The sequence below is a fragment of the Campylobacter helveticus genome, assembly GCF_002080395.1.
Classification (GTDB): domain Bacteria; phylum Campylobacterota; class Campylobacteria; order Campylobacterales; family Campylobacteraceae; genus Campylobacter_D; species Campylobacter_D helveticus.
The window spans coordinates 57,672-509,484 of the sequence record NZ_CP020478.1; the positions used below are offsets into that span (position 1 = coordinate 57,672).

The window sequence follows — 451,813 nt, forward strand, 5'->3', positions numbered from 1 at the left end:
ACCACATAGGATATAAACTTGGCGAATTTGCGCCAACACGCACTTTTAAAGGCCATAAAGGCTCTGTGCAAAAGAAAATCGGCAAGTAAGGGGAGCAAATGAGTAAAGCATTGATTAAATTCATTAGATTATCTCCTATTAAGGCGAGGTTGATTGCGAGAGAAGTGCAGGGTATGAACGCTGAACTTGCTATGGCGAGTTTGAAATTTATGCCAAATAAGGGTGCGAAATACATTGCCAATGCTATTTCAAGTGCTGTGGCAAATGGTGGCTTTGAGGCTAATGAAGTTGTGGTAAAAAGCTGTCGTGTTGATGCTGGTGCGGTTCTTAAAAGATTTCGTCCGCGTGCTAGAGGAAGTGCAAGTCGTATTAGAAAGCCTACTTCTCATATTATGGTTGAGGTGGCGAAGCTTGAGGTAAAGAGCGAAGAAAAAAAAGCTCCAGCTAAAGTAGCAAAAAAAACTACAAGCACTAAAAAAGCAACAGCAAAAAAGGAAAGCTAAATGGGACAAAAAGTAAATCCAATTGGTCTAAGACTGGGAATTAATAGAAATTGGGAGTCAAGATGGTTTCCAACTAAAGCAAATTTAGTGGAAAATATCGGTGAGGACTATAAAATTAGGGCTTTTTTAAAAAGAAAACTTTACTATGCGGGAATTTCTCAAATTTTAGTAGAAAGAACTACCAAAAAGCTTCGTGTTACTGTAGTAGCTGCAAGACCTGGCATTATTATCGGTAAAAAGGGAAGTGATGTTGATATTTTGAAGAAAGAATTGCAGGATTTAATTGGAAAAGATGTCAATATTAACATTAAGGAAGAAAGAAAGGCTGGGTCTTCTGCACAACTTGCTGCTGAAAGTGTTGCAACTCAACTTGAAAAAAGGATTGCTTTTAGAAGAGCGATGAAAAAAGTTATTCAAGGTGCACAAAAAGCTGGAGCAAAAGGAATTAAGGTTTCTGTTTCTGGTCGTTTGGGTGGGGCTGAAATGGCGAGAACAGAATGGTATCTTGAGGGTCGTGTTCCACTTCATACTTTAAGAGCTAAGATTGATTATGGTTTTGCAGAAGCAAGAACGACTTATGGAAATATAGGCGTTAAGGTATGGATTTTTAAGGGTGAAGTTCTACAAAAAGGTTTTCAAGCAGAAAAGAGCGAAGAAAATGCACCTACAAAAAAACCAAGACGCACAAGAAGGGGTAAATAACTATGTTGATGCCAAAAAGAACAAAATATCGCAAGATGATGAAGGGGCGTAATAGAGGCTATGCAAATAGAGGGACGGAATTTACTTTTGGCGAGTATGCTTTAAAAGCAACTGAAGCTGGACGCATCAATTCACGCCAAATAGAAGCCGCTCGTATTGCTTTAACGCGTTTTGTTAAGAGACAGGGTAAAACTTGGATTAGGGTTTTTCCCGATAAGCCTTTGACAAAAAAACCTTTAGAAACGCGTATGGGTAAAGGTAAAGGTGGCGTTGAAGAATGGGTTATGAATATCAAGCCTGGTCGTATTATCTATGAAATGGCGGGAGTTAGTGAAGATATGGCGAGACAAGCTTTAACTTTGGCTATGCACAAATTACCATTTAAGACGAAGTTTATTACAAGAGAGAGTCAAAATGAAATATACTGAGATTAAAGATAAGACAGCCGTAGAGCTTAATGCTATGTTGAAAGAAAAGAAGTTGCTTTTATTTACCTTAAAACAAAAGCTAAAAACAATGCAGCTGACTAATCCTAAGGAAATTAGTCAAGTTAAAAAAGACATTGCTAGAATAAATACAGCAATTAGCGCTTTAAGATAAGGATAGATTATGGCATTTAAAAGAGAAATTCAAGGCGTTGTTGTAAAAATTGCTGGGGAAAAAACAGCTAGTATTTTGGTGGAGAGAAAGGTTGTCCATCCAAGATATAGAAAAATTGTTAAACGCTTTAAAAAATATTTAATTCACGATGAAAGAAATGAAGCTAAAATTGGAGATGTGGTTGTGGCGGTAGAGTGCAGACCTATCTCAAAAAGAAAATCATTTCGCTTGAAATCTGTATTAATAGCAGGAGCTGAGTAATGATACAAAGTTTTACAAGACTTGCAGTAGCCGATAATAGCGGTGCAAAAGAGCTAATGTGTATTAAGGTTTTAGGTGGTAGCAAAAGGCGTTATGCTACCGTTGGTGATGTGATTGTTGCATCTGTTAAAAAAGCTTTACCAAATGGAAAAGTGAAAAAAGGTCAGGTGGTTAAAGCGGTTATTGTTAGAACAAAAAAGGAAATCCATAGAGATAATGGTTCTTTAATCCGTTTTGATGAAAACGCTGCTGTCATACTTGATGCTAAAAGAGAGCCTGTGGGAACGCGTATCTTTGGACCTGTTGGCAGAGAAGTGCGCTATGGTGGCTTTATGAAGATTGTATCACTAGCTCCGGAGGTTTTATAATGAAATTGAAAATCAAGAAAGGTGATAGCGTTAAGGTTATCACAGGAGATGATAAAGGTAAAACAGGAAAGGTTTTAGCGGTATATCCTAAGACTCTTAAGGTTGTAGTTGAGGGTTGTAAAGTCGTTAAAAAGGCTATTAAGCCGAGCGAGAAAAATCCAAATGGTGGTTTCGTAAATAAGGAAATGCCTATGGATATCTCTAATGTGGCAAAAATTTAGGAGAGACTATGAGATTGAAAGAAAAATATAGTCAAAATATTAAAGCAGCTTTAGTAAAGGAATTTGATATTAAAAATCCTATGCTTATCCCTGCTCTTGAAAAAGTTGTTATTAGCGTAGGTGCTGGAGAATTAGCCAAAGACCAAAAGGTATTGCAGAATGTGGCTGATACCATTTCTTTAATCGCAGGACAAAGAGCTGTGATTACTAAGGCAAAAAAATCTGTTGCGGGTTTTAAAGTTCGCGAAGGTTTTCCTGTCGGCGTAATGGTAACTTTAAGAAAGGATAATATGTTTGCTTTCTTAGATAAACTTATTTCTATCGCACTTCCAAGGGTGAAAGATTTTAGAGGACTTAGCAGAGATGGCTTTGATGGTAGAGGAAATTATAATTTTGGACTTAATGAGCAGCTAATGTTTCCAGAGGTGGAATACGATAAAATCTTACGCACTCACGGGATGAACATTTCTATTGTTACAACAGCACAAAATGATAAAGAGGCACAAAAGCTTTTAGAGCTTATCGGTGTGCCATTTGCAAAAGGAAAATAATATGGCTAAAAAATCAATGATAGCAAAAGCAGCGCGTAAGCCTAAATTTAAAGTTCGTGGTTATACAAGATGCCAAATTTGTGGACGCCCACATTCAGTTTATAGAGATTTTGGAATTTGCAGGGTTTGCCTTAGAAAGATGGGCAATGAGGGCTTGATTCCGGGTCTTAAAAAAGCAAGCTGGTAAGGAGAAGAGATGATAAATGATATAATTTCAGATTCTCTTACACGCATTAGAAATGCAGGTATGAGAAGACTTGAGACAACTAAACTTTTACATTCTAAAGTTGTGGAAGCTTTAGTGGGAATTTTCCAAGCTAAGGGCTATATAGAAAGTTTTAATGTCATAGAAGAAGACAAGAAAAAATTTATCAATGTTGTTTTGAAATATGATGAAAAGGGCAAAAGTGTGATTAATGAGCTTAAGAGGATTTCTAAGCCCGGACGCCGTGTTTATAAGGGTAAAGATGAAATTAAGCGTTTTAAAAATGGTTATGGTACTATCGTAGTTAGCACAAGTCGTGGCGTTTTAGCTAATGATGAAGCTTTTAAGGCGGGTGTTGGCGGCGAAATTTTATGTACCATTTGGTAGTCTGCTTTTTATGGCATTGGGTATCCATTCTTTATAAAAGTAGAAATATCCTAGACAAATAAAAAGGAAAAATATGTCTCGTATAGGTAAGCAGCCTGTCGCTATTCCAAATGGCGTAGAGGTGAAGTTAGAAGGAACTTTGTTAAAATTTAAAAAAGGAAATTTAACAAAGGATTTGGACACTAAGGCAAATGTAAATGTTGAGATTAAAGAAAATCAAATTCTTTTTTCTCCAAAAGGTGAAGATAGACAGAGCAGAGCGTATTGGGGAACTTATAGGGCTTTAGCAAGTAATATTGTTGTAGGTTTAACTGAAGGTTTTTCTAAGACTTTAGAAATTAATGGTGTGGGTTATAAAGCGGCTTTAAAGGGTAAGGTTTTAGAGCTAAGTCTTGGTTTTTCTCATCCTATTAACTACGAAATTCCAGCGGGAATTGAGATAAGTGTAGATAAAAATAATGTGATTATTAAGGGAAGCGATAAGCAAGTTGTAGGACAAGTTGCTGCGCAAATTCGTGAATTTAGACCACCTGAGCCATACAAAGGGAAGGGTGTGAAGTATTCTGATGAGCGTATTATCCGCAAAGCTGGTAAGACATCGAAGAAGTAAGGATAGTATATGAGAGCAAATGTATTAAAAAGAAAAATTAGTCTTAGAATTAAAAGAAAAAAAAGAATTAGAGCAAAAATTTCAGGTTGTGCTACTCTTCCTAGAATTTCGGTATTTAAGTCTAACAGAACGCTATATATCCAAGCTATCGATGATGTAAAAAATGTAACTTTAGCTGCGGCCGATGGACACAAGTTAGGCATTAAGGCAAATAAAGAAGGTGCAAAAAAAATCGGTGCAGAATTTGCAAAGACTCTTAAGGCACAAAAAATTGAAGAAGGTGTCTTTGATAGAAATGGCTATGTGTATCACGGAGTAATTGCAGCCTTGGCAGAATCTTTGAGAGAAAATGGCATTAGGCTATAAGGAGAGATGATGGAAAAGTACAATAGAGAAGAATTTGAAGAAGTAATTGTTGATATAGGTAGAGTTACAAAGGTTGTTAAGGGTGGTAGAAGATTTCGCTTTACAGCATTAGTTATAGTAGGTAATAGAAAAGGGCTTGTTGGTGTAGGATATGGTAAAGCTAAAGAGGTCCCTGATGCTATTCGTAAAGCTGTCGATGATGCTTTTAAAAATATGGTCGAGGTTAAAACAAAGGGTTCTACCATCGCTCACGATGTTGAGGTGAAATATAATGCTAGTCGCATTTTACTTAAGCCTGCTAGTGAGGGAACGGGTGTTATAGCCGGTGGTTTTACGCGTCCTATCGTGGAGCTTGCTGGGATTAAAGATATTTTAACTAAATCTTTAGGTTCAAATAATTCGGCAAATGTGGTTCGTGCGACTATTAAAGCCTTAACTATGTTAAAAGGATAAACGATGAATTTAACAAAAGCAGCAGGTTCAACAAGAAAGATTAAAAGAATAGGTCGTGGTCAAGGTAGTGGTATGGGTAAAACCTCTACAAAAGGTGGTAAAGGTCAAACCGCAAGAAAAGGTTATAACGAAAAAAGAGGCTTTGAGGGTGGGCAGCAGCCACTTCAAAGAAGATTGCCAAAAGTAGGTTTTACTTCTAAGGTTGAAAAACCTTATGTGATTAATGTCGAAAAAATTACGGCGATAAAAAATTTGAGTGAAATTACTTTTGAAAGCATTAAATCCGTGCATAAAATTTCAAAATCTGTTTGCAAAATTAAATTAATAGGTGCAAGTGCAAAAGATTTGAAATCTAAAGTTAAAGATGAAAATATTAGTGTCAGCGGAATAAAATAATGAATAGAGCATTGACGAATAAAATTTTAATTACATTAGCATTTTTATTTGCTTATAGGGTTCTGGCTTATGTGCCAGTTCCCGGCGTCAATGCTGATGTTATTGCGGAATTTTTTAATAATAATGAAAATAATGCTTTAGGCTTGTTTAATGTTTTTAGTGGCGGTGCAGCGGAGAGATTTTCTATTATTTCTTTGGGGATTATGCCTTACATTACTGCTTCAATTATTATGGAGCTTTTAGCAGCCACTTTTCCAAATATCGGCAAAATGAAAAAAGAACGCGATGGTATGCAAAAATATATGCAAATTATACGCTATGCGACTATATTTATCACTTTGGTGCAAAGTATAGGGGTGGCTATAGGTTTGCAAAGTTTGCACGGACGCGGAGGCTCTAGTGCAATTATGATAGAGGATTTAAACACTTTCATTGCATTGTGTGCGGTTTCAATGTTGGCTGGAACTATGCTTTTAATGTGGCTTGGAGAGCAAATTACTCAAAGAGGTGTTGGAAATGGAATTTCTCTTATCATTTTTGCAGGTATCGTTTCCACTATTCCTTCGGCTATTTCAAACACTGTGGGGCAAATTAACTCTGGTGAGATGAATTTTCTAACAGCTTGTGCGATTTTACTGCTTATTTTACTTACCATAGGTGTAATTATTTATGTGGAACTTGGGGAGCGTAGAATTCCTATTTCTTACTCTCGTAAAGTTGTGATGCAAAATCAAAATAAACGCATTATGAATTACATCCCTATCAAGGTGAATTTAAGTGGTGTGATACCGCCTATTTTTGCAAGTGCGATTTTAATGTTTCCAGCGACCATTTTGCAGACTAGCACCAATCCTTACATTTTAGCGATTAATGATTTTATTAATCCAAATTCTTATGCGTTTCACATTTTAACCTTTTTGTTTGTAGTGTTTTTTGCTTATTTTTATGCGAGTATAGTGTTTAACGCCAAAGATATTTCAGAGAATCTTAAAAAACAGGGTGGTTTTATACCGGGAATTCGTCCGGGTGAGGGAACGGCTTTATATCTTAACGAAGTTGCTTCAAGACTCACGCTTTCAGGCTCAATCTATCTTGCTTTAGTGGCAACCTTACCTTGGGTTTTGGTAAAATTTATGGGTGTGCCGTTTAATTTTGGTGGCACTTCCGTTTTGATTGTCGTTCAAGTCGCTTTGGATACGATGAGAAAAATCGAGGCTCAAATTTATATGAGCAAATACCAAACTCTAAGTGCAGTAGGTCTTTAAGCCCTCTCAAAGGGCTTCTCCCATAAATTTTTGAAAAGGTTTTGTATGAAAAAGCTTGTATTTATGGGAACTCCAGCTTATGCAACTCTTATTTTACAAGAACTCTTAAAGCATTTTGAAGTTTTAGCACTTTTTACTCAGCCAGATAAGACTGTGGGAAGAAAACAAATTTTAAGCCCAAGTCATACTAAGGCTTTTTTACAGCAAAATGTTCCAAAAATTCCCATTTTTACGCCCAAGAGCTTAAAAGATGAGGAAGCGTTTGAAAATTTGAAGGGCTTAAAACCCGACTTTATAGTTGTGGCAGCTTATGGGAAAATTTTGCCACAAAGCATTTTGGATTTAGCGCCTTGCATTAATCTTCACGCTTCGATTTTGCCCAAATATCGCGGCGCTAGCCCTATTCAAAGTGCGATTTTAAACGGCGATGAGACAAGCGGGGTTTGTTCTATGCTTATGGATGCTGGACTTGACACGGGTGCGATTTTACAAAGTGTGGAGTGTGATATAAAGGGTAAAAAAGCTAGTGAAGTTTTTGAGCTTTTTGGAGCTTTGGCGGCTTCCTTAGCGGTAGAAACTTTGCAAAATTTTTCTAAAATTATTCCGCAAAAACAAGATGAAAGCGGGGTAAGTATTTGCAAAAAAATTAAAAAAGAAGATGGCATGGTGGATTTGACAGATGCAAAAAAGCTTTATCAAAAATTTTTAGCTTTTCATCCTTGGCCTGGAATTTTTTTAGAAAATGGCTTGAAATTTTTAGATATAGAGCTTTATGATGAAAAAGAAAATGATAAAAAAGGTGTTATTTTATCTTTAGAAAAAGAAAGTTTTTTGTTGAGTTGTAAAAAAGGCACTTTGAGGATTAAAATTTTGCAAGAAAGTGGAAAAAAGCCACTTGATGGACGCACTTTTTTGAATGGGAAAAGGTTGAAGAGTGCAGATTGTTTATGTTGAAAAACTTGATTCAACTCAACTTTTTTTGTGTGAGCAAATAAGAACTGGTAAAATTACGAAAAATACGACGATTTGCGCTTTAGAGCAAACTTGTGGTATAGGGAGTAGGGATAATGCTTGGACAAGTTCTAAGGGGAATTTACATTTTTCTTTTTGCATAAAGGAAAAAGATTTGCCTAGCGATTTACCTTTGGCTTCTGTTAGTATTTATTTTGCTTACCTTATGAAAGAGTTTTTGGCACAAAGAGGCTCAAGTATCTGGCTTAAGTGGTCAAATGATTTGTATTTAGAGGATAAAAAAGTCGGTGGAGTGATGAGTACTAAGATAGGCGAATTTATAGTGTGCGGTATAGGACTTAATCTTAAATTTGCTCCACAAAATGCCGCTTTATGCGATGTAAAAATAGATATTGAAGAATTGATTGAGGGTTTTTTGAAAGTTTTGGAAAAAAATTTTTTATGGAAGCGTATTTTTAGTAAGTATGTGTTAGAATTTGAGAAATCAAAAAAATTTAGTGTCCATTATGAAGGTAAGCTTTACGCATTAAAAGATGCCTTTTTATACGAAGATGGATCGATATTATTAGCAAATAAAAGGGTATATAGTTTAAGATGAGCGAAGTTATCACAATAGCAAATCAAAAGGGCGGTGTAGGCAAAACTACCACAGCAGTGAATTTAGCAGCTTCTTTGGCGGTAGCGGAAAAGAAAGTGCTTTTAATCGATGTAGATCCCCAAGCGAACGCGACGACAGGACTTGGTTTTAATAGAAATAATTATGAATATAACATTTATCATGTTTTTATAGGCAGAAAAAAGCTTAGTGATATTATTTTAAAAACAGAACTTCCACAGCTTCATTTAGCCCCCTCAAATATAGGGCTTGTTGGCATAGAGCAAGAGATGGCAAAAGATGAGGGTAATGAAAAGAAAATGATACTTAAGAGGCAGCTTGAGGAGGTGGTGGATAAGTATGATTTTATTATTATAGATTCTCCTCCAGCACTTGGTAACATTACCATCAACGCTTTTGCTGCAAGTGATAGCGTTATCATACCTATACAATGTGAATTTTACGCACTTGAAGGTGTGGCTATGGTATTAAATACCATTAAAATTATCAAAAAGACTATCAATTCAAAGCTTAAGGTTCGAGGCTTTTTGCCAACTATGTATAGTTCGCAAAATAATCTTTCTAAAGATGTTGTGGAGGATTTGAAGCAAAATTTTAAAAAGCAACTTTTTATGGCAAAGAGTAGCGAGGAAGAGTTTATTGTAATTCCTCGAAATGTTAAACTTGCTGAAAGTCCAAGTTTTGGTAAGCCTATTATACTTTACGATATTAAATCGCCGGGTTCCTTAGCATATCAAAATTTGGCTTATTGTATTTTAGGATAAATTGATGGGTTTAAATAAAGATAAAGGTTTAAGTAGGCTCATTGGTGATATGGACGAGGTTTATAGCAGGGAATTAGGGCTTGATAAAAATCAAGTCAATGAAATTCCTTTAACCAAGATAGACCTTAACCCTTACCAACCCAGAAAGCATTTTGATGAGGAAGCCTTAAAAGAACTTGCAAATTCTATCGAAGAATATGGACTTATACAGCCTATTATCGTGCTTAAAAAAGGCGAACGCTATGTTTTAGTAGCGGGCGAGAGAAGACTTAGGGCAAGTAAAATTTTAGGACTTAAGACTATTTTGGCTTTTGTTGCTGACGCTGAAGAAAAAAGGCTTAGAGAACTTGCTTTAATAGAAAATATCCAAAGGGAAAATTTAAATCCTATCGAGTTGGCACATTCTTATAAAAGTCTTATTGATGAGCATCAAATCACGCAGGAAAATTTAGCCTCTATCATACATAAAAGTCGCACACAGATTACAAACACTTTAAGACTTTTAAATTTAGATGAAACGACGCAAAAATTGATTGCTGAGGGTAAAATTTCACAAGGACACGCTAAGATTTTGGTTGGGCTTAAGAAAGAAGACGAGAAAACTATGGTTGATAGTATCATAGGGCAAAAACTGAGCGTTAGAGATACGGAAAAGATTGTTCAAAATTTAAAAAATAAAAAAGCAAAAAACGAAAATTTTTCTTTTGAATTTGATAGGGAAGTGCAGGAAATTAAAAGAATTTTAAATGGATATGGTTTAAAGTGTGAGAGTAAAAGAGAAAAACTAACAATATATTTAACAAACAAAGATAAAATTAAAAAATTATTTGAAATTCTGGCTTAAAATTTGAAAAAATTTAGTTTGTTTTTGGATACAATTTTAAGATTTTTGTAATTAAAGGAAGATGATGTTTTCGGATATGCATATTTCGGTAATGTTAGCTACTATGGCGATATTTTTAGCTATGGTTGTGATTTTAAATACTATGCTATATAAGCCTTTGTTAAAATTTATTGATGAGAGAAATAGTTCTATTAAAAATGATGAAAATAAGGTTAAGGAAAATTCTCAAGAAATGCTAGGGGCGAATGATGAAGTGGAAAAAATTCATCAAAGCACAAAAGATGAGATTTATAAGATTAAACAAAGTGCGATAAATCAAGCCAAAGAAGAAGCACAGCTTGCTGTCCAAGTAAAGAAAGAAGAACTTGAGCGTAAAATGATGGGTTTTTATACTGAGCTTACTATGCAGAAAGAAGAATTAAGACAAATTTTATCAAAAAACTTACCAGAGTATAAACAAATTTTAGAAAATAATATTAAGAAGATTTAAGGAGAGTGATGAAAAGGCTAATTTGTTTTATTTGTTTGTTGCCATTAAGTGTAGTCGCTGCACCAAGTGGGGGTGGAGATTATGATATTGTGCCTAGGGCTGTGAATTTTGTCATTTTTGTGGCGATACTTTATTATTTATTAGCTAATCCCGTAAAGCATTTTTATAAGAGTCGCATTTTAAAAATTTCATCTAGATTGGATGAAATTCAAAAAAAATTACTTGAAAGCAAATCTAAAAAACTTGATATGATGAAGAAACTAGAAGAGGCAAAAGCCAATGCCGCCGAAGCTTTGGTAACAGCTAAGAAAGAAGCTGAAATCTTAGCAAATAAGATTAAGGAAGAGACACGAGAGGAATTGGCTCTTTTAGATAGGCATTTTGAGGAACAAAAAGAATTTGAGTTGAGAAAAATGGAAAAAGAAGTTGTTTCTCAAATTTTAGCGGAACTTTTTGGTAGTAAAGGCTCAAGTCTTGAACAAAAAGAAATCGTTAGTATTATGATGAAAAAGGCTTCTTGATGGATATGGTAGCAAAAAAGTATGCTAAAGCGATTGCTTTAAGAGCGGATGCTGGGGAATTTTATGAAAATTTACGCCTTTTAATTTCGGCTTTTACTTTATCTAAATTTAGAATTATAGTCGAATCTGCAGAGGTTAAAAAAGAAAGAAAGTTGGAATTAATCCAATCTTTTTTTGAAAAACTTAGCCCAAGCTTTAATAATTTTCTTAGAATTTTAGTGGAAAATTCAAGGCTTTCTTTCGTGCCACAAATAGTCGAAGAGCTTGAAAGACAAAATGCTTTCAAGGAAAATATATTTTTGGGCGTAGTTTATGTAAGCGAAAAATTAGACGATGAAAGCTTAAGGGAGCTTGAGGCTAGGCTTAGTGCGAAGTTTAATGTTAAAGTTAAATTGCGTATGCAAATCGCACAAATTGATGGAGTGAAAATTGCGTTGGAGGAGCTAGGATACGAGCTTTCTTTTTCTATGAAAACTTTGCAAAATAAATTAAGCGAGTTTATACTCAAAACTATTTAAGGAGAATATGAATGAAATTTAAAGCTGATGAAATCAGTTCTATCATTAAAGAAAGAATAGAGAATTTTGATTTAAATTTAGAAATTGAAGAAACGGGTAAGATTATATCCATTGCCGATGGTGTAGCTAAGGTTTATGGTCTTAAGAACATTATGGCTGGAGAAATGGTTGAATTTGAAAATGGCGAAAAGGGTATGGCGCTCAATCTTGAAGAAAGTAGCGTTGGTATAGTTGTTTTGGGAAAAGGCGATGGGCTTAAGGAAGGTGATTCTGTTAAAAGACTTAAAAAACTTCTTAAAGTTCCTGTTGGCGAAGCTTTGGTCGGTCGCGTGGTAAATGCATTAGGTGAGCCAATCGATGCAAAAGGACCTATTAATACAAGTGAATTTCGTTTTGTTGAAGAAAAAGCCAAGGGCATTATGGCGAGAAAAAGTGTGCATGAACCCTTACATACTGGTATTAAGGCGATTGACGCACTTGTTCCTATCGGTAGGGGACAGAGGGAACTTATTATAGGTGATAGACAAACGGGTAAAACAACTGTTGCTATCGATACAATCATCTCTCAAAGAGGGCAGGGGGTAATTTGTATTTATGTTGCCATAGGACAGAAGCAAAGCACGGTTGCTCAAGTGGTAAAAAGACTTGAAGAGCACGGTGCTATGGAATATACCATAGTCGTAAATGCTGGCGCTTCAGATTCTGCTGCTTTGCAGTATTTAGCACCTTATTCTGGTGTAACTATGGGAGAGTATTTTAGAGATAGCTCAAGACACGCTTTGATTGTTTATGATGATTTAAGTAAGCATGCGGTGGCATATCGCGAGATGTCTTTGATTTTACGCCGTCCTCCCGGTCGTGAGGCTTATCCTGGTGATGTTTTTTATCTTCATTCAAGGCTTTTAGAAAGAGCTTCTAAATTGAATGATGAGCTTGGTGCTGGAAGTTTAACGGCTTTGCCTATCATAGAAACTCAAGCGGGTGATGTTTCGGCATATATTCCAACCAATGTTATTTCCATTACGGATGGACAAATTTTCTTAGAAACAGATTTGTTTAATTCAGGGATTCGTCCAGCGATTAATGTGGGATTATCTGTTTCTCGTGTGGGTGGAGCAGCACAGATTAAAGCTACCAAGCAAGTTTCTGGGACTTTAAGGCTTGATTTGGCGCAGTATAGGGAGCTTCAAGCTTTCGCTCAGTTTGCAAGTGATTTAGATGAAGCAAGTCGTAAGCAATTAGAACGCGGACAAAGAATGGTCGAGCTTTTAAAGCAACCGCCTTATTCGCCTTTATCTGTGGAAAAGCAAGTTGTGCTTATATTTGCAGGAACAAGAGGATTTTTAGATGATGTGGCGGTAAGCAAAATTAGAGAATTTGAAGATGGTATTTATCCTTTTGTTGAGGCGAAATATCCAGATCTTTTCGAGCAGATTTGCACCAAGAAGGCTTTAGATAAAGATTTAGAGGATAAATTAGCTAAGGCTATTGAAGAATTTAAAGCAAATCACTTGTAAGGTTCTTTTATGTCTAATCTTAAAGAAATTAAAAGAAAGATAAAAAGCGTTCATAATACGCAGAAAACAACTAATGCGATGAAGCTTGTTTCTACTGCGAAACTTAAAAAAGCAGAAGAGGCGGCTAAAAGATCTAAGATTTATGCGCAAAAAATTGATGAAATGCTTAATGAAATTTCTTTCCAAATTCACAAAGCAAATCAGGATGAAAAGGATATTCAGTTAAGCTGTTTTCAAAAAAGAGAAAAATTTAAAAATGTAGATATTATCTTTATTACTGCAGATAAAGGGCTTTGTGGTGGCTTTAATATTAAGACAATTAAAGCTGTAGATGAGCTTTTGGAAAATTATGAAAAGCAAAATATTGCCGTGAGATTAAGAGCTATAGGAAAAACTGGGATAGAGTATTTTAATTTTCAAAAAAGAACGCTCTTAGAAAAGCATTTTCATCTTAGTTCAAGCCCTGACTATGAGAAGGCTTGTGAAGTGATAAGTGCTGCTGTTGAGGATTATTTAAGCGGTGCAACGGATGCAATTATTTTAGTTCATAATGGCTATAAAAATATGATTACACAAGAGCTTAAAATTAGCCATCTTATCCCGGTAGAGCCTAAAGCTATAGATGAAAAATCTGCAACTTCGCTTTTGGAATTTGAACCAGAAGAAAGAGAGCTTTTGGAAGAGTTGATGAAAACATATTTTGAATACAATATGTATTATGCTTTAATTGATTCTTTGGCAGCAGAGCATAGCGCTAGAATGCAGGCTATGGATAATGCTACAAATAATGCTAAGGCAAGGGTAAGGCAGCTAAATTTGGCTTATAACAAAGCAAGACAAGAATCTATCACCACCGAATTGATTGAAATTATCAGTGGTGTTGAATCAATGAAATAAGTAAATTTTAAGGAGAGGTAATGCAAGGATTTATTTCGCAGGTTTTGGGACCTGTTGTAGATGTGGATTTTGATGATTATCTACCGCAAATTAATGAGGCAATAAGGGTAGATTTTAATAACGATGGAAAAGAGCAGAAATTAGTTTTAGAGGTTGCTGCTCATTTGGGCGATAATAGAGTAAGAACCATAGCTATGGATATGACAGATGGTCTAGTAAGAGGGCTTAAGGTAGAAGCTTTAGGGAAGCCTATCTCTGTGCCTGTAGGTGAGAAAGTTCTAGGTAGAATTTTTAATGTCGTTGGAGATTTAATTGATGAGGGTGAAGAAGTAAGCTTTGATAAGCATTGGAGCATACATAGGGACCCTCCAGCTTTTGAAGAGCAAAGCACAAAGAGTGAAATTTTTGAAACGGGAATCAAGGTTGTTGATTTATTAGCGCCTTATGCCAAAGGTGGTAAAGTAGGACTTTTTGGTGGTGCTGGAGTTGGAAAGACCGTAATTATTATGGAGTTAATCCACAATGTTGCTTTTAAACATAGCGGTTATTCTGTATTTGCTGGTGTGGGCGAAAGAACTCGTGAGGGGAATGACCTTTATAACGAAATGAAAGAAAGTAATGTTTTAGATAAAGTTGCCTTGTGTTATGGACAGATGAATGAACCACCGGGTGCAAGAAACCGCATCGCTCTTACAGGTCTTACTATGGCTGAGTATTTTAGAGATGAAATGGGGCTTGATGTATTGATGTTTATTGATAATATTTTTAGATTTTCTCAATCAGGCTCTGAGATGTCCGCACTTTTGGGAAGAATTCCATCTGCTGTTGGCTATCAACCAACTTTGGCAAGTGAAATGGGTAAATTCCAAGAAAGAATCACTTCAACCAAAAAAGGCTCTATCACTTCAGTGCAAGCGGTTTATGTGCCAGCAGATGACTTGACTGACCCTGCCCCTGCGACTGTTTTTGCACACCTTGACGCAACTACCGTTTTAAATAGAGCCATAGCAGAAAAGGGAATTTATCCAGCGGTTGACCCACTTGATTCTACTTCGCGTATGCTTGACCCTCAAATTATAGGTGAAGAGCATTACAAAGTTGCTCGCGGTGTGCAGTCTGTTCTTCAAAAATACAAAGATTTGCAAGATATTATTGCGATTTTAGGTATGGACGAATTAAGCGAAGAGGACAAACTCGTTGTGGAAAGAGCTAGAAAGATAGAGAAATTTTTATCTCAACCTTTCTTTGTGGCAGAAGTTTTTACTGGAAGTCCTGGCAAGTATATTAGCCTTGAAGAAACCATAGCGGGTTTTAAAGGAATTTTGGAGGGTAAATATGATGATTTACCTGAAAATGCTTTTTATATGGTAGGAAATATTGACGAGGCTATTGCGAAAGCGGATAAACTTAAGGCTTAGAGATGAATGATTTAATCAATATCGAAATAGTAACTCCCTTGGGAATGATTTATCAAGGTAGCGTTCGTGCTGTAACTTTGCCCGGAAGTGAGGGAGAATTTGGCGTTTTAAAGGGACACGCGACCTTGGTTTCTTCTTTAAAATCTGGCGTCATTGATATAGAAAAGCAGGATTTAAAGCACGAGTTAGTAGCTATAGATTCTGGTTATGCTAAAGTAGATGAGAGTAAAGTTTGCGTTTTGGCTAAGGGTGCGGTTTGGGTTTGCGGCTCAAGTGAAAGTGAGATTGAGAAAAATCTTAACAACGCAAAAGATTTAATCAAAGCTATGAGTTCGGATAATGCTGCTTTAGCGGCAACTTTTTCCAAGCTTGACAATGCTAAGGTAAATGTATGAATTTCGAGGCAATATTTCATTTTTTCAATGAGTCAAGCCCTATCACTTATGTGGTGTTAGCTTGGCTTTCTTTTTATTTTATCCTTTCTTTTGCCATACTTTTCGCGAGATTGACTTTTTTGGCAAATTGGCGCAGTAAGGAAAAAGAGAGTTTGGAAAGTCTGCTTTTGGGAGAGAAAGATTTAAGTCGCACAGATTCTATTTTGAGAAAATGCACGGATACGAGTTTAGCACATTTAGAAATTTATAAAAATTTAGCCTCTCGTCGCTCTTCTTTGGGACTGACTTGGCTTAGTATCATCGCTTCGACTTCGCCTTTTATAGGGCTTTTTGGCACGGTTATCTCTATACTTGAGACTTTTGGGGGGCTTGGCACACAAAATTCTTTAAGTATCATCGCCCCAAAAATCAGCGAAGCCTTAGTTGCTACGGGTTGTGGAATTTTAGTTGCTATCCCAGCTTATACCTTTCATCTTATCATCAAAAGAAAGGCGTTTGAGCTTTTAAGCATTATAGATAGTGAAATTAAAGCTATTAGTTCGCATAGGGTTTAATGATGCCATTTGATGATGAAAAACCTGAGCTTAATATTACGCCTTTGGTGGATATTATGCTTGTTTTATTAGCCATTTTGATGGTTACAGCTCCAAGTATTACCTATGAAGAAAAGGTTAATCTCCCTCAAGGCTCGCAAAAAAGTGCAAGTTCGCCGAGCGTGAAAAGTCTTATTGTAAGTGTCAATGCTAAAAAAGAAATTTTTATTAATCAAGAAAAATATGACTTCGTATCTTTCGCGGATAATCTCGCACAAAAAAAGACACAATTTAACACCGAAGAGCCTGTTTTCATAAGAGCGGATAAGAGTTTAAAGTATGATGATGTGATTTTCGTTTTAAGAAGTGTGAAAAATTTAGGCTTTAGTAAGGTCGCCTTACAGACTGAATAATGATGAAAAATTATGGCTTGAGTAATCTTACCTCCTTTTGTCTCGCTTGTGGGGTTTATTTTATCGTTGTGGGCTTTGTCTTTTTTAGGCTAGTTACTATGCAAGAGCCTGTTTTAAGTTATACGGATATAAAAGATAGTTTTATTAATGTCGATTTAAGTGAAGCTTCTACGCAAATTTCAAGCCCTAAGCCCACTCCTAAGCCTCAAGAAACTCCGCTTAATGTTAATGACCTTTTTGCACAAACAACGAATAAAATGGTAAAAACGGAAAATGTTAATCAAAAAGCCACAGATTTTAACGCTCTTTTTGGCAATGTCAAAGAAATACAAGAAGAAAAAAGCACGCAAATTCAATCTTCCAAAAAATCAGGACAAGGCACAAATTCCCAAAGTGCCGCCGAATTATTAAAGCAATTAAATGACAATCTTATCCCAGAAGAAAGCACCGCAAACGGACAAAGCGCACAAGTGCAAAAAACAGGAATTTACGATGAGTTTTTAGGTAAGGTTGAAAGGGTGATTAAACAGCGTTGGAGTCAATACTATCCTAATCCTAAAAATATAGGCGTCAAGGTAAAAATTTTCATCGATAGCGAGGGGAAATTCGGCTACACTTCGGTAGAAAAGAGTTATGATAGCATTTTTGACGCTAAGGTTTTGGAATTCTTAGAAAGTCAAAAAGGCAAATTCATCGCCTATCCTCCTAAAAATAAGGGCGTAGCTATAACGATGAATTTGAAGGACGAGGGCGTAAGTTCGTTGTAAGGATAATAATAAAGATTGAAGGATAAATTTGACAAAAATATTAGATAGGTGTAACAATGTAGCGTTATCCACGCATAATAGCCATCTGCATACCATTTTGCAAAAATCACAAAAATATTTAAAACAAACTTTTAATCAAAAAGAATTAGCAAGATTCTACGCGCTTTTAGAGCCTCTTTATAAGCTGCAAGAAACAAAAGAGATTATTAAGGCTTTTGAAAAAATCTATTATGATTTTGTCAAAGAATGCTATCAATCACGCTATAAACACGATGCAAACCTAGAATCTTTTTTGCAAAATTCAAATTCTAAAAAAATCATTTGGGGCGATTGTCTGCAAGGCTTAAAGCAGATGAAAAGTGAATCTGTGGGGGCAATGGTAACAAGTCCGCCTTATTATAATGCTAGGGCTTATGCGCAATGGAGCGATTTAGATTCTTATATGAATGATATGGAAGCCATTTTAAAAGAGTGTTATAGAGTGCTTGATAATCACCGTGTTTTTGTCTTTAATGTGGGCGATATTTTTGATAACGATAACCTTTTCACGCGTTCTACTTGGGGCAAGAGGCGGCTGCCTTTGGGGGCGTATTTTATAATGCTTTTTGAAAAAGTGGGCTTTAGCTTTGTAGATGATATTATTTGGGATAAGGGGCAGGTGCAAAGTCAAAGGCATAAAAATGGCGATAAGCCCTATCCCTACTATCAATACCCTATGAATTGCTATGAGCATATTTTGATTTTTCATAAGCATAGAAATGATGAGACACGCTATCCTTGCCCTGTGTGTGGCTGTTTGCAGGTTAATGGCAATGCTTACACAGAAAAAGGGCTTAGAAGCTGGGAGTGTAAGAATCTGGACTGCTTTGAGCGAAGCAAGGCAAATCGTGGGAAGCGATTTAGTGCAAAAACTTATTTCACGCAAAACGAAGCGTTTAATCAAGGCAATGAGATAGATAAAGACTTCATTTATGCGTGGCGTAGGGATATAAAGGCAATAAATCCTGTGATAAAGATAAATTCTAAAGGGCAAAATACACTAGGGCATACCGCACCCTTTCCAAAAGAGATTCCAGAATTTGCAGTGAAAATGTTTAGCTACAAGGGAGAGCGCGTTTTGGATCCGTTTATGGGACTTGGCACGAGTGTAAAAGTAGCAGATGGGCTAGGCAGGATTGGCATTGGTATAGAGCGCGATATGAGTTTAAAAGAGAGCGTGTATAAATTCTTGGGTAAAGAAAATTTGGGGGAGTATGAGCTATGAGTGAGAAAAATATAGAATTAAGTCTAGAAGATGAAAAGAAAAAGCAAGTTATAGGACTCTATGGTGAAATGCAGTTAGCAATGAAGCTACATAGCTTGGGGTGGCAGGTGCATAGAAGCTATATTGATGAAGGGATTGACTTTGTCATCTCAAAATATTACTGCAAAGCTTGTGAAAAATTTAGCAATCAGTTTATAAGGCAGGATTCTTGGCAAGGCAAAAGTGCGAAATGCGTAACCAACCTTTGTGAATCTTGCAAGAAAGAAAGGCTTGATATTGTTACAAAATATTTGCAAGTCAAAACCAGCGAAGGGAAGCCTATTTATAATAAAGATAGACTTGTAGAAAATGAGCGAAATTTTAGCTTCCACCCCAAAATCCGCTATGATATGGATAATTGTGTATTTTATGTGTGGATAGCTGTTTTTGCGGACAGTGAAAATTTAGAACAAGCCACAATCCATTATTACATTTTCCATTCAAGTGCGGTAGTAAAATTTGATGATATAAGCCTACCTACTTATCAAATTACTGATAATCAAAAAACCACTTTGCGCATCAATAAGCAAGGACAAATTCTAAATAAAGGCAAGAAATATAACTATGGGTGTTTTAAGGAATTTTATAATTATTTTGAAATATTAGAAAAATTTTAAAATTAATGTTTTTTGAATTGAAGCAATTATAAATTTTTGTATTAAATTTTGATTAACATTAAGCTTTTTGTTTTTGCTAGAATTTGCCGATTAACTAAGGAGAAAAAATGAAAAAAATTTTATTGATTTTTTTGGCTATTTTTAGTATGGCGTGGGCGGAGGACCCTGTTATTGATGTTGTCAATAAGGGCGTTGTGCTACCAAAAATCGTTGTGAAGGACAATTCAAATTTAAGCGATGCAAATTTAAAGCGTAGTTTTTACAATATGATTGTCAATGACCTTAAGGTGAGTTCGAATTTTGAGGTAGTAAGTGAGGGGAGTGAGAATTTTAATTATACTTTTGAATATGCCCTTTCAAAAAGCGGGGAGAAGTTAAGTCTTAATGTCAAAATTAAAGCGGGTGGAGCGCAAAAGTCAAATCAGGATTATGTTTTAAATAAAGTTGAGCAATATCCTTTTTTAGCACACAAGGGCGTTAAAGATTCTGTGAAATTTTTAGGCTTAGCACCTGTGGAGTGGATGGACCATAAAATTCTCATCGCTAGAACAAGCTCTTCTAAACGCAGTCAAATTATAATGGCAGATTATACGCTCACTTATCAAAGAGTTATAGTTGATGGGGGTTTAAACTTATTCCCTAAATGGGCAAATGAAGCACAGACGATGTTTTATTACACAGCGTATGATCACGATAAACCAACGCTTTTTCGTTTTGATTTGACAAATAATAAAGCGACAAAAATTCTTTCAAGTGGTGGTATGGTTGTCGCTAGTGATGTGAATAAAAATGGCGATAAAATTTTGGTAACTATGGCACCGCAAGATCAGCCTGATGTATATTTATATGATTTAAATAATAAAAATTTAAGTAAGCTAACAAATTATTCTGGTATTGATGTGAATGCAAATTTTATAGGTGAGGATGAGACAAAGGTTGTTTTTGTTTCCGATAGACTTGGATATCCTAATATTTTTATGCAAAATTTAGGCAGCACTTCGGCTGAACAGGTCGTTTTCCACGGAAAAAACAATTCGGCTGTTTCGACTTATAAAGATTTTTTAGTCTATTCTAGTCGTGAGCCAAAACAAGCTGGAGTTTTTAATATTTATTTAATGTCTATTAAGAGTGATTACATTAGACAACTTAGTGCAAATGGTAAAAATTTGTTCCCTCGCTTTTCTAGCGATGGAGGAAGTATTGTTTTTATCAAGTATTTAGGTAATCAAAGCGCTTTAGGTGTTGTTCGTGTTAATGCAAATAAAACTTTTTACTTTCCATTAAAAGTGGGTAAAATTCAGTCAATTGATTGGTAAAATTTTTACTTTTTGGTTAAAAATTAATAATTTTTAGTTATAATTCTTTGGAATTTAACAAACTTTGAAAGGTCTTAAATGAAGAAAATTCTTTTTGCTTCAATTGCAACTCTTGCGATTGTTATTAGTGGTTGTAGTACTAAAAGTACTAGTGTAAGTGGTGGCACAGATGTAGATGGCACTCGTGGTTCAGGTGGTAGTGATGGTTGGGATATCGACTCAAAAATTTCTCAGCTTAATGACACTTTAGGCAAGGTTTATTTTGATTTTGATAAATTCAATATCAGAGGCGATATGCAGTCAGTTGTTAGCACAAATGCGAATATTTTCAACACTGAAGTAAGTGGCACAAGCATTACTGTTGAAGGAAACTGCGATGAGTGGGGAACTGATGAGTATAATCAGGCTTTGGGACTTAAAAGAGCGAAGGCTGTGAAAGATGCTCTTATTTCACAAGGTGTAAATTCTGATAGAATTTCTGTAAAAAGTTATGGCGAAACTAATCCTGTTTGCACCGAAAAAACTAAAACTTGCGATGCACAAAATCGCCGTGCAGAATTTAAATTAGCAAGATAATGAAAAAAATTACTCTAGTAGCTCTTTTAGGAGCTACTTTTCTTTATGCAGAAACTTCCGCTTTTGGTGCAGGAAATTTAACAAGTAATTCAGCCTATGGATTAACTTCAAACGAGAAATTGTTTAAAGATAAGCTCGATGCTTTAAGCAATGAATATTCTTCGCTTAATGCCAAGATAAATGAAACAAACGAGAAATTAGAGGGTTTGCAAAGTGTGCTTGAGGGGATAAATTCCCAGTATGCTAAATCAAATTCGCGCTTATCTCAACTTGAAACAAGTGGAGAAAATATAGAAAATAACCTTAGCTTAGAACTTAAAAATCTTAAGGCTTATGTTGAAGAAAGCAGAAAAATTCAAGATACAAATCATAAGCAGGTTAAGAAAATTTTAACTGAACTCAGCTCTTTAGTTGATTCTATTAACAATAATTATGTTTCTAAAAACGATTCTAGTGATGTAAATAATACAAAAATAAACCTTGCTACAATAGTAAATGATAATAATGCTACTAATGAAGAAAATGTTAGTGTAGCTCCAAAGGAAGTCAAGGTTGATGATAGCTGGAAAAAAGAGAAGCACAGTGAAATTCTAAAATTGGCGATTAAAGATTTAAATGAAAATCTTTTTGAAAATTCTAAAGCAAAATTGAATTATCTTATTGAAAAACATTATAAACCAGCAAGGGCAAATTTTTGGCTTGGCGAGGTAGAGTATAAGCAGAAAAATTATAATAATGCTATTGTCTATTATAAGAAGAGTTCAAGTATAAGCACTAAGGGAGATTATTTTCCAAAGCTTTTATATCACACGGCTATCTCTTTGGATAAGGTTGGAGATACAAAAAGTGCGAATGGTTTTTATAAAGCTTTAAAAACAAATTATCCTAACACTCCGGAAGCAAAAGCTTCACCAAATCGCAAATAATAAATTACAAGGAGAAATAATGGCTATAGAAAAAAATAGTGTAGTGTCAATGTTTTATGAGTTAAAAGATGCTAATACAAATGAGATTTTAGAATCAAATATTAATGCTCAACCCATTGCATTTATAGTGGGAAAGGGACAAATTTTAGATAGCTTGGAAGAGGAAGTGATGAAGCTTGATTGCCCTTCAAATGCCGATGTGCTTATTAAAAAGGATAGGGCTTTGGGCGATTATGATGAGAGTGCGATACAAACTTTGCCTAAAGAGCAATTTGCTGGTATAGATTTAAAAGTCGATATGGAGCTTTTTGGCGAGGGTGAAGACGGACAAACCGTGCGTGTTCGTGTGAAAGAGATAGGAGATAGTGAAGTTACGATAGATTATAATCATCCTTATGCTGGTAGGGATTTACTTTTTTCTCTCAACATAGTCGATGCTAGAGAGGCGAGTGAGGATGAAATTTTAACGGGTATTATAGCTGGAAGTCATAGTTGTTGCGGAGGTGGCGGACATCACCATCATCACAATGGAGGCGGAGGCTGCTGCGGAGGCGGAGGTGGCGGTTGTGGTTGCCACGGATGAGTTATGCGTTAATATTCCCAGGTCAAGGCTCTCAAAGTCTTGGTATGGGAAAGGATTTTTATGAGAATTCTCTTAAGGCAAAAGCCCTTTTAGATGAAGCTAGTGAATATAGCAAGATAGATTTTAAACGCCTTCTTTTTACACAAAATGATGACTTAAATAAAAGCGAATTTACGCAACCCGCTGTTGTTTTGACTTCTTTGATGGCTTATGTGGCTTTGTTGGAAAGAGAGCCAGAATTTCATCATAAAATCGCTTTAGGACATTCTTTAGGTGAATTTAGTGCTTTGGCTGTTAATGGAGCTTTTGAATTTTTAGAAGCAATCACTTTGGTCCATAAGCGTGGGATTTATATGCAAGAAGATTGTGCTAGGATTGAAGCGGGTATGATGGTAATTTTGGGATTAAAAGATGCTGTTGTTGAGGCACTTTGTGATGAAGCACAAGGGCAGGGTAAGAGCATTTTTGCTGCAAATTATAATTGTGATGGACAAATTGTTGTGGCGGGTTTGAAATCTCATTTGTTGGAATATGAGATGAAATTTAAAGAGGCTGGAGCTAAGAGGGCTATGCTTTTAAATATGAGCGTGGCAAGCCATTGTCCGCTTTTAAGTGAAGCATCAAATAAACTTAGTAAAGAGCTTGAAAGAATTGTAAAGCCTAATTTTTTGCCAGTGCTTTCAAATGTTACGGCTAAACCCTACGAAAGCAAAAGTGAAGCTTTAAATTTATTAAAAGCTCAGTTGGTTTCCCCTGTGCTTTATAAACAAAGTATCCAAAACACACAAGATGAGGTTGATTTTTTTGTTGAATTGGGTGCGAGTGTTTTAAAAGGACTTAATAAAAAAATTACCACAAAAGAAACCTATGCTTTGACAAATTTAAATGAAATTGATGAATTTTTAAAGGTTGTAAAATGAAAATAGCAATACTTGGTGCAATGGAAGAAGAAATAGCGCCCTTACTTGAGATTTTAAAAGATTATAGAAGTGAAGAATATGCTAACAATGTATATTATTTTGCAGATTATAAAGAGCATAAACTTATTTTGGCTTATTCTAAAATCGGCAAGGTAAATTCCACTCTAAGTGCGAGTGTGATGATAGAAAGATATGGTGCGCAAACATTGCTTTTTACAGGTGTAGCGGGGGCTTTTAATCCTAGCTTAGAAATCGGTGATTTGCTTTATGCTAAAAGTTTGGTGCAATATGACTTAGATATTACTGCTTTTGGACATCCTTTGGGTTTTGTGCCGGGTAATGAAATTTTCATTAAGACCGATGAGCGTTTAAATGCTCTTGCTCTTGAGGTGGCTAAGGAATTAAATGTTAAACTTAGAGAGGGGATTATCGCAACGGGCGATGAATTTATTTGCGATGAAGCAAAAAAAGCAAAAATTAGAGAAATTTTTAATGCTGATGCTTGTGAGATGGAGGGGGCAAGTGTGGCACTTGTATGCAATGCTTTAAAAGTGCCTTGTTTTATTTTAAGAGCGATGAGTGATAAGGCTGGAGAAAAGGCAGAATTTGATTTTGATGAATTTGTTGTAAATTCTGCTAAAGTTTCTGCTAATTTTGTGCTTAAAATGTGCGATAAATTATGATTAATCTCAGCAAAAAGCTCATAAGGCAAGTTGCCCAGGCTAATGCAAAATTTAAACTTATAGAAGATAATGATAGGGTGCTTTTAGGACTTAGTGGAGGTAAAGACTCTTTAGCTTTAGCTCATCTTTTAAAGCGTATGCAAATGCACGCACCTTTTAAATTTGAATTTGAGGCGGCGACTTTAAGTTATGGTATGGGGGAGGATTATTCTAAACTTCACGCACACTGCGAGGAACACGGCATTAAGCATAGTGTGATTGAAAGCAATATCTATGAAATTTCTGGCGATACTATTAGGGAAAATTCGAGTTTTTGTAGTTATTTTTCGCGTATGAGGCGTGGAGCTTTATATACTTATGCGCTTGAAAATGGGTTTAATAAACTTGCAATCGCGCATCATTTAGATGACGCTGCCGAAAGCTTTTTTATGAATTTTATCCATAATGGTGCTTTAAGAACTCTTGCACCGATTTATAAAAGTAAAAGGGGTGTTGTTATAATACGCCCTTTGATATTTGTGCGTGAAAGACAGCTAAGAGACAACGCTTTGATGAATGAACTTGAGGTTATAGGTAATGAATTTTGCCCTGGTATGAAACTCAGCGAGAAAAATATTAAATTCCCTCACGCAAGAGAAGAGGCAAAAGCTCTTTTGAATGAACTTGAGAGCAAACATCCTAAACTTTTTATCAGTCTTAAAAGTGCATTTTCAAATTTACATAGTGAAACTTTTTGGGAAGAACGATGAAAAAAGCGTTTGTTTTGGTGGATTATCAAAATGATTTTATTGACGGAAGTTTAGGTTTTGAAAAGGCTATTAGCTTAAAAAGTGAAATTTTGAAACTTTTAAGCGAATTTGAGGGAGATTTGCTTATTACTTACGATACGCATTTAGAGGATTATTTACAGACAAGGGAGGGGCAGAATTTGCCCATAAAGCACTGCATTAAAGGCACTAAAGGTTGGGATATGCCCAGCGAATTTGCGCCTTTTTTATCAAAAGCAAAGAAAATTTTTCATAAAAACACTTTTGGTAGCATAGAATTTGCAAATTTTATAGAAAAAAGCGATTATGAAGAAATTCATTTTTGCGGACTTGTATCACATATCTGTGTATTTTTTAATGTTATTCTAGCTTTTTGTGCGAAGCCAAATGCTGCTTTAATTCTTCATAAAAATGCAACTACAAGTTTTGATGAAGCTTTGGAAAATCACGCCTTTGAGCTTTTAAAGTCTTACGGAGTAAAGCTTGTAGGTGAGTAAATTTTTTGTAAGAAAAAGTTGTTATAATACTCATTTTAATTAAAAAAGGATAGCGATGTTAAGAGAGCTTTTGGAAATCAAAAAAGAAATGGAGCCCATCATCAAAGAAGCTAATGTAAAGCTTAATGTCCTAGCGCGTGAAGTTATCGTGCGTAAAAAAGAGTATGAAATTTATGGACCTATGGTTGATAGGGTGTATTTGGATAATGCTATTTATGTCAAAGTTATGTCAAGTGGGCGTGATGCAAAAAGTGATAATGTGCCAATTAAAAATGGTTTTTATATGGTTTTTGTCGCACCAGAAAAAGAAAGCACTAAAGATATTAAAAACAAGCTAAAAGTTGCTTATGAGGGTGTGGATAATAAATTTATTTCAACGCTTATTAGACAATGTCAAAGATTTAAAGAGATAATTTCTAAAACTCAAGCTACTCTTTCAAAAGCTTCCCAGATGAATGTTGTTGTGGAGACAAATTTGGGTGAAACTTCTGCAGCTTTGAAATTTAATATCACCATTAAATACACAAAAGAAAATCAAAAATTGACGCGTGAAAATTCTAAATCTGCCGGAAGTTTTAGAGATACAAAAACCTGCATTAATCTTGTCGTAGAAAAAAATACAGATTCTCGTGTGTGTGAAAAGTTGCTTGATGATGTGGAGAAATACTTTATTGGAGCGGGGTGATTAGATTTTTAAATTTCTCGTTTCTTTTTGTATGACTTCAGCCAACATTTGGGGCATTTCGTTTAATACTTCTTCTAGGTTTTTTTTAGCGTCTTGATTATTATTTAAGGCGAGTTTGAGGTGGATATTTTTGGATTTGATTAAGCCTTTGGAACTTGAGACAATTTTTAGATTTATATTTGCGTGAGCACTTGTGCTTTGAGCAATGAAATAATTTGTAAGATTAATGTAAAATTCATTTAGATTAATGACAATGAGATAGTCCATAAACTGGGCGTAAATTTTATCTTTATTTTTTTCGTGTTTTAAAAAAGGTGCGACATTGACCAATTTTGCATTTTGAGGGCTAAAATCACGCAAAACTTTTTGGCTTTGATAAATACCATTTGCGGTAGCATTTAAAAAATTAAGTTCCAAATTTCGTAGAGTTTTTTGCGTAAAAGAGTGAGAAAAGTCTTTGGCGCTGACTTTGTAGCGATTTAAAAAATAGTGAAATTTCTCGTTAAAGCTAAAAACAATACCATAATCAAGTGTCCTATCTTTACTTACGCTACTTTTTTCTTTAGGTTTTAGGGTGGAGCTGTCAAATACTGCTTTTTGTTGGTCTATATGTTCTTTTTTAACTTCTTGATTTAAATCGATAAGCTCAAAATTATCTTGTTCTTGCATTTTGATAATTTGCTTTTGTGAAAACTCTGCTTGTAAAAAATTAACAATCATAAAAAGTACTAAAAATAAACGCATAATTTTCCTTTATAGTTTTTCAAATTATAGCGTAATTTAATAATCAAAATCCTGTAAAAATTCTTTCTTTGATACAGCAATGAAGTAATCCGCCCTTAAATTCTGCTCATTGTAAGAAAGCAAATTGTTGTCAAATTTCCCCATAAAACCTCCGTTTTGATTCAGCAGGAAATCTCCAGCAGCGATATCCCAAATATTTAAATTTTCTTTACGCCTGTAAATTCCAGCTTTTCCCTCTAAAAGTGCGCTAAATTTAAGTCCCGAACTTATATTTAGAGCCTTTAATTTGTATTTAATAGCAAATTCTTCATCTTCTTTGCAAAGATGATTGATGCTTAGAAGTGCCGTATATTGATTTTCTTTAAAAAAAGCCTCATTTTTTTGAAGAGGATTTGAGTTTTTATAAACTTTACTTTCTTTGTGAGCGTAGAAAATTTCATCTTTTTCGGGACTTTTGATAAGTGCTAAGATAGGGCGTTTTTGGTGGATTAAACTTATCATTATGCAGTATTCATCTTGTCCTTTTATAAAGCCTTTTGTGCCATCAAGGGGGTCGATGAGCCAAAAATATTCCAAATTTTTTCTTTCTTCATAGCTTAAAATTTTTTCTTCCGATAGTATTTTAAAATCTGATTTTGAAAGCATTTCGCTAAGAATTTCATTTGAGGCTATGTCGGCTGAAGTGAGTGCCGTGCCGTCTTCTTTGGATAAAATTTTAAGGTTTTCTTTTTCTTTTAATATGGCTTTAGACGCTTTTTCTGCAGCATCTAAAGCGAGATTGAGATAGGCGTCTAAATTCATTTTTCTACTTCACCTAGGTAAAGTTGTCTTGGACGCACGATTTTAAGGCTATCTTGTTCTTTTTGCTCTATCCATTGTGCTATCCAGCCCGGCGTTCTTCCAATCACAAAAAGTGTGGCAAACATTTCATTTGGAATCCCCAATGCTTTTAAAATCAAGCCGCTGTGAAAATCAACATTTGGGTAAAGATTTCTCTGCACAAAATAATCATCTTGCAGAGCGATTTCCTCTATCCTAGAAGCAACTTTGATGAGGTTGGTATCTATGCCGATTTCATCGATGAGCTGGTCTCTTAATTTTTTAAGCACCTTAGCACGAGGGTCGAAATTCTTATAAACTCTGTGTCCAAAGCCCATAAGTCTAAATGGGTCATTTTTATCTTTTGCTCTTTTGATAAATTCATTGACTTTATCAACCGTGCCTATGGTTTCAAGCATACGGATAACGCCCTCATTTGCCCCTCCGTGTGCGTGTCCCCAAAGTGCGCCGATGCCAGCACTAATGCAAGCATAAGGGTGTGCGTGTGTTGAGCCTACTGCACGAACGGTTGAAGTAGAGGCATTTTGCTCGTGGTCCGCGTGAAGCATAAATACCGTATCAAGCGCCTTAACTTCGATAGGCTTAAGCTTAACATGGTCATAAGGATAGGTGCGAAGCATATACAAGAAATTTTCTGTAAAGCCTCTATCTAAATTTGGATAAGCCATAGGAAAGCCGTGTTTATAGCGATAAGCCGTAGCGACTATGGTTGGAATTTTAGCGACAATTCTAGCAGCCATTTCCATATATTGCTCTTTAACATCCATATTTAAATGGTCGGGATAAAAAGTAGAAAGCGAGGCAACGCCTGCTTGTAAAACAGCCATAGGGTGTGCGTTATTTGGAAAAGCGTCAAAAAGTTTGTGCATACCCTCGTGTATGAAAGAGCGTTTTTTAAGCTCATAGCGAAACGATTCTAATCTTTCCACACTTGGAAGTTCTTTGTAAAGTAAAAGATGCACAACATCTAAAAAAAGCTTATTTTCTGCAAGCCATTCAATAGGATAACCGCGATGTTTCAAAATCCCTTTTTCTCCATCAATGTAAGTAATTTTTGATTTGCAGGTCGCGGTGGAAGTCAAACCCTCATCATAGCAAAACATACCCGTTTGCTTATAAAAGCTTGATATATCAACGACACTAGGACCTAAGGTTGCATCGTAGATAGGAAGTTCGTAACTTTTGCCATTTCTATTGTCGGTTAGGGTCATTGTGTTTGACATTTGTTGTCCTTTTGTTTTAGTTTGTTTTTATTATTGTAACAAATAAGAAAAATTTAAAGCTTTTTAAAAAATAATTTACAAAATATTTATTTTTATTTGAGTAAGAAAGTAACAATTTTTTTAAAATTATTTGTAGGAATTTGAGAGAAATTTAATCATACTCATAATTAAAACGGCTTCTAAAAATGCTGTTAGAATTAGAGCTGAGTAAAGATTTGGCGTGATGAGCTTGGCAGAGTAAGAAAGTGTGGCTGTGGCAATAAGCAAGGTAAGAGGCATAGAATGACTTAAAGCAAAGAGCAGCATATTTTTAAAGCCGATTTTTTTGTAAAAAATGAGAGCGCTTATTATCCTTAAAATTACCATTGAAAACATTAAAAAGAATGCCTGTAAAACAACCTCATAATTTAAAAGCAAAGAGAGGTCAAAGGTTGTGCCGATGTAGAGGAAAAAAATGGGGATTAAAAATCCATAGCCAAAACTTGAAAGTTTATGCTCCAAATCCTTTTTGTGATTAAAAAAAGTGGAGATGAAAGAACCAGCGATAAAAGCACCTAAAACAACTTCAAGCTTTGTTATCATCATAGTTACTACGATAAAGATAAAAATTGCAACACAAAATCTTATATCTTTTTCATTTTTATCGTCCCAGGGCATTAGCAGAGTTTGAAGCTGAGGATACCACCAAAATAGCACTTTAAGCAGTTTAAAGCCTATAATGCAAAGTGCGAGGAAAAGATTAAGATAAAGCACACTTTTAGCTACATCAAGCGCACTTGTTTCTTCATTTAAAAATGCTCCAACCAGCGTTAAAAGCACTATGGATACAACTTCGGCTAAGGTAGCAACAAGCATAGAAACATTAAGCCAGTAGCATTCTCTACCAAAATCTTTATAGAGCATTGACAAAAGTCCCACACTCATTACGGGAATAATTAAGATGAAGATATAATGCAGTCCAAAAGTCCATACTAACAAAGAAGAAAGTGTGTAAAGCAAGAGGATATATAAAAAACTTTTTTGTGCGAGTTTTTTATCCATACTAAAAAAATTGTGTAAATTTACCTCCATACCCGCGATAAACATAAGATAAGCAAAGCCTATGTTAGCCAAAAGCTTAAAATTTCCACTTTCTCCAACGAGTCCAAAGTATGCCACCAAAGCCCCAAGCATAATTTCAGTTGCCGAAAGACTTAAGCGAAGAAATTTGGCTATATGTGGCGATAAAAGCAAACAAACAGCAATAATAATGAGAATTTTAAGGTCGATAAGATTTTGCGGGTCAATGACACTCGGATGCAAAACTAAATCCCATTTCTTTAAGCTTTAAAATATCCTTACTAGGCTCTTCTCCTCGTGTGGTAAGATAATCACCCACCACAATAGCCCCCGCCCCAGCTTCAAAAATTTCATATTGTCTATTTCCAAGCACCACTTCACGCCCCCCAGCTACCATCAAAACAGAATTTGGCAGAGCCTTTTTGCTATCTTTTATGATTTGCAAGGCTTCATCGGCACTTAATTTTGGCACTTTTAAATTTAAATTTTCATTTGCGATGAAAAAATTAATGGGACTTGAGAAAGGCTCAAGCTCTTTTAAAGATTTTCTAAAACTCATTCTATCTTCTTCACTCTCTCCCATTCCATAAATTCCACCACAACAAAGCATAAGTCCAGCCTCTTTAGCGTTTAAATTTGTTTCAAGGCGACTTTCCCAAGTGTGCGTGGTGCAAATTTGTGGAAAAAATTCGCGTGAAGTTTCAAGGTTATGATTATAAGAGAAAATTCCTGCCTTTTTAAGTTCTTTAAGTTGCTCTAAACTCGCTTTGCCATTACAAGCGATTAAAAGCAAATTTGGCTCGGCTTTTTTTACAGCAAAAGCCGCTTCGCATACATATTCAAGTTTTTCATCATCAAGTCCAAGCCCCGCTGTAACAAGGCAAAAGCCCAGAGCTTCATTTTTTTTAGCCATTTTGGCTTCTAGAACAATTTGGTCGATTTCTTTGCGGCGATATTTTTGGATATTAGTTTTTACAAAGGCACTTTGGGTGCAATATTTGCAGTCTTCAGAGCAATTTCCGCTAGCGATATTACAAATCGCACAAAGCATAATTTGCATATTTTCTCCTTTTTGGGCGTATTGTAGCAAATTTTTTTAAAGGATTATGACCTCGTTTTCAAGCTTTATGCCAAATTCCTCAAAAACCCTTTTTCTCGCAAGTTCGATAAGAAAAATTGCATCATCAAAGGTGGCATTTTTTTTGTTAATGAGAAAATTTGCGTGTTTTTCACTTAGTTTAGCGTCATTTTTACTAAAGCCCTTAAGTCCAACGGATTCGATTAAACGCCCAGCAAAATCTCCACTAGGATTTTTAAAAATAGAGCCAAAACTTGCCCCACTTGGTTGATTATTTCTTGCAAGTTTTAATGCCACATCTTTTTCTGTGTCAAAGCCGTAATTTAGCTTAAATTCCGCCCAAAAAAATGGCATATTTAAAGGACAAAAGCGATAAGAAAAGGCGATATCTTCGCGTTTTATCTCTCCTTTTGCTGTCATAATTTTGCTTAAATTTGTGCTGATATTGCAGTCCTTAAGTCCCGCATTCATTTTTAAAAGTCCCCCGAGTTTGCCCGGGATTTTGGTTAAAAATTCAAAACCTTTTAAGTTGTGTTGTTTTGCAAACTGATACATCGTGCTTGATTTTGTTGCGCAGCCGATTTGAAGCGTGATAAATTCGGTATTTTTATCAAGGATTTTAATGAAGTCAAATTTATCGCTTAAAATGCCCATTTTTTTAGGTGTATCGCTGATTAAAAGATTATTTGCCCCGCCTATAAGGAAGCCATCAAATTCCGCCACGCTATCCAAAAGCTCGACTTCAAACACGCTTCCTATACGCACTGAGGAATATTTTTTAAAATCAATTATCATTTAATGAAAGTTGGAATTTGATTGAGTATATTCTCAGTAAAATCAATCATCGTTGAGGTCATCCAAGGCATTAAAAAGATGATAACAACGACAACTAAAATGATTTTAGGAACGAAAGAAAGAGTCATTTCGTTTATCTGTGTTGTTGCTTGGAAAATGCTAATGATAAGTCCCGCAATAAGTCCCGCTAAAAGCATAGGTAAGGAAAGCAAAAGCGTTACCTTAAAAGTTGCTACGCCAAGTGCCACAAGGGTGCTTTCTTCCATACTTTTCCTTTATAAATTCCTAGCTTCTTCATACTCACTAGGGATAAGATAGTCATTTGCTTTTAGGATTTTATCATAAAATTTATAATCATAACCCAGCTTAAAGAGCATATCTAGAGCTTGCAACTGTATTTCGCTCATCGAAATGGAATTTTTATTTGCGTAGAGGTTTAAATAAGTGTCAAGTTTAGCCTCATCTACGCGGATTAAGCCTCTTTCCATAAGCATTGGTGCTAAGATGGAGCGATTATGATGTGCTAAAAAAACAGCTTTTGTTAAATCTTTTTCTATCTTAATCGCATCGCTTAAAGGAAGGGAGCGTCTAAGTGCCATTCCACCAAGAGGCAGGGGCAAATTTTCTTTAGTAAGTTCTAGCCAAATATCCCAAAGTTCTGCTTCAACACATAAGCTTTCATTAAATTCTAAAATGCTTTCGTGGATTAAAACCCCTGCATCGACTTCATTTTCTAGCACGGCTTTTTCTATTTCTAGGAAATTTTTATAAATAATTCTTGCTTCTGGGTATTTAATGCGAAAAATAAGAGCATTTGTTGTATTTGCACCACTTAGGGCGACTTTAAAATTGCGTTTTAAAACTTTATCTTTTTTTTTGATGAGTTTAGGTCCATAACCCTCACCAAAGCTTACAGCTGTGCGTAAAAGAGCATAATCTTTTGCGATGAGCGGATAAAGTGCAAAAGAAATGGCTGTGGCGTCAAATTCATTTTTTAAGGCTAAATTATTAAGGGTTTGGATATCTAGGGCTTGATTATGGTAAGTAAAAGCACCAATCCAACCAAATTTAATCGCCATATACATAAAAATATCATCGGCATCTGGAGAATGTGCTATGTGAATTTCTTTCATAAATTTTTTCCTATATTTTGATTTGGCAATAAATTATTATTTTTATTTGGTTAGAATTCTAACCATATTTTTTAAATTTTAAGGATTATAATGGATGATAATAAGAAAAAATCTTTAGACGCCGCTTTAAAAAGTCTTGATAAGGCTTTTGGAAAAGGCACGATTTTAAGGCTTGGCGATAAGGAAGTTGAGCAAATTGATAGTATAGGCACTGGTTCTGTTGGGCTTGATTTGGCTTTAGGTATAGGGGGTGTTCCTAAGGGTAGAATTATAGAAATTTATGGACCTGAAAGCTCAGGTAAGACAACGCTGACACTTCACATTATTGCAGAATGTCAAAAGGCTGGGGGTGTTTGTGCGTTTATTGATGCTGAGCACGCTTTAGATGTAAAATATGCTAAAAATTTGGGTGTGGATACGGATAATCTTTACATTTCTCAGCCTGATTTTGGTGAGCAAGCTTTGGAGATTGTAGAAACCATAGCTAGAAGTGGGGCGATTGATTTAATTGTCGTTGATAGTGTGGCAGCACTGACACCAAAGGCAGAAATTGACGGAGATATGGGAGACCAGCATGTGGGGCTTCAAGCGCGTTTGATGTCTCAAGCCTTAAGAAAGCTTACGGGCATAGTGCATAAAATGAATACCACGGTTGTTTTTATCAATCAAATTCGTATGAAAATCGGTGCTATGGGTTATGGCACACCCGAAACGACAACGGGCGGGAATGCGCTTAAATTTTATGCTTCTGTGCGTCTTGATGTGAGAAAAGTTGCCACACTTAAGCAAAATGAAGAGCCTATTGGTAACCGCGTTAAAGTTAAGGTTGTGAAAAATAAGGTCGCTCCTCCTTTTAGAGTGGCTGAATTTGATGTGATGTATGGAGAAGGACTTAGTCGCGAGGGCGAGTTAATCGACTATGGGGTTAAGCTTGACATTGTCGATAAAAGTGGAGCGTGGTTTTCTTATAAAGATAAAAAACTAGGACAAGGTAGAGAAAATTCTAAGGCTTTTCTAAAAGAAAATCCAGAAATTGCTGATGAAATCACCAAAGCTATACAAAATTCTATGGGTATAGAGGGTGTGATGAGTGATAGTGGTGAAGAGGAGGAAGAATAATGTTAGTTATTGAAGATGTAAGAGCTTACGAGGTTTTAGATAGTAGGGGTAATCCTAGCGTAAAAGCGGAGGTTATTTTAAGTGATGGTAGCTTAGGCTCTGCCATAGTTCCAAGTGGTGCTAGCACGGGTTCTAAAGAGGCTTTGGAGCTTAGAGATGGGGAGGCTAGATTTGGCGGAAAGGGTGTTTTAAAGGCTATTTCTAACATTAATGAGAGCATAGCAGATGAAATTACGGGGCTTGACGCTTTTAATCAAATTCAGCTTGATGAGGTTTTGCGTGAGCTTGATGGAACGAAAAATTATTCTAAACTTGGTGCTAATGCGACTTTGGGTGTTTCTATGGCAAATGCGAGGGCGGTGGCAAATGCACTTGGAATGCCACTTTATCGTTATTTAGGTGGGGCAAATGCGAGTGTTTTGCCTGTGCCTATGTGTAATATCATTAATGGTGGCGCACACGCAAATAATAGCGTTGATTTTCAAGAATATATGATTATGCCTTATGGTTTTGTCAGCTTTAAAGAGGGTTTGAGGGCTGTTTGTGAAATTTATGCGGTCTTAAAAAAGGAATTGGCAAACAACGGACACCCTACTGCCTTAGGTGATGAGGGTGGTTTTGCGCCAAATTTAGCAAATAATACTGAGCCGATTGAGTTTTTGATGACTTGCATTAAAAAAGCGGGTTATGAAAAGCAAATTAAAATCGCCCTAGATGTTGCTAGCACAGAATTTTATAAAGATGGCAAGTATCATTTGGAAAATAGAACTTTTACGAGTGAAGAGCTGATTGCAAGATATGTAGAGCTTTGTGCAAAGTATCCAATTTGTAGTATTGAAGATGGCTTGGCGGAGAATGATTTTGAGGGTTGGATAAAGCTTACTGAAACTTTAGGAAGTAAAATTCAGCTTGTGGGTGATGATTTGTTTGTAACAAATGAAGAAATTTTAAAAGAGGGCATAGAGAAAAAAATGGCAAATGCTATTTTAATCAAACCTAATCAAATAGGCACATTAACCCAAACAATGCGAACCGTGCGTTTAGCGCAAAGAAATAATTATAAGTGCATAATGTCGCACCGCTCTGGTGAGAGTGAGGATGCTTTCATTGCGGATTTTGCTGTGGCTTTAAATACGGGGCAAATTAAAACAGGCGCTCCAGCTCGTGCGGATAGGACGGCTAAGTATAATAGACTGCTTGAAATTGAGCTTGAAAATGATGAGTATTTAGGAGAGGGACTCTGAGCGATTTACTTAAAGAGTATGATGAAAGCACCAAGAAAAAAGGTTTTTATGCGCAAATTCTTAAAATGTGCTTTCTTGCTTTGATTGTGATTGTTGGGGCGATTTATTTTGGCAATATGTTCTTTGGGCAGTATTCGTTAGACACTATGCTTTCTTTAGAGGCTATGAAAGGGCAATTAAACAAGCAAATTTTACTACTTAAGGAGCAAAATGCTAAAGCACAAAAAGAATATTTTGAATTACAAGGACTTTACCCTGATGAAAAAAAATAAGTGGATTTTGTTTTTTTTGATTTTCGGCTTTATTTATGCAAATGAAAATCCTTTCGGTGGCGAACAAAATGCTAGTATTGTAACTCCAGCACCTTTTGTAAGGGGTGATGCGAAATTTAATTCTAATGCAAGAATTTTAAAAAGTATCAGCTTTAATTATATTAATTTAGACGGCACAGAAGATACCCTTGTGCTAGATGTTAATAAAAGCATAGATTGGCACGATACCTACACCATAATGCGTTCTAAAAGTCCCGAGCCATCTAAAATTTTAGATGTTTCTGTCACCATACCTAAGGGAAGTGCAGATGCAAATCTTTCTATGGAGGTAGAGCTTCCAATTCAAAGCGGAAGCATAGATAAGCTTTTAACTTATAGTATTTATAAAAATAAAATTCGTCTCAATGCAAATGACGAGTTGATGTCCGATTTTTCTATAGGCAATCCTAGCAAAATCGTAATGGACTTTAAATCAGAACAAATAAGTCCTAGCAAAATCGTAAGGATAAAAAATTCTTTTTTTAAAAGATTGGATTTTGGCTCACATAAGGGGTACTATCGTTTAGTATTATATTTAGATGGTAAGTATAATTACAAAATAGAAAAAGACGCGAGTGGCTACACAATCTTTGTTTTATAAAATTTTTACTCTTGCTTTTTTGGCTTATTTTGCCTTAGCGGATGAGGTGCTTTTGCTTAATAAATTTGAGCCAAAGCATTTTAAGGATGTTAATTTAAGCACATATTTAATGAGCGAGAAGCTTGACGGAGTGCGAGGAATTTGGGATGGGAAGGATTTTAAAAGCAGGAAAAATCACCCCATAAAAAGCCCTGAATATTTTAGAAAAAATTTGCCTCCTTTTGCGCTTGATGGGGAGCTTTATTTGGGTAAAAATTCTTTTGATGCGATTTCTGCTTTAATTCGAAAAGATGATGAGGAAAATTTACTTTGGAAAAAGGTAAGCTACAATGTCTTTGATGTGCCAGAGGCTTGTGAGGAATTTAAGCTTTATCCTTGCTCTCTTGAAAATAGACTGCGTGTTTTAGAGAAGTATTTAGAAAAATATCCAAATCCTTACATAAAAATTATTCCTCATTTTGAAATTAAAAGTCAAAAAAATTTGGAGGAATTTTATCAAAAAGTGCTTAAAGAGGGTGGAGAAGGGGTTGTTATTAGAAAAAATAATGCCCCTTATGAAAAAGGACGCAGTTATAATGCCTTTAAGCTCAAGCCCTATGAAGATGCGGAATGTAAAGTTGTAGGATATACGCAAGGCAAGGGGAAATTTGAAGGCAAGGTCGGTGCTTTACTTTGTCAAATGCCAAATGGTAAAATCATCAAAATCGGCTCAGGCTTAAAGGATAAAGATAGGGCAAATCCCCCAGAGGTGAATGCCACCATCACTTATAAATTTAGCGGACTAACGAAAAATAATTTGCCGCGCTTCCCTGTATTTTTACGCATTAGAGAGCCTCAGTCCTTACAATGAGACTTTGGGGAAGTTTAAAGAGGCGTATGAGCTCTTCTTCTTTTTGACGCATTTCACCTTTATCTACTTCGTGGTCAAATCCTAGTAAATGTAGCATTGCGTGGATAAAAAGTAAAGCAATTTCCTCATCTAGACTATGATGAAGCTCTTTGGCTTTTTCTTGTGCTAGAGTTTTGTTGATAACTATGCTACCAAGTGGGAGAGCGGAATTTACAGCTTCAAGGGGGAAAGATAGCACATCTGTGCTTTTGTTTTTGCCTCTATGTTTAAGATTAAGCTCTTTCATTTCTTCATCTTCCACAAAGATAAGTTCAACATCTTTAGGGCTTAAGAAATTTGCGATATTTTGTAAAAATTCACATTCTTCTTCACATAGTATCATTTGAAATCCTTGAAATTTGGGTGTTATTATATATTTTTTACAAGATAAATTGATAAGGGCTTATAAAAGCCCTTAAATTAAAGATTTTTCAGCATAGTTTCATAAGCTTTTTGAGTGCCAGAACGCACCTGAGACATTAAGCTTACTATAATGATAACAAGACTTGCACACACAAAACCCGGCACGATTTCATAGATAGGGAAGCCCAAAGCTGCTGCTAGATAGTTCTTCCAAGCAACCACTACGACCGCCCCTGTAATCATACCTGCGATTGCTCCTAAACGCGTCATTCTACTCCAAAAGAGCGAAAAGAGCATTACAGAGCCAAAACTCGCTCCAAATCCAGCCCACGCATAAGCAACGATGCTTAAAACGCTTGAATTTTTGTCTGTTGAAATAAGAAAAGCGATAAGGGCTACAAGTAAAACGCCTATCCTACCTAGTTTCATTACCATTTGCGAACTTGCATCTTGTTTGAAAATGCGGCGGTAAAAATCTTCCGCCAAAGTTGAGCTAGAAACTAAAAGCTGCGAACTCGCTGTACTCATAATTGCGGCTAAAATTGCACTTAGTAAAATTCCAGCTATCCAAGGATTAAATAATAATTGACTCATAACGATAAATATTTTTTCAGGGTCTTGCAAATTTAAATTAAATTTATGCACATATGCTATCCCCAAAATCCCTATAAAACAAGCCCCTATAAGAGAAATCACCATCCAAGAAATCCCCACAAAAGTCGCCGTTGGTATATCTTTTGTAGAGCGGATAGACATAAAGCGCACTAGAATGTGAGGCTGTCCAAAATACCCAAGCCCCCAAGCAAGAGCTGAGATGATAGAGATAGCAGAAATTCCCTCGCCCATAGATAAATTTTGCGGTTTGATTTCGCTCACGATGTTTATAGCGGCTTCATAGCCACCTAGATTTGAAAGCATTACCAAAGGCACGACAATTAATGCGCTCATCATTAAAAGCCCTTGAATCATATCCGTCCAGCATACCGCCTTATATCCGCCTAAAAAAGTATAAAGCACGATGATAAATGTGCCTGTGGTAAGTGCGTGGGTGTAGTCAATGCCAAAAGTGCTTTCAAATAATTTCGCTCCACCTACAAGTCCAGAAGAAACATAAAAGGTAAAAAATACTAAAATTACTATCGCACACACGATACGCAAAATATGCTTATCATCATCAAAACGCGTTTCAAAATAATCTGGAATTGTAATACTATTAGCAATCACACTTGTATAAATTCTAAGTCTTTTTGCCACAAAAATCCAGTTTAAAAATGCCCCTATACTCAGTCCTATGGCAATGTAGCTTTCCACAAAGCCGCTCACATACAAAGCACCCGGTAAGCCCATCAAAAGCCAACCGCTCATATCGCTCGCCCCAGCAGAAAGAGCTGAGACCACAGGACCTAGAGAGCGCCCCCCTAGGAAATAATCCTCTGTATTTTTATTTTTCTTATAAAAGTAAAAACCTATGAAAAGCATCAGTGCCGAATAGGCGATAAAAGTGATAGCAATTTCTGTATTAATTTGCACAATTTCCATTTTCTCTCCTTTTTAATGTTTTAAGGCGCGTATGCCGAGATTCCCATAGCGATGATAGGATATGCTTAACGCCTTTTCGTTGTGATAATAGAGTAGCTCAAAGCGTCCATTCAGCAAGGGCTTTTCACGGATAATGATTTTCGCCTCTTTTGCAGCGGCTTGATAGAGTGGGTCGCTTTTATCCGCCTTAGCGTGATAGCGGATTCTCTCAAATGAAGCCATTTTAGCGATAAAGTCTTCCTTGCTCTCCTTTGCAAATTCCGCATTAAGCCCCACTGCCTTGCATAGCTCTTTAGCTAGGGCGATTTGCTCGTGAGATTCATAGCTGATAGATAGCGGGACATCAGCGGTATTTGCTCCCAGAATCACGCCCAAAATATCTTGCAAACTATCATCATCACTCACTCTAAAGCCGCAATTTTTGATTTTTGTATAGGAGAAAAGATTATCCTCGCCGCGGATATGCACATAGTCCTTTGCCACGCTAAATTCGTGCCTGTGATGATAGGCATAGGATTGCGCCATTATTTTTGCATTTTCTAGGGCTTGTTTATCGCTTTTTTCCGCGCTTATATCAAGCTTTTGCATGGCTTGTGAGAAGTGATTCCCCGATAGATTCTCATCAGATTCTGATTCTATATCCATAAACTGCGTGATGTAGTTATAAATCCCCACCTTTCTCCCAAAGCCGATAGCGGACTTTTTCACCCCACCAAAAGGCTGACGCAGCACGATAGCACCAGTGGTTGGCTTATTGATATAGATATTTCCCGCTTCAATGTGCGTGTGGAAATACTCCCACTCTCTTTCATCTAGGCTTTCAAACCCAGCCGTAAGCCCATAGCCTGTGGCATTGACTATCTCAATAGCATCTTGCAAATCTTTTGCCTTCATCACGCTAAGAATAGGCGCGAAAAGCTCATTCATATGCGTGAAAGCTCCCCTTTTCACGCCGTATTTAATGCCCGGTGTCATAAGGTGTGGATTGTCATTCACAAATGTAGGCTTTAATGCCCACTCCTCGCCAGATTCTAGCTCGTTTATAGCTTTTAGCACTTTCTCACTTGGTTTATCACACAGTGCGCCGAGTTTATTTTTAAATACAAATGGACTTCCCACGGCAAGCGATTGCGCGGCATCTACAAGGGCTTTTTTAAACTCCTCATCATTATAGACTTCATCTTCTAGCACAAGCAGCGAAGTAGCCGAGCATTTTTGCCCAGAATTTGAAAACGCGGAGTGGATAATGTTTTTCACCGCGCTATCCCTATCGGCAAATTTTGATACGATGGTGGCATTTTTACCCCCTGTCTCAGCACTTAAAAGCAAAGTAGGATTTGCCTTTAACATCGCATACGCCGTATCCTCTCCGCCTGTAAGAATAGAGAATTTCACCGCTTCATCGCTTAAAAGATAAGTAGAAATATCCCTGCCCTTTGCAGGCAAGAATATTAGCGCATCTTTTGGAATCCCAGCGTCCCAGAAACACTCGCAAAGCTTATAGCCTGTGAGCGTGGAGAGTGAAGAGGGCTTATAAATCACCACATTCCCAGCCGCTAAGGGCGCGGCAATGGTCCCCACAGAAATGCCCACAGGGAAATTCCACGGCGCGATAGTAACGCCTATGCCTTTGGGTTTAAAGGTCGTTTTGGGATTTTGCGATTTGAGCTTTTCTAGTGAATGCGGATAAAACTCCACAAAGTCAATCGCCTCACTCACCTCTGGGTCAATCTCTAAAAATGTCTTGCCCGTTTCAAGCGCAGCTATACCGATTAAATCCCCCCTGCGTTCGCGTAAAAGCTGCGCGGCTTTTGAAAGAATCTTATAAATCTCATCACTACTTTTTTGAGAAAAGTTAGAATCTTTTGCTACTTTTAACGCGTGGGCGATTTGTTTTTCCCCTGCGAGATAGGCTCTGCCGATAGGGCGATTCTCAATTTTATCTCCCACTTCTAGAGCATTTAGATTCTCCTGTGTGAAGTCCATATCCCCAGCCACAGGATAGACATTAAAATGCGTTAAATTCTCGTATTTTGCCTTGATTTCTTGCGCCCATAGGCGATTTTGTGGCAGGATAAAATCCGTATCGCTTTCATTGTTAAACTGCTTACTCTCATACGAGCTTAGCACTTTTTGCACCTTTGTCCTATCTTGCTTTCTGTGCGTGGAGTTATCAAGGCTAGCAATACCTTTAAGAGAATCTAAAAAGAGATTTTTTTGCTCCTCCCACGCTTTGGAGCTCACTTTGAGATTGAAAAAATGGCGCATAAAATTATCTTCGCTTGTGTTTTCATCTAAACGGCGCACAAGGTAAGCAATGGCGTTATTAAAATGCGCTTCATCACACACAGGCGCGTATAAAATGAGATTGTGCATTTTAGATAGCTCATAAGAGCATTGCAAGCTCATACCCTCTAGCATTTCAAAAGTAAAGCTCTCACCCGCTCCAGCTTCCATAATACGCGTATAGGCATAGGCGATTTCAAAGATATTATGACTTGCAATACCGATGTTAATGTATTTGTAATTTTCATTTTCTAGGACTAAATCTAGCATTTTGTTGTAGTTGCTATCAGTGTCAATCTTGCGATGAAAGGTCGGTAGCTCCCAGCCTCTTTGGCTTGCTATGGTCTCTTCACTCTCCATATTTGCACCCTTAACAAAGCGGATTTTAATAGGCTTCATTCCCTTCTCAACCCGCTCTTTTGAAAAGGCAAGCAGAATCTTAAGATACTCATAAGAATCTGGGATATAAGCCTGCAGCACGATTCCAGCTTTGATGTCAAATTTACTCACACTCTCCATAAACGCCGCCACAGTCAGCTCTAAATCCCTAAACTCCTCCATATCAAGATTGATAAATTTGCTCACACCCTGCCTTTTCTCCTCTTCAAGTGCTAGAGCGTAGAGCGTATCAAGCCGTTTTACCACTTCAGCCTTAGAGTAGTCAAAATCTATAATGTTAATCTGTGAAAAAATCGTAGTGATTTTGATAGAAATGTAAGTGATGTAGCTTGATTTTAGGGCTTCTTCGTATTTTTGCATTCGGTAATGGCTCTCCGCCTCGCCCAGCACCTCTTCGCCGATGAGATTGACATTAAGCGTGATATTTTGCTCACTCTTGCGTTTAGCGATGTGAGGCGATAAAAAGCTTTCATTAGAATCTAGCACCATAGCCTTAGTATCATTACGCAAATGCGAGATGAAAAATGGCACGCTAAGCTTAGGGACAAATCGCCCAGCATTCAAAAAGCAAAGAAGCAAAAATTTCTCAAACGCAGAGAAAAAGTCCGCTATGCCAAATTTATGCAGTGTATGCTCTATAAGCTCAAAGCTCGCTGCCCTATCCTTGCAGCGAAAGGAGCGGTCTAGCAGCTCTATCAGCATTACTTTATTTTGGGGATTATTTAGGAGCTTTTGCATTTTGGCGTGAAATGCTCGCTCGCTAGAAGAGAGATTCTGCTCTATTTTATTTTGTAGCGTTTCGGCTAGGGCTAGGGATTTTTGTATCATTTTGTAATATCCTTTTTAAGTCAGTTTTCTAAATGATACAATTAAAGATTAATTTTTGCTTTCCAAGTTTTATTTTTACGCTTAGATTTTTGCTCTTATGTATAGTTTGGTAACATTTAAAATTTAAAGAATTGAAATTTCACACTTCTCTTTTGTCTCGCAATTTCCTATAATTTTTGCGTCAATTCCCTCATTATTAAGAGCCTGAAGTAAATTTTGAGAATTTTTTTCATCGATGGTAATTAAAAGCCCACCAGAAGTTTCAGGACTGCAAAATAAAAGGGCTTCTTCTTGCAAATGCGGACAGATTGTTTTTATAAATTCATAGTTTTGATAAGCCCCCGCTGGGATTAAGCCCATATCAAAATAATCCCTCACGCCTTTTAAAAGCGGAATTGTATCTTTAAATAGTGTAATGGAAATTTGAGGATTTAGCATTTCTCTTAAATGTCCCAAAAGTCCAAAGCCTGTTACATCACTCATTGCACTAGCGTTAAATTTTACCGCCAAACGACTTGCTTTTAGGTTGAGAGAAAGCATACTTTCAAGCATACTTTCAAGGTGTATTTGTTTTAAAATCCCCCCTTTTAAAGCCGTGCTTAAAATTCCAACGCCCAAAGGTTTGGTTAAGATGATGACATCACCTATTTTTGCGGTGTTATTTGCGATGAATTTATTAGGATGCACCCTGCCTGTTACGCTTAATCCAAAAAACATTTCTGTGCTTTCTATGGTGTGTCCGCCTAGAGTTAGGGTGTTTGCCTCTTTGACTTTATCATTTGCCCCTTGCAAAATTTCTTGCAAAATTTCTAAATTGTGATTTTTACTATCAAATCCTACGATATTTAAAGCATTTATCGCCTCAGCACCCATAGCAAAAATATCACTTAAAGCATTTGCCGCAGCGATAGCTCCAAAATGATAAGCGCTATCCACAATGGGCGTGATAAAATCAAGACTTTGCACGAGGGCTAAATTTTCGTCTATCTTATAAATACTCGCATCTTCGTTGTTGCCGATACCACTAAGCAAAGCGGGGCTTGTTTGCATAAAGTTTAGGATTGTTTTAAGACCGCACGGGCTTAACTTCGCTGCTCAACCTGCCGCTTTAACAAAGTGGGTTAAATTTTGATTTTTATATTTCATTGAAGCCTTATAAAGTGATGATTTTTGCTTTGCTAAAAAGCTCATTTAAAGTGGCATAAGCATTGCCTATGGTGCCGATTTTTAGTTCCTTAGTTTTGCCAAAAAATTCTAAACACGCTCCACAGCTTATAATTTCTATGCCAAATTTCTCAAGCTCAAGCATAGCTTCGTGGGCTTTGTGGTTTTTATCGGTATTTATCAAAACGCTTTCATTGACGCAAATTATCTTACTAGGGCGATTTTCCAAGCTTTTTAGTGTGGATAAAAAGCCGACAAGTAAATTTTCGCCTAGTTCCCCCTCTCCCACTTTAGTGCTTTTAAGAAATAAAATGCTTTCATTTTGCGTTTCATCAAAGCTTAATTCACAAGTGCTTTTTTGCACTTTTATACAAAATTCCTCGCCATTTTCCTCGCAAGTGTGGGCTAAATTTAAGGAAGTTAAAAATTTCATTACATTATTTTTTGACACGCTAGAATTTAAAAGAATTTCTAGCTCATCATCATTTTCAAGTTTTTCTAGGGCGTTTTTTGTTTCTATAACGGGCTTGGGACAAGCAAGATTACGGCAGTCAATTTTCATTGTTTTTCCTCTTATTGATTTGATTTTTGTCTTCCTCTTTGAAAAATAGTTCTTTAAAGCGCTTGTTGGCATATTCTTCAATGTCTTTTTGTAAGATAGTGTAATTTTCCATTAATTCTAAGGCTTTTGGTGTGAGTTTTGTGCCCGATTTACTTGAACGCCCTTGTCTCGATTTAACAAGCACCTCTTGAGAATTTAGCTGAAGCGTTTGTAAATGCGTCCAAGCTTTTTTATAATTTATCCCCATAAGTTTAGAGGCGTGAAGTAAGCTTCCTGTTTGTGCGATGAGTTCCAAAAGCTCGGTTTTGCCCTTGCCAAAAAGCAAATCCCCATCCGCATTTTCTATCCAAGTTTTTGTTTTTACGACAAATTGCTTTCCTCTTTTTTCTTTAAAGCAACCTAATTTGCAGTATTTTACATCTATTTTGTAGGTTTTAAGACTTGAGCGGACATTTTTAAGCCCAAAGCCTTGTTTGGCAACATCTCTTGCGTCTTTGCAAAAAATGCGTTTTTTCTCATCTAAAAAAGGCTCAAGAGCCTTTAGTGTTTCGATTTTGCCTTTTTCAAAATCTAGATGTCCAAATTGTCCTAATTCACAATTATCAATGCGAATTCCATTTTCGTTAGCGATTTTGCCGATTTCTTCGACTTTTTTATCAAATTTTTTAGCGATTTTAAACGCTGTTCCGCAGTCTAGTTTCTCGTTGCTATTTAAAAGCTCTTTCATATAATTTACAATTTCATTCATCAATTCTAAATTCTCCGTTGTAAATGTTGATTTTATCTTCTCTTGCAAAGCCACAAAGGGTGAGATTAAATTTCCTCGCTATCATCACGCCAAGGCAAGTTGGTGCGGTGCGTGAAACAAGCACTGGGATTTTGTGCATTACCGCTTTTGCTACCATTTCGGAGCTTAATCTCCCACTCACCATTAAAAAACAATCTTGCAAATCAACCCCCGCAAGTCTTGCTTTGCCAAGTGCTTTATCTATAGTGTTGTGCTGGGCGATGTCCTCGCCGATGAAAAAGCTTTTTTCATCAACAAAAAGTTTTGCCGTATGCACACAGCCTGTTTTTTCGTATAAATCACATTGCGTATAAAATTCGCCCATTTGTTTAAGAATTTGTGTTTTGCTAAATTTGGCTTTAGAGTTGATTTGACTTGCTTGTATGGCTTCTGGGTCGATGTTTGCCGTGTGCGCTCTCCCACACCCACTAATGACAACGCCCTCAGCATTAAGTTTTGCTAAATTTGCTTCATCAATTTTTGCTTTGATATGAACGCTCATTCCGTCATTTTGGCTTTCTATGTTTTGTATATCGCTTACTTTAGCGATGATATTTTCACTCATTAAATAACCCACCGCTAAGGCTTGTTCGTCTGTGGGTGTAGCCATTAAAGCACCGATTTTTTCATCATTGACAAAAATTTCAAGCTTAATTTCACGCACTAAAGTATCTTCGCAAATGAGCCTCTCATCGCCCCTATATTTTACAATCTCGGTTGTAAATAAAGCCTCCATAGCCTCCGCCTTAAGTTTTTTTTATTATATTCCGCTTTTATAATTCTAGTAATTTCTTTGCCAAATCATCGTTAATTCTTAAAACATTTCGACAATTATAAGCATTAACTTCATCTAAATATCCTAGATTGCTTTTAATGTTTTTTCGCATAAAAACAACAAATTCTCTACATTTTTCATTTCTTTCATCTCTTTTACTCATCATACAATTTGCTACTTCTTTAAAATCGCTCAAATGGGGGGGGGAACCCCCCCCCCCCCCACTTATGAAAGTTCAATAATTTTTTACTTTTTAACTTCTAATGCTAATTTTTCTAAAACTTCAAGTTCTTTTTGAAGCTCCGCATTTTTATTTTTCAATTCTTCAAGGGAAAGATTATTTGAAACAGCTTTTACTCTTTTTATCAAATTTCTTTTATCTTTTTTTAATAATTTTGCTTTCTTTATTTTTTTTTCATTCAACTTTGATTTTAAATTTAATAAGAAACTTTTAAATTCATCAGCATTAAATTCCCTGTTTAGCTTTAATAGAAAAAAAATATTTCTAAGAAATTTTGGGTATTCGCTTCTTCCATTAAGCCAATTATTCGCAACATTTGAGCTTAAATAACCCATTTTTCTTAAAAATCCTGAATCACTGCTAAAACCAGCTTCTGCTCTTAATTGCTTAAATTCTTCTTTCGTCATAAAGTTATTATATAAAATTGTTGCTTAATTTTTGCTTATAGCTCAATGAACCCTACGGTTTCATTTCGAGTTTTGTGAGCCTAAGGTCTCACAAAAATGCGGGCTAACGCCCTTGAAAAAAAGGGGGAAAGGGAGAGAATATGGGCGAGGGGGGGGGTTAAATGTTTTTAGTTTTTATTATATTAAGCTTTTTTAAGTGTTTTTAGTATATAATTTTAACAATAACAACAAAGAAAGGAAACCAGAAAAATGGTAAATGTTAAAGAATTAGAAGAGCTAAGAGCCGAGAACGAAAGGCACGACTATTTAAGGGCTTATTGCGAAGTTGTAGAGAGTGCGGAGGCAAAACTTTACCCAGTTAATATTAACTGGGCTTTAAATTATGTTAAGGATTATAATTTATGTGCTTATGATAATTATTACAGTGCGGGAATTTACTTAAGCGAGGCTCTTGAATCTTTCCAAGAAAAATACGAGGACATCGAAAAAAGCAAAGAATATAAGGAATTTATAGGGCGAGAAGGTTTATTTTTAGCCATAGGGGATAAAGTTTTAGAAGAGGCAAACAGCTTTTTAGAAAGTCATGGCTTAAAAGAATTTAACGAAGTTGATTTTTTTAGTGATGGAGTAAGTTTAAGTATAGACACCAATCAAGAGCATTTAAAAGAGGAATTAGACACACTTTTAAAAGAACTTGATTTAAACAAAATCGAACAAGAATTAAGCGGAAGAGATTTAAAAGACGAAAGCTTTTTAAATCTTAAACACCTTATTTATTTGATTAACGAGGCTTATGGGGATTAGAATCCCCTTAAGAAAGGTTAAAAATGAAAAACTTAGAAACAATTAAAGCCTACATAAAGGCTTTAAAAGAACAAGGACACCTTAAAGAGGACGAGGAGATAAAAACGCTTTTAAATATGGTTTTAAATACCAATTTACAAAGCGAGGATTTAAAGAGTTTAGAAAGTTTTAAAACTTTCTTTTTTGAAAACTTTAAAAAATGTAAGGCTTGCCATTTTATAGAAAACATTAAGGGGCTTGACTTAGGTTATTGTTATGAATGTAATACATTTTTAAACAAAAAAGGAGCATAAAATGAATTTAGCACAAAGAATTAAGCAAATTGATTTAATAGGGCTTAACAGCCTTAATAAGTTTAAAACAAGTTATGTAGAGCTTAACGCCCTTGCTTGCTATTTAGATTTAGATTTTTTCCAAAACAAAAACGACTTTTATTTATTTAAACGAAAAAGTTTAATTTATAAGGCAAAAAGCCCCAAACAAATCAAAGAATTTTTAAAAAGCCTTTTAAAACAAAAACTAGACTTAAAGGCAAAAAAAGAAGCAAAAAAAGCGGATTTTTTAAGAGCTAAGGCACTTAAAAAAGAAAAACACACGAGGGAAATTATAAGAGCTAATCAAGGCGGCTTATTTTCTAGTGAAATGTTAGTTAGTTATTTAGCTAAGAGAGGGGGCGTGAAAAAGCCCCCTTATGAAAACATAAGAAAGGAAACAAGATGAAAGAATTAATTTTAAATTAATTAAAAAATATTTTAAAATAATTTAAAATATATGTAAAAATAAAAAAGGCTTCACCAAGCCGAGCAAAAAAGCAAAAAGGATTAAAATGAAAAAAGAATTAAGGAAAAAAGCGTTTAAAAGCTTTGCTTTATGGTTTGTGCTTATTAACTTTCTAGGAATAGGTTTAAATGCTTTGCTTTATTATTTTGATTTGCCAAACCAAATAGAATATGTGCTTTTTAATATTGATAATGTGGCAGTGATGAGTTTAGTGGTATTTATTTATGTGATGATGAGCTTGTTGCTTTATTTGGCAATTAATTTAAATCATTTCTTTAAAAGTATAGATAAGTGAAGTCGTGGGAAAAAATCCCACACTTGTTAGCTTCTATCATCTAAATAGACATAAGTTGCAAACTTACAATTTTTTCTATTAATCACATCGACTATTTTTGTATCTTCGGGATATAAAGATTCCACTATATCATGTGGATATTTTTTTCCAGCTTTGACTTCTTCTAAAATTTTTTCTTCTTCAAGATTAAATTTTTCAAAACACCATTTAGCTTTCTTTGTGGCTTCTTCTCTATTGTCCTCATAATACTTTACATCTTTAACTATGGTATCTTCCATATCTCCACAAGCACTTAAAATAAACCAGCTGTCAAAGCAACCAAACCTAATTTTGTCAATTTCATTTTTACTCCTTTAAGATTTAATTATTTTTTGTTTCAATTTTAAAATTTTAGCCTCTAAAGCTTTATTTTCTTTAATTAGAGCAAGTATTTTTTTACTTTCCTCTAATTCTTTTAAAACTTCTTCTTTTTTCTTTTCTAAACTATCTTCTTTTAAGAAATCAAAATTACCTCCTTGTGCCTCATATTTATTTTTCAATTCTATTAAAAGGTTTAAAATAGGCTCTACATAATTTGGAATGGAATATCTTTCAACTAACCAACCATATTCTATACTTTGCTTTTCACAACAAATTAGTTCAGCAAAAAAATCAACACTAAGCCCAAGCTTTTCTAATCTATCAACAAACATTTCTTTTTTCATACTTTTAAAATTATATATAATTATCATTAATTTTTACTTAAATAAATAAAATCTAGTAAAAATATTCCACAATGAAAACAACTTTAATTATTATTTAAAGTTTATTTTGATATAATTATACAAATTAAAAAGGATTAAAATGATAGTTTCAGTCATCAACGAAAAAGGCGGAAGTGGAAAAACGAGTTTAGCGATTAATTTGGCTTGTAAATTAAATGATGAGGGGGATAAAGTTTTATTTTTAGATTTAGACCCTCAAAGAAGTGCCGAAATCTTTGTTAATATTAGAAAAGGCGAGAAACTTCAAAAGGCTTTTGATTACGAAAGAAAACCAAACCTCTTAAACACTTATGATAGTATCATCATAGATACAGGCGGAAGAGATAGTAAGGAAATGCACTTTGCTCTAAAAAATGCTGACATTGTTTTAATCCCCACTTATCCTAGTCAATATGATTTAGCAGTCTTAAATAATATGATAGAGCTTTTCATCAAAGAAGCTAAGAAGGAAGCAAAATGCTTTATCATTATTAATAGAGCTTTTACAAATGCAAGTTTAAAAAATAGAATTTTAGATTTTAAAGAGCTTGTCAAAAACAAAACAAATCAAAACATTTTTTTAATGGATAGCATACTTTATGATAGAGAAGCAATAAGAAAAGCCACAAGTGAGGGCTTAGGCATATCTCAAACTCAAAATAATAAAGCAAAAAGAGACTTCTCTTTATTTTTTGATGAATTGATAGAAAAATACAACAATTAATTTTACACTATTTTTAAATCAATTAAAAAATAATTTTAAATTAATTAAATAATATTTTTAAATTAATTTTAAAATACTTTATTTTATAATCTTATTTGATAAGGATTGCTATACCGAAATTAAACAGATTGAAAGCGAAATTAAAAAGGAAATAAAATGAAAAATTGTGGAATTACAATCAAAAACTTCGATGAAAGTTTTTTACCTATTTTTGAAGCTATGGCTAAAAGTATTCAAGCAGAATATAAATTATTATCAACAAAGACTAAAACACAAAAAAAGCAAGTTTTAACCGAAAATGGTTATACCCCTGAGTTTGAAGCAAAAATGTTAAAAGAAGCTAAAGACATAAAGGAAAATCCTCATTTGTATAAAAGCTATAAAAATGTCGATAAAATGTTTAAGGATATTTTAAATGACTAAATATGAAATTAAATATTTAAAGCCTTTTAAAACAAATTTGAAAAAAATTAAACACGATAAAGAGAACCTAAAATGTATTAAAGACATTATAGAAAAACTTGCCAACGATGAAGTTTTAGATAAAAAACATAAAGACCACGCATTAAAGGGTAATTTAAAGGCTTTTAGAGAATGCCACATTAAACCTGATTTACTTTTAATCTATCAAAAACTAGAAAAAAAGCTAATTTTGTATTGTATCAATATAGGCTCACATGGTGAGATATTTTAAGAAAACGAAACATTTTAGAAAGGAAAAACAATGACTTTAAACGCCATTATTGAAAAAGATGACAATGGATATTTTGCTTATGTGCCTGAATTAAAAGGTTGCATAAGCGAGGGAAACACTTATGAAGAGGCTCTTGCAAATATTAAAGAGGCGAGTGAGCTTTATTTGGAATCCTTACAAGAAGAGGAAATTAAAACTCTACAAACAAAATCAATCTCTATTACCTCAATACAAGTAAAATCACCTATACAAGTAGGATTAAATGCCTGAATTGCCTAAATTAACCGCTAAAGAGGCTGAGAAAATTTTACTTATCAATGGTTTTAGTCTTGATAGGCAAAAAGGTAGTCATAGAATTTATATTAAAAGCTCATATAGGGTTGTTTTGCCTCATCATAGTGGAAAGATTTTACACCCCAAAATTATCAAAGAGCTTTTTAATATCATAGTGCTAGCCAAATAAATATTTTAGAAAGGAAAAACAATGAGCGTTTTAAAGAAAAATCATTTCAAAGACATTAGCATTAAAAAGGATAATCACAATTCTTTTGATGAGCTTATGGAAAAAGAAAGCGAAATAGAAACTAAAAAGACAAGAGGCAGACCTAAAAAAACAAATAAAAAAGACTGCACCTATACTTTTTACTGCACCAAAGAAGAATTAAAAGAACTCGCCCTAAGAGCAGAAAAAAGGTATCTTAGTATGAGTGAATATTTTAGAATGAGGCTCTTTGCAGAATAAGGCTAATAATGATTACAAAAGCACTCATTAGAACAATCGGCAACCATTTAAGAGCTAATACTCAAAGTGATGAAGATTTAGAAAAACTTAATCTTTATAGAAACACCCATATTCTAGTGATGAATACACTCATTAATACCATTAAGGATAAAACTCCTAAACCTTTATTTATCGCCAGAAGATTAAAAAGATTAAGCTCCATTAAAAGCAAACTTAAACGCTTTTGTTCTATGCAACTTGATAGAATGCAAGATATAGGGGGAGTTAGAGCTGTTTTTAAAGATATTAAACAAGCAAAAGAATATAAGGATAAAATAGAATTACTTTATAAAAATGAAAAAAGAGCCTTAAAAATTGTAAAAATTAATGATTATGTAACTTACCCAAAAGAAGACGGATATAGGGGCTATCATATCGTTTTTGAATATCATAAAGGCAAAGAGGAATTAAAGAGCTACAAAATAGAATTTCAAATTAGGGACTTAAAGCAACATTACTGGGCGACTGCTGTTGAAATCTTTTCTTTAATCTCTAAGCATAACCTTAAAAGCGGTGAGGGAGAAGAAGAGCATAAAAGTTTTTTTTATCTCTGCTCTAAACTTATCCACAATGAAGCAAATAAAAAGGAATTAAACACCCTTAAAAAACTCAATCAAAAACATAAAATTCTTTCTCTTTTAAGCGGAATTAACCTAGCCTTTCATCATATCGACACTAAACAAAAAGACTTATATTATTTAATTGCACTTAATTTTAATAAAAAACAACTCAGCTCTTATATTTTTCATAAAAATGAATTAGATATGGCAAGTTTTTTATATGAAAAGCTTGAAAAAGATGAAAGCATTAACGCCGTTTTAATTGATATTGATAGCATTAAAAACCTAAAAAAAGCCTATCCTAATTATTTTGGAAATGCTAAGGAATTTATCAAACTTATCCAAGAAAAACTTAACAATGAGACTCTTTAAATGGCAAGTCAAGCACTTAATCTCGCCAAAAAAGATAAATTTGATGAATTTTATACTAAGCTTAGTGATATAGAAAAAGAATTAAGCCATTATAAAGAGCATTTTAAGGGCAAAATTATACTTTGCAATTGTGATGACCCTAAAATTAGCGCTTATTGCGTGGGGTTATTGGCGAATTTGCTTTTTAATTAAATCCCAACCCTTAAAAGCTCCGCCCCATATTATTATTTTGCTCTTTTAAAGAAGCTTGTTTTTGATTATTTTTTTGCGGATTATTATATTTTTGCTGAATTTCTTCATAAAGATTTCTATGCACTTTTTTCTCACCCATTAAAGCTTTTCTACCACCCACTTCACTCATATTTGAAGCACTACTTAACACTTTTTTTACTTTATTTTCAAGTCCTAAAAACTCACAACCTCTACTATATTCTCTTAATAAAAAATTATTTTTACCTCCTTTTAATATAAGCTCTTTTTCGATTGTTTTAAAGCGATTTTTATAGATTTCTCCTATATAAGAAAGGTTTTTTTTCAAATCTAAAAGATAATTCTCGCTTTCTTGTTTTAAAAAATAATCCATATTCTTTAAAATGTAAATATTTTCATTTAAAGCCTTAGTTTTTTTCTCAAGCTCAAATAAATTTGTATTCTCAAAAGTATAATCTTTATAATAATTTTTGCTATACAATAAGACATTTTCTTTTATCTCTTTTGTTTCAAGCTCTAAAGACTTTTTAACCCTATAATAATTTTGTATATCTTTTTTACTTGCTCCTTTGTGAAGCGGATACATCTTCTCATAAGACCTTAAAAAATTTCTTTTATATTGTGAGCTTTCAAAACGAGAAAGCGTGTGAATTTTTAAATCATTTTTAGAATTATCAAGTGAGCGATTTAATCTTTTTAATTCCTTACTTTCTTTAATAAGTTCTTTACCCAATCGCTTTAATTTTAATCCGTGTTCTTTAATTTGTTTAGCTAAAATAAATTTTCTTTTGTTTTGGTGTCTTATATATTGTTCTAATAATTTTTGAAGCTCGGTGTGATGATTTTTTACTTCTTCAAATTCTATTTTTAACGCTTTAACTCTTTGTTCTTTATCTTTAATTTTTTGATTAAAAGATTTATAAATATCTTCATAAATTGTCGAAATACCAAATTGAGAATCTGCTTTTAAAAGCCTGTCTGTTCTTTGCACTTTTTTTATACTTTCTTCTAGGTTTTTTTCTAAAGGACTGCGATTAATATACTGCATTCCTCTTATACTTAAAGCAAGGGCAAACTCTTCTCTTAAACTATCAAATAAATATTTTATATCCGTTTTTTTTGCAAAATGCAAACGCTTATATTCTAAAAAATTAAACTTATTTAATACAACATGAACATGCGGTCTAGCTTGGTGTTTATGAATCACAAAAGCATATTTGCGTCCAAAAAAATGACTTGCCATTACATCTTTAACACTTTCTTTTAAAGCTCTTTCTTTTTTGGGTGTTAAATAATCTTCATCTAAAGAAAAAACTAAATGCCACGCCTCTTTAGAATTTTCTCTATTTAAAAAATTTTTGCTCCAATCTTTCATAAGCTCTTCTAAAAAAACCTCTTCCCCCTTTTCATTAATTGCAAAAGTATTTTCACTATTTTCTATAATATAATTTAAAGCATTATAGGTTCTTTTTGCTCCCATATTCCCTATTAATTTTACTAAGACTTGCTTATGATTTTTAACTTTGTTTTCAACTTTTTTAAAAGTTCTAAGGCTAACAACTCTTCCAAAAATATAATGGTGTTTAGCAGGCAAATCAGTTTTTGTAAAAGCACTTCTTTTAACTTTTAATTCTTCAATAAATTCTTCTAAATAACTTTTATTCTCACGCATACTAAAGCTAAACCTTTTTTAAAATATAACAAACAAATTAGCAAACATTTTTCACAAAAACACAAAAAACATTTTTCATTTTTCAATCCAAATTTTTGCTAATCTTTGCGAAAATTTTTACAAAAACTCACAAAAAGTTTTTCATAAGTTTTAATGAAAAGTATAGTAAAAAATAAAATGTGTGTAAAGGTGCAGGATAACCCTAAAGGTATATAGTAAATCTAAATAAAGCCCTATAAAATAGGACTTTATATAAGATTTTTTCATTTTTTAAAAAAATGGAAAAATAAAAAACGAGGTTTTTTTAAATCTTTTCAAAAAAGATTTTATTCTTTTTGCTTCACTTTTTTTTAAAATTTTTACAAATCACTCATTAAAATCCATCAAAATAAAACAAAACTTTTCAAAGCATTTTCAATTTAACTAAGCAATATTTTTTAACAAAATAAGCAATTTTTTAATAAACTAAGAAATTTTTTAAGCCTAACACCCAAAGCAACACTTTGCATAAAAATGCAATAAAAAATAACTAAGCAATGATAAAAAAACTAAGCTTTATTATTAAGCTATGCAATCAATATTTTTTAGAAAATAAAGAAAAGAATTTGAAAATTTTAGCAAAGGGTAATTCTTGCGGATTTTAAAAATCATCAAATAAAAATTTTTTCATACTTTGCTAAAAAGAAAGGTAAATGAAAAAAATATTTTTTAGCAAATTTTAAGCAAAAACAAATCCTTATTATTCCCTATTTTTCTACTCAATTATTAAAAAAGTATTCCGCAAAAACTACCCTTTTTATTTAATTTTTTATTGTTCTTTTTTCAAAAACAAACTGAAAACCTGTAACTTTTTTTCTCTCATTATTCCAAGTATAAAGCTTTTCATAGGTTAAATTTTTAAAAGATGAGCTTTTTCCGTTTAATTCTTTTAAAGAGGGGATTACCACAAAGCAATCTAGCTGCGACATTTTATAATTGCTCGGCGTATCCATAAATTTTATAAACTCACCCTTAGTCATAGAAATTGCTTTTATGCTAGGGTTTTCTTTATCTGCGTAAAAATTTGAGTTCTCATATTGCTTAAGAAGTCTAAAGAGTGATTTGGTATATTTGTTTTCAAAAGAGCAAAACTCATTCATATCAAAACTCATAAAATTACCAAATTCATTTAGCATAGAGTAGGCATAAGGGGTAAATTCTAAATAAAGCTCTTCTTTTTCTTCATCAAGTATATAATTTTTTATAAAAACCGCACCTTTTAACTTTCTCTTGCCATTATCCAAATCTTTCATTGTTCCGTCTTCTTGCGCCATTTCATCATATTCAATACTATCTACACCAACTAATTTTAGTTTATATTTAACAAATTTAGCAATTTCATCAAAAAACCTCTTTTTGTTTTTCATTTGAGGAAGAAAGATTCTTAAATCGCTAAATTTAATTTTAACACCTCTTAAAGTTTTTCTTTTGTAGTTACGCTTAATTCCAAAATAGCAAATTGTAAAAAAGAGATTGAAATCCATAGCTGAAAAATTAGGAAATTTAATCGTATTCATTTCATTACGATACACAATATTAGAATCTTTAGAAATCCCAATTTTAACTTTGACTAAATCCTTTGCCTGATTTTCCTTTGTCATTTTCAAAATATAATTCCCTTCCACAAAGTCAAAGGTTACTAATTTTTTACAGCCCATAATAACTACTCCTTGTATTAAAAAATTATTTATCACTTTATGACATAATTTTAATAATAGAAAGTTATAATAATTTCCTTAGAAGAGGATAGTTGTGGGGTGAGATTCTCTTCCCTTAATATTTTAAATAGAAAAAAACATAAAAACTATAAATGCCTAAAATGGGTGTTTATGAATATTGGTTAAAACTCAATGGGACATTTTAAGGGCTTCATTTGCAAGGCTTCATTTTACACACGCAAAGGGTTAAGGACGAGGATTTAATCGTCTCTATCTTAAGCCCCAAAGCACTTTTAAAAACATATCGGTTTTATGGATTAAGACACTCAAGCATACTAAATGGCTACAAAATCGACTTTGCACTTGAAGAAAACGCCACCTTTCTTCCCCGCCTTAAAGATGTGCTTCATTTGGGATTTTCGTGGATTTTGGAACGAGAAAAAATGCTTTTTTGGCAAGAATTTATCCGCTTATTGTATCAGCATTTAAAGGAAGTTAGTGAGCTTGATAGCTTTTATTTTGACTTGCTTGATGAGTGTGCCAAACGCTTTTTAAAACAAAATCCAAAACGAGTTATTTGTGATGCTTATGTAAAAATTTTGGAATTTGAGGGGAGACTGCATAAAAATTTTGTTTGCTTTGCTTGTGATGAAAAGATACAGGGAAACATCACGCTTTTAAGAGCTTTTTTGCCCTCTCACGCTCTTTGTGCTTTTTCTTATGAATTCCCACGCCAAAAACTTGAAATTTTTTACGAGAAAAAAAACTGCTCCATTTTTGATGATGAAGAAATAAATCAAATTTACGAACTCATCAAACAAGGCTTATGATTCTTCTTGCAAAAATTCCAAAAAAGGCGTTTTGAGCACATTAATCTCACTTTCATCATATTCCACCTCACGCTTAATTCCGCTTGTTTCTAAATGATAAAATCCGGTTTGTTTAAGTTCTAAACAAAAGCTTTTCCCATCGCTAGCAAATTCTAAAATATTATCCTCATCTTTTGGCTTACTTTGGATATAAATTTTTGCCTTAAATACCATATTCGAAAGGCTTTTAAGTCTTCTTTTTATCTCAAATCTTAACTTAATAAGTTTTTTATACTCCAAAACTTCTTCTTCATATCTTGCTAAAACTCCCTCATAAAGCTCCATAATCTTAACATCGATATTATGGATATTTTCACTTTTTCTAAGTTTTATGATTCTTGCCTGATTTTTCACAAGATAAGCATAAAAATTTTGCTTTTGCTTAAGTAAATTTGCCAACTTAACATCAAGCCTATAAAGCAAAGCCTCAAGTTCTTTAATCTCATCTTTACATTCATTATTGATAAAAATTTCTGGGGAAACTTTTATAAAATTATTTGCTTTTATATTTTTAAGAATCACTAAATTTTTCTTAGGATAAAGCTTATTATCCATAAAAAGGTCCTCAACGAAAATATTATCTGCTTCTATCCTAGAAGCAATGCACCGCTTCACATAAACATTTTTTGCTTTTATCTCACCGCGTTCTAAATTATTGACAAAAACAATGTCTCCCTCAAAAGAGCCTTTATGATTAGCAATAAAAGCTGTTTTTGCATAAATTTTCGACTTTGCGTGAGTTGCGCCTGCGATTTGAAGTTTAGCAGCTTCTAATTTCGTCGCCCCTATATGCCCTTCTATATTGACATTAGCGGCTTTTATATTGACTATGCCAGATTTCACTGCATCATCATTAAAATTTTTATTTGCAACCTCGATATTAACCTCTTCATTTAAATCAGCCTTAATCGAGCCTGTATTTTTTAAATCCACCCTTGAAACTTTTAAAGAATTTCTTACACTAAAACCGCCTATATCCTTTGTCAAAAAACCATAATTTGCACTAAAATACTGCAATCTATCCGGTAAATTCTCCACATAAATGCTATCATCTTTTAATTCTATAAAATTAAGCACTTCTTCCGATGGGGCGATTTTTAGCAATTCACCCCTTAAATTTCTTCCCTCTCTTCCTAATTTTTTATGGATAAATTCAAACAAAAGTTCATCTTTTTTCACAGGCTTAGAATAATCTCCCTCATCATAACCCTTATCCTCACATACAATTTCTTCTATATTTCTGTGAAAAATAAGTTCAGCACTTTGATGTTTTATTTCGCTCACACCATTTGCAACCACAAATTCAAAGCCCTTAGCTTTATTTTCTTTAAGTAAGCGAACGCATTTATCTAAATTATCCTCCAACTCTTTATCTAAACGAATAATGAGAATTTTATGTTTAATTAAAGTTTGATATAAAGCTTGTCTTAAATCCTCTTTTAAATCTAAATTAAGTTCGAAATTTTCATAGTCCAAACACACTTTTAAAAGCGTTAAATTTGCATTTGTTTTTAAGGCAAATTTAAAAGGATTATCCTTTATTTTTGTAAAAATTTCTATTTTAAACTCTTGATATATCACATCATAATTTTTTACAAAAAAATCATCTGCATAAAACACCTCAAGCTCATCTTGCGTGTAAATTTTGCTTCTTTGAGGAAATTTTTTTGTGCCAAAAGTTACAAAATCTAAAATGCGAAAATCCAGCTCGAAATCCCACTTTGCTTGCTCAAATTTCAAAGTCTCAAAAGGATTTGCCACTTGTATAGTTTTATTTTGAAACACGAATTTTTCCCATCTTTGCAAATTCTTTTGCTAAAAATGCAAAATCTTTATCTTCTTCATCTTCCTCTAAAAAAACTAAAATTTGTCCGCAAGTTTCACATTTTAAAACACTTTCCTCACTTAAAAGCTCTTCGTGAATGCTCTTTGGTACATTATGAATTTTATCCTCGCACATACAAAGATAGCTAAATTTTGCTTCTTGTTCTATGTTGGGATTCCTTAAAGTTTTTAAAATTTTGTAAGTTTCTAAACTAAAATGCACCTCATTAAGATGAATCGCCTTATGTATATAAGCTTCAATCCACTTATCATCCACGCAAAAATGCCTTGCTATCCAGTCTTTTGTCAAAATGGCAAGTTCTTTTGCAAAAATTTGAGGCTCTTTAGAATAATTTAAAATTTCTTTAGTTTTCTCCACCAAAACCTTATGTGCGGCTCTATGCTCTTCAAATAGTGGAAAATCAATATCTTTCATATAAGTTTCTTCATCTTTAAAATGAATTTTAATGTAATTAAAAAGCTTTACAATCGTCTTCTTAAGCTCTTCTTGTAAAGCATCATCGCAATTTTGCAAAACCTTATGTGCAAGTTCATTAGCGTGATTTGTAATTTCAAATATAAGTTCGTGCTGTTTATCAAGTGCGTAGTTATTAATGCTAAATTCCTTAGTCCAGTCAATCTTTTTCATCATAAATTCCTTATATTTTTAATATTACAATACCAAAAAAAAAAAAAATAAAATAAATTATCAAAAAATTTATTTACATTTTAGGCTAAATCGTTATAATTCCCTGCCTTTTCTCAGACCTGTGCAATGTTTTCTTTAAGCAAAGCTTCAGGGTGGGAACACAGCAGAGCACTTGAATTTAATGTGTGCCGCAGTCATCTGGGGAGAGGTTTTGATACCTTATCTTATCTTTTACTCCCGCTTTTTCAAAGCCTTTTAATCTTAACAAGCAGCTATCACAAGCACCACAAGCACTATCTTCACTCTCATAACAAGACCAAGTAAGCTCCAAAGGCACATTTTCTTTTAAAGCAAGGCTTACAATTTCAGCTTTACCTAAATGCACCAAAGGCGTTTTAATGCTTAATGTAAAGTCTTTGCTAGTGCCTTCATTGATGAAATTTTCAGCCTTTTTAATAAAGCTTTCACTACAATCAGGATAGCCGCTACTATCCTCTTGCACCACGCCAATATACAAAGCCTCACAGCCCTCTTTTTCTGCTAAAGAAGCCGCTATGCTTAAAAATATGCCGTTTCTAAAAGGCACATAAGTGTTAGGTAGGGCATTTTGATGTAGGGCATTTTTAGGTACGGCAAGGCTTTCATCAACCAAAGCATTTCCACCTATATCTTTAAGAAAATTTGCATTTAAAATATAGCGTTTTAAAACGCCTAAATTTTCACAAATTTTGACAAAGCACTCGCGTTCTTTCGTTTCTGTGCGCTGCTGATAATCAAAATGCAAAGCGATAATTTCATAGCCCTCACTCTTCGCCAAATACGCACACAATGTGCTATCCATTCCGCCGCTAATCACACACAAAGCCTTTTTCATCTTCCACCTTGTTAATCAATTTGTTTTACAGCATATCGACAAATCAATTTAAAAAATAATATCTTGCAAAAAAAATTATAAAAATCTATAATTACGCCAAATTTAAAGGATTTAAGATGATAAACATTAAACTCATAGAACACATTTTTAAAGCTGCCTCCATAAGCCGCTGGAATGACTACCCTAGGATGGCAAATTTGGTCGAGCTTGATAAACAAGCGCATAAATTTATCATTGCCTATTTCATCGCCAAAATGGAAAAAAATGTCGATATGAGAGTGATTATCGAAGGGGGGATTTTTGAATTTCTAAGCCGCGTTGCGGTAACCGACATACGCCCGGATGTGTATCACCAAATCGTCCGCCAAAAGAAAAATGAAGTCAATAGCTGGGTCTTTAGCATTTTAGAGCCTATGCTAGAAAATATCGAAAATGGTGCGTTTTTAAAACGATTTGAAGCTTATATCAATGGAAATGATTATCCAAAAGAAAGATTGATTTTAAAGGCGGCTTCTTATTTTGCGACGCGTTGGGAATTTAACATTATCTATCAAACCTCCTCTTTTTTAAATGATATTGAGGAGATTAAAAATAAAGTCGAGGAAGAGCTAGAGGACTATTATGAGCTTATCGGTGCTAGGAAAATCGCTCTTAATCAAAAAATCGCCAAACTTGTGGATTTAAGCGGGAGATTACGCTTTCAAAAACGCTGGGCGCAAACGCCTCGCATACCTGAAACTGCCGTGCTAGGACATATGCTTGTTGTGGCGATTTTGAGTTATTTTTATTCCCTTAGCATTAAAGCTTGTGATAAAAGATTAGAAAATAATTTTTATTGTGCCTTATTTCACGACCTACCAGAAAGCCTTACGCGCGACATTATAAGCCCTGTAAAGTATGGCATAGACGGACTTCATACTATTATAAATGATTATGAAATGCAACTCATCAATGATAAAATTCTTCCCTTTGTGCCTGAAAATTTGAGAGAGGAATTTTCCTATATCTTAGGCATTAGAGAGGGGAGAGAAAATGAAGAAAAATGGGTTAAAAATGAATTTGAAAACCGCACTTTTAAAAATGGCAAGATAGAGCTTTGTAGTGGAAGTTTAAGCGTTTGTAATGATGATGAATTTGGGGCGATTGATGGCAAAGCTCTTAAATACTGCGACAAACTAGCCGCCTTCATCGAAGCAGGACTTTCCATAAGTTATGGGGTAAAATCTAAAGAGCTTTTAAGTGGTTTTAATGAAATGTTTAAATTTTTCTCTCAAAACAAAAGTATCGATGGAGTTAATTTCCTCGCCCTTTGTGAAGAGTTAAAAAGTGAATTTGAGATATGAGAGACTAAAACGATAATTAAAGTAAAAGGACCCTAAAGTTGCGAAAACTTTAGGACATATTTTTATTTTCCTAACAAAGGATTAGAATTTCCAGAACCTTTAGTTTTGTATTTTTTAATCAAAACGCCCTTAGAATTAAATTCAAAAACGGCACTTTCATCTACATTTCCGCCGAAAGGATTATGGCTGATTTTTGTGAAATCATAATACCACACCTCTTTATTTCCTAAAGTTGTTTTGCGTGTAGGATAACCCGCGATTCGCTCCACATCACTTTGTTTGCTCTTGTTAATTGTTAAAGAATTAAATGTTTGTTCACTTACTTCAGTGCCTGTGGTATAAGCACAAGCAGTGATAAACAAAGCCGTTATTAAAAGTAAAAGGAATTTCATCTTTTTCTCCTATTGAATTTTTTTGCGTTGATTGAGGTAAAAATCAAACCAATAGAAGCGTATTATACCCCCCCCCCTTAATTTCGACTGAAATTAATTTTACTTGTTTTTGAAAGAATAAAAAAGAGCTAGGCTAGTTTTCTAGCCTAAAGAAGTATTAGTGTAAATTTTCTATGTAAGATAAAGCCGAAAGTGCCGCCACAGCTCCATCACCTGCCGCACAAATGACTTGCTTTGGAGCGTCTTTTCTCAAATCGCCCGCCGCAAAAAGCCCCGCAACATTCGTTTGCATTTTAAGATTAACGCTTACTTGTCCGCCAGCTTCCATTTCGCATAAAAATGTGCCGTCATCTTGTTTTAAAATTTCGTTACGCACATCAAGCCCCACAAAAGTAAAAATTCCCGGAACTTTCAAATCCCTCTCTGCGTCTTTTAATTTTAATTTTACCCCTAAAACTCCACTTGCATCGCCATAAACCTCATCGACACTCGCACTAGTGATTAATTCTATCTTATCGCTTTTCTTCACTTTTTCCACCGTGCCTGGTGCGGCTCTAAATTCTTCACGGCGATGGATTAAATAAACTTTTGAGCAAATATTTGCCAAATATAAAGCCTCTTCCAGTGCGGTATCTCCACCACCCAAAACTGCGACTTCCTTATTTTTATAAAAAAAGCCATCGCAAGTCGCACAAGTGCTAACCCCACGCCCAAAAAATTCTTCCTCCCCTTTAAAACCCGCTTTTCTAGGCGCTGAACCTGTGCAAACGATAACAGCTTTTGCGTTTTCACTTTTTCCCCCCTCAAGCTTAATGCAAAAACTTCCGTCCGTATTTTTACTCACTTGCTCGACACCGACCATTTCGTGCTTTAAGCCAAAACGCATACATTGCTCACTCCAAGGCGTCATAAAAGAAATTCCATCCATTACCGTAGTCACACCCGGGTAATTTTCAATCTCCGAACTTGAAGTAATCTGCCCTCCGGGCATACCCTTTTCAAACATCACAACATTTTTAAGTCCGCCTCTTGTCGCGTAAAGTCCCGCACTAAGTCCCGCAGGACCACCACCTATAATCGCTAAATCTAACATCATTTTTCCTTTAAATTTTTATTTATGCCAAATGATACAAAAAATTTCTTAAGGCTAGTTAATAAAAATTATTATTTACAAAAATTTGTGTCAAGGCATAAAAATAATATCGACCAAAGCTCCACTTTCAAGCTTTTCACACTCTTTTGGGGCTATCATTAAAGCGGCTTTATTGTTAAGATTATTGATAATCGCACTTGAACCCTCTTTTTTACCCTTTAAATTCACGCACACCCTGCCCTCTTTAAGCTCCACATTACACGCGACAAATTCCAAATAAGGACTTTTTTTAATATAATCTTGCTCCAAAAAAGCCTGTGCGACATAATCTTTCTTCTGTAAAAGCCACGCGTTTAAAATTTCTCTCGCATACAAGTTAAACATCACCATAGCAGAATAAGGAAATCCCGGCAACGCTAAGATAAATTTTTCCTCAAATTTAGCGATTTTAATGTGTCGTCCCGGCTTTATATCTACCTTATCGATGATAAGCTCATACTCCCTTACAGCCTTTTTTAAAAAGTCAAAATCCCCCATAGAAACGCCACCTGTGGTAATTAAAATATCACAACTTTTAAGAGCGTTTTTTAGCGTGGAAAAAGTGGTTTTTTCCTCATCTTTTAAAAGAGGAAAAACTCTCACTTCGCAGCCTAATTTTCGCGCTAAATTTGCCAGGGCAATGTGATTTGAAGAGCGAATTTGCGCAGGATTTTCTAAGCTCTCTCCCAAATCTTTTATCTCACTCCCACTGCTTAAAACCCCCACAACAGGACGGATAAAAACACTAATGTGAAAAAAACCAAGCTCAGCCAAAAGTGCTATCTCGCTATAATCAAGCTTCGTTCCTTTAGCAAGTAAAAGCTCATCTTTTTTATAACTCTCCCCTATCTTTCTTACCGCAAAGCCCTCTTTAACCGCCTCTTTAATGTAAATTTGCCCCTCTTTAAACTCTACATTTTCCACAGGCACTAAGGTATCACTACCCTCGCTCATCAAAGAACCTGTGAAAGTTTTGACGCAAGTGCCACTTTCTACCTTGAACTCTGGCATTTTCCCAGCTGGAGTTACGCCAAGCACTTTTAAAGCTTTATTTTGTTCGCCAAATTTCACAGCATAGCCATCCATCGCAGAAATAGGGAATTTTGGATAATCCTCCAAAGCTCTTAAATCCTCCGCCAAAATGCATCCTAAGCACTGCGTTATAGCGACTTTTTCCACCTTTTCATAAGGTTTGATATGAGAGTGTAAAATTTTTAAACTTTCTTCGTAAGCCATTAACATTTTTTATCCTTAAGCTAAAATTCCCGCACCTTTAAGCTTGTAAGAGCGTTTTTTAGCATAAATTTTTTCTCTATTTATCACATCGTATTTCCAAATGGGAGCATTGTGCTTAAAGTCCTCCACAAAATCATTTAAAAGCTTTAAGCCAAGCGTTCTGTTTTTACTCAATACCCCTGCCAAATAAGAGCTTTGATGAATTTTAACCTCACCTAAAGAATGTGCGAAAAAAAAGCTCACGCCCTCGTCTTTAAATTTCTCTTCCCACTCTTTAAACCACGCTTTTAAAAGTGGCTCGTAAATTTCAAAACTAAGAGCCTCCACAATGCCCTTTTTTTCATCGCTTTGCTCTTCGCGCACTATGCCACAAAATGTCAAAAACGCCCCGCAATTTTTATCCTTAAGCCCTTCATACCACTTAGCATAAATCGCGCTCACATCTAAAGCACCCTCGTAAATTTCAAACATCTAACCCCCACAAACAGGCGGTAAAAGGGCGATTTTATCCCCCGCTTTTAAAATTGTATTTTCATCAAAAATCATCACATCGTTTAAAGAAATCGCACAAAGCTCAAGCCACTCTTTAAGACTCTCATCTTGTTTTAAAATTTCTTTAAGCTCTTTTAAAGAGCCAACATCAAGCTCCAACCTTGCCTTGTTTATAGGTCCCAAAAACTCAACACTAATCAAATTTGCTCCCAATTTTAAAGTATTTTAGTATAGCATTAGATTGTTTAAAGTCTATTGATTTAGTTTTTTACCCAAATTCATTTATCAAATCGCTTAAAATATTCATCAATCTCTTCTCGCATCTCAATCCCAACTTCCTCAAATGCTTCTAGTAGCATTTTATAGCTTCCCACCCCACCTAGAAAATCCCAAAATTCATCTGTTACTTTTAACTCAAACTCTAAATCTAGCATTCCTGTCATAGTCCATCTTTCATAAGGTTTTGGTTCATAAGGATTATAAGGGATAGCAATAAGTGTGTGAATCTCGCTTTGTGGATTTGCGTAGGCATAACTTGCCACCCAAGTAAGAAGTGTGCGTTTGAATTCCTTAAAGCCTCCCTTGTTAGGTTTAGCGGTTTTAATATCAATAAGATACACGCTAAAATCTTTTTGCAAAAATAAGTCAATTTTTGTAGGTTTTATCGTGCTTGTTTCTCCACTTTGCGCTACTTCTAAAATTCTAGTAATTTCACTTTGTTTATTTGGTTTAGCATTTGCGCTTTCTAAACTATCCATAATTTCTTGTATCACTCTTTGAGCTTTTTTGCTTATAGTATCCCCTGCGCTTATTTGGCGTTTAATGCTATCAAATTTCGTTAATCCTAGCTCTTCTGCAACAGGTTCAAAAATACTTGTGCCAAAATTTGTATTAAGACTTTGGATAAAGCTATATAGTGCCATTCTATCCTTGCCTAAAAGCCTTGTGTGAAAGGGCATATAGCTACTTTCTGGCTTATAGTTTTCAAATTTATTTCTTAAAGCTTGAATGAGTCTATTTTTAATGGCTTGTTTCATTCTTGTCCTTTAAATGAAAAATGCTCTCACTGTAAGCATTTGTATCCTTTTCGCTACGATTTAGCACGGGTCTATCATAGCGTTTAACAATCTGCATTCCCGCCATTTGGGCAATACTTGGATAGAGATTAAATTTATCATTTGCTACTAAAAACACATTGTAATCTTGCTTTAAAAAGTTTTTTGCGTTGTTTAAAGCCATTGCGATTGCTTTTGCATAGTTTTCTTTAGCATTCTTGCTTTGCCCCTTTAGTTTCGCACCTATCTCTAAGGCATCTTTTCGTTCCAAATTAAATAGTTCATAACTATAAGCGTGTTGCTCGTGATAGTCTATCAATCCCACATAAGGTGGGGAGCTAAAGATTCCAGCAATTTTTTGCGAATGCAAGAGATTAGCAAAAGTGGGATTTTGCTTTTTTACTTCGTTTATAATATCCACATTGCAAGAATCTGCATTAAGACATAAACTAAAACAATCGCTTCTTAAAGTCTCAAACTCTTTGATTCTCTTTAGCGTATCCTTTGCATAGCTTTTAAACCATTTTAAAGAGCTAAAAAGTGGCTTACAAATCCTGCCGTGCTTTTTGCAATAATAGCTCTTTAACATAGGCTCTTTTAAAGTAGTCAAATCAGCGTGTGTTGTCGCTCTACAACTGCGTGCTGTTCGGCTTAAGATAATGCTTAAAATATTTTGCAAGTCTTTGGGAGCTTTTATAATTTCATTTTTCAGTAAAATAAGTTCTTTCTTGATGGATTCTATATACCAAAAATCTAAAAAACTTCCATTATTTTTAACATTTAAATCAATATTGAATTGCTTAACTAGCTTGTCATAAATGCTTAAAAATTCTCTTTCTTTTATTTCTCCATAGACTTTTTCATCAATTTCTTTTAGCACCACTTTGCGTTTAAATTCTTTAGGAAAAAACTCTGCATTAAACGCATTTAAATGTTGAGTTAAAGTCTCTTCAAAAGCCTTTATATTGCTATTTTCATAAAAAGATTCTAAAACTTGGATAAGTCTATAGCATTCACTTTCTAAAAGATTACTATCATAACGCCCTAATTTTGCATTAACAAGCATAGTATTAAAGCAAGAAATGTCAATCCCAATGCTGTGCATCCCCAATTCACTCGCCACACATAAAGTCGTGCCACTTCCCGCAAAAATATCTAGCACAATATCGCCTTTTTGAAAGCAAGATTCTGTCTTTAGTGTATCAGTATGAGAGTCTAAAAAATACTCCACAAGCTGAGGGATAAATTTGCCTTTGTAGGGGTGGAGTCTATGGATATGCTTAGTTGTCTCTACTTCTTTATAATTTGCAAAAGCGAGTGGGTGGCTATGGCTTTCTTGTGTGTAAAGCGTATCATAATAGGCTTTTAACTCATCTTTGCTAATCAAGTTTTCCTTAGAATTTGTCGCATAATTTGCTACTTTGCCATAGTTGATAAGATAGAGAATGTTTGAGCTTGTTACATTTTTGTTAAGATACGCACTAGCCCAGACGCTTGCTTCTTTTGGTGCAAAAAACTGCTTAAAATTATTTATTCCTTGTGCCATTCCCCAATTCCCACTCAATCGTCCCCAAATTTATCACTCTCTTAGCTCCAAATTTCCCATCATTCCTAAATCTTCGTGTTCTAAAATATGACAATGATACATTCTAAGCCCTTTGAAATCCTGCTTCATTCTAAGTCTTAGCTCCTCTTTAGGACGCACATTGATAGTATCTCTTAAGGCTCTAAATTCAGCTTTTTGCACCTTGCCATTAAGCTTTGAAGAAATCAGCTCAAATTGTGTGCCGTGTATGTGAAAAGGGTGGTCCATATGCGACTTATTAATAATAATCCAGTCTTCAACCTCCCCCACACGCGAACTAAAATCTACACGCTTCATATCAAAAATTTTTCCATTCAGCAAAAACATAGAAGCAAGGCTATTTTTTAACTCATCTTGCGTTTTTTTAGCGATGCCGTGCATTTTAGCGTGGTCTTCACTCAATATCACTTCTTTAAATTCCTTAGGCTCATCTAAAGGCTTAAATTTTCGAAGCTCTTTAGGAATTTCAAGGGGAGGGTTTTTAATCTCAACACTCGCTAAAAATAAGTCTTTTTTCTCTTCTTTAACAAGCATTTTATCCCTATCATAGTAAAGACTTTCAAGCTTAAATTCTCCCTTAGGCGCTAGGATAAAAACTTCCGCCCTTGAAGCAGGGCTTAAAAAAAGCTCTTCTTTCTCTACACCCCTTTCAAGCAAACCTCCGTCCGTCCCAACAAGTAAGAATTTAGCCCCTTTAATACGCAGTCTTAAATATCTAGCACTGCAACAATTATAGAGGCGGATTTTTTCATTATTAAGCGTAATTTTAGGTTCAAACTGCCCATTAATTAAGACAAATTCCCCCTCTCTACCATTGAGCCAATCATATAAATTATTGTGCGGAATTTGTGCATTTTCATCAAGCCTTAAATCGCTAATCATAAAATCCTGCTCGGCAAAGTGCGACAAAGCATCTTTTTTAGCCTTGACAACAAAAGCTCCAGAAAGTCCCATAAATACCTGTTTTGAAGTGATATAATGAGGGTGAGGGTGATACCAGTAAGTCCCAGCACAATTTTGTGGCAGTGTAAAATGATAACTCCTGCTCTCTTTTGGTAAAACCGCATCGTGAGGATTGCCATCTTGATTTGGCGGCACAGGTAGCCCGTGCCAATGGATAGTGGTAGGCTCTTTAAGGTGATTTTCAACGATGATTTCAACCTCATCGCCTTCAAAAACTTCAATTTTTGGAGCAGGGATAGAGGCATTATAAGTATAAAATTTTGTCTTTTTGCCTTTAATAAGCTCAATTTCTTCTTCTGTAATTTTAATCCTCGCTTTAAAATAGCCTTTTTTCTTGCTTTCATTTTTTAGCAAATTTAAAGGCTTTAGGGCTTGATTTGCTGGGAATTCTTTTTTATCTAAAAGCTTTAAATCAAGTGGCGCAAGATGGATAAATGAAGTATCTGCTGGAGTATTTTGATGACTTGTGTGGTTTGAGTGCATAGGCATAGCATAACTAAGACTTGTGCTAACTAAGGCTAGGGCGCTTGTTTTTAAAAAAGTTCTGCGTTGCATTTTTATCCTTAAGTCTAAAATTTCAAAAATTGTAAAATATATTTTTAAAAAATTAGTAAATATAATTAGGCTAGAATTTGGCTTGATTTCACTACCATTTTTAGCTAATGCAAAAGGATAAATGATGTTTATAAATAATGAAAATTTCAAAACCCCCGCTTACATCTTAGAGGAAGATAAGCTTAGGAAAAACTGCGAACTTTTGGCACGAGTGAGCGAGGAAAGCGGCGCAAAAGTGCTTTTAGCCTTAAAAGGTTTTGCCTTTTCAGGGGCGATGAAAATCGTAGGAGAATATCTTAATGGCTGCACTTGTAGCGGACTTTGGGAGGCAAAATTTGCAAAAGAATTTATGGATAAAGAAATTCATACCTTCTCTCCCGCCTTTAAAGAAGATGAAATGGACGAGATTATAGGGCTTTCCCACCACATCATTTTTAACTCTCTTCATCAATTTAATCTTTTTAAAGAAAAAGCTAAAAGCAAATCCTTAGGACTTCGTTGCAATCCAGAAGTCTCTTTAGCCCCCAAAGAGCTTTATAATCCTTGTGGGCGGTATTCTAGACTTGGAATTTTAAGTAAAGATTTAGAAAATGTGAATTTAAGCGAAGTCGATGGGCTTCATTTTCACGCTTTGTGCGAGGAAAGTGCGGATAGCTTAGAAGTTGTTTTAAATGCCTTTGAAGCGAAATTTGGCAAGTGGATAAAAAAGATAAAATGGGTCAATTTTGGCGGCGGACATCACATCACCAAAAATGGTTACAACACGCAAAAGCTCATCAGTCTTTGCAAGAAATTTAGCGATAAATACGGGGTGCAGGTGTATTTGGAGCCGGGTGAAGCGGTGGGGTGGCAAACGGGTGTTTTGGTCGCTTCCGTGATAGACATTGTGGAAAATGAGAAAAAAATCGCCATTTTAGATACCTCAAGCGAAGCACATATGCCTGATACTATCATTATGCCTTACACGAGCGAGGTTTTAAACGCTAGGATTTTAAGCACGAGGGAGGGGGAGCAAATTTCAAGCTTAAACGAGGGCGAAAAGGCGTATTTGTTAGCGGGAAATACTTGTTTAGCAGGCGATGTGATGGGAGAGTACGCCTTTAAAAAAGAGCTTAATAGGGGCGATAAAATAGCCTTTTTAGACCAAATTCACTACTCCATAGTCAAAAATACAACCTTTAATGGGGTGGTGCTACCGAATTTAATGCTTTATACTAAAGATAAAAAGCTTGAAATGGTAAGAAAATTTTCTTATGAAGATTATGCAAAAAGGAATTAACTTATTATGTAAATATATCATAAAATATCTTTTGCGTTTTTGTCAAATTTTTCTCAAAAATGCAAAAAAATTTTTCATTACCAAGAATTTAAAAAATAATTTGAAAATATTAAATTTCAATGCTTTATAACATTTTTTCTTCACAAAATGAAAACGAAAAATCTCTACAAATTTCAGTTTTTTTTAAAACAAATAGTATTATGATAAAAACAAGTTTTAAAGAGGCTCAAAGTGCGTAATAGGTAATTTTGGCATAATATTATCAAGCTTAAAAAAACAAGTTTTAAAAAGAGTAGGAAAGTTGTGAATTTAGAAAATTTAAGATTTGCTAGAAGTCTTTATTATCAGTGTTTAGGAGAGGTTTTTAGCTTTTCCTTCTCAAAAGATAGATTAGCAAATTTTTCCAAATACCTAAATGCGATGAGCGAGTGTGCTTTTGATGAAGCTTTAAAGACAAATTTTGCATTTTTACTTGAAAATTTAAAAACCCCACAAGATATACAAAAACTCATTAAAGAATATGATGTTTTATTTTTAGCATTAAAAAATGCCATTCCTACGACTTTTTCTTACATAGAAGAGGGTTTTGAAAACTCAAATGCCCTTCTTGCCGTGCGTCAAATTCTTGCAAAAAGCAAACTAAGAAGAAATGAAACTTTTTTTAAAGAAGGTGAGGATAGCGTGGGCTTTTGCTTCATTTTGATGGGTGAATTTTTAAAAGAAAAAAATGATGATTTGGCAAAAGAGCTATTTGAAAAGCTTATCAATCCTAATATCGATGAGTTTTTAAGCCTTATTTTGACAAATGATGAAGCTTTATTCTTCAAAAAAATTGCTTTTATAAGCAAGGCTTTTATGGAATTTGAAAGATTTTGCTTTGAGCTTGAAAAGCCTATGAAAGTGCAGAGCAAAAAGGTGCAAAATAATCTTTCTCGCTCTGAATTTTTGAGAAGAGAAACTAACAAACAAAGGAGGAAGCTTGGAAAATCGCAGGAAATTTCTTAAAAATTCTGCTCTTGCTTTAGCTGGAGCTGGTATTTTAGGTGCGACAAATTTAGCTTTTGGCGAAGAAAAAGCAGAAAATAAACTTGTTCGTGGCAAAAGCAAGAAAAAAGAAGTGCTTTATCAAAGAAGTGCTAACTGGGAAAAATACTACATAAAGGCTGAATAATGAATTTAAATCGTCGTTCGTTTTTAAAAATGGCGGCTCTTTCTAGCCTTGCAACTCCACTTTTGGGGCGTAGCGAGATGTTAAGAGAAGCTAAGGAAAGTGAGCTGAGTGAAGCTTTTGAGGGAAGTAAAAAGGTAAGAAGCGTTTGCACTGCCTGTTCTGTGGGCTGTGGCATAGTCGCTGAAGTGCAAAATGGCGTTTGGGTGCGTCAAGAAATCGCTCAAGACCACCCTGTAAGCTTTGGAGGACACTGCTGCAAAGGCTCTGATATGATAGATATGGTGCGCTCTCATGTGAGGCTAAAATACCCTATGAAAAAAGAAAATGGGGAATGGAAACGCATAAGCTATGAACAAGCCTTTGAAGAAATCGGCGAAAAACTTGCCACATATCGTAAGCAAAATCCTGAAAGTGTGATGTTTATAGGCTCTGCTAAGATGAGCAATGAGCAAGCTTACTATGTGCGTAAATTTGCAGCCTTTTTTGGCACAAATAATATAGACCACCAAGCTAGAATTTGACATAGTGCAACAGTCGCCGGTGTGGCGAATACATTTGGTTATGGCGCGATGACAAATCATCTTGGCGATATTCAAAAGTCAAAGTGTATTTTTATCATAGGGGCAAATCCAGCGGTCAATCACCCTGTGGGCTTTAGACATTTTCTAAAAGCAAAAGAAAAAGGTGCAAAGCTTATCGTAGTTGATCCTCGCTTTACCAAAAGTGCGGCAAAGGCGGATATTTACGCAAGAATTCGTCCGGGAACTGACATCGCCTTTATGTATGGTATGCTTAAAATCATCTTTGATGAGGGTTTAGAAGATACAAAATATCTCGATGAAAGAGTTTTTGGTATCGATAAAATACGCGAAGAAGCGGCAAAATGGGACGCAAAAGAAGTTGAAAATGTAACAGGTATCCCAGAAGCAAAGTTAAGAGAAATCACCCTCGAAGTCGCTAAAAATAAACCTGCAACGCTCATTTGGGCGATGGGTTTAACCCAGCACACCGTAGGCACTTCTAACACGCGTCTTGCTCCTATTGTGCAAATGGTGCTTGGTAACATCGGCAAATCTGGTGGCGGAGTTAATATCCTAAGAGGACACGATAATGTGCAAGGTGCTTCCGATGTAGCTTGTTTGAGTGAAAATTTGCCGGGCTATTATCCTTTAAATGAAGCGAGTTGGAGATATTACGCACAAATTTGGGGCGTGGATTATGAATGGCTTTTGAGTAATTTTGTCAGCAAAGAATGGATGCATAAAACGGGCTTAAGCCTTGCGAGGTGGTGGGCTGCGGCTTTAAATGGCAAAGATGATAATGACAAAATTGACAACGCAGGAACGCCTTTAAAAGCTTTGGTTGTAATGGGAAATGGCATCACCTCAACCGCCCAACAAGCTAAAGTTAAAGAGGGTTTAGAAGCTTTAGAACTTCTAGTTTTAGCCGACCCTTTTGTCAATGAAGCAGGTATTATAGCAGAGAGAAAAGATGGAATTTATCTTCTTCCTGCTGCAACGCAGTTTGAAACTAGCGGAAGCGTAACAGCAACTAATCGTAGCGGACAATGGAGATTTAAAGTTGTCGAGCCACTTTATGAAAGCAAGGAAGACCAAGAAATTTTATTTGAGTTGGCTAAAAAACTCGGCTTTTATGAGGATTTCACTAAAACCTTACGCGATGAAAATGGCAAAATTGTTTGGCCTGAAAACGCGACAAAAGAGCTTACTGGAGCGATTCGTAGCATAGGACTTAATGGCTGGAGTGCAGAAAGACTTAAAAAACATACGCTAAACTGGGATAAATTTGATGAAATCACCCTTGAGGGTAAAGAGGGCGAGGTTAAGGGAGAGTATTTTGGACTTCCTTGGCCTTGCTGGAGCGAAAAACACCCTGGCTCCCCTGTGCTTTATAATACCGACATCGAAGTTTCAAGGGGCGGTATGGGCTTTAGAAACAATTTTGGTCTTGAGTATGAGGGTGAAAGTCTTTTAGCTAAAAATGCCCCACTTAATTCTCCGATTAATACAGGCTATCCGCAGATTACTAAAGATAACATAGAAAAAGTTTTAGGCATTACCTTAAGCAAGGAAGAAAAAGAGCAAATGGGTCCAAGCTGGGCTTTAGACGCGAGTAATATCATCGCAACAAAATGTATGCAAAAAGGCATTGTGCCTTATGGTAACGCTAAGGCTAGGGCTGTGGTATGGACTTTTAAAGATAAAATTCCACTTCACAGAGAGCCGCTGCACTCTCCAAGAAATGATTTGGCGCAAAAATATCCAAGCTTTGAAGACCAAAAAGCACTTTACCGCGTCGATACTAAATTTATCTCCGTGCAACAAGCGAAGGATTATTCTAAAGAATTTCCGCTTAATCTCGTAACCGCGCGTCTTGTCAATCTAAACGGCGCAGGTATGGAAAATAGAGCCTCTATGTATCTTACGCGTTTAACGCCTGAAATGTTTTGTGAGCTTAACGAAAAACTCGCCAAAAAAGAAAATATCAAAAAAGGCGATATGATATGGGTGCATTCTCCAGAAGGCACAAAAATCAAAGTGCGTGTAAAAATCAACAACGGCGTGGCTGAAGATATGATTTTCCTACCTTTCCACTTTACAGGCGTAATGCAAGGGGTGGATTTAACGCATAATTTTCCTGAAGGAACGAAGCCTTATGCGAGTGGGGAAAGTGCTAACACGGTAACAAATTACGGCTATGACATTATGTGTCAAATCCCAGAAACTAAGGGTGGTTTATGCCGCATTTCAAAAGACGGGGTGTAAGAAATGAGTAAAATTAATTTTGCAAATTTAGAAAAAGAAAGGCTGAAATTTTTTTGCGATAATGAGAGGTGCATTGATTGTAATGGCTGCTCTGTCGCTTGTGATGAGGCACACGAACTACCTATCAATATCCGCCGCCGCCGTGTCATTACGCTCAATGAGGGTGAAGAGGGCAAAGAAGTCTCCACCTCTATCTCTTGTATGCACTGCGATGACGCACCTTGTGCGATTGTTTGTCCTGTGGATTGTTTTTATATACGAGGCGATGGAGTTGTCTTACACGATAAAGAAATTTGCATAGGCTGTGGATACTGCCTTTATGCTTGTCCTTTTGGAGCGCCGCAATTCCCACAAACTAGCGTTTTTGGAGATAAGGGCATTATGGATAAATGCACGATGTGTGCTGGTGGTCCTGAGGCGACAAATTCTCAAAAAGAAAGAGAGCTTTACGGACAAAATAGAATTGCCGAAGGAAAAGTGCCTGTATGTGCGGCGATGTGTTCGACTAAGGCTTTACTTGTAGGCGAGTCTTCTAAGATAGAAGAAATTTATCAACATAGGCTAGAAAGTAGAAAATATGGCATTAAAGCTCCAAGTGAAAGTATGGAGTGGAAAATCGCTTACATAGGAAAGGAGCGTTTATGAAAAAGCTTTTTTTACTCGCTTTCTCTCTTGCAAATTTATTTGCTTATGGTGAAGAAAGAATGGGACAAGATACGCAAATTTGGGATTATAACCGCATCACAAATATTGCAAATTACGATACTTTTGGCAAACTTTGGACAACTTTACAAGGCGAGTATATCGCTACTTTAGCCTTAGTGAGCGTTATCGCCGTTTTAGCAGCTTTTGCCTTGCATTATATGGTCATAGGTCCTAAGCAATTTTCCCACGCCGGAAAGAAAATTTACGCTTTTTCTCTTTTTGAAAGGCTTTTCCACTTCATCGCGGCACTTTCTTGGGTCATCTTAGTCCCAACAGGCTTTATAATGATGTTTGGAATGACTTTTGGCGGAGGGCTTTTTGTGAGAGTGTGTAAAAATTTACACGCCATTGCGACGATTTTATTTATTGTTTCTATTATCCCTATGTTTTTTTGGTGGATTAAAAGAATGCTTCCTGCAAGTTATGATTTAAAATGGCTGATGATAGTGGGAGGCTATTTAAGTAAAGAGAAAAAACCTGTGCCAGCTGGGAAATTTAATTTCGGGCAGAAATCTTGGTATTACATCGCCGTTTTTGGGGGCTTTTTGATGATTATTACCGGTGGTTTTATGTATTTCTTAGATTTTAACTCAAGCTCAGCACAAAGCCTTTTTGGGCTAAGTCATATCGAGCTTTTAAGACTTAGCGCTATCACTCATAATTTCTTAGGCATAGTGTGTGCGGTGTTTTTTGGGGTGCATATTTATATGGCGGTATTTGCGATTAAGGGAAGTATCCACTCTATGGTAAATGGCTATAAGGAGGAAGAAGAGGTCTATATACTCCATAGCTACTGGTATAAAGAACTTTCTAAAAATAAACAAATCAACCCTAGCTTTACTTACGATAAATAAATCAGGAGGGGCTATCCCTCCTTGAATAACGAATTTTCAAAAATCTTTCTAAACGCTGTTTCAAATTCCGCTTTCTTTTTTACCGAGTAAAAAGGCAAAGTTAGCACTTCAAATTTTTCATTTAACTTAATATCAAATTGCCTTTGATGTAAAGCTTTTAGCAAATTTTCTTTCCATTGGTCTTTCCCACTACCTTTTTCATCGTCCATTAAATGCTCCCCCTTACTCCCCATTATGCACTCCACAGACAAATGATTATTTTTCTCTCCCTTTCTTTTTCCAAAAAAGATAAAATCAGGCTCAAAGCCCATTCCATAAGTTGGCAGCTCTTTTCTATTATCGTAAATTTTAAATTCCTCAAAGCCGTCGTTCCTAAGGATAATCCACTCTCCAAATTTTTCATCAATCATATGTGCTCTCTCGTCAATAAAACCTAAAAATTCCTCTTCTGTCCCACTATCCTTACTCCACTTCGTATAGTAAAGCCACTCATATTTGCTATCTTGTATTTTTTACTTGTAAAAATGCTTCTTACCCCAGTTTCTTCAAGCTCACGCGCTTCAAAATTACTCACTTCATAGCTTTGCTTTTGCTCTTTCATTAACGCACTTTTGAAATTTTGCAAGATAAATTTAGCAAGTTCGAGTTGATTTTCCTTTTTAAAATTCTGCCTTTTGTCAAAATTAAACTTCAAATTCCTTAAAAAGCTTTCGTAAAATTCTTTTTTACTTTTAAAATCTGGATTAAACAGCTTCACCTCACGCATAGAAATTTTAAGTATATTCATCGCTTTAGCCACTACTTCAAAACAAAGCTTTTCTCCAAAAGAAAAATTCCGCTTAAAATCATAATTTTCCTCCATTTTGCCGTCAAATTCCATCTTTTTTTCACTAATGTCCTTTGAAAAAAATGGCACTTCAAGCGCTATTAAGTCTTTTATCACCTCATCACGCTTACAAGCTATAAGCTCTGCTTTTTCTCTAGGATAACGCTCATTTTTCACATAAAAAATTTGTGTTTAACATCCAAATTGCCCAAATTAGATAATATAGCTTTCGCTTGGATATTTTTATGTTTTTGCTCTATATAAACTTTTTAAATTTATACTTTTCATCCCTATTTTTAGTATTTGCATATCTTTGCTATCCTACATACCTTTAGGAATTTGGTAACTTTTTGTTTCTTCTGTGCTACAAACGCTTTCTTTAAATTATTCTTTTTAATTTTATGTATTTGTCATTAATTTTGATACTAAAAGTTTTTATGGTACTTTGGCATATAAAAATATAAAATACTTTAGATCGCTTACACTCTAAAGTATTTTTTGGTGTAAAATTGCTTATATCTTTATCGCTTAGATAAGTATTTGCCACATTTGCCATAAATTCTTTAAAAAGTAAGCTAATTAATATGAAATGATTATAAAAGAAATAAAAAGAAGCGAAAACATTTAAAAGCTTGATGTATGGGAATTTAAAGGAAGTGTTAAGAGGCAAAATAAACTTAAAAAACCTTAAATGGTGGCTCCGATTGGACTCGAACCAACGACCACTACCATGTCAAGGTAGTGCTCTACCAACTGAGCTACGGAACCATTGGTGGAGCATAGCGGGTTCGAACCGCTGACCCCGACGCTGCCAGCGTCGTGCTCTCCCAGCTGAGCTAATGCCCCACAAAAAAAGGCGATTATGCCGAATTTTTGCTTAAATTTTGTTTTAAAAAAGCTTCAATAAGGCTTTTATCACTTGTTTTTAAAATGCGAATTTGCTTAAAAAGTAAGCCAAGATTAATGAAACCTAAGACAAGCAAGATTAAATTGACACTAAGCAAGATAAGATAAAGCAGGGCAAAGGCATTAACACTTGCAAAAAAAGCAAAAAGCACAGCGAAAAATCCTAAAAAGCCAAGAAAACAAAAATGCCTCATTTTAGCTTCTTTAAAATTGTCTTCATTTTGGGTTAGATTACGAAAAAGGACGATTTTTTTATTAAGATTGCAAAGTAAAATTGTGTCGTTTTCTTTGAAATGATAGGGTTTTTTGCTTTTATAATAAAAGCTTTCAAAATTTGGATTTAACGCGTCTTGTTTGGAATGAAGCGTATAGAAAATTGCGTCTTTTTGAACGCTTTTAAGCTGAAAATATCTTAAATCATTTCTTGCATAATTATAAAAGCTCGTAAATTCCATAGCTGTCTTCCTCGTAATTTCCTCTAAAAAGAGGTTTTAATTCTAAATCAAGCTTTACATTTTCCCCTTCGTTAAATTTTGCGTTGTGAAAGATTAAAAACATATCCATTTGCTCTTTGAAAGTTCTTAAAAATTCCGCTCCCCCCTCATACATTAAAAACTTAGCATCTTTGGGAATTTGTGTGAAAATTTGGCGGTTTTTCACGCTAAAAGCAGGGATATTTTTATCAAAACTTTCTAAAGATTGACGGCTTAAAATGCAAAGATTGGGTGCTTTTGCGTTGCAAAGTCTTGAGTCTAAAATGGGCTTATCTTTTCTTAGAGTTTCTCCTCCAACGACCAATAAGTCAATAACAGAGCGAATTTGATGGGCGTAAGTGCGACTTGTTTCATTGCTGACAAATTTGCCTAGCGCACTACCATTAAGACTTAGGGCGAGTTTGAAAAGTTTAAATGTCCCTTTTTGCCACTTTAAAAAAGGCTTTAAAAGCTCCTTACCCTTTTTTTCTAAAATCCCCGTTTCGACCAAAACGCCCTTTTGCCTTAGAAATTCCGCCCCTCCGCTTGCGATTTTGTTTTCATCTTTGACGCTGATGAAAACTTTTTTAAATCCTAAGGTGCTAAAAAGTTTCGCACAAGGTGGAGTTTTGCCTTGATGTGTGCAAGGCTCTAAGCTAACAAATGCTGTGGCGTTTTGAAGGAGGTTTTGATGATGTTTAAGGATAAATTCGTGCAAGGCGTTAGCTTCTTTTGGAAAATCAAATTCAGGCTTTAAAATCCTCAAAGCCTCTTTAATGGCATTTAGCTCCGCGTGAGGCTCCCCTTGCTTTTCGTGAGCTTTTATGCTTAAAATTTTACCATTTTTATCAAGTATCACGCAACCAACTGCTGGATTTGGGTAGGTTAAAAACTGATATTTCCACGCTTCTTTCAAAGCTAAATCCATATAAAAATCTATCATTTAAAGCCTCTTTAGAAAAAGTAAAAATCGTTCTAAGCTAAGAAGTTTTGGGCGGTAATTATGAAACAAAATGGAGTATTTATCAAGGTTTATTCCGTGTGCGTGGCATAAATTTTCATAAAGCTCAAGCAAGGATTTGCCATAAGGACTTAAATTTTCTTCTTCAAAATAGCATTTTTGCTCTAAAATTTTGGCATTTTGCCTATAACGCCTAAAATAAGAACGCAGCCTATTTCTGCCGTGATGAATGTGAAAAATAACCCTTTTTTCAAAAAAATATGGCAGGGAAAAAAGAGCGAGATATTTGCGAAAACCACTTGAAAGCATAGGGGCTTTGTAAAGGGCATTTTGCATTAAATCCTTACTTGGAGCAAGGGATTTTTTAAACAATGCAAGTCGTAGCATAAAGTCAAAATCCTCCCCCCCACGCCCCTTAAAATTCTCATCAAAACCTCTAAGGGCGATAAAATCCTCTCTTTTCATAAAAATACAAGCACTTGGCAAAGCAATACTAGTAAATAGGTCTTTTTTATAATTAACAAAAGCATCAAAAAGCTCTTCGCGGCTTTTGTGTAAAATAGCTCTAGAGCCTTTGGGAGAAAGGTAAAGGCAGGGTAGAAACATAAAGGCACTTTTGCCACTTTCAAGCTCTTCAATACAGCTTAAATTTAGTTCTTCATCTAAAAAACAATCCACATCCATTAGATAAATCCACTCACAAGAACTCAGCTTAAAGGCTTCGTTTCTCAATAAAGCTTGGCAGATAAGCTCATCGTAAAAGTGTTTGGAGGCGATTTTGGCGTTTTGTTTTTGGGCTATGAGTTTTTTAAGTTTTTTATCAAAAAAACTGCCTCTATCATTATGTCCAAAAACTAGCTCGGTGCTTTCGTTAGCCCTTTTTAAAATGAGCTTGACTTTTTTAAGTATATCAAGGGGGCGAAGTTTTAAATCCACAGGGATAATAATGCTATATTTCATACTTTTCCTTTGGGTTTTATTATAACAAAAAAGATTTGAAAGCTTAAATTTACTTAGTAGATAGCTTTAAAAGTTATAATTTATAAATTTGATTAAAGGGCTTGGGTGAGAGAAAATTTTTGTAATCATCGTCTTTTTTTTCTTGGCTTTACTTTATGGAAGCGTTCCTTTGTAAAATCCTTTTTCAAAGCTAAAAGTATGCACTTTTTAGATACTTTAAGAGGGCTTGAGAAATTTAGATTAAGCGAGAATGATGCGTTTTTGATTTGGGGTAAGCGCGTGGAAAAAGAAGAGGTAAAGAGGCAAATTTTAAAACAAAATCCAAGCCTTGAACCAAAGATTTATTTTGTTGAAGATGGTTTTATCCGTTCGGTTTCTTTGGGTTCTGATTTAACGCGTCCTTTTTCTTTGGTGGTTGATAGCAAAGGGCTTTATGTCGATGCTTCTAAGCCAAGTGATTTGGAGGAGCTTTTGCAAAATGGTATTTTTAATGAGGAAATTTTAGAAAGGGCGAAAAATTTGGTAGAAAAATTAAAGCTTTATAAAATTTCTAAATACAATACCCTAAAGCACGAAAATTTGCATTTTAAGGCTAAGGATGGACAAAAAATTATCCTAATCCCCGCTCAAGTGGAAGATGATGTTTCTATGCTCTTGGGCGGCGGGGGGCTTGATACCTTAAATTTCATTCAAAAGGTGCGAGAGGAAAACCCTGAGGCTTATTTGGTTTTTAAGCCTCATCCTGATGTTTTAAGCGGAAATCGCAAGGGCTTGAAAGATGAAAGGGTCATTTTACAAATTTGCGATGAAATCGTGCGTGATTTAAGCATTCATAGTGCCATAGAGGCTGTTGATGAGGTGCATACCATTACTTCAACCGCAGGATTTGATGCGCTTTTAAGAGGGAAAAGAGTCGTTGTTTATGGCACACCTTTTTATGCGGGGTGGGGGCTTAGTGAAGATAAAGTAAAGCTTTCACGAAGAAGCAGAAAATTAAGCCTTGAAGAGCTTGTGGCTGGGGTTTTAATCCTCTATCCACTTTACTTAAACCCTAAAACTAGGAATTTGTGCGAGGTTGAGTTAAGTTTGGACATCATCACACAAATGCAAAGGGCGTATTTTTCAAAATTCTATGTGAAATGGGGTGTAGATTCTAGAAATTATGCCCTAAGAAAATTAAGACGCACTTGGGAGAAAATGAGGGGGCTAAAAAGATGAGGGGGGGGGGGTGCTAGTAGTATGCAATTTGATATTTTGTTGAAAAAAGAATTTGGCGGTAAAAATGTCGTGCTTTTGCAAGGTCCTGTGGGGAATTTCTTTTTGCGTTTGGCTACCAAACTTAAAAAAATGAATGCAAAAATTTCAAAGATAAATTTTAATGGAGGGGATTTTTTCTTTTACCCTAAAGGGCATATTTATAAAGGCTCAAGGGAGAATTTGGCTGCGTTTTATGAGGATTTTTTTACCAAAAATCAAACTGAGGCTGTTTTGATGTATAACGATTGTCGTTTTATCAATCGCACAGGTTTAGAAGTAGCAAAAAAGCTAGGCATTGCGGTGTGGATTTTTGAAGAGGGGTATTTAAGACCTTATTGCATTACTTTAGAAAAAGATGGGGTTAATGCAAACTCGCCTATGCCTCGTGATAAAAATTTTTATTTGAACTTGAATTTAAACGATGTGGGTGTAGAGATAAAAACTATACCGGGTGGATTTAAATTTATGGGTTTTTATAGCTTTTTATACTGGTTTTTTGCCTTTATTTTAGCGCCGTTTTTTAATAATTCTTTACATCATCGTTCTTTAAATCCTTTGGAAATGTTTGCTTGGTTTAAGACTTTATTTTTAAAATATCAATATAAAATCAGCGAAAAAAGACTAAATGCTAAAATTTATAAGCTAGAAAAAAAGTATTTTTTAGCGATTTTGCAAGTGTATAACGACACGCAAATTTTAAATCATTATAAAAAAGATATAGAACATTTCATAGAAGAAACTATACTTTCCTTTGCAAATCACGCTAGGGCAAAATCTTATCTTGTTTTTAAACATCACCCTATGGATAGGGGGTATAGAAATTACGCTTCTTTGATAGAGAAATTAAGCGAGAAATATCATGTTGAGGGGCGAATTTTATATGTTCACGATAGCTATTTGCCGCTTTTGCTTAAAAATGCTTTAGGTTGCATTACGATTAATTCCACCGTGGGACTAAGTGCGATAATAGATGGTTGTCCAACCAAAGTATGTGGAGAGGCTTTTTATGATTTTGAGGGGCTGACTTATCCTAAGAAACTCCATTTTTTCTGGCGTGAAGCCCACGCTTATAAGCCAAATTCTTTACTTGTTTCACAATTTAAAAAATACCTTCTTAAAACAAATCAAATTAATGGAAATTTTTACAAAAACTCTTCTTTAATGGGATAAAATTAGCCTTTTGATAAATAATTATCTTGCGTTATAATGCTAGAAATTTTAGGTTCGAGTTTAAGATGATAGAAAGAGATGTATTTTATATAGCAGGGTATGACCCTAAGGGATATAGATATTATTATTTATTATTTAAAAGAAATTTAGAAGAATATAAAAAGAGATTTAAAGTCAAGGCAGAACTCTCTACAAGCGATACAAGCGAGGATTTTCCTTTCTGGTGTGTGGAGGCGGAAAATGTCTCTTGCAAATACACTTTCTTAGCGTGGAATGACATTGTTAAAAAAAATTGGTCGCAAAGCTATAAAGATGCGTTGGCTGATTGTTATAGCTTTTTTCGAATTTATACCATTACGGGGCTTTTCATTAAATTTGGCAAGGAAAGCATTTATCAGTTAGTTACGGGGTATTATCCTTTTTTTTATGTGCTTTTTTCTTTACTTTTTTCTGTGGGGCTTGGATTTGTAGCTTTTTATTTCCTTAGTTTTTATGTGCCTTTGTTTTTTGCTATTTTGGCGGGAATTTTATTAACTTTTTATATGAATCAATTTTTATTTACTTATGGGAAAAAATTGGCTGTTTTTTGGATTGCGCGGATTTGTTCTTTTTGTGCAAATTGGCGGGAGAGAAGAGTGGGTGATTTAGAAGAGAGAATGGAGCAATTTGCTCAAAAAATTTATCACACTCTTAAAGAAAAGCAAAAGGAAAATTATGAGCTTATTTTACTCACACATAGTGTGGGTTGTGTGCTTTGTATAGAAGTGTTAGCTAGGATTTTAATGCTTTGTAAAGAAAATGATGTGCCATTTTCTAAACTTAAAATTCTCACACTTGGAGAGTGCATTCCATTGGTAAGCTATCAAAAAAAATCCATAGAATTTAGAAAAAAACTTGAACTTGTCGCTGGGTTTGACTTAAAATGGTATGATTATACTTCGGTAATTGATGGGGCGTGTTTTCCGCAGGTGGATTTTATAAGAACGAGTGGGGTTTATGCAAAGAATCATTTTGGACCAAAGCTTTTAAATCCACGCTTTCACACCCTTTATGAGCCGCAAAATTATAAAAAAATAAAGCGTGATAAAAATAAAGCACACTTTTTATATTTAATGAGTGTGGAAAAAAGTGGAGCGTATGATTTTTTTAATTTCATCGTTTTGGATAAATTTTTAGAAGAAAAGATTAAGGATTAAAATGAGTGGGTGTCCTTTTTTTCCAAAGCCTTATAAAAACAAGGCTTCGACTTTACTGACTTTTTTGCTTAAGAGGCGTTCTTGGCTTGATGGGCTTTATGAAAGAAGCTATAAGATGCAAACGGGTTATGTCAAAATGCCAAATTTCGACCTTTATGTCATAAACGATACAAAAGAAGTCAAAAGAATGATGGTCGATGAGGTAAGAGAATTTCCTAAAAGTGAGCTTTTACATAGGCTTTTAAGCCCTTTGCTGGGTGAAAGCATTTTTACAACAAATGGCGAAGTGTGGCATAGGCAAAGAGAGCTTTTAAAGCCTAGCTTTGAGATGACTAGAATTTCTAAGGTTTTCAACCTGATGAGCGAGGCTGTGGCTGATTTAATGGCGCGTTTTGAAAAGTATCCAAATCATTCTTACATAGAAGTTGATGAGATGATGACTTTTGTAACAGCAGATGTGATTTTTAGAACGATAATGTCTTCTAAACTTGATAAAAATGAGGGTAGAAAAATCCTTGAAGCCTTTGTAACTTTCCAAGAAGAAAGTGTGCGGACAGCGATGAGGGGGATGTTTTATTTTCCAAAATGGCTTTCTTATTTACTTGGCGATAGAAAAAGGGCAAAAGCAGGAGAAGTGATAAGAAGGGCATTAAGCGATATTATAAAACCGCGTTATGATGAAGCGAATTTAGAAAAAAGCTCTTATGAAGATATCCTTGCTTCTTTACTTTTGGTTGTCGATGCGAAGACAAATGAGCGTTTTTCTTTTGAGGAAATTTTAGACCAAGTGGCGATGCTTTTTTTGGCTGGACACGAAACGACCGCAAGCTCACTGACTTGGACATTATACCTTTTAAGTTTATATCCTAAGGAACAAGAAAAAGCTTTTAAAGAAATTTGTGAGGTTTTGCAAGATAGTGAAGAGATAAAAATAACCCATCTTAGGCAGTTTAAGTTTCTTACTAATGTTTTTAAAGAAGCACTAAGACTTTATCCACCTGTGGGCTTTTTTGCTAGGGAGGCTAAGAAAGACACGCAGGTTAGAGATAAGCTTGTCAAAAAAGGCTCAGGCGTGGTAATCGCACCTTGGCTGATTCACCGCCACGAACTTTTTTGGCAAAATCCTCACGGCTTCGACCCTTCGCGTTTTGAAAGAGAATATAAAAAAGACGCTTATTTACCTTTTGGTATGGGGGAGAGAATTTGTATAGGGCAGGGCTTTGCTATGCAAGAGGCGATTCTTATCTTGGCAAATATTTTGCGAATTTATAAGCTTGGGCTTAAAGAAAATTTTGTGCCTGATGTAGTTGGACGACTTACCATTCGTTCGGCAAATGGAATGTGGATAAAATTTAGCAAAAGATGAAAAAGTTAGGTCCTAGAATTCGCACTAGGATGCGAAAGAATATTAAAGGAAGTCTTAAGGAAAAACTTGCTGGCACAATTTTACTTTGTGCCATTGTGCCTTTGGCTATCTTCGGCTATTTGTTGATTGCGATTGTGGGAATTTTTTTTAATACAGCTAGAGCTAGGCAGGGTGTTAGAGCTTTAGACCATTTTGTTAATGCGAGTTTGTTTAATGGTTATGCTTGGGAAAGTGTTTCCTCTCACGCTTGGAGGGAGAGAAATCGCAAGAAATGGGCGAAAATTGTGATTAAAATTACTGATTTTTTCCAAAAGGACCACTGCAAAAGAGCAAATCGCAGAGAGCAGCCTGTGGTCGATTTCATACTTTCAAGAAAGCTAGACCAGCAAACCATAGGCAAATAGCTATTTTATAATCACAACCGCCATTGCTAAGCCCTTATCGTGCGTAATGCTTAATTTAGCTTTTTTAATGTGAAATTTACGCATTGTTTTTTTGGAGAATTTGAGTTTAGGGGCGTTTTTTTTGCTTTTTGAAATTTTAATATCTAAAAAACCACAATGCTTAGAAATTCCAACGCCTAAAGCTTTACTTGCTGCTTCTTTTGCAGCCCAAAAGCCCGCTAAAGTGGCTGGATTTTTAACGAGGATTTGTTCTTTTGGACTTAAAAATTTATTAAGAAAAGATTCGGCGTGTTTGTTGTGGATTTTTTCTATTCTCTCTATGGAGATTAAATCACAACCTACACGCATTAAGAGACGACAAAGTCTGTAAAATAGACATTTTTAATAAAACCATCGGTTAGAATTTCGTTGATTTTTCCTACAAGTTCATCTTTTAATCTTTCTTTGCCCTTGGTTGTGCTGATTTCTTCAAAGGTTTTAGCCGTTAGGGTGCGTATGATGACATCACGGATGATAGCAACCTTTTTATCAAGCTCTGTTTTTAAAAGTTCGCTATTTTGTTCAATTTCTATGGTGCATTTAACATAGCGTGTTCCACTATCGCTTAGCAAATTTAAAGTAAAAGGCTCGAGCGGATACATAGGACCTATATTAGCATAATCGCTTCCCCTTTGTGTCGGTGCTTGAGCGGTTTTTGTGTTTGATTTAACTTCTTCTTTAGGTGCTTCAGTTACCGCACCTTCATCATTTGAAGTGGAGGTAAGAAGATAAGCGATAAAACCCATAATAGTAAGAAGTAAAACGAAAAGGACAACAACAATGATGATAACAAGCGAACTGCTTTTTTTCTTTTTCTCTTCCGTATTTTCTACTTCTTCTTCCATAAATTTTTCCTTATTTGTGAATTTGTCGTAAAATTGTAGCAGATTTTTTTAAAATATTATTTAAATTTTTAAGGAAAATTTTATGCTAGATGTGATTTTTAGAGAATACGACATAAGAGGACTTTATGGTAAGGAACTCAATGAAAAAAGCGTGAAAGCCATAGGCTTTTGCCTTGCTGAGCTAATGCTTAAAAGAGGGTGTAAAAATGTGAGTGTAGGAAAAGACGCAAGGTATAGTGGCGATGAGCTTTTTTCTTATTTGGTGAGTGGCTTAAATAAGGCCGGGATTAAGGTTTATGATATAGGGCTTGTGCCAACGCCACTTGGGTATTTTTCACTCTATGAGGGCTTGAAATTTGACGCAAACATTATGATAACAGGCTCACATAATCCTAAAGACTACAACGGCTTTAAAATCACCATAGGTAAGGAAAGCTTTTTTGGTGCGGAGCTTAAGGAATTTTCTAAAGAAGTTTATAAACATTTAGACGATGAAATCCCCGAAAATTTAAAGGTGGAGAAATACGACATTTTGAGTTTGTATGTGGAATTTATGAAAGAGCAGTTTAAGCACTTGGCAAATTTTGACTATGAATTTGCTTTTGATTGTGCTAATGGGGCTGTGGGCGTGGTGCTTGAGCCTTTAGCAAAAGCACTAAATTTAAAAGCGCATTTTCTTTTTAAAGAGCCTGATGGCACTTTTCCTAACCACTCCCCAGACCCCACAGAAAGCGAAAATTTAATCCCTCTTAAAAATTTTTTAAATCAAAATCAAAATATCCAAATGGCTTTTGCCTTTGATGGAGACGCCGATAGACTCGTAATGCTAAATCGCACACACACTTTTTGCGGCGATGAGCTTTGCTATTTGTTCGCTAAAGATATAGAAAATCCTCGCATTTTAGGTGAGGTCAAATGCTCAAAAAATCTTTTTGATGAGGTCAAAAAATTTGGTAGCGTTTTTATGGGAAAAACGGGGCATTCTAATATCAAAAAAATGATGAGAGAGCTTAATATTGACCTAGCGGCTGAAGTGAGTGGGCATATTTTCTTTAAGCATCGCTATTTTGGTTATGATGATGGAATTTATGCGTTTTTAAGGGCTTTGGAGCTGATTTTTAAAGGCTATGATTTAGAGGGCTTAATTAAGTCCTTGCCGAAGCTTTACACCACGCCCGAGCTTAAAATTCCTGTGAGCGAAGAAGAGAAATTTAAGCTTGTCAAAGCCTTTAAAGAAGCGGTTAGAAATGGGGCTTTAAAGGGTATTAAAGAGCTTTGTGAGATTGATGGGGCGAGGATGGATTTTGAAGACGGCTGGGCTTTACTTCGTGCTTCAAATACTAGCCCTTATCTTGTTACGCGTTTTGAAGCGACAAGTTTATCAAGGGCTAAAGAGCTTGAAACTATGGTGTTTGATTTGTTTAAAAAAATTAAAGAATCTGTCTAATGTTTGGCTAAATTTAAACTTACCAGACCTTTTTTTCTACACCCTTTAGGAAGTTTATTTTACTTAGCTTTTTGGGTAAGTTTAGGGCTTTATTTTGCGGTTAGAGAGAATTTTTATAACTTAGAGTCTATCGAAAATTCTTTTTATCTTTTTTTATTCATCACATCTAAGCCAGAACTCTTATCTTTTGTAGCCTTATTTGTGCTTTTTTGCGAAACCCTTTTGAAGGAAGAAACAACTTTCAAAAAAGCCTTTTTGCGTCCTGTAAATTTAGTTATTTTAATTGTCGTTTTCGCACTTGCTTATCCTTATAAAGAATTGATTGTAAAACATTTAGATAATGAACGCTATGCGTTTTATTTCTTTGGTATCAATTTAGTCTTATTTTTTGGCATTTGTGCGTTTAAATTAAAAAATTTTCAAAAGCTTGAGGGGTTGATTTCTGGCTTTTTATTTTGCTTTGCTTTGTGGGGACTTAGTGCGATTTTATTGCTTTTATTTGCTTTATCTTTAGAATTTTTGTTTGGTTATGAAATTTGGTTTTTAGTATATTTTATTTTATCTTTATTCGCTGGGGTAATTTCTCTACCCTTGCTTGGGGATTTGGATTTTAAATTTAAAAGATTTGTTTTGTGGATTTTTAATTTTTTCGCCTTATCTTATCTGCTTTTATTGCTTGCTTATGCTTTTGCTTTGCCTTTTGGCTTAGAGCCTAAAAGTGTGGTGCATCTTTGCCTTTGGTTTGGCGTGTTTTTAATCTTTTACTTTGGGCAAATTTATCCATAAAACCTACGCTAAAAAAGATAAAATCCATCTGGCTTTTTGCTGTTTTTATCCTCGCTTGTTGTGGGCTTTATGGAATTTTAGTGCGTGTGGGAGTGTATGGCTTTACGCCTTCGCGTTTGGCTGTTTTGCTTCTTGGAATTTGGCTTTTAGCTTCTGTTTTATTAGGTGTTTTTTGGATAAATAGAGTTTTGAAATTTAGTTTTATCCTTTTAGCAAGTCTTACATTATTTTTATGCTTTTTTGGCAATGAAATTTCTTTAGCCTCGCAAAAAGCACAGCTTGAAACACTAAAATCAAAAGAAAGTTTAAACGAAGAAGACAGAAAGCGGTTTAATAGTATAACAAAAGAGATAGAGGATTTAAAAAGAGAGCGGAGTCTCTAAGCTCTTTTTAAATCTTTCAATAATTCTTCTAACTTATAAACGCCGCGGTGTTGCGGACTTAGCAAGTGTATGAGTATGTCGCCTAGGTCTATCACGCTCCATTCTTCACTACTTTCCACATTTAAAAATTCTTCACCTTTGGCTTTGAGCTTTGTTTTAAGCTCGTCTATTAAAGAAAGGGCGTGTTTTTCGCCTAAAGTCGTAGCGATGATGACAAAGCTTACAAAATATTCTCCCCCTCTCATATCAAAAACTTCAATTTCTTCAGCCTTTTTTTCATCTAAAATTTGTGTGATAGTGGCGATTCTTTCTTGCATTTTTATCCTTTGTTTTTGAAATTATAGCTATTTTTGGTAGTATTTTTTAACTTCTTCTTGGATTTCATCGCTAACTTTATCCAAATTTAAATACTCTCTTATGAAAGAAGAGGAAATTTTAATATGCGTGTCAAGTTCTTTAAAATCTTTTGGTATGAAAATCTCATCGCGTTTAGCGATGACAAATTCAACTTTTTGCTTTAATTCTTCAAAACAATGCCACGAAGCTAAGGTTGCGAGGTGGTCAGCCCCCACTAAAAGATAAAATTTGCTAGGTTGATAAAGCTTATATAGGAAATTGACACTCTCTATGCTTGGCACTGGGCGGTTTTGCTTGATTTCAAAATCGCAAATTTCAACCCCTTTTAACTTCCCCCAAAGTTTAACAACCCATTCAAGCCTTTTTTGTGCTGGGGCACTGAAGCTTTCTTTAAAAGGGCTAATAAAGGCTGGCATAATGATAAGTCTATCGATTTCTAAGGTGTTTAAAGCCTCTTTGATAACGCTTTCGTGTCCTTGATGAGGCGGGTCAAAACTACCGCCAAAAAGTGCGATTTTCATTTAAATTTTTTAACCTTTTTTTTGTAGAATTCTAGCATTTTATTTTGCAAAAGGAAATTAAATGGCTATAAAAGTTGCTATCAATGGGTTTGGGCGTATAGGAAGATGTGTGGCAAGAATCATTGCTGAGCGTGATGATATAGAGCTTGTGGCGATTAATGACACGACAGATACCGAGCTGACAAAATACCTCTTAAAATACGATTCCGTTCACGGAGAATTTGGTGCAAGTGTGGAGATTGATGGGGGTGATTTAGTCATTAATCATCAAAAGGTCAAGATGTTTCACACGCGTGATATTAATGAACTTGATTTTGCAAAATACGGCGCACAGCTTGTGTTTGAATGCACAGGCGCACATTTGACGCAAGAAAAATGCCAAACTTTTTTAGACAAAGGTGTTAAGAAAGTTTTAATGTCCGCTCCTGCAAAGGACGACACTCCAACCTTTGTAATGGGCGTAAATTCTAATCTTTATAAGGGTGAGGCGATTATTTCAAACGCTTCTTGCACGACAAATTGTTTGGGTCCTGTTTGTAGGGTTTTGCAGGATAAATTTGGCATTGAAAAAGGTTTGATGACAACTATACACGCTTATACAAATGGACAAAGCATTATTGATGCTAAGGCTAAAGATAAACGCCGTAGCCGTGCTGCCGCGCAAAACATTATCCCAACTTCCACAGGAGCAGCAAAAGCGATGAAACTTGTAATGCCTGAGCTTGATGGCAAACTTCACGGACAAAGTATGCGTGTGCCTGTGATAGATGTTTCTAGTGTGGATTTAACGGCACTTTTAAGTAAAAAAGTAAGCAAAGATGAGCTTAATGAGGCTTTTAGAGAGGCGAGTAGAACGAATTTGAAAGGGATTTTAGCTGTTGATGATGATGAGAGGGTTTCGAGTGATTTTATTACCTCGCCTTTTGGGGCTGTGGTGGCGAGTGATTTGACTCAAGTCATCGGTGAAGATTTTGTTAAAATTGTCGCTTGGTATGATAATGAGTGGGGTTATTCTAGCCGTCTTGTTGATATGGCTGTTTATGTAATGGGAGCTTAAGATGAAAGGCGAGATTATTTCCATAAAAGATATTGATTTAGCAAAAAAGAAAGTTTTTATAAGATGTGATTTTAATGTCCCTCAAGATGATTTTTTAAATATCACAGACGATAGACGCATTCGCTCGGCTATCCCTACCATACGCTACTGCCTTGATAATGGTTGTAGTGTGATTTTAGCTTCTCACTTAGGACGCCCTAAGGAAATTAGCTCAAAATACTCACTTGAACCTGTGGCAAAAAGACTTTCAAGATTGATGAGCAAGGAAGTGCTTTTGGCTAAAGATGTTGTTGGGGAGGACGCAAAGAAAAAGGCGCAAAATTTAGGAGCGAGTGAGATTTTGATGCTTGAAAATTTACGCTTTGAAAAGGGTGAAACAAAAAATGATGAAAATTTAGCTAAAGAACTTGCCTCTTTAGCGGAGGTTTATATTAACGATGCGTTTGGGGTGTGTCATAGAGCGCATGCGAGTGTGGAGGCGATTACAAGATTTTTTGATGTGAAAGCAGCAGGCTTTTTGTTACAAAAAGAGATTAAATTCGCTGATAATCTTTTACGCCACCCTGCTCGTCCTTTTGTCGCAGTAGTAGGCGGCTCAAAAGTAAGCGGAAAGCTACAAGCCCTCATCAATCTCTTACCAAAAGTCGATAAACTCATCATAGGCGGAGGTATGGCTTTCACCTTTTTAAAAGCTTTAGGCTATGATATAGGAAATTCACTTTTAGAAGAAGAATTACTCGAAGATGCTAGGGCTATTATGAAAAAGGGTAAAGAACTTGGCGTGAAAATTTACCTCCCAGTTGATGTGGCTGTGGCAAGGACTTGTTCGAGCGAAGCTTTTATGTCTTATGTGCCAACGCAAGAAATTCCAAGTGGCTTTATGGGACTTGACATAGGACCTGCTAGCGGAAAGCTTTTTAGAGAAGCTTTAGCCGATGCACAAACGATCTGGTGGAATGGACCTATGGGCGTTTTTGAGATAGAAAAATTTGCTAAAGGCTCTTTAAAAATGGCACATTTCATAGGCGATAGCCACGCTACGACCATCATAGGAGGAGGTGATACGGCTGATGTAGTCGCAAGAAGTGGAGAGGCTGATGAGATGACCTTTATTTCCACAGGAGGTGGGGCAAGTTTAGAGCTAATCGAGGGTAAAGAACTTCCGGGCGTGAAGCCTTTGCGAGGCGAGGTATGATTTACGCTGCAAATTTGAAGTGCAACCACACCAGAGCTTCTTTTGAGCTTTATCTTAAGGCTTTAAATGAGGCTTTAAAAGACAAAGATGAAAATGTTTTTGTCTTTCCCCCTAGCGTAGCTTTATCGCAAAAAGAAAGCCTTTTTACGCAGGGAGTGCAGAATTTTTACCCTTGCATTAATGGTGCTTTCACGGGAGAAATCGGCAAAGAGCATTTGGACGAATTTGGCATAAAGTGCGTTTTGATAGGGCATAGTGAGCGTAGAATTTTTGAAGATGAAGTGTTGATAAAGGCTAAATTTGACTTTGCAAAAGAACATCAGTATAAAATTTTTCTTTGCATAGGCGAGGATTTAAAAACAAAGCAAGATAATCAAACAAAAGACTTTCTTAAAAAACAGCTTGAGAATTTGGACTTGACTTATGAAAATTTGGTCATTGCCTATGAGCCTATCTACTCCATAGGGACAGGGCTAAGTGCTAAAAATGAGGATATAGAGGAAGTTTTAGCTTTTTTACGCACACTGACAAAAGCACCTTTACTTTATGGAGGGAGTGTTAATGAAAATAATATTAAAGAAATTACAAAAATTAAAAATTGTGGTGGGGTTTTAATAGGCTCTGCGGCTTTGAAGGTAGAAAATTTTATCAAAATGATAAAGGAGTAAAGATGATAATGCAAGGTAAAAAAGGCTTAATAGTCGGCGTAGCAAATAATAAATCCATCGCTTATGGTATCGCTAAAGCTTGTGCGGCACAGGGGGCAAATTTAGCTTTTACTTTTTTAAATGAGGCTTTAAAAAAGCGTGTTGAGCCTATCGCGGCGGAATTTAACTCAAGTGCTGTTTATGAGCTTGATGTCAATAATGAAGCACATTTGGAAAATATCGCCTCTTTGATTAAGAGGGACTTAGGTGAGATTGATTTTGTCGTTCATGCTGTGGCTTTTGCTCCTAAGGAAGCTTTGGAAAATTCATTTTTGCAAACGAGTAAAGAGGCTTTTGACATCGCTATGCAAACCTCAGTATATTCTTTACTTTCTCTTACAAGGGCGGTTTTACCTGTATTAAAAGATAATGGCTCGATTTTGACTTTGAGCTATTTAGGTGGCGTGAAGTATGTGCCGCATTATAATGTTATGGGCGTGGCTAAGGCGGCTTTGGAAAGTTCAGTGAGGTATCTAGCAAGAGATTTGGGAGGGCGAGGAATTCGCGTTAATGCCATTTCAGCAGGTCCTATAAAAACTTTAGCGGCAAGTGGGATAGGCGATTTTAGAATGATTTTAAAATATAATGAAATCAACGCTCCATTAAAACGCAATGTTAGCATAGAAGATGTGGGAAATTCTGCGATGTATTTACTTAGTGATTTATCAAGTGGAGTTACGGGAGAAATTCATTATGTTGATGCAGGATACAATATAATGGGTATGGGCGATGTAACGCAAGATGAAGAGGGTAGAACCATACTTTGCTGGGATAAGAGTAATGGACAATGAGACGCTAAAAAAGTGTTTAGAGGGGCGGCTTGTCGGTTTAGAAGGTGCAGAAAGAAGATTTATAAACGAAACAAGTGTGGCATTTTTATTAAAGCATCTTGGCTTACCAGCGGAATTTGTGCCTTTGGCGTGCGAGTATTTTTCTCTAGCTCCTAAATTAAATGTTATTTGGCTTCATTTAGCAGAATGCACGGGTTGTAGTGAGAGTTTATTAAGAAGTGAGCAGCCTTGTTTGGCTGAATTTATTTTTGATTTTTTCTCTTTAAATTATCACGAAACTTTAATGAGTGCTAATGGCACTAAGGCTGAGGAGTGTTTAGAAGAGGCGATGAAAGAGGAATTTGCTCTCATCGTTGAGGGGGCTGTCGCACCCATAGATACTTTTTATCTTAGCATAGGGGCGGAGGGTAAAAGTGGCTACGAGCTTTTGCAAAGCATAGCGGATAAGGCTAAAGTTATCTTTGCCGCTGGGACTTGTTCTTCTTATGGTGGCATTCAAGCTGCTTATCCTAATCCCACAAAAACTTGCGGAATTTCGCAGGTTTTAAGTCAAAAAGTCGTTCAAATTCCGGGCTGTCCGCCAAGTGATGTGAATATTATCGCTACTTTAGCCTTTTATGCTCTTTTTGGCACTTCTCCTGAGCTTGATGATAAAAATCGCCCTAAATGGTCGTATGGCAAGTGTTTGCACGATATGTGCGAAAGAAAGGCGAAATTTGAAAGTGGGATTTTTGCTCAAAATTTTGATGATGAGGCGGCTAAAAATGGAGCGTGCTTGTTTAAACTAGGCTGTAAGGGACCCTACACTTACAATAACTGCCCTAAAGTGAAATTTAATGCTAAAACTTCTTGGCCTGTGGCGGCAGGACACGGATGCATTGCTTGTAGCGAAGAGAATTTTTGGGATGATTTTGGCTTTTATGAAAAACCTATGACAAATGCTTTTGCCTATGCGAGGGTGAGCCGAGAAGAAGCTTTTGTTTTAGAAAATAAGAATTTAAATTTAAACACTTTAAAAGAGAGTGTAAAAGAAGATGAGCTTATTTTTTATCTTAAGGAAAAAATGCAAATTTTGGTAGAAGATAGAGAGCTTTTGGATTTTAGTTTCGAATCAAATTTAAAATGTGCTTTGGCAAATTTAGCAAAAAATAAATTGGGTTTTAATTTGCTTGAAAATTATAAAAAGAATTTCCCCAAACATTACGCTTTTATTGAGGCGAATTTTGACGAAAATTCAAAAATTTCAAGTGATATTTGGGAATTTTTTGAATTAAGTTATATTTTGGCTAAGGGAGAATTTTTAAAAGATAGGGCTTTGTTGATTGAGATGGCGAAAAATTATGCCTTTAATCACGCTAGTCCTTATGATTTTAAATTAAGTGCGAAAGAAGATAGTGTGAAGCTTGATTTAAATAAGTCCTTAAGAATGACATTGATTTATCTTTGTGGTGGGCTTGAAATTGAGGGGATTGCGTTTTCTTTGTTGAGTGCTTTAGCTAAAAGCTTAGGAGAAATTCGTCAAGATTATATGGAAAAAAGGCTTATTTTAAGCGTAGATGAGAGCTTAAATCAGCCTTTTTTACATCAAATTTTAAGCTAACATTTTACTAAGATGTAGCCCTATGAAAGCCACGATATAAGCACTAATGCAAGTGAATAAGAAAAGATAAAGCGTGTATTTTGCCTTACCGCTTTCTTTTGTAAAAACTATGGTGGCTGCAAAGCAAGGATTATAAATCATCACAAATAAAATATACGCTATCGCTGTGCTAAATGGGATATTTGAAGCAAGGGTCTGTCTTAAATTCTCATCATTTTCATCTAAATCCTCCCCTAAAGAATAAAGCACCCCAAGCGTTGAAATCATCACTTCTTTAGCCGCCAAACCGCTAAGTAAAGAAACGCTTAATTTCCAATCAAGCTCAAGTGGTGCAAAAACAGGCTCGATAGCTTTGCCAAATTGCCCCAAATAGCTATTTTCAATCTGCTGTTCTGCTGCGAGTTTTTCATCTTCTTGTGCGTTCGTTTGAAGAGGAAAATTACTTGCAAACCATATTAAAATTGAGGCTAGTAATATAAAAGTTCCTGCTTTTTTAAGATACATTTTTGCTTTGTTAAAGCACATCTGCCAAACCAAATTCCAATTTGGCATACGATATTTAGGCATTTCCATCACAAAAGGTTCATTAATGCCTTTAAAAGCGGTCATTCTTAAAAGTTTAGCCGCTAAAAGCCCTAAAAAAGCCCCCAAAATATAAATTCCAAAAAGATAATTCCCCGCTTGCTCACCTCCAAAAAAAGCCCCGATAAAAAGCACATAAACAGGTAATCTTGCCCCACAACTCATAAAGTTAATAACAAAAAGAGTCAAAAGTCTATCTCCTTTGTTTTTTAGTGTCCTTGTTGCCATAAAGGCAGGCACTGAGCAGCCAAAACCTGTGATAAGTGGGATGAAACTTTTGCCGTGCAAACCAAATTTATATAAAATTCCATCAAGTAAAAATGCCACACGCGACATATAGCCCGTTGTTTCTAAAAGGGCGATTCCAAAAAACAAAATCAAAATATTAGGTAAAAATAAAACCACAGCTCCCACGCCCCCTATAATCCCATCGGCTAAAACGGAGGCTAAAAGCTCGTTAGAGATATTTTCCTTACATAAATTTCCTAGTGCTTCAAAACCCATTTCTATATAATCCATAGGGATAGCTCCAAGCGTGAAAGTAAGCTGGAAAAGCACCCACATTAAAAATAAAAATATCACTATGCCAAAATATTTATTGATGAAAAAAGCGTCAAGGCTTTTTGTAATATTTTTTGAAGTCGGTTCTTGTTTTGAAATTTGCTTACTTAAACCTGAGCTAAAAGCGAGTAAATCTTCTTTGAAAATTTCTTTTATATCTTTGCTTTGATAAATTTCAAAAAGCTTGTTTTGCGATTCGCTTACTAACTCTTTGCAAGTGCTATTTCGCACTTCATTTTGAAGTAGGGCGATGGCGTAGGATTTGGGACTTTGATAAGGATTTTCTAAATTGAGCTTTTCTATATGTTTTTGAATTTTTTCAATTTCTTCTTCCAAATGTTCCCCATAAGCTCTTATAAAGGGTGTAAATGGCGTTTCGTGCGTTTTGATGATAAGCTCCAAAAGAGTGTTTAAATTTTCTTTTGTTTTGGAAGAAATGCTAACGCTAGGCGTTTTTATAAGCTTTTCAAGTGCATTAATGTCTATACTAAAGCCTTCTTTTTCGGCTTCATCGCTCATATTAAGCGCTAAAATTATCTTTTTTTGACACTCTAAAAGTTGAGAGCTTAAGATAAGATTGCGTTCTAAATTTGTGGAATCTACGACATTAATGATGATGTCATAGTTTTGTGTTTGTATGAAATTTTGCGTAATTTTTTCTTCTTCTGAGTAGCCATCGAGCGCATAAGTCCCCGGTAAATCAATAAATTCAAGTTCGTAATCTTTATAGTTTATCTTTGCGCTTGCTTTTTCTATGGTAACACCGGGGAAATTTCCCACTTTTAAATTCGATTTACAAAGCGCATTGATGAGAGAGCTTTTGCCTACATTTGGTTGCCCAACTAATATGATATTAATTTTTTTCATTTGGTATTCTCTCCACTTTTATAAATTTAGCTTCGTTGGCTCTTAGTATGACGCAAGAATTTTCAAGCTCGACTAAAATTGTTGCTTTTTTTAAAGATGAGTTGAGTTTTTTAAGCTTCTTGTTTTTGGAAAAACCAAAACTCAAAAGTCTGTTTTTAAGTTCTAATGGTGCGTCAAAACCGATTATTAAAGCATTTTCCCCATCTTTTAAAGCATCAAGAGTCATATAAGTTCCTTAAATTTTTTAGGGTGATATTATAGTCTTTTAAAATAAATTTGAGTTTAATTATCAAAATAAGATAAATTTTTGTTTTGCATTGCAAATTTTAAAGGCTTGACATCAAGTTCTTTTTTTGATATAATCACAACTTTAATTTTGCGGGGTGTAGCGCAGTCTGGTTAGCGCACCTGGTTTGGGACCAGGGGGCCGAAAGTTCGAATCTTTTCACCCCGACCATCTTTATAAACTTATAAAAATGGTGAGTGTAGCTCAGTCGGTTAGAGCATCAGATTGTGGTCCTGAGGGTCGTGGGTTCGATTCCCATCACTCACCCCATCAGCGTCCGTAGCTCAATTGGATAGAGCGACAGACTTCGGATCTGTAGGTTATGGGTTCGATTCCTATCGGGCGCACCACCTTAGATATGCGTTCATAGCTCAGCTGGATAGAGCAACGGCCTTCTAAGCCGTAGGTCAGAGGTTCGAATCCTCTTGAGCGTACCACTTTTGCGGATGTGGTGAAATTGGCAGACACGCCAGACTTAGGATCTGGTGCAGCAATGCGTGAAGGTTCAAGTCCTTTCATCCGCACCACTTTATTTTTATAAGCGTGTTTAAATTTCAAATTTTTCCACATTTTAGATTTCTTCTAGCCAGGTATTTTGTAAAATGGAACTATAAGGACAAATTTTGTAGAGTTTTGAGGAAAAATAAATTAAAGTAGATATTTGCACCATAAAAAGGAGTTGCTTGGTATTGATGATACCTAGCCTCCTTTAATAATGTGAATTTATTAAACAAAAATTTGCCCAGCGTATAATATATACATTCTTAAGGCAAAAACTCCAAACATAACTGATATGGTGTTAATTAATATAAAATTGACTTTATAGGCGTGATTTTTTAAAGCGGTTAAAGCAATAAAACTTGGGATAAAGACCCCAAAGCCTATTACGCCTATCCAAAATACAGAAGCCCAAAAACCATTGCTTAGGCTCATTATAGCAATTAAAGCTTTTTCTCCACCTTGAAAATAAAGTCCCACAAAAAATGTGAATAAAAGCAAAAATTCAATAGGAATAACTCTTAAATCCATAGTCAATAAGTGTTTTGTTTTTTCTTTAGAAACCTCCTTTCCAAATAATAAAATTCCAAAACAAATACAAGCAGCAATACCGCTTGATAAACCACTCGCTAAAAATAAAATAGGCAACACAGGGCTGTTGTAAAGCGGATAAGTTTGTATGGCAGAAAGTAAAAATCCTGTATAAACTCCAACTCCAGCAGCGAGTGCAAAAATAAGTCTGCCAAGCCAAAGAGAATAGTCTTCTAAAAAATTTAAAATTCCACCAAAAGCATTCATAATAGGCGATAAAAAGCTGTTTTCTAAATTTGTTCTAAAACGCAATACCATATAAACAATACACAAAGGGGTGTAAAAAAGTAAAAGTAAAACCCCTAAAGACATCACAGATTTTAGATTGTAATGAATGAGCAATTGATAAAAATTTAAAGGTTTGCTTAAATCAACAATAAGCACCAAAAGTCCAACCACTATGGTTATCGGCGCTATTAAAACTCCAGCTTTTTCAAAAGCGTCCCAAGGAGCAGTGCGTTTTGGATTCATCCACTCTACAAATAATGCCGTCATCATCGCACCAGAAGAAAGTCCTGCTAAAAATAAATAAAGTGCAACAGGCCAATGCCAAACAATGTGAATGACACTTTCATTTCCCCAAATTTCATTCATAGCTCTATCTCTCCTTTTTTAGTCGGTATGGTAAAGAGTTTAGGTTTTGTGCCAAGATGCTCTTTTTTACGCACATAGTTGTTCTTGCTTAAAACATCATAAATTGCATCTTTAGGATTATCCAAATCTCCAAAAACCAAAGCATCAGTTGGACAAACACTCACACAAGCTGGCTCTCCGTGAAGTTTAAGGTGCGTATCTTTGCAAAAATTACATTTGTCCGGAACTTTTGTTTTGGTATTTAAAAATCTTGCGTTATAAGGGCAGGCACTAATGCAATATAAGCAACCAACGCATTTATCAGCGTCGATATCCACAATGCCATTTTCGTCCATAAAGGAAGCAAAAGTAGGACACACTGTAACGCAAGGCGTATTTTCGCACATTTGACAGGAAAATCTTTCAAAATCAAAACTTAAATTTGGAAAAATACCCTTAGGACCTTGAATTTTTACCTTTAGTCTATAAAGCCCTTCTGGCACTTCGTTCTCGCTTCTGCAAGCTACGGAGCAAGATTGACAACCTATACAAAGCTCCGAATTAAAAACCATTGCATATTTCATAAATCACTCCTATATTTTTTCTATATTAACGCCGATAGTATGGACATTATTACCAGCTATTGGTGAAAAAGTATTAGCCAACAAATGGCTCGCACTCATACCTTTATTGTAAGAAATTTCTTGATGCTTACTTGTATGCCCAAATCCAAAATAAGCAAAAATGGTATCCTCTCTTATCCCAATGGTAGGCAAAACTTGAGCGATTTGCTCCCCAATTTTGCTTTTTATTTTTATGCTATCTCCCTTTTTTAACCCAAGCTCATCAGCTACTTTTTGATTAATCCAAACAGCATTGTTGTCCATAAGCTGATTAAGCCAAGGAACATTTGCAGTATGTCCATTTGTATGCACTGCTACCTTTCCTTGTATGAAATAAAATTTCTCATCTTCGGTTTTTAATTTTGGGTCATTAAAACTTAAACCACCCCGTTTGCAAGCGTTTTCAAACACTTCATCAAAAAGTTCGATTTTTCCACTTTTAGTTTTGCATTTTAAAAGTTCGCCAAATTCTCCATCTTCATCAAGAAATTGTTTAGAATTTGGATATTTTTCTACAAATTTAGCGATACTATCCTTATCTCTTGCAAGAAGTGGAATGCCATAGCTTAAAACCCCTTTGCTTTTTAATTCATAAATTTCTTTTGGATAATTAAAAGCTTGTTTCATTCTAAAATCTTCTATATCTTTGTATGGAAAAAATTTGCCAAGTCCCATTTTTTCGGCTAATTCTTTGTAGATTAAAGATGAGGCTTTGGTATCACCTATGGGTTCTATAACTTTTTGCCTAACTTGATAGCCGGGATTTTTTCCATTATTTGACAAGAACTGCTCATCTCTTTCAAGATAGGTCGATTCTGGCAAAATAATATCGGCATACTGCGCAGTGTCGCTTAAATAAACATCAACACAAACAAACAATTCAAGTTTTTCTAAAGCTTCGACGACTTTTTGTGATTCATTATTGGTCATAACTGGATTAGAGCGAGTGATGAAAAGTCCTTTTATTGGGTAAGGCTTTTCGCTCAAAATCGCATCAAACACCTTGCTATAAATTCCACGCTTTTTAGAAATTTTACTAAATTCGCCTTCTTTGATGTCGATACCATCTATACGCGCTATTTTTGGACTTTCAATAGATGGTAAAATAGAGCTTTTAAATTCAGGTGCGACTTCTTCTCCGGCGATTTTATTATAAAGCTTAGCCCCTTTTGGAAAATACATCCCGCCCTTGCATTCTATATTTCCTAAAAGAGCATTGGCTATTGCTATGGCACGGCGAAGTTCTATTTCTTCCGTTGTGAAAGTGGCACGGTGTCCGTAATCAATAATGCAATGTGGGGCGAAGGAAGCAGCCTCTTTAGCGAGAGAGATAATTTTCTCAGCACTGATATCGCAGTATTGTGCCATCGTTTCTGGCGTATAGTCTTTTATGCTCTCTTTGAGCTTGTCAAATCCTACCGTGTATTTTTCGACAAATTTTTTATCATACAAATTATTAAAAATCAAAGTATGAACAAAACCAAGCATAAAAGCAGTATCACCGCCCGGTCTAATCGGGTGCCACTCACTCGCCTTAGAGGATAATATAGAAAATCGTGGGTCAAAAGATACAAGTTTTGCACCTTTTGATAGGGCTTTTGTAATGCCTCTTGCGTAAGAAATGACAATTCCCTCATAGACATTATGCCCGAAATTTAACATAAATTTTGTATCAGCAAAGTCCCTACTTAAAGAGCTAGTTCCATAAACGCTTGTTAAAGCCGTGGCGTAAGCTGATGGACAGGTGCTACCGTGGTCAAAAATATTTGGAGAGCCATAAGCATAGGCGAATTGATTTAGAAAAGTTGTTTCTGGTCCCCCCTTTGCAGCGAACGCAACGCTTTGCGCTCCATAATTTTGCTTAATTCCGTTTAGTTTTAAAGCTATAAATTCATAGGCTTCGTCCCAACTGATTTCTTTATATTTCCCTTCTCCTCTTTTTCCAACTCTCATTAGGGGTTTTACAAGTCTTTTTGGGTCAAAAAGCTGATTGACACCAGCGCCCCCTCTTGCACAAATTGAACCTTGTGTGGATTTTGAGTAAATATTCCCTTGAATGAAAATACGCTTTTCATTTTCAAGTCTAGCTTCAATTGGGCATCTTGTGCTACACATTTCACATATACTTTTTACAAAGTTTTTTGAGCCTTTTAACTCCCCATTAAATGCACCCAAAAGCCCAGGCATACTTAAAGCCACAGAGCCAACTCCAACGCATTTAAGAAAATTTCGCCTATGAATACTCATAATATAACTCCAAATATTTTTTAAATGTAGATTCATTATAGTGAAATATAATTAAATAAAAATTAAACATTGTTTTAAAATAAAATATTTTGAAAAGACTTAATGTGTGTAGTGCTAAAGAAATTTAAATAATTATAATGAATAAAGTGAAATAATGTTGAAAATTTGAAAAATGATAAAGAATTATGATGAAGTGAAGTTGTTAAAAAGTGGTGACCCATACGAGACTCGAACTCGTGTTACCGCCGTGAAAGGGCGATGTCCTAACCGCTAGACGAATGGGCCAACACAAAAAAGAGATTGAATTATACATAAAAATACTTAAGTAAAGTTTAAATCACATCTTAATGTTTCCTAAATTTATAAATTGGAACTCTTTTTGCTTATAATGCTTTTAAGTTTAAAGATTAAAGGAGTAATCTATGAAATTCTTACTAAGCCTTTGTGCTTTGAGCATTATGCTTTTCGCCGTGCCGATAAAGGAAGTGGCAAATACAGTGGGCGTAAGGGATAATCAACTTATAGGATATGGACTTGTCGTTGGTCTTAATGGTAGTGGCGATGGCACAAGTTCCAAATTTACTTTACAATCTGTCTCAAACCTTCTACAAGGTATGAATATCAAAGTCGACCCAAACGATATTAAGTCTAAAAATACCGCCGCGGTTATGGTTACGGCTAAACTTCCCGCTTTTGCAAAAAGTGGCGACAAACTTGACATCGTTGTCTCTTCTTTGGGGGATGCGAAATCTTTGCAGGGTGGCACACTTTTACTTACAGCTTTAAGGGGAATTGATGGCGAAATTTACGCCATTGCACAAGGCTCACTTTCTACGGGAGGACTTACGGCAAGACCGGGTGGAGCAGGCTCTCACTCGACAGCAGCAACGGTAATGGGCGGAGCAAATGTTGAAAGAGAAATTCCACAGAATTTTAGCGATAATGGTGATTTAACCCTAAGTCTTAAAACGGCTGATTTTAAAACCGCTCACGATATAGAAAGAGTTTTAAATAGCGTTTTTGATGAAAGCGTGGCAAAAGCTATCGATTCTCGCACGATTAAGCTTAACAAGCCTGAGGAATTTAGTGCAGTGGAATTTATGGCTCGTGTTTTAGAGCAAGATATAGCCTATACTCCACAAAGTAAAGTCATCATCGATGAAAGAACAGGCACGGTGATAGCGGGCGTTGATGTGGAGGTTGAGCCTGTGTTGATTACCCATAAGGATATTACGATAAAAATCGACCCAAATAACCAAACAGCCGCTACACAAAATGAGATTGATATGAAAGATGGAGGGGCGATAGACCCAACTTCAAATACGCTTAGAATTTCTAATCCCAAAACAACCGTGGCGAATATCGCAAGAATGCTAAATAAACTAGGTGCTACGCCAAATGACATCATCGCTATAATGGAAAATTTAAAGCGCGCTGGTGCGATTAATGCGGATTTAGAGGTGATATGATGAGAGTGGATAATTTTTTAAATACTTACAATATGAACTCAAACGCCATTTTAGAAAAGGTAGCTAAAGGTTCAAATTCGCAAAAGGCAGATGAAAATTTTGCCTCTTATTTTAAGCTAAAAGATAATGAAGTCGTTGCAAAAACGGACGAAGAAAAAGCTTTAAAAGAGCAAACGGACGCTTTTGAGGCTTTTTTGATAAAGTCTGTTTTAGACATTTCTTTGAAAAATCAAAATTCACTTTTTGGAAAAGATGCGAGTAGTGAAATTTATTCTTCTATGTATAACGATACGATGAGCAAGGCTTTAAGTGGAGGAATGGGCTTTTCAAAATTATTATTTGATTTTTTGAAAGAAAGGGGTTAAGTTTTTGTAATTTTAGTCGATATGGTTTGTAGAGGATTATAAATCAAGGAGGCAGAAATGATAAATCCTATACAACAAAGTTATGTAGCTAACGCTTCTTTAAGCCATACAAACAAGGTTGAAAGAGAAGCAAAAACAGAACAAAGTCAAAAAACGGAGAACGATAAAGTCTCTAAAATCGCCGAGCAGATTAAAAATGGCACTTATCAAGTTGATTTAAAAGCCACAGCTGCGGCAGTAGCAGATTCTTTAATTTAAATTTTTTCTCCTTTTTGACTAGAAAAGGAGAAAAAGATGTTAAAAAAATGCCTAGATGAAGTTAATGCTATCCTAGCACAAATGATAGAATTAACAGAAGAAGATATCAAAGATATACAAGTCGCAAAACACGATAAAGTCGCTCCTAGCGTGGATGCTAAAAATGAACTCATCACCAAATTCGTAGCAGCTAAAAAAGAACTTGACGCAGCCTTAGTGGCTCTAAATAATAGTTCTACAAAAGGGCTTAGTGAAATGCTTGATGATGAGGATAAGCAAAAGCTTGATTTGCTTAAGAAAAATCTTCAAACCCTACACGCTAAAAATAAAGAATACGCCAAATATGTCTTCATAGTGAAAGATTTTTTAGACGGCTTGGTAAATACAATGTTTGACATCAATGGTGGAACAAATAATGCTTATGGAGATAAAGAGCATATCCCAGAAATTTTTAAAATGAAAGTATAAAGGAGTGGTAAAATGGGTATCTTTGCGACCTTACATACAGGAGTTACAGGTTTAAAAGCGAGTGAAGTGCAAATCGCCACTACGGGTAATAATATCTCCAATGCCAATTCTACTTTTTATACTCGTCAAAGAGTTGTGCAAACGACAAATGGCTATATTACCACAGGCGGAGTGCAAGTTGGCACAGGGACGGCGATAGAAAGCATAGTGAGACTTCACGATGAACACGCCTATTTTAAGCTTAAAAATGCAAGCACACAGCAAGAATACACAGGCTATTTAAAGCAAGTTTTAGAAGAAATAGGACAACGCTTCCCAGACCTTAAAAATACAGGCATTTTAAATAATTTAGAAAATTATAATAAGGCTTGGAATGATTTTGCTTCAAATCCTAACGAAAATGCGACTAAAATCGCCCTTGTAAATGCAACCAAAACTTTAGCCGAAAGTGTCAATGAAGCACACAGCACTTTAAGCAAAATTCAAAAAAAGGTTAATGACGACATTAAAGCAACAGTGGATGAGATTAACCGCATAGGAGAGGAAATCGCATATTTAAATAAGCAAATTTATGGTGAGGAAGCTTTACCGACAGACCACGCAAATGAGTTAAGAGATAGACGCGATGAGCTAGAGCTTACACTCTCTAAACTTGTTAATAGCGTAGCAAGTAAAAATGAGATAGACCAAGATAATCGCTTCGAGCAAACCATAAAAGACCCCGGACATCATTATAATCTTAGCATAGAGGGCTTTACTATCGTTGATGGTGTGAATTTCCACCCTTTAAAGTTGGACTATGATGACAAAAATGAATCTTATAGCATTTATTATCAAACCCCAGATGAAAAAATCCACGATTTAACGACAAAGCTCACAGGCGGACAGCTTGGAGCGCAACTTGATTTAAGAGGGCGTGATTATGACAAGGCTGAGGGGACTTATGATGATGGGATTATACAGGGCTATCTTGATGCTTTAAATACTTTTTCTAAGACCTTAATCACCGAAACAAATAATCTTTACGCAGGTTCTGCTAAAAGTTCGGCGACTTCTGATTATTTAGAAGGCTTAACGGGTGATGTGCCTTTGATGAATTATGACAGAACGATACAGGCGGGGAGTTTTGACATTGTCATTTATGATGAAAAAGGGGCGGAGAAGGTTAGAAAAACCATTACTATCGATGTAACGACCACGATGGACGATTTAATGCGTCAAATCAATGGTAACACAGATGATAATAAAAATAACAACAACCAAGACGATGTTGATGATTTTATGAACGCAAGTTTTAGCTTTGACGCACAAAGTAATAGCGGACTTTTTCAAATCAACGCTAAAAACGGCTTTAAAGTTTCCATAGAAGATAAAGGCACAAATTTCGCAGGAGCTTTTAGTGTGGGAGGATTTTTTAGCGGAAACGATGCGAGTGATATTAGGGTAAAAGATAGCATTTTAAACGACCCTACCAGCGTAAGAGCAAGTAAAAACGGCGTAGATAGTGGTAATAATATGGCAAATCAAATTATCCAGCTTCAGTATGAAAAAGTGAGCTTTTATAATAAAGACGGCACGATTGATGAGCTGACTATGGAGGAATATTATCGCAAATTCACGGGTAAAATCGCAAGTGATGGCGAAAATAACAGCGTAATCCACAAGAGCAATATGACTCTTTATAATTCCGTTTATGCCGAGTATCAAAGTAAAAGCGGGGTCAATACCAACGAAGAACTTGCCGCACTAATTCAGTGGCAGTCAAGCTACGGCGCTGCGGCTAAAATCGTTACCACAGTCGACCAAATGCTAGACACCCTACTAGGACTTAAATCTTAATTTAAAAAGTTATATTATAATCCTTTCAAATTTCTTGGAAAGGATTATAATGAAAAAATGTGAAAAATTGAGAGAGAAGGCTTTGCTAAAAGCTGAGCTTGACAAGTTGGCTCTTAAGGAAAATTCCAAAGAGGGCTTAGAAAAATTTCCAGACCCTTTACAAATCGCCAAGCCCAAAAAAGACGCCTACATCGCTTTAATGTGCGCTTTGTTTTCTTATGGTAGTTCTAAAAATATCGTTAAATTTCTAAAAACGCTTGATTTTTCTTTGATAGACAAAAGCGAAAATGAAATTAAAAAAGCGATGAAAAATTTAAAATACCGCTTTCAAAACGAAGAAGATATAACGCAAATTTTTATCACTTTTGCTAGGCTTAAAAATAAGTATAAAAATTTAGAGGAAATTTTTACAGAGCCTTATAAAAAAAGCGGCAAAGTTAGCGATGGAATTTTAAATTTCATTAAAATTGTTTATGAAATCAATCCTTGTAAAAGTAAGGGTTATACGCATTTTTTTGGCAGCACTTGGCAAGATGAGCCAAAATCCCCTTTAAAGCGTTATAATATGTTTTTGCGTTGGATGGTGCGTAAAGATGAGCTTGATATGGGGCTTTGGAGAGGAATTTCACCAGCTGATTTACTTATCCCTCTTGACACGCACACGCAAAAAATTTCTCTAAAACACGGACTTTTAACGCGTAAAAGCTATGATTTTAAAGCCGTTTTAGAACTGACACAAAATTTAAAAAAATTAGACCCAAAAGACCCTATAAAGTATGATTTCGCACTTTATAGGCTGGGGCAGAACGGAAGTTAATGGAGCTTGATTTAAGTATTTATCTCATTTTGTTTGGTATTGCCACTTTTGCGGGCTTTATCGATTCTATCGTGGGTGGGGGTGGGCTTATCACTATCCCCGCACTTATGGCAAGTGGAATCCCCCCTCATCTTGCCCTAGCGACAAACAAGCTTCAAAGCGTGTTCGGCTCTTTCACCGCTGCGGCGACTTATTTTCGCTCGACTACCTTGCCCCACCTTGCTTGGGGGGTGTTTTTTACGGCACTTGGGGCGGCTTTTGGCACTTTTTGCGTGTTGCTCGTGCAAGATGAGCATTTAAAGCTCATCATCTTGGTTTTTCTTACTCTCACCTTTCTTTACACGGCTTTTAAACCAAGTTTAGGTAAAAGTGAAACCACGCCTAAAATGCAAAATATCAAGCTTTTTCATCTCATCTTTGGGCTAACTTTAGGCTTTTATGACGGCTTTTTAGGACCTGGGACGGGGTCGTTTTGGATATTTGCTTGTGTGTTGTTTTTAGGCTTTAATATGAAAAAAGCTAGTATCAACACCAAAATTTTAAATTTCACAAGTAATATCATCGCCCTTGCCATTTTTCTATGGCTTTATGAAGTGCTTTGGCTTGTGGGGCTTTTGATGGGCGTGGGGCAGGTTTTAGGGGCGTTTTTAGGCTCTAAGCTTGTGTTAAAAACAAATGGGAAATTCATCAAAGCGTTATTTTTGGTCGTGGTGGGAGCGACTATTATCAAAGTGGCGTGGGATTATATTGGTGTCAAGGGGGAGACTTGAACTCCCGACCTCCGGCTTATGAGACCAGCGCTCTAACCAGCTGAGCTACCCTGACTTGTGAAAGTGTAATTATATCTTTTTTTACTAAAATTTGGCTGATTTTTGCATTATTTTTAAAAATTTAGCTATAATTTCGCTTTTAGAAAGGTGTCCGAGCGGTTGAAGGAGCACGCCTGGAACGCGTGTAAAGTGCAAGCTTTCGAGGGTTCGAATCCCTTCCTTTCTGCCATAATTAAAGCACATTTTTAGCCTCGTTTTCTTCTTTTGGTAAATGTTTTACCGCTTCATAAATTCTTATAGCCGCTTTGGTTTTATTCATAGTATAAAGATGAATTCCATCCACCCCGCTAGTGATTAAATCAACGATTTGGTCTATCGCATAGGCGATGCCAGCGTCTTCTAGGGCTAAGGTATTGTTTTCATATTTTTCTAAAATTTTAGTAAATTTAGTGGGGATTTTAGCCCCACAAAGTTGTGAAATTTTTAAAATTTGCCTTTTGTTTGTAATAGGCATAATCCCCGCATAAATCGGCACTTTTATACCACTTAAAGCACAATTTTGCTTAAAAGCGTAAAAGTCCTCGTTATCATAAAAAAGTTGCGTGATGAGTTTATCTGTGCCAACATTTACCTTATTTTTAAGATGATGAATATCCTCGATGATGTTTTTAGCCTCGCTGTGTTTTTCAGGGTAGCAAGCGGCGTAAATTTCGAAATTTTCTTGCTTTTTGATAAAAGAAATTAAATCATTTGCATAAGAAAAATCCTTACTCTTTTCTAGCCCCTCGCACACATCTCCTCTAAGGGCTAGAATTTTATTAAGCCCTCTTTGCTTGCACTCTTTGAGTATAGCTGTAATTTTTTCTTTACTTGAGTGTATGCAAGGTAAATGCACTATGCTAGGAATTTGGTATTTTTCTTGGATAAGACTTGCCACTTCTAGGGTGTTTTGTGAATTTATAGAGCCACCTGCGCCAAAGGTTACGCTGATGAAATTAGGGCTTAATCGCCCTAAATCCTCTAAAATAGCGTCTAAATTTTTGATAGTTTCATCTCTTCTTGGCGGAAAAACTTCAAAGGAAAAGCTACACATAAAAACTCCTTATAAACTATTCCTAACTTTTCGAGTCGCTGCGACTAAATTTTTAAGCGCTAAAACCACTTCTTCATAGCCCCTAGTCTTAAGTCCGCAATCGGGATTAATCCAAATTTGTTCTTTAGGAAGCCTTGCTAAAATTTTCTCTATGGTCGTTTTTATCTCTTCTTCGCTTGGCACTCTAGGGCTGTGTATATCATATACTCCAGGTCCTACTTGCGTTTTAAAATTAACCGCCTTAAGCGTGTCTAAAAGCTCTAAATTCGAACGGCTCGCTTCAAAAGAAATCACATCCGCATCCAAAGCGTCAATATCCTTTAAAATGTCGTTAAATTCACTATAACACATATGCGTGTGAATTTGAGTCGAGGCTTTAACGCCGCTATGAACGAGGTTAAAGGCAGGGATAGCCCAGTTTAAATACTCACTATGCCAGTCGCTTTTTCTTAAAGGAAGCTTTTCTCTTAACGCCGCTTCGTCAATTTGTATGATTTTTATACCCTCTTTTTCAAGGTCTAAAACTTCATCTCTTATAGCTAAAGCGATTTGCTCCGTGCTTTCTTTTAGGCTAATATCTTCTCTTGGAAAAGACCAGTTGAGTATAGTTACAGGACCTGTGAGCATACCTTTTACGATTTTTTTGCTAAGGCTTTGGGCAAATTTGGACCAAGAAAGCGTGATAGGCTTAGTGCGTGATACATCGCCCCAAATCACAGGCGGCTTAACGCATCTTGTTCCATAGCTTTGCACCCAGCCATTTTGTGTAAATAAAAAGCCCTGCAAATTCTCACCAAAATACTCCACCATATCGTTTCTTTCAAATTCACCGTGCACTAGCACATCAAGCCCTATTTCTTCTTGGATTTGTATGCATTCTTTAATTTTTTGTTGATTAAATTCCGTGTAGTTTTGTGCTGAAATTTTTTGCTGTTTAAAGGCGAGGCGGTTGGAGCGCACATCGGCACTTTGCGGGAAAGAACCTATGGTTGTAGTCGGTAAAAGCGGGAGATTTAAAACGCCTTCTTGGATTTTAATGCGTTCTTTAAATTCAGGCTTACGCACAAAATCTTCTTTTTTTAGGCTATTAAGCCTTGCTTTAACCTTTTCATCAAAGCGGTTAGGGATATTTGTAAAAAGTTCTTGATTGGCTTTGAAAAGCGGATTTTCTTCACTGCTATTTAAAATTTCTTTTAAGTCTTTAAGCTCTTTAAGCTTTTGTTTTGCAAAGGCAAAAAGTTTGAGATAATTTTTTTCAAGCTTAGTTTCAAATTCCGTGCTATAAGGCACATGCAAAAGCGAACAAGAGGTATTTAAAACAATGTTTTGCGCGTATTTTTGAAGCTCTTTAATGAGCTTTAAACTTTTAGCATAATCATTAGCGTAAATATTTTTACCATTAACAATACCTGCAAAAAGGATTTTATCCTTAGAAAAGCCGTATTGCTTAATCAAATTTAAGCTCTCTTTTCCCTCTATAAAATCAAGCCCCAAGCCGTCAAAATTATATTCTAAAAGCTTAGCATAAATGTCTCTTACATCTCCAAAATAGCTTTGCAGTAAAATTTTAAGTCCTTTTTTATGACTTAAAAGCTCTTTATAAAATTCATCAAATAAGGCTAAATCTTTCTCGCTTAAATCATAAACCAAATAAGGCTCATCAAGCTCTAGCCACTGCACCCCTAAATCGTTTAATTTTTCAAAAAGCTCTAGGTAAGCGTTTAAAAGCTTTTTTTGAGCTAGTTTTTGTGTGCTTTCATCTTTAAAGGCTATGAGCTTAAAGAGGGTAAAAATTCCCACTAAAACAGGCTTAGTTTCTATACCTTGCTCTTTTGCTTCGAGATATTCTTTAAAAATTTTATCCCCGCTTAGTGCTATAAGCTCTGCACTATCACATTCAGGCACTAGGTAATGGTAATTTGTATTAAACCACTTTTTCATCGCCAAAGCCGTAGTATCGCCCTTTTCGCCTTGATAGCCTCTACTTTGGGCAAAATACTGCTCTAGCGGCTCTAAATTTAAAGCTCTATAACGACTAGCGACAATATTAAAAAGCACCGCAGTATCTAGCACGGTATCATAAAAAGAAAAGTCATTACTAGGGATAAAGTCAATCCCAGCTTCCTTAATCTCTTTCCAGTGTCTAGCCCTTAAGTCCTTAGCACAGGCTAAAAGCTCCTCTTGCGTGCTTTGCTTTTTAAAATACTTCTCAATAGCAAATTTTAATTCCCTATTTGCACCTATTCTTGGGTAAGAAATGATTGCGTTTTTCATTGTTAATTCTCCTTTTGTGTGGCTTAAACTTTGAAATTTAAGCTTTTTTGAGCTTTTGCTCTTTGGCAAAATTTTATATTTTGCTACCTATACTTAAGGATAAGAAGACTAAGTGGATTAAATTTAGTAAGATTAAAGTTTGTATTTGAAAAACAATTTTAGCTTTCTTACATTACATCCCCTTATCCACTTTCGTGCCTTTGGAACATAATGTCAAGCCAAAGGACGCACTAGATACTACGCATCTCGCACATCAGTTTCATTGTTTCTCCATTAGAATAAAAATTTTTGTATTGTATTAAAAATACATTAAAATAAACTTAACCCTTAAACAAGGGCTAAATTTTAAACATTTTCAAGTTTTAATTCTTCGTTACTCATCACGCCTATGCTCGAATTTAAAACTTTTTGAGCGATTTGCTTGGCTTCATCTAAAGAGTGCATTTTGCAAGTTCCGCATTGATAGATATTAAGCTCTGGGATTTTGCTTTCATCTTGCACATTTAAAACATCTTTCATACTTGCTTCCCACGCTTTTGCCACAGTGATTTCATCGGGCGTTCCTATTAAGCTCATATAAAAGCCCGTGCGACAGCCCATAGGTGAAATGTCGATAATTTCTACCGAATTTGAATTTAAATGGTCCCTCATAAAGCCGGCAAATAAATGCTCTAAAGTGTGCGTGCCTTTTTCACTCATTAAGTCCTTATTAGGTATGCAAAAACGCAAATCAAAAACACAAATATCATCACCCTTTGGCGTTTTCATCATCTTAGCAAGACGCACGGCAGGTGCTGGCATTTTAGTATGGTCGACCTTGAAACTATCTAGTAGAGGCATTTTAACTCCTTTGGTATGTAAATTTTGTAGATTATAGCATTTTTTTGGGAATAAAAAAAGCGAAGCCCACGCTAAGAGCGTGAAAGCCTCGCTTGGGATTATTGAAAGCTTTAAGCTACTGAAGTAGTCTTAAAACATGTTGTTGGCTAGCGTTTGCTTGAGCCATCGCGTAAGCTCCACTTTGAGCTAGGATATTTGCTTTAGAGTAGTTTGCACTTTCACTTGCAAAATCCACATCACGGATAGTTGATTCAGCAGCTTTAACATTTACCTGAGTTACGGTAATGTTGTTGATAGTCGCTTGAATTTGGTTTTGCACAGAACCGATGTCCGCACGGATTTGGTCAAGATTAATGGTCGCAGTTTCAACGACATCCATCACCGCCATAGCACCTTTTAGGGTGGTTACACCTGCGGTTTGCTCTTTGCCTATATTGTCATTTCTCTTTGTTTCTCTCACAACGCCAAGCACACTAAGCGCTACACTTAAACCACCCGCCTGAGCTGAACCAACTAGCAAGTCTCCATTGACCGTTGAAAGTGCATTAATTCCCACAGTATAAACACTTGAGAAAGTCAGTTTTGAAAGCCCACTAAGACCCACAGCAGAGAAAGACATAGTAGAAAGCTGTCCAAGTCCTGGTCCTATATCTACCATTTGTCCCACATTTGAGATTTTACTTGTAACCCATTGAGAGAAACCACTACCAGCTCCATTGACTAAAGTCGTAATTGTACTCATACCTGTTCCCTCTAAAACAGATAAAGCAGAAACACCAATTTGAATACTTCCTAGTCTATCCACAGAGTTAAAGCCCATAGCCTCAGCTAAGTCTTTAGAAATTTGTCCCTTAGTCTCTCTTAAAGATACAGAAGCTTGAGAAACAAGTTTGTCATTATCAAAGCCAAAGCCAGTTCCCTCGATAGCGATGTCTCTACCATCGTTTTTCACTAAGGATAAACGACCATAGTTTTCTTCCATATTTTTAGCGATACCAGCCCCAGCACCTATGCTTCCTGTGATTTTAATACCACGACCCTCATTCGAAGTAAGGACAAGTTTTCCCTCTTCATCTAAAGCTGCTTGAACGCCTGTTGTATCTTTGACGGAATTGATGGCTGAAAGCAAAGCACCATTTTTATCGCCTGCTTCATAAGCAATTTTACCGATTTTTACACCATTAATAGCGAAATCGTCATTAGTAGTGCCTTTTTCGATAACCTTAGAACCCACAGTTTGCACATTAAAACTTGCACGAACACCTGTTCTATCTGCAACTCTGTTGATTTCTTCAGCTAAAGCGCCAAGTCCTGTTCCTACTGAAGTAGAGATGACAACCTTTTGGAATTTGAAATCCTCGATACCATTGTAGTTTTTGATAGTCATATTAACTTCGCCACTTTTGATAACTTGCTGACCTGTTTCAAACCTTGTAAGACCGATTTTACTTGATTGAGTTGAACCGATACTTGCTTTTACGGTTTGGTTTGATTGAGAGCCGATTTGGAATTCTTGGTTGATGAAACCACCACTTAATAACTGCTTTCCGTTGAAAGAAGTTGTATTAGCGATGTTGTCAAGCTCTTCCATTAAGCGGTTGATGTCAGCTTGAAGCATATTTCTTGTCTTAGTGCTTTGTCCATCTTGTGCCGCTTGAGTTGCTTTAGTCTTAATTGTATCTAAGATTTTAAGCTGCTCGTCCATAGCCTTGTCAGCTGTTTGTAAGATACCTATGGCATCGTTACCATTGTTAATCGCTTGTCCTAAGGTAGAAGCCTGAGAACGCAAACTATCCGCGATAGCCATACCTGAAGCATCATCTGCTGCTGAGTTAATCCTAAGACCAGAGCTTAGTCTCGCAAGAGATTGGTCTAGACTTTTGCTGTTTAAATCAGCGTTAGCTTTAGCGTTAAGTGCGCCAACATTTGTGTTAATACGAAATCCCATTTTAAATCCTTTTAAATGAATTCAAGCTCTAATCCTTGAGCTTGTTATCTACTATATCGTTTAGTGAAAAAAAAAGTTTATAGTTTTTTAGAAAAAATTTGAAAGAAATGAAAAAATGGGGGCGTGAGTGTGTTGGGTGTGTGTTGGCGGCGGCGTGGGGTTAATTTAAGCTAGTCAAGGTAAAAAAAGCTTACAATTTGCCTAATAATCTTATCTTCTAAAGAAAGCTGACAGCGAGGTTTATCGCTTAGATATGCCGTCCTTGCTTTAAGGCTTGTTTGTTGCGTGGCATTTTGGCTTTGAATTTGGATATTAACTTGCAGGGTGTAAAAATTCTCCACTAGCCATTCTCCTTTGCTTTCAAGGGGGTCAAGATTAAAGAAAAAATCGGCTGAAGTGCTGACTCTTTGGGCGTAGGAGTGTTTTTTAAAGTCAATGTAGTTGAGTAAAATTTCATAGGTTGGATTTTCTTTTACCTCTTTCAAACCTAAATTTTGAAGGCTTTGTGAGAGTTTAAAAGCAAGTTCGCTTTGTGTGGAGGAGGCGTTATGAAAGATGATTTTAAAGCTTTCATTTTTCTTAGCCTTGATGAAAACGCCCTCATTGTTAGTTTCAATGGCACTTTGCACGAAAGTTTTATTCGTGCAAGCACCTAAAAAGAGGGCGATGAAAAGGATAAGAAATTTTTTCATTCTATGATGGTCGGTGTAGCGACAAGCCCTAAGGAGCGGTATTTTCTATAAAGTTCAAAAATGGCTTTTGTTTCGGCTTCGCTTATTTTAGGGTAGCTTTTAAGCTCTGGGTCAAAATACTTTCTTAAAATGGCAAGTTTTTCGGCGTCTGTTTTGGCATTTTTGCTTTCTTTATAAATCAAAGCGGATTTTTCAAAAGCACTTTTTCCGTGTGCGACTGGGGTTAGGATAAGGTTGATTTGCTTGGTTTTAAGCTCTTCTTCTATACCCTTAAGCTGCTCTATGCAGTAAGGGCATTCTGGGTCAGAAAAAACATAAATGCTAGGCTTAGTTTTATCCCCTAAAGAGATAATCATTTTTTCTTTTTGCACTTCTGTTTTGGCATTTTTGCTAAAATTTTCTCTTGCTTCTTGGAATTTTTTGACTTCAAATTCTTGGCGGTAAGAAATTTTTGCCTTTAAATCAATAATGTCAGGGACGATTAAATTATCCTTTGTGAAAAGCACCTCCTCTTGCTTTGCGCCTTGCACCTCTATGCTTAACACTACGCTTTCAAAGCCCGTATCGGCAACTTTCTCTCTTTTGACTATGCTAAGTTTTGCGTCTGGAAATTGTGCTTTAACACTGCTAGAGTAAAAGTCTAAAATTTCTTTATCACTCGCGGCAAAAAGGCTTAAACAAGCACTTGCTAATAATATAATTTTTTTCATTTGTATCCTTTCGTTTTTGACATTATAAGATTAAAATTTTAACCTATCGAAAGCTTTTTTCAATTTGGTAAGAAAATTTTTTAAAGCAAAACGATAAAATAAATTTTTAGCATATTTGTTAGGATTTGAGATGATTTTTTTAAGTTTTCTAAGCTCTCTATGCTTAAAAATTTCAAGTTTTAAATTTTCATCTTTAAATTCTTTTGCAAAACGCTCTAAAAATTCTTTTTTAAATTTTTCATCGATTCGGTTTAAATTCCAACAGTAAGATCTAAATTTCTTATAGAGGAGAATTTCTTTAAATTCCATTAAATTTCGGCTCCTTAAAAACTCCTCCATAAAATCATATTCGTCACATAAACAATAAACTTTTTCTTTGGAATTGCAACTTGAGCCCATATTATCCCGCCTATAATAGTAATAAGCTTTTTTATGGAAATAAATATTGCAAGCACTTATAATGGTAATAAACCAAAAGCCAAGATCCTGATAAGAAGCCCCGGCGGATTCATGAAATTTTAGCTCCGATTTTTGTAAAAAATCGGAGCTAAACAGCCCCGGCTGATTCAAAATGCAAATCCTTGTGATAAAATCCCTCATCGTAAGCTATATTCTTATACTCAAATTCTCTTTTTTCTTTATCATAAAAATTATAAATATCACTTTTTAAAATATCAACATTTTTATTTTTAGCTAAAGCGTAAAGCTCTTTATACATATCAAGGTCTATATAATCATCACTCTCCACTATCCCTATATACTCGCCACTTGCCGCCGCAATACCTAAATTCATTTGATAGCCATAGCTTTTTTTATCACTGATGATGAGCTTTATCCGCTCGTCCTTAGCTTGATATTTTTTGATAAGCTCAAGTGTGCCGTCCGTAGAATTTGCATCAACACAGATGATTTCTATCTCTTTTAAGCTTTGATTGATGACGCTTTTAATACATTCATCATAATAATTAATTGAATTTAAAGAGGGGATAATAACAGAAACTTTCACGCTCATTTTCCTAACTCACTTTCACAAAATTTCAAAGCGGATTTTACCACATCTTGCATATCATAGTAACGATATTCCCCAAGCCTCCCGCAAAAATGCACATTTTTTTCCGCCATTTCTTTCGTGTAACAATTCCCACCTGTATGCTCTCTTCTTTCAAGCACAAGGCATTTTTTACCTCTCTTACTCGCCTCATACGCAAAAATGCTCCCAAAAAGCCCCGCCCCAACTATCAAATAATCATACATTTAAATCCTTAAAAATTAAGCGAAATTCTACCAAAATTTTGTTTTTTTGAAATCAAAAAATTTCACAAAAAAACTCATAATTTTACCAACTTTGTGTGAATAATATTTGATTTTAAAAAGCGTTTTTCGTCTTTTTTTATAATTCTTTCATCAAGGTCTAGGAATTCTAGGTAGGCTATGGCGTATTTTCTTGAAAAATTAAATTTATTTTTCATCGTTTGCACATCTAAGCTTGTATTTTTAAGTAAATTTAAAAGCTCTTCTTTAAAGTTTAAAAGCGTGGCTTTATCGATAAAAAGATTATGTGCTAAACGCACGACTAAGCCCTCTTTTGTGAGCTTTTTAAGCATAAAATCCCCGCTTTTTCTATCAAGCTCCAAACTTGCATAAAGATTATAAGGCGCTTCGACTTGTAGGGCTTGGGATTTGATTTTCTCATAAAGGGCGTTTTGATTATTTGCTTGTAATTTGTCAAATTCCACGCCTTTTTTAAAAAATATGCCCTCTTTAAAATCTAAAATTTGCATTTTTTCTAAAGCAAAAGCACAAAGCTCCTCACTCGCCCAAGCAATCCTTAACGCCAAAGAGTGTGCTGAAAGCATCGCATAAGGGTTTTTTTCTAAAATTTTATCAATGTGCGTTTCAAGCAAATTGACACAGCTTAAATCATAAATGTTATAGTTTTTCGTATCGATAAACGCTTCTTTTAGCTCTTTTGCTAAATTTAGGGCTTGTTCGTGGCTAAGCTTAAATCTTTGATAGCTTGAAAGTAGCCCAAAGCCTTTTTTATGAGCGTTTTTAAGAAGCTTAAAGGCGTTTAGAAAGTCCTTGTGATAAAGCAAAGTTAAAAGCTCGAGTTTTAGCTTTTTGCCAAGTGGCTCATTTACGGGGTTTAGCACCACTCCGCCGCCTTTTACACGCGAATTTTCAAGCAAGATAAATTTTTCATCAAAGCACAAAAATAGAGGCTTTTTAAAGCGAATTTGAGCAAAATACTGCCCTTTGTCAAGCTCTTTTAAGATGTGAATTTGGGCTTCAAGCTGTTTTGTGCCGACACAAAAGACATAGTTTTGATTAGCTAAATTTGGGGCTTTTATGTAAGCTTCGATTTGTAAAAAGGGCTTAAAAAAGCCTTTTTTACTTAGCAAAAAGCCCTTTTGTAAATCTTTATAATCACAATTTAAACTCAGTGCGACTCTGGCTGGGGCTTTGATTTTATCTAAATTTGAGTCGTGATTTTGGATATTTTTGACAAGCAGTTCTTTTTGCGTGTCAAGACAGATGATTTTTTCTTTTAAGGCGATTTCCCCCTCATTTAAAGAGCCTGTAACAATAGTGCCTATGCCTTTTAGAGAAAAAACCCTATCGATATAAAAACGCAAAATTAAAGCCGTATCGCTGCTTTTTTCCTCAAGGCTAAAAAGATAGCTTTTAAGCGCCTCAATGCCTAAATTTGAATGCGTTGAAGTGTGAAAGACTTTTAAGGGGGTAAAGGAAAGTTCTTGTAAAATTTCTTGCGTTTTGCCCTCTATATCCTCGCATAAATCGCACTTGCTAAGCACTAAAATGAGGTCTTTAACCCCCAAAAGCTCCAAAACGCTAAGATGTTCCAAGCTTTGTGCCTTTAAACCCTCGTTAATATCCACGACAAATAAACAAACGCTAAAAGCAAACGCCCCACTTATCATCGTTTTAAGCAAGTCTTTATGTCCGGGCGTGTCGATGAAAGAGAGCTTTTTACTTTCATTTTCTAGGCTTGAAAAGCTAAGGCTTAGGGTGATTTGCCTTTCTTTTTCTTCTTTCAGTGTGTCGCCCTCAAAGCCGTTAAGTGCTTTGATGAGCGAAGTTTTTCCGTGGTCGATGTGTCCTGCTGTGCCGATAATTAGCATAAATTCTCCATTTCGTTGATGATAGAAATGAGCGTGTCAAGCTCTTCTTCCCTAATGCTTCTAAAATCAAGCACTAAATTTTTATTTTCCACCCTTGCGATAATGCCTTTTTTTCTAAAGTTCTCTTGCATTTTAAGGGCATTTCCCTCAAAGGCTAAAACAAAGCTTTCAAGCGTTTTATCAGGCAGTGAGCCACCACCCACTAGGCTTTTGCTTGGTTTTAAAAGGCTTTTAAATTTAAGGGCTTTTTGCACCTTTAAAGCCTTTTGTTTGATGTGGGCTAAGTCATCGTTTAAAAGCTTTAAAGTGGGGATTTTGCCATAGTCTTTTTGCAAATACGCCTTTAAGCTTTCATTTAAAAAAACAAGGCTAAGTTTATCAATGCGAAGCATTCTTAAAAGCTGATTTTTTCTTAATTTTTCAATGAGTCTTTTTTTACCAAGTATGATTCCAGCTTGTGCCGAGCCGAAGAGCTTATCACCGCTAAAGCTTAAGATGTCGCATTGCTTGATGAGCTTTTTGATTTCAGGTTCATTTAGGCTTAGATTACAAGGAAGTTTTCCGCACCACCCAGAGCCTAAATCATAATAGCTAATGAGCCTTTTTTTCTTCGCTAAAATTCCCAAATCTTTAATGCTTACTTCCTCACAAAAGCCCTTGAGTGCGAAATTTGATTTATGCGTTTTTAAAATGAGTGTGGTTTCTTTTGTGATGGCGTTTTCATAGTCTTTTAAATGCGTTTTGTTGCTTGTGCCAAGCTCGTTTAGTTTTACCCCTGCGGCTTTGATGACTTCTGGGATTCTAAAATTTCCGCCTATTTCGACTAATTCACCTCTTGAGCTTAACACTTCTTTTCCAAAAGCTAGGGAATTTAGCACGAGAAAAACGGCGGCGGCGTTGTTATTGACTATCAAGGCGTCCTCGCACTCAAATAAAATTTTAAGCTTTTCAAGCACATTGTCATACCTTGAGCCTCTTTTGCCATTGTTTAAGTCAAATTCTAAATTCGTATAAGAGCAAAGGGCTTTTTCGCAAGCTTTAAAGCTTTCTTTATCAAAAATGCTTCTGCCTAAATTTGTGTGGATTACCACGCCTGTGGCGTTGATGAGGGGTTTGAAATCTTTCTTATAAAAGGCATTGAGTGCATTTGAGATTTTTAAAATTAAGTCGTGTTTGGTGGGAAATTCCTTGTTTTTTTTACAATCTTTAACGACTTTTTTAGCAAAATACGCCTTAACTAAGTGTGGATAATTTTGCAATCTTGTATCGTCAAGTAGGGTTTGAATTTGTGGGAAATTTTGTAAATTGTTCATCTTAAGCCTTAAGAAAATATTTTTATATTCTAACATATAATTTTAAAAAGGAAAGAAAATGCTAAATTACACTTACATCAAAAACGAATTAAACCAGCCCTTAGACGATACAATCATCATTTTAGAAAAGCCCACAGAAGAAGAGGTTTTAATCACAAACGATAAAGCACAAAAGGCTATCATTTACGCGCCTGAGATTAATTTTTACCTTAGAAATTCTAAGGATAGTGTTTTGGAAAAAAGCAAGGTCGTTTTAAAGCTCTATGAGATGAGGTTAAGTGCCTATGAAAATGGGCTTGACTTTGAAAATACTAAGAAAATTTCAAATCGCATTTTAATCATCGCTAAGAAAGATGAAAAAAGAGAAAAGCTTTTAAAAGAGGCGGGTTTTAAGGTAATAGGGCTTGAGGAGAGTGAGGTTTTAAGCGTTTTTGGCAGTGCGGGGGAGCTTTGTGCGGTGCTTGAAAATGAAGAGGGGGAAGTGGAGCTTGAATTTGACATTTTGCTGTATGAAAATGAGGAAAGAAAGGACTTTGTCAGGCAAAGTGGCTGTTATCATCTGGCAAATTTTAAGGACGAAGAAGAGCTTTTGAGCTTTTTAAAAAGTAAAATTCCACATTTTAATTTTAAGACTTTCATTACTTATAATTCTAGCGTGTGTCAATACCACAAAAGACGCAGTGAGCATTGTGCTAAGTGTGCGGAAATCTGCCCTACAACGGCGATTTTAAAAGATGAAGAAGAAAGACAGCTGGAATTTTCTCAAATTGATTGCCTTGGCTGTGGGGGGTGCGTTAGCGTGTGTCCTAGCGGCTCACTTGATTATGCCCCGATGAATAGAGAAAGCTTTTTTAAAATGCTTGAATTTGTGGCGAGGAAAAAGCTTTGCATTATCCCTAAAAAAATGCCTTTAGAGGATTTAAATTTAAGCTTTAAGGGCGTTTTGCCTTTTATGATAGAGGGGGAAAAATGGCTTTCTAATTTGCATTTTTTAAGCTTACTTCAAGCTAGTGGGGCAAATCTTGTTTTTTACACTGACTTTGTTTCGCGTGGCTCAAACGAGGCGATAAAGCTTTTAAATGCAGTCTTTGAGAGGAAATTCAACAAAAAAGCCGTTTTTATCGCACAAAATGAAAAAGAGCTTGAACTTGCTTTAAATTCGCTCGAATTTATCGAGGATTTAAATTTTTCTTTTCACAATCACACCCTTACAAATAGGGAAAATTTCGCCGTGCGTTTGAAGCATTTGATACAAGATGAGAATTTGGGCGTAATCGAAAGTGGCGAGTGGCTTCGCTATGGGGACTTAAAGCTAAATACCACGACTTGCACACTTTGCCTTTCTTGTGTGGGTGCTTGTAATGTTGGTGCTTTGGTAGCGGATACTAAAGAAAATGCCTTGAAATTTAATCCTAGCCTTTGCACGACTTGTGGGTATTGTGAGGTAAGCTGTGCGGAAAAAGATACTTTAAAGCTTGAGCGAAGTGGGCTAAGGCTTGAAAAAGCTTATTTTGACTTTCGCACTTTGGCTAAAGATGAGCTTTTTGCTTGTGTGGAGTGTGGGAAGGAATTTGCAACTAAAAAAGCGGTGGAAAAAATCGCCTCTTTGATGAGAGATAAATTCGCAAATGATGAAGCCAAGCTTAAAAGCCTATATTGCTGTGCGGACTGCAAGGCTAAGGTGATGTTAGGGGCTATGATGAGGACTTAGCGGAATTTTTCAAGCTCCTCTTCTATGCTTTGTTCTACCGTTAAAAGCTCTTCGTAATTTTTCTTATGTGTTTCTACTAATTCATCAAATTTAAAGCCTAGCATTACGATACGATAAAGGTTTGGCTTGTATTTTCTCCAATTATATAAAGTGCTAACATCAACACCCAGATGATATGCCATATCGCGTTTGCTTTTTTTTGCCATAAGCTACCTTAAATTTTAAATGCTTTGGGCTGATTTTACATAAAAAATTCTTTATCAAAAACACTTGAAATAATCAATGTTTTATTAAAAATATATTTAATATTTCAATATTTTATAAGCTAAATTGTGGAACAATTCCATTTCATTTTTTTAAGAAAGGAGTTTTTATGCGGTTTCTTTTAATTTTAGCATTTTTGACGAGTGCTATTTTTGCTAATGGAAGTAAGGAATTTTTAAAGTCTTACGCAGATAATTGTGAGCAAGAGGCTGGCGGGATAGAATATAGGGAGTTTTGCATTTGTATGGCACAAAGTATTTTAAATCGTTTGAGTGATGACGAAAAAGAATTGCTTGATGCAAGGGCTGTCACGCTAGGTAATGCCCCAAAAATTCAAAAATTGCAAACAAAAATTTTGCAATTGAGTTTCGATGAACAAGTTATTTATTCTTGTGCGGATTGATATTTAATTTAAAAGGAGAAATTATGGATTTTAATACGGTTTTAATGAGTATTAATGATAAATTGCCAAGAGATGGAGTAGCTTCTGTAGTATTAAAAGATAAGTTTGAAAAATTAAGTGAAGAAGGTCAAAAAAGTGCTATCACGCAACTATCTGTTCTTAATCTTAAAAGTCCAGCTTTAGTATTTTGGGTAGGGACTTTTTTATTAGGTTCTTTTGGAGTTGGTCGTTTTATGATAGGCGATATGGTTTTGGGTTTTGTGCGTTTGGGACTTACGGTTTTAGATGTGGCGATCGGTATCTTTTACGCATCATCAATGAATGATTTTGTGGGTTTATTGTATGGATTATTGGCGGTTGCCAATTGGATTTGGTGGATTGTCGATATGTTTTTAGTGGGTAAAAAACTGCGTAAGAAAAATTACGAAAAAATCAGTGCTGTTTTTGACAATTTAAAATAAAGGAGAAAAGATGAATGAAAAATACGCACCTTTTGAATTAGAGCCTACTTTACTTTATGATAAGGATACTTATAAGATTGTTGCGGGAAAGTCATATGCTAATAAAGATGAAAAATTTGTAATTGGCTTAAAATCAAATGGTTTTCCTACAAATTCTTATCTTATATTTCCACCGCAGCTTAATTTGGATTTGTTAAGGAATCTTTTGGGTCAAGATGGGGCTAATAATAGTGAAGTGATTAAATTTATTAAAATAATAACGGACAAACAATGAAAAATATTTTGTTGAGTTTGATGATGGCTTTATTATTTGCAGGGTGTTTTGATGCTAAACCAAAATGCGACGATGAGGATGTTCAACTTACATTAAAAAGCATTTTAGATGATGATGAGTGGGTTTATGTTGAATATGGACTAAGTGAGCAATCTTTAAAAGCATTGAGACTGAGCACTAACGGTATGGATATAAGAGATTTTGAAGCTATATTATCTACCGATACGCTTGGAGTTTTAAAAGCTCATTTGAAACCTATGTTTGATTTAAAAGATTATGCTAATGAGGTGGTTTATACTTCTTTTAGTGGTTTTACAACTCAAGATGGTAACAATAAAAAAACAAGTTTTTGTAGAGCTAACTTGAAATTAACCTATCCACAAATGCCAGATAATATGAGGAAAAATTATGCAAGAGGTGCTTTAAAAGGAATCATATTTGATGGAGGAGAATATGAAACTCAAATTTCATATAGTGCTCAGTTTAGTGATGATAAAAAACAAGTTTTTGTAGAACTTTTAGATCATTAGTGTTTTGACAATGAAATTTCACTTTCATTGTCAATCGAAATTTATACTTAATTAATTTCAAAACTTTTTCGCTACAATACTTCAAAAATTCTAAGGAAAATTATGGTTGAAGTTAAAAATCTTACAATGCGTTTTGCAAATCAACTTTTATTTGAAAATGTTAATTTAAAGCTTACGAGAGGACAGCGATACGGTCTTATCGGAGCAAACGGGGCGGGTAAATCGACCTTTTTAAAAATCCTCTCAAAAGAGCTTGAAGCAAGTAGTGGGGAGGTCTGCTTTGATGAGGGTTTAAGAGTGGCGGTTTTGGGACAGGATCAATTTGCCTTTGAAAATTACACCATAAAAGACGCGGTAATGTGTGCGAATAAAAGGCTATATGATGCTTTAAAGGAAAAAGAAAAGCTTTATCAAAGCGAGGAATTTACAGATGAAATCAATGAGCGTTTGGGTGAGCTTGAGATGATTACGGCTGAAGAAGACCCTAATTATGACTGCGAAATGCGTTGCGAGAAAATTTTAAGCTCTTTAAAGATTAAAGATTTTGACGCTTTGATGAGTTCTTTACAAAGTGCAGATAAATTTAAGGTTTTGCTCGCTCAGGTGCTATTTTTAGGGGCTGATGTGCTTTTTTTAGATGAGCCGACAAACAACCTTGATTTAGAGGCGATTTCTTGGCTGGAAAATGAGCTTTTACGCCACGAAGGGACTCTTGTAGTCATTAGCCACGACAGGCATTTTTTAAATAAAATTTGCACACGCATTTTAGATGTGGATTTTAAGCAAATTCGCGATTTTGCGGGCAATTATGATGATTGGTATATGGCTTCTACGCTTTTGGCTAAACAAGCAGAACTCAAACGCGATAAAACTCTAAAAGAACGCGAAGAGCTTGAAAATTTCATACGCCGCTTTAGCGCTAACGCTTCTAAAGCTAAACAAGCTACAAGCAGGGCTAAGGCTTTGGAAAAGCTAGAACTTGAAGAAATCAAAATTTCAAGCCGCCGCGACCCTAGCATTTTATTTCGCCCTAGCCGTGAAATCGGCAATGAAGTGCTTGAGCTTAGAGGCATAAGCAAGGCTTACGATAAAAGCTTGTTTTCAAATTTGGAATTAAAAATAGAAAAGGGTGATAAAATCGCCCTCATCGGTGCAAATGGTGTGGGTAAATCAAGCCTCTCAAAAATCATCGCAGGGGCGCTAAAACCTGATAGCGGGAATTTGCATTTGGGTGCGACCATAGAGCTTGGCTATTTTCCGCAAGATACGAGCAATGTCATTTGTGAAAATTTGAAACTTTACGAATGGCTGATGAGCGAAAAATTTAAGGATTTAGACTTAATTCGCAAGTGTTTAGGTAGAATGCTTTTTAGTGGCACGGACCAAGAAAAAAGTGCGAGTAGCTTAAGCGGGGGTGAAAAGCATAGATTAATGCTTTCGCGTCTTATGCTTGAGGGGGCGAATTTTTTACTTTTGGACGAGCCTGATAATCATCTTGATTTAGAAAGCATTATCGCTCTTGGCGAGGCTTTGTATAATTTCAAGGGGGTGGTGCTTTGCATAACGCACGATAGGGAATTAGTCTCTGCTTTTGCGAATCGCATTTGGCATTTAGAAGATGGGAGGCTTACGGATTTTCGTGGGTCTTATCAGGAATTTTTAGGAGAAAATAATGGCTAAGTTTAGAATTCAATACAGCGCAGGTTTTGGACACTCAACGCAAAATCACAGAGGCTTTGGACCGACGATTTATGTCGAAGAGGTCGTAGAATTTGACAATGGCAAGGACTATTTTGACTATGTGGATTTTTACGAGAGGCATTCTAAAGAAGATGACACTTATTTTCACATCTCGTTTTTAGAGGATAGACCTTTGAGCGAAAAGGAAATTCAAAGGCGTAATGAATATAGAAAATTACGCGATGAAAGATGCAAAAAAGCAAAAGAAGAATTTATTAAAAATAATGAAATCGAGCCTGAGCATTTGCCAACGCACGGGGACTAATTATTATAAGAATTTGAAATCTTGTGGATTAAAAATCTTTGAAAAGATTTCAAATTCTGCTTTTTCTTTTTCATTAAGTTCCAGCGTGAAAATGACAAAATCGATTTGAAATTCTCTTTGAAAGCTTATGTTTTGCTTCGTTAAAAAATGCTCCATTTTAGAGTTGTGTTTAAAAACGAGGCTAAATTTCACACACTCTTTTAGCTCAAAAGGCTCTAAAATCGCTTCTTTGACCGCTAGATTTACCGCTTCGCTATACGCTCTTACCAGCCCCCCTGTACCAAGCTTTATGCCTCCAAAATACCGCACCACAACCACGCTCACATTTACAAGCTCTTTTCCCCTTAACACATTAAGACAGGGAAGAGCGGAGGTATTTTTTGGCTCACCATCATCACTTTTGTCTTCTACGATTTGATGATTTTCATTTAAAAAGCGATACGCCCAGACAAAATGCACGGCTTTAGGGTGTGCATCCTTTAAATTTGCAAGGTGTTTTTTAAAGTCTTTAAAGGGGCTAAGGTGAGCGATGAAGAGAGATTTTTTCACCTCAAAACGCTCCGTATAAAGTGAAGATATCGTTTGCAAAACAAAGCCTTTTTCGTGTATTGTAGCGTAAGTTTATAAAGTGTGGTAAAATCCGCTTTGAAATTTTGTGAAAGTGAATTATAAGGATTAAAATGAGCGTGAAAGTTTCTGTTATTATCCCCTCTTTAAATTCAATTAATTATTATGATGAATGTATTAAAAGCGTCATCAATCAAAGCTTAAAAGAGATAGAAATCATCTGTGTTGATGCAAATTCTACGGACGGCACACTTGAGCTTATCAAAAAATATCAAGCTAAGGACGAGCGGATAAAGCTCATCATCAGTGATAAAAAAAGCTATGGCTATCAAATGAATTTAGGTATTGCGGCGGCAAGTGGCGAGTATATAGGGATAGTGGAGAGTGATGATTATATAGACCTTGATATGTATAAGGAGCTTTACGCTTTAGCTAAAAATAAAAATGTTGATATTTTAAAAAGTGATATTTATAATTTTTATGATAAAGAAAAAAGAGAATTTGAGTATAAGAATATAGCTTACGATGAGGGATTTTATCACAAGGATTTGCATTTTGAATCAGCCGGGGCTGTTTGTAAAAACACTGCTTTGACTAAACAAGAAATCTTAAAAAATTCTTGGAATATGAATCAGCCGGGGCTGTTTAGCTCCGATTTTTTACAAAAATCGGAGCTAAAATTTCATGAATCCGCCGGGGCTTCTTATCAGGATCTTGGCTTTTGGTTTATTACCATTATAAGTGCTTGCAATATTTATTTCCATAAAAAAGCTTATTACTATTATAGGCGGGATAATCCTAATGCCTCCACAAAAAGCAAGGAAAAAATTTATGCTATTTGTGATGAATTTGACTTTATAAAGACTTTTTTAAGTAAGCGGGGAAGGTTTGATTATTTTAGTGAGCTTTTTTTGTATTTGAAATTTAAAGGCTATTGGTGGAATTTAAGGCGGATTGATAAAAGTTATAGGGAGGAATTTTTGCTGCGTTTTGCTAAGGATTTTGAGGGTGGGCTTGGGAATTTAAGCGAAGGGGGGGGGGTGTTTAGCACTAAAGAGCTTGATGAACTTAAGAAGATAGTTAGTAATCCTCACGCTTTTGCGAAAAATTTATCCAGTCCTATGTTTGTTTTAAAGAAATTTTTTGCCAGAATGAAGAAGAAATTCCTATGAAAAATGTCTCCATCATTGTCCCATTTTTTAATGTCGAAAAGTATTTTAAAGAGTGCTTGGAAAGCCTTGTGGAGCAAGATTATGCAAATTTGCAAATTATATTAGTCGATGATGAAAGCACGGATAAGAGCTTAGAAATCGCCAAAGAATTTGCCAAAAAAGACAAGCGATTTTGTATTTTGAGTCAAAAAAATGCCGGTCAAGCAGCGGCTAGGAATTTGGGGCTTGATTTTTTAGAGGGTAAGCTAAAGCTTGATTTTAAGGGCGAAAGAGAGGGTTTGTGCGAATTTCGCACGGATGAAGTGTGGGTGTGGCAGAATGTGGGATTTGAGTTTCAAAACACGGATTATTTGCTCTTTGTCGATAGTGATGATGTGCTTGAAAACTCTTGCGTAAGCGAGTGTGTGAGGTGCATTAAAGATGCGGATGTGCTGTGGTTTGATTATGATTTTTTATGTGAAATGCCTTTAAAAAAGACGCCCAAAAGTCAAAGAGAGCTTTTTGGCTTTAAGGAAGGTTTTATAGATTCTAAAGAGTGGCTTTGTGTGGCAAAAACTAAGCCTTTGTTTTGGATGACTTGGCAGGGGATGATAAATTTTAAATTCTTGCAAAAAATAAGGCTTCGTTTTGTTAGTGGGGTAATTTATGAGGACAATTGCTTTGGGGTGTTGCTTTTTTCAATGGCGAATAAAATTTATGTGTGTGAAAAAAAGCTTTATCATTATAGAATTCGTGCAAATTCTACAATGAACCCTACCAAAAAGGCACTTTCGCTCCACTCTTATCTTTATGAGCTTTATCTTAGTGTGGGGGAGGATTTTAATGCTTTAAAAGCACAACAATGGGCTTCGTGCTGGGTTTTAAGTGCGATTTATATGAGTAAGTTTGAGGGTTTTGGGGGAGAATTTAGGGCGTATTTTTTGCCTATTTTTTTGGATAGGGCGGTGGCGTGTTTGTTTTTAGAAAAGGACCCGCTTAATTTAAGGGGGGAGCTTGAGAGCTTAAAAGAGGAATTTGAGCGTTATATTTTAAGCGGGGCGGAGTGCATTAGGCACGAAAAAGTTTATAAACTTGGTTTTGTTTTCTTGCAAAATTACAGGAGCTTTGCGGGACTTAAAAGACTTTTTAAAGAGCTTAAAAACGCCGTTTTAGAGTGCGAAAAAGAGTGGGGTGAATTTGAGAAAAATAGAGCAAAACTTAACTTTTTACATTTTGACACGGATAAGAAAAATGCAGAAATTTCAAAAATTAAAAAGCATTATTCATATAAAGTTGGTAAAATCCTAAGTTTTTTTGAAAATTTTTTCTAGATTCAAAAAAAAAAAAAAAAAGAAAATTTGGGTAGAATTTTTGGTGAATTTTAATGATATAAACAAGGTTTAATAATGTATGATTATTTGATAGTTGGGGCGGGGCTTTTTGGGAGCATTTTTGCGTATGAGGCGAGTAAGAGAGGTAAAAAATGCCTTGTGCTTGAAAGAAGAGAGCATACAGGTGGGAACTGCTACACTAAAGAGGTAGAGGGGATTAATGTGCATTATTATGGGGCGCACATTTTCCGCACAGACGAAAGGCGAATCTGGGACTATATGCAGCAGTTTTGCGAATTTAATCATTTTATCAATTCTCCTATAGCGAACTATAAGGGCGAAATTTATAATCTCCCTTTTAATATGAACACTTTTTCGAAATTATGGGGCATTAGCACTCCAAGCGAAGCAAGAGAGATTATAGAAAAGCAAAAAGCAAGCATTAAGGGTGAGCCTAAGAATTTGGAAGAGCAAGCCATTTCTTTAGTGGGCGTTGATGTGTATGAAAAATTTATTAAAGGCTACACGCAAAAGCAGTGGGGTAAGGCTTGTAAAGACTTGCCAAAGTCGATTATTAGGCGAATTCCCGTGCGTTTTATTTACGATAATAACTATTTTAACGACCCTTATCAAGGCATACCTAAAGGCGGATATACGAAAATTTTTGAAAAGCTTTTAAGTGGATGTGAGCTTTTGTTAAATGTCGATTTTATAGAGCGTAGAGAAGAATTTAGCAAAAAAGCTAAAAAGATTATTTTCACAGGAACGATTGATTCTTATTTTGGCTATAAGCTTGGGGCTTTGGAGTATAGGAGTTTGAAATTTGAACACGAGCTTTTAGATATGCCTAATTATCAGGGCGTGGCTGTTGTAAATTATACAGATTTCAAGACGCCATATACTAGAATCATCGAGCATAAGCATTTTGAATTTGGCACACAAGAAAAAACGCTGATAAGCAGGGAGTATCCTTTGAGCTGGAGTAAGGATATAGAGCCTTACTACCCTATCAATGATGCGAAAAATAGCGCGTTGTATGAAAGTTATTTGGGTTTAGCAAAAGCGGAGAAAAATGTGCATTTTTGCGGGAGGCTTGGGGAATATCGTTACTATGATATGCAGGATGTGGTAAAATCCGCTTTGAAATTTTGTGAAAGTGAATTATAAGGATTAAAATGAGTGTAAAAGTTTCTGTTATTTAGAAAAAACACTACATTTTATAACATTCATAATTGTCAAAAAAACTTTTTTTATTTCATATATGAAATATAGGTATCTATAAAATATTTGAGAATGGTTTTATTATGTGATTTAAACAATGATATAAATATATAAATGGGTTTGTTATTAATTTTTAAGTGTAGAAAAGATGTATTTTTGAAAACTATCGTGTTAAAAAGTTGGAGTGAATATGTATCCTGATTGGTTTTTTGCAAAAAGTAAATATAAAATATTTCTGTAATTATTTTTATCATCTAAAATTAAAGACTCTAGTGCTTAAAACAAGCAAAAATAAATCTCATAATATTTTAGAACGTTATAAACCAAACTTATATTAATTTTAATTTTATCGTCAAGTACTCAAAATATAAAATTAGAGTTTACACAGTTTTGTTTATAGGGTTCTCATTTAATTTTTTTGTTTTCTATTTCTATACTCTTTTTTTTCTTAAATTCTTTGTATTCTTTTATTAAAAGGTAGGGAATAATGAATATTTTGCCCTTATACCAATATTTAAAACATTGGAGTACGGTCTTACCGTATCTATATGATAAATGCTCTTTAAATTTTAGGGATTCAGTATAATCCATACAGCAGACAAGTGGTAAGGGTTTTAAATGTGGGGCGGCATTAAACAGTATTTTTGAGATTCCACTATTAACTGAATGACGAAATATTATTAATATAAACAAAAAGGGAAATTTTACTATTTGATGGATTTTTCTAGTGTTTAAGATCAGGTTCCCAATTTTATAAGCCAAATGATTTTGAATTCTAATTGAGGCTAAATTTGCCATTTTATAATTTAACACATAAGCCAGTGTTTTAGAATAATCTCCGAGACTTTTATTATCCAACTCATTTTTTAATTCAATCAACTCTTTATTAAAGATTGGGACATTGAAAGCAACTTTCCACCACTCATCGTAATAATCATAATGTAAAGGACGGTAATTCATATCAAGTTCTTCATAGTAACTTTTCCAAGGTTTTACCACATAATGGGTATAATGTAAAATGCGCAAATCTTTCAGATTTTCTTCCATCTCCTTTCTTGTGTAATCCCAGTATGGACAATTCCCTTCCCCCTTAAAATCATTAAAAATACCTTTTCTGTTCAAAACAAAATGCCCGGCTATAAAATTCCATTTGCAAGGAAGCATTAGTACTTTTCTATTAACACCATAATTTAAAATATCTTGATCTCCAACTTCAAACACGTGTGAATTTGCAACGCTCACCATTTTCTTTTCCAATGATTCCGCTCTCCATTGTTTCAAGTTAATTAACATAAAGCCGGCGTTAAAATAAAGAGGACCCTTTTCAATCGTTAAATTTCTTATGTTTTTATCTTTCGACTTTCCTACAAATAAAGTTCCCTGCCATTGCTGTACATCTTTTGAGGCTGCTACAAGATAATCTTGTAAATCTAAGCAAAATAGTTCTCTTAAATCGGAAAAGACAAGCATATCCACATCTAAGTATAAGCATTTTTCACAACTTTCAGGCAAAATACTTCCCAAATATAGTCTAAAATAAGTGGCATAATGTTCTACCCAAATAGGAACTTCCATGTTTTCAAATAATTTATCATTCATAATGTGTAACTTAATTTCAGCAGGATAATTGCATTCTTTGCTCAATTGCCCAATCATTTGTTTGAGTTTCATAGAAGTTTCTTCTTGTATTGAATTAATTAAAATATGAAACACAAAGCCTTCCTGCCCATTTATATCAAAGGTATTAATATCAATTTTTGGTGATATATTGGTCTTTTTATAGATGTCGTAAATGCTTTTCCGACTATCAACATTTTTCATTATGCTTGTAATCAAAACGGATAAATATTTAACATAAGCTTCATTACAGCCAAAAACAATTTGAAACATTATCTTCCTCTAAGCTAAAAATTATTACAATATGTTACAATATATTATACAATTATACAATTATACAATATATTATACAATATATTACAATAATAAATAATATTAAGGTGGGCTTGAGATTTGACTTTAAAGAAAATTGTGTTAATTGGTGCAAGTAATTCTATGTTGTTTAATGGATTAAGGGCCGGATTGCGACAAGATGGCATTGAGCTGACAAATTTGGCACTAGGTGGTTCATCTGCATTGTTTTCTTTGTATTGTGTTTTGAGGGGAAAATACCAAAATGAAATTAAACAAGCAGATTTAATTGTCTTAGAAAGTAACATTATAGATGTAATACATGGCACGGATAAAGACAACGATGTTAATTTGGTAATTAGAAATATTTTTTTTGCTTACAATGAATTATCTAAATTAAATAAAAAATTTTTAGTTTTGTTGTTACCACTGGTAGAGAAAGACGAGTGGCTCAACACTTCAGAACTCATTAATAATGCCCATAGAATGTGTTGTAATCAATATGGATTTAATTGTGTTGATGTCCAAGCCTTATATTTGAAAAATGGTGTTATGCATTTTTTTATGAATATGATTCCAGATAGCAGACATCATAAAGCACATCAGTTACAACGAATTATGTGTGAATTTGGCAAAAATATTGCAAATGAAAATTTTTCCCTATTTAAATATTCTATTCCTTCATCTATAAATTTAGATTTTAAAGTTTGTTCTCCTGCAAACGATCTTAAAATTGGAGGCGATACAAAAGAATTTTCGGTATCTGATTTTTTTCATAACGACAAGTGTTATAGAATTTTAAAGGGAGACAAATATACTTTCCCTATTTGTTATGAGGGCTATAATGTAATAGCTATTCATGCTTGGACTCATGGAAAAAAACTAAAGACTTGGTCTCAACATGAAGCTACAAATTCAAGTGTGGTAATACAAAATGAACTTGGAAAATTTGTTAATGTCACCTCTCCTCATTACAATTCTTTTCTTGCTGTTTATGATAACAATATGCTAATAGATAAGCATACGACAATTTCTTTGTCTAATTTGGCTACTAATGCAGTCGACTATTTTGATATTGTTAATATAATGTTATTTAAAGATGAAGGGAAAATGCAAATAAATATAAATGAGGTTAAAGAGACAACGATTAAGCGGGAGTATAGTTTTTCGCACTTATTTCCAGATATTGTTTTCATTAAGGAAGTTTTGGAAGAATATACACAAGATGTTGTGTTAAGACTGCAAAAAAATGAAGAGTTGCAAATCTTATCGCAACTTGATTTTGTTAAAAAATTTTCAACAGCTAAACAGAGGATTCAAGAGCAACTTCCATATAAATTAGGTCAAGCAATGATATTGAGTTCTAAATCTTTTTTTGGCTATTTGTTTTTGCCATGTGTTTTGTTAAGTGTATTTTTTTTACACAAGCAAAAACAAAAAAAGACACAAAGAAAAGAGAAATTAACCTTGCCCCCACTGGAAACTTATCCCGACTATGATGAAGCTTTAAAAGAAAAGGAATGTTTTACTTATAAACTTGGATTAGCCTTGATAAAAGCCAGTAAAACATGGTATATGGGGGGGGGGATTAAGCTTTACTTTGATATCCGTAAATTAAAAGGCGAATTTCAAAAATAGGTGTAATGTATGGAAAAGAAAAAATTTTTACTACAATCTGAACAAAAACCCTATATTGTATCTGCAAAACCAGATGGGTTTGGAATGAGATTATGTTGTATGCTTATGGGTATATATCTTTCGGAAAAATTGGATTTCAACTTTGGTTTTATATGGGATGACGAAAGCGAATCGCAGGATAGAAGTATTTTTGGTGTGAATGAAAAATTTATTGGGATAAATTTGGACAAAAAAGAAAATATTTTTAGTTCTAATTTTATCAAGCAATACAGTTTACATGATTTTGATATTAAGGGAAATCATGGCTTTAAATTGCATTCTAAAGTTAGAACTTTTGAAGAAATTAAAATGCCTCCTTTTGAAAATGAATGGGGGTGGTATGCACCAGGAATAGAAGGTGGTTTACCATCGCAATGGATTTTGCAATGTAATAAAATAGAATGCTTAACAGATTTAAGAAGAATTTTCTTCAAGTTAGATTTTAATGAGAATTTGAAGAATATTATAAGGGAAACAAAACATCTTGTTGAGACATTTAAAGAGGATTTTATAGCATTGCATATTAGAGGTGCTGATATTATTTATGGAGATCTTTATAAAAAATGGTCATTGCACGATTTTGTAGGCGATAAGGTTTTTCCATACGAAATTGCACTAGAAATTATCAAAAGACATTCAGCTTCAAATATGAAAATTGTTATTTTTGGACAAGATATTAAATCAAATTTAAAGTTGTTAAATTATGTTGTTGAAAATAATATTTTACCCAAGAATAAAATTTTTACCGTTGATGAAATTGTAGATCAATCTTTTAACATTTTTGAAAGAACATTTTTTGAAATGGTTTTAATGTCTTATGCATTAAAGATTTATACTCCAGGAATCCAAGCTCAAAAATCAGCATTTTCTCAATGTGCAATGATGATTGCAGGTAGAGAGAATACTATTTCCTACCATGAAATATTTTCCCCACATCAACAATATCAAATCATTAAAGATAATATTAATTTATTGCAATTGGACAATTTATATAACTCTACTATGTATTATCAACTATATAAGCTTTCTAGAGTATTAGATTTATCTATTAACTTATCTTTAGATTATATTAAAAAAGCTATGGAATTAGACAAGGATAATGAGGCTTGGTTTATCCATTATATACATTGCTGTTTTTTGCTTAACAATTTGGAGAGTGTAGAAACTTTTTTGAGAGAATTGAAATTTAATAATAGATTAAATGCTTTGCTTCAAACTTTTATGATTTCTAAGTCTATGAGGATATATAAGGAACAGGAGGATAATTTTACTTCTTTCAATTTTATAGGTATGTATCCTATGATAAATTATGTTGGTATATGGTTGAATTACCATTATGGGGAATTTGTGAAAGCATATAAAATGTCTAGAAATTATCAAAAATATTCCAGTGATTTGAATATTGATGTAGAATACTTTTTCTCTAATCATCGAAAAAAAGATGCCATATCAAATAGTGCTGTGTTAATTGTAAAAAATCACTTAAGTTATAAGTTGGGTCGAGTTTTGTTGGAGTGTAAAAGTTTAAAAGATTTTATTGAATTGCCGATTATTATAAAATATTTTCTTGCAGAAGCAAAGAGTGAAAAGGCATATTTTAGATCATTTTCGTTTGAAATAGAAAAACTTGAGGATTATATGGAGGGTTGCAATGTTAAGAATTATTTTTCTTATCAGCTGGGGAAATTAATTATAGAAAGTTTTAAGAATTGGCATAAAGGCTATTTATTATTGTTACCTTATAAATTGCTTGTTCTTTACAAAAAGAAGATGGGTAAGTGATATATTTTTACGCTTGCAAATTAAAGTAAAAATTAAAAAACTTTGCAACAGGGAAATTTTGTGTCTTTTTGCTTGTTGTTTTTTGTAATACTAGATTTCCTTGCTATCGAACCACTATAATATTTTAGAGAGTTTTGGGTTATGTTTAACAAATTATTGCTGTATATTGTTATAATAAGAGTTGGTTTTGATTTCTTTTGGAAAGGAATATAGCTGTGTCTATAAAGTTTGATATTCAAGAATCGAAAATTTTGAAAGGGGTTTTTCTTATCACGCCGAATAAATTTAAAGATTTAAGAGGCGAGATTTGGACGGCTTTTACTAGTGAGAACATTGATGGACTTTTGCCAGAAGGGCTTTGTTTCAAGCACGATAAATTCATCACTTCAAAAAAGGATGTCATCCGTGGCATACATGGAGATAGCAAAACTTACAAGCTAGCCACTTGTCTTTATGGCGAGGTTTTGCAGGTGGTTGTCGATTGCAATCCATCAAGTCTCACCTATCTCAAGCACGAAAAATTTGTCATTAGTCCCCAAAATCAGCTCATAGTCCTCGTGCCAAAGGGCTTTGGTAATGCTCATTTGGTGAGAAGCGAGGAGGCGGTGTATTACTACAAATGTGCTTACGAGGGTGCATATATGGATGCGGATGCGCAATTTACCTACGCGTGGAATGATGAGCGCATAGGCGTGGAGTGGGGTATAGACACGCCTATACTTTCAGAGCGGGATACGTTGGCTACAAAGGGAAAATAAATGCAAAAAAATTCTAAAATTTACATAGCAGGGCATAATGGCACTGCAGGAAGTGCGATTTTAAAAAGACTAAAAGAGCTAGGCTTTACGCACATCATCACAAAAAGTCGCTTAGAGCTTGATTTGCTTGAGCAAAACAAGGTGGCGGAATTTTTTGCAAAAGAAAGACCCGAGTATGTTTTTTTTGCGGCGGCAAAGCTAGGGCATTTGGGCGTAAAGGCTCAGGCTGATATTTTGTATGAAAATTTGGTAATGCAAAATAATGTTTTTCATAATGCCTATTTAAACAAGGTAAAAAAACTCATTTTTTTTGGAAGTTCTTGGATGTATCCTCAAAAGGCTATCAATCCCATCAAAGAAGAAAGCTTACTAAGCGATGAGCTAGACTATGTAGCCGAGCCTTATGCCATTTCTAAAATCGCAGGACTTAAAATGGCTGAAGCGTATAATCTGCAATACGGCACAAATTTCATCAGTGTGGCTTTGACGAATTTATACGGTGAGACCAAGGATTTTGACTTTAAGACGGCTAAGGTTTTGCCAGCTATGCTTAGAAAAATGCACCTTGCCAAGCTTTTGTATGAGTCAAAACACGAAGAGCTAATGCTAGATTTAGGACTTAGTGACATAAACGAAGCTAAGCGCTTTTTGAAAAATCAAGGCATTGATGAGAAAAGTGTAGAGCTTTGGGGTAGCGGCAAACCAAGGCGCGAATTTATCCATAGCCAGGACCTAGCTGATGCTTGCATTTATCTTATGCAAAATGTTGATTTTAAGGATTTACACGCTCAAAATAACAAAGAGATTAAAAACACACATATTAATGTAGGCACAAATAAGGATCTTTCCATTAGGGATTTAGCTGAGATGATTAAAAAAATCGTAGCTTATGAAGGCGTGCTTAAATTTGACACCGCTAAGCCCGATAGCTCTATGAATAGACTTCTTGACTGCTCCAAAATCCACGCTCTAGGCTGGAGACATAAAATTGAGCTTGAAGATGGTATTAAGATGATGTATGGGTGGTATTTACAAAGCAAAAAAGGAAAACTATGAAAGCGTTAATCACTGGCTTTACGGGGCAGGTCGGCTCGCAAATGGCAGATTTTTTACTTGAAAATACAGACTATGAAATTTTGGCTTTAATGCGTTGGCAAGAGCCTATGGATAATATTTATCATCTAAGTGAGCGGATAAATAAAAAGGATAGGATAGAAATTTTTTACGCGGATTTAAATGATTACTCAAGTCTTCAAAAGCTTTTTGAAACGCACCGCCCTGATGTGATTTTTCACCTAGCGGCGCAGTCTTTTCCAAAAACCTCTTTTGAGATTCCTCTAGAGACTTTACAAACAAATATCCTAGGCACGGCAAATATCTTAGAAAATATCCGCGCTTTAAAGCAAAAGGACGGCTATAATCCTGTGGTGCATGTGTGTAGCTCTAGTGAGGTTTATGGGCGGGCAAAAAAGGGCGTGAGGCTTGATGAAAACACGCCTTTTCACGGAGCTAGTCCTTACTCCATCTCTAAAATCGGCACGGATTATTTAGGGCGTTTTTACGGCGAGGCTTATAATATACGCACTTTCATCACGCGTATGGGCACACATAGCGGTCCAAGAAGAAGCGATGTATTTTTTGAAAGCACGGTGGCAAAGCAAATTGCCTTAATCGAGGCGGGGTTGCAAGAGCCTGAAATTAGAGTGGGGAATTTAGAAAGCACACGCACTTTTCAAGATGCCCGTGACGCGGTGAGGGCTTATTATCTACTTTCACTTGAGAGCGCTAAGGGAAATGTGCCTTGCGGAGAGTGCTTTAATATCGCTGGAGAAGAAGCTTTTAAACTCCCAGAAATTATTGAAATTTTACTTGAATTCTCAAACTTCGAGGGGGGGGGGGGTGCAATACGCATATTAGAAGATAAGGATAGACTGCGTCCTATTGATGCGGACTATCAAATGTTTGATAATACTAAAATAAAAAGCTTTATCGATTGGAAAGCGGAAATTCCGGTTAAGCAAATGCTAAAAGATTTGCTTGAGCACTGGAGAGCCGAGATTAAAAAGGGCAGAATTCCTCTCAATCGCTAAGGCGATGAAAGGAATGAAATGCCAAAAAAAGTTTTAATTACAGGAGGAGCTGGATACATAGGCTCTGTTTTAAGCCCTATTTTACTAAATAAGGGCTATGAGGTCGTGGTGGTGGATAATTTATTTTACAATCAAGTCTCCCTACTCCCCCTAGCAAGCTATAAAAATTTTCGCTTCATCAACGGAGACGCCCTAGATGCAAATTTAATCAAGCAAGAAGTAGCAAAAGCCGATATCATCATACCCCTAGCCGCTTTTGTAGGAGCGCCTTTATGTAAGAAAAATGCAAAGCTTGCAAGAATGATAAATTTCGAAGCGGTGAAGATGATAAGCGATTTTGCTAGCAAGGAGCAAATTTTCATCTATCCTAATACAAATAGTGGCTATGGCATAGGCGATAAAGATGCGATGTGTGATGAAAACACCCCACTAAATCCCATTAGCGAATATGGCAAAGACAAGGTCGAAGCCGAGCTTTATTTGCTTGAAAAAGGTAATTGCGTAACCTTCCGCCTCGCAACCGTTTTTGGCGTGAGTGCTAGAATGAGGCTTGATTTGCTTGTCAATGACTTTACCTACCGCGCTTACAAGGATAAATTCATCGTGCTTTTTGAGGAGCATTTTAGGCGTAATTATATCCATGTGCGTGATGTGGCTAAGGGCTTTATCCACGGTATAGAAAATTATGAAAAGATGAAGGGCGAGGCTTATAATATGGGACTTAGCTCTGCAAATTTGACAAAAAGACAACTTGCCGAAACGATTAAAAAATTCGTTCCAGATTTTTATATCCACAGTGCTAGTATAGGCGAGGACCCTGATAAGAGGGATTACTTAGTCTCTAATGCCAAGCTTGAAGCGACTGGCTGGAGTGCTGATGTGAGCTTAGAAGAGGGCATTGAGGAGCTTTTAAGAGCCTTTGCTATGATGAAGGTTAATGCCTTTGCAAATGTTTAAAGGACGCTTATGAATTTAGAAACGCTTACAAATTTATCAAAAAGCCTTAAGGCTATGAGCATCAGCTTTTAAATCATCAACAAAATAGGGCGGTGGTGGAGGATTTAGAGGGGCAAATCGCCTCTTTAAAAGCGCAAAATGATTTTAAGCTCTTGCAGGGTATAAAGAAAAATTTAGAGCTTTTAAGCGGGGCGTATTGCGATAATTTGGGACTTGGAAAGCTAAATTTAATGCTTTTTAATGCTAAGGTGCCGCCAAAATACTACGATATTTTTTATAATATGTTAGCCCTTTCTAGTGGCTCGGTTACCCCCCCCCCCCCCCCCGTGTCAAAGTCCGCTTTGCATAGATTGCGGGGCGCATGCGGGATTAATTAGCGATATAATTCTTCATTGTGGTGGGGCGGTGGAGTGCTTTGAACCTAATCTTTACTTAAATTTCTTCTTAAAACGCAAATTTGAAAACAATGCCTTTGTAAAAATTCATCAAAAAGCCGTGTCAAATAAGAGTGGCAAGACCAAATTCTTAACCTTTCAAAACCGCATACTTTCTCAAGGAAACCGCATAGTATCAAGTGTGCAAGATAGTGAAACAAACGGAGCTTATGAGGTGGAGTGCGTGAATTTGTGTGAATTTTTGGAGCAAAAAGAGAGAATTTATCTTTTAAAGCTTGATGTGGAGGGGGCAGAATTTGAGATTTTGCCTATTTTGATAGAAAAGAAGCTTTACGAAAAGATCGATTATATCGTCTGTGAAACACACGAGTATATGTTTAAAGACGGCGTAGAAAAATTAAAAGTCATAAAAAAAGAGCTTGAAAAAAGAGGGGTAAAAAATATCTTTTTGGATTGGTGTTAGACTTTTTTTGTTAGAATTTAACTAAAAAAGGAAAACAATGGCGACCATACGCTCACAAACGCCCCTTCGCCTAGGACTTGCAGGTGGGGGGACTGATATAAATTTATACTGTGATACCTACACGGGTTATGTTTTAAACGCGACCATTTCGCTTTTTGTGCATTGCACTTTGATAGAAAGAAATGATGGCAAAATCATCTTTGACTCACCAGACACTGGTGGGCGTTGTGAGTATGAAAGTAAATTAGAGCTTGAAAATGACGGCAAACTTGACATTTTTAAAGCCGTTTATAACCGCATTGTTAAGGACTATACGCAAAAGAGTTTAAGCTTTTCTTTGCATACTTATAGCGATGTGCCAAGCGGCTCGGGGCTAGGGGGGAGTTCTACCTTAGTTGTGGGTATGTTAAAGGCTTATGCTGAGTGGCTTAATCTGCCCTTAGGCGAGTATGAGATAGCAAAACTAGCCTACGAGATAGAAAGAGAGGATTTAGGTATAGTCGGTGGCGCACAAGATCAATACGCCGCGACTTTTGGAGGCTTTAATTTTATGGAATTTTACGCTGATAAACGCGTGATTGTAAATCCCTTGCGTATTAGAAATTACATTGTGAGTGAGTTAGAAAGTAGAGTGGTGCTTTATTTTACAGGCATTAAAAGAGAGGCTAAGGACATAGAGGAGCATAAAAAGGGTAAATTAGGAGACTCAAAAAGCCTTGAAGCGATGCATAGTATTAAGCAAGATGCCATTGATATGAAAGAGGCGTTGTTTAGAGCGGATTTTAAGAGGCTTGGTGAAATTTTAGAGCGAAGTTGGAGAAGTAAAAAGACTATAAGCGAGATAGTGAGTAATGATGAGCTTGAGAGGATTTATCATCTAGCGGTAAATAACGGCGCATATAGTGGGAAAACAAGCGGTGCGGGAGCTGGAGGCTTTATGTTTTTCCTCTGTGAGCCAACCGCAAAATACCGCCTTTGCGAGCTTTTAAACAAGCAAGGAGGCTATGTAGCAAATTTTTCATTTATCAAAGAAGGAGCAAAATCGTGGAGAGTATGAAAAAATGTGCTTGTTGTAACAAACAAAGCGAAAGAATTTTAGTTTTTAAAGCAGAAAATGTTTATATTTCTTGTGAATTATTATCTAGTGAAGCAAGGAATCTTGCAGGGGGGGGTAATATTACCCTTTCTCAGTGTTTAGAATGTGGCTATATAGAAAATGAGACTTTTGACGAGGAAAAAATGAGTGAAGCTTATAGGAGTGAGGATTTTTACCAAACTAAAAATTTTACACCACGCCTTTCGCGGCATATCTTAGAGATAAAAGAAAGCATTTTAAAATATGCTAAAAAGGACGCTGTTGTCGTGGAAATAGCTCCTGGGCAGTGTGATTTAGCACTTTCTTTAGCGCACGATGTGAAAAACATTTACACCATAGACCCATCACCCATCAGCAAAGCGGTGCAAAAAGTCTCTAATATCAAACATATACAAGGTTTTTTCTCTAAGGAATTTTTACAAAAAGAAGTGAGTGAAAAGGTAGATTTCATCATTTTTAGGCATTTGCTAGAGCATATTTTCAAGCCTTTTTCATTTTTAGAAAATGTGAGTGCGTATTTAGAAGATGGGGCATTTATCTATATCGAAGTGCCAAATGCTTTGGATATTTTTAGGCATAAAAGATTTTTTGATATTTATCACGATCATTGTGGCTATTATCAAAAGGCAAGTATTATTAATGTAATGGCGAGTTTGGGTTGTGAATTTGTCGAGGAAGTATATTATTTTGACTATCAACATTTAGGATTATTTTTTAAGAAAAACGCACAAAAACGCTTTGAGCGTGAGGGCGTGGTGATTTATGATTGTTTTACAAAAGAGTCTTTTGAGCTTGAGATTAAAAGACTTAATAAGCTTTGTGAAAAGTATGAGAAAATTGGAATTTATGGAGGGGGCGTTCAAGCACATAGTTTGCTTAATCATCTTAGTGCAGAAAATTATAAAAAAATCGTTTGCGCCTTTGAGATAAACGAGGATAAAGTTGGGAAGTATATGAGAGATACAAATATTTTGATACAATACCCAAGTAAAGAAAGCTTAGAGCTATTAGATTGTCTTATAATGGCGATACCAAGCCACGAAAACCACGCTTATCATAAGGAAATTTTGGATTTTGTGAAACAGGGTGCGTTTAAGGGAGACTTAATAAGAATGGCTAAGGGAGTGGAATTAATTCAATTTAAGGAGTGAAATATGAAAGCGTATATTAAAGAACATTTTGAAGAAAGTATTAAAGTTAAAAAGCAAATTTTAGAAGATGAAGCATTGATAGCATTGATAGAAAAGGTCGCAAAAGAGCTTATTAAGGCTTATAAGGACGGCAAAAAGACGCTTTTGGCTGGAAATGGTGGCTCTGCGGCGGACGCACAGCACATCGCTGGGGAATTTGTAAGCCGTTTTTATTTTGACAGGGAGGGAATTCCAAGCATCGCTTTAACGACTGATACAAGCATAATAACAGCGATAGGTAATGACTATGGCTACGAAAAGCTTTTTTCAAGACAAGTTCAAGCACAAGGTGTGAAGGGCGATGTTTTCATAGGAATTTCAACGAGCGGAAATTCTAAAAATATCTTAGAAGCTTTAAAGGTGTGCAAAGAAAAGGGCATTTTAAGCGTGGGACTGACGGGAGAAAATGGAGGGGCGATGGGGGAGCTTTGTGATTACTGCATTAAAGTGCCTTCAACTTGCACTCCACGCATACAAGAATCTCACATCGTCATAGGGCATATTTTGTGTGCTATCGTTGAGGAAGAGCTTTTTGGCAAAGGCTTTTAGTGGAGGCTATCGTTCTTTGTGGAGGGCTTGGCACACGCCTTAAAGAGGTGGTAAAAGATGTGCCTAAGCCTATGGCGAGTATCAATGGCAAAGCTTTTTTGGAATTTATCTTCGAGTATTTAAAGGCTCAGGGTGTTACAAGCGTGGTTTTAGCCGTTTCTTATAAATACGAGGTGATACAAGCACATTTTAAAGACTCCTTTTTAGGCATAAAGATAAAATATAGCGTAGAAAAAGAACCTCTTGGCACGGGAGGGGCAGTAAAACAGGCTCTAAATCTTTGCAAGGAAGAAGAAATTTTTGTGCTAAATGGGGATAGCATTTTTGAAATTCCTTTAAAAAATTTGCGCTTAAATGGGGCAAAAATTTGTCTTTCCTTAAAAAAAATGCAAGATTTTGAGAGGTATGGTGCTGTCCGCGTTGATGATGTGGGTGAGATAGTAGAATTTAGGGAAAAATGCTTTTGTGAAGAGGGTTTGATAAATGGGGGAATTTATTTGCTTTCACGGCGTATTTTTGAGGGCTTTTTGCTAGAGGATAAATTTAGCTTTGAGGAATTTTTAAGTGCAAATTTTAAAGCTCTAAAAGCTAGGGCAGGGCTTTTTGAGGGTTATTTTATCGATATAGGAATCCCGCAGGATTATGAAAAATTTTCCCATTTGCAAGGCGGCAAATGACTTAAGCCTTTAACATCTTAGGGCTTTCTTTGCAAGGTAAGCCTAGTAATATTAAAAATTATAGAGATGAATTTGACCCTTATTTTGATAATGCTAGAAAGGGTTGGCACAAAAGAGAACTTAGAACTTATACAAAAATCATTTTTGAAAAATATAAAGATATAGAATTTGAATCTTTTAAAAATTTAATCTCTAGCTTTTTAATTGAAAATTATGAAGCAAAATTACAAGTGAGTGAATTTTTAGATTTTAAATTAGAGACAAGTTTTATCAAAAGAGTGGCCACAGGTAAGGCTGCGGAGCAGTATTTTTTACAAAATTTTAAAAAGCATTTTGTAAATTTTAATGTGCTTGATGTTAGAGAATTTGGTTGCGGTTTTGATTTTAAGCTTGATTTAAATCATAAGCAAATTTGCGTAGAGGTTAAGGGACTTAGTGAAGATAAGGGGCAGTTTTTACTCACGCAAAAAGAGTATGAAATGGCGCAAAATTGTGAAAGATTAAAAGTTATGGATTTAATAAAGAATTAGATATAAAAAGAGTGTGAGAAATAGGTTTTCTCCACAAGGAAGTCAAAATCGTTAAGGTTACTATGCAAAGAAAAGGCGGTGATGGAGGTGGAGAGGGTGCAAAGATGCTTCAGTTTAAGATAGACCCCACTTATTGTTAAAGCAGGGCATTAGCTATTTAAAATTCGATATAATTTCCAAATTCCTCTTCTTTTGGAGGATTTGTGCTAATTTTATTCATTGCTTCTTCATAAGCACTTATTTTTTGTCTAAATTCCGCTTTAGCTTGAGCGCTAAGTTCGGATTTTGCTATTTTGACGACTGAAAGAGGGTTGATAGCTTTATTATTGAGATACACGCCAAAATGAAGATGCGGTCCAGTGCTCATACCTGTTGAGCCTACATAGCCTATAAGCTCTCCTTGCTTGACTTTTTGTCCTGTTTTGATTTTAGCAAAGCGACTAAGATGTGCGTAAAGGGTCGTGTAGCCTGAGGCATGTTTGATTTTAATCACTTTACCATAGCCTCCTTGTGTGCCTATGAAAGTAACCGTGCCATTTCCAGAGCTTTTTACAGGTGTGCCTGTGGGTGCAGCATAATCGACACCAAGGTGTGCACGGTAGCGTTTTAGCACAGGGTGAAAGCGTGCGGTGGTAAAATAAGAAGAAATTCTTTTATAAACCACAGGTTTTGCGAGTAGAAAAGATTCTAGTTCTTTACCATCGCGTCCATAATAAGTATCATTAAAGAGGAAAATTTCTTGAGCGTTTTTATTGATTTCAACGATAGCCATATGGATAGTAATGTCGCCCCAAAGTTTGCCTTCGCGCCTTTTTTGAGAATAATAAAGCGTGATTTTATCACCCTTTTGGATAGAACGAAAATTTACACTACCTTTAAAAGCCCTTACCATAGCCCTTGCTAAGGTTGAGCTTTGGCTTTCTTCATAGACATCTTGATAGGCGGTATTTTTAACTTCTATGCGTAAAACTCTCTCTTCTTTAGTATAATCCACAGGCGTGAAAGTAAGTTTGTATCCGTCTTTACTTTTATAGATGTGAATTTGAAGCTCATCGCTAATGGGGATTAGCACTTGCTCGATGTGTCCGTTGCCGTCTTTTAAAATTTGATATTTTGTTCTTGATGCGATTTCTGAGGCTAGTTCTTGGTCTTCTCTGTCAAGATTGTAGTATAAAGCTATAGGTATGGAATTTCTCTGCAAAAATTGTAAAAGTGTGTCGCCATTATCCCATAGTCTTTCTTCTACACTGGAATAACCAAAAACAAAGCTATTAAATAAAATCAATAAAGTGATAATTTTTTTCATAAAGTGCCTTTTGCTTGATTAAAATCTTAATTTTACTTACAATTTTTTAACGAAAAGCGATTATAATAACATTTTATTACAAGGAGTAAGTGTGTTAAAACTGATTTTAGTGCTGATGATTTCAAGCTTAAGCTTAATGGCTGAGTTTAATTTAAAACCCCTTTCTACACCACTTTTAAAAGTCGAAGATATTTATGGTTATGTAAAAGATAGTGAGAATTTAACCCTTTATTCTAGTGGGGTTGTAATGCACCGCTTCAAAGAATCGCAAAGTATCATCGCAAGGGCTGAAGTGATAGAAAAGAAAAATGGTATCGCTAAGCTTGAATTTAGCGTGTTTGATTCTTTAGCACAAGAAGCTTTGCCTTTACCAAATGTCTTACCAGAAGTGGGCGATGAGGTTATTTTAAATTTCTTGTATGATAGAGGTTTGGTAATTGCCCCTGATAAGCAAAGTTATGATTTTTTAGTGCAAAATTTCCCTCAAATTTATTTCACACACATTGATATTTTAGGCGCACAGCTCATACGCACCGCAGGACTTGCTCCAAAGCGTTCAGACCTTAGGAAATTTTGCTCCGAAAATGCTGTGGGTGTTTTGGTTTTTGCTTTAGAAAATAAATTTAAAATTGTCGATTGTCAAAGCTTTATGACTTTATATGAAGAGCCATTAAGCGTTAAACCTAAAGCCTTGCAAACGCCATTTTACTCAAGGGTGAGCGGATATGAGAGTAATTTTTTTGATTTTAATGAGATTAAAATGGGGAATTTTTACCGCTATTATGAAGCTTTGATTGATTTAAGAAAAGCGAAAGAAGAAGAATGAAAGAGGAATTTAAAAGCTATTTTAAAAAGCTTTTAGGCGAGGAAAATGCACACTTTGACACTCTTCATCAAAGAGCTTATAGCTATGATGCGACAAGGAATCATTATTTGCCTGATGGGGTGCTTTTTCCTAGAAATGAAGAGGACATTAGTGCCATTTTAAAATACTGCAACGATAGGCAAATTATCATCATTCCAAGAGGTTCAGGCTCTGGCTTTACGGGTGGGGCGTTAGCGATTAATGGGGGTTTGATTTTAAGTTTTGAAAAGCATATGAATCAAATTTTAGAGATAGATTTAGAAAATTTAGTCGCTGTGGTGCAACCGGGAGTGATTAATATAGCCTTACAAAAAGAAGTGGCTAAATACGGGCTTTTTTATCCGCCTGACCCTGCAAGTATGGAATATTCAAGCTTAGGGGGAAATGTCAGTGAAAATGCTGGTGGTATGAGAGCGGCGAAATATGGCATTACGAAAGATTATGTAATGGCATTAAGAGCGGTGCTTCCAAATGGTGATGTAATAAGGGCTGGAAAACGCACCATTAAAGATGTGGCTGGGTATAATTTGGCGGGAATTTTAATTGCGAGCGAGGGTTCTTTGGCGGTTTTAAGTGAGCTTACCCTAAAGCTCATCGCTATGCCGAAATTTAAAAAGACGGCTTTTGCGACTTTTGCAAGTGTGAAAGACGCGATGAATGCTGTTTATAAAAGTTTAGCTTCTGGTGTAAATCCTGTGAGTATGGAATTTTTGGATAATTTAAGCATAAGGGCTGTGGAAGAGAAATTTCACAAGGGCTTAAATGTAGAAGCTGGAGCGATTTTAATTTGCGATGTTGATGGAAATGTTAAGGAAAGTGTGGAGGAGGATTTAAGGCGTTTAAGGGAGTATTTTTTAGAAGCTGGAGCTTTGGAATTTAAAATCGCACAAAATGAAACTGAAGTAGCCGATATATGGTTTGCTAGGAGAAATTGCTCTCAAAGTATAGCGATGTATGGCACTTTAAAGCTCAATGAGGACATTACCGTGCCGCGTTCAAAATTACCTGAGCTTTTGGAGGGCATCGAGCAAGTTTCGCAAAAATACGGCTTTAAAATTCCTTGTTTTGGGCATACTGGTGATGGTAATGTGCATACAAATGTAATGGTAAAAGATAAAGATGATAAAGAGCAGGTTAAAAAAGGCTATGAGGCTGTGGAGGAAATTTTTAAACTTGCGGTTGGACTTGGTGGAACGCTAAGCGGAGAACACGGCATAGGTATTTCGAAAGCACCCTTTATGAATCTTGCTTTTAGCGAAGCAGAGATGAATTTAATGAGAAATATTAAAAAGGCATTTGATTCAAATAATATTTTAAATCCCTTTAAAATGGGGCTTTAGTTTATGAATTTATGGGATAAAAAGGCAAAAACTTACGCAAGATTTCATCAAGATTTAAATGAAATTCAAAGGCAAACTTTTAAAGAGTTTGAAAAACTAGGGCTTGATTTTAAAGACAAAAGTGTCATTGATATAGGCTGTGGCACTGGTGTTTGGACTTTGCATTTGGCTTTTTTGGCAAAAGAAATACTCGCACTTGATAGTGCTAAGGCTATGCTTACGATTTTGCAAGAAGATGCTCTAAATTTAAAGCTTTCTAACATTAAAAGTGTTAATTTGAGTTTTGAAGAGTGGAAACAAAAAAATGCAAATTCGCATTTTGACATCGCTTTTTTAAGTATGTCCCCAGCTTTGCAAAATGAAAAAGATTATGAAGACTTTTTAAATTTAGCTAAAGTTAAGATTTATTTGGGGTGGGCTGATTATAGAAAAAGTGATTTTCTAGACCCTATTTTCAAGCATTTTAAGACGGAATTTAAAGGTTTTTATAAAGAGGATTTTGAAAGCTTTTTGATAAAAAAGAACATTGCTTTTCATAAGGCTATTTTTGAGGAAGAGCGTTTTGTGCAAAGGACGCGTGAAGAGGCGATTGAAAATGTTTTGTGGCATTTGGATATGAATGGGATTAAAGCCTCAAAAGACGAGATAAAGAGCCTTGTAAAAGACGATGTTGCGGAAACCATAAAATCCAAAATCAAGCTTTTAATCATAAATGACTTTTAATTTTTTTTTTTTTTTGTTATAATCGCTTCGATTTTTTTAAAGGAGTTTTAATGGTTAAGGATTTTGTCATAAAATTTGGACGCTTGATTCTTGATGTGATTGTGGTTGCAAGTTTTGTCATAGCTTTGATTTCTTCTCTTGTTATGATGTTTAGTGTTGGATTTTTCTTTGGATTATCATCTTTGATAGGTAGTTTTATTGCTTTATTTCTTAGCTTTTTTGTAATTTATCTTGTCATAGATATAAGGGACGCTCTTGTAAATAAAGCTTAAAGATTTCCGCCTTTAAGGCCGGGATTAATCGCTCACCCGAAATTTTAATTTTTCCCCAGCCATAAAAGGCACGATTTGATGATAGCTTTCTTCCACTTCCCACTCTTCTTTTTTGAGTTCTATGATTTTATTTTCTTTAAAAGTTAGCTTGTGAATCGCACAGGCATTATTTGAGATAAATTTTTGCAAATTTGCCTCGTTGGAATTTTTTTCAAAAAGCTCTGCTAAAACACTCAAAGCCACAGGGGAGGAAAACACTCCCGCCGCACAGCCACAGCATTCTTTTTCGCTTTTTGGGTGGGGGGCTGAATCACTTCCAAACATCGCTTTTTCATATCCACTAAAAGCAAGTTCGCATAAAGCTTCCCTATCCTCATAGGTTTTTGCTATGGGTTTGCAAAAAAGATGTGGTTGCATTTTGCCACCGATGACATCATCAAGGCTTAAAATAAGATGATGTAGGGTAATGGTCGCATATAAATTTTCATAATCTTTTAGAAGTTTGCAAAGGGTTTTTGTGGTGATGTGTTCCATTACGATTTTAAGTTGTGGGAAATTTTTGGCAAATTTTTCATAAATTTTGGCAAAATTAGCCTCTCTATCCATTACAAAATCATTCGTTTCGCCGTGGATTAAAAGAGGAATTTCTAAAGCACTCATTACCTCAAGTGTCGGCTTTAAAGATTCTAAATCAAAGCTTGAAACGCCATTATTTGAATTTGTGGTAATCCCAGCAGGATAGAGCTTAATGCCAAAAATTTCACTTCTTGCTTCTTCTAAAAATTTCGCTTCATAATTTTGAAAAAAAAGAGTCATTAAAGGCGTGAAAAGTGAGTCATTACTCGCTTTTATAATGCGTTCTTTGTAGGCTTTTAGAGATTTCAAATCGCAAAGTGGAGGAATTAAATTTGGCATAATCACAGCAGCTCTAAAATCTTTTGCAGAATAAGGCGTAACGAATTCAAGCATAGGAGTATCCCTTAAATGCAAGTGCATATCAAGAGGATTTGTAAGTTTCATTTTCATTCCTTAATAAAATAGTTTCCATCAAAGCTTATAAGTGAGTAAGCCCTCTCATTTCCTATACTCCCAACAAGCTCTTCTATGCTTAAAAAGCTTAAAGTGTCCGCACCTGAATATTCTCTCACTTCCTCAGTGCTTTTATTTGCACTGATAAGCTCTTCAAAGGTCGGTGTGTCTATGCCGTATAAATCGGGGAATTTGATTTCGGGGCAAGCTATGGCAAGGTGGATTTTTTTAGCCCCTGCCGCACGCAGTAAAGAGATGATTTTTTTAGAGGTTGTTCCACGCACGAGGCTATCATCAATCACGACGATTTCTTTACCCTCTAAAACAGGACGCATAGGGTTAAGCTTGAGCTTGACTTTTAAATTTCTAAGTTCTTGTGTGGGCTCTATGAAAGTGCGTCCTACATAGTGATTTCTTACTATCGCCATTTCAAGCGGGAGTTTTAAATGCTGGGCAAAGCCTATGGCAGCACTTACTCCACTATCTGGCACAGGCACGACTAAATCGGCTTTGTGGTTAAATTTTTTTGCTAAACTTTCTCCCATTTTTTTACGCGTTTCATACACGCTTTTGCCCTCGACTATGCTATCAGGTCTCGCAAAATAAATATACTCAAAGGCACAAATTCTAGGCTCTGCTTTAAAAAGTTGTAAGCTTTCAAATTCTTCTTTGCCTTGGGTAAAAATTAGCATTTCTCCGGGCTTTACATCACGAATAAATTCCGCTTCTATCAAGTCAAAGGCACAAGTTTCACTAGCTACGATGTAGCCTCCATCTTTTAAACGCCCTAGAGAGAGCGGTCGCACTCCAAATCTATCCCGCACGACATAAAGCTTATTTGCACTCGCTAAAACAAAGCAATACGCCCCCACGCATTTTTCTAAGCTCTCTATAAATCTTTCTTTCAAGCTTTCTTTTTTACTTCTTGCGATTAAATGCACAACATTTTCAGTATCCATATTGGTGCGAAAAATCGCTCCGTCTTTTATAAGGGCATTTCTTATTTCTTCTTTATTAACCAAATTTCCATTATGAGCTAGGGCAATATCTCCTAAAACGCAAGTAGCCGCTATGGGCTGGGCATCATTAAGGCTAGAATTTCCAGCGGTGGAATAGCGGTTATGCCCTATGGCTAGGCTTCCGTTTAGAGTTTTTAAATTTTCAGGGTTAAAAATTTGACTCACCTCGCCCTTTGCTTTAATTGTCTTTATTTTCGCGCCATCACTTACACTGATGCCACTTGCCTCTTGTCCTCTGTGCTGCATAGCAAAAAGTGCGTAATACGCGTAAGTGCTAGCATTTGATGAATTGATAACTCCTACAACCGCACACATTTAAATTCCTAAAAAATCATTAATGGAGTAAAGCCCTGCTTCTTTTTTACAAAGCCATTTAGCGATTTTAATCGCACCTTTAGCAAAGGTCGCTCTTGAAGTAGCTGTGTGATTGAGTTCTAAAAATTCGCCATCCTCGTAAAAACCTATGGTGTGTCTGCCTACTATATCACCCCCTCTTAAGCTCATTACAGCGATTTCTTCTTTGCTTCTTTCGCCTATTAAGCCGTCGCGTCCGCTAATTCTTACCTTAGAAAGCTCCAAATTTCTTGCTTTTGCGACACTTGTAGCTAAAGTCATCGCCGTGCCGCTTGGAGAGTCTTTTTTGTGGCGGTGGTGCATTTCTAAAATTTCTATGTCAAATTCTTTAAGCATAGCACTTGCTTTCGTTGCTAGATGGTTTAGCACCGCTACGCCCAAAGACATATTTGTCGCGTAAAAAATTGGCATTACCTCACTTGCGTTATGAAGAGTTTGCATAATTTTCTCATCAAGTCCTGTCGTGCCTATGACTAAAGGTTTTGGAGAGGTTCTAGCGTAATTTATCAGTTCATTTGTGCCAAGTGGCGAAGAAAAATCAATAATCACTTCACTTTTTTCAAAAAGCTCATCTAAATTCCCACCTCTATCGTAAAGCATAGCAAGTTTTACTTCTTTTTCTTCTCCTAAGCAAAGCTCTATCATTCGTCCCATACGCCCATTTGCGCCGTAAATTCCTATATTTGTCATTAATTTCCTTTTAGAAAATTAAATTTTATCATTTATTTTTTAATCCTCTCTAAGATTAGTTTTAAAATGGCACATTAATATTTTTTATGCTATAATAAAATAATGAAATCAACAAAGAGGAGAAAGTAATGTTTTATATCAAGCTCTTAGCACCCCTTGCGTTTGCTTTTTTGATATACCTTATCCCCACTCCGCAAGGACTTAGCCCAAATGCTTGGCTTTATTTAAGCATTTTTGTAGGTTTGATTGTGGGACTTATTTTAGAGCCTATTGCACCGGCTTTAATTGGTGTGATAGCCGTTACCATAGCTGTTTTGTTTAAGGTTGGACCTGTGGGTTCGGGTAATGTTGAAACGATTATCAAAGATAGCGTAGCGATAAAATGGGGCTTGGCTGGGTTTTCGGATTCTGTTGTGTGGCTGATTTTTGCGGCTTTTACCATAGGGCTTGGATTTTCTAAAACAGGCTTAGGGGAAAGAATTGCTCTTTATCTTGTCTCAAAGCTTGGAAAATCCACTCTTGGTTTGGGTTATGCCATAGCCATAGTGGATTTAATCTTAGCCCCTTTTATCCCTAGTAATGCCGCAAGAAGTGGGGGGACGGTTTATCCTATCGTAAATTCTATCGCACCGATGTTTGAAAGCTATGCGGATAAAAATCCTAGAAAAATAGGTGCTTATCTTATTTGGGTGGGCTTGGCAAGTTGTTGTGTTTCAAGTTCTATTTTCTTAACGGGACAAGCACCTAATCCCCTTGCTTTATCCTTAATCAATCAAAACGGCGTTGCGGTGGTGGATTGGCTGAGTTGGTTTTTGGCTTTTTTGCCTGTGGGGCTTATCCTTTTTATCATCACGCCTTTGCTAGGATTTTTCATTTATCCGCCTGAAATTAGAGGCTCTAAAGAAATAGCACTTTGGGCGGAGGAAAAATATAAAGCACTAGGGAAAATGCCTCGTTCTCAAATTTTTATGCTTATCATCGCTTTTATAGGGCTTGTGCTTTGGGTGGGAGCGAGTTTTTTTAAAATTAACGCCACAACTACGGCTTTACTGATGATTATTTTAATGATAGCCTGTAAGGTTATCTCGTGGCAGGATTTTTTATCTAATAAACCTGCTTGGAATACCTTAGTGTGGTTTGCCACTCTTGTTACTATGGCAGGTGGTCTTAAAAATGTAGGCTTTTTAGACTTTTTAGCCAACGCTTTAGGAAGTAAGCTAACGGGCTTTACTCCCTTTATAGCGATGATTTTACTTTTAATGCTTTTTTCTTGGTTGAGGTATTTTTTCGCTTCAGGGACGGCTTATGTTACGGCTATCATTGCGATTTTCGTTTCTTTGGCGAGTTCCATTGAGGGTGCTAATCCTGCTTTGATTATGCTTATTTTGGTTTTGCCTATGGGCTTTATGGGGGTGATTACTCCTTATGGGACGGGCTGTTCTCCTTTGTGGTTTGGAAGTAATTATATTAAAGGACCGCAGTTTTTCTTACTGGGTGGGATTTTTGCTGCGATTTATATGGGTATTTATCTTTTTGTGGGAATTCCTTGGGTGGAATTTATTATGCCTTATTTGACTTTCCATTAAAATTTATCCTTCAAATGGAGGATAAATTTTACATCCATTCTAAAACTTGTGAAATTTCTTTTGCCACGAAGCATTTTAAACCAGAATTTTCTAGAGCTTTGCTTGGTATGATGGCGTTTTTGAAATTTTGCATTTTAGCCTCTTTTAAACGCACATCAAGGTTAAAAACCTCTCTAATTTCGCCATTTAAGCTAAGCTCTCCTATAAAAACGCTATCTTTACTTAAAGGGCGGTTTTTAAAGCTTGAGATGATTGCTGCGACGACTGCTAAATCCGCCGCCGTTTCGCTGATTTTAACCCCTCCGCTAACATTGATAAAAACATCATAATGTCCCAAAGGGATTTCAAGTTTGCGTTCTAATAGTGCTAAGAGCATATCAAGGCGGTTTTTCTCATAGCCTGTGGCACTTCTTTTAGGATAAGAACTCTCACATACTAAGGCTTGAATTTCAAGCACAAGCGCACGGCTTCCCTCCATCACGACACTAAGCGCACTTCCAGCACTTGCTTTTGTGCGTGAAAAAAAGCGACTTGCTAAATTTTTTGCTGAGATTAAGCCTTGCGAACTCATTTCAAAAATTCCCACTTCACTTGTGTTTCCAAAGCGATTTTTAAAGCCTCTTAAAAGTCTTATTTCTTTAGTGGCATCGCCTTCGAAATAAAGCACCACATCAACCATATGTTCCAAAACTCTAGGACCTGCGATAGCTCCGTCTTTTGTAATGTGTCCTATGATGAAGGTGCTGATATTTTTCATCTTGCTAATCCGCATAAGTTCAAAGGTAAGCTCTCTTACTTGGGTGATTGAACCTGCGGCGGAGGCGATTTTTGAGGTATAAAGTGTTTGAATGGAATCGATGATTAAAAATTCATAGTCTTGTTTGCGTAATTCTTCGATGATATTTTCAAAACAAAGCTCGGTTAAAAGAAATAAATTTGGACTATTTGCTTCAAGTCTATCGGCTCTTAGTTTAATTTGCGTTTTGCTTTCTTCTCCACTAACATATAAAACTTTTTTGTTTTTACGCGCTAAATTTGAGGCGATTTTGAGCAAAAGTGTGGATTTGCCAACGCCCGGACTTCCGCCTATTAAGATAAGCGAACCCTCCACAAGCCCACCGCCCAAAACAAGGTCAAGCTCCACATCTTCCGTGCTTATACGCGTGAAATTTTCAAGCTCCACATCTTCGATACAAATCGCCTCGCTTTGCGTGTTTATCTTTTTAGAAAGTTCTTTTAGGATAGCAACTTGTTCAGCTTTTAATTCTACAAAGCTGTCCCAAGCTCCACATTCCGGACATTTTCCCAGCCATTTACTTTGCTGATTTCCACAAGCTTTGCATTCGAAAACGAGTTTATTTTTTGCCATTGTTTCACTTTGTAACAGAATTTTTAATTTTACTTGCATTTTAACCAAGAATTTTAAATTAAAAATATATTTAATAATAATTTAAAATAATTAAAATTACAATTAATAATTATCTACATTAAAGGAGTTTTTATGAGTAAAGTAAAACTTGCAAGTATTCAGTTTTCTCCTGTGGCTTATGAGCGTGAGAATAATATAGAAAAAGCTGTATTTTTAGTGCGAAAGGCTTTAGAAGATGGAGCTAAAATTGTCGTTTTACCTGAGCTTTTTGATAGTGGCTATTGCATAGAAGATAAAGATACTTCGTTTGCGATTGATTTAAATGATATAAAGAATCCCGTTTTAGCACCTTTGACAGAATTGGCTAAAATTTATAATTCTTACATCATTGCAAATAGTATAGAGAAAAGCAAAAATAAGCTTTATGATACAGCTTATATACTTTCTAAAAAAGGCATTGTGGGTAAATACCGCAAAATTTATCTTTACGATAATGAGAAGAAAAGATTTTCAAGAGGGAAGAAATATCCCATTTTTGAGCTGAAATTTAAGGATTTTAAAGTGAAGCTTGGACTTGGAATTTGTTATGAAATAGGCTTTAGTGAGGGGGCGAGGTTTTTGGCTTTACAAGGGGCGCAAATTTTAGTTTATCCTGCGGCTTTTGGCAAAGCTAGGGCTTATGTGTGGGATTTGGCAAGTAGGGCTAGAGCTTTAGAGAGTGGCTGTTTTGTAGTGGCAGCAAATCGTTGTGGGCAGGAATTTTCTAAGGCAAAAGATAAAAATGTCAAATTTGCTGGGAAAACTAAAATTATCAATCCTAAAGGCGAAATTATCCAAGAGCTTGGCGAGTATGAGGGAATGAGCTGTGTGGAGCTTGAGCTTGATGAGGTTAAGGCGCAAAGAGAGAATTTGACTTATCTTAAAGATTTAAATTTAAAACTTTGTCAAAAAATGTATAAGGCTTTAAAAGATTAAATTAGAGGTGTGGTTTAACTACCTCTCTCACACATCCTCTCAAATTCCCCATAATACTTCCACGAAGCTACGATGTCAGGGCGATTTGCTTTAATGTGGGTAAATTCTTTGTCAAATACTTTTTTAAATATCAAAGCCTCTTGTCTATGTGTTTTAAAATAAGTTAAAATATCTGTTTCTTTTTGAAAATGCTTTTCATAAGCTTTATATTTATCGCTTAAGCAAAGTATAAAGTCATTTAGGTAGGATTTTGCTTTTCGAAATAATTTTTCATCTTTTTTTAATTTCAAAAATTCTTCATTTGACATAGTAAAATCCACAATTTTTAAAATTTCATAATCTTTAGAAAAAATTTCTTTTGCGATACTTTGGCGCGATGGACATTTGTGTAAAAATTTAAGTCCTATGTTTATATTTAAAAATTCTTCATTTAAGGAAATTTGCATTGTAAGAGGAATAATGTATGTTAAAAGATTAAATTTCTTTTCTTTCAAATACCCCTCCAAGCTCTCTAATCTTTCCTCATCTAAGTCTTTATCAAAAAACTTGGCATAAAACCTCATACTTTCCATTACTTTATCGGAATTAACTTCATTAGCATCCATGTAATATACTTGTTTTTCGCAAATTTCAGCTGTGCTAGTATAGGAGAAATTGACATTTTTAGCACATTCTATTAAATAAGGCATAGTTTCTTCTGTATTGGGATACAAAGAATAATTGTGAAATCTTCTCCTATCTAAAACTTCGTCAATGTTATCATTAAGATGAAAAGTTGTGTTTTCTATCATGGCGACATCTCTATATCCTCCGTGATTAACCATAGTTTTCAAACGACTTATAGGGTCTCTTACTAATATCAAAAAAGGTAAATGTGAAGCAAGATAGATTTTTTTATAATCTTGCTGTATGTCATATCTACCAAAAAATTTAGAAAAAACAGCAGCATCTTTTTGCTTTATGGAATAGAAGTTTGAAATATAAAGCTGATCCCACTCACCTGTTACAAAAATAGAACTTAGATCAAAGCTTTTTGTAAAAAAATCCCAAATTGTTCCATGAGCAGAAGCTCCAAAAATGAAAAAGACGGCTTTATAAACTCTCGGCAAAGGCAAATTCATTTCCCAAGCTTTTTCAGCAGGAATTTTCTCATAATTTAAAATATAATTTTCATCATTAAGCTTGTCAGGGTCTAACAAAGGAGGATAAGGGTGGTTTTCCCTTTCATATTTGTCTTTAAATTCTTTAGAATTGAGCCATAAATTGACTTCATCAAAATGTTGTGAGACAAAAGATAAATTTTGTAAAAGTAAAATTTTTAAAGGAATATAAGGTGTTTTTAAAAGAGGTTTTACTTCTTTATAGGCTTTTAAATTTGAAGATTTAAGTAAGGTTTTTATGAGTAAGAAAGAAAATTGAAATTTTAAAGTGCAGGGCTTACTACCCCCCCCCCCCCCACAAGTGTTTCAACTTGGTAAGAACAATAATTGATAAATCTTTTTATCGTTGCAATCAATGTGATAGTTGACTGGTTCATTTTTTCCTCGTGTTAAAGATTTTATTTAGGTTTTATCTAAATTTGAATAAGTATAAAACAAAACAATAAATAATATTTAAAATTAAGTCTTAATTTAAAACTCGAAATTAAATATTTGTATGGGTAAATTTAAGAAATTTGTTATCAATAAGGTAGAAATTATTACTTTTTGTAACTTTTTACACAAACAAAAATATCAAGTTATTTTAATTTTTTTTTACAATAAATGTTACCAAAAGTAATATTTTGTTTTGATTGTTTGAAAATATTTTTTCTTTTTTAGATTTATTAATTAAAGTTATTTTAAATTTTTAAATAAAAAGGAGAAGTGATGAAAACACAAGAAGTGGTTATAATGGCTGCAAAAAGGACAGCTATCGGCTCTTTTTTAGGCAGTTTAAAGCAGACAACAGCCGTCCAGCTTGCAAGTTCACTTTCTCAATCTTTGCTTGATGAAGTGGGATTAGATAAAAATTTGATTGATGAGCTTATTTTGGGACAAGTTTTGGGGGCGGGTTGTGGGCAAAATGTGGCGCGACAAGTTCTTATAAATAGTGGTGTAAGCTTGGAAAAAACGGCTTTTGTTGTTAATATGCTTTGCGGTTCGGGCTTAAAAGCTGTCCAGCTTGGCTTTGACTCGATTCGTTTTAATAATGCAAATATGCTTTTATGTGGCGGTGTTGAAAATATGTCTTTATCGCCTTTTTTACTTGAAAATGCTAGGCTTGGTTATAAAATGGGGCATCAAAATTTAATCGATAGTATGATTAAAGATGGAATTTGGTGTGCTTTGAGTGATTGTCATATGGGCATTACCGCAGAAAATTTAGCTAAAAAATATGAGCTTTCACGCGAAGAGCAAGACGAATTTGCGCTCAATTCTCAATTAAAAGCCTCAAAAGCTATTGAAAATAAAGCCTTTGGGGCGGAAATTTTGCCTTTAAAAATTCAAGATAAGAAAAAAGAATTTATCTTTAGTGAAGATGAATTTGTGCGTAAAGATGCAAATTTAGAAGCTTTATCGCGTTTAAAACCTGCCTTTGATAAAAATGGCTCTGTTACCGCTGGTAACTCTTCGGGGGTTAATGATGGGGCAGCTATGTTATTGTTAAGTTCTAAAGAGAAAGCACTTGAGTTAAATTTACCCATTTTAGCGAAGCTTAAAGGTTTTGCTAGTGTGGGTGTAGAGCCTAGCATTATGGGTATAGGTGCGGCTTTTGCGGCGAAAAAGGTGCTTAAAGAACTTGATTTAAGTATTGATGATATGGAGCTTATAGAGGCAAATGAAGCTTTTGCAGCCCAAAGTTTAGCCACGCTTAGAGAGCTTGGGGCTGATGTAAATAGGGTAAATGTTAATGGTGGGGCTATTGCTTTGGGACATCCCATAGGTGCGAGTGGAGCAAGGATATTGGTAAGTCTTATTTATGCCTTAAGAGCTAGGGGCAAAAATTTAGGTTTGGCGACTTTGTGCGTTGGTGGCGGACAGGGAATTGCTGCTGTAGTTGAGATAGAAAGGTAAAAATGAATAAAATAATTACAAATTTAGATCTTGCTTTTAAAGACATAAAAGACGGCGTAACGCTTTTGGTTGGGGGTTTTGGTTTATGTGGGATACCTGAGTATGCCATTGCAAAAATTAAAGAACTTGGGGTTAAAAATTTAACCATAGTGAGTAATAATTGTGGCGTAGATGATTTTGGCTTGGGAATTTTGCTTCAAAACAAGCAAATTAAAAAAATCATCGCTTCTTATGTGGGGGAGAATAAAACTTTCGAGCAGCAATTTATCAACGGTGAAATTGAAGTTATCCTTACACCCCAAGGCACATTAGCCGAGCAGCTTCGAGCAGGGGGAGCTGGTATAGCGGGCTTTTATACGCAAACGGGTGTGGGGACTTTGGTCGCAGAAGGTAAAGAGCATAAGGAATTTGAGGGGAAAACTTATATTTTAGAAAAAGCGATTAAGGGGGATTTTGCTTTGGTTAAGGCGCAAAAGGCAGATAGATTTGGAAATCTTATCTTCAATAAAACGGCGAGAAATTTTAACCCTCTTTGTGCGATGGCGGGCAAAATTACCCTAGCAGAAGTGGAAGAAATCGTCGATGAAATCGAGTCTGATAGTGTCCATTTGAGCGGAATTTATGTCGATTTTGTCTATTGTGGCGAAAATTATGAAAAGCGCATAGAAAAAATCATCACAAAAGGATAAAAGATGTCAAAAGAACTTATAGTTAAACGAGCAGCTAGAGAAATTCAAAATGGAATGTATATTAATCTTGGTATAGGTATTCCTACGCTTATCGCCGATGAGATAGAAAAGCTAAATTTAAAGGTCTTTTTGCAGTCGGAAAATGGGCTTTTGGGTATAGGTGCTTATCCCACTAAGGAGCAAGTGGATGCAGATTTGATTAATGCGGGCAAGGAAACTGTTACGGCAGTCAAGGGCGCTAGCTTTTTTGATAGTGCTGAGAGCTTTGCAATGATACGCGGTGGGCATATTGACTTGGCGATTTTGGGAGGAATGGAAGTGTCTCAAAGTGGAGATTTGGCTAACTATATGATACCGGGCAAACTTGTCAAAGGAATGGGTGGGGCTATGGATTTAGTAAGCGGTGCTAAAAGTATAGTGGTGGTTATGGAGCATACGAATAAACACGGAGAAAGTAAGGTAAAGAAGAAATGCGGCTTACCTTTGACGGGAAAAGCTGTGGTTCATAAACTCATTACAGAGCTTGGAGTTTTTGAATTTGAAAATAATGAAATGTTTTTGGTGGAATTAATGCAAGGGGTTAGTTTGGAAGAATTACAAGCTAAAACCGAAGCGGAATTTAAAGTCAGGCTAGGAGGTGTTTAATGTTAAAATCCTTTACTCAAATTTGTGTCAATTTAGCGTCAAAATGGCTTCCTGATTCTTTTGTTTTAGTGGTTGTTTTGACGCTTTTTGTTTTTTTATCGGTGTTGGGTTTTACAAGTCAAGAGCCTTTGCAAATCGTGCAAAACTGGGGTAATGGTGCTTGGAATTTACTTGCTTTTTCTATGCAAATGGCTTTAGTGTTAGTTTTAGGGCAAGCCCTAGCAAGTGCGAAAATCATATCCACTTTTTTGCAAAGACTTGCTGATATACCTAAGGGTTATTTTAGTGCGATTTTGATGGTAAGTTTTCTTGGGCTTGTGGCTAATCTTATAAATTGGGGATTTGGACTGGTTATATCGGCGATTTTTGCAAAGGAAATTGCAAAAAAAGTTAGGGGTGTGGATTATCGTTTGCTCATTGCGGCGGCTTATTCTGGTTTTGTGGTGTGGCACGGCGGACTTTCAGGCTCTATACCGCTGACCTTATCGAGTGGAGGCGAAGCTTTATCGAAAAGCACAGCGGGAATTTTGAGTGAGAGTATCCCTAGCTCTATGACGATATTTTCAAGCTTTAATCTTACCATCATCGCTATTATTGTTTTATGCTTACCTTTTTTACTTGCCTTTATCCACCCAACTAAAGAGAACACTTTAGAAATTGACAAAAGGCTTTTAGAGCGAGAAAATAAAGACTTAAAGATTATCAATCATAGCAAGGATAAAAGTTTAGCCGTCTGGCTTGAAAATAGTTTTTTAGTTAGTGTTGCTATTTCTACTTTGGGTTTTGTTTATATCGTGTCGCATTTTGCTAAGGGTGGGGATTTAGATTTAAATGTTTTAAATATGATTTTTCTATTTTTGGGAATTTTATTACACAAAAAACCTGCCTTGTATATCAAAGCTATCAATACTGCTGCTAAAAATGCGGCAGGAATTTTACTGCAATTTCCTTTTTATGCGGGAATTATCGGTATGATGGTCGCTGGTGGGGAGCAGAGTTTGGCAAGTGTGTTATCGCATTTTTTTATCAGTATTTCAAATTCTAATACTTTTGCACTTTTTGCTTTTTGGAGTGCAGGTTTTGTTAATATTTTTGTGCCATCAGGCGGAGGGCAGTGGGCTGTGCAAGCGCCGATTATGATACCTGCTGGACTAGAGCTTGGTATAAGTCCTGCGGTAACTTCTATGGCTATTGCTTGGGGAGATGCTTGGACTAATATGATTCAGCCTTTTTGGGCTTTACCTGCTCTTGCTATTGCGGGACTTGGTGCGAAAGATATTATGGGCTATTGTGTCATCACTCTTCTTTTTACAGGTTTGGTAATTAGTCTTGGATTTTTATTTTTGGTTTAATAGGTGGGTTGAAACTCACTTATTAAACTAGGTTATTTTGGAATTTTTTAGTTTATTAGGTTGATGTAGATGTGGCTATTCAAACATAGGCTCTAAAAGTGTGTCTAAGTAGGCATTTGCGTCAAATTCATATAAATCGTCCATTTTTTCTCCCACACCCACATAAAAAATAGGCAGTTCAAGCTCTCTAGCTATGCTAAAAAGTGCGCCTCCCTTTGCTGTGCCATCAAGTTTTGTGATGATAACCCCATCAAGTTTTACTAGCTCATTGAAAGCTTTTGCTTGTAAAATCCCCGCATTACCTTGTGTGCCGTCAAGCACGAGGATTTTTTTATGCGGAGCACCATCCATAGCTTTAGAGCAAATTCTTACGATTTTTTCTAATTCATTGGCTAAATTTTTTTGATTTTGCAATCTTCCAGCCGTATCGAGTATAACCCTATCAAAGTCCCTTGCTTTAGCCTTTGAAATGGTATCAAAAGCTACGGCTGATGGGTCGTGTCCTTGATTTGAAAGGACGATTTCAACATTGATTTTTTCAGCCCATAAACGAAGCTGTTCAATTGCCCCTGCACGAAAAGTATCGCAAGCTCCTAAAATGACTTTTTGATTTTGTTTTTTATATAAATTTGCAAGTTTAGCTATGCTTGTGGTTTTACCTGCTCCATTAACGCCTAAGATAAGCTCTACAAAAGGTTTTTGTGTGCTAAATTCAGGTTTTTCATAAAGAAAATATGCCCCCATAACGCGTTTTAAATCATCTTTTTTAACCTCTTCGCTCGGCGGTAGATAGTAAATTATTTCCTCAACTATGTCATAACTTACATCCGCTTCAAGCAAAATTTCTTCTAGCAAATCTTTAGAAATCTTGTTGTTTGCTTTTGTTTTTGTGATGTTTTCTAAAGTTTTTGCTAGGCTTTTTTTAAAAAAATTTAGCATTATATCGCCTCTAAAATGTCGATTTCAAGCATTTCCACAGGCACAACTCCTAAGTAATGTTTAAATAATTTTCCATCTTTTGCGTATAAAAACATCGTAGGAATTCCATTGATTCCGCCTAAGGCTTTTGCAAAGAGATAGTTTCCTTCTCCACTAGCTATTTTATAATGCAAATTATTTTGTGCGTTAAAAGCTGCTAAGTCTTCAGGACTTTTATCTTCAAGCAAAATGCTTATGATTTGGAGCTGGTCTTGATATTTTTCTTTTAATTTATTTAAATGTGGCACTTGAGAAATGCAAGGCTTACACCAAGTTGTAAAAAAGATAAAAAGCGTAGCCTTATCTTGTGTATCAAACTGCATTTTCCCATCTTTGACTTGGATAAAAAGCGTGGTGCCATCATTTAAGCTTAAGTCAAAATTATAATTTTCTCCCTGAGTAAAACTTGCTTCAGTTGTAGAATTTAAATCTTTAGCTTCTTTTTCTTCACTACTACACGCTGTGAAAAATAAAAGTAAAATGAGCGTTAAAAGTATCTTTTGCATTAAATTTCAAACTTTCCTTTTGTTGTAAAATGCTAAAATTATAACCAAGTAAGAGTAAATAAAGGATTTGTATGCAAAAAGAACTTTTTAGGCAAGTTCAAAAAAAAAGATTAAAACAAAATGCTAAATTGCACTATAAAAATGATTATTTTATCTTTAAAGAATGTCTTAGAATTATCCGTTTTTATAAGGCGAAAAATGTGCTGATTTTTTTGCCACTATCTTATGAACCAAATTTGGTGCGTTTTCGTAGAATTTTGAGTCAAAATTGCAAACTTTTTGCTCCATTTATGCAAGATAAAAGTTTAAAGATTGTAAAATTAAGGCTACCTTTTTTTAAAAAAAGGTTTGGGGTTTTAGAGCCAAATAATTCTTTTTTTGATACCACGCTTGATGTGGCTTTTGTGCCTGTGATAGGCATAGATAAAGATATGAAAAGAATAGGACACGGCGAGGGTTTTTATGACAGATTTTTCGCAAATTTAAAACATAAGCCTTTGGTCGTTTTTGTGCAAAGTATCACAGCTTTGAGTGAAAAAAAAATAACACAAGAATATGATATGAGTGCAAATTTTTATCTAAGCCCTTATAGAAAATATTTTAAGAGAGATTTAAAAAATGATAGCATTAACCGCATTTATCGCCGTTTTAATCGGTGTGGGACTTGGGTATTTAGTCGCTAAGAAAATCAATGACGCCAAACACGAAATTTTTATCACACAAGCAAAAGCAAAGGCAAAAGCCATAGAATACGAAGCCGAGCTTGTTTTAAAAGATGCGAAAAATTCCGTTTTAAATGCCGAACTTGAAGCAAAAAAGCGTTACGAGGAAAAAGCACATAAGAATCAAAAAGATTTTAACCATAAGCTTGATGAGCTACATAAAAAAGAGCAAAAACTTTCACGCTATGAAGAACAGGTGCGTGTGCAAGAAGAAGAGATTGCTAAAAATAAAAGAGAAATGCAAGACTTACGCGATGATAGTTTAAAGCTTAAAAAGCTTTATCAAGATAAGCTTGATGAGACTTTAAGGGTGCTTGAGCATTCTGCTGGTTTAACGCAAAATGAGGCTAAAAATTTACTTTTAAAAAAGGTTGAGGAAAGCTCACGTGCTGAAATCGCTCACATCGTGCGTAAATATGAAGAGGAAGCGAAAAGTGAGGCAAAGAGAAAGGCAAATTATATCATCGCTCAAGCGACTTCGCGTTTTGCTGGGGAATTTGCTGCGGAAAGACTTATTAATGTTATTAACATTAAAAGCGATGAGTTAAAGGGTAGGATTATCGGCAAAGAGGGGCGTAATGTTAAAACTCTTGAAATGGTTTTAGGGGTGGATATTATCATTGATGATACCCCGGGTGCTATTATAGTGAGTTGTTTTAATCTCTACCGCCGTGCCATTGCGACTAAGGTGATTGAACTTTTGGTCGAAGATGGACGCATACAACCTGCACGCATTGAAGAAATTTATGAAAAAGTTTGTAAAGAATTTGAAAATAGTATTTTGGAAGAGGGACAAACTATCATTATGGATTTGGGGCTTGGCAAAATGCATCCTGAAATCGCCAAGCTCATCGGTAAGCTCAAATACCGCGCAAGTTATGGACAAAACGCCCTTGCGCATTCTTTGGAGGTTGCACATTTGGCGGGTATTATTGCGGCTGAGTGTGGAGGCGATGAGACTTTAGCAAGAAGGGCGGGAATTTTACACGATATAGGCAAGGCTTTAACTCACGATTTTGAAGGCTCTCATGTGGATTTAGGGGCGGAGCTTTGTAAGCGTTATAAAGAACATCCAGCGGTGATTAACGCTATTTACGCACACCACGGACACGAAGATGCTTTAAGTATAGAATGTGCCGCCGTTTGCACGGCTGATACGCTAAGTGCGGCAAGACCTGGTGCTAGACGCGAAGTTTTAGAAGCTTTTTTAAAGAGGGTAAATGAGCTTGAGGACATTGCTAAGAGTAAAGAAGGCATTAAAAACGCTTATGCGATTAATGCTGGGCGTGAGATTAGGGTGATTGCAAATGCAAAGCTTGTTAATGACGATGAAGCGACACTTTTAGCAAAAGAAATTGCTGCTGAGATACAAGAGAAAATGCAATATCCGGGCGAAATTAAAGTTAATGTCATACGCGAATTAAGAGCTGTAGAATACGCTAAATAGGACATTTATGCAAGATATGATTGATACGCTTTTGCGTTATGGTTATGTGATTTTATTTGTTTATTCTCTGGGAGGGGGAATGGTAGGAATTTTAGCGGCTGGAGTTTTAAGCTCACTTGGTAAAATGGAGCTTCAATGGTGTATTTTGGTTGCTTTTGTTGCGAATACTTTAGGCTCGACCTTGCTTTATATGATGGGAAAATATGGCAAAAAAGACTTAATGCCTTATTTTAAAAAACATCGCCGCAAACTTGCTCTTGCTATGCTTAAAATGAAGCAATACGGCACAACCTTACTCTTTATTCAAAAATTTGTTTATGGTTTAAAAACCTTTATCCCCATAGCTGCAGCTCTTGCGAAGTATGATTTTAAAAAATTTCTTATCGTTAATACTTTAGCAAGTTTGCTTTGGGCTGGAATTTTAGGCTATGTGGCTTTTAGTTTTGGATATTTAGTCGAAAAAATCTTTGAGGAATTTGGGCGTTATAGTTACGCTACGCCTTTATTTTTAGTGGTTTTAGTTGCACTTATTTGGTTTTATCTCGTGCGTTTTTCTAAAAAATAATGCTTCTTAGAAATTCTTTTTTGACATCTTTAAAAGAATTTCTTTTTTTAATCTTAGCTTGTGGGCTTATCTTTCTTTTTAATGTAACTTTAGAATATCAAAAATTTTTAAACTTTAAAGAGCAAAAACACTTTTTCATTAAAGAAGCAAAGCTTGAAAATATTTATGCGAAATTTAAGAAAAATGGCAAAAAATATTTTGTTTTAAAACTAAAGGCGAGGGATTTTAATTTTTACACGACCACTTATAAGGATTTAAATTTAAGTAAAAATGAGCTTTTAAGTTTAAAAATTATTAATGAAGATGTCAATTTTAAGGACTATCTTGCTAAAAGTTTCTATGCTCCAAGTTATGATTTTGAAATCCTATCTAAACCTAAAGAAAACGCTATTATAAGCTATTTTTTAAATCAGCATAAAAATGAAAAAATGCAGGAATTTTACGGGGCTTTATTTTTTGCTAAGAGTATTTCAAAAGAATTAAGAAATGATGTGAATCATTATGGTATCGCGCATTTAATTGCTATTAGTGGTTATCATATTGGACTTTTGTTTAGTTTAATCTTCTTTCTTCTAGCTCCACTTTATAGCTTTTTTCAAAAGCGTTATTTTCCCTACCGCAATTTAAGATTTGATTTGAGCATTTTTATTTTTATCTTGCTTTTTGCTTATGCGTATTTGATAGGCTTTGTGCCGAGCTTTACGCGTTCTTTGGTGATGGCACTTTTTGGGTTTTATTTACTCATTAAAAATATTAAAATTTTGAGCTTTTTTAACTTATTTTTATGTGTTTTAATCTGCATTAGTCTTTATCCAAATTTGCTTTTTAGTGTGGGATTTTTCTTTTCTGTTTTGGGGGTTTTTTATATTTTTTTATATTTACATCATTTTGCAAAATTCTTTAGCACTTTTGTGAATCTTGTTTTGGTCAATGTTTGGACTTTTTTGATGATGATTATCCCTGTGCTTTATTTTTTCCCGCTTATTTCTTATCAGCAGTTTTTGGCTATCTTTTTAAGTCTTATTTTTGTGCTTTTTTATCCTTTGGTTTTATTTCTACATCTCATAAATTTAGGTTTTGTGTTAGATGAAGTGCTGCTTAGTTTTTTCGCTTTTAAGTTCCATTCCACAAATTGTATTGTGCCTTTTTGGGCTTTTTGCACTTATCTTTTATTTAGTTTGCTTGGAATTCGTTTTAGAGCTTTGGCGTTTTTTTGCATTTTGCTTAATCTTATCCCCTTCATTTTCATTTAAAAAAAAGCAAATTTTAAGTCCAAAAAGATAAATCACCCAAGAAATATAAATCCAAATAAAAAAGAAAAGTATGGTCGAAAATGAGCCATAAACACTGGCATAAGTTTTATTATACACTATATAATAGACAAATAAATTTTTACCTATATACCAAATAGCCCCCGCACAAAAGGAAGTAAGGGCAAGATTTTTAAGACTTACTTGATGCAATGAACTTGAATATGAGATAAAAAATAAAGCCCAAATGATAACAAAGGGTAAAATTTCAAAAAAATTAAAACCTATGTGATAATCATCTAAAGTTTGCTGGATAAAAGAAGAAATGTAAAAACTAAGTCCTAGCCCAAGTGGCACAAGAGTAAGTAGTGTCCAATAAGAGCTAATGCTCGCCCAAAGTCCTTTTGGCTCACTTTGACTGATGCGATTTGCTACAAAATCATAACCCGAAAAGAAAGCAAGCGAAGTAAAAGCCATAGCGATAAGTCCCATTATGCCTAAATTTACACTATTTTTTAAAAAGGTGTCTAAATATCCAGCGACTAAGTCCTGCTGTGCGGGGATTAAAAAGGTGAAAATCACGCTTTTTGCTTTTTCATAATGCGCCTCAAAGCTTGGAATTTGCGTAAAGACAGAAAAACAGACAAATAAAATAGGAATGAGTGAAAGAATGGAATAAAAGCTAAGAGCTGCGGAATAATTTAAAATTTCTCTATCTCTTAAAGTTAGCAAAAGTTTGAAAATACGCTTCATTTAAATCCTTATTAGCAAAATTTAGTTAAAACCAGCCAAGTTTTTTCATTAAAGAGTAAGCTGTCATCGCTATCGAGGTGGCATAAACAAGAAGTAAAATTTTAAAATGTGAAGAAATTTGCATTTTTTCTATGATTTTAATCCCCATAAAAACGCCTATCATCGAGGCTATACCTACGATAAAACCTTTTTGTGCGAGTTCAAAATTGATGATGTTTGCATTGATGAAAGAAAGAAGTCCAGCAAAGGAAGCAAATACAACAAAAAAGAGAGAAATAGGCACGACTTTTTTGCTATCATACCCTAGAAAATAAGCCAAAATAGGGGCGATTAAAAGTCCTCCACCTATACCTAAAGATATGGCAAAAATTCCCGTAAAAGTTCCAGCGGCAAACAAAATGAAATTTTTAGAAAATTGACTTCTTTTTGCGTGATGTGTTGTGTTTTTAACCCCAAGGGCATATTTTAGAAAGAAAGCAAAACTTACACATAAAAATATCGCCGTTAGGGCAATATCACTAAGATGACTGACTAAAATTCCGCTAAAACTTGCCCCAAAAAGTCCGCCAAGTCCTATATAAATGCCATCTTTAAAATCAAGATTTTTCTTTTTATGATTAAGATAAGAGCCAAAAAGTGCCGCGAAAATCATCTGCACAACAGAAATTGCCACTGCGTGATGTGAGCTAACGCCTAAAGAAAGCATAGTTGGGACAATTATCATTCCTCCACCTATGCCAAAAAGCCCAGAAGCTATGCCAGAAATTATCCCCACTAAAAAATAGGGCAAATCTGTTAAATCCATCACCATCCTTTTATAAAATGAGGATTTTACAAAAAAGCAATTAAAATAGTCTTTAAATTTGTAGGATTACCTCAAAGCTTAGTGTGAAAATTTATACAGCGTAAAAGGGAAACTTAAACTAAGCAAAATTAAAGTTCTATTTAAGTATAATTCGCATTTTTGTGAGTCACTTTGCAAAAAAAGTATTTTCAAAATTTGGCATTTGTTTTGAAAATAGTTGGCTTAAGCCTCGCTCACAGGAAATAAAATGCGAATTTATTTAAGGAGCTTGACGATGAAAGTTAGACCTTCCGTTAAGAAGATGTGCGACAAGTGCAAGGTGGTGCGCCGTAAGGGCGTTGTTCGCATTATTTGCGAAAATCCAAAACATAAACAAAGACAAGGATAAATATGGCTCGTATTGCAGGTGTTGATTTACCAAAGAAAAAGAGGGTTGAGTATGGTTTGACATACATTTATGGTATAGGGCTTTTCACTTCAAGAAAGATTCTGGATAAAACAGGAATTTCTTATGATAAAAGGGTACATGAGTTAAGTGAAGATGAGGCAGCAGCTATCCGTAAAGAAATCCAAGAAAACTATATGGTTGAAGGGGATTTGAGAAAACAAGTAGCTATGGATATCAAGGCTTTGATGGATTTGGGAAGTTTTAGAGGCTTAAGACATAGAAAAGGTCTTCCTGTGCGTGGGCAAAAAACAAAAACTAATGCTAGAACACGCAAAGGCAAGAGAAAAACCGTAGGCGCGAAATCATAAGGATAGAGAATGGCAAAAAGAAAAATCGTAAAGAAAAAAATCGTAAAGAAAAATATAGCCAAAGGCATCGTTTATATCAGTGCGACTTTTAATAATACTATGGTTACTGTTACTGATGAGATGGGAAATGCTATCGCTTGGGCGAGTGCGGGAGGATTAGGCTTTAAAGGTTCTAAAAAATCAACTCCTTACGCAGCACAACAAGCCGTAGAAAGTGCTTTAACTAAGGCAAAAGAACACGGCATTAAAGAAGTGGGCATTAAAGTGCAAGGACCGGGAAGTGGTAGAGAAACTGCTGTTAAAAGCGTAGGTGCTATGGAGGGTATAAAAGTTATTTTCTTAAAAGACATTACTCCACTAGCTCACAATGGCTGCAGACCACCTAAACGCCGCCGCGTCTAAGAATAAATTTAGGAGAATAATATGGCAAGATATAGAGGACCAGTAGAGAAATTAGAAAGACGCTTTGGAGTAAGCCTTGCATTAAAGGGCGAGAGAAGATTAGCGGGTAAGAGTGCGCTTGATAAGCGTCCTTATGCACCGGGTCAGCACGGAGCAAGAAGAGGCAAAATAAGCGAGTATGGACTTCAATTAAGAGAAAAGCAAAAAGCAAAATTTATGTATGGTGTGAGTGAAAAGCAGTTTAGAAGGCTTTTTGCCGAAGCGGCTAGAAAAGATGGCAATACAGGGGTTTTACTTATCCAACTTTTAGAGCAAAGACTTGATAATGTCGTTTATAGAATGGGCTTTGCAACAACACGCCGTTTTGCAAGACAACTTGTAACACACGGACATATTTTAGTTAATGGCAGAAGGGTGGATATCCCAAGTTTTAGAGTTGAGGCGGGAGCTAAGATTGAAATTGCGGAAAAAAGTAAAAATAACCCTCAAATTTCAAGAGCGATTGATTTAACGGCTCAAACAGGTATAGTGGCTTGGGTTGATGTGGAAAAAGATAAGAGATATGGAATTTTCACAAGAAAACCAGAAAGAGAAGAGGTAATCATTCCTGTTGAGGAAAGATTTATTGTTGAGCTTTATTCTAAGTAAGAAGGGGCAGATATGAGACATATAACAACATCTGCTTATACACCGACTGAATTTACCATAGAAAGTTTGAGTGATACAAGTGCTAAGATTAGCGCTTGGCCTTTTGAAATAGGCTATGGCATTACTTTGGCACACCCTCTACGCCGTTTGCTTTATACTAGCACGGTAGGTTATGCGCCTACAGCTATTCACATTGATGGTGTTGCGCACGAATTTGATAGTATGCGTGGTATGCTTGAGGATGTCGCACTTTTTATCATTAATCTTAAAAAACTTCGCTTTAAGCTTAAAAGCGATAGTGATAAAGAAGTTGTTGAATTTTATTTTAAGGGACCAAAGGAAATTCACGGCAGAGATTTGGACAATGAGCAAGTGAGTGTTGTCAATGAGGACGCTTATTTAGCTACTATCAATGAGGACGCTGAGCTTAAATTTACGCTTATTATAGAAAAAGGGATAGGCTATGTGCCAAGCGAGGAGATTAAAGAGCTTTTAAATGATGACAAATTTATAGCTCTTGATGCTTTTTTCACCCCTATAAGAGAGGCGACTTATGATATAGAAAAGGTATTATTTGAAGATAATCCTGATTATGAAAAGGTGGTTTTAACCATCACAACAGACGGGCAAATCACTCCAAATGAAGCTTTTCAAAATGCTTTGGAGGCGATGTATAAGCAATTAAGCGTGTTTGATAAAATTACTAATGTTAGAAGTATGATTAAAACACAAGCGAGTAACAACGAGCTTGAAAATACTAAGCTTCTTCAAAACATTACGGATTTAAATTTGAGTGCTAGAAGCTATAATTGTCTTGAAAAAGCTGGAGTTGTTTATATAGGTGAGTTGGCTCTTATGAGTGTAAATGAACTAGCTGGACTTAAAAATTTAGGTAAGAAATCTTTAGATGAAATTAAGAGTGTTATGGAGAGCATAGGCTTTGCAGTTGGCACTTCTAAATTGAGTGATAATAAAGATTTGCTTAAGAAAAAAATTGAAGAACTCAAAGGATAAATAATGAGACATAAACACGGATATAGAAAACTTGGTAGAACTTCATCGCATCGCGCAGCTTTGTTAAAGAATTTAACCATAGCTCTTGTTAATAGTGGCAAAATCGAAACAACCTTGCCTAAAGCTAAAGAGTTAAGAGGTTATGTTGAAAGACTGATAACTAGAGCTAGAGAGGGTGATTTTAACGCACATAGAGCCGTTTTTGCTTCTTTGCAAGATAAATATGCGACAAACAAACTTGTTAATGAAATTGCTCCGCAATTTAAAGATAGAAAAGGTGGTTACACTAGAATCATCAAAACAAGAATTCGTCGTGGTGATGCGGCTGAAATGGCTTTCATCGAGTTTGTAGCTTAAATTTAGTGGATTTTTCCACTAAATTGATTTTAAATTTTTTCTCTCATTTTTAAACTTTTCCTATGTTTTTTTAAACCTTGCCAAAAATTCAATTATTTTCGTTAAAATTAAATTAATTTCATTGACTAAGGAAAATTATGCAAGAGCGTCTTCGTATCGCTATACAAAAATCAGGCAGACTTTCAAAAGATTCTTTAACTCTTTTACGAGAATGTGGGGTTAAAATGCACATACACGAGCAAAGTTTGATTGTTTGTTCTACAAATTTGGCTTTAGATATTTTAAGGGTGCGTGATGATGATATTCCCGGACTTGTTTTTGACGGAGTGGTGGATTTAGGCATTATAGGGGAAAATGTTTTAGAGGAACACGCTCTTGAGCGGGAAGCGCAAAATGAGGGTGTGGGATTTAAGTTGTTAAAAAAATTAGATTTTGGATATTGTCGTTTGTCTTTGGCTTTGCCACAAGATAAGGACTATAAAGATATTAAAGATTTTGAGGGGCTTAGAATTGCCACTTCTTATCCGCAACTTTTAAAGAGATTTATGAAAGAACAGGGTGTAAATTATAAAAATTGTATGCTTACAGGTTCGGTTGAAGTAGCACCTCGTGCGAATTTAGCTGACGCGATTTGTGATTTGGTTTCAAGTGGTGCGACTTTACAGGCTAATGGATTAAAAGAGGTTAAGGTGGTGTATGAATCAAGAGCTTGTTTAATACAAAAAAATGCCTCGCTAAATCATACTTGTCAAAATTTAGTCGATAAAATTTTACTTCGTATGGAGGGCGTGATACAAGCAAGAGAGAGTAAATACATTATGCTTCACGCTCCAAAAGAAAAGCTTGAGGCTATACAAAATTTATTGCCAGGTATGGAAAAGCCAACGATAATCCCACTTTCTCACGATGATAAAAATGTTGCCTTGCATATGGTGAGTAAGGAAAATTTATTTTGGGAGACGATGGAGGCTTTGAAAGATGAGGGGGCAAGTTCGATTTTGGTTTTGCCGATTGAAAAGATGTTGAGGTAGGAAAATGCAAGTATTAATTTATGAAAATTTAAGCCAAGAGCAAAAACGCGAGGCTCTTAAGCGTCCTGTGATGAGTGTGAAAGAAGAGATTAAGGACATCGTTGAAAATATCATCAGCGAAGTAAAACAAAGAGGCGATGAAGCCTTAGTAGAACAAGCGTTGAAATTTGATAAGGCTCAAATTTCTAGCGTGAAAATTTCTAATGAAGAATTAAATGAGGCTTCAAAAAGAGTTGATGAAAGCTTAAAAGAAGCGATAAAAACAGCTTGCGAAAATATCAAAAAATTCCACCAAGCCCAGCTTAAAGAAAGCGTGAGAGTAGAGACCTCTAAGGGCGTTTGGTGTGAGCTTTTAACGCGACCCATTGAAAAAGTGGGCTTATACATACCAGCAGGTTCAGCCCCTCTTTTTTCTACGGCTTTAATGCTTGCCATCCCAGCTAAGATTGCAAAATGTGAAAAAATCGTTCTTGCAAGTCCCGCTAAAATCAACGACACCGTGCTTTTTTGTGCTAGACTTTGCGGGGTTGATGAGGTCTATCAAATGGGCGGAGCGGGGGCTATCGCTGCCCTTGCTTATGGGAGTCAAAGCGTTTTAAAGGTGGATAAGATTTTTGGACCCGGAAATGCCTTTGTAACAGAAGCAAAAAGGCAAGTAAGTAGCGATATAATGGGTGCTAGCATTGATATGCAAGCGGGACCTAGCGAGGTTTTAGTCATTGCAGATGAGGCGGCAAATGCTACTTTTGTAGCAAGTGATTTGCTTTCACAAGCTGAACACGGAGCCGATTCGCAAGTGATTTTAGTGTGTTTAAGCAAAGAATTTGCTAAAAAGACGCAAGAAGAGCTTACGATTCAGCTTGAAAAGCTCCCTAGAAAAGAGATTGCCCTAAAAAGTTTGGAGCATTCTAAGATTTTTATCGCTAAAGATTTAAATGAGGCTCTTGAAATTTCAAATGCTTATGCACCTGAGCATTTGATTTTGCAAACTCAAAATCCAAGAGAGCTTTTAAGTGGTGTTAAGCACGCCGGTTCTGTATTTTTGGGGGCGTATTCTCCGGAATCTATGGGTGATTATGCAAGTGGGACAAATCACGTTTTGCCAACTTACGGACTTACAAAAACACATTCAAGTTTAAATTTAATGGACTTTATGAAAACGATGAGTGTGCAAGAATTAAGTGTTGATGGTTTTAAAAATTTGGCTAAAAGTGTTGAGCTTATGGCGGAAGCTGAGTGCCTACACGCCCATAAAAATGCGGTAAGTTTGCGTTTAGAGGCTTTAAGAAATGAGTGAGAAAATCTTATTTATCGATAGAGATGGCACACTCATATGTGAGCCAAAAGAGGATTTTCAAGTCGATAGTCTTGAAAAATTGATGTTTGAAAAAGGTGCAATTAATGCACTCTTAACGCTTAAAAAATTTGGCTTTAGCTTTGTGATGATTACAAATCAAGATGGGCTTGGCACGGCGAGTTTTCCTAAGGAAAATTTTGAAATTCCTCATCAAAAAATGCTTGATATTTTGCAAAGCTGTGGGATAGAATTTAAAGAAATTTTCATTTGTCCGCATTTTGAAAAAGAAAATTGTGCTTGTAGGAAGCCTAAAACCGCTCTTTTAGGGGATTACATCAAGTATCATTTATATGATGAAGAGCAAAGTTTTGTCATCGGCGATAGGCAAAGCGATATGGACTTGGCAAAGAATTTGGGTGTAAGAGGGCTTAGATATGGTGAGCTTTCTTGGGAGCAGATAACGGAGCAAATTTTAAGCTCGTTTCGCTGTGCAAGTGTGAAAAGAAAGACTAAGGAAACGGATATTAGCGTTAAAGTGGCGTTAAATGGTGGCGGAGTTAAAATTGATAGTGGGGTGGCGTTTTTAGACCATATGCTTGAGCAAATCGCCGTGCATAGTGGCATAGGACTTGAGCTTTCTTGCAGGGGAGATTTAGAAGTCGATGAGCATCATAGCGTAGAAGACATAGCCTTAGCACTTGGCGAGGCTTTAAAAAAGGCTTTGGGGGACAAAATAGGCATAGCAAGATATGGCTTTGTTTTGCCTATGGATGAGAGTTTGGCATTTTGTGCGCTAGATTTTTGCAATCGCCCTCATCTCAAATTTAAGGCTAAATTTAAAAAGCAAAAATTAGGCGAGTTAAGCACAGAGCTGATAGAGCATTTTTTCTACTCTTTAAGCTATGCTTTGGGGGTGAGTTTGCATTTAAGGGTTAAGGGCAAAAACGACCATCACAAATGCGAGGCGCTTTTTAAAGCCTTTGCTAAAGCTCTTAAAATGGCGATTAAGATAGAAAGTGAGAATTTGGCAAGCTCTAAAGGGGTGATGTGAAAAGTTTAAATTTAGATTTTGTAGAAAACAAACCTATGCAAATCAAACCCTTTCTTAAGTGGGCTGGAGGTAAAAGGGCTTTGAGTGCTTTTATAATGCCTTTTGTGCCAAAATATTTTAAAGCTTATTTTGAGCCTTTTTTGGGAGGTGGGGCTTTATTTTTCACTCTTTATCAAAAAGGATTTTTAAAAGATAATGTAATTCTTAATGATAAAAATAAAGAGCTTATCAATACCTACAAAATCTTACAAAATCATCTTAGTGAGCTTTTAAAAATCTTAGAAAATTTTCAAAGAAATCACAACAAAGAGCATTTTTATACTATAAGAAATTTAGATAGAAATAAAGAATTTGTAAATGAGGATAGCACTTTTAGAGCGGCTAGATTTATCTATCTTAATAAAACTTGTTTTAATGGCTTGTGTCGTTATAATGCTAAGGGCGAGTTTAACACTCCTTTAGGGAGCTATAAAAATCCTAAAATTTATGAAAAAGAAGTGCTTTTAAACGCCTCTTTAGCTTTGCAAAATACACAAATTTGTGATAATGATTTTGAAAGAATTTGCGGCTGGGCAAAGAAAAATGATTTTATCTATTTTGACCCACCTTATTATCCTTTAAATAAGACTTCAAGCTTTGTAAGCTATACGGATGTATTTTTAGAACAAGAGCAAATACGACTAGCAAAGCTTTTTAAAGAATTAGATTCTAAAGGCGTTAAGGTATTACAAAGTAATTCTAATACCCCTTTTATTAGGGAGCTTTATAAAGGTTTTGAAATCATAGAGCTTAAAGCAAAAAGAGCGATTAATTGTAAGGGTGAAAGACGAGGTGAAATCACTGAACTTTTGATTAAGGGAAATTATGAGTAAAAATAATGAAAGTTGGCAAAAAATTTATGAAGATTTAAAAATTTTTAAACACGATTTTAAAAAAGAACCGTTTTATTTGAGTGCTGAGCAAATTAAACTATGCGTTAAGGATTTTCAAAAAACTTCACAAAAAGAAGTGCGTGTTTTATGTAAGCAAGATAGTAGAGAGGATAGACCGCAGGTTTTTATAGACAATGATTTATTTATTTTGCCGATTAAAAATGGCGAATATATCCTTTGTAAAGGTGATGGTTATGTAGATATACCAAACATAGAAACGAAAGCCATTTCTTATAAAAGTAAGCTAGATTTTGAACTTAAAAGTGTGAGTGTGGGTGATTCTGAAATGCAACATTTAGATTTTGCTTATGCTTCAAGTCTTATCCGCACCTTTATGCAAGATGAAAGTCTTGTCATAAGGGGACGCAAATACACACCAGAATTTGATTTTAATACTAAGCTTTATCAAAATATCAAGATTAAGTCCGTGCAAACTGAAGTGGATAGTGGTTTCGAGGGTAGAGAAAAAATCGTTTTAGTGGAAGCTAAAAATAATTTGACGCAAAATGTCATTATTAGACAGCTTTATTATCCTCTAAGGCAGTGGAGCATTCACACGCAAAAAGAAATTACAACTCTCTTTTTTGAAAAAAGAAGTGATGAATTTTTAATATGGGAATTTATTTTCAATGATATAAAAAATTATAATAGCATTGAGCTTAAACGCAGCGCAAAATTTATCATAAACAAAGGTATATTATGAAACTTTACATCATTGATACGGCTTGTGCGAATTTGGCGAGTTTGAAATTTAGTCTTGAAAGGCTGGGCTACAAAGCAGAGGTTTCAAGGGAGATTAAAGAGCTTGAGAAGGCGGATAAGCTTTTTTTACCGGGCGTTGGCACGGCGGCTACGGCGATGCGAAATTTAGAAAATTTTAAACTGATAGAATTTATCAAAACGACCCAAAAGCCCCTTCTTGGTATTTGTTTGGGTATGCAAATTTTAGGCGAATTTAGCAAGGAGCTGGAGCAAAAAACGCTTGGCATTATGCCTTTTAAGACTTTGAAATTTGAAGAAAAAAAGGGCTTTTCTTTGCCTCATATGGGTTGGAATGATGTGAAAAGTGAGGATGTGCTTTTTAAGGGTTTAAATGGGGCGTATTTTTACTTCGTACATAGTTTTTGCGTGGATTTAAACGCACACACCATAGCCACTTGCGAGTATTCTAAGCCTTTTAGTGCGGCTTTGAAAAAGGGTAATTTTTACGGTGTGCAGTTTCACCCTGAAAGAAGTGGCGAGGCGGGGGAGCTTTTGCTTAAAAATTTTATACAGGAGAATAGATGAAAAGTGAGCTGATACCAGCGATTGATTTGATTGATGGGGAGGTTGTAAGGCTTGTTAAGGGAGCGTATGAGAGTAAGCAAAGCTACGATTTTAAGCCTTTAAAAAAGTTAAAAGAGTATGAGAGAGCGGGGGCAAAATGGCTTCATTTAGTCGATTTGAGTGGGGCGAAAGAGCCTAGCAAAAGGCAGTTTGAGCTAATTAAAACTCTTGCATCTAATGTGAGTGTAAATTTGCAAGTAGGCGGAGGCATCCGCACGAAAGATGAGATTAAAGCTTTGCTTGAAAGTGGAGCAAGCCGCGTGGTAGTCGGCTCTTTAGCCCTTACAAATCCTAAGCTTTGCGTGGAGCTTTTGCGTGAATTTGGAGCGGAAAAAATTTGTCTTGCACTTGATGTAAAGCCTACAAAAAAGGACTTTTTCATCGCTTTAAACGCTTGGCAGGATACGAGTGAGAAAAGGCTTTTTGAAGTGCTTGAGTTCTATGCAAAAGAGGGTTTAAAGCACATTTTATGCACGGATATTTCAAAGGACGGCACGCTAAGCGGGGTGAATGTGGGGCTTTACGAGCAAATTGCTTTAAACTACCCTCAAATTCATATTCAAGCAAGTGGAGGCGTGGCAGGACTTGAGGATTTAAAAAAATTAAAGGGGCTTTGCGGTGGTGTCATCGTGGGTAAGGCTTTGCTGGAGGGGATTTTTAGCGTGGAGGAGGGGATAAGATGTTTGACCAATTAATGATTTATAAAGAACTTGCCAAAGAGGTTTTAAAGCAAAATCAAAAACCCTTAAGTGTCAATGAAATTTGGCAAAAAGCTTATGAAAAAAATTTACATAAAAAACTTTTTAGTATAGGACAAAATCCTATTGCTACTTTAAGAAATATCATAAATACAGACATAAGAGAAAAGCGTGAAAATTCTTTGTTTATTAGGGTTTCTCAGCAACCTACGACATTTTGGCTAAGAGCAAGACAAAATGAGCTTATAAATTTAAACTTAAGCGAAGAAAAAGAAGTGAAACTTGAAAAAACTAAATTTAATGAAAGGGATTTGCACCCCTTGCTTGTGAAATTTCTTTATGAAAATCTTGATTTTCGCTTAAATTCCAAGACCATTTATCACGAGAAAAGCAAGAAAAGCGAGAGTGGCAAGGATAAGTGGAATTACCCTGATATTGTGGGGGTGTATTTTCCTTATGATGATTATCAAAATGAAACTTTAGGGCTTTTAGAAAGTTTGAAACTCAATAGCTATAAAATCTTTTCTTTTGAGCTTAAAATCGCGATTAATTTTTCAAATTTGAAAGAGTATTATTTTCAAGCCGTAAGTAATTCTAGCTGGGCAAATGAGGGTTATTTGGTTGTTTTAAAAGAGATTGATGATGAGGTTTTAAGTGAGCTTAGACGGCTTAATCAAAGCTTTGGTATAGGTGTAATACAGCTTGATGGCAGCGAATTTTCAAATTCTAAAATTGTCTTAAGTGCAAAAGAAAAAGCTTTAGATATGCAAACTATCGATATGCTTGTGGATAAAAATGAGGACTTTAAAGAATTTATCGGGGATATTAATAAGCAAATTAAGGTTGGTAATAATATCAAAATTCAATCAAGTTTTGATAAGATTAAAAGCGATGAGGAAATGGCAAAATACCTTAAAGAAAAGCATATTTTGGAGGGATAGATGCTAACAAAACGCATTATTGCTTGTTTAGATGTTAAAGACGGCAGGGTTGTAAAGGGAGTGCAGTTTAAAAACCATAAAGATATGGGAGATATTGTCGAGTTTGCGAAATTTTACTCGCAAAATGGCATTGATGAGCTTGTGTTTTACGACATAGCTGCAAGTGCGAAAAAGCAAAGGGTGAGCCGTGAGTGGGTGAGTAAGGTGGCAAAAAGCATTAATATTCCCTTTTGTGTGGCTGGGGGTGTTAAGAGCGAAGAAGACGCAAGAGAGCTTTTAGCCAGTGGGGCGGATAAGATTTCAATTAATTCTCCCGCCTTAAATGACCCTAGTCTTATCACGCGTTTGGCTAAAAGCTTTGGCACGCAGTGCGTTGTGGTGGGTGTGGATAGTTTTAAAGATGAAAATGGAAATTTAAAGGTTTTTAAATACACAGGCGATGAGAGTAAAAGTCAGCATAGCGGTAAAAATACGCTAGAGTGGATTAAGGAGGCGGTGGAGCTTGGGGCTGGGGAAATCGTGCTTAATATGATGAATCAAGACGGCGTTAAAAAGGGCTATGATTTAGAGCAGTTAAAAGCGGTGCGTGAAATTTGCTCCGTGCCTTTAATCGCAAGTGGCGGTGCGGGAGAGATGGGGCATTTTTTAGAAGCTTTTGAGCTTGGCGTTGATGGGGCTTTAGCGGCTTCTGTGTTTCATCAAAGGCTGATTGATATTAAGGATTTAAAAAGCTTTTTGAAAGAAAAGGGCGTAAGTGTGAGGCTTTGATGGCGACAAGTGAAGATTTTAAAAATTTCGTGCTAGAGTGCCTTGAAAATACAAATTTGGGTTTTGAGTTTAGCGCAAGAAAAATGTTTGGTGATTACTGCATTTATGTGCATTTGGGTGCAGAAAGAAAGCCTTTGTTTTTACTCTGTGATGAAAGGCTTTTTATAAAATGCTATGATAAGCTTAAGGGGCTTTTAGATGAGAAAGATAAGCCCTTTGAAAAAGCAAAAGAATGGTATGTGGTGGATTTTGAAAATTTAGTTTTACTAGAAGAAATTTTAAAAAAAGTGCTGAAAGGATAAAAGATGAAAAAATTTGAAGACTTGGTTGGTGAGCTTGATTGGGAAAAAGTGGGCGGTTTAGTGCCTGTTATTGTGCAGGATTTTCGCACAAGCGAGGTTTTAATGCTAGGCTTTATGAATGAAGAAGCGTTAAGGAAGAGCTTAGAAGAAGGTAAGGTCGTGTTTTACTCACGCACAAAAAAGCGTTTGTGGCTTAAGGGCGAGGAAAGTGGAAATTTTTTAAACATTGTGGATTTGGGGCTTGACTGCGATAAAGACAGCATTTTGATTTTAGCTAATCCTGCTGGAGCCACTTGTCATAGTGGCGATATTTCTTGTTTTGAAGAAGTTTCTAAAAGAGCGGATTTTGTTTTCCTTTCAAGGCTTTTGCGTTTGATAAATGCTAGAAAATTTGCTGATGAGGTTAGTTCTTACACGGCAAGTTTATTTAAAAGTGGCACAAAAAGAATCGCACAAAAAGTTGGTGAAGAGGGCGTTGAAACAGCTCTTGCGGCAGTGGCTGGAGACAAAGAAGAGCTTATCTGCGAGGCGGCTGATTTATTATTTCATCTTAGCGTTTTGTTGAGTGATAGAAACTTAAGCTTAAATGAAGTTATCACTAAGCTTAAAGAGAGAAATGAGGGCTAAGCCTCATTTTGTAGGGTGGAGTTCGTTTGCGTAGAAGCTAACGGAATTCATACCTTCTTTCAAAGCCCACTCATAAGCCTTAGCGACAAAAGCCCAGTTAATATGAGCGTAAAATTTCTCCAAATATGCAGGTCTAGCATTTCTATGATCGACATAATAAGCATGCTCCCATACATCGACAACTAAAAGAGGAATTTTATCATCACAAATCGGCGTAGCAGCGTTTGAAGTGCCTACAAATTCAAGTTTTTGCGTTTTAGAATCTAAAACAAGCCAAAACCAACCCGAGCCAAAAACCCCTGTCGCACCTTTAATAAATTCGTCTTTAAAGCTTTCTAATGAGCCAAAATTTTTTTCTAAAGCTGCTTTTAAATTTGGACATTCACAGGTGCTTTGACTAGGACTAATGCAATCAAAATAAAAATCGTGATTATAAACTTGAGCTGCATTATTAAAAATTCCACCGCTTGAGTTTTTGATAATGCTTACTAAATCTTTCCCAGCAAATTCGGTATTTTGGATAAGATTGTTAAGATTATTGACATAAGTTTGGTGGTGTTTGCCGTGATGATAGCTAAAGGTTTCAGCACTTAAAAAATCACCAAAAGCATTAGTATTGTAAGGTAATTTTCTTAATTCAAACATCGTTTCTCCTTTAAAGTTTGATGAGAGATTTTAACAAAAATTCGTTAAAAAAGAGTAAAACACTCTTTTGATTTAAAAAAATTCCTCTATTTTTGTTCGCATTAAAGCCTCATCATCAATGCGGTTTATCATATCTCTAAAAGCCGAAGCGTCTTTATGCCCTTTAGAATATTCGTGCAAATGCTTACGAAAAATGCTTACCCCCATAGCCTTATAGTGCTTCATCATTTCCTCAAAATGCGTTAAGATAATGCGTTTTTTGAGTGCCTCATCTACGCTTTTACCCTCTTTAATCTCGTAAAAAATCCAAGGATTTCCCACGCTAGCTCTACCTATCATCAAGCCCTCACAAGCAGTGATTTTAAAAACTTCTTCTGCATTTTGTGCGTTAATGTCGCCATTAGCAATGACTGGAATTTTAACACTTTGCTTAGCTTTGGCTATGGAGTGATAATCTGCTTTTCCGCTATAAAGCTGCTTTCTTGTGCGTCCGTGTATGCTAATGAAATCCACCCCAAGCTCTTCACAAATTTGTGCCATTTTTTCTGGATATTTTTCGTTAAAACCAAGTCGAAATTTTACACTCGTTAGGCTTTTTTTATTATATGTTTTGATGATTCCAACAAGTTTTTTAAAAAGCTCTAAATTTTCAAGTAAGGCACTACCAGCACATTGTTTTACGACTTTATTGACAGGGCAACCGCAATTAAAATCAATGCCATCGATGAAGTCAAGCTCATTTAGCATTAAAACTGCTTTTTTAAGAATTTCTTCATCCCCTCCGGCAATTTGCACGATGTAGGGTTTTTCAAATGGTGTTTTTTCAAGCATTTTGAGACTTTTCGTGCTTTCATAAACTAAGGCATTTGAGCTTATCATTTCGCTGATAGTAACATCAGCACCAAATTGCTTCACTACACTACGAAAAGGAGGGTCTGTAAAACCCGCCATAGGTGCTAAAAAAAGAGGTTTTGCGTTAAAATTTATCATAAGATAATGCGATTTAAATCAAGCTTGATATTTTTTTCTCTTAAAACAAGCAAGGCTTTAAAGTCTGTAAATTCTTCTTTATTTCTAATTTGATTTTCTAATTCTTCAAACATAGAAAATTCGGCTAATAAATATAAATAGGCTCTTGTGGCTTCACTTTTAGTGTTTTTAATTTTTAAGAAAATATTAATAATTGCGTCTGGATTAAAGTGCTTGATGCACATTTTTGCAACGGCTAAATACTCGCTTTCACTGAAATTTGCTTTTTCTATCAAGACTTCAAATTCGGCTAAATTAAGCTCTAAATTTCCCTCTTTAAAACGCTTGATAAGACTTAAAATTTGCTCGTTTGTTTTTGTGATTTTTAAATTTTTAATTTGTTCGTAAGTGCCTTTTTTAAGCACCATTTCAAAGGCTAAATCTTGGGTTTCTGTGTCTAATTCACTTAAATTTTTAAGCTTAGAATAAGCATAATCTAGCTCGTTTTTAATGCGATTTTTTTCATTTTGCAAAACAAGAATATTATTTTTATCAAGCTTAAATTTGTTGAGGTTTTGAAACTCCCCTTTTTTAAGGGCTTCAAGCATATCTAAAATATCATTAATTTGATTAAAATCTGCACTTTTTAACCCTTGTTTTAAACTTTTGCAAAGCTCACCAACTTGTTTAAATTCTTTAGTATGAAAAGAAATTTTACTTTCTCTTTCTAAAAGCAAATCCTTAGTAAAATCTTGAAATTTTGCCGCATCTTTAAAGAAATGCTTGAATTTTAAATATCTTAGAAAACCATAAAAACTGATGTGAAATAATGCCAAGATAAAATAAAATGCCAAAGGTGCAACCAGCCAAAGCATAATAGGCAAATTTAAGGTAAAAGTACCTAAAACAAGCTCATAATAGCCCAAATCTAAATAAAACATAAAAGCTATGATTAGTGCGATATAAATCAAACTTGCCAAAATAAAAAGTCGAATTTTCATAACATTCCTTTTTCTGCGATTTCTCTACAGGCAATGCAATACCTTGCGTGAGGCTTGACTTTGAGGCGTTCTATATCGATAAATTCATCACAAGACTCACAAATGCCATAATTTTTATGTTGAATTTTTCTAAGAGATTCTTCTATTTCTTTTAATTCTTGTTTTAAATTTGCACTGATGGTAAAGTCGATTTGCGAGTCGATTTCTATGGTTGAAAAATCGACGCTATCGCTTGGTGCTGAGTTGTGTAAGGCTTCAATTTCCTTTGAGTTGATTTGTAGGTTTTCTAGTATAACTTTTTTGCGTTCTTGCAAGAAATTTTCAAAAAATTTTAAATCGCTTGTTTTCATTAAAACTCCTATTTGTGATATGGGTGGTTATGATTGATGCAAAAGGCTCTATAAATTTGCTCTAATAATAAAATTTTAACAAAATGATGTGCTAAGGTTAGGCGACTAAGAGCGAGATTAAAGTCGAATTTATCAAGCATTTCGCGTCTAAAACCATAAGCGCCACCTATGAAAAAATTAAGTTCATTTTTATTTTCTATCAGTTTTGCAAATTCAATGCTATTAAGCTCCGTCCCTCTTTCATCTAACAGCACACAAAAACCTTTTTTGTGAGGTAAAAAGGCTTCTTCATAGCTTTTTTGTGCGTTTTGAACTCCTTGAATTTGAGCTTTTGCTACTTTTTTATCAAAAAGATTGTGTTCTTTTAAAGTGGCATATTTAGAGATGAGCTTGGCATATTTTTCACTCAAATGTGCCAAATCTTCACTTTTTTGCAAATAAAAAATGCCAAGTTGCAAATTATTTTCCGCTAAAAAATTTCAAAGCATCGCTGACAAATTGCTTTTGAGCGGCTCTTTCTACTATGTTGTCAATGAGTCCGTGTTCAAGTAAAAACTCAGCCCTTTGAAAGCCCTCAGGTAAATCTGCTCCTATGGTTTGCTTTATAACTCTTGCTCCCGCAAAGCCAACTAATGCACCCGGCTCGGCTATAATTAAATCCCCAAGCCAAGCAAAGGAAGCTGATACCCCACCCATAGTAGGGTCAGTTAAAATGCTTATGTATGGTAGTTTTTCCTTGCTAAGAAGTTTTATGGCAGCACTAGTTTTACTCATTTGCATTAAAGAATAGGTGCTTTCTTGCATTCTTGCGCCCCCACTTGTGCTAACGATGATTAAGCCACTTTTTGCACTAATGGCTCTTTGCACTGCGCGCACGATTTTTTCACCCTCCACAGAACCAAGACTTCCCCCTATGAAAGAAAAATCAAAAACTACAAGTTGAGCTTTTAAGCTGTTGATAGTGCATTCGCCACTTATCACAGCACTTTTTCTACCTGTTTTATTTTCCCCCTCACTCAAACGCTTTTTGTAGGATTTGCTATCGACAAATTTTAAAGGGTCGATTGCTTCTAAATCTTTATCAAATTCTACAAAACTTCCAGTATCACTTAAAAGCTCTATGCGTTTTAAAGCTGAAATTCTCATATGAAAAGAGCATTTAGGACAAACATCAAAGCAGCTTTCCACTTCTTTGTAATACATCAAAGCGTGGCAACTTGGGCATTTTACCCAGTGATTTGGTGCTTCGTTGGGGCTTGATTGTTTTTTTCTAATCTTTGAAAATATGTCAATAAAATTCATCTTCAGCCTTTAAAATCTTGTTCCGAGACTAAACTCAAAAGTGCTAGTATCATCACCCGGTTTATCATTAAGTGGTTTGGCAAAAACGACTTGCAAAGGACCTATAGGTGTAATCCACTCTATGCCAAAGCCCGTGCTCATTCTTTGCATATCGTCAATTTGCGTTTTACCTATGGCACCATAATCGAAAAATACGCTTCCGCGTAATTTAATTCTATCAATAAGCGGGAAGCTAAGCTCAAAGGAATTTGCAAAGGCTATGGTTCCCCCTACTTCATCACCCCATTCGTTTCTAGGGCTTACGGTGCGATTTTCAAAACCGCGTATGGAACGCATACCCCCTAGATAAACGCGCTGGTTGATTGGTAAATAGCCTTGGTCCCAAACTTTATAAAAATTGGCTTTATAGCGATAAATTAAATCGTAGCCGATATAATCTTCTAAACCTTGATAAAAATTAAAACTTGTTTTTGAGTATAGAAATTGTTGGTCGCCTCCAACCCCTGCGAATTCAAGGGCTGAAGAGGCAATGATACCTGAGCGTGGCAAATAAAAATCATCTGTATTATTAAAGCTTATTGCCGGAGAAATGGAGCTTTTAATACTTTCTCCTAATTGATAACCTGTTCTTAGTAGTGTTGGGCTTAGATAATAAATATCACTTTGTTCTAAATTGTAGGTTACACTTGCGTTGAAATAACGCCAAAATTGCCTACCAAGCGTGATATCAAAGCCGTAGTTTTGCTCGGAATATTCGTCCCACTCATAATCATTTGAATAAAGTGAACCGCCGAGACTATATTCGCTATCGGCTATTCTTGGATTGGTTATATTAATTCTGCCTGAAAGCGTTTCATCACTTTTATCTATGCTAACTGAACTTTTAATGCCTGAACCAAAAATATTACTATCCGAAAGCGAAGCATTAAGAAGCAAACCATCGCTTGAGCTATAACCGATACCACCAGAAATTGCACCCGTAGCAGCCTCTTTAACTTCGACTATCAAGTCAATATGCGTTTCATCAACCCTTTCTTCTTTGATTTCAACGCTTTCAAAATAAGAAGTTCTCCTTAGTGCGTTGATAGATTCTTTTAAGTCGGTTCTATGGTAAAGATTTCCTTCCGTGAGGAAAAGTTCTCTACGCACAACCCTATCAACGGTGCGTGAATTTCCGGAAATAATAACATTTCTTATATAGACCTTTTCATTTGGCACGACCTGAAAGCTTATGCTTGCTTCGTGTGTTTCGCTATTTTTTTGTATATCTGGAAAGACTTGAACGAAAGCATAGCCTAAATCTGCACTTTTGGTTTCTATGGTTTTAAGGTCTTTTCTTACATCTTCTATGTTGATAATATCTTTAACTTGCGATTCTAATTCTTCTAAAATTTCTTGATTTTCTTCATCGCTAAAAAGAGGATTTTTAATTTGTATATCAACGATTTTATAAGGTTCACCCTCTTTAATAAAATAAGTCAAATCCGCCCTATAAGAATCTGTATATGTTTTAAGAAAGGGTGAGGAAACTTGCACATCTAAAAACCCTTCTTTCATATACTCATCGCTAATTCTTGCACTATCATTTCCAAGCTCAAAGACTTTAAGTTTGCCATCATTCCTGCCCCACATCCAGCCCATAAATTCTCGCTCTTTATTTGTAACAGCGGGTTCAATATCAGAATAAGAAAGCTCTTTTCCTCCACTAAGATGAACTTTGTCGATGATGATATTTTCACCGCGATTTACGATAAATTCAAGCTCCAAGCTATCCGAATTTTCTAGCTTTTTTTGCTTAACTTCAACCACGGTATCAAAATAACTTTTTGCCTCATAATAGCCTTTAATTCTTTCTTTTGCCTCTTTTAACGAGGTCTCGTCGAGTAAAGTGCCTCTTTTAATTCCCAAAAGAGCATCAAGGTGCTTTCTATCATTTGAGGCGATACCTGTGATAGTAACTTTAGCAACGCTTGGTTTTTCTTTAAGCTTAAAGGTCAAAATTCCGTTATTTTCTTCAACGATGATATTTTGAAAGTAGTTTTGTTTGTAAAGATTTAAAATAGCTGTATTAATTCTTGCTTCATTTAATTCTTCGCCTATTTTAAGTCCTGTGAGATTTAATGCTGTTTCATTAGAAAGGTGATAAAGCCCACTAAATTGTATATCTTTTATATTTGCCGCATTTAAAAAGGGAGCTAATGCACAAATACCGATGAGTTTTTTCATATTATTTTACCTAGTTTGTGATTAAAAATTGTGTATAATAGCAGAAAAAATTTAACAACTTTTAAAGCGGTTAGGGAAAGTAAATGAAAGTAGCGATTATAGGGCTTGGGCTAATGGGAGGTTCTTTAGGACTTTGCCTAAAAGAAAATAAGCTTATTAGTAGTGTTTATGGGTTAGATTTAGACGCACAAAATGCTAAAGATGCTTTAAATTTGGGATTAATCCACGAGTTAATTAGCTTTGATGCGCTTAGAAAATGTGATATTATTTTCATCGCTACGCCTGTTAATGCCATTATAGAAATTTTACAAAATTTAAAAGAATTGCCAAAAACAACGACCATTATAGAACTTGGTAGCACAAAAAGAAAGATAGTGGAGAGTTTACCCACTACTTTAATCAAGCAAACTATTTTCGCACATCCTATGGCAGGGACGGAAAATAGCGGACCAAAAGCCGCTTTTAAGGAGCTTTATAAGGACGCTGTTTGTGTGCTTTGCGATAGTGAAGTGGCTGATGATTTACACCAAAAAAGAGCGGTGGAAATTTTCTCTCATCTTGGTATGCGTATTGTATTTATGGATAGCATTTCACACGATCATCACACGGCGATAATTTCACATTTACCTCACGCCATTAGTTTTTCTTTGGCAAATTATGTTATGCGTGAAGAAGATAGAAGAAATATCGCTTATCTTGGCGGTCCCTCTTTTAAGGGAATGTGTCGTATCGCTAAATCTTCGCCCTTAATGTGGGGGGGAATTTTTACGCAAAATAAAGAAAATATCCTAGCATCCATAGAACATTTTCAAGAAGAATTAGAAAATTGCAAAAAAATGCTGGAAAATTGTGATGAAAATAAGCTTAAAAAATGGATGGAAAAAGCAAATCATTTAAGAGAAATTTTATAATTTACTTTATATTAATTTAAAAATACTATAAATTCCCTATATTACTTTAGATATTTAGGAAAAATGATGGCGAGAAAAAAAACGAGGAATTTATTGTGGCTTTTGATTATTATTTTATTATTTTTGGGTAGTTTTTTTATTTTAAATTTAAGCATTTTTGAGAAAAATGCTCCGCAAATTTTTGTTGAAGATACACTTTATACCAATCTTAAATCCCCACTTTTAGTCAAAGTCAAAGATGAAGAAAATGCGGTAAAATCCATCAAAATCGTTCTTAAAAAAGATGATAATGACCCAGGAGTGATCTTAGCAGATGGTAAAATCAAGCAGGATAAAGAAGTCTCTTTACAAATCAATCTTCCTAAACAAGCCTATAAAGACAAAACAAATTCTTATTTTTTAGAAATTTGGGCGAAGGATACAAGTTTTTGGAATTTTAATGGAAATGAAGCCTATAAAAAAGTTGTAGTTATGATTGACAATGAGGCTCCTAAATTAAATATCATTAGCAATTCTTATAATATAGAGCAAGGAGGAGCAGCAAGTGTCGTTTTTAAGGCTGAGGATGCGAATTTAAAAGAACTTTTTATAGAGACAAATAAGGGTCGAATTTTTAAGGTTACACCTTATCTTAAGAAAGATTATTACGCCGCTTTAATCGCTTGGGACGCAAAAGATGAGGAATTTAGAGCCTATGTTATCGCAAAAGATGCGGCAGGAAATATTGCAAAAGAGCGTATAAGATATTATCTTTTAAATCGTAAATACCGCGTTTCTAACATTAAACTAAGCGATAAATTTTTAGATGGGAAAATAGAAGATTTAGCTTCAATGTATGCACCAAAAAACAATACTTTCACGCGTTTTGAAAAATTTAAATTTGTCAATGAAACCTTAAGACTTTCAAACGAAGAGCTTATCCATAAAATCACATCTATCGTGCCTGAAGAAAGTTTTGGCGAATTTGGTGTTAATTTATTTTTACCTTTGAAAAATGCGGCGAAAGTGGCTGATTTTGCTGACCATAGATATTATTCTTATAATGGGCAGTTTGTGAGCGATTCTTATCATATGGGGCTTGATTTAGCTAGCACGAGCGAAGCACCTATTATTAGCAATAACGCAGGTAAAGTTGTTTTCGCTGGTGAAAATGGAATTTATGGGCTTAATCTTATACTTTATCACGGCTTTGGAATTTACACACTTTATGGGCATTGCTCGTCTTCTAGTGTGAGTTTAGATGAAAATGTTGCAAAGGGTAGCATTATCGCTAAAACGGGTGTGAGTGGTTTAGCTTTGGGGGACCATTTGCATTTTGGTGTGTTAGTGCAAGGGGTTGAAACAAGACCAGAGCAATGGCAGGATAGAAAATGGCTGGAAAATAATATTTATAAGGTATTTAATGACGCCAAAAAAGTTATATTAGGGACAAGATGATGAGGCAATTAACTTTAGCAAAAGCTGTAAGCGGCACAGGTGTGGGACTGCATAAGGGTGAGCCTATTGAGGTTACCTTAGAGCCTTTAGAGGCAAATTCTGGTATAGTATTTTTTAGAAGCGATTTAAATGTAAGCTATGAGGCAAAGCCGCAAAATGTGATAAATACGCAACTTGCGACTGTTATAGGTGATGATAGGGGCTATATTTCGACCATTGAGCATTTGATGAGTGCGATTAATGCTTATGGGATTGATAATGTGCGTATCGTGCTAAATTCAAACGAAGCACCCGTAATGGATGGCTCTAGCATTAGTTTTTGTATGATGCTTGATGAAGCTGGAGTGAAAGAGCTTGACGCGCCAAAAAAGATTATGGTGATTAAAAAGGTGGTTGAGGTGCGAGACGGCGATAAATTTGTGCGTCTTAGTCCAACAAAAGAGCCTAAAATTAACTATACCATTAAATTTAATAATGCCTTAATCGGTGAGCAAAGTTATTGTTTTGAATTTAGCAAGAAAAATTATATAGAAAATATCGCTAGAGCTAGGACTTTTGGTTTTTTAAAAGATGTTCAAGCTTTAAGAGCTATGAATTTAGGGCTTGGCGGTAGTCTTGAAAATACCATAGTTGTAGATGAAAACCGCATTTTAAATCCTGAGGGACTGCGTTTTAAAGATGAATTTGTCCGTCATAAAATTTTAGACGCCATTGGAGATTTAACCTTGCTTGGATATAGAATTTATGGTGATTATACCTCTTATGCTGGAAGTCATCATTTAAATCATTTGCTTACAAAAGAGGTTTTAAAAGATAAAGAGAGTTATGAAATTGTTGTGCTTGAAAACTCTTGCGAAAAAGTTTATGAAAAGGTTTTTGCATAAAAACGCTTTTGCTTAATGCTATTTCTAAGCCCATAATGCTTGGAATTTATGAAAACGATGTGCTTATTAAGGAATATCAAAGTGAGGCTAAGGCGAGTGAATTTATCCCTGAAATTTTACAAAATTTATTAAGAGAATTCGAATTTGAAAGACTTATTTATGCAAATGGACCGGGTTCTTATATGGGGATAAAAATTTCTTATATCAGCCTTAAGACTTTGAGTGTGGTGAAAGAAATTCCCCTTTTTGCCTTGAGTGCTTTTGAGCTTAATCATTTTAAACCCATAAGGGCAAATAAACATCTTTGTTTTGTTTATAAAGGGGGCGAAATTTGCTTGGAGCAAGCGATAGAGGGGAATTTTTTTCTGCCTTTAAATCTAAAGCAAGTTTGCCTAAAAGAGGATAATCTTCCCTTTTATTTTTTAGATGTGATTTAGGATAAATTTTGAAAATTTTAGTTCCAGCTACGAGTGCGAATTTAGGTCCTGGTTTTGATTGTTTGGGTTTAAGCCTTAAGCTTTTTAACGAAGTGGTGATTGAAAAGGCAAATTTTACTAGTATTAGCATTAGTGGCGAGGGCAGTGAAAATGTTTTTTTGAAAAAAAATAATGCTTTCGTGCGAATTTTTAATGAAATTTATGAAAAATTAAGTGGTAAAAAAGAAAATTTTCGCTTCATTTTTGAAAATAATATCCCCCTTTCAAGAGGGCTTGGCAGCTCTTCTGCTGTGATTGTTGGGGCGATTGGGGCTGCTTATTTTATGAGTGGTTTTAAGGTGGAAAAAGAACGGGTGCTAAATGAGGCTTTAAAATATGAAAATCACCCTGATAATATCGCCCCTGCTACGCTTGGAGGTTTTGTCTGCTCTGTGGTAGAAAATGATAAGGTTTTTAGCATTAAAAAAGAGCTTGATAGTGCTTTAAAGGCTGTGCTACTTATCCCTAATGTCGCGATGAATACCGAGCAAAGCAGAAAAGCTTTGAGTGCAAATTTTAGCTTGAAAGATTGCGTTTTTAATCTTTCTCATTCTACTTTCTTAACGGCTTGTTTTTTGGAAAAAAAATATGATTTATTAAAACTAGCAAGTCAGGATAAATTGCACGAATTTAAGAGGATGCAAACCCTACCCGAACTTTTTGAAGTGCAGAAATTTGCTCTTGAAAATAAGGCGTTGATGAGCACACTTTCAGGTTCTGGTTCGAGCTTTTTTTCTCTTGCCTTTAGAGATGATGCGGAAAATTTGGCTAAAAAAATGGCACAAAAATTTTCAGCCTCTCGTGTGGTGTGCGTAGAATTTGACAATGAGGGCTTTAAAATTTGCTAAAAAATACAAAAAAAAGTATAATTTCAAGAATGCATACGCCTATTAGAATGTGTGTGCTATGCAAAAATCGTTTCAAGCAAAATACCCTATATCGCTTTAGAGTTGAAGATAATGAGCTTTGTATTTATGCAAAGTGTGGTCGTAGTGTTTATTTGTGTGAAGCGTGTATCTTAAAGGAAAATCATAAATGGCAAAAAGTACTTTCTAGGGCTTGTAAAAATATGATAAAAACATCACAGCAGGATTTAAAGGAGAGAATTTTTAATGACAAAAGTTAGAATTTATGAAATCGCAAACGAAGTGGGCTATTCAAGTAAGGAAGTGATAGAAAAAGCTAATGAGCTAGGACTTGATATAAAATCCGCTTCAAATGCTGTGGAGGCCGAGGTTGCGGCTGGAATTTATGAGTATATCCAAACTAAAACTATCCCTGCAATTTTCAAGAAAGAGGAAAAGAAATCAAGCAAAAGTCCCAAGAAAGAAGTTAAAAAAGAAGCAAAGCCAAAAGAAGTTAAAGCGAAAAAAGAGGTAAAAAAGGAAGAGAGCAAAGAGCAAGCTAAAGAAGAAATTTTGCTCTCAAATGAGATTAAGCAAGAATTAAAAGAAGAAAAAAATGAGCCGCAAAGTTTAGCGAGTGCGACTTTAGCTAAAAGGCGTGGGCTTGTGATAGTCAAGAAGAAAAAAGATGAAGAGCAAGAGGCTAAGAAAGAAGAAGTAAAGCCTAGTGCTTCTGTAGCTGAGCGTCCTAGTTTGTCTATGATTTTTTCTAATGCTGATGAAAATTTAAAGAAAAAGAAAAAAGAGAAAAAAGCTTTTGCTGCCACAAAGAAGGAAAATGTTGAAAAGATGGACTTTTTAGAAAGTCAAGATTTTGGTGATATTTCTTTAGATGATGAAGATGAGGTTGTTTTACCTGATTTTAGCGTGAAAGAAAAAGAGGTAGTGCAAAATACTATTAAAAAACCGCCTAATTTTTTACGCCAAAATAATTCTATTAATTTTGGCGAAGTTGGCATACAAAGAAGAAGTCGCAAAAAGCCGCCAAAAAGAGTGGAGAAAAAGGAAAGTGAGGCAATTACGAGTTTGGAAATTCCTAAAGAAATTCGCGTGTATGAATTTGCAGATAAATTAGGCAAAAATACGAGCGAAATTATTTCTAAGCTTTTTATGCTTGGTATGATGACGACTAAAAATGACTTTTTAGACGAGACAGCGATCGAAATTCTAGCAGAAGAATTTGGGATTGAAATTAAGATTATCGATGAGGTGAGCGAGTTTGATTATGTGAAAGACTATGATATGGGAGATGAAGAGAGTTTGGAGCCTAGAGCACCTGTAATTACCATTATGGGACATGTCGATCACGGTAAAACTTCACTTTTAGATTATATAAGAAATTCGCGTGTGGTAAGTGGCGAGGCTGGAGGAATCACGCAGCATGTCGGTGCTTATATGGTGGAAAAAAATGGGCGTAAAATCACCTTTATCGACACTCCCGGACACGAAGCTTTCACGGCAATGCGTGCAAGAGGAGCGAGCATCACGGACATTGTCATCATAGTCGTAGCGGCTGATGATGGGGTTAAGCCTCAAACCAAAGAAGCGATTAATCACGCTAAAGCGGCTAATGTGCCTATAATCATAGCGATTAATAAAATGGATAAAGAAAATGCAAATCCTGATATGGTTAAAACCCAACTTGCTGAAATGGAAATTATGCCTGTAGAGTGGGGTGGAAGCTATGAATTTGTGCCTGTATCAGCTAAGGCTGGCACGGGGATAGAAGATTTACTTGAGATTGTGCTTTTACAAGCAGATCTTTTGGAGCTTAAGGCAAATTCTAAAACCTTAGCTAAGGCTAGCGTGATAGAAAGCTCCGTGCAAAAGGGTCGTGGGGCTGTGGCAACTATTATCGTGCAAAATGGAACGCTAAAGGTTGGAAGCACTATAGTTGCTGGTGTGGCTTATGGTAAAGTAAGGGCTATGAGCGATGATAAAGGTAGGGCTTTAAAGGAAATTAAACCGGGTGAATGCGGTGTGATAGTAGGACTTAGTGAAGTGGCTGAAGCGGGTGAAATTCTCATCGCGGTTAAAAGCGACAAAGAAGCAAAGGAATATGCAAACAAACGCCACGAATACAACCGCCAAAAAGAACTTAGCAAATCCACTAAAGTTAGCATTGATGAGCTTGGAGCTAAGATTAAAGAGGGGAATTTAAAAGCTTTACCTGTTATTTTAAAAGCTGATGTACAAGGCTCATTAGAGGCGATAAAAGCAAGTTTGGAAAAGCTTAGAAATGATGAAATTAAGGTTAATATTATCCATAGTGGTGTCGGTGGTATCACGCAAAGCGATATAGAATTAGCCAGCGCGAGTGAGGATTCTATCGTGCTTGGTTTTAACATACGCCCAACAGGTGAGATTAAAGAAAAAGCGAAAGATAAGGGCGTGGAGATTAAAACTTATAATGTCATTTATAATTTGCTTGATGATGTAAAAGCCCTGCTTGGTGGTATGATGAGTCCTATAATTTCTGAAGAGCAGCTTGGACAAGCTGAGATTAGACAAGTGATTTCTGTGCCAAAAATAGGGCAAATTGCAGGTTGTATGGTAAGCGAAGGTGTGATAAATAGGGGTGCGAAAATTCGACTAATTCGTGATGGTGTGGTTGTTTTTGAGGGTAATGTCAGCTCACTTAAGCGTTTTAAAGACGATGTGAAAGAGGTCGCTAAGGGTTATGAATGTGGCGTTGGGATAGAAGGCTGTGATGATATGCGTGTGGGCGATTACATCGAAAGCTATAAAGAAGTTGAGCAAAGAGTGAGTTTATGAGCGAGATAAAAAAGCTTCGCACTGAAAGCATTTTAAAAGAGCTTATTCCAGAAGCTTTAGCACATTTAGATGATGAAAATTTGAAAAATCTTTGTGTTGTTGATGTGGAGTGTAGAAAAGGGCGTTACGATGCTTTTGTATATTTGGATAAGATGTTTTTCAACACTCACGAGCAAGAAAGAATTTTAAATACACTTAAAAAAGCCTCTAGAGCTTTGCAAAATTATTGTATGGGGGAGCAAGGCTGGTATAGATGTCCAAATTTTCACTTTAAATTTGATGATAGATTAGAATATCAAAATCATATGGACGCACTTTTTGAAAAGATAAAAAGGAAAAATGATGAATCTTGAAGCCTTATGTGGGGAAGCTGGGGTTAGTCTTTATGATAAAGAATTAGTGAGTGAAAATGGTAAAAAAATTTACCGTGTGTATATTATGAAAGAGGGCGGGGTAAGTTTGGAAGATTGTGCTAGACTAAGTGAAATTCTTTCCCCAATTTTTGATGTGGAGCCGCCTGTTAGTGGGGAGTATTTTTTAGAAGTGTCTTCCGCAGGACTTGAGAGAAAATTAAACACTTTGGAGCATTTTCAAAAAAGCGTAGGCGAAAAGGTTAAAATTAGCACAAATAAAAAAGAAAATTTTCAAGGAAAGCTTGTGAAGGTTGAGGGGGAGGATATATTTTTACAAGATGAAGAGGGTGAAATTTGCATTAAATTTAATCAAATTAAAAAGGCAAAAACCTTTATAGAGTGGTGATTATCTCTTCATCGCAAAATAAAGCCCATTTGCACACGCGACACAAATAAGCATCACTAAAGCTAAAATTGTAGGCGTGTTTGCACCAACTGCACTTACGATAAAAGAAATCGCCCCAGCTAAAGCAAATTGACTTGTTCCAAGCACAGCAGAAGCCGTTCCACTATGGTCCTTAAAACGCGCCATTGCTAGTGTTGTGGTGTTGGGAGCGATGAAGCCGAGTAGGGCTATACTTGTAAAAATACTGATTTCAAAAAGCCAAAAATTTGGTTTAATTAAGGCATTGAAAAATAAAATAAGAGTTGAGATAAGCATTAAAATAAGAGCATAGAATAGAATTTTTTCACTATCTATTTTTTTGACAATTTTTGCATTGATATTTGCAAAGATGATAAAGCCTAAGGCATTAATGCCAAAAAGTAAGCCAAAATCTTTTTCGCTTAAGCCAAAAAAGCTAATGAAAACGAAGCTTGAACCCGTGATGTAAGCAAACATTGCCGCTAAAACTAAAGCCGCACAAGACACATAAAGGACAAAGGGCTTATCCTTAAGGACGAAATGATAGCTTTTTAAGGTTTCTTTGTGGGAGAATTTTTGCCTTTTAAGATGAGGGGCGGATTCTTTAAGTGCAAAAAGAATAAGCAAAAAAAGCAAAATTCCAAGTCCAAAAAGCGTAGCAAAAATGCTATGCCAAGAAAAATACTCAATCAAAAAGCCTCCAAGAGAAGGCGATAGCATAGGTGCAAGAGCGCTAAAAACCATCATCAGTGCAAAAATACTCGCCGCTTCTTTTAGTTCAAATAAATCATTAACAATAGCTCTAGCAATGACAACTCCAGCACACCCTCCCAAAGCCTCAAAGAAACGCAAGGCTATGAAAATATAGATATTATCAATTATCACGCAAAAAAGGCTAGAAAGCATAAAAAGAAAAATTCCAACAAGAGCAGGAATTTTACGCCCAAAAACATCACTTAAAGGTCCATAAATGAGCTGTCCCAAAGCAAAGGCGATAAAAAAACTTGCAATAGAAAGTTGGGTTAAAAACTCACTCGTTTCAAAGCTTTGTTTAACTTGCGAAAGTGCTGGTAAATACATATCCGTAGAAAGTGGTGCGATGCTTGACATTAGAGCTAATATGACAATGAGTCTAAATTTAGCGAAACCCTTTATTTTTGTATGTTTTTGCATTAAAAGATCTCGCTAAAAAATTCACCAAAGTTATTATAAATTTGCTTGTTTCTCTCATCGATTTCTTTTTTATACCACTCTTTTTTAGCACTTTTTGAAAGCTCTTTGACCTCCGTGCAAAATGAAGTTTTGTAATGCTCTTTTTTCTTGGCAAAAAAGTCATTTGAAGCACTGATGTTAAGCTTTTTTTCTATAAGAATTTTATTACCGATTTGCTCAATCAGCTCTTTTATCTCATCTTCATCAAGCTGATAATAATTATCCTGCCATTTTCTTGGCAAAATGTGTTCGATTTCTAGCTTTGTGAGACTAAAATTTTTTTTATTACTATTCCACTCAAAAATTTGTTTCTCATCGTAGATTAAAGCATAAAGTGCAAGGATATAACGCATATTTTTAGGGATAGTATTTTTAGAAAAATTGATAAAATTTTCCAAACTTGGCATTTTTAAAACGGGTAAATTTAAGGATTTTTCAAAAATTTTTCTTCTTTTTTTATCTCTTAAATTCACATTAGCCTTCATAAAGCCCCAAAATAGCCCCGCTCCACCGCCTTTACCATAAAATAAACCAAGCGCACAGTAAGCAGATATTTGAGGTAAGACTTCATCAAAAAGCTCTTTTAAGCTCTCTTTGTTTTTATGCGCTTCGTAAAAACACATAGAGACGACTATTTTCCATAATCTATTAGGAAAAATGCTTAAAATGGCAAAATATTTTTTACCTTTATCGCTTAGATAATCATAAGGATTTGCCCAAAAATCGCCTAGTTTTTTAACAAATTCAAAACTTTCTTTTTGGGTGAGCAAGTCCTCATTTGCTGCAAAATTGACATTTTTCTTCTTAGAATTTAGCTTACCTTTTTTAGTCCAAAAATCAAGAGTGGTAGGGATAACGGTGTCTAATTCCCCGTGTAAAGCTCTAATGATATGCTCATATTGCTCAAACAAAAAGCCTATATCTTCTTTTTTAAGATAAGCAGAATCTTGAAGCAAACTTTCTAAATTTTGCCATTCTTTTGCAAATTCGGTTTTTTCATCTTCTTTTTTACTTGCGTAAATCATACCTTTTAAAATGTCCGCCGTGCTTAAGGAAATGCCGCGGTTATTTAGAGTGTTAAAAATTCTTAAAGCCTTATCTCTTTCGCCGCATTCTATGGGTAAAATTACGCAGTCATAAAGCAAACATTCACAAAATCCAAGCCACTCTGTTGGCTCATTTAAAGCCAGATTATCAATCTTTCTTTGAAAATAAAGATAATTTTTTTCATACAAAGAAAGCTTTTTGTCTTTTTCGTCTATCTCAATTTTTTCTTCGAAAAGCTTACTTAATTTTTCATTGTCCTTAGCTGTGGCAACTTCGCTTTTTAAATGTGTTTTGTCGTAAAAAATTTCCCCTGTGCGTCTGTGCGTATCCCATAAGCAATCTGCCAAATTATCCTTTAACTTTGCCACTTCTCCTTTTTCTTGATTTTTAGCTTTTTCATAAATCGCACGGATAAGCAGTAAAAGTGTAGTGGTGCGTTGCTGTCCGTCTATGATGTTTTGCAATTTATCTTCTTCATAAATGACCATAGAGCCTAAAAAATACCTATCATCTTCTTCTTTGTTTTTATAAAAATGATAAATATCGTCCCAAAGTTGCTCACATTCATCTTCGCCCCAAACATAATTTCTTTGATACATAGGGATTAAAAAGCGGTTTTTAGATAGATAGTTTAAAACCGAATTTGTTTCTGCTCTTAATTCTGCCATTTTTGCTCCTTTGAATTGTCTTATAATCTTTATTATAAATTCTAACAAAAGAAGATTTAAAATTGTTTTATGAGAAGTTTGTTTGAAAAGTGTGGATTTACTTTATCTTAATACAAATTCGTTAAAGTTTAAAAAACGAAATTAGGGTTTAAAATGATGCCTTTTAGTGACGAGGAATTAGTAGTTCCTGTTAAAAAAAGTTTGGAAAAATCTTTACCGATTTTAGAAAGAGATGGGGGTGGGCTTGAGTTTTTGGGCGTGAAAGGGGGCGTGGTTTATGTGCATTTAATCGGTGCTTGCAAAGGGTGTGCATCAAGTGGAATCACGCTTAAATATTCTCTTGAAAGACAGCTTAAAATTGACATTCATCCTGAAATAAGCATAGTCAATTTAGAAGGTGGGGCAGAGGAATTTGCAAGATTATAAAAAAATCGCATTAAAATATTTAAAAACAGGGGATTTTGAAAATGCAAGAATTTATCTTGCCCTAGCTTACGAAAAGAAAAAAGAGGAACATTTGCTTAATTTAATAAGCCTTTGTGAATTTGGACTTAAAAAAGCGCAAGAAGCTAAAGCTTTACTTGAATTTTATCTCAAATACGCTAAAAGCAAAAAAGTGCAAAAAGAATTTGAGAGTATTTTGGCTTTAGTGATGTTTAAGGCAGATTTAAAAGAAGAGCTTGAAGACGGCTATGCGTTAAATTATAAAGATTTTTTAGAAAGTGTTAAAAGGGTGGGTTTTAAGAAAAGTTTTGAAAATATTATTTTTAACACCAAACTCGTTATCGATGATAAAAAAGATTTTTTAGATTTTTTAGAAAATTTATGCAAAAATGGCTATAAAGAAGCTGCTTTAGATTATATGGAGGACATTTTTCCGCACTTTTGGGATAATGAAAATTTTGTAAAATTGCAAAAACAATTGAGAGGGTTTAAAAGTGAAGATAAAACTAAATGAAAGCTTTATAACGGATAATTCAAATGAATGCGAGAAAGATTGTTATTTTGTAAGTAGTGCGCAAAATGTCAAATTTGAAGATGAGGCTAGAAAAAGTGGTGCGAAAATCATCAAGGTAGCAGAGTGTAAGAAGCTTTTGGGTATTGATGAAAATATTAAGATTGTAGGCATTACAGGCACAAATGGCAAAACAACAACCGCAGCGGCGATTTATTCTATTTTACTTGATTTGGGTTTTAAGTGTGGGCTTTGTGGGACGCGAGGGGCGTTTATCAATGATGAGCAAATCGATGGGAAATCTTTAACCACTTCGCCGATTTTAAAAACTTTAGAATATTTACAAAAAGCAACCTTGGCTGGGTGTGAATTTTTCGTGATGGAGGTAAGCTCTCACGCTTTGGTGCAAGACCGCATTGAAGGCTTGAAATTTGCGGCAAAGATTTTTACAAATTTAACGCAAGACCATTTAGATTTTCACGGCTCTTTTGAAAATTATAAAGAAGCAAAAGAAAGTTTTTTTACAGATGAAAGTTTAAAATTTATCAACAAAGACGCTTTTAATATCAAATTTAATGTCAAAAATGCCTACACTTATGGAATAGAAAATTCCGCTTTTTATCAAGTTAAAGCTTATGCTTTGGAAAATGAAATTAATGCTCTTGTCGCCTTTAAAAATCAAAGCTTTCATATAGAATCAAATCTTTTAGGACTTTTTAATCTTTATAATCTTCTTGCTGCAAGTGCTTGTGTCAATGAGCTTGTTAAGCCAAATTTAGAGGCTTTAGAAAATGCCATTAGTGGTTTTGGTGGAGTTTGTGGTAGGGTTGAAAAGATAGTTGAGGGCGTGATAGTTGATTTTGCTCACACACCAGATGGCATTGAAAAGGTGCTTGATAGTTTAAAAAATAAAAATTTGATTGTTGTTTTTGGTGCGGGTGGTGATAGAGATAGAAGCAAAAGAGCTTTGATGGGGAAAATGGTTTCGCATTATGCAAAAAATGCTATCATTACAAGTGATAATCCTAGAAGTGAAAACCCACAAAGCATTATGCAAGAAATTTTGCAAGGTTTTGAGGATAAAAATGCACCTTTAATGATAGAAAATCGTGAGCTTGCCATTTATAAGGCTTTAGAATTAAAAAAAGAAGACGATTTAGTCGTTATACTTGGCAAGGGCGATGAGACTTATCAAGAGATTAAGGGTGTAAAATATCCTTTTAGTGATAAGGAAATTGTGTTGAATTTTTATAAAAATCAAGGAAAATAGATGTTTGAAAATATAGATTTTTCCAAAATGGGTGAGCTTTTAACTCAGGTGCAAGAAAAAGCAAAGGCTATGGAGCTTGAGCTTGATAAAAAAGAATTTAGTGCCAAAAGTGGTGCGGGACTTGTGAAAGTAAGTGCAAATGGTAAAGGTGAGATTATTGATGTGAATATCGATGATTCTTTACTTGAGGATAAGGAATCGTTGCAAATTCTACTCATTGCTGCGATTAATGATGTTTTGGCTATGGTTGCGCAAAATAAAAATAGTATCGCAAGTGATATGCTTGGCGGTTTAGGAGGGTTTAAGATATGAGATTTTTATTAGCTTTTTGTGTTTTGTTTTCTTTTATGTGGGCTATTGAAAGACCTAAATTTGAAGACTTTGCTGCTGGGTATGAGAGAAATAAGGCGAGTATGTTAAATTATGAGGGGATGCAAGCTTTTGCTTTAAGTGAGAATTTACTTGCCGTTTTAAAAACGCCTAACGCAAAATTAAATCAATATGTAAAATATGACCCATTTTTAAATTTATATCTTGTGAGAACACCTTTTTCACTTATCCCTACGCCTATGGCAGATGAGGAGAAGCTAACGCGTAATGATTGGGTAGGCATTTGGGACCCAAATAAGCCTTATATAGGACATATAAAATACCTTGCTCAAAACATTGATGAAAGAGACCAGCTTGATTTCCAAACCAAAGTAGGAATTTTAGGAGAGCCTTGCTGTAATATGCTTGGCATCGCCCTAAACAACGGCTCTTTTATAGGGAACCGTTACCTTAAACATTTTATGAAATATAACGATGTGTATTGGGGTGATATAGGGGTGGATTTTGTCGTTAGAGAAAATAAAATTTATGTTGGCAATGTCCGCAAAAATGCACAATTTTTAATTAATGATGAGCTTGTAAGTATCGATGGTGTGCCTGTGCGTGATGTGAGAAAAGTTAATGAAAGAATCCTTTTTGCAGATAGGGGAAGCACGATTTATTTTGGTGTGATTAGAGATAATCATGATTTGAATATTTCTAGCATTGTTTTTGAAAAGGACATTAGCCATTTTAATCTGCCAAGTAATAAACCAAAACCAGCTCCAACAAGTTTTAGAAGCAATCTTGGCTTGAGTGTCAATTCTTCCTTGATTGTTACGAGGGTTGATTCTTCTTCAAAGGCAAGTAGGGCTGGTTTTATGGTGGGGGATAAAATTTTGCGTGTTAATAACGAGGTGATAAAAAATTTCAAACAGCTACAGGATATTTTAGCGAAAGGCAACGATTTTAACATACTCATAGAAAGACTAGATAAAAAATTACCTTTATATAATTTTGAAAACAATCTTGATTTATCAAAAAAAAGTGATGGGAAATTTCACTTTTTCATAAGGCTTGTGAAGTGAATTTGAGGGAGGAATTTCATAAGCATTTAATGCGTAATCTACCTCAAGTTTCAAGTTTTCATCCCTTTTTTAACGAAGCCTTAGCGGTGATGTTAAAGGCTGGGGGGAAACATTTTCGCGCACAACTTCTTTTAAGCGTAGTGAGTGTTTATAAAAAAGAGCTTTTAACTCAAGCTTTTGATGCTGCTTTGGCTTTAGAGCTTATCCATACTTATTCTTTAATTCACGATGATTTGCCCGCTATGGATAATGCTGATTTTAGAAGAGCTACGCCGACTTTGCATAAAAGTTATGATGAGACAACGGCGATTTTAGTTGGGGATGCTTTAAACACGGAAGCATTTTTGCTTTTAAGTAGGCTTAATTTACCCACTTCGATTTGCCTTAAGCTTATCGAAACTCTTGCCTTTAATGCGGGGTTAAATGGTATGATTATAGGACAGGCGATTGATTGTTATTTTGAAGATAAAAAGCTTAGTTTAAAAGAGTTGGAATTTTTACATACGCATAAAACAGCTAAGCTTATAGCTGCGAGTTTAAAAATGGGCTGTCAAATTTGTGAGTTAGACGAGGATAAAACAGCTGGGATTTATGAGCTTGGTTTAAAGCTTGGTTTAATTTTTCAAATCAACGATGACATTATCGATGCGACTTTAAGTGCAGAGCAGAGTGGAAAACCAACATGCAATGATACGCACAAAAATTCTTTTGTAAATTTATTAGGGCTTGAAAAAGCAAAGGAATGCAAAAATACCCTTTTAAAAGAGTGTCAATTTGAGAATTTGGAAAAGGATTTTTGCGAGAAATTGCAAATTTTAGTGAAAGAATATTTATAAAGGAAAGAGATGTTAGAAAAACAGGCAAATACTTTAAGATTTTTAAGTGCAGATATGATACAAAAAGCAAATTCGGGACACCCTGGAGCGCCTTTGGGTTTAGCGGATATTATGGTTGTTTTAAGCAGACATTTAAGTCATAATCCTAAAAATCCTACTTGGCTTAACCGCGATAGACTTGTTTTTTCAGGCGGACACGCTTCGGCTTTGCTTTATAGTTTTTTGCATTTAAGTGGTTATGATTTAAGTTTAGAGGATTTAAAGAATTTTCGTAGGCTTCACTCTAAAACCCCAGGACACCCTGAAATTTCAACGCCGGGTGTTGAAATTGCCACAGGTCCTTTAGGACAGGGCGTGGCTAATGCTGTAGGTTTTGCTATGGCGGCAAAAAAGGCGGAAAATTTGCTAGGTAGTGAGCTGATTAATCATAAAATTTATTGTTTGTGTGGCGATGGGGATTTGCAAGAAGGCATTTCTTATGAGGCTTGTTCTTTGGCTGGACTTCATAAACTAAATAATCTTATTTTAATTTACGATAGTAATAACATTTCTATTGAGGGTGATGTTAATATCGCTTTTAATGAAGATATTATCAAGCGTTTTGAGGCACAAGGCTTTGAAGTGGAGCAAATTGATGGGCATCATTTTGAGATGATTGACGCCGTGCTCAATCGAGCTAAAAAAAGCTCTAAGCCTTATCTCATTATCGCTAAAACGACCATAGCAAAAGGTGCTTTAGAGCTTGAGGGAAGTCATCATAGCCACGGCGCACCTTTGGGAGAGGACTTGATAAAAAGAGCAAAAGCAAAATGTGGCTTCGATGAAAATGCGTATTTTGCGATAGATGAAGATGTGAAAATTCGTTTTTTAAGTGCGGTGGAGCTTGGGGATTTAGCGGAAGCAAAATGGAATAAAATTTTAGAAAATTCGGGCAAAAAAGAGCTTCTTAAAAAACTTTTAAATCCTGATTTTTCTAAAATCGAATTTCCTAATTTCAAGGGCAAGGATTTAGCCACGAGAGATAGTAATGGCGAAATTTTAAATGTTTTAGCCGCGAATTTAGAGGGATTTTTAGGTGGAAGTGCGGATTTAGCTCCGTCAAATAAAACAGAACTTAAAGAAATGGGTGATTTTGTAGAGGGTAAAAATATCCATTTTGGTATTAGAGAACACGCTATGGCAGCGATAAATAACGCCTTTGCAAGGTATGGAATTTTCTTGCCTTTTTCGGCGACTTTTTTCATTTTTAGCGAATATTTAAAGCCAGCGGCTAGGATTGCTGCTTTGATGAAAATTAAGCATTTTTTCATCTTCACTCACGATAGCATAGGCGTGGGCGAAGATGGTCCTACGCACCAGCCTATAGAGCAGCTTAGCACTTTTAGGGCTATGCCAAATTTCTTAACTTTTAGACCGGCGGATGGGGTAGAAAATGTTAAGGCGTGGCAAATCGCCTTAAAAAGCGAATTTCCAAGTGCATTTATACTCTCACGCCAAAAACTTAAAGCTTTGAGTGAGCCTATTTTTGGCGATGTGGAAAATGGGGCGTATTTACTTAGAGAAAATAAGGACGCCAAATTTACCCTTTTAGCAAGTGGGAGTGAAGTGAGCCTTTGCTTGGATACAGCTTTAGAGCTTGAAAAAAGTGGAATTTCGTGTAATGTCATTTCTATGCCTTGTTATGAGCTTTTTGAAAAACAAGATAAAGCTTATAAAGAAAGACTTTTAAAAGGTAAAGTTGTGGGCGTTGAGGCGGCAAATTCTAAAGAGCTTTATCAATTCTGCGATGCGCTTTATACACTTGATAGCTTTGGCGAGAGTGGTAAGGATAAAGATGTATTTGATTATTTCGGCTTTAGCGTAGCAAAACTTTGTGCTTTTTTGCGTCAAATTTAAAAGATGAAAACACTCTTTCAAATTCAAAATCATACGCTTTTTATTGCGGGAATTTGGGATAAAAAAAGTGTGGCTGGTTTTAAAATTAATGATTTTGTAAATAAATTTGAAAAGCAGTGTATTTTAGATTTTGTGAGTTTAGAATTTATCGATATGGCTGGAGTTAGATTTTTTTTAGCTTTAGAATATGAGCTGAGAAAAAAGGGTGTGATGAGCCAACGGGTGCGTTTAGATGCGAAATTTGATGCTTTATTTGCATTATGCGAAAAAAATTATCAAAGGATTTTAAAAGAGAAAGAAAAACGCTTTGATATGACGGAAACTTTTGTTAGTTTGGGAAAATTAAGCTTTGAATTGCTTGTGATTTTAAGAAAATTTATTTGTTTTGTTGGGGCATTTTTTAGTGCGTTCTTTGTGTGTTTGAAAAGACCAAAAGATTTTCGTTTTATCGCTTTTTTGTATCATATCGAAAATTCAGCTTTTAAGGCTTTACCCATTGTGATTTTAACGGCTTTATTGGTGGGTGTTGTTTTAGCTTATCAAGCCGCTTTTCAACTCGCGCAATTTGGAGCAAATATTTTCATTGTAGATTTGGTAGGAATTTCGGCAACTAGGGAATTAGCGCCCTTGATAGCGGCTATTGTGATAGCGGGAAGAAGTGCAAGTTCTTATACTGCACAAATTGGCGTGATGAAAATAACAGATGAAATCGCAGCAATGAATACTATGGGTTTTTCAACTTTTAATTTCATTATTATCCCACGCGTTACGGCTTTGATTGTGGCTATGCCTTTGATTGTGGCTGTGAGTGATTTTATTAGCATTTTGGGGGGTATGGTTGTAGCACAGCTAAGTTTGGATATTAATTTTGCTGAGTTTTTACGCCGCTTTAAAGAGGCTGTTGATGTGAAGCACATCATCATAGGCTTGGTAAAAGCGCCCATTTTTGGTTTTTTAATCGGCTTAATCGCTTGTTTTAGAGGACTTGAGGTCAAGCACACGACTCAAAGCATAGGAATTTATACGACTAAAAGCGTGGTAAATGCGATATTTTGGGTCATAGCTTTTGATGCTTTATTTTCCATTATTTTAACGCAAATGGGCGTATGATGATTATTAGAGCGCAAAATATCATCACTAAGTTTGGCTCTAAGTGTATCCACAATGGCGTAAGTTTTGAAGTGGGGGAAAATGAGATTTTTGGCATTTTGGGGGGGAGCGGTAGTGGTAAATCTGTGCTTTTAAAGCAAATGCTTTTGCTTGAGCATTTTGATGGTGGAGAGTATGAAATTTTAGGTTTTAAGCTTAGAAATATTAGCGAAGAAAACGCGCAAATTTTGCGTTCAAAATGGGGTGTTGTCTTTCAGTTTGCGGCTTTATTTAGTTTTTTTTCCGTGTTTGAAAATATCGCTATCCCACTTAAAGAATATACAAAGTTAGACGATGAAGCAGTGAGAGAACTTGTAATGATGAAGCTTAAAATGGTGGGTTTAAATGATAGTGTTTTAAAGCAGTATCCAAGTGAGTTAAGCGGGGGTATGCAAAAAAGAGTGGCGATTGCTAGAGCGTTGGCACTTGATAGCCGTTTGCTTTTTTTAGATGAGCCTACTTCTGGGCTTGACCCTTATAGCTCACGCGAATTTGACGATTTGATATTAAAACTTAAGCAAAGTTTTGATTTAAATATTATTTTAGTAACGCACGATAAAGAAAGTATGAAAAATATTTTAGATAAATTTATCATTTTAGAAGATAAAAAGGTTGGGTTTTATGGCACTTTTGAGGATTTAAAGGTGCAAAATGAAAGACTTTTTAAAAGATTTATGGAGTAAAAGTGGAAAATAGGGCGAGTTATTTTTGGGTTGGAATTTTTGTTTTTGGCGTGTTTTTCGCAAGTCTTATTTTTATGTTGTGGTTGGGGGATTATTCTGAAGAAGAGAGCTTTGAGTATTATGAAATTCACACGCAAGAATCAGTTGCTGGGCTTGGACTTAAAGCACCTGTGAGGCTTTTGGGAGTGGAGGTTGGAAGTGTGGAAAACATCAGCATTTATGCGAAGCAAAATTTAGGGGTTAATATACTCATTAAGGTTAAAAAGGGAACACCTATTAAAGAAGACACTTTTGCCACTTTGCAGCTTCAAGGCATTACTGGACTTAAATTTATCCAGCTTCAAGGGGGAAGTACGGATTCTAAAAAGCTCACCAGCGAGAAAGGTTATCCTGTTATCGCTTTTAGAGAAAGCTTTTTAGCGACCATCGATAGGCAGGGGGAGAGAATTTTTTCTCTTATAAAAACAGCCGATGACAAAAGTAAAAAGCTTTTAAGTGATGAAAATTTGGAAAATATCGAGCTTTTGCTTAAAAATTTAGCGCAGTTAAGTGAAAATTTAAATGCAAATTCTAAGGCTTTAAGTGCGAATTTAAACCAAGCAAGTCAAAATGTCGCCGCAATGGCAAAAGAGGTGCAAATCAGTGCAAAAGAGCTAAGAAAAACTTTGCAAAATGTCGATGAGAGTAGCAGGGCTTTTACAAATTTAATGGAAAAAAGTGCGAGGAAAATCGACACTTATGACGAGCTTCGCGATTCTTTTGTAGAAAATTTAGAGCTTCTTAAACTTTGGCTTTTAGAGAGTAATAGGGCACTTAAAAATTTGCAAAAAAGTCCGTCTGATTTAATCTTTAAGGAAAGTAAGCCAAAATTAGGACCGGGAGAGAGATAATGCGAATTTTATATGTTTTATTTGCTTTTTTGCTAAGCGGATGTGCGGGTGTTTCTGTGGATAAGGAGCAAAGCTTGATTTTAAAAAGCTATGGCTATGAAAAAAATCATCAGCAATCGCAAAAAACGCTTCAAATCGTAAAGCCCAAAACGCCATTATATTTGAATTCTAAAGAAATTCTTTATGTAGAAGATGGATTAAGTCGTGCGTATGCTTATCATTTTTGGGCGGATTTACCGAGCAATTTTTATCGTTTTGTGCTTTTAGATAAGTTAGAAAAAAGCACACTTTTTAGTGCCGTTGTGGAAAAAAGCACTTTTACTAGGGTTGATTTGGCTTTGCAAAGTCGCATTGAGTCTTTTGAGCAAGTGATGACAAAAGAGGGGAGCTTTGCTAAACTTGGTTTTAGCGTAACACTTTTTGATGTAAAAGAGCAAAAAATTCTTGCAAACAGGCATTTTGAAAAGTTTATTGAGCTTGAAAATTCACAAATTAGCACTTTGGTTCTTGGTTTTGAAAAGGGTTTAAATGAGCTTTGTGATGATATTATCTTGTGGCTTAGTGAGCAATTAAAATAGGAACACTTTTTGCTTTTGATAGTGCAAGCAATATTTGAAAGGAAGCAAATGAAAAATGAATTAGATGTTTTAAAGCAACATTTGGGCGAGGTTGAGGGCGTAGGCGAATTTAAGGCAAAGCAGCTTTGTTCTCAAATTAACGATGCAAATGATTTTATCGGTGCTTTGCAGGTTTTAGATTTAAGTCTTAAAAAAATTCAAAATAATATCACGCAGAGAATGCAAGAAAGCACTGATGAGGTGCAAAAACGCACTTTAGACGCTGCATCTTCTCAGCTTGTGAATCATTGCTCTTTTATGGGAACGGGGCTTTTTGATAATATTTTTAATGTTTATGTTGGGCAAAAGCTTTTTGAATTTGAAATTTCAAATCCTCTTTTAGTGCTTGATAAGGGTGGATATGAGGGCGTTTTAGCTTATATCGAGGATAAAAGAGAAGAGATAAAGGCAAATTTGAGTGAGCTTAGCAGTGCTATTTTAATGGGGGCAAATTTAAATACTCCTTCTATGTTTGATTCTAAGGCGGACTTTAAAAAACTTTTTCAATAATCCCTAATACTGATTAGGGATTTATTTTATTTTTTTTTTTTTTGTTAAAATTATCCTAAATTTTTACAAAGGACGCTTTATGGCTATATTTTCAACCCTCTTTGCTGTGGTGGTTGTGGCGTATTATATCCTTAAAAAATATAATCCCATTTTCACCTTTTTATTTTCAGGTATGATTATTTTAATCTTTGCATTTTATTATTTTGGTGTGCCTATTCCAAAGGCTCCAGCGAGGGAGGCTTTAAGCTTTTTAGATGTGGTTCTTGATAGTTTTGCTTTTATCACAGCGACTTTTAAAACGCAGCTTGCGGGAGTGGGACTTATCATTATGAGCGTGGCCGGATTTGCTGCGTATATGAAGCACATTAACGCTTCGGCAAAACTTGCCTTTTTGGCTAATAAACCTCTTGGAAAGATTAAAAATAAATATCTTATTCTAAGTGGCACTTTTGTCGTGGGTATGGCTCTTAAGATAGTGATTTCAAGCTATGCAGGACTTTTACTTTTGCTTTTGGCTTGTATCTATCCTGTGTTAATCGCTCTTAAAATTCGTCCCATTACAGCCGTTTGTGTGCTTTCTTTAATCGCTCTTGATTATGGACCAAAAGATGGAAATTCCATTAATATGGCTGATATGGTAGGGCAAAAAGATAATGTCGTGGGGCTTTTTTTAGATTACCAACTTTGGGTCGTTTTAGCTTATGTGGCACTTATAGCTCTTTTAATTCCTTTTTATTTTGCTTGGGTTGATAAAAAGGACAAAGTTAAGGGCGTGTTGTGTGATGAGGTAGAAACCCCAGAAATTATTAATCCAAAATGTCCAACATTTTACATACTTTTTCCTTGGCTTCCTGTGGTATTTTTATTTTCGGCGTATTTTCTAAATATAAAGCTTGATGTTGTAACGGCGAATTTTGTTAGCATTGCTTTAGTTTTTATTGTGGAATTTGCAAGACACAAAGACGCTAAAAAACTCGGTGAAGATATGGTTGTTATCCTAAAAGCTATGGCAGAAATTTTTGTCAGTGTAGTCAGCATTATCATCGCAGCAGGTGTTTTTGCGGAGGGCATTAAGGCTTTAGGTGGGGTTGGGATTTTAGCAGATGCGGTAAGTGCTTTGGGTAAAGAGGGAGAATTTGCTAGTATCGCTGTGCTAGTTAGCATTGTGGCTCTTAGCTTCTTGGTTTATGGTTTTACTATTATTATGGGAAGTGGGATAGCTGCTTTTAATGCTTTTGGCAGGTTAGCTCCTGATATTGCTACAAGGCTAGGCATTGCTCCCATTACGCTCGTTTTACCGATAGAAATTGCCTCTTGTTTAGGACGGGCTGCTTCACCTATTGCGGGTGGGATTATCGCTTTGGCGGGGTTTGCTAAGGTTTCTCCTATGGACATTATCAAACGCACCGCACCGCTTTTACTCATCGCTATGCTTGTGAATATCAGCGTTTCTTTTTATCTAGCAAAGGCTAATCCACCGCAAAATGAAGCAAAAATTGAAAAGCGGATTTAATCCGCTTCTTTTAGCACAGCTTTTAATAAATTTGCCGTTGCATTAAGATTAGTCTTAAATTCCGCTGGAGTTTCCGGTCTTGTGCCACCTTGTCCTTGCACTATGCAACCTGGAGTTTCTAGCAGCCTAATGCCACTTAAAAGATAGTCTTTAAAATGCTCCTCATTGAAAGAAACTTCCTGCCTAGCTTGTTTAAAAAGCTCTATATCCATATCTTGAGGGCAAGTAATGCCCTGCTTTTTCATCGCTTCGCCCATTGCTACCCCGAATTTTACGGTCCAAATATGAAGCATCATATATTCATATTTTCTAGCCTCTTCTTCTGTGGTGGCATTTAAGCGTTTATTCCACATAAATTCGCTTAATTCTTCCATATTATCTATATCTTCAAATTCAATTTGCTTTTTTTGTTCTTGCTCTAAAATTTCAGCAAATCCCTCTTGCTCTTTTATAGAGCTTTCATAAGAAAGCTTGTATGCTTCTTTAGAGTTTGTATTAGTAACTTGCATCTTTGCCTCCTTTACTGAATTTGGATACTTGTGCTTAAAGTAGGACCGGGATTGATTGATTTTGAGGTATAGATAAACATACCGCTTTCATTTGGAGCGCTTGTTAAGTCCCAAATTTCCAACCAACCATCGATGATTTTGTCTCCGTCAAAATCAAGACCTTTATAATCAATATAATTAACCTTACTTCCGCCAAAAGTAGCTGTATCCACGCTACTATTTCCACCATAGCCTATAACTCCTGTTGCAACTAAAAATGGACTACCGCCGTGGTCGTATTTAGTTATTGTTTGCCCATCTGCTATTGTTTCATAGCCTCCCTTTTGCGATTGTATTTCTCCAATAGTAACATAAGAAACAGGAGGAGCTGGAGCTTTTGAAGCTTTGGAATTTACTTTGAAAGCCTTTTTCATCTTTTCTAAAGTTTTGTCAAATTCTCCGTTAAGAATCCTTTGCTTGTCTTTAGAATTTGGCTCTAAATAAACACTCACGCCATTACGCGTAATTTTTTCTTTACCCTCAGTTAAAGAATTTGCATAAGCTAAAGAGCAACTTAAAAAACCTGCAACCATTAAAGAAAGAGCTTTGTTTGCCATCTTTAATCCTTTCAATAGTTTTTCTTGCCTTCTAAACTATTATCGCTTAAATAAAATAAGCAAATTTTGTTCCAAATGAAAATAATTAGAAAATAGATTTAAAATAATTATTTGCGTTAATTTGTTAAGATGTGGGTATGAAAATTTATCTTTGTCAAACGGACACAACAGCTGGTTTTCTAAGCAAAAATAAGGCCTCATTAAACAAGCTTAAAAATCGTCCATTGCACACATCTTGTCTTATCACAATGGCGGAATTTTCCACACTTCTAAACTTCGCAAGAGTGCCAAGAAAATTTAAAAATTTAGTAAGAAGAGCGAAAAAAACGACTTTTATCTATCCTAATCAAAAAGCACTTAGGGTTGTTAAAGATGGCAAACACGCGAAATTTTTAGAAAAACACGGTTGGTTTTATTCAAGCTCTGCGAACGCACATAAAAAGCCTTTTAAGCTTGATTATGCTCTTTTTTTGGCAAAAAAACACAAAATTAAAATTGTAGATAAAAATTTGCACGAAGCGAGAGCTTCTAAAATTTTTAAGCTTTCTCGCACTAAAAAACACAAAATGCGTTAAAATAAACAAAAAGGCATCAAATGACCAAAAGCGTGAGAGATAAACAAATACAAGATTTTAGGAAAATTAACCAAAAAGAGCAATTTGTTCTTAAAGTGTCTATGTATAGTGCTTTGATTTTGGCTATTTTTGGTATCGCTTTTGGAATTTGGGTAAAGTCTATGGCTGTGGTGTTTGACGGCTTCGTTGCTCTTGTGAGTGTGGGGCTTGGGGCTTTGAGTGTGCTAACCTCGCGTTATATTTATAAAGAAGATGATGAAATTTTTCAATACGGCTATGGGCGTTTTGAGCCTATGGTGAATCTTTTTAAATCCTTAATCCTTGTGTTTGTGTGCATTTATGCTTTTATTAATGCTTTGCATAGTTTATTAAATGGAGGCTATGAGGTGGCTTTGGGTGGTGCCGTGGTTTATAGCGTGTGTGTTTTTATCTTTTGTGCTGTGCTTTTTGCTTATACCCATTTTTATACCAAACGCTTAGGTTCCGATTTAATCCGTGTCGATAATGCCGAGTGGAGGATAGACTGCGTTTTATACCTTGGTGCTTTGGTGGCTTTTGGGGCGATTTGGCTGTTTTCTTTTTGGGAATTTGAGTGGCAAAAACACTTTGCTTTTTATATAGACCCAGCCCTTTTGGCTTTACTTTCTTTAATGCTTATTTTTACGCCTTTGCGTATCGCTGTGGGAAATTTTAAAGATTTGATTATGGTTGCACCTTTGGAGCTTGATGAGAAAGTTACGAGGATTATGGAGGATTTAAGCGTGGAATTTGGCTTTAGTGATTATGACACGCATGTGGCAAAATCTGGCAGATTTTATATGGTCGAAGTCAATATCTTAATGCAAAAAAATTTCCAAGTGAAAACCTTAAGTGAATTTGATAGCATAAGAGAACGCATAGAAAAAGCACTTGAAATTCCAAGTTATAAAATTTGGCTTTCTGTGAGTTTTACTGCGGATAAGAAATGGCTTTAGCTGTTTGGATTAGGTAAAGTGGCGGTGCTTATGGGTGCAATGGGAGCGTTAATTTGACTCAAAAGTTCTAAAGTTGCACTAAATTCCACGCTTTCTTCTGGAGTTTGGCTAAGGAATTTTTGCATTAATTCTTTTTTAAAGATAGCTTCATCAAGCTCTTTATCGCTTCCTTTTTGATATGCCCCTATGCGAAGCAAGACCTCGTTTTCTTTCAAAAGTGAGTTGAGGCGTTTAAATTTTCTTGCATCATTTTTATGTGTTTCGCTTATGATGTCGTTCATTACCCTAGAGGCGGAATTTTGGATATTAATGGGAGGATAAATTCCAAAGTCAGTTAATTCTCTACTTAGCACGATGTGCCCATCTAGTATGGAGCGACTTTGGTCTGCGATGGGGTCGCTCATATCATCGCCATCCACTAGCACGGTAAAAAATGCCGTTATCGTCCCCTTTCCCTCTTCTTTTCCTGTGCGTTCCATTAGTTGGGGTAAAAGGCTTAGCACGCTTGGCGGATAACCCTTTGTCGTGGGAGGCTCACCAAGAGCTAAGCCTATTTCTCTTTGTGCCATAGCAAAACGCGTAACGCTGTCCATTATAAAAAGCACATCTTTACCCTGCTCTTTAAAATATTCCGCAACACTCATCGCACAAAAAGCACCATATTTACGCATTAATGCACTATCATCGCTTGTTGCGACTATGATGACAGTGTCGTCTAATTTACCACCGAGATTTTTTTGTATAAATTCTGGGATTTCGCGACCTCTTTCGCCGATGAGAGCGATGACTTTAATTTGTGCTTTTGAATTTTTGACTATCATACCCATCAATGTAGATTTTCCCACGCCACTACCTGCAAAAATCCCAAGCTTTTGTCCTACACCACAAGTTAAAAGTCCGTCAATCGTCTTAACACCCGTAGGAAAAATTTCCTCAATCAATCCCCTTTTCATCGCATCAATGGGCGCTCTCATAATTGGCATAAATTTACTAATTTCAATAGCCCCTTTGCCGTCTTTTGGTTTCATAAAAGGATCAACCACACGCCCCAAAAGCTCATCACTTACGCCTATTTGCATTCCTGCATCGCTTAAAAAAGCTCTATCGCCTATTTTAAAACCCTCGATGAAAGAAAAGGGGCTAAGATAGCTAAATTGTGCTTTTACCTCCACAACCATAGCTAGGGTTTGCAAATTTTCATTTTCGTTTGAAATAAGCTTAACGATGTCGCCAACACCTGTTTTAAGCCCTTCTATCTCTATATTTGTGGCAGAAATTTTTGTAATTTCTCCAAAAACGGAATTTAAATTTTCATTTTTTAGCTTTTTTCTCAGTTTTTCTAAGCTCATTAAAACCTAACTTGTTTTGGAGAATTGATAAGAGAAAAGAATTCTTCCCTTGTCTTTTCGTTTTTGAGAAAAAGTCCTCTAAGCGCTGAAGTGGAGGTTGTGGAATTTGCCTTTTGCACTCCACGCATTTCAACGCACAAATGTCTTGCTTCAAGCACGACTCCAACGCCCTTTGCACCGACATTTTGCATTAAAGCTTCGGCGATTTGCTCGGTGAGTTGTTCTTGGATTTGAAGGCGTCTTGCAAAAACCTCTACAAGTCGTGGAATTTTAGAAAGTCCAACGACTTTTTTATCTGGAATGTAAGCAATGTGCGCGCGTCCAAAAAATGGCAAAAGATGATGCTCGCAAAGGCTATAAAATTCTATATCCCTAACCAAAACCATTTCATTATTCGAGCTATCAAAAAGTGCGTCATTTAAAATTTCTTTTACATCTTGTTTGTAACCACTTGTTAAAAATTCGTAAGATTTAAAAACCCTTGTGGGAGTTTTTAAAAGTCCTTCTCGTTTAGGATTTTCTCCTATGATTTCAAGCATATTTTCAACGCATTTTTCAAATTTTTCTTGCAAAATTCTCTCCATAATTCATAATTTCTTAATTTTATCATAATACTCTTTAATTTTTATGCAAGTAATAAGGAAAAATTTGCTATAATTTCAGCCTAAATTTTATTTGAAGGAAAAAAATGGAAGTAAAAGCCAAGCAATTAGATTCTGTAAATGCTACTGCGAGTGTAAAAATCCCAAGCGCAGCGATTAAAAATGAAGTAGAAAATTTAGCCAAAAAAGCTTCTAAAACGATAAAAATGGACGGATTTCGTCCGGGTAAAGTGCCTGTGAGTGCTGTTTTAAAAAGATACGAGAAAGAATTGATAAGCGATGCGGAGCAAAATCTTTTTAAAAATGCAGTAGATAATGCTTTAAAAGAACTTAAAAAAGAGATAAAAGAGCTTGTTGGTGAGCCTTATTTTGAAAAATTTGACAGAGAAAATGGCGAGATAATTGCCGAACTTATTCTTTCTTTTAAGCCTGAATTAAAGCTTGAGGGTTACGAAAAATGTATCCCAGAATTTAGCACTCCAAAAGTAAGCAAGAAAGAAATTGATGAGAAAAAAAATGAGCTTTTAAAAAGATATGCCACAACTGAAGCGATAAAGACAAAAAGGGCTTTAAAAGAGGGCGATTATGCGAAATTTGACTTTGAGGGTTTTGTAGATGGCAAGGCGTTTGATGGAGGCAAGGCAGAAAATTATGTGCTTGAAATCGGTTCCAAGCAATTTATCCCGGGCTTTGAGGAAGCGATGGTGGGGATGAAAAGTGGCGAGGAAAAAGATATTTCCGTAACTTTCCCTAAAGAATATGGTGCTCCAAATTTAGCAGGAAAAGATGCAATTTTTAAAATCAAGCTTCACGAAATACAAGAACTTAAAATCCCAGAATTAAACGAAGAGCTTCTTAAAAAATTACTTCCAAACGAAGAGAAAGCAAGTGAGGAACTTTTAGAGGAGAAATTAAAAGAGCAAATCAAAAATGAGAAATTGTTTAAATTGATTAATGAAGAATTAAAGGCTAAATTTGCGGATGCATTGATTGAAACTTTTGATTTTGACTTGCCTAAGGGTGTGCTAGAGCAAGAGATTGATATGCAGTTTAGACGAGCTTTTGCGGGTTTTGGTGAGGAAGAGAAAAAAGAAATTCAAAGCGACAAGGATAAATACCAAGCTAAAAGAGATAGCTTTAAAGACGAGGCGAAAAAAAGCGTAAAACTTACTTTCATCGTCGATGAATTAGCCAAGCTTAGAAAGATAGAGGTTAGCGACCAAGAACTTGTTCAAGCTGTGTATTTTGAGGCGTATCGTTACGGATTTAATCCTAAAGAGCATTTGGATAATTATAAAAAGCAAGGGGCTTTACCTGCGGTAAAAATGGCTCTGATTGAAGATAAGCTTTTTAATGATATTTTTATGCCTAAGGAAAAGGCTAAAAAAGAAAAGAAAGAAGATAAATAATGTATATCCCTTATGTGATTGAAAAAACAAGTCGTGGGGAGCGAAGCTATGATATTTACTCACGCCTTTTAAAAGACCGCATTGTAATGCTAAGTGGCGAGATAAATGACGAAGTGGCTTCTTCTATCGTGGCGCAGCTTTTATTTTTAGAAGCGGAGGACCCACAAAAGGACATTTATCTTTATATCAATTCTCCCGGTGGGGTGATAACAAGCGGTTTTAGCATTTATGATACGATGAATTACATTAAGCCCGATATTTGCACTATTTGCATAGGACAGGCTGCTTCTATGGGGGCGTTTTTGTTAAGTTGTGGAACGAAAGAAAAGCGTTTTGCCTTGCCAAATTCGCGCATTATGATTCATCAGCCTTTAGGTGGAGCAAGAGGACAAGCCACAGATATAGAAATTCAAGCGAAAGAAATTTTAAGACTTAAAACCATACTTAATGAAATTTTAGCTAAAAACACAGGGCAAAAAGTCGCAAAAATTTCTAAGGACACTGAAAGAGACTTTTTTATGAGTGCGTTGGAAGCTAAAGAATATGGGCTTATCGATAAGGTTTTGGAAAAGAGCTTTAAGTAGGGTATTGTGGTAAGAAAAATCATCACTTATCCAAATAAAAGGCTTTTTTTAAAGTCCTCTCTTGTGGAGAAATTTGATAAAGAGCTTCACACTTTGCTTGATGATATGTATGACACGATGGTTGCAAGTAGTGGAGTGGGGCTTGCGGCAATTCAGGTGGATGTGCCTTTGAGGGTTTTTATCGTTAATATTATTGACGAAAATGAAGAGCAAAAAAAAGAAGATTTATTAGAAGTTATTAATCCCATCATCACGCCTTTAGATGAGGAGTTTGTCGTTTGCACGGAGGGGTGTTTGAGTGTGCCTGATTTTTTCGAAGAGGTGCAAAGGTATCGTAGAATTTTACTGAAATATCAAGATAGATTCGGTGTAGCTAAAGAGCTTGAGACTGAGGACTTTTTAGCTGTGGCAATTCAGCACGAAAATGACCATTTAGACGGACATTTGTTTATAGAAAAGCTCCCTTTTTCTAAACGCGAAAAATTTAATAAAGAATTTAAAAAGCAGCGTAAAATCAAAAAAACGCAATGAAAAAATTTAAGTGCCTAAGTTTTAGCGAAGAATTAGACCTTATCGATGTAGAAAGCGTTTTTACAAGGGGACTTCCAAGCCTTAGTATAGTGGGTTTGCCAAATTCTGCCATTAAAGAGAGCATTGAGCGCATTAAAGCGACTCTTTTGACTTGCGATTTTTCTTTCCCTGCTAAGAAAATTACCATTAATTTAAGCCCCTCTGGCATCCCTAAAAAAGGCTCACATTTTGACCTTGCCATTGCACTTTTGATTTTGTTGCAAAATGAAGAAAAACTTGAAGATTTTTTCGTCGTAGGGGAGCTTGGGCTTGATGGAAGCATTAAAAGCACCAATGAGCTTTTTTCTTTGCTTTTATTTTTAAGCACTAAGGTTGAAAAAGCAAGGGTCATCGTGCCTAAAAGCCTTGCTTTAAAAGCTTGTATGATACCGAATTTAGAAATTTATGGTTTGGAAAATTTGTTTGAGGCTTTAGAATTTTTTAAGACAAAAAATTATGAAAAATTTAAATTGAGTGCAACGCACCCTCTTTTTACTCAACCCATCTTTATAGAAAATGAACTTTATATTAAAAATGATGAATTTGAGCTTGATTTTATCGATGTTAAAGGGCAAGAACTTGCTAAAAAAGCTTGCATTATCGCTGCTCTTGGTATGCACAATATGCTTTTTGAAGGAAGTGCTGGAAGTGGCAAAAGTATGTGTGCGAAAAGGCTTGTTTATATTATGCCGCCTCAAAGTTTAAGTGAAATTTTAATGCAAAATGCCTATATGTCTTTAAATTCTAAGGATTGTGAATTTGCTAAAAAGCGTGTTTTTAGGCATCCACATCACACCAGCACGAGGGCGAGTATTTTTGGTGGAGGAACGACAAATGCGAAGATAGGCGAAGTGGCTTTGGCAAATGGCGGTGTGCTGTTTTTTGATGAATTTCCGCATTTTTCTAAGCAAGTGATAGAAAGCTTAAGAGAGCCTTTAGAGGATAATGAAATTCACATTTCAAGAGTTAATTCTAAAATCACCTATCAAACTAAATTTGCTTTCATCGCCGCGCAAAATCCTTGCCCTTGCGGAAATTTATTTTCTAAGCATTTTACTTGTGTTTGCACGGAAAATGAAGTGAAAAAATATAAGGCACGCATTTCAACGCCCATTTTAGACAGGATAGACCTCTATGTAGCGATGGACGAGATAGACAAAAATGATAAGTCAAGTTTAAGCTCCGCACAAATGAGCGATTTAGTTTTAGAGGCTTTTAGCTTTTCTAAAAAAAGAGGACAGAAAGAATTTAATGGTAAATTAAAAGATGAGGATTTGAAGCATTTTTGCATTTTGAGCAAAGAGGCTCAAGATGTGCTAGATATGGCTATATCGCGTTTTAAGCTTTCACAACGCTCGATTAATAAAACCTTAAAAGTCGCTAGAAGCTGTGCGGATTTAAAACAAAGCGAAGTGATTGAAAAAAGCCACATTTTAGAGGCTTTGAGTTTTAGGATTAAAGATGTATGAGGGCGCGATTTTAGCACTTTTGCTACTTTTAGTGCTAAGTTTTGGAATTTTTTATAGGATTAAAAAACAAAATGAAATTTTGGCTTTAAAAAAAGAATGCGAAATAAAGCAAGAAAATTTATATAAAATGCTTTCTAAATGCGAAATTTTAGAGGCTTTACTAAAAGAAAAAGAGGTGCAATATAAAGAATTTTCCACCTTGCAATTGAAAGAAAAAGAGAGCTTAAAACAAGAATATGTAAAAAATTTAAACGCCTTAGAGCAAAAGCTAGAAAATAATTTGCAAAAGCAAAATTTAAATTATTTAAATCAAAATAAAATAATGCTTAATGAGGATATCAAAAAGCTTTTGGAAGAAATTTTTGTGCCTGTGAAAAAGAGTGTGAGAGAGTATAGTGAAAGATTAGCCCATAATGAAACCAGCCTTAAAAATAATATCACGCATTTGTTTGAGTATTCTCAAAATATTAAAGCAAATGCCGATAAACTCGCCACTATCCTTAAGGGCGATAAAAAAATTCGCGGGAATTTTGCCGAGCTTCAACTTCAAAATGTTTTAGAAAATAGCGGACTTATCAAAGATGAGCAATACAGACTTCAAGTTGCTTTCAAAAAAGAGGAAAAAAGCTATATCGCCGATGCTATCGTTTTTTTAGAACCGCAAAAAAACATCATCATCGATGCGAAATTTCCCCTGCCAAATGACTTTGATTTTAGCGATTTAAATGAACGCGTTTGTAAAGAACTTGCTTTTAATCTTAAAGAGAGGATTGATGAGCTTGCTAAAAAGCCTTATGCAAAATATGATACTTATACTTATGATTTTGTCTTGCTTTTTATCCCTTATCAAAATCTTTTAGACCTTGCCCTTAGCGTTGATGCCTCGCTCTATCAATACGCTTATAAGAAAAAAATTTATCTCACCACACCTAACACGCTTTTTATGGCACTTAATACCATAAACATCTCGTGGAAGCACATCAAAAGTAATGAAAATATCCTTAAAGCCTTTGATGAGCTTGGCAAATTTCACGATAAATTTGTGGGAGTTTTGGAGGATTTTACCAAGCTTCAAAATGCAAGTAAAAGTCTTAATGCTCAAATAGAAAATATGCAAAATAAGCTTTTCTCAGGCACAGGAAATTTAAGCACGAGAGTTGTTAAGCTTAAAGAATTAGGCGCTAAAACGCAAAAAAGTTTAGAAAAATGGAGCGAGGAATGAAAGCTGTTGTGAAAGAGAGCGCTAGTCTTGACTTAAGGGCGATGAATTTGGGGCTTGATGAGCTTGTCTTAATGGAAAATGCTGGAATTGCTTTGGCGAATTTGATTAAAAAAAATACAAAAAAGCTTAGAAATAAAAAGGTGCTTTTTTTACTTGGTGGGGGGAATAATGCAGCCGATGGGCTTGTAGCTTTGCGTCATCTAAAAAAAGCTAAGGCTTATAAAATGGGCTTTAAAGAAAATAAGATGTTTGCAAAACAAGAGCAAATTTTAAAAAATTATGAGCTTTCTTTTCTTGTTAAAGAGCCTAAAATCAAACATTATGGGGTGATAGTGGATTGTATTTTTGGAAGTGGTTTTAGGGGTGCGTTAGATGAGAAAACGACAAATTTTTTAAGAAAAATCAACAAAAGTAAAGCCCTTAAAATCGCCTGTGATGTGCCGAGTGGTTTGGGAAGTGCGTTTTGCTTTAAGGCGGATATTACCCTTAGTATGGGGGCGTTTAAAGAACTCTTACTTGAGGACTTTACAAAGGAATTTGTGGGGCGACTTAAACTTGCAAAACTTGGAATTTCGCATAAACTTTTTAGTGGCGAAGTTAAGACTTATTTGCTTAAAAAAAAAGATTTAAGGTTAATTAAAAGAAAAATAAGTGCTAATAAGGGCGATTATGGGCATATCGCCATAGTGGGAAATGGTGGAGCGGCGAATTTAGCAGGACTTGCGGCTTTAAATTTTGGTGCCGGGTTGGTCTCTCTTATAGGACAAAAGGCAAATTCTGCACTTTTGATGGAAAAAGAAGAGCTAAATGCGAATTTTAGCGTGGCAGCTCTTGGGATGGGGCTTTTAAATTTAGAGCTTTTAAAAGATAAAAATTTAAGCAAAATGCCTTTAATTTTAGACGCTAATGCTTTTTTAGATGAGGCTATTTTACCTTTTTTACAAAGAGAAGATGTGGTTTTGACCCCACATCCTAAGGAATTTACAAGACTTTTTAAAATATGCTTTAATGAGGATTTAAGTGTGGAAAAATTGCAAAAAAATCGCTTTTTTTATGTGGAAAAATTCACACAAATTTATCCTTGCGTTTTGGTTTTAAAGGGGGCAAATACCATCATCGCGCAAAAAGATAGGCGATTTGTTGTAAATCTTGGTAATGCAAATTTGGCAAAGGGTGGAAGTGGCGATGTATTAGCAGGGATGATAGCCACGCTTTTAGGAGCTAAATTTAGCCCTTTAAAAGCAGCGAAAAATGCCGTCTTAGCACACGCTTTAGTCGCGAGAAAATACAAATTTAACGCAAATAGCTTTGATGCTTTAAAACTGATAAAGGGGTTAAAATGCTTATAAAACTTGCTGTGCTTTTTAGTGGAAATGGAAGTAATTTAGAAAACATACTTAGCAAACTTCATCAAAAAACTTTTGGTAAGAATACTTTTGAGGTGGTGCTTTGCTTGTGTAATAAAAAAGAAGCTTATGGCATTAAAAGAGCTAGGAAATTTGGGCTTGAAAGTGTGATTGTCGAGCATCAAAATTATAAGAGTCGTGAGGAATTTGATAAGGCTGTGGTTGAAAAGATAAAAGAGAGTGGGGCGGACTTGACGATTTTGGCGGGTTTTATGCGAATTTTAAGTCCTGTTTTTACGCAAAATATTAAGGCGGTTAATCTTCATCCCTCTCTTTTACCTCTTTTTAAAGGTGCAAATGCCATAAAGCAAAGTTATGAAAGCGATATGAAAGTCGCTGGTGTGAGTGTGCATTGGGTCAGTGAGGAGCTTGACGGCGGGAAAATCATCGCACAAAAGGCTTTTGAAAAGAAAAATCTAACTTATGAGGAATTTGAGGAAAAAATTCACGCTTTGGAGTATGAATTACTACCCCAAAGCGTCATTGAGCTTTTTTGCAAAAATTTATAGCCCCCACAAAAGAGCGTGGGGGTTAATAAAGAAAACTAGAACTTCTTCTTCTTCACATCTTCAAGGATATTATTTGCTATATCACTAACATTATTAGAGATGATAGCACTTTCATTAGCTATTTCTACATTATCTTTAGTGGTTTGGTCGATTTGAGCTACACTTTCATTGATTTGAGTGATACCTGCAGTTTGCTCTTTAATACTTTCTGCCATATCATTGATAGATTGAACGAGAAGGTTAGTGTTTGCTTCTATCTCACTTAAAGACTTTTGGGTTCTTTCAGCTAGTTTTCTAACTTCATCAGCCACAACGGCAAAGCCTCTTCCGTGTTCTCCTGCTCTTGCAGCTTCTATGGCAGCATTTAAAGCTAGAAGATTGATTTGGTCAGCTATATCACCTATAATGCTTGTTACATTTTTAATCTCTTCACTTTGAGTGATAACATCACTTGTCTTTTGAGAGACATTTTGCATAGAGGAAGTAATCTCTTCTAAAGCAGCAGCTGTTTCTTCTAAAGAAGCTGCTTGAGAATTTGAACTTGTTGTTAAGTTTTGCACAGCGTTTTGAAGTTTGGAGCTTTCATTGGCTAAAGAATTTGCAAAATCTGAGCTTTGTTTTAGCATTTTGATGATTTCTTCGCCTAAGGTATTAGTTGTTACTTCTACACTACCTGTTGCATCTTCAATTCTATTTCTAAAGTCAAGTCTTTTAAATTCTTCAAAGATAGAATGAATTTTATTCATATCTTTACCCACTCTAGCTTGTAAAACATCAAGAATATTATTTAAAACATTTTTGAGTTCTATAAGTTGTGGGTTTCTAGGATTAGCTGTGATTCTTGCAGTGAGGTTACCATTTTCTACTATGCCTACTGTTTCTACGCTTTCTTTGACGGCTTGTTTATCTTGGTCAAGTCCTTGTTTAGTTGCAAGGATATTTTCATTAAGCATTTTGCCTATCGCACCTAGTTCATCGTCGGCATTTATTTTTATGATGTGTGGCTCTACCTTTTCGTGATTTAAGAAACGGAACAGAGTTTCTAAAGATTTCACAAGGATAGGAAGTCTAGCCCCTATAATCACTCTAACGCAATAATAAACTACGGCGATTACGGCGATTAAGAAGATAATCCCTATCGCAACGAAAATAAATTGCATTTTATATAAAGGTGCTAAAACTGAGGCTTTTGGTGCTGTGGTTAATATACTCCATTTACTAGAATTATCTAGCGTTGTAAAAGAAGCTATGGCGACAAAACTTTCTTCCCCAGATGAAGAAGTGTAGTTTTCAAAAAGAAAATCTTTATTTTCCTTAACGGCATTTACAATTTCTTTTGTTTGCGGACTAGAGCTAATTTCAGCTAAATTTTTAAGTAGTAAAGATAAATTTGTGCTATGAACTGCCACGGTGCTATCTTCACTAAGCAAGACTCTAATATTACCATCATACAAATCCAAAATAGGGTCCATTAGTGTCGTTGAAAAACTTTGTAAGTCAAAAACAAATCCCACGCAACCTATATATTTGCCATTTGTGTCAAATACTGGCATAGCGATATTAACACCTATAAATTCACCACGCCCCATGTCAAGTTTAGCAGGAACTCCTACATAAACTTTGTCATAATCCGCAGTTTTAGCTTCATTACGAATTCTTTGAACGACTGGGAAAGATTTGATTTTTTCAGAAAATTGCAGGGTTTCTATGCCACCGGATTTTTCCACAGCTGTATCCACAAATTCCATACCAAAAGTGCCTTTTTCGCTTCTATATTGTTTTTTCACATTAGTATCGCCAAGTATCGCACTATCTTCTAAAAGGAAAAAGGCAAAAGTGGCTTCACTAGAGGAATCAAAGGTATTTTTTATAACATTTTCCACATCGTTAAAGTCAAATCCGTTTTTACGAATATCTTCATTTATCGTTCTTGAGGCGGACTTAACCAAAGCGATAGTTTCGTTAAGCTTTGCTTCTATGTAGTTTGCGTAGCGTTTGGAAGCTTGCATTAAAACCTTATCCATTTGCTCTTTCATATTTGAAGAGACCTGAACGGAAGTAAGGGAGATAAAGGCTATCACGCCTATGATGACTGTAATTGCCACGGATAAAATAAGCTTTAAGCCTATATTGAGGGATTTAAACATTGTAAAGCCTTTCTTTAAAATCAAATGATTAATTTTAACAAAAAAAAAAAAATAAAACTTAAGAATAAAAATTTGGCATTGTTTTAAGATACAAAGCGTTTTATAAAATTCATTATAATCTAAGGAATTTTAAATTAAGGCGTTTTGATGATAGTGGATAAAAGCTATTTTATAGATGGGGTTGATGATGTGGAGCTTGGCATCAAAAGAGAATCTAAACTTGAATACCGCGTAAGTTATGATGATAGTAAGGACATTAAGGCTTTTGTGTTTTTAATCGGTGGATTTGGTGCAAATGCTAATATGAATTTTTTTGATTTTGAGCGTAAAAGCGTGGCAAAAGAACACCCCGTGTGCGTGGTGCAGCCGCTATATCATTGTTTTTGTGCGAGGATAGGCGTGGTAGAGCCTTATAACCCTGCCATAATACCAAATGCTAAAGATATAGAAAATTTGCAAAATATCTTACAAATTTGCAAGATTGACGCTAGGGTTGATGTGGAAAATTACACTAAGTTTTTTTCCTTGATAGATGAGCGTTTGCAAGAATTTAAAGAGGCTGGGGAGCTTGATGCGAATTTTATGGTGCATTTGGGTTGCGATTTTGTGCCTAAAAATGGAGATTATCAAAATTATGGCATTATGCCAGCTCTTGATATCATCAATGTCGCTAAAGATGCCTCATTAAAGCTTCCTCATTTTGCAAATTTGCCTAAAATTTATGTGGGAGGGAGTTACGGGGGCTATTTGGCTATGCTTTGTGCGAAAATCGCTCCTTTTTATGTCGATGGTGTTTTGGATAATAGTGGGGTCGTTTTGCCTTGGTTACCGCATATTCTAGGGCGTGAGACGGGGGTTCCTGAATTTATAATTAATGGAAAGCATTATGTGCTTGCTTGTTTTGTGAAGAAATTTTGGACAAAAGATGAAAATTCGCCCTATTATTTTTCCAACGCAAATTATTATGCAAGGACGATTTTAAATACTAAGCATCTTCAAACTCTCGCCGAAAAATCTAAAAAGACAATTTTCGTGCATTATCACTCAAATTTAGATGATGGCGCTCCAGTGGAGCAAAAGATGGAATTAAGCCAGACGCTTAAAAATTTAGGTTTTGATGATACGCTGCATTTGATAAAAGATGAAAACGATTTAGACGGACGCACGATAAAAAGCCTAGAACACGGACTTAGAATGAGCGATAAGGCTTTGTGTCGCAGAGAGCTTCCTAAAATTTTGGAAAAATTACAAGGAAGACAAACGCCTATGGCAGAAGATAGTGAAATAAGCTATGAGTGTGAGGACAAGCTCTTTACTTTTAAAGATACACGGGGGGGGGGGGGTATGCGCTTGACATTACAAATTTAAGCTAAAATGCGAAAAATTTTGAAAGGCAGATTTAATGAAAGCATTTTTACACATCGGCACGACAAATTCGGGTAATCAAGAAAAACAAGGCTTTTTAATGCAAAATGAAGCCTTGCTTTTAAAAAAAGGCTTTATCTACCCTAAAAGCTTACGCGTGGCAAATAGGCACTGGGCTTTGGTGGATATGGTTTTAGAGCTTGTGAAAAAGGAAAATTTGAGCCAAAATGTTTTAGAGGATTTGGAAAATGAAAGGCTTCTTAGGGCTTTAGAGAATTTTAAAGAAGAGATAAAAGAGCATAGGGACAAAACTTTCATCTTTTCAGCAGAGGGCATAGTGTGGGACTTCCCAACACGCCGCCATATCGAAATTTTAGAAAATATAATGCGAAATTTGGGCTTTGATGAGGTGAAAATCATTGTGTATTTTAGAAATACTTTGGATTATTTAAATTCACACTGCTCTCAAGATTATAAAAACAATATGGGCTTTTACTCGGGCGACTTTGCCCCCGATAAGCACCCAAGAAAGCATATATTTGACTACGCACAAATCGTAAAAGACCACGAAGCGGTGTGGGGGGAGGAAAATATCATCGTGAGGCTTTTAAGGCAAGACTATGTAGGGGGGACTATGCTTAAGGACTTTACATATCACTTAGGCATAGAGTGGGACGATGATTTCTCGCTGAAGCAACATAAAAATGAAAGCTTTAATTTGCTTGGCATAGAACTTCAATCAAGACTCAATAAAAAAGACATAGGCGGGAATTTCAACTCACTGCTTTACATCTCAAGGAAGCATTTTGAGGGTGTGAAAGAGGATAGGCTTAAATTTAGAGTGCAAAAGGACATCGCTAAGGCTTATGTGGATTATTACGCGCCCTCACTAGAGTGGGTAAGGGCGAAGTATTTTCCGCACAAAACATATCTTTTTGAGCCTGTTAATTGGGACGCGTATAAGGAAAATCCTCATTTAGAGCATATCACGCAAGAAGATTGGGATAAGGTGGTCGATTTTTTCACCGAGCTTTTGCAGTCTAAAAACGCGGTAATAGAATCTTTAAAAAAGCAAAGATAGGGGGGCAAAACGCCCCTTTGCTTGGGAGTGGCGACTTATCTTAAAAAGCAAGTTCTAGCATTTTTTTAATGCTAGTGAAATTTTCAAAATTTTCCGCATTGATAAATTCAGCCTTTAAAGGCTTACCATAATGCTTTTCAATCTCCGCCACCAAAGCCATAATGTCAATGCTATCAATCACATCATCGCTTACGAGGTTGTCCATATTTTCATCGATGTCTGTTCTTTCTATATTGATGAAAAACTGCTTAATTTGTTCCATTTTTACTCCTTTAATGCGGTATTATAAAATAAAATGATTAATTGATACAATTCACCCTATCTTGGTCGCTATCGCCTTTAAAAAAAGCAGCATTTTTCTTCTTGCTTGTAAGGGCGAAAAAAACGCAGACATTTTGCTTTAAAAAAGGCTCGTAATAAACAGGCAAAATTTCATCTTCATTTGCCAAAACAAAGCCCATTTTTAAAAAATACTCTTTTCTTGGCACGAAGCAAAGCAAACTTACAAATTCGCATTTTCTTTTTTGTAAAAGCTCCACAAAAGCAGCGCGTAAATCGCCCTTTAAATTCCCACAAAAATCCACTATCAGCATTACCCTAGCTTTTTCAATTTGTATCACTCTAGTAAAAAACACGGCTTTTAAGCTCTCATCTTTAAAAACGCCCAAGGCTTCGTATTTGTAAAAGGGGTGCTTTAAATAGCGGTTGGTAAAATAAGCCTTGCTTTTTTGCGGGGCAAAATGGCATTTAAGAGCGGAGCTTTTAAACTCTTTAAGACCAAGTTTTTTTAAGCTAAATTTGGATTTTTTAAGGGGTGGATTTTGCTTAAAAACGGCAAGTTTGAAGCTTTTTTTATACTCATTTTTGATATAAAAATGATAAAGTGCATCCACTTTGTCATAAAAAAGTTTGCAAAATTTAATGGAATCGCCAGAAAGTCCAGCCGTTGAGGTATTTTTTATTTTAAAAAATTCAAAAAGATAGCGGTAAAGTTTAAGTCCTAGCGAAGGGCAGGTTTTTTTAACACTCCAAATCGAAGTGAAAATCCACTTATCTTTTAAATTTACATCATACTGACTAAGAAGAGTAAAGCCTAAAATCCCATCAAATTCCCTCGTTTGCTCGTTGTAGGCTACTAGGATATTATAACGACAATTTTTGCGGTCAAGATATTGAAAATCAAGCACCTCGCGAGATAGCACAAAGATGTGATTTGCTCTCCATTCTTTAGCAATATAGTCTTGCAAAAGCCCCACCTCATCAATGCGGCAAAATCTTAACTGATGTTTCATCCCATACTCGCTTTTCCAAATTTAAAGGCATTGCAGTCAAAGCGGCTTAGAGTGAGAGGGTTTAGCCGTAAGTCCGCCGCGTCAATGTCCTTTTTATACTCTTCTAAGCTCACAAAGGCAAAATCTACCCCAAAGCTCTGCAAAATAGCCTTTGAATGATAGCTAAATTCTCCATAAGGATAGCAAAAAGTGCGAAGAGGGGGATTTAAAAAGCTTAAAATTTCAAAGGATTTTTTGACCTCGTTCGCTTCTTCCTTGGCGTTTAAATTTAAAAAATTAATGTGCGCGTGGGCGTGGCTGCCTATGAGCATTTTATTTTCAATCATTATTTTAAGCTCTTCGTGGTTAAGATAATAATCCTTATAAATTTGTGCCTCACTCAAGCCGCATTTTTTCACTAGTGCCGCGATAACTTCATCTTTGAGCTCTTCTTTGATGTGATAATTAAGCAAAAGTTTAAATTGCTTTACCGCCTCATCATCGTCAAGCAAATCGTAATAATCTGCAAATAAATACGCCTTTTCACCCTCAAAGGCTTCAGGGCCAGCAAGATTTAAGGCTAAGTCTAAGAGCTTCCCCCCCCCCCCGTATTTGCCGATGAGATAGTGGATTTTATGCACATTTAAAGCCCTTTTTTGCTCCAAAACTAAAGTCGGCATAAAGAAAATTCCCAAAGCCTTTCTTTTTAAAAGCTCAGGAAAAACGAGGCTAAAATGCTCTTTTAAGCCATCATCAAAGGTGAGTAAAATTTTATTTTTAAGCTCACTTATAAAATCAGGCTCTTTTTTAAGCCGACAAAAGTCCTCAAAACTTACAAGCCCGAAATTTTTCTCAAAAAAGTCTAATTGCTTTTTAAAATTCTCAAAAGAAAGATAGCGAAAAAAGGGCAAATCCTTTACATTCTTTCTTATATAATGATACATTATGATTTTCATTGTTTATTCTCCTAAAATAATATGCTCTACTTCTTTTTTAGCAGATTCTAGAATCTCTTTTGCTTCTTGCTGCAAGGCTTTTTTGCTCTTTCTTTAAACCCAGAAGTAATCCAAACATAAGAAGCAAGCTCTGTGGTCGCATAGCTAAAGGCTTGTTCTACTGCTCCACCAAATTCACGATCGGAAAGGTCTTGTTTCTTACACTCAACGACAATATAAGGAGCTTCGCATTTTTCATCACTAAATACGATAATATCAGCCTCTTTTGTAGAGCCTCCCATTTTCACAGAATCAAAAAGCTTGATACGCTCCACAGGATAGCCATATTGCAAAACTAGCTTTAAAAATGCTATGGTTTGGACCTGTTCTTCAGGATTAGTGTATTTGCGTCTTTTATCTTGGCAGTAATAAGTGATAAATTCTTTATTTTCATCAAAAGCGATGAGTTTTTTTGTAATCCCTTCGTTTAATAAATCTTGCTCAAAATTACTCATTTATATTTTTCACCTTTCACTGCTTTCTTCCACTTCTAGCTTTTTCAAACTGCATAAATTTCAGCTTACAAACGATAGGGATTTTTAAATTTTATCATTTAAAATTTTTCTATCTATCTTACCATTAGCATTAAGGGCGAATTTTTCCACCCTTACAAAGCTTGAGGCTATCATATAGCTTGGGAGTTTTTGCTTACAAAAAGCTTTTAAATTTAATTCCCCATCGCTTTCATAAAAGGCGATGATTTGCTCGTTTTTAAAAATGCAAGCGCTATTTTTAATCTTTTCGTGCGAATTTAGCACCGCTTCTATCTCGCCAAGCTCTATTCTATGCCCTTTGAATTTGATTTGATTATCCACGCGTCCATAGCATAAAAGCTCACCAAACTCATTATAAGCGACAATGTCCCCTGTTTTATAAAGTAAGTCTAAAAAATTATGATGCAAAGGGTTTTGGATAAAAGCCCCATTTGTCTTTTCTTTATCGTTGTAATATCCTAAAGAAAGGCTTGTCCCCCTTACAAAAAGTTCGCCTTTTTTTCCTACTTCATCAGGCTTTATTAAATTCTTATTTTCATCAAAAACTAAAAGCTCTGTATTTTCACACGCCTTTCCTATGGGTAAAAGCTCTTCGTCTTTAAAGGCTCTATCAACCTTATAAAAGCAGCAAACATCGGTAATTTCAGTTGGTCCGTAGAGGTTAGCAAAACTAGCATTTAAATTTTTTCTCCAGTAATTTAACTGCTTATTTGGCATAATTTCTCCGCAAAAAAGCACTTTTTTAAGCTTTTCAAGTTTGAAATTTTCTAAAGCCTGTGTATTGGCAAAATAAATCAAAACCGATGGCACCCAAAAGATAGTGTTGATGTGTTCTTTTTCGAGGTATTCTAGCACCTTAAGAGGAAAGGCAAAAAGCGAATTTGGCACTAAATGCACACTGCCACCTTCTTTAATGGTAGGGAAAATGTCTAAGATAGAATTGTCAAAATAAAGCGGGGCTTGGTTGGCTAAATTTGAGTTTTCATCAAAGTCAAATTCCTCACTCACCCAAAACGCATAATCAATCACACTTTTATGGCTTATACTTACTCCCTTAGGCATTCCTGTGCTGCCACTTGTGAAAAAGACATAAAGCAAATTTGTATCAATATGCTTTTCTCTTGCTAGTTTTAAAGCCTCTTCATCACTTTCATAATCTTCAAAATTCTCCGTGTAAAGCGTAGGTAAATCAAGAGTAAAATTAAGGCTTTTAGAAGTAATAAAAGCTTTAGGTTTTAAGACTTTACAGATTTTTTGCACCCTTTCTAAGGGCATTTTTTCATCTAAGAGTGTGTAAAAATTCCCACTTTTTGCCACTCCAAAAAAGCTAATGAGCGTGTTAATGCTTTTTGGTAAGATGATTAAAACAGGGCTTTGAGTGGGCGATTTTGGCAAGGTTTTTAAAAGTTTGCTTGCAAGTTTTTTGCTTAAAACATCAAATTCCTCATAAGTCAAACTTTTCCCATCCACTTCTTTAAAAAGCATTTTTTGCGGAAATTTCTTTACACTTTTTTGTAAAAAATCATCAATGTGGCGTATCATTTGCACTCCTTTACTTCTTTAAGCACTTCAAAAAGGCTTTCTTTTACAAATTCCGCATCTTTTAGGCTCATTTCTTGATGACAAGGGATACTTAGCTCGGCTTTGTAAAAATTATCCACATTTTCGAGGCGTAAATTTCCAAGCATATTTTTGTAAAAACTAAATTCATAAGTAGGCTTATAATGCACCTGCACACCTATGCCTTTTTTCAGCAAAGCAGAAAAAATTTCCTCTTTAGAGCAGTAAAACTCAGGATATAAAAGTATGGGGTAAAGATGCCTTGAGCTTTTTTTATGTGGTGCGATTTTAAGCGTGGAGAAATAAGGATTTTTCTCAAATTCCTTATCATAAAAAGCGGCAATTTGCTCTCTTTTTTCTAAATTCTTATCTAGCTTTGCGAGTTGATTTATCCCCAAAGCACAAGCGACATCACTTAAGCGGTAGTTAAAGCCAAGCTCGAAACTATCGCTATCCCATAGCCTTTTTTTGACTATGGCGTGACTTCTTAGCCTTTTGATGTGTTCTATCATCTCTTCATCATCACTTAGCACAGCCCCGCCCTCAAAAGTGGTTATGGGCTTTACAGGGTGAAAGGAAAATACGCTCAAAGTGGCAAAAGAGCCGACTTTTTTGCCACGAAACTCAGCTCCCAAAGCGTGAGAGGCGTCATCAAGCAAAGGTAGGTTAAATTCCTTACAAAGCGTAGCAATCTCATCTATCTCAACGCTTTGCCCAGCAAAATCCACAACCGCCACCGCACCGATATTTTCACAGCTTTTTTCAAGCCTAGTCCTAAGTTTTTTCGCGTCTATGTTTCCATCAAGCCCTATATCTACAAACTCTACTTTTGCTCCTGCCATTAAAGCAGCATTTGCCGTAGCGATGAAGGTAAGGGGCGTGGTGAGGACGATTTTATCTTTCACATTTAAAGCAAGATAGGCTAAATGCAAAGCCGAAGTAGCCGAATTTAGCACACAAGCAGCCTTTACGCCTACATAAGCGCACAGAGCTTTTTCAAATTCATCGACCTTTGCCCCGCAGGTTAAAAAGTCTTCTTTTAAAGCTTTGACGACGACTTCAATGTCATCTTGAGTGATGTTTTGATGAGAATAACTAAGCATTTAAAAAACCTCAGTGTGATTGATGATATCTAAAAGCTCTTTTTCACTCGCCCAAGAGGGATTATTATCCGAGCTGTAAGAAAAGCCATTTGGCACTTTTTCACCCTTTTCGCCAAGGGCATTTATGCTAAAATCCGTATGCGTGTCAATAAATTTAATGCTAGGGCTTATGGCGTAGTAGTTTTCAAACTCATAAGTTAAATGACTATCATCACTTGAAATCATAATCTCGTGTAGCTTTTCCCCTGCTCTTATGCCTATGATTTTATGCGCTAAATTTGGTGCTAAAGCGTGGGCTAAATCAACGATTTTCATTGAGGGAATTTTAGGGATAAAAATTTCGCCTCCGTGCATTCTTTCAAAATTGCTTAACACGAATTTCACGCCATTTTCTAGGCTTATCCAAAAGCGAGTCATTCTAGAATCTGTGATAGGAAGCTCATTTGCCCCCTCGCTAATGAGTTTTTTAAAAAATGGCACCACAGAACCTCTTGAGCCTACGACATTACCATACCTTGTAACGCTAAAGCGGGTGTGATTTGCCCCTGCCATATTATTTGCTGCGACAAAAAGCTTATCACTAGCTAGCTTAGTCGCGCCGTATAAATTTACGGGATTACAAGCCTTATCCGTGCTTAGGGCTATGCACTTTTTCACGCCGTTTTCAAAACAAGCATCAATGACATTTTGTGCGCCGTGAATGTTGGTTTTAATGCACTCCATAGGGTTATATTCAGCTATTGGCACATGTTTCATTGCCGCAGCGTGTATGATAAAATCGACATCTTTAGTCGCTTTTTTAAGCCTCTCTTTATCCCTCACATCGCCGATGAAATACCGCATACAAGGGGCGTTAAATACACTTGCCATTTCAAATTGCTTTAACTCATCACGGGAATAAATGATGATTTTCTTAGGCTTATAATTTTGTAATAAAACTTTAGTATAAGTCTTGCCAAACGAACCTGTTCCGCCTGTGATTAAAATAACTTTATTATTAAACATTTCACTGCCTTCATTTCAATATCTCTTAAAACCCAGCAAAAAGCGTTCCAGCTTTGAATTTTTAAATTTGTTTATAAATTTGCGTTAAAATTCATTTATTTGTTAAGGAAAAATGATGAAGGTATTATTAATCAAAGATGTTAAAAGTCTAGGAAAGGCTGGAGAGGTCAAGGAAGTCAAGGACGGCTATGGGCAGAATTTTCTCATCGCTAAGGGTTTTGCTAAAGCCGCTACAACTGAAGTTTTAAGAAAATATGAAAGTGATAAGAAAAAAGAAGCGGAAAATTTGCGTTTTGAACTTGCAAATTTGGAAAAGCTTAAAAGCGAACTTGCCAAAGTTACGCTTACAATTTCTAAGCCTGTGGGGGCAAATGGTAGTTTGTTTGGTGGGGTTACAAAAGAAGATATCGCTCAAGCCCTTAAAAATCAAACAAGTATCGAGCTAGACAAGAAAAGTTTAGAGTGTGAGACAATTAAAAATCTAGGTTTGCATACTATCAGCGTAAAGCTAGGACACGCAATTCACGCGGAATTTAAGCTAGAAGTCAAGGCACAGAAGTGATAACCAAAGACAACCTAAAAGAAGTCTTAGAAATTTTAAATTTTAAGCCAAAAGGGCAGATTTATACAAAAAGCTACACAAACAACGCAAAAATAGAAGTGGATTTCGTCGCGCAAAAGATTAGCTATGAACCCATAAACGACAAATTCAAAGGGGAGGGCAAAAAGCTAGAATCTAAAAATGCAAATATCTATACAAAAACCATAAATTCCTACTTAATGCAAGTAGATTTTGCTAGCCAACAGCTTATCTATCCACAAGGCATAAAGATACACGACACCACGACTTCAAACTTCTCTCACCCTGAAAATTTTGTCGTCTTTGAATGCGTGCATAGATTATTAGAAAAGGGCTATAAAGCAGAGTCTTTAGAGCTAGAACCAAAGTGGCAGCTAGGCAGAGAAGCAAAAAGTGGGAAAGCTGATATTTTAGTGCGTGATAATAAAAATGCCCCCTATCTCATCATAGAGTGCAAAACCGCAGGGGTGGAATTTAGCAAAGAGTGGAGCAGGATGCAGGAAAATGGCGGGCAGCTTTTTAGCTATTTTCAGCAAGAAAAAGCTACAAAATTCCTATGCCTTTACACCAGCGATTTAGAAGCAGAATCTAAAAGCATAAAATATCAAAACTACATTATCCAAGCCTTTGATAATGACGAATACTTGCAAGAAAACGAGCTAGAAAAATCCTATAAAAAAGCAAGTAATAACACCGAGCTTTTTGCAGTATGGAAAGAGAGCTATGAATTGCAATTTTTCACGCAAGGCATTTTTGAAAATGATGTGAATGCCTATAAGATTCTAGAGCTAACCCCCACTTTTTCTAATCTACAAGAGCTAAAAGAAGAGGGTAAATACCACGAGTTTGCTAAGATTTTACGCAAACATAATATTTCAGGCAAAGAAAATGCCTTTGATAAACTTGTAAATATCTTTCTTTGTAAAATCTATGATGAAAGCTTTAATAAAAACAATCTCAAATTTGGCTATTTTGGCGTTATGGCAGATACTTATGCGAGTATGCAAGATAGGCTAATGCTCCTTTACAAAGAAGCGATGAGTGAATTTTTAGGCGAAGAAATTACCTTTGTCTCTAATGATGATATAGAAAAAGCCTTTAAAAAACTCCACGCAACAGATTTAAAAGCACAAATACAAAAGCATATCAAAGAGCTTAAATTCTACTCCAACAACGACTTTGCCTTTTTAGAAGTGCATAATAAAGAGCTTTTCTTACAAAACGCCCTAGTGCTAAAAGAAATCATCGAGCTTTTTTCTCCCTACAAACTCACGCAAAATTCCACCAATCAATTCTTAGGCAATCTTTTTGAGCTTTTTTTACAAAAGGGTATGAAGCAAGATGAAGGGCAGTTTTTCACCCCGATTCAAATTTGTGAGTTTATTATGTATGCCTTACCGCTAGATTCTATGCTAAGTTCTAAGCCTTTAAAAGTGCTTGACTTTGCTTGTGGGGCTGGGCATTTTCTAAACACTTATGCAAATGAGCTTAAACGCTACGCCACGCAGGATTTACAAGAGCATTACAAACAAATTTATGGCATTGAGAAAGAATACCGCCTAAGTAAAGTCGCAAAAGTTTCTTCTGCAATGTATGGACAAAATGAAATCAATATCCTTTATGCAGACGCCCTTGCCACACACGAGCTAGAAAATCCCAAAACAGACAGCGGAAATAAGCAAAAGCCCCAAATCAATAACCACAGCTTTGATTTACTTATCGCTAATCCCCCTTACTCTGTCAAGGGCTTTTTAGAGACCTTAAGTGCTAAATCCAAAAAAACCTACACACTTTTTACTAATGAGATAAATATAGAGACAAATAACGCCATTGAATGCTTTTTCATAGAGAGGGCAAATCAGCTTTTAAGAGACAATGCCAAAGCCGCCATTATCCTACCAAGCTCTATTTTAAACAAAGATGGCATTTATAAAAGCACAAGAGAGATATTGCTTATCAATTTTGACTTCATCGCTATCGTGGAGCTAGGCAGCGGGACTTTTGGAGCGACAGGCACAAATACCATTATTTTATTCTTACGCAAAAAGGACAGCTTCACACCAGAAAACGCAACCATTTCGCAAGATTATAGCAATATCAAAAACTACATAGAAAGCGGACATTTATCACAAAATGAGCCTTATAAAGACTACATAAACGCATTTAATGCGTATTGTGATTTTAGGGGCTTTGATAAAGGGGAGTATGAGAGCTTTTTAAATGGGAGTTTAGAATCTTATCCATTTGGGTGGGTGCAGGGCGTAGGGGTGCAAAATAGTAAAAACGCTAAAAGCACAACACAGCTTTTAGAGCTAGATACCTTTAAAGAATACCACGCCGCCTTTAAAGAAACAAGCGAGTATAAAAAGCTGCTAGATTCTAAAGCCTACAAAGATTCTAAAGACAAAGACACCTTGATACACAACGCCTTTTTAGCTTACGCAAGAGCGATAGAAAAAGATAAATTACTCTATTTCTCTCTAGCTCTCAATCAAGCCCCTATCATCATCAAAGCCCCAAGTGATAACAAAGAGCAGAAAAAATTCTTAGGCTATGAGTGGAGTAATCGCAAAGGCGATGAAGGCTTAAAAGAGCTACATAGTCCCTACCTTAGCCCCCTTTTTGAAAGGGATAATCCGCAAAATGAAAACAAACTAGCCTACCTTATCCGCCAAGCATTTTTAGAAATCTCTAATCCTATCCCACAAGATTTAAGCTCCTATGCTTTTAAGGCAAAACTCATAGATATGCTAGACTTTAGCAAAGTGGATTTTAATAAGGCTATAAGTCTAAATCCTATCAATTCACAAGGCGAGGGCAAGGCACAGAATCCTTTTGAAAATTGTAAATTTGAGTTGGTAAAGTTAGGGGAAGTTGCAAAAATTGATTGGGGTAATACAAATCTAACAAAATCAATATATAAGAATGATGGGAAATATCTTGCATACTCGGCAAGCGGACAAGATGGCAAAATTGATTTTTTTGAAAATGATGAAGAGGCAATTATATTATCCGCCATTGGTGCTAGATGTGGGAAATGTTTTTTTGCTATTGGAAAATGGACGGCTATTAAAAACACTATTACAATAAAAACTGATAAAGAAAAAGTTATTTCTAAGTTTGCATTTTATCTAGTTAATAATGAAAATTTTTGGGAAAAATCTGGCTCTGCCCAGCCTTTTATAAAACTTTCTTCAGTTAAAAATACAAAAATCCCCCTACCACCCCTAGAAATCCAAAAGCAAATCGTAGCAGAATGTGAAAAGGTAGAAGAGCAATATAACACCATAAGAATGAGCATAGAAAAATACCAAGAGTTAATTCGTGCGATTTTAGTCAAATGCGGCATTGTAGCTAGTGATGAATCTATCGGGGGGCAACTAGCCGCTTAATTGCTTCCTTGCTAGATTCTATCCAAGAGCTAGAATCTAAGCTAGATTTTGATAACAATAACACCTTAGATTTTAAAGCCCTTTTAGATTCTATCCCCACCCCACCAAAACAAGGCTGGGATACAAAAAAATTACAAGAAATCGCAAACATCTCAAGGGGAGCATCGCCTAGGCCTATCAATGAATTTTTAACGCAAGATTCTAATGGGATTAATTGGATTAAAATCGGCGATGTGGCAGACAATGCAAAATATATCACACAAACAAAAGAAAAAATTACTCCACAAGGAGCAGAAAAATCAAAATTTGTTAAGGTTGGGGATTTTATTTTGTCAAACTCAATGAGTATAGGCAGACCTTATATCTTAAAAATAGATGGTTGCATACACGATGGTTGGTTGCTTTTATCAAATATAGATAGGACAATTAGCAAGGAATTTTTATATTATGCTTTAATCTCAAGCGACACGCAAAAACAATTTAAAGAAAAAGCTAGTGGAATGGTAGTGGAAAACCTAAAGATTGATTTAGTCAAAAGTGTAAAAATCCCCCTCCCGCCCCTCGCCGCACAGGAAAACATCATTCAAACTATTGAAAAGCTGGAAATGAGAATTGAAAATTTTGAGCTTTTGATGGAAAATTTAGAGTCTAAAAAAGCAGAAATTTTAACATCCTTTTTAGAGAGTGGAATTTAAGAAGCGTTAAATAATTTGGTTTATAATCTTCATTTTGATTAAGGATAAATGATGTTTCACGCTACAACGATACTAGCTTATAAAGGTAAAAATAAATCTGTCATTGGTGGTGATGGACAAGTAAGCTTTGGCAATACCATACTCAAGGGCAATGCCATTAAAATTCGAAAACTTAATAATGGCAAGGTTTTGGCAGGCTTTGCGGGTAGCACGGCTGATGCTTTTAATCTTTTTGATATGTTTGAGAATTTGCTCCAAAGTGCGAAGGGCGATTTGCTTAAAGCGGCGATTGATTTTTCTAAGGAATGGCGTAAGGATAAGTATCTAAGAAAGCTCGAGGCTATGATGCTTGTGCTTGATAGAGAGCATATTTTTTTACTTTCTGGCACGGGTGATGTGGTAGAGCCAGAAGACGGGCAAATCGCAGCCATAGGAAGCGGAGGAAATTACGCTCTTTCAGCGGCTAGAGCCTTACAAAAACACGCCCAAAATTTAGACGAAGAAGAGCTGGTTAAATCAAGCTTAACGATAGCTGGAGAAATTTGTGTTTATACAAATACCAACATTAAAACTTATGTAATTGAGGATGAAAAATGAATTTAACCCCTAAAGAAATTGTTAAATTTTTAGATGATTATGTGATAGGGCAAAAAAATGCGAAAAAAATCATCGCCATAGCACTAAGAAACCGCTACCGCAGAATGAAATTAAGCCCTGAGCTTCAAGATGACATAATGCCTAAAAATATTTTGATGATAGGCTCAACTGGTGTGGGCAAAACGGAAATCGCAAGGCGTTTGGCGAAAATGATGGGCTTTCCTTTTATAAAAATCGAAGCGAGTAAATATACAGAAGTGGGCTTTGTGGGGCGTGATGTAGAAAGTATGGTAAGAGACCTTGCAAATGCGGCTTTAAATTTAGTCAAAAATGAGCAAAGGGAGAAAAATCAAGATAAAATTGACGCTTATATTGAGGATAAAATTTTAGAAAAACTTTTACCACCCCTACCAAAAGGCGTGAGTGAAGAAAAGCAAGAAGAGTATAAAAATAGCCTAGAAAAAATGCGAGTTAAGCTTAAAAATGGCGATTTAGATGAGAGTGTGATAGAGCTTGAAATTTCGCAAAGTATGTTTGATACGAATCCAAATTTACCACCTGAAATGAGTGCTATGCAAGATATGGTAAAGGTCATCGGTGTGGGTAGTAAAAAAGTCAAAAAAGAAATGAAGATAAAGGACGCTAGAAATACCCTAAAAAGCGAAGCAAGTGATAAAATTTTAGATACGGAAAATATTAAGAGTGAGGCTTTAAGACGCGTGGAAAATGAGGGGATTATCTTTATCGATGAGATAGATAAAATCGCCGTTTCAAGTGCAAATTCTAATCGTCAAGACCCTAGTAAAGAGGGCGTTCAAAGGGACTTGCTTCCCATCGTGGAAGGCTCAAGTGTGCAAACAAAACTTGGAGTTTTAAAAACCGACCATATCCTTTTCATCGCGGCGGGAGCTTTTCATCTTAGTAAGCCAAGCGATTTAATCCCAGAGCTTCAAGGACGCTTTCCCTTAAGAGTGGAGCTTGATAGTCTTGATGATGAGGCTTTATATGCGATTTTAACCCGTCCTAAAAATTCGCTTTTAAAGCAATATATAGAGCTTTTAAAAACTGAAAATTTAACATTAGAATTTGAAGATGAGGCGATAAGAGAAATTGCTAAAATCGCTTCAAGGGCAAATGAAGAAATGCAAGACATCGGTGCGAGAAGATTGCACACGGTGATTGAAAAATTGCTTGAGAATTTAAGTTACGAAGCCGATGAGTATGCGGGTAAAAAATTCATTGTAGATAAAAAAATGGTCGAAGAGAAATTAAGCTCAATCGTAGAAAATAAAGACTTAGCAAGGTATATTTTGTGAGAAGTGGCTTTATAAGCCTCATAGGACGCACAAACGCAGGTAAAAGCACTCTTATTAATTCTTTACTTGAAGAAAAAATAGCCCTCGTTTCTCACAAACAAAATGCCACGAGGCGCAAAATCAAAGCCATAGTAATGCAAGGGCAAAATCAACTCATCTTCATAGACACGCCCGGACTTCACGAAAGCAAAGCCGTGCTTAATCAGCTTTTAATTCAAAGTGCGATAAAGGCTATGGGGGATTGTGATGTAATCGTTTTTGTGGCGAGTGTTTTTGATGATGTGAGTGATTATGAAAAATTCCTTGCGTTAAAGCCTAAAATTCCGCATATTGTGGTGCTTAATAAGGTCGATTTGGCTAAAAACGAAGAAGTGCTTCAAAAATTACAAGAATATGCGAAATTTAGCAGTCATTTTGAGGCTATTTTGCCTTATTCTGCGAAACAAAAAACTTATAAAAAAGCACTTTTGGAAGAAATTGTAAAATTACTTCCTAAGCATTCGCATTTTTATGATAGTGAATTTTTAACTCCAAGTAGCGAAAAAGAGCTTTTTAGAGATTTTATTTTGGAAAGTTTGTATGAGAATTTGAGCGAAGAATTGCCTTATTGTAGCGAGGTTTTAATGCAAAGCGTAAAGGAAAAGCCTCAAATTCTCATTATCCACGCGCAAATCATCACAGATACAAATTCACACAAAATGATGATAGTAGGAAAAGAGGGCGCAACCCTTAAGAGAATAGGCAAAAATGCAAGGATTAAAATAGAAAAATTAGTGCAAAAAAAGGTGCTTTTAAAGCTTTTTGTTGTTGTTAAGAAAAATTGGCAAAAAGATGAGCTTTTTTTAAAAAAAATGCTAGAGTATGAAGAGTAAAAAGCGTGAATTTATAAGCTTTGACGAGCTTTTTTATGTGAAAAAAAGTGCAAATTTAGAAAACGATGTGCTTTTTGAAAATGCTGTGGAAGAGCTGCATTTAAACAACGCTTTTGAGTATCAAATGAGCGTTTTTAGAGAAAATGAAAATGCTCACATTTTCTTAACGCACATTAAAAATTTGGACAAAAAAGAAAGTGTTTATCCTCAGCCACTTATTTTTAGCGCACTCTATCCTAAATTTGTTAAAGAGAAAAAATTTTGTGTTGTGTTTTTTGGAGAAAATTTTAGCTTTGTGAGCTATTTTGAAAAAACACATTTTATAGGGCTTAAAAATTTGCCGCAGTTTGGTTTGAAAGATTTAAGTTTAAAGGAAAATAGGGAGGAATATTTTCAAAATTATGGAATTTTAGAGCATTTAATGCAAAATGATTTGGTATTAAGTGTAAATGATAATTTTGGTTTTGGAGCGTGGCTTACTCAATACCACAAGCACTTAAAAATGGAAAGTTTATTAAAGGATGAGCCACAAAATGAACTTTGCCTTCTTTGCCATTTTCCTAGCGAGGTGGATTTTATTAAGAAAAATGAGCTGAATTTAAAGCCTATTTTTGTGGGATTTGGGGCATTTTTTGGTGCTTTTTTGATAAGTTTAGCTTTTTTACTTGTGCGAGATTATCCAAAATATAAAGAAAACCGCCTCATCTTGCAAAATAATGCTTCCTTAAAAGAACAATTAAATGCCTTAAATTTAGAGCTTTCCTTTCTTAAAAAAAGTGTTAAAGATTTAAATTTCACACATCAAAATAATACACTTTTAATCAAGCAAAATGAAGAATTTACCGAGGCTTTAAAGACTGAAATAAATCCAAAAAAAGATAAATTTAACACCATTTTTACGCTTTTTAAACTTCTTAATCAAAATGAAATTAAAATCATCTTTTTATCTTTAAATGATAATGTCATTAAGCTTGTTTTTAGTGAGGAAGTGCAGTTTGAAAAAGCGCTTAATTTCTTTAGTAATGCGCTTAAATTTAAGGTTTTAAGTAGGGAAAATTTAGAGCTTGTTTTGGAGTTTAATCTTGCTTGAGCGTTTAGAAAATTTAGCTTTAAGGGAAAAAATTTTAGCCCTTATTTTATTATCTATTTTGGGAGTATTTGTTGCGTTTAAGACCTATGAGGCGGTTTTTCAAGATTTTTTTGAGCAAAATACGCATTTTGATTCTTCGCTTTTAAACGAAAATAAAAGGCAAATTTTACATTTGAAAAGCTTAGAAAATGAGTTAAACCAAAGTGTTTTAAGGCAAAATTTGATTTTGGAAAATCATAAAAATGAAAATTCTTATCTTGTAAAAAATTATGAAGATTATCTAAAAAGCATAGAAAATTTAAGCAAAAAGCATAATTTATTAATTAAAAATCTTAAAAGTTCTCACAATACACACGAGCATTTTCAAATTTTTCGGTTGAATTTAGAATTGAGTGGGGAATTTCCCAAACTTTTATTATTTATTAAAGAGCTTGAAAATTTGGACTTTATTTTTGCATTTGAGAGCATAGAATTCCAAAATACAAAGGGTTTAAATTTAAGCCTTCATTTGGATTTGAAATTTGTATCTTTAAAATGATAAAAATGTAAAATCGTAACAACTTAAAATAAATTTACTTAGAAATGTTACTAAAATCTACAATTTTATACTACAATTAAAGAAATTTCTTTAACAAAAGGGAGCTTATGCAACAAGAAATAAACCATCAAAAAATTGATAAGGCATTTCTAGGACACCCTAAACCACTTTTTGCTTTATCGGCGACTGAACTTTGGGAGCGATTTTCTTTTTATGGTATCCGTCCTTTACTTGTGCTTTTTATGACAGCGACTTTGCTTAGCGGAGGACTTGGTATGAGTAAGGAAGAGGCTTCTGCGATTGCTGGTATTTTTGGAGGATGCATTTATCTTGCTGCTTTGCCCGGTGGCTGGTTAGCGGATAATTACTTGGGGCAAAAAAAGGCTGTGTTTATCGGCTGCGTTATCATTGCTTTGGGGCATTTAAGTATCGCTTTATCCTATTTTATTTCCCCTTTGTTTTTTGTTGGACTTGCTTTGATTGTGATTGGGACGGGACTTTTTAAAACTTGCTCTTCAGTTATGGTAGGTATGATGTATGATAAAAAGGATGCAAGAAGGGATTCTGGTTTTACTATTTTTTATATGGGGATTAATATCGGCGGTTTTATAGCCCCTTTGGTAACAGGCTTTTTGCAAACTCAGTATGGTTGGCATTTGGGATTTGGCGCAGGGGGCATTGGTATGCTGATAGCTCTTTGTATTTTCGCATTTAAGGCTGTACCTGACTTTAAGGAATTTGATGAAAAGGTGGGAATGAGCGAAGCTTGGGACAAACCTACGGTGCGTAATAAAAATGCCATTTATGTGATTGTTATATTTTTGGTTGCCCTTGTGGGCTTTGCTATTTTGGGTATGGGAGGGATTATAAATCTTAATCCCGTTGCCATCGCAGAAAGTATGACTATGATAATTTTGTGGTGTGCGGGACTTTATTTTCTTTACCTTTTCTTTTTGGCTTCTTTAACTAAAGATGAAAAGAAAAATTTAATTGTTTTTGTGGTGCTATTTTTTGCTGCTGCTGTGTTTTGGTCGGTATTTGAGCAACAATATACTACATATAATTTCTTTGCCGACAAGCTTACAAATAAGGTCGCTTTTGGTTATGAAATTCCAACCGTTTGGTTTCAGTCTATAAACTCCCTTTTTATCATACTTTTAGCACCTGTTGTGGGAGCGATTTGGGTATTTTTAGCAAAAAGAAAATTTGAACTTTCTTCTTTGACCAAATTTTCTTTAGGGTTAATTGGTGCTGGTGTGGGCTTTTTGATTATGGCTTTTGCTGCTAGTGGCATTATTTCAAATAACGGCGGAGCGGAAAATGCTGTGAGTGCTGTGGCAAGTGGAAGTGCCATTTTGGCGTCTCCTTGGTGGTTGGTGGGAAGCTTTTTATTTTTAACCTTAGGAGAACTTTGCCTTTCGCCTGTGGGTTTGTCCATAATGACAAGAATTGCGCCTAAGCTTATCAAGTCGCAAGTTATGGGATTATGGTTTGTTAGCATTTCTGTGGGAAATGTTTTAGCAGGGCTTATAGGCGGACACGCAAATGAGGAAAATTTGGCTTCTTTGCCTGATTTATTTTATCAATGTGTTTGGATTTTATTTGCCGTGGCTGTGGTGCTTTTAATCCTTAAAAAATTTATTAAAAAATTAGAAAATTAATTTTGGAAAAAATGATGAATGAATTTGCAAAAAGAGTAAAAAATTTACGCGAGGCTATGCAAAATAGTTATCTAGACGCGTATCTTGTGGTAAATGCCGACCCACATTTGAGTGAATATTTAAGCGATTATTATAAGGTAAAGGATTATTTAAGTGGCTTTAAGGGTTCTGTGGGGACCTTACTTTTTACGCAAAAAGAGGCTTATTTATGGGTTGATGGTAGGTATTGGCTACAGGCAGAAAAAGAACTCGAGGGAAGTGGCATAGTTTTACAAAAGCAAGATAAGGAAAATACTTTTCAAAATTGGCTTAAGAAAAATTTGGATAAAAATCAAATTTTGGGTTGCGATTTTGCTGTATTAAATTTGGCTCTTAAGAAAGAATTGGAAAATTTTTGCACACTTAAACATTGTGATTTAATCGCTACTCTTTGGGAAAATCGTCCAAGCTTACCAAAGGTGCAAATTTATGCTCACGAAAAAGAGTATTATTCTTTAAGCACTAAGGAAAAAATCGCTCTTGTAAGAGAAAAAATGCGTGAGCTAGGTGCGGAAAATCACCTTATCTCAAGTCTTGATGACATTGCTTATCTTACAAATTTAAGGGGCGGTGATGTGGAGTATAATCCTGTCTTTTTAAGCCATTTATTGATAAAGCAAAGCGAGGTTTTGCTTTTTGTTGATGAGGGAAAAATAGCACATTTTTTAAGGTTGGAACTTGAAAATGAGGGGATTATTTTAAAGCCTTATGAAAGTGTGATTGACGAGCTTAAAAATTTAGAAAATACGACTTTATTAATTGAGCCTAGTAAAATGACTGCTTTACTTATAGAATCTTTAAATTCCAGTGTAAAACTTGTGGAGGAAATCAACCCTAGCACATATTTAAAAGCCATAAAAAGTGCAAAAGAAATTTCTCACATTGAAAGGGCTATGATTGAAGATGGTGTGGCTTTATGCCGCTTTTTTGCTTGGCTGCAAGAGGCTTTGGTAAGGGGTGAGAGTATCGATGAGGTGGATATTGACATTAAGATTACTGAGTTTAGGGCTAGAAGCGAGTATTATGTGAGCAATAGCTTTGCGACCATAGCAGCTTTTAAAGCTAATGGTGCTTTTCCACATTATAAAGCAAGTAAGGAAAATTGTTTAAAGATTGAGGGCGATGGTTTTTTACTCATTGACTCAGGCGCTCAATACAAAAATGGCACGACTGACATCACTAGGGTTGTGCCTGTGGGTAAGTTGGAAAAAGAGCAAATTCACGATTATACTTTAGTCTTAAAGGCTCATATCGCAATTTCTAGGGCGATTTTTCCTAAAGACATCGCGATGCCTTTGCTTGATTCCATTACTAGAATGCCATTGTGGGAAGAACAGCTTGATTACATCCACGGCACAGGACACGGAGTAGGGTATTTTTTAAATGTTCATGAGGGTCCTCAGGTGCTGTCTTATTTTGCTCCGGTTCTTGAAAAAATGAAAGCCAAGGAGGGTATGCTCACCTCCATAGAGCCAGGAATTTATAAAGTGGGTAAATGGGGCGTGAGGCTTGAAAATTTGGTTATTAATACGAAAGTAAAAAATCCTAAAAATTCATCTTTTGGAGAATTTTTATATTTTAGACCCGTTACACTTTGCCCTTTTGAGCTAAGTTGTATTGATATAACTTTACTTGATGAAAAAGAAAAAAAGTGGCTTAATGCCTATCATAAAGAAGTTAGAGAAAAACTTGCCCCATATCTTAAAGATGATTTTAAAGCGTTAAAATGGCTTGAGGATAGAACCCAGACCATTTAAGGGGCTATTTTTTCAGCCTTATAGGCGAGGTATCCAAAGATATTAACGCCTATACCAACAAAAACCAAAAGTAAAATTCCCCAAGAAAAAGTGTGAAAAATATCGTGTAGTAAGCCGATAATCCAAGGAGCTTGCGCAGCGATTAAATAGCCACAACCTTGTGCGAAAGCGGAGAGTTTTGTGGCGATTTTGGCATTTTGACTTTTTTGAGCGATGAAGAGTAAGGCTATACCAAAAACACCGCCCCAAGGAATTCCTATAAGAAAAGCACTCAAAAGCACCATAAAAGCACTATCAAAAGCATATAGTATGAAAAAGGCGATGACATATAACGCACACAAACTAGCGACATAAGGTGTATGAAGCCTTAGGGGAAGTTTTCCCAAAAGCAAAGGTCCAAAAAGAGAAATGGGCAAGGCTACAAGCTGGGCTAATAAAACGGCATTTGTGGCAAAGTCTTTATCAAAGCCTTTTTCTACGATAAATTGCACATACCAAAAAAATAAAGCATAAGCTAAAAAACTCTGTGTCCCCATAAAAAGCGTGATTTTCCAAGCGGTTTTGTGGGCGTAAAGTTTGATTTTGAGAGTATTTTTACTTTTTTTGCGTTTAATTCTGCCATTTTTCATTTGAGGATAGTAAGCAACGAGTGCAATCAAAGCAAAAATAGCCCAAAAAGCCATAGCTTCAGGCACGGCAAAAAATTTCAAAAGAGGCGTTGCAAAGGCGATACCAAATATAGAGGAAATGCTTAAAACAAGGCTATAAATTCCCATAAGTGAGGAAATTTTATTAGGAAATTTTTCTTTTATAAAACTTGGAAGCAAAACATTAGCAAAAGCTATGCCGCAACCTAGCAAAAACATTCCGCCAAAAAGCCCCGAAATTCCAGCGTAAGAGCGGATTAATTCCCCTAATACAATCAAAAATAAAGCACCTATAATAGCTCTAAGTGGGGAAAAATAGCCCACGATGAAAGAAATGGTCCCAAAAGCTACAAGGGGCAACGCGGTCAAAGCCCCCGCTAAGGTAGAATTGAGCGTATAAAAATCTGCGATAACATCTATCATAGGACCCATTGAAGTAATGGGTGCGCGAAGATTAAAGGCTATGATGACAACGATGAAGAAATTGAGCCAAAAAATCTTTTTTTGAATTTGAAACATTATGCACCTTTATCGTTGCTGTTTAATGACTTGATTGTGTTCGTTTAAATTTGTAGTAAAAATATGCTTACCCGTTTTTTTATCTCGCATAAAATATAAATAATTTGTTTTTTGTGGGAAAATCGCCGCACGAATCGCAGCAAGTGAGACATTACACACAGCTTCTTTAGGCAAACCTTCAAATTTGTAGGTATTATAAGGGCTATTATCCTCTCTTATCCTTTGAGGCGTGATTTTGGTATGTGAGTAAGTTCCATAGTTTAAAGTTCCATCCATTTGCAGTTTCATACCTATCTTAAGTCTGTTGTAAATCACACTTGCGACTACGGGCATTTCTTCTTCACTTGCGGCTTCTTTTTGAATGACTGAGGCTGTGATGACATATTGATGCCATTTTTTAGGATTATACTCACCAAAAATTTTCTCCGCCGTTTTTTTATAATGAGCTTGTGCGTAAGAAAGAAGAATTTGTATGAGTAAATCTTCCGTTATGCCCTTTGGTATTTTATAAGTTTCTGGGTAAAACACGCCCTCTTCGTAAGAGGCTTGTTTTTTAAATTCCGCTAAAAGCTTGTTTTTGTCTAAATTAAGTTTTTGTGCTGCAAATTCTAAAAAAACAATGCTAGTTTCGCCCGGGATTAGGGTTAGCGTTTGTAGGGCAGCCTTTGAAATGGTAAGTTTATGTAAAAATTCGGCTCTATTTAGAGGTTTTGTGCCTATATTTATCCAGCCTGATTGTGGGTGTCCTAGCAAAAAGAGAATATATTTATCAATCGATGTTAATTTGTAATGATTTTGCTTTAAATGTGCTATAATTTGCCCCACAGAGCCTTTAGGGATATAAACCACGGAGTTGCTAGGCAGTGGTTGGATGAGATAAAAGCCAAGTCCTAAGGTAAAAATTAAAAAGAAGTTGCGTATGAAAAAGAAAATTTTATACTTTACATTAGGAATTTTAGGATTAATATTTATCGCATTTTTGGTGCTTAAAAACGGAATTTCCATACCAAGTGTCCAATTTGATTTTTTAAAATTGGAGCAATTATATATAAAAATGGATAAAAAACTAATACTTAGAGCAAAAAATATCGTAGTCAATGAAAATAATGCCTCCACAAATTCTAATGAAACCAGCCAAACTATCGTTTCTAAAGAACTTATAAAAATTGCAGAAAATTTAAAATACCTTTACGCTCTTGTTGAGGAGATAAATATAGAAAATCTCACTTTTGGCGAACATAAAGCACAAATTTATTTTAATGGAAATGAATTTTTTATCGATGGGGATTTATTTTTTTTAAAGCTTAGTTTAAAGCACGAAAACGATGAGCTTAAAGCACAAATTCAAAAACTCTTTTTAAAAGAATACGGCGTTGATATGGTTGGAGACCTAAGTATCAACACGAAAAGCGAATTTTATCATTTAAAGGCGGGGGCAAATTCTTCTTTTTTGGATTTTAATACCACACTTTCTTACAAAGAAGGGCAGCTTTCTTATAAAATCGAGAATATTAATATTAAAAATATCGACACGATTGCCAAGCACACAAGAGCAAAGGTTAAATTACCAGAAGAGCTTGATTTGTGGATTTTTAAAAGGGCTAAGGCGGAGTTTTATCATTTAGATTTTTTAGAGGGTTTTGCGGACTTTGCTAGGGGGGAGTATTATTTAGACGAGATTAAGGCACAGGGTTTTGCTAAAAATGTTTCGGTGCGTTTGGATGAGAAAATCACACCGATTAAAATTCCTAGCCTTAAAATCAATTTTTCTAAACAAAAGCTTGATTTAAATTTTGCTAGGGCGAATTATAATGGGGCAAATCTAAACGGAAGCAAGGTATATTTGTATGATTTGTTAAATTCCAAAAAAGCAGGAATTTACCTTTTGATTAAAACGGGTGGGATGATTTTTGACGAAAAATTGGCTAATGCTTTAAAAAATTATGAATTTTCTCTACCTTTTTATCAAAAAAGTGGCAAAACGAGCGGATTTGTGGAGCTTAAGATAGGCTTTCATAAAGATGCAAAAGTTTTTTATAAGGGGAATTTAACTTTAGCAAATGCCACACTTTCTTTGGCGGACTTTAATTTAAATTCCGCTTTAGTGCAGTTTGATAATGGCAAACTTAACATTGACGCAAACGGAGTTAGCAACAGCTTTTTAAATGCAAATTTAAAAGCAAATATTGATTTAGAGCAAAAAAATGGCGTGTTTGATACCCAGCTTACTAGGCTTTATTATGAAGATTATTTTGATATGAGAAATCAAAGCGTAAAGCTTCTTCTAGACTTTAAAGAGGCTGTAAAACTTGATATCCCAGCGTGGAACGCACATTTAAATTTTAGCGAGGGTTTGGAAGCAAATTTGGAGAATTTAAAAACTTTTATGCCTTATTTTAGTGCGGCAAAAAGTGTGGGGCTAAGTGATATTAAGCATTTGCGTTATAAGAGTGCGAATTTTGTGGATTTTAATTTGAGTATTAATAATGCAAGTTTTGAAAAACGCTTTTTGATTAATGGCAAAAGCCCTTATACTCAGGATAGTTTTGAAATTCGAAGTTTGGGAGGAAATTTAACGCTTGATTCAAAGAGTAATTTAATTAGTGCAAGTTTTACGCCAAATATAAAAGAAATTCATCTTAAAAATCTCACCTTTCTTTATGAAAAGGGAGAAAGTGAAAAGAGTTTTGCATTGGAGACAAATCCGCACAATATTAAAATCGGCGGAGCAAATGTAGGTGTTATCCTTTTAGATATGAATAAAACTTTACATTTTGAGCGTTTGGAAGCTTCTTTAAATAAAGCCGTCCTCAATGCTAATGCGAGTAGCGGTAAAGCACAAATAACTTTTCATAAATCTCCCCAAAGATTAAATTTAGTGGTAAATAATATGGATGATGAATTTTTAAATCTCTTTTTACAAAAAGAGGCTTTTAGGGAGGGAGTTTTTAATGCAAAAGTCGAGGGAAGTGGCGATGAATTTTTTGAGGGAGAATTTGAAGTTAAAAATACTTATGTTAAAGATTTAAAAGGAATTAATCAGCTTGTTTCTTTTGTCGATACTGTGCCGTCTTTAGTGATGTTTAGAGCGCCAACTTTCAATCAAAAGGGCTTGCATATACAAAATGGCAAAGTTTTATTTAACCGCAAAAAAGATTTGCTGAGTTTTGATGCGATAAATCTTGAAGGCGATAGTGTGGATTTGTTTGGTTTGGGGAGTGCGAATTTAAGACTTAATACTCTTGATTTAAACCTAGAGCTTAAAACTTTAAAATCAGCGTCCGATGCTATTTCTAAGGTGCCGATTTTAAATTATGTTGTTTTGGGAGATAAGCAAGTCATTAGCACAAACATCAAGGTCAATGGCTCGATAGATAATCCTAAATTCAATACACAAATTCTTACGGATACGCTTAAAACTCCATTTAATCTTATAAAAAATGTCATAAAGCTACCTATGAATTTATTTAATTAATCTAAGACTTCAAAAGGAAAATAATGAAAATAGCCAAGAATTTAGATAAAACCTAAATAAAATCTTTAACACGAGGAAAAAATGAACCAGTCAACTATCGCATTGATTGCAACGAGAAAAAGATTTATCAATTATTGTTCTTACCAAGTTGAAACACTTGTGGGGGGGGGGGGGGGGTAGTAAGCCCTGCACTTTAAAATTTCAATTTTCTTTCTTACTCATAAAAACCTTACTTAAATCTTCAAATTTAAAAGCCTATAAAGAAGTCAAACCTCTTTTAAAAACATCTTATATTCCTTTAAAAATTTTACTTTTACAAAATTTATCTTTTGTCTCACAACATTTTGATGAAGTCAATTTATGGCTCAATTCTAAAGAATTTAAAGACAAATATGAAAGGGAAAACCACCCTTATCCTCCATTACTTAACCCTGAGAAAGTCAATGATAAAAACTATGCTCTAAGTTATGAAAAAATACCTGCTAAATTAGCTTGGGAATTAAATTTACCTTTGCCGAAAAATTATAAATTTGCATTTTTTATTTACGGAAGCTCTGCACACGTAGCGATGATGGATTTTTTTCAAGCGAGTTTTAATTTAATTTTTCATCCCGTAACAGATGGTTTAAATGAAATTAATCCTCAAGATTTCTACTCCACAGAATTTAAAGATGTTGCAGCCTTTACTAGATGGTATTTGAAATATAAAAAATTTGATGAAAAAGGGGTTTATTTAAGTGCTGATTTACCTTTTATCATTTTAGTAAGAGACCCTATTGGCAGGATAAAACATAGGGCAAATCACGGAGGGATAAAGAGAGGTAAAAGCCACAATACTTCCTTTCATCTTAATGATAACATTGACGAAGTTTTGGATAGAAAAAGATTTTATCAACAAAGCCCCTATCCAACCTTAGGCGCTATACCCTCTTTAATCAAACAATCCCAACTTGTCAATTTTTCTTACACAAGCACAGCTAAAATTTGCAATAAAGAAGTGTATTATATCGATGCGAGTGAAGTCAATCCTGATAAGGTAATGGATAGTATGAGAAAATATGCTAAGTTTTTTGGAAAAGATTTGGATGAAGAGAGATTAAAAGGCTTGGAGGAATTTTTAAAACAAAAGAAAATGACGGAACTAAGATACATTATCCCACTCACTCTAAAAATCCGTTCTTTAAATTTAGAAATTTGCCTTAAAGGAAGAAAGGGGAATCTTAAGGATTATGCTAAAGAACTCGTTGATAAAGATTTAGAGAATTTAAAGGTATTTGACATCATCGCTTTAGCAATGAGTGAGGAAGACTTTAAAGCTTTAAAAGAAGATGAAAAATTATTTAATGAAACAAAAATTTATCTTAATGAATTTGTTAAAAAATTAGATAATTTAAGGCAAAAATATGTTGAAACTTATGTGAAAGAAAAAGATGTATTAGAATATCTTAAAACATACAAATACGAAGCCCTAACTCTTAAAAAAGTTTTGGATAAAGAATTTACCCACATTAAAGAAAATCGCCCTGACATTGTTGCTTCGTGGAAGTATTATGGGGAATTTGAGAAAAATTGTAAAGAATTAAATTAAGTGGCGCAGCGGACGGGACTCGAACCCGCGACCTCCGCCGTGACAGGGCGGCATTCTAACCAGCTGAACTACCGCTGCACCGAAAGAAGTAAATGGTGGTCGCTATAAGACTCGAACTTATGACATCCACCTTGTAAGGGTGGCGCTCTACCAACTGAGCTAAGCGACCAAATGGCGACCCCTAGAGGATTTGAACCTCTGTTTCCACACAGAGAGAGTGTTGTCCTGGGCCACTAGACGAAAGGGTCAAACCCTAAAAGTGGTGTCCCCTGTTGGATTCGAACCAACGGCCCCCTCCTTAAAAGGGAGATGCTCTACCGGCTGAGCTAAGGAGACATAAAGTGGCGCAGCGGACGGGACTCGAACCCGCGACCTCCGCCGTGACAGGGCGGCATTCTAACCAGCTGAACTACCGCTGCACCGAAAGAAGTAAATGGTGGTCGCTATAAGACTCGAACTTATGACATCCACCTTGTAAGGGTGGCGCTCTACCAACTGAGCTAAGCGACCCAAAATGGTGTCCCCTGTTGGATTCGAACCAACGGCCCCCTCCTTAAAAGGGAGATGCTCTACCGGCTGAGCTAAGGAGACAAATAAAAAATGTGATTATGCCAAAAACCGCCTTAATTTGTCAAGCATTTTTCATCTTTTCGTCAAGTTTTTTAAATGTTTTGGCATAAAAAGGAAGACAATTTAAGCTTTATTTTGCCTCTTTTAATTTTTTAGCTTAAAGAATCTTCGCTATCATCATCTTTTATGAATTTTTCTTCATTTTCTAAAGTATCAACGAAGCGTCCTATCCTCTCCCAGCGTATGTTATAATCTTTATCAAAAGACATATAGACAAACCAAGGTTGCCCTACGACAAGCTTATAAGGCACAGAACCCCAGAAGCGACTATCTGAGGAAAAGTCCCTATTATCTCCCATCATAAAATATTCATTTTCTGGCACATCAAAAACATAAGCTGCCCCCAGCTCTTTAAAGCTTGTTTTTGACATTGCAAATTGTCCTAAAAGTGCAAATTTTTCGATGATTTCATCCATATTTTTATCTTCTTCATAGTGAATTCCCTTTTGTTTATAAGGCTCTTTGACAAAAAGTCGTCCGCCAAGTTTTATAAGGTCATCTTTGGGATAATTTTCTCGCATAAAATCCTCTCCCTCACTCATACTGACATAAAGGGTTTTATTTGCATAAATAACTCTATCATTTCCCTTAGCCACACAGCGTTTAACGAAGTGAATTTTTTCGTCTTTTGGGTATCTAAAAACGACTATATCGCCTCGTTTTGGTCCCTCCCCACTAATAAGATGCCCATCATCGTCAAAATCTGGTAAAATAGGAATTTCAAGCCAAGGAATATGCGGAGTAGGAATTCCGTAGCTAAATTTCTTAACAAAAAGCATTTCGCCGACTAAGAGAGTGTTTTTCATCGAGCCACTAGGGATAATGAAAGCTTGGATAAAAAAGAATATCACAAGTAAAACAAAGATAATTGTTCCCGTCCAAGAATTAAAAAAAGTGTAAAATTTTTTCAAAAAATTCATATTTATCCTTAAATTTGAGGGTTTAAAAGTCTATTTTTAGCTGATTTTATGGTGTTTTCAAGAAGCATTGCGATTGTCATCGGTCCTACGCCACCCGGAACAGGGCTTATATGACTGACTTTTTTAGAAACTGCATTAAAATCCACATCACCCACCAAAGCATTATTAATGCGGTTAATCCCCACATCGACTATGATGGCTCCCTCTTTTACCATATCTTCTTTGAGTAAATTCACGCAGCCCGCGGCGATTATGATCAAATCTGCTTTTTTGGTGTAAAAACTTAAATCCTTTGTTTTAATATGGCAAATGCTTACGCTAGCACCCGCATTTAAAAGCATCGTTGCCATAGGACGACCGACAATATTTGAAGCACCGATTACTACAGAATCTAAACCCTCCAGATTGATATTGTAAGCTTTTAAAAGCTTCATCACTCCCAAAGGGGTGCAAGGTAAAAAACCGCTTTCAATACCTAAATTTAAATAGCCTACATTGATGGGGTGAAAACCATCGACATCTTTAGAGCTTAAAATGCTTTCAAGGATTAAGTTTTTGTTAATGTGTGCGGGTAGTGGAAGTTGGACTAAAATTCCATGCACACTATCATCGTAATTGAGTGTGTTGATGAGGGCTAAAAGTTCATTTTGTGTCGTGTTAATATCTAGTTTATAGACTAAAGATTTGATTTCACAAGCCTCACAAGCTTTGGCTTTAGCATTGACATAGGTTTTGCTCGCCTCATCATCGCCGACTAAAATGACTGCCAAGCAAGGTTCAACGCCTTTAGTTTTTAGCATTACACTTGTATTTTTCAGCTCTTCTTTTATCTTAAGACTTAAAGCCTTGCCGTCAAGTAAAATCATCTTTATCCTTATTGTTTTGGTATTTTGGGAAAAAATTATAGTGCAAAATAGCAAATTTAAAGCAAATTAAACTTTTTTCATAAGAAATTTGCAACAATTTTTTGTTACAATTTAAGATTAAAATTATCGTTAAATTTTGTGGGAAAGATATGGATTTTCATTTTATACTAACGCACACTCCCGCTTTTTTACAGGCGGCTTGGCTTACTTTAAAGCTTAGTTTTTGGGGTATAGTATTTTCTTTAATCATAGGCTTTTTTTGCGTTTTGATGAGTTTTTTTAAGTTGAAATTTCTAGAAAACTTATGTAAAATTTACATAGAATTTTCGCGCAATACTCCCCTTTTAATCCAACTTTTCTTCTTATATTATGCCTTGCCAAAACTAGGACTTCATCTTGAAAATATTTTTCCTTTAAATTTGCTTTGTCTTAGTGTCGATGAGAGTTTAAGACCGGCTTTTGCTTGTGCCATTGTGGGACTTAGTTTTTTAGGTGGTTCTTATATGGCGGAGGCTTTAAGGGCGGGTTTAGAGTCTGTAAGGAAGCAGCAGTTTGAGGCGGGGCTTAGCCTTGGTTTTAGCACTTTTGGAAATTTGCGTTATGTGATTTTGCCTCAGGCTTTAGCAGTGGCGATGAGTGGCATTAGTGCAAATATCATTTTTCTCATCAAGGAAACATCGGTCGTTAGTATTATAGCTTTGCCTGATTTAGTAACTTTGATGAAGGGTTTAAATTCGCTCACTTATAAAACAGATGAGCTTTTGTTAATGTTATTTTTGGGCTATTTGTTGATTATCTTACCGCTTTCTTTAACACTTTCTTGGCTAGAAAAAAGGCTAAGATATGCTTGAAATTTTAAATTTAAATAGCCTTACTAGACTTGGCGAGGGGCTTTTCATCACTCTTGAAATTTCTTTTGTAAGCATTATTATCACTTCTTTTGGTGGGCTTTTGCTTGGGATTTTGATGAGTCTTAAGAATTCTTATATTTATGTAATTTGTCGTTTTGGCTTGGAATTTGTGCGTGTGATGCCGCTTTTAGTGTGGCTTTTCATTGTGTATTTTGGCTTTTCAAGGTGGCTTGGACTTGATTTAAGTAGCGTAGCAGCGGCGATTATCGTTTTTAGCATTTGGGGGAGTTTTGAAATGATGGATTTAGTGAGAAGTTCCCTACAAAGCATACCAAAACATCAATACGAATCCGCCGCTGCACTAGGTTTAAATCCTCTACAAACTTATATTTTTATCATCATTCCGCAAGCCTTAAGAAGACTTACGCCTCTTAGTATGAATTTACTTACGCGTATGATAAAAAGCACAACTTTTGCTTATTTAATCGGTGCGGTTGAGCTTGTCAAAGTAGGACAGCAAATCATAGAATTTCATAATCAAAATGATTTTGCGCCCTTTGTGATTTATGGATTAATTTTTATGCTTTATTTTGTGATTTGTTATCCTGTGTCGTTGTATGCTAGTAGGCTGGAAAAAAGGTGGAATTAAGATGAGTATATTAAAGATAGAAAATTTAGTGAAATTTTATGGCTCACATAGGGCTTTAAATCATATCAATTTAGAAGTTAAACAAAAAGAAGTTGTTGTTATTTTAGGACCAAGTGGCTGTGGGAAATCGACCCTACTTCGTTGCATTAATGGACTTGAGGAGATTGCCTCTGGGGCGATTTACATTGATGGGGAGAAAATTACTAAAGATTATAAGCACTGGACAAAAATACGACAAAAAGTGGGTATGGTGTTTCAATCTTACGAGCTTTTTGAGCATTTAAGTGTGAAAGAAAACATACTTTTAGGACCTTTAAAAGTGCAAAAGAGAGATAAGGAAGAGGTTTTAAATGAGGCTAAAATTTGGCTTGAAAAAGTGGGACTTTTACACAAACTTGAGGCGTATCCAAGGGAGCTTAGTGGGGGACAAAAGCAACGCATCGCCATAGTGAGAAGCCTTTGTATGAATCCTATGCTAATGCTTTTTGATGAAGTTACGGCGGCTTTGGACCCGGAGATTGTGAGGGAGGTTTTAGAGGTAATGCTTAATCTTGCTAAAGAGGGTATGACTATGCTTATTGTTACGCACGAAATGGGCTTTGCTAAGGCTGTGGCAGATAAAATCGTCTTTATGGATAATGGCGAGATAGTCGAAATTTCTAAGCCCGAAGAATTTTTTCAAAGCCCAAAAACCCAGAGAGCGAAGAAATTTTTAAATCTTTTTGATTTTCATCAATGATTTTGTAAGGGAAAGTATGAAAATTTTTATTATCAATTTAAAAAGAAGTTTGGAGCGTAAAAAGCTTATGCAAAAACAAATAGAAAGATTTTTTGAAAATTATCCAAATTTAAAAGATGAGATAAGCTTTGAATTTTTTGAAGCCATAGATGCGAAAATAAAAGAAAATATGGAAAAATTTACCTCTTATTTTCCTAAATTTCGTTCTCTTGCTTTTTGTGGTAGAGGGGGTTGTGGCATTTTAGATACTGAACTTGCTTGCTTTGCAAGTCATCTTAGCCTATGGCAAAAATGTGTAGAGCTTAATGAGGCGGTCTTGATTTTAGAAGATGATTTTTATTTTGAGGGGGGGGGGGACTTCGCCGAATTTCTTAACTTTTTAAAAGAGACCCCTTATGAATTTGTAAAGGTTAAATTCCGCAATTACGGCTATAAGCACATTAAGGATAAACTTTATCTTTGTGAAAAAAGATTTTCTTTTGGTGCTTTTGCCTATTATATCAAACCTAGTGCCGCATTAAAATGGCTTGATAATTTAAAAAAGATGTATTATCCCATAGATTTTTATACAGATATGTTTTATATCCACAAGGTTATGAGTTATATTTGGGTCGATGAGAACTTTAAGCTTAAAATACCAGAAAATGAGCAAAGCGTCATCGGCTCTCAAGTTAAAAGTCCATTTTTCTTTATAGCTAAATTAGCAAGACCTTTTTGGAAGCTTTATTGGCATTTGCGTTTTTATGTTTTTTTCTTAATGAAGTCTTTAAAATCATAAAATTTAAGATTGCCTTTTCTAGTTCTTGACAAAAATTTTTTTTTAAGGTAGAATTGCAACTTTTATTCGCTGGTTTAGCTCAGTTGGTAGAGCAGCTGCCTTGTAAGCAGCAGGTCGGGGGTTCAAGTCCCTTAACCAGCTCCATTGAATTTTAGCAGTGTTTGACCAGATATCGTTTTTAGCGTTATTTTTTAGGTGAGTTACTCAAGTGGCCAACGAGGGCAGACTGTAAATCTGCTGGCTTTGCCTTCCGTGGTTCGAATCCACGACTCACCACCATAGCTTTGCGGGAGTAGCTCAGTTGGCTAGAGCATCAGCCTTCCAAGCTGAGGGTCGCGGGTTCGAGTCCCGTTTCCCGCTCCAAAGTTTGACTGGGAGCTGTATTTATGATACTTACAGAATTTCCCTATTGAAGAGTTTTTAGTTGTCTATTTATGTGTAAATTTTTCTGAGCGCTCGTATGGCTCAGAGGTAGAGCACTCCCTTGGTAAGGGAGAGGTCGCGGGTTCAATTCCCGCTATGAGCTCCATAATTTGAAAAAATTTAGATAAATTTAGACTTGCTTTTGCTTATTTAATTTTTATACGGAGGAATAAAATGGCTAAAGAAAAATTTTCTCGTAACAAGCCACATGTGAATATAGGAACCATCGGTCACGTAGACCACGGTAAAACTACTCTAACAGCTGCTATTTCTGCTGTTTTATCAAGAAGAGGTTTGGCAGAGCTTAAGGACTATGATAATATCGACAATGCTCCTGAAGAAAAAGAGCGTGGTATTACCATTGCAACTTCTCACATCGAGTATGAGACAGAAAATCGCCACTATGCACATGTGGATTGTCCTGGACACGCCGACTATGTTAAAAATATGATTACAGGTGCTGCGCAAATGGACGGAGCGATTTTGGTTGTTTCTGCTGCAGATGGTCCTATGCCACAAACTAGAGAGCACATTTTGCTTTCTCGTCAGGTAGGTGTTCCTTATATCGTTGTTTTTATGAACAAGGCTGATATGGTTGATGATGCTGAGCTTTTAGAGTTGGTTGAAATGGAAATTAGAGAGTTATTAAGCTCGTATGATTTCCCAGGCGATGATACTCCTATCGTTTCAGGTTCTGCTCTTCAAGCTTTAGAAGAAGCTAAGGCTGGACAAGATGGCGAGTGGTCAGCTAAGATTCTTGAGCTTATGAAAGCAGTAGATGAGTATATCCCAACTCCTGTGCGTGATACTGAAAAAGATTTCCTAATGCCAATTGAAGATGTTTTTTCAATTTCTGGTCGTGGAACCGTTGTAACAGGTAGGATTGAAAAAGGTGTAGTAAAAGTAGGCGATACTATCGAAATCGTAGGTATTAAAGATACTCAAACTACAACTGTAACTGGTGTTGAAATGTTTAGAAAAGAAATGGACCAAGGTGAAGCTGGTGATAATGTCGGTGTGCTTTTAAGAGGAACTAAAAAAGAAGATGTTCTTCGTGGTATGGTTCTTGCTAAACCTAAGTCTATCACTCCACATACAGATTTTGAGGCAGAGGTTTATATCTTAAATAAAGATGAGGGTGGTCGCCATACTCCATTCTTTAATAACTATCGCCCACAATTTTATGTAAGAACAACTGATGTTACAGGTTCTATTAAATTGGCTGATGGTGTTGAAATGGTTATGCCGGGTGAGAATGTAAGAATTACTGTTAGTCTTATCGCTCCAGTAGCTCTTGAAGAAGGAACTCGTTTTGCTATCCGTGAAGGTGGTAAGACTGTAGGTTCTGGTGTTGTTTCTAAAATTATTAAATAAATTTAAAGAAGCCAAGCATTTTTAGCTTGGCTTTGATTTTAAGGAAAGTTAGATGAGAGTTAAAGTTGGTTTAAAGTGTGAAGAATGTGGAGATATTAATTACAGCACTTATAAAAATAGCAAAAATACTACGGAAAAATTAGAGCTTAAGAAATATTGTCCAAGATTAAAAAAACACACACTTCATAAAGAAGTTAAGCTAAAAAGTTAAGCTTGTCCTTAGGGCAATAGCTCCAACGGTAGAGCGCCGGATTCCAAATCCGATGGTTGGGGGTTCGAATCCCTCTTGCCCTGCCATAATGAGGTTTTGTAATGGAAAAATTAGTAACTTATTTTAAATTATCAAAAGCTGAATTAAGGAAAGTGATTTTTCCTTTAAAAGAACAAGTAAGGAATGCCTATATTACCGTGTTTATCGTGGTAGCTGTGGTTTCTTTATTTTTAGCATTAGTGGATTGGATTATGTCTTCTATTGTTTCTTCCATAGTGTGAGGTGGATAATGAGCGAACATAAATGGTATGCAATCCAAACTTATGCAGGTAGTGAAATGGCTGTCAAAAAAGCCATTGAAAATTTAGTTAAAGATAATAAAATCGAGGAGCGATTAAAAGAAATTGTCGTTCCAACTGAAGATGTGATTGAATTTAAAAATGGTAAGGAAAAAATTAGCGAAAGAAGTTTGTATTCTGGTTATGTTTTTGCAAATTTGGACCTAGATACAGAGCTTTGGCATCGCATTCAGTCTTTACCAAAAGTGGGGCGTTTTATAGGCGAGTCCAAAAAACCCACGCCTTTAAGTGAGAAGGATATTAGTTTAATTTTAGAAAAAGCTTATAATAAAGCTGCTCCTAAACCTAAAATTTCTTTTGAAGAGGGAGAAAATGTAAGGATTACGGAGGGACCTTTTGCGAATTTCACAGGTATAGTGGAGGAGTATGATATGGTTCGTGGTTTATTGAAGCTTAATGTTTCTATTTTTGGGCGTTCGACACCAGTAGAAATTTTGTATTCTCAAGTTGAGAAAGTCATTTAAATTTTTTTAAAGGAGATTGGTTATGGCTAAAAAGGTCGTAGGCGAAATTAAATTGCAAATCGCTGCTACAAAAGCGAATCCATCACCTCCTGTTGGTCCAGCTTTAGGTCAGCAAGGTGTTAATATTATGGAATTTTGTAAAGCTTTTAACGAAAGAACAAAGGATATGGCAGGTTTTAATATCCCTGTTGTAATTACAGTTTATGCAGATAAAAGCTTTACTTTTATTACTAAACAGCCTCCTGCTACGGATTTGATTAAAAAAGCAGCGGGTATTAGTAAAGGTGCGGACAACCCACTTAAAAATAAGGTTGGTAAGCTAACTCGTGCGCAAGTTTTGGATATAGTAGATAAAAAACTTGCGGATTTGAACACTAAAGATAGAGACCAAGCTGCTAAGATTATTGCGGGTTCGGCTCGTTCTATGGGTGTTGAAATCGTAGATTGATAAATCCTTACCGCTGGGATTAAGGCGGTAGCACTTTAAATGCGGAGAAAATAATGGCGAAAATTACAAAAAGATTAAAAGAATTAACGAAAAAGATTGATTCTGAAAAAAATTATGTTTTAAATGAAGCGGTAGATGCTGTAAAAACTCTTGCTTCAGCTAAATTTGATGAGACAGTTGAGATTGCTTTAAAGCTTAATGTTGACCCAAGACACGCTGACCAAATGGTGCGTGGTTCGGTAGTTTTACCTGCTGGAACGGGTAAGAAAGTCCGTGTGGCTGTGATTGCTAAAGATGCAAAAGCTGATGAAGCGCAAGCTGCTGGAGCGGATATAGTAGGAAGCGATGATTTGGTGGAAGAAATTCAAAAGGGTAATATGAATTTCGATGTGTTAATTGCAACACCAAATTTAATGGGACTTGTGGGTAAAGTTGGTAGAATTTTAGGACCTAAGGGTTTAATGCCAAATCCTAAAACAGGCACGGTAACTATGGATGTGGCACAAGCTGTGCATAATGCAAAAAGCGGACAGGTAAATTTCCGCGTTGATAAGCAAGGAAATATCCACGCAGGACTTGGAAAAGTAAGCTTTACAAAAGAAAAACTTTTGGAAAATATTAGCACCTTTGTTAAGGCGATTAATAAGCATAAACCAGATGCTGCAAAGGGAAGATATATTAAAAACGCTGCACTTTCTTTAACGATGAGTCCTTCGGTTAAACTTGATGTGCAAGAGCTTTTAGATATGAAATAAGAGTTGCAAATGCAACTCTTATAAATAAACATTTGAGAGAATTTTTTTCTTTGAGATGTTTATTTTAGATTGAAGATAGCCGAGGTCTTTGGACTTAAATGAGAAATCGCTCTGCTTGAAATCTCAATCGGAAAGGAGAAGATGTGACTAGAAGCGAGAAAGTAGAAGTTATCGCTAAGCTTGAAGAGGGTTTTAAAGCAAGTGAAGCCATTGTGGTATGTAACTACAAGGGACTTAGCACAAAAAAACTTGAAGAGCTTAGAAATAATGCAAGAGAAAATGGTGTTGAAGTTAAAATCATTAAAAACACTTTGGCTAACATTGCTCTCAATAATTCCGGTAAAACAGGTTTAGTTCTTAAAGATACAAACATTTATCTTTGGGGCGAAGACCAGTTGAGCGTAACTAAAGTCGCGGCAAAATTTGAAGAAAATAATGATTTGTTTCAAATTAAAACCGCCTTTATTGATGGCGAAGTTGCAGATGTCGCTAAGGTTAAAGCTTTGGCTAAAATGCCTTCACGCAATGAGTTGCTTGCTATGCTTTTGCAAGTTTGGAATGCGCCGATTACCAATTTTACCATTGGTTTAAATGCGTTAAAAAATAAAAAAGAAACAGAAAATTAATAAAAGGATTAAAAATGGCAATTTCTAAAGAAGATGTATTAGAATATATTTCAAATTTAAGCGTTCTTGAGTTATCAGAACTTGTAAAAGAATTTGAAGAAAAATTTGGTGTTTCAGCAGCTCCTGTGATGGTAGCTGGTGGTGCTGTTGCTGGTGGTGCTGTTGCTGCGGCTGAAGAAAAAACTGAATTTGATATCGTTTTAACTGATAGTGGTGCGAAGAAAATTGAGGTTATTAAAATTGTTCGTGCTCTTACAGGTCTTGGACTTAAAGAGGCAAAAGATGCAGTTGAGCAAACTCCTTCGACTTTAAAAGAGGGTGTTGCTAAAGCAGATGCTGAAGAGGCTAAAAAACAACTCGAAGAAGCTGGTGCTAAGGTAGAGTTAAAATAAGCTTTAATGTTTAAGGGAATTGATTGCAAATTCCCTTTTTTACCTAAATTTTTTAGGTCTTCTTTTTAAATTTACAAATTTACCAATGAGGTATAGATATATGTTAAATAATAAATTAGGAAATCGTTTTAGGGTAGATTTCTCCAATATTTCCAAACAAATTGAAATTCCAAATCTTCTTCAATTACAAAAAGCAAGTTTTGATTATTTTTTAAATCTTAGTGATACAAAAAGCGAAAGCGGTATAGAGAAAGTGTTTAAATCCATTTTTCCTATCCACGACCCACAAAATAGACTTTCATTAGAATATGTAAGTAGTGAAATAGGTAAGCCAAAATATACCATAAGAGAATGTATGGAAAGAGGGCTAACTTATTCGGTAAATTTGAAAATGAAAATTCGTCTTACTCTTCACGAAAAAGATGAAAAAACAGGTGAAAAAGTTGGCATTAAGGATATTAAAGAACAAGAGATTTTTATACGCGAAATTCCTTTAATGACAGATAGAGTTTCTTTTATCATTAATGGTGTTGAAAGAGTTGTGGTTAATCAGCTTCATAGAAGTCCGGGTGTTATTTTCAAAGAGGAAGAAAGCTCCACGGTGGCAAATAAGCTTGTTTATACTGCTCAAATCATTCCAGATAGAGGCTCGTGGTTATATTTTGAGTATGATGCCAAAGATGTGCTATATGTTAGGATAAATAAAAGAAGAAAAGTGCCTATAACTATGCTTTTTAGGGCTTTAGGATATAAAAAACAAGATATTATAAAATTATTTTATCCTATCCAAACCATTCATGTGAAAAAAGATAAATTTTTAACGGAATTTAACCCAAATGATTTTGTTGATAGAGTAGAATATGACATAAAAGATGAAAAAGGCAAGGTTGTTCATCCAGCTGGTAAAAGATTAACAAAAAAGAAAATTGAACAGCTTGTTAAAGATGGATTAAAATGGGTGGAATACCCTTTAGAAGTTCTTATAAATAGATATTTGGCAAGTCCTATTATCGATAAGCAAAGTGGAGAGGTGATTTTTGACTCTTTGACTTTGATTGATGAGGGTAAGCTGACTAAAATCAAAGAGCAAAAAAGTTTTGATATAGCAAATGATTTAGCTAATGGCGTGGATGCGGCGATTATTAATTCTTTTATGCAAGATAGTGAAACTCTAAAATTACTTAAGCAAAGCGAAAATTTAGAAGATGAAAACGATTTGGCGGCGATTAGAATTTATAAGGTTATGCGTCCGGGTGAGCCTGTGGTTAAAGATGCGGCTAAGGCTTTTGTAAATGATTTATTTTTTAATCCAGAAAGATATGATTTGACTAAAGTTGGTCGTATGAAGATGAATCATAAATTGGCCCTTGATGTGCCTGAGTATATTACTGTTTTAACAAATGAGGATATCATAAAAACTGCAAAATATCTTATAAAAGTTAAAAATGGTAAAGGATATATTGATGATAGAGACCATTTGGGTAATCGTCGTATCCGCTCTATCGGTGAACTTTTGGCTAATGAGCTTCATTTAGGACTGACCAAAATGCAAAAAGCGATTAGAGATAAATTTAGCTCTTTAAATGCGGATTTAGAGAAGGTTATGCCTTATGATTTGATTAATCCTAAGATGATAACAACAACAATTTTAGAATTTTTTACGGGCGGGCAATTATCGCAATTTATGGACCAGACTAATCCTCTTAGCGAAGTTACACACAAACGCCGTTTGTCCGCACTTGGTGAGGGTGGCTTAGTAAAAGAAAGAGCTGGTTTTGAGGTGCGTGATGTGCATGCAACTCATTATGGTAGAATTTGCCCTGTTGAAACTCCAGAAGGGCAGAATATAGGACTTATCAACACTCTTTCAACTTATGCAAAAGTGAATGAGCTAGGCTTTGTTGAAGCACCTTATAAAAAAGTCGTTAATGGCAAGGTTAGCGATGAAGTGGTTTATCTTACTGCCACTCAAGAAGAGGGTCTATTTATTGCTCCAGCTTCGACAAAAATCGATGCAAAAGGAAATATTGTCGAGGAATTTGTGGAGGCAAGACAAGATGGTGAAACCATCCTTGCAAGAAGAGAAGAGGTTCAATTAATCGACCTTTGCTCTGGTATGGTTGTGGGCGTAGCAGCTTCTTTGATACCTTTCTTAGAGCACGATGACGCAAATAGGGCATTAATGGGTTCAAATATGCAACGCCAAGCTGTGCCACTGCTTACTTCTTCTGCACCTATAGTGGGAACTGGTATGGAAAGAATTATTGCAAGGGACGCGTGGGAGGCTGTTAAGGCTAAGCGTGGGGGAGTGATAGAAAAGGTTGATAATAAAAGCATATTTATTTTAGGTGAAGATGAAAAAGGTCCTTTTATCGACCACTATAGTCTAGAAAAGAATTTAAGAACAAATCAAAATACTAATTATGTTCAACATCCTATCGTTAAAAAGGGTGATGTGGTCGAAGCGGGGCAGGTTATAGCCGATGGTCCTAGTATGGACCAAGGTGAACTTGCTATAGGCAAAAATGCCCTTATCGCTTTTATGCCTTGGAACGGTTACAATTATGAGGATGCCATTGTTGTGAGTGAAAGAATTATCCGTGAGGATACTTTTACAAGTGTGCATATTTATGAAAAAGAAATTGAAGCAAGAGAATTAAAGGACGGCGTTGAGGAAATTACTAAAGATATTCCAAATGTTAAAGAAGATGATGTTGCCCATCTTGATGAAAGCGGTATTGCAAAAATTGGAACTCATATAAAGCCGGGTATGATTTTAGTGGGTAAGGTTTCTCCTAAAGGGGAAGTAAAGCCTACGCCAGAGGAAAGGCTTTTAAGAGCTATTTTTGGAGAAAAAGCTGGGCATGTTGTTAATAAATCTTTATATGCTACTGCTTCCTTAGAGGGTGTGGTTGTTGATGTGAAAATTTTCACTAAAAAAGGTTATGAAAAAGATGATAGAGCCTTAAAGTCTTATGATAAAGAAAAAATGGCTTTAGAAAAAGAGTATCACGACAGACTTTTAATGATGGATAGAGAGGAAATGCTAAGAGTTTATGCTCTTTTAGCTAAGGCACCTTTAAATAGTGAGCAAAAAGTAGGTAGTAAGAGCTATAAAAAGGGGCAAAAAGTTGCTAGGGAGGATTTAGAAAAAGTTAATCGTTTTATCTTAACAAGCCTCATAAAAGCTTATTCTAAAGAGATACAAAAGCAGTATGATGATTTAAAAAATCACTTCCAAGATGAAAAGAAAAAGCTTAAAGCCGAACACGATGAAAAGCTTGAAATTTTAGACAAAGATGATATCTTGTCAAGTGGGGTTGTTAAACTTGTTAAAATTTACATTGCGACAAAAAGAAAACTCAAGGTTGGCGATAAAATGGCGGGACGACACGGAAATAAAGGTATCGTTTCTACCATAGTGCCTGAGGTGGATATGCCTTATCTTCCAAATGGTAAAAGCGTTGATATTGCTTTAAATCCGCTTGGTGTGCCTAGCCGTATGAATATCGGGCAAATTTTAGAGAGCCATTTGGGACTTGTGGGCTTAAAACTAGGTGAGCAAATCCAAGAAATTTTTGATAAAAAGCAAAAAGATTTTGTTAAGACTTTACGCAAGAAAATGCTAGAAATTTGTTCTATCCCGCGTCTTGCAAATGAAAAAGCCTTTGTTGAGGGCTTAAACGATGATGAGCTTTTAAACTATGCAAGAGATTGGAGTAGGGGTGTGAAATTTGCTACTCCTGTTTTTGAGGGGGTTAATATAAAGGAATTTGCCAAACTTTTTGAAATGGCTAAAGTGGATATGGACGGCAAAACAGAACTTTATGACGGACGCACTGGGGAGAAGATTGCTGAGCGTGTGCATGTAGGATGTATGTATATGCTTAAACTTCATCACCTTGTCGATGAAAAAGTGCATGCAAGAAGCACAGGACCTTATAGTCTTGTAACACAACAGCCTGTGGGTGGTAAGGCACTTTTTGGAGGACAGAGATTTGGAGAAATGGAAGTTTGGGCTTTAGAAGCTTATGGAGCTGCACATACTTTGCGTGAAATGCTAACAATAAAATCCGATGATGTTGAAGGGCGTTTTAGTGCCTACAAGGCTTTAACTAAGGGAGAAAATGTCCCAGCCACAGGCATACCTGAAACCTTTTTTGTTTTAACCAACGAGCTTAAATCTTTGGCTTTAGATGTTGAGATTTTTGATAAGGATGAAGAGAATGAGTAAATTTAAAGTAATAGAGATAAAAGAAGAAAATCGCCCTAGAGATTTTGAAGCGTTTCAGTTAAGATTAGCCAGTCCTGAGCGTATTAAATCTTGGTCTTACGGTGAGGTTAAAAAACCTGAAACGATTAATTATCGCACTTTAAAACCTGAAAGAGATGGACTTTTTTGTGCAAAAATTTTTGGGCCGATTAGAGATTATGAGTGTCTTTGTGGTAAATACAAAAAAATGCGCTTTAAGGGTGTAAAATGTGAAAAATGCGGTGTTGAAGTTGCAAATTCTAAAGTGCGTCGCTCTAGAATGGGGCATATCGAGCTTGTAACACCTGTGGCTCATATTTGGTATGTTAATTCTTTGCCAAGTCGTATAGGAACGCTACTTGGTGTTAAGATGAAAGATTTAGAGCGCGTATTGTATTATGAAGCCTATATAGTGGAAAATCCGGGTGAAGCTTATTATGATAATGAAAATTCTAAAAAAGTTGAATTTTGTGATGTTTTAAACGAAGAGCAGTATCAAAGCTTAATGCAACGCTATGAAAATACTGATTTTAAAGCTAGAATGGGTGGTGAGGTCGTTCGCGATTTGCTTGCAAATTTAGATTTAGTTGCTTTGCTCAATCAGCTTAAAGAGCAAATGCAATCAACCAATTCCGAAGCGAAGAAGAAGACGATTGTTAAGCGTTTGAAGGTGGTGGAGAATTTCTTAAATTCTAATCTAAATACTAATATTAATGGCGAAGATGCTGTGCCAAATCGTCCTGAGTGGATGATGATTACAAATTTGCCTGTTTTACCACCTGATTTGCGTCCTTTGGTAGCTTTAGATGGAGGAAAATTTGCGGTAAGTGATGTCAATGATTTATACCGCCGCGTGATAAATAGAAACACCCGTCTTAAAAAGCTTTTAGAGCTTGACGCTCCAGAAATTATTATAAGAAACGAAAAAAGAATGCTTCAAGAAGCAGTTGATGCGTTATTTGACAACGGACGCCGTGCAAATGCCGTTAAGGGTGCAAATAAACGCCCTTTAAAATCTTTAAGTGAAATTATCAAAGGAAAGCAAGGGCGTTTTAGACAAAATTTGCTAGGAAAAAGGGTGGATTTCTCAGGTCGTAGCGTTATCGTTGTGGGACCTAAGCTTAGGATGGACCAGTGTGGTTTGCCTAAAAAGATGGCTTTAGAGCTTTTTAAACCACATCTTTTAGCTAAACTTGAAGAAAAAGGCTATGCGACCACTGTTAAACAAGCAAAAAAGATGATAGAAAATAAAACAAACGAGGTTTGGGAGTGCCTTGAAGAGGTGGTTGAGGGGCATCCTGTGATGCTTAACCGTGCGCCGACACTACATAAGCTTTCCATTCAGGCATTTCACCCTGTTTTGGTTGAGGGTAAGGCGATTCAACTCCACCCTCTAGTTTGTGCAGCGTTCAATGCGGACTTTGATGGGGACCAAATGGCTGTGCATGTGCCACTTTCCCAAGAAGCCATAGCAGAATGTAAAGTTTTAATGCTTTCTTCTATGAATATCCTTTTGCCAGCAAGTGGAAAGTCTGTAACTGTGCCTTCTCAAGATATGGTTTTAGGAATTTATTATCTTTCTTTAGAAAAAGTTGGGGCAAAAGGGGCGCATAAAATTTGCACAGGTATTGATGAAGTGATGATGGCAATGGAGTCAAATTGTCTTGATATTCACGCTAATATCCAAACGATTATTGATGGGCGTAAGTGTGCTACTACGGCGGGGCGTTTGATAATTAAGTCAATCTTACCTGATTTTGTGCCTGAAAATATGTGGAATAAAGTTTTAAAGAAAAAAGACATTGCGGCTTTAGTCGATTATGTTTATAAGCAGGGAGGTCTGCATTTAACTGCGAGTTTCTTGGATAAGCTTAAGAATTTAGGTTTTGAGTATGCGACTAAGGCGGGAGTTTCTATTTCCATAGCGGATATTATCGTGCCAAATGAAAAGCAAAAAGCTATTGATGAAGCGAAAAAGCAAGTTAGAGAAATTCAAAATTCTTATAATCTAGGCTTGATAACTTCCGGCGAAAGATATAATAAGATTATAGACATTTGGAAAAGCACAAATAACATTTTATCCAAAGAGATGATGGAGCTTGTGCAAAAAGATAAAGATGGTTTTAACTCTATCTATATGATGGCAGATAGTGGTGCTAGAGGTAGTGCGGCACAAATTTCGCAGCTTGCGGCGATGAGAGGCTTGATGACTAAGCCTGATGGTAGCATTATTGAAACACCTATTATTTCAAATTTCCGCGAAGGGCTTAATGTGCTTGAGTATTTCATCTCAACACACGGAGCTAGAAAAGGACTCGCTGATACCGCACTTAAAACGGCAAATGCTGGTTATCTTACAAGAAAGCTCATAGATGTGGCACAAAATGTTAAGATTACAACTTATGATTGTGGCACGCACGAGGGTATTGAGATAAACGAGATTACAGCGGATAGCTCCATAGTGGAAACTTTAGAAGAAAGAATTTTGGGTAGGGTTTTGGCTGAAGATGTGATTGACCCTATTACAAATTCTGTTCTTTTTGCTGAGGGAGCTTTAATCGATGAAGAAAAGGCTAGAGTGCTTAGTGAGAGTGGGATTAAGAGTGTAAATATACGCACCCCTATTACTTGCAAAGCAAAAAAAGGAATTTGTGCAAAATGCTATGGGGTCAATCTTGGCGAAGGTAAGCTTGTAAAGCCGGGTGAAGCAGTTGGTATCATCTCAGCGCAATCCATCGGTGAGCCTGGGACACAGCTAACTCTTAGAACTTTTCATAGTGGTGGAACGGCTAGCACAGACTTACAGGATAGACAAGTAAGTGCGCAAAAAGAGGGCTTTATAAGATTTTATAATCTTAAAACCTATAAAAATAAAGAGGGTAAAAATATCGTTGCAAATCGTAGAAATGCGGCGATTTTACTTGTGGAGCCAAAAATCAAAGCACCATTTAAAGGAACTATTAGCATAGAAAGCATTCACGAAGATGTGATTGTTTCGATAAAAGATAAGAAAAAAGAGGCTAAATTTATATTAAGAAAATATGATTTGGCTAAGCCAAATGAGTTAGCTGGTGTGAGCGGAAATATAGACGGAAAGCTTTATTTGCCTTACCAAAATGGCAGTGAAGTCAATGAAAATGAGAGTATAGTGGAGGTGATTAAAGAGGGCTGGAATGTGCCAAATCGTATTCCTTATGCAAGTGAAATTTTAGTCAAAGATGGCGATCCTATCGTGCAAGATATCAAAGCGGGTGAAACAGGAACTTTGAAATTTTACATTCTTAAAGGCGATGGTTTGGATAGGGTGCGTAAGGTTAAAAAAGGCGATATAGTTAAGGAAAAAGGCTTTTTTGTTGTCATTGCAGATGAGAATGATAGAGAGGCAAAAAGGCATTATATCCCTAGAGAATCTAGAATAGAATTTGATGATAGTGCGGTTATAGACGATGTGAATGCCATTATAGCTAGTGCGGCAAAAAAAGATAAAAGCGTGATAGCCGAGTGGGATGCGTATAATAATACTATCATAGCGGAGATTGATGGGGTGGTGAGCTTTGAGGATATTGAAGCTGGATATAGTGCAGATGAGCAGTTAGACGAGGCGACTGGTAAGCGTTCTTTGGTAATCAATGAGTATTTACCAAGTGGAGTTCGCCCGACCTTACTTATAGCTGGAAAGGGAGATAAAGTTGCGCGTTATCAGCTTGAGCCAAAAACGGTGATTTTTATCCACGATGGAGACAAAGTTTCACAAGCTGATGTTTTAGCTAAAACGCCAAAAGCGGTGGCTAAATCTAAAGACATCACAGGTGGTTTGCCGCGTGTAAGTGAGCTTTTTGAGGCGAGAAAGCCTAAAAATGCCGCTGTGATAGCAGAGATTGACGGAGTTGTGCGTTTTGACAAGCCTTTGCGTTCTAAAGAAAGAATTATTATTGAGGCAGAAGATGGTTCAAGTGCAGAATACCTTATCGATAAGTCAAAGCATATCCAAGTGAGAGATGGCGAATTTATCCACGCTGGAGAAAAGCTTACAGACGGCTTGATTTCAAGCCACGATGTGCTTAAAATTTTAGGCGAAAAGGCTTTGCATTATTATCTTATTAGCGAAATTCAGCAAGTGTATCGCGGACAGGGCGTTGTGATTTCTGATAAGCATATCGAGGTAATTGTTTCTCAAATGTTAAGGCAGGTAAAGGTGGTAGATAGTGGGCATACTAAATTTATCGAGGGCGATTTGGTTTCACGCCGTAAATTCCGCGAAGAAAATGAAAAAATCGTCAAAATGGGCGGTGAGCCAGCCATAGCAGAGCCTGTGCTTTTGGGTGTTACCAGAGCGGCGATAGGAAGTGATAGTGTGATTTCAGCGGCATCTTTCCAAGAAACAACTAAGGTTTTAACCGAAGCAAGTATAGCTGGTAAATTTGATTATTTAGAAGATTTGAAAGAAAATGTTATACTAGGTCGCATTATACCTGTTGGAACAGGACTTTATGCAGAGGAAAATTTCAAACTTCAAGAAAAATGATTTTTAGCCCTTTATTTTAAGGGCTAACTTAAACTATTCTTATTTTCAACTAATTCTAAGAAAAATTTAGATAAAATCCCAAGTTTATTACATTTTAAGAAAGGAATGATTGTGCCTACCATAAATCAATTGGTTAGAAAAGAGCGCAAAAAAGTTTTGGAAAAGTCCAAATCTCCAGCGCTTAAGAATTGTCCACAAAGAAGGGGAGTTTGCACTAGGGTTTATACTACAACCCCTAGGAAGCCAAACTCAGCATTAAGAAAAGTTGCCAAAGTAAGGCTTACTAGTGGCTTTGAAGTGATTAGCTACATCGGTGGTGAGGGTCATAACTTGCAAGAACACAGCATTGTTTTAGTGCGTGGTGGTAGAGTTAGAGACTTACCGGGCGTTAAATATCACATCGTGCGTGGTGCTTTAGATACGGCTGGTGTTGCCAAGAGAACTGTTTCTCGTTCTAAGTATGGTGCGAAGCGTCCAAAAGCTGCCGCGAAGTAATTTTTAAAACAGGCAAATCCGTTAGATTTGATTTTGTTTGAGTAAAATTTTAAATTTGAAGGAAAAATAATGAGAAGAAGAAAAGCTCCAGTAAGAGAAATCTTACCTGATCCGATTTATGGGAATAAAATCATTACAAAATTTATCAATTCTTTAATGTATGATGGTAAAAAAAGCACTGCGACAACTATACTTTATGGTGCTTTAGAGGCTATCGATAAAAAAGGCGGAGAAAAAAAAGGCATTGACATTTTTAATGAGGCAATCGAAAATATCAAGCCTTTGCTTGAAGTAAAATCTCGCCGTGTGGGTGGTGCGACTTACCAAGTGCCTGTTGAAGTGCGTCCTGCTAGACAGCAAGCCTTAGCTATCCGCTGGATTATTTCTTTTGCAAGAAAAAGAAGCGAAAGAACGATGATAGAAAAATTAGCAGGCGAATTAATGGATGCTGCGAATTCTAAAGGCGCTTCTTTTAAAAAGAAAGAAGATACTTATAAAATGGCTGAAGCAAATAAAGCTTTTGCACATTATCGTTGGTAGGAGGCTAAGATGTCAAGAACGACTCCCTTAAAAAAAGTTAGAAACATAGGTATTGCCGCTCACATTGATGCGGGTAAAACAACGACAAGTGAAAGAATTCTTTTTTTCACAGGTATGAGTCATAAGATAGGCGAGGTGCATGATGGTGCTGCGACTATGGACTGGATGGAGCAGGAAAAAGAAAGAGGGATTACTATTACTTCTGCTGCGACAACTTGTTTTTGGAAAGACTTTCAAATAAATCTTATAGACACTCCGGGACACGTGGATTTTACTATCGAGGTGGAGCGTTCTATGCGTGTGTTAGATGGTGCTGTTTCGGTGTTTTGCTCAGTAGGTGGGGTGCAGCCTCAAAGTGAAACAGTGTGGAGACAAGCAAATAAATATGGCGTTCCAAGAATTGTTTTTGTTAATAAAATGGATAGAATAGGTGCAAATTTTTTCAATGTAGAAGACCAAATTCGCAACCGTCTTAAAGCTAATCCTATCCCTCTTCAAATTCCTATCGGTGCAGAAGATAATTTCAAAGGTGTGATTGATCTTGTAACAATGAAAGCACTTGTTTGGGAAGATGAGAGTAAGCCGACAGATTATGTAGAGAAAGAAATTCCAGCTGAACTGAAAGAAAAAGCTGAAGAATATCGTGTCAAAATGATAGAAGCTGTCAGTGAGACAAGTGATGAGCTTATGGAGAAATATTTAGGTGGCGAGGAATTAAGCCTTGAGGAAATTAAAGCAGGGATTAAAGCAGGGTGTTTGAGTTTAAGTATTATACCTATGCTTTGCGGAACAGCTTTTAAAAATAAGGGAATTCAGCCTTTGCTTGATGCAGTTGTGGCATATTTACCAGCTCCTGATGAAGTGGCGAACATTAAGGGTGAATATGAAGATGGCACAGAAGTGTCGGTAACTTCAACTGATGATGGCGAATTTGCAGGACTTGCGTTTAAGATTATGACGGACCCTTTTGTGGGGCAACTTACCTTCGTGCGTGTCTATCGTGGAAGCCTTGAAAGTGGTTCTTATGCTTACAATTCTACTAAGGATAAAAAAGAGCGTATAGGAAGACTTTTAAAGATGCACTCTAACAAAAGAGAAGAGATTAAGGTTCTTTACGCAGGGGAAATTGGGGCTGTTGTAGGGCTTAAAGATACTCTTACTGGTGATACTTTGGCAAGTGAAAAAGATAAGGTTATTTTAGAAAGAATGGACTTTCCAGACCCTGTTATTTCTGTGGCTGTTGAGCCTAAAACTAAAGCAGACCAAGAGAAAATGTCTATCGCACTTAATAAACTAGCGCAAGAAGATCCAAGCTTTAGGGTTTCGACTGATGAAGAAAGCGGACAAACCATCATTTCTGGTATGGGTGAGTTGCACTTGGAAATTATCGTTGATAGAATGCTTAGAGAATTTAAGGTCGAAGCTGAAGTTGGACAACCACAAGTTGCTTATAGAGAAACTATAAGAAAGGCTGTTGAGCAAGAATATAAATATGCTAAACAATCAGGTGGTCGCGGTCAATACGGACATGTATTTTTACGCCTTGAGCCTTTGGAGCCTGGTAGTGGTTATGAATTTGTCAATGATATTAAAGGTGGTGTGATTCCTAAAGAATATATCCCAGCCGTAGATAAAGGTGTGCAAGAAGCTTTGCAAAATGGTGTTTTGGCAGGTTATCCTGTGGAAGATGTGAAAGTTACAGTGTATGATGGAAGCTATCACGAGGTGGATTCTTCTGAAATGGCATTTAAACTTGCTGCCTCTATGGGCTTTAAAGAGGGTGCTAGAAAAGCTGGTGCTGTGATTTTAGAGCCTATGATGAAAGTGGAGGTTGAAACTCCTGAGGATTATATGGGCGATGTGATTGGTGATTTGAATAAGCGTCGCGGACAGGTTAATTCTATGGACGAAAGGGGCGGTAATAAAGTCATCACAGCGTTTTGTCCTTTGGCTGAGATGTTTGGCTACTCGACAGATTTGCGTTCTCAAACTCAAGGAAGGGCAACTTATTCTATGGAATTTGACCATTATGATGAAGTGCCTAAAAATGTTTCTGAAGAGATTATTAAAAAGAGAAACGGATAGGGGTGTTGCGATGATGAAATTTGTTGTTCTTTTGGTTTGTGTATTAAGTTTTGGCTTTGCAAATGAGTGTGAGGAAAAGATTTTAAAGCTTGAAGATGAGTTAAAATATGCTAAAAAGTATGATAATGCATTTAAAGCTAGAGATTTGGAAAATGCTATTGCTACACTTAAAACAAAATGCAAGGAAAATCCAAACTACTATAAAGAAGTATTGCAAACTAAACAAGATAAACAAAAGCAAATCGAAGCCTTAGAAGAAGATATTGAAAAATTAAGCGATAATCAAGATTCTATGCCTAAGGCAGAATACAAATTTAAAAAAGAAAAGCTAAAAGCTCAAAAAGATATTTTAAAAGATGAGCTTAAGGCTTTAGAGCTTTACTAAGGGTTGTTTTACAACCCTGTGTCCTCGTAGCTCAGCAGGATAGAGCGCAAAATTCCTAATTTTGAGGCCGTGAGTTCGAATCTCGCCGTGGACACCATAAATTTCTTGTTTTTTTATTTTAATTCTCAAATCTCTATTTATATAAAATCAACTTTAATGTGTTAGAATTTAAAAATTTTAAAAAGGAGCCAAAATGGATTATAGAATCGAACACGATACTATGGGCGAGATTAAGGTGCCAAATGATAAGCATTGGGGTGCTCAAACGCAAAGAAGTTTTGAGAATTTTAAAATAGGTTGCGAGAAAATGCCTAAGGTTTTAATTTATGCCTTTGCAAATCTAAAAAAATCTCTTGCCATTGTAAATAATAAGCTCGGTAAGCTTAATGATGCGAAAAAAAATGCCATAACACAAGCTTGCGATGAGATAATAGCGGGTAAATTTGATGATAATTTTCCTTTAGCTATTTGGCAGACGGGTTCTGGAACACAAAGCAATATGAATATGAACGAGGTAATTGCAAATAGAGCCACTGAGCTTATGGGTGGGGATTTCCGTAAAGAAAAACTCGTACATCCAAATGATGATGTGAATATGAGTCAAAGCTCAAACGATACTTTTCCAACAGCTATGAGTGTGGTGGCTGTCGAGCAAGTAGAGAAAAAACTTATCCCAGCTCTTGATGCGTTAATAGCAACTTTTGAAAAAAAAGTGAAGGAATTTGAGGGGATTATTAAAATAGGCAGAACTCATCTTCAAGATGCCACGCCACTTACTTTAGCGCAGGAATTTAGCGGATATTTATCAATGCTTTTACATTCCAAAGAACAAATTATTGCTTCTCTTCCTACGCTAAGAGAGTTAGCTATCGGTGGAACAGCTGTAGGAACAGGGTTAAACGCACATCCGCAGCTTAGCGAAAAAGTGAGTGAAGAGCTTACTAAACTTGTGGGAACAAAATTTGTTTCAAGCCCTAATAAATTCCACGCTCTTACTAGCCACGATGCGATTAATTTTACACATGGAGCGATGAAGGGCTTGGCGGCAAATTTGATGAAAATTGCTAATGATGTTAGATGGCTTTCAAGTGGTCCAAGATGTGGATTAGGTGAAATTTTAATCCCAGAAAACGAGCCGGGAAGCTCCATAATGCCTGGCAAGGTTAATCCTACCCAGTGCGAAGCCATTACTATGGTTGCAGTGCAAGTGATGGGAAATGACGCAGCTATAGGTTTTGCAGCGTCTCAAGGAAATTTTGAGCTTAATGTTTTTAAGCCTGTGATTATTTATAATTTCTTGCAAAGTCTTGATTTGTTGGCTGATTCTATGCATTCTTTTAATATCCATTGTGCTGTGGGCATCGAGCCAAATCGCGAGAAAATTGATTATAATCTTCACAATTCTTTGATGTTAGTAACTGCGTTAAATCCCCACATAGGTTATGAAAATGCCGCAAAAGTTGCTAAAAATGCACATAAAAAAGGAATTTCCTTAAAAGAGAGTGCTATGGAGTTGGGGCTTGTGAGTGAGCAAGATTTTAATCAGTTTGTTGACCCTAGTAAAATGATAGGACCTAAGGCATAATTTTTCAGCCCTCGCTATTTTGCGAGGGTTTATTTATTCTACCGTTACGCTTTTAGCCAAGTTTCTAGGCATATCTACATCATTACCTAATCTTATGGAAATTTCCATCGCTAAAAGTTGAGTGATAAGCATCATTTCAAAAAATTCACACATATAATGCTTTTGTTTGTTTGTTTTGATAAAATCATCGCTTAAGTCAAAATCAAGTGGAGAGATACAAAGTAGAGTAGAATCTCTAGCTATCAGTTCTTCTACATTAGATTTTGTTTTTTCATAAAGTAAATTTTCTGGCATTAAGGCTATGGTGTAGAGTTTAGAATCTGCCAAAGCTATCGGTCCGTGTTTCATCTCTCCAGCAGGATAACCCTCCGCGTGAAGATAAGAAAGCTCTTTGAGTTTTAAAGCACCCTCCAAAGCTAAAGGATAGAAAACATCACGCCCTATAAAGAAAAAGCCGTGTCCATCCAAATAACGCTTAGAAAGGCGATGAATTTTTTCGTGCAAATTTTGTTTTACAAGCACACAATTTGGCGTATGCAAAAGAGCTTTAATATCTTCTTGCACTTGGAAATTTCTTTTTTGTGCGATAAAAATGGCTAACATCCAAAGGGTCAAAACCTGCGTTGCGAAAGCCTTAGTGGAAGCTACGCCTTTTTCTATGCCCGCACGCGTCAAAAGACTTAAATTTGCTAAACGCACGATATTAGAATTATCCACATTGCATATCGCAAGACTTTTAATCCCAGCATTTTTAGCGATTTTAAGAGCTTCTAGCGTGTCGGCTGTTTCGCCACTTTGTGAGATGACTATGAAAAGGGAATTTGGATTAATTAAAGCCTCGCGGTAGCGAAATTCGCTTGCGATTTCGACTTTTGTGCGAATTTTAGCCACTCTTTCTAAAAGATAACTTCCCACTAAAGCAGCGTGATAACTTGTGCCACAAGCACAAAGAGTGATTTCGTTAAAACGCGTTAAATCCTCCCCCTCAAGCTCATCGAAAATAACCCTATCTCCATCAATGCGTCCCATCAAAACCTCGCTTAAAACACGGCTTTGTTCATAAATTTCTTTTTCCATAAAAAAGCGAAAGCCGTCTTTTTTCGCATAGGCTTTATCTCCAGAAAGTTTAACAAAAGAGGGTTTTAAATTTTTATCATTTTCGAAAATGATAAGCTCATTTTCTCCTGCATAGCCATAGCTTAAATCTTCTAAATAAATCACTTCGCTTACATTGCCGATTAATGGTGCATCTCCGCTTGCAAAATACAACTCATTTTGGGCGTTTTTACCTATGATAAGGGGAGCGGCATTTTTAGCGAAAAAGATTTTATTAGGCTCTTTTTTGGTGATGAGCAAGGTGGCAAAAGCACCTTTTAATCGTGAAATAGTTTTTTTAAATGCTTCTTTTGCGTCTAAATTGTGTGCGTAAAATTCAAAAAGCTGCACGATGACTTCGGTATCTGTTTGGCTTAAAAATTGAACCCCCTCTTTTTCAAGCTCGTCTTTAAGTTCTTTATAATTTTCAATAATGCCATTGTGTATCACGCAAGAATACTGCCCTAGATGTGGGTGAGCGTTGATTTCAGTAGGCTTTCCGTGAGTTGCCCACCTAGTATGCCCTATGGCAAAACCAAAGCCCTCACTTGTGAAATTTTGACACTTGATGCTTAAATTTTCAAGCTTACCGACAGCCTTAAAAAAGCTAAGTTCCCCCTCGCTCATCACTGCCATTCCAGCACTATCATAGCCTCTATATTCTAGTTCTTTAAGTCCATTTAGGATAATTTGTTTTTTTTCATTTTTGCCAATGTAGCCTACAATTCCACACATTTTTACTCACTTATTAAAGAATTTATTATTTTGTTTTGGTTTTGCAAAAGAGCTTCGTTTTTTTCAAAAATGAAGCTATTGCGCGTTCTTTGGCGTATGGTTTGAATTTTGGCTGTGCTTAAATGCAAGTCATACGCACGAAAAATATTCATAATAAATGCCATTAAACCTTGCTGGTCCTTTGTATTAAGATTTAATTTTGCATAGATTTTAGAATAATTTAAGTCAAATTTTACTTCATCTTTTTTAATGGTTGGTTTTTTAGGCTTTCTTTTGTTTTCTAAAGTTAAGTTTGAGTTTAAAAGGGTTAAAAGCTTGTCTTTTTGCGTTTGATTGATGATATTATCATATTCAAATTTGAGATAAATTTTATCGTTAAAAAGTTCGTAAAAGCTCATAAAAATGAGGTTAAATTCACTTAAAGCGTAAAGAAAACATTCGATTTTAAAGTCTTTTTTTGAAACGATTTCAAGACTTAGATTGCTTTCTGCGTTGAGCCAGAATTTAAAATCTTGAGTATGGGCGATTTGAGAGATTTTGATGATGTCTTCAAAGCTGTTTTTGATGATGAAAAGGTTTGATTTGATATGTGTGATTTTGTCTTGCAAGAGAGGGTTTAGCTCTAAGAAAATTTTGGTTCTTTTCAAAGTTTGTTCTTTTTTAACCCTTCTTGTGCTTTCTTCTAGCAAATTTGCATCTTCAAAGCCATATTTAGCATTGATTAAAAGTTTATCTAAAGCTTTATAAAAAAATGGTGAGGCGTTTGAAATTTGTGCTTTTATTTTGGTTAAAAGCTCTAAAAGCTCTAAGGTTTTGAGATTTTCTAATTTTGAAAGCAAAGCGGATAAGATGAGAGGATTATAAATATCCTCTTTTTCGACTAATTCCTTTAAAGCATTGAAATTTTTATAAAGTTTAAGTCCTAGTTCTAAAGATTTGTTTTCAAGTTTAAATTTCGCACAAAATGCCCTAAAAACTCCCCCCATAGAAAGCTCACTTTCCTCTTTGACTCCGCTAAAAAGTATCACAAGTTTTAAAAGAGCATTTTCTTTAAGTGTAAAATTTGCCTTTTCAAAAGCCTCTAAAATCAAAAAAGCTTCCACATCGAAGCAATAATCACTTTCTTCATTGCTTAAAAATCTCACCATAGGTTTAAAAAGCTCTTTTAATTTTCCACTATCGAGCAAAAGTTTTAAAATGTCAAAGCTGTGTTTTCTCTCAAAAAAGCCTTTGAAAAGCTCTAAAGCTTCTTCATTTTCTTCTTTTAAAAAAGCCGTTTCCTTGACACTAAAAACTAAATTAATGCTAAAATGATGAGATTCGTCTTTGAGTGAGCTTAAAAATTCCAAAGCCTTTAAAAAGCTTGAAAAGTGGTATTTTTCCTCTTTTTCTTTTAAAAATTCGTTTTGAATTTGTTTTGTTAAAAAGGCATTGTAAAGGCTTATTGTGTGCATAGAATTTAAAATTTTTTGCACTAAATTTTCTTTTGCTTTGAGATTTTTCTTTTCTCTTTTATACATTAAGTGTGCTAAATTTTCAGCTTCATTAAGCCAAAAGTCGTTTGTGTCTTTTTGATTTTGAAGATTAAGAGCGGATTTAAAAGAAAGTAAAAATTCACCCGCAAGGCGGAGTTCGCTAAGATTTTTTTCATCGATAAACAAAAGTGCATAATTAGCACTATCTTGCTTAAAAAGAGTGAGTAAATTTTCTAAATTTCTTAAATCCTCTAGTCCTCCGTCTGCTTTTTGGATATTAAAGTCTTGTTTTAAAAATGCGAGTTTGCAGGGTTTAAAAAGGGTGGGAGCGAGAGTTTTTAAATTTTCCTTTAGGATTTGTCCTGCCTTTTCTTTACTTTTTTTAAATAAGGCTTTAGAACCGCTAATAAAACGCATTTGTATGAGTGAGTGCAAAAGTTCTTTTTCGTTAATGTATCCTAAACCATCATTTTCTAAAATGACATAATCAAGTCTTAATCCTATATCATTTAAAAGTTCTATCAAGGCTTTAATTAGGGGCTTTATTTGATAAATTTTTAAATTTTTATAAACGAAAAGTAGGGGGACATTTTCATTAAAGCATAGATTGTTTTTTGCATAATAATCTTTCGCAATGATACAAAAAGGCACAAGTTCTTTTGTGGGTAAAAAATCTTCAAAAAATTCGTCCAGCACAATTTCATAAGCTTTATTGATAAAATAATCCATTTTTTTAGAGTGATGCACACTGAAAGAACCCTGCTTTAAAAAAAGCTTATGGCAGGAATCTTTGTAATGATTAATTTCTTCTTTTAGCTTTTGCTTTGGCAACTTTTCCCTTACTTATAAATTTGGATAATTTTAGCAAAATTCTTTTGAGTTTTTATATGCTTTTATTAATAAGAAAAATTTATAATAACGCTTTTAAAAAACAAAAGTGAAAAATATGCGTGATTTAATACAAAAATTAGAAACAGAAGAAAGAATCAGTGAGGAAGAAGCTTATAAGCTTTATGACTTAGACCTTTTTACTTTGGCAAAATATGCTCATAAAAAACGCACAAAATTGCACGGGAAAAAGGTGTATTTTAACATCAACCGCCACATCAACCCAACGAACATTTGTGCGGATACCTGTAAATTTTGTGCTTTTTCAGCCCACAGGAAAAATCCTAATCCCTATCTAATGAGCCACGAGGAAATTATGCAGATTGTGGATGAAACTGTGGGGCGAGGCACAAAAGAAGTGCATATCGTTTCAGCACATAATAAAGACACAAGTTGGCAGTGGTATTTAGAAATTTTTAAAATGATAAAGGCGAAATATCCAAATTTGCATATTAAGGCTATGACGGCGGCAGAAATTGACTTCTTGCACCGCCGTTTTGGAATGAGCTATGAAGAAGTGATAGAAAAAATGCTCGAATATGGCGTGGATTCTATGCCGGGCGGTGGGGCTGAAATTTTTGACGAGGAAATTCGTGCGAAAATTTGCAAAGGTAAGGTAAGCAGTGAAAATTGGCTTAAAATTCATAAATTATGGCACTCAAAGGGTAAGCAAAGCAACGCAACAATGCTTTTTGGACACATTGAAGAAAGAAAGCATAGAATCGACCATCTCTTAAGACTTAGAAAGCTTCAGGATGAAACGGGAGGTTTTAATGCCCTCATCCCTTTGGTGTGGCAAAAAGATAATAGTTTTTTAGATATAAAAGAGCAGCTTGATAGTGAGGAAATTCTTAAAACCATTGCTATTGCACGCCTTGTGCTTGATAATGTCAAAAACATTAAGGCTTATTGGGCGACGATGGGCTTAAATTTAGCGATGGTGGCACAAGAATTTGGTGCAAATGACTTAGATGGAACGATAGAAAAAGAAAGCATACAAAGTGCAGGCGGTGCTAAGAGTGCGAGGGGGACGAAACTTGAAACCTTTATAGAGCTAATTAAAACCTCAAATTTAATTCCCGTTGAAAGAGATAGTTTATATAACGAAATTAGGATTTATGAATGAGTATTTTTAAGCTTAAAGAAAATGGCACAAATGTAAAAACCGAAGTAGTGGCTGGTATCACAACCTTTTTAACGATGATTTACATTATCCCTGTGAATTCGCACATTGTAAGTAATGCTGGTATGCCACTAGAAGCCTTAATCACCGCTACGGCTTTAATCACCATTATCGCAAGTACTTTAAATGGGCTTTTTGCAAATACACCTGTGGCGATGAGTGTCGGTATGGGGATGAATGCGTATTTTACTTTTTCGGTTTGTATCGCTCAACAAATTCCTTGGCAAAGTGCTTTGGGGGCGGTGTTTTTATCAGGCTTTATTTTTTTAATTCTTTCTTTTACAAATTTTCGTCTTTGGATCATACGCAATATCCCTAAAGATTTACGCCTTGCTATTTGTGCTGGGATAGGCTGTTTTATCGCATTTTTGGGACTTCAAAAGATAGGTATTATTGTTAAAAATGACGCGACTTTGGTGGGCATTGGTAATTTTAAAGACCCTAGTGTGTTATTTGGCATTTTTTCTTTGGTTTTGGTGGTATTTTTTTGGGCGATAAGACTTAGGGCGGCTTTTATTTTGGGTGTTTTGCTGAGTTCTTTAGTGCTTTGGATTGTGGCATTTTTCTTGCTTGAAAATTATGGTGTAAATTTAAATATCGAGGGAGCGATTTTTCCTAGTGAAATTTTTTCCTTGCCAAATTTTAGTAAGGAAAATGGACTTGGAGCGATAGCTTTTGAGCTTGATATTAAAAGTGCTTTAAGTGTAACGATGATACCTGTGGTTTTAACTTTTTTTATCACGCAGCTTTTTGATAGCATAGGCACGATTACGGGCGTTGGAGCTAGGGGGAAGATTTTTGATAAGCCTGTGGAGGGTGAGCGAAAATTAGGTAAGACTTTAATGGCTGATGCGGCAAGTTCTGTTGTGGGTGCTGGGGTCGGCACTTCGACCGTAACGGCTTTTGTGGAAAGCACGACAGGGGTTGAAAGCGGAGGTAGGACAGGACTTACGGCTTTGGTTGTTGCTTTTTGTTTTAGCTTGACGCTTTTTTTATTACCACTTTTTAAGGCTATACCGCCAAATGCCATTTATCCAGTGCTTGTGATGGTAGGAATTTTGATGTTTATGGAAGTGAAAAATATTGATTTTAGTGATAGTGCTATTGCTGTTGGCACTTTTTTTACTATCATTATGATGCCACTAACTTACTCGATAACTTCGGGGTTTGCTTTTGGCTTTATTAGCTTTTTGTTGGTAAGGATTTTTAAAAGAGAGTGGGATAAGATAAATGTGGGGATTGTTGTTTTGAGTTTGATTTCTTTGGGAAATTTCTTATTGATTGCTTTAAATTAAGGAAAAATGATGTTTTACGCTTATGAAGATTTCGAAAAAGATGTGAAATTTTTAGCTAAGAAGGTTAAAGATGAATTTAATCCTGACGCCTTAGTAGCCATAGCTAGAGGGGGGCTTAGTTTGGGACATTCTTTAGCGGTGGCACTGAAGACTAGAAAATTATTTACTCTAAATAGTATCCATTATGATGATACGAAAAAACTTGATAGCGTTGAGGTTTTTAATATCCCAAATTTGAGTGCTTACAAGAGGGTTTTGCTGATTGATGATATTGTTGATAGTGGAGAGAGTTTAAGCGAGATAAAGAGAGTTTTGGAAGAAAAATTTCCCCATATAGAGCTTAAAATTGCGACGATTTTTTACAAAAAAACCGCACTTTTAGAGCCTGAATTTAGCGTTAAAGAGGCAAAAGAGTGGGTGGAGTTTTACTGGGATATTGAAATTTAAAGGAAAAATGTGAGAAAAATATTAGCCCTGTTATTATTTTTTAGCTTTACTTTTGCAGAAGTCGATGAGTTTGAGGCAGAATTTCAACAATATGAAGTCAGCGACCCACTTTCTGGTTACAATAAAATGATGACCGAATTTAATGTAGGACTTTATACTTATGTAATGCGTCCTGTGCTAAAGGGTTATAATACCATAACGCCTCGTTTTGTGCGTTCTGGTGTGAGGAATTTTTTGGATAATTTGCTTGCCCCTTTTCGTGTGGTTGGAAATGCTTTGCAGCTTAAATTTGATAATGCGGGTGATGAGCTGAAGCGATTTATTGCTAATTCCATTATGGGTTTTGGTGGGCTTAGGGATATTGCAAGTGAAATGGGGATAGAAAAGCACCCTGCGGACTTAGGGCTTGTTTTGGCACATTGGGGTGTGGGAGAGGGTTTTCATTTGGTTTTACCAGCACTAGGACCTAGTAATTTAAGAGATACGCTAAGTCTTCCAGCATTTTGGTATGCCACACCTGTGGCTTATATCGAGCCAACTTATGCAAGTTTTTTGGTGGGGGCTTATGGCTTTGGTAATGAGCTTTCCTTCCGTCTTGATGAAATTGATGAAATTTATTATAATACGCCGAATTTATACCCTTTCTTGCGTGACGCATACGAGCAAAGACGCAAAGAACTTAGCAAATAGGAAAGAAAAATGCGAAAAATATTATTATCACTTATCTTTGCACTAAGTGCTTTTGCGCTTAATTTAAATGAAATTGAAAGTTTTATGCAGAAAAATATCGATGAAAGTTTAAAAATTTTGCAAAATACTAAAGGCGATAAAAAAGCCGCAGCACAGGATATTTTTAAACTTTTTGATGAGGTTTTTGACTATAAATTAATGGCAAAATTATCTTTATCGAAATTTTATCAAAAATTAAGTCAAGAAGAGGTGGAGGAATTTAATAAGGCTTTTGAAGCAAGTCTTAAAAAAAGCTTTACGGATAAACTAGAGCTTTATAAAGACCAAATTTTGAAGGTTGAGGGTGGAGAGCAAAAAAATGAAAAGCGTTATTTTCTCACAAGTTCTATGATGGTAGATGGAGAAAAAAAGCTTATTATATTTAAATTTTATAAAGAAAATAATAATTGGCTGATTTACGATGTCGATGTTTTGGGTGTTAGCATTATCCAAACTTACCGCTCACAATTTGGCGACATTTTAGAAAATGGCACTTTTAAAGACTTATTATCCAAGCTTAATGACATCGTCATCAAATAATGGCTTTTTTCTTAAAATTTCTCATTAATCACCCTAAAAGCACTCTTTTAAGCACTTTGCTTTTTTGTGTGTTTTTGAGTTTTTTTGCTTTTAAGCTTCATATTGACGCGAGTGCGGAGAGTTTGCTTTTAGAAGATGATAAAGATTTAAAGATTTTTAGAGAGCTTTCTAAGCATTATAAGAGTGATAATTTTTTAATGTTAGCCTTTAAGCCAAATGATAAAAATCCTTTTAGCGAGGAAAGCTTAAAGAATTTAGAAAGCTTACATCAAAAACTTGAGGGTGTGAGGGGCGTGGAGAGGGTTTTTAGCATTATTAATGCACCCTTGCTTTTAAGTAGTGAAAATAAAGATTTAAAAGAATTAATGCAAAATATTCCAAGCATTTTAAGCGAGGATATTAATCAAACTAAGGCTCAAAATGAAATTCTTACTAGTCCATTTTATCTTAATAATATCATCGCAAAAGACGGCAAAACCACAGCTTTAATTATCTATCTTAAGCCCGATTTAACTTATATTAATCTCATTGAAGCAAGGGATAATGCCAAAGATGAAAATGAAAAAGAGCATTTAAGAATTCAAATCAAAAATCATCAAGAAATGCAAAATGCTCTTAATAAAGCACTTTTAGAACAAATCCGCTCCATAATGAGTGCTTATGAAAAAGATGGTAAGCTTTATCTTGGTGGCGTGAGTATGATAAGTGATGATATGATAAGCTACATCAAGGACGATTTGGCACTTTATGGAATTTTTTTAGTCTTTTTGCTAGGCTTTGCACTTTGGTATTTTTTCCGTTCTTTTACTTTGATGATTTTATCGCTTTTGATTTGTTTTATTTCTTTAAGTTCTGCTAGTGGGCTTTTTGCCTTGCTTAATTTTCCTATTACCGTGATTTCGTCTAATTATGCTCCGTTAATGCTTATCATCACGCTTTCTGTTGTTGTGCATTTGATTACACATTTTATAGAAATTTCGCGTCTTTATCCAAATACAACGCAAAAACGCTTGGTTTTACAAACTCTACTTTCTAAGGCAAAACCTAGTTTTTTTGCCATTTTTACAACGATGATAGGTTTTTTTTCTTTGATTTTTTCGCAGATAGAGCCTATTATTAAACTTGGGATTATGATGAGTCTTGGCATAGCGCTCGGTTTGATTTTGGCTTATCTTTTTTTAGCAAGTGCCTTAGTGCTTTTAAAGAGAAAAAATTTTACACAAAGAGAATTTAACCTTTCTTTTTTGCTTTTTTGTGCAAATGCTAGCATTAGGCACAGAAAGCTTATTTACACTTTAGCTTTTATTACGATAATTTTGGCTCTTATAGGAATTCCTAAGCTTAAAGTGGAAAATTCTTTTGTCAATTATTTTAAAGACGGCAGTGCGATTAAAGAGGGTTTGCTCATTATTGATAAGGATTTAGGTGGAACACTGCCGCTTGATATTATTGTTCGCTTTAAAGATAATAAAAAAAATGAGCTTAAAGAAAGCGAGGTGCTAGATAGTTTTGAAAATGAATTTGAAAGCCTTGCTGCTAAGGATACTTATTGGTTTGATTCTAAAAAAACGCGTATTGCTAAAAAGGTACATCAGTTTTTGGAAAATAAGGAATTTGTGGGGTCGGTTTTAAGCCTTAATAGTCTTTTAATGCTAGGAAAAAATATTAATGAGGGAAAAGATTTAGATGATTTTGCTTTAGCGTTTTTAAATGAAAATTTACCTGAAAATTTCAAGCAAGATTTACTTTCGCCTTTTGTTAATATCACGCAAAACGAGCTTAAATTTAGTATCCGTGTGATTGATTCTAATCCAAATTTAAAACGCGATACCTTTTTAAAGAGCTTAAAAACGGAGCTTAATGAGCTTTTAAAAGATGAGGGTGTGGAGGTGCAAATCACTGGTATAATGCTACTTTATAATAATATGCTTCAAAGCCTTTTTTCTTCGCAATTTGACACCTTAGCCTTTGTGGTGTTGGCGATTTTTGTGCTTTTTGTTTTGATATTTAGAAGTTTTAAAATAGCTACGATAGCTATAGTTTGCAATCTTATCCCATTAAGTTTGGTATTTGCATTTATGGGGTTTTTAAATATCCCTCTTGATTTGATGAGCATTACCATAGCGGCTATTGCCATAGGGATAGGCGTTGATGATATTTTGCATTATATTTACCGCTTTAAAGAGGAGCTTAAATGTGCTAGTGTGAAAAAAGCTGTGCTTAACTCACATCTTTTCATAGGCACAGCACTTTATTACACTACCATTAGCATAGTTTTGGGTTTTAGCGTGATGATGAGTAGTAATTTTATCCCAACGATTTATTTTGGAATTTTAACAACTTTAGTAATGATTTTACTTTTATTTGGCAGTTTGTTTTTGCTTCCTAGTCTTTTAATAAGCTTTTATGCTAAGAAAAATAATAAGCCAAAACTGCTAAGATAACATAAGCGGTGATAGCTATGCCAAGATATTTTAAAAAATTTTTCATTGATAAGCCTTTTGCAGTGTTTTTAAGAGAATTTTAGCAAGTTTTAGAGCTTTGAAGCGGTGCGAAATGGCATTTTTTTCTTCATCGCTAAGCTCAGCTAAGGTTTTATCATAATTTGCAGGGATAAAAAGGCTATCGTAGCCAAAGCCGTTTTCACCCTTTTCTTTAGTAATGATTTTTCCATACATTTTTGCATTGACACTAAAAGTGCCAAATTTAGTGCCAAGGCTAAGCGCACAAACATAATGCGCAAAACTTTCATTAAGTTTTAATTTTTCCAACTCGCTGATGAGTTTTAAGCGATTATTTTTATCATTAGCCTCTAAGGAATAACGCGCCGAGTAAATTCCCGGAGCACCCCCTAACGCATCAACGCAAATTCCACTATCATCACTCAACACAATGTAATTTTCCTGCACTTCATTTTTTAAAGCTTTAAAAACCGCAAGAGATTTAATTTTGGCATTTTCCTTAAAGCTCTTGCCATTTTCTTCTATCTCAAAAGGTGCAATGAAGTCGTTTGAGCTATAAATTTCATAGTCATTTAAAAGCACTTTGAATTCTTTAAGTTTATGCGAATTTGAACTTGCTAAAATAATTTTCATCTTTAATCCTTGCACCAAAAGCTTAATCTTACTTTTTTTATCTTAATAAAGCGTTAAAGTCTTTTTTAGTAAAATAAGCCCTTTTTTAATCAAGGAAAAACAATGCGTAGTATTATGGTTCTTTCTTTCATCGTTGCAACTAGGTTTTTTGGGCTTTTTATCGTTTTGCCTGTTCTTAGTTTATATGCTTTAAAACTTGAAAATGCAAATGATTTTTTAGTGGGTTTGCTAGTCGGTGCGTATGCCTTAATGCAAATGCTATTTCAAGTGCCTTTTGGAGTGTTAAGTGATAAAATAGGGCGTAAAAAAACGATGCTTTTAGGCTTGGTCATTTTCATCATAGGTTCTTTAATCTGCTCTAGTGCAACAGATATTTATACTATGCTTTTAGGACGCATTTTGCAAGGCTCTGGGGCTATTGGAGCTGTGGCGAGTGCTTTGATAAGCGATTTTGTCAGCGAAGAAAAAAGAGGTAAGGCTATGGCTATGATGGGAGGATTTATAGGCATAGCCTTTGCACTTTCTATGGTTTTAGCACCTATAATGAGTGCTAAATATGGGCTTTCAAGTTTGTTTGATTTAAGTGCGGCTCTATCATTTTTTTGTATTATTTTGCTTTACACTGCCGTGCCAAAAGAGCCTAAGATTACGCACGAGAATGACAAAACTCCGCTTTTAAGCCTACTAAAACAAAAAAATTTAGCCCTAATGAACGCGACAAATTTTATGCAAAAAATGCTTATGTCTATTGCTTTTTTAGCTATTCCTATCGTTTTGGTTGGGCATTTTGGCTATGAAAAATTATGGGTTGTTTATAGTGCTTCTATGCTTGTGGGTTTTGTTGCTATGGGATTTGCTGGGGCTTTTGCAGAGAAAAGAGGTAAGGCAAAACAAATTTTGCTTTTAGGTGTTGCCTTTTTTATCCTTTCTTATATCTTTTTTGCTTTTTTTGAAAATCTTATCATTTTTATGGTCGCGGTGGTCATTTTCTTTTTAGGCTTTAATTTGCACGAGCCTATAATGCAATCTTGTGCGTCAAAATTTTGCAAGGTCAATGAAAAAGGCAAGGCTTTAGGTGCTTTTAATGCTTTTGGTTATGCGGGAAGCTTTAGTGGGGGTTTGATTGGCGGGGCGTTTTTACATTTTGATAATCTTAAAATTCTAGCTTTAATTTTAATCCTACTTGCTTTGATTTGGTTTTTTTCTTTACTTTTCTTAAAAAACCCTGCCGAGCTTAAAAATCTTTATCTCCCCCTTGATACTAAGCTTGATTTAAACGCTGTTTCAAAGTTAAAAGGTGTGCTTGAAGTGTATAGAAATTCTCAGCATCTAGTTGTGAAATTTGATAAAGCACAAGTGAGTCAAGAGGATTTAGAAAAAAGTTTATAAAAAGCATAACGCTTCTTCATCAAAACCTAAATTTAAGTTTTGATGAAGGCTTAGGTTTTTTTGTTTAAAAATCTCATTTTTAAGGGCGAATTCTAAAATTTTATCCCCAGCACTCAGTCTTATAAAAACAAAATCTTTTTTTGCTCTAAGGGCTATGATTTTGGCATTTTTAATGCAATATTTTTGATGAGAATAAAGGTTTATTTTGTAGGGATTAATGGCTATTTTATTTGCTTTTTTATCGAGTTTGATGGTATTTTCAAAGTGTAAAATTTGCTGATTTAATTCAAAAATATTTGTATTTTCAAATTCTAAAATCACCCCATCGCTTAGATAAAATTTAATCTCAGCTAAAGAATCTAAAAATTCTTTATCGTGGCTTGCGATTAAAAATCCGCAATTTAGGCTTTTTTTCATATGCAAAATAGCATTTTTAAGCAAAAGAGAGGTTTTTTTGTCCAAAAATGCACTTGGCTCATCAAGTAAATAATAATGCGCCCTAGCAGCTATCGCCATCGCAAAGGCTATCTTTTGTCTCTGTCCTGAGGAGAGTTCCCCCGGATATTTTTTAAGCAAATTTTTATCAAGTTCTAAAAGGGTATAAATTTCATTTAAAAAAGCTTGTAAATCGCCTTTAATTTGATAGGTTTTTTGGACGAATTTGAGATTATTTTCCACGCTTCTATTAAGCAAACAAGCCTCTGCAAAAAGTAGGTAAATCTTGCGTTTTTCTTTGTGGCTTAAAATATTTTTTCCAAAATATGTAATATTTTGATGAAAATCGCCCTCTAAAAAATTTAACACTCTTAAAAAGGTGGATTTTCCGCTTCCATTTGCCCCCATTAAAATGCTAATTTTACTCGTGTCAAGGGTTAAATTCGCTTGTTTTAAAATGCGTTTTTCTTCATAAAAAAAACTAAGATTTTTAATTTCTATCATCAGCTTCTCTTTAGGCTATGTATGAGGAAATTTAGCGCAAAAGCTATGCTAATTAGCACTAAAGCCAGAGCGATACCACTGGCAAATTCGCCCTTATTTGTCTCCAAAGAAATCGCTGTGGTTATGGTTCTAGTGTGGTATTTAATATTCCCCCCAACTATCATCGCTACGCCTACTTCAGCGACTATCCTACCATAAGCTAGAGCGATAATGCTAATGAGAGCGAAGCGGAGTTCGTAGATTATGGTTAAAACGAGTTTAAAAGGGCTTAGATGGAAGGATTTTATGAGTAAAAAATGCTTTTTGTCCATATTTTCTATTAAATTTGAAAAAAGAGCGATGATGATGGGCAAGGCTAAAACGAATTGTCCTAAAATAAGCGCTTTCGTGGTAAAAAGTAAGCCAAATTCTCCCAAAGGTCCCCTACTTGAGATAAAAGCGTAAATGATAAGCCCAACCGCCACCGTGGGAAAGGAGAGGCTGGTATTAACAAGTAGTTTTAAACTTGATTTTAATTTAAATTGAAAAAAGCCAAGACAAAAGCCAAGTGGAAAGCCTACCATTAAGGCTAGGATAATAGAAATGCTTGAGCTTAAAAGTGTTGTTTTAATCGCAGAAATCACACTTTCATCGGCATTAAAAAGTAAATTTAAAGCTTCTTTAAACGCGTCAAATATATATTCCAAAACTATATCCTTAAGTGATGCGTGATTTTATCATAATTGTGCTAAAATTGCATTTTATTTCAATTTTAGAAAGGAAAGCGATGAAAAAAATTCTTTTATCCGCTTTGGTAGCACTTAGTCTTAGTGCGGCAGAACTAAGGATGGCGACAACTACAAGCACTGATAATACAGGGCTTTTAGACGCCTTAAAACCTCTTTATGAAAAAGAAAGTGGCAATACGCTCAAATGGGTTGCTGTGGGAACGGGAGCGGCTTTGAAGCTTGGTGAGGATTGTAATGCTGATGTGCTTTTTGTGCATTCTCCTAAGGTAGAAAAAGAATTTGTTAGTAAGGGCTTTGGTGTGGATAGAACGCCTGTGATGTATAATGATTTTATCATTGTGGCAGATAAAAGCTTGGCTGATAAATTTAAAGGCAAGAGCCTTAAAGAAAGCTTGGAGCTTATTAAGGCTGAAAAAATGCCTTTTATTTCAAGAGGGGATAAATCAGGCACGGATAATAAAGAAAAAGGCTTATGGAAAAATTTAGGCGGTGTGCCTGAAAAAGAGAGCTGGTATATCCAAAGTGGACAGGGAATGCTAGCAAGCATTAAAATAGCTGAAGAGAAAAAAGGGGTGATACTAACAGACCGCGGCACTTATATCAAATACGAAGCAGATGCAAAAGCTAATCCAAATTTAGTGATTGTTAGCGAGGGTGATGATAGTTTAAAGAATTTTTATTCTGTCATAGCGGTAAGCCCTAAGCACTGTAAAAATGTTAATTATAAAGAGGCGGATAAATTTATCAAATGGCTTGTGAGCGATAGCACTTTAAAAGCGATTAGTGATTTTAAACTGCTTAATAAGCCTTTATTTATCGTTGATGCGAAAAGCAGAAAAGAATAATTTGTGGCAAAGCTAGGCTTTGCCCTTTTTCCCCATAAAATAAATCGCCATAATTGCCAAAACGCAGCCTATTAAGGTAAGAAGTGTTGGCACTTCATCTAAGATTAAAAAACTTGTAAATAAAGCACTCACAGGCGTTACGAGGATAAAAGAATTTGCCCTCACACTTCCTAAAATATGAATTCCATAATAATAGATGCTAGTCCCAACTACAGTGGATAAAAATGCTACGACAAACATATTAAGCCAAAATTTCATATCCACTTCTAAGATAAAAAGGCTATCACTATCTAAAAAAAGTGGGGTAAAAAGCAAAAAGGAAATGCAATTGACATAAAAATTCACAGCTAAAGGGTGTGAGCCTTTAGTTTTATGGGTGCAAAGACTCATCAGCGCCCACACAAAAGCACAAAATAAAAACAACACATTAAAGCGTCCAAAAAGCTCTTCTAAGGAATTTAGATTAAGCAAACAAAGCCCCGAAATAACGCCTATAAAAAGTCCTAAAATTTCGCTTTTGCTTAGTTTATGGCTTTTTTTAAAACCTAAAAATAAAAAAAGATAGGAAAAAATCGGCACCATAGTCGTAACCAAAACTCCACCTTTACCTGCCGTGCCATAACGCAAAGCAAGAAAAAAGCTAAAAGCATAAAGGGCATTTAAGCTCCCTGCGATAAAAAGCCATTTAAGTGCATCTTTAGAAAGTTTTAGAGAAATTTTTAAAAACAAAAGCACAGGCAAAGAGCCTATAATCACAAAGAAAAATCGCCACAAAACGACAAATTCCGCATTTGCGTAAGAGCTTAAAATTTTAGAGGTGGGCCAGGACATACCCCATAAAAACATAGCGATAATGAGAGAAAGGTAAAGATAGCCGTGCTTCATAGTATTTATTAAGAGGCGATGTTAAGTCCTAAAGAATCTTCACTAAAATCATAAGCCTTTTTCACTTGCTCTTTAAATTCGTTTGAGCTTTGCGAATTTTCTTTATCTTCTTCGCGTTTCTCTTCTTTATTTTTTTCTTTTGCTTCTTCGGCTTTTAATTTTGTCGCTTCAGCTCTTGCTTCAATTTCCATTCTAGTTGCATTTGCAGCGACTTTATAATCTTGCGGACTAGGGTCGGCTGGTGCCATCGCAGCAGCCATTACTTGTCTAGCGTTAGATATAGTTTGTTCGGGTGTATTGCCCTTTTGCATTCTTATAGGCACTTCACCTGCGGTGGCATACATTTGATTATCTGGTCCCCTCGTATAGCTATAACTTGCCACTCCAGCCAAGCCTCCTCCCGCTGCTTGATGTGCTGCTTCGTGAGCTTTGACATTTCTATCTACGCTTTGAAGTTCTCTTACGAGTTGAATTTCTTTTGCCGTAAGTTCAACTCCATTTACCATTTGAGTTTGTTCTTTATTTTCTTCTTTTTGGGTAGAAGTTTGATTTTCCTCGTTTGGATTTTGAGGGTTTAAATCTTTAGAATTTGTATTTTGATTGGAGGCTTGAGGCTTGTAATAATCATAATTTGAATAACTTAAATTAATCATCATCTCTCCTCCTTTTTTTTAATCTTCATATTTTACTTTAAGTTTTTTAAAACTATTATAAATTTTTGCAAAACGAAAAGGAGAAATAATGCTTTACGAAAACGCGTTGATTTACATAGAAAAAGAAGAAGCCCAAGTGCCTTGGCTTAAGATTTTTACAAAAGAAATTTATAAGGAATTTAGCGATTGTCCCACGCATTTGCAAAGGGAGCTTTTTGATAAAATTTTACTTTGTGAAAAGGCATTACTAGAATTTTATCAGCCTGAAAAAATTAATATCGCCTCATTTGCTAATTATGTCCCAAGAGTGCATTTTCATATTATGGCGCGTTTTAAAGATGATGCTTTTTTCCCTGAGTGTATGTGGGGAAAGCAACAAAGAGAAGTGAAAGAACTTGATTTGCCTAAATTTGAAGATTTTGTGGAATTTTTAAATGAAAAGTTAAAAAGTTAGCATTTGTTATTTAAATTTTATTAGAATTTCCAAATCTAAATTTACTTTAAGGAGAATAAGATGAAAAAACTGCTTTTCAGTTCGCTTTTGGCGGCTTCGTTATTAAGTCCAGCTCTTATGGCTAAGGATTATGTGCTTGATAAGACTCACACAGATATTGGTTTTAAGATTAAGCATTTACAAATTAGTAATGTGAAAGGGAATTTTAAGGACTATGATGCGGTGATTGATTTTGACCCTGCGACTAATGAATTTAAAAAGCTTGAAGCAAAGGTTAAAATCGCTTCTGTGGATACAGATAATAAAACAAGAGATAATCACCTTTTACAAGATGATTTTTTCAAAGCTAAAAAACACCCTGAAATGACTTTTGTGATGAAAAAATACGAAAAAAAAGGCGGTGATGAAGGTAAAATGAGCGGAATACTAACGATAGCTGGTGTGTCAAAAGACATTGTTTTTGATACTGAAATCGGTGGCGTGGCTAAGGGTAGAGATGGTAAAGAGAAAATCGGCTTTACTTTGGAAAGTGAGATTAAAAGAAGCGAATTTAAATTTGCTCCAAGCACTTCAAATCTTACTTTAAGCGATGAAGTAAAAATCATCGTTGAGGTAGAAGCTAACGAGAAATAAGCCTTTAAGCCTCAAGAATTTTTTCCTTGAGGCTTTGTAAATCTTGCTTGAAATTCCCCTCATTTTTTTGCCAGACAAGTTTAAATTCGAGCTTAAAAATTTCATTTTCTAAATTTAAATTTGTATTTTTTAACAAAGACTCTAAGTAGCCTAAATGTTTTAACGCGTTTTCTTCATTTTCAAAAATAAAAACAAAATCCTGACCGATAAAGAAAATTTGAGCCTTAAAACGCCTTAGAATTTTAGATACTTGCTTTAAAATAAGCTTTTGATAACTTTCCTTTGCTTGATTGAGTTCGTTAAAATGTAATAAGGCGATATAGTAATTTTCTTTATTTTTAAGATAAAGCTTGAGTTTTTTTTCATTACCAAGTTTGGTAAGACTATCAAAAAATAAGCTTTTGTAGGCACTAAAAAGCAAAATAAAACAAAAAAGAAAACTTGCAAATTCAAAATATCTTACCCCCCAAGCGCTTTTAAATAAAAAACACACATAAGCACCAAAAAGCACAAGGGGTGGGATAAAGTCTAAATTTCTAAGCCCTTTTAGCGTTAAAAAGAGCAATGCAAAACAAAAAAACACAAAGCCAAGTTCATTAAGCGGAGTGTAAAAACTAAAAAGCTCATAGTTTAAATTTGTGGCATTAAAATGTGTATTTTGCGGTAAGATGAGGGCTAAAATTCCCATTAAAATAAGCAATAAAAATGCCCCAAGATTAGCAAGGCAAAAGATGATTTTAGAAAAGTTTTTAAGATAAAAAAGCAAGAAAATTAAAGGCAAAAATAAGCTTAAAAACAAATGTCCTTGAAAAATGGGGCTAAAAAGATAGGCTAGTCTTAAGGTGATTAAGCTAAGGCTTAAAAAGAAAATTCGAACATTGTGGAAATAAAATGCCAAAAATAGAGCTAAAAATTCAAAAATTACGCTAAAAACAAAAAGAAAATCCAAATTATACGCCTTTTATTTTTGCCTAATTTTAACAGCATTTTTTAAATGATAGGATGAAAGAAAAGAAAGCTTAACGCGGTGTTAAGCTTTAAATTTGTGTTTAAAGAGGGTCGGCGCCAAAGCGGTTTTCCCCATCTGTGCCTTTTTCACAAAACCAGCAAAGTAGCACAATGAAGCCTATGAACGGGATAAGATTTAAAAGTTGCCATCAGCCTGATTTGTTAATATCGTGGAGGCGTCTTGTCTGAATGGCGATTCCCACAATCCCAACAACGAGTGATGTGATTGCATCATACGAAAGATAAAAAATAGAATCAGGGCTAAGAAAAAACAAGGGAAGTCTCAAGATAAAACTTACAATCGTTAGAAATAAAACAAACCACCAAAATTCAGAACGCGAAGTCCTACCTTGAAAACAAAATAGCTTCGTAAGTCCAACACTCACCGCTTGTGTAAAATTCATTTGAACTCCTTTAATGTAAAATGGAGCTGCGATTATATACAAAAAAAAACGCAAGGGCGGGGCGGAAAAATTTGCAAAATGTGAAATTTAAAGCAATTTTCGCTTTTCTAAGCTTTCTCTTAAAGGCACGATAGCCCTTTTTATCACGCCATTTTGCATATAAATAAAATTATAAATTTCATCAATCCAAGCTTCATTTGCGTAAATCCACGCTACAAGTTTATTTTGCTTATCTGAGTCATTTTTTACCGATGTGAGATAAAGAGGCGAGAGCAAACTTTCTGCGTGGAAAGTGCTAGGACCTAAAAGCTCACTAAGATAGTAATATTTCTTTTGTCCTATTTTATTTTTAAAGCTTTCGATATTTTTGCAAATCGTTTCAATAGAGTGCTTTTGTGTGCCTCCTTTGGTTATGGTTTTGATTTGATTGGAAAGTCTTTTGCACTCTTTGCCTAAATTTTCACTTGTTCTTATGAAGCCTTTGAGTTTTTTATAGCTTTGAAGCATTAGTTCATTTTGCCTTGCTCTTGGTAAAGCTTTTGGCTTTGGAAATGGCTTTTTAAGCTCTTTTTTAAGCAAGGTTTCGCAAAGCTCTTTAAAAGGCTTTTCTATCGCTCCTTCTATCCTCGCACCGCCCTCTGTGGCATTGTAAGTTGTGCAAGAATTTTTAGAAAGATAAATGAGCTGCTCGTAAAAATCTCTAAAAATTGTCCAAATTTTCGTGCTTTTTACCTTGCCCTTGCCTCCATAAGCTTTAATTTCTCTTTGCTCTTGTGAATTTGCCTCTTTTTTGGCTGTTTCTAAGCCTCTTGAATAGCCTTTTGAGTGCGTGGTGCCATCTTTTGCATAGGCTAAGTCTTGTCCTATTAAAATGATATTTTTATGCCCAAGCGCCCACGCAATGGAATAGGCGATATGTGCGACGCTCCAGCCAGTTAAAAAGCCAAATTCTTTAAGCGCAAGCTCTTGTGAGAGAGGAAGCATTCTTGGCGCTAGCATATAGTCTCTGTGATTTTTCTCGATGAAATTTAAAGTTTTTGGGTGGGTGAGAGCAAGGAGAATGAAAAGCACATCTTTATCAAATTCTTTAAAATCATTATCAAAAAATTTGCTACTAGCCTCCACTCTTTCAAGACTTAACACATAATCAGGTTTAATCTTTTCTTTCGCCAAAATGGCATAACTTGCATCAAGGCAGAAAATACTTGCCTTTTTGGCGTATTTTTTAAGCAAGGGTAGTTGTTTGCTAAGGCTTGGTCCTGTGGCGACTATGATGGCGGTTTCTACCTTATCCTTTCTTTTTTGAATCAGACTATCCATACAAGGGTGCGTTAGCATTTTAGGTAAGTGCTGGATAAATTGGTCTATGCCTTGAAGTGCGTCTGCTGGGTCGTTTCCATTTCTTAGGGAAAGCTCGATTATGGCATTTTTGTTAAGGTGGTTAATGGCTAAAATGTCTTTTTTGTATTTTTCGTAATAATCACAATGAAGCTCTAAAAAATAGGAGCGGTAGAGTAGGGCAAATTCGTGTGAGCTAAAAAGCTGGACGGCTTTTATAGGATTCATTTCTTTACTAAGTATAAAAACGAGCCTCCCACTTGCTAAATCTTCGCTAAAATTTGAAACATTTAAAGCAAGGAAGATAAGCTCTATATCTTTTTCAAAAACGATAATTTTTTTGTAAGTTTCATTTTGCAACAAAGCCTTATATAAAAGTCCATTTCCCACTCCATAAAAAAATAAAACGGGATTTAAGGCTCTATTTTCGTTGATGAATTTTATCTTTTCTTTTAATTCTTTGAGGGGGTTTTGATACATTTTTGCTCTAGTTTTAAGCTCGATAATATTTAAATTGAGCGGGTCTTTATTAAAGATAAGTTCGTATTTTTTAGTTTGCTTTAGTCTATCTAGCTTTTTGCTAAGCTCCGCATTACAAGCTCTCATCGCCTTGATATTTTTGTCAAAAAATTCACTCCTTAACATTTCTCGTCCTCAAATTTGTTTTTCAATTTTTCAATTCTTTTTTTCAAGCCCTTTTCTTTCATTACATTTTCTAAATTTAAAATGGCACTTTCAAGGACATTTTCTTCTTCTTTTATATGTTTAGCGATAAGCTCAAAATAATACAAATGTTCCTTAATCCACCAAAGATTTTTTTGCAAGTTTTGTGCGTCATCTCTTGCGACTATGCTAACCAAACGCCCCAAATTTAAGTCAAATTGAAATTTCAAAGGCTGTAAAAGCTCTGCCATATCAAGCCCCACCTTTTCTATCTTTTCTCTTATTTGCATAATTTGCTCGATACTATCTTGCATACCCCCCCCCCGTGCAAATGCACTTAAGTCAATTTTATCTAAGTAAGGTTTTACTCGTGAGTTTAACTCGTCCAAATTTTCCTCTAAATTTTTTCTAAATTCAAGGCAGTTTTGTCTGGCTTGGTAAAGTTTATATAGGGCTTTAAGCAGAAATTCTTTTTGTTTTTTTTCGTTTAAATTTTCTAATTTCTCTAATACTCCTTTTTCTTCGGTAAAAAATTCCTCACAGCATTCTTTAAAAGGCTTTTCTATCGTTCCCTTTATCCTCGCACCACCCTCTGTGGCATTGTAAAAGTGATATTTTTTATCCAAAATGCTGAGTTGTTTTTCTAAAAAATGTTTAAACATATGCCATACGAAATGCGTTTTTACCCTAGTTCCACCATAACCCTCTATCTCAAAAATATCTTCATAACCCTCACTTTCAAAATGTTCTCCGTTTTGATAATCTTTAGAGTGAGAGCTTCCATCTTCGCCATAAGCTAGGTCTTGCCCTATAAAGACGATATTTTGAAAGTCCAAAAAAGAAGCAATACTTAAACTCATATGTGCCACGCTCACGGCTTCATTTAAATATCCAAAGCGTTTAAGGGCGGTAAAGACATAAAAGGGCAGAAATTTTTCTATGAGACTATAATTTTTATTTCTTCTCTCTAAATACTCTATGGCTTTTGGAGAAACCAAAGAAGCAAGCAAAAAGGTCGTTTTGTCATCTTTAGTGCCAAAGTCGTGCTTAAAAAATTCTGCTGTAAAATCTGTGCGTTCTACCATACACACATAATCAGGAATGATGTCATTTTGTATTAAGATAGGGTAAGCTGAGTCCGCCGCAAAAATGACGACCTTATCTTGGAATTCTTTTAAAAGGGGGAGTTGTTTTGCTAGGCTTGGACCGGTGCTTACTATCACGCAGGATTTAAACTGCCCTTTTCTTTTTGCTTTTAATTCTTGTGTGGTTGGATGGCTTATCATTTTAGCTAAATTAAGACTATGGTGTTTAATGCCAAGCAAAGAATCATAAGCATCATTTCCATAAGAGTTGATTGTATTTTCGATGGTGTGCGAGAAAATTTCATTTGTATGCTTCACATTATCTTTAAATTTTTCATAATAACTTGAGTGAAGTTCTAAAAAATAAACTCTAGACGAGTAAAAGGCGGGTTTAAATTCTGTAAATAAGGCTTGTGCGTCTAGATTGACATCATCTTTTGGATTTAAAAATAAAATTTTGCTTTTTTCAAATTCTTTAGAAAAATCAACAAGATGAAAAATGTGATAAATGATTTCTATCTCGCTTTCAAAAATGACAAATAAAAGATGATGTTCATTTTGTGCTAAAACTTTATACAAAAGTCCATTGCCAAAGCCGTAAAAATAAAGCACGGGATAAAGTGGGTAGCTTTCATTATAAAGTTTTATCATTTGATTTAATTCTTGCATAGGATTTTGATAGAGTAAAGAATTATCCCTTAAATCCTGCAGATTAATATCCAAAGGGTCGCTACCCGTTAGAATTTTAAAATGAAATGGCGCTTTTACCTTGCTTAGAGCTTCTTTTAAGATGGGGTTTTTTAACGCCTTTAAATTTTTTTCATAAATACTCATTCATATCCTTTTAAAAGCTCATTTTGCTCTTTTAACAACCCAAAAAGCTTTACAAAATAGCTTTTTTGTGTATTTAAATCGCTCATAATATCGGCATTTTGAGCTTTTAACTTTAATCTTTCGCTTTCTAAATCAAAAAGCAAATTTAAAAATAAATCCGTGCAAATATCTTGCTTTTTAAAATCCTCGCTTATTTGTTTAAAAATATGCAAAAAGCATTCCAAATTTTCATTTTTCGCAATGGCATTTTCAAAATCTTTTAAAACATTTTCTAATTTAAGGGCAAATTCTTCGCCTCCTTGAGCGAGACTTTTCACTCTTAAAAGGGTGTTTTCTTTAGGGATTTTTCCGCTTTTTAGGGTGAATTTTTTCTTTTTTTCGCAAAGTAAATTTTCGCAGCACCACGCAAAGCTTTTTTCTATCGTCCCCTCTATCCTCGCCCCGCCCTGTGTGGCGTTAAAGGTGCGGATATTTAGTATTTTAGCGGTATTAATGTCTCTTTGAAGTCCTAGCCTAAAAAGCGTCCAAGCAAGAGAGCTTTGCGCCAAAGCCTCGCCCCCATAAGCCTCGCACAAAAATTTGTCCTTATCTCGCTTAAAGTCGTCTTTGTGGTGGCTAAGAAGCGTGTAGCTTTTTTCGTGAGAAAGTCCGCCCTCATCATAGGCTAAATCCTGTCCTATGAAGATGATATTTTCAAACCTTAAAGCCGCCGCACACTCATAAGCCATATTTGCGACACTCGCCCCCACGCCTAGATAGCCAAATTCATCACATTTTAAAGCATTTTCGAAATAAAAAGGTCTTAAAACAAGAAGAAAATTTTTATCTTCAAGGTATTTTAAAGTGTTGGGGTGGGTTAAAGAAGAGATGATGAAAAGGGTATCTTCATCAAATTTTGTAGAGTTTTCGTTAAAAAACTCACTTGTGAGCTCTAGCCTTTCTAAAGAAAAAACAAAATCAGGCTTGATATTTTCTTTTTTTAAGATAGTATAAGCACTATCGGCGGCAAAAATGACGGCTTTATCTTGGATTTTTTTTAAAAGGGGGAGTTGCTTTGTGAGGCTAGGACCTGTGGATACTATAATGGCGGTTTTATTTTGAAAGCGGTAAGTTTGTAAAAAGTCCTTAAATTTAGGTCTTTCAAGCATAGTGCTAAGATTAGTCAGAGTGTGCTTCATACCCACTAGCGTGTCTTTTGTGTCGTTACCCTTTTGCAAAAGCAAAAAGTCAAAATGCTCTTTCATCTTGCTGTGCCAAAACTCTAGATTCTCATTTTCGTAAAAAGCACTATGTGAAAATAGGGTATAAATTTTGTAGCTCGTTTGGATAAGCTCATTTTGAAAAAGTGCGTCAAGCTCTTTTAAATTTGTGATTAAGATGAGTTTTTTGCTAAGGATTTCCTCGCTAAAATCAATCAGGCTAAAAACGAGGCTTAAAAGCTCTAAATCTTCCTCAAAAACAACAATGCTTTGTCTTTGACATAAAATTTTATAAAGCGTGCCATTGCCAAAGCCGTAAAAATAAAGCAGAGGATAATATGCATAATGTTCTCTTAAAAAAATAAGTTTAGCGCTTAATTCTTCCTTGACATTTTGATAAATTTTTTGCTCTTTAAAATAGAGATTAAAGTCATCACTAAGGCTAAATTTATCTTGATTTTGGGGCAGGTTTAAATTTGGATTACTCTGTTTTAATGCTTTGAGATTTTTAGTAAGATGAGGTGGATTTATCATAAATCCTCTTCTTTTAAAGGCGTGGCAAATTCTATATCTCTTTTTGCTTTTTTGCCTAAAATTTGAGGGTAGAATTTGGGGTGTAAGCCAAATGAGGGACGCACGGATTTGATATTTTCTTCGCTAAAAATTTCACCTTTTTTAATATTTTTGCTAGCATACAAGCTTCTTGCAAAACGCCTGTTTTGAAGTGTTTTTTCATCTAGGCTTAAATCCTCACTCCCCAAAGCACTCTCTGCCTCTCTTACCGCATCTACCATAGCCTTAAATTCGCTAAAATCAAGACTAAAAGCACTATCCTCACTTTTGATACTTTTATCTAGTATGAAATGTTTTTCTATCACTCTAGCACCCAAAGCTACGGCTAAGGTAGCACTAAAATGCCCCTCGCTATGGTCGCTTAGTCCTACTTCGTAACCAAATTTTTTAAGGCTTTTAAGGGCATTTAAATTCATATCGCTTAATTTTGCGGGGTAAGCTGAGGTGCATTTTAAAAGGCATAAGTTTTCATTTTTTTCTTCTTTAAAAATTTCACAAACCCTAGCAATTTCGCTCTCATCAATGATTCCTGTGGATACAAAGGTGGGTTTTTTCTCTTTTGCGACTTGACGCACAAAAGTTTCATCATTTGCCTCAAAAGAGGCGATTTTATAAGCCGCTGGGTCAAAACGGCGTAAAAATTCTAAATCTTCCTTGCTAAAAGGGCTAGAAAAACAGATAAGCCCCGCGTCTTGTGATGCTTCAAAAAGCTGAGAGTGCCACTCATAAGGTGTTTTTGCACTTTCGTAAAGCTCAAAAAACTTTCTTTTATCCCAAAGCCCCCCTTTGATGATAAAATCCTCTTTATCGCTATCTAAAGTAAGGCTTTGTGGGGTGTAGGTTTGAATTTTAACTGCATTTGCCCCTGCTTCTTTGGCGGCTTTGATGGTTTTTAGTCCAAGTTCTAAGCTGCCAGAATGATTAGCTGAAAGTTCTGCGATGATGAAAACGCCTTTTGTGGTATCAAAATCATTTATAAGCATTTTGCGTCCTTAGCTTAAATATTTGCGTAAAAGTGCGATAAGCTCATTTTTACTAATGGAGCTTAAAACCTCACTAATGCACTCAAATTCTGTAATTTTTTCTTTTGTGAAAAGTATAATGTGGCTTTGTGGATTGTGATTTTTATAGATATGAAGAAGAATTTTAATCTGCTCTAAGTCAAATTTTATCACTTCATAATCTAGCAAAACGAGGCGGTAGCTTTCCTTACTCAAGCATTCTTTAAGCTTTGATAAAGAATGCACTAAAGTATTTTGCGAGCATTGTTTTTCTATAATGCTAAAAAATAAATTTGCGTCAAATTCATTTTGCTTAAACAAAAGCACATTGTTTAAAACGCCTTTTTCAAATTTCTTTGGGGTTAATTTTTCTAATCTTTTTTTAAGGATAAGTTCGAGCATTTTTTTATCAAGCGGCATTGTTAAAAAGCAAGGGTAGTTTAAGTTTTTATCCCGACCAAAAACAATAAAATCTTCATCTTTTTTGTCTAATTTTTGATAAATTTCATCTTTTACAAAAATGAGGTGATAATCGTTTCTATCAAAGCTAAGTTCTTTAAAAAATATACTTTGAATTCCAAAATATGCTAGGATATTTTGAATAAGAAAATTCTCCAAATCATCATTATTTATCAAAGCAACCTTAGCCTCATAACGCAAAAATTTATCCTTGCGTCCCCCTAAACTTTTGTTATAGCTTATGGGGTGGTTGATGGCAAGGCGGAGAGTTTCTTTTTGCTTATGAAGGGCATTAAGCAAAAGGGAGAGCGTTTTTTCATCGGCTTCAATGTAATAAAGTGCATTTTGGATATTTCCTAGATGATAGTAAAGCTCTTCTAATAAAAAAAGAGTTTCACCTTTTTCCAAATTTGCCTTTTTAATGCGGTAATTTTGCGTTTCTAAATGCTCTTTTAGTGAATCAAGTGCCTTTTCGACATCTTCATTTTTTTCAAGTAAAGAAATTTTATAAAATATTTTTTGTAAAAAACGCTTTTTTTTAAAAATTGTGATAAATAAAACCAAGCTTAAAAGCAAAATGCTAAGAAAAAGGCTTAATTTAATTTGCTCTTTTACCGTATCAAGTGCGTCAAAATCCACGCTGAAAAAGAGTAAAAAGGCATTTAAGATAAAGATAAAAAAGCTTAGCATCATTGTATTTCCTTAATTTTTTGAGCTGTTTTTACATTTGTAAGCATTTTTAGTTCCTCAAAATTTGCTTGATAAATTTTTTCAAAATCTCCATAAAAGGATAAAAGTTTTTGTAAATACCCCTCACTAATGCCTAAATTTAGAAGTTTAGAGCTTTTTAAATCTTGTTTTTTCTTGATGTTTTGATGAAAAGAAAGGGCAAAGCGGTGTGCTTCATCGCGTAATTTTTGCAAAAATTGCAATTTTTTATCATCGGTGTTAAGATGAAATTCGCCTTTTAAAGAATGAATTTTATCTCTAGCACTTCCCTTTGAGCGATAAGCCTTAAAATCAACTTTTTCCTTAGCTATGGCTAAAACATCGACATTTGCCCCCGAACTTACGATGATAGTGTGAGCTAAATCAAGCAAAGCTTTACCCCCATCAATGAGCCATAAATCAGGCGGAGAAAAGCTTTCAAATTCTTTACTTCTACGCATTAAAACTTCCTTCATCTGTTCATAATCACTTTTCCCTTGTAGATGAAATTTGCGGTAATTTTGCTTCTCCCATTTGCCATTTTTAAAGCACACCATAGCCCCAACTTTTGCCACGCCTTGCAAGTGAGAATTGTCATAAATTTCTATGCAATTTGGCAGATTTTCAAGCTCAAAATAATTTTTTAATTCTTCTAAAATGTTTAAATCATTATTTTTGCGGTGGATGGAGATGTTAAGCAGAGCATTTTCAAAGGCTAAATCACAAATTTTTCTTTTTTCTCCCTTTTGTGGGACTTGAATGTGAATTTTTTTAAAAAATCTTCGACTAAGCAATTGTTCTAAAAGCTTTCTATCTTCAAAATCTTCATAAACATAAATTTGATTTGAGACGAGCGGGGTGTCTTGATTAAAACTTTCTAAAAGCATTTGTTTATAAATTTCATTGACACTAATTTCACTTTCTTTTAGGGTGTGAATTTTAGAATGTGTGCTGATGATTTTGCCCTCTTGTATGACAAAACGCAGGGTGGAGAAAATCCCATTTTCATTAGCAAGGGCAAAAATTTCAAAGTCCTCAAGTCTTGCTAAATCGATTTGCACTTTACTTTCTAAGGCTTTTATGGCATTAACCCCATCGCGTATTTTGGCGGCTTCTTCGTAATTTTCATTTTGGGCGTATTTAAGCATTGTTTTTTCTAAATTCTTAATTAAAATGCTAGGGTTTAAAAGGGCTTTTGTGGCGTTGCTTAGAATTTCTTTATATTTTTCTTCATCGATTAAGCCCTCGCACACTCCACTACACCTTGAAATTTGATGAAAAATGCAAAGTTTTTTACAATTTTTCTTTTGCTTTAAAGGATAGTAAAGATAAAGGGCGTTTAAAAGTTCCTTAGCCCCCCTAAAAAAAGGACCATAGTATTTAATTTTAGGCTTTTTAATAATTTTACGCGTGATTTCAAAGCGTGGAAATTTTTCATTTAAATCCACATAAATGTAGGGATAAGTTTTATCATCTCTTAGCAAAATGTTATATTTAGGATGGAGTTGTTTGATGAGAGAATTTTCTAAAATGAGGGCGTTGGCTTCTGTTTTGGTTGTGATGAATTTCAAATGCACCGCTTCGCTAATCATTTTTTGAATTCTTAGGCTATTTTTGACATTAGCTCTTAAAGGATTAAAGCTAAAATAGCTCTTTACACGCTTTTTTAAATTTTTAGCCTTACCGACATAAAGAAGCTTTCCTTCTTGATTAAAATATTGATAAACTCCAGCACTTTCTGGTAAGCTCATAAGCTCTTTTTCAAGCATTTTGAATCACTTTTCTTAAGGCTTCAAACTTTTCGTAAAGGACTTGATTTTCGAAAGAATTTTTAAATTCCCCCAAAGAAAGCTCGATATAAGGGCGAATGTTTTTTACTTCCTCTTTAAATTTTGGCTTAGAATTTTCATAACGCTGGGAAAAAATTCTAAGATTTTTAACCTTAGAAAATTTGCTCAAAGGATTTTCTTTCGCATAGAGCTTTATAAGAATTTTAATGTAATTTTTGCTATCATCGTGGTTTAATTCTTGGTAGCCTATATGATTGAGCGTTATGATGTTTAAAGTGTCATTTTTAATAAAGAGCTTGGCGATATGACGCCTGTGTTTAGGTGGCATTAAAAGTAAGAAATCCTTACAATAAAAAAGATGTTTTAAGGGAGCATAATGAGGCTGATTTGTCATTTCAATAATAATATTAGTCGTGGTTTTCGTTTTTTTCATAAGGGCATTTTAGCATTTTTTTGTTTAATATGCTTAAGTGCTTGTGGATATAAGGGAGAGCCGACTTATACGACTTATGAACAAAATGGTTCGGTTAAAAGTGTTAAAAAATATGAAACTTTAAATAGGTGGTAAAAATGAAACAAGATTGTATTTTAGTGTTAGATTTTGGGTCGCAATATACGCAATTAATTGCTAGAAGATTACGAGAATTTGGGATATATGCAGAGATTGTGCCTTATTTTGAAAGTCTAGATTCTATCAAGAGTAAAAATCCTAAAGGCATAATCCTAAGTGGCGGACCAGCAAGTGTATATGAAGAGGGTGCTTATAAGCCTGATGATGGCGTATTTTCGCTTGGTGTGCCTGTGCTTGGAATCTGCTATGGTATGCAGTATATCGCGCATTTTTTTGGCGGCAAGGTCGTAAGGGCGCAGGCGCAGGAATTTGGCAAGGCGGTGCTAGAGCTTGTGGAATCGTCATTGCGAGCAGACGAAACAAGCACGACAATCCAACCTTCTTTTGACACAAGCGAACTTAAATTTGTAAGCTTTAGCGAAAAAGAACTTGAAGATGTGCAGGGTGCGTTGGTGGATTTATGGGAAGATTCTGTTAGGGCGAGTCATCATTTTTTAAGTGAAGAGGATATTTCTGAAATTCGCGTTGAGGTTGAGGGTGCGTTTTATCAAGTGGCAAATTTGCTTGTGGCAACTTATGAAAATGATTTTGTCGGTTTTATCGGGGTTCAAGATGATGAAATTCCTATGCTTTTTGTGAGTCCAAAATATTTTAATTTTGGTATCGGAAAGGCGTTAATGCTTGAAGCTTTAGAGCGTTATTTAAAGGGTTTTGACGCTATTAGGCTAGATTGTAATGAGCAAAATCCTAATGCGCTAATATTTTATCAAAAGCTAGGTTTTTCTCAAGTAGCACGCAGTGAGAAAGATAGTGCTGGGCGCGATTTTCCTATTTTGCATTTGAGCGTAAGGCGTGAAATTCTTTTGCAAACACTTAAAAATCCTAGTCAAAAAAGCGTGAAATTTCAAGCTTCTAACAAGCTTTTTGCGGGAGTGAAGCAAGATTCTATCGTCTGGATGAGCCACGCTGATAAAGTAGAGCAGATTCCGCAGGGCTTTGTGGAGCTAGCTAAAAGTGGGAATACGCATTACTGTGCGATAGCGGATTTCACGCGCCAAATTTATGCGTTGCAATTTCACCCTGAAGTCGTGCATAGCGAGTGTGGCGGGGAGATTCTAAAAAATTTCGCGCTGCATATTTGCGGGGCGGATAATAGCTGGAATATGAAAAATTTCGCAGAATTTGAGATAGCCAAACTGCGCGAAAAGGTGCTGGGGAAAGCTTGTGAGAATGGGATGGATTTTATATCTGTCTTAGAAACGCCACGCACTTATTTGCGTAAATATTGCCTTGATGATTTAGAGACTTTGCAAAAGATTTTAGATGAGAAAACAATGTATGCGTGGGGACACGCTTTTAGTAAGCAAGAATGCAGAGATTGGATAGAGAAGCAACTTGAAGCTTATGAAAAATATGGCTTTGGATTTTGGGCTGTGGTAGATAAGGCAAGTGGTGAGATTATCGGCAATGCAGGGCTAAACTATGAGCGTGTAAAACTCGCTGGGACAAATGTCGCGGATTCTCAAAATGCAGAGCGTGAAATTTTGGAACTTGGCTATATCATCAATCATCGTTTTTGGAAACAAGGCTTAGGGTTTGAAGTGGCGAGTGCGTGTGCGGAATATGCGTTTAGCAAACTTGGCGCAAAGGAGCTTTATTGCTTGATTAAAGAAGACAATATACCCTCACTCGAACTTACTAAAAAGCTTGGAATGTGTATCGTCGGGAAAATTATAAAGCATTACAAAGGACAAGAATTAGCACATTTCGTGTTAAAGATGAGTGAGTTGCCACTATTCGCAAAAGATTCTAAGGTTTTGTGTGCGGTGAGTGGCGGGGTGGATTCTAGTGTCGTAGCCACTCTACTTTACCGCGCCATAGGGGAGAATCTAATCCCTGTGTTTGTGGATACTGGGCTTTTGCGTAAGGGTGAGAGAGAAGCGGTGGAGCAGATGTTTAGGGAAAATCTAAAAGTGCCTTTGATTGTCGCAGATGCTAGGGAGCTGTTTCTAGGGCGATTAAAGGGCGTAACTGACCCAGAAAGAAAGCGCAAAATCATTGGTGAAACTTTTATAGAGGTTTTTGAGCGTGAAGCCAAAAAGCACAATACAAAAGGCGAGATTAAGTTCTTAGCCCAAGGCACACTCTACCCTGATGTCATAGAATCTGTAAGCGTGAAAGGACCAAGCAAAACGATAAAAAGCCATCATAATGTGGGCGGACTGCCTGAGTGGATGAAATTTGAACTCATAGAGCCTTTGCGTGAGCTATTTAAGGACGAGGTGCGCGCGCTTGGGCGAGAGCTAGGAATGCCGCAATCTATGCTAATGCGCCATCCTTTCCCCGGACCCGGGCTTGCCATACGCATTATGGGAGAGGTCAATAGCGCGGATTTGGGGCTTTTGCAAGAGGCGGATTCTATCTTCATAGAGGAGCTGCATAAGTGGGGGCTCTATGATAGCGTGTGGCAGGCATTTTGCGTGCTGCTAAATGTGCGGAGCGTGGGGGTAATGGGTGATAACCGCACCTATGATAATACGATATGCGTGCGCGCGGTGGAGGCGATGGATGGAATGACGGCGAGCTTCTCGCACCTGCCGCACGAGTTTTTAGAATCTGTGAGCAATAGAATCATCAACGAAGTGGAGGGCATTAACCGCGTGGTGTATGACATCACAAGCAAACCCCCGGGGACCATTGAGTGGGAATGAGCATAAACTGTAAAATTTTGAATATGCAAAAAAGTAAAACGGATTTATTTTTAGAGCTTGCTAAGCCTGATAAAAAAGGATTTTCAAGGTGGGTAAGTGTAAGCGAATTTGTAGGGGAATATAAAACCTTGCAGCTTGGCAATGGCGGAAGCTGGTGCAGAGCAAGTAGCAGCTTGGCGAAAAAATATATTTTAGAATTTGATAAATCCCGTACAAGTGGCAATGCTATTGATGCGATAAAGTTGCAAGGCTTTAATCCACATAAATCTTTCAATCAAAACATACGAAAAGATATTAAAGATTTTTATAAGTCCCAAAAATGCGTAATGTTAGGCGTGTGTGGCAAGAGTGAAAATACACACATTGAAATAGACCATAAAGATGGGCGAAAAAATTCTGCATGTGTGAGTGATTTGCAAAATCAAAGCTTGCAAGATTTTCAGCCTTTGTGTAAGGTGGCAAATGATATTAAGCGTCAAATTTGTAAAACCTGCAAACAAACTAATATCCGCTGGAGTGCAAAAAATATTAAGGGTAATCCTTATGATTTTTATGCAGGCGATGAGCATTATACAAAAGAGCTAGGCTGTGTGGGCTGCTATCAATACGACCCTGTGGCATATCGCAAAGAGAGCGCAAAAAGAATCGCTAAAGAAGCAGCAGATTTTATCGCTCAAAAACTTTATAAAGATGAGATGCGATGAACTACATCGGATCAAAATTTAAGCTACGCTCATTTTTGCAACAAAGCATAGAATCTACACTCAAAAATCACAATGCTAAACCACTTAAAGATTCTATCTTTTGTGATATGTTTGCAGGCACGGGTGCAGTAGGCAGAATCTTTAAATCCAAAGTCAAGCAAGTAATCAGCAATGATAAAGAATATTATAGCTTCGTGCTTAATCAAAACTACATCGGCAATCATCTGCCATTGCCGCGCGCGCAGAATCTGCTAGAGATTCTTAACGATACACGCCTTACCCCCTCAAAAAAAGGCAAGATTTTTACTCACTATGCGCTTGGCTCTGGGAGTGGGAGGCAGTATTTTAGCGATGAGAATGCGATGAGAATTGATGGGATTTGCTCTAAGATTCTACAATGGCACAAACAAGACTATATTAACCAAAATGAATACTATTTTCTTTTAGCTTCACTTTTAGAATCTGCCGATAGCGTGGCAAATACGGCTTGTGTGTATGGGGCGTTTTTAAAGAATCTGAAAAAAAGCGCGCAAAAGCCACTTATTCTAACTCCTGCGACATTTGAATGCAATGAAAATCATCATAAGGTTTTTAATGAAGATTCTCAAAAACTCATCACACAAATACAAGGAGACATACTCTATCTTGACCCACCTTATAACGCTAGAGAGTATGGGGCAAATTATCATTTGCTTAATTCCATTGCGCTCTATGATGATTTTATCCCGCGTGGTAAAAGTGGGCTTAGGGCGTATGATAAAAGTGCGTATTGTAAAAAGCGCGAAGTAGAATCCGCGCTTACATTTTTGCTTGAAAATGCAAAATTTGAGTGGATATTTCTAAGCTATAACGATGAGGGACTTTTAAGCCTAGAGCAAATAGAAAAGCTTATGCGTAAATACGGCACATATTCTTGCGTGGAGCAAAATTATCAACGCTTTAAGGCAGATTCTGCAAGAATTCAAAAACAAAATCAAACGATAGAGTATTTGCATATTTTGCATAAAAAGTTAGAAAATGCAAAATGATATAAAGATAAATAAATTTTCGTTATAATAAAACAAAAAGGCACATAATGAAAACCTTGACAATCATAGATACATTTGGATTTTTCTTTCGACTTTATTATGCTTTGAAAAATTTTACAAGCTCAAAAGGTGAACCAAGTGGTATGGTGAGTGGATTTGCGAATTTTATTTATTCTCTTAAAAATGAATATAAAAGCGATTACATTATTTTTGCTTTGGATTCTAAGGGCAAAACTTTCCGTAGTGAAATTGACCCAAATTATAAAACAAATCGCACTCCACCCCCACCTGAACTTTTAGCTCAAATTCCCATTTGTATCGAAATGATAGAAAAAATGGGCTTTGTAAGCATTTCTAGGGAAAATTATGAAGCCGATGACATCATCGCTTCTGTGGTAAAAAGCTGTAAAGATAAAGATATTTTTGTGCGTATTATTACGCAAGATAAAGATTTATATCAACTTATCAAAGATGAAAAAGTGAGTATTTATAGTCCTATTTCCAAAAATGACTATGATGAGGCGGCTTGTTTGGAAAAATATGGGGTAAAGCCCTCGCAAATTAAAGATTTTCTAGCACTTTGCGGAGATAGTGCGGATAATATACCGGGCGTTAAAGGCATAGGTGCTAAGGGAGCGAAAACCCTGCTAGATGAATTTGGTAGCATTGAGGCGATTTATGAAAATTTAAGTCTTGTGCGTAACGAAAGAAGTAAAAAATTGCTTTTGGAGGGCAAAGAAAATGCATTTTTGAGTAAAAAACTTGCCTCTTTGTATGAGGATTTAGAGCTTAAAGACTTGATAGAAAAAAGTGTTTATACGCAAGAAGAGCCACTTTTAAAAGTTATCGAGTATTTGGAGCGTTTTGAGTTAAATTCTTTACTTAAAAAGCTTAAATTAAATCCTCAAAATCAAAATAAAAATCTAGGCTTTAAAGCCACTTTAATTGTCGATGAAAATATACTTTTTGAGAAGCTTGAAAACCTTGAAAGTGAAAGCATCATAGCCTTTGATACGGAGACGACGGGACTTGATGTTAAAGAAGCTAAGATAGTGGGTTTTAGTTTTTGTTTAAATGAAAACGAAGCTTTTTATGTGCCGCTAACGCATAATTATTTGGGAGTGGGGGTTCAAATTTCAATGCAAGCTGCTAAAAAGGCTTTGGAAAAAATTTATTCTCATTTTATCGTTGGACATAATTTAAAATATGATTTTGCCATAGTGGAAAATAATTTTTCACTTCCTCCCCCTAAAAAATACGCTGACACAATGATACTTGCGTGGCTTTATAATCCTTCTTTGCGTGTCAATATGGACGATTTAGCCCTAAGGCTTTTTTCTTATGAGACCTTGCATTTTGAAAGCGTAGTAAAAAAGGGAGAAAATTTTGCTGGTGTTGAGCTTGAAAAAGCTTGTAAATATGCTGCTGAAGATGCTTATATTACTTTAAGATTTTATTTATATTTCTTAAAAAATTTAGAGCCAGATTTATTAAAACTTGCTTTTAAAAGCGAATTTGACTTCATCGAAGTTTTGAGAAAAATGGAGCAAAATGGCATTAAGCTTGATACGCAAAAACTTCGCGAACTAATGCAAAATTTCGAAAATGAAATCAAGCTTTTGAGTGAAGAAATTTACACTCTTTGCGATGATAAATTTAATCTTAACTCTCCCAAACAAGTTGGAGATATTCTTTTTATTAAACTTGGCTTACCAAGTAGCAAAAAGGGCAAAACAGGTTTTTCTACCGATGAAAAAGTTCTTGAAAGCCTTATAGATAAACACCCTGCGGTGAGTAAAATTTTATCTTATAGGGAATTAGCTAAACTTTACTCAACTTATTGTGAGCCTTTGCTAAAACTTGCGTTAAAAGATTCAAATTCACGCATTCATTCTAGTTTTTTACAAACAGGCACTGCCACTGGACGCCTTTCATCAAAAGAGCCAAATTTGCAAAATATCCCAGCTCACGGACAATACGCTAAAAAATATAAATCTTGTTTTGTGGCGGAGGAGGGTTTTAGTTTTATTAGTCTTGATTATTCTCAAATCGAACTTAGAATGTTGGCACATTTTAGCGAAGATGCAAAGCTTTTAGAGGCTTTTAAAAATGACGAGGATATACACGCAAGAACGGCGATAATGATTTTTGGTGAAAACAATTATGAAACAAGAAGCATAGCTAAAAGCATTAATTTTGGACTCATTTATGGTATGGGCTATAAGACTTTAAGCCAAAATTTAAAGATTGAGGCGAGTTTGGCTAAAACTTACATTGAAAAGTATTTTAATAATTTCACAAGTATAAAAAGCTTTTTTGAAAAAGTGAAAAATGAGGCAAGACAAAATCATTTTATCAAAACGCTAAGTGGAAGAAAGCGGTATTTTGATTTTGAAAATGCTAAACCTATGCAAATAGCAATGTATGAAAGAGAGAGCATTAACTCCATACTGCAAGGCTCTGCGGCTGACATTATCAAACTTGCTATGTTAAAACTTTGCAAAGATTTGAACGAGGATAAAAGGCTTATTTTACAAATTCACGATGAGTTGATTTTCGAAGTGAAAGATGAATTGTGTGAAAATTTTGAAAAAAGAGCTAGGGATATTATGGAAAATATAGTAGAATTAAAAGTTAATTTAAAAACAAGTTCAAGTATCGCTAAAAATTGGGGAGCTTTGAAGTCATAAGGAGAATTTGAATGGATTTAACAACCATACTTGGAATGGTATTTGCGGTTACTAGTATCTCTGTTGGGGATATTTTAGAGGGTGGAAACCCTTTGCATGTTTTACACTTTTCTTCTTTTCTTATCGTGATGCCAACAGCAGCATTTTGTTCGATGACGGGAACACACAAAAAAATTGTTAAAGCTGCTTATAAAGAGCTAAAAGTTGTTTTTAAAGGCTCTGGCGTAAATTTGCCAGAACGCATCGCTCAACTCATAGAGTATGCCATTATTGCTCGTAGAGATGGGCTTTTGGCACTGGAATCAAGAACAAATGAGATAGAAAACGAATTTTTAAAAAACGCAATGATGATGCTAGTGGATGGTAAAAGCTTTGAAGAAATCCACGAAAGTATGGAAATACAAACCGAGCAGCTTGAAGAACATTATAAAGAATGTGCGGAGTATTGGATAGTTTTTGGGGAAACCTGCCCTACGATGGGACTTGTTGGAGCGGTGTTTGGACTCATCCTTGCTTTGAAACTTTTAGATAATCCTCAAGCAATGGCTGCGGGAATTTCTGGTGCTTTTACAGCAACGGTTACGGGGATTTTTGGGGCTTATGCGCTTTTTGCCCCTTGGGGAAGAAAGATGAAAGCAAATGGAATGGATTTTGTTAAAGAGCAAGTTGTGATTACTGAAGCGATTAAGGGTATAGCTGAAGGGGCTAATCCTAGAGACTTGGAGGCGAAGCTTTTTAACTTTTTGGGACACGACGATGTGCGTATTTCTCAATTTGACAAAGGTTAAGAATGGCTAAAAAACATAAGTGTCCTGAATGTCCAGCGGGTGAAAAGTGGGCTGTGCCTTACGCGGACTTTTTAAGTCTGCTCTTGGCACTTTTTATCGCACTTTGGGCTATTTCTGAAACCAACCCAGCTAAGGTAGAAGCTCTTAAAACGGAATTTGTTAAAATTTTTGACTACACGACAACTCAAGCAGTCAAAACGGAAAGTGAAAATACCGAAAAACACGCAGGTGCGTCAAGAACACCAAGTGATGAAGTTGAAGCACTTAAAAGACTAACTTTAAGCCAACAAGAAACAATTAGAAAGCTTAAAGCGGCACTTGACCAGTCAGAAAATCAAATCGCTTTAAATCTTCCCTCACGCGTAGAATTTGCTAAAAATAGTGCTCAAATTGTCTCTGCGGATGTGCAAGATTATCTTAAGCGTATGGCACAACTTTCTTTAAGTTTGCCACCACAAGCAAAAATTGAAATTCGTGGTTTTACAGACAATAGCGACACTGCTTTGAGAAGTTTTGAGCTAGGTTATGAAAGAGCTAAGGCGGTAATGAATTTTTTTATCGAGGGTGGAGTTAGTGTAGAAAAACTAAGCATCAAAAGCTATGGATTCAACGAGCCTTTACTAAATCATTCTCCAAGCGACCTTGCAAATAATAGGGTTGAAATTTATTTTAAAGTCGATATAGACGATAATAACGCGCAAAAATCTGTGCTAGAACTCATTCAAAGGGCTAATTAGCCCTTAAACCAAGTAGCGATTTTGTCAAACAAACCTTTTTGTTCGTGGTGCATTCCATCTTTTATACCAAAACTTTCGCTTAGTTGTTCTAAAAGTTTTGTTTGCTCATCATTGAGTGTGCTTGGAAATTTAATGGCAATTTGCACAATTTGCTTACCGATGCGTGAGCTACGCACATTTTTAACGCCCTCATTTTCTAGCACAAATCTTTGTCCATCTTTAGCACCTTTTGGCAAATTTAAAGTTGCCTCACCGCGTATAGTTGGCACTTTTACACTCTGTCCCAAAATGGCTTGAGTGAAGAAAATAGGAAATTCGATATAAATATCTTCATCATCACGGATAAAAGTCTCATCTTCTTCTGCGTGAATTTTAACAAATAAATCCCCCCTAGTGCCGCTTTTTGTAACATTTCCTTTTTCGCTTACCCTTAAATTCATTCCGCTATCAACACCCTCAGGCACCTTAAGCTCGACTTTATCCTTAAGCTCTTCAAAGCCAAGCCCTTTACATTGCGGACATTTATCACTTGCATAGCTTCCACTTCCATTACAATCAGGACAAGTTTGTGCAAAAGATAAAAAGCTTTGCTTCATAACGATTTGCCCCCTGCCGTGGCACTTAGGACAAGTTTGCATTTTTCCATCTTTTGCTCCACTTCCACTACAAGTTTTACAAGAACTTTTGTAAGTGAAATTTAACTCTTTTGAGCAACCGAAAATAGCCTCTTTAAAACTAAGATTTAGCCCTATAACAAGTTCAGCGCTAAATTTATTTTCATTTTGGTTTCTGCGGCGTGATTTTCCACCACCAAAACCTTCCCCAAAAAAACTTGTAAAAATATCTCTAATATCTTCAAAATCGCCAAAACCAGCCCCACCACCAGCTCTACCTTTCAAGGCTTCTTTGCCATATCTATCATAAATGGCTCTTTTTTCATCATCACTTAAAACTTCATAGGCTTCGTTGATGAGTTTAAATTTATCCTCAGCTTCCTTGTCGCCTTGATTTCTGTCTGGGTGGTATTTTAAAGCAAGTTTTCTATAAGCCTTTTTAATACTTTCCTTATCGGCATTTTGTGTAATTTCCAAAATTTCATAGTAGCTTATTTCCACGCATTTTCCTTAAATCAGTTAAAAATTGTGATTTTATCAAATTTAAATTAAAAAGTTATAAATCTACATTATAAAAACTCCATTTGGTCCCTTAAGAAAATTGCCTCAATTATACAAAAGTTAAGCAAAAATAAGATAAAATCGCAAATTCATCAAAAAAAGGAAAAAAATGAACGCCAAAACACAAAATTTAGAGCTTGAAGAATTATTTAAAGAAAATCAAGAAGACTACATTACCTATGAAAAATTAGTCAAATATCTTAATAAACCAAATGCCACGGCGATAAAGAAAATTCGTGCTTTGATGAAAAAATATAAGGTCGAGCTTTACTCCGCCGCACAAATCGCTCAAATGCAAAATATAGCCGATGCCAAAAGATTAAAAGAAGAAAAACAAAAACTTCAAGATACAGGCTTAGAAAATGAATTTAATTTAGCAAATGAAAATGACCTTTTGGAATGGAGTCGCTCAGATTCTCCTGTGCGTATGTATCTTCGTGAAATGGGGCAAATTGCTTTATTAAACAAAGATGAAGAGGTTGAAATTTCAAAAAAAATTGAACTTGGTGAGGATATTATCATCGATGCATTTTGCTCAGTGCCTTATCTCATTGATTTTATCTTAGACTATCAAGAGCCTTTAATTAATAGAGAAAGGCGCGTAAAAGAGCTTTTTAAAAGTTTTGATGAAGAAGAAAAAGAAAATGACAAACTCGATGAGCTTGATGAAGAAGAGAATGATGAAGATGGCGAAAATGAAGAGGAAAAAAAATTTAAAAAACCTAACAAAAAGGAAGATGAGCGCACCTTAAAAGTAATGGAAAAATTTAAAGCTCTAGAAAAAGCAAAAAAAGAATGGCTTAAGGTTTCTAAGGATTCTAAGGCTAAAGAAAGTGATGATGAGCTTTTGGATAAATTAAGTATCGCTTTTAAAAAGAATATTTTAAAAGAAAAATTAATGGATTTGGGACCGACTTCAAAACTGATTAGCGAGATAGTTAAGTCAATGGAAACAGCCCTTAAGAGCGATGATGAATTTGATAAAGAGCTTAAGCGTTTAGAGTATCGTTTGCCTATGTTTTCAGACGAACTTAAGGCAAGACACGCTGATATTTTAAGGGAAATTACTAAATTAAGCAAAGATGAAATTGCAGAAAAAGCTATGGAAACAACTATGGTAAGCACTTATATGGAGATAAAAAAGCTTTTTCAAACTAAAGAAGCGAGTAAGAAAAGTTTTGATTTAGAAAAAGGACGCTTGAAAGAAATTTTAGAGCAAATCAAACGAGGTAAAAAAATCTCCGATGAAGCTAAGGGTAGAATGGCAAAATCAAATTTAAGGTTGGTTGTAAGTATAGCGAAGCGTTATACTAATAGAGGTTTACCTTTTTTAGACCTTATACAAGAGGGAAATATAGGCTTAATGAAAGCTGTGGATAAATTTGAGTATAAAAGGGGCTATAAATTTTCTACTTACGCGACTTGGTGGATAAGACAAGCTATTTCAAGAGCCATAGCTGACCAAGCAAGAACAATAAGAATTCCTATCCATATGATAGAAACCATCAATCAAATCAACAAAATTATAAGAGAGCATCTTCAAAAAAATGGCAAAGAGCCAGATGTCAATGTTATCGCTAAAGAGGTTGGGCTTAGCGTGGATAAGGTGAAGCAAGTGATTAAAATCACCAAAGAGCCTATTTCTCTTGAAGCGCCTATTGGAAGTGAAGATGATGGGAAATTTGGAGATTTCGTAGAGGATAGAAATTCCCTTTCCCCTATGGATAATATCTTAAAAGATGACTTAAAAGAGCAAATTGATGAGGTGCTCGACCAGCTAAATGATAGGGAAAAGGCTGTTATTCGTATGCGTTTTGGTTTGCTTGAAGATGAAAGCGATAGAACTTTGGAAGAAATAGGCAAAGAGCTTAATGTAACACGCGAGAGAGTAAGACAAATCGAAAGTTCTGCTATTAAAAAATTAAAACATCCAAAAGTTGGGCGTAAGCTTAAAAATTACATTGAGGGGTGGAAATAAGCCTCTTCAAAAGGCTTATTTCATAAATTAACGGCAACCGCAAACTCCACAACAACCCCCACCGCTTTTAATAAAGCTTTCAACTGCTTCAAAATTTGGCATTTCTGTAATTTCTTTAACAAGCTCTTTATATGCAATTTTTCCATCTTTAATCACAAAAACGGCTCTAGCTAAAAGTCCTTCTAAAACGCCATTAGCGATTAAAACACCATATTTTTCTCCAAATTCTTTAGCGACAAAATCACTTGCTACTGTGATATTTTCGATGTTTTCCGTGCTACAAAATCTTCCCATAGCAAAAGGCAAATCCATACTCACAACGATAACTTCAGCATCTTTAAAATTTGCAATTTTTTGGTTAAATTCTCTTGCTTCTGTCGCACAAACAGGAGTATCTAGACTTGGCACACTGAGTATAATTTGTGTTTTGCCCTCTTTTGCTATCTCCACAGCACTTAAATCCTTAGCTTTAAGATTTAATTTAGGAGCCACCGTTCCAACTTCTACTGCATTTCCCTTTAAATCAACAGGGTTACCTTTAAAATTTACTGACATTTTTTCTCCTTATTAATAAGTTTCACCATAGCGAGGATGGTTTCTGTGATACATTCCACCGCGGTTCATTCCCATACCGCTCTGTCTATAACTACCACCTAAATTCCACATTGCGTTTTGTAGGATGTTTTGCCCCTCTTCGCTTTGGGTAAATTTGATAAATTCTTGCACTTTCTTATTTTTCAAAGCTTTTTTTGTGGGAGCCAATTCTGTGGCTTTGTAGGTTGCAAATTCCTCTCCCGCTTCGACAAATAACGCTTCATTTCCTAAAGTTTTTGCCCAGTGTGAAGCTGCGATTAAAACATCAATGCTTTTATTTTGTTTCCATAAGTCTAAAGCCTCCTCAGGACCTCTTGCATATACAACGATGTTTTTTCTCAGTTTAGTTAAATTATCTTTATTACCCATTTTAAGAGCCATAGCCTCATAGCTGTTATGCCCTCCGTTCATTACCATAACCTTAACTTTTTTATCTAAAATATCGTTAAAATTTGTAATTTTTAAGGGATTATTAGGACGCACAATTAAACCTGTTTGACGCAAGTTAATCACGCTAATGTCCTTTATGCTTAAATTTGGCATTAACTCAATGTATCTATCCATAGTTCTAACATTTGGCGCATAAACTAAATCCGCATTCTGCACAGCCCTATGAATCCAAGTTCTAGCAGATCCTGAAGTAACGATAACTTTCTCCCCGCTTTTCTTCTCAAATTCCATCGCCAATTCTCTCATAGCTGGTGCTGCTGCACTGGAGCCATAAACTAAAATTTCGGCACTCAATAAACTAGCTGCCAAAGTGCTTAAAACTAATAGTTTTTTCATTATGTCCTCCTTTCAAAATGAAATCAACTTATACTAACACTTAAAAGTTAATAATCTTCCTTACAAAGTCCCGCTTCGACTAAAAAACAAGATGGCTTATAATGCGTTTTTTTGTCTTTATCATATTTGGCATAGCTGAGATAGAGGATATTTTTTGCTCTTGTTACGGCAACATAAAAAAGTCTTCTTTCCTCCTCTAAACTCCCTCCCATAGCCATTAATTTTTGATTTGGGAAGCGATTTTGCGCTAAATCCACCACAAAAACCAAGTCAAATTCAAGTCCCTTACTTGCATGCACACTGAGTAAATTGACACCCTTGCCATTGCTCATCTCGCTTGAGCCTAAAGTTAAAAAATTATAATACTTATAAATATCGCTATAATTTTTTGCAAACTCTTTTAAGACACCGAATTTTGTTTCTATTTTTTGTAAATTTTCACCTTTTCTTAGCAAATCAACCTGCCCAGCTTTATTAGTCGCTCTTTTTGTTGCAAGTTCTTCGCAAATTTCTCTAAAAAATTCGTTACTAAAAATGGAATTTAGCACCTCTAAAGAGTGTTTTTTATCCTTTGTTTCTTTAAGGAAAAAATAAAGCTTTTCCAAATTTTTCGCACAATTTTCGTTAATTTTAGAAAGTTGTAAAATGGGGTGTGCGTGAAATTCACTTTCGAAATTAAAGCGTCTTTCACTTGCCAAATCGTCTAAATCTGCAAAAAGTCCAAGTTCATAATTTCTTTTTTGATAATTTTTTAAACTCACGCTTTTATCAGGCTCTAAAAAACCTTTAACCAAATTTCCATCTCCAAGTTTTAAAAGCGCGTCAAAAATATCTTTTGCCAAAACGCCGCCAACGCCTTTGGTGTATTGTATAAGGTGGATAAAAGCCATTATATCTTTAGGATTAACGATAAGAGCCAACATCGCACAAAATGCTTTCACTTCCAAGCTTTCAAAAAAGCTCCCACTCCCCTTTCTCACACTTGCAATCCCCCGCTCCCTCAAAGCCACCTCTATACCATCAGCACTAGAATTATTACGGAAAATGACGGCAATTTCTTCTAAGCTTACCCCACTAGTATGTATCATTTTAGCGATATTTTGATATTGAGAAAATAACTCATCAAAAGTTAGCAAACTAGGTGCCTTAAGCTCATCTTGGCGTGTTACGATAAGTTCTTTTGGATAAAGTCTTTCGTTATTTAAAATCACCTTATTTGCAAGGGCTAGAATGCTTTTTGAAGAGCGGTAATTCTTATTGAGAGAAAAAATTTGTGCGTCTAAAAAACGCTCTTTAAAGCCGCCTATGATGTTAATGTCCGCTCCATTAAAAGCATAAATGCTTTGGTCATAATCTCCCACACAAAATAAACTTTTGCTTTCAAATGCCTCTATTATAGAACTTTGGAGGGTATTTGTATCTTGATATTCATCGACTAAAATTTCATCAAATTCATATTTTTGACTTTTTAAAAGCTCTTTTAAATTTAAAAGTAAATCATTAAAATCGACATAATTAAAACGCTTTTTTTCCTCTTCGTATTCTTTTAAAATATCTTCATAAATTTCTGCATAAATGCTTTGTTCATTGTAATTTTGACAAAACCAAGTATAAAATTCCTCATTGTGTGCTTTGTTTTGAAATAAAGAATAAATGTCATACAAATAAGCACTTGCGTAAGGCTTAATGTCGCTTAAATGCGAAAATCTCCTTTTTTCATACACGCTTTTAAGTAGAGTTTTAAGCTCACCGGCTTGTTTTAAGGCAATATCTTTGTTAGCGTCTTTAAGAATCTTATATGCGGTGGAGTGAAAGGTGCCAGCTAGAATTTTACCTGTGATTTTACTATCAAAATATCGCGAAAGGCGCGTTATCATTTCCTTACTCGCTTTATTGGTAAAAGTTAAAAGCATAATTTTTTCAGGACTAATACCTTGCTGCAAAAGAAAAGCTATCCTAGCGACTATGGTGGAAGTTTTACCCGTGCCAGCACTTGCGATGATAAGATTGTGTCCAAAATTTGCTTTGGCAGCTTTTAATTGTTCTTCGTTGAGTTTAGAAAGTGGCATTTTTATCCTTATTAAAAAGGCGTAATTGTAAAAAAAAATTGCTTAAAAAACGAAATTTTGACTTTCTTATAGTATAATGCAAACTTTATCTATTTAAATTTAAGGAAAGTTGTAATGAATGCTAAGGTTTTTTCTATTTTAATGGCTGTTTTGGTGGCTTTAGTTTTAGCACTTGGGGGAACTTATTATTATCTTTTTGAGCGTGATAAAAATAATGCAACAAATGCAACAAGTCCAATTCCTAAGCAACAGCAAACTCTACCACAAGAACCACAAAAAGAGCAAAATTTAACTCAAGAAGTGCAAGAAACAAACGCGACTTTAAATTCTATCGTGCCAATTTTACCCGAAACAAATGCAAGTAATCTGCAAAAACAAGAGCCTAAAAAAGAAGAACTTAAAATCAAGAAGCAAGAAGAAAATAAAACTTTAGAGAAAGATTTGCCAAAAATCGCTAAAAAAGAAGAGAAAAAGCCAAAACCTGTTTTAAAAGAAGAGAAAAAACAAGAGCAAAAAACTCCAAAACAAATTCGTTTAAGCACTATAAAAGAGTATCAACAAAAGGGTAAAGATAGTCGTTTTGAGCCAAAACTAAGCTCTTCTACTATGAAAGTTTATGTAATGCATGGAAAAGCTTTAACTCAGTATAGAATTGAGCTTTTAGAAGATATGCTTATCCCTGTTCAGGCGAGGGCGCAAGATTATAATTTAAGTGTTTTTATAGAAATGTTGCCAAAACACAAAATGAATGTAAGCATTTACAATAAAGATATTATTTTTTCCGACAAGAAAAAGGCTTATAAATACATCGACATTAAGCAATTAGCCCCTTATCTTAACAATCCTGCAGAATTAAATTCTAAGGTTAGAAGAGAAGAGATTATCGAAAGGCTTGAATTTAAAAGCGAGGAAGAAACTAAGGGAAGCGATTTTGCAAGACATATTAAAAGCTTAAAAAGGGGACTTGAAACCGCTCAATTTTTCTTCCCTTTCACGGAAATCATTGAGATTAAATCTCAAAAATAGGAATTTAACTTAATGTATGATAAAAGTTTAGAAAAAAAATATTACGAGCTTTGCGAAAAGCGTGGGTATTTTGAAGTCGATTCAAACAAAGCGATACAAAAAGAGGGTAAAAATTTCTGCATTATGATGCCACCGCCTAATGTTACAGGTGTTTTGCACATAGGACACGCTCTTACTTTTACTTTGCAAGATATTATTACCCGCTATAAGAGAATGGAGGGTTATAAAACCCTTTATCAGCCGGGGTTAGACCACGCAGGTATCGCTACGCAAAATGTCGTAGAAAAGCAACTTTTAGCACAAGGCATTACAAAAGAAGAGCTTGGGCGCGAAAAATTTATCGAAAAAGTGTGGGAGTGGAAAGAACAAAGCGGAGGCAAAATTTTAGAACAAATGCGGACTTTAGGCATAACTCCTGCTTGGAGTCGTTTGCGTTTTACTATGGACGAGGGCTTAGCAAATGCCGTAAAAAAAGCTTTTGTGAAACTTTACAACGAAAAGCTCATCGTGCGGGGAAATTATATGGTAAATTGGTGTACCCACGATGGTGCTTTAAGTGATATAGAGGTTGAATATAAAGAAAATAAAGGCAAACTTTATCATATAAAATATTTTTTAAAAGATAGCGAGGATTTTTTAGTCGTCGCTACTACGCGTCCTGAGACTTTTTTTGGTGATACTGCCGTAATGGTGCATCCTGATGATGAACGATATATTAAATTCATAGGCAAAGAAGTGCTTTTGCCACTTTCTAATAAAGCAGTGAAAATTATAGCCGATGCTCATGTGGATAAAGAATTTGGCACAGGCGTAGTTAAGGTAACCCCAGCTCACGATATGAACGACTACGAAGTAGGCTTAAGACATAATTTAGAATTTATAAGTGTTTTTGATGAAAAAGGAATTTTAAATGAGCATTGCTTAGAATTTCAGGGCTTAGAAAGACTTGAGGCTAGAGAAAAAATAGTCCAAAAACTCGAAAATTTAGGTTTTATCGAAAAGATAGAAGAGCATCATAATCAAGTGGGTTATTGCTATCGTTGTAATAATATTGTAGAGCCTTATATCTCTAAACAATGGTTTGTCAAAAAAGAAATTGCTCAAAAAAGCATAGAAAAAGTCGCTTTAAATAAGACGCAATTTTACCCTAGCCACTGGGTCAATAGCTTTAATGCGTGGATGAGAGATTTACGCGATTGGTGTATTTCAAGACAGCTTTGGTGGGGACATCAAATTCCTGTTTATTATTGTGAGTGTGGTAATGAGTGGGCAAGTGAAAACACACCTCAAGTTTGCCCAAAATGTAATGGTGTGAATTTTCATCAAGATAAAGATGTGTTAGATACTTGGTTTAGTTCGGGTCTTTGGGCTATGAGCACACTTGGCTGGGGAAATGAAAACTGGAGCGAAGGAACGCTTTACCAAAAAGAAGATTTGAAAAATTTTTATCCAAATTCTTTGCTGATTACGGGTTTTGATATTTTATTTTTCTGGGTCGCTAGAATGATGTTTTTAAGCACTGATGCCTTAGAAAATTTACCTTTTAAACACATTTATCTTCACGCCTTAGTCAAAGATGAGCAAGGGCGTAAAATGAGCAAAAGTCTTGGAAATGTCATCGACCCAAATGAGAGCATTAAAGAATATAGTGCCGACATTTTGCGTTTCACCCTTGCTTTGCTTGCGGTGCAGGGCAGAGATATCAAACTGAGTAATGATAAGCTTTTGCAAGTGAGAAATTTCACAAATAAAATTTATAACGCGACAAATTATCTTCTTTTAAATGAAAGAAAATTTGAGGATTTGGAAAATATCACGCTTCAAAATGAGCTTGCCAAATTCATTCACGCAAAATTTCAAGAATGCCTAAAACAAGTGAGGGAAAATTTAGAAAATTATCGTTTTAATGATGCGGCAAATTATCTTTATCGGTTTTTTTGGGATGATTTTTGTGATTGGGGGATTGAGCTTAGTAAAGCACAAAAGAATAGTGTAAAAGAGCTAGGAAGTATTTTTAAAGAAGCGTTAAAAGCCTTGCACCCTTTTATGCCTTTCATTAGTGAGTATGCTTATCATCGATTAAGCGGCACTGAAATCGAAACTACGCCTTCTATAATGATAAGTGCTTATCCAAATTTAGGTCCTAAAGATGAAAATATAGAACGCACTTTTTCTTTGCTCATAGAAAGCATTATTAGCATACGCCGTGCCAAAAGTTTGATAGAGCTTGGTAATGCTAAGATAGAAAAGGCTTACATCAAGCTTAATAATACTACAATGCAAGATGAAATAGAAAAGCATAAGAATTTTATCACTCTACTTGCAAAATGTGAGAATATAGAATTTATCACTCAAAAATTAGATAATGCAATTTGTGATGTGAGTGAAAATTTAGAAATTAATATTAAGCTTGATAATATAGACCTAAGTGCGATTATTTCAAGACTTGAAAATCAAAAATTAAAACTAGAGAAAGAATTTAGCAAAATTAATGCGATGTTAAGTAATGAGAAATTTCTATCCAAAGCACCAAAAGACATTATCCTACAAAATCAAAATGCCTTAAATAATCTTAAAGAGCAATTTGAAAAGGTGCAGATGGAACTTAAAAATTTAAGGGGTTAATTTGATAAAAATACAAAATTTGCAAAAATATTATGGTAAAGAGCTGGTTATCAACGATGTTTCTTTGGAGATTAAAAAAGGTGAAATTTGTGCCATAGTGGGACATAGTGGAGCTGGTAAATCTACACTCTTAAGGTGCATTAATGGGCTTGAGACCTACCAAAAAGGTAGTCTTAAGGTTTTTGATTTAGAGATTAAAGACCTCCTTGAAAATGAGCCTGAAAAGCTTAAAAATTTAAGAAAAGATGTGGGAATGATTTTTCAAAATTTCGCCCTAATGAACCGCAAAAATGTTTTTGAAAATATTGCTATGCCATTAAGAACGCACTATACCCAGTGTAAAATGATGGCGAGTTTGTTTAGAAAAGATTACATGAGTGAAAATGATATTAAAAAGAGAGTTAATGAGCTTTTGAACATTGTGGGTTTAAGTCATAAAAAAAATTCTTATCCTAAAGAATTAAGTGGAGGACAAAAGCAAAGAGTTGCTATTGCAAGAGCCTTAGCGCTTAATCCTAAAATTTTATTAAGCGATGAAGCCACATCAGCACTTGACCCTAACACGACTAAAAATATTTTAGAGCTTATCCTTAAAATCAATAAAGAATTTGGCATTAGCGTTGTTTTAGTAACACACGAAATGGAAGTTGTCAAGGATATAGCGCAAAAAGCTATTTTGCTCGAACACGGACAAATTATTGGTAGCGGAAAAATTGATGAGTTATTTTTAAAGCCTAATGCTAAGATGAGAGAATTTTTGGGAGAAAGCGATTTTTTACCAGAAAATGGACTAAATATCAAGCTTTATTTTCCTAAGGAAGTCGCTCAAAATAGCGTTATAACGCATATGGCAAGGACATTAAATATCGATTTTAACATCGTGTGGGGTAAAATTGAAAAACTCAACGGCGTGGCTTTAGGAAATTTGGTTATTAATATTGATGAAAAAGATAGGGAAGAAGTTTTAGCTTATATAGAAAAAAGTGGTGTTTTATGGGAGGTGTTTAATGGGTGAATTTTTGACTAGATTGACTGGGTTTTTTACTGAAAGTTCTTGGCAGGGTATGAAGGAAACGCTTGTGGCTTCTGTTACAAATTTTTCTCAAAATTATGATTTGATTTTGAAACAAGCCTTAAATGAAACCATCTATATGAGTTTAATGAGCGTTTTTGTGGGCTTTTTGTTGGCTATTATTCCAGGGATTTTACTTGCGATTTGGGGTCGTGATGGCATTAGAGAGAATTCCTTTGCTTACGCTATTTTGGATTTTATTACAAATATTTTAAGGGCTTTCCCCTTTCTTATTCTTATCATCGTGCTTTTGCCGCTTTCTAAAATCGTTGTTGGCACAAGCATAGGAACAGATGCTGTTATCACCCCTCTTTCCATAGGTATAGCACCTTACTTGGCTAAAATGATTGAAAGTGCTTTTAAAGAAGTTGATAAAGGTGTCATAGAGGCAGCAAAATCCTATGGTTCTAGTGATATACAAATCATTTTTAAGGTCATTTTCGTAGAAGCCCTGCCAAATATCATTGGTGGCTTAACCCTAACTTTAATTTTTACCATAGGTTTTTCGGCTCTTGCTGGGACAATTGGCGGTGGAGGACTTGGCGATGTAGCGATTCGCTATGGTTATGAGCGTTTTGATAGCGTGATGATGATACAAACTGTTGTTATTTTGCTAATTTTAGTGCAAATGGTGCAAATTTTAGGTAATTTCTTTTATGCTTGGACTAAGGATTGCAAAGAAATTTACATTATCGTGGGGCTTATTTTGATTGATTTGGCTAAGATAATATTTGATTTCTATCATCAAGAGAATGTAGTACTCGAAGTCTCATTGGGAATTATTTTAAGCTTAATTTTAGTTTTTAAAATAAAAAAGCAGAGAAATTTAAATAATTAATATTATATTAATAATTTTTAAGTTAGAATCAAACCTAATTAATTTTTTGAAAGGATAAGCTATGATGTCTCAGATGTTTTAGCCTGACTATCTTAAAAACTCTTTCTGGTAGTCAGGGCGTAAGATAAGCAAGCACAATGACTTAAAGAAAGGAAAAAAATGAAAATCAAAACGCTACTTTTAGCAAGCCTTTTAGGCTTTACTCTTAATTTAAATGCCGCAGAAAAAATTGTTGTCGCAGCGACTCCTGTTCCACACGCTGAAATTCTAAACCAAGCGAAAGGGGAATTAGAAAAAGAGGGCTATACTCTTGTTGTAAAAGAGTTTACCGACTATGTTTTGCCAAATCTTGCTACAGACAATGGTGAAGTTGATGCAAATTTCTTCCAGCATACACCTTATTTGGAAGAATTTAACAAAAATAAAGGAACTAAACTTGTTAAAGTTGCCAACATTCACATTGAACCTATGGCTGTTTATTCTAAAAAATATAAAAGTTTCGACGAATTAAAAGATGGTGCTAAAATAGCCGTTCCAAACGACCCAACGAATGAAAGCAGAGCTTTGGATATTATCGCTAAAACGGGACTTGTAAGTTTTAATGATAAAGCTTTAAAAACACCGGTTGACATTAAAAACAACCCTAAAAATTTCAAATTTGTAGAACTTAAAGCCGCACAACTTCCTCGTGCTTTAAGTGATGTGGATGTCGCTGTTATCAATTCCAATTATGCGCTTGGAGCTAGTTTAAATCCCGTTAAAGATTCCATTTTTATCGAGGATAAAGATAGTCCTTATGTCAATATCTTAGTCGTTAAAGAAGGAAAAGACCAAGAGCCTAAAATTAAAGCTCTTGTAAAAGCACTTCAAAGCGAAAAGATAAAGAAATTTATCACAGAAAAATATAATGGTGCTGTCGTTCCAGCTTTTTAATCCCTATTGAAAAATAGGGACTTCTCATAAGGAGACACCTATGAATTTCTCAAAAATTATTTTCACACTTTTTTTATTTTCCTCTTTTTTGTTTGCTAATGAAAAGATTATCACCATAGGACTTACGCCTAATCCTTCTGGAATTTTAGTGGAGCATATGAGAGAAGATTTTAAAAAAGAGGGATATGAACTTAAAATTGTCGAATTTTCTGATTATATCCTACCAAATAGAGCTTTAAGTGCTAAAGAGCTAGACGCCAATTTATATCAGCACAAGCCTTTTTTAGATGAGTATAATAAAAACACCAAAAGCGATTTAATCGCAACTACACCTGTAATTATCGCCCCTATGGCTGTTTTTAGTCAAAAATTAAAAAGCCTCGATGAGCTTAAAGATGGTGCTAAAATAGCCATTCCAAACGACCCAACGAATGAAAGCAGAGCTTTGGAACTTTTAGCAAAAGCTGGGCTTATCAAGCTTAATGATAAAAAGCTTAAAACTCCGCTTGACATAGTGGATAATCCTAAAAAGCTTCAATTTGTAGAGCTTAAAGCCGCACAATTACCTCGTGCTTTAAGTGATGTGGATGTAGCTGTGATTAATTCAAACTATGCTTTAGGGGCGAATTTAAACCCAGTTAAAGACTCTATTTTTATCGAAGATAAAGATAGCCCTTATGTTAATTTTGTAGTCGTAAGAGCAGAGGACTCACAAAGTGCAAAAACTAAAGTTATCGATAAGGTTTTAAGGAGTGAAAAACTTCGAAATTTTATCGAGGAAAACTATAAAGATATTTTAATTCCGGGTTTTTAAGGAGGAAAAATGAAAAAAATTATTTTAATTATTAGCTTATTGTTTCATTTTGCTTTTGCAAATGATAAAACCATAATTATAGGTGCTACACCTACTCCACACGCTGAAATCTTGGAATTTAGCAAAGCTTTATTTAAAGAAAAAGGTTGGAATTTGGAAGTGAAGGAATTTGCTGATTATGTGTTGCCAAATTTAGCTTTAGCACAGGGGGATTTAGATGCAAATTTATATCAACATAAGCCTTTTTTAGATGAGTTTAATGCTAATCAAAAAAGCAAGTTAGTCGCAGTAGATAATATCATTTTGGTGCCTATGGCTGGGTATTCTAAAAAAATTAAGAACAAAAGCTTAATTCCACAAAATGCTAAAATCGCTATCCCAAATGACCCTACAAATGAAAGCAGAGCTTTAGATTTACTTGAAAGAGCTGGGCTTATCAAGCTCAATGACAAGGCTTTAAAAACTCCGCTTGACATAGTGGATAATCCTAAAAAGCTTAAATTCCTAGAGCTTAAAGCCGCACAATTACCTCGTGCTTTAAGCGATGTGGATGTAGCACTTATCCCTACAAATTATGCACTTGGAGCAAAATTAAATCCAAAAGATGGGCTTTTTATCGAAGATGAAGGAAGCTTATATGCTATCGTTTTAGCCGTGCAAGAAAAGGATAAAGATGGCGAGAAAGCACAAGTTATCAAAGAAGTGCTAAAAAGCGAAGCGATTAAAAAATTCATTGAAGAAAAGTATAATGGTGCTGTAATAAGCCTATTTTAAGGGAAAATATGAGGAAAATTTGCTTTGTATTTTTGTTTTTATGGCAAATTTTAGAAGCTGGAAATTTAGATCTAGTCAAAGCTGCCTTAACTAAGGAATATCAAAATAATTTTCCTCAAATTGCTATCAAGCAAGTCGATTTAAAAATCACTTCTTTGCCTAGGGACTTTGAGCAATTTGAATTTTTGCGGATTGCCAATGGGAAATTTAATAAATCTCAAGGTTTTTTAAGAGCGGAGTTTAAAACCCCTCAAAATATCTCCAAAAATGTTTTTTTTCGTTATTTTATCCGTGCAAATTTAGAAGTTTTGCGTAGCACAAGAGCGATAAAAAGGGGTGATAGGCTTGGTGCGCTTGATTATAAGATAGTTCTAATGGACTTTGATAAAGTTCCAAGTAACGCCTTGGGAGTAGAGGATTTAAATAATCTTCTTGCCAAAAGCAATATTAACAAAAACACAATTTTAAGACAAAATATGTTTAAAACCACAGCGATAATCAAACGAAACGACCAAGTTATAGGCGTTTTAAAAGATAGTGGCGTTGATGTTTTAATTGAGCTTGTTGCTTTACAAAGTGCAAATTTGGGCGAAAGAATTCGCGTTAAAAGCAAAGATGGAAAGGTAATGCAAGGCGTGGTTATGGGTAAAAATAGGGTTTTATTACAATGAAGATTTTGCTAGGAATTTCAGGCTCTAGTAGTGTGCATTTAGGACTTAAAATTCTTGAAATTTTAGAACAAGAAAGTGAGCTTTTTTGCATTATTACTAAGGGGGCTAAAAAGAGTTTTGTGGCGGAAAACAAGCAAAATTTAGAGCAAATTTGTAAGAAATTTCACAAATGCACTTTTTTAGATGATGAGGATTTAAGCGCTGGGGTTTCAAGTGGCTCTTTTGGCATTGAAAAAACTTTAATTGCGCCTAGTTCGATTTCTACACTAGCTAAAATTCACGCTGGTTTTTGCGATACTTTACTCACGAGAGCTTGTGCGGTAGCTCTAAAAGAGCGTAGAAAACTCATCTTAGCTGTGCGTGAAATGCCTTTTTCCACGCTAAATTTGGAGCATATGGCAAAACTTTCTTCAATGGGTGTTGTGATAGCTCCACCCATTTATGCAAGTTATGGTGGGGTAAAAAATTTAGAAGATTTTGAAAATTTTATCGTTGGAAAATGGCTTGATTTGTTAGAAATTCGGCACAATTTATATAAAAGATGGAGTTGAAATGTGCATTTTTATTTTTGTGATGTGCATTTTTAAAAAGAATGTGTAACTATCCCTAAATAATTTTAATAAAAAACCTAAATAATGGAACTTTAAAAGCCGTAAAAGTTGGTTTTTATCTTTCCCAATTTAAAGCATGGATTATCCAAATATTCCAATGTCCGTTTTGTCCAAAAAATTGATTAAAGGTTGTTTAAGGGCAACTAACAAAGGATATTTCGCTTTAAAATTCTTGCCTAGAACACTATTTTATCGCACTAAGCATAGTTATATTTTGCTTAAAATGGTTTTATATCTTGATTTTGATGTAATTATTTAATCGTTTAAGTTTTCTAAGAAAGTTATGTGAAACTTAAAGTTTTTTTTAAACATAAACTTAAAAACATTTTCTTTCAAATTGCAATCTTTTCCTTTTCTTTTTGTAATTTTATGTTCATATTCAAGGAAAGACTTAAAAGAAGTGTTAAAGATATTCTTGCAAGTGGAGTAAAGAAAGATTTAAAAACGAAAGACATTGCTGAAAAATAGGTATTTGCCCTGATATTTTTATTCTATGAAATTAAAACTCTATCTCTTATCCGCAATTAAACAAAATGGAAAGATTGGTATTAATTATTCCTTTTATGGAAGTTCTCCTAAAGGCAATTAGAATGTAAGAATATTTATAAGATTTTAAAACTTTATCAAACGAATTATGACTTTGATTTGTCTTTCGCCACCGAGTTTAATTTGCTTAAAATATGGTTGTTTGAGTAATTTGTCGATCTGAATTTTATCATTGCTTATTTTGGTGTTGTATTGATATTTTGGACTTAATAGTTATCTTTCTTATTACTTTCTTTATTTCTGCGAAAACTCAAAATACTCTTTGTATTTGAAGCACAATTCAATGTATTTATCTTTTATTTTTTCAAGTTTGTTAATGCATATTTAACACACTTCTACCCAAGTAGCTAAAATAATGATAAGTAAAAATTAAAATCTATTTTTATTTTTTCTACAATTCGCCTCAAAAATGAAACGCACTACCATATTACATCTCATGTAAGTTTTATTCGTATTCCAAAAGTTGCACCCATTGCACTTGCTATTTCTTCTTTTGGGGAAAGTTCAAATCCTCCTCATTCTGCGACAACATTTGCTTTCTTCAGCAGACATAGGAGGTTTTTAGATAGATAAAATATTTTGTCAATCTCTCAACATGTGCCTTTTATTAAGTTCTATCTTTTTTAACATGGGTTATAATACTTTCAAAGCCAATTCCAATCTTTATATTTTTGTCCAATATTCCACTATTGATTTAATCCCCCCCCCCCAATAAAAAAATTTATCTCGTAAGCTTTTTCTTTATAATATTAAGCTCATCAAGCTTTAAGAAATTTTTAATTAGAAAAATATTTTTGTTCACAAAAGTGTCTATATCAAACTCATTTTTATCATTATGGATAAAATACCCAAAATAAGTTCATTAGTATTCACATCGTTTTTGATGTATTCAGACTTTCTTTGTGATTTAAGCTTTTTTTAATCGCTTCCTCTAGCTTTTAAAAGTGTTTCGTAAATCTTGCTTGATTTACTTTGAATATCTTTTAAGCACTTTTTCTTCATTTTCATAACCTTTTTAAGCATTTTTAGGATTTATTTGCTTAGTTTTGCAACTTTCATTATGGTAAAGTAAGGGAAAACCGCTTAGATTTTCCTTAGTATTTTACATACATTTTTAACGCTTGGAGTTGAAGTGCTTTGATGCGGTTCCGTCCTCAAAAGAACAACTTTTGTTAATTGTTGGAAGTTTTTTGTATCCTGTATAAAACAAAAACTCTTCATAAGGTATTTTCATCACGAAAACTCCATAATTTAAGTGAGGTTTAATACCTTTTAACAACATATTCCATATTGAGTACTTTTGCTTCTGAAAGCTTACAAGCTCTTCGCTAAAAGCATGAGTTTTTTGATTGAAAGACATATCTATCTTTAGTTTTTTTTGGGGGGGGAGGGGAGTTCTTTACTCATTCATCTTTCTCCGAACGAGGTTTTGCTGATGTATTGCGAAAGATCTGCGTGAGCGTGTACTAAAGTATCTTTCGATTGAACTTTTTTCTCCAGTATAAGTAAATACCTAAACCATCTGGAAAATCTCAAAAATCTTTTGAAAGATAATTCTTGTTATCGTCTTTCTACATTATCATATTGGACTTACTAAAAGCGCTCAATGGGATTGGTTGAACTTATGGTATTCGATTTTTTCGGTACTAAGCTTGAAACATATTTACAATGAGCAATGTTTGGTCTAAAAGTTCTAAAGCCATATTGTCTTTTGCGATAAAATCCATTGGAGAACTAACACATATTTTTCGCCATATAAATCTCTCTTTGGTTATTAAGTGTATAATAATTTGCTTTTTATTTTATCTAATCTTTGAACGGTAATGTAATGTTCTAGTGTGTTTTATCTTTGTAATAATTTTTAATGAAATTGCATAAGACTTTACATAAAGAGAGGCTTAAGTTCTTATAAATCAAAGCCGATAAAATCGTAATTTTTTATACAGCAACTTTATGTATTTACCACCAAAGCTCCATTAATTAAAGTTTCCCGCTACAAAGGATGCTATAAAGAGGTATGTTTCTTGTATTCAAAGTTAAACCTATGTTACTTTGCGATTAGGATGTCTTGAACTTTAAAAGACTGTTGCCATTTCATAAAAAACATTAATATTTCTAAAGTCTTCTTTTGTTTTAACCTTACAATGTCAACATATTTTTTAATCTACTTAAGTAATTTTAACCTCTTCTTTAAATTCATTACTTAATTTTCAAACTTTAATTTTAAAACAGTCAAATCATTAAGCCTTGTTAAATCTAAGTTATTTTCTTTTGTAATGTTTGCATATTGCTTACATTTTTTCATTCAAAATTAAAGTAATTTTACTGATTAAATATCGATTAAAAGGCTTATTCTAGCAACATCACTAGCATTATCTATTTTTATACTCATATTTGTTTGATTTTATACTAACAGCAAAGTTTAAAGCAACAGTGCCTACATTAAAAACTTGCGATATTTCTTTGGTTTGTATGAGTTTAATATATCTTAAGCTCTAAGAATTTTTCATATACAATCTACGCTACCTTTGCTTTATATTTTTCAAAATAAAGCTCTTTAACAACACAAAATACACTTATGCTCAAGGTTATGTTTTTGAGCGAGACCACCAAACTAAACGACGATATTATTTCTATAAAGATAATGTGCATTAGCTGCTTTTTGTTTTATAAATTACGAAAATTTTCCTTGTAATAAACAAGAAACAAAACTTATGTTTAATATGCAAGGATTTTAAAATAGGCATTATCCATGTAATAGGAGATGATATGACCCTTGCAATTAAAAAAAAAGGAGAACGATGATGTTTTGATGATCAAAGGTGAAATTTATATTCGTAGAATATCAAAATGAAGTTTTTGTAAAAAGGTTAGGAAAACTACCTTTATCTTTAATTGGCGATAATAAAGATTGTTTGACAATTCTTATGGAAGCAGATGAATTGATGAGAATTATAGGTAGAGTTGTTGAATAAATTTTAAAAGATTACGAGATAAAATAATTAAAGGTTTAGTTAAAAAGACGATGGGCGATTTGGTAAGCGACTTGTGTTTTGCCTGTGCCAGTGGCAAGGACAAGTAAGGCTCTCATTGCACCTTTTTGCACGGCAGCAAGAGTTTCATTTACGGCTACTCTTTGATAGTAGCGTAAAGGTTTTTCTATGTTGGTGTTATCAAATTTGGTTTTTAAAATACTATCTTCTTTTAAGTTTTTCCATACTTTGTAGTTTTCATAGAGCTTATCGGGGCTTGGAAAGTCTTCTAGTTTTATTTTTTTAAAAGTGCCTCCTTTAAAATCTTGATTAAATTGAAATAAAACAAATTCTTTGCCATTACTTGCAAAAGCAAAAGGCGTTTGAAGAGATTTTGCGTAATTCTTTGCCTGTTCTAGCCCTTCGCTTGATTCTTATCGTTGGCTTTTGCTTCTATCACGGCGAGGTAATGTTCTTTATGAAAAAGCACATAGTCAGCTTTCTTTTTGCTTTTTCTTTTACCATCTTTTTTCATTTCCCCATCGCTAAATTCATAATCTTTGGCTTGGATACCGTATTCTAATTTTATATATTCAAAATTCCATCCTGCTTTCTCTAATGCAGGGTCGATTAAGAGTTTTCTAGTTTCAGTCTCGTTTAACTTTTGCATTAAAACAAAATCTCATTTTGATGATATTTTTTACTTGGTAAAGGCGATTTAGGCGTATAATACTCCCTAGAGCCATTATAAGTACCGCGTCTTACTTCATTTGGCACATCAAATTTGCGTTTTGTTTCTGGGAATGCTGCAACATAGCGTGTTAAAAAATCTCTAAATACGGGAGCAGCAGTTCTAGCACCACCTTCAGTGTAACGCATAGGTTTATTATCATCATTGCCATACCAAATCAAAGCTTCGATTTCTGGCGTGAGTCCACAAAACCACGCATCGACACTTTTATTAGTTGTTCCTGTTTTGCCAGCTATTTCTATATTTGCAACTCTAGCATTGCGTCCTGTGCCTTTTTCAACAACACTTTTCATCATATCAAGCACCAAAAAGCTTTGTTCTGGCTTACTTACTTTTGTCTCTTTTGAGCTAAATTGTGCGACTAAAACGCCATTTTTATTTTTCACTTCTTTAATTAAAATAGGCTCTTTTACCACGCCATAATTCCCAAACATCGTATAAAATTTAGCAAATTCTAAAGGCGAAATTCCAAAACTTCCAAGCACTATGGATAAATTCGCAGGGATATTTGCATTAAAGCCAAATTCTAAAAGCTTAGAATGCACCACATCAAGTCCTATTTCAAGGGCTAGGTTAATGGTAGCAAGATTTCTTGAGCCTGTTAAAGCCTGTTTTAGCGTAATGAGTCCTTGAAAATTGCTTCCGTAATTTTTAGGCTTCCAGTCTTCATTATTTCCAGCCCCACCTTCAAAAATGCGTGAAATGTCAGCTACTTCACTCATAGTCGAGTAGCCAAGATTAATGGCGATTTGGTAAATAAAAGGCTTAAAAGAGCTTCCTGGTTGCCTTGTGCTTTGTGTGGCTCTATTATAATTACTTTTTTCATAATCCACCCCACCCACTAAGGCTAAAACATCGCCATTTTGATGATTTACCACAACCATAGCGCCGTTTAGAGTGCTTAAATTTGCATCTTTGTCGCGTTTAACTATCTCATCATAGCCAAATTTTAAGGCTTCTTGCGCCATTTTTTGCACTTCAAGGTCTAAATTAAGCGTGATTTGATAGCCCCCAGTTTTTAAGTCGTTAAACTGCGGACTTAATTGCTTAACCACTTCATCGACCACATAAGGTGCGACATTTTGCGTTAGGGTGTCATCATAGATTTTTGGCACTTCTTTCATTGCTATTTCGTAATCACTTTGAGAAATCCAACCTAAAGAATACAATCTTGCTATAACATTATTTGCCCTTGAAATACTTAAATCAAGATGCTTTGTAGGGTCATAAGAGCTTGGGGCTTTTGGCATACCCACAAGCATAGCGATTTCTTTAAGACTTAGCTCATTTAATTCTTTATGAAAATAGCCCCTAGCTGCTGTTTTGACGCCATAATATCCGTGTCCAAAAAAGATGAAATTTAAATATCTCTCTAAAATTTGTTCTTTAGTTAGAAAGGTTTCCATTTTGTAGGCGAGTAGGGCTTCTTTGATTTTTCTATTAAGCGTTCTTTCAGGCGTTAGCTCTGTGTTTTTGATAAATTGTTGCGTTAGTGTGGAGGCACCCTCCATAGTCTGTCCGCCCGTTTTAATAATCTTTAATGCAGCACGAAAAATTGCATCAATATTGACACCATTATGCTCGAAAAAAGCCGTATCCTCAATGGCTATCAAGGCTTCGATAAGTTTTGGGGGAAGTTCTTCATATTTAGCATAAAAGCGGTGCTGCTCGAAGATATTTGCGATGAGTTTGCCATTTTTGTCATAAATTTGGCTTGTTAATGGAGGGCTGTATTCTTTAAAGGTGTAACCCTCAGTATCCGCACTTGTAAAAAGATAGCTAATATAAATTACCGCGCAAATGAAAACAAGGGCGATAAAAGAGAAAAAATATTTTAAAAATTTCATAAATATGCCTTTAAAGTTTGAGTGTCTAGCCCTAAGGCTGTATTAAGAGTGCCAATTTGTCTTAAAATATACTTTTGATGAAAGCCCTCGCACATTATTGCACCCGCTTTATTGAGGTAAAGCTTACTTTGGATGTAAGTTTTTAAGTCATCTTCGTCAAATTTATCCAAAAAAAGTGTGGTTTTTGAAAGAGAAAAAATCTTTTTTTTAGGACTTTGAAGTAAAAAAGCACTTAAAATACTTACTTCATTTTGACTTTGCATTTGAAGCATTTTGAGTGCCTCCTCATCATTTTTAGCCTTCGTTAAAATTTGTCCTTTAACGCTTACGACACTATCAGTAAAAAGAAGATTTTCATCTTTGTGGGTATTTTTTTCACAAAATTGCCTTTCTTTTTCAAGGACGATTTTTTGCACATAAAGACTAGCATTAATGTCTTTTGTCAAGCCTTCATCATAGTCAAAAGATACTTGCTTAAATTCTATACCCTCATTTTGTAATAAAGTGGCTCTTATTTTAGAACTTGAGGCTAGAACAAGCATTAAAGTCCCTTTTCTATAAGTTTTTTAGCCTCTTGTAAGGCTTCGTTGATTTTGGAGCTATCCTTGCCTCCAGCTGTGGCAAAGTCATCTCTGCCCCCGCCATTTCCACCTAAAATTTGTGCCGTTTCCTTAACCAAAACTCCCGCTTTTAAAGGTGCTTCTTTAACCCCTGCGGCGAGATTGATTTTGCCTTCTTTTTCTTGGATGAGTAAAATAACAGCTTTTGCAAATTGATTTTTAAAATTATCAATCATTGCCTTTATGTCCCCACTTTCTATTTTGGCGACACAAATTTGCACTCCTTTGATATTTTCACTTTTTAATTCGCTAGAATTTGAGTTTTTAAGCTCGTTTTTCAGTCTTGAAATTTCATTTTTAAGCCTTGAAATACCACTCATTAAATCATTGTTTTTAAGCTCTTCTTTTAAATTTTCAAGCTCTTTTAAAGCATTTTTAGCGTAAGAATGTGCTGCTTTTGACACGACAGCCTCAATGCGTCTAACTCCAGCACTTACCCCGCTTTCTTTAAGGATAAAAAAGCTTCCTATTTCAGCACTATTTTTCACATGCGTTCCGCCACACAACTCTTTACTCTCGCCTAAGGTTAAAACCCTTACTTTATCTTCATATTTTTCGCTAAAAAGAGCGATTGCACCACTTTTTTTAGCTTCATCTAAGGACATTTCTTCAAGTCTGGCTGGGTGAGAAGAAATTATCATTTTATTGACCAAATTTTCTATTTTCTCTAACTCTTCTTTACTTAAAGCTTTTGGATGGCTAAAATCAAAACGCAATTTATTAAATTCCACCAAAGAACCAGCCTGAGCGATGTGAGTGCCTAAAATTTCGCGTAAAGCATAATGCAGCAAATGCGTGGCGGAGTGATGTCTTGCAATTTGTTCTCTTTTATCCTCATCAATGTGTGCTAAAAGTGTATCGTTTGGCTTAAGTTCTTGTCTGGCGGTAATTTTGCTAAGATTAAGTTCAAAAAATTTCTGCGTATCACTAATTTCACTTTCGCCCAAAAATCCTTTATCGCCCACTTGTCCGCCACTATTTGCATAAAAAGGGGTTTTGTCTAAGAAAACCCAGCCTATTTGCCCCACACTTAGTTTATCTTGTGTTTTGAAATTTTCATCTAGAAGAGCTAGAATTTGGCTTTTGCATTCGTTTTGCGTATAGCCTACAAATTCATTTTTGCCAAAGCGTTCTAGCAAGGCTTTAAAATCCCCACTCATAGCCTTATCCCCGCTTCCTTTCCAAGCGGCTTTTGCTCTTTGTTTTTGCTCACGCATTAGCGTTTCAAAACGCTCTTCATCGACGCTTAAATTTTTCTCTCTTAGCATATCAGCAGTTAAATCAAGCGGAAAGCCGTAAGTATCATAAAGCTTGAAAGCCACTTCTCCACTAAAAACGCTTGTTGTTTTGGCTAATTCTTCATTAAAAATTTCTATCCCTTTTTCTATGGTGCTTAAAAAGCGTTCTTCTTCAAGTTTGATTTGCTCTTTGATTTGCTCTTTTTTCTCGTTTAAATAAGCATAATGTCTCCCCATTAGCTCACAAACCACATCAACGAGCTTATACATAAAAGGTTCTTTAAGTCCTAGTAAATAGCCGTGTCTTAAAGCCCTGCGTAAAATCCGGCGTAAAACATAGCCGCGCCCTTCTTTATCGAAATTGACACCTTGTGCTAGTAAAAAAGTGCTTGAGCGGATGTGGTCGGCTATCACTCTAAAACTTGCCCCACTTTCATAAACATAAGCCCTACCACAAAGCGTGGCTATTTCATTGATGATAGGCATAAAAAGTGAGCTGTCAAAGTTGCTAAATTTACCCTCTTTAATTGCCATAACCCTCTCAAGTCCCATTCCTGTGTCAATACTAGGCTTTGGTAGGGGTGTGAGTTTTCCATCAGCACTTCTTTCATACTGCATAAAGACAAGATTCCAAATTTCTAAAAAGCGGTCTCCATCACCGCCCATATAATCCTCGCTTGAATTAAAATGCTCCGCCCCTTGGTCGTAAAAAATTTCACTACAAGGTCCGCAAGGACCTGTATCGCCCATTTGCCAGAAATTATCCTTATCACCAAATTTATAAATGCGTTCTTTTTCAATGTGCTTTTGCCAAAGTTCAAAAGCCTCATCGTCATTTTCGTGAACCGTTACATAAAGCTTATTTTTAGGTAGCTCTAAAATTTGCGTTACAAATTCCCAAGCATAAGCGATGGCTTGTTCTTTAAAATAGTCTCCAAAGCTAAAATTCCCAAGCATTTCAAAAAAGGTATGATGGCGTGCGGTGTAGCCGACATTATCTAAGTCATTGTGTTTTCCACCTGCTCTTATGCAGGTTTGACAGCTAGTTTTTCGTGGTGGAGTAGGGCGTGGAAGCTCACCTGTAAAAATACTTTTAAAAGGCACCATACCCGCATTTGTAAAAAGTAGGCTTGCATCATCAGGCACGAGGGGGCTTGAGGCTGTTATCTCGTGTCCTTTTGAGGCGAAAAAATTTAAATAAGCTTCTCTAATATCCATTGCTTTTCCTATCAAAATTTCTAAAAGCTTAATGATAGCAAAATTAAGTAAAATTAAGCTATAATCAAGCTTTTTTCAAGGGGATATGATGAAGCTTGTTTTGTTTTTAAATATGGGTGGGGCAACAAATTTAAAAGATTGCGAACTTTTTTTAAAAAATATGTTTAATGACCCTTATATTTTGGGGATTAAAAATGGTTTTTTACGCTCTTTTGTTGCCTTTTGCATTACAAAAGCAAGAGTGGGGGCGATGAGGGAAAATTACAAGCAAATAGGAAGCTCTTCTCCACTTAATTTTATAACCGCTTCGCTTTGTGAAAAGCTAAATTCCAGGCAAGAAAGTTTTAAATTTGATTTTATCAATCTTTATGTCCCGCCTTTTGCTAAGGAAATTTTGGAAAAATATACGCTTAAAAGTGAAGATGAGCTAATCCTTTTCCCTCTTTATCCTCATCACTCTCAAACCACAACCACAACTTCCCTTGAGGCTTTACATAATGAGATAAAAAAACAAAAGATTGAGGCAAAAATTAAAGAGGTGAATTTTTTTTACAAAGATGAGAATTATAATGCGATGATAATTAAGCATATTTTAAAGGCAAATGAAATTTTTTTGCCGGAGCGTAAAAAAAGTTTGATTTTTTCGGCACATTCCTTGCCTATTTCTGTGATAAAAAAGGGGGATTTGTATGAAAAGCACATTAGGGAGCATTTTGAGCTTTTAAAAAAGCAATTAAGTGATAAATTTGATACGATTTTGCTTTCTTACCAGTCCAAATTAGGACCCGTAAAATGGCTTGGTCCTAGCACGGAGGAAATTTTAAAGGGACTTAAAAATGAAGCTTTGATTTATCCACTTTCTTTTTGCATTGATTGTTCTGAAACGATTTTTGAACTTGAACTCGAATATAGAAAAATCGCCACAAAAAACTATCATCTCATCGCCTGTCCTAATGATAGCTTAGAATTTCAAAATTTCATTTTAAGTCATTTGGATAATTAAATCCCTATGCTTTTGAGATAACCATTATCATTTAAGAAAAGATAAAGCTCACCCAAAATGTGCTTTTTTTGTTTTTCATCGACAAGTTTTGAGCCAGAAATTCGCTCATTTAAAATATCCATAATCGCGTGGATATCATAGTCTAAATCTTCTAAAGTATCCAGTATGGATTGTGCTTCGATAATGCTTTTAATGCTATAATCTTTCTCATCGATTTCAATGACAGCTTCGGTTGGGTGGGTAAAAAGATTATGCTTCATTCCAAGCACTTCTTGATAAGCACCCATAAGAAAAAAACCTAAAAAATAATTTTCCTTCTCCACATCAACATCGTGTAAAAAGAGAGGATTATCTTTAGAATAAGAAATTTCACCATCACTATCACAAGTAATATCCCAAATACTAGCACTTCTTGTAGGCTTTTCATCGAGCCTATCAAGTGGCATAATAGGAAAATTTTGCTCCAAACCCCAAAAATCAGGCATACTTTGAAAGAGGGAGAAATTTACCAAATAACGCTCTTGCACTTCATTTTGTATCGCAAGTAAATCTGCATTTTGCTTGTCTTTAAGAAGCAAAATTGCTTTTTTGCTAATGAGTTGGGTTAAAATTTCAGCATTTGAGCGGTCTTTTAAATCCACATAGCCCAAATCAAAAAGCGTTAAAATGCTCTCTAAATGGTCAATGCTATCGTGTAGATATTCTAAGGCGTTGGAGGGTTTTATGTTTTTATAAAGGTCATACAATTCATCAATGAGTTTTGGATTTTGTTTTTCTAAGATGAGCTTACTTTCTGCGTATTCTTGTGAGAAAAGCTCTAAAACAGGGGCGATTAAAACCGCGTGTGAAGCGGCGACAAAACGCCCACTTTCTATGAAAATATCAGGCTCAATGTCGCTTTTTTGCTCGGCGATATTTTTAAGGATAAAAACCACATCGTTAGCATATTCTCTTAAGGTGTAATTGCGACTTTTTTCATCTTTAAATTGTGAGTATTCGACCGCTAAACCCCCGCCAAGATTAATAGCTTTTAAATTTTTAGCTCCCATTTTTCTTAGCTCTGTATAAATATTTCCCGCTTCATTCAGGGCTTTTTTAAGTGGGTGAATTTCGTTAATCTGTGAGCCAAGATGAAAATGTATCATACTAAATTGCTCAATAAGTTTATTTTCTTTAAGCAAATGCACAGCTTCTATAAGTTCGGTTGAAGTCAGCCCAAATTTGGAATTTATCCCTCCACTTTTAGCCCAAATTCCTACCCCAGCAGAATGAAGACGCACCCTTAAGCCTATATTTGGTTTAGGAGTGAAGCGTTCTTTAGCGATGTCGATAATCGCCTCAAGCTCATTTAAGCCCTCTATGGTAAGCGTGATGTTGTGTCCCATTTCAGCGGCGATAAAGCCTATATTAATCAACTCTCTATCCTTAAAGCCATTGACCGTAATGGGTGCTTCTTCATTATTATACGCCATTGCAAGTAAAAGCTCGGCTTTTGAGCCTGCTTCAAGCCCGTAATTATAATCTTTTCCAAGCTTGACTAGGTTTTTGACAAAGCCGGGATATTGATTTACTTTAAGCGGATAAACAGCATTAAAACCCCCTTTATAGTCAAATTCCTTACGCGCCTTAGTAAAGCTCCCATAAATATTTTCAATTTGCTTTTGTATAAGATGAGGAAAACGAAGCAGTAGGGGACCTCTGTATCCGTCATTACGCATTTTTTTAACCATATCGATAATGGCGGGTTTTTTACCATAATTCACACAAACTTTGCCATTTTTAATGACGAAATTTTCATCTCCCCAAATGTCTATTCCATAGCTATTCATAAACCACTCTCCAAATTTGAGATTAAAATTTGCTTTTCTTCTTTTGTCTTTAAATTTTTATAAAATAAGCTTTGATTTTGTGCCTCATTTGCGCCCATACATAAGAAAATTTCAGCATTTGCAGAATCAGCATTTGCGAGATGTTTGGCGAGTTTTTTCGCTTCATAAGATAAAAACACCTTTTTATTTTTCCTTAAATTTGTAGCGATTTGAAGCAGTTTTGGCACATAATTCTCATCCATAGCACAAAGATAAATTCCCTCGCGTTCGCACTCTTCTTCTTTTTGCTCTAAAATCGCAATTAATCTTTCAATGCCAAGCGCAAAACCTACGCCATAACCACTTTTACCACCAAGATATTCTATCAATCTATCATATCTCCCACCTCCAGCAATCGCCGCTTTAGCCCCTATCTCATCGCTGATAAATTCAAAAGCCGTTTTAGAATAATAATCAAGCCCCCTTACAAGCTTATCGTCAAGCTTAAATTCCACGCCATTTTCTTTTAAGCAAGTTTGTAAAAGCGTAAAATCTTTTTGACAAGAAGGGCAAAGCTTTTGACTAAGAAGGGGAGCGTTTTGAAGCAAATTTTGACAATGCTCATTTTTGCAATCTAAAATGCGAATGACATTTAAATCCTTGCGTCTTAAGCAATCTTCACACAAACCCTCTTGCTTGTCTAAAAATTCCATTAAGGCTTTTTTGTAACTAGGTAGGCATTGAGGACAACCTAAAGAATTGATAATAAGGCTAAATTTGATATTAAGACGGGTAAAAATTTCGACTAGCATTAAGATAAGTGAAGCGTCTTCATAGACACTTGTCGTGCCAAAACTTTCAACGCCAAATTGATGAAATTCTCTCAAACGCCCCTTTTGCGGTCTTTCATAGCGAAACATTGAGCCGTGATAAAACCAGCGTTTTACACTCTGTGCTTTATCCATTTTATGCTCTATGTAGGAACGCACCACTCCAGCCGTCCCCTCTGGTCTTAAGCAGACTTTATTGCCACCCTTATCGATAAATTCATACATTTCCTTACCGACTATATCAGAGCTTTCCCCAACGCTTCTTTTAAAAAGTTTGCTAAGCTCTAAATGCGGTGTGTTAATAAAACTAAAGCCATAATTTTTAGCAACTTCTTCGCAAATTTTTATGATTTTCGTGTAATAAAAGGCATATTTGCCCTCCACATCTTTCATACCTTTCAAAGCATTAATCATCGATAAATTCCTTTATTTTATTATGCAAATTTTCTATGCTTTCTCTTGCGTCAAGATTTAAAACTTTAAGGTCAATTTTAAGTTTTAAGAAATTTAAAACCTCTTCCATTTTTTCTTGCACTTCCATAAAATACCAAGCCCCTCGTTTTTCTATGCTATCTAAATTTTTTTGTGCCATTCTTTCTTTTAATAAAGCCTCATCAGCTCTTAAAAAAATCGCCTTTTGAGGGAAGAAATCATTAAGAGCGAAAGCGTTGAGATTAAATAATATATCAAGGTCAAAATTCTTCGCATAAGCCATACCTGAAATAATGCTTCTATCACTAATGATGAGTTTTTCTTCATTTTCTCTTAAAAGCTCTTCGTAGTGTTGATTTCTATCGGCTAAAAAAAGCAAAAGCTCTGCCTTAGATGAAATGGGGTAAGGTCGATTAAGCAACAATTCCCTTAAATGCTCTCCAAGTTTCGTGGCTCCAGGCTCACTTGTGAAAATGGCGTCTTTAAAAATGGGCTTTAAAAGTTCGATTTGGGTGCTTTTCCCTACGCAGTCAATCCCCTCTAACACTATATACAAGATTTATCCTTTAAAAATGGTAGAATTTCTTTTGGCACAAGGGAGCTTACATCACCCCCGTGTGCCGCGATGGAACGCACTATGGAGCTTGAAATGAAAGCATTTTTTAAATTTGGCATCAAATAAACCGTCTCAAATTCGCTCCATAAAGCATTATTAGCATAGCCTATTTGAAGCTCGTATTCAAAATCGCTCACCGCCCTAAGCCCACGAATAACAGTTTTTATCTCAAGTTCTTTAGCTAAATCCACAAGTAAATTTTTAAAAGTGATAATTTCAACATTTTTCAAATTTTTTGTAGCAAGCAAGGCTAAATCTTTGCGTTTTTCCAAACTAAAACAAGGATTTTTATGCTCACTTTGAGCGATGGCGACAACCACCTTATCGAAAATTTTTAACGCCCTTTTTATCACATCTAAATGCCCATTTGTGATAGGGTCAAAGCTACCAGGATATAAACAAGTCATTTATGCTCCTAAAAACAAATGTATTATTTTACTTAAATATTCTTAAAACGAGTTAGATTAAGATATTTTTGGGAATTTTGTTTTTTTTTTTTTTTTGATAGAATTGAAAAAATCCTTGCGGGAGGTGGCAATAAAGAAAATGTAAATGATTTAAAAAATAAAAAGATATAAAAAAATAAAGCCTTAGAGGCTAAAAAATAAAATAATTAAATCTTAAAGGAGTAAAAATGAAAAAAGTTGTTAAACTAGGTTTAGGTGCAAGTGGTGGTTATTACTGTCACTTTATTTTTGGCAGGTTGTGGTAGTGATATGGTGGATACCGAGAAAAAAGATGAGGCTTATTATCAAAACCCTGCAAATTACAAAGAAACATTAGCCAAAATCGAATGGTGCTTTGATAAATTAGATTCTCCGCTTAGTAATCTCAAGGAAGTTGTGGAGTGCAAAGAACAAGGATTTCATATGAATTCTAAATGTTGGAGTTATGAAGAGTTTGAAAATGTTAGAAGGGAAAAAATGAAAACTCTTTTAGATGAAATTAATGCTTTTAATTGTAAGAATGTTATGTATCTTTGCGATGAAAGAAATGGTAAAAAAATATTAAATGGAGCAAAACAATAAAAGCTTATCAAACTTTGATGCGTTTAAAAGGCTTTTAACGCCTTTTGTGGCGGATTATCCACTTTTGCAAATGGATCAAGGAGGCGGAAAAGCTAGTTTTTTATGGGTTTGGATTTGTCTTTTGTCTCTCTTGGCTTTATCACAAATATAAAAGCCATAAAAACAATATGCTAAAGCGATGAGAGCCTTTTATGGAGATAAGCTTTGTAAAGTGTAGTGTATGAGCGTGTGCTTAGAAAAGTATATTGCTATAAATACACCTAAAAAACACTAAAAAACCTTAAAGCCTTAGTTAGCTTTATAAAAACAAATATAAAAACTTGAAAGAAAGAAAGTGTAATTCGCGGTAAGTTTTAAACAACAAGTCCGCAATGAGCTACTTTCCCCCTGCCAGTAAGGCGTAGTATCATCACCCACGATGTGCTTAGCTTCTTGGTTCGGGATGGAGCAAGGCGTTTCCACATCTGTATAATCACGGACATTGTTATTTAAATGTTTATAAGCCTCAAGTTTCATTTAGCTTTGACTTCATTTTTTCTGTCTTTGCCTAGCTTAGATTACAATAAAGCTTCTACAATTTTAATCCTTATTCTTTACCCAAGCAAAAACTCAATTTAGAATTTCAAACAAGAATCATTTCAAAGCGATAAACACTTAAAAAACAATGTTAAGAGCAAGTTTTAATAAAACTCTTTACCCTTTAAGGCTTTAAACCTTAACAAGGAAGTGATGCTTTATAAAAGTAAGCCAAACGCTCTATTAGTACTGGTCAGCTAAAAGACTTTCATCTATTACACACCCAGCCTATCAAACTAGTCGTCTTCTAGAGAGCTTAGAGAAGATTCATCTTAGAGTTGGCTTCACGCTTAGATGCTTTCAGCGTTTATCCTTTCCAAACTTAGCTACGCTGCGATGCTCTTGGCAGAACAACAGCTACACCAGTGGTTTGTTCAACCCGGTCCTCTCGTACTAGGGTCAAATCTCTTCAATCTTCTTACGCCCACGGCAGATAGGGACCGAACTGTCTCACGACGTTCTGAACCCAGCTCGCGTACCGCTTTAAATGGCGAACAGCCATACCCTTGGGACCTGCTCCAGCCCCAGGATGCGATGAGCCGACATCGAGGTGCCAAACCTCCCCGTCGATGTGAGCTCTTGGGGGAGATCAGCCTGTTATCCCCGGGGTACCTTTTATCCTTTGAGCGATGGCCCTTCCACACAGAACCACCGGATCACTAAGACCGACTTTCGTCCCTGCTTGACTTGTATGTCTTGCAGTTAAGCTGGCTTATACCTTTATACTCTACAAACGATTTCCAACCGTTTTGAGCCAACCTTTGTAAGCCTCCGTTATTATTTGGGAGGCGACCGCCCCAGTCAAACTACCCACCAGACATTGTCCCACTTGAGGATAACTCAAGCTGGTTAGCTACCCAAATAAGAAAGAGTGGTATCTCAACAATGGCTCATATACAACTGGCGTCATATACTCAAAGCCTCCCACCTATCCTGCACATTCTTATCCAAGTAGCAGTGTCAAGCTGTAGTAAAGGTCCACGGGGTCTTTCCGTCTTGCCGCGGGTAGGAGGAATTTTCACCTCCACTACAATTTCACTGGATCCCTCTTTGAGACAGCTCCCATCTCGTTACGCCATTCATGCAGGTCGGTATTTAACCGACAAGGAATTTCGCTACCTTAGGACCGTTATAGTTACGGCCGCCGTTTACTCGGGCTTCGATCAAGAGCTTCGCTAATGCTAACCCCATCAATTAACCTTCGAGCACCGGGCAGGCGTCACACCCTATACATCCTCTTGCGAGTTAGCAGAGTGCTGTGTTTTTGGTAAACAGTCGGGAGGGACTCTTTGTTGTAACCTTCTTTGCTTTCGAAGTAAATTCTAATACAAAGGGAGGCACACCTTATACCGAAGATACGGTGCTATTTTGCAGAGTTCCTTAAAGAGAGTTCTTCCACGCGCCTTAGAATACTCATCCCACCCACCTGTGTCGGTTTACGGTACGGGCAACATTAGCTAAACTTAGAAACTTTTCTTGGCTCGACGGCATCAGGGGTTCTTCTCGCTATCCGAAGACTTTGAAAAGCCTTTGAGTTCTCGGTGTATTCTCACACGGATTTGCCTGTGTAAGCACCTACAACCTTAGACTAGCACTTCCATCCGCTAGCCCCCTAGCCCTAAGCGTCCTTCCATCGCACACTAATGTTGGTATAGGAATATTAACCTATTTTCCATCGCTTACCCCTTTCGGACTCAGCTTAGGACCCGACTAACCCTACGATGACGAGCATCGCGTAGGAAACCTTGGGTTTACGGCGTTAATGATTCTCACATTAATTATCGCTACTCATGCCTGCATGCTCACTTCTATCCGCTCCAGCACTCCTTGCCGGTATACCTTCGACGCAAATAGAACGCTCTCCTACCGCTTGCGCTTAGTAAAATTCTTTATCCTAAAATATTTTAAAACTTTCTTGCTAAGGCAAGAACCACTATCGTTAGTTTTAAATCTAAATGATAAAATATCAAAGAATTTAACTAAGCACAAGCCTACCGCTTCGGTACTTACTTTAGCCCCGTTATATTTTCCGCGCAAAATCACTAGACCAGTGAGCTATTACGCTTTCTTTAAAGGATGGCTGCTTCTAAGCCAACCTCCTGGTTGTTTAAGTAACTTCACATCGTTTTCCACTTAAGTAAGATTTGGGGACCTTAGCGGGTAGTCTGGGTTGTTTCCCTCTTGACGACGGATTTTATCACTCGCCGCCTGACTGCTGTGATTACACATAAGGTATTCGGAGTTTGATAGGGTTTGGTACATTGGTGTATGCCCTAGCCCATTCAGTGCTCTACCCCCTTATATTACGACACAACGCTATACCTAAATATATTTCGGAGAGAACCAGCTATCACGAAGTTTGATTGGCCTTTCACCCCTATCCACAAGTCATCCCATAGCTTTTCAACGCTAGCGGGTTCGGTCCTCCACTAGTTCTTACACTAGCTTCAACCTGCTCATGGATAGATCACTTCGTTTCGGGTCTGCAGCATCTGACTAAGCGCCCTATTAAGACTTGCTTTCGCTACGGCTTCGCGTGTGCTTAACCTCGCCAGACACCACAACTCGCAGGCTCATTATGCAAAAGGCAGTCCATCACACTGTATTGCTACATAGTGCTCTGAATGATTGTAAGCAAATGGTTTCAGGTTCTATTTCACTCGGCTCACCGCCGTTCTTTTCACCTTTCCCTCACGGTACTTGTTCGCTATCGATCTGGTAGTAGTATTTAGGGTTGGATAGTGGTCTACCCAGCTTCAGACAGAATTTCTCGTGTTCCGCCCTACTCAGGATACTGCTAGCTAAGGTTAGGTTTTCGCATACGGGACTATCACCCTCTATGGCTACACTTTCCAGAGTGTTCTGCTAACCTTTCCTATTGCACATTGCAGTCCTACAACCCCCAGTGCAAGCACTGGGTTTGCCCTCTTGCGCTTTCGCTCGCCGCTACTGACGCAATCTCTTTTGATTTCTTTTCCTGAGGGTACTAAGATGTTTCAATTCCCCTCGTTCGCTCCATTATGGTAATGTATATCTCTATACATTGGGTTGCCCCATTCGGAAATCTAGGCATCAAAGCTTCTTGACAGCTCTACCTAGCTTATCGCAGTCTAGTACGTCCTTCATCGCCTTTACCAGTCAAGGCATCCACCATTCGCTCTTAGTAGCTTACCTTTTAACCTTCTTTAGCGTCAAGGCAAAGCCTTGACTAAGAAGCAAGCTAAAGGCCTACCCCGCCAAACCTAATAAAATATTAAGCTTAACTAGAAGTTACCTTAACTTATTTCCTTAAACTAAAAAAGTTTTATAACATAATAAACTTATTGTGTTATGTTTGATTCTAAAACGCATCACTTCCTTGCTAAAGTTTAATGATAAAACTCTTTATCTTAAGACGGAAAGCATTCAAACACTTAATCAAAGAAACTAAGCTGTGAGTTTGAAACTTGTCTTTAGCTTTTATTTTAAACTAATCCTTAAATCATTTAAGAGATGAGTTTATAAACTTAGGAAAATTAAAAAAGTATAATTTTTAATTTCTTTTATTAGTAACACTAAAGAAAAGATAAATTTGTTTTACCCTTTAACAAGTTCAGTAAAATTGTTTTTATTAAAACTTGCTTGTGACTCTTAACAATGATAAGTTAAAGAACGCCTTTCTAAGAGTGTTGTAATGCTATTTAGAAAGTGAAAGTTGAAATTATACATAAAGAAACTTAAGGGAAGATGAAATTAGGGAGGGAATTGGGAATTATTGAAAGATGTTTGTTTTTTGTGGTGGAGGAGTAAAAATTGTGGAGGGCAAAATGAAATTTAGCAAAAATATTGTTTTAAAGTGGGTAAGCTCTTTTAAGAGCTTACTCTGGTTAATTGTTTTGGAGTAGGGGTTGGAATTTGGTGTTATTTTCCTTTAAATTTACACGCCTTAATATCAAGTCCAAAGCCTTTTAGAGCGATAAAATCTTTATCATAGCTTTGCGACATTAAATTGACCTCTTCCACATTGAAAAACCTTAAAATCTGTGCACCTATGCCGTAATTTTTAAATTGTATCGCATTGGATTTTTCTCCCTGCATAAAAATAATAATTCCGCCATTTTGTGATAAAAATTCAATTTGTCTCAAAAGTTTTGAGAATTTATTTGATGTTAAGAGCTCAAAATCACTCCCACTAATATGAAATTTAACATTTTCACTTTTTCTTGGTTTATTGAAACAAAAGGCTATGTGAGAGATTTCGTTGTGGTCTTTAAAGACAAATTTTTGTGCCTTAAATCCTGCTAGATGACTTACACTTTGATTTTTAAGTTTGATTAAGCTTTCATTTTTTAAACGATATTCTATTATATCGGACACTGCTATCATATTAAGTTGAAATTTTTCACAAAATTTGATTAAATCCTCTCTTCTAGCCATATCGCCATTATCTTTGACAATTTCACAAATTACACAAGCACCCTTTAATCCTGCTAAGTGGCACAAATCCACACTTCCCTCAGTATGTCCTGTGCGTTCTAATACTCCGCCTTTTTTAGCGATAAGGGGATTGATATGACCGGGACGCACGAAATCGTTTGCATTAGTCTTATCATCGGCAAAAATTTTGATAGTCATATTACGCTCGTATGCACTAACGCCGGTTGTAGCTTCTTTTGCATCGACTGTTATTGTAAAAGCTGTTTCGTGATTTGAGGTATTTTTTGGAACCATTAAAGGTAGCTTAAATTTTTTTGCTAAATTTTCATCTAAAGCTACGCACACCACGCCTCTAGCTTCTTTTATCATAAAATTAACTTTTTCTTGAGTGCTAAATTGTGCAGCAAAGATAATGTCTCCCTCATTTTCTCTATCTTCAGCATCAACCATTACAAGCATTTTGCCATTTTTTAAATCTTTTATTGCCTGTTCTACGCTTATAAATTTCATTTAAATCCTTAAAATTAAATATTATAATTAAATTTTACTTGACAAGTATATTAAAAAAAAGTATAATTACACTTTTTTAACCTGACTGGGGTATCGCCAAGCGGTAAGGCAACAGGTTTTGGTCCTGTCATTCAGGGGTTCGAATCCCTTTACCCCATCCACTTTAAACTTGACGCGAAGTAGAGCAGTGGTTAGCTCGTCGGGCTCATAACCCGAAGGTCGGGAGTTCAAATCTCCCCTTCGCAACCAATCATACAAGAGAATGTTTCAATACCTCGTCAAATTCTTTTACAGCGATAATCTGCATATTATCTTTTACCTCTTGCGGTATGTCTTTTAAATCTCTCTCATAGTTTTTTTCTGGAATAAGAGCTGTGGTGATTTCAGCCTTATAGGCGGCTATAAGTTTTTCTTTAAGACCACCTATGGGTAAAACTTTCCCATTTAAGTCAAGCTCTCCAGTCATCGCAACATCACTTCGCACCTTTTTTTCGCTAAAAATGGAAGCCATAGCCGTAGCCATAGTAATACCAGCACTCGGTCCATCCTTTGGCGTTGCTCCGTCTGGCACATGGATATGAAGATTATATTGCTCATAAACATTACTTTTGGTATCTCTTAAGACTTTTTTAGGAATTTTGATTTTGCCCTCGTCAATTAAAACTTTAATGACACTGAAAGCAATTTTGGCAGATTCTTTCATCACATCACCCAAAGAACCCGTTAGCATAAGTTCGCCTTTACCCTTAATTTTAATTGCTTCGACTTTCAGCACATCTCCACCCACAGCCGTCCAAGCTAAGCCACTGACTTGTCCCATCTTATCTTCTCTTTCTCGTTTTTGAATTTCATAAACTTTTTTATCTAGGAAAGTGTGTAAATTTTTGGCGTTGATGTTAATTTTTTTATTTTCTTCAAGCAAAATTTGTTTTGCAGTTTTACGGCAGAGTTCGGCGACTTTACGGCGTAGAGTTCTCACTCCAGATTCTCTAGTATAATCGCTAATTAACAATTCAATGCCATCTTTGCTAATGCTAAGCTCACTGGCTTTTAAGCCGTGTTTTTTAAGTTCATCAGGGATAAGGTAATTTTTTGCAATTTGAAATTTTTCATTTGGAGTGTAAGAACTTAGCTCTATAAATTCCATTCTATCTCTTAGAGGTGAGGGGATGTTACTAATATCATTTGCCGTAGCGATAAAAATGGCTTTGCTTAAATCCAAATTAAAATTAAGATAATAATCTCTAAATTTAGAGTTTTGCTCAGGGTCTAAAATTTCAAGTAAAACAGCTGAGGGGTCGCCTCTAAAACTACGGTTGAGCTTGTCTATCTCGTCTAATACAATGACAGGATTAATTTGCCCTGCTTCAATAAGTCCTTGCGTAATGCGTCCGGGCATCGCTCCTATATAAGTGCGACGGTGTCCGCGAAGCTCATTAACATCTTCCAGCCCACCTAAAGCTATGCGTATAAGCTCTCTTTTTAAGGCTTTTGCAACGGAATTTGCAAGAGAGGTCTTACCCACGCCAGGAGGTCCATAAAAGCATAATATTACCTTTGCTCCGTCTCTATCATTTATCTTTCTTTTTTCTAAGAGTTCTCGCACGGCAAAATATTCTTCAATGCGTCTTTTTGGCTTTTCTAAGGCATAATGGTCGTGTTCAAGTTGCTTAATCACTTCCTTTATGCTAAGTTTTTTCTTCGAAATTTTCTCAAAAGGCACATCAAGAGCTGTTTCTATGTAGGTTTGCATCATCGAAGCTTCTGAATTATCTTGATGAATTCTATCAAATTTTTCAATTTGCTTTTTGATTTCTTTATAGGCATCTTCGTGCATAAAAGGCTTTTTAAGCTCTAGTTTTTTGTAGTATTCTTTAACCTCATCTTCTTTTTGCGTGTCCGAGCCTAGCTCTCTTTGAATTTGTCTTAATTGTTCTTTGAGGAAGTATTCTTTATTTGCTTTATCTATCCTTAAATGCGCTTTATTTTTGATATCTTTTTGTAAGCGATTGGTTTCGATTTCTTCCATTAATAAATCAATAAGCTTCATCAATTTAATCTCTAAATTTGAAAGAATGAAAAATTCGTAAGCGTCTTGTTTTTTCATTCTTATGGTATTTAAAATTAAATCGCAAATTCTTGAAGCATCTACACCCTCTTCGATGGTTCTTAGTAAATCGGGTGAAAAATAATGACTAATACTAGAAAGAATTTTTACTTTTTCTTTTATTACATCTAAAAGTGCTTTCCCCTTTTTTGGTTCTAACGAATCTTCTAGTATGGGCTCAATCCTAGCCACTAAAGGTTTTGTAGAAATTCTTTCCACTATCCTTGCTTTAGAATGTCCTTGAAAAAGAATTTTAACGCGTCCATCAGGTAAAGGCACTTTCCTCATCACGCTACCTATAACACCACAATCATAAATCTCATCAAAACTTCTGCCATTTTCATATTTTGAAGGAGCGACAAAAATCATACTATCGTCCTTAAGAGCTTTATCTAAGGCACCAGAATTTTTAGAATCATTAATAAAAATGGGTGTTATCATAAAAGGATATAAAAATAATTCATCTTCAATTAAAATGGGAAAAATTTGCTTAACAGCCACTATGTCTTCTAATTCCATTATTTCTCCTAAATCTTTTCAAGCTTTAAAATTTTTCAAATACCGCTCTATACCAAGGAAGCTCAGGTTTTATAATGCTTTTTTCAAAAAATTCTGATTTTTGCAATTTTTCTTGGTAAATTTCATAGCTTTGTTGTCTATCTGTTCTGTTATACAAATCTGCTATGGTGCTATCTAAATAAAACACGGCGATATTAAATTTTGTCAGCATAGTTTGCACTAAGGGTTTGTATTGTGTATTTGGATACTCTTTTAAGAAAGTGTCTATTTCTTGCTGGCTTTGAAGCATTAAGGATTGATTGCGATTTGGCACTGCGAAAGCCTCAAATTTGGCTTTTATCTTAAGATAGCGCGTGTAATCGACATTTTTAGAATTTCCAAATTTTTTATTATATTCGTCCAAATAAAACTCGGCGAGTTGATATTCTTCCTCGTCCATATGTGCTTGAGCGAGTATAATTAGCACTGGTTCTAGCAAAGGGTCTGCAATATGTTCACTTGCCATACCACTATAATGCGCATCGGCTTTTTCTAAGTCTTTATCTTGCAAATCTTTTATGATTTGCGCATACCATTGTGATGAGCTAAGATTGTAAAGTTCTTCTTTGTCTTTTGTGCTACAAGCTGTGAAAAAAACGATGATTAAAGTCAAAATAAACAAATTCTTTTTCATTAAATAAACCTTTGAAATAAAAGGGTAATTTTAATCAAATTTGATTAATAAGCCTTAATTTTGTAAAAAATTCAAAAATTGGAATTATTATTGCTTATTTATGATAAAATTAAAAATCATAAAACTTGAGGAGATAAAATGACTCTAGCTGTTAAATGCCCTATCTTGGGTTTTGAAGAAACTAAAAATATGGAATTTACCACCATTGATGAGATATTTGTAAGACTTAAAAGCCTTGATGGTAAGGACTTTTCTTTTGTTCTTATAAATCCTTATCTCATTCGTCCTGATTACGAATTTGATATTCCAACCTATTATCAAGAATTACTTTCACTTACACCAGAATCTAATCAGCAGGTTTTTAATATAGTCGCTTTGGCTAAAACCATCGAAGAATCAACAGTAAATTTCCTTGCCCCTGTGGTTATCAATCTAGACAATAACACTATGGCACAAGTTATTTTAGACACGGTGAATTATCCTGATTTCTTTCAAGCAGAAAAAATTTCTAATTATATTAAAAAATAATGTCTAGCATTTACATACTTGCAAATGGTGTTATGGCAAGTGCCTTAGCCTATGGCTTAAAAGACACTTATGAGGTTTATATCGTAGGACGCAAAGCTCAAAAGCTTGAAACTTTAAAAAATGAGGGCTTTAAAACTTTGCTTTATGATGAATTTGAGCTGGATAATAAAAATGTTATCTTGGCTTTTAAACCATACGCTTTAGAGGAAATGTCTAAAATCTTAAAAGGTGAAGCTAGAATTTTAATCTCCGTTTTGGCAAACACAAGCCTAAAAGATTTGGAATGTATCCGTGCTAAAAATACCGCAAGAATTATGCCAAATATCGCTGCTAAATACAAAGCCTCCACTACGCCTTTCATATTAAAAAATGAACTTTTTAGAGAGGAAATTATCCAAATTTTGGAAAGTTTTGGTAGTGCTTATGAATTGGCTAGTGAAAAACAAATGCCAAGTGCTATGGCATTGAGTGGTTGCGCACCAGCCTTTCTTTCTTTAGTGGCGGAAAGCCTTGCAAATGGTGGGGTGCATAGGGGCTTGGACAAAGAATTAAGCCTCAAGCTTACGCAAGGACTTTTTAAAAGTTTTTCCACACTTCTATCCAACGAACATCCAGCTTTTATAAAAGAGAGTGTTTGCTCACCTGCTGGGGTAAGCATAAGAGGCGTGAAAGTATTGGAAGAAAGAGCTGTTAGAGCAGCATTTATGGAAGCTGTATATATTAGCTCCAAATGAAGAGAGCATTTTCTCTTATCGAGCTTGTTGCTTCTATTATCATTTTAGCCCTTCTTTTTAGCTCCATTTCACTTTTTTATAAACAAATTGATAAAAATAATGCCCCTTTAAGACTTTTTGAAAGACTTTATGTGCTTGAAGCGAGACTTTTAAAAACTTCAAATGGGAGAGAAATTTTTATTAGTAATGATGTCTTAAAACCCTTATCTGTTAAAGAAACAAGCGTAAAAGATGAAATTTTTGAACTTAAAAAGATAGAGCCATTTGATGGTGCTTATAAGCAGTATTTTTACGATGAAAAAAGCTTTTAGTTTATTTGAGTTTGTTATTGCTTTGGTGATTTTTTCCACCATTTCTATGCTTATAGCCAAACCTTTGAGAGAATTTTATTTATTACACTTAAAATCTTTAGAGCAAAATGAAGTCATTTTAAATTTGAATCAAGCCTTGTTAAATTTGGAAAATATCCTTTCAAAATGTGTCAATATACAAATTACAAACAAAAGTTTTTCTTGCTTTTTAAAAGATGATGAGAGTCTTTTTATGCTTGAAAATAAAAAATTAAAATTGACAAATTCAATGTTGATTTTAGAAAATAATGCTAGTTTTTATTCTCCAAAAAGCGATTTTTCTTATCTTTTGCAAAACAAAATGGACATTTTTAAAGATAAGGAAAAAAACTTTTATGCCTTAAAGGAGGGTAAAATCGAGCTTTTAAATCCTACAAATTTACAAAATGAAGGAATTTTTTATCCTCTTAAGGCTAAGTTTGAACTAAAATTTAAAGATAATGCTTTAAAATATGTGCTTAAGCCTAAATTTTTTAATGAAAATTTAAAGCAAGAATCTTTGTTGATTAATGCGATTGAAGATTTTGAAATAAATAAAAAAGACGGAGCTTTGTGGGTTAAAATTTGTATGGAAAAAGCTTATTTTTCACATTGTTTGGAAAAGATGATGTTATTATGAAAAAAGCTTATATTTTACTCGGCGTTATATTTTTGGTGATTTTTGTAGGATTTTTATTAAGCGTGGGATTAAATATTTCAAGCTATACGCCAAGATTTTTAAAAGATAGTTATGCCTATATTCAAGCTAAAATTTTAAGTTTTAATGCAAAGGAACTTGCCAAATATGCACTTTTTCAAGCTAAAAAAGAGGGCTTTGAATGCTTAAATTCCATCAATTTTTCTTATCCTAGTGCTGCAAACAAGATAAAAATAGAGTATTTTTACACCATAGCAGAGTGTCAAAATAATCGCTTAGTTAATCTTAATCCCGACGCAAATTTATCCAAACACGGCGTGATTGTTGTAAATATCAGCGTTGCTTATCAAAATGAAGCTGTTAATGAGGAAATTTTTATCAATGAAAAACTAAGGCTTATCGCAAAAGAAGAGTTTTGGAAGCCTTAGTTAGTGTTAATTATAATCCTTCAAAAGGATTATTAATGACATTTTTTCTATCGACTATGTAAGGGATAAGTGCTACATGTCTTGCGCGTTTGATGGCTTGCTCTACCATTTCTTGGTATTTTTTACTTGTGCCTGTTAAACGGCGTGGCATAATTTTAAAACGCTCAGATAATGCATGCTTTAGCATAGCAGTATCTTTATAGTCTATAAATTCAACTTTAGCCTCAGTGTATTTGCAATATTTGCGTGAATATTTTCTTTTTTCTGCCATAATTTTTCCTTTTAAAATGGTAAATCGCTATCGTCATTATCATAAGCATCGACATCGATTTCTTTGATTTTTTCTTGATTTTGATTTGGAACTTTTTGCGTAGGTTTTCTACTATTTTCACTATAAGGGTCATAGCTTTGAACTTCTGCATAGTTGCTAGAGCCAAAATTGCCATTAGTGCCACTTTGATTATTGCTCAACATTTCCATATTTTCAACTTGAACACTATGTTTAGAGCGATTTTGCCCATTTTGATCACTCCATTGCTCAAATCTTAAACGCCCTTCGATTAAAAGCTTACTTCCTTTTGAAAGATATTGATTTGCTACTTCAGCCTGTCTGCCAAAAAAAGTAATATCGATAAAACAAGTTTCTTCGCGTTTTTCGCCATTGGCACTAAATTTTCTTGTAACAGCAATAGCCGAAGAGCCGATAGCTGTGCCACTTTGCCCATAACGCATTTCTATGTCTCTAGTGAGATTTCCAACCAAAACAACTTTATTAAACATCTTTTTACCTATTGAACTTCAGGTGCATCGATAGGTTTGATTTCTTTTTTTGATTGCTTAATGCCTTGAGAGAGTTTTTCCCAAGCAGAAATTTCTTTCTTGTTTTCGTATTTAACAATCAAAAATCTTATAACTTCCTCTGTAATTCTAAGCACCCTTTCAAGTTCAGCGATTAGAGTTGTAGGAGCTTTGAAATAGATTACAAAATAAGTTCCTCTTTCGTATTTTTTGATTTTATACGCGAGCTTTCTCGTTCCCATAGGCACTACGGTTTGAATTTCCGCACCATTTTTACTAAGAATTTCTTTGACAAATTCCAACTTCGCACTAACTTCTTCTTCAGTTAGTGTAGGCTTTAAAATAAATAAAACCTCATAATGTTTCATCTTTTCTCCTTGTGGATATTAAGCCCATTTTCACAGGCAAGGATTGCTAAATGCAAGACAAAATTATAGCTAATTATGCTTAAGTTATATTAAATTTCAGTAAAAATTAATTATTGCATTAATCTTACAATATCATTAAAAGTCGCAAATATCATCAAGCTTAAAAGTAAAGCCATACCCCCATAGCTTAAATACTCAAAAGCTTTTTGTGGCACTTCTTTTTTGAAAATTAAAGCATAAAGATTAAATAAAATATGCCCTCCATCAAGCATAGGAATGGGCAAAAGATTTAAAATGCCTAAATTGATAGAGATTAAAGCTGTGATAAATAAAAGCCACGAAAGGCTTATTTCTGCGGCTTTTGAGGTAATATCAACCATAGTGATGATACCGCCCAAATTTTTCGCTTCTATATCCCCACTTAGAAGCTTTACAAGTCCTTTTATGATGAGTGTAGAGGCTTTTATACTTTCATTGTAGGCGTAATTTATGCTTTGCATCCCTGTATAACTTACACTGACTTTTTCATCACTTGGAGCGATACCAAGCTGAAATTTTGGCACGATTTGCCCAAATTCATTATAACCTTGTGAAAGTTTAGGGGTAATGAGAAAATTTAGTGTTTTTTCATCTCTTTCAAGCTCTATTTTAGTGGGGTTTTTATTAATGAGATGAGAAATTTCATCAAAGCTTTTTACTTCTATCCCATTAATGCTTTTAATCGTATCACCAACTAAAAGTCCAGCATTTTGTGCCGCTGAGTTTGGTGCGATTAAGCCTATTTTGGTAGAGGCTTTTTCTAAGCCCAAATTCGCTATGGCAATGTAGAGCAAAAAAGCCAAGAAAATATTAAAAAAAGGACCGGCAAAAAGGATGTAAATTTTTGCTAAGGGAGAAAGTGCGCCGTAACTATCCTTATCATAATTTCTCAAAGCAGGGTTTAAATCATCTTGCCCTTTAAGTTTAACATAGCCTCCAAGTGGTAAAGCACTTAAGCGGTATTTAGTCGTTTTAAATTCCTTTTCAATCAAGGATTTTCCAAAGCCTATACTAAAAATTTCTACTTTCACATCTAAGGATTTTGCTGCTAAAAAATGTCCTAATTCGTGAAAAAATATTAAAAAAGAGATGGTAAAAATAGTCGCTAAAAACTGCACGGAATAAAATTTAAAGCCTAAAATTAAAATGACTAAAAGAAAAATAAGACTTTTCATCGTTTCGCCTTAAGATATTTGATATAGCCATAAACATACTCAAAACCCGAGTAAAGCGTCAGTGCAAGTGCGATATAAAGCAACACATCGCCAAAAATCCAATCTAGCATTAAAAAAATAATCGCCGTCATTTGAAAACCTGTTTTCAATTTCCCAGCAAAGGAAGCACTGACATCTAAATTTTCGCTCACCATAACAACTCTAAATCCTGTGATGAAAAACTCACGCACCAAAATGAGATAAATCACCCATTCATTTGCCCTATCCAAAAGTAAAAGCCCCAATAAGGCAGCTAAAGTGAGCATTTTATCCGCTAAAGGGTCTAAAATCGCACCCAATTTTGTCGTTTGTTTCCAATTTCTAGCGATAAAACCATCGAAAAAATCGCTCAACGCAGCTAAAGAAAAAAGTAAGGTGGCAAAATAATTTATCCAGCTTTGATGCACATTTTCAAAAGGAAAGGTTAAAACGAAAAATAAAAGCGGAGCTAAAATCATTCTTAAAATTGCTAGAAAATTTGGTAAATTCATTTTTAACCTTGTTAGAAATAAGAAATTTTGCAGAGAATATTATAGAAATTTAATAAATCGTTGTTAAATTTTTACGATTTATTTGAAAACGATTAAAATTTAAATGAAAATTTCAGGTTTTAGCTTCATTATGAGACAAAAAGCTGCCAAAACAGCTTGTTTTTGCATAAAAATTCTATCTCCCTTTAAATGCAAAAGTTCTTGGATATAAGTGCCGTCCTTAAACATAGCTCCTATGTAGATATTTCCAGCTTTAACGCCCTTATCTTCACCCTCAGCAACTCCACTTAATGCTAGAGCAAAATCAGGTTTAGCCGTCTTAAAAATCCCTTTTAGCATAAAATAAACACAACGCTCACTATACTCTCCGCCATTTTCCAAAATGCTTTCGCTAATGCCTAGCCACTCGTGCTTTATGCGGTTAGAATAGCTTACAATCGAGCCTTCAAAAATCGCACTCACTCCAGAAATTTTACTAAGCTCACTCGCACAAAGTCCTCCTGTGCAACTTTCCGCAAAAGAAATTTTAAGCCCTTTTTGCATTAGCTTAGAGACGATAAAACGCAAAGGGTCTTTACCTAAAAAGAATTTTTGAGTGAATAAATTTGAAACACTTTGCAAAAAACTTTCTAGTTTGCCATTGGGGAGATTGCTCACCTTTAAGAGAGTAAGATTATCTAAAATTTTGCTTGATTTTAGACTTACATCATAGCTTTTTGTTAGGGTTTCAAGCAAAAGTAAGGCACTATCCTCATCGATACCAAAAAGACAAAAATACTCATAGCCCAAATTTACTTCCCCTAAGAGTTTTGGCATATTTTCTTCGGTGTCGATTTTTAAAAGGTTAATTTTGCTATTTTCAAATTCGCAAACGAAGCTATTATGCACATAAAGGGCTTTATCTGGCACGAGGCTTTGTTCTTTTAAGATAAGATTATCATCGCTTAGTGTGGCTAAAATTTTAGCAACTATGGCATAATTTTGTGTGCTAGCAAAAATTGTGATGAAGTGGTATTTTTGCATTAATTTTTCGAGTAAAAAGGGTAATTCTTTATCACTTTTTGCTTGAATGCGAATTTCATTTATTTCTTTAAATTTTTCCTCATAAGCCCTAAAAATATAATCTTTATAAGCAGAATGCAAGATGAGTTCATCGCCCAAGATAAAAAGTAAATGTTTCATAAAATTCCCTTTTTTTCGTAAAATTATAACCAAATTTAAACATAAATGCAGTAAAATTTGAGATTTAAAAAAAACTTAGGTGCGATTTATGGATTACAAAGAAACTTTACTTTTGCCTAATACGAGTTTTGCGATGAGGGCAAACTTAGCTGAATTCGAAAAAAAGCGTTTTCAAAAATGGTTTCATCAAAATTATGCTTATGAGAAGATGAAAGTTAAGCGTCAAAATGCGGCTAAAAACTTTACCCTACACGATGGTCCCCCTTATGCAAATGGACACATTCACATAGGACACGCTTTAAATAAAATTTTAAAAGAAACGATTGTTAAGCTTCATTATTTCAAAGGTGAAAATGTGCGTTTTACTCCCGGTTGGGACTGCCACGGCTTACCGATAGAACAGCAAGTTGAACTTAAGCTTGGAGAGAAAAAGAAAAATTTAAGCAAAAAAGAAATTCGTAATTTTTGTAGAAAACACGCAGAAGAATTTGTCAATATCCAAAAAGAAGAATTTCAAAATTTAGGCGTCATAGCAGATTGGGATAATCCTTACCTAACTATGGATTTTGCTTTTGAGGCACAAATTTACCGCACTCTTTGCGAAGTGGCTAAAAAAGGACTTTTGGTAGAGCGTTCCAAGCCTGTATTTTGGAGCTGGGCGGCAAAATCTGCCTTAGCAGAAGCTGAAGTGGAGTATCAAGATAAAGAAGATTATTCGACTTTTGTGGCTTTTGACTTAGGCGAGGAAGCTTTAAAAAGACTTGAAGTGCAAAAGGCAAAAGCTGTCATTTGGACAACGACACCTTGGACTTTAGTGGCAAATCAAGCCATAGCCTTAAATCCGCAAGAACTTTATGTTTTAACTAAAGAGGGATTAATTTTTGCTAAGGCTTTGCTTAAAAATATGGTTGAGTTAAATTTTACTAAAGGAGAAGTGAAAAAAGAATTTAAAGCAGAACTTTTGGAAAAAAGTGAGGCTATCAATCCTCTTAATCATAGAAAATCTTTGTTTATCTTAGGTGAGCATGTTTTAATGGACGGCGGCACAGGGCTTGTGCATACAGCACCGGGACACGGAGAAGATGATTATTACGCGAGTTTAAAATATGATATAGAGATTATAATGCCTGTTGATGATGCGGGTTGCTATGATGAGAGTTTGAGAACTAAAAAACTTCTGCCAGAAGAGCTTTTGGAGGAATTTATAGGACTGCATATTTTTAAGGCAAACGAAAGAATCTTAGAGCTTTTAGGGGAAAATCTTATCCATGTTTCAAAATTCACGCACTCTTATCCTTTTTGTTGGAGAACGCACAAGCCTGTGATTTACAGGGCGACAAAGCAATGGTTTATCGCAATGGATGAAGCAAAATTGGAGGGCAAAAGCTTAAGAACTAAAGCAAAAGAAGAGCTTTTAAAAACAAGATTTTACCCTGAAAATGGCGTAAAAAGAATAGGTTCTATGGTGGAAAATCGTCCCGATTGGTGCATTTCTAGGCAAAGAGATTGGGGAACGCCGATTGCTTTTTTTCGAGATAAGACAAGCAAGGAAGTGATTTTTGATAGTGAAATTTTGGATTTTATCGCAAAGATTTTTGAAGAAAAAGGTGCTGATGCGTGGTGGGAACTTGAAGTTGCCGAACTTTTACCTCCAAATTCTAAGTATCAAGCACAGAATTTAGAAAAAATTTATGACATTTTAGATGTATGGTTTGATAGCGGTAGCACTTGGAAGGCTGTATTGGACGGCACTCAATTTGACGCAGGCGAAAAAGTGGCAAATATGTATTTAGAGGGGAGCGACCAGCATAGAGGGTGGTTTCAAAGCTCTTTATTATTAAGCACGGCTTTAAGAGGGTATGCGCCTTATCAAAATGTCCTTACGCACGGATTTACCATCGATGAAAAAGGGCAGAAAATGAGTAAATCTAAAGGCAATACCATAGCCCCTGATTATGTTGCTAAAACTTATGGCGTGGAGATTTTAAGGCTGTGGGTGTTTTTGAGTGATTATTCTACGGATTTAAAAATTTCTGAAAATATTTTAAAACAAGTGAGCGAACAATATAGAAAAATTCGCAACACCATAAGATTTTTACTTGCTAATACTAATGATTTGGAAAATGTGGAGGGCGTTGAGTTTTCCTTCATAGATAAATGGATTTTAAATCGTGCAAGTCGTGTGTTTAAAGCTAGTGAAGAGGCGTTTTTAAATTATGAATTTGCTAAGGGTTTTAATGCTCTTTTAAATTTTTTAATCGCAGATTTAAGCGGAATTTATTTAGATATTAGCAAAGATAGGCTTTATTGCGAAGCTAAAAACTCCCTTAAGCGTAAAAGCTCCCAAGTGGCGATGGTTTTGATAGCGAAAAAGCTTTTAAGTCTTTTAGCGCCATTTTTAACTTATAGCGTTGATGAAGCGTTAGAGCACGCAAATGTTTGCATTAAAGGCGAGGCTTTAGATGTGTTTGATTTAAATTTTGCTGAAAGATTTGAATTTAACTTTGATGTTGAAGATGAATTTTTGCTTAAAATTAGAGAAAGTTTTTTTGAAAATATCGACAAGCTTAAAAAGGACAAGTTGATAAAATCAACCCTTGAGCTTGTCCTACAAACAAATTCAAGTCAAATCACTGCTTTACCTAAAAACGAAATGCTTGATTGGTTTATGGTTAGTGGGCTTGAAAATTTGGACAATAGCGAAAAGCTCTGTGAATTTGATGTGGAAAATGAGAGTTTTACCATTGTCAAAGCAAGGCTTAATAAATGTGAAAGATGTTGGAAATATGAGGCAGAAGATGTAATTTGTCCTCGTTGTGCTGGGGTTTTAAATGCTTGAAAGTCCCGTGCCAAATGAATTGCTAATTAGCACAATAGCCATTGTACTGTTGCTTAGTGCTTTGGCTGTGATTTTGATTAAGAAAAAAGGAAAGAAATGATAAGTTTGAAAGAGGCATTAAGGTACTCTAAAAATGAGCTTGAGGCTTTAAAAAAAGAGTTAAACGATAGAGCAAAAAAGCAAAAGCAAATCGGTGCTTATGTGGAGCAGTTTTTGGGGAGTGATTTAAAAGACGCAGGAGATGGCGTTCCTGTGATGATAAAGGATAATATTAGCGTTAAGGGCTGGGAGCTAACTTGCGGAAGTAAAATTTTGCAAGGTTACATTGCGCCTTATGATGCGAGCGCGATTGTGAATTTAAAAAAGAATGGCTTTAGTCCTTTTGGACGCGCTAATATGGACGAATTTGCTATGGGAAGCTCTACCGCAACTTCTTTTTATGGGAAGACCTTAAATCCTCTTGATTTTTCGCGTGTTCCGGGTGGCTCAAGCGGTGGCTCGGCTGCGGCAGTTGCGGCAAATTTGGCTTTGGCGAGTTTAGGAAGTGATACGGGAGGCTCTGTAAGACAACCTGCGGCTTTTTGTGGGTGCGTAGGCTTTAAGCCAAGTTATGGCAGAGTGAGCAGGTATGGACTTGCTTCTTACTCTTCAAGTTTAGACCAAATAGGCGTTTTAACGCAAAATGTCGAGGACGCAGCTTTACTTTATGATGCGATTGCGGGATATGATGAAAAAGATAGCACAAGTGCAAATGTGAAATTTGAACCTACAAGCGCAAATTTAAACGCAAATACCAAGCTCAAAATCGCTGTGATAGAAAATTATGTCAATGCTGCGAGTGAAGAAGTAAAAAATGCCCTTTTAAAAAGCGTAGAGGCTTTAAAAGCACACGGGCACGAGATAGTTTATAAAACCTTGCAAGATTATGAATTTGACATTGCGGCTTATTATATCATCGCTACAGCAGAGGCAAGTGCGAATTTGAGCCGCTATGATGGGGTGCGTTATGGAAAAAGAAGTGAGCATTGTGAAAATTTGAAAGATTTGTATGTCAATAGTAGAAGCGAGGGCTTTGGTGAGGAAGTCAAGCGTAGAATTTTACTTGGGACTTTTGTTTTAAGTAGTGGATATTATGATGCTTATTATATTAAAGCGCAAAAGGCTAGGGATTTTATTAAAGCCAAATATGAAGAAATTTTGCAAGATTGTCATTTGATTTTTATGCCGGTAACTCCAACAACAGCTTTTGTATTTGATATGCAAAAAAGCCCTATGCAAAGCTATTTAGAGGATATTTATACCATATCTGTGAATTTGGCAGGGCTTGGGGGTATTAGTGTGCCTGTGGGTAAAGATAAAGATGGGTTAAATATTTCCGCACAGCTTATTTGTAGAGCATATGATGAGCAAACTTTATTAAATGGAGCTTTGAGTTTAGAAAAAATCATAAAGGAGTAAAGTATGAAGATAGTGGGACGCGCTTTGACTTTTGAGGATGTTTTATTAAGACCTTGTTATTCTGAAATTTTACCTAAGGAAGTGCAAATTCACACTAAGCTAACGAGAAATATTGGCTTAAATATGCCTTTAATTTCAGCAGCTATGGACACGGTTACCGAACATAGAGCCGCCATTATGATGGCTAGACTTGGGGGGCTTGGGATTATCCATAAAAATATGGACATAAAAGCTCAAGTGAGAGAAGTTAAAAGAGTGAAAAAAAGTGAAAGTGGTGTCATTATTGACCCTATATTTATTGCACCAAATGCAAGTATTTATGAGGCTTTAGAATTAATGGCAGAATATAGAATTTCTGGTGTTCCTGTGGTAGATGAAGAGAGGAAATTGCTGGGAATTTTAACAAATCGCGATTTAAGATTTGAGAATAATTTTAGCAATAAAGTCGAAAATGTAATGACAAAAGCCCCTCTCATTACCGCTCCAAAGGGCTGCACTTTAGATGATGCGGAGAAAATTTTTAGCACTAATAAAGTCGAAAAACTTCCTATAGTCGATGATAATAATCATCTTGTAGGACTTATCACTATAAAAGATTTAAAAAAGCGTAAAGAATACCCTGACGCAAATAAAGATAGCTTTGGACGCTTAAGAGTGGGCGCAGCCATAGGGGTGAATCAAATGGATAGGGTGGATGCTTTGGTTGAAGCAGATGTTGATGTTGTCGTGCTTGACTCGGCACACGGACACTCAAAAGGCATTATAGAAAGCGTAAAAGCCATTAAAGCAAAATATCCTAAACTTGAAATTATCGCGGGAAATGTCGCCACAGCGGGAGCTACAAAAGCGTTGTGTGAGGCTGGAGCCGACGCCGTAAAGGTAGGGATAGGACCTGGGAGTATTTGCACTACACGCATTGTTTCAGGGGTGGGAGTGCCGCAAATTTCGGCGATTGATGAATGTGCTTTGGAGGCGGATAAATTTGGCGTTCCTGTGATAGCTGATGGGGGGATTAAGTATTCTGGTGATATAGCAAAAGCTCTTGCCGCAGGGGCTAGTTCTGTGATGATAGGCTCACTTCTTGCAGGAACTGATGAAAGCCCGGGGGAGCTTTTTACCTATCAAGGAAGACAATATAAAGCCTACCGCGGTATGGGTTCTTTGGGTGCTATGCAAAAAGGAAGCTCGGATAGATATTTTCAGCAAGGAACAGCACAGGATAAACTCGTGCCTGAAGGGATTGAAGGGCGTGTGCCTTATGTAGGAAGCATTAAAAGCGTGATTCATCAGCTTTTAGGTGGGCTTCGTTCTTCTATGGGTTATGTGGGGGCTAAGGATCTTTTAGATTTTAGAGCTAGGGCTGAATTTGTAGAGATTACAAGTGCGGGACTTAAGGAAAGCCATGTGCATGATGTAACGATTACGCACGAAGCACCAAATTATAAGGTAAATTCGTGAGTTTTGAAGAAAATTTAAAAAAGGCTAACGAAGCCTTAACAAGACTTAATGAAGAAGAATTAAGCCTTGAAGAAAGTGTGAAAATTTATAAATTAGGGCTTGAAAATATAGAAAAAGCAAGGTTTGAGCTTGAAAAAGCAAAATTAGAAGTGGAGAAAATCGATGAGTAAAATTGCCGCTTTGCAGTTTCCTACGCTTTCTTTAAGCGAATCAAGGCTTGATTATTATCTCAAAGCTGCAAAGGAAAGTGGAGCAAATTTGGTTGTTTTGGGTGAATATGTGCTAAATAGCTTTTTTACAGAGCTTTTAACTATGCCTAAATCGATGATTAAAGAGCAAAGTGAAGCGAAAAAAAAGAGCCTCGAAAATTTAGCTAAAAAGCACGAGCTTGAAATCATTGCTCCTTTTGTAAGTGTCGAAACAAAGGGTTTTAGGAAAGTTTGCCTTAAGGTTTCTCCTAGTATCGTTAAAACTTACGAACAGCAAATTTTAATGCCTTACGCCCATTGGAATGAGGCGAAATTTTTTATCAATAAAACCGATAAAATCAAGCTTTTTAGCTTCACTTACGAGAGGTTAAAATGCGCCTTACTTTTTGGCTTTGAAACGCATTTTGATATATTTTGGCAAGAAATTCGGGTAAAAAAGATTGATTTGGTTATCGTGCCTAGTGCTTGCACTTTTGGGAGTCAAAAAAGATGGGAGGAGCTTTTAAAAACAAGGGCTTTTTTAAATCAAGTTAGCATTTTAAGAGTGAACCGCATAGGTAGTGCTAAACATAGCGAGGAGTGGAAATTTTATGGAGATAGCTTTTTTATCGATGCTTTTGGCGAGATGAAAGATAGGCTTGGTGAGGAAGAAGAAATGCTTATCGCTCAGCCACAAAGTGCCAATGAAGCTAGGAAAATTTGGACTTTTGATAAGATTATTAAAGATTATGAAAATGAACGAAATTTTAAGTAAAAATTTAAATGCTTTAAGAAATGATAAGCTTAAAACTAAGCTTTTAGCCTTTATTAATGGGGGGGGGGGGGGTGAGTTTAGGCGTTTTAGCATTGATGAGAATTCAAATATTTTTGATAAACAAAATCAAGTTTTGATGTATGAGGATATGGGTGCCGAGCTTGACTTTGTGGAAAACGCTATATTATCACAGACAAAGCGTTATCCTTTTATTTTCATCTATGGTATAGGAAATGCTCTGCTTTTAAAAAGGCTTTGTAGGGCACATTACCAGCACATTTTCGTGCTTGAGGGAAATTTGGAATTATTAATTTTAGCTTTGAGTAAAGTAGATTTGAGTGAGGAGCTAAAATTGGGTGGGATTCATGTGCTAGATAGCGAAGATTCTTTTGCGGAATTTGAGCTTTCTTTTTATTTTAATAACCCCCTCATTTTAGAGCTTCACTCTCTTTACGGACTTTTTATACAAAATAGCTATTATGAGAAATTTTTTCATCAGCAAATGTTAAATGCCGATTTGCTTTGCCGTAAAGTAATTAATAATGTCTTAAATGCTAAGGGTGTGAGCATACCAGATGCTATTTTTAAAACTTATGAGAATTTTTTACTCAATGCTAAAACTATGCTTCATTCTGTGCCTTTTCAAAGGCTTCTTTCACAGAGGAAAAAAAGCTTTAAAAGTGCTGTTGTGGTATCTGCTGGACCATCACTGAGTGGGAATTTAGCTTTGCTTAAAAAATATGAAGAAAATTTTGTGATTTTTTGTGTTGATGGGGCTTATTCTGTGCTTTGTCAAAATGGTATTACGCCTGATTATGTGATAAATAATGACTATCACAATAATGCCCTGAAATTTTTTAATGCAAGTGGTAAAGATGAGACGATATTTTTATGCTCTTCTCTTTCGGCTTTTGAAGTCGTGGAGCATCTAGAAAATAGGAATTTATGTATCATACTTGACCCTGAAGACCCTAATGTAAAATTAAATTTCTTAGATGATTTTGGCTATGTAAATCCGGGACTTTTTGTTTCTTATTTTGCGTATTGCATTGCGGTGACACTTGGTTTTGAAAATATTATTATGTTAGGGCAGGATTTTGCTCTTTCAAAAGAGGGAAATTCGCACGCCGATGGCTTTAGCCTCGGCGTGCGAGTGGAGACAAATTGGTATAATGATTATTTTGAAGTAGAGGGTTTTGGCGGTGGACATAAGGTTATAACGCATCCGGTGTGGAATATTTATCGTATTTATTTGGAAGGCTTTATAGCAAATCACTCCCACTTGACGACTTTTTATAATGTCTCACAAACAGGCGCTAGGATACATAACGCCATAGAAACAAGCTTTGAGGAATGTTGCGTAAAATTCGCTACCGAGTTAAAATCTCATCTTGAACTTCCAAAATCTTTAACGCTGAATAAAAGTCAAAAAATTTTAGATAAATTTGTCGTTTTTGTGAAAGAAAACATAAAGGCTTGTGAGGACATAGATATGGAGGCTTTAACCCTACAAAATGCTCTTACAACTATTTTAAATTCCAACAAAGATTTGCCTTTAGAATTTTTGCAAAAGGTGGATTTAAATATAAGAAATTTCAATACCTTACTTGTTAATAATAAATTCCTTCAAGATGGGAAATTAGCACATTGCGTGATTAAAAGAGGGGACTTAATCGCTGAAGTTTATAAAAAAAATATTATTGATGAAAAAGAATTTATGCTTCATATCATCAATGCTTTTGAAAAGTGGTTAGAATTTTTTAGGGTGAATTTAAAGATTAAAAAATCTCTACTAGAAAAATTTTTAAATCAAAAAGAGTAAATTTTTATTTTTAATCCCACTTTAAGCTTTCCTCGCTACAATTTCATTTCTTTTTTGTTTTTACCCTTAGCTTCTTAGCCATAGTAAAAACCTAAAAAAAGTCTTGTTCTTTAACACCAACATTGTTATTTAAATCTTATAGTCAATCTTTGAAATCTAAATAAGTGACGATTGAGCCAACTTTACTATAATATTAGTAAAGCTAAACAAATAAAAGTTTTAGATTAAAACTTCATATCACTAAAGCTAAAGATACTAGGGAATAACCTAATTAATGGATTGTGTTTAGCAATCTTATCTTTAGTGTTGCTTCTTAGTCAGGCTTTGCCTGATGTTAAAGAAGATAAAAATATGGAGAGTTTGATCCTGGCTCAGAGTGAACGCTGGCGGCGTGCCTAATACATGCAAGTCGAACGATGAAGCTTTTAGCTTGCTAGAAGTGGATTAGTGGCGCACGGGTGAGTAAGGTATAGTTAATCTGCCCTACACTGGGGGACAACACTTAGAAATGAGTGCTAATACCCCATACTCCTATTTAGCATAAGTTAGATAGGGAAAGTTTTTCGGTGTAGGATGAGACTATATAGTATCAGCTAGTTGGTAAGGTAAAGGCTTACCAAGGCTATGACGCTTAACTGGTCTGAGAGGATGATCAGTCACACTGGAACTGAGACACGGTCCAGACTCCTACGGGAGGCAGCAGTAGGGAATATTGCGCAATGGGGGAAACCCTGACGCAGCAACGCCGCGTGGAGGATGACACTTTTCGGAGCGTAAACTCCTTTTCTTTGGGAAGAATTTTGACGGTACCAAAGGAATAAGCACCGGCTAACTCCGTGCCAGCAGCCGCGGTAATACGGAGGGTGCAAGCGTTACTCGGAATCACTGGGCGTAAAGGGCGCGTAGGCGGATTATCAAGTCTCTTGTGAAATCTAATGGCTTAACCATTAAACTGCTTGGGAAACTGATAGTCTAGAGTGAGGGAGAGGCAGATGGAATTGGTGGTGTAGGGGTAAAATCCGTAGATATCACCAAGAATACCCATTGCGAAGGCGATCTGCTGGAACTTAACTGACGCTAAGGCGCGAAAGCGTGGGGAGCAAACAGGATTAGATACCCTGGTAGTCCACGCCCTAAACGATGTATGCTAGTTGTTGGGATGCTAGTCATCTCAGTAATGCAGCTAACGCATTAAGCATACCGCCTGGGGAGTACGGTCGCAAGATTAAAACTCAAAGGAATAGACGGGGACCCGCACAAGCGGTGGAGCATGTGGTTTAATTCGAGGATACGCGAAGAACCTTACCTGGGCTTGATATCCTAAGAACCTTATAGAGATATGAGGGTGCTAGCTTGCTAGAACTTAGAGACAGGTGCTGCACGGCTGTCGTCAGCTCGTGTCGTGAGATGTTGGGTTAAGTCCCGCAACGAGCGCAACCCTCGTCCTTAGTTGCTAACGATTCGGTCGAGCACTCTAAGGAGACTGCCTTCGTAAGGAGGAGGAAGGTGGGGACGACGTCAAGTCATCATGGCCCTTACGCCCAGGGCGACACACGTGCTACAATGGCATATACAATGAGACGCAATACCGCGAGGTGGAGCAAATCTATAAAATATGTCCCAGTTCGGATTGTTCTCTGCAACTCGAGAGCATGAAGCCGGAATCGCTAGTAATCGTGAATCAGCCATGTCACGGTGAATACGTTCCCGGGTCTTGTACTCACCGCCCGTCACACCATGGGAGTTGATTTCACTCGAAGTGGAAATACTAAACTAGTTATCCCCCACAGTGGAATCAGCGACTGGGGTGAAGTCGTAACAAGGTAACCGTAGGAGAACCTGCGGTTGGATCACCTCCTTTCTAGAGTACAACTTTATCCTTTCGTTAGGATAGAGTATAATAAAGTCAAGTTTCTCACAAACTTGCTTTTCAATTGTCCTTGTTTAGATTTTAAAGATTGATGATAAAGCTAATTGGGGAATTAGCTCAGCTGGGAGAGCGCCTGCTTTGCACGCAGGAGGTCAGCGGTTCGATCCCGCTATTCTCCACCATTCTTCTTAAGGGCCTATAGCTCAGCTGGTTAGAGTGCACCCCTGATAAGGGTGAGGTCACAAGTTCAAGTCTTGTTAGGCCCACCATAAAAGATTATTTCAATGTTGTCTCTCCTTTTTTTATTTTTTTGTAGCCTCTTTTTTAAATTTTTTAGAAAGCTTTTTTAATTTGTTTGATTGTAATTAGCATACTTTGATTAAATTAAAGAGATGTACTCAAAAGGATATTTGTGTAAGAAATAAATAAGGATAAAAAATTTATAAAATCTACATCTTTGTGATTTAATTCTTATTTTGAAACATTTGTTATAATTAAGAATTGTTGATTAAGGTAGTAAGCTTATGGGAATTTTAACAAAATTAGAACTTGAACACGATATAGATGAAGTAGAGAGGTTTTTAGAGTTTTTTCGCACGATGTGCGATAGATTTGAACCCTTAATCATTAAGCTTGGAAGCGATAAAATCAAATATAAAGAAGCGATAAGTGAGCTTGAAACTTTAGCACATAATACTGCTTGGGCTGCAAGACGGCTTAATTTGGACGAGGTTACGGATTTTTGTGTTTTTTGCGAAGAGATGATGGCACAAGCGAAGCGTTTTGAGGGTCCTGCAAGTGAAGAATTTATGGACTGGATGCTTTTGATGGGTGATCAGTTTGAAAAGTATTGTAAGAGTTATGAAAATGATGCTTCCATTTTAGCTGTTTTTAATCCTTTAATTGTTAATGTTCCAAATGTTATTTCTAAGTAATGGGGACGACTTGGCTTCGACAGGAATAGTTTGATTAGGATGGCATACCGCTTTAGACATAGCGTAAAAAGTCTCATTAAAATTAAACGCAAACAACGCGAAATTTGCTCCTGCTTACGCTAAAGTTGCGTAAGTTCAGTTGAGCCTAGAGCTTGGGTGATACTATCTAGCCTGAGTTTTAGTCATTTTTGATAGTGTAGTTTTAGGGCTTGACGCACCTTAGGGCGAAGTTTAGTCTAGTCAAATTTTTAAGTTTTGGAAGATGAGCGGAATTTGATGAAAAAGTCATCTTTGCTAAGTATGTAGAGGTCTTCTTTGAGTTATTTTTGGACAGGGGTTCAATTCCCCTCGTCTCCACCATAAGGCTAAAATGCGAATTTTAAAATTCTTTCAGTTTAAAAACGCTTATCGTTATAATAGCGACTCCTTGCTTTTAAGTGCTTTCATATTAGAAGATAGATTAAGCAAAACAACACTTTTGGATGTGGGTTCTGGATGTGGAATTATAGGAATTTTGTTAAAAAATTCTTATGCTGATTTAAAGCTCTCTTTACTTGAGATTCAGGAAGAAAACATTACCCTTATTAGAGAAAATTTGAGACAAAATGCGCTTGAGGCAGAAATTTTTCATAATGATTTTAAAGAATTTAAGAGTAAAATTAAATTTGACTACATAGTTTGCAATCCTCCATTTTATAGACAAGACGCGTTAAAAAGTGCAAATTTGCATAAGAGTGTAAGTAAAAATGCCTGTTTTTTACCACTTGAGGATTTGGTAAGGGGGGTCAATTCTTTGCTTACTCCGCGTGGGAGTTTTTATTTTTGTTACGAGGCTTTGGCTTTAAGTGAAATTTGTGTGCTTTTAGAGAAATACAAGCTAAAAATGACTAAAATTCGCTTCGTTCATAGTAAAAATGGAGCTAAGGCAAGGCTTGTTTTAGTTAGAGTATGCAAAAGCTCGAAAAGTCCTTGTGAGGTCAGTTCGCCATTATTTGTTTATGAGGGAGGAAATTTAAGCGAAGAAATGCGTGGGCTTAGTGCGAAATTTAGGATAGAAAGTTATGATTTTTAAAGAGGGTTTTGAGTATGGTTTTGATGGCTCTAAGTGTGAGAGTTGTGGGGGGAAGTGTTGCACGGGAGAAAGTGGGCATATTTTCATCGCCAAAGAAGAAATAAACCTTTTAATGGAGCATTTTAACTTAGATGAGTTAGAATTTAAAGAGCGTTTTTTAAGAAAAGTGGGGTTCAGATTAAGCCTAAAGGAAAAAGAATTTGAAGGAGGCTTTGCTTGTATTTTTTTTGACACAAAGAAGAGAAATTGTTCGATTTACGCTTTGCGTCCAGCCCAGTGCAAAAGCTTTCCGTTTTGGGATTATTTTAAAACACATAAAAAGGAATTAGAAAAAGAATGTATAGGAATTACTTATTTATCATAATTACTTGCCTTTTTTTAACATCTTGTGCAAGTAAAAATGCTTTAAATGATGTGGAATTTAAGCCAGTAAAAGAAAACGCTTTAGATAAAGCATTGATGAGGGCTTTTGTGTGCGAGTATTATGGAGAATTTAAATGTGCTAGAGATATTTACTTAGACTTATTTGAAAAAAACAAAAATGCCAAATTTTTGGAACAAGCTTTCTTTTTAAGCCTTTCTTACAACCTAAATAAAACAAAAGAGCTAAATGAAAAAGCACAACAATTTCTTGAAACAAGCTCCAACATTAAGCGTTTAAGTGTGCTTTATTCTCTTTCAAATATGGATTTAGCAAGAGCGCAAAAATTAGCCCTTGAACTTTTAAAAGACGATGATTATCCCGGAAATTACGAGCTTTATGGAGATATTTTATTAAGAAAAAATCAATTAAGAGAAGCTTTGAAATATTATCAAATAGCTTACAAGCAATTGCCAAATGAAGTAATGGCTCTTAAAATGGTAGGAATTTATACGCTTTTAAATGATACTAAAGGGATGAAAAAATTCCTCATTAATGTGCGTAAAAAGCAAGGGTGTAGCTTAAAAACTTGTGTGCTTTTATCTAAAATTTACTTGGATGAGAAAAATTATAAAGAGCTTGAAAGTGTTTATTTGGAGCTTTACGAATTAAGTTTAAACGAGAATTTTTTATTCGCTTTAATCGAAATTTATAACAAGCAAAATCAAAAAGAAAAAGCTTTAAAATTGGCTTTGCAGTATGATTTAAATGATGAGCTTAAGGTTTTTTTGTTTCAAAATTTAAAGCAATTTGATAAGGCAAAGGAGCTGAGTTTAAAACTCTATCAAGCAAGTGGAGATAAAGAGCATTTGCTTCGTGCGGCTGTGTTTGAATTTGAAGAAGCAAGTGCGAAAGCAAAGCCTGATTTGAAAGTTGCTAAAAGTGTAGCCAAGAAATTTGAAGAGGCGATGACAAAAGAAAGCGCACCGCTTTATTTAAATTATTATGGCTATTTGTTGATTGATTACGAATTAGATGTGAAAAAAGGCATTGAACTTGTTGAGCTCGCTTTACAAAATGAGCCGAATAATTTTTATTATTTAGATTCTTTGGCTTGGGGATATTATAAATTAAAAGAATGTGAAAAGGCTTGGGACATTTTAAAACCAACTTTTGCAGATAAAGAATTTGCTAACTCTAGTGAAAGTAAAGAGCATCAAAAAGCGATAAAGGCTTGTATAAAATGATTTTAGAAGAAATTTTTTTAAAAACAAAAGAGGAATTAAAAAAGCGTAAAATGGCTTTGCCTTACGATATGTTAGGGCGTTCTTTGGCTTCAAATCCTTTCTTTCCAAAAGATGTTTGTAAGGCGTTAAAAAGGGTAGATGAAGAGATAAAAATCATCGCCGAGGTAAAAAAAGCTAGTCCTAGCAAAGGGGTTTTAAGGGAGAATTTTGAGCCTTTAAGCATTGCTTTAAATTATGAGAAAAATTTTGCCGCAGCGATTTCTGTTTTAACTGAGCCTTTTTATTTTCAAGGTTCTTTAGAATATCTTAGCCTCATTCGTCGCTATACGCAAATTCCACTGCTTAGAAAAGATTTTATTTTTGACGAATACCAGCTTTTAGAAGCTTTAGTTTATGGGGCGGATTTTGTGCTTTTAATCGCTAAGATGTTGAGTGCAAAAGAGCTTAAAAAACTTTTGGAATTTAGCAGACATTTAGGGCTTGAAGCTTTGGTGGAAATCCACGATAAAGAGGACTTAACCAAGGCGATTTTAGTGGGAGCTGATATTATAGGGATAAATCATAGAAATTTAGAAGATTTTACTATGGATATGAGTCTTTGTGAAAAGCTTATTCCTCAAATTCCTAATTCTAAAATAATAATTGCAGAAAGTGGTTTGGAGGATAAGGATTTTTTAAAAGAGCTTCAAAAAATAGGCGTTGATGCCTTTTTAATAGGGGAATATTTTATGAAGCAAAACGATGAGGGTAAGGCACTAAAAGCCTTATGTGAGGATTAATGGAATATCTTTACGCGCCTTGGAGAAGTGAATATTTAGAGGAAAAAGATGAGCTTTGCCCATTTTGTGCGTGTGCAAATAAGCTTAAAAGTGATGCCGAGCTTGGGGTGCTTTTTAGGGCAAAACATTGTTTGGGCGTGATGAATCGCTACCCTTATACACCGGGGCATTTTATGGTTATCCCCTATAAACACGAGGAACACATAGAAAATTTGAGTGAAGAAACTTGGAGTGAAATGAGTGTTTTTGTGCGTGAGGGTGTTAAAATTTTAAAAGAATGTTTAAAAGCAAGTGGGGTTAATATCGGTATGAATTTAAGCACCGCTGCAGGTGCTGGTATAGCACCACATTGTCATTATCATCTTGTGCCACGCTGGAGTGGCGATACAAATTTCATTACCTCCATAGGACAAACTAGAATTTGTGGAGCGGATGTAGAAAAAATTTATCAAAAACTTCTCAAGGCTTTTAATGCTAGAAGAGCTTGATTATGAAGAATTTTTAAAGCAAAAATTTGACGCATTAATTGACGCAAGAAGCCCCTTGGAATTTTCCCATTCTCATCTTAAAAACGCGCTAAATTTTTACGCATTGAATAATGAACAACATCAAGAAGTTGGCACTTTGTATAAGAAAAATCAAGCCCAATCCAAAGCAAAAGGTGCGCAATACATTTGTGCAAATATGGCAAGGCATATCCCACTTTTCACAAGCGAATTTAGAATAGGTGCGAAGGTGGGAATTTATTGTGCTAGGGGTGGGTTGCGTTCAAAATCTATTGCTGTGATTTTAAGTGAGCTAGGTTATAGAGTTACGCGTTTAAAGGGTGGCTTTAAGGCTTATAGGACATACTTAAATGAATTTTTTGCAAAGCCTCTAAATTGTGAATTGCTTGTGTTGTGTGGTAATACAGGCTGTGGGAAAACTGAGCTTTTGGAGCTTTTAAAGCCTTCGATTAATTTAGAAAAAATGGCGAATCATTTAGGTTCTTCTTTTGGAGATATTTTAGGGGAGCAGCCTAGTCAAAAAACTTTTGATGAGGCTTTGTTTCATTCTATGCAGACAAAACTTGCTTTTATAGAAAGTGAAAGTCGTAAAATTGGCACGGTGATTCTGCCTTTAAAGCTTTATGAGGCTTTGCAAAATGGTTTTAAAATTCATTGCTTTGCCTCAAAAGAGAAGCGTATAGAGCGTATAGAAAAGCTTTATAAATCTAAGATGAATGAGGAAAATTTTTATCGCTCTTTGACTAAGATTAGCCCTTACATAAGTTTAAATTTGCGACTTGATTTAGAAGAAGCTTTTAAAAAAGAGCAGTGGCAAAGACTTATTTCTATGCTTTTGGATTATTATGATAAAACTTATAAAAGAAGTTCGCAGGTAGATTATGAGCTTTTAACAGATGATATTTTAAGAGCCAAAGAAGAACTTATGGCTCTTTATGAAGAAAAATTTAAAGCTCTAAAGTCATCTTAAAGCCCATAAATACAGCAGCAGCCATTAAGCCCGCAGCTGGTAGGGTAATAATCCAAGCCAAGCCTATAGGCTTCATCATAATCCAGTTGGCATTTTTAGAGTAAAGTCCTATGCCCAAAACCGCTCCAATTAAGATATGGGTAGAGCTTACAGGAATTCCAAGCTGGGTGGCTAAAAGAATCACTATACTAGCACCAAGCTCCGCACTAAATCCTGTGGTAGGGCGTATGGAAGCAAGTTTTGAACCCACCGTTGTAATGACCTCTTTTCCCAAAAACCATAAACCTATGACTAAAGCCACCCCAAACATCGCAAGAGCCGCGAAAGGAACGGGAGAGCTTGAATTAATCGCATTGTTTTTAAGCACATCTAAAATCGCTGCAAAAGGACCAATGGCATTAGCTATATCATTAGCTCCGTGCGAAAAAGCAAAACTTGAGGCTGTGAAAATTTGAAACCAAGAGAAAATTCTATCGGTTGTTTTGTTAAGCTCTGTTTTTTTAACAATGCTAACAACGGCAAAAGTAACGACATAGCTAATTGTGCCTAAAATTCCCACTATCCAAAAATTTTGCAAAACATCGAGTGTGCTGACATTATTTAAGCCTTTAAATAAAAACATTGAGGCAATAACAGCCGCACTAAAACAAGCGATAATTGGCATATGAGTTTTTAAAACTCCATAGATGTCAATCGCTTTTTCCTTTTCTTTGAATTCTTTTATTTTGTTTTTATAAAAACTTTCATCATCGTCCTCATCTAAAGCTATAATGCTAAGCTCTCTAATTTGTTCTTCATCGCTTTTTTTTCTAAGATTATTAAAAAATTCTTCCTTAAACTCTTTTTTAGCTTTTTTTAACTCCTTAATATTTTCGTTCAAATTTTTAGATGGTTTTAAGATTTTTCTATCGATATACGCGTAAATAATGTAAGCTACCAAACCGCCTAAAAGGGGAGAGACGACCCAGCTTACAGCAATTCTTAAAATTTCACTCCATTTGACCATAGCTAAAGTTTGACTTCCGTCAAATTCCAAAAGCCCCATCATAATACTAGCTCCAACTATACCACCTACAATACTATGCGTCGTTGAGACGGGTAAGCCTTTTTTTGTTGCGATGAAAATCCAAAGCCCTGAGCTTAGAAGTGCGGCTAACATAATGGCTACAAAGAGCATAGGGTCTAAAGAGGCTGGGAAATTTACTATCCCACTTCTTATGGTTTTAGTTACTTCACCCCCTGCAAAAATCGCCCCACTAAGCTCAAATACTGCTGCGATAATTAAAGCCTGCTTAATGGTAACTGTTTTAGCGCCAACGCTTGTTCCAAAAGAATTTGCCACATCATTACCACCTATGTTAAATGCCATAAAAATACCAAATATTGAAGCAAGGATAAATAATATAACTTGATGGGAGGCGACATAATTAAAACCCCAAATCATAAAAAAAACTGAGCTAATGGCAAAAACACTAAAAGCAAGGAGATTATCTTTTTTCAAGGCGAAACCTTTGTGTTGGAGTAAAATTATAAATTGTAATTTCCTATGAAAAAATTTATCAAAAGTGCTTTAAATATACCTTAATAAAGTGAAATTTACTTTTATTTGTTTTGTTTTTTTATAATGGCTGACGATGAAGAAAACATTTTTAAAAATTTTATTATGCTTTTTATTTACTCCCTTTTCTTTTGCAGATGCTTTAAGTGAAGCTTTAGCGAAAAATAAGGAAGGCAATTGGACAACTTTTAAATTTGAATATCAAGATGACACTCCAGGTGTGCAAAGTGAAAGTGTGGATTTTCAAACAACTTTAAATTCCACGCTTTCAAGTGTTTTTGAAAAAAATAATGGCATAGATAATACAGAAGGGAATTTGGATTTTCAAAATGAAAATTTTCAAATGAAAAATCTTACCTCAATTTATGAGAGCGAAAATAATTCCTTATTATTTCAAAAAGAAATTTTTGTTTCTCAAGAAAGCTATAATTATTCTGGAGGTTTAATTAATCGTTATACGCACGAGGATTTTTTGTTGGGTGTTAATGGTTTTATTGACAAACAAAAGGAAGAAAATAGCGATAGCTCAAGTTGGGGTGCAGAATTTGGCTATACGGATACGCTTAAAGCTTATACAAATTATTATATGCCTCAAGATAAAAGCGTGGAGAGGAATTTGCAATTAGGTCTTAGCTTTGCTGTTCCGTCTTACGAATCCGTCATTTTTGATGTGAGTAAGGATAATGAAAAGGCAAATTATCAAATCACCTATAAGCCTTATAAGGTGCTTAATTTCAATTTTTTTCAAAGTCAAAATAAAGAAGATGAAATTCAAAATGCCGTCCGCGTAGGCTTTAATTTTAGCTTAAATAAAAGTTTTTTAAGACAATTAAAAGAAGATGAAAGCAAACTTGAGGAAATTAATCGCTATGATTTTTTCCAAAGAAATCATTAACTTAGAGCCTCGTTGCGGAATTTTTCAGGATGGTTAATTGCAAAATTAAATTTCTCCCAGTCTATTTGTTTATCCCAAATGGCAACGATAAGTGCGGCGACACTATTACCACATAAATTTCCCACAGCTCTCATTTCCGACATAAATTTATCTACACCTAGTAAAATGCTAATGGCAGCGATAGGCAAGACTTCTGCTAGGGTGCCTCCCGCTTCTTCGATTTGCATCCCACCAAGCGCACCTAATGTGCTTCCAAGCACGATAAAACCAGAACCTGTAACACCAACAGCACCTTTTGACGCTATCATTAAAACAAGCAGAATGCTAAGTTCGTGGCTAAGAGATAAATTGACTCCAAAAGCTTGTGCCAAAAAAATGAGACATACGGACAAATAGATATTTGTGCAATCTAAATTAAAACTATATCCTGTGGGAAGAACAAGTCCTACTGTGGCTTTTGAAATTCCTGCTTTTTCAAGTTTTTTCATTAGGGGCGCAAGAGCAGATTCGCTTGAGCTTGTTGCAAAAACGATTAAAACTTCTGCGGCAATAAAACGCATAAATTTAAAGATATTCACTTTTGCAAAATAACAAATTAATCCTAAAATTCCAAAGATAAAAATTAAACAAGCAAGAAACATAACTAAAAGTAAATATCCAAGATTAATTAGTGAGCTTAAGCCGTATTGTGCGATGAGAAAAGCCATAGCGCAAAAGGCAGCTACGGGACTAAAATACATTACAATTTGTAGAATTTTAAAGACGAAATTTTGCACGACTTCAAAAACTCTTTGTATGCTTTGCTTATCTTCGCTTTTCATCAAAGAGATAATAAGAGCTGTAATAATGGCAATAACTAAAACCTGCAAGGTTTTTCCCTCTGTGAAAGGACTAATGATGTCTGTTGGGATAGCGTCCTTTAAAATATGCATAATCTCAGAACTTGCACTGATGTCAGCATTGCTTTGTGAGATATATTTTTCCACACTTGCACTATCTATTTCTCGTGGGTCAAGATTCATTTTTGCACCCGGTTTTAAGATATTTGTAATAAAAATTCCTATGGCTAAAGCAAGAGTGCTGACTAATTCAAAATAAATAACCGCCTTAAGTCCTATGGAGCCGACTTTTTTAAGATTATCTAAGCTAATAATTCCCAAAACGATGGTTACAAAGATTATGGGTCCAATGAGAATTTTTAAAGCGTGGATAAAATAATCCACTCCAGCTTTAACGCTTAGGGCTAATTCTTTATGCACACAGCCTAAAATTATTCCTAAAATAATGCCCAAAATTACCCAAAAAGCAAGACTTTGAAGCATATTTTGACATTTTTCTTTTGTAATAAAAAGAGACAAAGTTCCACCTTCTGCAATAAAAATTATTTTAAGTAATTGTAACAAAAATATAGTTTTCTTAAGCGTTTTTTCTTTTAATTTGTTATAATTAATAAATTTAAAATATTTTGTTAATCATTTAGTAAAGGGGTTGGCAATGAAAGAGATAGTTTTAGCAGATGACACACTCATCACTTCAAAGACGGATTTAAAGGGTGATATTATTTACGCTAATGCGGATTTTTTAAAATATGCGGGTTATAAAATGGATGAAATTTTATATAAGCCACATAATATAGTCAGGCACGAAGATATGCCTAAAACTGTGTTTAAGTGCTTGTGGGATTATATTGTTGAGGGAAATGAAATTTTTGCTTTTGTTAAAAACAAAGCAAAAAGTGGAGATTATTATTGGGTTTTTGCAAATATTACTGCTTCTTTTGATGAAAAGCGCAATATTATCAATTATTATTCCGTGCGTAGAAAGCCTAATCCTAAAGCCATTCCTATCATAGAAAGCGTTTATAAAACTTTGCTAGAAAAGGAAAGAGAGGGCGGGATTAAAGAGGGCGTGAAGACCTTGATGGAGCTTGTAGGTTCCTATAAAATGACTTATAATCAGTTAATTTTTGACTTGCAGGAAAATAATTAAGAGATTTTTAATCTTTATTAAATATAATTGCTAGTTTTTGTCTGTTTTTAACTTGAAGTTGTTTAAAATGAATTTGATGTGAGGAAAATGATGAGAAATGCTTTTATCTTGGCTATTGTACTGAGTGTGATAGGAATTTTATTAACTTTTATAGTTAATGCCTATATTGGTGCGGCGTGTTTTATATTTGTGATAGCGCTACTTGTTTATATGATGGTATCACATAAAGATGAAGGTGAGATGATAGAAAAGCTTTTTGTGCTTTCTAATTATCTTAAAGAGGGAAATTTTGATAAGAGAGTTATTTATATTAAAAGTAAAAGTAGAAAACTTGCACAAATTGCAGACAATTTAAACAATATGATAGACGGACTTGAGGCTTATTTAAGAGAGATTAACACTTCCATTACTTGTTCGCAAAATAATGAATTTTATCGTAAAGCCTTGCCTGAGGGCTTAAAAGGAATTTTCGCTCATAATATCGAATTTATCAATAAGGCTCTTTCTAATATAGAAATCACAGCAAAATCGACTTTTAAAAACGCTCTTTCCAAAACCTTAATGGATTTAAGTTTGGGAAGTCAAAATAAAGATATGTCGCGTATTACAACTTCTTTAAATGCGGATATTAACGCGATGAATAATATTTACGATGTGGTTAATTCTATCACTAAAGTAGCAACTGAAAACGGCTCACAGGTCATTTCTTTGCAAGAAGCTATGAATACCTTAATGCAGGTTGTCAATTCTAGCAAGGAAACGGTGGAAGCTTTTGTGGCAAATTCGCAAAATATCACTTCGGTGATTGAGGTTATCCGCGATATAGCAGATCAAACAAATTTGTTAGCACTTAATGCTGCTATTGAAGCAGCAAGGGCTGGAGAACACGGACGAGGCTTTGCAGTCGTAGCAGATGAAGTAAGACAACTAGCAGAAAGAACACAAAAATCAACGAGCGAAATTTCCATAGCTATACAAACAATGCAACAAGATTTTGACAATATACAATCAGGAAGCGAACAAGTCTTCGACATTGTTAGCAATTCAGAAGAACGCATTTCAAATTTCTCTCAAGCATTTAAGCGACTTGAAGAAAACAGCTCCGAACTTGGTGTAAATTTTACCTCCTTTGCAAAAAAACTCATTTTATCTGTCGCAAAGATTGATCATATACTCTATAAATCCAACATCTATCTCGCCCTTAATGGGACGCATTCTTTTGACCTTGATAGCCTTGATGCAATTTCTCATCTTTGCCACGAGGAAAGAGCGAAGAAGGTTATCAACGAGCTTGTAAGTGATGAAGATTTAGATGAAGTAAGGGCAGTGATTAAGGATAATGCAAATTGTGCTATAGAAGAATCAAGAGCTGAGTATATAGGACAAGAAGCTTACGATTCTATAGTTAGTAAAGTAACAACGCTAGAAAATAAGAGTGCGGAAATTTTAGCAAAACTTAAAATAGAGGGATAAAATGGCAAAGGAAATTTTTTTAGAAAATGATTCTCTTATCACTTCAAAGACGGATTTAAAAGGTAAGATAGTTTATGCAAATGATGATTTTTTAACTTATGCTGGTTATGCAATGCAAGATGTCCTATATAAACCCCATAATATAGTCAGGCACGAAGATATGCCTAGAACCGTCTTTAAATTTTTGTGGGATTATATGAAAAATGGACAGGAAATTTTTGCTTATGTAAAAAATAGAACGAAAAATAATGATTATTATTGGGTTTTTGCTAATGTAACACCATCTTTTGATATTCACAATCAAATCATAGGCTATTATTCTGTCCGTAGAAAACCAAACCCAAAAGCGATAGAGCAGATTAAGCCCTTATATAAAGAACTTTTGAAAATCGAAAAAGAAAGCTTGGATAAGGGTGTGGAATTTTTAAATGATTTTTGCAAAAATTCTAAAAAAAGTTACAATGAAATCATCTTTTCTTTGCAAGAAGCAAAATAGGTTTTCTCCCTATATTTGCTAAATTCCTAGTATAATTTCAGCCTTTAAAAAAGATTAAGGTTAGTGATGTTTGATATTATTGTAATAGGTGGCGGACACGCTGGTATAGAGGCAAGTGCGGTAGCTGCCAAAATGGGAAAAAGAACTCTGCTTTTAACAACTCTTATAGAGCAAATTGGTGCGGCGAGTTGTAATCCCGCCATAGGTGGATTAGCCAAAGGGCATTTGGTAAAAGAGCTTGATGCTATGGGTGGTTTAATGGGAGAAATTACCGATGAGGCTGGGATACAATTTCGCATTTTAAACGAGAGTAAAGGTGTAGCTGTTAGGGGAAGCAGGGCGCAAATTGATATGGATAGATATCGTATCATTGCAAGAAATAAGCTTTTGAGGCTTGAAAATTTAGAAATATCACAAGAACAAGTTGTAGAGTTAATTTTTCAAAATGATGAATTAAAAGGCGTTAGAACAAATTTAAACCATAATTATTATGCTAAAAAAATCATTCTTACCACAGGCACTTTTTTAAATGGACTTATCCACATAGGGGAAAATCAAATCGAAGCTGGGCGTGTGGGGGAGTTGGCTTCTGTAAAACTTGCAAATTCTTTGAGAGGTCTTGATTTAAGAATTGGCAGACTAAAGACAGGAACTTGTCCTAGAGTTGATGCTAAGAGTATTGATTTTAGCGTTTTAGAAATTCAGCACGGAGATGAGAAGCCTAAGCCTTTTAGCTTTAAAACAAAAGATTTTACACCGACACAATTGCCTTGTTTTATCGCAAGAACAAATTTAAATACACACACTATCATTAGGGAGAATTTTTACAGAGCGCCTCTTTTTACGGGGCAAATTGAGGGTGTGGGACCAAGGTATTGTCCCTCCATAGAGGATAAGATTAATCGCTTTGGGGACAAAGAAAGCCACCATCTTTTTATAGAGCCTCAAACAAAAGAGGCTACCGAGTATTATATCAATGGCTTTTCTACTTCTTTGCCTTACGAAGTGCAAACACAAATGCTCCGCTCCATAAAAGGCTTTGAAAATGCTAAGATTACGCGTTTTGGATATGCTATTGAGTATGATTATATTGACCCAACGGAGCTTTATCATAGTTTAGAACTTAAGAAAGTTAAAAATTTGTATTGTGCGGGGCAGATTAATGGCACAACGGGCTACGAAGAAGCTGCTGCGCAAGGTTTTATGGCTGGAATTAACGCTGTGTTAGCACTAGAGGGCAAAGAGCCTTTCATTTTAGGACGCGATGAAGCTTATATAGGTGTTTTAATAGATGATTTGGTGATTAAAGGCACAAAAGAACCTTATAGAATGTTCACTTCCAGGGCAGAATTTAGATTGCTTTTAAGGGAAGAAAATGCAATTATAAGGTTAGGGAAATATGGTTTTAAATTTGGACTTTTAAACGAAGAAGAGTTTAAAATGATAGAAAATAGACGCGAAAATATCAATAAAGGTTTAAGCTTTTTGCTCGCCAAAGAATTAACTCCAAGTAATGAAAATAACACTTTTTTGCAAGATTTAGATGAGGAAAAAATTTCTTCCATTGTGAGCCTTCAAAAAATAGTTGCAAGAGCAAGTTTTAATGTGGAGAAACTACGCAAACTTGATGTTATGTTTGAAAATATGGACTTATATTCTTTGCAAGAAATTTTAAGCGAAGCAAAGTATTATCATTACATTGATATGCAAAAGGCTCAGGTGGAAAAAATGAAAGGCTTGAATGCTCTTAAAATTCCAGAAAATTTTGATTTTAAAAGCGTGAGTGGCTTGAGTAATGAAGTTGTAGAAAAACTTGAAAAATTTAGACCTCCAACACTTTTTGCTGCGAGTGAAATAAGTGGGATAACCCCCGCAGCTTTGGACATTTTGCAAATTTATATTAAAACAAAAAAGCAAAAGTAAATGTTTCTTTAAGTTTAAAATTGGAAATTTTTGACAGAAATAATAAAAAAGAAAAAATTTATTTTATTTTGGATAAACTGCTAGGTTTATTAAAATTCAAAATTATTAAGGAAAGGAAAGTTATGGCTACCTCTGAAAGTAGAAGAAGCTTTATAGGCTTTGCGTTTGGAACTGTAGCTGCTGTGGGTGGTGTTTTTTCGCTTGTGGCGATGAAAAAGACTTGGGACCCGCTTCCTAGTGTTAAGGCAGCTGGTTTTACTACGGTGGATTTAAGCTCTATGCAAGATGGCGAACTTAGAACAATAGAGTGGCGCAAAAAGCCCATTTTCATTTTGAAAAAGGCTGCAGATATGCCAAAAGACGCAAAACGCGATGTAGTAATAGAAAATGTTGCTTATACCGTTGTGATAGGACTTTGCACACATTTGGGTTGTATCCCAGCTTATGCGCCAAGTGAGCAACTTTTTAAGTGTGCCTGTCATGGGGGCGAATTTGACACTAGTGGGGTAAATGTTTTTGGACCTCCTCCAAGACCACTTGACATCCCTCCTTTTAAAATTGAAGGAACAAAACTCGTTTTAGGCGAGGAAGGTCCTGAGTATCAAAAAATGATGGCGGAGGCTTAAGATGGCACAAATTAGAAAGGCTAATGGCATAGTGGATTGGCTTGACCAAAGACTTGCGGTTCATAAACTGCTTGATGTTTTGATGAATAAATATTGGATTCCAAAGCAAATTAACTTCTTGTGGGCTATGGGAGTAATTTTAACAACTCTTTTTACCATACTTTTTGTAACAGGACTTTTACTTGTGATGTATTATAAGCCTGATGTGGCTCTTGCTTTTGATAGCGTAAATAAGACTATTATGCAAGAAGTAGAGTATGGATGGCTTTGGCGTCATATGCACGGCGTGGCAGCTTCTGTCGTCTTTTTAGTGATTTATATCCATATGCTTACGGGAATTTATTATGGCTCTTATAAAAAGGGGCGTGAAATGATTTGGATTAGCGGTATGCTTTTATTTGTCGTGTTTTCCGCTGAGGCTTTTAGTGGCTATATGCTTCCTTGGGGACAGATGAGTTATTGGGCTGCACAGGTAATTACAAATCTTTTTGGTGGAATTCCTTTTATAGGAGATGCTTTAGTTGTGTGGATTAGGGGTGATTATGCTGTGTCTGACCCTACTTTGACAAGATTTTTTATGCTTCATGTATGCTTACTTCCTATTGTGATTATTATGATTGTGGTTTTTCACTTCTATTCTTTAAGAATTCCACATGTTAATAATGAAATCGCTGAAGAGTTAGATTTTGATTTAGAAGCTGAAAAATATATGGCAGGAGATACTAAAGGTTCTAAGGTCATACCATTTTGGCCAGGTTTTTTAAGTAAAGATTTTATGTATATTTGCTTATTTATGATTTTCTTTTTCTATTTGGTAAGTTTTAAATTTAATTTTGCGATGGACCCTATCAACTTTGACCCGGCAGACGCTCTTAAAACTCCAGCGCATATTTATCCGGAGTGGTATTTCTTGTGGAGTTATGAAGTGTTGAGAGGATTTTTCTTTGATGTGGCTGGAATTAAAGCTTTTGATATAGGCTTGGCTGCTTTTGGTATCGCCCAAGTGATATTCTTTTTGCTTCCTTGGCTTGATAGAAGCGATGTGGTAAAACCAGCACACGAAAGACCTTTGTTTTTTATATGGTTTTGGGTTTTACTTGTAGATTTAATCGTTTTAACAGTGTATGGCAAATTGCCACCAACAGGTATAAATGCTTGGGTGGGATTTTATGCTTCTATTGTGTTTTTATTGTTGCTTATCGTAGTTTTACCTATGATTACAATAATGGAAAAAAAAGGAGCTAAAAAATGAGAGAATTAAAAATATTTTTAGTTGTAGTTGTATTTACAGCTCTTACATATTGGGGTGTTGAGCCTTATGCACATTCCATAATGAAGCCTCATGTAAGTCCTGCGAATTTTAATTTTGCGGAAGAGGATTTGAATTTTGCCAAGGGGATAGTGGCGGATAAGGAAGCTATTTTAACTCAAGCACAAAAGGAAAATAATGCTTCACAGGTAGAAAGTGCGACTAAAGCACTTGACGCAGCTAAGGAGACTTTAGCGAAAAATGAGGCTCTTTGGGCGAGTGTAGAAAAGATAGACTTTGCAAAAGGTGATGCGGTTAAGGGTAAGGCATTTTTTGAAGGAAATTGTTTTGCGTGTCATGGTTTAAAAGAGGATGGCATTGCTTCGAATTTTACAGATTCTTCAGCTTATGGGGTGATACCGCCTGATTTAAGTTCGGCTGCTTTACTTTACGATGAGAAATTTTTAGCAGCTTTAATTTTAAATCCCGCCTTGGCTTTAAAGGTTGAGCATAAATTTGGAGATGCTTTTATTATGACGGCTTATAATAGTGAAACTTCTGGTGAAAGTGAGGAGGTGGTAAATCAAAACATTGCTAATGTTGTTGCTTACCTCAAAGAAATGGCTCTTAAATTTGAAGAGAAGGAAGATGCTAAAATTAAGCAAGAGGTAGAGGCGAAGTATGCCAAAATGGAAGATGGTGCCGAAAAAACTGCTTTAATGGAAAAGGAAATGATTTTTGCTAAAGAAAGAGTGTTTTTTACGGAAGCTTGTGGTCGCTGTCACGATATGAAATATGATGGTTTTTCAAGCCTTTCTGCTAAAAATGATTTGAAAGGATATTTAGGCTCAGTTCCGCCTGATTTATCGATGATGATAAGAAGTAGGGGAGAGCAGTATCTTAATGATTTTATTAATAATACTCAAAAACTTTTAGCAGGAACAGCAATGCCAAGGGTAGGCTTAAATGAAGCTTCTCAAGAAAAGATAATTTCATATATCGAAAAAGTAGGCGATAGCAAGAAAGAAGAGAGGGAGAATGTTGGAATTTATATTATGATTTTCTTTGTAATTCTTAGCGTTTTTGCGATTTTATGGAAGCGCTCTATCTGGTCTAAACTTCATTAATTAAAGTCGCCTTTTGGCGACTTTTTCTTCATCTAAGTAAAAACTAAACTTATATTTTGTATAATTCCGCCTTATTTCACACGCATCAATTCTTTTTAGCTTGTTAAATTAATGGGTGCGGAGGAAAAAGCTAAATTTTAAGGAGAAATTCTATGGTTAGTATGAGAGATTTGTTAGAATGCGGTGTGCATTTTGGACATCAAACAAGACGCTGGAATCCAAAAATGAAGAAATTTATTTTTGGAGAGAGAAAAGGGATTTATGTTATTGATTTGCAAAAAACCCTAAGGTATTTTAGATACACCTATAATATCGTTAGAGACGCTGCTGCCGAAGGCAAGACCATTCTTTTTGTTGGCACAAAAAAGCAAGCGGGTGGAGCGATTAAAGAATATGCTGAAAAATGCGGTATGCCTTATGTTAATCATCGTTGGCTTGGTGGTATGATGACAAATTTTGGCACAATAAGACAAAGCATACGCAAACTTGAAGTAATAGAAAAAATGGAAGAAGATGGAAGCATTAAGCTTTTGACCAAAAAAGAAGCTTTAATGCTAACAAGAAAAAAAGAAAAATTATTAGCCTATCTTGGTGGAATTCGTTATATGAAAACTCAGCCTGATATGATTTTTGTAATTGATACCGTAAAAGAAAAAATAGCCGTTGCAGAGGCAAATAGGCTTAAAATTCCAGTGGTTGCTCCACTTGATACAAACTGCGACCCTGATTTAGTTACCTACCCTATACCGGGTAATGATGATGCGATTCGTTCAGTTCAACTTTTTTGCCAAGAAATGGCTGAAGCTATTAACGAGGGTAAATCCTTAAGAGAACAAGACGGCGATATTGAAGCTGGGGAAAAAGAGATAAGCGAGGAAGAAAAACAAGAGGTTTTAGAAGAGGCTATGAGTGAGGAAGATTTTGAGGAGGAGCGAGAATAATGGCTGAAATTTCTGCACAAATGGTTAAAGAACTGCGCGAAAGCACAGGCGCAGGAATGATGGATTGCAAAAATGCTTTGAAAGAAACTCAGGGCGATTTTGAAAAGGCGGTTCAACTTTTAAGAGAAAAAGGACTTGGAAAAGCTGCGAAAAAAGCCGATAGACTTGCGGCTGAAGGTTTGGTAAGCGTTAAAGTCAGCGATGATTTTACTAGTGCAACGGTAAGCGAGATAAATTCAGAAACTGATTTTGTAGCCAAAAATGAGCAATTTATCGCTCTTACAAAGGATACAACAGCACACATTCAAAATCACAGCCTTAAAAGTGTGGAAGAGCTTCATTCTAGTGAAATTAATGGTGTGAAATTTGAAGAGTATTTAAAAAGTCAAATTGCAACCATAGGTGAAAATTTGGTGGTAAGAAGATTTGCCACTTTAAAGGCAGGTGAAAAAGGTGTTGTAAATGGCTACATTCATACAAATGGACGCGTTGGCGTTATCATAGCTGCAGCGTGTGAAAATTTTGAAGTGGCAAGTAAAGCACGAGATTTTCTAAAGCAGCTTTGTATGCACATAGCGGCGATGAAGCCGAGTTATTTAAGTTATGATGAGCTTGATATGGATTTTGTAGAAAATGAATATAAAGCTTTAGTTGCCGAGCTTGAAAAGGAAAATGAAGAAAGACGCAGACTAAAAGATCCAAATAAGCCTGAACACAAAATTCCTAAATTTGCGAGTCGTAAGCAACTCAATGATGCGATTTTGAAACAAGCCGAAGAAGATATTAGGGCGGAACTTAAAGCACAAAATAAACCTGAAAAAATTTGGGACAAAATTATCCCTGGTAAAATGGAGAGTTTTATAGCAGAAAACTCTCAGCTTGATAGTAAATTGACGCTAATGGGGCAATTTTATGTAATGGATGATAAGAAAACCATTGCTCAAGTTATTGCTGAAAAAGAAAAAGAGTTGGGTGGGGCTATTAAGATAGTTGAATTTATCCGTTTTGAGGTAGGCGAGGGCTTAGAGAAAAAGACTGAAGACTTCGCAGCTGAAGTCGCAGCACAAATAGGCTAAAATGCAACTTTTAAGAGCGGAGAATTTAAGTCATAGTTTTGATTATCCGCTCTTTGAAAATTTAAATTTATCTTTAGAGTCCGGAGATTGCGTAGCCATACAAGGAAGTAGTGGTTGCGGCAAATCCACTCTTTTGCATATCTTATCCTCCCTCTTAAAGCCAAATTCTGGCACTATAAATTATAAAAATCAAGATTTGTATCGTTTAAATGAAAGCGAAAGGCTTGAAATTCGCCGTAGGGATTTTGGTATCATTTTTCAAGCACATTATCTTTTTAAGGGTTTTAGTGCTTTGGAAAATATAGAACTCGCTAGTGTTTTATCTAATCAAAATTTAGACAAGGAACTTTTGAAAAATTTAGGAATTTATGAACTTTTGCATCAAAAAATAGGTAAATTAAGCGGAGGACAGCAGCAAAGGGTTAGTATTGCTAGGGTTCTTTGTAAAAAACCTCGTGTGATTTTTGCTGATGAGGCTACGGGGAATTTGGATTTTCATAATGCCAAAAATGTTTTACGCATTTTGATGGATTATGCTAAGGATAATGATGCAGCCTTGTTTTTTGTGACACACGATGATACTCTTGCAAGATTTTGCGATAAGGTTTATACTTTAAAAGCAAATGGAATTTGTTAATTATTTGGGCGATAAAAATGTAGCTACTTTTATGCTCTTGTTTGCTAGACTTAGTGGGCTTATGGTGTTTTTCCCATTTTTTTCTCACAATAGCATTCCTGCAGTGGTAAAAACAACCATAGTCTTTTTTCTTACAATGTTTTTATATCCCTTAGCTAAACTCGAAGCTTTACACTTGGATAGTTTTTTTATTTTGCAACTTTTAAGCGAAGTGATTTTCGGTATGATAGCGGGACTTATCGTTCAGCTTGTTTTTGCTATAGTGATGATGGCTGGAGAGCAGATAGCTTTTACTATGGGTTTTACTATGGCGAGTGTTTTAGACCCTAGTTCTGGGATTAATATGCCTATAACTTCTCAAATTTTAAATTTGCTTGCCCTGCTTTTTTTCCTAGCTTTTGATGGACATCATTTAATGCTTTTATTTTTAAGTCAAAGCTTAACCTACATTCATCTTGGGGGATTTTATCCAAGTGAAAATTTTGTGCAGTATTTAAATTCTGGGATGCTCAGTGTTTTTGTTATAGGTTTTACTATGTCTTTTCCTATCCTTGCGATTTCTTTGCTTGCTGATGTGATTTTTGGAATTTTGATGAAGACTATGCCGCAATTTAATCTTTTAGTTATCGGTTATCCCATCAAAATCGCTCTTGCTTTTGTTGTTTTAATCGCTATTTTGCTGATTATGATGGAGTATTTTAAAGAACTCATCATAGAGGTTTTTTCAAATATGCAAACTCTTTTTTTTACCTAAGCTAATAATAAAAAAAGTTATCATAAAATAAACAATTATTTTTAAGGAAAGCTGATGAAAATTTTACTTTTAAATGAAAACCCTGTTGTTTCCAAGTTGATAAATCTTAGTGCGCAAAAAATGTCTTACGAGATAGAGGAATCGGATGCTTATAATGATGGAATTTATGATGTGATTATTGTAGATAGCGACACGGAGGTTGATATTGAAGCTTTGAGGGAAAAGTGCAAAAGACTAATTTATCTTAACCCTCGCAATAAAGAATGCGATGTAAAAGCAGAAATTTTACAAAAGCCTTTTTTACCAACGGATTTTTTGGCTCTACTTAGCAAGGAAGCGGTAAATTATGAAGAAGCTGAGGTAGAAGATGTAAATCCTTATGCGAATTTAAGTATCGATTTAGATTCTTTAAATTTGGAGGATTTGCCTAATGAAGAAGAAAGCGAAACCAAAGAGAGTGAAGAGATAGGTTTGGATGATTTAAGCTTGGATGAAGATGTTAAAGATGAGCAAGAAGTTAAAAATGAGGAAGAATTTGAGGATTTGAGTTTGGAGGAAAATTTGGACGAAGAACCTCTTTCTTTAGATGAGAATTTAAAAGAGCCTGAAGAATTAGTTGAAAATAAAGAAGAAGCGGAGCAGAAGGAACTTTCACTAGAAGAAGATTTAAATGAGCCTAGCGTGGAAGAAAATTTAAGCAAAAATGAAGAGTTAGGCGAAGAAAATTTGGAGGAAATTTCAAAAACAAATATAGAGGATTTGCCACAAAATGAGCCTTTAGAAGAAGCTGAAAATGAGGAGCAAGTGCCAGAGGCAGAAGAAGAGCAAGATACAGAAACCTTACCTGTGGTTGAGGAGCAAGAGAGTGAAGTGAGCTTTGAGGATTTGCCAGAAGATGCAGAATTTTTAGGACAAGAAAAAGAGCAAGAGAGCGAGACTGAGGAAACCTTACCTGTGGTTGAGGAAAATATAGAAGAGGAATTGCAAAATGAGCCTTTGAGCACAGAGGAGCAAATTAAGGAAGAATTAGCCCAGCTTGATGAACTTGATATGGAAATTAATCAAGATGATGGGGTTAAGGTTTTGGAGGAATTTAAAGAAGAACCTGTGCTAGATGATGAAGTTTTGGGTGCTAGTGATGAAGAGCTTGTCGTTCCAAATGTAGAATTAGATGAATTTGCAAATTTGAAAGAAAGGGATATTAAACAAGCTTTGGGAGAGGAAATTGAGCCTGAAGAAGAGGATGTTGATAGAGAAAAAGAGACTGGAGAAGTTGCGACAGGCGTTAGAATTTCTCAAGATGAGCTTATGAGTGAGCTTAGCCAAGGTATTAGCAAAGCAATTAGTTCAAGCATTAAAGATGATACTTTAAAGGCTGCGCTTAAAGGTATGAATATGAATATAAACATTAAAATAAGCTTTGATGAGGAAGGGCATTGAAAGGCTTTATTTTGCTTATTTCTGGTCCTAGCGGAGCAGGAAAATCGACCTTGCTTAAGAGACTTTTTGAAGAATTTGAAGATGAGCTTTATTTTTCTATATCTTCGACAACGAGAATGCCTAGAAACGATGAGATTGACGGGGTGCATTATTATTTCATCAGTCAAGAAGAATTTCAAAATGGTATAGAGAAAGGAATTTTTTTAGAGTGGGCCAGGGTGCATGGGAATTTTTATGGCACTTCTTTAGAGCATACAAATAAAGCTTTAGATGAGGGAAAGGTTGTTGTTTTTGACATTGATGTGCAAGGTTTTAAAATCGCAAGGAAAAGTTTGGGAGAGAAAATTAATTCAATTTTCATTACAACGAAAAGCAAAGCCGAGTTAAAAAAAAGACTTCTTAAGCGAAATATGGATACAATGGCACAATTTGAAAAAAGACTTCAAAATGCTAGCGAAGAGATGAGGGAGCTTGGGGAGTATGATTTTCTCATTATTAATGATGATTTAGAAAGAAGTTATGAGGCTTTACGCTCTATTTATCTCTCTTTAAAGCATAGAACAAAGAGGCAAGATTTAGAAAAAATTCAAAATTTATGGAGTGAAGGAGTATAGTATGGGTATAGGAAATATAGGTGTTAGTGGATGGATTATTATTCTTGTGATTGTTGTTTTGCTTTTTGGGGCAAAAAAAATTCCAGAACTTGCTAAGGGTGTTGGAAAAGGAATTAAAACTTTTAGAAGTGAAATGGAAGATGAGCCGAAAAATACGGCAAAAATAGAAGAAAAGCCTGAGGACAAAAACGCGACTAACAATGTCAATTTAGATGAAACAAAAAAAGCTTAAGGTTTAAGTTTGAAAAATATAGTCTATAAAGAGATTTATCAAATTTTAGGACGCGAGTTTATCCTTGAAAATCCTAAAGACAAATCTTTGGCACATTTTGCTACACCGATTGCTTTTTCTTTGGCTAAGGAGCTTAAAAAAGCCCCAGCTTTGATTGCTGCAGATTTAGTTTTAAAATTTGAAAATCATTTTTGTTTTGAAAAGGTTGAGGCATTAAATGGTTATTTGAATTTCAGGCTTTCTAGGGAATTTTTAGATACGCTTGCTAAAAAAGCTTTGAGGCATCCGGAAGATTTTTGCAAGGGTGAAGCGAAAAATCAAAGTTTTTTACTTGAATATGTTAGTGCAAATCCTACCGGTCCTCTTCATATAGGACACGCAAGGGGAGCTATTTTTGGTGATACTTTGGCAAGAGTTGCGAGGCATTTGGGTCATAGGTTTGATACGGAGTATTATGTTAATGATGCTGGAAATCAAATTGATTTACTCGGTCTTTCAATTTTATCTAAGGTTAAAATACTTTGTCTTAATGAAGATATTGAATATCCTCAAGACGCTTACAAGGGTGAGTATATTGATGATTTGGCAAGAGAGGCTTTTGCGCATTTTGAAAAAGATTTTTTTACAATGGAAAATGTGTCAAGCTTAGCTTTTTGGGCTAAAGATAAAATGCTTGATTTAATTCAGCAAAATTTAGCACAAGCAAATATTAAAATAGACAATTATGTGAGTGAAAAATCTTATTACAACGCCTTAAATTCAACAATAGAATCCCTAAAAGCTCACGGAGGTATTTATGAGAAAGATTATAAAATTTGGCTCGCCTCTTCTTTAAAGGGTGATGAAAAAGACCGCGTTATCGTGCGTGATGATGGGCGTGGGACTTATTTGGCTGCAGATATTGTTTATCATAAGGATAAGATGAGTAGAGGTTATGATAAGTGCATTAATATCTGGGGGGCAGACCACCATGGATATATCCCAAGAATGAAAGCTGCTATGGAATTTTTGGGTTTTGACTCTAAAAATTTGGAAATAATCCTCGCACAAATGGTTTCTTTATTAAAAGATAATCAACCCTACAAAATGAGCAAAAGGGCGGGAAATTTCATTTTAATGAGTGAAATTTTAGATGAGATAGGAAGCGACGCCTTAAGATTTATTTTTCTTAGTAAAAAATGTGATACGCATTTAGAATTTGACATTGACAACCTTAAAAAAGAAGATGGTTCAAACCCTATATTTTATATCAATTACGCTCACGCTAGAGTGAGGCAAATTTTTCTTAAGGCAGAAAAAAGTCTTGATGATGTTTTGGAAGCGGATTTGTCAAATTTAAATGCTGATGGTGCAAATTTACTTTTTGAAGCACTAAATTTGGGAGCTGTTTTAAATGATGCTTTTGAGATGAGGGCTTTGCAAAAACTTCCTGATTATCTTAAAAATTTAGCAGCATCTTTTCATAAATTTTATTATGAAAATAAAGTGATAGGAGCTGAAAATGAAGAAAGCTTACTAAAGCTTTTTGCTTTAGTAGCACTTAGCATTAGGACAGGGTTTGCCCTTATGGGAATTCGGGCAAAAGATAAAATGGAACATTAGAAATCAAAAAGCTCCCCTATCCAGCTTTCTCTCTTTTTCTTTTTATAATAACCATCGTTATGATGAGTTTGATGATATTCATTTCTTGCGTAAGGAGAACTCGTTCTTTCAGTTGGAGTGCTACGCTCGATGATTTTGTCAAGCTCACCTCTATCAAGCCACACACCACGACATTTAGGGCAGTAGTCGATTTCTACGCCACTTCTATCACTCATTACTAAATCAACATTGCAAACAGGGCAAAGCATACTTATCCTTTCTTAAAAAATTTATTTATTTAAGCATAGATTATTAAACAATGTGTTTAAATTCCTTGCGATTTCTTGTCATCATAAAGCTTTGTTCAAAAAAGATAAGTAAGGTAACAGATACGCCAACAGCCAAAGATAAAGTTACCGAAAGGGTGGTAAAAAAGTGGTCAAAAAAACCTATTAAAAAATTTGTTTTTGCTTTTATATCCTCACTTCTTATAAAAGAGAAAAGATATAAAATAGCTTGGTAGGCATAAATTCCCGGTATCATAGGAATGAGTGCTGGAAAAGCGATGATTTCGGCGGGAGTTTTGCTGATTTTAGCAAACAAAATTCCAAGACAACCTATACAAAAAGAAGCAACAAAGGTCGCAATCGCCAAGGTTTGAAAATGAAAATAATTAAGCAAAGCAAAACGAAGTCCGTGCGCTATGGCGGCAAGAAAGGCTGAGAGAATGAGCGTTTTTAAAGGGGGATTGCAAGCGTAAGCAAAGCCAAATCCAGCAATAGCCGCAAAAAGCATATCATTAAGTAAGGCACTCATTGTAAAATTCCATAATTAGAAATGCTAAGGGTTGCATAAATGCCCACAGCAATGCAACACACTAAAATCGCCACGCTAATGATACGACTAAGTCCCATTAAAATGTGGTCTTTTAATATATCAATAATCGAGTTGATAAAAAATACGCCAGGTATAAGGTATAAAATGCTTGAGCCTAAGGCAACATGAGCTTCTTTAGTTAAATTTGCATCGATTCCTAGAAAAACTATCCACGAGGAGATAAAAGAGCAGATGAGGTATTGCACTCTTAAATCAATCTTAATTTTTGTTAAAATATATCTTAGACTAAGTCCTATAACCGTGCCTAAAAAAACTAAATAAAAACCACCAAAATCCCCACCAAATAGCCTACAAAATGCAGCATTACCAAGTGAGACGAGCAGTAAGGTTAGGGCATAGGAATATTTTTTTTGAGTGCTGATTTGATAAAAAAGTTTTTTCGCATTTTCCAAATCGTATTTTTTATCATAAATCGCCCAACTTAAAGCACTCAAATCCAAAATAAGCTTAAAATTTAAATGTGCGTGTTTGTTGGGGATGATGTAGGTGCGGCTAATGGAATTATCTTCTTTATCGACTATGTTGATAGAAAAATGATGAAGGAAAAAATTAATATTGATTTCGTAGCCATAAATTTGAGCGATTCTGCCGACACATTTTGAAACTCTTGCCGTGTAAGTCCCTGAGTTTAACATTGTGCTTGTGTATTCTGTTAAAAAGTTGCTTAAAGCTTGGATATGTGGTTTTTTCATCGATTTTCCTTAATAAAAGGTTTTTTGATTTTAATATAAATAATACTAAGGATAAAAACAAAAAGTAGAATAAAAAGCAAAATTTGATGTAAATATTCTTTAATCAACTCTTCATTTTCTCCTAAAAAATAGCCTAAAAATACAAGTATGCTAACCCAAATTCCGCTCCCAGCAGCGGTAAAAATGATGAAATTAACGAGCTTCATTTTTGCTAAACCAGCAGGCATAGAGATGTATTGACGGATACCCGGAAGCAAACGACAAACAAAAGTGGAAAATTCGCCGTGCTTATTGAAAAAGTTTTCAAATTTGGCAAATTTTTCTTCAGTAATGCCAAAAAATCGTCCATAACGCAAAACAAAACCTTTGCCCCAAAAAAAGCAAAGATAATAATTTATCAAAGCTCCCAAAATAGAGCCGAAAATTCCACTTAAAATACAAAGGCTAAGATTTAGTTCGCCTTTGTGCGCTAAATATCCAGCAGGTATCATCACAATCTCGCTTGGAAAAGGGATAAAGCAGCTTTCTAAAGTCATTAAAACAATAATGCCAAAATAGCCCCAAGCACTCGCCGTTTCGATGATAAAATTAAATATTTCTTGCATTAAATTTTATCTAAAATTTCGATGTCTAAAATTTTATCTCCTTGTTTAATGGAGTCTAAAACTTTAAGGCTCTCTTCATCTTTTTCGTCGATTTGTCCAAAAATGGTATGCACTCCGTCTAAATGTGGCTGTGGGCTGTGTGTGATGAAAAATTGCGAACTGCCTGTGTCGCGTCCTGCGTGAGCCATAGAAAGTGTGCCTCTTAGGTGTTTGTGCGTTTGATTATCGCACTCGCAACTTATCTCATAGCCCGCTCCACCTATGCCATTGCCGTGCGGACAGCCTCCTTGAATGACAAAATTCTTTATCACGCGGTGAAATTTCAAATCCTTATAAAAGCCCTCTTTGGCTAAATTTGCAAAATTGCACACGGTTTGAGGTGCTTCATCGCCAAAAAGTTTAAGTTTAATGTCGCCTTTTTCGGTTTTAATGATTGCACCTTTATATTCTTCAACCTTACTTGTGTCTATATCCTTTAACATTATCATTCCTTAAGTTTATTTTCCAAAGGCTTTAGGGCGTTTTCTAGTCTTAAATTTAGCGTTTGCAAAGCTTTAAAAATAAATTCTATCAGCTTTAAATTTTCTTGCAATAAAATTAAGTTTTTATTAAATTTATCCTCTAAAGTTTTTGGGTTTAAAACCAAAATTCTAGCAAGATTTAGTTTAAATTGGGTAATGTAAGGGTTTAAAAGCTCAAATAATTCATAATATTTTTCTTTATTTTGTAAAATCATCATTTCAAATTGCTTCAAAATATTTGATTCAAAATTTTTCAAGTCAGCATTTTCAAGCCTTAAAATTTCTTCTTGTATAAGATTTGAAAACCGCAAAAGGCTATTTTGAAAATCATTGCTATGCTCTAGTGCTTGTGTGATTTTCTCACTTGCTTTTTGCAAAAGTTCTTTTGAATTTGTTGGTTTTTCTAAGAGAGGTAAGGGACGATTTAAATTTTCTTTTAAGAACTCTTCGCAGCATTCCTTAAAGCTTTTTTCTATCGTCCCCTCTATCCTCGCACCGCCCTCAGTCGCGTTATAGCAGGTAAGATTTGAGCGTAAGATGATGTCTTCTAAATTTTGTTTAAACAAAAGCCAAATTTTATGAGTAAAAACTTTAGTTTTGCCTCCGTATGCTAGAATTGGAATTTTTGTATAGCTACTTTCAAAATCTTGATTGTGTTGGTATTCTTTAGGGTGTGAAAAGCCATTTTCATCAAAGGCTAAATCCTGCCCTATAAGGATAACATTTTGAATTTCAAGTGTATGGGCGAGTGAGTAGGACATACAAGCGACATTAGAAAGTGGCAGTTCAAAGTCATAATCCTTAAAATCCATAAAACGCGCGAAATTTAAAGTTTTATTAATAAGAATAAAATTTTTATCCTTAAGATAGCTTAGGGCATTAGGATGCACCAAAGAGGCTAAAATAAAACAAATCCCCTCATCAAAATCCCCAAAATCGTGCTTAAAAAATTCCGCAGTAAAATCACTTCTTTCTACCATACAAACAAAATCAGGCTTAATGTTATGCCTTGCTAAGATAGGATAAGCACTATCCGCACAAAAAACTAATGCTTTTTCTCTATATTTTTTTAAAAGCGGAAGTTGCTTTATGAGGCTTGGTCCCGTGCTTACGATGATGGCATTTTGACTTAAATTTTTTCTTTTTTTAATGAATTCTTTAAGGCTTGGGTGGGTAAGCTGAAATGGGATATTTAAGATAAATTGCTCTATGCCTTGAAGCGCATCAAGTGGGTCGTTTCCGTGAGAAGAAATGACATAGGAAAAGCTTTGCAATAAAGCTTGATTGAGCTTCAAAATTTCTTCGCTAAATTTTTCATAATAATGACTACTAAGCTCTAAAAAATAAACTCTAGCATAGCTTAAAAAAGGCTCTAAATTACAAAGGCATCGAAGCTCTTCCGTGCTTAAAGTGTTGGCATCAAAAACAAGAATTTGTTGATTCATAAGCTCGTTTGAAAAATCAATATGATGAAAGATGGTATAAAGAATTTCAAGCTCTTTTTCAAAAACAACGATATGCTTGTGATGAGAATTTTGAAGTAAGGCTTTAAACAAAAGCCCATTGCCAAAGCCATAAAAATAAAGCACAGGATAAAGGGCAAATTTATCATTGTAACGCTCTAAATTCTGCTTCAATTCGCTTAAGGGATTTTGATACATCACCCCCCCCCCCCCCTCATCGAGCAAATTGACATCAAGTTCATTTTTGCCTACGATGAGCTTAAATTTGCTTTCTTTTATGCTAAGAAGCTCTTGTTTTAAAAGAGGATTTTTTAAGGCGTTTAAATTTGCGTTAAAGAGTGCTTTTTGCATATTTTTCCTTTATTTTATCTTTGTAAGGATTAAGATGAGTTAGAGCATTTTCGAGGGGGCTTAGGTGCTTGATAATCGTTTCTTTTTGCTCCGTTAAGCCTTGTTTTGCTAGGGAGATTAAACTTAAATGAGCGTTAGCATAAAGGAGGGTTTTTTGATAATTTTCTTGGATATTTTTAGCATTTTGCACCAAAATCGTAGCAAGATCAAATTCAAATTGTGCTAGGAGAGGATTTAAAACATCAAATAAAATAGCCTTGTCTTTTTTATTTTTCTCTATCTTTTCTTTGCAATTTTCAATAAGCTGGACTAAATTTTGTTGCGTTTCTTTGAAGGTTTGAGGATTAGAAAGAGAAAAAGTCTCGTAGGCTTTTTGAATTTTATCTTCATTTTCTTCAAGCTCTTGTAAAAATGCCTCGCTTAAACTTAAACTTTGATAAATTTTAGCATAGCATTTGAATAAAAGCTCGTCTTGTTTGACTTGGCTTAAGGATTTTAAATTTTCAAAAGGTCTTTTTAGCTCTTCTTTTAAAAGTTCTTCGCAGCATTGCTTAAAGCTTTTTTCTGTTGTTTCTTCTATCCTCACGCCCCCTTCAGTTGCGTTAAAAATTTGAATATCAAGCCATTTCTTAGCCTCTAAAATATCGGCTTCAAAGCTATGTTTAAACATGTTCCAATACAAATTTGTTTCTACAAAACCTTCCCCACCATAAGCTAAAACGCTAAATTTCTTACTTTCGCTCTCGTAATTTTGCCCGTGTTGGTAGTCTTTAGGGTGAGAAAAGCCACTCTCATCATAGCTTAAATCCTGTCCGATTAAGATGATATTTCGCACTTTCAAGCATAAAGATAGCACAAAAGCTAAATTTGCTACGCTTGGACCTCCATAATGCAGGGCAAAAGCATCGAGCCTAAAAGCCTTGATGAAAGGCAGGGTTTCGTTAAATACAATATAGTTTCTTTTGTATTGCTCCATATATTTAAGAGCGTTTGGATGCACGACACTTTTAAGGATAAAGCAAATCCCCTCATCAAAATCCCCAAAATCGTGCTTAAAAAATTCCGCAGTAAAATCACTTCTTTCTACCATACAAACAAAATCAGGCTTAATGTTATGCCTTGCTAAGATAGGATAAGCACTATCCGCACAAAAAACTAATGCTTTTTCTCTATATTTTTTTAAAAGCGGAAGTTGCTTTATGAGGCTTGGTCCCGTGCTTACGATGATGGAAGTTTTTGCTATATTTTGTCTCTTGCTTAAAAATTCTTTCGCGCTTGGGTGGTTTAGAATTTGCGGAAGATTATGGATAAAATGCCCCACACCTTGCAAGGCGTCCTCTAGGTTATTCCCCTTGCTAAACATCGCTTGAGAAAAGGTTTCTTGTAAATCAAGCTCAAGCCTTTCATAATCTTGCTGAAAATTTTCATAATACTTAGCACCCAAATGCAAAATGCAAGTCTTTGCATAAGTTAAAAATGGCTCTTTTGTGCAAAGCTCTCTTAAAATCATATTGTTTGATTGATGATAAATGATAAGCCTTTCTTCCTCTAACTCTTTTGAAAAATCGATGAGGCTTAAGCACAGCCATAAAAGTTCTAAATTTTCTTCAAAAACAACGATATGTTTGTGATGAGGATTTTGAAGCAAGGCTTTAAACAAAAGTCCATTGCCAAAGCCGTAAAAATAAAGCACAGGATAAAACGCAAATTGCTCGTTATAAAATTCTAGGCTTTGCTTAAGCTCGACTAAGGGATTTTGATACATCACCCCCCCCCCCCTCTAAATTTGAAAAGTTGAGTTCTAAACTATCCTTTCCAAAGACGGGTTTAATGTGCGTATGCTTAATGCCTCTTAGCTCTAATTTTAGCGTTTGGTTTTCAAGAGCGTTTAAATTTTTTTCTAAAGTATTCATTCTATATTTGTATAAACAGCTTGCACATCGTCATCATCTTCTAGTTTGTCAAGAAGTTTTTCTATATCTGCAAGTTCTTCCTCGCTAAAACTAACAGGTGAATTTGGCACATACTCAAGCCCCGCTTTTTTAACCACCAAGCCCTTAGCCTCGATAGCATTACTCAGCTCACCAAAAGCGGTATAATCACCGCTAATTAAAAGCTCTTCTTCGTCTTGATTAAATTCTTCAAGTCCTGCATCGATGAGGTCAAGCTCAAGCTCCTCCAAATCGCCCTCAAATTTTTCTAAGTGAAAAACTGCCTTTCTAGCAAACATAAAGCCTAAAGCCCCATTTTGTAGCATTTCTCCGCCGTTTTTGTTAAAAATCGCCTTGACATTAGCAACGGTTCTAGTTGGATTATCACTCATACACTCGACCATTATCAAAGCTCCGTGCGGGGCTTTGCCCTCATAATGTATGCTTTTAATCTCCGCACTATCTTTACCGCTTGCCCTTTTGATTGCGGCGTCAATGTTGTCTTTTGGCATATTATTAGCCTTAGCTGTGGCGATGGCAGAACGAAGTTTTGGATTCATATCAGGGTCGCTTCCACCCTCTTTTGCGGCGACTTGTATCGCCTTAGCAAGTTTAGGAAAAAGCTTACTCATCTTGTCCCATCTAGCTTCTTTTGAGGCTCTGCGGTATTCAAATGCGCGTCCCATAGTGTCCTTTCTTAAGTTAATTTAAAGTTAAAAGTATAAAATAACAAGGCTTTAAAGGGGTTTAAATTAAGGAGAGAAAATGATACGAAAAGCACAAAAAGAAGATGTAAAAAAGACGATGTTTTTACTTGCTTTGGCGATGGAGCATTTTATTTATAAGCTAAGCGGAAAAGAGGATTATAGCGAGGCTATGGAAATTTTAGAAAACTTTTTTTTGCAAGAAAACAATAGGCTTAGCTATGAAAATATTTGCGTTTATGAAGAAGACGGCGAAATTTTGGGTGCGATTTGTTTTTATGATGGGGCTAGGGCTGAGTTTTTGGATGTGCCTTTAAAGATGAATTTAAAAGCTTTAGGAAAGCAAGATACTATCTTAAAAGAATGTGAAGATGAATTTTATTTAGATAGCGTGGCTGTCGATGAAAAGGCTAGGGGTAAAGGTATCGCTAAAAAGCTCATTTTACACGCGCAAGAAGAAGCACAAAAAGCACAGAAAAAACTTTCTTTAATCGTTGAAACGCAAAATGAAGTCGCAAAAAAAACTTATGATAAATTAGGCTTTAAGTGTGTGAATTTAAAGAAATTTCACGGACATTTATACGAATATAGAGAGTTGATTTAAATTTGTTATAATTTCGCAATTTTTATCAAGTTTTGATACGACAAAGGATTTTTATGCAAACTTTCAAACAAAAATATCTCATCAATTTTTGGGACAATTATAGGGCTTTGGTTGCACTGGGGATTTTAAGCGCTGTGTATTTTGGCATTTTTGGCGGCGTGTGGGCTGTTACGGGAGAGATGACTCGTTGGGGAGGAGAGTTTTTAGAGCTTTTTGGAGTGGATTTAAGCTCTTATTCTTATTATCAAAAGCAGAATTTAAACGGCACTCCACTGACAAGAAGCGATGGCTTAATGCTTATAGGAATGTTTATAGGCTGTTTTATCGCCGCCCTTTGGGCAAATAAAATCAAATGGCGTCTTCCAGCGAGCAGGATAAGGGTGTTTCAAGCTTTAGTGGGTGGAGCTTTGGCTGGTTTTGGTGCGCGTCTTGCTTTTGGTTGTAATTTGGCAAATTTCTTTACGGGACTTCCTTATTTTTCTTTACATACTTGGGTTTTTACGCTTTTTATGGTTGGGGGAATTTATGTAGGCGTGAAGCTTTGTAATAGTCAATTTTTTAAACCACAGGCAAAATTAGTAAAAGTTGATAAGCAAAACTGCACCTTAAAGCCTGATAAATCAAGAGCAAGATTTTATTTTTTACTAGGAAGTATTTTATTTGCGTTTTTTATACTTGCCTTGTTTTATTTTAGTGTGGGAGAAATTAATGTAAAAAATAAGCCAAGCTTATTATCTCTTGCGCTTTTATTTGGCTTTGGTTTTGGCTTCATTATCGCAAGGGCGCAAATTTGCTTTACTTCTTGTTTTAGAGATTTGTTTTTATTTGGTAGAGATAAGGCTATAAAAGGTGCTTTAGTGGGGATGATAATCGCTTCTTTAATTGCCTTTGCTTTCATCTTGCAAGGACACGGCACTAAACTTATAGAAATTTCTCCCGCTCTTGCTTTGGGGGCGTTTTTGTTTGGTTTTGGTATCGTGTTTGCTGGGGGCTGCGAGTGTGGATGGACTTATAGGGCTTTTGAGGGGCAAACGCATTTTATGCTTGTGGGCATTGCAAATATCGCTGGGACTATGATTTTGGCTTTGAGTTATGATTTTATCCCCGGTGTTTTGAAAGAGGGGGTTAAGATCAATTTGCTTAATTTTGGAAATTTCACAGGATTTTTACTAAATCTTATACTTTTCATTTTAGTTTTCATTTTGATTTTATGGTATAAAAGACGCTTTTTTAAGGAGGTATTATGAAGATAGATTATAGTTTAAATTTGGAGGGGGAGGCTTGTCCTTATCCTGCCATTGCAACCTTAGATGCTTTAAAAGAACTTAAAAGTGGGGAAATTTTAGAGGTGCTTTGCGATTGTCCGCAAAGTATCCATTCTATCCCAAATGATGTAAAAAGTAGAGGATGTAAGGTGCTTCAAATCGACCAAGATGGACCGACTTTACGCTTTTTGATACAAAAATCTAGTTGATTTTGGTGCGGAAATTCATAGCACGATGCAAAGAGATGAAATCAACATTTTCCAAATTAACCCCACTTGGAATCCCTTGTGCTATCTTGCTAAATTTAAGTTCTAAGTGTTTTAAATTTTCTTCTATGAAAAAAATCGTTGCGTCAGAATGAACGCTGTGGGTAAATGCGAAAATAAGCTCTTCGCTTTTTAGCTTCTCTATCATAACTTTTAGTTTGTTTAGCTTTTCTTCGCTTAATTCATTTAACACAAAATAAAAGCCGTTATACCCTCCGCTTTCTTCTAAAATTAAAATATCCTTAGCATTTTCCACAAGGCAAATAAGACTTTCATCTCTTTGGCTGTCCGTGCAAATTTCGCAAAGCTCATTTTCGCTCAAAGCTCCACATTGTTTGCAGCTTTTGATAAACCTTAAAGCATTTTCTATGTTGTGAGAAAGTTTCATTCCTTCTAAAGGATTTTGCATACAAATGTATAGGGCTAGGCGTATGGCTGTTTTTTTGCCTATGGTGGGGAGATTTGCAAAGCTTTCAACGAGTTCGTTGAATTTTTCTAAACCCTTATAAGCCATCGTTTTCTCCAAAAAATACCTTAAAATGATGGGTGTGGTTTTTAAATTCATATTTCAACTCAAAGTTGTGTAATTTACATACTTCGTAAATGATATAAAGTCCAAGCCCCATACCCTCTTTGTCTTTTGTATTTTTATCACGCGTAAAGGCTTTGAGGTAAAATTCTAAAGGGTGTTCGAGGGTTTGTCCGTGATTTTTAATGACGAAATAATTATGAAAGCATTCAAGCTCACAAGTGTTGTTTGTGGAATATTTAAGGGCGTTATCAAGAAGATTTTTAATGATAAGGGAAAAAATTTCTATGTCTGCATTGATGATAGGGTCATCGTGCAAGTTGATTTTTATCACCTTGTCAAAATCGTCTCTTAAAAGAGAATTGCGGGCTTCATTTAAAAAGGTGCTAAAATTATGATTTTCGAGGATAAGATTGTAATTTTTGGAAAAAAGATTTTCTATTTTGGCAAATTCGTTGATGAGATTATTCATTCTTTTAAAAATGTCGATGAGGCGTTCTTTTTGCTTTTCATCTTTGGTCATTTCTGAGATAATTCTACCCTTACCGATAGGCGTTTTAAGCTCGTGCATAATGGTTCTTAAAAAAAGTTGCCTTGAGTGGATAAGGTCTTGATTTCTACAATAAGCTTTGTCAAATTCTAAAGCTATCATTCCTATCTCGTCTTTAGAATAGTTTTTAAAATCTGGCGTTTGTCCGCTATTTATCTTAATAATTTCATTTTTGAGTTTTTTGAAAGGTTTTAGCGAATTTAACACAGAAAAATACATAAAGATGAGTAAAAAAGAAAAGAAGAAAAAACTTGTTAGCAAAAGCCCATAAACCCTATCATTATCTTTTTGCTTAAAAATTCCATCAAAGTGTTTGCAAACGATACTAAGATAGATATTATGGCGATAAAGCAAGGAAGAAAAGGTGCAATCTTGTTCCTTAGCCTCAAAAAGTTTTCTGCCCTCCTGGTGTATGGTTAGAGCAAGGTCGTTTTGTTTTAATTCTTTAAAACCCATATTTTCAAGATCTTTTTTAAATTCGTTATTAAAATGGTTACTTTTTTCACTTGCGGAGAGAATTGTAATAAGCTCTTCTTGCTTAATGCCAATTTTCTCATTATGAGCATTTTTTTCTATTTGCAAAAGCACGATAAAAAGAACACACACCATAATGAAAGTAAGGATAAACAAACCTATGAGTTTGGAGCGTATGGTGTAAGTTTGTATCATCCTACGAGCTTATACCCTATACCCCTGACGGAGAAGATATATTTTGGCGACCTTGAGTTATCGCCAATCTTAGTTCTTAAGCGTCCTATGATAACATCAAGGCTTTTAGAGTCTCTATCTCTTAAGCTTTTACAATGGCTAACAAGCTGTTCCCTCGAGATGGAAAGTCCGTGCTGTGAGATGAGGTATTCTAAAATTTCATATTCTGCTGGGGTTAGGGTGAGTGGGCGTCCATTGCAAGAAATTTCGTGTCTTCTTTTATCAACTTTAAAATCGGAGTTGATGTTTTCTTTCACATTTTCTTCTATCCTCTTGCTACGACGCACCAAGCTTATAATTCTTGCATACATTTCTTTAGGGTCATAAGGCTTTGGCAGGTAGTCATCTGCTCCAATTTGAAGTCCTACAACCTTATCGCTCAAATCGCCTCTTGCGGAGGAGATGATGATGGGGATATGGCTTTTTGTTCTTATTTCTTTGCAGACTTCAAGCCCATCAATGCTCGGTAAAGTAAGGTCTAAAATAAGGCAATCATATCCGTCAAGTCCATTAGCTAAAGCATTTTTTGGAGATTCATAATTTGTAATGTTAATATTAAACTGCACTAGATATTCAGAAAGTAGTTGGGCAAAATCTGAGTCGTCTTCAATCATTAAAACTTTCATCGTTTTTACCTTTCTTTGTAAAAATTCTATTTATTATAATGTGAATTGATTAATATTTTGTTAAGAGATGAAATTTGATTGTGAAGATAGAGTAAATGGTGGATTCAGCAGGACTCGAACCTGCGACCAACCGGTTATGAGCCGGTTGCTCTAACCAGCTGAGCTATGAATCCACTGGCTTATTTTAAAGCCGAAATTATAGCTTAATTTTCTTAAAAGAAATTTATTTTCTTAAAATTGCTTAATTTTTGTCCGTCCAAAAAAATCTAAAAGTGATTAAGTGCTGTAAAATGCCAAAAAACACCATAAAGGTTGTAAAAGAACTACCCCCATAGCTAAAAAAAGGCATAGGTATGCCAACCACAGGCGCAAAGCCCACGGTCATAGAGATATTAACAGCTGTATAGATAAAGATAAATAAAGCGACGCAATTTATCACAACCCGCGTAAAATAGTCTTCTTTAAATTTGTAATTTAAACTCAGTAAATGAAAGATGAGTAGGGCATATAAAAGTACTAAAAATAAAGCACCAAAAAAACCAAATCTCTCTACTACATAAGCGAAGATAAAATCGCTTGTCGAAATTGGTAAAAATTTAGAATGCGTTTGCGTTGCTTCATCTTCCACCTTGCCACTAAGCCCTCCGCTACCTATGGCGATGATAGATTGTGCGACTTGATGGCTTGGTTTTTCGGATAGAAAATCGTGAATTCTTTGCTTTTGATAAGGTTTTAAAAAATGCGTGTAAATCAGTGGTGAGGCAAGGGCTATGGCTAAAAAAATGCTAAGCCAAATTTTGTAATTCACCCCTATGATAAAAAGCGCTCCAAAGCCTACGATTAGAAGCACGCTAGCCGTGCCTAAATCCGGTTCTTGGGTGATGAGAAGAAAAGGCAGAAGTATGAAAAAGCTTAGTTTAATAAAGTCTTTTAATCCATAACCTTCTTTTGGTGGAGGATTTTGGTAAATTAAATAAGCTAACATTAAGATAAATGCGGGTTTAAAAAGTTCAGATGGCTGGATGGTGAAAGAAGTGAAAGGAATGGCAAGCCATCTTTTCGCTCCCAAATTTTCAACGCCAAATAAATCTACGCTTAAAAGTAAGGCGATATTAATCCAGTAAAGCATAGGAATCAACCAAATAAATCTTCTAAGAGGCAAAAGAAAAAAGAGGGAAAAAACCAAAAAACCCACACAAATATAGATAAATTGCTTCTCTGCTAATCTCGCGCTTGCCTCATAGATAAGAAAAAAAGAGAGTGAGATGATGGGCAAAATGAGAACGGGCTGTATGTAGTCAAAATGTGTAAGTATTCTTCTGTCGAGTTTAAACAAAATTTGCCTTTTGTGATAAAATACGCAATTATACGCTAGAATTTTAAACCTTTAGGGAAAGGCGAGGATAAAATGCAAACTTTTTTGGTTGATGAGGATTTAAGGCTTGATGTAAAACTCGCCAAAATTCTTAATCAAAGTCGCTCGCAAGTTAGTTTGCTTATAGAAAACAATGCTGTTTTAGTCAATGATAAAGCCCAAAACAAAAATTCTTTTAAGCTTAAATGCGGCGATATCATCACTCTTAAAACTTTACCAAAAAAGGAAGTGTCAGCACAATATCAAGTTGATTTTGATGTGAAGGTGCTTTTTGAAGATGAGGATGTGTTGGTTTTAAACAAGCCGCAAAATTTAGTCGTTCACGGAGCAAGCAGTGTAAAAGAAGCAACTTTGGTGGATTGGCTTTTGAGTCAAAATTATACACTTTCAAATTTAGCCGGAGAGCTTCGTGCTGGTCTTGTGCATAGGTTAGATAAGGAAACTAGTGGGGCGATAATCATCGCTAAAAATAATTTTTCTCATCAAAAATTAAGCGTTCAACTTCAGGATAAAAGCTTGGGTCGAATTTACCTTGCGTTAATTGATTTGCCACTAAAAGAGGATAAAATAATTATCAATAAAGCCTTAGCAAGAAGTATGCAAAATCGCATTAAAAAAATTGCTCTTGATGAGAGTAGTTTTAATCCAAAAATTAAGGCGAAAGAGGCTAAAAGTGCTTTTATGAATTTGGTAGGTGCTAAGGATGTAAATTTGATTGCCGCTAAGCTTTTTAGCGGTAGAACGCACCAAATAAGAGCGCATTTAGCAAGTATTAATCGCCATATTTTAGGCGATACGCTTTATGGTTATAAGGGAAATGAGGCTTGTAGAGTGATGTTGCACGCTTATTTTGTGTATTTTAAGCATCCAAAAACTGATGAGCTGATTTTTGTTAAAGCTCCTTTAATGGAGGATTTTAAAGGACTTTTAGAAACAAAACTTTTGATAGGAGAAAATGATGAGAAAATTTCACTTGAGTCTTTGCTTGGCGGGTTTGACTCTTTTATTTAATGCTTGTAGTGTGGCAGAGCTTACTACACCGAAGCAAACGCAATTAAATGAGAGTTTGCCAAAGGTGCAAAGTCTTAAAAGTATGAGTGATATAAGTAATGTCGCTTTTGAATGGGAGCCTTTGTATGGTGAGAATATTCAAGGCTTTTATCTTTATCGCTCAAGTGAGAAAGAGCCGCAAATGAAGCTTGTTGCGACTATTAAGGATAAATTTCAAACGCATTATGTCGATACGAAGTTAGAAAGTGGAACGAAGTATCGTTATATGATGAAAACTTTTAATGAGCAAGGACATTTTTCAGAAGATGGGCAGATGATAGAGATTTCAACCCAGCCGCGTTTAGAACCTTTAGCTTTTGTGCAAGCGATTACAAATTTACCCAAACGCATTAAACTCATTTGGCGTCCGCATACGGATTTAAGGGTTAATGCCTATATCATTGAGAGAAAAAGGGTAGAGGATAAGGAATTTGAAAAAATCGGCGAGGTAAAAAATCGCTTGAGTGCCGAATTTATCGATGAAGATTTAAAGCCAAATCAAAATTTTCAATACAGAATTATCGCCCTTACTTTTGATGATGTTAAAAGTGAGCCAAGTGAGGTGTTAAATTCTGTCAGTAAGGCTTTGCCACCTGAAGTGGCACATTTGAGTGCAAGTAATGATTTAAATGGAAAGATTGTATTAAGCTGGGACGCACCAGCGTATGAGGACTTTTCTTATTTTAAAATTTATGCGACAAGTTCGAGCTTTTTACCTTTCACACTTTTGGCAAAGACAGATAAAAATACTTACGAGGATATCGTGCAAGGTGCAGGAGAAAGTAAGCGTTACAAGATAACTATGGTTGATAAAGATGGTTTAGAAAGTCCTATGCCTCAAAATAGTGTCGAGGGAAAAACCTTAGGACTTCCTGCAAGTCCTAGCATTATCTTGGCACAAAGCACAAGTGAGGGTATAATACTAGAATGGGTGGATAATGATAGCAGAGCTGTAGAATACGAAGTGAAGCGTTATGGTGGCGAACAAAATGCTATTTTTAAAGGCATTAAAGAAAAAAGATTAAAAGATGTGAAAGCTTTAGCGGGGGTGGAGTATAGCTATGAAGTTATTTCCATAGATGAGTTAGGACAACGCTCACAACCTTCATCTAAGGTAAAAGCAGCACAGTAATGCCAAATTTTAAAGCTAAATCAATAAAAGAACTTTCCCTACCTTTTGAAAAGGATGGGGTAAGTTTTCTTTTCAAAGCTTACAATGACAAAATCACGCTTATTTTGACAAGGGTTTTAGAACAAAGCTTTTTTTTGCAGATAAAGAGAGAAAAAGATGTTTTTATCATTAAGGCAGATAAGCATTCTAAACCCTCTAAGATAGGTTATTTGCAAAAAGCCTTGAAAATTTTTAAGGAAAATTTTTGTGAGGGAATTTTAAATGAGGCTTTTGGGTTAAAAAATAACGCCTTGGTGGAACAAACGCCTTTTATTGTAAAAGATTTTGAAGAGCTTTTGCTAAGACTTGAAAAAGAAGAAAAAATTTATATAGAAATTGGTTTTGGCTCAGGCAGACATTTACTTTTTAAAGCGAGGCAAAATCCAGAAATTTTAATGCTTGGTGTGGAAATTTATACTCCAGCTCTTACTCAGGTTGCTAAACTTGCTAAGGCACAAAATTTAAATAATGTCCTTTTAATCCAAAGTGATGCGAGGCTTTTATTAAGCATTTTAAAGCGTAAATCGATTGAAAAAATTTTTTTACATTTTCCTGTGCCTTGGGAAGATAAGGCACATCGGCGTGTGATTGGTGAGGCGTTTTGTAAAGAATGCGCGAGGGTTTTAAAGGGTGAATTTGAGCTTAGAACGGATAGCTATGAGTATTTTGATTTTGCCCTAAAAGAATTTTTAAATTTTTCTAAACCGCAATTTTTGTTGAAAAAAAACGAAAATTTAGAGATTTCAAGCAAATATGAGGATAGATGGAAGAGGCAAGAAAAAGATATTTATGATTTGGTAGTTTGGAATTTAGATGAGATTAAAGAGGATGAAACGCAGGATTTTGATTTTGAGGATTTGTATTTGAGTAAAAAAGGCGTAGAGGCTTTTTGGGGGCAGTTTGAAAAGAAGAGTATGAAGAGGAAAGATTATTTTTTAAGCTTTAGAAATCTTTATCAAAGTGAAAAAGGCTTTGTTTTAAAATGTGCTTTTGGGGCATTTAACGCTCCCTCACACGCTTATATTTTGTTTGGAGAAAGGCTTAAATTTCTTCTTAAAAATCCTCTAAAAACAAGGGAAAATTTAAAAGCTTTAGGGGAGTTAAAGCAAATTTTGAAAGAATTTTCTTAAGTTTTAAGTCAAAATAAAGCAAAATTATAGAGAAAGAAAAGGTGGAAAATGGCAAATCTTATTGAGGCGAAGAAGCTTTCTTTGGGTTATGATGAATTGGTGTTAAAAGAAGTGAGTTTTGCCTTTAAAAATGATGATTTTATTTTTATTACCGGTAAAAGTGGGAGTGGTAAAAGCACACTTTTAAAATCTTTTTATGGAGATTTGGAGCTACTTTCAGGACAGCTTGAGGTGTGTGGGGCAAGTATGAAAAAAATAGGGAATTTGGAGCTTTTAAAATTGCGTCAAAGGATAGGTATTATCTTTCAAGACTATAAGCTTATACAAGAATACAGCATAGAGAAAAATGTAATGCTCCCTTTGATGATAAAGGGCTATTCTAAAAAGATTTGCCAAGAGCAAGCTGCCAAACTTTTAAAACATGTGAATTTGACCTTTAAAGCAGATAAAAAGCCAGATCAGCTTTCGGGTGGAGAACAGCAAAGAGTCGCTATGGCAAGAGCTTTAGCTCATAATCCAAAACTTTTACTTTGCGATGAGCCAACGGGAAATTTGGACGAGTATTCCTCGGATATTATTTGGACTCTTTTAAAGTCTGCAAGGGAGCTTTTAGGCACTTGTGTGGTTGTTGTAACGCACCGAATTCCTAGTAATTTGAGACTTAATTATAGAAGATTTAATATAGAAAATGGAAAAATGAATGAAATTTTTTAGAACACACCTATCTTTAATTTTACCCTTGCTTTTTATGATGTTTGCTTTTGAGTTTATTTTATTTTCTAATGCAACGCTTAACCACTATGAAAAAATCGTCAATAAAGATTATAATATCATCGTAACAAGTCGTGTAAGCCTTGATGAAAATATACTTAAAACGAAAGTGAGTAGTTTTGTATCATTTGAGCTTTTGGACCCAAAAGATTTGATTGAGCGGCTTAAAAATGATATTTCGGATAAGAATTTAAAGCTTTTACGCGATTCTTTGCCAAAATTTTATAGTATTAAGCTTGATTATTTGCCGACCCAGAGTGAGTTAAAAGATATGGAAAATCAGCTTTTAAGCATTAATGGAATCAGCAAGGTTGAAACCTTTGCTAAAACGCATAATAAAGTTTATTCTCTTCTTGTTTTGATGAAATTTATTTTTTGGTTTTTTCTCTTTATCATTATCTTACTAAGCTTCATACTCTTCTTAAAGCAAATGCGAATTTGGCTTTATGAGCATACGCAAAGAGTGGAGATAATGTGTCTTTTTGGTGCGCCTTTTTGGTTTCGCTCTTTTATGCTTTATAAGATTGTGATTGTGGATTGTTTGATTGCCTTTGTGATTTTATTACTCTTTTTTACGCAAATTTACCATTTTTCTTTTATACAAGATAGCTTAAAGGCTGTGGATATTAGTTTGCCTAAAATTAATTTTGCTTTGCATTTGAGTTTGATTTTCTTAGGAACTTTGGCGGTTTGTTTGCTTTGTGTCAATTCTGTGATGTTTAAGGTGAAAAAATGAGGAAATTTTTCCTTTTTTGTCTTTTTTCAACCTTACTTTTGGCTAATACCATTGATGAAAAAACAAAAGATTTAAAGGAAAATGAGCGAATTCAACAACAGCTTAGCAAGAAGCTTGAAGATTTGGCACAAGATATTTTAAGCGGAGAGAAAAACCTTAAAATTTTAAGTGAGAAAATCGATACGCTCTCTTCGCAAACCTCCAAGTTAGAATCAAGTGCAAAAATTCAAAATAAAGAACTTGATACGCTTAATAATCAAAATAAAGAACTTTTAAGAATTAAATCCTTAATGGAAAGTAAGCTTATAAGCTTGATGGCTAAGGATTTTGCTTATGATTTGCCGATACCACAGGGCTACATTGAAAGTGAGGAAAGCTTTATGGCTTTTGAACTTTTGGGAAGTTTGGATAAGGTATTAAGCGAAGAAATTATAAGGCTTTCTAAGGATTATGAGGGGGTAAATTTGCTTATTGAGAATAAACAAAAGCAAATTGAAAAAATTCATCTTAATTTAAAAAGCTATAATGAGCAGTTAAAAGAGCTTCAAAGCCTTAAATCTAGGCAGATAAAGGAGATTGATAAACAAAAAACAGATAGGGGAATTTATGCCAAGAAGCTTGAGAATTTAAAAGCCCAGCAAGATGAGCTAAGAGCGACTTTAGATGAGCTTAAAATCATCGACAAAAAAGAGCAAGCCAAAGAGCAAAAAGAAGAGGTTGAAAGCACTAAAATTGCCAAAAATAATCAAAAAGTAAGGCAAATTGGCTCGAGCTATCAGGGAAGCTCGGTTAAAAGATATACGGGTAAAAAAACCATAGCGCCGCTTGATTCTTTTACTATCAAGCAAAAATTTGGCAATTATATCGACCCTATTTATAATATTAAGATTTTTAATGAAAATGTTGTTTTAAGAAGTAAAAAATCTGATGCAACAGTGAAAAGCGTTTTAGACGGCAGAGTTGTTTTCGCGAAAAACACAATTATGCTTCAAAAGGTGGTGATTGTCGAACACGATAATGGAATTCATACCATTTACGCACATTTGGATAAAATTGCTCCTAATATTAAAGTCGGTAAAAAGGTTAAAAAAGGGGCTGTTGTGGGTAGAATTAAAGATGATTTGACTTTTGAGGTAACGCAAAAGAATTTTCATATTAATCCTTTGGAGTTAATTAGTTTAAATTAGCTAGTTTTAAAGCAAAATGCACTATAATTAAGCATTGATAAGGAGAGCAAATGCAAAGTAAAAAGAGGGTGTTGGTTAAATTTTCAGGCGAGGCTTTGGCTGGAGAAACGGGCTTTGGGATTGAGGATTCTGTGCTTAAATTTATCGCTTGTGAGATAAAAGAATTAATTTTAAATGATATACAAGTTGGCATAGTGATAGGTGGGGGCAACATTATGCGGGGTGCTTTGGCTGCTAAGGGCGGACTTATAAAACGCACAAGCGGAGACCATATGGGGATGTTAGCCACTGTGATTAATGCGATTGCGATACAAGAGGCTTTGGAGAGTTATGGGCTTGATGTAAGAGTTCAAAGTGCCATACAAATGGAGGCTTTTTGTGAAACTTACATTATGAGAAGAGCGCAAAGACACTTGGAAAAAGGGCGTGTGGTGATTTTTGCGGCTGGCACTGGGAATCCTTATTTTACTACAGATACCACGGCGATTTTAAGAGCTGTGGAGATAGATGCGCAAATGGTAATTAAAGCGACTAAGGTTAATGGTGTTTATGATAAAGACCCGAACAAATTTGATGACGCCATATTTTTAAGCACATTAAGTTATGATGAGGCGATGAAAGATAGCATTAAGGTTATGGACGATACAGCCATCGCTTTAGCTAAAGATAATGCTTTGCCTATAGTGGTTTGCAATATGTTTGAAAGTGGGAATTTGCTTAAAATTATACAGGGCGATACTAGCCTTTGCTCTATCGTTCAAAATTAAAATTGAGGAGAAAATATGCAAAGAATAGAAGAAATTACAGCAAAAGCTTTAGAAAGGATGGGAAATGACCGCTACAGACTTTCTTTAGTCGTGGCAAAAAGAGCCGAACAGCTTGCAAATGGAGCTACCCCTTTGGTAAGCTTGGATAAAAATAAAATTAAATTTGCCGACATAGCACTTTGCGAGATAGCAGAAGATAAAATTACTTTAGAGGGTTTCGTTGAAAGCACTCGATGAGGAATTATTTCTTGAAGAATTAATTGAAAATGCAAAAAATTGCAAAGAGCTAGAGGGTGCTAAGGCACTTTTATATAGCGTTTGTGAAAAAGATGCGATTTTAGAAAAGGCTGTTGATTTTTGTATTAAGCATCACGAGGGGCAACTTAGAAAAAGCGGAGAGCCTTATGCTGTGCATCCCATTTTGGTGGCTAGTTTGGTTGCTTTTTTAAGTGAAAGTAAGCCTACAATTTTAGCCGCTTTGCTTCACGATGTGATAGAAGATACTGCTTGCACGGAGGAAGAGCTAAAAGAGCAGTTTGGTGGAGAAGTTTTAAGACTTGTTTTAGGGCTTACCAAGATAATAGAAATTAGAGAGGATAATCTTGTTTCTTCTAAATCAAAAAAATCCTTAACCAAATCCGCCCTTACTTTTCGCAATATGCTTTTAGCAAGTATCGAAGATGTGGGCGTTTTAATTGTCAAGCTTTGTGATAGGCTGCATAATATGCTAACCCTTGACGCATTAAGGGAGGATAAACAAAAGCGCATCAGTGAGGAAACTTTGGTTGTTTATGCACCTATCGCTCATAGGCTTGGAATTTCTAGTATTAAAAATTATTTGGAAGATTTAAGTTTTCGTTATTTAATGCCAGAAGAATATAAGCAAATTTTTAATTATATCAATTCTAATGACCAGCAAATGCAATTAGGACTTAATGAATTTATCTCAAAAATTGAAATTTTGTTTTTAAGTAATGGTTTTAGACAGGGGACTTTTGAGATACAAAAACGCATTAAGCATAGCTATTCGATTTATCTTAAAATGCAAAGAAAGGGCGTTGGTATCGAAGAAGTTCTTGATTTGCTTGGGGTGAGGATTTTGGTTGAGAAAGTGAGCGATTGTTATCTTGGGCTTGGAATTTTACACACGCATTTTAACCCTCTTGTATCGCGTTTTAAAGATTATATCGCTTTGCCTAAGCAAAATGGTTATCAAACCATACATACGACTATTTTTGACACAAAAAATATTATCGAGGCACAAATTCGCACTTTTGATATGCACAAAATTGCCGAATTTGGTGTTGCGGCGCACTGGAAATATAAAGAAGAGGGGAGTGTGGCAGCCCCCAAGTTAGATTGGATTAGCGATATTTCTATGCAAAGTGCAAATAATTTGGAAAATGCGGAAGATTACAACGCTATCGAGCTTTATGAATATGCTAAAGATAGTTTATATGTGGAAGATGTGGCAGTGTATTCTCCTAAGGGTGAAATTTTTACCTTGCCAAGGGGTGCTACGGTGCTTGATTTTGCTTATGAGGTGCATACTAAGGTAGGACTTCACGCTAAAACAGCTTATGTGAACCGCGTGAAAGTGCCACTTTTAACGGAGCTTAAAAATGGCGACATCGTGCGTGTGGTAACAAGTAATGATAAATTTTATCGTTGTTCTTGGGTTGATAGTGTAAAAACGGGCAAAGCTAAGGCGAGTATTAGAGAATTTTGTAAGCAAAAAATGCGTGAAATTCATTATCTTAGTGCCATTAATATCCTTTGTTTTGTTTTTAATGAAAGAAAAGAAAGAATCATTTCTTGGATAGAAAAAGAAAATTTAATGCGTCGTATTCGTAGGGTTTCTAAAGATAGCATTTATTTCAAAGATGTGGTTAATGGGCTAAAAAAATACGGCAAAAAATCATATTGGTTTGACAAATATGAGATTAAAGAGCAAAAAATCGGGCATTTTTTATTTTATTCTAATCACAAAATCGCTAGTGTAGAATTTGACATTTGCTGTCATCCAAAAAGGGGTGATGAGGTGATGGCTTTTGTGGATGCGGGTAATGCTATCGTGCATCATAAGCTTTGCGATAGAGCGGATAAAATGTTAGAAAATAAAGATATGGTTTTTATCGCTTGGGATTCTCATACGCCAAAATCTTACAAAATGCTTCTTACTTTAGAAAATAAAAAGGGAATTTTGGTTGAATTTTTATCTTTACTTGCTAAAATGCAAATAAATTTATTAACAATTAATTTATCAAGTGATTTAAATTCTTCGGTGGATTATTTTGAAATGGTTATAGAAATCCCTGATAATATTAACCCAGATAGGGTAAAAGATAAGCTAAAGGACAATTGTAAGCTTTTGGACTTTACTTCGCTTGATGATGCGTATAAAGAGGGTTAGAAGAAAGGTTTGTATGGATATAAAAGAAATTTTAGCGGAAGTAAAAAGAGGTTGTGCGGAAATTATCGACGAGGCTAGGATTGAAATTTTAATTAAAAACTATTATGAAAAGGGCGAAAATTTCTATGTTAAAGCGGGTTTTGACCCAACAGCTCCTGATTTGCATTTAGGGCATAGCGTGGTGTTAGGCAAGATGGCTTTTTTGCAAAAACACGGTGCTAGGGTGCAGTTTTTGATAGGGGATTTCACAGGGCAAATCGGCGACCCAAGCGGCAAAAATGCTACGCGAAAAAAATTAAGCAAAGAAGAAGTTTTGAAAAATGCCAAAACTTACGAAAATCAAGTTTTTAAAATTTTAGATAAAGATAAAACGGATATCGTGTTTAATTCTAAGTGGCTTAATGAGCTTGGGGCGGCTGGGATTGTGGAGCTAACTTCTACTTTTAGTGTCGCTAGAATGCTCGAAAGGGAAGATTTTACAAAGCGTTTTAAGGAGCAAAGCTCGATTAGCATTTGTGAATTTTTATATCCTTTGCTGCAAGGTTATGATAGCGTGGCGTTAAAAAGTGATATAGAAATGGGCGGAACAGACCAAAAATTTAATCTTTTAATGGGTAGAACTTTGCAAAGAATTTATGATGTAAAAAAAGAACAAGCCATCATTATGATGCCTCTTTTAGAGGGGCTTGATGGGGTTAATAAAATGAGCAAAAGCTTAAATAACTACATCGGTGTTACGGAAAATGCTAAAGATATTTATGCAAAAATTTTAAGTATTAGCGATGAGCTTATGTTTAGATATTATGAGCTTTTAAGCAAGAAAAGTTTGAAAGAGATAGAAAAAATCAAAGAGGACATTAAAAATGGAGCTTTGCACCCTAAAATCGTAAAGGAAAATTTGGCTTTAGAGCTTACGGAGCGTTTTCATTCTAAAAAACTTGCAGGTGAAGCAAAAGCCGAATTTGATAGGGTGCATAGTGCAAATGCTTTGCCAAGCGAAATTGCAGAATTTGAAGTTAGTGGCAGTATATGGTTAGCTAAGGCTTTGGTGGAGTGTGGTTTGGAAAGCTCTACTTCAGCAGCAAGAAGGGCTATAATAGCAAATAGTGTAAGTGTTAATTCGCAAAAAGTAAAAGATGAACAAATGCAACTTGAGCTAGGTGAGTATATTTTACAAATTGGCAAAAGAAAATTCGCAAAATTAAAGGTTAAAAAATGAGTTTTAAATCTCTTCAAATAGGAAAACATACAATTAAATATCCCATTTTTCAAGGTGGAATGGGGCTTGGCATTAGTTGGGACAAACTTGCTTCGGCAGTTTCTTTAAATGGGGGGCTTGGCATTATTTCTTCTGTGGGAACAGGGTATTATGAAGAAAGGACACATATTGGCAAAGAATTAAATGCTAAGCCTTATGGAAGCGAGAATTTTTATTCTAAAGAGGGCTTGAAAGCCTTAATTGCTAATGCTAGAAAGGTTTGTGGCGACGCACCTTTGGGTTGTAATATACTTTGTGCGAGTAATGATTATGCTAGAATTGCCCGTGATGCTTGTGAGGTGGGTTTTAATGTCATAGTTTCTGGTGCTGGTTTGCCTACGAATTTGCCTGAATTTACGGCAGATTTTCCAGATGTGGCTTTAGTGCCTATTATCTCTTCAGCTAAGGCTTTGAAAATCATTTGTAAAAGGTGGCAGGGGCGTTATAAGCGTTTGCCTGATGCGGTAGTTTTAGAGGGACCAAAAAGTGGCGGACATCAAGGTTTTACTTACGAGCAGTGCTTAGACCCAAATTTTGCTTTAGAAAATTTAATCGCTCCTGTGGTTGAGGAAGCGAAAAATTGGGGAAATTTTCCTGTGATAGCAGCTGGGGGCGTGTGGGATAAAAAAGATATTGAGAAAATGTTAAGTTTGGGTGCAAGTGGAGTGCAGATGGGGACGCGTTTCATCGGCACTTTTGAGTGTGATGCGAGTGAGAATTTTAAAGAAGTGCTACTTGCCTCCAAAGAAGAGGATATAAAACTCATAAAATCGCCCGTAGGATACCCAGCAAGAGGAGTGCAGACGAATTTGCTTGATTTGGTTGCGAAAAGAATGGGACCAAAGATTAATTGTATTAGCAATTGCGTTAGCCCTTGTGGGAGAGGCAAGGAGGCGACTAAGGTGGGATATTGTATAGCGGATAGGCTTTTTGATGCTTGGTCGGGAAAGAAGGATACGGGATTATTTTTTACAGGTGCAAATGGATATAGGCTTGATAGGCTCATTAGTGTAAAAGAGCTTATGGATAAACTTGTAAATGGCGAATAATGCGCATTTTATTTCCACTTTTTTTATTTTTTTGTCTTTGTTTTGGAGCTTTTGAAAAGCAAATTGAAGAATTTGATAAGAGCTTTGTGGGTGCTAGAAATGATGTGCAGGTAAAATTACATCAGCAGCTTAAGAGTTTATACATCCAAAGCGTGATAAATGATGATGATAAAACGAAATTAGAAATTCTTAAACGCCTTATCATTAGCGCTAATACGCTTGGTCTTGATGATAAATCTTATGCCGAGGAGCTTGAAGAAAGTGGCGTTAGCAAGGCAAATATCGAGTCTTTAAGGAAGGCTGTGATTAAAGATGTCAAGCTTGAAAATAAGAAAGTTATGGAAAAATCTTCATTTGATAGCGTGAAAGAAAATCCAAAAAAAGAGTCAAAAGAAAATGTAAAAAAAGAAGAGGTAAAACAAGTCTTACAAAAAGATAAAAATGTAAAAAAAGAAGAAAAAATTTATATCTTAGATTCTAAAAAGCTCATAAATGGCGTGGAGCTTGATTTAAATACAAATTTTGGTGAATTTAAGGATTTTGTCCTAGACGAAAAGGGAAATTATAGGCATATTGTTGATTTTGAAGCTGTTTTGGAGGGAGGTAGGAAGGAGTATAAATTTAAAGATTATAGCATTATCCTTTCTCAATATAATCCAAAAGTTGTCCGCATAGTTCTTAGGGCTAAAGAGAAAATAAAGCTAAATTTAAAAGAGGAGAGCGATAAATTAAGCCTTTTGGTTGGTGAGGAAAAAAATATACAAAAAACGCAAAGCGCTCAAAAAACACAAGCAGAAGAAAAGCAAAAAAATCAAAAGGTAGAAAAGCCTCAGCAAACTAAAAATCAAAAAGAAAAATCCCTATATATCGTCGATGTGGATAAGAAAGAAAATGGTGTCGTTTTGAAATTTGACGAGGAGCTTGAAGACGAGGATTTTGATATTTTTGACACAAAAGATTCTAGATTTTATAGGCAAATCATTAGCTTCAAGGGTGTGTTAGGGGGAGATAGGAAAAGTTATACTTATGGCAAAAACGCCATTACCGTAACGCAGTATAATCCTAAAGTCGTGCGTGTGGTATTAAGCTCACCTAAGGAATTTAAGCTTTATAAAGATATCGATGATGAAAGTTTAGCTTTGGCTTTTGATGAGCCTAAAGAGCAAAGTGTAAGTGTTAAGACAAGTGCGAAATCTTCCAGTAAGACCCCCTTAAATAAAAGCTTTAAATCAGGTAAAATTATAGTCATCGACGCAGGACACGGCGGTAAGGATAGTGGAGCTTTAAGTAAAAATAAGCGTTTAAAGGAAAAGGACATAGTGTTAAGCACAACGCTAAAGATAGGCAATGAGCTTAAAAAAAGGGGCTTTAAGGTTTATTATACAAGAACGACGGATAAATTTATCAATCTTAGAGATAGAACTAAAATCGCTAATGATAGAAAGGCTGATTTATTTTTATCCATACACGCGAACGCCGCCCCAAATACTTCCAAAGCTAAAAGTGCGGAAGGTTTAGAAACTTTCTTTTTAAGTCCTGCAAGAAGTGAGCGTAGTAAAAAAGCTGCAGAAAAGGAAAATCAGGGTGATTTTGAAGAGATGAATTATTTTTCTAAGCAAAGTATTTTAAATTTCTTAAATAGAGAAAAAATTGTAGCCTCCAATAAACTTGCCATCGATATACAAAAAGGTGTTTTGGCTAAGACTAGGACGCGTTATAAAATAGTCGATGGGGGTGTGAGAGAAGCACCTTTTTGGGTTTTGGTGGGAGCTTCTATGCCAGCTATTTTACTAGAAATTGGTTATATCACACATCCAAATGAGGGTGGTAGAATTGCAAATAAAAATTTCCAAGATTTATTGGCTAAGGGTATTGCTGATGGGGTTGAGACTTATTTTTATCACAATCGATGAAAAAAGCTAGAGTTATTTTTAAAGACAATACGCCTTATTCTTTGGATTTTGAAGATTTTTATTTTAATTCTCATCAAGGTGTAGATGAGAGTAAGTTCATCTACGCTGAAGCGTTTTCTTGGCAGGATTGTGAAAGTTTTGTCATTGCAGAAACGGGTTTTGGCATAGGGCTTAATTTTTTCTTAACCTTGCAAAGTTTTTTAAAGGCTAAAAAGCGTCCTAAAAGACTTTTTTATGTGAGTGTGGAGGGGTTTTATTTAGAGCCTTCCTTTTTGCGTGAAGCATATGAAAGGCTTGGAATTTATGAGGAATTTAAAGAGCTTTTAGAGCAATTTTTGCTTTTTTACCCTAAGTGTGCGTGTGGGATTTATCGCTTTTATTTTAAAGATTGCTTTTTAGACCTTGTTTTTGATGATATTAGCGTTTTAAAAAGATTAGATTTTAAAGCAGACATTTGGTATTTAGATGGTTTTACACCGAGTAAAAATTTGACAATGTTTGATGAAAATACGCTTTTTGAACTTGCAAGATTATCTAAACTCAATGCCAAAGTTTTTACCTTTTCTGCTTCTTCTTTTTTGCAAAAAAATCTTAAAAATTGTGATTTTGAGGCGCAAAAAACTAGAGGCTTTAAAAAAAGAGAGATGATAAAAGCTTTTTTAAAAAAAGAGGTTCAAATTCCAAGCAAAGAAGCTTATTTTCAAAAAATCTCAACTCCATTTAAAGGTAAAAAAGTCGCTATTATCGGTGCTGGAATTTGTGCGGCTGTTTTAGCTTATGAGCTTTCTTTACGAGGTTTTGAAGTAGAAATTTTTGAGAAAAATTTAACGCTTTACGAGGGTGCTAGTGCGAATGAAAGTGGGATTTTAAGCTCTTTGATTTTAAAGCCTGAAAGTATATTAGGAAATTTTTCTTTAAGTGCTTTCGTGGAGGCAAGTCGTTTTTATGGGCAAATTTTGGGCTTAAATTTAAAAGGTGTTTATGAATTTGCCCACAACGAGCAAATGCAGCAAAGGTTTCTTACGCAAAAAAATAATGCTTATTTTAAAATTACGCAAAACAAGGCGTTTTTAGATTGTGGAGGACATATTTATCCTAGAGAAATTGTGTCAAATTTATTTAAAAAAGCTAAAGCAAAGATACATTTTAATCATCATTTTAGCCATTATGAGCGAAAAGATGGGGATTTTATTTTGCATTTTAAAAATGCACCAAAGAGGCAAGAATTTGGAAATTTAATTTATGCTTTAGGAGCTGACGCGAAAGAATTTGTGCATTATGAAGCTATGCTTTTAAGCAAGGTAAGGGGGCAAGTAACGCATTTAAGACCATTTTTAAAAACCAAATTTCCCCTTTCTTCTAAGGCTTATATTTGCCCCGCAAAAGAGGATTTGCAAGTCATTGGTGCGACTTATGATAGATTAAATGAGAATGAAAAAAGTCAAGTCGAAGATGATGAGGAAAATTTGTTTAACATAAAGGAATTTTTAAAAGGAGATGAAAAGATTGAGATTGTAGGCTCTAGAGTGGGGTTTCGCTCCTATTCTAGTGATAGATTTTGCATAGTTGGGGCTGCTTATGATGAGGAATTTTATAAGGAAAATTACAAGGCATTGTTGTGGCATAAAGATAAGCCTCAAATTTTACCGCAAAATATCCCAAATCTTTATTTCAATTTCGCTCACGGCTCACGCGCTTTTAGCTCAAGTGTCCTTGCGGCTAGGTATATTTGTGCTTTGATAAATGATGAGCCTTTGGGTTTTTATGCGGATTTTATCCCTTATATCCACCCTGCGAGATTTTTGATAAGAAAGCTTAAGAAGGGTTTATTAAGCTAATTTTAAATTTCTTATAAATTTTTTCTAAGATTTGTAAATTGTTAATTTAAGTTTAAAAAACTTTATTTTATCATTCTAGAGAATAAAATTTAAACCGAAGGAAAAGTAATGCTTGAACTCAATCAAATCAAATCGCGTTTAGAGGCACTTGAAAAACTTCCTTCTTTAAAGTCTAGCAATTCTATCCCAAAGGCTTTAGAGAAGGCTGGTTTTTCAAGAAGAGATTTTATGAAATGGGCAGGGGCTATGACGGCATTTTTAGCACTTCCTGCAAGTTTTGCCCCTATGGTAGCAAGGGCAGCTGAATTAGCAGACAGACTTCCTGTTGTGTGGCTTCATATGGCTGAATGCACGGGTTGTAGCGAAAGTTTGCTAAGAAGTGATACGCCAACGATTGATAGTCTCATTTTTGATTATATTTCTTTAGAATATCACGAAACTGTAATGGCGGCTTCTGGTTGGCAAGCTGAAGAAAATTTAGAAAGTGCTATTGAGAAGCATAAGGGCAAATATGTTTTGATGGTTGAGGGTGGAATTCCTATGGGAGACCAGGAATCTTATTTAACGGTTGGACCTCACGGAAAAACGGGGTATGAAATAGCAAAGGCGGCAAGTGATAATGCTTATGCTATTTTGGCTATTGGCACCTGTTCTAGCTTTGGAGGAATTCAGGCAGCAAGACCAAACCCGAGTAATTCTCAGCCTTTAAGTAAGGTTACAAATAAAACTATCATCAATGTTCCCGGTTGTCCTCCAAGTGAAAAAAATATCGTAGGAAATGTTCTTCAGCTTTTACTCTTTAAAGAGCTTCCAAGCCTTGATGTTTATAATAGACCAAAATGGGCTTACGGCTTAAGAATCCACGATTTGTGTGAAAGAAGAGGGCGTTTTGATGCGGGTGAATTTGTCCATCATTTTGGCGATGAGGGTGCAAAGCAAGGATATTGCCTTTATAAAGTGGGCTGTAAGGGACCTTACACTTTTAATAATTGCTCTAGAGAAAGATTTAATCAGCATACTTCTTGGCCTATCCAAGCGGGACACGGCTGTATAGGTTGTTCTGAGCCAAATTTCTGGGACACAATGGGACCTTTTGAAGAGCCTATGGCAAGTCGTCAGTTTGATCCTATTTTTGGACTTGGAGCGGATAATGTTTCGGATAAGATAGGTATAGGTGTTTTAACATTAACCGGAGTTGCCGTAGCCGCACACGCAGTTATTGCTTCTATGAAGAAAAATGAGGAGTAAAAAATGAGTCAAAGAATTATAGTTGATCCGATTACAAGAATTGAGGGGCATTTAAGGGTTGAGGTTGTTGTTGATGATAATAATGTCGTAAAAGAGGCGTATGCGGGCTCTACTTTATGGCGTGGTATTGAAACCATCGTTAAGGGTCGCGACCCAAGAGATGCAGGTTTTATGACGCAAAGAATCTGTGGAGTTTGCACCTTTTCGCATTATAAAGCAGGAATTGTTGCTGTGGAAAATGCGCTTGGCATTACCCCTCCGCTGAATGCTTTGCTAACTAGAACTTTAATGAATGCAGCATTATTTTTACACGACCATATCGTGCATTTTTATCAGCTTCACGGGCTTGATTGGGTTGATGTAGTAAGTGCTTTAAGTGCAGATGTGAAAAAAGCGAGCGATTTGGCTTTTAAATTTAGTCCAAATCCTTACGCCACAGGTGCGGATAAATTATTAGAAGTGCAACAAAGACTTAAGACTTTTGTTGATAAAGGAAATTTGGGACCTTTTGCTAATGCTTACTATGGACATCCAACCTATCGTTTGAGTGCGGAAGAGAATTTAATTGCCCTTTCGCATTATTTAGAATGTCTTAGAATTCAAAGAATTATCGCACAATGTATGGCAATTTTCGGTTCTAAAAATCCTCATCCGCAAAGTTTAACTGTGGGTGGTGTAACTTGTGTTATGGATTTATTAAGTCCTACTAGAATGGGTGAGTATTTGGAGAAATTTAAAGAAGTGGCGGATTTTGTGAACCGTGCCTATTATCCTGATTTAATTATGGCAGGAAAAGCTTATGCAAATGAGGCTAGTGTGTTAAATGATGTCGGTGTGGCAAATCTTTACACTTTTAAAGAATTTCAAGTGGGTCGCGATGAGTGGCTTTTTGAAAGTGGCATTATTAAAAATGGCGATTTAAGTAAGGTTTATGAGGTAGAAGAAGATAAGATTACCGAAGAGGCGACTCATTCTTGGTATGCGGATAATGAGCCTTTACATCCTTATGATGGCAAAACAAATCCTAATTACACAGGGCTTGTCGATGGCGAAAGTATCGATCATCACGGCAAAATAGCTCATACTAAAAATTTCGATACTAAGGGTAAATATAGCTGGATTAAGGCTCCTCGTTATGAGGGTGAGCCTATGCAAGTGGGACCTTTGGCAAATCTTGTTGTCAATTACGCTAAAGGAAATCAATATGTCGTTCCAGTTGTTGATACATTCTTAAAAGAAACAGGACTTCCTCTAACGGCTGTATTTAGCACACTAGGAAGAACGGCAACGCGTTGTTTGGAAGCAAAAATCATAGCAAATAATGCTTTGAAAGCTTTTGATAATTTAGTTGCAAATTTAAAGGTTGATGAAAGCACTTGTGCGCCTTATGTGATTGATAAAAATAAAGAATACAAAGGGCGTTATATGGGGCATGTGCCTCGTGGGACACTAAGCCATTGGTGTAGGATAAAAGATGGTGTGATTGAAAATTGGCAAGCTGTTGTGCCAAGCACTTGGAATGCTTCTCCAAAAGACGCAAATGGCGTAGGTGGAAGTTATGAGCAGTGCTTGATTGGACTTAAGATAGCTGATGTGAAGCAGCCTCTTGAAATCATACGCAAAATTCATTCTTATGACCCTTGTATTGCCTGTGCTGTGCATGTTATGGATACTAAGGGAAATAATTTGAGCGAATATAAAGTGAATGTAAATTTGTAAGGAGGCTTTGATGCAAAAACAAGAAGAAAAATTGCAAAGAAAAGCAGAATATGAATTTAGCATAGGTTTGCGTTTAACTCACTGGATAAGGGCTGTGGCTATTGTGATTTTGGTTGGGACAGGATATTATCTTTCCTATGTTTTTCAAAATCCTATTAGCACAGGTGAGCCTACAAATTTTATGCAGGCAAAGTACCGCTTAGTGCATCAGGCTGTGGGTTTTGTTTTGATAGGGTGCGTTATTTTTAAGGCATATTTATTCTTTTTTGATAAGTGGAGTCGCAAAGAAAAGGCAAGTATCGCTGATGTTTTTAATCTTAAGGTTTGGATAGAACAGATTAAATTTTATCTTTTTTTAGGAAAGCATCCACCACTTAAGGGTGTTTATAACCCTTTGCAATATGTAACCTACCTTTTCTTTTATCTTGTGATTGTTGGTATTATCTTAACGGGACTTATACTCTACACTCACGCTTATCACGAGGGTTTGGGTGGTATGCTTTATAGTGCGTTAAGACCATTGGAGGCTATGATGGGAGGATTGGCTGAGGTTAGAACTTATCATAGAATTTTAATGTGGGTAATTTTAATTTTTGTCCCTGTGCATATTTATATGGCTATCTTTAATGCCATTAAGGGTAGAGACGGCGCACTTGATGCTATTGTTAGCGGCTATAAATTCATTAAGGAAGAGAAAAATTGAAATTTCTTGTGCTTGGCATAGGAAATATTATGTTTGCGGATGAAGGCTTAGGCGTTCATCTTTGCAAACAGCTTGAAAAAAACTACCGCTTCCATCATCCAACTCACAGCCTTACTTTCATCGATGGAGGCACTTTAGCCTTGCATTTGAGTTATATTATTGCAGAATATGATGAAATGATTATTCTTGACTGCATTGATGCGGACAACGCAGAGGTGGGCGAGGTGTTTTTTTTCCCTTATGATGCAATGCCAAAGAGGGTGAGTTGGAGTGGAAGCGCACACGAGATAGAAATGCTTCAAACGCTACAATATATGGAATTAGCTGGGGATTTACCGCATACACAAATTTTAGCTGCAGTGCCAAGACGCATTGAGCCTATGAGTTTTGAGCTTTCAGCTGAGATTATAAAAGCGGCTAGTATTATGGAGAAAACTTTGTTAGATTTCATAGCTAAAAAGGGCTTTAGCTATGAAAAAGTGGCGGATTTTAGCTTGCAAGAGTTGGCACAAAGTTCCTTTAAATCTTAAATTCTTTCAATTTTTCTATCACCATTTTAGGACTTAAATCTTTCATACATTTATGGTGTTTTAGTATGCAGGTGCGTTTCATACAGGGCATACAAGCTAAATTAAGATGGATAATTTTAGCATTTTCGCTCTGCCAAGGTGAGGTTTGAGTGAATTTAGTCGGTCCAAAAATCACTAGCATTTTCACCTTTAAAGCCGCACCTATGTGCATGGCTCCGCTGTCATTTGTGAGGAAAATATCACTTAAGGCGATATTTTGTGCGAGGGTTTGAATGCTTGTTTTGTTGCATAAATTTTTCGCCCTAACGCCTTTTTGTGCGAGTATGTTGGCAATTCTAGCACAAATGATAGCCTCTTCTTTACCCGCCCCAAGAATAATAATTTCGTGGCTTTTGGCAAATTCAAACCCCACTTTTGCAAAATACTCTTCATCCCAGCGTTTAGCACTCCCATAGCTTGCACCAGGGTTTAAAGCGAGAATTTTTTTGCCACTTTTAAGTTGTAGGGGTGCTTTAAATTTCGTTTTGATGGGTAGTTTTAAATCTTTTGATGAGATTTGAAAATTTAAAGTATGCTCAATGAAATTTAAGTATTTTAAAACTTGATGTGAGTCTTTTAAGATTTTTTTGTTGAAACAAAATTTTTTTTTGGATTTTATGATTTTTAAAATAAGCTTTGCCGAAAGTGCCGAGCGAAAAGAAAATGCAAGGTCAAATTGATGATTTTGACGCAAATGAAAGGCTTGTTTGTAGCGCTTTTTTTTATCTTCTAAGATAATGCTTGAGTTGGGAAATTCTTTAAAAAGCCCTGTCGCTACAAAAGAGCCAAAAAAGACAAATTCCGCTTCTTTAAACCGCTCTTTAATGCCATAAATCGCCGCACTAGCCATAACGCAATCGCCTAGCCAAGTGGGAAGATTGATAAAAATTTTCATATTTTGCCCTTATGTGATAAAATTTCAATTTTAACAAAATAGGCTAAAAATGACAATAATTTCTATCATCATCCCACTTCATAACTGCGAAAATTTCATACACAGAGCCTTAAAAAGCTGTCAAAATCAAGATTTTATCAATTATGAAGTGATTATTATTGACGATAAAAGCGAAGATGAGGGAGCTAAGATAGCTTTAGAATTTGTTAAAAAGGATAGACGATTTAAGCTTTTTAGTAATGCCACACACTTAGGCACTTTTGCAAGTAGAAACGAGGGAATTTTAAGGGCAAATTCGCCTTTTTTGATGTTTTTAGACGCAGATGATTATTTATGCGATGGGGCGTTAAAAAGGGTTTTTGAAAGTTTAAATTTAAAAGCTGATGTGGTGCTTTTTGACTCTTTTGTGCATAGGGTTAAAATAAAGCAATTTTATCGTTTTAAGCAAGATAGGCTTTTTAATAAAAATGAGTTTTTAAGTTTTTTGGCAGAGCAAAGGCATTTTTGCTGGTCGGTTTGGGCTAAGGTTTTTCGTAAGGATTTGGCTTTAAAATGTTTTGAGTTTGTTGATAAAAATGCGTTTTTGTGCTATGGCGAAGATGTGCTTTTTTGCTATATTTATTTTATGTTTTGTGAAAGTATAGCTATTTTTAAGCATAGTATTTACCGCTACGAATTTAACGCTTTTGGGCGTTATGAGAGCAAAGATGAGATGATTTTAAGGCAAAATTATGAAGATAAGAAAAAAAGCCTTAAGTTTATCAAAAGTATTGCTAAAAATTTTCCGCCAAATTCTTTAAATGAAAAGCTTTTTATGCACCTAGAAAAAGAGACTTTAGATTTAAAGAAGAGATATTTAAAGTTGATTAAGAAAGAAAAAATAGAATTAGTAAAAAAAGAGGAAAAATGAAAGGAATTATTTTAGCAGGTGGAAGTGGGACAAGACTCTATCCATCTACGCTTATGGTGTCTAAGCAGTTGTTGCCTATTTATGATAAGCCTATGATTTATTATCCATTATCTGTGCTAATGCTTGCGCAAATTAGAGAGGTTTTAATCATTTCTACCCCTAAAGATACACCAAGATTTAGAGAGATTTTTGGCGATGGTAGTTGGCTTGGTATGGAGATTGAGTATTCTATACAAGAGAGCCCTGATGGATTAGCTCAAGGACTTATTTTAGCAGAGCAGTTTGTAGGCAATGATGATGTAGCATTGATTCTGGGGGATAATGTCTTTTATGGGCAGGGCTTTTCGCCTATGCTTTTAGAGGCAAAGCAAGAGGCACAAAATGGCATTGCTACGATTTTTTCCTATCGCGTTAAAGACCCAGAGCGTTTTGGTGTAGTAGAGATAGATAAAGAGGGCAGGGCGTTAAGCATTGAAGAGAAGCCACTTAATCCTAAGAGTAATTTTGCGGTAACTGGGTTATATTTCTATGATAACAACGCTATTTCTATTGCTAAATCTTTAAAGCCTAGTGCAAGGGGAGAGCTAGAAATCACTGATGTAAATATTGCATATCTTAAGCAAAATAAGTTAAGATCTCAAGTGCTAGGCAGGGGCTTTGCGTGGCTTGATACAGGCACGCACGATAGTCTTGTGGAGGCTTCTACTTTTGTGCAGACTATTGAGTTACGACAGGGCTATAAAATCGCGTGTTTAGAGGAGATTGCCTATCATAATGGCTGGATTGATGAAGAAAAATTGCTAGAGCGTGCTTACATTTTGCAAAAAAGTGGCTATGGTGAGTATTTGAAAAATCTTTTAGACTTAAGTAGGGCAGGGCAGTGAAAAGTATTTTAATAACAGGTGGGGCTGGTTTTATCGGTAGCAATTTTGTGTTGTATTTTTTGAAAAAATATCCAAATTATCACATTGTAAATTTAGATCTGCTTACTTACGCTGGAAGTTTAGAGAATCTAAAAGGTGTGGAAAATTTCAACAATTATACTTTTATACAGGGCGATATTTGTGATGAAGGCTTGGTAGATGAAATTTTCAAAAAATATGAGATTGAAAGTGTGATACATTTTGCTGCTGAATCTCACGTAGATAATTCTATTGCCAATCCCAATGCGTTTATAAAAACAAATGTCAATGGGACTTTTAATCTTTTGCATACTGCTTATTTACATTGGTTTGAAGCACCGCATATTGCAAAAAGAGGCAAGGAAAATTGTGTGTTTCATCACATTAGCACTGATGAAGTTTTTGGCTCTTTGGGCGAGAGTGGGTATTTTACAGAATCTACACCCTATGCACCAAACTCCCCCTATTCAGCTTCTAAGGCATCAAGCGATATGCTTGTGAGATCTTATATCCATACCTATGGATTAAAGGCGTTTATTACAAATTGCTCTAACAATTATGGTCCTAAGCAACACGATGAAAAGCTTATCCCTACAATCATTCGTAACGCTCTGCAAGGTGAGACAATACCTATTTATGGCGATGGTAAAAATGTGCGTGATTGGCTCTATGTGGAGGATCATTGCCGTGCTATTGATGTAGTGTTTCACTCACAATGCTATGGTGAGACTTTTAATGTCGGTGGGAATTGTGAGCGTGTGAATATAGAGATTGTAAAGCATATTTGTGCATTGCTTGATGAGATTGCCCCAAGGGCGGATAAAAAGTCTTATCAAAGTCAAATTGCTTTTGTGCAGGATAGGGCAGGACACGATAGGCGTTATGCCATTGATTCTAGCAAGATAGCTAAGATTCTGGGCTGGAAGCCACAAGAGAGTTTCGCAAGTGGGCTAGAGAAGACATTGCGGTATTATGTGAGAAAATATAGGAGTGTTTTATGAATAAAGTAGCTAGAATATTGCAAAAAATAAGAGTGGCGTATTATCGTCATTTCGTTTCTAATGTTAAAGTGTCTGGGGGTTTTAAAATACATTCAGCTACGATTTTTCATAGCGTGAATGAGGGTAAAATATGTATTGCTGATAATGTGCATCTGGGCTATTATCCGTCTCCTTTATTTTTTAATGCGTGCAATCACATTGATGTGCGGGGGGGGGTAATACTATGATAAGTATAGATTCTGGAACATTTATTAATAACAATTTTTCTCTTGTTGCGTATAGAGAGGGTATCCATATTGGCAGAAATTGCTTTATAGGGACAAATTTTCAGGTTATGAGTTCTGATTTTCACGCACTTACAATAAAAAATAGAAATGATGAGAAATATATACAAAGTGCGAGTGTGGAGATAGGAGATAACTGCTTTATAGGGAATAATGTTATTGTGTTAAAAGGTGTAAAACTTGGAAGTGGCTGTGTTGTGGGAAGTGGCAGTGTGGTAACAAAGTCTTTTGGAGCAAATTTAATTATAGCTGGCAATCCCGCAAGATTAATTAAAGAAATCAAACAGGAGGAATAAAGATGTATAAGATGATTGATTTGCAAATGCATAATGACAAAGGCTCTATGCTTATAGCCTTACAAAAGAATGTAAATTGCCCTTTTGAGATTAAAAGAGCCTTTTATATCTTTGGTGTGCCAAAAGATGTCATAAGGGGAGAGCACGCTAATAAAAATTCTCAATTTCTTTTTGTAACCTTGCAGGGTGCGTGTAAAATTTGTGTAGATAATGGTGTAAAAAAAGAGGAATTTTTACTAGATAGTCCCCAAAAAGCTTTATATTTAGACAAAATGTTATGGAAAGAGATGTATCATTTTAGTGAAAATTGCATTTTGCTTGTTTTGAGTGATTGTTATTATGATAAAGATGAATATATTTACGATTATGAAGCTTTTAAGCAGATGTGGGGGGGGGGGGGAGTAAGTAGCCTTCGTTATCTTTTGGAGGTGGCGTAGCTATGAATTGTAAGGTAATGAAATTAGATGTAAAGGCTGACGAGAGGGGGAAATTGGTAGCTTTGGAAAATTTAAAAAATATCCCTTTTGAGATTAAAAGAGTGTATTATATCTTTGATACTAAGCCAGAATTTCAAAGAGGGGGACATGCACATAAGCATTTGGAGCAACTTATCGTCGCTATGGATGGCTCCTGTGAGTTTGTGTTAGATGATGGAACTAAAAGGCAAAATGTGTTTTTAAATCGCCCAGATATAGGGCTTTATATAGGTAAAAATATGTGGCGGGAAATGCGAAATTTCTCATATGGTTGTAAGCTAATGATTTTGGCAAGCGATTTTTATGATGAGAGTGAGTATATCCGCGATTATGATGAATTTTTGAGGCAGTTTTAATGTATGCAATATATGTTTGGATATTTAATAAAATAGAGAATTGTTTTCATAATTTTTTGAAACATTCTTGTGATCGTTTGAGTATAAGAGCTGTTAAATTTATTGCTTTTTACTATCCAGATGCGAAAATTAGAAAACTTTATTTAAGACGCTTAGGCTTCATTATGGATGAGGGGACTTTTTCAAATTTAGGTTTAAAATTTACAATGAATGATGATTTTAGCCCTTGCGTTTTTGTCGCTAAGAGAGTTTCTATCGCTCCTAATGTTACTTTTATAGCAAATAGTGAACCCAATAATTCTTTACTTTTGACCCAAAATTCTTATGTGAGGGAAAAATTAATTAAAAAAAATATAAAGATTATTGTTGAAGATGATGTTTGGATTGGTGCAAATGTAACTATAATGCCCGGTGTTAGACTTAGAAGAGGCTGTATTATCGGTGCCGGTGCTGTGCTAACTAAAGATACTGATGAATTTGGTGTTTATGCCGGAATTCCCGCGATTAAAATTAGACAATTAGAGGGCTTTAAATGATAAAAATTTCCATTTATGAGGAAATAAAGATTAAAGAGTGGAATTTATTTAATCAAAATGCTAAAAATGGAATCTTTATGTTTGATAGAAATTATATGGATTATCACGCTGATAGATTTATGGATCATTCATTAATGTTTTATGAAGATTCTAAGCTTATCGCCCTTTTACCTTTAAATATCAAAGATTGTGTATTATATTCTCATCAAGGGCTAACTTTTGGTGGGTTTATCACTAATTCCATAATGAAGCAATACAAAATGCTTGAGTGTTTCGAGGCGTTATTAGAGTATATGCGAGAGATTAAGGCACAAAAGATGATTTATAAAGCAATCCCCTATATTTATCATAAATACCCCGCACAAGAGGATATATATGCGTTGTCTCTCTTTGGGGCAAAGCCCTGCCGCACAGATTGTTCTTCAAGCATTAATTTAGCACATTTACTTTCAATGCCAAAGGGTAGAAAAGCACAGATTTCTAGGGCAAAGCGTGAAGGTGTGGTTATAGAATCTTCCACCAACTTCCCTGCTTTTATCACACTATTAAATGAAGTCTTGCAAACAAAGCATAATACACAAGCTGTGCATTCAGCCAAAGAGTTAGAATTACTTCATAATAGATTTAAAGAAAATATTACTCTCTACATTGCAAAACAAAATAATGAGATTCTAGCAGCTACTTTGCTTTTTATCTATCCAAATCTCGTGCATACACAATATTTAGCAACAAGTGAAAAGGGCAGGGCGGTAGGTGCGCTAGACTTACTTATAAAAACATTGATAGATAAATATGCTACAACAAAACAATACTTTGACTTTGGAATCTCCACAGAAAATAATGGCTTATTCTTAAACGAAGGACTTATCGCACAAAAAGAGGGCTTTGGTGCAAGGACAATTGTGCATAGTTTTTATGAGCTGAATATTAACGGGGGGGGGGGGGGGGTAACTCTTCTAAAAAATAATCGCGTAATTTTTCATACAAGCTTTGCAAATGAGGTGGCATAGATGAAAGTTTGCATAGCTGGAAAAAATGATATTGCCGTTAATGCTTTGGAATTTTTACTTACATTTTATGAGCCAAAAGATTTAATCGTGGTGCCTAATCAAAATGATGAGGGAAAGGACACTTGGCAAAGATCCTTAAAAAAGGTTGCTCAAAAATATGGCGTAAAAATTGTGAGTTTAGAGGAATGTTATAGTGTGAAAGATTTGCTTTTTATTTCTTTAGAATTTGATTTAATTATCAAGCCTGAAAAATTTGTAAGCAAGAGGCTCTTTAATATTCATTTTTCAAATTTGCCTAAATATAAGGGTGTTTATACTTCCATAATGCCTATTTTATATGGAGAAAATGAGGCTGGAGTCACTTTGCATTATATTGATGATGGGATAGATACGGGCGATATTATCTCTCAAAGACTTTTTAAAATAGGTCTTAATGATACTGCTAGAGATTTGTATTTTAAATATCTTAAAAATGCTTTTCTGCTTTTTAAATTAGAATTTAAAAAATTAGAAAGTGGAAATTGTAAGCGACAAAAGCAAGATTTAATAGGAAGTTTTTTTACAAGAAAAAGTATAGAATTTGAAAGAAAACTTGATTTAAATAAGACGAGTTTTGAAATTCACAATGAACTTCGTGCATTTATTTTTGAAGAATATCAACTTCCACAAATTAATCATTTTCAAATTGTAAAGTCAAGACTAAGTAAAAAATTTATTGGAAGAAAAGTTTTTAAGGAATTTGATGATAAATTTATACTTTCTGGTATAGATGGATTTAAGATTGAAGCGAGGAAAAAATGATTCAAATTTCAATTATAATGCCTTGTTACAATAGTGCTAAATGGGTGGATAAAGCTATTGAAAGTGTGCTAAATCAAACTTATTCTAATTGGCAGCTTATATGTGTCGATGATGGCTCAAGTGATGAGACTTTGGAAATTTTACAAAGATATGCAAATAAAGATGATAGAATTTTGGTTTTACACAAAGAAAATGAAAAAAATGCATTTAAAGCAAGGCAATTTGCCATTCCTTATGTAAATGGTGAGCTTTTAACGCATTTAGATAGTGATGATATGTTTGAATTAAATTATTTAGAGCTTGGCTTGAAGCGTTATGATGAAAGTGGGGCGGATATTGTTGTGGGTGATATGGTTTATGGAGAAAAGAGATATGTTTGCATCGATAATGACTTAAAATGGCTTCACAAAATAATTAATGGTAGGGAGGCATTTGAATATATAATTGATTGGCGTATTCGTGGATTTAGTCTTTATAAAAGTCTTTTTGCAAAAAAATATTATGATGAGAACTATGAGGGAATGAATGCGGATGAATTTTTAACAAGAATTTTATTTTTAAATGCTTCTAACATAGCTTTCTTCACGGGGGGGGGGGGGGGTAGTTTTTGCAAATTTACAAAGTGTGACTAGGCGATTGAGTCCAAGACTTTTTGATACTTACAAAACAGCAGAAAATTTAGAAAAACTTGCAATCTCTCTTAATTTGTCTCATAAAATTTTAAAAAAACTCAATCAATCAAGATTTAATATTTTTTATGGAAATTTAAAAATGTATTTTAAAAATCGAAAACAATTTAATAAAGAAGAAAAAGAGGAGATAGAACGACATCTCCTTGAAAATTACCAAAGCTTATCTTTTTATACCTATAAGATCGGTTTTGTGGATTATATTTTTTATAAGGGTAAAGATAAATGTGGCAAATTTATGATATTATTTAATTTCTTTAAATTTTATTATAAAAGGCTGTCTAATGGCTTCAAAAATTTCGATTTTATGTCCAAGCTTCAATCATGAAAAATTTGTGAGATTTTTTATAGAGAGTGTTTTAAGGCAAAGTTTTGAGAATTTTGAGCTTATAATTGTAGATGATTGCTCTAGTGATGATAATGTAAAAGAGATTGCTAAATTTAAAGATGAGCGCATTAAACTAATACAGCACGAGTATAATAAGGGCATAAATGCAGCACTAAACACCGCTTTTGAAAACTCAAACGGAGATTTGATTGTGTTTTGTGCGAGTGACGATATTTTCGAAGATAATGCTTTAGAACGCATTTATCATCACGCTTTGGAAAATCCTGATATTTTAGCTTTTGTTCCCAATACGCGAGTCATTGATAGGGATAATCAAATAACTTCTAAGGAAGCTTATTTAAAACTTAGAGCAAGAAGTGAATTAATCAATCAGTTTTTTATGATGGGAAATTGCTTAAGTTCTGTGGGATTAACGATAAGAAGAGAGCTTTTTTCAAGCACACTTTATCCCTTAGATGTGTCAATGTGTAATCATCAAGATACGCAAATGTTTATTAAAATTTTGAAAAATGGAGAAATTAAGCTTATTGACGAATTTTTAATACGCTATCGTTTTGATCCTAAGACAAGCAATATTTCCGTTCGCACAGAACGCACGATGAAGCGAGAAGAAATGGAAAGCTATATGCTAATGGAGACTTTTTTAGAATTTGAGGATATGGCTTTGTTAGAAAAAGCTTTTGCAAATGAGATAGGGGAGTTTAATGTCAAACCCGAAAAGGAAAATTTAAGATATTTTTTAGGCTTAATGGCTTTAAAATCTCCTATTTTGATGCGAAAATATTGGGGCTATCATAAAATTATGCAAAGTGTTAGCACAAATTTGCCAATTTTACATAAAAATTACAGCTTTGATTTTAAGCAATATTTAGCCCTAATAGATCATTTAGAAGAAAAAAATACCAAGCGTTTTATGCAATATAAAAAATATAAAAAAATTTCTAAAATTTCTATTATTCTCAATTTTGTTATAATTTTTGTTTTTTTAATTTTTATATTTTTAAAATAGGAATTTTATATGGTTAAATTTTTAGATTTAAAGAAAGTAAATGAGCGTTTTAATAAGGAATTTGAAGTTAAATTTAAAGAGCTTTTAGATAGCGGTTGGTTTCTTTTGGGAGAGCAAACGAAACTTTTTGAGAAGCAATTTGCAAATTATTGCGGTGTAGAACATTGCATAGGTGTGGCAAATGGCTTGGACGCCTTAAGACTTATTATTAGGGCTTTTGATTTTGAAAAGGGGAGTGAAATTCTTGTCCCAGCAAATACTTATATTGCTTCCATTTTGGCTATTAGTGATAATGATTGTAAGCCTATTTTGATCGAGCCTGAGCTTAGAACTTATAATATTGACCCAAATCGCATTGAGGCTAACATTAGCTCTAAAACTAAAGCTATTATGGTGGTGCATTTATATGGTAAAGTTTGCGATATGGATAAAATTTCTACAATTGCACAAAAATATAGTTTAAAACTCATTGAAGATTGTGCTCAAGCTCACGGAGCAATTTATAGTGGGCAAAGGGTGGGAAGTTTTGGAGATGCGGCTGGTTTTTCTTTTTATCCGGGTAAAAATTTAGGTGCTTTAGGCGATGCTGGTGCTGTTCTTTGTAAAGATGAAGCTTTAGCGACTAAAATAAGAGCTTTGGCAAATTACGGTTCTTTAAAAAAATATGAAAATATTTATCAGGGACTTAATTCAAGACTTGATGAATTGCAAGCGGGAATTTTAAGCATTAAGCTTAAGATGTTGGATAAAGACAATGAGGCAAGGCGAAGGATTGCCCAAATTTATCTTAAAAATATTAAGCATAAAGATGTCATTTTGCCCTGTTGCGAAAAAGAAGAAGGGCATGTGTGGCATTGTTTTGTGATAAGAACGCCCTTTAGAGACGCTTTGGTAAAATATTTGAAACAAAATGACATTGAGACCATCATTCACTATCCTATAGCCCCACACAAACAAGAGTGCTATAAAGACTTAAGCCATCTTTCTTTGCCACTTAGTGAACAAATTCATAATGAAGTATTGTCTTTGCCTATTTCTCCTGTGATGAGTGAGGAAGATGTGTTAAAGGTGGCTGATTTAATTAACAATTTTAAAGGGTTTTGATGTATCATATTTTTTTAACCGCTGATGAAAAATATGTCAAATTTTCGAGTGTTTTGATGAGTAGCATTATCAAAAATGCGACAAAAGCTTATGAAAAAAAGCCTTTTTGCTTTCACATTTTAAGCGATTTTGTAAGCGATGAAACGAGGCAAAAGCTAGAAAATTTGCAAAAAGCTTTGTGCGAAATTTACCCTTGCGAAATCATAATCCACATCCAGGATAATGCCAAATTTGACAAATTTCCAAGTTCAGGTGCAGCACAAAATAATAAACTTTCTTACTACCGCCTTAAAATGATGGCTTTTTTAGATGAAAGTGTCAAAACTTGTCTTTATTTAGATTCTGATATGCTCGTTTTTGATGATGTAAGAGAGCTTTTTGCTCTTGATTTGAAAGATAAGATTGTCGCTGTGGTGGGCGATATGGGAAGTAAGAAAGCCAAGATTAAATTTAAAGAAGCAAATGAAAAGAAGATTTTTTATTTTGATGAAAATTATTTTAACGCGGGTTTTTTGCTTATCAATGTGAAGGAATACAAAAAGGCACAAATTGAAGAGCGTTGTGAGGACTTAGCGTCAAAATGTTTTTATATTAAAAGTGCAGACCAAGATTTGCTTAATGCCTCTATAGAGCCTAAAAGGCGTTTAAAGCTTGATTTTGCTTGGAATTTCTTTGTCAATGCCTACGCTTATGTGATTACAAAAGATGATAAAAAAGGCTATTTAAACTATACAAGAGAAGAATTTGAGAGGAGTTTTAAAAATCCTAAAATTCTTCATCTATGCTTTAAGCCTTGGAAATTTTTACGCTCTTTTAATGATAGTAAGGGGCGTAATGTCAATGATTTATGGTGGGAGGAAGCGGTTAAAACTCCTGCTTTTAATACCGAGCTTTTAGAGCTTAAAAGCCACATTAAAGACCATTTGCTTTATGCAGGGCTTGGTGCGTTATTATACCGCTACACAAAGAATTTTAATTTGCTTAAAATTTCACGCTTGATAAAATATCAAAATGAGGATTTAAAAATCGCACAAAATGCCCAAAATTTCAGTGATAAAGACTTTGCTTCTTTTTTGTTTTTGGGTGAATTTATCTTACACGCTAGGGCAAAGCAAAAAAGTGCTTTTAGTGTATTTTTAAAGACTTTAAAGCATATTAGAGCTTATGAAAAATATGCGCGTTAAAAAGCGTTAAAATAAGCTTGTTAGAATTGTTGCTTATTTTAATTTAGAGTAGAAAATTTGGTATTTAAAAATTATATAATCAATGCTCTTGGTATTTTATTTTCTCGGATTTTAGGACTAGCTAGAGATGTTTTAATAGCCCTTTTTTTAGGGGCTGGGCTTTATAGCGATATTTTTTTTGTCGCACTTAAAATGCCTGCTTTTTTTAGACGCATTTTTGCTGAGGGTGCTTTTGGGCAAAGTTTTTTGCCAAATTTTGTCAAAGCAAGGAAAAAGGGTGCATTTTGTGTAAGTGTGCTTTTACAATTTGGCTTCATTGTCTTTTTATTTTGCCTTTTAGTAAGTTTTTTCGCCTCTTTTTTTACTAAAATTTTTGCCTTTGGCTTTGATGCAAAGACCATAGCCTTAGCCTCTCCTTTGGTGGCTATTAATTTTTGGTATTTATTTTTCATCTTTGTAGTAACCTTTTTTGGTGCCTTATTAAATTATAAGCACAAATTTTTCCTCACTTCTTTTTCCGCTTCTTTGTTTAATCTTAGCATAGTTATCGCCGCTTTTTTCGTGGATAAAAATGACCCTCATCAAACGCTTTATTACTTCTCTTACGCCACGCTTTTAAGTGGGGTGGCACAGCTTGTTTTGCATCTTTTTTCCTTGAAAAATAATGCGGCGGTTAGGGCTATGGGCTTAAGCATTAAGTTAAGGCGGTATAAGGCGAATTTAAAAGGCTTTTATAGCACATTTTCTCACGGAGTTTTAGGCTCTTCAGCGACTCAAATCAGCTCTCTTTTAGACACAACCATAGCAAGTTTTTTAATCACAGGAAGCATTTCTTATCTTTATTATGCTAACCGTGTTTTTCAACTTCCCCTTGCACTTTTTGCTATCGCTCTTACTCAAGTTGCCTTTCCTAAAATTTTAAGACTTTTAAAAAGCAGTCAAGAAAAAGAGGCTTTAGACTTTATGCGTAAGGCTTTAGCAGGACTTAGCTTTTTGCTTGTTGTTTCAAGTGTAGTAGGGATTATTTTTGCGAAAGAAATTTGCGTACTTTTGTTTGAAAGAGGTAATTTCACGCAAAAAGATAGCCTTTTAAGTGCTTATGTTTTGATGGCTTATTTGCTAGGTCTTTTGCCTTTTGGCTTACAAAAACTCTTTTCTTTGTGGCTTTATGCGGAATTTAAGCAAAAAATAGCCGCCATTATCGCTATAAAATCCCTTATTTTAAGTGCTTTTGTTTCTATCGTTTTAATTTTTTTGATTAAAGATGAGAATTTAAAGGTTTTAGCGGTGGCATTTGCGAGTTCTTTAAGTGCTTTTTATTTACTTTTGGCTAATATTAAAGAATTTGGTTTTAGGCGTTTTTGGAGCTTAATTTCTTGGAAGAAAAGCCTTTTAGCCTTAGTTTTTTTAGCTTGTTTTTCTTATTTGCTTTTAGAAAGTAAAATGATGATAATTAGCGTTTTAATAGAGTTTTTTGAGTGGATTAAAGGAGGCTTTAATGCTTTTATTTGATAGTGTGAAAAAAGAAAAATTAGCCCTTAAAAAAGAGGGCGTTGTTAATATGTATTTGTGCGGTCCTACGGTGTATGATGATGCACATTTAGGACACGCTAGAAGTAGCATTTGTTTTGATTTATTAAGAAGGGTTTTGCTTTCACTTGGAAGAAAGCTTTACTTTGCTAGAAATTATACTGACATTGATGATAAAATTTTGAAAAAAATGCAAGAAAGTGGCGAAAGCCTAGAGCAAATCACACAAAAATACATCGCCCATTATGAAAGAGATATGAAAAATTTGCGTGTTTTAGAGCCTGACTTAAAGCCTAAGGCGACCGAATATATTAAGCAGATGATAGAGCTTATTTTGCGTTTGGAAAAGCAGGGTTTTACCTATACTTTAGAAGATGGAATTTATTTTGATACAAGTAAAGATGAAGCGTATTTAAGTCTTTCAAAACGCAGTTTTGAAGAGACTAAAACAAGGCTTTTAGAGCAGAAAGAAAAGAAAAATGAAAGTGATTTTGTGCTATGGAAATTTGACGAGGGCTTTTATGCTGCACCCTTTGGTAAGGGGCGTCCGGGCTGGCATAGCGAGTGCGTGGCGATGATAGAGGCTTTATTTAAGGACGGACTTGATATACACGCTGGGGGGGTGGATTTGCTTTTTCCGCATCACGAAAATGAGGCGGCGCAGTGTCGTTGTGCCTTTCATAAAGATTTAGCCACGCACTGGCTTCATAATGGCTTTGTGAATATAAATGGCGAAAAGATGAGTAAAAGCCTTAATAATAGCTTTTTCATTAAGGACGCTTTAAAAAAATTTAGCAGTGAGGCTTTGAGGTTTTATTTAATGAGTGTGCATTATAGGGCGCATTTTAATTATTCTTTGGAGGATTTATCCCTATGTAAAAAGCGTTTAGATAAGCTTTACCGCCTTAAAAAACGCCTTGATTTAAACGAATTAGAAGACAAGCCTAAAAAGTGTGAAAGAGAGCTTTCTCTTACTATTTTGCAAGCCTTACAAGATGATTTAAACATCTCTAAGGCTTTGGCTTTGTTTGATGAATTTATAGTCAATGCAAATTTAAGGCTAGATGAAAGTAAAGATAAGGGCTTAAGAGAGGATTTGAGGGAGGACTTTAAGGAGCTTGCTTTGATTTTGGGTGTGGGCTTTGAAGATGCGATTTTATATTTTCAGCAAGGCTTTGATGAAACACAAAAGGCGTGGATAGAGGAGCAAATTTTTAAACGCACAGAGGCTAAAAAGGCGAAAAATTACGCTTTGGCAGATGAGCTAAGGCATAATTTAGCAGAATTTGGCGTCTTGCTTTTAGACACGCCGCAAGGCACGATTTGGGAGAAAGCTTAATGAGTTTAAAAGAAATTTTATGGCGTTTTAAGCCTTTTTATATCGCGTATTTTAGGTATTTTTTACTTGCTTTTTTGGGAATGGCATTAGCAGCCTTAGGCACGGCGGCTAGTTTTCATTCCTTACAGCCTATTTTGGATTATATTTTCATAGAAAAAAGAATTGATTTGCTTTATATCGTGCCATTTTTTATTGTTTTTGCGTATTTGGCTAAAAATGTCGGGCTTTATATGCAAAGCTATTATATCGCTTATATTGGCACAAATATTTTAAAAACCTTGCGTTTTAAGGTGCTTGAAAATCTTTTGCGTTTGGATATGGAATTTTTTAAGCGTTATAGAAGTGGGGAATTGATGAGTCGCTGCACAAATGACATCGGTGCATTGCAAAGTATTGTTTCGACTTTAATTCCCGAGCTTTTAAGGGAGTTAATGACAGCCATAGGGCTTATTAGTGTGGTGATTTATAATAGTCCAAGATTGGCTTTTTTCGCTCTTATCGTGCTTCCTTGTGCGACTATTCCTTTGTTGTGGTTAGCTAGAAAGCTTAGAAAATATGCCAAAAACACTCAAGAAACGGGCGCGGATTTGCTCTCTCGTTTGGGAGAAATTTTTACGAATATCGAGCTTATTAAGGCAAACCACACAGAGCAAAAAGAACTTATGAAATTTGATACACACAACGAAAGGCTTTGTAAGGTAAATTTAAAAATAAGCAGGGTTGATGCACTTATCTCTCCTACAATGGAGCTAATCGGCTCTTTGGGCGTTGCTCTTGTGATAGTGATAGGTGGAAAAGAGGTGATTGAGGGGCGTATGAGTGCTGGAGCGTTTATCGCCTTTGTGTCGGCTCTTTTTGCCCTTTATCAGCCCATAAAAAAAATAACAAGTTTATATGGAAGACTTCAAACTGCCATCGTGGCGAGTGAGCGGACTTTTTATTTACTTGATTTAAAACCTGAAATTAAGGGCGGAGAAGATGAGCTTGGGTGCATTGATGAGGTGGAATTTAAAGATGTGTATTTTGCTTATGATGAAAAAAGCGTGTTAAACGGACTGAATTTAAATTTTAAAAGGGGAGAAATTTTAGCCCTTGTGGGGGCAAGTGGCGGTGGAAAATCTTCTATCATAGGGCTTTTATTGCACTTTTTTAAAAGAAAGAGTGGGGAGATTTTGCTAAACCACGAAAGTATAGATAAATTTAGTCTTAAATCTTTGCGTTTAAAAATGGCTTTGGTAACGCAGGATATTTACATTTTCAACGAAAGCATAGCCGAAAATGTCGCTTATAGCGAGGAGCTTGACGAGCAAAGGGTTATAGAAAGCTTAAAACTTGCCAACGCTTATGAATTTGTGGAAAAAATGGGAGGTATTTATACTCAGCTTTTTGAAAATGGTAAAAATTTAAGCGGAGGGCAAAAACAAAGAATTGCCATAGCAAGAGCCTTGTATAAAAATCCTGATTTGCTTATTTTTGATGAGGCGACTTCAGCACTGGATAATGAAAGCGAAAGGGCTATCGTTAAAACTATAGAAAATTTAAAAAAAGATAGACTTATTTTACTTGTCGCACATCGTCTAAGCACCGTGGAAAATGCAGATAAAATCGCTCTTATAGATAAAGGTAAGGTTTTAGCCTGTGGGAGTGATGCACAGCTTTTAAATACTTGTGAGGCTTATCGTAAATTAAAAATAAAAAACGATGAGACGAAATTGTAAGGATTTTTTGCTAGAATTTGGCATTTGAAAGGATAAAAATGTATGATTTTTTCAAACCCTTACTTTTTAAGATGGACCCAGAAAACGCACATAGCTTGGTGGAGTATTCATTAAGAGCTTTAAATGCTATTTTCCCCGGAGCCTTGAGCTTTTTGGCTTATAAATATATTGTTGATAATGAAATTTTAAAACAAAATTTACTTGGACTTGAATTTGCAAATCCTGTAGGTTTGGCTGGGGGCTTTGATAAAAATGCTACGATGATACGCCCTTTAAGCGCACTTGGTTTTGGCTTTTTGGAATTTGGCACTTTCACACCCTTAGCTCAAGAGGGTAATGAAAAGCCCCGCCTTTTTCGCCTCGTAAAAGAAGAAAGCATACAAAATGCTATGGGTTTTAATAATCAAGGGGCGGATGTAATTTCTAAAAGAATGACACAAAATTATCCCTTTGTTTTGCCTCTTGGAGCTAATATCGGCAAAAATAAGCTTACAAGCAACGAAAATGCTTTAAATGATTATTTTACTTTGCTTAGAAGTTTTAAGGATTTGTGTGATTATTTTATCATCAACATCTCTTCGCCAAATACTAAAAATTTAAGAGACTTGCAAAATGAAGAATTTTTGGGTGCTTTACTCAAAGAGGCAAAAGAAATTACAACTAAACCTATATTGATAAAAATTGCACCTGATATGGAATTTAAAGACGCTTTAAGTTTTTGTGAGGGTGCGATTGAAAAAGGTGTGAGTGGTTTTATCATCGCGAATACAAGCACGGATTACACTTTGCTTAATAACAACCGCACTTTTGGAGGTATTAGCGGTAAGCTTATCACGCAAAAAAGTGGAGAATTTTTTCACGCTCTTTCAAAAGAGCTTTTTGGAAGAACTTTGCTTATTGCAAGTGGGGGTATAGATAGTGCTGAGGTGGCTTATGATAGGATTAAAAAGGGGGCTAGTTTAGTGCAAATTTTTACGGCGATGATTTTTAAGGGACCTAGTTTGGCAAGGGATATTAACGAAGGCTTGATAGAACTTTTAAGAAAAGATGGTTTTTTACATATTAGCGAGGCGATTGGGGTGGAGTTAAAATGATAAATTACAAAAAAAAGGTTTTAAAAAATAAGCTTGAGGTTTATGCCCTACCTGTTAATAAAAATAGTGGAGTGATTAGCGTCGATATCTTTTATAAGGTAGGCTCAAGAAATGAAATTATGGGGAAAAGCGGTATAGCTCATATGCTAGAGCATTTGAATTTTAAAAGCACGAAAAATTTGCGTGCTGGGGAATTTGATGAGATAGTTAAGGGCTTTGGTGGGGTGGATAATGCTAGCACGGGCTTTGACTACACGCATTATTTCATCAAATGCTCTAAGGAAAATTTGGATAAATCTTTAGGTTTATTTGCAGAATTAATGCAAAATCTTAATCTAAAAGATGAGGAATTTCAGCCTGAAAGGCAGGTTGTTTTAGAAGAAAGGCGTTGGAGGACAGATAATAATCCGCTTGGTTATTTATATTTTAGGCTTTATAATCACGCTTTTTTGTATCATTCTTACCACTGGACCCCGATAGGTTTTTATAAAGACATTGAAAATTGGAATATTGAGGATATTAAAAGTTTTCACAAAAGCTTTTATCAGCCACAAAATGCACTTTTGCTAGTGAGTGGTGATATCGAGGCTAAAGAGCTTTTTAAAATGGCGAGTAAGCATTTTGAGGGGATTAAAAACACAAAAAAAATTCCAAAAATTCATACAAAAGAACCCAATCAAGACGGCGTAAGACGCGCTGAAATTTTTAAAGATACGCAAACAGAGCTTTTAGCTCTTGCTTTTAAGATTCCAAATTTTAAACACAAGGATATTCCAGCACTTAATGCTTTAGCTGAACTTTTGGGAAGTGGTAAAAGTGCGATTTTGAGCGAAATTTTAGTCGATAAATTAAGCCTTGTTAATGAATTTTACGCCTTTGTCAATGATAGCGTTGATGAAAATTTGTTTATTTTTATCGCAAATTGTAATCCTAATGTAAAAGCGGAGAAGGTTGAAAAGAAAATGCTTGAAATTTTAGCCTCTATTAAGCAGGGTAAGATTTCACAAAAGGCTTTGCAAAAAGTGAAAAATAATACAAGAAGTGATTTTATCTTTTCTTTAAACAATGCCAGTGGCTTATCTAATATTTGTGGAAGTTATTTAGCAAGAGGGGATTTAAAACCTCTGCTTGAGTATGAGAAAAATATCGCTGCACTTGAGGTGAAAGACTTGGTAAGCGTAGCGAAAAAATACTTCATTAAGGAAAAATCAACAACTTTAATTTTAAGAAAGGAAAATAATGGATAAAAACTGCATTATAGGAGCGATGACGGCGCTCATTACGCCTTTTAAAGATGGAAAACTAGACACGCAAGGTTACGCTAGGCTCATTAAAAGACAGATTCAAAATGGCATTGATGCTGTTGTTCCCGTTGGAACGACTGGAGAAAGTGCGACTTTAACGCACGAAGAGCATAGAGAATGCATAGAAATCGCTGTGGATATTTGTAAAAATACCAATGTCAAGGTTTTAGCAGGTGCTGGAAGTAATGCCACTCACGAAGCGGTAGGTTTGGCACAATTTGCACAAAAGTGCGGAGCTGATGGAATTTTAAGTGTTACGCCTTATTATAACAAGCCTACGCAAGAGGGGCTTTACCAGCATTATAAAGCTATAGCTTCTAGTGTGGAAATTCCTGTGCTTTTATATAATGTCCCAGGACGAACGAGCTGTGAGATAGCTACGGATACGGCAATTAGACTTTTTAGAGAGTGTGAAAATATTTATGGAATTAAAGAAGCGAGTGGAAATATAGACAAATGTGTTGATTTGCTTGCCCACGAGCCACGCCTTATTTTAATTTCTGGCGATGATGCAATTAATTATCCTATCCTTTCAAATGGTGGAAAAGGCATTATTTCGGTAAGCTCAAATTTACTCCCAAATAGACTGAGTGAGCTGACAAAAAAGGCTTTGAGCGAGGATTTTAAAGCGGCTAAGAAAATTAATGATGAGCTTTATAATATCAATAAAATTCTTTTTTGCGAAAGTAATCCAATCCCGATTAAAGCAGCGATGTTTATAGCGGGTTTGATAGAAAATTTAGAATTTAGACTTCCGCTTTGCCCTCCTACTAAGGAAAATTTTGCTAAAATAGAAGCTGTGATGAAAAATTATGAAATTAAAGGATTTTGATGTATAACGAATTTCAAGGAAAAACTTTGGTAATTAGCGGTGGCACAAGAGGTATAGGCAAGGCTATCGTTTATGAATTTGCTAAAGTGGGTGTAAATATCGCTTTTACTTACAATTCTAACGCTCAAATTGCCGATGATATGGTGAAAGATTTGGAGCAAAATTATAAAATCAAGGCAAGGGCGTATGAGTTTAATATCTTAGAGCCTGAGACTTATAAAGAACTTTTTGAGAAAATTGATGAAGATTTTGAACGCATTGATTTTTTCATTTCAAATGCTATTATTTCTGGGCGTGCCGTTGTGGGTGGCTATACGAAATTTATGAAATTAAAACCAAGAGGGATTAATAATATCTTTACGGCTACGGTGAATGCTTTTGTTGTTGGAGCGCAAGAAGCCGCTAAGAGAATGGAAAAAGTAGGCGGAGGAAGCATTGTTTCCATCTCTTCAACGGGAAATTTAGTGCATATAGAAAATTATGCAGGACACGGCACAGCAAAGGCTGCCGTTGAGGCTATGGCAAGATACGCTGCGACTGAGCTGGGTGATAAAAATATCCGCGTTAATGTTGTAAGTGGTGGTCCTATCGAAACGGACGCACTAAGAGCTTTTACAAATTACGAAGAGGTCAAACAAGCGACAATCAATCTTAGCCCGCTCAATCGTATGGGACAGCCTGAAGATTTAGCTGGAGCCTGTTTGTTTCTTTGCTCAAGTAAGGCGAGTTGGGTTACAGGACACACCTTCATCGTTGATGGTGGCACAACTTTTAAATAAGGCTTTAATAAAGCCTTATTGATTGTTTTTTAGCACTTCAAATACCGCTTTAGAAATCTTCTCTACCGAGCTTAATTCACATCTTTCATCTGTTGAGTGTGGGTTGTAGATATTTGGTCCTATGGAAACGCACATTAGAGGAAATTTTTTCTCTATAATGCCACATTCAAGCCCTGCGTGGATGGCTGAAATTTTGACATTTTTGACAAATTTGCTAAGGGCATTAAAAACCTCTTGGCTTAAAATGCTTTCTTTTCCCTCCCAAGGTGGATAAAAATTTGAACTTTCGACTTCAAAAGTGTAACTTTTAAAAAATTCTAAGGTTTCAAATTCTAAATTTTGCAGTTCTTCGAGTGCGTTTGAGCGTGCAAAAAGCTCAAAAATAATTTGCCCTTCTTGCATTCTTAAAAGCGAAAGATTAATGCTTGTTTTTACGATATGAAGCTTAGTATCATAATTTCTAACTCCATTAGCAAAGGCGTTGATAACACTTAGCAAAAGCTTGCTCTGCTTACAAATTTGAACTTCTTGTTCGCCCTTAAAGGTGCATTTTATCCATTCGTTTTCTTGCAAATCTTTATCGCAAATAATTAAAGCTTTAGCGTGTTTTGGAATAGAATTTATCCTTTCTCCCCCCTCAAAAGAGATGATTTGCCCCTCGTTTTTAGCGATAAATCTTGCCATTTCTTTAAGGGCATTTTTGTGATTTTTAATAATGTCAATGCCAGAATGTCCCCCTTTGAAATTTTTCGCTTCTAATTCATAAACTTTTCCATAAGATTTTTGTGTGCTAAATTCTCTAAATGCTTTAATATCAACGCCTCCAGCACACCCTATCATTATTTCATCTTCGCCCTCGTGGTCTAAATTTAAAAGCTTCTTCGATTTAATCTCGCACTCTAAGCCATTAGCCCCTAAAAGTCCCACTTCTTCATCATTTGTAAAAAGGCATTCTAAATGAGAAAAATGCCTCATCGCTTCCATCATTATCGCTACACCTATGCCATTATCCGCACCCAAAGAAGAATTCTTAGCTTTTAAAAAACCCTCTTCTTCATAAAGTTCAAGCACAGGTGCCTCACCTATACATACCATATCATAGTGGCTTTGTAAGCAAATTTTAGGCTCTCCTTTTATGCAATGCACATTACCTACTTTGTCAATTTGCACCTTAAAGCCACATTCTCTAGCGTAATCTGCTAGGAAGTTTTTTAATTTTTGCGTTTCAAAACTACAATGAGGAATCGCACAGATTTTTTTGAAATTTTCAATCACCTCTTGCATATTTACTCCTTAATTTTGTTAGAATTATGCCATTATTTTTTATTTTTGGGGTAAATTTTGAGAAGTAAGCTAAGAAGAATTTTAAATTTAAGAAAGATTGCAAGTAGTCCTACGAAGTTATTTTTAGCTTTAATTTTTATTTTATTCGCATTTTTTTTACAAGATTTTACCAAGAGTAGTGAGAGCTTTGAGGCGAGAGTTATTAAAGTTATTGATGGAGATACTTTAGATATTTTAAGTGCGAGAGGTAAAGAAAGGGTGCGAATTTATGGCATTGATGCACCCGAGTTAAAACAAGAATTTGGGCATAAGGTTAAGACTTATTTGCAAGGGCTTATTTTAAATCAAAAGCTGACAATCAACTATAAAAATAAAGATAAGTATGGTAGAATAGTCGCCTGTGTGGAGCTGGGGGAAAAAGATATCGGAAAGCATTTGGTAAGCGAGGGCTATGCTTGGGCTTATTGGGGTAAAAGTTATGAGGGGGAGCAAATGAAAGCCAAAGAAAGCAAAAAAGGGCTTTGGCAGAGTAAAAATCCCATCGAGCCATTTAGGTGGCGTAAAGCAAATAAGTGAGGAAAAAGTGAAAAAGTTCATAATTATTTTAAGCGTGGTTTTAAATTTGACGGGTTGCTTTGTCAATGAAAGAGGAATTTCTAGTCGTTATTATGATGATTGTAAAGAGTATTATGATGCGAGTGGGACATATCATAAAGAATGCCCCAAAAATTGGGTTGATATCCCTACAAAGCCCTAATTTATTTCCCCATTGAGGCAAGTAGTGAAGTCGCCATAGTTTCTGGATTGATATTTGAAGCGGGAGCTTGTGATGCTTCTTCTTGTTGGACGGCTTGAGTTGGTGGGCGTTTGAGTTTAAATATATGTTCATCTGTGCAAACGATTTGGATATTTGCCTCAAACATTTTGATTTCCTTAACATTGCCTATAACTTTGACACTTCTCTTTTTTGAGCTTTCATCAAAAAGTGCGTGTGCTTCTAGCTCCAGCACATCACCTATTTTTAAGGGGGCATAAAAATAACATCTTGTGCCTATAAGGACGGAAAATTCTTTATTGATAGCTGCTTGAGCGACATAATTCGCAGCGGCAAATATAAAGGCATCCATTACTAAGCCTTGTTCGTCTATTACCATTTCGGAATTTGTGATTAAAACAGACTTGGCATAATTTTTAGATAAAGCTGTTATTGTTCCTACTAAAGAATTATTCGCCTCAGGGCAAGTTACAAGCTCTGTTTTAATCCGTGCCATATCCTCTTGTGAAACAAATTCTTCTAACTGGGAGTTTTCATCAAAATTCTCTTTTTTCATAGCAAACCTTTCTAGTTGCTATATCGACTGAAAAAGATTTTTTTTAATAGACTTTTATTTAAAAAAGATTTTAAATTTAAGGATTTGTTGTAAGATAAAGTTTTTTAAGGGGCTAAGATGAAAAAAATTATTTTTGTATGTTTGGGGAATATTTGTCGCTCTCCTATGGCTGAGTTTGTGATGAAAGATTTGTTAGAAAAAGAGGGTAGAATAGGGGAATTTCAAATTTCAAGTGCTGGTACTTCAGGTGAGCATAATGGCGAGGGTATGCACTATGGCACGAAAAATAAGCTAAGTGTTAAAAATATCAAAATTTCAAATTTCGTCAGTAAAAAACTCACGCAAGAAATGTGTGATGAGAGTGATATGATTATCGTTATGGATAATATGAATTTGCAAAATGTAAAACGCGTTTATAAAAATGTCGAGTCTAAATTAAGAAAAATGACCGATTTTGCTAAGGGCTTGGGCTATGATGAAGTCCCTGACCCTTGGTATAGTGGGAATTTTGACGAGACTTATACTATTATCTCTAAGGCTTGTATGGGCTTAATCAAGGAGCTTTAATTCTCCTTGAAAAGCTTAGAAGCTAGGTGCGTTGCTTTACTTTCGTCATTTTCTTTTTGTATGGTTTTGTAAATTTTACTGACGATTTCTTCTAGCGTAAGTTGCGAATCGATGATTTTATCATTTTCTTTTGGAGCGATTTTGTAATATTCTCCATCTTCTCTAAGTTCGTATGCTAGGGCGTTATCGTTCAGTTCTAGTTTTAGAAATTGCGCGAGTTTTGTTTTGGAGCGTTCATCAAAAATCGGCGTCATCAGCTCAAGCCTTCTTTCCAAATTTCTAGGCATCCAATCCGCACTTGAGATAAAATAATTTGGACTGCTATGTTTAAAATAAAAAATTCTAGCGTGTTCCAA

462 protein-coding genes, 28 tRNA genes, 3 rRNA genes, 2 other RNA genes and 3 pseudogenes (2 of these 498 only partly in view) are annotated in these 451,813 nt (G+C 35.4%); 332 read left to right on the forward strand and 166 right to left on the reverse strand.

The features are described from left to right. The 41 genes from rpsS to CHELV3228_RS00435 form a co-directional block, all read left to right on the forward strand. Positions 1 to 89: the end of a 30S ribosomal protein S19 gene (gene rpsS / locus CHELV3228_RS00235; protein ID WP_004275685.1), read on the forward strand. The gene continues 193 nt to the left of window position 1, outside the view; the window shows 89 of its 282 coding nt (coding positions 194-282); the start codon falls outside the window, past its left edge; it ends in the stop codon at positions 87 to 89. 9 nt (positions 90 to 98) lie between these two features. Continuing rightward, positions 99 to 503, forward strand: coding sequence for a 50S ribosomal protein L22 (gene rplV, locus CHELV3228_RS00240; protein WP_082198997.1), 405 nt, complete (start codon positions 99 to 101; stop codon positions 501 to 503). Then, positions 504 to 1,205 carry a 30S ribosomal protein S3 gene (gene rpsC, locus CHELV3228_RS00245; RefSeq protein ID WP_082198998.1) on the forward strand — a complete coding sequence of 234 codons (702 nt, stop codon included), beginning with the start codon at positions 504 to 506 and terminating at the stop codon, positions 1,203 to 1,205. 2 nt (positions 1,206 to 1,207) lie between these two features. Next, a complete protein-coding gene (rplP, locus tag CHELV3228_RS00250) occupies positions 1,208 to 1,633 on the forward strand; it encodes a 50S ribosomal protein L16 (RefSeq protein WP_082198999.1) in 426 nt (141 codons plus the stop codon). Next, a complete protein-coding gene (gene rpmC / locus CHELV3228_RS00255; RefSeq protein WP_004275681.1) occupies positions 1,620 to 1,805 on the forward strand; it encodes a 50S ribosomal protein L29 in 186 nt (61 codons plus the stop codon). The genes rplP and rpmC overlap by 14 nt, the downstream gene beginning before the upstream one ends. Positions 1,806 to 1,814: 9 nt before the next feature. Next, complete coding sequence (gene rpsQ, locus CHELV3228_RS00260) at positions 1,815 to 2,066, forward strand: 30S ribosomal protein S17 (protein WP_082199000.1); 252 nt, start codon at positions 1,815 to 1,817, stop codon at positions 2,064 to 2,066. After that, a complete protein-coding gene (gene rplN, locus CHELV3228_RS00265) occupies positions 2,066 to 2,434 on the forward strand; it encodes a 50S ribosomal protein L14 (RefSeq protein WP_004275679.1) in 369 nt (122 codons plus the stop codon). The genes rpsQ and rplN overlap by 1 nt, the downstream gene beginning before the upstream one ends. Next, the gene (gene rplX / locus CHELV3228_RS00270; protein ID WP_082199001.1) at positions 2,434 to 2,655 is read left to right on the forward strand and encodes a 50S ribosomal protein L24; all 222 of its coding nucleotides are present in this window, start codon (positions 2,434 to 2,436) and stop codon (positions 2,653 to 2,655) included. Before rplN ends, rplX begins: the two co-directional genes overlap by 1 nt. A gap of 8 nt (positions 2,656 to 2,663) precedes the next feature. Beyond that, complete coding sequence (gene rplE, locus CHELV3228_RS00275) at positions 2,664 to 3,206, forward strand: 50S ribosomal protein L5 (RefSeq protein WP_082199002.1); 543 nt, start codon at positions 2,664 to 2,666, stop codon at positions 3,204 to 3,206. A gap of 1 nt (position 3,207) precedes the next feature. Beyond that, the gene (locus CHELV3228_RS00280; protein ID WP_002779433.1) at positions 3,208 to 3,393 is read left to right on the forward strand and encodes a type Z 30S ribosomal protein S14; all 186 of its coding nucleotides are present in this window, start codon (positions 3,208 to 3,210) and stop codon (positions 3,391 to 3,393) included. Positions 3,394 to 3,402: 9 nt separating this feature from the next. Further along, positions 3,403 to 3,798, forward strand: coding sequence for a 30S ribosomal protein S8 (rpsH, locus tag CHELV3228_RS00285; RefSeq protein ID WP_082199003.1), 396 nt, complete (start codon positions 3,403 to 3,405; stop codon positions 3,796 to 3,798). A gap of 73 nt (positions 3,799 to 3,871) precedes the next feature. After that, positions 3,872 to 4,408: a 50S ribosomal protein L6 gene (gene rplF, locus CHELV3228_RS00290; protein ID WP_082199004.1), complete on the forward strand. Its 537-nt coding sequence runs from the start codon at positions 3,872 to 3,874 to the stop codon at positions 4,406 to 4,408. 9 nt (positions 4,409 to 4,417) lie between these two features. Continuing rightward, positions 4,418 to 4,774 carry a 50S ribosomal protein L18 gene (rplR, locus tag CHELV3228_RS00295; protein ID WP_082199005.1) on the forward strand — a complete coding sequence of 119 codons (357 nt, stop codon included), beginning with the start codon at positions 4,418 to 4,420 and terminating at the stop codon, positions 4,772 to 4,774. Positions 4,775 to 4,783: 9 nt separating this feature from the next. Continuing rightward, entirely contained in the window at positions 4,784 to 5,227 is a 444-nt protein-coding gene (gene rpsE, locus CHELV3228_RS00300; protein ID WP_082199006.1) for a 30S ribosomal protein S5, read from the forward strand. Positions 5,228 to 5,230: 3 nt separating this feature from the next. Beyond that, a complete protein-coding gene (gene rplO / locus CHELV3228_RS00305; protein WP_082199007.1) occupies positions 5,231 to 5,623 on the forward strand; it encodes a 50S ribosomal protein L15 in 393 nt (130 codons plus the stop codon). Then, positions 5,623 to 6,888, forward strand: a complete 1,266-nt coding sequence (gene secY / locus CHELV3228_RS00310) for a preprotein translocase subunit SecY (RefSeq protein ID WP_082199008.1) — start codon at positions 5,623 to 5,625, stop codon at positions 6,886 to 6,888. Before rplO ends, secY begins: the two co-directional genes overlap by 1 nt. 45 nt (positions 6,889 to 6,933) lie before the next feature. Then, positions 6,934 to 7,842 carry a methionyl-tRNA formyltransferase gene (gene fmt / locus CHELV3228_RS00315; RefSeq protein WP_082199009.1) on the forward strand — a complete coding sequence of 303 codons (909 nt, stop codon included), beginning with the start codon at positions 6,934 to 6,936 and terminating at the stop codon, positions 7,840 to 7,842. Beyond that, on the forward strand, positions 7,823 to 8,458 hold the full coding sequence (locus CHELV3228_RS00320) for a biotin--[acetyl-CoA-carboxylase] ligase (RefSeq protein ID WP_082199010.1): 636 nt from the start codon (positions 7,823 to 7,825) through the stop codon (positions 8,456 to 8,458). The genes fmt and CHELV3228_RS00320 overlap by 20 nt, the downstream gene beginning before the upstream one ends. Continuing rightward, positions 8,455 to 9,240, forward strand: coding sequence for a ParA family protein (locus CHELV3228_RS00325; RefSeq protein WP_082199011.1), 786 nt, complete (start codon positions 8,455 to 8,457; stop codon positions 9,238 to 9,240). Before CHELV3228_RS00320 ends, CHELV3228_RS00325 begins: the two co-directional genes overlap by 4 nt. Before the next feature lie 4 nt (positions 9,241 to 9,244). After that, a complete protein-coding gene (locus CHELV3228_RS00330) occupies positions 9,245 to 10,084 on the forward strand; it encodes a ParB/RepB/Spo0J family partition protein (RefSeq protein ID WP_082199012.1) in 840 nt (279 codons plus the stop codon). A 64-nt stretch (positions 10,085 to 10,148) separates the two neighbouring features. Then, positions 10,149 to 10,574: a FoF1 ATP synthase subunit B' gene (locus tag CHELV3228_RS00335; RefSeq protein ID WP_082199013.1), complete on the forward strand. Its 426-nt coding sequence runs from the start codon at positions 10,149 to 10,151 to the stop codon at positions 10,572 to 10,574. An 8-nt stretch (positions 10,575 to 10,582) separates the two neighbouring features. After that, positions 10,583 to 11,095 (forward strand): F0F1 ATP synthase subunit B, encoded by a 513-nt coding sequence (locus tag CHELV3228_RS00340; protein ID WP_082199014.1) that lies wholly within the window; start codon positions 10,583 to 10,585, stop codon positions 11,093 to 11,095. Beyond that, entirely contained in the window at positions 11,092 to 11,613 is a 522-nt protein-coding gene (locus tag CHELV3228_RS00345) for a F0F1 ATP synthase subunit delta (protein ID WP_234980999.1), read from the forward strand. Before CHELV3228_RS00340 ends, CHELV3228_RS00345 begins: the two co-directional genes overlap by 4 nt. 11 nt (positions 11,614 to 11,624) lie before the next feature. Continuing rightward, the gene (gene atpA, locus CHELV3228_RS00350; protein ID WP_082199016.1) at positions 11,625 to 13,130 is read left to right on the forward strand and encodes a F0F1 ATP synthase subunit alpha; all 1,506 of its coding nucleotides are present in this window, start codon (positions 11,625 to 11,627) and stop codon (positions 13,128 to 13,130) included. A gap of 9 nt (positions 13,131 to 13,139) precedes the next feature. After that, positions 13,140 to 14,027 carry an ATP synthase F1 subunit gamma gene (atpG, locus tag CHELV3228_RS00355; RefSeq protein ID WP_082199017.1) on the forward strand — a complete coding sequence of 296 codons (888 nt, stop codon included), beginning with the start codon at positions 13,140 to 13,142 and terminating at the stop codon, positions 14,025 to 14,027. 20 nt (positions 14,028 to 14,047) lie between these two features. After that, positions 14,048 to 15,445, forward strand: a complete 1,398-nt coding sequence (atpD, locus tag CHELV3228_RS00360) for a F0F1 ATP synthase subunit beta (RefSeq protein WP_082199018.1) — start codon at positions 14,048 to 14,050, stop codon at positions 15,443 to 15,445. Positions 15,446 to 15,447: 2 nt separating this feature from the next. After that, positions 15,448 to 15,840, forward strand: coding sequence for an ATP synthase F1 subunit epsilon (gene atpC, locus CHELV3228_RS00365; protein WP_082199019.1), 393 nt, complete (start codon positions 15,448 to 15,450; stop codon positions 15,838 to 15,840). After that, positions 15,837 to 16,394, forward strand: a complete 558-nt coding sequence (locus tag CHELV3228_RS00370; protein WP_082199020.1) for a MotA/TolQ/ExbB proton channel family protein — start codon at positions 15,837 to 15,839, stop codon at positions 16,392 to 16,394. The genes atpC and CHELV3228_RS00370 overlap by 4 nt, the downstream gene beginning before the upstream one ends. 2 nt (positions 16,395 to 16,396) lie before the next feature. Continuing rightward, positions 16,397 to 16,786: an ExbD/TolR family protein gene (locus CHELV3228_RS00375; RefSeq protein WP_082199021.1), complete on the forward strand. Its 390-nt coding sequence runs from the start codon at positions 16,397 to 16,399 to the stop codon at positions 16,784 to 16,786. A 2-nt stretch (positions 16,787 to 16,788) separates the two neighbouring features. Then, positions 16,789 to 17,553, forward strand: a complete 765-nt coding sequence (locus CHELV3228_RS00380; RefSeq protein WP_082199022.1) for a TonB C-terminal domain-containing protein — start codon at positions 16,789 to 16,791, stop codon at positions 17,551 to 17,553. A 28-nt stretch (positions 17,554 to 17,581) separates the two neighbouring features. Beyond that, on the forward strand, positions 17,582 to 18,817 hold the full coding sequence (locus CHELV3228_RS00385; protein ID WP_082199023.1) for a DNA-methyltransferase: 1,236 nt from the start codon (positions 17,582 to 17,584) through the stop codon (positions 18,815 to 18,817). Next, on the forward strand, positions 18,814 to 19,473 hold the full coding sequence (locus CHELV3228_RS00390; protein ID WP_082199024.1) for a hypothetical protein: 660 nt from the start codon (positions 18,814 to 18,816) through the stop codon (positions 19,471 to 19,473). The genes CHELV3228_RS00385 and CHELV3228_RS00390 overlap by 4 nt, the downstream gene beginning before the upstream one ends. Before the next feature lie 107 nt (positions 19,474 to 19,580). Beyond that, positions 19,581 to 20,789: a Tol-Pal system protein TolB gene (gene tolB, locus CHELV3228_RS00395; RefSeq protein ID WP_082199025.1), complete on the forward strand. Its 1,209-nt coding sequence runs from the start codon at positions 19,581 to 19,583 to the stop codon at positions 20,787 to 20,789. A gap of 78 nt (positions 20,790 to 20,867) precedes the next feature. Next, the gene (pal, locus tag CHELV3228_RS00400) at positions 20,868 to 21,365 is read left to right on the forward strand and encodes a peptidoglycan-associated lipoprotein Pal (RefSeq protein ID WP_082199026.1); all 498 of its coding nucleotides are present in this window, start codon (positions 20,868 to 20,870) and stop codon (positions 21,363 to 21,365) included. Beyond that, positions 21,365 to 22,291, forward strand: coding sequence for a tetratricopeptide repeat protein (locus tag CHELV3228_RS00405; protein WP_082199027.1), 927 nt, complete (start codon positions 21,365 to 21,367; stop codon positions 22,289 to 22,291). The genes pal and CHELV3228_RS00405 overlap by 1 nt, the downstream gene beginning before the upstream one ends. Positions 22,292 to 22,310: 19 nt before the next feature. After that, on the forward strand, positions 22,311 to 22,874 hold the full coding sequence (locus CHELV3228_RS00410) for an FKBP-type peptidyl-prolyl cis-trans isomerase (protein WP_082199028.1): 564 nt from the start codon (positions 22,311 to 22,313) through the stop codon (positions 22,872 to 22,874). Next, positions 22,871 to 23,794, forward strand: coding sequence for an ACP S-malonyltransferase (gene fabD / locus CHELV3228_RS00415; RefSeq protein WP_082199029.1), 924 nt, complete (start codon positions 22,871 to 22,873; stop codon positions 23,792 to 23,794). The genes CHELV3228_RS00410 and fabD overlap by 4 nt, the downstream gene beginning before the upstream one ends. Beyond that, positions 23,791 to 24,477 carry a 5'-methylthioadenosine/adenosylhomocysteine nucleosidase gene (locus CHELV3228_RS00420; protein ID WP_082199030.1) on the forward strand — a complete coding sequence of 229 codons (687 nt, stop codon included), beginning with the start codon at positions 23,791 to 23,793 and terminating at the stop codon, positions 24,475 to 24,477. Before fabD ends, CHELV3228_RS00420 begins: the two co-directional genes overlap by 4 nt. Then, entirely contained in the window at positions 24,474 to 25,226 is a 753-nt protein-coding gene (locus CHELV3228_RS00425; protein WP_082199031.1) for a tRNA 2-thiocytidine biosynthesis TtcA family protein, read from the forward strand. The genes CHELV3228_RS00420 and CHELV3228_RS00425 overlap by 4 nt, the downstream gene beginning before the upstream one ends. Further along, complete coding sequence (locus CHELV3228_RS00430; protein WP_082199032.1) at positions 25,223 to 25,741, forward strand: cysteine hydrolase family protein; 519 nt, start codon at positions 25,223 to 25,225, stop codon at positions 25,739 to 25,741. The genes CHELV3228_RS00425 and CHELV3228_RS00430 overlap by 4 nt, the downstream gene beginning before the upstream one ends. A 55-nt stretch (positions 25,742 to 25,796) precedes the next feature. Beyond that, positions 25,797 to 26,426: a hypothetical protein gene (locus CHELV3228_RS00435; protein ID WP_082199033.1), complete on the forward strand. Its 630-nt coding sequence runs from the start codon at positions 25,797 to 25,799 to the stop codon at positions 26,424 to 26,426. On the opposite strand, the gene CHELV3228_RS00440 is transcribed toward CHELV3228_RS00435, so the two are convergent. From CHELV3228_RS00440 to CHELV3228_RS00475, 8 genes are all read right to left on the reverse strand, one after another. Next, entirely contained in the window at positions 26,427 to 27,170 is a 744-nt protein-coding gene (locus CHELV3228_RS00440) for a hypothetical protein (protein ID WP_082199034.1), read from the reverse strand. A gap of 36 nt (positions 27,171 to 27,206) precedes the next feature. After that, on the reverse strand, positions 27,207 to 27,971 hold the full coding sequence (locus CHELV3228_RS00445; protein ID WP_082199035.1) for a 3'(2'),5'-bisphosphate nucleotidase CysQ family protein: 765 nt from the start codon (positions 27,969 to 27,971) through the stop codon (positions 27,207 to 27,209). After that, positions 27,968 to 29,233, reverse strand: coding sequence for a citrate synthase (locus tag CHELV3228_RS00450; protein ID WP_082199036.1), 1,266 nt, complete (start codon positions 29,231 to 29,233; stop codon positions 27,968 to 27,970). Before CHELV3228_RS00450 ends, CHELV3228_RS00445 begins: the two co-directional genes overlap by 4 nt. 126 nt (positions 29,234 to 29,359) lie before the next feature. Next, positions 29,360 to 30,535, reverse strand: coding sequence for a cation:proton antiporter (locus tag CHELV3228_RS00455; protein WP_082199037.1), 1,176 nt, complete (start codon positions 30,533 to 30,535; stop codon positions 29,360 to 29,362). Then, a complete protein-coding gene (locus CHELV3228_RS00460; RefSeq protein ID WP_082199038.1) occupies positions 30,516 to 31,352 on the reverse strand; it encodes a biotin synthase in 837 nt (278 codons plus the stop codon). Before CHELV3228_RS00460 ends, CHELV3228_RS00455 begins: the two co-directional genes overlap by 20 nt. Positions 31,353 to 31,388: 36 nt before the next feature. Further along, on the reverse strand, positions 31,389 to 32,165 hold the full coding sequence (locus CHELV3228_RS00465) for a UDP-N-acetylmuramate dehydrogenase (protein WP_082199039.1): 777 nt from the start codon (positions 32,163 to 32,165) through the stop codon (positions 31,389 to 31,391). Further along, positions 32,162 to 32,431, reverse strand: coding sequence for a flagellar biosynthesis protein FliQ (gene fliQ / locus CHELV3228_RS00470; RefSeq protein WP_082199040.1), 270 nt, complete (start codon positions 32,429 to 32,431; stop codon positions 32,162 to 32,164). Before fliQ ends, CHELV3228_RS00465 begins: the two co-directional genes overlap by 4 nt. A gap of 9 nt (positions 32,432 to 32,440) precedes the next feature. Further along, positions 32,441 to 33,298 (reverse strand): menaquinone biosynthesis family protein, encoded by an 858-nt coding sequence (locus CHELV3228_RS00475; RefSeq protein WP_082199041.1) that lies wholly within the window; start codon positions 33,296 to 33,298, stop codon positions 32,441 to 32,443. Between the two features lie 90 nt (positions 33,299 to 33,388). Here CHELV3228_RS00475 and recA point away from each other — a divergent pair, with 90 nt between their 5' ends. From recA to CHELV3228_RS00500, 5 genes are all read left to right on the forward strand, one after another. Further along, positions 33,389 to 34,417 (forward strand): recombinase RecA, encoded by a 1,029-nt coding sequence (recA, locus tag CHELV3228_RS00480; RefSeq protein WP_082199042.1) that lies wholly within the window; start codon positions 33,389 to 33,391, stop codon positions 34,415 to 34,417. Continuing rightward, positions 34,417 to 35,661, forward strand: a complete 1,245-nt coding sequence (gene eno, locus CHELV3228_RS00485) for a phosphopyruvate hydratase (RefSeq protein ID WP_082199043.1) — start codon at positions 34,417 to 34,419, stop codon at positions 35,659 to 35,661. The genes recA and eno overlap by 1 nt, the downstream gene beginning before the upstream one ends. A gap of 65 nt (positions 35,662 to 35,726) precedes the next feature. Then, on the forward strand, positions 35,727 to 35,933 hold the full coding sequence (locus CHELV3228_RS00490; protein ID WP_082199044.1) for a hypothetical protein: 207 nt from the start codon (positions 35,727 to 35,729) through the stop codon (positions 35,931 to 35,933). Further along, the gene (cgpA, locus tag CHELV3228_RS00495; RefSeq protein WP_082199045.1) at positions 35,920 to 36,573 is read left to right on the forward strand and encodes a glycoprotein CgpA; all 654 of its coding nucleotides are present in this window, start codon (positions 35,920 to 35,922) and stop codon (positions 36,571 to 36,573) included. The genes CHELV3228_RS00490 and cgpA overlap by 14 nt, the downstream gene beginning before the upstream one ends. Continuing rightward, positions 36,548 to 37,423, forward strand: coding sequence for a DNA ligase (locus CHELV3228_RS00500; RefSeq protein ID WP_082199046.1), 876 nt, complete (start codon positions 36,548 to 36,550; stop codon positions 37,421 to 37,423). The genes cgpA and CHELV3228_RS00500 overlap by 26 nt, the downstream gene beginning before the upstream one ends. On the opposite strand, the gene ybeY is transcribed toward CHELV3228_RS00500, so the two are convergent. The 9 genes from ybeY to CHELV3228_RS00540 all read right to left on the reverse strand — a co-directional run bounded on the left by ybeY (position 37,398) and on the right by CHELV3228_RS00540 (position 46,813). Continuing rightward, complete coding sequence (gene ybeY / locus CHELV3228_RS00505; RefSeq protein WP_082199047.1) at positions 37,398 to 37,805, reverse strand: rRNA maturation RNase YbeY; 408 nt, start codon at positions 37,803 to 37,805, stop codon at positions 37,398 to 37,400. The two genes, CHELV3228_RS00500 and ybeY, sit on opposite strands and share 26 nt — an antisense overlap. Positions 37,806 to 37,882: 77 nt before the next feature. Further along, positions 37,883 to 39,364 (reverse strand): sodium/proline symporter PutP, encoded by a 1,482-nt coding sequence (gene putP / locus CHELV3228_RS00510; RefSeq protein ID WP_082199048.1) that lies wholly within the window; start codon positions 39,362 to 39,364, stop codon positions 37,883 to 37,885. 12 nt (positions 39,365 to 39,376) lie between these two features. Next, positions 39,377 to 42,877 carry a proline dehydrogenase family protein gene (locus tag CHELV3228_RS00515; RefSeq protein ID WP_082199049.1) on the reverse strand — a complete coding sequence of 1,167 codons (3,501 nt, stop codon included), beginning with the start codon at positions 42,875 to 42,877 and terminating at the stop codon, positions 39,377 to 39,379. Between the two features lie 123 nt (positions 42,878 to 43,000). Next, positions 43,001 to 44,023, reverse strand: coding sequence for a selenide, water dikinase SelD (gene selD, locus CHELV3228_RS00520; protein ID WP_082200714.1), 1,023 nt, complete (start codon positions 44,021 to 44,023; stop codon positions 43,001 to 43,003). Between the two features lie 7 nt (positions 44,024 to 44,030). Continuing rightward, positions 44,031 to 44,603: a sulfurtransferase-like selenium metabolism protein YedF gene (yedF, locus tag CHELV3228_RS00525; RefSeq protein ID WP_082199050.1), complete on the reverse strand. Its 573-nt coding sequence runs from the start codon at positions 44,601 to 44,603 to the stop codon at positions 44,031 to 44,033. Then, positions 44,593 to 45,351, reverse strand: a complete 759-nt coding sequence (locus CHELV3228_RS00530) for a winged helix-turn-helix domain-containing protein (RefSeq protein WP_082199051.1) — start codon at positions 45,349 to 45,351, stop codon at positions 44,593 to 44,595. The genes yedF (CHELV3228_RS00525) and CHELV3228_RS00530 overlap by 11 nt, the downstream gene beginning before the upstream one ends. Then, positions 45,344 to 46,126, reverse strand: a complete 783-nt coding sequence (gene fdhD / locus CHELV3228_RS00535) for a formate dehydrogenase accessory sulfurtransferase FdhD (protein ID WP_082199052.1) — start codon at positions 46,124 to 46,126, stop codon at positions 45,344 to 45,346. Before fdhD ends, CHELV3228_RS00530 begins: the two co-directional genes overlap by 8 nt. A 37-nt stretch (positions 46,127 to 46,163) precedes the next feature. Continuing rightward, positions 46,164 to 46,331, reverse strand: a complete 168-nt coding sequence (locus CHELV3228_RS09975) for a hypothetical protein (protein WP_156890187.1) — start codon at positions 46,329 to 46,331, stop codon at positions 46,164 to 46,166. Positions 46,332 to 46,411: 80 nt separating this feature from the next. Beyond that, positions 46,412 to 46,813 carry a hypothetical protein gene (locus tag CHELV3228_RS00540; protein ID WP_082199053.1) on the reverse strand — a complete coding sequence of 134 codons (402 nt, stop codon included), beginning with the start codon at positions 46,811 to 46,813 and terminating at the stop codon, positions 46,412 to 46,414. Positions 46,814 to 47,062: 249 nt separating this feature from the next. On the opposite strand from CHELV3228_RS00540, the gene CHELV3228_RS00545 reads away from it, so the two are divergent. The 4 genes from CHELV3228_RS00545 to CHELV3228_RS00560 all read left to right on the forward strand — a co-directional run bounded on the left by CHELV3228_RS00545 (position 47,063) and on the right by CHELV3228_RS00560 (position 48,692). Beyond that, on the forward strand, positions 47,063 to 47,617 hold the full coding sequence (locus tag CHELV3228_RS00545; protein WP_082199054.1) for a hypothetical protein: 555 nt from the start codon (positions 47,063 to 47,065) through the stop codon (positions 47,615 to 47,617). Between the two features lie 23 nt (positions 47,618 to 47,640). Then, a complete protein-coding gene (locus tag CHELV3228_RS00550; protein WP_082199055.1) occupies positions 47,641 to 47,910 on the forward strand; it encodes a hypothetical protein in 270 nt (89 codons plus the stop codon). Between the two features lies 1 nt (position 47,911). Next, on the forward strand, positions 47,912 to 48,337 hold the full coding sequence (locus CHELV3228_RS00555) for a hypothetical protein (RefSeq protein WP_082199056.1): 426 nt from the start codon (positions 47,912 to 47,914) through the stop codon (positions 48,335 to 48,337). Positions 48,338 to 48,443: 106 nt separating this feature from the next. Next, a complete protein-coding gene (locus tag CHELV3228_RS00560) occupies positions 48,444 to 48,692 on the forward strand; it encodes a hypothetical protein (RefSeq protein WP_082199057.1) in 249 nt (82 codons plus the stop codon). Positions 48,693 to 48,718: 26 nt separating this feature from the next. Here the strand turns inward: CHELV3228_RS00560 and CHELV3228_RS00565 are convergent, their stop codons facing one another. Both CHELV3228_RS00565 and CHELV3228_RS00570 read right to left on the reverse strand, forming a co-directional pair. After that, positions 48,719 to 48,970: a hypothetical protein gene (locus CHELV3228_RS00565; protein ID WP_082199058.1), complete on the reverse strand. Its 252-nt coding sequence runs from the start codon at positions 48,968 to 48,970 to the stop codon at positions 48,719 to 48,721. A 75-nt stretch (positions 48,971 to 49,045) separates the two neighbouring features. Further along, entirely contained in the window at positions 49,046 to 49,396 is a 351-nt protein-coding gene (locus CHELV3228_RS00570) for a hypothetical protein (protein ID WP_115588742.1), read from the reverse strand. 139 nt (positions 49,397 to 49,535) lie between these two features. Here CHELV3228_RS00570 and CHELV3228_RS00575 point away from each other — a divergent pair, with 139 nt between their 5' ends. From CHELV3228_RS00575 to CHELV3228_RS00610, 8 genes are all read left to right on the forward strand, one after another. Further along, on the forward strand, positions 49,536 to 50,159 hold the full coding sequence (locus CHELV3228_RS00575) for a ParA family protein (RefSeq protein WP_082199060.1): 624 nt from the start codon (positions 49,536 to 49,538) through the stop codon (positions 50,157 to 50,159). A gap of 156 nt (positions 50,160 to 50,315) precedes the next feature. After that, positions 50,316 to 50,582: a hypothetical protein gene (locus CHELV3228_RS00580; RefSeq protein WP_082199061.1), complete on the forward strand. Its 267-nt coding sequence runs from the start codon at positions 50,316 to 50,318 to the stop codon at positions 50,580 to 50,582. Next, on the forward strand, positions 50,575 to 50,853 hold the full coding sequence (locus CHELV3228_RS00585) for a type II toxin-antitoxin system YafQ family toxin (protein WP_082199062.1): 279 nt from the start codon (positions 50,575 to 50,577) through the stop codon (positions 50,851 to 50,853). Before CHELV3228_RS00580 ends, CHELV3228_RS00585 begins: the two co-directional genes overlap by 8 nt. A 30-nt stretch (positions 50,854 to 50,883) precedes the next feature. Beyond that, complete coding sequence (locus CHELV3228_RS00590) at positions 50,884 to 51,123, forward strand: type II toxin-antitoxin system HicB family antitoxin (protein WP_082199063.1); 240 nt, start codon at positions 50,884 to 50,886, stop codon at positions 51,121 to 51,123. Continuing rightward, entirely contained in the window at positions 51,116 to 51,316 is a 201-nt protein-coding gene (locus tag CHELV3228_RS00595) for a type II toxin-antitoxin system HicA family toxin (protein ID WP_082199064.1), read from the forward strand. The genes CHELV3228_RS00590 and CHELV3228_RS00595 overlap by 8 nt, the downstream gene beginning before the upstream one ends. A 21-nt stretch (positions 51,317 to 51,337) precedes the next feature. Continuing rightward, entirely contained in the window at positions 51,338 to 51,595 is a 258-nt protein-coding gene (locus CHELV3228_RS00600) for a plasmid mobilization protein (RefSeq protein ID WP_082199065.1), read from the forward strand. Between the two features lie 8 nt (positions 51,596 to 51,603). Then, positions 51,604 to 52,566 carry a RelA/SpoT domain-containing protein gene (locus CHELV3228_RS00605; protein ID WP_082199066.1) on the forward strand — a complete coding sequence of 321 codons (963 nt, stop codon included), beginning with the start codon at positions 51,604 to 51,606 and terminating at the stop codon, positions 52,564 to 52,566. Beyond that, positions 52,567 to 52,758: an adenine-specific methyltransferase EcoRI family protein gene (locus CHELV3228_RS00610; protein WP_082199067.1), complete on the forward strand. Its 192-nt coding sequence runs from the start codon at positions 52,567 to 52,569 to the stop codon at positions 52,756 to 52,758. A gap of 10 nt (positions 52,759 to 52,768) precedes the next feature. On the opposite strand, the gene CHELV3228_RS00615 is transcribed toward CHELV3228_RS00610, so the two are convergent. Beyond that, positions 52,769 to 54,448, reverse strand: a complete 1,680-nt coding sequence (locus tag CHELV3228_RS00615) for a relaxase/mobilization nuclease domain-containing protein (protein WP_082199068.1) — start codon at positions 54,446 to 54,448, stop codon at positions 52,769 to 52,771. Positions 54,449 to 55,248: 800 nt separating this feature from the next. Further along, entirely contained in the window at positions 55,249 to 56,145 is an 897-nt protein-coding gene (locus CHELV3228_RS00620) for a replication initiation protein (RefSeq protein WP_082199069.1), read from the reverse strand. 215 nt (positions 56,146 to 56,360) lie between these two features. Here CHELV3228_RS00620 and recO point away from each other — a divergent pair, with 215 nt between their 5' ends. Continuing rightward, entirely contained in the window at positions 56,361 to 56,975 is a 615-nt protein-coding gene (recO, locus tag CHELV3228_RS00625) for a recombination protein RecO (protein ID WP_082199070.1), read from the forward strand. Here recO and CHELV3228_RS00630 read toward each other — a convergent pair. Both CHELV3228_RS00630 and CHELV3228_RS00635 read right to left on the reverse strand, forming a co-directional pair. Next, positions 56,970 to 58,820 carry a flagellar assembly protein A gene (locus CHELV3228_RS00630; RefSeq protein WP_082199071.1) on the reverse strand — a complete coding sequence of 617 codons (1,851 nt, stop codon included), beginning with the start codon at positions 58,818 to 58,820 and terminating at the stop codon, positions 56,970 to 56,972. The two genes, recO and CHELV3228_RS00630, sit on opposite strands and share 6 nt — an antisense overlap. Continuing rightward, positions 58,786 to 59,487 carry a bacteriohemerythrin gene (locus CHELV3228_RS00635; protein WP_234981013.1) on the reverse strand — a complete coding sequence of 234 codons (702 nt, stop codon included), beginning with the start codon at positions 59,485 to 59,487 and terminating at the stop codon, positions 58,786 to 58,788. Before CHELV3228_RS00635 ends, CHELV3228_RS00630 begins: the two co-directional genes overlap by 35 nt. Positions 59,488 to 59,597: 110 nt before the next feature. Between CHELV3228_RS00635 and ffs the strand changes: the two genes are divergently transcribed. After that, an RNA gene (gene ffs / locus CHELV3228_RS00640) (signal recognition particle sRNA small type) lies at positions 59,598 to 59,695 on the forward strand. On the opposite strand, the pseudogene queC reads toward ffs, so the two are convergent. After that, positions 59,696 to 60,361 (reverse strand): annotated as a pseudogene (queC, locus tag CHELV3228_RS00645) (7-cyano-7-deazaguanine synthase QueC); the annotation flags it as partial. Positions 60,362 to 60,477: 116 nt separating this feature from the next. Between queC and CHELV3228_RS00650 the strand changes: the two are divergent. Continuing rightward, entirely contained in the window at positions 60,478 to 61,704 is a 1,227-nt protein-coding gene (locus CHELV3228_RS00650; RefSeq protein ID WP_082199073.1) for an HD domain-containing protein, read from the forward strand. Between the two features lie 62 nt (positions 61,705 to 61,766). Here CHELV3228_RS00650 and CHELV3228_RS00655 read toward each other — a convergent pair whose 3' ends face one another. The 8 genes from CHELV3228_RS00655 to CHELV3228_RS00690 form a co-directional block, all read right to left on the reverse strand. After that, a complete protein-coding gene (locus tag CHELV3228_RS00655) occupies positions 61,767 to 62,096 on the reverse strand; it encodes a hypothetical protein (protein ID WP_082199074.1) in 330 nt (109 codons plus the stop codon). A gap of 157 nt (positions 62,097 to 62,253) precedes the next feature. Continuing rightward, positions 62,254 to 63,189 (reverse strand): NAD(P)/FAD-dependent oxidoreductase, encoded by a 936-nt coding sequence (locus CHELV3228_RS00660; RefSeq protein WP_082199075.1) that lies wholly within the window; start codon positions 63,187 to 63,189, stop codon positions 62,254 to 62,256. 90 nt (positions 63,190 to 63,279) lie between these two features. Further along, positions 63,280 to 64,470, reverse strand: coding sequence for a molybdopterin molybdotransferase MoeA (locus CHELV3228_RS00665; RefSeq protein ID WP_082199076.1), 1,191 nt, complete (start codon positions 64,468 to 64,470; stop codon positions 63,280 to 63,282). Between the two features lie 9 nt (positions 64,471 to 64,479). Next, a complete protein-coding gene (locus CHELV3228_RS00670) occupies positions 64,480 to 64,935 on the reverse strand; it encodes a molybdopterin synthase catalytic subunit (protein ID WP_082199077.1) in 456 nt (151 codons plus the stop codon). Next, positions 64,936 to 65,157: a MoaD/ThiS family protein gene (locus CHELV3228_RS00675; protein ID WP_082199078.1), complete on the reverse strand. Its 222-nt coding sequence runs from the start codon at positions 65,155 to 65,157 to the stop codon at positions 64,936 to 64,938. A 77-nt stretch (positions 65,158 to 65,234) separates the two neighbouring features. Continuing rightward, positions 65,235 to 65,993, reverse strand: a complete 759-nt coding sequence (locus tag CHELV3228_RS00680) for a TdeIII family type II restriction endonuclease (RefSeq protein WP_082199079.1) — start codon at positions 65,991 to 65,993, stop codon at positions 65,235 to 65,237. After that, positions 65,977 to 67,557 (reverse strand): DNA methyltransferase, encoded by a 1,581-nt coding sequence (locus CHELV3228_RS00685; protein ID WP_082199080.1) that lies wholly within the window; start codon positions 67,555 to 67,557, stop codon positions 65,977 to 65,979. Before CHELV3228_RS00685 ends, CHELV3228_RS00680 begins: the two co-directional genes overlap by 17 nt. A 33-nt stretch (positions 67,558 to 67,590) precedes the next feature. Further along, positions 67,591 to 69,114 carry a multicopper oxidase family protein gene (locus tag CHELV3228_RS00690; RefSeq protein ID WP_082200715.1) on the reverse strand — a complete coding sequence of 508 codons (1,524 nt, stop codon included), beginning with the start codon at positions 69,112 to 69,114 and terminating at the stop codon, positions 67,591 to 67,593. 124 nt (positions 69,115 to 69,238) lie between these two features. On the opposite strand from CHELV3228_RS00690, the gene nspC reads away from it, so the two are divergent. From nspC to CHELV3228_RS00725, 6 genes are all read left to right on the forward strand, one after another. Continuing rightward, positions 69,239 to 70,393 carry a carboxynorspermidine decarboxylase gene (gene nspC, locus CHELV3228_RS00695; protein ID WP_082199081.1) on the forward strand — a complete coding sequence of 385 codons (1,155 nt, stop codon included), beginning with the start codon at positions 69,239 to 69,241 and terminating at the stop codon, positions 70,391 to 70,393. Positions 70,394 to 70,696: 303 nt separating this feature from the next. Next, positions 70,697 to 71,398 (forward strand): molecular chaperone TorD family protein, encoded by a 702-nt coding sequence (locus tag CHELV3228_RS00700; RefSeq protein WP_082199082.1) that lies wholly within the window; start codon positions 70,697 to 70,699, stop codon positions 71,396 to 71,398. Next, entirely contained in the window at positions 71,373 to 71,564 is a 192-nt protein-coding gene (locus CHELV3228_RS00705; RefSeq protein ID WP_082199083.1) for a twin-arginine translocation signal domain-containing protein, read from the forward strand. Before CHELV3228_RS00700 ends, CHELV3228_RS00705 begins: the two co-directional genes overlap by 26 nt. Continuing rightward, the gene (locus CHELV3228_RS00715) at positions 71,564 to 74,350 is read left to right on the forward strand and encodes a molybdopterin-dependent oxidoreductase (RefSeq protein WP_084112179.1); all 2,787 of its coding nucleotides are present in this window, start codon (positions 71,564 to 71,566) and stop codon (positions 74,348 to 74,350) included. The genes CHELV3228_RS00705 and CHELV3228_RS00715 overlap by 1 nt, the downstream gene beginning before the upstream one ends. A gap of 3 nt (positions 74,351 to 74,353) precedes the next feature. Continuing rightward, a complete protein-coding gene (fdh3B, locus tag CHELV3228_RS00720) occupies positions 74,354 to 74,995 on the forward strand; it encodes a formate dehydrogenase FDH3 subunit beta (RefSeq protein WP_082199086.1) in 642 nt (213 codons plus the stop codon). Further along, positions 74,992 to 75,909 (forward strand): formate dehydrogenase subunit gamma, encoded by a 918-nt coding sequence (locus CHELV3228_RS00725; protein ID WP_082199087.1) that lies wholly within the window; start codon positions 74,992 to 74,994, stop codon positions 75,907 to 75,909. Before fdh3B ends, CHELV3228_RS00725 begins: the two co-directional genes overlap by 4 nt. Positions 75,910 to 75,920: 11 nt before the next feature. Here the strand turns inward: CHELV3228_RS00725 and CHELV3228_RS00730 are convergent, their stop codons facing one another. The 7 genes from CHELV3228_RS00730 to CHELV3228_RS00765 form a co-directional block, all read right to left on the reverse strand. Further along, positions 75,921 to 76,319, reverse strand: a complete 399-nt coding sequence (locus CHELV3228_RS00730) for a hypothetical protein (RefSeq protein ID WP_082199088.1) — start codon at positions 76,317 to 76,319, stop codon at positions 75,921 to 75,923. A 23-nt stretch (positions 76,320 to 76,342) separates the two neighbouring features. Then, a complete protein-coding gene (locus tag CHELV3228_RS00735) occupies positions 76,343 to 76,912 on the reverse strand; it encodes a hypothetical protein (protein WP_082199089.1) in 570 nt (189 codons plus the stop codon). 515 nt (positions 76,913 to 77,427) lie between these two features. Continuing rightward, positions 77,428 to 77,503, reverse strand: a tRNA-Val gene (locus CHELV3228_RS00745). 2 nt (positions 77,504 to 77,505) lie between these two features. Further along, positions 77,506 to 77,581, reverse strand: a tRNA-Ala gene (locus tag CHELV3228_RS00750). Positions 77,582 to 77,595: 14 nt separating this feature from the next. Continuing rightward, a complete protein-coding gene (locus CHELV3228_RS00755; RefSeq protein WP_082199091.1) occupies positions 77,596 to 78,096 on the reverse strand; it encodes a hypothetical protein in 501 nt (166 codons plus the stop codon). Continuing rightward, complete coding sequence (gene ribD, locus CHELV3228_RS00760) at positions 78,074 to 79,057, reverse strand: bifunctional diaminohydroxyphosphoribosylaminopyrimidine deaminase/5-amino-6-(5-phosphoribosylamino)uracil reductase RibD (RefSeq protein ID WP_082199092.1); 984 nt, start codon at positions 79,055 to 79,057, stop codon at positions 78,074 to 78,076. The genes CHELV3228_RS00755 and ribD overlap by 23 nt, the downstream gene beginning before the upstream one ends. Further along, positions 79,058 to 80,035, reverse strand: a complete 978-nt coding sequence (locus CHELV3228_RS00765) for a galactosyltransferase-related protein (protein ID WP_082199093.1) — start codon at positions 80,033 to 80,035, stop codon at positions 79,058 to 79,060. Between the two features lie 111 nt (positions 80,036 to 80,146). Between CHELV3228_RS00765 and CHELV3228_RS00770 the strand changes: the two are divergent. The 5 genes and pseudogenes from CHELV3228_RS00770 to CHELV3228_RS00790 form a co-directional block, all read left to right on the forward strand. After that, positions 80,147 to 81,253, forward strand: a pseudogene (locus CHELV3228_RS00770) (capsular polysaccharide export protein, LipB/KpsS family); the annotation flags it as partial. Positions 81,254 to 81,274: 21 nt separating this feature from the next. Further along, complete coding sequence (gene kpsS / locus CHELV3228_RS00775; RefSeq protein WP_082199095.1) at positions 81,275 to 82,462, forward strand: capsule polysaccharide modification protein KpsS; 1,188 nt, start codon at positions 81,275 to 81,277, stop codon at positions 82,460 to 82,462. Between the two features lie 68 nt (positions 82,463 to 82,530). Next, the gene (locus CHELV3228_RS00780) at positions 82,531 to 83,658 is read left to right on the forward strand and encodes a DUF829 domain-containing protein (protein WP_234981014.1); all 1,128 of its coding nucleotides are present in this window, start codon (positions 82,531 to 82,533) and stop codon (positions 83,656 to 83,658) included. 1 nt (position 83,659) lies between these two features. Then, positions 83,660 to 85,024 carry a cytochrome P450 gene (locus CHELV3228_RS00785; RefSeq protein WP_082199097.1) on the forward strand — a complete coding sequence of 455 codons (1,365 nt, stop codon included), beginning with the start codon at positions 83,660 to 83,662 and terminating at the stop codon, positions 85,022 to 85,024. Further along, the gene (locus CHELV3228_RS00790; protein ID WP_082199098.1) at positions 85,021 to 85,428 is read left to right on the forward strand and encodes a hypothetical protein; all 408 of its coding nucleotides are present in this window, start codon (positions 85,021 to 85,023) and stop codon (positions 85,426 to 85,428) included. The genes CHELV3228_RS00785 and CHELV3228_RS00790 overlap by 4 nt, the downstream gene beginning before the upstream one ends. On the opposite strand, the gene acpS is transcribed toward CHELV3228_RS00790, so the two are convergent. Beyond that, a complete protein-coding gene (acpS, locus tag CHELV3228_RS00795; protein WP_082199099.1) occupies positions 85,429 to 85,776 on the reverse strand; it encodes a holo-ACP synthase in 348 nt (115 codons plus the stop codon). Then, complete coding sequence (fliL, locus tag CHELV3228_RS00800) at positions 85,776 to 86,312, reverse strand: flagellar basal body-associated protein FliL (protein ID WP_082199100.1); 537 nt, start codon at positions 86,310 to 86,312, stop codon at positions 85,776 to 85,778. The genes acpS and fliL overlap by 1 nt, the downstream gene beginning before the upstream one ends. A gap of 82 nt (positions 86,313 to 86,394) precedes the next feature. On the opposite strand from fliL, the gene CHELV3228_RS00805 reads away from it, so the two are divergent. The 3 genes from CHELV3228_RS00805 to CHELV3228_RS00815 are packed head-to-tail and all read left to right on the forward strand — an operon-like array spanning position 86,395 to position 88,928. Then, on the forward strand, positions 86,395 to 87,759 hold the full coding sequence (locus tag CHELV3228_RS00805) for a phosphomannomutase/phosphoglucomutase (RefSeq protein ID WP_082199101.1): 1,365 nt from the start codon (positions 86,395 to 86,397) through the stop codon (positions 87,757 to 87,759). 3 nt (positions 87,760 to 87,762) lie between these two features. After that, the gene (locus CHELV3228_RS00810; protein WP_082199102.1) at positions 87,763 to 88,545 is read left to right on the forward strand and encodes a hypothetical protein; all 783 of its coding nucleotides are present in this window, start codon (positions 87,763 to 87,765) and stop codon (positions 88,543 to 88,545) included. Then, positions 88,497 to 88,928, forward strand: coding sequence for a DUF4153 domain-containing protein (locus CHELV3228_RS00815; protein ID WP_167562777.1), 432 nt, complete (start codon positions 88,497 to 88,499; stop codon positions 88,926 to 88,928). The genes CHELV3228_RS00810 and CHELV3228_RS00815 overlap by 49 nt, the downstream gene beginning before the upstream one ends. On the opposite strand, the gene rsfS is transcribed toward CHELV3228_RS00815, so the two are convergent. Continuing rightward, complete coding sequence (gene rsfS, locus CHELV3228_RS10415; RefSeq protein WP_084112178.1) at positions 88,925 to 89,245, reverse strand: ribosome silencing factor; 321 nt, start codon at positions 89,243 to 89,245, stop codon at positions 88,925 to 88,927. The genes CHELV3228_RS00815 and rsfS overlap by 4 nt on opposite strands. Before the next feature lie 27 nt (positions 89,246 to 89,272). Next, a complete protein-coding gene (nadD, locus tag CHELV3228_RS10420) occupies positions 89,273 to 89,806 on the reverse strand; it encodes a nicotinate (nicotinamide) nucleotide adenylyltransferase (RefSeq protein WP_084112177.1) in 534 nt (177 codons plus the stop codon). A 61-nt stretch (positions 89,807 to 89,867) separates the two neighbouring features. Between nadD and gap the strand changes: the two genes are divergently transcribed. From gap to CHELV3228_RS00845, 5 genes are read left to right on the forward strand one after another with little or no spacing between them, the layout of a single operon-like run. Then, a complete protein-coding gene (gene gap, locus CHELV3228_RS00825) occupies positions 89,868 to 90,863 on the forward strand; it encodes a type I glyceraldehyde-3-phosphate dehydrogenase (protein WP_082199104.1) in 996 nt (331 codons plus the stop codon). A gap of 1 nt (position 90,864) precedes the next feature. Continuing rightward, complete coding sequence (locus tag CHELV3228_RS00830) at positions 90,865 to 92,058, forward strand: phosphoglycerate kinase (RefSeq protein WP_082199105.1); 1,194 nt, start codon at positions 90,865 to 90,867, stop codon at positions 92,056 to 92,058. Continuing rightward, entirely contained in the window at positions 92,055 to 92,726 is a 672-nt protein-coding gene (locus tag CHELV3228_RS00835) for a triose-phosphate isomerase (protein WP_082199106.1), read from the forward strand. The genes CHELV3228_RS00830 and CHELV3228_RS00835 overlap by 4 nt, the downstream gene beginning before the upstream one ends. A 2-nt stretch (positions 92,727 to 92,728) precedes the next feature. Further along, positions 92,729 to 93,556 carry an enoyl-ACP reductase FabI gene (gene fabI / locus CHELV3228_RS00840; RefSeq protein WP_082199107.1) on the forward strand — a complete coding sequence of 276 codons (828 nt, stop codon included), beginning with the start codon at positions 92,729 to 92,731 and terminating at the stop codon, positions 93,554 to 93,556. Further along, entirely contained in the window at positions 93,537 to 95,156 is a 1,620-nt protein-coding gene (locus CHELV3228_RS00845; RefSeq protein WP_167562810.1) for a hydrogenase small subunit, read from the forward strand. Before fabI ends, CHELV3228_RS00845 begins: the two co-directional genes overlap by 20 nt. Here CHELV3228_RS00845 and feoB read toward each other — a convergent pair. Both feoB and CHELV3228_RS00855 read right to left on the reverse strand, forming a co-directional pair. Beyond that, complete coding sequence (gene feoB, locus CHELV3228_RS00850) at positions 95,148 to 97,166, reverse strand: ferrous iron transport protein B (protein ID WP_082199109.1); 2,019 nt, start codon at positions 97,164 to 97,166, stop codon at positions 95,148 to 95,150. The two genes, CHELV3228_RS00845 and feoB, sit on opposite strands and share 9 nt — an antisense overlap. Beyond that, complete coding sequence (locus tag CHELV3228_RS00855; protein ID WP_082199110.1) at positions 97,153 to 97,392, reverse strand: FeoA family protein; 240 nt, start codon at positions 97,390 to 97,392, stop codon at positions 97,153 to 97,155. Before CHELV3228_RS00855 ends, feoB begins: the two co-directional genes overlap by 14 nt. 153 nt (positions 97,393 to 97,545) lie before the next feature. On the opposite strand from CHELV3228_RS00855, the gene CHELV3228_RS00860 reads away from it, so the two are divergent. The 5 genes from CHELV3228_RS00860 to CHELV3228_RS00880 all read left to right on the forward strand — a co-directional run bounded on the left by CHELV3228_RS00860 (position 97,546) and on the right by CHELV3228_RS00880 (position 97,979). After that, positions 97,546 to 97,623: transfer RNA gene (locus tag CHELV3228_RS00860), tRNA-Pro, on the forward strand. A 22-nt stretch (positions 97,624 to 97,645) separates the two neighbouring features. After that, positions 97,646 to 97,722, forward strand: a tRNA-His gene (locus CHELV3228_RS00865). A gap of 3 nt (positions 97,723 to 97,725) precedes the next feature. Then, positions 97,726 to 97,802 (forward strand) — tRNA-Arg (locus tag CHELV3228_RS00870). A gap of 10 nt (positions 97,803 to 97,812) precedes the next feature. Continuing rightward, positions 97,813 to 97,889, forward strand: a tRNA-Arg gene (locus tag CHELV3228_RS00875). A 5-nt stretch (positions 97,890 to 97,894) separates the two neighbouring features. Then, positions 97,895 to 97,979: transfer RNA gene (locus CHELV3228_RS00880), tRNA-Leu, on the forward strand. A gap of 199 nt (positions 97,980 to 98,178) precedes the next feature. On the opposite strand, the gene nrfD is transcribed toward CHELV3228_RS00880, so the two are convergent. From nrfD to CHELV3228_RS00900, 4 genes are all read right to left on the reverse strand, one after another. Next, positions 98,179 to 99,135, reverse strand: coding sequence for an NrfD/PsrC family molybdoenzyme membrane anchor subunit (nrfD, locus tag CHELV3228_RS00885; protein ID WP_082199111.1), 957 nt, complete (start codon positions 99,133 to 99,135; stop codon positions 98,179 to 98,181). Continuing rightward, positions 99,132 to 99,698: a 4Fe-4S dicluster domain-containing protein gene (locus tag CHELV3228_RS00890; protein WP_082199112.1), complete on the reverse strand. Its 567-nt coding sequence runs from the start codon at positions 99,696 to 99,698 to the stop codon at positions 99,132 to 99,134. The genes nrfD and CHELV3228_RS00890 overlap by 4 nt, the downstream gene beginning before the upstream one ends. A 9-nt stretch (positions 99,699 to 99,707) precedes the next feature. After that, positions 99,708 to 101,984, reverse strand: coding sequence for a thiosulfate reductase PhsA (phsA, locus tag CHELV3228_RS00895; RefSeq protein WP_082199113.1), 2,277 nt, complete (start codon positions 101,982 to 101,984; stop codon positions 99,708 to 99,710). A gap of 210 nt (positions 101,985 to 102,194) precedes the next feature. Further along, positions 102,195 to 102,269, reverse strand: a tRNA-Glu gene (locus CHELV3228_RS00900). A gap of 137 nt (positions 102,270 to 102,406) precedes the next feature. Between CHELV3228_RS00900 and CHELV3228_RS00905 the strand changes: the two genes are divergently transcribed. Genes CHELV3228_RS00905 through CHELV3228_RS00935 form a run of 7 tightly spaced genes read left to right on the forward strand, consistent with a single transcriptional unit; the run spans position 102,407 to position 107,970 of the window. After that, complete coding sequence (locus CHELV3228_RS00905) at positions 102,407 to 103,453, forward strand: flagellar basal body P-ring protein FlgI (protein ID WP_082199114.1); 1,047 nt, start codon at positions 102,407 to 102,409, stop codon at positions 103,451 to 103,453. After that, positions 103,453 to 103,818 (forward strand): rod-binding protein, encoded by a 366-nt coding sequence (locus CHELV3228_RS00910; RefSeq protein WP_082199115.1) that lies wholly within the window; start codon positions 103,453 to 103,455, stop codon positions 103,816 to 103,818. Before CHELV3228_RS00905 ends, CHELV3228_RS00910 begins: the two co-directional genes overlap by 1 nt. A 57-nt stretch (positions 103,819 to 103,875) precedes the next feature. Then, the gene (locus CHELV3228_RS00915) at positions 103,876 to 104,076 is read left to right on the forward strand and encodes a flagellar biosynthesis anti-sigma factor FlgM (protein WP_082199116.1); all 201 of its coding nucleotides are present in this window, start codon (positions 103,876 to 103,878) and stop codon (positions 104,074 to 104,076) included. A gap of 36 nt (positions 104,077 to 104,112) precedes the next feature. Then, complete coding sequence (locus CHELV3228_RS00920; protein ID WP_082199117.1) at positions 104,113 to 104,544, forward strand: flagellar protein FlgN; 432 nt, start codon at positions 104,113 to 104,115, stop codon at positions 104,542 to 104,544. A gap of 12 nt (positions 104,545 to 104,556) precedes the next feature. Further along, entirely contained in the window at positions 104,557 to 106,383 is a 1,827-nt protein-coding gene (gene flgK, locus CHELV3228_RS00925) for a flagellar hook-associated protein FlgK (protein ID WP_082199118.1), read from the forward strand. A gap of 49 nt (positions 106,384 to 106,432) precedes the next feature. Beyond that, positions 106,433 to 107,200: a TIGR02757 family protein gene (locus tag CHELV3228_RS00930; RefSeq protein ID WP_082199119.1), complete on the forward strand. Its 768-nt coding sequence runs from the start codon at positions 106,433 to 106,435 to the stop codon at positions 107,198 to 107,200. Then, complete coding sequence (locus CHELV3228_RS00935; RefSeq protein ID WP_082199120.1) at positions 107,200 to 107,970, forward strand: TSUP family transporter; 771 nt, start codon at positions 107,200 to 107,202, stop codon at positions 107,968 to 107,970. Before CHELV3228_RS00930 ends, CHELV3228_RS00935 begins: the two co-directional genes overlap by 1 nt. Here CHELV3228_RS00935 and CHELV3228_RS00940 read toward each other — a convergent pair. After that, a tRNA-Met gene (locus tag CHELV3228_RS00940) sits at positions 107,949 to 108,025 on the reverse strand. The two genes, CHELV3228_RS00935 and CHELV3228_RS00940, sit on opposite strands and share 22 nt — an antisense overlap. Positions 108,026 to 108,111: 86 nt before the next feature. On the opposite strand from CHELV3228_RS00940, the gene CHELV3228_RS00945 reads away from it, so the two are divergent. Then, positions 108,112 to 108,199: transfer RNA gene (locus CHELV3228_RS00945), tRNA-Ser, on the forward strand. 3 nt (positions 108,200 to 108,202) lie between these two features. Here the strand turns inward: CHELV3228_RS00945 and metF are convergent. From metF to selA, 11 genes are all read right to left on the reverse strand, one after another. Continuing rightward, positions 108,203 to 109,063, reverse strand: a complete 861-nt coding sequence (gene metF / locus CHELV3228_RS00950) for a methylenetetrahydrofolate reductase [NAD(P)H] (RefSeq protein WP_082199121.1) — start codon at positions 109,061 to 109,063, stop codon at positions 108,203 to 108,205. Positions 109,064 to 109,072: 9 nt separating this feature from the next. Further along, the gene (metE, locus tag CHELV3228_RS00955; RefSeq protein ID WP_082200716.1) at positions 109,073 to 111,337 is read right to left on the reverse strand and encodes a 5-methyltetrahydropteroyltriglutamate--homocysteine S-methyltransferase; all 2,265 of its coding nucleotides are present in this window, start codon (positions 111,335 to 111,337) and stop codon (positions 109,073 to 109,075) included. A 345-nt stretch (positions 111,338 to 111,682) separates the two neighbouring features. Further along, on the reverse strand, positions 111,683 to 112,177 hold the full coding sequence (gene luxS, locus CHELV3228_RS00960) for an S-ribosylhomocysteine lyase (RefSeq protein WP_082199122.1): 495 nt from the start codon (positions 112,175 to 112,177) through the stop codon (positions 111,683 to 111,685). A 115-nt stretch (positions 112,178 to 112,292) separates the two neighbouring features. Then, entirely contained in the window at positions 112,293 to 114,125 is a 1,833-nt protein-coding gene (locus CHELV3228_RS00965) for a flagellin (RefSeq protein ID WP_082199123.1), read from the reverse strand. Positions 114,126 to 114,295: 170 nt separating this feature from the next. Continuing rightward, positions 114,296 to 114,817, reverse strand: a complete 522-nt coding sequence (locus CHELV3228_RS00970) for a hypothetical protein (RefSeq protein ID WP_082199124.1) — start codon at positions 114,815 to 114,817, stop codon at positions 114,296 to 114,298. Next, complete coding sequence (locus CHELV3228_RS00975) at positions 114,814 to 115,527, reverse strand: bifunctional thiol oxidoreductase (RefSeq protein WP_082199125.1); 714 nt, start codon at positions 115,525 to 115,527, stop codon at positions 114,814 to 114,816. Before CHELV3228_RS00975 ends, CHELV3228_RS00970 begins: the two co-directional genes overlap by 4 nt. 30 nt (positions 115,528 to 115,557) lie before the next feature. After that, positions 115,558 to 115,836: a hypothetical protein gene (locus tag CHELV3228_RS10425; protein ID WP_139018608.1), complete on the reverse strand. Its 279-nt coding sequence runs from the start codon at positions 115,834 to 115,836 to the stop codon at positions 115,558 to 115,560. Between the two features lie 238 nt (positions 115,837 to 116,074). Beyond that, positions 116,075 to 116,533 (reverse strand): glycosyltransferase family 2 protein, encoded by a 459-nt coding sequence (locus CHELV3228_RS10430; protein ID WP_244289597.1) that lies wholly within the window; start codon positions 116,531 to 116,533, stop codon positions 116,075 to 116,077. Positions 116,534 to 116,535: 2 nt separating this feature from the next. Next, positions 116,536 to 116,781, reverse strand: a complete 246-nt coding sequence (locus CHELV3228_RS10435) for an FAD-dependent oxidoreductase (protein WP_082199126.1) — start codon at positions 116,779 to 116,781, stop codon at positions 116,536 to 116,538. A gap of 74 nt (positions 116,782 to 116,855) precedes the next feature. Further along, positions 116,856 to 118,670: a selenocysteine-specific translation elongation factor gene (selB, locus tag CHELV3228_RS00990; RefSeq protein WP_082199127.1), complete on the reverse strand. Its 1,815-nt coding sequence runs from the start codon at positions 118,668 to 118,670 to the stop codon at positions 116,856 to 116,858. Then, positions 118,664 to 119,983 (reverse strand): L-seryl-tRNA(Sec) selenium transferase, encoded by a 1,320-nt coding sequence (gene selA, locus CHELV3228_RS00995; RefSeq protein WP_082199128.1) that lies wholly within the window; start codon positions 119,981 to 119,983, stop codon positions 118,664 to 118,666. Before selA ends, selB begins: the two co-directional genes overlap by 7 nt. 58 nt (positions 119,984 to 120,041) lie before the next feature. On the opposite strand from selA, the gene CHELV3228_RS01000 reads away from it, so the two are divergent. Further along, positions 120,042 to 121,694, forward strand: coding sequence for a 4Fe-4S dicluster domain-containing protein (locus CHELV3228_RS01000; protein WP_082199129.1), 1,653 nt, complete (start codon positions 120,042 to 120,044; stop codon positions 121,692 to 121,694). On the opposite strand, the gene CHELV3228_RS01005 is transcribed toward CHELV3228_RS01000, so the two are convergent. After that, positions 121,691 to 121,900, reverse strand: a complete 210-nt coding sequence (locus CHELV3228_RS01005) for a transcriptional regulator (RefSeq protein WP_082199130.1) — start codon at positions 121,898 to 121,900, stop codon at positions 121,691 to 121,693. The two genes, CHELV3228_RS01000 and CHELV3228_RS01005, sit on opposite strands and share 4 nt — an antisense overlap. Before the next feature lie 167 nt (positions 121,901 to 122,067). Here CHELV3228_RS01005 and CHELV3228_RS01010 point away from each other — a divergent pair, with 167 nt between their 5' ends. The 6 genes from CHELV3228_RS01010 (at position 122,068) to CHELV3228_RS01035 (ending at position 125,631) form a co-directional block, all read left to right on the forward strand. Next, the gene (locus tag CHELV3228_RS01010) at positions 122,068 to 122,361 is read left to right on the forward strand and encodes a hypothetical protein (protein WP_082199131.1); all 294 of its coding nucleotides are present in this window, start codon (positions 122,068 to 122,070) and stop codon (positions 122,359 to 122,361) included. A gap of 23 nt (positions 122,362 to 122,384) precedes the next feature. Beyond that, positions 122,385 to 122,822 carry a hypothetical protein gene (locus CHELV3228_RS01015; RefSeq protein ID WP_082199132.1) on the forward strand — a complete coding sequence of 146 codons (438 nt, stop codon included), beginning with the start codon at positions 122,385 to 122,387 and terminating at the stop codon, positions 122,820 to 122,822. A gap of 10 nt (positions 122,823 to 122,832) precedes the next feature. Next, positions 122,833 to 123,096, forward strand: coding sequence for a hypothetical protein (locus CHELV3228_RS01020; RefSeq protein WP_082199133.1), 264 nt, complete (start codon positions 122,833 to 122,835; stop codon positions 123,094 to 123,096). After that, on the forward strand, positions 123,093 to 123,626 hold the full coding sequence (locus CHELV3228_RS01025; protein ID WP_082199134.1) for a hypothetical protein: 534 nt from the start codon (positions 123,093 to 123,095) through the stop codon (positions 123,624 to 123,626). The genes CHELV3228_RS01020 and CHELV3228_RS01025 overlap by 4 nt, the downstream gene beginning before the upstream one ends. Positions 123,627 to 123,728: 102 nt before the next feature. Beyond that, entirely contained in the window at positions 123,729 to 125,306 is a 1,578-nt protein-coding gene (locus CHELV3228_RS01030) for an ABC-F family ATP-binding cassette domain-containing protein (RefSeq protein WP_082199135.1), read from the forward strand. Continuing rightward, on the forward strand, positions 125,296 to 125,631 hold the full coding sequence (locus tag CHELV3228_RS01035; protein ID WP_115588743.1) for a hypothetical protein: 336 nt from the start codon (positions 125,296 to 125,298) through the stop codon (positions 125,629 to 125,631). Before CHELV3228_RS01030 ends, CHELV3228_RS01035 begins: the two co-directional genes overlap by 11 nt. Before the next feature lie 3 nt (positions 125,632 to 125,634). Here the strand turns inward: CHELV3228_RS01035 and CHELV3228_RS01040 are convergent, their stop codons facing one another. Next, positions 125,635 to 126,219 (reverse strand): IMPACT family protein, encoded by a 585-nt coding sequence (locus CHELV3228_RS01040; protein ID WP_082199137.1) that lies wholly within the window; start codon positions 126,217 to 126,219, stop codon positions 125,635 to 125,637. 92 nt (positions 126,220 to 126,311) lie between these two features. Between CHELV3228_RS01040 and CHELV3228_RS01045 the strand changes: the two genes are divergently transcribed. The 3 genes from CHELV3228_RS01045 (at position 126,312) to glf (ending at position 129,847) form a co-directional block, all read left to right on the forward strand. Next, positions 126,312 to 127,370, forward strand: coding sequence for a glycosyltransferase family 2 protein (locus CHELV3228_RS01045; RefSeq protein WP_082199138.1), 1,059 nt, complete (start codon positions 126,312 to 126,314; stop codon positions 127,368 to 127,370). Continuing rightward, the gene (locus CHELV3228_RS01050) at positions 127,367 to 128,680 is read left to right on the forward strand and encodes a glycosyltransferase family A protein (RefSeq protein ID WP_082199139.1); all 1,314 of its coding nucleotides are present in this window, start codon (positions 127,367 to 127,369) and stop codon (positions 128,678 to 128,680) included. Before CHELV3228_RS01045 ends, CHELV3228_RS01050 begins: the two co-directional genes overlap by 4 nt. 75 nt (positions 128,681 to 128,755) lie before the next feature. Then, positions 128,756 to 129,847 carry a UDP-galactopyranose mutase gene (gene glf / locus CHELV3228_RS01055; protein WP_082199140.1) on the forward strand — a complete coding sequence of 364 codons (1,092 nt, stop codon included), beginning with the start codon at positions 128,756 to 128,758 and terminating at the stop codon, positions 129,845 to 129,847. A gap of 459 nt (positions 129,848 to 130,306) precedes the next feature. On the opposite strand, the gene CHELV3228_RS01060 is transcribed toward glf, so the two are convergent. Further along, positions 130,307 to 131,791, reverse strand: coding sequence for a glycosyltransferase family 8 protein (locus tag CHELV3228_RS01060; protein WP_082199141.1), 1,485 nt, complete (start codon positions 131,789 to 131,791; stop codon positions 130,307 to 130,309). Between the two features lie 120 nt (positions 131,792 to 131,911). Here CHELV3228_RS01060 and CHELV3228_RS09985 point away from each other — a divergent pair, with 120 nt between their 5' ends. The 14 genes from CHELV3228_RS09985 to CHELV3228_RS09990 all read left to right on the forward strand — a co-directional run bounded on the left by CHELV3228_RS09985 (position 131,912) and on the right by CHELV3228_RS09990 (position 144,113). Next, entirely contained in the window at positions 131,912 to 133,447 is a 1,536-nt protein-coding gene (locus CHELV3228_RS09985) for a hypothetical protein (RefSeq protein WP_139026910.1), read from the forward strand. 9 nt (positions 133,448 to 133,456) lie between these two features. Then, the gene (locus tag CHELV3228_RS01070; RefSeq protein ID WP_082199142.1) at positions 133,457 to 135,268 is read left to right on the forward strand and encodes a hypothetical protein; all 1,812 of its coding nucleotides are present in this window, start codon (positions 133,457 to 133,459) and stop codon (positions 135,266 to 135,268) included. Positions 135,269 to 135,483: 215 nt separating this feature from the next. Continuing rightward, positions 135,484 to 136,026 (forward strand): dTDP-4-dehydrorhamnose 3,5-epimerase family protein, encoded by a 543-nt coding sequence (locus tag CHELV3228_RS01075; protein WP_082199143.1) that lies wholly within the window; start codon positions 135,484 to 135,486, stop codon positions 136,024 to 136,026. Beyond that, on the forward strand, positions 136,027 to 137,082 hold the full coding sequence (locus CHELV3228_RS01080; RefSeq protein WP_082199144.1) for a GDP-L-fucose synthase family protein: 1,056 nt from the start codon (positions 136,027 to 136,029) through the stop codon (positions 137,080 to 137,082). After that, a complete protein-coding gene (locus CHELV3228_RS01085) occupies positions 137,079 to 138,116 on the forward strand; it encodes a GDP-mannose 4,6-dehydratase (RefSeq protein ID WP_082199145.1) in 1,038 nt (345 codons plus the stop codon). The genes CHELV3228_RS01080 and CHELV3228_RS01085 overlap by 4 nt, the downstream gene beginning before the upstream one ends. 18 nt (positions 138,117 to 138,134) lie before the next feature. Then, entirely contained in the window at positions 138,135 to 139,073 is a 939-nt protein-coding gene (locus CHELV3228_RS01090) for an NAD-dependent epimerase/dehydratase family protein (RefSeq protein WP_082199146.1), read from the forward strand. Positions 139,074 to 139,168: 95 nt separating this feature from the next. Further along, on the forward strand, positions 139,169 to 139,450 hold the full coding sequence (locus tag CHELV3228_RS10440; RefSeq protein WP_244289598.1) for a hypothetical protein: 282 nt from the start codon (positions 139,169 to 139,171) through the stop codon (positions 139,448 to 139,450). Continuing rightward, a complete protein-coding gene (locus CHELV3228_RS01095) occupies positions 139,371 to 139,931 on the forward strand; it encodes an FkbM family methyltransferase (protein WP_244289599.1) in 561 nt (186 codons plus the stop codon). Before CHELV3228_RS10440 ends, CHELV3228_RS01095 begins: the two co-directional genes overlap by 80 nt. 37 nt (positions 139,932 to 139,968) lie before the next feature. Continuing rightward, positions 139,969 to 140,988, forward strand: a complete 1,020-nt coding sequence (gene hddA, locus CHELV3228_RS01100; protein ID WP_082199147.1) for a D-glycero-D-manno-heptose 7-phosphate kinase — start codon at positions 139,969 to 139,971, stop codon at positions 140,986 to 140,988. Continuing rightward, positions 140,985 to 142,178 (forward strand): class I SAM-dependent methyltransferase, encoded by a 1,194-nt coding sequence (locus CHELV3228_RS01105; RefSeq protein WP_082199148.1) that lies wholly within the window; start codon positions 140,985 to 140,987, stop codon positions 142,176 to 142,178. The genes hddA and CHELV3228_RS01105 overlap by 4 nt, the downstream gene beginning before the upstream one ends. Before the next feature lie 3 nt (positions 142,179 to 142,181). After that, on the forward strand, positions 142,182 to 142,766 hold the full coding sequence (gene gmhA2, locus CHELV3228_RS01110; RefSeq protein ID WP_082199149.1) for a D-sedoheptulose 7-phosphate isomerase: 585 nt from the start codon (positions 142,182 to 142,184) through the stop codon (positions 142,764 to 142,766). Next, positions 142,766 to 143,443 (forward strand): D-glycero-D-manno-heptose 1-phosphate guanosyltransferase, encoded by a 678-nt coding sequence (gene hddC / locus CHELV3228_RS01115; protein ID WP_082199150.1) that lies wholly within the window; start codon positions 142,766 to 142,768, stop codon positions 143,441 to 143,443. Before gmhA2 ends, hddC begins: the two co-directional genes overlap by 1 nt. A 29-nt stretch (positions 143,444 to 143,472) precedes the next feature. Continuing rightward, the gene (locus CHELV3228_RS01120) at positions 143,473 to 143,973 is read left to right on the forward strand and encodes a protein NO VEIN domain-containing protein (protein WP_167562778.1); all 501 of its coding nucleotides are present in this window, start codon (positions 143,473 to 143,475) and stop codon (positions 143,971 to 143,973) included. 62 nt (positions 143,974 to 144,035) lie between these two features. Continuing rightward, positions 144,036 to 144,113, forward strand: coding sequence for a hypothetical protein (locus tag CHELV3228_RS09990; RefSeq protein ID WP_172461475.1), 78 nt, complete (start codon positions 144,036 to 144,038; stop codon positions 144,111 to 144,113). 17 nt (positions 144,114 to 144,130) lie between these two features. Here the strand turns inward: CHELV3228_RS09990 and pgp5 are convergent, their stop codons facing one another. After that, positions 144,131 to 145,279, reverse strand: coding sequence for a peptidoglycan metallopeptidase Pgp5 (pgp5, locus tag CHELV3228_RS01125; RefSeq protein WP_082199152.1), 1,149 nt, complete (start codon positions 145,277 to 145,279; stop codon positions 144,131 to 144,133). A 115-nt stretch (positions 145,280 to 145,394) separates the two neighbouring features. Between pgp5 and CHELV3228_RS01130 the strand changes: the two genes are divergently transcribed. From CHELV3228_RS01130 to CHELV3228_RS01145, 4 genes are read left to right on the forward strand one after another with little or no spacing between them, the layout of a single operon-like run. Beyond that, the gene (locus CHELV3228_RS01130; RefSeq protein WP_082200718.1) at positions 145,395 to 146,105 is read left to right on the forward strand and encodes a plasminogen-binding N-terminal domain-containing protein; all 711 of its coding nucleotides are present in this window, start codon (positions 145,395 to 145,397) and stop codon (positions 146,103 to 146,105) included. Next, positions 146,102 to 147,484 (forward strand): FAD-linked oxidase C-terminal domain-containing protein, encoded by a 1,383-nt coding sequence (locus CHELV3228_RS01135; protein WP_082199153.1) that lies wholly within the window; start codon positions 146,102 to 146,104, stop codon positions 147,482 to 147,484. The genes CHELV3228_RS01130 and CHELV3228_RS01135 overlap by 4 nt, the downstream gene beginning before the upstream one ends. A 3-nt stretch (positions 147,485 to 147,487) precedes the next feature. After that, positions 147,488 to 148,207, forward strand: coding sequence for a class I SAM-dependent methyltransferase (locus CHELV3228_RS01140; protein ID WP_082199154.1), 720 nt, complete (start codon positions 147,488 to 147,490; stop codon positions 148,205 to 148,207). A 50-nt stretch (positions 148,208 to 148,257) separates the two neighbouring features. Continuing rightward, positions 148,258 to 148,479, forward strand: coding sequence for a hypothetical protein (locus CHELV3228_RS01145; RefSeq protein WP_082199155.1), 222 nt, complete (start codon positions 148,258 to 148,260; stop codon positions 148,477 to 148,479). A 24-nt stretch (positions 148,480 to 148,503) separates the two neighbouring features. On the opposite strand, the gene pyrC is transcribed toward CHELV3228_RS01145, so the two are convergent. The 3 genes from pyrC to dapB are packed head-to-tail and all read right to left on the reverse strand — an operon-like array spanning position 148,504 to position 151,571. Continuing rightward, entirely contained in the window at positions 148,504 to 149,499 is a 996-nt protein-coding gene (gene pyrC, locus CHELV3228_RS01150) for a dihydroorotase (RefSeq protein WP_082199156.1), read from the reverse strand. Positions 149,500 to 149,501: 2 nt separating this feature from the next. After that, positions 149,502 to 150,842 (reverse strand): amidophosphoribosyltransferase, encoded by a 1,341-nt coding sequence (gene purF, locus CHELV3228_RS01155; RefSeq protein ID WP_082199157.1) that lies wholly within the window; start codon positions 150,840 to 150,842, stop codon positions 149,502 to 149,504. Further along, on the reverse strand, positions 150,843 to 151,571 hold the full coding sequence (gene dapB, locus CHELV3228_RS01160) for a 4-hydroxy-tetrahydrodipicolinate reductase (protein ID WP_082199158.1): 729 nt from the start codon (positions 151,569 to 151,571) through the stop codon (positions 150,843 to 150,845). A gap of 128 nt (positions 151,572 to 151,699) precedes the next feature. On the opposite strand from dapB, the gene CHELV3228_RS01165 reads away from it, so the two are divergent. Then, on the forward strand, positions 151,700 to 153,157 hold the full coding sequence (locus tag CHELV3228_RS01165) for a DASS family sodium-coupled anion symporter (protein ID WP_082199159.1): 1,458 nt from the start codon (positions 151,700 to 151,702) through the stop codon (positions 153,155 to 153,157). A gap of 28 nt (positions 153,158 to 153,185) precedes the next feature. Here the strand turns inward: CHELV3228_RS01165 and radA are convergent, their stop codons facing one another. Beyond that, positions 153,186 to 154,526 (reverse strand): DNA repair protein RadA, encoded by a 1,341-nt coding sequence (gene radA / locus CHELV3228_RS01170; protein ID WP_082199160.1) that lies wholly within the window; start codon positions 154,524 to 154,526, stop codon positions 153,186 to 153,188. A gap of 132 nt (positions 154,527 to 154,658) precedes the next feature. Between radA and CHELV3228_RS01175 the strand changes: the two genes are divergently transcribed. Further along, on the forward strand, positions 154,659 to 155,501 hold the full coding sequence (locus CHELV3228_RS01175; protein WP_082199161.1) for a carbon-nitrogen hydrolase family protein: 843 nt from the start codon (positions 154,659 to 154,661) through the stop codon (positions 155,499 to 155,501). 14 nt (positions 155,502 to 155,515) lie between these two features. Here the strand turns inward: CHELV3228_RS01175 and CHELV3228_RS01180 are convergent, their stop codons facing one another. Beyond that, on the reverse strand, positions 155,516 to 156,700 hold the full coding sequence (locus CHELV3228_RS01180; protein WP_082199162.1) for a DUF2972 domain-containing protein: 1,185 nt from the start codon (positions 156,698 to 156,700) through the stop codon (positions 155,516 to 155,518). Positions 156,701 to 157,369: 669 nt separating this feature from the next. On the opposite strand from CHELV3228_RS01180, the gene CHELV3228_RS01185 reads away from it, so the two are divergent. From CHELV3228_RS01185 to CHELV3228_RS01200, 4 genes are read left to right on the forward strand one after another with little or no spacing between them, the layout of a single operon-like run. Next, a complete protein-coding gene (locus tag CHELV3228_RS01185) occupies positions 157,370 to 158,557 on the forward strand; it encodes a thiolase family protein (RefSeq protein WP_082199163.1) in 1,188 nt (395 codons plus the stop codon). A 2-nt stretch (positions 158,558 to 158,559) separates the two neighbouring features. Continuing rightward, complete coding sequence (locus CHELV3228_RS01190; protein ID WP_082199164.1) at positions 158,560 to 159,246, forward strand: CoA transferase subunit A; 687 nt, start codon at positions 158,560 to 158,562, stop codon at positions 159,244 to 159,246. Positions 159,247 to 159,249: 3 nt separating this feature from the next. Then, positions 159,250 to 159,891: a 3-oxoacid CoA-transferase subunit B gene (locus tag CHELV3228_RS01195; protein ID WP_082199165.1), complete on the forward strand. Its 642-nt coding sequence runs from the start codon at positions 159,250 to 159,252 to the stop codon at positions 159,889 to 159,891. Further along, positions 159,891 to 161,243 carry a short-chain fatty acid transporter gene (locus CHELV3228_RS01200; protein ID WP_082199166.1) on the forward strand — a complete coding sequence of 451 codons (1,353 nt, stop codon included), beginning with the start codon at positions 159,891 to 159,893 and terminating at the stop codon, positions 161,241 to 161,243. The genes CHELV3228_RS01195 and CHELV3228_RS01200 overlap by 1 nt, the downstream gene beginning before the upstream one ends. 75 nt (positions 161,244 to 161,318) lie before the next feature. On the opposite strand, the gene ftsY is transcribed toward CHELV3228_RS01200, so the two are convergent. Both ftsY and CHELV3228_RS01210 read right to left on the reverse strand, forming a co-directional pair. Beyond that, positions 161,319 to 162,182: a signal recognition particle-docking protein FtsY gene (gene ftsY, locus CHELV3228_RS01205; RefSeq protein WP_082199167.1), complete on the reverse strand. Its 864-nt coding sequence runs from the start codon at positions 162,180 to 162,182 to the stop codon at positions 161,319 to 161,321. After that, positions 162,182 to 162,727 carry a TlpA family protein disulfide reductase gene (locus tag CHELV3228_RS01210; protein ID WP_082199168.1) on the reverse strand — a complete coding sequence of 182 codons (546 nt, stop codon included), beginning with the start codon at positions 162,725 to 162,727 and terminating at the stop codon, positions 162,182 to 162,184. The genes ftsY and CHELV3228_RS01210 overlap by 1 nt, the downstream gene beginning before the upstream one ends. Before the next feature lie 71 nt (positions 162,728 to 162,798). Here CHELV3228_RS01210 and CHELV3228_RS01215 point away from each other — a divergent pair, with 71 nt between their 5' ends. From CHELV3228_RS01215 to CHELV3228_RS01230, 4 genes are read left to right on the forward strand one after another with little or no spacing between them, the layout of a single operon-like run. Then, a complete protein-coding gene (locus CHELV3228_RS01215; RefSeq protein ID WP_082199169.1) occupies positions 162,799 to 163,410 on the forward strand; it encodes a 5-formyltetrahydrofolate cyclo-ligase in 612 nt (203 codons plus the stop codon). Continuing rightward, positions 163,346 to 164,896: a ribonuclease Y gene (gene rny, locus CHELV3228_RS01220; RefSeq protein ID WP_082199170.1), complete on the forward strand. Its 1,551-nt coding sequence runs from the start codon at positions 163,346 to 163,348 to the stop codon at positions 164,894 to 164,896. The genes CHELV3228_RS01215 and rny overlap by 65 nt, the downstream gene beginning before the upstream one ends. A 7-nt stretch (positions 164,897 to 164,903) precedes the next feature. Beyond that, on the forward strand, positions 164,904 to 165,461 hold the full coding sequence (locus CHELV3228_RS01225; protein WP_082199171.1) for a DedA family protein: 558 nt from the start codon (positions 164,904 to 164,906) through the stop codon (positions 165,459 to 165,461). Further along, complete coding sequence (locus tag CHELV3228_RS01230) at positions 165,461 to 166,714, forward strand: ComEC/Rec2 family competence protein (RefSeq protein ID WP_082199172.1); 1,254 nt, start codon at positions 165,461 to 165,463, stop codon at positions 166,712 to 166,714. Before CHELV3228_RS01225 ends, CHELV3228_RS01230 begins: the two co-directional genes overlap by 1 nt. Here the strand turns inward: CHELV3228_RS01230 and CHELV3228_RS01235 are convergent. Continuing rightward, positions 166,631 to 167,464: a YihY/virulence factor BrkB family protein gene (locus tag CHELV3228_RS01235; RefSeq protein ID WP_082199173.1), complete on the reverse strand. Its 834-nt coding sequence runs from the start codon at positions 167,462 to 167,464 to the stop codon at positions 166,631 to 166,633. The genes CHELV3228_RS01230 and CHELV3228_RS01235 overlap by 84 nt on opposite strands. A gap of 25 nt (positions 167,465 to 167,489) precedes the next feature. Beyond that, positions 167,490 to 168,269: a sulfite exporter TauE/SafE family protein gene (locus CHELV3228_RS01240; RefSeq protein WP_082199174.1), complete on the reverse strand. Its 780-nt coding sequence runs from the start codon at positions 168,267 to 168,269 to the stop codon at positions 167,490 to 167,492. Positions 168,270 to 168,543: 274 nt separating this feature from the next. On the opposite strand from CHELV3228_RS01240, the gene rpmJ reads away from it, so the two are divergent. From rpmJ to hisIE, 17 genes are all read left to right on the forward strand, one after another. After that, complete coding sequence (rpmJ, locus tag CHELV3228_RS01245) at positions 168,544 to 168,657, forward strand: 50S ribosomal protein L36 (protein WP_002781429.1); 114 nt, start codon at positions 168,544 to 168,546, stop codon at positions 168,655 to 168,657. A 2-nt stretch (positions 168,658 to 168,659) separates the two neighbouring features. Further along, on the forward strand, positions 168,660 to 169,025 hold the full coding sequence (gene rpsM / locus CHELV3228_RS01250) for a 30S ribosomal protein S13 (protein ID WP_002824953.1): 366 nt from the start codon (positions 168,660 to 168,662) through the stop codon (positions 169,023 to 169,025). 9 nt (positions 169,026 to 169,034) lie between these two features. Continuing rightward, the gene (gene rpsK, locus CHELV3228_RS01255) at positions 169,035 to 169,427 is read left to right on the forward strand and encodes a 30S ribosomal protein S11 (protein WP_082199175.1); all 393 of its coding nucleotides are present in this window, start codon (positions 169,035 to 169,037) and stop codon (positions 169,425 to 169,427) included. 21 nt (positions 169,428 to 169,448) lie between these two features. Beyond that, positions 169,449 to 170,075: a 30S ribosomal protein S4 gene (gene rpsD / locus CHELV3228_RS01260; RefSeq protein ID WP_082199176.1), complete on the forward strand. Its 627-nt coding sequence runs from the start codon at positions 169,449 to 169,451 to the stop codon at positions 170,073 to 170,075. Between the two features lie 12 nt (positions 170,076 to 170,087). Then, positions 170,088 to 171,089, forward strand: a complete 1,002-nt coding sequence (locus CHELV3228_RS01265; protein ID WP_082199177.1) for a DNA-directed RNA polymerase subunit alpha — start codon at positions 170,088 to 170,090, stop codon at positions 171,087 to 171,089. A gap of 3 nt (positions 171,090 to 171,092) precedes the next feature. Then, on the forward strand, positions 171,093 to 171,446 hold the full coding sequence (rplQ, locus tag CHELV3228_RS01270) for a 50S ribosomal protein L17 (RefSeq protein WP_082199178.1): 354 nt from the start codon (positions 171,093 to 171,095) through the stop codon (positions 171,444 to 171,446). A gap of 137 nt (positions 171,447 to 171,583) precedes the next feature. Further along, positions 171,584 to 172,477, forward strand: a complete 894-nt coding sequence (gene hisG, locus CHELV3228_RS01275) for an ATP phosphoribosyltransferase (protein WP_082199179.1) — start codon at positions 171,584 to 171,586, stop codon at positions 172,475 to 172,477. A 4-nt stretch (positions 172,478 to 172,481) separates the two neighbouring features. After that, positions 172,482 to 173,774, forward strand: a complete 1,293-nt coding sequence (gene hisD / locus CHELV3228_RS01280) for a histidinol dehydrogenase (RefSeq protein WP_082199180.1) — start codon at positions 172,482 to 172,484, stop codon at positions 173,772 to 173,774. Next, positions 173,767 to 174,825 carry a bifunctional histidinol-phosphatase/imidazoleglycerol-phosphate dehydratase HisB gene (gene hisB / locus CHELV3228_RS01285; RefSeq protein WP_082199181.1) on the forward strand — a complete coding sequence of 353 codons (1,059 nt, stop codon included), beginning with the start codon at positions 173,767 to 173,769 and terminating at the stop codon, positions 174,823 to 174,825. The genes hisD and hisB overlap by 8 nt, the downstream gene beginning before the upstream one ends. After that, on the forward strand, positions 174,822 to 175,697 hold the full coding sequence (locus CHELV3228_RS01290; protein ID WP_234981010.1) for a DNA adenine methylase: 876 nt from the start codon (positions 174,822 to 174,824) through the stop codon (positions 175,695 to 175,697). The genes hisB and CHELV3228_RS01290 overlap by 4 nt, the downstream gene beginning before the upstream one ends. Beyond that, a complete protein-coding gene (locus CHELV3228_RS01295) occupies positions 175,690 to 176,460 on the forward strand; it encodes a type II restriction enzyme (RefSeq protein ID WP_082199182.1) in 771 nt (256 codons plus the stop codon). Before CHELV3228_RS01290 ends, CHELV3228_RS01295 begins: the two co-directional genes overlap by 8 nt. After that, positions 176,457 to 177,044, forward strand: a complete 588-nt coding sequence (gene hisH / locus CHELV3228_RS01300; protein ID WP_082199183.1) for an imidazole glycerol phosphate synthase subunit HisH — start codon at positions 176,457 to 176,459, stop codon at positions 177,042 to 177,044. The genes CHELV3228_RS01295 and hisH overlap by 4 nt, the downstream gene beginning before the upstream one ends. Next, on the forward strand, positions 177,041 to 177,778 hold the full coding sequence (gene hisA / locus CHELV3228_RS01305) for a 1-(5-phosphoribosyl)-5-[(5-phosphoribosylamino)methylideneamino]imidazole-4-carboxamide isomerase (RefSeq protein ID WP_082199184.1): 738 nt from the start codon (positions 177,041 to 177,043) through the stop codon (positions 177,776 to 177,778). Before hisH ends, hisA begins: the two co-directional genes overlap by 4 nt. Then, a complete protein-coding gene (locus tag CHELV3228_RS01310) occupies positions 177,763 to 178,722 on the forward strand; it encodes an HTH domain-containing protein (protein ID WP_082199185.1) in 960 nt (319 codons plus the stop codon). Before hisA ends, CHELV3228_RS01310 begins: the two co-directional genes overlap by 16 nt. After that, complete coding sequence (gene hisF, locus CHELV3228_RS01315) at positions 178,723 to 179,490, forward strand: imidazole glycerol phosphate synthase subunit HisF (protein WP_082199186.1); 768 nt, start codon at positions 178,723 to 178,725, stop codon at positions 179,488 to 179,490. Beyond that, positions 179,490 to 179,792 (forward strand): competence protein TfoX, encoded by a 303-nt coding sequence (locus CHELV3228_RS01320; protein WP_082199187.1) that lies wholly within the window; start codon positions 179,490 to 179,492, stop codon positions 179,790 to 179,792. Before hisF ends, CHELV3228_RS01320 begins: the two co-directional genes overlap by 1 nt. A 3-nt stretch (positions 179,793 to 179,795) precedes the next feature. Further along, complete coding sequence (gene hisIE / locus CHELV3228_RS01325) at positions 179,796 to 180,419, forward strand: bifunctional phosphoribosyl-AMP cyclohydrolase/phosphoribosyl-ATP diphosphatase HisIE (protein ID WP_082199188.1); 624 nt, start codon at positions 179,796 to 179,798, stop codon at positions 180,417 to 180,419. Between the two features lie 3 nt (positions 180,420 to 180,422). Here the strand turns inward: hisIE and sodB are convergent, their stop codons facing one another. The 7 genes from sodB to bamA all read right to left on the reverse strand — a co-directional run bounded on the left by sodB (position 180,423) and on the right by bamA (position 186,912). Next, a complete protein-coding gene (sodB, locus tag CHELV3228_RS01330) occupies positions 180,423 to 181,064 on the reverse strand; it encodes a superoxide dismutase [Fe] (protein ID WP_082199189.1) in 642 nt (213 codons plus the stop codon). A gap of 72 nt (positions 181,065 to 181,136) precedes the next feature. After that, on the reverse strand, positions 181,137 to 182,054 hold the full coding sequence (locus CHELV3228_RS01335; RefSeq protein WP_082199190.1) for a tRNA dihydrouridine synthase: 918 nt from the start codon (positions 182,052 to 182,054) through the stop codon (positions 181,137 to 181,139). Further along, positions 182,051 to 183,034 carry a hypothetical protein gene (locus tag CHELV3228_RS01340; RefSeq protein ID WP_082199191.1) on the reverse strand — a complete coding sequence of 328 codons (984 nt, stop codon included), beginning with the start codon at positions 183,032 to 183,034 and terminating at the stop codon, positions 182,051 to 182,053. The genes CHELV3228_RS01335 and CHELV3228_RS01340 overlap by 4 nt, the downstream gene beginning before the upstream one ends. Next, positions 183,031 to 183,384, reverse strand: coding sequence for an RNA polymerase-binding protein DksA (gene dksA, locus CHELV3228_RS01345; protein ID WP_082199192.1), 354 nt, complete (start codon positions 183,382 to 183,384; stop codon positions 183,031 to 183,033). Before dksA ends, CHELV3228_RS01340 begins: the two co-directional genes overlap by 4 nt. Positions 183,385 to 183,392: 8 nt before the next feature. Next, complete coding sequence (locus CHELV3228_RS01350) at positions 183,393 to 183,842, reverse strand: 23S rRNA (pseudouridine(1915)-N(3))-methyltransferase RlmH (RefSeq protein ID WP_082199193.1); 450 nt, start codon at positions 183,840 to 183,842, stop codon at positions 183,393 to 183,395. 1 nt (position 183,843) lies between these two features. Then, positions 183,844 to 184,686, reverse strand: a complete 843-nt coding sequence (accD, locus tag CHELV3228_RS01355; RefSeq protein ID WP_082199194.1) for an acetyl-CoA carboxylase, carboxyltransferase subunit beta — start codon at positions 184,684 to 184,686, stop codon at positions 183,844 to 183,846. A 9-nt stretch (positions 184,687 to 184,695) separates the two neighbouring features. Beyond that, a complete protein-coding gene (gene bamA, locus CHELV3228_RS01360; RefSeq protein WP_082199195.1) occupies positions 184,696 to 186,912 on the reverse strand; it encodes an outer membrane protein assembly factor BamA in 2,217 nt (738 codons plus the stop codon). An 83-nt stretch (positions 186,913 to 186,995) separates the two neighbouring features. On the opposite strand from bamA, the gene CHELV3228_RS01365 reads away from it, so the two are divergent. From CHELV3228_RS01365 to rimP, 9 genes are all read left to right on the forward strand, one after another. Then, on the forward strand, positions 186,996 to 187,823 hold the full coding sequence (locus tag CHELV3228_RS01365; protein WP_082199196.1) for a prephenate dehydrogenase: 828 nt from the start codon (positions 186,996 to 186,998) through the stop codon (positions 187,821 to 187,823). A 66-nt stretch (positions 187,824 to 187,889) separates the two neighbouring features. Beyond that, positions 187,890 to 189,260, forward strand: a complete 1,371-nt coding sequence (pgp6, locus tag CHELV3228_RS01370) for a peptidoglycan metallopeptidase Pgp6 (RefSeq protein WP_082199197.1) — start codon at positions 187,890 to 187,892, stop codon at positions 189,258 to 189,260. After that, positions 189,260 to 190,144, forward strand: coding sequence for a UDP-3-O-acyl-N-acetylglucosamine deacetylase (lpxC, locus tag CHELV3228_RS01375; RefSeq protein WP_082200720.1), 885 nt, complete (start codon positions 189,260 to 189,262; stop codon positions 190,142 to 190,144). Before pgp6 ends, lpxC begins: the two co-directional genes overlap by 1 nt. A 35-nt stretch (positions 190,145 to 190,179) precedes the next feature. After that, positions 190,180 to 190,581, forward strand: a complete 402-nt coding sequence (locus CHELV3228_RS01380) for a glycoprotease (protein WP_082200721.1) — start codon at positions 190,180 to 190,182, stop codon at positions 190,579 to 190,581. 8 nt (positions 190,582 to 190,589) lie between these two features. Then, positions 190,590 to 191,468: a homoserine kinase gene (thrB, locus tag CHELV3228_RS01385; protein ID WP_082199198.1), complete on the forward strand. Its 879-nt coding sequence runs from the start codon at positions 190,590 to 190,592 to the stop codon at positions 191,466 to 191,468. Then, positions 191,462 to 191,746 carry a DUF448 domain-containing protein gene (locus CHELV3228_RS01390; RefSeq protein ID WP_082199199.1) on the forward strand — a complete coding sequence of 95 codons (285 nt, stop codon included), beginning with the start codon at positions 191,462 to 191,464 and terminating at the stop codon, positions 191,744 to 191,746. Before thrB ends, CHELV3228_RS01390 begins: the two co-directional genes overlap by 7 nt. After that, a complete protein-coding gene (gene infB, locus CHELV3228_RS01395; RefSeq protein WP_082199200.1) occupies positions 191,733 to 194,300 on the forward strand; it encodes a translation initiation factor IF-2 in 2,568 nt (855 codons plus the stop codon). Before CHELV3228_RS01390 ends, infB begins: the two co-directional genes overlap by 14 nt. Beyond that, the gene (gene rbfA / locus CHELV3228_RS01400; protein WP_082199201.1) at positions 194,297 to 194,653 is read left to right on the forward strand and encodes a 30S ribosome-binding factor RbfA; all 357 of its coding nucleotides are present in this window, start codon (positions 194,297 to 194,299) and stop codon (positions 194,651 to 194,653) included. Before infB ends, rbfA begins: the two co-directional genes overlap by 4 nt. Next, the gene (gene rimP, locus CHELV3228_RS01405; RefSeq protein ID WP_082199202.1) at positions 194,643 to 195,059 is read left to right on the forward strand and encodes a ribosome maturation factor RimP; all 417 of its coding nucleotides are present in this window, start codon (positions 194,643 to 194,645) and stop codon (positions 195,057 to 195,059) included. The genes rbfA and rimP overlap by 11 nt, the downstream gene beginning before the upstream one ends. On the opposite strand, the gene CHELV3228_RS01410 is transcribed toward rimP, so the two are convergent. Next, a complete protein-coding gene (locus CHELV3228_RS01410; protein WP_082199203.1) occupies positions 195,060 to 196,250 on the reverse strand; it encodes a multidrug effflux MFS transporter in 1,191 nt (396 codons plus the stop codon). Continuing rightward, positions 196,250 to 198,004: a DUF262 domain-containing protein gene (locus CHELV3228_RS01415; RefSeq protein WP_082199204.1), complete on the reverse strand. Its 1,755-nt coding sequence runs from the start codon at positions 198,002 to 198,004 to the stop codon at positions 196,250 to 196,252. Before CHELV3228_RS01415 ends, CHELV3228_RS01410 begins: the two co-directional genes overlap by 1 nt. 153 nt (positions 198,005 to 198,157) lie before the next feature. Between CHELV3228_RS01415 and CHELV3228_RS01420 the strand changes: the two genes are divergently transcribed. The 13 genes from CHELV3228_RS01420 to dcuC all read left to right on the forward strand — a co-directional run bounded on the left by CHELV3228_RS01420 (position 198,158) and on the right by dcuC (position 209,720). Next, positions 198,158 to 198,430, forward strand: a complete 273-nt coding sequence (locus CHELV3228_RS01420; RefSeq protein WP_082199205.1) for a NifU family protein — start codon at positions 198,158 to 198,160, stop codon at positions 198,428 to 198,430. Continuing rightward, positions 198,417 to 198,962 carry a histidine kinase gene (locus tag CHELV3228_RS01425; RefSeq protein ID WP_082199206.1) on the forward strand — a complete coding sequence of 182 codons (546 nt, stop codon included), beginning with the start codon at positions 198,417 to 198,419 and terminating at the stop codon, positions 198,960 to 198,962. The genes CHELV3228_RS01420 and CHELV3228_RS01425 overlap by 14 nt, the downstream gene beginning before the upstream one ends. Further along, complete coding sequence (locus CHELV3228_RS01430; protein WP_082199207.1) at positions 198,943 to 200,229, forward strand: UDP-N-acetylmuramoyl-L-alanyl-D-glutamate--2,6-diaminopimelate ligase; 1,287 nt, start codon at positions 198,943 to 198,945, stop codon at positions 200,227 to 200,229. The genes CHELV3228_RS01425 and CHELV3228_RS01430 overlap by 20 nt, the downstream gene beginning before the upstream one ends. Next, positions 200,230 to 200,541: a YbaB/EbfC family nucleoid-associated protein gene (locus tag CHELV3228_RS01435; protein WP_082199208.1), complete on the forward strand. Its 312-nt coding sequence runs from the start codon at positions 200,230 to 200,232 to the stop codon at positions 200,539 to 200,541. After that, positions 200,538 to 201,626 carry a DUF7488 domain-containing protein gene (locus CHELV3228_RS01440; RefSeq protein ID WP_082199209.1) on the forward strand — a complete coding sequence of 363 codons (1,089 nt, stop codon included), beginning with the start codon at positions 200,538 to 200,540 and terminating at the stop codon, positions 201,624 to 201,626. The genes CHELV3228_RS01435 and CHELV3228_RS01440 overlap by 4 nt, the downstream gene beginning before the upstream one ends. Beyond that, on the forward strand, positions 201,623 to 202,462 hold the full coding sequence (locus CHELV3228_RS01445; RefSeq protein WP_234981011.1) for a polyprenyl synthetase family protein: 840 nt from the start codon (positions 201,623 to 201,625) through the stop codon (positions 202,460 to 202,462). The genes CHELV3228_RS01440 and CHELV3228_RS01445 overlap by 4 nt, the downstream gene beginning before the upstream one ends. A gap of 9 nt (positions 202,463 to 202,471) precedes the next feature. Further along, positions 202,472 to 204,358, forward strand: a complete 1,887-nt coding sequence (gene tkt, locus CHELV3228_RS01450; RefSeq protein ID WP_082199210.1) for a transketolase — start codon at positions 202,472 to 202,474, stop codon at positions 204,356 to 204,358. A gap of 3 nt (positions 204,359 to 204,361) precedes the next feature. After that, positions 204,362 to 205,468 (forward strand): ABC transporter permease, encoded by a 1,107-nt coding sequence (locus CHELV3228_RS01455; protein WP_082199211.1) that lies wholly within the window; start codon positions 204,362 to 204,364, stop codon positions 205,466 to 205,468. Continuing rightward, on the forward strand, positions 205,468 to 206,190 hold the full coding sequence (locus CHELV3228_RS01460; protein ID WP_082199212.1) for an ABC transporter ATP-binding protein: 723 nt from the start codon (positions 205,468 to 205,470) through the stop codon (positions 206,188 to 206,190). Before CHELV3228_RS01455 ends, CHELV3228_RS01460 begins: the two co-directional genes overlap by 1 nt. A gap of 2 nt (positions 206,191 to 206,192) precedes the next feature. Beyond that, entirely contained in the window at positions 206,193 to 207,080 is an 888-nt protein-coding gene (locus CHELV3228_RS01465; protein WP_082199213.1) for an MlaD family protein, read from the forward strand. Next, a complete protein-coding gene (locus CHELV3228_RS01470) occupies positions 207,080 to 207,658 on the forward strand; it encodes an ABC-type transport auxiliary lipoprotein family protein (RefSeq protein ID WP_115588745.1) in 579 nt (192 codons plus the stop codon). Before CHELV3228_RS01465 ends, CHELV3228_RS01470 begins: the two co-directional genes overlap by 1 nt. A gap of 48 nt (positions 207,659 to 207,706) precedes the next feature. Beyond that, entirely contained in the window at positions 207,707 to 208,207 is a 501-nt protein-coding gene (locus CHELV3228_RS01475) for a flagellar FLiS export co-chaperone (RefSeq protein WP_082199215.1), read from the forward strand. Positions 208,208 to 208,286: 79 nt separating this feature from the next. After that, complete coding sequence (gene dcuC / locus CHELV3228_RS01480) at positions 208,287 to 209,720, forward strand: C4-dicarboxylate transporter DcuC (protein WP_082199216.1); 1,434 nt, start codon at positions 208,287 to 208,289, stop codon at positions 209,718 to 209,720. Here the strand turns inward: dcuC and CHELV3228_RS01485 are convergent. Then, positions 209,717 to 210,229, reverse strand: coding sequence for a hypothetical protein (locus CHELV3228_RS01485; protein WP_082199217.1), 513 nt, complete (start codon positions 210,227 to 210,229; stop codon positions 209,717 to 209,719). The two genes, dcuC and CHELV3228_RS01485, sit on opposite strands and share 4 nt — an antisense overlap. An 11-nt stretch (positions 210,230 to 210,240) precedes the next feature. Then, positions 210,241 to 210,825 carry a DUF4879 domain-containing protein gene (locus tag CHELV3228_RS01490; RefSeq protein ID WP_082199218.1) on the reverse strand — a complete coding sequence of 195 codons (585 nt, stop codon included), beginning with the start codon at positions 210,823 to 210,825 and terminating at the stop codon, positions 210,241 to 210,243. Positions 210,826 to 210,962: 137 nt separating this feature from the next. On the opposite strand from CHELV3228_RS01490, the gene CHELV3228_RS01495 reads away from it, so the two are divergent. Both CHELV3228_RS01495 and CHELV3228_RS01500 read left to right on the forward strand, forming a co-directional pair. Then, positions 210,963 to 211,400 carry a Sua5 YciO YrdC YwlC family protein gene (locus CHELV3228_RS01495; RefSeq protein WP_082199219.1) on the forward strand — a complete coding sequence of 146 codons (438 nt, stop codon included), beginning with the start codon at positions 210,963 to 210,965 and terminating at the stop codon, positions 211,398 to 211,400. 20 nt (positions 211,401 to 211,420) lie between these two features. After that, on the forward strand, positions 211,421 to 212,374 hold the full coding sequence (locus CHELV3228_RS01500; RefSeq protein ID WP_082199220.1) for a cation diffusion facilitator family transporter: 954 nt from the start codon (positions 211,421 to 211,423) through the stop codon (positions 212,372 to 212,374). Here the strand turns inward: CHELV3228_RS01500 and fliI are convergent. Together fliI and folE are read right to left on the reverse strand one after the other, a co-directional pair. Continuing rightward, complete coding sequence (gene fliI, locus CHELV3228_RS01505) at positions 212,371 to 213,723, reverse strand: flagellar protein export ATPase FliI (RefSeq protein WP_082199221.1); 1,353 nt, start codon at positions 213,721 to 213,723, stop codon at positions 212,371 to 212,373. The genes CHELV3228_RS01500 and fliI overlap by 4 nt on opposite strands. Further along, the gene (gene folE / locus CHELV3228_RS01510; protein ID WP_115588784.1) at positions 213,723 to 214,295 is read right to left on the reverse strand and encodes a GTP cyclohydrolase I FolE; all 573 of its coding nucleotides are present in this window, start codon (positions 214,293 to 214,295) and stop codon (positions 213,723 to 213,725) included. Before folE ends, fliI begins: the two co-directional genes overlap by 1 nt. A 116-nt stretch (positions 214,296 to 214,411) precedes the next feature. Here folE and tig point away from each other — a divergent pair, with 116 nt between their 5' ends. From tig to purN, 7 genes are read left to right on the forward strand one after another with little or no spacing between them, the layout of a single operon-like run. Continuing rightward, positions 214,412 to 215,734 carry a trigger factor gene (tig, locus tag CHELV3228_RS01515; protein WP_082199223.1) on the forward strand — a complete coding sequence of 441 codons (1,323 nt, stop codon included), beginning with the start codon at positions 214,412 to 214,414 and terminating at the stop codon, positions 215,732 to 215,734. Beyond that, on the forward strand, positions 215,734 to 216,318 hold the full coding sequence (gene clpP, locus CHELV3228_RS01520) for an ATP-dependent Clp endopeptidase proteolytic subunit ClpP (protein ID WP_082199224.1): 585 nt from the start codon (positions 215,734 to 215,736) through the stop codon (positions 216,316 to 216,318). Before tig ends, clpP begins: the two co-directional genes overlap by 1 nt. A 6-nt stretch (positions 216,319 to 216,324) precedes the next feature. After that, entirely contained in the window at positions 216,325 to 216,849 is a 525-nt protein-coding gene (gene def, locus CHELV3228_RS01525; RefSeq protein WP_082199225.1) for a peptide deformylase, read from the forward strand. Further along, positions 216,846 to 218,357 carry a YifB family Mg chelatase-like AAA ATPase gene (locus CHELV3228_RS01530; protein ID WP_082199226.1) on the forward strand — a complete coding sequence of 504 codons (1,512 nt, stop codon included), beginning with the start codon at positions 216,846 to 216,848 and terminating at the stop codon, positions 218,355 to 218,357. Before def ends, CHELV3228_RS01530 begins: the two co-directional genes overlap by 4 nt. After that, complete coding sequence (locus CHELV3228_RS01535) at positions 218,350 to 219,579, forward strand: DNA recombination protein RmuC (protein WP_082199227.1); 1,230 nt, start codon at positions 218,350 to 218,352, stop codon at positions 219,577 to 219,579. Before CHELV3228_RS01530 ends, CHELV3228_RS01535 begins: the two co-directional genes overlap by 8 nt. Then, entirely contained in the window at positions 219,576 to 220,928 is a 1,353-nt protein-coding gene (locus tag CHELV3228_RS01540) for an NAD(P)H-hydrate dehydratase (protein ID WP_082199228.1), read from the forward strand. The genes CHELV3228_RS01535 and CHELV3228_RS01540 overlap by 4 nt, the downstream gene beginning before the upstream one ends. Continuing rightward, positions 220,919 to 221,494 (forward strand): phosphoribosylglycinamide formyltransferase, encoded by a 576-nt coding sequence (gene purN, locus CHELV3228_RS01545; RefSeq protein ID WP_082199229.1) that lies wholly within the window; start codon positions 220,919 to 220,921, stop codon positions 221,492 to 221,494. Before CHELV3228_RS01540 ends, purN begins: the two co-directional genes overlap by 10 nt. Positions 221,495 to 221,529: 35 nt before the next feature. Here the strand turns inward: purN and CHELV3228_RS01550 are convergent, their stop codons facing one another. After that, positions 221,530 to 223,641 (reverse strand): methyl-accepting chemotaxis protein, encoded by a 2,112-nt coding sequence (locus CHELV3228_RS01550; RefSeq protein WP_082199230.1) that lies wholly within the window; start codon positions 223,639 to 223,641, stop codon positions 221,530 to 221,532. Positions 223,642 to 223,788: 147 nt separating this feature from the next. Between CHELV3228_RS01550 and CHELV3228_RS01555 the strand changes: the two genes are divergently transcribed. Then, positions 223,789 to 225,009 (forward strand): DUF2920 family protein, encoded by a 1,221-nt coding sequence (locus tag CHELV3228_RS01555; protein ID WP_082199231.1) that lies wholly within the window; start codon positions 223,789 to 223,791, stop codon positions 225,007 to 225,009. Between the two features lie 34 nt (positions 225,010 to 225,043). Next, entirely contained in the window at positions 225,044 to 226,087 is a 1,044-nt protein-coding gene (locus tag CHELV3228_RS01560; RefSeq protein ID WP_082199232.1) for an acyl carrier protein, read from the forward strand. A gap of 40 nt (positions 226,088 to 226,127) precedes the next feature. On the opposite strand, the gene CHELV3228_RS01565 is transcribed toward CHELV3228_RS01560, so the two are convergent. From CHELV3228_RS01565 to pseB, 7 genes are all read right to left on the reverse strand, one after another. After that, positions 226,128 to 226,349: a phosphopantetheine-binding protein gene (locus CHELV3228_RS01565; protein WP_082199233.1), complete on the reverse strand. Its 222-nt coding sequence runs from the start codon at positions 226,347 to 226,349 to the stop codon at positions 226,128 to 226,130. A gap of 37 nt (positions 226,350 to 226,386) precedes the next feature. Continuing rightward, entirely contained in the window at positions 226,387 to 227,379 is a 993-nt protein-coding gene (locus CHELV3228_RS01570) for a hypothetical protein (protein ID WP_082199234.1), read from the reverse strand. Further along, a complete protein-coding gene (locus CHELV3228_RS01575; RefSeq protein WP_082199235.1) occupies positions 227,376 to 228,314 on the reverse strand; it encodes a polysaccharide deacetylase family protein in 939 nt (312 codons plus the stop codon). Before CHELV3228_RS01575 ends, CHELV3228_RS01570 begins: the two co-directional genes overlap by 4 nt. A 47-nt stretch (positions 228,315 to 228,361) precedes the next feature. Then, complete coding sequence (locus CHELV3228_RS01580; protein WP_082199236.1) at positions 228,362 to 228,808, reverse strand: type I restriction enzyme HsdR N-terminal domain-containing protein; 447 nt, start codon at positions 228,806 to 228,808, stop codon at positions 228,362 to 228,364. Positions 228,809 to 228,892: 84 nt separating this feature from the next. Next, positions 228,893 to 230,389 carry an amino acid adenylation domain-containing protein gene (locus tag CHELV3228_RS01585; RefSeq protein WP_082199237.1) on the reverse strand — a complete coding sequence of 499 codons (1,497 nt, stop codon included), beginning with the start codon at positions 230,387 to 230,389 and terminating at the stop codon, positions 228,893 to 228,895. After that, a complete protein-coding gene (gene pseC / locus CHELV3228_RS01590; RefSeq protein WP_082199238.1) occupies positions 230,386 to 231,510 on the reverse strand; it encodes a UDP-4-amino-4,6-dideoxy-N-acetyl-beta-L-altrosamine transaminase in 1,125 nt (374 codons plus the stop codon). The genes CHELV3228_RS01585 and pseC overlap by 4 nt, the downstream gene beginning before the upstream one ends. Further along, positions 231,511 to 232,515: a UDP-N-acetylglucosamine 4,6-dehydratase (inverting) gene (gene pseB, locus CHELV3228_RS01595; RefSeq protein ID WP_082199239.1), complete on the reverse strand. Its 1,005-nt coding sequence runs from the start codon at positions 232,513 to 232,515 to the stop codon at positions 231,511 to 231,513. 115 nt (positions 232,516 to 232,630) lie between these two features. Between pseB and rplI the strand changes: the two genes are divergently transcribed. The 10 genes from rplI to CHELV3228_RS01645 all read left to right on the forward strand — a co-directional run bounded on the left by rplI (position 232,631) and on the right by CHELV3228_RS01645 (position 245,052). After that, positions 232,631 to 233,077, forward strand: a complete 447-nt coding sequence (rplI, locus tag CHELV3228_RS01600) for a 50S ribosomal protein L9 (protein ID WP_082199240.1) — start codon at positions 232,631 to 232,633, stop codon at positions 233,075 to 233,077. Positions 233,078 to 233,295: 218 nt separating this feature from the next. After that, positions 233,296 to 236,487, forward strand: a complete 3,192-nt coding sequence (locus CHELV3228_RS01605) for an N-6 DNA methylase (RefSeq protein ID WP_082200723.1) — start codon at positions 233,296 to 233,298, stop codon at positions 236,485 to 236,487. An 8-nt stretch (positions 236,488 to 236,495) separates the two neighbouring features. Continuing rightward, on the forward strand, positions 236,496 to 237,182 hold the full coding sequence (locus tag CHELV3228_RS10765) for a restriction endonuclease subunit S (RefSeq protein WP_200806028.1): 687 nt from the start codon (positions 236,496 to 236,498) through the stop codon (positions 237,180 to 237,182). 51 nt (positions 237,183 to 237,233) lie between these two features. Then, on the forward strand, positions 237,234 to 237,779 hold the full coding sequence (gene hslV, locus CHELV3228_RS01615; RefSeq protein WP_082199241.1) for an ATP-dependent protease subunit HslV: 546 nt from the start codon (positions 237,234 to 237,236) through the stop codon (positions 237,777 to 237,779). Further along, positions 237,776 to 239,095, forward strand: a complete 1,320-nt coding sequence (hslU, locus tag CHELV3228_RS01620; RefSeq protein WP_082199242.1) for an ATP-dependent protease ATPase subunit HslU — start codon at positions 237,776 to 237,778, stop codon at positions 239,093 to 239,095. The genes hslV and hslU overlap by 4 nt, the downstream gene beginning before the upstream one ends. Further along, complete coding sequence (gene era, locus CHELV3228_RS01625) at positions 239,092 to 239,967, forward strand: GTPase Era (RefSeq protein ID WP_082199243.1); 876 nt, start codon at positions 239,092 to 239,094, stop codon at positions 239,965 to 239,967. The genes hslU and era overlap by 4 nt, the downstream gene beginning before the upstream one ends. Then, positions 239,957 to 241,057, forward strand: coding sequence for a hypothetical protein (locus CHELV3228_RS01630; RefSeq protein WP_082199244.1), 1,101 nt, complete (start codon positions 239,957 to 239,959; stop codon positions 241,055 to 241,057). Before era ends, CHELV3228_RS01630 begins: the two co-directional genes overlap by 11 nt. Next, positions 241,032 to 241,595 (forward strand): hypothetical protein, encoded by a 564-nt coding sequence (locus CHELV3228_RS01635; RefSeq protein ID WP_167562779.1) that lies wholly within the window; start codon positions 241,032 to 241,034, stop codon positions 241,593 to 241,595. The genes CHELV3228_RS01630 and CHELV3228_RS01635 overlap by 26 nt, the downstream gene beginning before the upstream one ends. Before the next feature lie 107 nt (positions 241,596 to 241,702). After that, positions 241,703 to 243,256: a peptide MFS transporter gene (locus CHELV3228_RS01640; RefSeq protein WP_082199245.1), complete on the forward strand. Its 1,554-nt coding sequence runs from the start codon at positions 241,703 to 241,705 to the stop codon at positions 243,254 to 243,256. 14 nt (positions 243,257 to 243,270) lie between these two features. Beyond that, positions 243,271 to 245,052 carry an aminopeptidase P family protein gene (locus CHELV3228_RS01645; protein ID WP_082199246.1) on the forward strand — a complete coding sequence of 594 codons (1,782 nt, stop codon included), beginning with the start codon at positions 243,271 to 243,273 and terminating at the stop codon, positions 245,050 to 245,052. Here CHELV3228_RS01645 and CHELV3228_RS01650 read toward each other — a convergent pair. After that, positions 245,049 to 246,218: an MFS transporter gene (locus CHELV3228_RS01650; protein ID WP_172461470.1), complete on the reverse strand. Its 1,170-nt coding sequence runs from the start codon at positions 246,216 to 246,218 to the stop codon at positions 245,049 to 245,051. The two genes, CHELV3228_RS01645 and CHELV3228_RS01650, sit on opposite strands and share 4 nt — an antisense overlap. A 9-nt stretch (positions 246,219 to 246,227) precedes the next feature. Further along, the gene (mltG, locus tag CHELV3228_RS01655; protein WP_082199247.1) at positions 246,228 to 247,223 is read right to left on the reverse strand and encodes an endolytic transglycosylase MltG; all 996 of its coding nucleotides are present in this window, start codon (positions 247,221 to 247,223) and stop codon (positions 246,228 to 246,230) included. On the opposite strand from mltG, the gene CHELV3228_RS01660 reads away from it, so the two are divergent. Next, a complete protein-coding gene (locus CHELV3228_RS01660) occupies positions 247,138 to 249,693 on the forward strand; it encodes a YhdP family protein (protein ID WP_082199248.1) in 2,556 nt (851 codons plus the stop codon). The genes mltG and CHELV3228_RS01660 overlap by 86 nt on opposite strands. A 148-nt stretch (positions 249,694 to 249,841) precedes the next feature. Next, on the forward strand, positions 249,842 to 251,281 hold the full coding sequence (locus CHELV3228_RS01665) for a DUF2972 domain-containing protein (RefSeq protein WP_115588747.1): 1,440 nt from the start codon (positions 249,842 to 249,844) through the stop codon (positions 251,279 to 251,281). Between the two features lies 1 nt (position 251,282). On the opposite strand, the gene CHELV3228_RS01670 is transcribed toward CHELV3228_RS01665, so the two are convergent. The 9 genes from CHELV3228_RS01670 to folD all read right to left on the reverse strand — a co-directional run bounded on the left by CHELV3228_RS01670 (position 251,283) and on the right by folD (position 253,697). Further along, positions 251,283 to 251,359, reverse strand: a tRNA-Asp gene (locus CHELV3228_RS01670). A 15-nt stretch (positions 251,360 to 251,374) separates the two neighbouring features. Further along, positions 251,375 to 251,450 (reverse strand) — tRNA-Val (locus tag CHELV3228_RS01675). A gap of 3 nt (positions 251,451 to 251,453) precedes the next feature. Beyond that, positions 251,454 to 251,529, reverse strand: a tRNA-Arg gene (locus CHELV3228_RS01680). 12 nt (positions 251,530 to 251,541) lie between these two features. Beyond that, positions 251,542 to 251,617: transfer RNA gene (locus CHELV3228_RS01685), tRNA-Lys, on the reverse strand. A gap of 6 nt (positions 251,618 to 251,623) precedes the next feature. After that, positions 251,624 to 251,700 (reverse strand) — tRNA-Asp (locus CHELV3228_RS01690). 15 nt (positions 251,701 to 251,715) lie between these two features. Further along, positions 251,716 to 251,791: transfer RNA gene (locus tag CHELV3228_RS01695), tRNA-Val, on the reverse strand. A 5-nt stretch (positions 251,792 to 251,796) separates the two neighbouring features. Then, positions 251,797 to 251,872, reverse strand: a tRNA-Lys gene (locus tag CHELV3228_RS01700). Between the two features lie 131 nt (positions 251,873 to 252,003). Further along, entirely contained in the window at positions 252,004 to 252,831 is an 828-nt protein-coding gene (lepB, locus tag CHELV3228_RS01705) for a signal peptidase I (protein ID WP_082199250.1), read from the reverse strand. An 8-nt stretch (positions 252,832 to 252,839) separates the two neighbouring features. Further along, on the reverse strand, positions 252,840 to 253,697 hold the full coding sequence (gene folD, locus CHELV3228_RS01710; protein WP_082199251.1) for a bifunctional methylenetetrahydrofolate dehydrogenase/methenyltetrahydrofolate cyclohydrolase FolD: 858 nt from the start codon (positions 253,695 to 253,697) through the stop codon (positions 252,840 to 252,842). A 149-nt stretch (positions 253,698 to 253,846) separates the two neighbouring features. Here folD and CHELV3228_RS01715 point away from each other — a divergent pair, with 149 nt between their 5' ends. From CHELV3228_RS01715 to fumC, 25 genes are all read left to right on the forward strand, one after another. Continuing rightward, positions 253,847 to 254,548 carry an amino acid ABC transporter permease gene (locus CHELV3228_RS01715; protein WP_082199252.1) on the forward strand — a complete coding sequence of 234 codons (702 nt, stop codon included), beginning with the start codon at positions 253,847 to 253,849 and terminating at the stop codon, positions 254,546 to 254,548. Next, on the forward strand, positions 254,541 to 255,197 hold the full coding sequence (locus tag CHELV3228_RS01720; protein WP_082199253.1) for an amino acid ABC transporter permease: 657 nt from the start codon (positions 254,541 to 254,543) through the stop codon (positions 255,195 to 255,197). Before CHELV3228_RS01715 ends, CHELV3228_RS01720 begins: the two co-directional genes overlap by 8 nt. Before the next feature lies 1 nt (position 255,198). After that, entirely contained in the window at positions 255,199 to 255,936 is a 738-nt protein-coding gene (locus CHELV3228_RS01725; RefSeq protein WP_082199254.1) for an amino acid ABC transporter ATP-binding protein, read from the forward strand. Positions 255,937 to 255,952: 16 nt separating this feature from the next. Then, positions 255,953 to 256,714, forward strand: a complete 762-nt coding sequence (locus CHELV3228_RS01730; protein WP_082199255.1) for a glycosyltransferase family 25 protein — start codon at positions 255,953 to 255,955, stop codon at positions 256,712 to 256,714. 68 nt (positions 256,715 to 256,782) lie between these two features. Further along, positions 256,783 to 256,858, forward strand: a tRNA-Thr gene (locus tag CHELV3228_RS01735). A gap of 50 nt (positions 256,859 to 256,908) precedes the next feature. Next, positions 256,909 to 256,993: transfer RNA gene (locus CHELV3228_RS01740), tRNA-Tyr, on the forward strand. A 7-nt stretch (positions 256,994 to 257,000) separates the two neighbouring features. Continuing rightward, positions 257,001 to 257,077, forward strand: a tRNA-Gly gene (locus CHELV3228_RS01745). 91 nt (positions 257,078 to 257,168) lie between these two features. Further along, positions 257,169 to 257,243 (forward strand) — tRNA-Thr (locus CHELV3228_RS01750). 68 nt (positions 257,244 to 257,311) lie between these two features. Continuing rightward, the gene (tuf, locus tag CHELV3228_RS01755; RefSeq protein ID WP_082199256.1) at positions 257,312 to 258,511 is read left to right on the forward strand and encodes an elongation factor Tu; all 1,200 of its coding nucleotides are present in this window, start codon (positions 257,312 to 257,314) and stop codon (positions 258,509 to 258,511) included. Between the two features lie 52 nt (positions 258,512 to 258,563). After that, positions 258,564 to 258,722, forward strand: a complete 159-nt coding sequence (gene rpmG, locus CHELV3228_RS01760; protein WP_004275236.1) for a 50S ribosomal protein L33 — start codon at positions 258,564 to 258,566, stop codon at positions 258,720 to 258,722. A gap of 10 nt (positions 258,723 to 258,732) precedes the next feature. Continuing rightward, a tRNA-Trp gene (locus CHELV3228_RS01765) sits at positions 258,733 to 258,808 on the forward strand. Between the two features lie 15 nt (positions 258,809 to 258,823). Next, the gene (gene secE / locus CHELV3228_RS01770; protein WP_082199257.1) at positions 258,824 to 259,003 is read left to right on the forward strand and encodes a preprotein translocase subunit SecE; all 180 of its coding nucleotides are present in this window, start codon (positions 258,824 to 258,826) and stop codon (positions 259,001 to 259,003) included. Positions 259,004 to 259,011: 8 nt separating this feature from the next. Next, the gene (gene nusG / locus CHELV3228_RS01775) at positions 259,012 to 259,545 is read left to right on the forward strand and encodes a transcription termination/antitermination protein NusG (RefSeq protein ID WP_082199258.1); all 534 of its coding nucleotides are present in this window, start codon (positions 259,012 to 259,014) and stop codon (positions 259,543 to 259,545) included. Between the two features lie 22 nt (positions 259,546 to 259,567). Further along, positions 259,568 to 259,993, forward strand: coding sequence for a 50S ribosomal protein L11 (rplK, locus tag CHELV3228_RS01780; RefSeq protein WP_082199259.1), 426 nt, complete (start codon positions 259,568 to 259,570; stop codon positions 259,991 to 259,993). 53 nt (positions 259,994 to 260,046) lie between these two features. Next, a complete protein-coding gene (rplA, locus tag CHELV3228_RS01785; RefSeq protein ID WP_082199260.1) occupies positions 260,047 to 260,748 on the forward strand; it encodes a 50S ribosomal protein L1 in 702 nt (233 codons plus the stop codon). 143 nt (positions 260,749 to 260,891) lie between these two features. Next, positions 260,892 to 261,374, forward strand: a complete 483-nt coding sequence (gene rplJ, locus CHELV3228_RS01790) for a 50S ribosomal protein L10 (protein WP_082199261.1) — start codon at positions 260,892 to 260,894, stop codon at positions 261,372 to 261,374. A 14-nt stretch (positions 261,375 to 261,388) separates the two neighbouring features. After that, entirely contained in the window at positions 261,389 to 261,766 is a 378-nt protein-coding gene (gene rplL, locus CHELV3228_RS01795) for a 50S ribosomal protein L7/L12 (protein ID WP_082199262.1), read from the forward strand. Between the two features lie 100 nt (positions 261,767 to 261,866). Continuing rightward, a complete protein-coding gene (rpoB, locus tag CHELV3228_RS01800) occupies positions 261,867 to 266,000 on the forward strand; it encodes a DNA-directed RNA polymerase subunit beta (protein WP_082199263.1) in 4,134 nt (1,377 codons plus the stop codon). Beyond that, a complete protein-coding gene (gene rpoC / locus CHELV3228_RS01805) occupies positions 265,993 to 270,543 on the forward strand; it encodes a DNA-directed RNA polymerase subunit beta' (RefSeq protein WP_082199264.1) in 4,551 nt (1,516 codons plus the stop codon). The genes rpoB and rpoC overlap by 8 nt, the downstream gene beginning before the upstream one ends. Positions 270,544 to 270,654: 111 nt before the next feature. Beyond that, complete coding sequence (gene rpsL, locus CHELV3228_RS01810; RefSeq protein WP_082199265.1) at positions 270,655 to 271,038, forward strand: 30S ribosomal protein S12; 384 nt, start codon at positions 270,655 to 270,657, stop codon at positions 271,036 to 271,038. A gap of 69 nt (positions 271,039 to 271,107) precedes the next feature. Then, complete coding sequence (rpsG, locus tag CHELV3228_RS01815; RefSeq protein WP_082199266.1) at positions 271,108 to 271,578, forward strand: 30S ribosomal protein S7; 471 nt, start codon at positions 271,108 to 271,110, stop codon at positions 271,576 to 271,578. Positions 271,579 to 271,587: 9 nt separating this feature from the next. Further along, positions 271,588 to 273,663, forward strand: coding sequence for an elongation factor G (gene fusA / locus CHELV3228_RS01820; protein ID WP_082199267.1), 2,076 nt, complete (start codon positions 271,588 to 271,590; stop codon positions 273,661 to 273,663). A gap of 10 nt (positions 273,664 to 273,673) precedes the next feature. Then, positions 273,674 to 274,048: a DUF1090 family protein gene (locus CHELV3228_RS01825; protein WP_159445019.1), complete on the forward strand. Its 375-nt coding sequence runs from the start codon at positions 273,674 to 273,676 to the stop codon at positions 274,046 to 274,048. Between the two features lie 20 nt (positions 274,049 to 274,068). Further along, positions 274,069 to 274,145, forward strand: a tRNA-Arg gene (locus CHELV3228_RS01830). A 96-nt stretch (positions 274,146 to 274,241) separates the two neighbouring features. Further along, positions 274,242 to 275,633: a class II fumarate hydratase gene (gene fumC, locus CHELV3228_RS01835; RefSeq protein ID WP_082199269.1), complete on the forward strand. Its 1,392-nt coding sequence runs from the start codon at positions 274,242 to 274,244 to the stop codon at positions 275,631 to 275,633. Between the two features lie 33 nt (positions 275,634 to 275,666). On the opposite strand, the gene glmS is transcribed toward fumC, so the two are convergent. Then, positions 275,667 to 277,463, reverse strand: a complete 1,797-nt coding sequence (glmS, locus tag CHELV3228_RS01840; RefSeq protein WP_082199270.1) for a glutamine--fructose-6-phosphate transaminase (isomerizing) — start codon at positions 277,461 to 277,463, stop codon at positions 275,667 to 275,669. A 2-nt stretch (positions 277,464 to 277,465) separates the two neighbouring features. After that, positions 277,466 to 279,769 (reverse strand): [protein-PII] uridylyltransferase family protein, encoded by a 2,304-nt coding sequence (locus CHELV3228_RS01845; protein ID WP_082199271.1) that lies wholly within the window; start codon positions 279,767 to 279,769, stop codon positions 277,466 to 277,468. A gap of 115 nt (positions 279,770 to 279,884) precedes the next feature. On the opposite strand from CHELV3228_RS01845, the gene mqnE reads away from it, so the two are divergent. The 6 genes from mqnE to CHELV3228_RS01875 are packed head-to-tail and all read left to right on the forward strand — an operon-like array spanning position 279,885 to position 286,464. Further along, on the forward strand, positions 279,885 to 280,952 hold the full coding sequence (gene mqnE, locus CHELV3228_RS01850; protein ID WP_082199272.1) for an aminofutalosine synthase MqnE: 1,068 nt from the start codon (positions 279,885 to 279,887) through the stop codon (positions 280,950 to 280,952). Further along, positions 280,949 to 282,304, forward strand: coding sequence for an NCS2 family permease (locus CHELV3228_RS01855; RefSeq protein WP_082199273.1), 1,356 nt, complete (start codon positions 280,949 to 280,951; stop codon positions 282,302 to 282,304). Before mqnE ends, CHELV3228_RS01855 begins: the two co-directional genes overlap by 4 nt. Positions 282,305 to 282,310: 6 nt before the next feature. Continuing rightward, on the forward strand, positions 282,311 to 282,751 hold the full coding sequence (locus CHELV3228_RS01860) for a phosphoribosyltransferase (RefSeq protein ID WP_082199274.1): 441 nt from the start codon (positions 282,311 to 282,313) through the stop codon (positions 282,749 to 282,751). 9 nt (positions 282,752 to 282,760) lie between these two features. Further along, complete coding sequence (locus CHELV3228_RS01865) at positions 282,761 to 283,441, forward strand: MlaA family lipoprotein (RefSeq protein WP_082199275.1); 681 nt, start codon at positions 282,761 to 282,763, stop codon at positions 283,439 to 283,441. Positions 283,442 to 283,450: 9 nt separating this feature from the next. After that, positions 283,451 to 284,020, forward strand: coding sequence for an MlaC/ttg2D family ABC transporter substrate-binding protein (locus CHELV3228_RS01870; protein ID WP_082199276.1), 570 nt, complete (start codon positions 283,451 to 283,453; stop codon positions 284,018 to 284,020). Next, complete coding sequence (locus CHELV3228_RS01875; RefSeq protein WP_082199277.1) at positions 284,017 to 286,464, forward strand: efflux RND transporter permease subunit; 2,448 nt, start codon at positions 284,017 to 284,019, stop codon at positions 286,462 to 286,464. Before CHELV3228_RS01870 ends, CHELV3228_RS01875 begins: the two co-directional genes overlap by 4 nt. 42 nt (positions 286,465 to 286,506) lie before the next feature. Here CHELV3228_RS01875 and rdgB read toward each other — a convergent pair whose 3' ends face one another. Beyond that, positions 286,507 to 287,115: an RdgB/HAM1 family non-canonical purine NTP pyrophosphatase gene (rdgB, locus tag CHELV3228_RS01880; RefSeq protein ID WP_082199278.1), complete on the reverse strand. Its 609-nt coding sequence runs from the start codon at positions 287,113 to 287,115 to the stop codon at positions 286,507 to 286,509. A gap of 102 nt (positions 287,116 to 287,217) precedes the next feature. Here rdgB and CHELV3228_RS01885 point away from each other — a divergent pair, with 102 nt between their 5' ends. Further along, positions 287,218 to 288,504, forward strand: coding sequence for an MFS transporter (locus CHELV3228_RS01885; protein ID WP_082199279.1), 1,287 nt, complete (start codon positions 287,218 to 287,220; stop codon positions 288,502 to 288,504). Here the strand turns inward: CHELV3228_RS01885 and tupC are convergent. Both tupC and tupB read right to left on the reverse strand, forming a co-directional pair. Next, on the reverse strand, positions 288,499 to 289,443 hold the full coding sequence (gene tupC, locus CHELV3228_RS01890; protein ID WP_082199280.1) for a tungstate ABC transporter ATP-binding protein TupC: 945 nt from the start codon (positions 289,441 to 289,443) through the stop codon (positions 288,499 to 288,501). The two genes, CHELV3228_RS01885 and tupC, sit on opposite strands and share 6 nt — an antisense overlap. After that, complete coding sequence (gene tupB / locus CHELV3228_RS01895) at positions 289,443 to 290,129, reverse strand: tungstate ABC transporter permease TupB (RefSeq protein ID WP_082199281.1); 687 nt, start codon at positions 290,127 to 290,129, stop codon at positions 289,443 to 289,445. The genes tupC and tupB overlap by 1 nt, the downstream gene beginning before the upstream one ends. Before the next feature lie 80 nt (positions 290,130 to 290,209). On the opposite strand from tupB, the gene tupA reads away from it, so the two are divergent. Continuing rightward, positions 290,210 to 291,016 (forward strand): tungstate ABC transporter substrate-binding protein TupA, encoded by an 807-nt coding sequence (gene tupA / locus CHELV3228_RS01900; protein ID WP_082199282.1) that lies wholly within the window; start codon positions 290,210 to 290,212, stop codon positions 291,014 to 291,016. A 12-nt stretch (positions 291,017 to 291,028) separates the two neighbouring features. Here the strand turns inward: tupA and CHELV3228_RS01905 are convergent, their stop codons facing one another. Together CHELV3228_RS01905 and CHELV3228_RS01910 are read right to left on the reverse strand one after the other, a co-directional pair. Next, a complete protein-coding gene (locus tag CHELV3228_RS01905) occupies positions 291,029 to 291,901 on the reverse strand; it encodes a DMT family transporter (RefSeq protein WP_082199283.1) in 873 nt (290 codons plus the stop codon). A gap of 8 nt (positions 291,902 to 291,909) precedes the next feature. After that, a complete protein-coding gene (locus tag CHELV3228_RS01910; protein WP_082199284.1) occupies positions 291,910 to 292,557 on the reverse strand; it encodes a putative metalloprotease CJM1_0395 family protein in 648 nt (215 codons plus the stop codon). Positions 292,558 to 292,642: 85 nt separating this feature from the next. Here CHELV3228_RS01910 and CHELV3228_RS01915 point away from each other — a divergent pair, with 85 nt between their 5' ends. Beyond that, positions 292,643 to 293,008 carry an HIT family protein gene (locus CHELV3228_RS01915; protein ID WP_082199285.1) on the forward strand — a complete coding sequence of 122 codons (366 nt, stop codon included), beginning with the start codon at positions 292,643 to 292,645 and terminating at the stop codon, positions 293,006 to 293,008. A 60-nt stretch (positions 293,009 to 293,068) separates the two neighbouring features. Next, positions 293,069 to 293,641 (forward strand): YceI family protein, encoded by a 573-nt coding sequence (locus CHELV3228_RS01920; protein ID WP_082199286.1) that lies wholly within the window; start codon positions 293,069 to 293,071, stop codon positions 293,639 to 293,641. 4 nt (positions 293,642 to 293,645) lie between these two features. On the opposite strand, the gene CHELV3228_RS01925 is transcribed toward CHELV3228_RS01920, so the two are convergent. The 9 genes and pseudogenes from CHELV3228_RS01925 to CHELV3228_RS01965 all read right to left on the reverse strand — a co-directional run bounded on the left by CHELV3228_RS01925 (position 293,646) and on the right by CHELV3228_RS01965 (position 305,136). Then, positions 293,646 to 294,590: a hypothetical protein gene (locus CHELV3228_RS01925; protein WP_082199287.1), complete on the reverse strand. Its 945-nt coding sequence runs from the start codon at positions 294,588 to 294,590 to the stop codon at positions 293,646 to 293,648. A 100-nt stretch (positions 294,591 to 294,690) separates the two neighbouring features. After that, positions 294,691 to 295,053 (reverse strand): annotated as a pseudogene (locus CHELV3228_RS01930) (DUF805 domain-containing protein). Between the two features lie 87 nt (positions 295,054 to 295,140). Further along, positions 295,141 to 297,036 (reverse strand): motility associated factor glycosyltransferase family protein, encoded by a 1,896-nt coding sequence (locus tag CHELV3228_RS01935; protein ID WP_082199288.1) that lies wholly within the window; start codon positions 297,034 to 297,036, stop codon positions 295,141 to 295,143. Further along, positions 297,030 to 298,973 carry a motility associated factor glycosyltransferase family protein gene (locus tag CHELV3228_RS01940; RefSeq protein ID WP_082199289.1) on the reverse strand — a complete coding sequence of 648 codons (1,944 nt, stop codon included), beginning with the start codon at positions 298,971 to 298,973 and terminating at the stop codon, positions 297,030 to 297,032. The genes CHELV3228_RS01935 and CHELV3228_RS01940 overlap by 7 nt, the downstream gene beginning before the upstream one ends. Continuing rightward, positions 298,970 to 300,706: a motility associated factor glycosyltransferase family protein gene (locus tag CHELV3228_RS01945; protein ID WP_082199290.1), complete on the reverse strand. Its 1,737-nt coding sequence runs from the start codon at positions 300,704 to 300,706 to the stop codon at positions 298,970 to 298,972. The genes CHELV3228_RS01940 and CHELV3228_RS01945 overlap by 4 nt, the downstream gene beginning before the upstream one ends. Next, the gene (gene pseI / locus CHELV3228_RS01950; RefSeq protein WP_082199291.1) at positions 300,703 to 301,728 is read right to left on the reverse strand and encodes a pseudaminic acid synthase; all 1,026 of its coding nucleotides are present in this window, start codon (positions 301,726 to 301,728) and stop codon (positions 300,703 to 300,705) included. Before pseI ends, CHELV3228_RS01945 begins: the two co-directional genes overlap by 4 nt. Before the next feature lie 9 nt (positions 301,729 to 301,737). Further along, on the reverse strand, positions 301,738 to 302,898 hold the full coding sequence (locus CHELV3228_RS01955; RefSeq protein WP_082199292.1) for a hypothetical protein: 1,161 nt from the start codon (positions 302,896 to 302,898) through the stop codon (positions 301,738 to 301,740). Beyond that, a complete protein-coding gene (gene uvrC / locus CHELV3228_RS01960) occupies positions 302,895 to 304,682 on the reverse strand; it encodes an excinuclease ABC subunit UvrC (RefSeq protein ID WP_082199293.1) in 1,788 nt (595 codons plus the stop codon). The genes CHELV3228_RS01955 and uvrC overlap by 4 nt, the downstream gene beginning before the upstream one ends. Further along, positions 304,675 to 305,136 carry a hypothetical protein gene (locus tag CHELV3228_RS01965; RefSeq protein ID WP_082199294.1) on the reverse strand — a complete coding sequence of 154 codons (462 nt, stop codon included), beginning with the start codon at positions 305,134 to 305,136 and terminating at the stop codon, positions 304,675 to 304,677. The genes uvrC and CHELV3228_RS01965 overlap by 8 nt, the downstream gene beginning before the upstream one ends. Positions 305,137 to 305,273: 137 nt before the next feature. Here CHELV3228_RS01965 and guaA point away from each other — a divergent pair, with 137 nt between their 5' ends. Genes guaA through motB form a run of 6 tightly spaced genes read left to right on the forward strand, consistent with a single transcriptional unit; the run spans position 305,274 to position 313,932 of the window. Beyond that, positions 305,274 to 307,985, forward strand: a complete 2,712-nt coding sequence (gene guaA, locus CHELV3228_RS10445) for a glutamine-hydrolyzing GMP synthase (protein WP_082199295.1) — start codon at positions 305,274 to 305,276, stop codon at positions 307,983 to 307,985. 23 nt (positions 307,986 to 308,008) lie between these two features. Next, entirely contained in the window at positions 308,009 to 308,689 is a 681-nt protein-coding gene (locus tag CHELV3228_RS01975; RefSeq protein ID WP_082200727.1) for a restriction endonuclease, read from the forward strand. Continuing rightward, entirely contained in the window at positions 308,686 to 309,717 is a 1,032-nt protein-coding gene (locus CHELV3228_RS01980) for a DNA adenine methylase (RefSeq protein WP_082199296.1), read from the forward strand. The genes CHELV3228_RS01975 and CHELV3228_RS01980 overlap by 4 nt, the downstream gene beginning before the upstream one ends. A gap of 47 nt (positions 309,718 to 309,764) precedes the next feature. Next, entirely contained in the window at positions 309,765 to 312,407 is a 2,643-nt protein-coding gene (gene polA / locus CHELV3228_RS01985) for a DNA polymerase I (protein WP_082199297.1), read from the forward strand. Positions 312,408 to 312,418: 11 nt separating this feature from the next. Next, the gene (gene motA, locus CHELV3228_RS01990) at positions 312,419 to 313,195 is read left to right on the forward strand and encodes a flagellar motor stator protein MotA (RefSeq protein ID WP_082199298.1); all 777 of its coding nucleotides are present in this window, start codon (positions 312,419 to 312,421) and stop codon (positions 313,193 to 313,195) included. A gap of 2 nt (positions 313,196 to 313,197) precedes the next feature. After that, complete coding sequence (motB, locus tag CHELV3228_RS01995; RefSeq protein ID WP_082199299.1) at positions 313,198 to 313,932, forward strand: flagellar motor protein MotB; 735 nt, start codon at positions 313,198 to 313,200, stop codon at positions 313,930 to 313,932. Here motB and dnaJ read toward each other — a convergent pair. After that, on the reverse strand, positions 313,929 to 315,047 hold the full coding sequence (gene dnaJ / locus CHELV3228_RS02000; protein WP_082199300.1) for a molecular chaperone DnaJ: 1,119 nt from the start codon (positions 315,045 to 315,047) through the stop codon (positions 313,929 to 313,931). The two genes, motB and dnaJ, sit on opposite strands and share 4 nt — an antisense overlap. 169 nt (positions 315,048 to 315,216) lie before the next feature. Here dnaJ and rpoD point away from each other — a divergent pair, with 169 nt between their 5' ends. Continuing rightward, positions 315,217 to 317,085 carry an RNA polymerase sigma factor RpoD gene (gene rpoD, locus CHELV3228_RS02005; protein ID WP_082199301.1) on the forward strand — a complete coding sequence of 623 codons (1,869 nt, stop codon included), beginning with the start codon at positions 315,217 to 315,219 and terminating at the stop codon, positions 317,083 to 317,085. A 27-nt stretch (positions 317,086 to 317,112) separates the two neighbouring features. Here rpoD and tpx read toward each other — a convergent pair whose 3' ends face one another. Genes tpx through CHELV3228_RS02020 form a run of 3 tightly spaced genes read right to left on the reverse strand, consistent with a single transcriptional unit; the run spans position 317,113 to position 320,534 of the window. Beyond that, a complete protein-coding gene (tpx, locus tag CHELV3228_RS02010) occupies positions 317,113 to 317,640 on the reverse strand; it encodes a thiol peroxidase (RefSeq protein ID WP_082199302.1) in 528 nt (175 codons plus the stop codon). Between the two features lie 12 nt (positions 317,641 to 317,652). Continuing rightward, positions 317,653 to 318,465, reverse strand: coding sequence for a substrate-binding domain-containing protein (locus CHELV3228_RS02015; protein WP_082199303.1), 813 nt, complete (start codon positions 318,463 to 318,465; stop codon positions 317,653 to 317,655). 47 nt (positions 318,466 to 318,512) lie between these two features. Next, on the reverse strand, positions 318,513 to 320,534 hold the full coding sequence (locus CHELV3228_RS02020) for an ATP-dependent helicase (RefSeq protein ID WP_082199304.1): 2,022 nt from the start codon (positions 320,532 to 320,534) through the stop codon (positions 318,513 to 318,515). 114 nt (positions 320,535 to 320,648) lie between these two features. Here CHELV3228_RS02020 and CHELV3228_RS02025 point away from each other — a divergent pair, with 114 nt between their 5' ends. From CHELV3228_RS02025 to CHELV3228_RS02065, 9 genes are all read left to right on the forward strand, one after another. Further along, positions 320,649 to 321,560, forward strand: a complete 912-nt coding sequence (locus CHELV3228_RS02025) for a hypothetical protein (RefSeq protein WP_082199305.1) — start codon at positions 320,649 to 320,651, stop codon at positions 321,558 to 321,560. Between the two features lie 12 nt (positions 321,561 to 321,572). After that, complete coding sequence (locus CHELV3228_RS02030) at positions 321,573 to 324,185, forward strand: valine--tRNA ligase (RefSeq protein ID WP_082199306.1); 2,613 nt, start codon at positions 321,573 to 321,575, stop codon at positions 324,183 to 324,185. Between the two features lies 1 nt (position 324,186). Then, positions 324,187 to 325,200: a methionine ABC transporter ATP-binding protein gene (locus CHELV3228_RS02035; protein WP_082199307.1), complete on the forward strand. Its 1,014-nt coding sequence runs from the start codon at positions 324,187 to 324,189 to the stop codon at positions 325,198 to 325,200. Continuing rightward, complete coding sequence (locus CHELV3228_RS02040; protein ID WP_082199308.1) at positions 325,193 to 326,095, forward strand: methionine ABC transporter permease; 903 nt, start codon at positions 325,193 to 325,195, stop codon at positions 326,093 to 326,095. Before CHELV3228_RS02035 ends, CHELV3228_RS02040 begins: the two co-directional genes overlap by 8 nt. Positions 326,096 to 326,254: 159 nt before the next feature. Further along, the gene (locus CHELV3228_RS02045) at positions 326,255 to 327,028 is read left to right on the forward strand and encodes a MetQ/NlpA family ABC transporter substrate-binding protein (protein ID WP_082199309.1); all 774 of its coding nucleotides are present in this window, start codon (positions 326,255 to 326,257) and stop codon (positions 327,026 to 327,028) included. A 40-nt stretch (positions 327,029 to 327,068) separates the two neighbouring features. Further along, complete coding sequence (locus tag CHELV3228_RS02050; RefSeq protein ID WP_082199310.1) at positions 327,069 to 327,842, forward strand: MetQ/NlpA family ABC transporter substrate-binding protein; 774 nt, start codon at positions 327,069 to 327,071, stop codon at positions 327,840 to 327,842. Positions 327,843 to 327,851: 9 nt separating this feature from the next. Next, positions 327,852 to 328,616, forward strand: coding sequence for a MetQ/NlpA family ABC transporter substrate-binding protein (locus tag CHELV3228_RS02055; protein ID WP_082199311.1), 765 nt, complete (start codon positions 327,852 to 327,854; stop codon positions 328,614 to 328,616). A gap of 8 nt (positions 328,617 to 328,624) precedes the next feature. After that, a complete protein-coding gene (gene flgA / locus CHELV3228_RS02060; RefSeq protein ID WP_082199312.1) occupies positions 328,625 to 329,287 on the forward strand; it encodes a flagellar basal body P-ring formation chaperone FlgA in 663 nt (220 codons plus the stop codon). Continuing rightward, positions 329,284 to 329,838 (forward strand): UbiX family flavin prenyltransferase, encoded by a 555-nt coding sequence (locus CHELV3228_RS02065; RefSeq protein WP_082199313.1) that lies wholly within the window; start codon positions 329,284 to 329,286, stop codon positions 329,836 to 329,838. Before flgA ends, CHELV3228_RS02065 begins: the two co-directional genes overlap by 4 nt. 3,616 nt (positions 329,839 to 333,454) lie before the next feature. Here the strand turns inward: CHELV3228_RS02065 and CHELV3228_RS10725 are convergent. From CHELV3228_RS10725 to alaS, 5 genes are all read right to left on the reverse strand, one after another. Next, complete coding sequence (locus CHELV3228_RS10725; protein ID WP_082199316.1) at positions 333,455 to 333,715, reverse strand: DEAD/DEAH box helicase family protein; 261 nt, start codon at positions 333,713 to 333,715, stop codon at positions 333,455 to 333,457. Between the two features lie 116 nt (positions 333,716 to 333,831). Further along, positions 333,832 to 334,086 carry a type I restriction endonuclease gene (locus CHELV3228_RS02085; RefSeq protein WP_082199317.1) on the reverse strand — a complete coding sequence of 85 codons (255 nt, stop codon included), beginning with the start codon at positions 334,084 to 334,086 and terminating at the stop codon, positions 333,832 to 333,834. After that, on the reverse strand, positions 334,086 to 336,014 hold the full coding sequence (locus CHELV3228_RS02090; RefSeq protein ID WP_082199318.1) for a penicillin-binding protein 1A: 1,929 nt from the start codon (positions 336,012 to 336,014) through the stop codon (positions 334,086 to 334,088). Before CHELV3228_RS02090 ends, CHELV3228_RS02085 begins: the two co-directional genes overlap by 1 nt. Then, positions 336,011 to 336,556, reverse strand: coding sequence for a septum formation inhibitor Maf (gene maf, locus CHELV3228_RS02095; RefSeq protein ID WP_082199319.1), 546 nt, complete (start codon positions 336,554 to 336,556; stop codon positions 336,011 to 336,013). Before maf ends, CHELV3228_RS02090 begins: the two co-directional genes overlap by 4 nt. Further along, entirely contained in the window at positions 336,556 to 339,090 is a 2,535-nt protein-coding gene (gene alaS, locus CHELV3228_RS02100) for an alanine--tRNA ligase (RefSeq protein ID WP_082199320.1), read from the reverse strand. The genes maf and alaS overlap by 1 nt, the downstream gene beginning before the upstream one ends. An 88-nt stretch (positions 339,091 to 339,178) precedes the next feature. On the opposite strand from alaS, the gene hemH reads away from it, so the two are divergent. Further along, positions 339,179 to 340,093, forward strand: coding sequence for a ferrochelatase (gene hemH, locus CHELV3228_RS02105; protein ID WP_082199321.1), 915 nt, complete (start codon positions 339,179 to 339,181; stop codon positions 340,091 to 340,093). Here the strand turns inward: hemH and speA are convergent. Genes speA through coaD form a run of 4 tightly spaced genes read right to left on the reverse strand, consistent with a single transcriptional unit; the run spans position 340,090 to position 344,186 of the window. Then, positions 340,090 to 341,922 carry a biosynthetic arginine decarboxylase gene (speA, locus tag CHELV3228_RS02110; protein WP_082199322.1) on the reverse strand — a complete coding sequence of 611 codons (1,833 nt, stop codon included), beginning with the start codon at positions 341,920 to 341,922 and terminating at the stop codon, positions 340,090 to 340,092. The two genes, hemH and speA, sit on opposite strands and share 4 nt — an antisense overlap. Beyond that, entirely contained in the window at positions 341,919 to 343,145 is a 1,227-nt protein-coding gene (gene hisS, locus CHELV3228_RS02115; protein WP_082199323.1) for a histidine--tRNA ligase, read from the reverse strand. Before hisS ends, speA begins: the two co-directional genes overlap by 4 nt. After that, on the reverse strand, positions 343,138 to 343,719 hold the full coding sequence (gene tmk / locus CHELV3228_RS02120; protein ID WP_082199324.1) for a dTMP kinase: 582 nt from the start codon (positions 343,717 to 343,719) through the stop codon (positions 343,138 to 343,140). The genes hisS and tmk overlap by 8 nt, the downstream gene beginning before the upstream one ends. After that, on the reverse strand, positions 343,710 to 344,186 hold the full coding sequence (coaD, locus tag CHELV3228_RS02125; protein WP_082199325.1) for a pantetheine-phosphate adenylyltransferase: 477 nt from the start codon (positions 344,184 to 344,186) through the stop codon (positions 343,710 to 343,712). The genes tmk and coaD overlap by 10 nt, the downstream gene beginning before the upstream one ends. A gap of 264 nt (positions 344,187 to 344,450) precedes the next feature. Between coaD and CHELV3228_RS02130 the strand changes: the two genes are divergently transcribed. Continuing rightward, on the forward strand, positions 344,451 to 344,807 hold the full coding sequence (locus tag CHELV3228_RS02130; RefSeq protein WP_139021795.1) for a hypothetical protein: 357 nt from the start codon (positions 344,451 to 344,453) through the stop codon (positions 344,805 to 344,807). Positions 344,808 to 345,170: 363 nt separating this feature from the next. Here the strand turns inward: CHELV3228_RS02130 and rrf are convergent. The 3 genes from rrf to CHELV3228_RS02145 form a co-directional block, all read right to left on the reverse strand. Then, positions 345,171 to 345,287: ribosomal RNA gene (rrf, locus tag CHELV3228_RS02135) — 5S ribosomal RNA — on the reverse strand. Between the two features lie 258 nt (positions 345,288 to 345,545). Continuing rightward, positions 345,546 to 348,557 (reverse strand): 23S ribosomal RNA (locus CHELV3228_RS02140). 726 nt (positions 348,558 to 349,283) lie between these two features. Then, the gene (locus CHELV3228_RS02145; RefSeq protein WP_082199327.1) at positions 349,284 to 350,309 is read right to left on the reverse strand and encodes a bifunctional 3,4-dihydroxy-2-butanone 4-phosphate synthase/GTP cyclohydrolase II; all 1,026 of its coding nucleotides are present in this window, start codon (positions 350,307 to 350,309) and stop codon (positions 349,284 to 349,286) included. A gap of 86 nt (positions 350,310 to 350,395) precedes the next feature. Between CHELV3228_RS02145 and CHELV3228_RS02150 the strand changes: the two genes are divergently transcribed. Together CHELV3228_RS02150 and CHELV3228_RS02155 are read left to right on the forward strand one after the other, a co-directional pair. Continuing rightward, a tRNA-Gln gene (locus tag CHELV3228_RS02150) sits at positions 350,396 to 350,470 on the forward strand. Positions 350,471 to 350,482: 12 nt separating this feature from the next. Beyond that, positions 350,483 to 350,558, forward strand: a tRNA-Met gene (locus tag CHELV3228_RS02155). Between the two features lies 1 nt (position 350,559). Here CHELV3228_RS02155 and lon read toward each other — a convergent pair. Both lon and CHELV3228_RS02165 read right to left on the reverse strand, forming a co-directional pair. Beyond that, a complete protein-coding gene (lon, locus tag CHELV3228_RS02160) occupies positions 350,560 to 352,935 on the reverse strand; it encodes an endopeptidase La (RefSeq protein ID WP_082199328.1) in 2,376 nt (791 codons plus the stop codon). Positions 352,936 to 352,960: 25 nt separating this feature from the next. Then, a complete protein-coding gene (locus tag CHELV3228_RS02165; RefSeq protein WP_082199329.1) occupies positions 352,961 to 353,608 on the reverse strand; it encodes an outer membrane protein assembly factor BamD in 648 nt (215 codons plus the stop codon). A 138-nt stretch (positions 353,609 to 353,746) separates the two neighbouring features. Between CHELV3228_RS02165 and fliW the strand changes: the two genes are divergently transcribed. The 5 genes from fliW to CHELV3228_RS02190 are packed head-to-tail and all read left to right on the forward strand — an operon-like array spanning position 353,747 to position 356,285. Further along, entirely contained in the window at positions 353,747 to 354,136 is a 390-nt protein-coding gene (gene fliW / locus CHELV3228_RS02170) for a flagellar assembly protein FliW (protein ID WP_082199330.1), read from the forward strand. Next, entirely contained in the window at positions 354,136 to 354,870 is a 735-nt protein-coding gene (locus CHELV3228_RS02175; protein WP_082199331.1) for a pyrroline-5-carboxylate reductase, read from the forward strand. Before fliW ends, CHELV3228_RS02175 begins: the two co-directional genes overlap by 1 nt. After that, positions 354,867 to 355,181, forward strand: coding sequence for a type II secretion system protein (locus CHELV3228_RS02180; protein ID WP_082199332.1), 315 nt, complete (start codon positions 354,867 to 354,869; stop codon positions 355,179 to 355,181). The genes CHELV3228_RS02175 and CHELV3228_RS02180 overlap by 4 nt, the downstream gene beginning before the upstream one ends. After that, positions 355,165 to 355,839, forward strand: a complete 675-nt coding sequence (locus tag CHELV3228_RS02185) for a prepilin-type cleavage/methylation domain-containing protein (RefSeq protein WP_082199333.1) — start codon at positions 355,165 to 355,167, stop codon at positions 355,837 to 355,839. The genes CHELV3228_RS02180 and CHELV3228_RS02185 overlap by 17 nt, the downstream gene beginning before the upstream one ends. Then, entirely contained in the window at positions 355,836 to 356,285 is a 450-nt protein-coding gene (locus tag CHELV3228_RS02190; protein ID WP_082199334.1) for a hypothetical protein, read from the forward strand. The genes CHELV3228_RS02185 and CHELV3228_RS02190 overlap by 4 nt, the downstream gene beginning before the upstream one ends. Positions 356,286 to 356,295: 10 nt before the next feature. On the opposite strand, the gene rpsR is transcribed toward CHELV3228_RS02190, so the two are convergent. The 6 genes from rpsR to CHELV3228_RS02220 all read right to left on the reverse strand — a co-directional run bounded on the left by rpsR (position 356,296) and on the right by CHELV3228_RS02220 (position 360,377). After that, positions 356,296 to 356,556: a 30S ribosomal protein S18 gene (rpsR, locus tag CHELV3228_RS02195; RefSeq protein ID WP_082199335.1), complete on the reverse strand. Its 261-nt coding sequence runs from the start codon at positions 356,554 to 356,556 to the stop codon at positions 356,296 to 356,298. A gap of 11 nt (positions 356,557 to 356,567) precedes the next feature. Then, positions 356,568 to 357,065 (reverse strand): single-stranded DNA-binding protein, encoded by a 498-nt coding sequence (locus CHELV3228_RS02200; RefSeq protein ID WP_082199336.1) that lies wholly within the window; start codon positions 357,063 to 357,065, stop codon positions 356,568 to 356,570. An 8-nt stretch (positions 357,066 to 357,073) separates the two neighbouring features. Continuing rightward, positions 357,074 to 357,451, reverse strand: coding sequence for a 30S ribosomal protein S6 (rpsF, locus tag CHELV3228_RS02205; RefSeq protein ID WP_082199337.1), 378 nt, complete (start codon positions 357,449 to 357,451; stop codon positions 357,074 to 357,076). 110 nt (positions 357,452 to 357,561) lie between these two features. Further along, entirely contained in the window at positions 357,562 to 358,665 is a 1,104-nt protein-coding gene (gene rseP, locus CHELV3228_RS02210) for an RIP metalloprotease RseP (protein WP_082199338.1), read from the reverse strand. Further along, positions 358,662 to 359,195, reverse strand: a complete 534-nt coding sequence (gene pgsA, locus CHELV3228_RS02215; RefSeq protein ID WP_082199339.1) for a CDP-diacylglycerol--glycerol-3-phosphate 3-phosphatidyltransferase — start codon at positions 359,193 to 359,195, stop codon at positions 358,662 to 358,664. Before pgsA ends, rseP begins: the two co-directional genes overlap by 4 nt. A gap of 99 nt (positions 359,196 to 359,294) precedes the next feature. Further along, a complete protein-coding gene (locus CHELV3228_RS02220) occupies positions 359,295 to 360,377 on the reverse strand; it encodes a CinA family protein (protein ID WP_082199340.1) in 1,083 nt (360 codons plus the stop codon). Positions 360,378 to 360,465: 88 nt separating this feature from the next. On the opposite strand from CHELV3228_RS02220, the gene ileS reads away from it, so the two are divergent. From ileS to mnmH, 18 genes are all read left to right on the forward strand, one after another. Continuing rightward, on the forward strand, positions 360,466 to 363,216 hold the full coding sequence (gene ileS, locus CHELV3228_RS02225) for an isoleucine--tRNA ligase (protein WP_082199341.1): 2,751 nt from the start codon (positions 360,466 to 360,468) through the stop codon (positions 363,214 to 363,216). Beyond that, a complete protein-coding gene (locus tag CHELV3228_RS10455) occupies positions 363,209 to 363,316 on the forward strand; it encodes a hypothetical protein (RefSeq protein ID WP_234981030.1) in 108 nt (35 codons plus the stop codon). The genes ileS and CHELV3228_RS10455 overlap by 8 nt, the downstream gene beginning before the upstream one ends. Next, the gene (gatA, locus tag CHELV3228_RS02230; protein ID WP_082199342.1) at positions 363,313 to 364,674 is read left to right on the forward strand and encodes an Asp-tRNA(Asn)/Glu-tRNA(Gln) amidotransferase subunit GatA; all 1,362 of its coding nucleotides are present in this window, start codon (positions 363,313 to 363,315) and stop codon (positions 364,672 to 364,674) included. Before CHELV3228_RS10455 ends, gatA begins: the two co-directional genes overlap by 4 nt. A 3-nt stretch (positions 364,675 to 364,677) precedes the next feature. After that, entirely contained in the window at positions 364,678 to 366,132 is a 1,455-nt protein-coding gene (gene guaB, locus CHELV3228_RS02235; RefSeq protein ID WP_082199343.1) for an IMP dehydrogenase, read from the forward strand. Continuing rightward, positions 366,129 to 366,302 (forward strand): exodeoxyribonuclease VII small subunit, encoded by a 174-nt coding sequence (gene xseB, locus CHELV3228_RS02240; RefSeq protein WP_082199344.1) that lies wholly within the window; start codon positions 366,129 to 366,131, stop codon positions 366,300 to 366,302. The genes guaB and xseB overlap by 4 nt, the downstream gene beginning before the upstream one ends. Then, the gene (locus tag CHELV3228_RS02245; RefSeq protein WP_082199345.1) at positions 366,295 to 367,095 is read left to right on the forward strand and encodes a carbon-nitrogen hydrolase family protein; all 801 of its coding nucleotides are present in this window, start codon (positions 366,295 to 366,297) and stop codon (positions 367,093 to 367,095) included. The genes xseB and CHELV3228_RS02245 overlap by 8 nt, the downstream gene beginning before the upstream one ends. Beyond that, on the forward strand, positions 367,025 to 368,917 hold the full coding sequence (locus tag CHELV3228_RS02250; RefSeq protein WP_082199346.1) for a motility associated factor glycosyltransferase family protein: 1,893 nt from the start codon (positions 367,025 to 367,027) through the stop codon (positions 368,915 to 368,917). The genes CHELV3228_RS02245 and CHELV3228_RS02250 overlap by 71 nt, the downstream gene beginning before the upstream one ends. A 348-nt stretch (positions 368,918 to 369,265) precedes the next feature. Next, positions 369,266 to 370,778, forward strand: a 16S ribosomal RNA gene (locus CHELV3228_RS02255). Positions 370,779 to 370,893: 115 nt separating this feature from the next. Further along, a tRNA-Ala gene (locus CHELV3228_RS02260) sits at positions 370,894 to 370,969 on the forward strand. Positions 370,970 to 370,979: 10 nt separating this feature from the next. Continuing rightward, positions 370,980 to 371,056: transfer RNA gene (locus CHELV3228_RS02265), tRNA-Ile, on the forward strand. A gap of 255 nt (positions 371,057 to 371,311) precedes the next feature. Further along, entirely contained in the window at positions 371,312 to 371,722 is a 411-nt protein-coding gene (locus CHELV3228_RS02270) for a histidine phosphotransferase (RefSeq protein ID WP_082199347.1), read from the forward strand. A 1-nt stretch (position 371,723) separates the two neighbouring features. Next, positions 371,724 to 372,082, forward strand: a transfer-messenger RNA (tmRNA) gene (gene ssrA, locus CHELV3228_RS02275). Positions 372,083 to 372,092: 10 nt separating this feature from the next. Continuing rightward, positions 372,093 to 372,794: a tRNA1(Val) (adenine(37)-N6)-methyltransferase gene (locus CHELV3228_RS02280; RefSeq protein WP_082199348.1), complete on the forward strand. Its 702-nt coding sequence runs from the start codon at positions 372,093 to 372,095 to the stop codon at positions 372,792 to 372,794. Beyond that, positions 372,784 to 373,158, forward strand: a complete 375-nt coding sequence (locus CHELV3228_RS02285; RefSeq protein ID WP_082199349.1) for a YkgJ family cysteine cluster protein — start codon at positions 372,784 to 372,786, stop codon at positions 373,156 to 373,158. Before CHELV3228_RS02280 ends, CHELV3228_RS02285 begins: the two co-directional genes overlap by 11 nt. Beyond that, positions 373,131 to 374,402: a tetratricopeptide repeat protein gene (locus CHELV3228_RS02290; protein ID WP_082199350.1), complete on the forward strand. Its 1,272-nt coding sequence runs from the start codon at positions 373,131 to 373,133 to the stop codon at positions 374,400 to 374,402. Before CHELV3228_RS02285 ends, CHELV3228_RS02290 begins: the two co-directional genes overlap by 28 nt. Beyond that, positions 374,399 to 375,181, forward strand: a complete 783-nt coding sequence (trpC, locus tag CHELV3228_RS02295; RefSeq protein ID WP_082199351.1) for an indole-3-glycerol phosphate synthase TrpC — start codon at positions 374,399 to 374,401, stop codon at positions 375,179 to 375,181. Before CHELV3228_RS02290 ends, trpC begins: the two co-directional genes overlap by 4 nt. Beyond that, complete coding sequence (locus CHELV3228_RS02300; protein WP_082199352.1) at positions 375,181 to 375,669, forward strand: HIT family protein; 489 nt, start codon at positions 375,181 to 375,183, stop codon at positions 375,667 to 375,669. The genes trpC and CHELV3228_RS02300 overlap by 1 nt, the downstream gene beginning before the upstream one ends. Next, positions 375,653 to 376,657, forward strand: coding sequence for a tRNA 2-selenouridine(34) synthase MnmH (gene mnmH, locus CHELV3228_RS02305; protein WP_082199353.1), 1,005 nt, complete (start codon positions 375,653 to 375,655; stop codon positions 376,655 to 376,657). The genes CHELV3228_RS02300 and mnmH overlap by 17 nt, the downstream gene beginning before the upstream one ends. Here mnmH and CHELV3228_RS02310 read toward each other — a convergent pair. Then, entirely contained in the window at positions 376,635 to 378,158 is a 1,524-nt protein-coding gene (locus tag CHELV3228_RS02310; protein WP_082199354.1) for an inorganic phosphate transporter, read from the reverse strand. The genes mnmH and CHELV3228_RS02310 overlap by 23 nt on opposite strands. A gap of 133 nt (positions 378,159 to 378,291) precedes the next feature. Between CHELV3228_RS02310 and CHELV3228_RS02315 the strand changes: the two genes are divergently transcribed. Beyond that, positions 378,292 to 379,110, forward strand: a complete 819-nt coding sequence (locus CHELV3228_RS02315; protein WP_082199355.1) for an inverse autotransporter beta domain-containing protein — start codon at positions 378,292 to 378,294, stop codon at positions 379,108 to 379,110. Here the strand turns inward: CHELV3228_RS02315 and CHELV3228_RS02320 are convergent. Further along, on the reverse strand, positions 379,107 to 380,432 hold the full coding sequence (locus tag CHELV3228_RS02320) for a cation:dicarboxylate symporter family transporter (protein WP_082200728.1): 1,326 nt from the start codon (positions 380,430 to 380,432) through the stop codon (positions 379,107 to 379,109). The two genes, CHELV3228_RS02315 and CHELV3228_RS02320, sit on opposite strands and share 4 nt — an antisense overlap. Positions 380,433 to 380,604: 172 nt before the next feature. Here CHELV3228_RS02320 and cetC point away from each other — a divergent pair, with 172 nt between their 5' ends. The 15 genes from cetC to argS all read left to right on the forward strand — a co-directional run bounded on the left by cetC (position 380,605) and on the right by argS (position 395,289). After that, positions 380,605 to 381,099, forward strand: coding sequence for an energy taxis response protein CetC (cetC, locus tag CHELV3228_RS02325; RefSeq protein WP_082199356.1), 495 nt, complete (start codon positions 380,605 to 380,607; stop codon positions 381,097 to 381,099). 90 nt (positions 381,100 to 381,189) lie between these two features. Next, the gene (gene cetA / locus CHELV3228_RS10730) at positions 381,190 to 382,572 is read left to right on the forward strand and encodes a bipartate energy taxis response protein CetA (RefSeq protein WP_407712509.1); all 1,383 of its coding nucleotides are present in this window, start codon (positions 381,190 to 381,192) and stop codon (positions 382,570 to 382,572) included. A gap of 1 nt (position 382,573) precedes the next feature. After that, complete coding sequence (cetB, locus tag CHELV3228_RS02335) at positions 382,574 to 383,068, forward strand: bipartate energy taxis response protein CetB (RefSeq protein WP_082199358.1); 495 nt, start codon at positions 382,574 to 382,576, stop codon at positions 383,066 to 383,068. 66 nt (positions 383,069 to 383,134) lie between these two features. Beyond that, complete coding sequence (gene mnmG / locus CHELV3228_RS02340; protein WP_082199359.1) at positions 383,135 to 384,991, forward strand: tRNA uridine-5-carboxymethylaminomethyl(34) synthesis enzyme MnmG; 1,857 nt, start codon at positions 383,135 to 383,137, stop codon at positions 384,989 to 384,991. Positions 384,992 to 385,113: 122 nt separating this feature from the next. After that, positions 385,114 to 385,617 carry a ubiquinol-cytochrome c reductase iron-sulfur subunit gene (locus CHELV3228_RS02345; protein ID WP_082200729.1) on the forward strand — a complete coding sequence of 168 codons (504 nt, stop codon included), beginning with the start codon at positions 385,114 to 385,116 and terminating at the stop codon, positions 385,615 to 385,617. 1 nt (position 385,618) lies between these two features. Further along, entirely contained in the window at positions 385,619 to 386,869 is a 1,251-nt protein-coding gene (locus CHELV3228_RS02350) for a cytochrome b (protein WP_082199360.1), read from the forward strand. After that, positions 386,866 to 387,993 (forward strand): c-type cytochrome, encoded by a 1,128-nt coding sequence (locus CHELV3228_RS02355; protein ID WP_082199361.1) that lies wholly within the window; start codon positions 386,866 to 386,868, stop codon positions 387,991 to 387,993. The genes CHELV3228_RS02350 and CHELV3228_RS02355 overlap by 4 nt, the downstream gene beginning before the upstream one ends. A 152-nt stretch (positions 387,994 to 388,145) precedes the next feature. Then, positions 388,146 to 388,934: a 30S ribosomal protein S2 gene (rpsB, locus tag CHELV3228_RS02360; RefSeq protein ID WP_082199362.1), complete on the forward strand. Its 789-nt coding sequence runs from the start codon at positions 388,146 to 388,148 to the stop codon at positions 388,932 to 388,934. Then, positions 388,934 to 390,010 carry a translation elongation factor Ts gene (tsf, locus tag CHELV3228_RS02365; RefSeq protein ID WP_082199363.1) on the forward strand — a complete coding sequence of 359 codons (1,077 nt, stop codon included), beginning with the start codon at positions 388,934 to 388,936 and terminating at the stop codon, positions 390,008 to 390,010. Before rpsB ends, tsf begins: the two co-directional genes overlap by 1 nt. Before the next feature lies 1 nt (position 390,011). Then, a complete protein-coding gene (locus CHELV3228_RS02370; protein ID WP_082199364.1) occupies positions 390,012 to 390,647 on the forward strand; it encodes an ABC transporter ATP-binding protein in 636 nt (211 codons plus the stop codon). Continuing rightward, a complete protein-coding gene (gene fliR, locus CHELV3228_RS02375; protein WP_082199365.1) occupies positions 390,634 to 391,401 on the forward strand; it encodes a flagellar biosynthetic protein FliR in 768 nt (255 codons plus the stop codon). The genes CHELV3228_RS02370 and fliR overlap by 14 nt, the downstream gene beginning before the upstream one ends. A gap of 54 nt (positions 391,402 to 391,455) precedes the next feature. Beyond that, complete coding sequence (locus tag CHELV3228_RS02380; RefSeq protein ID WP_082199366.1) at positions 391,456 to 392,841, forward strand: hypothetical protein; 1,386 nt, start codon at positions 391,456 to 391,458, stop codon at positions 392,839 to 392,841. Beyond that, a complete protein-coding gene (gene gmk, locus CHELV3228_RS02385) occupies positions 392,838 to 393,455 on the forward strand; it encodes a guanylate kinase (RefSeq protein ID WP_082199367.1) in 618 nt (205 codons plus the stop codon). The genes CHELV3228_RS02380 and gmk overlap by 4 nt, the downstream gene beginning before the upstream one ends. 1 nt (position 393,456) lies before the next feature. Continuing rightward, complete coding sequence (gene tatA, locus CHELV3228_RS02390) at positions 393,457 to 393,687, forward strand: twin-arginine translocase TatA/TatE family subunit (RefSeq protein WP_082199368.1); 231 nt, start codon at positions 393,457 to 393,459, stop codon at positions 393,685 to 393,687. Between the two features lie 9 nt (positions 393,688 to 393,696). Continuing rightward, complete coding sequence (gene argS / locus CHELV3228_RS02395) at positions 393,697 to 395,289, forward strand: arginine--tRNA ligase (protein WP_082199369.1); 1,593 nt, start codon at positions 393,697 to 393,699, stop codon at positions 395,287 to 395,289. On the opposite strand, the gene CHELV3228_RS02400 is transcribed toward argS, so the two are convergent. Genes CHELV3228_RS02400 through CHELV3228_RS02435 form a run of 9 tightly spaced genes read right to left on the reverse strand, consistent with a single transcriptional unit; the run spans position 395,286 to position 402,414 of the window. Further along, a complete protein-coding gene (locus CHELV3228_RS02400) occupies positions 395,286 to 395,537 on the reverse strand; it encodes a TFIIB-type zinc ribbon-containing protein (RefSeq protein ID WP_082199370.1) in 252 nt (83 codons plus the stop codon). The genes argS and CHELV3228_RS02400 overlap by 4 nt on opposite strands. Before the next feature lie 43 nt (positions 395,538 to 395,580). Next, on the reverse strand, positions 395,581 to 396,084 hold the full coding sequence (locus CHELV3228_RS02405; RefSeq protein WP_082199371.1) for a threonine/serine exporter family protein: 504 nt from the start codon (positions 396,082 to 396,084) through the stop codon (positions 395,581 to 395,583). Next, positions 396,081 to 396,857 carry a threonine/serine exporter family protein gene (locus CHELV3228_RS02410; RefSeq protein ID WP_082199372.1) on the reverse strand — a complete coding sequence of 259 codons (777 nt, stop codon included), beginning with the start codon at positions 396,855 to 396,857 and terminating at the stop codon, positions 396,081 to 396,083. Before CHELV3228_RS02410 ends, CHELV3228_RS02405 begins: the two co-directional genes overlap by 4 nt. Further along, the gene (locus tag CHELV3228_RS02415; protein ID WP_082199373.1) at positions 396,854 to 397,462 is read right to left on the reverse strand and encodes a DedA family protein; all 609 of its coding nucleotides are present in this window, start codon (positions 397,460 to 397,462) and stop codon (positions 396,854 to 396,856) included. Before CHELV3228_RS02415 ends, CHELV3228_RS02410 begins: the two co-directional genes overlap by 4 nt. Continuing rightward, positions 397,462 to 397,944 carry a peptidylprolyl isomerase gene (locus CHELV3228_RS02420; RefSeq protein WP_082199374.1) on the reverse strand — a complete coding sequence of 161 codons (483 nt, stop codon included), beginning with the start codon at positions 397,942 to 397,944 and terminating at the stop codon, positions 397,462 to 397,464. Before CHELV3228_RS02420 ends, CHELV3228_RS02415 begins: the two co-directional genes overlap by 1 nt. A 2-nt stretch (positions 397,945 to 397,946) precedes the next feature. Continuing rightward, positions 397,947 to 399,797 (reverse strand): motility associated factor glycosyltransferase family protein, encoded by a 1,851-nt coding sequence (locus tag CHELV3228_RS02425; protein ID WP_167562780.1) that lies wholly within the window; start codon positions 399,795 to 399,797, stop codon positions 397,947 to 397,949. Next, positions 399,778 to 401,562: a motility associated factor glycosyltransferase family protein gene (locus CHELV3228_RS02430; protein ID WP_082199375.1), complete on the reverse strand. Its 1,785-nt coding sequence runs from the start codon at positions 401,560 to 401,562 to the stop codon at positions 399,778 to 399,780. Before CHELV3228_RS02430 ends, CHELV3228_RS02425 begins: the two co-directional genes overlap by 20 nt. Then, a complete protein-coding gene (locus tag CHELV3228_RS10190) occupies positions 401,534 to 401,710 on the reverse strand; it encodes a hypothetical protein (protein ID WP_167562781.1) in 177 nt (58 codons plus the stop codon). Before CHELV3228_RS10190 ends, CHELV3228_RS02430 begins: the two co-directional genes overlap by 29 nt. Next, on the reverse strand, positions 401,707 to 402,414 hold the full coding sequence (locus CHELV3228_RS02435; protein WP_082199376.1) for a YebC/PmpR family DNA-binding transcriptional regulator: 708 nt from the start codon (positions 402,412 to 402,414) through the stop codon (positions 401,707 to 401,709). Before CHELV3228_RS02435 ends, CHELV3228_RS10190 begins: the two co-directional genes overlap by 4 nt. A 79-nt stretch (positions 402,415 to 402,493) precedes the next feature. Here CHELV3228_RS02435 and CHELV3228_RS02440 point away from each other — a divergent pair, with 79 nt between their 5' ends. The 3 genes from CHELV3228_RS02440 to yedF (CHELV3228_RS02450) are packed head-to-tail and all read left to right on the forward strand — an operon-like array spanning position 402,494 to position 404,510. Continuing rightward, on the forward strand, positions 402,494 to 403,036 hold the full coding sequence (locus CHELV3228_RS02440) for a GNAT family N-acetyltransferase (RefSeq protein ID WP_082199377.1): 543 nt from the start codon (positions 402,494 to 402,496) through the stop codon (positions 403,034 to 403,036). A gap of 53 nt (positions 403,037 to 403,089) precedes the next feature. After that, a complete protein-coding gene (yedE, locus tag CHELV3228_RS02445; RefSeq protein WP_082199378.1) occupies positions 403,090 to 404,283 on the forward strand; it encodes a selenium metabolism membrane protein YedE/FdhT in 1,194 nt (397 codons plus the stop codon). After that, the gene (yedF, locus tag CHELV3228_RS02450) at positions 404,280 to 404,510 is read left to right on the forward strand and encodes a sulfurtransferase-like selenium metabolism protein YedF (protein WP_082199379.1); all 231 of its coding nucleotides are present in this window, start codon (positions 404,280 to 404,282) and stop codon (positions 404,508 to 404,510) included. The genes yedE and yedF (CHELV3228_RS02450) overlap by 4 nt, the downstream gene beginning before the upstream one ends. Here the strand turns inward: yedF (CHELV3228_RS02450) and recR are convergent. From recR to CHELV3228_RS02475, 5 genes are all read right to left on the reverse strand, one after another. Beyond that, on the reverse strand, positions 404,503 to 405,081 hold the full coding sequence (gene recR, locus CHELV3228_RS02455; protein ID WP_082200731.1) for a recombination mediator RecR: 579 nt from the start codon (positions 405,079 to 405,081) through the stop codon (positions 404,503 to 404,505). The genes yedF (CHELV3228_RS02450) and recR overlap by 8 nt on opposite strands. Beyond that, the gene (locus CHELV3228_RS02460; RefSeq protein ID WP_082199380.1) at positions 405,071 to 406,315 is read right to left on the reverse strand and encodes an ArsS family sensor histidine kinase; all 1,245 of its coding nucleotides are present in this window, start codon (positions 406,313 to 406,315) and stop codon (positions 405,071 to 405,073) included. Before CHELV3228_RS02460 ends, recR begins: the two co-directional genes overlap by 11 nt. Then, positions 406,312 to 406,980, reverse strand: a complete 669-nt coding sequence (locus tag CHELV3228_RS02465; RefSeq protein ID WP_082199381.1) for a response regulator transcription factor — start codon at positions 406,978 to 406,980, stop codon at positions 406,312 to 406,314. Before CHELV3228_RS02465 ends, CHELV3228_RS02460 begins: the two co-directional genes overlap by 4 nt. Before the next feature lie 96 nt (positions 406,981 to 407,076). After that, a tRNA-Ile gene (locus tag CHELV3228_RS02470) sits at positions 407,077 to 407,153 on the reverse strand. A 68-nt stretch (positions 407,154 to 407,221) separates the two neighbouring features. Continuing rightward, on the reverse strand, positions 407,222 to 408,316 hold the full coding sequence (locus CHELV3228_RS02475) for an FtsW/RodA/SpoVE family cell cycle protein (protein WP_082199382.1): 1,095 nt from the start codon (positions 408,314 to 408,316) through the stop codon (positions 407,222 to 407,224). Between the two features lie 72 nt (positions 408,317 to 408,388). Between CHELV3228_RS02475 and CHELV3228_RS02480 the strand changes: the two genes are divergently transcribed. The 17 genes from CHELV3228_RS02480 to CHELV3228_RS02560 all read left to right on the forward strand — a co-directional run bounded on the left by CHELV3228_RS02480 (position 408,389) and on the right by CHELV3228_RS02560 (position 427,838). Beyond that, positions 408,389 to 409,366 carry an RluA family pseudouridine synthase gene (locus tag CHELV3228_RS02480; protein WP_082199383.1) on the forward strand — a complete coding sequence of 326 codons (978 nt, stop codon included), beginning with the start codon at positions 408,389 to 408,391 and terminating at the stop codon, positions 409,364 to 409,366. After that, positions 409,314 to 410,537, forward strand: a complete 1,224-nt coding sequence (locus CHELV3228_RS02485; protein WP_082199384.1) for a fibronectin type III domain-containing protein — start codon at positions 409,314 to 409,316, stop codon at positions 410,535 to 410,537. The genes CHELV3228_RS02480 and CHELV3228_RS02485 overlap by 53 nt, the downstream gene beginning before the upstream one ends. Continuing rightward, entirely contained in the window at positions 410,537 to 411,706 is a 1,170-nt protein-coding gene (gene trmB, locus CHELV3228_RS02490) for a tRNA (guanosine(46)-N7)-methyltransferase TrmB (RefSeq protein WP_082199385.1), read from the forward strand. The genes CHELV3228_RS02485 and trmB overlap by 1 nt, the downstream gene beginning before the upstream one ends. Positions 411,707 to 411,754: 48 nt before the next feature. After that, positions 411,755 to 412,420: a cell division ATP-binding protein FtsE gene (locus CHELV3228_RS02495; RefSeq protein ID WP_082199386.1), complete on the forward strand. Its 666-nt coding sequence runs from the start codon at positions 411,755 to 411,757 to the stop codon at positions 412,418 to 412,420. Further along, positions 412,407 to 413,213 (forward strand): FtsX-like permease family protein, encoded by an 807-nt coding sequence (locus CHELV3228_RS02500; RefSeq protein ID WP_082199387.1) that lies wholly within the window; start codon positions 412,407 to 412,409, stop codon positions 413,211 to 413,213. The genes CHELV3228_RS02495 and CHELV3228_RS02500 overlap by 14 nt, the downstream gene beginning before the upstream one ends. Beyond that, a complete protein-coding gene (locus CHELV3228_RS02505) occupies positions 413,210 to 414,400 on the forward strand; it encodes a murein hydrolase activator EnvC family protein (protein ID WP_082199388.1) in 1,191 nt (396 codons plus the stop codon). Before CHELV3228_RS02500 ends, CHELV3228_RS02505 begins: the two co-directional genes overlap by 4 nt. Before the next feature lie 50 nt (positions 414,401 to 414,450). Continuing rightward, positions 414,451 to 415,167 (forward strand): UMP kinase, encoded by a 717-nt coding sequence (pyrH, locus tag CHELV3228_RS02510; protein ID WP_082199389.1) that lies wholly within the window; start codon positions 414,451 to 414,453, stop codon positions 415,165 to 415,167. Positions 415,168 to 415,182: 15 nt separating this feature from the next. Further along, complete coding sequence (locus tag CHELV3228_RS02515) at positions 415,183 to 415,404, forward strand: DNA-directed RNA polymerase subunit omega (RefSeq protein ID WP_082199390.1); 222 nt, start codon at positions 415,183 to 415,185, stop codon at positions 415,402 to 415,404. Then, complete coding sequence (locus CHELV3228_RS02520) at positions 415,388 to 417,580, forward strand: RelA/SpoT family protein (RefSeq protein WP_082199391.1); 2,193 nt, start codon at positions 415,388 to 415,390, stop codon at positions 417,578 to 417,580. The genes CHELV3228_RS02515 and CHELV3228_RS02520 overlap by 17 nt, the downstream gene beginning before the upstream one ends. Positions 417,581 to 417,593: 13 nt before the next feature. Then, a complete protein-coding gene (tyrS, locus tag CHELV3228_RS02525) occupies positions 417,594 to 418,799 on the forward strand; it encodes a tyrosine--tRNA ligase (RefSeq protein ID WP_082199392.1) in 1,206 nt (401 codons plus the stop codon). Continuing rightward, entirely contained in the window at positions 418,796 to 419,887 is a 1,092-nt protein-coding gene (locus CHELV3228_RS02530; protein WP_082199393.1) for a nitronate monooxygenase, read from the forward strand. Before tyrS ends, CHELV3228_RS02530 begins: the two co-directional genes overlap by 4 nt. Next, a complete protein-coding gene (locus CHELV3228_RS02535; RefSeq protein ID WP_370445651.1) occupies positions 419,884 to 421,800 on the forward strand; it encodes an N-acetylmuramoyl-L-alanine amidase family protein in 1,917 nt (638 codons plus the stop codon). Before CHELV3228_RS02530 ends, CHELV3228_RS02535 begins: the two co-directional genes overlap by 4 nt. Then, a complete protein-coding gene (gene mnmC / locus CHELV3228_RS02540) occupies positions 421,797 to 423,638 on the forward strand; it encodes a bifunctional tRNA (5-methylaminomethyl-2-thiouridine)(34)-methyltransferase MnmC2/FAD-dependent 5-carboxymethylaminomethyl-2-thiouridine(34) oxidoreductase MnmC1 (RefSeq protein WP_082199395.1) in 1,842 nt (613 codons plus the stop codon). The genes CHELV3228_RS02535 and mnmC overlap by 4 nt, the downstream gene beginning before the upstream one ends. Positions 423,639 to 423,746: 108 nt before the next feature. Next, on the forward strand, positions 423,747 to 424,886 hold the full coding sequence (locus CHELV3228_RS02545) for a hydrogenase small subunit (protein ID WP_082199396.1): 1,140 nt from the start codon (positions 423,747 to 423,749) through the stop codon (positions 424,884 to 424,886). Positions 424,887 to 424,889: 3 nt separating this feature from the next. Next, entirely contained in the window at positions 424,890 to 426,605 is a 1,716-nt protein-coding gene (locus tag CHELV3228_RS02550) for a nickel-dependent hydrogenase large subunit (protein ID WP_082199397.1), read from the forward strand. Positions 426,606 to 426,615: 10 nt separating this feature from the next. After that, positions 426,616 to 427,308 carry a Ni/Fe-hydrogenase, b-type cytochrome subunit gene (cybH, locus tag CHELV3228_RS02555; protein WP_082199398.1) on the forward strand — a complete coding sequence of 231 codons (693 nt, stop codon included), beginning with the start codon at positions 426,616 to 426,618 and terminating at the stop codon, positions 427,306 to 427,308. After that, complete coding sequence (locus CHELV3228_RS02560) at positions 427,305 to 427,838, forward strand: HyaD/HybD family hydrogenase maturation endopeptidase (RefSeq protein WP_082199399.1); 534 nt, start codon at positions 427,305 to 427,307, stop codon at positions 427,836 to 427,838. The genes cybH and CHELV3228_RS02560 overlap by 4 nt, the downstream gene beginning before the upstream one ends. Here the strand turns inward: CHELV3228_RS02560 and waaF are convergent. Further along, positions 427,828 to 428,772 carry a lipopolysaccharide heptosyltransferase II gene (waaF, locus tag CHELV3228_RS02565; RefSeq protein ID WP_082199400.1) on the reverse strand — a complete coding sequence of 315 codons (945 nt, stop codon included), beginning with the start codon at positions 428,770 to 428,772 and terminating at the stop codon, positions 427,828 to 427,830. The two genes, CHELV3228_RS02560 and waaF, sit on opposite strands and share 11 nt — an antisense overlap. A gap of 49 nt (positions 428,773 to 428,821) precedes the next feature. Here waaF and CHELV3228_RS02570 point away from each other — a divergent pair, with 49 nt between their 5' ends. Genes CHELV3228_RS02570 through CHELV3228_RS02670 form a run of 22 tightly spaced genes read left to right on the forward strand, consistent with a single transcriptional unit; the run spans position 428,822 to position 448,275 of the window. After that, entirely contained in the window at positions 428,822 to 429,682 is an 861-nt protein-coding gene (locus CHELV3228_RS02570; protein ID WP_082199401.1) for a glycosyltransferase family 2 protein, read from the forward strand. Beyond that, on the forward strand, positions 429,679 to 430,566 hold the full coding sequence (gene rfbA, locus CHELV3228_RS02575; protein WP_082199402.1) for a glucose-1-phosphate thymidylyltransferase RfbA: 888 nt from the start codon (positions 429,679 to 429,681) through the stop codon (positions 430,564 to 430,566). Before CHELV3228_RS02570 ends, rfbA begins: the two co-directional genes overlap by 4 nt. Continuing rightward, the gene (gene rfbB / locus CHELV3228_RS02580; RefSeq protein WP_082199403.1) at positions 430,563 to 431,585 is read left to right on the forward strand and encodes a dTDP-glucose 4,6-dehydratase; all 1,023 of its coding nucleotides are present in this window, start codon (positions 430,563 to 430,565) and stop codon (positions 431,583 to 431,585) included. Before rfbA ends, rfbB begins: the two co-directional genes overlap by 4 nt. After that, positions 431,582 to 431,812, forward strand: a complete 231-nt coding sequence (locus tag CHELV3228_RS10195; protein ID WP_167562782.1) for a hypothetical protein — start codon at positions 431,582 to 431,584, stop codon at positions 431,810 to 431,812. Before rfbB ends, CHELV3228_RS10195 begins: the two co-directional genes overlap by 4 nt. Next, the gene (locus CHELV3228_RS10200) at positions 431,809 to 432,165 is read left to right on the forward strand and encodes an acyltransferase (RefSeq protein WP_167562783.1); all 357 of its coding nucleotides are present in this window, start codon (positions 431,809 to 431,811) and stop codon (positions 432,163 to 432,165) included. The genes CHELV3228_RS10195 and CHELV3228_RS10200 overlap by 4 nt, the downstream gene beginning before the upstream one ends. 2 nt (positions 432,166 to 432,167) lie before the next feature. Further along, positions 432,168 to 432,602, forward strand: coding sequence for a sugar 3,4-ketoisomerase (locus tag CHELV3228_RS02590; protein ID WP_082199404.1), 435 nt, complete (start codon positions 432,168 to 432,170; stop codon positions 432,600 to 432,602). Positions 432,603 to 432,604: 2 nt separating this feature from the next. Then, positions 432,605 to 432,997 (forward strand): sugar 3,4-ketoisomerase, encoded by a 393-nt coding sequence (locus CHELV3228_RS02595; protein ID WP_082199405.1) that lies wholly within the window; start codon positions 432,605 to 432,607, stop codon positions 432,995 to 432,997. Continuing rightward, positions 432,997 to 433,533: an acyltransferase gene (locus tag CHELV3228_RS02600; RefSeq protein ID WP_082199406.1), complete on the forward strand. Its 537-nt coding sequence runs from the start codon at positions 432,997 to 432,999 to the stop codon at positions 433,531 to 433,533. Before CHELV3228_RS02595 ends, CHELV3228_RS02600 begins: the two co-directional genes overlap by 1 nt. Further along, positions 433,530 to 434,543, forward strand: coding sequence for a GNAT family N-acetyltransferase (locus tag CHELV3228_RS02605; protein ID WP_082199407.1), 1,014 nt, complete (start codon positions 433,530 to 433,532; stop codon positions 434,541 to 434,543). The genes CHELV3228_RS02600 and CHELV3228_RS02605 overlap by 4 nt, the downstream gene beginning before the upstream one ends. Further along, positions 434,544 to 435,344 carry a formyl transferase gene (locus CHELV3228_RS02610; protein ID WP_082199408.1) on the forward strand — a complete coding sequence of 267 codons (801 nt, stop codon included), beginning with the start codon at positions 434,544 to 434,546 and terminating at the stop codon, positions 435,342 to 435,344. After that, positions 435,341 to 435,976, forward strand: a complete 636-nt coding sequence (locus CHELV3228_RS02615; RefSeq protein WP_082199409.1) for a glycosyltransferase family 2 protein — start codon at positions 435,341 to 435,343, stop codon at positions 435,974 to 435,976. The genes CHELV3228_RS02610 and CHELV3228_RS02615 overlap by 4 nt, the downstream gene beginning before the upstream one ends. Next, a complete protein-coding gene (locus CHELV3228_RS02620) occupies positions 435,969 to 436,361 on the forward strand; it encodes a hypothetical protein (RefSeq protein WP_141081303.1) in 393 nt (130 codons plus the stop codon). Before CHELV3228_RS02615 ends, CHELV3228_RS02620 begins: the two co-directional genes overlap by 8 nt. Further along, positions 436,318 to 437,391 carry a glycosyltransferase family 2 protein gene (locus CHELV3228_RS02625; protein WP_082199411.1) on the forward strand — a complete coding sequence of 358 codons (1,074 nt, stop codon included), beginning with the start codon at positions 436,318 to 436,320 and terminating at the stop codon, positions 437,389 to 437,391. The genes CHELV3228_RS02620 and CHELV3228_RS02625 overlap by 44 nt, the downstream gene beginning before the upstream one ends. Positions 437,392 to 437,400: 9 nt before the next feature. Beyond that, positions 437,401 to 438,495, forward strand: coding sequence for a DegT/DnrJ/EryC1/StrS family aminotransferase (locus CHELV3228_RS02630; RefSeq protein WP_082199412.1), 1,095 nt, complete (start codon positions 437,401 to 437,403; stop codon positions 438,493 to 438,495). After that, positions 438,495 to 439,679: a glycosyltransferase family 8 protein gene (locus CHELV3228_RS02635; RefSeq protein WP_082199413.1), complete on the forward strand. Its 1,185-nt coding sequence runs from the start codon at positions 438,495 to 438,497 to the stop codon at positions 439,677 to 439,679. The genes CHELV3228_RS02630 and CHELV3228_RS02635 overlap by 1 nt, the downstream gene beginning before the upstream one ends. Before the next feature lie 57 nt (positions 439,680 to 439,736). After that, positions 439,737 to 441,191 (forward strand): murein biosynthesis integral membrane protein MurJ, encoded by a 1,455-nt coding sequence (gene murJ, locus CHELV3228_RS02640; protein ID WP_082199414.1) that lies wholly within the window; start codon positions 439,737 to 439,739, stop codon positions 441,189 to 441,191. Next, on the forward strand, positions 441,178 to 442,548 hold the full coding sequence (gene cysS, locus CHELV3228_RS02645) for a cysteine--tRNA ligase (protein ID WP_082199415.1): 1,371 nt from the start codon (positions 441,178 to 441,180) through the stop codon (positions 442,546 to 442,548). Before murJ ends, cysS begins: the two co-directional genes overlap by 14 nt. Continuing rightward, positions 442,548 to 444,266: an ABC transporter ATP-binding protein gene (locus CHELV3228_RS02650; protein ID WP_082200732.1), complete on the forward strand. Its 1,719-nt coding sequence runs from the start codon at positions 442,548 to 442,550 to the stop codon at positions 444,264 to 444,266. Before cysS ends, CHELV3228_RS02650 begins: the two co-directional genes overlap by 1 nt. Positions 444,267 to 444,304: 38 nt before the next feature. Then, complete coding sequence (locus CHELV3228_RS02655; protein ID WP_082199416.1) at positions 444,305 to 445,360, forward strand: quinone-dependent dihydroorotate dehydrogenase; 1,056 nt, start codon at positions 444,305 to 444,307, stop codon at positions 445,358 to 445,360. Then, positions 445,357 to 446,607, forward strand: a complete 1,251-nt coding sequence (locus CHELV3228_RS02660) for a M16 family metallopeptidase (protein ID WP_082199417.1) — start codon at positions 445,357 to 445,359, stop codon at positions 446,605 to 446,607. The genes CHELV3228_RS02655 and CHELV3228_RS02660 overlap by 4 nt, the downstream gene beginning before the upstream one ends. Continuing rightward, complete coding sequence (gene dapA, locus CHELV3228_RS02665; RefSeq protein ID WP_082199418.1) at positions 446,600 to 447,496, forward strand: 4-hydroxy-tetrahydrodipicolinate synthase; 897 nt, start codon at positions 446,600 to 446,602, stop codon at positions 447,494 to 447,496. The genes CHELV3228_RS02660 and dapA overlap by 8 nt, the downstream gene beginning before the upstream one ends. After that, positions 447,496 to 448,275, forward strand: a complete 780-nt coding sequence (locus tag CHELV3228_RS02670; RefSeq protein ID WP_082199419.1) for an enoyl-ACP reductase — start codon at positions 447,496 to 447,498, stop codon at positions 448,273 to 448,275. Before dapA ends, CHELV3228_RS02670 begins: the two co-directional genes overlap by 1 nt. A gap of 15 nt (positions 448,276 to 448,290) precedes the next feature. Here the strand turns inward: CHELV3228_RS02670 and CHELV3228_RS02675 are convergent, their stop codons facing one another. Then, positions 448,291 to 449,559 carry a M20/M25/M40 family metallo-hydrolase gene (locus tag CHELV3228_RS02675; protein ID WP_082199420.1) on the reverse strand — a complete coding sequence of 423 codons (1,269 nt, stop codon included), beginning with the start codon at positions 449,557 to 449,559 and terminating at the stop codon, positions 448,291 to 448,293. 57 nt (positions 449,560 to 449,616) lie between these two features. On the opposite strand from CHELV3228_RS02675, the gene CHELV3228_RS02680 reads away from it, so the two are divergent. Both CHELV3228_RS02680 and CHELV3228_RS10205 read left to right on the forward strand, forming a co-directional pair. After that, positions 449,617 to 450,135, forward strand: coding sequence for a thermonuclease family protein (locus tag CHELV3228_RS02680; protein WP_082199421.1), 519 nt, complete (start codon positions 449,617 to 449,619; stop codon positions 450,133 to 450,135). Between the two features lie 7 nt (positions 450,136 to 450,142). Beyond that, positions 450,143 to 450,316: a hypothetical protein gene (locus CHELV3228_RS10205; protein WP_167562784.1), complete on the forward strand. Its 174-nt coding sequence runs from the start codon at positions 450,143 to 450,145 to the stop codon at positions 450,314 to 450,316. 1 nt (position 450,317) lies between these two features. On the opposite strand, the gene CHELV3228_RS02685 is transcribed toward CHELV3228_RS10205, so the two are convergent. Further along, positions 450,318 to 450,890: a hypothetical protein gene (locus CHELV3228_RS02685; protein WP_082199422.1), complete on the reverse strand. Its 573-nt coding sequence runs from the start codon at positions 450,888 to 450,890 to the stop codon at positions 450,318 to 450,320. A gap of 117 nt (positions 450,891 to 451,007) precedes the next feature. Between CHELV3228_RS02685 and CHELV3228_RS02690 the strand changes: the two genes are divergently transcribed. Then, on the forward strand, positions 451,008 to 451,457 hold the full coding sequence (locus CHELV3228_RS02690; protein ID WP_082199423.1) for a low molecular weight protein-tyrosine-phosphatase: 450 nt from the start codon (positions 451,008 to 451,010) through the stop codon (positions 451,455 to 451,457). Here CHELV3228_RS02690 and CHELV3228_RS02695 read toward each other — a convergent pair. After that, positions 451,454 to 451,813 carry the 3' end of an RNA degradosome polyphosphate kinase gene (locus tag CHELV3228_RS02695; RefSeq protein WP_082199424.1) on the reverse strand. The gene runs 1,731 nt beyond the window's last position, so the window shows 360 of its 2,091 coding nt (coding positions 1,732-2,091); its start codon lies beyond the right edge, outside the window; its stop codon occupies positions 451,454 to 451,456. The genes CHELV3228_RS02690 and CHELV3228_RS02695 overlap by 4 nt on opposite strands.

What these genes read in the sequence shown, in the direction of transcription:
- rplV (WP_082198997.1), top strand. Translation starts at nt 99, where the DNA reads ATGAGTAAAGCATTGATTAAATTCATTAGATTATCTCCTATTAAGGCG.
- rpsC (WP_082198998.1), top strand. Translation starts at nt 504, where the DNA reads ATGGGACAAAAAGTAAATCCAATTGGTCTAAGACTGGGAATTAATAGA.
- rplP (WP_082198999.1), top strand. Translation starts at nt 1,208, where the DNA reads ATGTTGATGCCAAAAAGAACAAAATATCGCAAGATGATGAAGGGGCGT.
- rpmC (WP_004275681.1), top strand. Translation starts at nt 1,620, where the DNA reads ATGAAATATACTGAGATTAAAGATAAGACAGCCGTAGAGCTTAATGCT.
- rpsQ (WP_082199000.1), top strand. Translation starts at nt 1,815, where the DNA reads ATGGCATTTAAAAGAGAAATTCAAGGCGTTGTTGTAAAAATTGCTGGG.
- rplN (WP_004275679.1), top strand. Translation starts at nt 2,066, where the DNA reads ATGATACAAAGTTTTACAAGACTTGCAGTAGCCGATAATAGCGGTGCA.
- rplX (WP_082199001.1), top strand. Translation starts at nt 2,434, where the DNA reads ATGAAATTGAAAATCAAGAAAGGTGATAGCGTTAAGGTTATCACAGGA.
- rplE (WP_082199002.1), top strand. Translation starts at nt 2,664, where the DNA reads ATGAGATTGAAAGAAAAATATAGTCAAAATATTAAAGCAGCTTTAGTA.
- CHELV3228_RS00280 (WP_002779433.1), top strand. Translation starts at nt 3,208, where the DNA reads ATGGCTAAAAAATCAATGATAGCAAAAGCAGCGCGTAAGCCTAAATTT.
- rpsH (WP_082199003.1), top strand. Translation starts at nt 3,403, where the DNA reads ATGATAAATGATATAATTTCAGATTCTCTTACACGCATTAGAAATGCA.
- rplF (WP_082199004.1), top strand. Translation starts at nt 3,872, where the DNA reads ATGTCTCGTATAGGTAAGCAGCCTGTCGCTATTCCAAATGGCGTAGAG.
- rplR (WP_082199005.1), top strand. Translation starts at nt 4,418, where the DNA reads ATGAGAGCAAATGTATTAAAAAGAAAAATTAGTCTTAGAATTAAAAGA.
- rpsE (WP_082199006.1), top strand. Translation starts at nt 4,784, where the DNA reads ATGGAAAAGTACAATAGAGAAGAATTTGAAGAAGTAATTGTTGATATA.
- rplO (WP_082199007.1), top strand. Translation starts at nt 5,231, where the DNA reads ATGAATTTAACAAAAGCAGCAGGTTCAACAAGAAAGATTAAAAGAATA.
- secY (WP_082199008.1), top strand. Translation starts at nt 5,623, where the DNA reads ATGAATAGAGCATTGACGAATAAAATTTTAATTACATTAGCATTTTTA.
- fmt (WP_082199009.1), top strand. Translation starts at nt 6,934, where the DNA reads ATGAAAAAGCTTGTATTTATGGGAACTCCAGCTTATGCAACTCTTATT.
- CHELV3228_RS00325 (WP_082199011.1), top strand. Translation starts at nt 8,455, where the DNA reads ATGAGCGAAGTTATCACAATAGCAAATCAAAAGGGCGGTGTAGGCAAA.
- CHELV3228_RS00330 (WP_082199012.1), top strand. Translation starts at nt 9,245, where the DNA reads ATGGGTTTAAATAAAGATAAAGGTTTAAGTAGGCTCATTGGTGATATG.
- CHELV3228_RS00335 (WP_082199013.1), top strand. Translation starts at nt 10,149, where the DNA reads ATGTTTTCGGATATGCATATTTCGGTAATGTTAGCTACTATGGCGATA.
- CHELV3228_RS00340 (WP_082199014.1), top strand. Translation starts at nt 10,583, where the DNA reads ATGAAAAGGCTAATTTGTTTTATTTGTTTGTTGCCATTAAGTGTAGTC.
- atpA (WP_082199016.1), top strand. Translation starts at nt 11,625, where the DNA reads ATGAAATTTAAAGCTGATGAAATCAGTTCTATCATTAAAGAAAGAATA.
- atpG (WP_082199017.1), top strand. Translation starts at nt 13,140, where the DNA reads ATGTCTAATCTTAAAGAAATTAAAAGAAAGATAAAAAGCGTTCATAAT.
- atpD (WP_082199018.1), top strand. Translation starts at nt 14,048, where the DNA reads ATGCAAGGATTTATTTCGCAGGTTTTGGGACCTGTTGTAGATGTGGAT.
- atpC (WP_082199019.1), top strand. Translation starts at nt 15,448, where the DNA reads ATGAATGATTTAATCAATATCGAAATAGTAACTCCCTTGGGAATGATT.
- CHELV3228_RS00370 (WP_082199020.1), top strand. Translation starts at nt 15,837, where the DNA reads ATGAATTTCGAGGCAATATTTCATTTTTTCAATGAGTCAAGCCCTATC.
- CHELV3228_RS00375 (WP_082199021.1), top strand. Translation starts at nt 16,397, where the DNA reads ATGCCATTTGATGATGAAAAACCTGAGCTTAATATTACGCCTTTGGTG.
- CHELV3228_RS00380 (WP_082199022.1), top strand. Translation starts at nt 16,789, where the DNA reads ATGAAAAATTATGGCTTGAGTAATCTTACCTCCTTTTGTCTCGCTTGT.
- CHELV3228_RS00390 (WP_082199024.1), top strand. Translation starts at nt 18,814, where the DNA reads ATGAGTGAGAAAAATATAGAATTAAGTCTAGAAGATGAAAAGAAAAAG.
- tolB (WP_082199025.1), top strand. Translation starts at nt 19,581, where the DNA reads ATGAAAAAAATTTTATTGATTTTTTTGGCTATTTTTAGTATGGCGTGG.
- pal (WP_082199026.1), top strand. Translation starts at nt 20,868, where the DNA reads ATGAAGAAAATTCTTTTTGCTTCAATTGCAACTCTTGCGATTGTTATT.
- CHELV3228_RS00405 (WP_082199027.1), top strand. Translation starts at nt 21,365, where the DNA reads ATGAAAAAAATTACTCTAGTAGCTCTTTTAGGAGCTACTTTTCTTTAT.
- CHELV3228_RS00410 (WP_082199028.1), top strand. Translation starts at nt 22,311, where the DNA reads ATGGCTATAGAAAAAAATAGTGTAGTGTCAATGTTTTATGAGTTAAAA.
- fabD (WP_082199029.1), top strand. Translation starts at nt 22,871, where the DNA reads ATGAGTTATGCGTTAATATTCCCAGGTCAAGGCTCTCAAAGTCTTGGT.
- CHELV3228_RS00420 (WP_082199030.1), top strand. Translation starts at nt 23,791, where the DNA reads ATGAAAATAGCAATACTTGGTGCAATGGAAGAAGAAATAGCGCCCTTA.
- CHELV3228_RS00425 (WP_082199031.1), top strand. Translation starts at nt 24,474, where the DNA reads ATGATTAATCTCAGCAAAAAGCTCATAAGGCAAGTTGCCCAGGCTAAT.
- CHELV3228_RS00430 (WP_082199032.1), top strand. Translation starts at nt 25,223, where the DNA reads ATGAAAAAAGCGTTTGTTTTGGTGGATTATCAAAATGATTTTATTGAC.
- CHELV3228_RS00435 (WP_082199033.1), top strand. Translation starts at nt 25,797, where the DNA reads ATGTTAAGAGAGCTTTTGGAAATCAAAAAAGAAATGGAGCCCATCATC.
- CHELV3228_RS00440 (WP_082199034.1), bottom strand. Translation starts at nt 27,170, where the DNA reads ATGCGTTTATTTTTAGTACTTTTTATGATTGTTAATTTTTTACAAGCA.
- CHELV3228_RS00445 (WP_082199035.1), bottom strand. Translation starts at nt 27,971, where the DNA reads ATGAATTTAGACGCCTATCTCAATCTCGCTTTAGATGCTGCAGAAAAA.
- CHELV3228_RS00450 (WP_082199036.1), bottom strand. Translation starts at nt 29,233, where the DNA reads ATGTCAAACACAATGACCCTAACCGACAATAGAAATGGCAAAAGTTAC.
- CHELV3228_RS00460 (WP_082199038.1), bottom strand. Translation starts at nt 31,352, where the DNA reads ATGCAAATTATGCTTTGTGCGATTTGTAATATCGCTAGCGGAAATTGC.
- CHELV3228_RS00465 (WP_082199039.1), bottom strand. Translation starts at nt 32,165, where the DNA reads ATGATAATTGATTTTAAAAAATATTCCTCAGTGCGTATAGGAAGCGTG.
- fliQ (WP_082199040.1), bottom strand. Translation starts at nt 32,431, where the DNA reads ATGGAAGAAAGCACCCTTGTGGCACTTGGCGTAGCAACTTTTAAGGTA.
- CHELV3228_RS00475 (WP_082199041.1), bottom strand. Translation starts at nt 33,298, where the DNA reads ATGAAAGAAATTCACATAGCACATTCTCCAGATGCCGATGATATTTTT.
- recA (WP_082199042.1), top strand. Translation starts at nt 33,389, where the DNA reads ATGGATGATAATAAGAAAAAATCTTTAGACGCCGCTTTAAAAAGTCTT.
- eno (WP_082199043.1), top strand. Translation starts at nt 34,417, where the DNA reads ATGTTAGTTATTGAAGATGTAAGAGCTTACGAGGTTTTAGATAGTAGG.
- CHELV3228_RS00490 (WP_082199044.1), top strand. Translation starts at nt 35,727, where the DNA reads ATGTGCTTTCTTGCTTTGATTGTGATTGTTGGGGCGATTTATTTTGGC.
- cgpA (WP_082199045.1), top strand. Translation starts at nt 35,920, where the DNA reads ATGAAAAAAAATAAGTGGATTTTGTTTTTTTTGATTTTCGGCTTTATT.
- ybeY (WP_082199047.1), bottom strand. Translation starts at nt 37,805, where the DNA reads ATGATACTATGTGAAGAAGAATGTGAATTTTTACAAAATATCGCAAAT.
- putP (WP_082199048.1), bottom strand. Translation starts at nt 39,364, where the DNA reads ATGGAAATTGTGCAAATTAATACAGAAATTGCTATCACTTTTATCGCC.
- CHELV3228_RS00515 (WP_082199049.1), bottom strand. Translation starts at nt 42,877, where the DNA reads ATGATACAAAAATCCCTAGCCCTAGCCGAAACGCTACAAAATAAAATA.
- yedF (WP_082199050.1), bottom strand. Translation starts at nt 44,603, where the DNA reads ATGAAAATTGACTGCCGTAATCTTGCTTGTCCCAAGCCCGTTATAGAA.
- CHELV3228_RS00530 (WP_082199051.1), bottom strand. Translation starts at nt 45,351, where the DNA reads ATGAATGAAATTGTAAATTATATGAAAGAGCTTTTAAATAGCAACGAG.
- fdhD (WP_082199052.1), bottom strand. Translation starts at nt 46,126, where the DNA reads ATGGAGGCTTTATTTACAACCGAGATTGTAAAATATAGGGGCGATGAG.
- CHELV3228_RS09975 (WP_156890187.1), bottom strand. Translation starts at nt 46,331, where the DNA reads ATGATGAGTAAAAGAGATGAAAGAAATGAAAAATGTAGAGAATTTGTT.
- CHELV3228_RS00540 (WP_082199053.1), bottom strand. Translation starts at nt 46,813, where the DNA reads ATGACGAAAGAAGAATTTAAGCAATTAAGAGCAGAAGCTGGTTTTAGC.
- CHELV3228_RS00545 (WP_082199054.1), top strand. Translation starts at nt 47,063, where the DNA reads ATGGTAAATGTTAAAGAATTAGAAGAGCTAAGAGCCGAGAACGAAAGG.
- CHELV3228_RS00550 (WP_082199055.1), top strand. Translation starts at nt 47,641, where the DNA reads ATGAAAAACTTAGAAACAATTAAAGCCTACATAAAGGCTTTAAAAGAA.
- CHELV3228_RS00555 (WP_082199056.1), top strand. Translation starts at nt 47,912, where the DNA reads ATGAATTTAGCACAAAGAATTAAGCAAATTGATTTAATAGGGCTTAAC.
- CHELV3228_RS00560 (WP_082199057.1), top strand. Translation starts at nt 48,444, where the DNA reads ATGAAAAAAGAATTAAGGAAAAAAGCGTTTAAAAGCTTTGCTTTATGG.
- CHELV3228_RS00565 (WP_082199058.1), bottom strand. Translation starts at nt 48,970, where the DNA reads ATGGAAGATACCATAGTTAAAGATGTAAAGTATTATGAGGACAATAGA.
- CHELV3228_RS00570 (WP_115588742.1), bottom strand. Translation starts at nt 49,396, where the DNA reads ATGAAAAAAGAAATGTTTGTTGATAGATTAGAAAAGCTTGGGCTTAGT.
- CHELV3228_RS00575 (WP_082199060.1), top strand. Translation starts at nt 49,536, where the DNA reads ATGATAGTTTCAGTCATCAACGAAAAAGGCGGAAGTGGAAAAACGAGT.
- CHELV3228_RS00580 (WP_082199061.1), top strand. Translation starts at nt 50,316, where the DNA reads ATGAAAAATTGTGGAATTACAATCAAAAACTTCGATGAAAGTTTTTTA.
- CHELV3228_RS00585 (WP_082199062.1), top strand. Translation starts at nt 50,575, where the DNA reads ATGACTAAATATGAAATTAAATATTTAAAGCCTTTTAAAACAAATTTG.
- CHELV3228_RS00590 (WP_082199063.1), top strand. Translation starts at nt 50,884, where the DNA reads ATGACTTTAAACGCCATTATTGAAAAAGATGACAATGGATATTTTGCT.
- CHELV3228_RS00595 (WP_082199064.1), top strand. Translation starts at nt 51,116, where the DNA reads ATGCCTGAATTGCCTAAATTAACCGCTAAAGAGGCTGAGAAAATTTTA.
- CHELV3228_RS00600 (WP_082199065.1), top strand. Translation starts at nt 51,338, where the DNA reads ATGAGCGTTTTAAAGAAAAATCATTTCAAAGACATTAGCATTAAAAAG.
- CHELV3228_RS00605 (WP_082199066.1), top strand. Translation starts at nt 51,604, where the DNA reads ATGATTACAAAAGCACTCATTAGAACAATCGGCAACCATTTAAGAGCT.
- CHELV3228_RS00610 (WP_082199067.1), top strand. Translation starts at nt 52,567, where the DNA reads ATGGCAAGTCAAGCACTTAATCTCGCCAAAAAAGATAAATTTGATGAA.
- CHELV3228_RS00615 (WP_082199068.1), bottom strand. Translation starts at nt 54,448, where the DNA reads ATGCGTGAGAATAAAAGTTATTTAGAAGAATTTATTGAAGAATTAAAA.
- CHELV3228_RS00620 (WP_082199069.1), bottom strand. Translation starts at nt 56,145, where the DNA reads ATGGGCTGTAAAAAATTAGTAACCTTTGACTTTGTGGAAGGGAATTAT.
- CHELV3228_RS00635 (WP_234981013.1), bottom strand. Translation starts at nt 59,487, where the DNA reads ATGAAAAAGATTGACTGGACTAAGGAATTTAGCATTAATAACTACGCA.
- CHELV3228_RS00650 (WP_082199073.1), top strand. Translation starts at nt 60,478, where the DNA reads ATGATAAACATTAAACTCATAGAACACATTTTTAAAGCTGCCTCCATA.
- CHELV3228_RS00655 (WP_082199074.1), bottom strand. Translation starts at nt 62,096, where the DNA reads ATGAAATTCCTTTTACTTTTAATAACGGCTTTGTTTATCACTGCTTGT.
- CHELV3228_RS00660 (WP_082199075.1), bottom strand. Translation starts at nt 63,189, where the DNA reads ATGTTAGATTTAGCGATTATAGGTGGTGGTCCTGCGGGACTTAGTGCG.
- CHELV3228_RS00665 (WP_082199076.1), bottom strand. Translation starts at nt 64,470, where the DNA reads ATGTTAATGGCTTACGAAGAAAGTTTAAAAATTTTACACTCTCATATC.
- CHELV3228_RS00670 (WP_082199077.1), bottom strand. Translation starts at nt 64,935, where the DNA reads ATGTTTGAAATTTACGAGGGTGCTTTAGATGTGAGCGCGATTTATGCT.
- CHELV3228_RS00680 (WP_082199079.1), bottom strand. Translation starts at nt 65,993, where the DNA reads ATGAAACAAGCCATTAAAAATAGACTCATTCAAGCTTTAAGAAATAAA.
- CHELV3228_RS00685 (WP_082199080.1), bottom strand. Translation starts at nt 67,557, where the DNA reads ATGGCACAAGGAATAAATAATTTTAAGCAGTTTTTTGCACCAAAAGAA.
- CHELV3228_RS00690 (WP_082200715.1), bottom strand. Translation starts at nt 69,114, where the DNA reads ATGCAACGCAGAACTTTTTTAAAAACAAGCGCCCTAGCCTTAGTTAGC.
- nspC (WP_082199081.1), top strand. Translation starts at nt 69,239, where the DNA reads ATGTTTATAAATAATGAAAATTTCAAAACCCCCGCTTACATCTTAGAG.
- fdh3B (WP_082199086.1), top strand. Translation starts at nt 74,354, where the DNA reads ATGAGTAAAATTAATTTTGCAAATTTAGAAAAAGAAAGGCTGAAATTT.
- CHELV3228_RS00725 (WP_082199087.1), top strand. Translation starts at nt 74,992, where the DNA reads ATGAAAAAGCTTTTTTTACTCGCTTTCTCTCTTGCAAATTTATTTGCT.
- CHELV3228_RS00730 (WP_082199088.1), bottom strand. Translation starts at nt 76,319, where the DNA reads ATGATTGATGAAAAATTTGGAGAGTGGATTATCCTTAGGAACGACGGC.
- CHELV3228_RS00755 (WP_082199091.1), bottom strand. Translation starts at nt 78,096, where the DNA reads ATGGAATTTACGAGCTTTTATAATTATGCAAGAAATGATTTAAGATAT.
- ribD (WP_082199092.1), bottom strand. Translation starts at nt 79,057, where the DNA reads ATGATAGATTTTTATATGGATTTAGCTTTGAAAGAAGCGTGGAAATAT.
- CHELV3228_RS00765 (WP_082199093.1), bottom strand. Translation starts at nt 80,035, where the DNA reads ATGAAATATAGCATTATTATCCCTGTGGATTTAAAACTTCGCCCCCTT.
- kpsS (WP_082199095.1), top strand. Translation starts at nt 81,275, where the DNA reads ATGCAATTTGATATTTTGTTGAAAAAAGAATTTGGCGGTAAAAATGTC.
- CHELV3228_RS00785 (WP_082199097.1), top strand. Translation starts at nt 83,660, where the DNA reads ATGAGTGGGTGTCCTTTTTTTCCAAAGCCTTATAAAAACAAGGCTTCG.
- CHELV3228_RS00790 (WP_082199098.1), top strand. Translation starts at nt 85,021, where the DNA reads ATGAAAAAGTTAGGTCCTAGAATTCGCACTAGGATGCGAAAGAATATT.
- acpS (WP_082199099.1), bottom strand. Translation starts at nt 85,776, where the DNA reads ATGCGTGTAGGTTGTGATTTAATCTCCATAGAGAGAATAGAAAAAATC.
- fliL (WP_082199100.1), bottom strand. Translation starts at nt 86,312, where the DNA reads ATGGAAGAAGAAGTAGAAAATACGGAAGAGAAAAAGAAAAAAAGCAGT.
- CHELV3228_RS00805 (WP_082199101.1), top strand. Translation starts at nt 86,395, where the DNA reads ATGCTAGATGTGATTTTTAGAGAATACGACATAAGAGGACTTTATGGT.
- rsfS (WP_084112178.1), bottom strand. Translation starts at nt 89,245, where the DNA reads ATGCAAGAAAGAATCGCCACTATCACACAAATTTTAGATGAAAAAAAG.
- nadD (WP_084112177.1), bottom strand. Translation starts at nt 89,806, where the DNA reads ATGAAAATCGCACTTTTTGGCGGTAGTTTTGACCCGCCTCATCAAGGA.
- gap (WP_082199104.1), top strand. Translation starts at nt 89,868, where the DNA reads ATGGCTATAAAAGTTGCTATCAATGGGTTTGGGCGTATAGGAAGATGT.
- CHELV3228_RS00830 (WP_082199105.1), top strand. Translation starts at nt 90,865, where the DNA reads ATGAAAGGCGAGATTATTTCCATAAAAGATATTGATTTAGCAAAAAAG.
- CHELV3228_RS00835 (WP_082199106.1), top strand. Translation starts at nt 92,055, where the DNA reads ATGATTTACGCTGCAAATTTGAAGTGCAACCACACCAGAGCTTCTTTT.
- fabI (WP_082199107.1), top strand. Translation starts at nt 92,729, where the DNA reads ATGATAATGCAAGGTAAAAAAGGCTTAATAGTCGGCGTAGCAAATAAT.
- feoB (WP_082199109.1), bottom strand. Translation starts at nt 97,166, where the DNA reads ATGAAAAAAATTAATATCATATTAGTTGGGCAACCAAATGTAGGCAAA.
- CHELV3228_RS00855 (WP_082199110.1), bottom strand. Translation starts at nt 97,392, where the DNA reads ATGACTCTTGATGCTTTAAAAGATGGGGAAAATGCTTTAATAATCGGT.
- nrfD (WP_082199111.1), bottom strand. Translation starts at nt 99,135, where the DNA reads ATGAATGAAATTTGGGGAAATGAAAGTGTCATTCACATTGTTTGGCAT.
- CHELV3228_RS00890 (WP_082199112.1), bottom strand. Translation starts at nt 99,698, where the DNA reads ATGAAATATGCAATGGTTTTTAATTCGGAGCTTTGTATAGGTTGTCAA.
- phsA (WP_082199113.1), bottom strand. Translation starts at nt 101,984, where the DNA reads ATGAGTATTCATAGGCGAAATTTTCTTAAATGCGTTGGAGTTGGCTCT.
- CHELV3228_RS00905 (WP_082199114.1), top strand. Translation starts at nt 102,407, where the DNA reads ATGAAATTCTTACTAAGCCTTTGTGCTTTGAGCATTATGCTTTTCGCC.
- CHELV3228_RS00910 (WP_082199115.1), top strand. Translation starts at nt 103,453, where the DNA reads ATGAGAGTGGATAATTTTTTAAATACTTACAATATGAACTCAAACGCC.
- CHELV3228_RS00915 (WP_082199116.1), top strand. Translation starts at nt 103,876, where the DNA reads ATGATAAATCCTATACAACAAAGTTATGTAGCTAACGCTTCTTTAAGC.
- CHELV3228_RS00920 (WP_082199117.1), top strand. Translation starts at nt 104,113, where the DNA reads ATGTTAAAAAAATGCCTAGATGAAGTTAATGCTATCCTAGCACAAATG.
- flgK (WP_082199118.1), top strand. Translation starts at nt 104,557, where the DNA reads ATGGGTATCTTTGCGACCTTACATACAGGAGTTACAGGTTTAAAAGCG.
- CHELV3228_RS00930 (WP_082199119.1), top strand. Translation starts at nt 106,433, where the DNA reads ATGAAAAAATGTGAAAAATTGAGAGAGAAGGCTTTGCTAAAAGCTGAG.
- CHELV3228_RS00935 (WP_082199120.1), top strand. Translation starts at nt 107,200, where the DNA reads ATGGAGCTTGATTTAAGTATTTATCTCATTTTGTTTGGTATTGCCACT.
- metF (WP_082199121.1), bottom strand. Translation starts at nt 109,063, where the DNA reads ATGTGTAGCTTTTCCTTTGAAGTTTTTCCGCCAAGAAGAGATGAAACT.
- metE (WP_082200716.1), bottom strand. Translation starts at nt 111,337, where the DNA reads ATGAAAAACGCAATCATTTCTTACCCAAGAATAGGTGCAAATAGGGAA.
- luxS (WP_082199122.1), bottom strand. Translation starts at nt 112,177, where the DNA reads ATGCCTCTACTAGATAGTTTCAAGGTCGACCATACTAAAATGCCAGCA.
- CHELV3228_RS00965 (WP_082199123.1), bottom strand. Translation starts at nt 114,125, where the DNA reads ATGGGATTTCGTATTAACACAAATGTTGGCGCACTTAACGCTAAAGCT.
- CHELV3228_RS00970 (WP_082199124.1), bottom strand. Translation starts at nt 114,817, where the DNA reads ATGAAAAAATTTCTTATCCTTTTCATCGCCCTCTTTTTAGGTGCTTGC.
- CHELV3228_RS00975 (WP_082199125.1), bottom strand. Translation starts at nt 115,527, where the DNA reads ATGAAAAAAATTATATTATTAGCAAGTGCTTGTTTAAGCCTTTTTGCC.
- CHELV3228_RS10425 (WP_139018608.1), bottom strand. Translation starts at nt 115,836, where the DNA reads ATGGAATTTAAAGAAATTCTCCTCTATAAGAAATTTAGATCTTACTGT.
- CHELV3228_RS10435 (WP_082199126.1), bottom strand. Translation starts at nt 116,781, where the DNA reads ATGTATGATTATTTGATAGTTGGGGCGGGGCTTTTTGGGAGCATTTTT.
- selB (WP_082199127.1), bottom strand. Translation starts at nt 118,670, where the DNA reads ATGCTAATTATCGGCACAGCAGGACACATCGACCACGGAAAAACTTCG.
- selA (WP_082199128.1), bottom strand. Translation starts at nt 119,983, where the DNA reads ATGAACAATTTACAAAATTTCCCACAAATTCAAACCCTACTTGACGAT.
- CHELV3228_RS01000 (WP_082199129.1), top strand. Translation starts at nt 120,042, where the DNA reads ATGCTAAATTACACTTACATCAAAAACGAATTAAACCAGCCCTTAGAC.
- CHELV3228_RS01005 (WP_082199130.1), bottom strand. Translation starts at nt 121,900, where the DNA reads ATGGCAAAAAAAAGCAAACGCGATATGGCATATCATCTGGGTGTTGAT.
- CHELV3228_RS01010 (WP_082199131.1), top strand. Translation starts at nt 122,068, where the DNA reads ATGCGGTTTCTTTTAATTTTAGCATTTTTGACGAGTGCTATTTTTGCT.
- CHELV3228_RS01015 (WP_082199132.1), top strand. Translation starts at nt 122,385, where the DNA reads ATGGATTTTAATACGGTTTTAATGAGTATTAATGATAAATTGCCAAGA.
- CHELV3228_RS01020 (WP_082199133.1), top strand. Translation starts at nt 122,833, where the DNA reads ATGAATGAAAAATACGCACCTTTTGAATTAGAGCCTACTTTACTTTAT.
- CHELV3228_RS01025 (WP_082199134.1), top strand. Translation starts at nt 123,093, where the DNA reads ATGAAAAATATTTTGTTGAGTTTGATGATGGCTTTATTATTTGCAGGG.
- CHELV3228_RS01030 (WP_082199135.1), top strand. Translation starts at nt 123,729, where the DNA reads ATGGTTGAAGTTAAAAATCTTACAATGCGTTTTGCAAATCAACTTTTA.
- CHELV3228_RS01045 (WP_082199138.1), top strand. Translation starts at nt 126,312, where the DNA reads ATGAGCGTGAAAGTTTCTGTTATTATCCCCTCTTTAAATTCAATTAAT.
- CHELV3228_RS01050 (WP_082199139.1), top strand. Translation starts at nt 127,367, where the DNA reads ATGAAAAATGTCTCCATCATTGTCCCATTTTTTAATGTCGAAAAGTAT.
- glf (WP_082199140.1), top strand. Translation starts at nt 128,756, where the DNA reads ATGTATGATTATTTGATAGTTGGGGCGGGGCTTTTTGGGAGCATTTTT.
- CHELV3228_RS01060 (WP_082199141.1), bottom strand. Translation starts at nt 131,791, where the DNA reads ATGTTTCAAATTGTTTTTGGCTGTAATGAAGCTTATGTTAAATATTTA.
- CHELV3228_RS01070 (WP_082199142.1), top strand. Translation starts at nt 133,457, where the DNA reads ATGGAAAAGAAAAAATTTTTACTACAATCTGAACAAAAACCCTATATT.
- CHELV3228_RS01080 (WP_082199144.1), top strand. Translation starts at nt 136,027, where the DNA reads ATGCAAAAAAATTCTAAAATTTACATAGCAGGGCATAATGGCACTGCA.
- CHELV3228_RS01085 (WP_082199145.1), top strand. Translation starts at nt 137,079, where the DNA reads ATGAAAGCGTTAATCACTGGCTTTACGGGGCAGGTCGGCTCGCAAATG.
- CHELV3228_RS01090 (WP_082199146.1), top strand. Translation starts at nt 138,135, where the DNA reads ATGCCAAAAAAAGTTTTAATTACAGGAGGAGCTGGATACATAGGCTCT.
- hddA (WP_082199147.1), top strand. Translation starts at nt 139,969, where the DNA reads ATGGCGACCATACGCTCACAAACGCCCCTTCGCCTAGGACTTGCAGGT.
- CHELV3228_RS01105 (WP_082199148.1), top strand. Translation starts at nt 140,985, where the DNA reads ATGAAAAAATGTGCTTGTTGTAACAAACAAAGCGAAAGAATTTTAGTT.
- gmhA2 (WP_082199149.1), top strand. Translation starts at nt 142,182, where the DNA reads ATGAAAGCGTATATTAAAGAACATTTTGAAGAAAGTATTAAAGTTAAA.
- CHELV3228_RS09990 (WP_172461475.1), top strand. Translation starts at nt 144,036, where the DNA reads ATGCAAAGAAAAGGCGGTGATGGAGGTGGAGAGGGTGCAAAGATGCTT.
- pgp5 (WP_082199152.1), bottom strand. Translation starts at nt 145,279, where the DNA reads ATGAAAAAAATTATCACTTTATTGATTTTATTTAATAGCTTTGTTTTT.
- CHELV3228_RS01130 (WP_082200718.1), top strand. Translation starts at nt 145,395, where the DNA reads ATGATTTCAAGCTTAAGCTTAATGGCTGAGTTTAATTTAAAACCCCTT.
- CHELV3228_RS01135 (WP_082199153.1), top strand. Translation starts at nt 146,102, where the DNA reads ATGAAAGAGGAATTTAAAAGCTATTTTAAAAAGCTTTTAGGCGAGGAA.
- CHELV3228_RS01140 (WP_082199154.1), top strand. Translation starts at nt 147,488, where the DNA reads ATGAATTTATGGGATAAAAAGGCAAAAACTTACGCAAGATTTCATCAA.
- CHELV3228_RS01145 (WP_082199155.1), top strand. Translation starts at nt 148,258, where the DNA reads ATGGTTAAGGATTTTGTCATAAAATTTGGACGCTTGATTCTTGATGTG.
- pyrC (WP_082199156.1), bottom strand. Translation starts at nt 149,499, where the DNA reads ATGAAACTTACAAATCCTCTTGATATGCACTTGCATTTAAGGGATACT.
- purF (WP_082199157.1), bottom strand. Translation starts at nt 150,842, where the DNA reads ATGTGTGCGGTTGTAGGAGTTATCAATTCATCAAATGCTAGCACTTAC.
- dapB (WP_082199158.1), bottom strand. Translation starts at nt 151,571, where the DNA reads ATGACAAATATAGGAATTTACGGCGCAAATGGGCGTATGGGACGAATG.
- CHELV3228_RS01165 (WP_082199159.1), top strand. Translation starts at nt 151,700, where the DNA reads ATGTTTTATATCAAGCTCTTAGCACCCCTTGCGTTTGCTTTTTTGATA.
- radA (WP_082199160.1), bottom strand. Translation starts at nt 154,526, where the DNA reads ATGGCAAAAAATAAACTCGTTTTCGAATGCAAAGCTTGTGGAAATCAG.
- CHELV3228_RS01175 (WP_082199161.1), top strand. Translation starts at nt 154,659, where the DNA reads ATGAGTAAAGTAAAACTTGCAAGTATTCAGTTTTCTCCTGTGGCTTAT.
- CHELV3228_RS01185 (WP_082199163.1), top strand. Translation starts at nt 157,370, where the DNA reads ATGAAAACACAAGAAGTGGTTATAATGGCTGCAAAAAGGACAGCTATC.
- CHELV3228_RS01190 (WP_082199164.1), top strand. Translation starts at nt 158,560, where the DNA reads ATGAATAAAATAATTACAAATTTAGATCTTGCTTTTAAAGACATAAAA.
- CHELV3228_RS01195 (WP_082199165.1), top strand. Translation starts at nt 159,250, where the DNA reads ATGTCAAAAGAACTTATAGTTAAACGAGCAGCTAGAGAAATTCAAAAT.
- CHELV3228_RS01200 (WP_082199166.1), top strand. Translation starts at nt 159,891, where the DNA reads ATGTTAAAATCCTTTACTCAAATTTGTGTCAATTTAGCGTCAAAATGG.
- ftsY (WP_082199167.1), bottom strand. Translation starts at nt 162,182, where the DNA reads ATGCTAAATTTTTTTAAAAAAAGCCTAGCAAAAACTTTAGAAAACATC.
- CHELV3228_RS01210 (WP_082199168.1), bottom strand. Translation starts at nt 162,727, where the DNA reads ATGCAAAAGATACTTTTAACGCTCATTTTACTTTTATTTTTCACAGCG.
- CHELV3228_RS01215 (WP_082199169.1), top strand. Translation starts at nt 162,799, where the DNA reads ATGCAAAAAGAACTTTTTAGGCAAGTTCAAAAAAAAAGATTAAAACAA.
- rny (WP_082199170.1), top strand. Translation starts at nt 163,346, where the DNA reads ATGATAGCATTAACCGCATTTATCGCCGTTTTAATCGGTGTGGGACTT.
- CHELV3228_RS01225 (WP_082199171.1), top strand. Translation starts at nt 164,904, where the DNA reads ATGCAAGATATGATTGATACGCTTTTGCGTTATGGTTATGTGATTTTA.
- CHELV3228_RS01230 (WP_082199172.1), top strand. Translation starts at nt 165,461, where the DNA reads ATGCTTCTTAGAAATTCTTTTTTGACATCTTTAAAAGAATTTCTTTTT.
- CHELV3228_RS01235 (WP_082199173.1), bottom strand. Translation starts at nt 167,464, where the DNA reads ATGAAGCGTATTTTCAAACTTTTGCTAACTTTAAGAGATAGAGAAATT.
- CHELV3228_RS01240 (WP_082199174.1), bottom strand. Translation starts at nt 168,269, where the DNA reads ATGGATTTAACAGATTTGCCCTATTTTTTAGTGGGGATAATTTCTGGC.
- rpmJ (WP_002781429.1), top strand. Translation starts at nt 168,544, where the DNA reads ATGAAAGTTAGACCTTCCGTTAAGAAGATGTGCGACAAGTGCAAGGTG.
- rpsM (WP_002824953.1), top strand. Translation starts at nt 168,660, where the DNA reads ATGGCTCGTATTGCAGGTGTTGATTTACCAAAGAAAAAGAGGGTTGAG.
- rpsK (WP_082199175.1), top strand. Translation starts at nt 169,035, where the DNA reads ATGGCAAAAAGAAAAATCGTAAAGAAAAAAATCGTAAAGAAAAATATA.
- rpsD (WP_082199176.1), top strand. Translation starts at nt 169,449, where the DNA reads ATGGCAAGATATAGAGGACCAGTAGAGAAATTAGAAAGACGCTTTGGA.
- CHELV3228_RS01265 (WP_082199177.1), top strand. Translation starts at nt 170,088, where the DNA reads ATGAGACATATAACAACATCTGCTTATACACCGACTGAATTTACCATA.
- rplQ (WP_082199178.1), top strand. Translation starts at nt 171,093, where the DNA reads ATGAGACATAAACACGGATATAGAAAACTTGGTAGAACTTCATCGCAT.
- hisG (WP_082199179.1), top strand. Translation starts at nt 171,584, where the DNA reads ATGCAAGAGCGTCTTCGTATCGCTATACAAAAATCAGGCAGACTTTCA.
- hisD (WP_082199180.1), top strand. Translation starts at nt 172,482, where the DNA reads ATGCAAGTATTAATTTATGAAAATTTAAGCCAAGAGCAAAAACGCGAG.
- hisB (WP_082199181.1), top strand. Translation starts at nt 173,767, where the DNA reads ATGAGTGAGAAAATCTTATTTATCGATAGAGATGGCACACTCATATGT.
- CHELV3228_RS01295 (WP_082199182.1), top strand. Translation starts at nt 175,690, where the DNA reads ATGAGTAAAAATAATGAAAGTTGGCAAAAAATTTATGAAGATTTAAAA.
- hisH (WP_082199183.1), top strand. Translation starts at nt 176,457, where the DNA reads ATGAAACTTTACATCATTGATACGGCTTGTGCGAATTTGGCGAGTTTG.
- hisA (WP_082199184.1), top strand. Translation starts at nt 177,041, where the DNA reads ATGAAAAGTGAGCTGATACCAGCGATTGATTTGATTGATGGGGAGGTT.
- CHELV3228_RS01310 (WP_082199185.1), top strand. Translation starts at nt 177,763, where the DNA reads ATGTTTGACCAATTAATGATTTATAAAGAACTTGCCAAAGAGGTTTTA.
- hisF (WP_082199186.1), top strand. Translation starts at nt 178,723, where the DNA reads ATGCTAACAAAACGCATTATTGCTTGTTTAGATGTTAAAGACGGCAGG.
- CHELV3228_RS01320 (WP_082199187.1), top strand. Translation starts at nt 179,490, where the DNA reads ATGGCGACAAGTGAAGATTTTAAAAATTTCGTGCTAGAGTGCCTTGAA.
- hisIE (WP_082199188.1), top strand. Translation starts at nt 179,796, where the DNA reads ATGAAAAAATTTGAAGACTTGGTTGGTGAGCTTGATTGGGAAAAAGTG.
- sodB (WP_082199189.1), bottom strand. Translation starts at nt 181,064, where the DNA reads ATGTTTGAATTAAGAAAATTACCTTACAATACTAATGCTTTTGGTGAT.
- CHELV3228_RS01335 (WP_082199190.1), bottom strand. Translation starts at nt 182,054, where the DNA reads ATGATAAATTTTAACGCAAAACCTCTTTTTTTAGCACCTATGGCGGGT.
- CHELV3228_RS01340 (WP_082199191.1), bottom strand. Translation starts at nt 183,034, where the DNA reads ATGAAAATTCGACTTTTTATTTTGGCAAGTTTGATTTATATCGCACTA.
- dksA (WP_082199192.1), bottom strand. Translation starts at nt 183,384, where the DNA reads ATGAAAACAAGCGATTTAAAATTTTTTGAAAATTTCTTGCAAGAACGC.
- accD (WP_082199194.1), bottom strand. Translation starts at nt 184,686, where the DNA reads ATGAATTTTATTGACATATTTTCAAAGATTAGAAAAAAACAATCAAGC.
- bamA (WP_082199195.1), bottom strand. Translation starts at nt 186,912, where the DNA reads ATGAAAAAACTCATCGGTATTTGTGCATTAGCTCCCTTTTTAAATGCG.
- CHELV3228_RS01365 (WP_082199196.1), top strand. Translation starts at nt 186,996, where the DNA reads ATGAAAGTAGCGATTATAGGGCTTGGGCTAATGGGAGGTTCTTTAGGA.
- pgp6 (WP_082199197.1), top strand. Translation starts at nt 187,890, where the DNA reads ATGGCGAGAAAAAAAACGAGGAATTTATTGTGGCTTTTGATTATTATT.
- lpxC (WP_082200720.1), top strand. Translation starts at nt 189,260, where the DNA reads ATGAGGCAATTAACTTTAGCAAAAGCTGTAAGCGGCACAGGTGTGGGA.
- CHELV3228_RS01380 (WP_082200721.1), top strand. Translation starts at nt 190,180, where the DNA reads ATGCTTGGAATTTATGAAAACGATGTGCTTATTAAGGAATATCAAAGT.
- infB (WP_082199200.1), top strand. Translation starts at nt 191,733, where the DNA reads ATGACAAAAGTTAGAATTTATGAAATCGCAAACGAAGTGGGCTATTCA.
- rbfA (WP_082199201.1), top strand. Translation starts at nt 194,297, where the DNA reads ATGAGCGAGATAAAAAAGCTTCGCACTGAAAGCATTTTAAAAGAGCTT.
- rimP (WP_082199202.1), top strand. Translation starts at nt 194,643, where the DNA reads ATGAATCTTGAAGCCTTATGTGGGGAAGCTGGGGTTAGTCTTTATGAT.
- CHELV3228_RS01410 (WP_082199203.1), bottom strand. Translation starts at nt 196,250, where the DNA reads ATGCAAAAACATACAAAAATAAAGGGTTTCGCTAAATTTAGACTCATT.
- CHELV3228_RS01415 (WP_082199204.1), bottom strand. Translation starts at nt 198,004, where the DNA reads ATGGCAGAATTAAGAGCAGAAACAAATTCGGTTTTAAACTATCTATCT.
- CHELV3228_RS01420 (WP_082199205.1), top strand. Translation starts at nt 198,158, where the DNA reads ATGATGCCTTTTAGTGACGAGGAATTAGTAGTTCCTGTTAAAAAAAGT.
- CHELV3228_RS01435 (WP_082199208.1), top strand. Translation starts at nt 200,230, where the DNA reads ATGTTTGAAAATATAGATTTTTCCAAAATGGGTGAGCTTTTAACTCAG.
- CHELV3228_RS01440 (WP_082199209.1), top strand. Translation starts at nt 200,538, where the DNA reads ATGAGATTTTTATTAGCTTTTTGTGTTTTGTTTTCTTTTATGTGGGCT.
- tkt (WP_082199210.1), top strand. Translation starts at nt 202,472, where the DNA reads ATGTTAGAAAAACAGGCAAATACTTTAAGATTTTTAAGTGCAGATATG.
- CHELV3228_RS01455 (WP_082199211.1), top strand. Translation starts at nt 204,362, where the DNA reads ATGAAAACACTCTTTCAAATTCAAAATCATACGCTTTTTATTGCGGGA.
- CHELV3228_RS01460 (WP_082199212.1), top strand. Translation starts at nt 205,468, where the DNA reads ATGATTATTAGAGCGCAAAATATCATCACTAAGTTTGGCTCTAAGTGT.
- CHELV3228_RS01470 (WP_115588745.1), top strand. Translation starts at nt 207,080, where the DNA reads ATGCGAATTTTATATGTTTTATTTGCTTTTTTGCTAAGCGGATGTGCG.
- CHELV3228_RS01475 (WP_082199215.1), top strand. Translation starts at nt 207,707, where the DNA reads ATGAAAAATGAATTAGATGTTTTAAAGCAACATTTGGGCGAGGTTGAG.
- dcuC (WP_082199216.1), top strand. Translation starts at nt 208,287, where the DNA reads ATGGCTATATTTTCAACCCTCTTTGCTGTGGTGGTTGTGGCGTATTAT.
- CHELV3228_RS01485 (WP_082199217.1), bottom strand. Translation starts at nt 210,229, where the DNA reads ATGCAAGTTACTAATACAAACTCTAAAGAAGCATACAAGCTTTCTTAT.
- CHELV3228_RS01490 (WP_082199218.1), bottom strand. Translation starts at nt 210,825, where the DNA reads ATGGCAAACAAAGCTCTTTCTTTAATGGTTGCAGGTTTTTTAAGTTGC.
- CHELV3228_RS01495 (WP_082199219.1), top strand. Translation starts at nt 210,963, where the DNA reads ATGAAAATTTATCTTTGTCAAACGGACACAACAGCTGGTTTTCTAAGC.
- CHELV3228_RS01500 (WP_082199220.1), top strand. Translation starts at nt 211,421, where the DNA reads ATGACCAAAAGCGTGAGAGATAAACAAATACAAGATTTTAGGAAAATT.
- fliI (WP_082199221.1), bottom strand. Translation starts at nt 213,723, where the DNA reads ATGAGCTTAGAAAAACTGAGAAAAAAGCTAAAAAATGAAAATTTAAAT.
- tig (WP_082199223.1), top strand. Translation starts at nt 214,412, where the DNA reads ATGGAAGTAAAAGCCAAGCAATTAGATTCTGTAAATGCTACTGCGAGT.
- clpP (WP_082199224.1), top strand. Translation starts at nt 215,734, where the DNA reads ATGTATATCCCTTATGTGATTGAAAAAACAAGTCGTGGGGAGCGAAGC.
- CHELV3228_RS01530 (WP_082199226.1), top strand. Translation starts at nt 216,846, where the DNA reads ATGAAAAAATTTAAGTGCCTAAGTTTTAGCGAAGAATTAGACCTTATC.
- CHELV3228_RS01535 (WP_082199227.1), top strand. Translation starts at nt 218,350, where the DNA reads ATGTATGAGGGCGCGATTTTAGCACTTTTGCTACTTTTAGTGCTAAGT.
- CHELV3228_RS01540 (WP_082199228.1), top strand. Translation starts at nt 219,576, where the DNA reads ATGAAAGCTGTTGTGAAAGAGAGCGCTAGTCTTGACTTAAGGGCGATG.
- purN (WP_082199229.1), top strand. Translation starts at nt 220,919, where the DNA reads ATGCTTATAAAACTTGCTGTGCTTTTTAGTGGAAATGGAAGTAATTTA.
- CHELV3228_RS01550 (WP_082199230.1), bottom strand. Translation starts at nt 223,641, where the DNA reads ATGTTTAAATCCCTCAATATAGGCTTAAAGCTTATTTTATCCGTGGCA.
- CHELV3228_RS01555 (WP_082199231.1), top strand. Translation starts at nt 223,789, where the DNA reads ATGATAGTGGATAAAAGCTATTTTATAGATGGGGTTGATGATGTGGAG.
- CHELV3228_RS01560 (WP_082199232.1), top strand. Translation starts at nt 225,044, where the DNA reads ATGAAAGCATTTTTACACATCGGCACGACAAATTCGGGTAATCAAGAA.
- CHELV3228_RS01565 (WP_082199233.1), bottom strand. Translation starts at nt 226,349, where the DNA reads ATGGAACAAATTAAGCAGTTTTTCATCAATATAGAAAGAACAGACATC.
- CHELV3228_RS01570 (WP_082199234.1), bottom strand. Translation starts at nt 227,379, where the DNA reads ATGAAACATCAGTTAAGATTTTGCCGCATTGATGAGGTGGGGCTTTTG.
- CHELV3228_RS01575 (WP_082199235.1), bottom strand. Translation starts at nt 228,314, where the DNA reads ATGAAAATCATAATGTATCATTATATAAGAAAGAATGTAAAGGATTTG.
- CHELV3228_RS01580 (WP_082199236.1), bottom strand. Translation starts at nt 228,808, where the DNA reads ATGAGTAATTTTGAGCAAGATTTATTAAACGAAGGGATTACAAAAAAA.
- CHELV3228_RS01585 (WP_082199237.1), bottom strand. Translation starts at nt 230,389, where the DNA reads ATGATACGCCACATTGATGATTTTTTACAAAAAAGTGTAAAGAAATTT.
- pseC (WP_082199238.1), bottom strand. Translation starts at nt 231,510, where the DNA reads ATGCTTAGTTATTCTCATCAAAACATCACTCAAGATGACATTGAAGTC.
- pseB (WP_082199239.1), bottom strand. Translation starts at nt 232,515, where the DNA reads ATGTTTAATAATAAAGTTATTTTAATCACAGGCGGAACAGGTTCGTTT.
- rplI (WP_082199240.1), top strand. Translation starts at nt 232,631, where the DNA reads ATGAAGGTATTATTAATCAAAGATGTTAAAAGTCTAGGAAAGGCTGGA.
- CHELV3228_RS01605 (WP_082200723.1), top strand. Translation starts at nt 233,296, where the DNA reads ATGCAAGTAGATTTTGCTAGCCAACAGCTTATCTATCCACAAGGCATA.
- hslV (WP_082199241.1), top strand. Translation starts at nt 237,234, where the DNA reads ATGTTTCACGCTACAACGATACTAGCTTATAAAGGTAAAAATAAATCT.
- hslU (WP_082199242.1), top strand. Translation starts at nt 237,776, where the DNA reads ATGAATTTAACCCCTAAAGAAATTGTTAAATTTTTAGATGATTATGTG.
- CHELV3228_RS01630 (WP_082199244.1), top strand. Translation starts at nt 239,957, where the DNA reads ATGAAGAGTAAAAAGCGTGAATTTATAAGCTTTGACGAGCTTTTTTAT.
- CHELV3228_RS01640 (WP_082199245.1), top strand. Translation starts at nt 241,703, where the DNA reads ATGCAACAAGAAATAAACCATCAAAAAATTGATAAGGCATTTCTAGGA.
- CHELV3228_RS01645 (WP_082199246.1), top strand. Translation starts at nt 243,271, where the DNA reads ATGAATGAATTTGCAAAAAGAGTAAAAAATTTACGCGAGGCTATGCAA.
- CHELV3228_RS01650 (WP_172461470.1), bottom strand. Translation starts at nt 246,218, where the DNA reads ATGTTTCAAATTCAAAAAAAGATTTTTTGGCTCAATTTCTTCATCGTT.
- CHELV3228_RS01660 (WP_082199248.1), top strand. Translation starts at nt 247,138, where the DNA reads ATGAAAAAGAAAATTTTATACTTTACATTAGGAATTTTAGGATTAATA.
- mltG (WP_082199247.1), bottom strand. Translation starts at nt 247,223, where the DNA reads ATGGAAATTCCGTTTTTAAGCACCAAAAATGCGATAAATATTAATCCT.
- lepB (WP_082199250.1), bottom strand. Translation starts at nt 252,831, where the DNA reads ATGAATTTTTTGAAAAAATTTTACACTTTTTTTAATTCTTGGACGGGA.
- folD (WP_082199251.1), bottom strand. Translation starts at nt 253,697, where the DNA reads ATGATTTTACTTGACGGCAAGGCTTTAAGTCTTAAGATAAAAGAAGAG.
- CHELV3228_RS01715 (WP_082199252.1), top strand. Translation starts at nt 253,847, where the DNA reads ATGGATTTTCATTTTATACTAACGCACACTCCCGCTTTTTTACAGGCG.
- CHELV3228_RS01720 (WP_082199253.1), top strand. Translation starts at nt 254,541, where the DNA reads ATGCTTGAAATTTTAAATTTAAATAGCCTTACTAGACTTGGCGAGGGG.
- CHELV3228_RS01725 (WP_082199254.1), top strand. Translation starts at nt 255,199, where the DNA reads ATGAGTATATTAAAGATAGAAAATTTAGTGAAATTTTATGGCTCACAT.
- CHELV3228_RS01730 (WP_082199255.1), top strand. Translation starts at nt 255,953, where the DNA reads ATGAAAATTTTTATTATCAATTTAAAAAGAAGTTTGGAGCGTAAAAAG.
- tuf (WP_082199256.1), top strand. Translation starts at nt 257,312, where the DNA reads ATGGCTAAAGAAAAATTTTCTCGTAACAAGCCACATGTGAATATAGGA.
- rpmG (WP_004275236.1), top strand. Translation starts at nt 258,564, where the DNA reads ATGAGAGTTAAAGTTGGTTTAAAGTGTGAAGAATGTGGAGATATTAAT.
- secE (WP_082199257.1), top strand. Translation starts at nt 258,824, where the DNA reads ATGGAAAAATTAGTAACTTATTTTAAATTATCAAAAGCTGAATTAAGG.
- nusG (WP_082199258.1), top strand. Translation starts at nt 259,012, where the DNA reads ATGAGCGAACATAAATGGTATGCAATCCAAACTTATGCAGGTAGTGAA.
- rplK (WP_082199259.1), top strand. Translation starts at nt 259,568, where the DNA reads ATGGCTAAAAAGGTCGTAGGCGAAATTAAATTGCAAATCGCTGCTACA.
- rplA (WP_082199260.1), top strand. Translation starts at nt 260,047, where the DNA reads ATGGCGAAAATTACAAAAAGATTAAAAGAATTAACGAAAAAGATTGAT.
- rplL (WP_082199262.1), top strand. Translation starts at nt 261,389, where the DNA reads ATGGCAATTTCTAAAGAAGATGTATTAGAATATATTTCAAATTTAAGC.
- rpoB (WP_082199263.1), top strand. Translation starts at nt 261,867, where the DNA reads ATGTTAAATAATAAATTAGGAAATCGTTTTAGGGTAGATTTCTCCAAT.
- rpoC (WP_082199264.1), top strand. Translation starts at nt 265,993, where the DNA reads ATGAGTAAATTTAAAGTAATAGAGATAAAAGAAGAAAATCGCCCTAGA.
- rpsG (WP_082199266.1), top strand. Translation starts at nt 271,108, where the DNA reads ATGAGAAGAAGAAAAGCTCCAGTAAGAGAAATCTTACCTGATCCGATT.
- fusA (WP_082199267.1), top strand. Translation starts at nt 271,588, where the DNA reads ATGTCAAGAACGACTCCCTTAAAAAAAGTTAGAAACATAGGTATTGCC.
- CHELV3228_RS01825 (WP_159445019.1), top strand. Translation starts at nt 273,674, where the DNA reads ATGATGAAATTTGTTGTTCTTTTGGTTTGTGTATTAAGTTTTGGCTTT.
- fumC (WP_082199269.1), top strand. Translation starts at nt 274,242, where the DNA reads ATGGATTATAGAATCGAACACGATACTATGGGCGAGATTAAGGTGCCA.
- glmS (WP_082199270.1), bottom strand. Translation starts at nt 277,463, where the DNA reads ATGTGTGGAATTGTAGGCTACATTGGCAAAAATGAAAAAAAACAAATT.
- mqnE (WP_082199272.1), top strand. Translation starts at nt 279,885, where the DNA reads ATGCGTGATTTAATACAAAAATTAGAAACAGAAGAAAGAATCAGTGAG.
- CHELV3228_RS01855 (WP_082199273.1), top strand. Translation starts at nt 280,949, where the DNA reads ATGAGTATTTTTAAGCTTAAAGAAAATGGCACAAATGTAAAAACCGAA.
- CHELV3228_RS01860 (WP_082199274.1), top strand. Translation starts at nt 282,311, where the DNA reads ATGATGTTTTACGCTTATGAAGATTTCGAAAAAGATGTGAAATTTTTA.
- CHELV3228_RS01870 (WP_082199276.1), top strand. Translation starts at nt 283,451, where the DNA reads ATGCGAAAAATATTATTATCACTTATCTTTGCACTAAGTGCTTTTGCG.
- rdgB (WP_082199278.1), bottom strand. Translation starts at nt 287,115, where the DNA reads ATGAAAATTATTTTAGCAAGTTCAAATTCGCATAAACTTAAAGAATTC.
- CHELV3228_RS01885 (WP_082199279.1), top strand. Translation starts at nt 287,218, where the DNA reads ATGCGTAGTATTATGGTTCTTTCTTTCATCGTTGCAACTAGGTTTTTT.
- tupC (WP_082199280.1), bottom strand. Translation starts at nt 289,443, where the DNA reads ATGATAGAAATTAAAAATCTTAGTTTTTTTTATGAAGAAAAACGCATT.
- tupA (WP_082199282.1), top strand. Translation starts at nt 290,210, where the DNA reads ATGAAAAAAATTCTTTTATCCGCTTTGGTAGCACTTAGTCTTAGTGCG.
- CHELV3228_RS01905 (WP_082199283.1), bottom strand. Translation starts at nt 291,901, where the DNA reads ATGAAGCACGGCTATCTTTACCTTTCTCTCATTATCGCTATGTTTTTA.
- CHELV3228_RS01910 (WP_082199284.1), bottom strand. Translation starts at nt 292,557, where the DNA reads ATGATGATTAATTTAAGTTATTCAAATTATGATTATTACAAGCCTCAA.
- CHELV3228_RS01915 (WP_082199285.1), top strand. Translation starts at nt 292,643, where the DNA reads ATGCTTTACGAAAACGCGTTGATTTACATAGAAAAAGAAGAAGCCCAA.
- CHELV3228_RS01920 (WP_082199286.1), top strand. Translation starts at nt 293,069, where the DNA reads ATGAAAAAACTGCTTTTCAGTTCGCTTTTGGCGGCTTCGTTATTAAGT.
- CHELV3228_RS01935 (WP_082199288.1), bottom strand. Translation starts at nt 297,036, where the DNA reads ATGTTAAGGAGTGAATTTTTTGACAAAAATATCAAGGCGATGAGAGCT.
- CHELV3228_RS01940 (WP_082199289.1), bottom strand. Translation starts at nt 298,973, where the DNA reads ATGAGTATTTATGAAAAAAATTTAAAGGCGTTAAAAAACCCCATCTTA.
- CHELV3228_RS01945 (WP_082199290.1), bottom strand. Translation starts at nt 300,706, where the DNA reads ATGATAAATCCACCTCATCTTACTAAAAATCTCAAAGCATTAAAACAG.
- pseI (WP_082199291.1), bottom strand. Translation starts at nt 301,728, where the DNA reads ATGCTTATAAATGATTTTGATACCACAAAAGGCGTTTTCATCATCGCA.
- CHELV3228_RS01955 (WP_082199292.1), bottom strand. Translation starts at nt 302,898, where the DNA reads ATGATGCTAAGCTTTTTTATCTTTATCTTAAATGCCTTTTTACTCTTT.
- uvrC (WP_082199293.1), bottom strand. Translation starts at nt 304,682, where the DNA reads ATGCTTGAAAAAGAGCTTATGAGCTTACCAGAAAGTGCTGGAGTTTAT.
- CHELV3228_RS01965 (WP_082199294.1), bottom strand. Translation starts at nt 305,136, where the DNA reads ATGAAAAAAACGAAAACCACGACTAATATTATTATTGAAATGACAAAT.
- guaA (WP_082199295.1), top strand. Translation starts at nt 305,274, where the DNA reads ATGAAACAAGATTGTATTTTAGTGTTAGATTTTGGGTCGCAATATACG.
- CHELV3228_RS01975 (WP_082200727.1), top strand. Translation starts at nt 308,009, where the DNA reads ATGCAAAAAAGTAAAACGGATTTATTTTTAGAGCTTGCTAAGCCTGAT.
- CHELV3228_RS01980 (WP_082199296.1), top strand. Translation starts at nt 308,686, where the DNA reads ATGAACTACATCGGATCAAAATTTAAGCTACGCTCATTTTTGCAACAA.
- polA (WP_082199297.1), top strand. Translation starts at nt 309,765, where the DNA reads ATGAAAACCTTGACAATCATAGATACATTTGGATTTTTCTTTCGACTT.
- motA (WP_082199298.1), top strand. Translation starts at nt 312,419, where the DNA reads ATGGATTTAACAACCATACTTGGAATGGTATTTGCGGTTACTAGTATC.
- motB (WP_082199299.1), top strand. Translation starts at nt 313,198, where the DNA reads ATGGCTAAAAAACATAAGTGTCCTGAATGTCCAGCGGGTGAAAAGTGG.
- rpoD (WP_082199301.1), top strand. Translation starts at nt 315,217, where the DNA reads ATGAACGCCAAAACACAAAATTTAGAGCTTGAAGAATTATTTAAAGAA.
- tpx (WP_082199302.1), bottom strand. Translation starts at nt 317,640, where the DNA reads ATGTCAGTAAATTTTAAAGGTAACCCTGTTGATTTAAAGGGAAATGCA.
- CHELV3228_RS02015 (WP_082199303.1), bottom strand. Translation starts at nt 318,465, where the DNA reads ATGAAAAAACTATTAGTTTTAAGCACTTTGGCAGCTAGTTTATTGAGT.
- CHELV3228_RS02020 (WP_082199304.1), bottom strand. Translation starts at nt 320,534, where the DNA reads ATGCCACTTTCTAAACTCAACGAAGAACAATTAAAAGCTGCCAAAGCA.
- CHELV3228_RS02025 (WP_082199305.1), top strand. Translation starts at nt 320,649, where the DNA reads ATGAATGCTAAGGTTTTTTCTATTTTAATGGCTGTTTTGGTGGCTTTA.
- CHELV3228_RS02030 (WP_082199306.1), top strand. Translation starts at nt 321,573, where the DNA reads ATGTATGATAAAAGTTTAGAAAAAAAATATTACGAGCTTTGCGAAAAG.
- CHELV3228_RS02040 (WP_082199308.1), top strand. Translation starts at nt 325,193, where the DNA reads ATGGGTGAATTTTTGACTAGATTGACTGGGTTTTTTACTGAAAGTTCT.
- CHELV3228_RS02045 (WP_082199309.1), top strand. Translation starts at nt 326,255, where the DNA reads ATGAAAATCAAAACGCTACTTTTAGCAAGCCTTTTAGGCTTTACTCTT.
- CHELV3228_RS02050 (WP_082199310.1), top strand. Translation starts at nt 327,069, where the DNA reads ATGAATTTCTCAAAAATTATTTTCACACTTTTTTTATTTTCCTCTTTT.
- CHELV3228_RS02055 (WP_082199311.1), top strand. Translation starts at nt 327,852, where the DNA reads ATGAAAAAAATTATTTTAATTATTAGCTTATTGTTTCATTTTGCTTTT.
- flgA (WP_082199312.1), top strand. Translation starts at nt 328,625, where the DNA reads ATGAGGAAAATTTGCTTTGTATTTTTGTTTTTATGGCAAATTTTAGAA.
- CHELV3228_RS02065 (WP_082199313.1), top strand. Translation starts at nt 329,284, where the DNA reads ATGAAGATTTTGCTAGGAATTTCAGGCTCTAGTAGTGTGCATTTAGGA.
- CHELV3228_RS02085 (WP_082199317.1), bottom strand. Translation starts at nt 334,086, where the DNA reads ATGCAAAAGTTAAACGAGACTGAAACTAGAAAACTCTTAATCGACCCT.
- CHELV3228_RS02090 (WP_082199318.1), bottom strand. Translation starts at nt 336,014, where the DNA reads ATGAAATTTTTAAAATATTTTTTCTCTTTTATCGCCCTTGTTTTCATT.
- maf (WP_082199319.1), bottom strand. Translation starts at nt 336,556, where the DNA reads ATGCTTGTTCTAGCCTCAAGTTCTAAAATAAGAGCCACTTTATTACAA.
- alaS (WP_082199320.1), bottom strand. Translation starts at nt 339,090, where the DNA reads ATGGATATTAGAGAAGCTTATTTAAATTTTTTCGCCTCAAAAGGACAC.
- hemH (WP_082199321.1), top strand. Translation starts at nt 339,179, where the DNA reads ATGAAGCTTGTTTTGTTTTTAAATATGGGTGGGGCAACAAATTTAAAA.
- speA (WP_082199322.1), bottom strand. Translation starts at nt 341,922, where the DNA reads ATGAATAGCTATGGAATAGACATTTGGGGAGATGAAAATTTCGTCATT.
- hisS (WP_082199323.1), bottom strand. Translation starts at nt 343,145, where the DNA reads ATGATTAATGCTTTGAAAGGTATGAAAGATGTGGAGGGCAAATATGCC.
- coaD (WP_082199325.1), bottom strand. Translation starts at nt 344,186, where the DNA reads ATGACTTGTTTATATCCTGGTAGCTTTGACCCTATCACAAATGGGCAT.
- CHELV3228_RS02145 (WP_082199327.1), bottom strand. Translation starts at nt 350,309, where the DNA reads ATGAAATTTATAAGCGTAGAACAGGCAATAAAAGATTTAAAAAATGGC.
- lon (WP_082199328.1), bottom strand. Translation starts at nt 352,935, where the DNA reads ATGGAATTAGAAGACATAGTGGCTGTTAAGCAAATTTTTCCCATTTTA.
- CHELV3228_RS02165 (WP_082199329.1), bottom strand. Translation starts at nt 353,608, where the DNA reads ATGAAAAAGAATTTGTTTATTTTGACTTTAATCATCGTTTTTTTCACA.
- fliW (WP_082199330.1), top strand. Translation starts at nt 353,747, where the DNA reads ATGACTCTAGCTGTTAAATGCCCTATCTTGGGTTTTGAAGAAACTAAA.
- CHELV3228_RS02175 (WP_082199331.1), top strand. Translation starts at nt 354,136, where the DNA reads ATGTCTAGCATTTACATACTTGCAAATGGTGTTATGGCAAGTGCCTTA.
- CHELV3228_RS02180 (WP_082199332.1), top strand. Translation starts at nt 354,867, where the DNA reads ATGAAGAGAGCATTTTCTCTTATCGAGCTTGTTGCTTCTATTATCATT.
- CHELV3228_RS02185 (WP_082199333.1), top strand. Translation starts at nt 355,165, where the DNA reads ATGAAAAAAGCTTTTAGTTTATTTGAGTTTGTTATTGCTTTGGTGATT.
- CHELV3228_RS02190 (WP_082199334.1), top strand. Translation starts at nt 355,836, where the DNA reads ATGAAAAAAGCTTATATTTTACTCGGCGTTATATTTTTGGTGATTTTT.
- rpsR (WP_082199335.1), bottom strand. Translation starts at nt 356,556, where the DNA reads ATGGCAGAAAAAAGAAAATATTCACGCAAATATTGCAAATACACTGAG.
- CHELV3228_RS02200 (WP_082199336.1), bottom strand. Translation starts at nt 357,065, where the DNA reads ATGTTTAATAAAGTTGTTTTGGTTGGAAATCTCACTAGAGACATAGAA.
- rpsF (WP_082199337.1), bottom strand. Translation starts at nt 357,451, where the DNA reads ATGAAACATTATGAGGTTTTATTTATTTTAAAGCCTACACTAACTGAA.
- rseP (WP_082199338.1), bottom strand. Translation starts at nt 358,665, where the DNA reads ATGAAAAGTCTTATTTTTCTTTTAGTCATTTTAATTTTAGGCTTTAAA.
- pgsA (WP_082199339.1), bottom strand. Translation starts at nt 359,195, where the DNA reads ATGAATTTACCAAATTTTCTAGCAATTTTAAGAATGATTTTAGCTCCG.
- CHELV3228_RS02220 (WP_082199340.1), bottom strand. Translation starts at nt 360,377, where the DNA reads ATGAAACATTTACTTTTTATCTTGGGCGATGAACTCATCTTGCATTCT.
- ileS (WP_082199341.1), top strand. Translation starts at nt 360,466, where the DNA reads ATGGATTACAAAGAAACTTTACTTTTGCCTAATACGAGTTTTGCGATG.
- CHELV3228_RS10455 (WP_234981030.1), top strand. Translation starts at nt 363,209, where the DNA reads ATGCTTGAAAGTCCCGTGCCAAATGAATTGCTAATTAGCACAATAGCC.
- gatA (WP_082199342.1), top strand. Translation starts at nt 363,313, where the DNA reads ATGATAAGTTTGAAAGAGGCATTAAGGTACTCTAAAAATGAGCTTGAG.
- guaB (WP_082199343.1), top strand. Translation starts at nt 364,678, where the DNA reads ATGAAGATAGTGGGACGCGCTTTGACTTTTGAGGATGTTTTATTAAGA.
- CHELV3228_RS02245 (WP_082199345.1), top strand. Translation starts at nt 366,295, where the DNA reads ATGAGTAAAATTGCCGCTTTGCAGTTTCCTACGCTTTCTTTAAGCGAA.
- CHELV3228_RS02250 (WP_082199346.1), top strand. Translation starts at nt 367,025, where the DNA reads ATGAAGCTAGGAAAATTTGGACTTTTGATAAGATTATTAAAGATTATG.
- CHELV3228_RS02270 (WP_082199347.1), top strand. Translation starts at nt 371,312, where the DNA reads ATGGGAATTTTAACAAAATTAGAACTTGAACACGATATAGATGAAGTA.
- CHELV3228_RS02280 (WP_082199348.1), top strand. Translation starts at nt 372,093, where the DNA reads ATGCGAATTTTAAAATTCTTTCAGTTTAAAAACGCTTATCGTTATAAT.
- CHELV3228_RS02285 (WP_082199349.1), top strand. Translation starts at nt 372,784, where the DNA reads ATGATTTTTAAAGAGGGTTTTGAGTATGGTTTTGATGGCTCTAAGTGT.
- CHELV3228_RS02290 (WP_082199350.1), top strand. Translation starts at nt 373,131, where the DNA reads ATGTATAGGAATTACTTATTTATCATAATTACTTGCCTTTTTTTAACA.
- trpC (WP_082199351.1), top strand. Translation starts at nt 374,399, where the DNA reads ATGATTTTAGAAGAAATTTTTTTAAAAACAAAAGAGGAATTAAAAAAG.
- CHELV3228_RS02300 (WP_082199352.1), top strand. Translation starts at nt 375,181, where the DNA reads ATGGAATATCTTTACGCGCCTTGGAGAAGTGAATATTTAGAGGAAAAA.
- mnmH (WP_082199353.1), top strand. Translation starts at nt 375,653, where the DNA reads ATGCTAGAAGAGCTTGATTATGAAGAATTTTTAAAGCAAAAATTTGAC.
- CHELV3228_RS02315 (WP_082199355.1), top strand. Translation starts at nt 378,292, where the DNA reads ATGAAGAAAACATTTTTAAAAATTTTATTATGCTTTTTATTTACTCCC.
- CHELV3228_RS02320 (WP_082200728.1), bottom strand. Translation starts at nt 380,432, where the DNA reads ATGCTTCAAAGTCTTGCTTTTTGGGTAATTTTGGGCATTATTTTAGGA.
- cetC (WP_082199356.1), top strand. Translation starts at nt 380,605, where the DNA reads ATGAAAGAGATAGTTTTAGCAGATGACACACTCATCACTTCAAAGACG.
- cetA (WP_407712509.1), top strand. Translation starts at nt 381,190, where the DNA reads ATGAGAAATGCTTTTATCTTGGCTATTGTACTGAGTGTGATAGGAATT.
- cetB (WP_082199358.1), top strand. Translation starts at nt 382,574, where the DNA reads ATGGCAAAGGAAATTTTTTTAGAAAATGATTCTCTTATCACTTCAAAG.
- mnmG (WP_082199359.1), top strand. Translation starts at nt 383,135, where the DNA reads ATGTTTGATATTATTGTAATAGGTGGCGGACACGCTGGTATAGAGGCA.
- CHELV3228_RS02345 (WP_082200729.1), top strand. Translation starts at nt 385,114, where the DNA reads ATGGCTACCTCTGAAAGTAGAAGAAGCTTTATAGGCTTTGCGTTTGGA.
- CHELV3228_RS02350 (WP_082199360.1), top strand. Translation starts at nt 385,619, where the DNA reads ATGGCACAAATTAGAAAGGCTAATGGCATAGTGGATTGGCTTGACCAA.
- CHELV3228_RS02355 (WP_082199361.1), top strand. Translation starts at nt 386,866, where the DNA reads ATGAGAGAATTAAAAATATTTTTAGTTGTAGTTGTATTTACAGCTCTT.
- rpsB (WP_082199362.1), top strand. Translation starts at nt 388,146, where the DNA reads ATGGTTAGTATGAGAGATTTGTTAGAATGCGGTGTGCATTTTGGACAT.
- tsf (WP_082199363.1), top strand. Translation starts at nt 388,934, where the DNA reads ATGGCTGAAATTTCTGCACAAATGGTTAAAGAACTGCGCGAAAGCACA.
- CHELV3228_RS02370 (WP_082199364.1), top strand. Translation starts at nt 390,012, where the DNA reads ATGCAACTTTTAAGAGCGGAGAATTTAAGTCATAGTTTTGATTATCCG.
- fliR (WP_082199365.1), top strand. Translation starts at nt 390,634, where the DNA reads ATGGAATTTGTTAATTATTTGGGCGATAAAAATGTAGCTACTTTTATG.
- CHELV3228_RS02380 (WP_082199366.1), top strand. Translation starts at nt 391,456, where the DNA reads ATGAAAATTTTACTTTTAAATGAAAACCCTGTTGTTTCCAAGTTGATA.
- tatA (WP_082199368.1), top strand. Translation starts at nt 393,457, where the DNA reads ATGGGTATAGGAAATATAGGTGTTAGTGGATGGATTATTATTCTTGTG.
- CHELV3228_RS02400 (WP_082199370.1), bottom strand. Translation starts at nt 395,537, where the DNA reads ATGCTTTGCCCTGTTTGCAATGTTGATTTAGTAATGAGTGATAGAAGT.
- CHELV3228_RS02405 (WP_082199371.1), bottom strand. Translation starts at nt 396,084, where the DNA reads ATGAGTGCCTTACTTAATGATATGCTTTTTGCGGCTATTGCTGGATTT.
- CHELV3228_RS02410 (WP_082199372.1), bottom strand. Translation starts at nt 396,857, where the DNA reads ATGAAAAAACCACATATCCAAGCTTTAAGCAACTTTTTAACAGAATAC.
- CHELV3228_RS02415 (WP_082199373.1), bottom strand. Translation starts at nt 397,462, where the DNA reads ATGCAAGAAATATTTAATTTTATCATCGAAACGGCGAGTGCTTGGGGC.
- CHELV3228_RS02420 (WP_082199374.1), bottom strand. Translation starts at nt 397,944, where the DNA reads ATGTTAAAGGATATAGACACAAGTAAGGTTGAAGAATATAAAGGTGCA.
- CHELV3228_RS02425 (WP_167562780.1), bottom strand. Translation starts at nt 399,797, where the DNA reads ATGCAAAAAGCACTCTTTAACGCAAATTTAAACGCCTTAAAAAATCCT.
- CHELV3228_RS02430 (WP_082199375.1), bottom strand. Translation starts at nt 401,562, where the DNA reads ATGTATCAAAATCCCTTAGTCGAGCTTAAGCAAAGCCTAGAATTTTAT.
- CHELV3228_RS10190 (WP_167562781.1), bottom strand. Translation starts at nt 401,710, where the DNA reads ATGAATACTTTAGAAAAAAATTTAAACGCTCTTGAAAACCAAACGCTA.
- CHELV3228_RS02435 (WP_082199376.1), bottom strand. Translation starts at nt 402,414, where the DNA reads ATGGGACGCGCATTTGAATACCGCAGAGCCTCAAAAGAAGCTAGATGG.
- CHELV3228_RS02440 (WP_082199377.1), top strand. Translation starts at nt 402,494, where the DNA reads ATGATACGAAAAGCACAAAAAGAAGATGTAAAAAAGACGATGTTTTTA.
- yedE (WP_082199378.1), top strand. Translation starts at nt 403,090, where the DNA reads ATGCAAACTTTCAAACAAAAATATCTCATCAATTTTTGGGACAATTAT.
- yedF (WP_082199379.1), top strand. Translation starts at nt 404,280, where the DNA reads ATGAAGATAGATTATAGTTTAAATTTGGAGGGGGAGGCTTGTCCTTAT.
- recR (WP_082200731.1), bottom strand. Translation starts at nt 405,081, where the DNA reads ATGGCTTATAAGGGTTTAGAAAAATTCAACGAACTCGTTGAAAGCTTT.
- CHELV3228_RS02460 (WP_082199380.1), bottom strand. Translation starts at nt 406,315, where the DNA reads ATGATACAAACTTACACCATACGCTCCAAACTCATAGGTTTGTTTATC.
- CHELV3228_RS02465 (WP_082199381.1), bottom strand. Translation starts at nt 406,980, where the DNA reads ATGAAAGTTTTAATGATTGAAGACGACTCAGATTTTGCCCAACTACTT.
- CHELV3228_RS02480 (WP_082199383.1), top strand. Translation starts at nt 408,389, where the DNA reads ATGCAAACTTTTTTGGTTGATGAGGATTTAAGGCTTGATGTAAAACTC.
- CHELV3228_RS02485 (WP_082199384.1), top strand. Translation starts at nt 409,314, where the DNA reads ATGAGAAAATTTCACTTGAGTCTTTGCTTGGCGGGTTTGACTCTTTTA.
- trmB (WP_082199385.1), top strand. Translation starts at nt 410,537, where the DNA reads ATGCCAAATTTTAAAGCTAAATCAATAAAAGAACTTTCCCTACCTTTT.
- CHELV3228_RS02495 (WP_082199386.1), top strand. Translation starts at nt 411,755, where the DNA reads ATGGCAAATCTTATTGAGGCGAAGAAGCTTTCTTTGGGTTATGATGAA.
- CHELV3228_RS02500 (WP_082199387.1), top strand. Translation starts at nt 412,407, where the DNA reads ATGAAATTTTTTAGAACACACCTATCTTTAATTTTACCCTTGCTTTTT.
- CHELV3228_RS02505 (WP_082199388.1), top strand. Translation starts at nt 413,210, where the DNA reads ATGAGGAAATTTTTCCTTTTTTGTCTTTTTTCAACCTTACTTTTGGCT.
- pyrH (WP_082199389.1), top strand. Translation starts at nt 414,451, where the DNA reads ATGCAAAGTAAAAAGAGGGTGTTGGTTAAATTTTCAGGCGAGGCTTTG.
- CHELV3228_RS02515 (WP_082199390.1), top strand. Translation starts at nt 415,183, where the DNA reads ATGCAAAGAATAGAAGAAATTACAGCAAAAGCTTTAGAAAGGATGGGA.
- tyrS (WP_082199392.1), top strand. Translation starts at nt 417,594, where the DNA reads ATGGATATAAAAGAAATTTTAGCGGAAGTAAAAAGAGGTTGTGCGGAA.
- CHELV3228_RS02530 (WP_082199393.1), top strand. Translation starts at nt 418,796, where the DNA reads ATGAGTTTTAAATCTCTTCAAATAGGAAAACATACAATTAAATATCCC.
- mnmC (WP_082199395.1), top strand. Translation starts at nt 421,797, where the DNA reads ATGAAAAAAGCTAGAGTTATTTTTAAAGACAATACGCCTTATTCTTTG.
- CHELV3228_RS02545 (WP_082199396.1), top strand. Translation starts at nt 423,747, where the DNA reads ATGCTTGAACTCAATCAAATCAAATCGCGTTTAGAGGCACTTGAAAAA.
- CHELV3228_RS02550 (WP_082199397.1), top strand. Translation starts at nt 424,890, where the DNA reads ATGAGTCAAAGAATTATAGTTGATCCGATTACAAGAATTGAGGGGCAT.
- cybH (WP_082199398.1), top strand. Translation starts at nt 426,616, where the DNA reads ATGCAAAAACAAGAAGAAAAATTGCAAAGAAAAGCAGAATATGAATTT.
- waaF (WP_082199400.1), bottom strand. Translation starts at nt 428,772, where the DNA reads ATGAAAATTTTTATCAATCTTCCCACTTGGCTAGGCGATTGCGTTATG.
- CHELV3228_RS02570 (WP_082199401.1), top strand. Translation starts at nt 428,822, where the DNA reads ATGACAATAATTTCTATCATCATCCCACTTCATAACTGCGAAAATTTC.
- rfbA (WP_082199402.1), top strand. Translation starts at nt 429,679, where the DNA reads ATGAAAGGAATTATTTTAGCAGGTGGAAGTGGGACAAGACTCTATCCA.
- CHELV3228_RS10195 (WP_167562782.1), top strand. Translation starts at nt 431,582, where the DNA reads ATGAATAAAGTAGCTAGAATATTGCAAAAAATAAGAGTGGCGTATTAT.
- CHELV3228_RS10200 (WP_167562783.1), top strand. Translation starts at nt 431,809, where the DNA reads ATGATAAGTATAGATTCTGGAACATTTATTAATAACAATTTTTCTCTT.
- CHELV3228_RS02590 (WP_082199404.1), top strand. Translation starts at nt 432,168, where the DNA reads ATGTATAAGATGATTGATTTGCAAATGCATAATGACAAAGGCTCTATG.
- CHELV3228_RS02595 (WP_082199405.1), top strand. Translation starts at nt 432,605, where the DNA reads ATGAATTGTAAGGTAATGAAATTAGATGTAAAGGCTGACGAGAGGGGG.
- CHELV3228_RS02600 (WP_082199406.1), top strand. Translation starts at nt 432,997, where the DNA reads ATGTATGCAATATATGTTTGGATATTTAATAAAATAGAGAATTGTTTT.
- CHELV3228_RS02605 (WP_082199407.1), top strand. Translation starts at nt 433,530, where the DNA reads ATGATAAAAATTTCCATTTATGAGGAAATAAAGATTAAAGAGTGGAAT.
- CHELV3228_RS02610 (WP_082199408.1), top strand. Translation starts at nt 434,544, where the DNA reads ATGAAAGTTTGCATAGCTGGAAAAAATGATATTGCCGTTAATGCTTTG.
- CHELV3228_RS02615 (WP_082199409.1), top strand. Translation starts at nt 435,341, where the DNA reads ATGATTCAAATTTCAATTATAATGCCTTGTTACAATAGTGCTAAATGG.
- CHELV3228_RS02625 (WP_082199411.1), top strand. Translation starts at nt 436,318, where the DNA reads ATGGCTTCAAAAATTTCGATTTTATGTCCAAGCTTCAATCATGAAAAA.
- CHELV3228_RS02630 (WP_082199412.1), top strand. Translation starts at nt 437,401, where the DNA reads ATGGTTAAATTTTTAGATTTAAAGAAAGTAAATGAGCGTTTTAATAAG.
- CHELV3228_RS02635 (WP_082199413.1), top strand. Translation starts at nt 438,495, where the DNA reads ATGTATCATATTTTTTTAACCGCTGATGAAAAATATGTCAAATTTTCG.
- cysS (WP_082199415.1), top strand. Translation starts at nt 441,178, where the DNA reads ATGCTTTTATTTGATAGTGTGAAAAAAGAAAAATTAGCCCTTAAAAAA.
- CHELV3228_RS02650 (WP_082200732.1), top strand. Translation starts at nt 442,548, where the DNA reads ATGAGTTTAAAAGAAATTTTATGGCGTTTTAAGCCTTTTTATATCGCG.
- CHELV3228_RS02655 (WP_082199416.1), top strand. Translation starts at nt 444,305, where the DNA reads ATGTATGATTTTTTCAAACCCTTACTTTTTAAGATGGACCCAGAAAAC.
- CHELV3228_RS02660 (WP_082199417.1), top strand. Translation starts at nt 445,357, where the DNA reads ATGATAAATTACAAAAAAAAGGTTTTAAAAAATAAGCTTGAGGTTTAT.
- dapA (WP_082199418.1), top strand. Translation starts at nt 446,600, where the DNA reads ATGGATAAAAACTGCATTATAGGAGCGATGACGGCGCTCATTACGCCT.
- CHELV3228_RS02670 (WP_082199419.1), top strand. Translation starts at nt 447,496, where the DNA reads ATGTATAACGAATTTCAAGGAAAAACTTTGGTAATTAGCGGTGGCACA.
- CHELV3228_RS02675 (WP_082199420.1), bottom strand. Translation starts at nt 449,559, where the DNA reads ATGCAAGAGGTGATTGAAAATTTCAAAAAAATCTGTGCGATTCCTCAT.
- CHELV3228_RS02685 (WP_082199422.1), bottom strand. Translation starts at nt 450,890, where the DNA reads ATGAAAAAAGAGAATTTTGATGAAAACTCCCAGTTAGAAGAATTTGTT.
- CHELV3228_RS02690 (WP_082199423.1), top strand. Translation starts at nt 451,008, where the DNA reads ATGAAAAAAATTATTTTTGTATGTTTGGGGAATATTTGTCGCTCTCCT.